The organism is Streptomyces sp. GL_148 (genome assembly GCF_057834205.1).
This window is the reverse complement of record NZ_CM174396.1, coordinates 343,050-802,545: the sequence shown is the minus strand read 5'-3', so window position 1 is coordinate 802,545 and position 459,496 is coordinate 343,050. Positions and strand designations below refer to the sequence as shown.

General features: G+C 71.5%; 383 protein-coding genes and 19 pseudogenes (1 of these 402 running past the window's edge). 185 read left to right on the top strand and 217 right to left on the bottom strand.

Translation table 11 applies throughout. The features are described from left to right. Positions 1-148: 148 nt before the first annotated feature. Positions 149-1,687 (top strand): fatty acyl-CoA synthetase, encoded by a 1,539-nt coding sequence (locus AC3IYI_RS03580; RefSeq protein ID WP_489408814.1) that lies wholly within the window; start codon positions 149-151, stop codon positions 1,685-1,687. 43 nt (positions 1,688-1,730) lie between these two features. On the opposite strand, the gene AC3IYI_RS03575 is transcribed toward AC3IYI_RS03580, so the two are convergent. The 3 genes from AC3IYI_RS03575 to paaK form a co-directional block, all read right to left on the bottom strand. Next, a complete protein-coding gene (locus tag AC3IYI_RS03575; protein ID WP_489408813.1) occupies positions 1,731-2,255 on the bottom strand; it encodes a GNAT family N-acetyltransferase in 525 nt (174 codons plus the stop codon). A gap of 73 nt (positions 2,256-2,328) precedes the next feature. Then, positions 2,329-3,153, bottom strand: a complete 825-nt coding sequence (locus AC3IYI_RS03570) for a YhjD/YihY/BrkB family envelope integrity protein (RefSeq protein WP_489408812.1) — start codon at positions 3,151-3,153, stop codon at positions 2,329-2,331. A gap of 299 nt (positions 3,154-3,452) precedes the next feature. Further along, positions 3,453-4,772 carry a phenylacetate--CoA ligase PaaK gene (paaK, locus tag AC3IYI_RS03565; protein ID WP_489408811.1) on the bottom strand — a complete coding sequence of 440 codons (1,320 nt, stop codon included), beginning with the start codon at positions 4,770-4,772 and terminating at the stop codon, positions 3,453-3,455. 108 nt (positions 4,773-4,880) lie between these two features. Here paaK and AC3IYI_RS03560 point away from each other — a divergent pair, with 108 nt between their 5' ends. Then, on the top strand, positions 4,881-5,771 hold the full coding sequence (locus AC3IYI_RS03560; RefSeq protein ID WP_489408810.1) for an alpha/beta fold hydrolase: 891 nt from the start codon (positions 4,881-4,883) through the stop codon (positions 5,769-5,771). A gap of 112 nt (positions 5,772-5,883) precedes the next feature. Here the strand turns inward: AC3IYI_RS03560 and AC3IYI_RS03555 are convergent, their stop codons facing one another. Next, positions 5,884-7,539: an acyl-CoA synthetase gene (locus AC3IYI_RS03555; RefSeq protein ID WP_489408809.1), complete on the bottom strand. Its 1,656-nt coding sequence runs from the start codon at positions 7,537-7,539 to the stop codon at positions 5,884-5,886. Positions 7,540-7,713: 174 nt separating this feature from the next. Between AC3IYI_RS03555 and AC3IYI_RS03550 the strand changes: the two genes are divergently transcribed. From AC3IYI_RS03550 to AC3IYI_RS03510, 9 genes are all read left to right on the top strand, one after another. Then, positions 7,714-8,514 carry a crotonase/enoyl-CoA hydratase family protein gene (locus tag AC3IYI_RS03550; protein ID WP_489408808.1) on the top strand — a complete coding sequence of 267 codons (801 nt, stop codon included), beginning with the start codon at positions 7,714-7,716 and terminating at the stop codon, positions 8,512-8,514. A 395-nt stretch (positions 8,515-8,909) separates the two neighbouring features. Beyond that, entirely contained in the window at positions 8,910-9,872 is a 963-nt protein-coding gene (locus AC3IYI_RS03545; RefSeq protein WP_489408807.1) for a Zn-ribbon domain-containing OB-fold protein, read from the top strand. Continuing rightward, positions 9,872-10,930, top strand: a complete 1,059-nt coding sequence (locus AC3IYI_RS03540; RefSeq protein ID WP_489408806.1) for a thiolase domain-containing protein — start codon at positions 9,872-9,874, stop codon at positions 10,928-10,930. The genes AC3IYI_RS03545 and AC3IYI_RS03540 overlap by 1 nt, the downstream gene beginning before the upstream one ends. Next, positions 10,927-12,102 (top strand): thiolase domain-containing protein, encoded by a 1,176-nt coding sequence (locus AC3IYI_RS03535; protein WP_489367368.1) that lies wholly within the window; start codon positions 10,927-10,929, stop codon positions 12,100-12,102. Before AC3IYI_RS03540 ends, AC3IYI_RS03535 begins: the two co-directional genes overlap by 4 nt. Before the next feature lie 142 nt (positions 12,103-12,244). Beyond that, the gene (locus AC3IYI_RS03530) at positions 12,245-12,472 is read left to right on the top strand and encodes a DUF397 domain-containing protein (RefSeq protein ID WP_489411868.1); all 228 of its coding nucleotides are present in this window, start codon (positions 12,245-12,247) and stop codon (positions 12,470-12,472) included. A gap of 180 nt (positions 12,473-12,652) precedes the next feature. Beyond that, on the top strand, positions 12,653-13,123 hold the full coding sequence (locus tag AC3IYI_RS03525; protein WP_489408805.1) for a hypothetical protein: 471 nt from the start codon (positions 12,653-12,655) through the stop codon (positions 13,121-13,123). Positions 13,124-13,175: 52 nt separating this feature from the next. Continuing rightward, positions 13,176-13,592: an ACT domain-containing protein gene (locus tag AC3IYI_RS03520; protein ID WP_489408804.1), complete on the top strand. Its 417-nt coding sequence runs from the start codon at positions 13,176-13,178 to the stop codon at positions 13,590-13,592. A gap of 124 nt (positions 13,593-13,716) precedes the next feature. Further along, a complete protein-coding gene (locus AC3IYI_RS03515; protein WP_489408803.1) occupies positions 13,717-16,434 on the top strand; it encodes an ATP-binding protein in 2,718 nt (905 codons plus the stop codon). A 420-nt stretch (positions 16,435-16,854) separates the two neighbouring features. Next, positions 16,855-17,355 carry a hypothetical protein gene (locus AC3IYI_RS03510; protein ID WP_489408802.1) on the top strand — a complete coding sequence of 167 codons (501 nt, stop codon included), beginning with the start codon at positions 16,855-16,857 and terminating at the stop codon, positions 17,353-17,355. Between the two features lie 55 nt (positions 17,356-17,410). Here AC3IYI_RS03510 and kstD read toward each other — a convergent pair whose 3' ends face one another. Then, the gene (gene kstD, locus AC3IYI_RS03505) at positions 17,411-19,138 is read right to left on the bottom strand and encodes a 3-oxosteroid 1-dehydrogenase (RefSeq protein WP_489411867.1); all 1,728 of its coding nucleotides are present in this window, start codon (positions 19,136-19,138) and stop codon (positions 17,411-17,413) included. Positions 19,139-19,421: 283 nt separating this feature from the next. After that, positions 19,422-20,546 (bottom strand): aminoglycoside phosphotransferase family protein, encoded by a 1,125-nt coding sequence (locus AC3IYI_RS03500; RefSeq protein WP_489408801.1) that lies wholly within the window; start codon positions 20,544-20,546, stop codon positions 19,422-19,424. Positions 20,547-20,776: 230 nt separating this feature from the next. Between AC3IYI_RS03500 and AC3IYI_RS03495 the strand changes: the two genes are divergently transcribed. Continuing rightward, the gene (locus AC3IYI_RS03495) at positions 20,777-22,255 is read left to right on the top strand and encodes a DNA-binding protein NsdB (protein ID WP_489408800.1); all 1,479 of its coding nucleotides are present in this window, start codon (positions 20,777-20,779) and stop codon (positions 22,253-22,255) included. A gap of 119 nt (positions 22,256-22,374) precedes the next feature. On the opposite strand, the gene AC3IYI_RS03490 is transcribed toward AC3IYI_RS03495, so the two are convergent. Together AC3IYI_RS03490 and AC3IYI_RS03485 are read right to left on the bottom strand one after the other, a co-directional pair. Continuing rightward, positions 22,375-23,802, bottom strand: coding sequence for a PP2C family protein-serine/threonine phosphatase (locus AC3IYI_RS03490; protein WP_489408799.1), 1,428 nt, complete (start codon positions 23,800-23,802; stop codon positions 22,375-22,377). Positions 23,803-24,054: 252 nt separating this feature from the next. Beyond that, positions 24,055-24,303, bottom strand: coding sequence for an SCO4226 family nickel-binding protein (locus AC3IYI_RS03485; RefSeq protein WP_489408798.1), 249 nt, complete (start codon positions 24,301-24,303; stop codon positions 24,055-24,057). Between the two features lie 340 nt (positions 24,304-24,643). Here AC3IYI_RS03485 and AC3IYI_RS03480 point away from each other — a divergent pair, with 340 nt between their 5' ends. From AC3IYI_RS03480 to AC3IYI_RS03470, 3 genes are all read left to right on the top strand, one after another. After that, a complete protein-coding gene (locus AC3IYI_RS03480) occupies positions 24,644-26,938 on the top strand; it encodes a xanthine dehydrogenase family protein molybdopterin-binding subunit (protein ID WP_489408797.1) in 2,295 nt (764 codons plus the stop codon). A gap of 18 nt (positions 26,939-26,956) precedes the next feature. Continuing rightward, positions 26,957-27,412: a (2Fe-2S)-binding protein gene (locus AC3IYI_RS03475; RefSeq protein ID WP_489408796.1), complete on the top strand. Its 456-nt coding sequence runs from the start codon at positions 26,957-26,959 to the stop codon at positions 27,410-27,412. Positions 27,413-27,479: 67 nt separating this feature from the next. Then, entirely contained in the window at positions 27,480-29,462 is a 1,983-nt protein-coding gene (locus AC3IYI_RS03470) for an APC family permease (protein WP_489408795.1), read from the top strand. A gap of 70 nt (positions 29,463-29,532) precedes the next feature. On the opposite strand, the pseudogene AC3IYI_RS03465 reads toward AC3IYI_RS03470, so the two are convergent. After that, positions 29,533-30,603 (bottom strand): annotated as a pseudogene (locus AC3IYI_RS03465) (RsbRD N-terminal domain-containing protein); the annotation flags it as partial. 142 nt (positions 30,604-30,745) lie between these two features. Here AC3IYI_RS03465 and AC3IYI_RS03460 point away from each other — a divergent pair. The 3 genes from AC3IYI_RS03460 (at position 30,746) to AC3IYI_RS03450 (ending at position 33,109) form a co-directional block, all read left to right on the top strand. Continuing rightward, a complete protein-coding gene (locus AC3IYI_RS03460) occupies positions 30,746-31,318 on the top strand; it encodes a TetR/AcrR family transcriptional regulator (protein ID WP_489408794.1) in 573 nt (190 codons plus the stop codon). Positions 31,319-31,452: 134 nt separating this feature from the next. Then, positions 31,453-32,097: a DUF6461 domain-containing protein gene (locus tag AC3IYI_RS03455; RefSeq protein WP_489408793.1), complete on the top strand. Its 645-nt coding sequence runs from the start codon at positions 31,453-31,455 to the stop codon at positions 32,095-32,097. 58 nt (positions 32,098-32,155) lie between these two features. Next, complete coding sequence (locus AC3IYI_RS03450; RefSeq protein ID WP_489408792.1) at positions 32,156-33,109, top strand: DUF4304 domain-containing protein; 954 nt, start codon at positions 32,156-32,158, stop codon at positions 33,107-33,109. A 58-nt stretch (positions 33,110-33,167) separates the two neighbouring features. Here the strand turns inward: AC3IYI_RS03450 and AC3IYI_RS03445 are convergent, their stop codons facing one another. Beyond that, positions 33,168-34,064 carry a LysR family transcriptional regulator gene (locus AC3IYI_RS03445; RefSeq protein ID WP_489408791.1) on the bottom strand — a complete coding sequence of 299 codons (897 nt, stop codon included), beginning with the start codon at positions 34,062-34,064 and terminating at the stop codon, positions 33,168-33,170. A gap of 103 nt (positions 34,065-34,167) precedes the next feature. Here AC3IYI_RS03445 and AC3IYI_RS03440 point away from each other — a divergent pair. The 7 genes and pseudogenes from AC3IYI_RS03440 to AC3IYI_RS03410 form a co-directional block, all read left to right on the top strand. Further along, positions 34,168-34,419: pseudogene (locus tag AC3IYI_RS03440) on the top strand (helix-turn-helix domain-containing protein); the annotation flags it as partial. Between the two features lie 258 nt (positions 34,420-34,677). Continuing rightward, entirely contained in the window at positions 34,678-35,076 is a 399-nt protein-coding gene (locus AC3IYI_RS03435; protein ID WP_489408790.1) for a hypothetical protein, read from the top strand. Then, positions 35,073-35,849: a transcriptional regulator gene (locus tag AC3IYI_RS03430; protein ID WP_489408789.1), complete on the top strand. Its 777-nt coding sequence runs from the start codon at positions 35,073-35,075 to the stop codon at positions 35,847-35,849. Before AC3IYI_RS03435 ends, AC3IYI_RS03430 begins: the two co-directional genes overlap by 4 nt. A 71-nt stretch (positions 35,850-35,920) precedes the next feature. Further along, a complete protein-coding gene (locus AC3IYI_RS03425) occupies positions 35,921-36,349 on the top strand; it encodes a roadblock/LC7 domain-containing protein (RefSeq protein ID WP_243341217.1) in 429 nt (142 codons plus the stop codon). Between the two features lie 79 nt (positions 36,350-36,428). Beyond that, positions 36,429-36,803, top strand: a complete 375-nt coding sequence (locus AC3IYI_RS03420) for a hypothetical protein (RefSeq protein WP_489408788.1) — start codon at positions 36,429-36,431, stop codon at positions 36,801-36,803. Positions 36,804-36,964: 161 nt separating this feature from the next. Further along, positions 36,965-40,531: a bifunctional glycosyltransferase/CDP-glycerol:glycerophosphate glycerophosphotransferase gene (locus tag AC3IYI_RS03415; protein ID WP_489408787.1), complete on the top strand. Its 3,567-nt coding sequence runs from the start codon at positions 36,965-36,967 to the stop codon at positions 40,529-40,531. A 129-nt stretch (positions 40,532-40,660) separates the two neighbouring features. Next, entirely contained in the window at positions 40,661-41,143 is a 483-nt protein-coding gene (locus tag AC3IYI_RS03410; RefSeq protein WP_274547293.1) for a VOC family protein, read from the top strand. Positions 41,144-41,231: 88 nt separating this feature from the next. Here the strand turns inward: AC3IYI_RS03410 and AC3IYI_RS03405 are convergent, their stop codons facing one another. Next, positions 41,232-41,972, bottom strand: coding sequence for an SIR2 family NAD-dependent protein deacylase (locus AC3IYI_RS03405; protein WP_489408786.1), 741 nt, complete (start codon positions 41,970-41,972; stop codon positions 41,232-41,234). A 128-nt stretch (positions 41,973-42,100) separates the two neighbouring features. Between AC3IYI_RS03405 and AC3IYI_RS03400 the strand changes: the two genes are divergently transcribed. Continuing rightward, a complete protein-coding gene (locus tag AC3IYI_RS03400) occupies positions 42,101-42,979 on the top strand; it encodes an ATP-grasp domain-containing protein (RefSeq protein WP_489408785.1) in 879 nt (292 codons plus the stop codon). Positions 42,980-43,086: 107 nt separating this feature from the next. Further along, a complete protein-coding gene (locus tag AC3IYI_RS03395) occupies positions 43,087-43,947 on the top strand; it encodes a GNAT family N-acetyltransferase (protein ID WP_489411866.1) in 861 nt (286 codons plus the stop codon). A gap of 48 nt (positions 43,948-43,995) precedes the next feature. Here the strand turns inward: AC3IYI_RS03395 and AC3IYI_RS03390 are convergent, their stop codons facing one another. From AC3IYI_RS03390 to AC3IYI_RS03375, 4 genes are all read right to left on the bottom strand, one after another. Continuing rightward, positions 43,996-44,439 carry a subtilase-type protease inhibitor gene (locus tag AC3IYI_RS03390; protein WP_489408784.1) on the bottom strand — a complete coding sequence of 148 codons (444 nt, stop codon included), beginning with the start codon at positions 44,437-44,439 and terminating at the stop codon, positions 43,996-43,998. A gap of 186 nt (positions 44,440-44,625) precedes the next feature. Beyond that, on the bottom strand, positions 44,626-45,084 hold the full coding sequence (locus AC3IYI_RS03385) for a Crp/Fnr family transcriptional regulator (protein ID WP_489408783.1): 459 nt from the start codon (positions 45,082-45,084) through the stop codon (positions 44,626-44,628). Between the two features lie 153 nt (positions 45,085-45,237). After that, positions 45,238-45,540, bottom strand: coding sequence for a hypothetical protein (locus tag AC3IYI_RS03380; protein ID WP_489408782.1), 303 nt, complete (start codon positions 45,538-45,540; stop codon positions 45,238-45,240). Positions 45,541-45,785: 245 nt separating this feature from the next. Next, complete coding sequence (locus tag AC3IYI_RS03375) at positions 45,786-46,493, bottom strand: maleylpyruvate isomerase family mycothiol-dependent enzyme (RefSeq protein WP_489408781.1); 708 nt, start codon at positions 46,491-46,493, stop codon at positions 45,786-45,788. Between the two features lie 82 nt (positions 46,494-46,575). Here AC3IYI_RS03375 and AC3IYI_RS03370 point away from each other — a divergent pair, with 82 nt between their 5' ends. The 3 genes from AC3IYI_RS03370 to AC3IYI_RS03360 all read left to right on the top strand — a co-directional run bounded on the left by AC3IYI_RS03370 (position 46,576) and on the right by AC3IYI_RS03360 (position 50,292). After that, positions 46,576-47,019: a MarR family winged helix-turn-helix transcriptional regulator gene (locus AC3IYI_RS03370; RefSeq protein WP_489408780.1), complete on the top strand. Its 444-nt coding sequence runs from the start codon at positions 46,576-46,578 to the stop codon at positions 47,017-47,019. A gap of 226 nt (positions 47,020-47,245) precedes the next feature. Then, positions 47,246-49,978: a DNRLRE domain-containing protein gene (locus tag AC3IYI_RS03365; RefSeq protein WP_489408779.1), complete on the top strand. Its 2,733-nt coding sequence runs from the start codon at positions 47,246-47,248 to the stop codon at positions 49,976-49,978. Positions 49,979-50,091: 113 nt separating this feature from the next. Next, positions 50,092-50,292 (top strand): hypothetical protein, encoded by a 201-nt coding sequence (locus AC3IYI_RS03360; RefSeq protein ID WP_489408778.1) that lies wholly within the window; start codon positions 50,092-50,094, stop codon positions 50,290-50,292. Here the strand turns inward: AC3IYI_RS03360 and AC3IYI_RS03355 are convergent. Beyond that, positions 50,280-50,732 carry a DUF3224 domain-containing protein gene (locus AC3IYI_RS03355; protein ID WP_489408777.1) on the bottom strand — a complete coding sequence of 151 codons (453 nt, stop codon included), beginning with the start codon at positions 50,730-50,732 and terminating at the stop codon, positions 50,280-50,282. The two genes, AC3IYI_RS03360 and AC3IYI_RS03355, sit on opposite strands and share 13 nt — an antisense overlap. A 101-nt stretch (positions 50,733-50,833) precedes the next feature. Between AC3IYI_RS03355 and AC3IYI_RS03350 the strand changes: the two genes are divergently transcribed. Next, positions 50,834-51,913, top strand: a complete 1,080-nt coding sequence (locus AC3IYI_RS03350) for a helix-turn-helix transcriptional regulator (RefSeq protein ID WP_489408776.1) — start codon at positions 50,834-50,836, stop codon at positions 51,911-51,913. 147 nt (positions 51,914-52,060) lie between these two features. Here the strand turns inward: AC3IYI_RS03350 and AC3IYI_RS03345 are convergent, their stop codons facing one another. Then, positions 52,061-54,331: a macro domain-containing protein gene (locus tag AC3IYI_RS03345; protein ID WP_489408775.1), complete on the bottom strand. Its 2,271-nt coding sequence runs from the start codon at positions 54,329-54,331 to the stop codon at positions 52,061-52,063. A 192-nt stretch (positions 54,332-54,523) separates the two neighbouring features. Beyond that, positions 54,524-54,997, bottom strand: a complete 474-nt coding sequence (locus AC3IYI_RS03340; RefSeq protein WP_489408774.1) for a hypothetical protein — start codon at positions 54,995-54,997, stop codon at positions 54,524-54,526. 123 nt (positions 54,998-55,120) lie between these two features. Between AC3IYI_RS03340 and AC3IYI_RS03335 the strand changes: the two genes are divergently transcribed. Beyond that, positions 55,121-55,492 (top strand): hypothetical protein, encoded by a 372-nt coding sequence (locus tag AC3IYI_RS03335; RefSeq protein WP_489408773.1) that lies wholly within the window; start codon positions 55,121-55,123, stop codon positions 55,490-55,492. 133 nt (positions 55,493-55,625) lie between these two features. On the opposite strand, the gene AC3IYI_RS03330 is transcribed toward AC3IYI_RS03335, so the two are convergent. Together AC3IYI_RS03330 and AC3IYI_RS03325 are read right to left on the bottom strand one after the other, a co-directional pair. Next, the gene (locus tag AC3IYI_RS03330; RefSeq protein WP_489408772.1) at positions 55,626-56,462 is read right to left on the bottom strand and encodes a MerR family transcriptional regulator; all 837 of its coding nucleotides are present in this window, start codon (positions 56,460-56,462) and stop codon (positions 55,626-55,628) included. Between the two features lie 125 nt (positions 56,463-56,587). Next, positions 56,588-57,061: a hypothetical protein gene (locus AC3IYI_RS03325; RefSeq protein ID WP_489408771.1), complete on the bottom strand. Its 474-nt coding sequence runs from the start codon at positions 57,059-57,061 to the stop codon at positions 56,588-56,590. Positions 57,062-57,629: 568 nt separating this feature from the next. Between AC3IYI_RS03325 and AC3IYI_RS03320 the strand changes: the two genes are divergently transcribed. Further along, positions 57,630-58,868: an MFS transporter gene (locus tag AC3IYI_RS03320; RefSeq protein WP_489411865.1), complete on the top strand. Its 1,239-nt coding sequence runs from the start codon at positions 57,630-57,632 to the stop codon at positions 58,866-58,868. A 745-nt stretch (positions 58,869-59,613) separates the two neighbouring features. Next, entirely contained in the window at positions 59,614-60,381 is a 768-nt protein-coding gene (locus AC3IYI_RS03315) for a peptidoglycan-binding domain-containing protein (protein WP_489408770.1), read from the top strand. A 233-nt stretch (positions 60,382-60,614) separates the two neighbouring features. Here the strand turns inward: AC3IYI_RS03315 and AC3IYI_RS03310 are convergent, their stop codons facing one another. Next, positions 60,615-61,358, bottom strand: a complete 744-nt coding sequence (locus AC3IYI_RS03310; protein WP_489408769.1) for an SDR family oxidoreductase — start codon at positions 61,356-61,358, stop codon at positions 60,615-60,617. A gap of 306 nt (positions 61,359-61,664) precedes the next feature. On the opposite strand from AC3IYI_RS03310, the gene AC3IYI_RS03305 reads away from it, so the two are divergent. The 4 genes from AC3IYI_RS03305 to AC3IYI_RS03290 all read left to right on the top strand — a co-directional run bounded on the left by AC3IYI_RS03305 (position 61,665) and on the right by AC3IYI_RS03290 (position 68,351). Beyond that, positions 61,665-62,498 (top strand): DUF4253 domain-containing protein, encoded by an 834-nt coding sequence (locus AC3IYI_RS03305; protein WP_489408768.1) that lies wholly within the window; start codon positions 61,665-61,667, stop codon positions 62,496-62,498. A gap of 1,130 nt (positions 62,499-63,628) precedes the next feature. Beyond that, entirely contained in the window at positions 63,629-66,388 is a 2,760-nt protein-coding gene (locus AC3IYI_RS03300) for a glycoside hydrolase family 3 C-terminal domain-containing protein (RefSeq protein ID WP_489408767.1), read from the top strand. 88 nt (positions 66,389-66,476) lie between these two features. After that, positions 66,477-67,529 carry a LacI family DNA-binding transcriptional regulator gene (locus tag AC3IYI_RS03295; protein ID WP_489408766.1) on the top strand — a complete coding sequence of 351 codons (1,053 nt, stop codon included), beginning with the start codon at positions 66,477-66,479 and terminating at the stop codon, positions 67,527-67,529. Between the two features lie 303 nt (positions 67,530-67,832). Further along, positions 67,833-68,351, top strand: a complete 519-nt coding sequence (locus AC3IYI_RS03290) for a proline dehydrogenase (protein ID WP_489408765.1) — start codon at positions 67,833-67,835, stop codon at positions 68,349-68,351. A 22-nt stretch (positions 68,352-68,373) separates the two neighbouring features. On the opposite strand, the gene AC3IYI_RS03285 is transcribed toward AC3IYI_RS03290, so the two are convergent. After that, a complete protein-coding gene (locus tag AC3IYI_RS03285; protein ID WP_489408764.1) occupies positions 68,374-68,889 on the bottom strand; it encodes a putative immunity protein in 516 nt (171 codons plus the stop codon). Positions 68,890-68,960: 71 nt separating this feature from the next. Next, positions 68,961-70,274, bottom strand: coding sequence for an ROK family transcriptional regulator (locus tag AC3IYI_RS03280; protein WP_489408763.1), 1,314 nt, complete (start codon positions 70,272-70,274; stop codon positions 68,961-68,963). A 196-nt stretch (positions 70,275-70,470) separates the two neighbouring features. Between AC3IYI_RS03280 and AC3IYI_RS03275 the strand changes: the two genes are divergently transcribed. From AC3IYI_RS03275 to AC3IYI_RS03255, 5 genes are all read left to right on the top strand, one after another. Further along, positions 70,471-71,787: an ABC transporter substrate-binding protein gene (locus AC3IYI_RS03275; protein ID WP_489408762.1), complete on the top strand. Its 1,317-nt coding sequence runs from the start codon at positions 70,471-70,473 to the stop codon at positions 71,785-71,787. A 10-nt stretch (positions 71,788-71,797) separates the two neighbouring features. After that, on the top strand, positions 71,798-72,769 hold the full coding sequence (locus AC3IYI_RS03270) for a carbohydrate ABC transporter permease (protein WP_489408761.1): 972 nt from the start codon (positions 71,798-71,800) through the stop codon (positions 72,767-72,769). Continuing rightward, on the top strand, positions 72,762-73,670 hold the full coding sequence (locus tag AC3IYI_RS03265; RefSeq protein ID WP_489408760.1) for a carbohydrate ABC transporter permease: 909 nt from the start codon (positions 72,762-72,764) through the stop codon (positions 73,668-73,670). The genes AC3IYI_RS03270 and AC3IYI_RS03265 overlap by 8 nt, the downstream gene beginning before the upstream one ends. Next, a complete protein-coding gene (locus AC3IYI_RS03260; protein ID WP_489408759.1) occupies positions 73,667-75,061 on the top strand; it encodes a GH1 family beta-glucosidase in 1,395 nt (464 codons plus the stop codon). Before AC3IYI_RS03265 ends, AC3IYI_RS03260 begins: the two co-directional genes overlap by 4 nt. A 163-nt stretch (positions 75,062-75,224) precedes the next feature. Then, entirely contained in the window at positions 75,225-76,142 is a 918-nt protein-coding gene (locus AC3IYI_RS03255) for an NADP-dependent oxidoreductase (protein ID WP_489411864.1), read from the top strand. Between the two features lie 89 nt (positions 76,143-76,231). Here the strand turns inward: AC3IYI_RS03255 and AC3IYI_RS03250 are convergent, their stop codons facing one another. The 8 genes from AC3IYI_RS03250 to AC3IYI_RS03215 all read right to left on the bottom strand — a co-directional run bounded on the left by AC3IYI_RS03250 (position 76,232) and on the right by AC3IYI_RS03215 (position 89,936). Next, positions 76,232-77,965 carry a discoidin domain-containing protein gene (locus AC3IYI_RS03250; protein ID WP_489408758.1) on the bottom strand — a complete coding sequence of 578 codons (1,734 nt, stop codon included), beginning with the start codon at positions 77,963-77,965 and terminating at the stop codon, positions 76,232-76,234. A gap of 53 nt (positions 77,966-78,018) precedes the next feature. Beyond that, on the bottom strand, positions 78,019-79,092 hold the full coding sequence (locus tag AC3IYI_RS03245; RefSeq protein WP_489408757.1) for a DUF1996 domain-containing protein: 1,074 nt from the start codon (positions 79,090-79,092) through the stop codon (positions 78,019-78,021). Between the two features lie 132 nt (positions 79,093-79,224). Further along, entirely contained in the window at positions 79,225-81,414 is a 2,190-nt protein-coding gene (locus AC3IYI_RS03240) for a discoidin domain-containing protein (RefSeq protein WP_489408756.1), read from the bottom strand. 323 nt (positions 81,415-81,737) lie between these two features. Further along, positions 81,738-84,743 (bottom strand): poly(A) polymerase, encoded by a 3,006-nt coding sequence (locus AC3IYI_RS03235; RefSeq protein WP_489408755.1) that lies wholly within the window; start codon positions 84,741-84,743, stop codon positions 81,738-81,740. After that, on the bottom strand, positions 84,743-86,653 hold the full coding sequence (locus AC3IYI_RS03230; RefSeq protein WP_489408754.1) for an RNA ligase family protein: 1,911 nt from the start codon (positions 86,651-86,653) through the stop codon (positions 84,743-84,745). Before AC3IYI_RS03230 ends, AC3IYI_RS03235 begins: the two co-directional genes overlap by 1 nt. 101 nt (positions 86,654-86,754) lie before the next feature. Further along, entirely contained in the window at positions 86,755-87,420 is a 666-nt protein-coding gene (locus AC3IYI_RS03225) for an NAD(P)-dependent oxidoreductase (protein WP_489408753.1), read from the bottom strand. Between the two features lie 152 nt (positions 87,421-87,572). Then, the gene (locus tag AC3IYI_RS03220; RefSeq protein WP_489408752.1) at positions 87,573-88,088 is read right to left on the bottom strand and encodes a hypothetical protein; all 516 of its coding nucleotides are present in this window, start codon (positions 88,086-88,088) and stop codon (positions 87,573-87,575) included. A gap of 105 nt (positions 88,089-88,193) precedes the next feature. Next, the gene (locus AC3IYI_RS03215) at positions 88,194-89,936 is read right to left on the bottom strand and encodes a VanW family protein (protein WP_489408751.1); all 1,743 of its coding nucleotides are present in this window, start codon (positions 89,934-89,936) and stop codon (positions 88,194-88,196) included. A gap of 286 nt (positions 89,937-90,222) precedes the next feature. On the opposite strand from AC3IYI_RS03215, the gene AC3IYI_RS03210 reads away from it, so the two are divergent. The 3 genes from AC3IYI_RS03210 (at position 90,223) to AC3IYI_RS03200 (ending at position 92,541) form a co-directional block, all read left to right on the top strand. Then, entirely contained in the window at positions 90,223-91,365 is a 1,143-nt protein-coding gene (locus tag AC3IYI_RS03210; protein WP_489408750.1) for an NUDIX domain-containing protein, read from the top strand. 54 nt (positions 91,366-91,419) lie between these two features. Further along, positions 91,420-91,956, top strand: coding sequence for an SRPBCC family protein (locus AC3IYI_RS03205; protein WP_489408749.1), 537 nt, complete (start codon positions 91,420-91,422; stop codon positions 91,954-91,956). Positions 91,957-92,022: 66 nt separating this feature from the next. Then, complete coding sequence (locus AC3IYI_RS03200; RefSeq protein WP_489408748.1) at positions 92,023-92,541, top strand: hypothetical protein; 519 nt, start codon at positions 92,023-92,025, stop codon at positions 92,539-92,541. 81 nt (positions 92,542-92,622) lie between these two features. Here AC3IYI_RS03200 and AC3IYI_RS03195 read toward each other — a convergent pair whose 3' ends face one another. Both AC3IYI_RS03195 and AC3IYI_RS03190 read right to left on the bottom strand, forming a co-directional pair. Continuing rightward, positions 92,623-94,125, bottom strand: coding sequence for a DEAD/DEAH box helicase (locus AC3IYI_RS03195; RefSeq protein WP_489408747.1), 1,503 nt, complete (start codon positions 94,123-94,125; stop codon positions 92,623-92,625). A 79-nt stretch (positions 94,126-94,204) separates the two neighbouring features. Further along, positions 94,205-94,699: a MarR family transcriptional regulator gene (locus tag AC3IYI_RS03190; RefSeq protein ID WP_489408746.1), complete on the bottom strand. Its 495-nt coding sequence runs from the start codon at positions 94,697-94,699 to the stop codon at positions 94,205-94,207. 105 nt (positions 94,700-94,804) lie between these two features. Between AC3IYI_RS03190 and AC3IYI_RS03185 the strand changes: the two genes are divergently transcribed. Next, positions 94,805-95,173, top strand: coding sequence for an HGxxPAAW family protein (locus tag AC3IYI_RS03185; RefSeq protein WP_489408745.1), 369 nt, complete (start codon positions 94,805-94,807; stop codon positions 95,171-95,173). On the opposite strand, the gene AC3IYI_RS03180 is transcribed toward AC3IYI_RS03185, so the two are convergent. Continuing rightward, a complete protein-coding gene (locus AC3IYI_RS03180; RefSeq protein ID WP_489408744.1) occupies positions 95,091-96,140 on the bottom strand; it encodes a 2-oxoglutarate and iron-dependent oxygenase domain-containing protein in 1,050 nt (349 codons plus the stop codon). The two genes, AC3IYI_RS03185 and AC3IYI_RS03180, sit on opposite strands and share 83 nt — an antisense overlap. A 223-nt stretch (positions 96,141-96,363) precedes the next feature. On the opposite strand from AC3IYI_RS03180, the gene AC3IYI_RS03175 reads away from it, so the two are divergent. The 3 genes from AC3IYI_RS03175 (at position 96,364) to AC3IYI_RS03165 (ending at position 98,068) form a co-directional block, all read left to right on the top strand. Beyond that, positions 96,364-96,570 carry a cold-shock protein gene (locus tag AC3IYI_RS03175; protein WP_030231294.1) on the top strand — a complete coding sequence of 69 codons (207 nt, stop codon included), beginning with the start codon at positions 96,364-96,366 and terminating at the stop codon, positions 96,568-96,570. A 95-nt stretch (positions 96,571-96,665) separates the two neighbouring features. Further along, positions 96,666-97,193 carry an AAA family ATPase gene (locus AC3IYI_RS03170; protein WP_489411863.1) on the top strand — a complete coding sequence of 176 codons (528 nt, stop codon included), beginning with the start codon at positions 96,666-96,668 and terminating at the stop codon, positions 97,191-97,193. After that, positions 97,190-98,068, top strand: coding sequence for a DUF3592 domain-containing protein (locus AC3IYI_RS03165; protein WP_489408743.1), 879 nt, complete (start codon positions 97,190-97,192; stop codon positions 98,066-98,068). Before AC3IYI_RS03170 ends, AC3IYI_RS03165 begins: the two co-directional genes overlap by 4 nt. Positions 98,069-98,123: 55 nt before the next feature. Here the strand turns inward: AC3IYI_RS03165 and AC3IYI_RS03160 are convergent, their stop codons facing one another. Next, entirely contained in the window at positions 98,124-98,699 is a 576-nt protein-coding gene (locus AC3IYI_RS03160; protein ID WP_489408742.1) for a TetR/AcrR family transcriptional regulator, read from the bottom strand. Then, complete coding sequence (locus AC3IYI_RS03155; RefSeq protein ID WP_243340461.1) at positions 98,696-99,049, bottom strand: DUF1304 domain-containing protein; 354 nt, start codon at positions 99,047-99,049, stop codon at positions 98,696-98,698. Before AC3IYI_RS03155 ends, AC3IYI_RS03160 begins: the two co-directional genes overlap by 4 nt. 113 nt (positions 99,050-99,162) lie before the next feature. Here AC3IYI_RS03155 and AC3IYI_RS03150 point away from each other — a divergent pair, with 113 nt between their 5' ends. Beyond that, entirely contained in the window at positions 99,163-100,197 is a 1,035-nt protein-coding gene (locus AC3IYI_RS03150; RefSeq protein ID WP_489408741.1) for a BtrH N-terminal domain-containing protein, read from the top strand. A gap of 113 nt (positions 100,198-100,310) precedes the next feature. Here the strand turns inward: AC3IYI_RS03150 and AC3IYI_RS03145 are convergent, their stop codons facing one another. Continuing rightward, entirely contained in the window at positions 100,311-100,487 is a 177-nt protein-coding gene (locus AC3IYI_RS03145) for a hypothetical protein (protein WP_489408740.1), read from the bottom strand. Between the two features lie 125 nt (positions 100,488-100,612). On the opposite strand from AC3IYI_RS03145, the gene AC3IYI_RS03140 reads away from it, so the two are divergent. Further along, the gene (locus AC3IYI_RS03140) at positions 100,613-100,909 is read left to right on the top strand and encodes an amphi-Trp domain-containing protein (RefSeq protein ID WP_489408739.1); all 297 of its coding nucleotides are present in this window, start codon (positions 100,613-100,615) and stop codon (positions 100,907-100,909) included. 73 nt (positions 100,910-100,982) lie between these two features. Then, a complete protein-coding gene (locus tag AC3IYI_RS03135; RefSeq protein ID WP_489408738.1) occupies positions 100,983-101,729 on the top strand; it encodes a CPBP family intramembrane glutamic endopeptidase in 747 nt (248 codons plus the stop codon). An 18-nt stretch (positions 101,730-101,747) separates the two neighbouring features. On the opposite strand, the gene AC3IYI_RS03130 is transcribed toward AC3IYI_RS03135, so the two are convergent. From AC3IYI_RS03130 to AC3IYI_RS03105, 6 genes are all read right to left on the bottom strand, one after another. After that, positions 101,748-103,445: an alpha/beta hydrolase gene (locus AC3IYI_RS03130; protein ID WP_489408737.1), complete on the bottom strand. Its 1,698-nt coding sequence runs from the start codon at positions 103,443-103,445 to the stop codon at positions 101,748-101,750. A gap of 43 nt (positions 103,446-103,488) precedes the next feature. Beyond that, positions 103,489-105,261, bottom strand: a complete 1,773-nt coding sequence (locus AC3IYI_RS03125; protein WP_489408736.1) for a SulP family inorganic anion transporter — start codon at positions 105,259-105,261, stop codon at positions 103,489-103,491. Between the two features lie 13 nt (positions 105,262-105,274). Beyond that, a complete protein-coding gene (locus tag AC3IYI_RS03120; protein ID WP_489408735.1) occupies positions 105,275-107,995 on the bottom strand; it encodes a cation-translocating P-type ATPase in 2,721 nt (906 codons plus the stop codon). 63 nt (positions 107,996-108,058) lie between these two features. Continuing rightward, the gene (locus AC3IYI_RS03115; RefSeq protein ID WP_489408734.1) at positions 108,059-109,030 is read right to left on the bottom strand and encodes a polyphosphate kinase 2 family protein; all 972 of its coding nucleotides are present in this window, start codon (positions 109,028-109,030) and stop codon (positions 108,059-108,061) included. Positions 109,031-109,061: 31 nt separating this feature from the next. Then, a complete protein-coding gene (locus AC3IYI_RS03110; protein ID WP_489408733.1) occupies positions 109,062-109,379 on the bottom strand; it encodes a three-helix bundle dimerization domain-containing protein in 318 nt (105 codons plus the stop codon). A 280-nt stretch (positions 109,380-109,659) separates the two neighbouring features. Beyond that, positions 109,660-109,998 (bottom strand): thioredoxin family protein, encoded by a 339-nt coding sequence (locus AC3IYI_RS03105; RefSeq protein ID WP_489408732.1) that lies wholly within the window; start codon positions 109,996-109,998, stop codon positions 109,660-109,662. 101 nt (positions 109,999-110,099) lie between these two features. Between AC3IYI_RS03105 and AC3IYI_RS03100 the strand changes: the two genes are divergently transcribed. Beyond that, positions 110,100-110,369: a hypothetical protein gene (locus tag AC3IYI_RS03100; RefSeq protein WP_489408731.1), complete on the top strand. Its 270-nt coding sequence runs from the start codon at positions 110,100-110,102 to the stop codon at positions 110,367-110,369. A gap of 97 nt (positions 110,370-110,466) precedes the next feature. Here AC3IYI_RS03100 and AC3IYI_RS03095 read toward each other — a convergent pair whose 3' ends face one another. Then, positions 110,467-110,841, bottom strand: coding sequence for a DoxX family protein (locus tag AC3IYI_RS03095; protein ID WP_489408730.1), 375 nt, complete (start codon positions 110,839-110,841; stop codon positions 110,467-110,469). A 205-nt stretch (positions 110,842-111,046) separates the two neighbouring features. Here AC3IYI_RS03095 and AC3IYI_RS03090 point away from each other — a divergent pair, with 205 nt between their 5' ends. Next, positions 111,047-111,406, top strand: a complete 360-nt coding sequence (locus tag AC3IYI_RS03090; protein WP_389436669.1) for a YciI family protein — start codon at positions 111,047-111,049, stop codon at positions 111,404-111,406. 79 nt (positions 111,407-111,485) lie between these two features. Then, complete coding sequence (locus AC3IYI_RS03085) at positions 111,486-112,715, top strand: RNA polymerase sigma factor (protein ID WP_489408729.1); 1,230 nt, start codon at positions 111,486-111,488, stop codon at positions 112,713-112,715. Between the two features lie 60 nt (positions 112,716-112,775). On the opposite strand, the gene AC3IYI_RS03080 is transcribed toward AC3IYI_RS03085, so the two are convergent. Both AC3IYI_RS03080 and AC3IYI_RS03075 read right to left on the bottom strand, forming a co-directional pair. Next, a complete protein-coding gene (locus tag AC3IYI_RS03080) occupies positions 112,776-114,260 on the bottom strand; it encodes a condensation domain-containing protein (RefSeq protein ID WP_489408728.1) in 1,485 nt (494 codons plus the stop codon). Positions 114,261-114,414: 154 nt separating this feature from the next. Next, on the bottom strand, positions 114,415-114,849 hold the full coding sequence (locus AC3IYI_RS03075; RefSeq protein ID WP_489408727.1) for a hypothetical protein: 435 nt from the start codon (positions 114,847-114,849) through the stop codon (positions 114,415-114,417). A gap of 47 nt (positions 114,850-114,896) precedes the next feature. Here AC3IYI_RS03075 and AC3IYI_RS03070 point away from each other — a divergent pair, with 47 nt between their 5' ends. Beyond that, the gene (locus AC3IYI_RS03070) at positions 114,897-115,646 is read left to right on the top strand and encodes a hypothetical protein (RefSeq protein ID WP_489408726.1); all 750 of its coding nucleotides are present in this window, start codon (positions 114,897-114,899) and stop codon (positions 115,644-115,646) included. 40 nt (positions 115,647-115,686) lie between these two features. On the opposite strand, the gene AC3IYI_RS03065 is transcribed toward AC3IYI_RS03070, so the two are convergent. The 3 genes from AC3IYI_RS03065 to AC3IYI_RS03055 are packed head-to-tail and all read right to left on the bottom strand — an operon-like array spanning position 115,687 to position 122,902. Then, a complete protein-coding gene (locus AC3IYI_RS03065; RefSeq protein WP_489408725.1) occupies positions 115,687-116,685 on the bottom strand; it encodes an ABC transporter ATP-binding protein in 999 nt (332 codons plus the stop codon). Continuing rightward, positions 116,682-119,513 (bottom strand): hypothetical protein, encoded by a 2,832-nt coding sequence (locus AC3IYI_RS03060; RefSeq protein ID WP_489408724.1) that lies wholly within the window; start codon positions 119,511-119,513, stop codon positions 116,682-116,684. Before AC3IYI_RS03060 ends, AC3IYI_RS03065 begins: the two co-directional genes overlap by 4 nt. After that, positions 119,510-122,902 (bottom strand): FtsX-like permease family protein, encoded by a 3,393-nt coding sequence (locus tag AC3IYI_RS03055; RefSeq protein WP_489408723.1) that lies wholly within the window; start codon positions 122,900-122,902, stop codon positions 119,510-119,512. The genes AC3IYI_RS03060 and AC3IYI_RS03055 overlap by 4 nt, the downstream gene beginning before the upstream one ends. 355 nt (positions 122,903-123,257) lie before the next feature. Here AC3IYI_RS03055 and AC3IYI_RS03050 point away from each other — a divergent pair, with 355 nt between their 5' ends. Next, complete coding sequence (locus tag AC3IYI_RS03050; RefSeq protein ID WP_489411862.1) at positions 123,258-123,971, top strand: ABC transporter ATP-binding protein; 714 nt, start codon at positions 123,258-123,260, stop codon at positions 123,969-123,971. Between the two features lie 191 nt (positions 123,972-124,162). Here the strand turns inward: AC3IYI_RS03050 and AC3IYI_RS03045 are convergent, their stop codons facing one another. Both AC3IYI_RS03045 and AC3IYI_RS03040 read right to left on the bottom strand, forming a co-directional pair. Further along, positions 124,163-126,472 carry an ABC transporter permease gene (locus tag AC3IYI_RS03045; protein ID WP_489408722.1) on the bottom strand — a complete coding sequence of 770 codons (2,310 nt, stop codon included), beginning with the start codon at positions 126,470-126,472 and terminating at the stop codon, positions 124,163-124,165. Further along, positions 126,469-127,218 (bottom strand): ABC transporter ATP-binding protein, encoded by a 750-nt coding sequence (locus AC3IYI_RS03040; RefSeq protein ID WP_489408721.1) that lies wholly within the window; start codon positions 127,216-127,218, stop codon positions 126,469-126,471. Before AC3IYI_RS03040 ends, AC3IYI_RS03045 begins: the two co-directional genes overlap by 4 nt. A 215-nt stretch (positions 127,219-127,433) precedes the next feature. On the opposite strand from AC3IYI_RS03040, the gene AC3IYI_RS03035 reads away from it, so the two are divergent. Further along, positions 127,434-128,339 (top strand): sensor histidine kinase, encoded by a 906-nt coding sequence (locus AC3IYI_RS03035; RefSeq protein ID WP_489408720.1) that lies wholly within the window; start codon positions 127,434-127,436, stop codon positions 128,337-128,339. Between the two features lie 95 nt (positions 128,340-128,434). After that, a complete protein-coding gene (locus AC3IYI_RS03030) occupies positions 128,435-129,052 on the top strand; it encodes a response regulator (protein ID WP_489411861.1) in 618 nt (205 codons plus the stop codon). Positions 129,053-129,263: 211 nt separating this feature from the next. Here AC3IYI_RS03030 and AC3IYI_RS03025 read toward each other — a convergent pair whose 3' ends face one another. The 4 genes from AC3IYI_RS03025 to AC3IYI_RS03010 all read right to left on the bottom strand — a co-directional run bounded on the left by AC3IYI_RS03025 (position 129,264) and on the right by AC3IYI_RS03010 (position 134,147). Continuing rightward, positions 129,264-129,767 carry a GNAT family N-acetyltransferase gene (locus AC3IYI_RS03025; RefSeq protein WP_489408719.1) on the bottom strand — a complete coding sequence of 168 codons (504 nt, stop codon included), beginning with the start codon at positions 129,765-129,767 and terminating at the stop codon, positions 129,264-129,266. Between the two features lie 64 nt (positions 129,768-129,831). Next, a complete protein-coding gene (locus AC3IYI_RS03020) occupies positions 129,832-131,754 on the bottom strand; it encodes a helix-turn-helix domain-containing protein (protein ID WP_489408718.1) in 1,923 nt (640 codons plus the stop codon). A gap of 89 nt (positions 131,755-131,843) precedes the next feature. After that, a complete protein-coding gene (locus tag AC3IYI_RS03015; RefSeq protein WP_489408717.1) occupies positions 131,844-133,232 on the bottom strand; it encodes an MFS transporter in 1,389 nt (462 codons plus the stop codon). A 630-nt stretch (positions 133,233-133,862) separates the two neighbouring features. Continuing rightward, a complete protein-coding gene (locus tag AC3IYI_RS03010; RefSeq protein WP_489411915.1) occupies positions 133,863-134,147 on the bottom strand; it encodes a hypothetical protein in 285 nt (94 codons plus the stop codon). A 75-nt stretch (positions 134,148-134,222) separates the two neighbouring features. Here AC3IYI_RS03010 and AC3IYI_RS03005 point away from each other — a divergent pair. Next, positions 134,223-134,612 (top strand): annotated as a pseudogene (locus AC3IYI_RS03005) (NUDIX hydrolase); the annotation flags it as partial. On the opposite strand, the pseudogene AC3IYI_RS03000 reads toward AC3IYI_RS03005, so the two are convergent. The 7 genes and pseudogenes from AC3IYI_RS03000 to AC3IYI_RS02970 all read right to left on the bottom strand — a co-directional run. Then, positions 134,582-135,532, bottom strand: a pseudogene (locus AC3IYI_RS03000) (NsdA family TPR-like regulatory protein); the annotation flags it as partial. The pseudogenes AC3IYI_RS03005 and AC3IYI_RS03000 sit on opposite strands and share 31 nt — an antisense overlap. Positions 135,533-135,581: 49 nt before the next feature. Then, the gene (locus AC3IYI_RS02995) at positions 135,582-136,571 is read right to left on the bottom strand and encodes an ABC transporter substrate-binding protein (protein ID WP_489408716.1); all 990 of its coding nucleotides are present in this window, start codon (positions 136,569-136,571) and stop codon (positions 135,582-135,584) included. Position 136,572: 1 nt separating this feature from the next. Beyond that, positions 136,573-138,459: an ABC transporter permease subunit gene (locus AC3IYI_RS02990; protein ID WP_489411860.1), complete on the bottom strand. Its 1,887-nt coding sequence runs from the start codon at positions 138,457-138,459 to the stop codon at positions 136,573-136,575. Positions 138,460-138,688: 229 nt separating this feature from the next. Continuing rightward, entirely contained in the window at positions 138,689-139,783 is a 1,095-nt protein-coding gene (locus AC3IYI_RS02985; protein ID WP_489408715.1) for a quaternary amine ABC transporter ATP-binding protein, read from the bottom strand. Beyond that, positions 139,780-141,345, bottom strand: a complete 1,566-nt coding sequence (locus tag AC3IYI_RS02980) for a GMC family oxidoreductase (RefSeq protein ID WP_489408714.1) — start codon at positions 141,343-141,345, stop codon at positions 139,780-139,782. Before AC3IYI_RS02980 ends, AC3IYI_RS02985 begins: the two co-directional genes overlap by 4 nt. A gap of 14 nt (positions 141,346-141,359) precedes the next feature. After that, on the bottom strand, positions 141,360-142,844 hold the full coding sequence (locus AC3IYI_RS02975; protein ID WP_489408713.1) for an aldehyde dehydrogenase family protein: 1,485 nt from the start codon (positions 142,842-142,844) through the stop codon (positions 141,360-141,362). A 435-nt stretch (positions 142,845-143,279) separates the two neighbouring features. Beyond that, complete coding sequence (locus AC3IYI_RS02970; RefSeq protein ID WP_254385315.1) at positions 143,280-143,684, bottom strand: aggregation-promoting factor C-terminal-like domain-containing protein; 405 nt, start codon at positions 143,682-143,684, stop codon at positions 143,280-143,282. Positions 143,685-145,346: 1,662 nt separating this feature from the next. Between AC3IYI_RS02970 and AC3IYI_RS02965 the strand changes: the two genes are divergently transcribed. From AC3IYI_RS02965 to AC3IYI_RS02930, 8 genes are all read left to right on the top strand, one after another. Continuing rightward, positions 145,347-145,535: a DUF6381 family protein gene (locus AC3IYI_RS02965; protein WP_489408712.1), complete on the top strand. Its 189-nt coding sequence runs from the start codon at positions 145,347-145,349 to the stop codon at positions 145,533-145,535. A gap of 1,255 nt (positions 145,536-146,790) precedes the next feature. Continuing rightward, positions 146,791-147,885 carry a globin domain-containing protein gene (locus tag AC3IYI_RS02960; protein WP_489408711.1) on the top strand — a complete coding sequence of 365 codons (1,095 nt, stop codon included), beginning with the start codon at positions 146,791-146,793 and terminating at the stop codon, positions 147,883-147,885. A 47-nt stretch (positions 147,886-147,932) separates the two neighbouring features. Then, a complete protein-coding gene (locus tag AC3IYI_RS02955) occupies positions 147,933-148,532 on the top strand; it encodes a pyridoxamine 5'-phosphate oxidase family protein (protein ID WP_489411859.1) in 600 nt (199 codons plus the stop codon). A gap of 355 nt (positions 148,533-148,887) precedes the next feature. Continuing rightward, the gene (locus AC3IYI_RS02950) at positions 148,888-149,127 is read left to right on the top strand and encodes a hypothetical protein (protein ID WP_489408710.1); all 240 of its coding nucleotides are present in this window, start codon (positions 148,888-148,890) and stop codon (positions 149,125-149,127) included. 103 nt (positions 149,128-149,230) lie between these two features. Then, entirely contained in the window at positions 149,231-150,037 is an 807-nt protein-coding gene (locus AC3IYI_RS02945) for a hypothetical protein (RefSeq protein ID WP_489408709.1), read from the top strand. Next, positions 150,034-152,298 (top strand): NHLP family bacteriocin export ABC transporter peptidase/permease/ATPase subunit, encoded by a 2,265-nt coding sequence (locus tag AC3IYI_RS02940; protein WP_489408708.1) that lies wholly within the window; start codon positions 150,034-150,036, stop codon positions 152,296-152,298. The genes AC3IYI_RS02945 and AC3IYI_RS02940 overlap by 4 nt, the downstream gene beginning before the upstream one ends. Position 152,299: 1 nt before the next feature. Then, on the top strand, positions 152,300-155,176 hold the full coding sequence (locus tag AC3IYI_RS02935; protein ID WP_489408707.1) for an NHLP bacteriocin export ABC transporter permease/ATPase subunit: 2,877 nt from the start codon (positions 152,300-152,302) through the stop codon (positions 155,174-155,176). Further along, entirely contained in the window at positions 155,173-155,493 is a 321-nt protein-coding gene (locus tag AC3IYI_RS02930; protein WP_489408706.1) for a hypothetical protein, read from the top strand. Before AC3IYI_RS02935 ends, AC3IYI_RS02930 begins: the two co-directional genes overlap by 4 nt. Positions 155,494-155,559: 66 nt before the next feature. Here the strand turns inward: AC3IYI_RS02930 and AC3IYI_RS02925 are convergent, their stop codons facing one another. Together AC3IYI_RS02925 and AC3IYI_RS02920 are read right to left on the bottom strand one after the other, a co-directional pair. Continuing rightward, positions 155,560-155,913, bottom strand: a complete 354-nt coding sequence (locus tag AC3IYI_RS02925) for an FkbM family methyltransferase (protein ID WP_489408705.1) — start codon at positions 155,911-155,913, stop codon at positions 155,560-155,562. Further along, positions 155,898-157,040 carry a CapA family protein gene (locus AC3IYI_RS02920; RefSeq protein ID WP_489408704.1) on the bottom strand — a complete coding sequence of 381 codons (1,143 nt, stop codon included), beginning with the start codon at positions 157,038-157,040 and terminating at the stop codon, positions 155,898-155,900. The genes AC3IYI_RS02925 and AC3IYI_RS02920 overlap by 16 nt, the downstream gene beginning before the upstream one ends. A 149-nt stretch (positions 157,041-157,189) precedes the next feature. On the opposite strand from AC3IYI_RS02920, the gene polX reads away from it, so the two are divergent. After that, positions 157,190-158,917 carry a DNA polymerase/3'-5' exonuclease PolX gene (gene polX, locus AC3IYI_RS02915; RefSeq protein ID WP_489408703.1) on the top strand — a complete coding sequence of 576 codons (1,728 nt, stop codon included), beginning with the start codon at positions 157,190-157,192 and terminating at the stop codon, positions 158,915-158,917. A gap of 144 nt (positions 158,918-159,061) precedes the next feature. Here polX and AC3IYI_RS02910 read toward each other — a convergent pair whose 3' ends face one another. From AC3IYI_RS02910 to AC3IYI_RS02885, 6 genes are all read right to left on the bottom strand, one after another. Then, a complete protein-coding gene (locus AC3IYI_RS02910; RefSeq protein ID WP_489408702.1) occupies positions 159,062-159,667 on the bottom strand; it encodes a hypothetical protein in 606 nt (201 codons plus the stop codon). An 88-nt stretch (positions 159,668-159,755) separates the two neighbouring features. Then, positions 159,756-161,807 carry an RICIN domain-containing protein gene (locus AC3IYI_RS02905; RefSeq protein ID WP_489408701.1) on the bottom strand — a complete coding sequence of 684 codons (2,052 nt, stop codon included), beginning with the start codon at positions 161,805-161,807 and terminating at the stop codon, positions 159,756-159,758. Positions 161,808-162,476: 669 nt separating this feature from the next. Continuing rightward, positions 162,477-162,764 carry a hypothetical protein gene (locus AC3IYI_RS02900; RefSeq protein WP_489411858.1) on the bottom strand — a complete coding sequence of 96 codons (288 nt, stop codon included), beginning with the start codon at positions 162,762-162,764 and terminating at the stop codon, positions 162,477-162,479. A 112-nt stretch (positions 162,765-162,876) separates the two neighbouring features. Then, entirely contained in the window at positions 162,877-163,233 is a 357-nt protein-coding gene (locus AC3IYI_RS02895) for an outer membrane protein assembly factor BamB family protein (protein ID WP_489408700.1), read from the bottom strand. A 39-nt stretch (positions 163,234-163,272) separates the two neighbouring features. Next, the gene (locus AC3IYI_RS02890) at positions 163,273-163,422 is read right to left on the bottom strand and encodes a hypothetical protein (protein WP_489408699.1); all 150 of its coding nucleotides are present in this window, start codon (positions 163,420-163,422) and stop codon (positions 163,273-163,275) included. 327 nt (positions 163,423-163,749) lie between these two features. After that, positions 163,750-164,370, bottom strand: a complete 621-nt coding sequence (locus tag AC3IYI_RS02885; protein WP_489408698.1) for a TetR/AcrR family transcriptional regulator — start codon at positions 164,368-164,370, stop codon at positions 163,750-163,752. 86 nt (positions 164,371-164,456) lie between these two features. Between AC3IYI_RS02885 and AC3IYI_RS02880 the strand changes: the two genes are divergently transcribed. The 4 genes from AC3IYI_RS02880 to AC3IYI_RS02865 all read left to right on the top strand — a co-directional run bounded on the left by AC3IYI_RS02880 (position 164,457) and on the right by AC3IYI_RS02865 (position 168,871). After that, entirely contained in the window at positions 164,457-164,891 is a 435-nt protein-coding gene (locus AC3IYI_RS02880; protein WP_489408697.1) for a DUF4345 domain-containing protein, read from the top strand. 432 nt (positions 164,892-165,323) lie between these two features. Continuing rightward, entirely contained in the window at positions 165,324-166,025 is a 702-nt protein-coding gene (locus AC3IYI_RS02875; protein ID WP_489408696.1) for a hypothetical protein, read from the top strand. 193 nt (positions 166,026-166,218) lie between these two features. Further along, positions 166,219-166,710 (top strand): ATP-binding cassette domain-containing protein, encoded by a 492-nt coding sequence (locus tag AC3IYI_RS02870; protein ID WP_489408695.1) that lies wholly within the window; start codon positions 166,219-166,221, stop codon positions 166,708-166,710. 412 nt (positions 166,711-167,122) lie between these two features. Further along, on the top strand, positions 167,123-168,871 hold the full coding sequence (locus tag AC3IYI_RS02865; RefSeq protein ID WP_489408694.1) for an ATP-binding SpoIIE family protein phosphatase: 1,749 nt from the start codon (positions 167,123-167,125) through the stop codon (positions 168,869-168,871). A gap of 4 nt (positions 168,872-168,875) precedes the next feature. On the opposite strand, the gene AC3IYI_RS02860 is transcribed toward AC3IYI_RS02865, so the two are convergent. Then, complete coding sequence (locus AC3IYI_RS02860; protein WP_489408693.1) at positions 168,876-170,345, bottom strand: carboxylesterase/lipase family protein; 1,470 nt, start codon at positions 170,343-170,345, stop codon at positions 168,876-168,878. Between the two features lie 132 nt (positions 170,346-170,477). Here AC3IYI_RS02860 and AC3IYI_RS02855 point away from each other — a divergent pair, with 132 nt between their 5' ends. Beyond that, entirely contained in the window at positions 170,478-170,753 is a 276-nt protein-coding gene (locus AC3IYI_RS02855) for an MBL fold metallo-hydrolase (protein WP_489408692.1), read from the top strand. 286 nt (positions 170,754-171,039) lie between these two features. Here AC3IYI_RS02855 and AC3IYI_RS02850 read toward each other — a convergent pair whose 3' ends face one another. After that, positions 171,040-171,510 carry a hypothetical protein gene (locus tag AC3IYI_RS02850; protein WP_489408691.1) on the bottom strand — a complete coding sequence of 157 codons (471 nt, stop codon included), beginning with the start codon at positions 171,508-171,510 and terminating at the stop codon, positions 171,040-171,042. Positions 171,511-172,066: 556 nt separating this feature from the next. Between AC3IYI_RS02850 and AC3IYI_RS02845 the strand changes: the two genes are divergently transcribed. From AC3IYI_RS02845 to AC3IYI_RS02835, 3 genes are all read left to right on the top strand, one after another. Further along, a complete protein-coding gene (locus tag AC3IYI_RS02845) occupies positions 172,067-172,984 on the top strand; it encodes a terpene synthase family protein (protein ID WP_489408690.1) in 918 nt (305 codons plus the stop codon). A 14-nt stretch (positions 172,985-172,998) separates the two neighbouring features. Beyond that, positions 172,999-174,402 (top strand): cytochrome P450, encoded by a 1,404-nt coding sequence (locus AC3IYI_RS02840; protein ID WP_489408689.1) that lies wholly within the window; start codon positions 172,999-173,001, stop codon positions 174,400-174,402. Positions 174,403-174,471: 69 nt separating this feature from the next. Next, a complete protein-coding gene (locus tag AC3IYI_RS02835; RefSeq protein ID WP_489408688.1) occupies positions 174,472-177,372 on the top strand; it encodes an ATP-binding protein in 2,901 nt (966 codons plus the stop codon). A 595-nt stretch (positions 177,373-177,967) separates the two neighbouring features. On the opposite strand, the gene AC3IYI_RS02830 is transcribed toward AC3IYI_RS02835, so the two are convergent. From AC3IYI_RS02830 to AC3IYI_RS02800, 7 genes and pseudogenes are all read right to left on the bottom strand, one after another. Continuing rightward, complete coding sequence (locus tag AC3IYI_RS02830; RefSeq protein ID WP_489408687.1) at positions 177,968-179,740, bottom strand: family 43 glycosylhydrolase; 1,773 nt, start codon at positions 179,738-179,740, stop codon at positions 177,968-177,970. Positions 179,741-180,051: 311 nt separating this feature from the next. Further along, a pseudogene (locus tag AC3IYI_RS02825) lies at positions 180,052-180,306 on the bottom strand (non-reducing end alpha-L-arabinofuranosidase family hydrolase); the annotation flags it as partial. 166 nt (positions 180,307-180,472) lie between these two features. After that, a complete protein-coding gene (locus AC3IYI_RS02820; protein ID WP_489411857.1) occupies positions 180,473-181,945 on the bottom strand; it encodes an arabinofuranosidase catalytic domain-containing protein in 1,473 nt (490 codons plus the stop codon). A gap of 1,166 nt (positions 181,946-183,111) precedes the next feature. After that, positions 183,112-184,518, bottom strand: coding sequence for a glycoside hydrolase family 43 protein (locus AC3IYI_RS02815; protein ID WP_489408686.1), 1,407 nt, complete (start codon positions 184,516-184,518; stop codon positions 183,112-183,114). 478 nt (positions 184,519-184,996) lie between these two features. Then, positions 184,997-185,344, bottom strand: coding sequence for a hypothetical protein (locus tag AC3IYI_RS02810; protein ID WP_489408685.1), 348 nt, complete (start codon positions 185,342-185,344; stop codon positions 184,997-184,999). Between the two features lie 147 nt (positions 185,345-185,491). After that, positions 185,492-189,277 carry an FG-GAP repeat domain-containing protein gene (locus AC3IYI_RS02805; protein WP_489408684.1) on the bottom strand — a complete coding sequence of 1,262 codons (3,786 nt, stop codon included), beginning with the start codon at positions 189,275-189,277 and terminating at the stop codon, positions 185,492-185,494. 212 nt (positions 189,278-189,489) lie between these two features. Further along, the gene (locus AC3IYI_RS02800) at positions 189,490-195,042 is read right to left on the bottom strand and encodes an RHS repeat domain-containing protein (RefSeq protein WP_489408683.1); all 5,553 of its coding nucleotides are present in this window, start codon (positions 195,040-195,042) and stop codon (positions 189,490-189,492) included. Positions 195,043-195,200: 158 nt separating this feature from the next. Between AC3IYI_RS02800 and AC3IYI_RS02795 the strand changes: the two genes are divergently transcribed. The 3 genes from AC3IYI_RS02795 to AC3IYI_RS02785 all read left to right on the top strand — a co-directional run bounded on the left by AC3IYI_RS02795 (position 195,201) and on the right by AC3IYI_RS02785 (position 203,358). Then, positions 195,201-198,302 (top strand): AfsR/SARP family transcriptional regulator, encoded by a 3,102-nt coding sequence (locus AC3IYI_RS02795; RefSeq protein WP_489408682.1) that lies wholly within the window; start codon positions 195,201-195,203, stop codon positions 198,300-198,302. Between the two features lie 200 nt (positions 198,303-198,502). Next, the gene (locus AC3IYI_RS02790; protein ID WP_489408681.1) at positions 198,503-202,237 is read left to right on the top strand and encodes a S8 family peptidase; all 3,735 of its coding nucleotides are present in this window, start codon (positions 198,503-198,505) and stop codon (positions 202,235-202,237) included. Positions 202,238-202,374: 137 nt separating this feature from the next. Beyond that, positions 202,375-203,358, top strand: coding sequence for a helix-turn-helix domain-containing protein (locus AC3IYI_RS02785; protein WP_489408680.1), 984 nt, complete (start codon positions 202,375-202,377; stop codon positions 203,356-203,358). 73 nt (positions 203,359-203,431) lie between these two features. On the opposite strand, the gene AC3IYI_RS02780 is transcribed toward AC3IYI_RS02785, so the two are convergent. From AC3IYI_RS02780 to AC3IYI_RS02735, 10 genes and pseudogenes are all read right to left on the bottom strand, one after another. Further along, positions 203,432-203,818, bottom strand: a complete 387-nt coding sequence (locus tag AC3IYI_RS02780) for a VOC family protein (protein WP_489408679.1) — start codon at positions 203,816-203,818, stop codon at positions 203,432-203,434. Between the two features lie 106 nt (positions 203,819-203,924). Next, complete coding sequence (locus AC3IYI_RS02775) at positions 203,925-204,518, bottom strand: SMI1/KNR4 family protein (RefSeq protein WP_489408678.1); 594 nt, start codon at positions 204,516-204,518, stop codon at positions 203,925-203,927. Positions 204,519-204,662: 144 nt separating this feature from the next. After that, complete coding sequence (locus AC3IYI_RS02770) at positions 204,663-206,069, bottom strand: FAD-dependent oxidoreductase (RefSeq protein ID WP_489408677.1); 1,407 nt, start codon at positions 206,067-206,069, stop codon at positions 204,663-204,665. Positions 206,070-206,112: 43 nt separating this feature from the next. Next, the gene (locus AC3IYI_RS02765) at positions 206,113-207,492 is read right to left on the bottom strand and encodes a cytochrome P450 (protein WP_489408676.1); all 1,380 of its coding nucleotides are present in this window, start codon (positions 207,490-207,492) and stop codon (positions 206,113-206,115) included. A 66-nt stretch (positions 207,493-207,558) separates the two neighbouring features. Continuing rightward, positions 207,559-208,662: a terpene synthase family protein gene (locus AC3IYI_RS02760; protein WP_489408675.1), complete on the bottom strand. Its 1,104-nt coding sequence runs from the start codon at positions 208,660-208,662 to the stop codon at positions 207,559-207,561. A gap of 99 nt (positions 208,663-208,761) precedes the next feature. Next, a complete protein-coding gene (locus AC3IYI_RS02755) occupies positions 208,762-209,511 on the bottom strand; it encodes a hypothetical protein (RefSeq protein ID WP_489408674.1) in 750 nt (249 codons plus the stop codon). A gap of 88 nt (positions 209,512-209,599) precedes the next feature. Continuing rightward, on the bottom strand, positions 209,600-213,913 hold the full coding sequence (locus tag AC3IYI_RS02750; protein WP_489411856.1) for an amino acid adenylation domain-containing protein: 4,314 nt from the start codon (positions 213,911-213,913) through the stop codon (positions 209,600-209,602). Between the two features lie 339 nt (positions 213,914-214,252). Beyond that, entirely contained in the window at positions 214,253-214,801 is a 549-nt protein-coding gene (locus AC3IYI_RS02745) for an EF-hand domain-containing protein (protein ID WP_489411855.1), read from the bottom strand. 84 nt (positions 214,802-214,885) lie between these two features. Beyond that, positions 214,886-215,320: pseudogene (locus tag AC3IYI_RS02740) on the bottom strand (transposase); the annotation flags it as partial. 195 nt (positions 215,321-215,515) lie between these two features. Continuing rightward, entirely contained in the window at positions 215,516-216,655 is a 1,140-nt protein-coding gene (locus AC3IYI_RS02735) for a PucR family transcriptional regulator (RefSeq protein WP_489408673.1), read from the bottom strand. Between the two features lie 87 nt (positions 216,656-216,742). Here AC3IYI_RS02735 and AC3IYI_RS02730 point away from each other — a divergent pair, with 87 nt between their 5' ends. Together AC3IYI_RS02730 and AC3IYI_RS02725 are read left to right on the top strand one after the other, a co-directional pair. Further along, positions 216,743-217,798: a ferredoxin reductase gene (locus AC3IYI_RS02730; protein WP_489408672.1), complete on the top strand. Its 1,056-nt coding sequence runs from the start codon at positions 216,743-216,745 to the stop codon at positions 217,796-217,798. Positions 217,799-217,805: 7 nt separating this feature from the next. Then, a complete protein-coding gene (locus tag AC3IYI_RS02725; RefSeq protein ID WP_489408671.1) occupies positions 217,806-218,924 on the top strand; it encodes a fatty acid desaturase family protein in 1,119 nt (372 codons plus the stop codon). 258 nt (positions 218,925-219,182) lie between these two features. On the opposite strand, the gene AC3IYI_RS02720 is transcribed toward AC3IYI_RS02725, so the two are convergent. After that, positions 219,183-219,683, bottom strand: a complete 501-nt coding sequence (locus tag AC3IYI_RS02720; protein ID WP_489408670.1) for a MarR family winged helix-turn-helix transcriptional regulator — start codon at positions 219,681-219,683, stop codon at positions 219,183-219,185. A 110-nt stretch (positions 219,684-219,793) separates the two neighbouring features. Between AC3IYI_RS02720 and AC3IYI_RS02715 the strand changes: the two genes are divergently transcribed. The 4 genes from AC3IYI_RS02715 to AC3IYI_RS02700 all read left to right on the top strand — a co-directional run bounded on the left by AC3IYI_RS02715 (position 219,794) and on the right by AC3IYI_RS02700 (position 222,159). Next, on the top strand, positions 219,794-219,931 hold the full coding sequence (locus AC3IYI_RS02715; RefSeq protein ID WP_489408669.1) for a hypothetical protein: 138 nt from the start codon (positions 219,794-219,796) through the stop codon (positions 219,929-219,931). Next, the gene (locus tag AC3IYI_RS02710; protein WP_489408668.1) at positions 219,912-221,168 is read left to right on the top strand and encodes an MFS transporter; all 1,257 of its coding nucleotides are present in this window, start codon (positions 219,912-219,914) and stop codon (positions 221,166-221,168) included. Before AC3IYI_RS02715 ends, AC3IYI_RS02710 begins: the two co-directional genes overlap by 20 nt. Positions 221,169-221,379: 211 nt before the next feature. Next, entirely contained in the window at positions 221,380-221,595 is a 216-nt protein-coding gene (locus tag AC3IYI_RS02705; protein ID WP_489408667.1) for a hypothetical protein, read from the top strand. A 132-nt stretch (positions 221,596-221,727) separates the two neighbouring features. After that, a complete protein-coding gene (locus AC3IYI_RS02700) occupies positions 221,728-222,159 on the top strand; it encodes an STAS domain-containing protein (RefSeq protein ID WP_489408666.1) in 432 nt (143 codons plus the stop codon). Here AC3IYI_RS02700 and AC3IYI_RS02695 read toward each other — a convergent pair. Next, positions 222,156-222,542, bottom strand: coding sequence for an STAS domain-containing protein (locus AC3IYI_RS02695; protein WP_489408665.1), 387 nt, complete (start codon positions 222,540-222,542; stop codon positions 222,156-222,158). The genes AC3IYI_RS02700 and AC3IYI_RS02695 overlap by 4 nt on opposite strands. Before the next feature lie 295 nt (positions 222,543-222,837). Between AC3IYI_RS02695 and AC3IYI_RS02690 the strand changes: the two genes are divergently transcribed. Then, positions 222,838-223,251 carry a DUF5133 domain-containing protein gene (locus tag AC3IYI_RS02690; RefSeq protein WP_489408664.1) on the top strand — a complete coding sequence of 138 codons (414 nt, stop codon included), beginning with the start codon at positions 222,838-222,840 and terminating at the stop codon, positions 223,249-223,251. A 52-nt stretch (positions 223,252-223,303) separates the two neighbouring features. Here AC3IYI_RS02690 and AC3IYI_RS02685 read toward each other — a convergent pair whose 3' ends face one another. The 5 genes and pseudogenes from AC3IYI_RS02685 to AC3IYI_RS02665 all read right to left on the bottom strand — a co-directional run bounded on the left by AC3IYI_RS02685 (position 223,304) and on the right by AC3IYI_RS02665 (position 226,972). Further along, positions 223,304-223,432, bottom strand: a complete 129-nt coding sequence (locus AC3IYI_RS02685) for a hypothetical protein (protein WP_489408663.1) — start codon at positions 223,430-223,432, stop codon at positions 223,304-223,306. A gap of 139 nt (positions 223,433-223,571) precedes the next feature. Then, positions 223,572-223,982 carry a four-helix bundle copper-binding protein gene (locus AC3IYI_RS02680; RefSeq protein ID WP_489408662.1) on the bottom strand — a complete coding sequence of 137 codons (411 nt, stop codon included), beginning with the start codon at positions 223,980-223,982 and terminating at the stop codon, positions 223,572-223,574. A gap of 188 nt (positions 223,983-224,170) precedes the next feature. Continuing rightward, a pseudogene (locus tag AC3IYI_RS02675) lies at positions 224,171-224,311 on the bottom strand (DUF4396 domain-containing protein); the annotation flags it as partial. A gap of 468 nt (positions 224,312-224,779) precedes the next feature. Beyond that, on the bottom strand, positions 224,780-225,301 hold the full coding sequence (locus AC3IYI_RS02670) for a hypothetical protein (RefSeq protein WP_489408661.1): 522 nt from the start codon (positions 225,299-225,301) through the stop codon (positions 224,780-224,782). Between the two features lie 693 nt (positions 225,302-225,994). Continuing rightward, positions 225,995-226,972 (bottom strand): ArsR/SmtB family transcription factor, encoded by a 978-nt coding sequence (locus tag AC3IYI_RS02665; protein WP_489411854.1) that lies wholly within the window; start codon positions 226,970-226,972, stop codon positions 225,995-225,997. An 85-nt stretch (positions 226,973-227,057) separates the two neighbouring features. Here AC3IYI_RS02665 and AC3IYI_RS02660 point away from each other — a divergent pair, with 85 nt between their 5' ends. Then, positions 227,058-227,966 (top strand): aldo/keto reductase, encoded by a 909-nt coding sequence (locus tag AC3IYI_RS02660; protein WP_489408660.1) that lies wholly within the window; start codon positions 227,058-227,060, stop codon positions 227,964-227,966. 188 nt (positions 227,967-228,154) lie between these two features. Here AC3IYI_RS02660 and AC3IYI_RS02655 read toward each other — a convergent pair. Continuing rightward, a pseudogene (locus tag AC3IYI_RS02655) lies at positions 228,155-228,699 on the bottom strand (VOC family protein); the annotation flags it as partial. Positions 228,700-229,577: 878 nt separating this feature from the next. After that, a complete protein-coding gene (locus AC3IYI_RS02650) occupies positions 229,578-229,778 on the bottom strand; it encodes a hypothetical protein (RefSeq protein WP_489408659.1) in 201 nt (66 codons plus the stop codon). A gap of 203 nt (positions 229,779-229,981) precedes the next feature. Here AC3IYI_RS02650 and AC3IYI_RS02645 point away from each other — a divergent pair, with 203 nt between their 5' ends. Both AC3IYI_RS02645 and AC3IYI_RS02640 read left to right on the top strand, forming a co-directional pair. Then, the gene (locus tag AC3IYI_RS02645; protein WP_489408658.1) at positions 229,982-230,257 is read left to right on the top strand and encodes an isoamylase early set domain-containing protein; all 276 of its coding nucleotides are present in this window, start codon (positions 229,982-229,984) and stop codon (positions 230,255-230,257) included. Positions 230,258-230,286: 29 nt separating this feature from the next. Further along, positions 230,287-230,442, top strand: a complete 156-nt coding sequence (locus tag AC3IYI_RS02640; RefSeq protein WP_489408657.1) for a hypothetical protein — start codon at positions 230,287-230,289, stop codon at positions 230,440-230,442. A 148-nt stretch (positions 230,443-230,590) separates the two neighbouring features. Here AC3IYI_RS02640 and AC3IYI_RS02635 read toward each other — a convergent pair whose 3' ends face one another. Next, positions 230,591-230,719 (bottom strand): hypothetical protein, encoded by a 129-nt coding sequence (locus tag AC3IYI_RS02635; RefSeq protein ID WP_489408656.1) that lies wholly within the window; start codon positions 230,717-230,719, stop codon positions 230,591-230,593. Positions 230,720-231,244: 525 nt separating this feature from the next. Here AC3IYI_RS02635 and AC3IYI_RS02630 point away from each other — a divergent pair. The 5 genes and pseudogenes from AC3IYI_RS02630 to AC3IYI_RS02610 all read left to right on the top strand — a co-directional run. Then, positions 231,245-231,346: pseudogene (locus AC3IYI_RS02630) on the top strand (Hsp20/alpha crystallin family protein); the annotation flags it as partial. A 104-nt stretch (positions 231,347-231,450) separates the two neighbouring features. Continuing rightward, entirely contained in the window at positions 231,451-231,846 is a 396-nt protein-coding gene (locus AC3IYI_RS02625; RefSeq protein WP_489408655.1) for a DUF2267 domain-containing protein, read from the top strand. Between the two features lie 46 nt (positions 231,847-231,892). Further along, positions 231,893-232,339, top strand: a complete 447-nt coding sequence (locus AC3IYI_RS02620) for a DUF2267 domain-containing protein (protein ID WP_489408654.1) — start codon at positions 231,893-231,895, stop codon at positions 232,337-232,339. Between the two features lie 906 nt (positions 232,340-233,245). Next, positions 233,246-233,596, top strand: a complete 351-nt coding sequence (locus tag AC3IYI_RS02615) for a MerR family transcriptional regulator (protein ID WP_489408653.1) — start codon at positions 233,246-233,248, stop codon at positions 233,594-233,596. Positions 233,597-234,026: 430 nt separating this feature from the next. Then, positions 234,027-234,506: pseudogene (locus AC3IYI_RS02610) on the top strand (enolase C-terminal domain-like protein); the annotation flags it as partial. A 57-nt stretch (positions 234,507-234,563) separates the two neighbouring features. Here the strand turns inward: AC3IYI_RS02610 and AC3IYI_RS02605 are convergent. Next, entirely contained in the window at positions 234,564-236,183 is a 1,620-nt protein-coding gene (locus AC3IYI_RS02605) for a glycoside hydrolase family 53 protein (protein ID WP_489408652.1), read from the bottom strand. A 98-nt stretch (positions 236,184-236,281) separates the two neighbouring features. Continuing rightward, positions 236,282-238,303 (bottom strand): beta-galactosidase, encoded by a 2,022-nt coding sequence (locus AC3IYI_RS02600; protein WP_489408651.1) that lies wholly within the window; start codon positions 238,301-238,303, stop codon positions 236,282-236,284. A 205-nt stretch (positions 238,304-238,508) separates the two neighbouring features. On the opposite strand from AC3IYI_RS02600, the gene AC3IYI_RS02595 reads away from it, so the two are divergent. From AC3IYI_RS02595 to AC3IYI_RS02580, 4 genes are read left to right on the top strand one after another with little or no spacing between them, the layout of a single operon-like run. Next, on the top strand, positions 238,509-239,840 hold the full coding sequence (locus AC3IYI_RS02595; protein ID WP_489408650.1) for an ABC transporter substrate-binding protein: 1,332 nt from the start codon (positions 238,509-238,511) through the stop codon (positions 239,838-239,840). Further along, positions 239,837-240,769 carry a carbohydrate ABC transporter permease gene (locus AC3IYI_RS02590; protein WP_489408649.1) on the top strand — a complete coding sequence of 311 codons (933 nt, stop codon included), beginning with the start codon at positions 239,837-239,839 and terminating at the stop codon, positions 240,767-240,769. The genes AC3IYI_RS02595 and AC3IYI_RS02590 overlap by 4 nt, the downstream gene beginning before the upstream one ends. Then, positions 240,766-241,692 (top strand): carbohydrate ABC transporter permease, encoded by a 927-nt coding sequence (locus AC3IYI_RS02585; protein ID WP_489408648.1) that lies wholly within the window; start codon positions 240,766-240,768, stop codon positions 241,690-241,692. Before AC3IYI_RS02590 ends, AC3IYI_RS02585 begins: the two co-directional genes overlap by 4 nt. Positions 241,693-241,720: 28 nt before the next feature. Continuing rightward, positions 241,721-242,746, top strand: coding sequence for a LacI family DNA-binding transcriptional regulator (locus AC3IYI_RS02580; protein WP_489408647.1), 1,026 nt, complete (start codon positions 241,721-241,723; stop codon positions 242,744-242,746). A gap of 16 nt (positions 242,747-242,762) precedes the next feature. Here the strand turns inward: AC3IYI_RS02580 and AC3IYI_RS02575 are convergent, their stop codons facing one another. The 13 genes from AC3IYI_RS02575 to AC3IYI_RS02515 all read right to left on the bottom strand — a co-directional run bounded on the left by AC3IYI_RS02575 (position 242,763) and on the right by AC3IYI_RS02515 (position 256,671). Beyond that, positions 242,763-243,887 carry a right-handed parallel beta-helix repeat-containing protein gene (locus AC3IYI_RS02575; RefSeq protein ID WP_489408646.1) on the bottom strand — a complete coding sequence of 375 codons (1,125 nt, stop codon included), beginning with the start codon at positions 243,885-243,887 and terminating at the stop codon, positions 242,763-242,765. A gap of 22 nt (positions 243,888-243,909) precedes the next feature. After that, positions 243,910-245,046, bottom strand: a complete 1,137-nt coding sequence (locus AC3IYI_RS02570) for a pectinesterase family protein (RefSeq protein ID WP_489408645.1) — start codon at positions 245,044-245,046, stop codon at positions 243,910-243,912. A gap of 58 nt (positions 245,047-245,104) precedes the next feature. Next, positions 245,105-246,391 carry a pectate lyase family protein gene (locus AC3IYI_RS02565; protein ID WP_489408644.1) on the bottom strand — a complete coding sequence of 429 codons (1,287 nt, stop codon included), beginning with the start codon at positions 246,389-246,391 and terminating at the stop codon, positions 245,105-245,107. Between the two features lie 2 nt (positions 246,392-246,393). Then, entirely contained in the window at positions 246,394-247,197 is an 804-nt protein-coding gene (locus AC3IYI_RS02560; protein ID WP_489408643.1) for a rhamnogalacturonan acetylesterase, read from the bottom strand. Then, on the bottom strand, positions 247,194-248,534 hold the full coding sequence (locus AC3IYI_RS02555) for an ABC transporter substrate-binding protein (protein WP_489408642.1): 1,341 nt from the start codon (positions 248,532-248,534) through the stop codon (positions 247,194-247,196). Before AC3IYI_RS02555 ends, AC3IYI_RS02560 begins: the two co-directional genes overlap by 4 nt. A gap of 97 nt (positions 248,535-248,631) precedes the next feature. Next, positions 248,632-249,483, bottom strand: a complete 852-nt coding sequence (locus AC3IYI_RS02550; protein ID WP_489408641.1) for a DUF6807 domain-containing protein — start codon at positions 249,481-249,483, stop codon at positions 248,632-248,634. Next, on the bottom strand, positions 249,480-250,655 hold the full coding sequence (locus tag AC3IYI_RS02545; protein ID WP_489408640.1) for a Gfo/Idh/MocA family protein: 1,176 nt from the start codon (positions 250,653-250,655) through the stop codon (positions 249,480-249,482). Before AC3IYI_RS02545 ends, AC3IYI_RS02550 begins: the two co-directional genes overlap by 4 nt. Then, on the bottom strand, positions 250,652-251,527 hold the full coding sequence (locus AC3IYI_RS02540; RefSeq protein WP_489411853.1) for a carbohydrate ABC transporter permease: 876 nt from the start codon (positions 251,525-251,527) through the stop codon (positions 250,652-250,654). The genes AC3IYI_RS02545 and AC3IYI_RS02540 overlap by 4 nt, the downstream gene beginning before the upstream one ends. Continuing rightward, entirely contained in the window at positions 251,476-252,381 is a 906-nt protein-coding gene (locus AC3IYI_RS02535) for a carbohydrate ABC transporter permease (RefSeq protein WP_489408639.1), read from the bottom strand. Before AC3IYI_RS02535 ends, AC3IYI_RS02540 begins: the two co-directional genes overlap by 52 nt. 58 nt (positions 252,382-252,439) lie before the next feature. Continuing rightward, on the bottom strand, positions 252,440-254,170 hold the full coding sequence (araD, locus tag AC3IYI_RS02530; protein WP_489408638.1) for an L-arabinonate dehydratase: 1,731 nt from the start codon (positions 254,168-254,170) through the stop codon (positions 252,440-252,442). Continuing rightward, positions 254,158-255,060 (bottom strand): dihydrodipicolinate synthase family protein, encoded by a 903-nt coding sequence (locus AC3IYI_RS02525; protein ID WP_489408637.1) that lies wholly within the window; start codon positions 255,058-255,060, stop codon positions 254,158-254,160. Before AC3IYI_RS02525 ends, araD begins: the two co-directional genes overlap by 13 nt. Positions 255,061-255,062: 2 nt before the next feature. Further along, positions 255,063-255,713 carry a GntR family transcriptional regulator gene (locus tag AC3IYI_RS02520; protein ID WP_489408636.1) on the bottom strand — a complete coding sequence of 217 codons (651 nt, stop codon included), beginning with the start codon at positions 255,711-255,713 and terminating at the stop codon, positions 255,063-255,065. Positions 255,714-255,846: 133 nt separating this feature from the next. Then, a complete protein-coding gene (locus AC3IYI_RS02515; protein ID WP_489408635.1) occupies positions 255,847-256,671 on the bottom strand; it encodes an NAD-dependent epimerase/dehydratase family protein in 825 nt (274 codons plus the stop codon). A gap of 178 nt (positions 256,672-256,849) precedes the next feature. Between AC3IYI_RS02515 and AC3IYI_RS02510 the strand changes: the two genes are divergently transcribed. Both AC3IYI_RS02510 and AC3IYI_RS02505 read left to right on the top strand, forming a co-directional pair. Next, a complete protein-coding gene (locus tag AC3IYI_RS02510; protein ID WP_489408634.1) occupies positions 256,850-258,025 on the top strand; it encodes a hypothetical protein in 1,176 nt (391 codons plus the stop codon). A 331-nt stretch (positions 258,026-258,356) separates the two neighbouring features. Next, entirely contained in the window at positions 258,357-259,943 is a 1,587-nt protein-coding gene (locus AC3IYI_RS02505; RefSeq protein WP_489408633.1) for a right-handed parallel beta-helix repeat-containing protein, read from the top strand. Between the two features lie 603 nt (positions 259,944-260,546). Here AC3IYI_RS02505 and AC3IYI_RS02500 read toward each other — a convergent pair. Continuing rightward, positions 260,547-261,107, bottom strand: coding sequence for a TetR/AcrR family transcriptional regulator (locus tag AC3IYI_RS02500; protein ID WP_489408632.1), 561 nt, complete (start codon positions 261,105-261,107; stop codon positions 260,547-260,549). A 118-nt stretch (positions 261,108-261,225) separates the two neighbouring features. Here AC3IYI_RS02500 and AC3IYI_RS02495 point away from each other — a divergent pair, with 118 nt between their 5' ends. The 12 genes and pseudogenes from AC3IYI_RS02495 to AC3IYI_RS02440 all read left to right on the top strand — a co-directional run bounded on the left by AC3IYI_RS02495 (position 261,226) and on the right by AC3IYI_RS02440 (position 270,543). Further along, entirely contained in the window at positions 261,226-261,912 is a 687-nt protein-coding gene (locus AC3IYI_RS02495; RefSeq protein WP_489408631.1) for an SDR family oxidoreductase, read from the top strand. A gap of 139 nt (positions 261,913-262,051) precedes the next feature. Continuing rightward, positions 262,052-263,146, top strand: coding sequence for an NADP-dependent oxidoreductase (locus tag AC3IYI_RS02490; RefSeq protein WP_489408630.1), 1,095 nt, complete (start codon positions 262,052-262,054; stop codon positions 263,144-263,146). Further along, positions 263,143-264,006, top strand: a complete 864-nt coding sequence (locus AC3IYI_RS02485; protein ID WP_489408629.1) for an alpha/beta fold hydrolase — start codon at positions 263,143-263,145, stop codon at positions 264,004-264,006. The genes AC3IYI_RS02490 and AC3IYI_RS02485 overlap by 4 nt, the downstream gene beginning before the upstream one ends. Before the next feature lie 186 nt (positions 264,007-264,192). Further along, positions 264,193-264,687, top strand: a complete 495-nt coding sequence (locus AC3IYI_RS02480) for a MarR family winged helix-turn-helix transcriptional regulator (RefSeq protein WP_489408628.1) — start codon at positions 264,193-264,195, stop codon at positions 264,685-264,687. A gap of 123 nt (positions 264,688-264,810) precedes the next feature. Then, the gene (locus AC3IYI_RS02475) at positions 264,811-265,455 is read left to right on the top strand and encodes a DsbA family protein (RefSeq protein ID WP_489408627.1); all 645 of its coding nucleotides are present in this window, start codon (positions 264,811-264,813) and stop codon (positions 265,453-265,455) included. Between the two features lie 138 nt (positions 265,456-265,593). Further along, positions 265,594-266,408: pseudogene (locus AC3IYI_RS02470) on the top strand (MBL fold metallo-hydrolase). A gap of 121 nt (positions 266,409-266,529) precedes the next feature. Then, the gene (locus AC3IYI_RS02465) at positions 266,530-266,952 is read left to right on the top strand and encodes a nuclear transport factor 2 family protein (protein ID WP_489408626.1); all 423 of its coding nucleotides are present in this window, start codon (positions 266,530-266,532) and stop codon (positions 266,950-266,952) included. A gap of 846 nt (positions 266,953-267,798) precedes the next feature. Next, positions 267,799-268,086 (top strand): annotated as a pseudogene (locus AC3IYI_RS02460) (hypothetical protein); the annotation flags it as partial. Between the two features lie 41 nt (positions 268,087-268,127). Continuing rightward, a complete protein-coding gene (locus AC3IYI_RS02455; RefSeq protein WP_489408625.1) occupies positions 268,128-268,520 on the top strand; it encodes an MmcQ/YjbR family DNA-binding protein in 393 nt (130 codons plus the stop codon). Further along, entirely contained in the window at positions 268,517-268,900 is a 384-nt protein-coding gene (locus AC3IYI_RS02450) for an MmcQ/YjbR family DNA-binding protein (protein WP_489408624.1), read from the top strand. The genes AC3IYI_RS02455 and AC3IYI_RS02450 overlap by 4 nt, the downstream gene beginning before the upstream one ends. Continuing rightward, complete coding sequence (locus AC3IYI_RS02445) at positions 268,897-270,228, top strand: replication-associated recombination protein A (RefSeq protein ID WP_489408623.1); 1,332 nt, start codon at positions 268,897-268,899, stop codon at positions 270,226-270,228. Before AC3IYI_RS02450 ends, AC3IYI_RS02445 begins: the two co-directional genes overlap by 4 nt. 135 nt (positions 270,229-270,363) lie before the next feature. Continuing rightward, complete coding sequence (locus AC3IYI_RS02440) at positions 270,364-270,543, top strand: hypothetical protein (protein WP_489408622.1); 180 nt, start codon at positions 270,364-270,366, stop codon at positions 270,541-270,543. Here the strand turns inward: AC3IYI_RS02440 and AC3IYI_RS02435 are convergent. Beyond that, complete coding sequence (locus tag AC3IYI_RS02435) at positions 270,524-270,940, bottom strand: VOC family protein (RefSeq protein ID WP_489408621.1); 417 nt, start codon at positions 270,938-270,940, stop codon at positions 270,524-270,526. The genes AC3IYI_RS02440 and AC3IYI_RS02435 overlap by 20 nt on opposite strands. A 210-nt stretch (positions 270,941-271,150) precedes the next feature. On the opposite strand from AC3IYI_RS02435, the gene AC3IYI_RS02430 reads away from it, so the two are divergent. Then, positions 271,151-271,588: a DUF5990 family protein gene (locus tag AC3IYI_RS02430; RefSeq protein WP_489408620.1), complete on the top strand. Its 438-nt coding sequence runs from the start codon at positions 271,151-271,153 to the stop codon at positions 271,586-271,588. Here the strand turns inward: AC3IYI_RS02430 and AC3IYI_RS02425 are convergent. Continuing rightward, positions 271,557-272,162, bottom strand: a complete 606-nt coding sequence (locus AC3IYI_RS02425) for a TetR/AcrR family transcriptional regulator (protein WP_489408619.1) — start codon at positions 272,160-272,162, stop codon at positions 271,557-271,559. The two genes, AC3IYI_RS02430 and AC3IYI_RS02425, sit on opposite strands and share 32 nt — an antisense overlap. Positions 272,163-272,243: 81 nt before the next feature. Between AC3IYI_RS02425 and AC3IYI_RS02420 the strand changes: the two genes are divergently transcribed. Both AC3IYI_RS02420 and AC3IYI_RS02415 read left to right on the top strand, forming a co-directional pair. Continuing rightward, the gene (locus tag AC3IYI_RS02420) at positions 272,244-272,756 is read left to right on the top strand and encodes a cupin domain-containing protein (protein WP_489408618.1); all 513 of its coding nucleotides are present in this window, start codon (positions 272,244-272,246) and stop codon (positions 272,754-272,756) included. A gap of 264 nt (positions 272,757-273,020) precedes the next feature. After that, positions 273,021-275,093 (top strand): SpoIIE family protein phosphatase, encoded by a 2,073-nt coding sequence (locus tag AC3IYI_RS02415; RefSeq protein ID WP_489408617.1) that lies wholly within the window; start codon positions 273,021-273,023, stop codon positions 275,091-275,093. 52 nt (positions 275,094-275,145) lie between these two features. On the opposite strand, the gene AC3IYI_RS02410 is transcribed toward AC3IYI_RS02415, so the two are convergent. The 6 genes from AC3IYI_RS02410 to AC3IYI_RS02385 form a co-directional block, all read right to left on the bottom strand. Then, positions 275,146-276,312 (bottom strand): substrate-binding domain-containing protein, encoded by a 1,167-nt coding sequence (locus tag AC3IYI_RS02410; RefSeq protein ID WP_489408616.1) that lies wholly within the window; start codon positions 276,310-276,312, stop codon positions 275,146-275,148. 27 nt (positions 276,313-276,339) lie between these two features. Continuing rightward, the gene (locus AC3IYI_RS02405; protein WP_489408615.1) at positions 276,340-277,383 is read right to left on the bottom strand and encodes an ABC transporter permease; all 1,044 of its coding nucleotides are present in this window, start codon (positions 277,381-277,383) and stop codon (positions 276,340-276,342) included. After that, the gene (locus AC3IYI_RS02400; RefSeq protein WP_489408614.1) at positions 277,380-278,945 is read right to left on the bottom strand and encodes a sugar ABC transporter ATP-binding protein; all 1,566 of its coding nucleotides are present in this window, start codon (positions 278,943-278,945) and stop codon (positions 277,380-277,382) included. Before AC3IYI_RS02400 ends, AC3IYI_RS02405 begins: the two co-directional genes overlap by 4 nt. Positions 278,946-279,041: 96 nt before the next feature. Beyond that, the gene (locus tag AC3IYI_RS02395; protein WP_489408613.1) at positions 279,042-281,843 is read right to left on the bottom strand and encodes a SpoIIE family protein phosphatase; all 2,802 of its coding nucleotides are present in this window, start codon (positions 281,841-281,843) and stop codon (positions 279,042-279,044) included. A 121-nt stretch (positions 281,844-281,964) separates the two neighbouring features. Then, entirely contained in the window at positions 281,965-282,900 is a 936-nt protein-coding gene (locus tag AC3IYI_RS02390) for a cyclase family protein (RefSeq protein WP_489408612.1), read from the bottom strand. 220 nt (positions 282,901-283,120) lie between these two features. After that, positions 283,121-283,939: an alpha/beta fold hydrolase gene (locus AC3IYI_RS02385; RefSeq protein ID WP_489408611.1), complete on the bottom strand. Its 819-nt coding sequence runs from the start codon at positions 283,937-283,939 to the stop codon at positions 283,121-283,123. Between the two features lie 94 nt (positions 283,940-284,033). On the opposite strand from AC3IYI_RS02385, the gene AC3IYI_RS02380 reads away from it, so the two are divergent. Further along, a complete protein-coding gene (locus tag AC3IYI_RS02380) occupies positions 284,034-286,055 on the top strand; it encodes a transcriptional regulator (protein ID WP_489408610.1) in 2,022 nt (673 codons plus the stop codon). A gap of 29 nt (positions 286,056-286,084) precedes the next feature. Here AC3IYI_RS02380 and AC3IYI_RS02375 read toward each other — a convergent pair whose 3' ends face one another. The 6 genes and pseudogenes from AC3IYI_RS02375 to AC3IYI_RS02350 form a co-directional block, all read right to left on the bottom strand. Next, the gene (locus AC3IYI_RS02375) at positions 286,085-286,822 is read right to left on the bottom strand and encodes an SAM-dependent methyltransferase (protein ID WP_489411852.1); all 738 of its coding nucleotides are present in this window, start codon (positions 286,820-286,822) and stop codon (positions 286,085-286,087) included. 15 nt (positions 286,823-286,837) lie between these two features. Then, positions 286,838-288,031 (bottom strand): annotated as a pseudogene (locus AC3IYI_RS02370) (glycosyltransferase); the annotation flags it as partial. A 150-nt stretch (positions 288,032-288,181) separates the two neighbouring features. Next, positions 288,182-289,399, bottom strand: a complete 1,218-nt coding sequence (locus AC3IYI_RS02365) for a glycosyltransferase (RefSeq protein WP_489408609.1) — start codon at positions 289,397-289,399, stop codon at positions 288,182-288,184. 138 nt (positions 289,400-289,537) lie between these two features. Next, on the bottom strand, positions 289,538-290,329 hold the full coding sequence (locus AC3IYI_RS02360) for a VOC family protein (RefSeq protein WP_489408608.1): 792 nt from the start codon (positions 290,327-290,329) through the stop codon (positions 289,538-289,540). 119 nt (positions 290,330-290,448) lie between these two features. Then, the gene (locus AC3IYI_RS02355; protein WP_489408607.1) at positions 290,449-291,450 is read right to left on the bottom strand and encodes a GNAT family N-acetyltransferase; all 1,002 of its coding nucleotides are present in this window, start codon (positions 291,448-291,450) and stop codon (positions 290,449-290,451) included. 82 nt (positions 291,451-291,532) lie between these two features. Then, complete coding sequence (locus AC3IYI_RS02350; protein ID WP_489408606.1) at positions 291,533-292,075, bottom strand: carboxymuconolactone decarboxylase family protein; 543 nt, start codon at positions 292,073-292,075, stop codon at positions 291,533-291,535. Between the two features lie 80 nt (positions 292,076-292,155). Between AC3IYI_RS02350 and AC3IYI_RS02345 the strand changes: the two genes are divergently transcribed. After that, on the top strand, positions 292,156-295,071 hold the full coding sequence (locus AC3IYI_RS02345; RefSeq protein WP_489408605.1) for an AfsR/SARP family transcriptional regulator: 2,916 nt from the start codon (positions 292,156-292,158) through the stop codon (positions 295,069-295,071). An 18-nt stretch (positions 295,072-295,089) separates the two neighbouring features. On the opposite strand, the gene AC3IYI_RS02340 is transcribed toward AC3IYI_RS02345, so the two are convergent. The 4 genes from AC3IYI_RS02340 to AC3IYI_RS02325 all read right to left on the bottom strand — a co-directional run bounded on the left by AC3IYI_RS02340 (position 295,090) and on the right by AC3IYI_RS02325 (position 299,588). Further along, positions 295,090-296,280 (bottom strand): alpha/beta hydrolase, encoded by a 1,191-nt coding sequence (locus AC3IYI_RS02340; protein ID WP_489408604.1) that lies wholly within the window; start codon positions 296,278-296,280, stop codon positions 295,090-295,092. Further along, positions 296,262-297,422: a serine hydrolase domain-containing protein gene (locus tag AC3IYI_RS02335; protein WP_489408603.1), complete on the bottom strand. Its 1,161-nt coding sequence runs from the start codon at positions 297,420-297,422 to the stop codon at positions 296,262-296,264. Before AC3IYI_RS02335 ends, AC3IYI_RS02340 begins: the two co-directional genes overlap by 19 nt. A gap of 97 nt (positions 297,423-297,519) precedes the next feature. Beyond that, complete coding sequence (locus tag AC3IYI_RS02330) at positions 297,520-297,990, bottom strand: RICIN domain-containing protein (protein WP_489408602.1); 471 nt, start codon at positions 297,988-297,990, stop codon at positions 297,520-297,522. A 53-nt stretch (positions 297,991-298,043) separates the two neighbouring features. After that, complete coding sequence (locus AC3IYI_RS02325; RefSeq protein WP_489408601.1) at positions 298,044-299,588, bottom strand: PLL family lectin; 1,545 nt, start codon at positions 299,586-299,588, stop codon at positions 298,044-298,046. A 469-nt stretch (positions 299,589-300,057) separates the two neighbouring features. On the opposite strand from AC3IYI_RS02325, the gene AC3IYI_RS02320 reads away from it, so the two are divergent. The 5 genes from AC3IYI_RS02320 to AC3IYI_RS02300 all read left to right on the top strand — a co-directional run bounded on the left by AC3IYI_RS02320 (position 300,058) and on the right by AC3IYI_RS02300 (position 305,565). After that, positions 300,058-301,044 (top strand): alpha/beta hydrolase, encoded by a 987-nt coding sequence (locus AC3IYI_RS02320; protein WP_489408600.1) that lies wholly within the window; start codon positions 300,058-300,060, stop codon positions 301,042-301,044. Positions 301,045-301,109: 65 nt separating this feature from the next. Further along, entirely contained in the window at positions 301,110-302,513 is a 1,404-nt protein-coding gene (locus AC3IYI_RS02315) for a DUF8189 domain-containing protein (protein ID WP_489408599.1), read from the top strand. A 27-nt stretch (positions 302,514-302,540) separates the two neighbouring features. Further along, positions 302,541-302,840, top strand: coding sequence for a hypothetical protein (locus AC3IYI_RS02310; protein WP_489408598.1), 300 nt, complete (start codon positions 302,541-302,543; stop codon positions 302,838-302,840). Positions 302,841-303,319: 479 nt separating this feature from the next. Further along, positions 303,320-304,129: a serine/threonine protein kinase gene (locus AC3IYI_RS02305; protein WP_489408597.1), complete on the top strand. Its 810-nt coding sequence runs from the start codon at positions 303,320-303,322 to the stop codon at positions 304,127-304,129. Continuing rightward, positions 304,126-305,565 (top strand): serine/threonine-protein kinase, encoded by a 1,440-nt coding sequence (locus AC3IYI_RS02300; protein WP_489408596.1) that lies wholly within the window; start codon positions 304,126-304,128, stop codon positions 305,563-305,565. The genes AC3IYI_RS02305 and AC3IYI_RS02300 overlap by 4 nt, the downstream gene beginning before the upstream one ends. Positions 305,566-305,631: 66 nt before the next feature. Here the strand turns inward: AC3IYI_RS02300 and AC3IYI_RS02295 are convergent, their stop codons facing one another. The 3 genes from AC3IYI_RS02295 to AC3IYI_RS02285 all read right to left on the bottom strand — a co-directional run bounded on the left by AC3IYI_RS02295 (position 305,632) and on the right by AC3IYI_RS02285 (position 312,384). Beyond that, positions 305,632-307,797: a serine/threonine protein kinase gene (locus tag AC3IYI_RS02295; RefSeq protein ID WP_489408595.1), complete on the bottom strand. Its 2,166-nt coding sequence runs from the start codon at positions 307,795-307,797 to the stop codon at positions 305,632-305,634. A gap of 121 nt (positions 307,798-307,918) precedes the next feature. Next, positions 307,919-310,318, bottom strand: coding sequence for an outer membrane protein assembly factor BamB family protein (locus tag AC3IYI_RS02290; RefSeq protein ID WP_489408594.1), 2,400 nt, complete (start codon positions 310,316-310,318; stop codon positions 307,919-307,921). A gap of 38 nt (positions 310,319-310,356) precedes the next feature. Continuing rightward, positions 310,357-312,384 (bottom strand): protein kinase domain-containing protein, encoded by a 2,028-nt coding sequence (locus AC3IYI_RS02285; RefSeq protein ID WP_489408593.1) that lies wholly within the window; start codon positions 312,382-312,384, stop codon positions 310,357-310,359. A 392-nt stretch (positions 312,385-312,776) separates the two neighbouring features. Between AC3IYI_RS02285 and AC3IYI_RS02280 the strand changes: the two genes are divergently transcribed. Continuing rightward, positions 312,777-313,994, top strand: a complete 1,218-nt coding sequence (locus tag AC3IYI_RS02280) for an alpha/beta hydrolase family protein (RefSeq protein ID WP_489408592.1) — start codon at positions 312,777-312,779, stop codon at positions 313,992-313,994. 16 nt (positions 313,995-314,010) lie between these two features. Here the strand turns inward: AC3IYI_RS02280 and AC3IYI_RS02275 are convergent, their stop codons facing one another. From AC3IYI_RS02275 to AC3IYI_RS02250, 6 genes are all read right to left on the bottom strand, one after another. Next, positions 314,011-315,219 carry a M4 family metallopeptidase gene (locus tag AC3IYI_RS02275; protein ID WP_489408591.1) on the bottom strand — a complete coding sequence of 403 codons (1,209 nt, stop codon included), beginning with the start codon at positions 315,217-315,219 and terminating at the stop codon, positions 314,011-314,013. Positions 315,220-315,637: 418 nt separating this feature from the next. Further along, positions 315,638-316,711, bottom strand: coding sequence for a trypsin-like serine peptidase (locus AC3IYI_RS02270; protein WP_489408590.1), 1,074 nt, complete (start codon positions 316,709-316,711; stop codon positions 315,638-315,640). A gap of 30 nt (positions 316,712-316,741) precedes the next feature. Then, a complete protein-coding gene (locus AC3IYI_RS02265; protein ID WP_489408589.1) occupies positions 316,742-317,884 on the bottom strand; it encodes a trypsin-like peptidase domain-containing protein in 1,143 nt (380 codons plus the stop codon). Positions 317,885-317,890: 6 nt separating this feature from the next. Then, positions 317,891-321,922 carry an AAA family ATPase gene (locus AC3IYI_RS02260; RefSeq protein WP_489408588.1) on the bottom strand — a complete coding sequence of 1,344 codons (4,032 nt, stop codon included), beginning with the start codon at positions 321,920-321,922 and terminating at the stop codon, positions 317,891-317,893. A 201-nt stretch (positions 321,923-322,123) separates the two neighbouring features. Then, the gene (locus AC3IYI_RS02255; protein WP_489408587.1) at positions 322,124-323,071 is read right to left on the bottom strand and encodes a hypothetical protein; all 948 of its coding nucleotides are present in this window, start codon (positions 323,069-323,071) and stop codon (positions 322,124-322,126) included. Between the two features lies 1 nt (position 323,072). After that, positions 323,073-323,963, bottom strand: coding sequence for a DNA/RNA non-specific endonuclease (locus AC3IYI_RS02250; RefSeq protein ID WP_489408586.1), 891 nt, complete (start codon positions 323,961-323,963; stop codon positions 323,073-323,075). 191 nt (positions 323,964-324,154) lie between these two features. On the opposite strand from AC3IYI_RS02250, the gene AC3IYI_RS02245 reads away from it, so the two are divergent. Continuing rightward, a complete protein-coding gene (locus AC3IYI_RS02245) occupies positions 324,155-325,009 on the top strand; it encodes a caspase family protein (RefSeq protein ID WP_489408585.1) in 855 nt (284 codons plus the stop codon). 49 nt (positions 325,010-325,058) lie between these two features. Here the strand turns inward: AC3IYI_RS02245 and AC3IYI_RS02240 are convergent, their stop codons facing one another. Beyond that, positions 325,059-327,920 carry a peroxidase family protein gene (locus tag AC3IYI_RS02240; protein WP_489408584.1) on the bottom strand — a complete coding sequence of 954 codons (2,862 nt, stop codon included), beginning with the start codon at positions 327,918-327,920 and terminating at the stop codon, positions 325,059-325,061. A 396-nt stretch (positions 327,921-328,316) separates the two neighbouring features. Between AC3IYI_RS02240 and AC3IYI_RS02235 the strand changes: the two genes are divergently transcribed. Beyond that, a complete protein-coding gene (locus AC3IYI_RS02235; RefSeq protein WP_489408583.1) occupies positions 328,317-330,023 on the top strand; it encodes a thiamine pyrophosphate-binding protein in 1,707 nt (568 codons plus the stop codon). Between the two features lie 24 nt (positions 330,024-330,047). Beyond that, on the top strand, positions 330,048-331,439 hold the full coding sequence (locus AC3IYI_RS02230; protein WP_489408582.1) for a hypothetical protein: 1,392 nt from the start codon (positions 330,048-330,050) through the stop codon (positions 331,437-331,439). Positions 331,440-331,500: 61 nt separating this feature from the next. Here the strand turns inward: AC3IYI_RS02230 and AC3IYI_RS02225 are convergent, their stop codons facing one another. The 3 genes from AC3IYI_RS02225 to katG form a co-directional block, all read right to left on the bottom strand. Next, on the bottom strand, positions 331,501-334,539 hold the full coding sequence (locus AC3IYI_RS02225) for a hypothetical protein (RefSeq protein ID WP_489408581.1): 3,039 nt from the start codon (positions 334,537-334,539) through the stop codon (positions 331,501-331,503). A 135-nt stretch (positions 334,540-334,674) separates the two neighbouring features. Beyond that, positions 334,675-335,025, bottom strand: a complete 351-nt coding sequence (locus AC3IYI_RS02220; protein ID WP_489408580.1) for a CU044_2847 family protein — start codon at positions 335,023-335,025, stop codon at positions 334,675-334,677. Between the two features lie 171 nt (positions 335,026-335,196). Beyond that, the gene (gene katG, locus AC3IYI_RS02215) at positions 335,197-337,386 is read right to left on the bottom strand and encodes a catalase/peroxidase HPI (RefSeq protein ID WP_489408579.1); all 2,190 of its coding nucleotides are present in this window, start codon (positions 337,384-337,386) and stop codon (positions 335,197-335,199) included. A gap of 336 nt (positions 337,387-337,722) precedes the next feature. Between katG and AC3IYI_RS02210 the strand changes: the two genes are divergently transcribed. Then, a complete protein-coding gene (locus AC3IYI_RS02210; protein ID WP_489408578.1) occupies positions 337,723-338,145 on the top strand; it encodes a Fur family transcriptional regulator in 423 nt (140 codons plus the stop codon). Between the two features lie 309 nt (positions 338,146-338,454). Here the strand turns inward: AC3IYI_RS02210 and lanKC are convergent, their stop codons facing one another. The 4 genes and pseudogenes from lanKC to AC3IYI_RS02190 form a co-directional block, all read right to left on the bottom strand. After that, positions 338,455-341,067 (bottom strand): class III lanthionine synthetase LanKC, encoded by a 2,613-nt coding sequence (gene lanKC / locus AC3IYI_RS02205; protein WP_489408577.1) that lies wholly within the window; start codon positions 341,065-341,067, stop codon positions 338,455-338,457. Between the two features lie 226 nt (positions 341,068-341,293). Then, a pseudogene (locus AC3IYI_RS02200) lies at positions 341,294-341,416 on the bottom strand (mini-circle protein); the annotation flags it as partial. A gap of 110 nt (positions 341,417-341,526) precedes the next feature. Then, positions 341,527-342,132, bottom strand: coding sequence for a hypothetical protein (locus AC3IYI_RS02195; protein ID WP_489408576.1), 606 nt, complete (start codon positions 342,130-342,132; stop codon positions 341,527-341,529). 200 nt (positions 342,133-342,332) lie between these two features. Then, positions 342,333-343,025 carry an SMI1/KNR4 family protein gene (locus tag AC3IYI_RS02190; protein ID WP_489408575.1) on the bottom strand — a complete coding sequence of 231 codons (693 nt, stop codon included), beginning with the start codon at positions 343,023-343,025 and terminating at the stop codon, positions 342,333-342,335. 399 nt (positions 343,026-343,424) lie between these two features. Here AC3IYI_RS02190 and AC3IYI_RS02185 point away from each other — a divergent pair, with 399 nt between their 5' ends. Together AC3IYI_RS02185 and AC3IYI_RS02180 are read left to right on the top strand one after the other, a co-directional pair. Further along, positions 343,425-344,465 carry a glycosyl hydrolase gene (locus tag AC3IYI_RS02185; protein ID WP_489408574.1) on the top strand — a complete coding sequence of 347 codons (1,041 nt, stop codon included), beginning with the start codon at positions 343,425-343,427 and terminating at the stop codon, positions 344,463-344,465. A 318-nt stretch (positions 344,466-344,783) separates the two neighbouring features. After that, positions 344,784-346,721 carry an APC family permease gene (locus AC3IYI_RS02180; RefSeq protein ID WP_489408573.1) on the top strand — a complete coding sequence of 646 codons (1,938 nt, stop codon included), beginning with the start codon at positions 344,784-344,786 and terminating at the stop codon, positions 346,719-346,721. A gap of 42 nt (positions 346,722-346,763) precedes the next feature. On the opposite strand, the gene lysA is transcribed toward AC3IYI_RS02180, so the two are convergent. Next, complete coding sequence (gene lysA, locus AC3IYI_RS02175) at positions 346,764-348,098, bottom strand: diaminopimelate decarboxylase (RefSeq protein WP_489408572.1); 1,335 nt, start codon at positions 348,096-348,098, stop codon at positions 346,764-346,766. Between the two features lie 13 nt (positions 348,099-348,111). Beyond that, positions 348,112-348,495, bottom strand: a complete 384-nt coding sequence (locus AC3IYI_RS02170; RefSeq protein WP_489408571.1) for an SAV_915 family protein — start codon at positions 348,493-348,495, stop codon at positions 348,112-348,114. A gap of 427 nt (positions 348,496-348,922) precedes the next feature. Here AC3IYI_RS02170 and AC3IYI_RS02165 point away from each other — a divergent pair, with 427 nt between their 5' ends. Both AC3IYI_RS02165 and AC3IYI_RS02160 read left to right on the top strand, forming a co-directional pair. Continuing rightward, complete coding sequence (locus tag AC3IYI_RS02165; protein WP_243332731.1) at positions 348,923-349,273, top strand: YciI family protein; 351 nt, start codon at positions 348,923-348,925, stop codon at positions 349,271-349,273. Between the two features lie 17 nt (positions 349,274-349,290). Beyond that, on the top strand, positions 349,291-350,595 hold the full coding sequence (locus AC3IYI_RS02160) for an RNA polymerase sigma factor (RefSeq protein ID WP_489411851.1): 1,305 nt from the start codon (positions 349,291-349,293) through the stop codon (positions 350,593-350,595). A gap of 83 nt (positions 350,596-350,678) precedes the next feature. On the opposite strand, the gene AC3IYI_RS02155 is transcribed toward AC3IYI_RS02160, so the two are convergent. The 4 genes from AC3IYI_RS02155 to AC3IYI_RS02140 all read right to left on the bottom strand — a co-directional run bounded on the left by AC3IYI_RS02155 (position 350,679) and on the right by AC3IYI_RS02140 (position 354,840). After that, on the bottom strand, positions 350,679-352,496 hold the full coding sequence (locus AC3IYI_RS02155; RefSeq protein ID WP_489408570.1) for a methyltransferase: 1,818 nt from the start codon (positions 352,494-352,496) through the stop codon (positions 350,679-350,681). A gap of 111 nt (positions 352,497-352,607) precedes the next feature. Beyond that, positions 352,608-353,822, bottom strand: coding sequence for a 4-hydroxybenzoate 3-monooxygenase (locus AC3IYI_RS02150; protein ID WP_489408569.1), 1,215 nt, complete (start codon positions 353,820-353,822; stop codon positions 352,608-352,610). 170 nt (positions 353,823-353,992) lie between these two features. Then, positions 353,993-354,208 carry a DUF6308 family protein gene (locus AC3IYI_RS02145; RefSeq protein ID WP_489408568.1) on the bottom strand — a complete coding sequence of 72 codons (216 nt, stop codon included), beginning with the start codon at positions 354,206-354,208 and terminating at the stop codon, positions 353,993-353,995. Between the two features lie 50 nt (positions 354,209-354,258). Further along, positions 354,259-354,840 carry a class I SAM-dependent methyltransferase gene (locus AC3IYI_RS02140; RefSeq protein ID WP_489408567.1) on the bottom strand — a complete coding sequence of 194 codons (582 nt, stop codon included), beginning with the start codon at positions 354,838-354,840 and terminating at the stop codon, positions 354,259-354,261. A gap of 166 nt (positions 354,841-355,006) precedes the next feature. Between AC3IYI_RS02140 and AC3IYI_RS02135 the strand changes: the two are divergent. Next, positions 355,007-356,104: pseudogene (locus AC3IYI_RS02135) on the top strand (hypothetical protein); the annotation flags it as partial. Positions 356,105-356,148: 44 nt separating this feature from the next. Here the strand turns inward: AC3IYI_RS02135 and AC3IYI_RS02130 are convergent. Both AC3IYI_RS02130 and AC3IYI_RS02125 read right to left on the bottom strand, forming a co-directional pair. Further along, positions 356,149-356,814: a sortase domain-containing protein gene (locus AC3IYI_RS02130; RefSeq protein ID WP_489408566.1), complete on the bottom strand. Its 666-nt coding sequence runs from the start codon at positions 356,812-356,814 to the stop codon at positions 356,149-356,151. 161 nt (positions 356,815-356,975) lie between these two features. Further along, positions 356,976-357,197, bottom strand: a complete 222-nt coding sequence (locus tag AC3IYI_RS02125; RefSeq protein ID WP_489408565.1) for a hypothetical protein — start codon at positions 357,195-357,197, stop codon at positions 356,976-356,978. Between the two features lie 253 nt (positions 357,198-357,450). On the opposite strand from AC3IYI_RS02125, the gene AC3IYI_RS02120 reads away from it, so the two are divergent. From AC3IYI_RS02120 to AC3IYI_RS02105, 4 genes are all read left to right on the top strand, one after another. Further along, the gene (locus AC3IYI_RS02120; protein ID WP_489408564.1) at positions 357,451-357,633 is read left to right on the top strand and encodes a hypothetical protein; all 183 of its coding nucleotides are present in this window, start codon (positions 357,451-357,453) and stop codon (positions 357,631-357,633) included. 136 nt (positions 357,634-357,769) lie between these two features. Next, positions 357,770-358,198, top strand: a complete 429-nt coding sequence (locus AC3IYI_RS02115) for a hypothetical protein (RefSeq protein ID WP_489408563.1) — start codon at positions 357,770-357,772, stop codon at positions 358,196-358,198. A 270-nt stretch (positions 358,199-358,468) separates the two neighbouring features. Then, entirely contained in the window at positions 358,469-358,831 is a 363-nt protein-coding gene (locus AC3IYI_RS02110; RefSeq protein WP_489408562.1) for a transglycosylase family protein, read from the top strand. 377 nt (positions 358,832-359,208) lie between these two features. Continuing rightward, on the top strand, positions 359,209-359,694 hold the full coding sequence (locus AC3IYI_RS02105; RefSeq protein WP_489408561.1) for a DUF5709 domain-containing protein: 486 nt from the start codon (positions 359,209-359,211) through the stop codon (positions 359,692-359,694). Here AC3IYI_RS02105 and AC3IYI_RS02100 read toward each other — a convergent pair. Beyond that, a complete protein-coding gene (locus AC3IYI_RS02100) occupies positions 359,674-361,314 on the bottom strand; it encodes an IS200/IS605 family accessory protein TnpB-related protein (RefSeq protein ID WP_489408560.1) in 1,641 nt (546 codons plus the stop codon). The two genes, AC3IYI_RS02105 and AC3IYI_RS02100, sit on opposite strands and share 21 nt — an antisense overlap. A 415-nt stretch (positions 361,315-361,729) precedes the next feature. On the opposite strand from AC3IYI_RS02100, the gene ctaD reads away from it, so the two are divergent. Next, positions 361,730-363,415, top strand: coding sequence for an aa3-type cytochrome oxidase subunit I (ctaD, locus tag AC3IYI_RS02095; protein ID WP_489408559.1), 1,686 nt, complete (start codon positions 361,730-361,732; stop codon positions 363,413-363,415). Then, positions 363,412-363,810 (top strand): aa3-type cytochrome oxidase subunit IV, encoded by a 399-nt coding sequence (gene ctaF, locus AC3IYI_RS02090; protein ID WP_489408558.1) that lies wholly within the window; start codon positions 363,412-363,414, stop codon positions 363,808-363,810. The genes ctaD and ctaF overlap by 4 nt, the downstream gene beginning before the upstream one ends. A gap of 105 nt (positions 363,811-363,915) precedes the next feature. Here ctaF and qcrB read toward each other — a convergent pair whose 3' ends face one another. Next, positions 363,916-365,577: a cytochrome bc1 complex cytochrome b subunit gene (gene qcrB / locus AC3IYI_RS02085; RefSeq protein WP_489408557.1), complete on the bottom strand. Its 1,662-nt coding sequence runs from the start codon at positions 365,575-365,577 to the stop codon at positions 363,916-363,918. A 231-nt stretch (positions 365,578-365,808) separates the two neighbouring features. On the opposite strand from qcrB, the gene AC3IYI_RS02080 reads away from it, so the two are divergent. Beyond that, positions 365,809-365,970: a hydrophobic protein gene (locus tag AC3IYI_RS02080; RefSeq protein WP_489408556.1), complete on the top strand. Its 162-nt coding sequence runs from the start codon at positions 365,809-365,811 to the stop codon at positions 365,968-365,970. A gap of 115 nt (positions 365,971-366,085) precedes the next feature. On the opposite strand, the pseudogene AC3IYI_RS02075 reads toward AC3IYI_RS02080, so the two are convergent. After that, a pseudogene (locus AC3IYI_RS02075) lies at positions 366,086-366,241 on the bottom strand (DUF6766 family protein); the annotation flags it as partial. A 66-nt stretch (positions 366,242-366,307) separates the two neighbouring features. Beyond that, the gene (locus tag AC3IYI_RS02070; protein WP_489408555.1) at positions 366,308-366,472 is read right to left on the bottom strand and encodes a hypothetical protein; all 165 of its coding nucleotides are present in this window, start codon (positions 366,470-366,472) and stop codon (positions 366,308-366,310) included. A 513-nt stretch (positions 366,473-366,985) separates the two neighbouring features. Here AC3IYI_RS02070 and AC3IYI_RS02065 point away from each other — a divergent pair. Next, positions 366,986-367,795 carry a polysaccharide deacetylase family protein gene (locus AC3IYI_RS02065; RefSeq protein WP_489408554.1) on the top strand — a complete coding sequence of 270 codons (810 nt, stop codon included), beginning with the start codon at positions 366,986-366,988 and terminating at the stop codon, positions 367,793-367,795. Positions 367,796-368,263: 468 nt separating this feature from the next. Beyond that, positions 368,264-369,037, top strand: a complete 774-nt coding sequence (locus tag AC3IYI_RS02060) for a CAP domain-containing protein (protein ID WP_489408553.1) — start codon at positions 368,264-368,266, stop codon at positions 369,035-369,037. Between the two features lie 84 nt (positions 369,038-369,121). On the opposite strand, the gene AC3IYI_RS02055 is transcribed toward AC3IYI_RS02060, so the two are convergent. From AC3IYI_RS02055 to AC3IYI_RS02045, 3 genes are all read right to left on the bottom strand, one after another. Then, positions 369,122-369,310 carry a DUF6381 family protein gene (locus AC3IYI_RS02055; RefSeq protein WP_243332751.1) on the bottom strand — a complete coding sequence of 63 codons (189 nt, stop codon included), beginning with the start codon at positions 369,308-369,310 and terminating at the stop codon, positions 369,122-369,124. A gap of 170 nt (positions 369,311-369,480) precedes the next feature. Continuing rightward, entirely contained in the window at positions 369,481-370,494 is a 1,014-nt protein-coding gene (locus AC3IYI_RS02050) for an NAD-dependent epimerase/dehydratase family protein (protein WP_489408552.1), read from the bottom strand. Beyond that, positions 370,491-371,060 (bottom strand): hypothetical protein, encoded by a 570-nt coding sequence (locus AC3IYI_RS02045; RefSeq protein WP_489408551.1) that lies wholly within the window; start codon positions 371,058-371,060, stop codon positions 370,491-370,493. Before AC3IYI_RS02045 ends, AC3IYI_RS02050 begins: the two co-directional genes overlap by 4 nt. Before the next feature lie 341 nt (positions 371,061-371,401). Between AC3IYI_RS02045 and AC3IYI_RS02040 the strand changes: the two genes are divergently transcribed. The 6 genes from AC3IYI_RS02040 (at position 371,402) to AC3IYI_RS02015 (ending at position 375,793) form a co-directional block, all read left to right on the top strand. After that, the gene (locus AC3IYI_RS02040) at positions 371,402-371,725 is read left to right on the top strand and encodes a plasmid stabilization protein (RefSeq protein ID WP_489408550.1); all 324 of its coding nucleotides are present in this window, start codon (positions 371,402-371,404) and stop codon (positions 371,723-371,725) included. Between the two features lie 220 nt (positions 371,726-371,945). Then, positions 371,946-372,500, top strand: coding sequence for a cysteine hydrolase family protein (locus AC3IYI_RS02035; protein WP_489408549.1), 555 nt, complete (start codon positions 371,946-371,948; stop codon positions 372,498-372,500). 32 nt (positions 372,501-372,532) lie between these two features. After that, the gene (locus tag AC3IYI_RS02030) at positions 372,533-373,336 is read left to right on the top strand and encodes an SDR family NAD(P)-dependent oxidoreductase (RefSeq protein WP_489408548.1); all 804 of its coding nucleotides are present in this window, start codon (positions 372,533-372,535) and stop codon (positions 373,334-373,336) included. A gap of 223 nt (positions 373,337-373,559) precedes the next feature. After that, a complete protein-coding gene (locus AC3IYI_RS02025; protein WP_489408547.1) occupies positions 373,560-374,528 on the top strand; it encodes an LLM class F420-dependent oxidoreductase in 969 nt (322 codons plus the stop codon). Between the two features lie 13 nt (positions 374,529-374,541). Continuing rightward, positions 374,542-375,219 (top strand): HAD family hydrolase, encoded by a 678-nt coding sequence (locus AC3IYI_RS02020; protein WP_489408546.1) that lies wholly within the window; start codon positions 374,542-374,544, stop codon positions 375,217-375,219. A 34-nt stretch (positions 375,220-375,253) separates the two neighbouring features. After that, positions 375,254-375,793: a SixA phosphatase family protein gene (locus AC3IYI_RS02015; RefSeq protein WP_489408545.1), complete on the top strand. Its 540-nt coding sequence runs from the start codon at positions 375,254-375,256 to the stop codon at positions 375,791-375,793. 54 nt (positions 375,794-375,847) lie between these two features. Here AC3IYI_RS02015 and AC3IYI_RS02010 read toward each other — a convergent pair whose 3' ends face one another. The 3 genes from AC3IYI_RS02010 to AC3IYI_RS02000 form a co-directional block, all read right to left on the bottom strand. Further along, the gene (locus tag AC3IYI_RS02010) at positions 375,848-378,136 is read right to left on the bottom strand and encodes a M48 family metalloprotease (protein WP_489408544.1); all 2,289 of its coding nucleotides are present in this window, start codon (positions 378,134-378,136) and stop codon (positions 375,848-375,850) included. Continuing rightward, the gene (locus AC3IYI_RS02005; RefSeq protein ID WP_489408543.1) at positions 378,133-378,666 is read right to left on the bottom strand and encodes a hypothetical protein; all 534 of its coding nucleotides are present in this window, start codon (positions 378,664-378,666) and stop codon (positions 378,133-378,135) included. The genes AC3IYI_RS02010 and AC3IYI_RS02005 overlap by 4 nt, the downstream gene beginning before the upstream one ends. Positions 378,667-379,170: 504 nt before the next feature. After that, a complete protein-coding gene (locus AC3IYI_RS02000) occupies positions 379,171-380,418 on the bottom strand; it encodes a peptidoglycan-binding protein (RefSeq protein ID WP_489408542.1) in 1,248 nt (415 codons plus the stop codon). Positions 380,419-380,800: 382 nt separating this feature from the next. Between AC3IYI_RS02000 and AC3IYI_RS01995 the strand changes: the two genes are divergently transcribed. From AC3IYI_RS01995 to AC3IYI_RS01975, 5 genes are all read left to right on the top strand, one after another. After that, positions 380,801-381,211 carry a hypothetical protein gene (locus AC3IYI_RS01995; protein WP_489408541.1) on the top strand — a complete coding sequence of 137 codons (411 nt, stop codon included), beginning with the start codon at positions 380,801-380,803 and terminating at the stop codon, positions 381,209-381,211. Between the two features lie 227 nt (positions 381,212-381,438). After that, the gene (locus AC3IYI_RS01990) at positions 381,439-382,050 is read left to right on the top strand and encodes an NAD(P)/FAD-dependent oxidoreductase (RefSeq protein ID WP_489408540.1); all 612 of its coding nucleotides are present in this window, start codon (positions 381,439-381,441) and stop codon (positions 382,048-382,050) included. 20 nt (positions 382,051-382,070) lie between these two features. Beyond that, a complete protein-coding gene (locus tag AC3IYI_RS01985) occupies positions 382,071-382,421 on the top strand; it encodes a hypothetical protein (RefSeq protein WP_489408539.1) in 351 nt (116 codons plus the stop codon). 169 nt (positions 382,422-382,590) lie between these two features. Continuing rightward, a complete protein-coding gene (locus tag AC3IYI_RS01980) occupies positions 382,591-384,201 on the top strand; it encodes a nuclease/transposase family protein (protein ID WP_489408538.1) in 1,611 nt (536 codons plus the stop codon). A gap of 96 nt (positions 384,202-384,297) precedes the next feature. Beyond that, positions 384,298-384,534 (top strand): hypothetical protein, encoded by a 237-nt coding sequence (locus tag AC3IYI_RS01975; RefSeq protein ID WP_489408537.1) that lies wholly within the window; start codon positions 384,298-384,300, stop codon positions 384,532-384,534. Positions 384,535-384,591: 57 nt separating this feature from the next. Here the strand turns inward: AC3IYI_RS01975 and thpD are convergent, their stop codons facing one another. The 6 genes from thpD to AC3IYI_RS01945 form a co-directional block, all read right to left on the bottom strand. Continuing rightward, entirely contained in the window at positions 384,592-385,494 is a 903-nt protein-coding gene (gene thpD, locus AC3IYI_RS01970) for an ectoine hydroxylase (RefSeq protein ID WP_489408536.1), read from the bottom strand. A 56-nt stretch (positions 385,495-385,550) separates the two neighbouring features. Further along, a complete protein-coding gene (locus AC3IYI_RS01965; protein WP_489408535.1) occupies positions 385,551-385,985 on the bottom strand; it encodes an ectoine synthase in 435 nt (144 codons plus the stop codon). A gap of 38 nt (positions 385,986-386,023) precedes the next feature. Then, the gene (gene ectB, locus AC3IYI_RS01960; RefSeq protein WP_489408534.1) at positions 386,024-387,292 is read right to left on the bottom strand and encodes a diaminobutyrate--2-oxoglutarate transaminase; all 1,269 of its coding nucleotides are present in this window, start codon (positions 387,290-387,292) and stop codon (positions 386,024-386,026) included. A 136-nt stretch (positions 387,293-387,428) separates the two neighbouring features. Then, entirely contained in the window at positions 387,429-387,989 is a 561-nt protein-coding gene (gene ectA / locus AC3IYI_RS01955) for a diaminobutyrate acetyltransferase (protein WP_489408533.1), read from the bottom strand. 240 nt (positions 387,990-388,229) lie between these two features. After that, positions 388,230-389,708, bottom strand: a complete 1,479-nt coding sequence (locus AC3IYI_RS01950; protein WP_489408532.1) for an ABC transporter substrate-binding protein — start codon at positions 389,706-389,708, stop codon at positions 388,230-388,232. A 4-nt stretch (positions 389,709-389,712) separates the two neighbouring features. Continuing rightward, positions 389,713-391,713 carry a hypothetical protein gene (locus AC3IYI_RS01945; RefSeq protein WP_489408531.1) on the bottom strand — a complete coding sequence of 667 codons (2,001 nt, stop codon included), beginning with the start codon at positions 391,711-391,713 and terminating at the stop codon, positions 389,713-389,715. A 257-nt stretch (positions 391,714-391,970) separates the two neighbouring features. On the opposite strand from AC3IYI_RS01945, the gene AC3IYI_RS01940 reads away from it, so the two are divergent. Then, on the top strand, positions 391,971-392,603 hold the full coding sequence (locus AC3IYI_RS01940) for a pyridoxamine 5'-phosphate oxidase family protein (RefSeq protein ID WP_489408530.1): 633 nt from the start codon (positions 391,971-391,973) through the stop codon (positions 392,601-392,603). A gap of 66 nt (positions 392,604-392,669) precedes the next feature. On the opposite strand, the gene AC3IYI_RS01935 is transcribed toward AC3IYI_RS01940, so the two are convergent. Then, complete coding sequence (locus AC3IYI_RS01935; RefSeq protein ID WP_489408529.1) at positions 392,670-393,218, bottom strand: hypothetical protein; 549 nt, start codon at positions 393,216-393,218, stop codon at positions 392,670-392,672. Between the two features lie 148 nt (positions 393,219-393,366). Between AC3IYI_RS01935 and AC3IYI_RS01930 the strand changes: the two are divergent. After that, positions 393,367-394,616: pseudogene (locus AC3IYI_RS01930) on the top strand (IS701 family transposase). Here AC3IYI_RS01930 and AC3IYI_RS01925 read toward each other — a convergent pair. From AC3IYI_RS01925 to AC3IYI_RS01900, 6 genes are all read right to left on the bottom strand, one after another. Beyond that, complete coding sequence (locus tag AC3IYI_RS01925) at positions 394,567-395,454, bottom strand: IS3 family transposase (RefSeq protein WP_489408528.1); 888 nt, start codon at positions 395,452-395,454, stop codon at positions 394,567-394,569. The pseudogene AC3IYI_RS01930 and the gene AC3IYI_RS01925 sit on opposite strands and share 50 nt — an antisense overlap. Next, positions 395,451-395,750, bottom strand: coding sequence for a transposase (locus tag AC3IYI_RS01920; RefSeq protein ID WP_489408527.1), 300 nt, complete (start codon positions 395,748-395,750; stop codon positions 395,451-395,453). The genes AC3IYI_RS01925 and AC3IYI_RS01920 overlap by 4 nt, the downstream gene beginning before the upstream one ends. 191 nt (positions 395,751-395,941) lie before the next feature. Further along, positions 395,942-396,811, bottom strand: a complete 870-nt coding sequence (locus AC3IYI_RS01915) for an IS5 family transposase (RefSeq protein WP_489411850.1) — start codon at positions 396,809-396,811, stop codon at positions 395,942-395,944. A gap of 142 nt (positions 396,812-396,953) precedes the next feature. Next, positions 396,954-397,625, bottom strand: coding sequence for an adenylate kinase (locus AC3IYI_RS01910; RefSeq protein WP_489408526.1), 672 nt, complete (start codon positions 397,623-397,625; stop codon positions 396,954-396,956). A gap of 206 nt (positions 397,626-397,831) precedes the next feature. Beyond that, a complete protein-coding gene (locus tag AC3IYI_RS01905) occupies positions 397,832-399,157 on the bottom strand; it encodes a lipase family protein (protein WP_489408525.1) in 1,326 nt (441 codons plus the stop codon). A 421-nt stretch (positions 399,158-399,578) separates the two neighbouring features. Next, positions 399,579-400,109: a DoxX family protein gene (locus AC3IYI_RS01900; protein WP_489408524.1), complete on the bottom strand. Its 531-nt coding sequence runs from the start codon at positions 400,107-400,109 to the stop codon at positions 399,579-399,581. A 273-nt stretch (positions 400,110-400,382) separates the two neighbouring features. Here AC3IYI_RS01900 and AC3IYI_RS01895 point away from each other — a divergent pair, with 273 nt between their 5' ends. The 4 genes from AC3IYI_RS01895 (at position 400,383) to AC3IYI_RS01880 (ending at position 402,555) form a co-directional block, all read left to right on the top strand. Beyond that, complete coding sequence (locus AC3IYI_RS01895) at positions 400,383-400,886, top strand: hypothetical protein (RefSeq protein WP_489408523.1); 504 nt, start codon at positions 400,383-400,385, stop codon at positions 400,884-400,886. Next, positions 400,883-401,137: a BON domain-containing protein gene (locus tag AC3IYI_RS01890; RefSeq protein WP_489408522.1), complete on the top strand. Its 255-nt coding sequence runs from the start codon at positions 400,883-400,885 to the stop codon at positions 401,135-401,137. The genes AC3IYI_RS01895 and AC3IYI_RS01890 overlap by 4 nt, the downstream gene beginning before the upstream one ends. Further along, positions 401,134-401,913, top strand: coding sequence for a metallophosphoesterase family protein (locus tag AC3IYI_RS01885; protein ID WP_489408521.1), 780 nt, complete (start codon positions 401,134-401,136; stop codon positions 401,911-401,913). Before AC3IYI_RS01890 ends, AC3IYI_RS01885 begins: the two co-directional genes overlap by 4 nt. 282 nt (positions 401,914-402,195) lie before the next feature. Beyond that, entirely contained in the window at positions 402,196-402,555 is a 360-nt protein-coding gene (locus AC3IYI_RS01880; RefSeq protein WP_489408520.1) for a hypothetical protein, read from the top strand. Positions 402,556-402,574: 19 nt separating this feature from the next. Here AC3IYI_RS01880 and AC3IYI_RS01875 read toward each other — a convergent pair whose 3' ends face one another. Next, positions 402,575-404,188: a phospholipase D family protein gene (locus AC3IYI_RS01875; RefSeq protein WP_489408519.1), complete on the bottom strand. Its 1,614-nt coding sequence runs from the start codon at positions 404,186-404,188 to the stop codon at positions 402,575-402,577. Positions 404,189-404,270: 82 nt separating this feature from the next. On the opposite strand from AC3IYI_RS01875, the gene AC3IYI_RS01870 reads away from it, so the two are divergent. The 3 genes from AC3IYI_RS01870 to AC3IYI_RS01860 all read left to right on the top strand — a co-directional run bounded on the left by AC3IYI_RS01870 (position 404,271) and on the right by AC3IYI_RS01860 (position 406,973). Beyond that, positions 404,271-404,810 carry a flavin reductase family protein gene (locus AC3IYI_RS01870; RefSeq protein WP_489408518.1) on the top strand — a complete coding sequence of 180 codons (540 nt, stop codon included), beginning with the start codon at positions 404,271-404,273 and terminating at the stop codon, positions 404,808-404,810. A 127-nt stretch (positions 404,811-404,937) separates the two neighbouring features. Then, the gene (locus AC3IYI_RS01865; protein WP_489411849.1) at positions 404,938-406,239 is read left to right on the top strand and encodes an AI-2E family transporter; all 1,302 of its coding nucleotides are present in this window, start codon (positions 404,938-404,940) and stop codon (positions 406,237-406,239) included. A 197-nt stretch (positions 406,240-406,436) separates the two neighbouring features. After that, on the top strand, positions 406,437-406,973 hold the full coding sequence (locus AC3IYI_RS01860) for a DUF5133 domain-containing protein (RefSeq protein ID WP_489408517.1): 537 nt from the start codon (positions 406,437-406,439) through the stop codon (positions 406,971-406,973). 14 nt (positions 406,974-406,987) lie between these two features. Here AC3IYI_RS01860 and AC3IYI_RS01855 read toward each other — a convergent pair whose 3' ends face one another. Continuing rightward, positions 406,988-407,263 (bottom strand): isoamylase early set domain-containing protein, encoded by a 276-nt coding sequence (locus AC3IYI_RS01855; RefSeq protein ID WP_243332813.1) that lies wholly within the window; start codon positions 407,261-407,263, stop codon positions 406,988-406,990. 285 nt (positions 407,264-407,548) lie between these two features. After that, complete coding sequence (locus AC3IYI_RS01850) at positions 407,549-407,815, bottom strand: DUF4235 domain-containing protein (RefSeq protein WP_489411848.1); 267 nt, start codon at positions 407,813-407,815, stop codon at positions 407,549-407,551. Between the two features lie 147 nt (positions 407,816-407,962). Here AC3IYI_RS01850 and AC3IYI_RS01845 point away from each other — a divergent pair, with 147 nt between their 5' ends. The 8 genes and pseudogenes from AC3IYI_RS01845 (at position 407,963) to AC3IYI_RS01810 (ending at position 413,988) form a co-directional block, all read left to right on the top strand. Next, a complete protein-coding gene (locus AC3IYI_RS01845; protein ID WP_489408516.1) occupies positions 407,963-408,136 on the top strand; it encodes a CsbD family protein in 174 nt (57 codons plus the stop codon). A 165-nt stretch (positions 408,137-408,301) separates the two neighbouring features. Beyond that, entirely contained in the window at positions 408,302-408,676 is a 375-nt protein-coding gene (locus tag AC3IYI_RS01840; protein ID WP_489408515.1) for a hypothetical protein, read from the top strand. 642 nt (positions 408,677-409,318) lie between these two features. Beyond that, positions 409,319-409,723, top strand: a complete 405-nt coding sequence (locus AC3IYI_RS01835; protein ID WP_489408514.1) for an ATP-binding protein — start codon at positions 409,319-409,321, stop codon at positions 409,721-409,723. 104 nt (positions 409,724-409,827) lie between these two features. Continuing rightward, complete coding sequence (locus tag AC3IYI_RS01830; RefSeq protein WP_489408513.1) at positions 409,828-410,016, top strand: hypothetical protein; 189 nt, start codon at positions 409,828-409,830, stop codon at positions 410,014-410,016. Continuing rightward, the gene (locus AC3IYI_RS01825) at positions 410,013-410,585 is read left to right on the top strand and encodes a DUF2231 domain-containing protein (protein ID WP_489408512.1); all 573 of its coding nucleotides are present in this window, start codon (positions 410,013-410,015) and stop codon (positions 410,583-410,585) included. Before AC3IYI_RS01830 ends, AC3IYI_RS01825 begins: the two co-directional genes overlap by 4 nt. Further along, positions 410,582-411,550: an NmrA/HSCARG family protein gene (locus AC3IYI_RS01820; protein ID WP_489408511.1), complete on the top strand. Its 969-nt coding sequence runs from the start codon at positions 410,582-410,584 to the stop codon at positions 411,548-411,550. The genes AC3IYI_RS01825 and AC3IYI_RS01820 overlap by 4 nt, the downstream gene beginning before the upstream one ends. Positions 411,551-411,592: 42 nt before the next feature. Then, positions 411,593-412,630 carry a non-homologous end joining protein Ku gene (gene ku, locus AC3IYI_RS01815; protein ID WP_489408510.1) on the top strand — a complete coding sequence of 346 codons (1,038 nt, stop codon included), beginning with the start codon at positions 411,593-411,595 and terminating at the stop codon, positions 412,628-412,630. A gap of 345 nt (positions 412,631-412,975) precedes the next feature. After that, positions 412,976-413,988, top strand: a pseudogene (locus AC3IYI_RS01810) (glutathione S-transferase family protein). A 9-nt stretch (positions 413,989-413,997) separates the two neighbouring features. On the opposite strand, the gene AC3IYI_RS01805 reads toward AC3IYI_RS01810, so the two are convergent. Next, positions 413,998-414,759, bottom strand: coding sequence for a cation diffusion facilitator family transporter (locus AC3IYI_RS01805; RefSeq protein WP_489408509.1), 762 nt, complete (start codon positions 414,757-414,759; stop codon positions 413,998-414,000). Between the two features lie 54 nt (positions 414,760-414,813). On the opposite strand from AC3IYI_RS01805, the gene AC3IYI_RS01800 reads away from it, so the two are divergent. Then, on the top strand, positions 414,814-415,302 hold the full coding sequence (locus tag AC3IYI_RS01800; RefSeq protein ID WP_489408508.1) for a DUF6328 family protein: 489 nt from the start codon (positions 414,814-414,816) through the stop codon (positions 415,300-415,302). A gap of 64 nt (positions 415,303-415,366) precedes the next feature. Here AC3IYI_RS01800 and AC3IYI_RS01795 read toward each other — a convergent pair whose 3' ends face one another. From AC3IYI_RS01795 to AC3IYI_RS01705, 19 genes are all read right to left on the bottom strand, one after another. Beyond that, positions 415,367-415,777: a DUF5133 domain-containing protein gene (locus tag AC3IYI_RS01795; protein ID WP_489408507.1), complete on the bottom strand. Its 411-nt coding sequence runs from the start codon at positions 415,775-415,777 to the stop codon at positions 415,367-415,369. A gap of 296 nt (positions 415,778-416,073) precedes the next feature. Next, a complete protein-coding gene (locus tag AC3IYI_RS01790; RefSeq protein ID WP_489408506.1) occupies positions 416,074-416,628 on the bottom strand; it encodes a type 1 glutamine amidotransferase domain-containing protein in 555 nt (184 codons plus the stop codon). Positions 416,629-417,035: 407 nt separating this feature from the next. Further along, the gene (locus AC3IYI_RS01785; RefSeq protein WP_489408505.1) at positions 417,036-418,199 is read right to left on the bottom strand and encodes a carboxylate-amine ligase; all 1,164 of its coding nucleotides are present in this window, start codon (positions 418,197-418,199) and stop codon (positions 417,036-417,038) included. Positions 418,200-418,303: 104 nt separating this feature from the next. Further along, complete coding sequence (locus AC3IYI_RS01780) at positions 418,304-419,143, bottom strand: class II glutamine amidotransferase (RefSeq protein WP_489408504.1); 840 nt, start codon at positions 419,141-419,143, stop codon at positions 418,304-418,306. Between the two features lie 124 nt (positions 419,144-419,267). Further along, entirely contained in the window at positions 419,268-420,332 is a 1,065-nt protein-coding gene (hypE, locus tag AC3IYI_RS01775) for a hydrogenase expression/formation protein HypE (protein WP_489408503.1), read from the bottom strand. Then, positions 420,325-421,467, bottom strand: a complete 1,143-nt coding sequence (gene hypD, locus AC3IYI_RS01770; protein ID WP_489408502.1) for a hydrogenase formation protein HypD — start codon at positions 421,465-421,467, stop codon at positions 420,325-420,327. Before hypD ends, hypE begins: the two co-directional genes overlap by 8 nt. After that, complete coding sequence (locus AC3IYI_RS01765; RefSeq protein WP_489408501.1) at positions 421,464-421,760, bottom strand: HypC/HybG/HupF family hydrogenase formation chaperone; 297 nt, start codon at positions 421,758-421,760, stop codon at positions 421,464-421,466. Before AC3IYI_RS01765 ends, hypD begins: the two co-directional genes overlap by 4 nt. After that, the gene (hypF, locus tag AC3IYI_RS01760; RefSeq protein ID WP_489408500.1) at positions 421,729-424,155 is read right to left on the bottom strand and encodes a carbamoyltransferase HypF; all 2,427 of its coding nucleotides are present in this window, start codon (positions 424,153-424,155) and stop codon (positions 421,729-421,731) included. The genes AC3IYI_RS01765 and hypF overlap by 32 nt, the downstream gene beginning before the upstream one ends. Beyond that, entirely contained in the window at positions 424,155-425,090 is a 936-nt protein-coding gene (gene hypB / locus AC3IYI_RS01755; RefSeq protein WP_489408499.1) for a hydrogenase nickel incorporation protein HypB, read from the bottom strand. Before hypB ends, hypF begins: the two co-directional genes overlap by 1 nt. Before the next feature lie 3 nt (positions 425,091-425,093). After that, a complete protein-coding gene (locus AC3IYI_RS01750; RefSeq protein ID WP_489408498.1) occupies positions 425,094-425,507 on the bottom strand; it encodes a hydrogenase maturation nickel metallochaperone HypA/HybF in 414 nt (137 codons plus the stop codon). A 117-nt stretch (positions 425,508-425,624) separates the two neighbouring features. Beyond that, the gene (locus tag AC3IYI_RS01745; protein ID WP_489408497.1) at positions 425,625-425,732 is read right to left on the bottom strand and encodes a DUF6893 family small protein; all 108 of its coding nucleotides are present in this window, start codon (positions 425,730-425,732) and stop codon (positions 425,625-425,627) included. After that, complete coding sequence (locus tag AC3IYI_RS01740) at positions 425,729-426,271, bottom strand: hydrogenase maturation protease (RefSeq protein WP_489408496.1); 543 nt, start codon at positions 426,269-426,271, stop codon at positions 425,729-425,731. Before AC3IYI_RS01740 ends, AC3IYI_RS01745 begins: the two co-directional genes overlap by 4 nt. Then, a complete protein-coding gene (locus tag AC3IYI_RS01735; RefSeq protein WP_489408495.1) occupies positions 426,268-427,689 on the bottom strand; it encodes a hypothetical protein in 1,422 nt (473 codons plus the stop codon). The genes AC3IYI_RS01740 and AC3IYI_RS01735 overlap by 4 nt, the downstream gene beginning before the upstream one ends. Continuing rightward, a complete protein-coding gene (locus AC3IYI_RS01730) occupies positions 427,686-428,378 on the bottom strand; it encodes a DUF6084 family protein (protein WP_489408494.1) in 693 nt (230 codons plus the stop codon). The genes AC3IYI_RS01735 and AC3IYI_RS01730 overlap by 4 nt, the downstream gene beginning before the upstream one ends. Further along, positions 428,375-429,049, bottom strand: coding sequence for a DUF5947 family protein (locus AC3IYI_RS01725; RefSeq protein WP_489408493.1), 675 nt, complete (start codon positions 429,047-429,049; stop codon positions 428,375-428,377). The genes AC3IYI_RS01730 and AC3IYI_RS01725 overlap by 4 nt, the downstream gene beginning before the upstream one ends. Then, the gene (locus AC3IYI_RS01720; RefSeq protein WP_489408492.1) at positions 429,046-429,585 is read right to left on the bottom strand and encodes a hypothetical protein; all 540 of its coding nucleotides are present in this window, start codon (positions 429,583-429,585) and stop codon (positions 429,046-429,048) included. Before AC3IYI_RS01720 ends, AC3IYI_RS01725 begins: the two co-directional genes overlap by 4 nt. Further along, positions 429,582-431,366, bottom strand: coding sequence for a nickel-dependent hydrogenase large subunit (locus AC3IYI_RS01715; protein ID WP_489408491.1), 1,785 nt, complete (start codon positions 431,364-431,366; stop codon positions 429,582-429,584). Before AC3IYI_RS01715 ends, AC3IYI_RS01720 begins: the two co-directional genes overlap by 4 nt. A gap of 86 nt (positions 431,367-431,452) precedes the next feature. After that, complete coding sequence (locus AC3IYI_RS01710) at positions 431,453-432,526, bottom strand: NADH-quinone oxidoreductase subunit B family protein (RefSeq protein ID WP_489408490.1); 1,074 nt, start codon at positions 432,524-432,526, stop codon at positions 431,453-431,455. A gap of 105 nt (positions 432,527-432,631) precedes the next feature. Continuing rightward, the gene (locus AC3IYI_RS01705; RefSeq protein WP_489408489.1) at positions 432,632-434,437 is read right to left on the bottom strand and encodes an enoyl-CoA hydratase-related protein; all 1,806 of its coding nucleotides are present in this window, start codon (positions 434,435-434,437) and stop codon (positions 432,632-432,634) included. Between the two features lie 631 nt (positions 434,438-435,068). Here AC3IYI_RS01705 and AC3IYI_RS01700 point away from each other — a divergent pair. Continuing rightward, positions 435,069-436,289, top strand: a pseudogene (locus AC3IYI_RS01700) (GAF domain-containing protein); the annotation flags it as partial. A gap of 79 nt (positions 436,290-436,368) precedes the next feature. Further along, positions 436,369-436,719, top strand: a complete 351-nt coding sequence (locus tag AC3IYI_RS01695; RefSeq protein WP_489408488.1) for an ANTAR domain-containing protein — start codon at positions 436,369-436,371, stop codon at positions 436,717-436,719. A gap of 30 nt (positions 436,720-436,749) precedes the next feature. Here the strand turns inward: AC3IYI_RS01695 and AC3IYI_RS01690 are convergent, their stop codons facing one another. Beyond that, entirely contained in the window at positions 436,750-437,109 is a 360-nt protein-coding gene (locus tag AC3IYI_RS01690; protein WP_489408487.1) for a PRC-barrel domain-containing protein, read from the bottom strand. 325 nt (positions 437,110-437,434) lie between these two features. Here AC3IYI_RS01690 and AC3IYI_RS01685 point away from each other — a divergent pair, with 325 nt between their 5' ends. The 3 genes from AC3IYI_RS01685 to AC3IYI_RS01675 all read left to right on the top strand — a co-directional run bounded on the left by AC3IYI_RS01685 (position 437,435) and on the right by AC3IYI_RS01675 (position 441,219). Beyond that, positions 437,435-437,674, top strand: a complete 240-nt coding sequence (locus AC3IYI_RS01685) for a hypothetical protein (protein WP_489408486.1) — start codon at positions 437,435-437,437, stop codon at positions 437,672-437,674. Positions 437,675-437,724: 50 nt separating this feature from the next. Further along, positions 437,725-440,172, top strand: coding sequence for a SpoIIE family protein phosphatase (locus AC3IYI_RS01680; protein ID WP_489408485.1), 2,448 nt, complete (start codon positions 437,725-437,727; stop codon positions 440,170-440,172). 114 nt (positions 440,173-440,286) lie between these two features. Continuing rightward, positions 440,287-441,219 (top strand): SigB/SigF/SigG family RNA polymerase sigma factor, encoded by a 933-nt coding sequence (locus AC3IYI_RS01675; RefSeq protein WP_489408484.1) that lies wholly within the window; start codon positions 440,287-440,289, stop codon positions 441,217-441,219. Here AC3IYI_RS01675 and AC3IYI_RS01670 read toward each other — a convergent pair. The 7 genes from AC3IYI_RS01670 to AC3IYI_RS01640 all read right to left on the bottom strand — a co-directional run bounded on the left by AC3IYI_RS01670 (position 441,194) and on the right by AC3IYI_RS01640 (position 443,695). Beyond that, positions 441,194-441,751, bottom strand: coding sequence for an ATP-binding protein (locus tag AC3IYI_RS01670; protein ID WP_489408483.1), 558 nt, complete (start codon positions 441,749-441,751; stop codon positions 441,194-441,196). The two genes, AC3IYI_RS01675 and AC3IYI_RS01670, sit on opposite strands and share 26 nt — an antisense overlap. Positions 441,752-441,764: 13 nt before the next feature. Continuing rightward, positions 441,765-442,130 carry an STAS domain-containing protein gene (locus AC3IYI_RS01665; protein ID WP_489408482.1) on the bottom strand — a complete coding sequence of 122 codons (366 nt, stop codon included), beginning with the start codon at positions 442,128-442,130 and terminating at the stop codon, positions 441,765-441,767. Between the two features lie 62 nt (positions 442,131-442,192). After that, positions 442,193-442,555 (bottom strand): STAS domain-containing protein, encoded by a 363-nt coding sequence (locus tag AC3IYI_RS01660; protein WP_489408481.1) that lies wholly within the window; start codon positions 442,553-442,555, stop codon positions 442,193-442,195. Between the two features lie 2 nt (positions 442,556-442,557). Continuing rightward, a complete protein-coding gene (locus tag AC3IYI_RS01655; RefSeq protein WP_489408480.1) occupies positions 442,558-442,737 on the bottom strand; it encodes a CsbD family protein in 180 nt (59 codons plus the stop codon). A 138-nt stretch (positions 442,738-442,875) separates the two neighbouring features. Next, complete coding sequence (locus tag AC3IYI_RS01650; protein ID WP_489408479.1) at positions 442,876-443,205, bottom strand: DUF3040 domain-containing protein; 330 nt, start codon at positions 443,203-443,205, stop codon at positions 442,876-442,878. Between the two features lie 44 nt (positions 443,206-443,249). Continuing rightward, positions 443,250-443,486 (bottom strand): DUF6213 family protein, encoded by a 237-nt coding sequence (locus AC3IYI_RS01645; protein ID WP_489408478.1) that lies wholly within the window; start codon positions 443,484-443,486, stop codon positions 443,250-443,252. 53 nt (positions 443,487-443,539) lie between these two features. Continuing rightward, on the bottom strand, positions 443,540-443,695 hold the full coding sequence (locus AC3IYI_RS01640; RefSeq protein ID WP_327250797.1) for a DUF6131 family protein: 156 nt from the start codon (positions 443,693-443,695) through the stop codon (positions 443,540-443,542). Positions 443,696-443,936: 241 nt separating this feature from the next. On the opposite strand from AC3IYI_RS01640, the gene AC3IYI_RS01635 reads away from it, so the two are divergent. From AC3IYI_RS01635 to AC3IYI_RS01605, 7 genes are all read left to right on the top strand, one after another. Beyond that, the gene (locus AC3IYI_RS01635) at positions 443,937-444,431 is read left to right on the top strand and encodes a hypothetical protein (RefSeq protein ID WP_489408477.1); all 495 of its coding nucleotides are present in this window, start codon (positions 443,937-443,939) and stop codon (positions 444,429-444,431) included. Continuing rightward, positions 444,428-444,745: a monovalent cation/H+ antiporter complex subunit F gene (locus AC3IYI_RS01630; protein WP_489408476.1), complete on the top strand. Its 318-nt coding sequence runs from the start codon at positions 444,428-444,430 to the stop codon at positions 444,743-444,745. Before AC3IYI_RS01635 ends, AC3IYI_RS01630 begins: the two co-directional genes overlap by 4 nt. Position 444,746: 1 nt before the next feature. Continuing rightward, positions 444,747-445,007 (top strand): monovalent cation/H(+) antiporter subunit G, encoded by a 261-nt coding sequence (locus AC3IYI_RS01625; RefSeq protein WP_489408475.1) that lies wholly within the window; start codon positions 444,747-444,749, stop codon positions 445,005-445,007. Between the two features lie 44 nt (positions 445,008-445,051). Continuing rightward, positions 445,052-445,321 (top strand): hydrogenase subunit MbhD domain-containing protein, encoded by a 270-nt coding sequence (locus tag AC3IYI_RS01620; RefSeq protein ID WP_489408474.1) that lies wholly within the window; start codon positions 445,052-445,054, stop codon positions 445,319-445,321. 20 nt (positions 445,322-445,341) lie between these two features. Beyond that, positions 445,342-446,067 (top strand): MnhB domain-containing protein, encoded by a 726-nt coding sequence (locus AC3IYI_RS01615; protein WP_489411847.1) that lies wholly within the window; start codon positions 445,342-445,344, stop codon positions 446,065-446,067. Positions 446,068-446,117: 50 nt separating this feature from the next. Further along, the gene (locus AC3IYI_RS01610; protein WP_489411846.1) at positions 446,118-447,929 is read left to right on the top strand and encodes a complex I subunit 5 family protein; all 1,812 of its coding nucleotides are present in this window, start codon (positions 446,118-446,120) and stop codon (positions 447,927-447,929) included. Positions 447,930-448,217: 288 nt separating this feature from the next. Beyond that, on the top strand, positions 448,218-449,492 hold the full coding sequence (locus AC3IYI_RS01605; RefSeq protein WP_489408473.1) for an MFS transporter: 1,275 nt from the start codon (positions 448,218-448,220) through the stop codon (positions 449,490-449,492). 89 nt (positions 449,493-449,581) lie between these two features. Here the strand turns inward: AC3IYI_RS01605 and AC3IYI_RS01600 are convergent, their stop codons facing one another. From AC3IYI_RS01600 to AC3IYI_RS01580, 5 genes are all read right to left on the bottom strand, one after another. Beyond that, positions 449,582-450,412 (bottom strand): HAD family hydrolase, encoded by an 831-nt coding sequence (locus tag AC3IYI_RS01600; protein ID WP_489408472.1) that lies wholly within the window; start codon positions 450,410-450,412, stop codon positions 449,582-449,584. A gap of 31 nt (positions 450,413-450,443) precedes the next feature. Next, on the bottom strand, positions 450,444-451,847 hold the full coding sequence (locus AC3IYI_RS01595; RefSeq protein ID WP_489408471.1) for a glycoside hydrolase family 1 protein: 1,404 nt from the start codon (positions 451,845-451,847) through the stop codon (positions 450,444-450,446). A gap of 110 nt (positions 451,848-451,957) precedes the next feature. Next, positions 451,958-453,880: a beta-glucoside-specific PTS transporter subunit IIABC gene (locus tag AC3IYI_RS01590; protein WP_489408470.1), complete on the bottom strand. Its 1,923-nt coding sequence runs from the start codon at positions 453,878-453,880 to the stop codon at positions 451,958-451,960. 258 nt (positions 453,881-454,138) lie between these two features. After that, a complete protein-coding gene (locus tag AC3IYI_RS01585) occupies positions 454,139-455,455 on the bottom strand; it encodes a putative Ig domain-containing protein (RefSeq protein WP_489408469.1) in 1,317 nt (438 codons plus the stop codon). 162 nt (positions 455,456-455,617) lie between these two features. Next, positions 455,618-456,511, bottom strand: coding sequence for a LysR family transcriptional regulator (locus AC3IYI_RS01580; protein ID WP_489408468.1), 894 nt, complete (start codon positions 456,509-456,511; stop codon positions 455,618-455,620). 997 nt (positions 456,512-457,508) lie between these two features. On the opposite strand from AC3IYI_RS01580, the gene AC3IYI_RS01575 reads away from it, so the two are divergent. Beyond that, a protein-coding gene (locus AC3IYI_RS01575) for an SDR family NAD(P)-dependent oxidoreductase (RefSeq protein WP_489408467.1) crosses the window boundary here: on the top strand, positions 457,509-459,496 show its 5' portion. 5,992 nt of this gene lie beyond the right edge of the window; 1,988 of the gene's 7,980 nt are visible here — the first part of the coding sequence; it begins with the start codon at positions 457,509-457,511; its stop codon lies beyond the right edge, outside the window.

Here is a 459,496-nt window from a genome sequence, read left to right as displayed (position 1 = left end):
GGACGGGTGGTGCTGGTGTGCCCCCACACTCATGCAGGCCACCTGACGTCATGTCAACATGCCGTTTGGTATCCCTCGATGTTCCGGCCGGGCATCCGCGGCGCCGGGGTCATTGACCCCGGCCGTACGCGCAGACGAGGATCCCACCATGATCCCGGTGCGGAAGAACACGGTCGACGGACTGCTCCACGACAGCGCGCGACGCGTCCCGGACCGGATCGCGGTCCGCTACCGCGAGCGGACCTGGACCTACGCGGAACTCGACGCGGCCGTCTCCACGGGCGCGGCCGTGCTGCGCGGGCGCCACGGGCTGGCCGAGGGGGACCGGGTCGCGACCTTCGGGCACAACTCCGACGCCTACCTCCTCGCCTTCCTCGCCTGCGCCCGCGCCGGGCTCACGCACGTCCCCGTCAACCAGAACCTCACCGGGGAGGACCTCACGTACATCCTGGAGAACTCCGGGAGCGCGCTCGTCCTCGCCGACCCGGAACTGGCCGCGCGGGTCCCCGAGGGATTCGCCGTACGCCCCCTGCGCGACGCGTCCGGCTCGTTTCTCGCCGGCGTGCAGGCCTCCGCAGAGCCCGCAGAGCCCGCCGGGCCCGAGGCCCTCGCCCGCTCCGGCGACCCGTCCCGGCTGGCGCAGCTGCTGTACACCTCCGGGACCACCGCCCTGCCGAAGGGGGCGATGATGACGCACGAGGCGCTCTGCCACGAGTACGAGAGCGCGATCGCGGCCCTGGACCTGGCGGAGGGCGATCTGCCGGTGCACTCCCTGCCGCTGTACCACTCGGCGCAGATGCACGTGTTCCTGCTGCCGTACCTGGCGGTGGGCGCGCGGAACACGATCGTGGACGCGCCGGTCGCGGAGGAGATCTTCGACCTGGTGGAGGCGGGGGAGGCGGACAGCCTGTTCGCGCCGCCGACGGTGTGGATCGCTCTGGCCAACCATCCGGACTTCGCCGACTTCGCCGTCCGTGACCTGTCCGCCCTGCGCAAGGCGTACTACGGGGCCTCGATCATGCCGGTGCCGGTCCTGGAGCGGCTGCGCGCACGACTGCCCGGACTCGGCTTCTACAACTGCTTCGGCCAGAGCGAGATCGGCCCGCTGGCCACGGTGCTGCGGCCAGAGGAGCACGAGGGGCGGATGGACTCGTGCGGGCGGCCGGTCCACCACGTGGAGGCGCGGGTCGTGGACGAGGACGGGGCCGAGGTGCCGGACGGCACGGCGGGCGAGGTGGTCTACCGCTCCCCGCAGCTCTGCCTGGGCTACTGGAACGACGCGGAAGCGACGAAGGAGGCCTTCCGGGACGGCTGGTTCCGCTCCGGCGACCTGGCGGTCCGCGACCAGGAGGGGTACTTCACGGTCGTGGACCGGGTGAAGGACGTCATCAACTCGGGCGGGGTACTGGTCGCCTCACGGCAGGTCGAGGACGTGCTGTACACCCACCCGGGCGTGGCCGAGGCGGCGGTGGTCGGCCTGCCGGACGAACGGTGGATCGAGGCCGTCACGGCGGTGGTGGTCCCGCGCGACGGGGTGACGGAGGCGGAACTGCTGGCCTACGCACGCGAGAAGCTGGCCCACTTCAAGGCCCCGAAGCGGATTCTCTTCGTGGACGCCCTGCCCCGCAACGCGAGCGGCAAGATCCTCAAGCGCACCCTGCGCGACCGCTTCTCGCCCCCGGCCTGAGCGCGGTCGGCGCCGGGGGCGGTCGCAGTCGGGGCGGTCGGCGTCAGCGCAGTTCGTCCGCGAGCAGCCCCATGGTGAACATGTCGTACCAGCGGCCGTCGCGGCGGAAGACCTGGCGCAGGCGGCCCTCCTCGACGAAGCCGACTTTCTCGTAGGCCTTGCGCGCGGCATGGTTCTCGGTGACCACGGTCAGCGTCACCTTGTGCAAACGCATGTCCTCGAAGCCGTAGCGGCAGATCGTGCGCACCGCGTCGGTGGCGTAGCCGCGGCCCCAGTACGCCTTCTCGCCCAGGTAGATGTCGAGCTGCGCGATGCCCTTCTCCGGTTCCGCGTCGTGCAGGGTGACCAGCCCGATGAGCGTGCCGTCGGCAAGCGCCTCGATGCCGAGGAGCAGGTCACCGTAGGAGTTGCGGGGGCGGTCGGCCAGCCACGTGCGGACCCGCTCCACCGTCTGGGGGTGCTGGTCGTTCATCCAGCGCATGACCTCGGGGTCGTGGTTCCAGCGCCACAGGGCCTCGGCGTCCTCGGGGCCCATCGCCCGCAGTTTCACCAGTTCTCCGAGCGCCATGCCCACCACACCTCTGGTCCATCTCGTGATCGTTTTGCGAACACGAAGTGGTACCACGGCCGGGATCGCACGCTCAATCGATTTCCGAGAGCTCCGTGTCCTGGAGGCGGCGCAGGACGAGGTGCTCGTGGAAGAGCCGGCCGACCAGAGCGCCGCCGTAGACCACGAAGCCGACGCCGACCAGCCAGGACTGGACGACCAGGAGGGTGCCGAAGGGGCCGTACGTCACGGCGTTGGAGGCGATCAGCGGGGAGAACACCAACTGCGAGAAGACCCGCAGGCCGAGGAGGCCCAGGCTGGTGGCCACGGCGCTCGGGAGCAGGGCGCGCCAGCGGACACGGCCGCCGAGGAGGAGCCGCTGGGAGATCCAGAAGAACAGGCAGGTGCCGATGAGATCGCCCGTGGCGCCCATGACCGTGCCGACCGCGCCGTCCGAGGGAGCGGGGATCTCGACCAGCAGGGCGAGGTAGCAGACCAGCAGGGCCAGCCAGACGACGTGCCGCCACATGGTGTGCCAGCGCGCCGTCGGAAGGTCCCAGGCCTTCTCGTACCCGGTCTGCACGGCGGAGCCGAAGGTCAGGCCGAAGACGGCGAGGGCGGCGAGGCCGAACCCCGTCGTCCGCTCCAGCGCGAGGTCCGCGGCCCCGAACAGCATCTCCACCCGTTCCCGGGAGAACTCCGTCACCCCGAGGGCCTGACCGAGCCAGCGGCCGAAGCCGGAGCCGCTGCCCGGCGCGGCGGCCGCGACGACGACGAGCAGCGGCACCAGGGTGAGGAAGCCGAGGGCGGCGAAGCCCATGGCCCGGTGCATCAGCTCCATCTCCCGCCCACGGCTCCATGCCAGCCCGGCATGGGAAGCCTGGAGCCGGTCGTGGAGCCGCCGGAAGGTCGAGGTCACGCCTCTCTCCCTACCCGGATGGGCCCGCCGCTTCCCGGGAGGCCCCCCGAGTGGGCCCGAAGGGGTGGATCAGGCGGCGGTCCGGCCCTCCGGCGGCGGCGCGCGTCCGTCCCGTGTGCACTTAGGCCGTCTCTTTCGGATCTTGCCGGGCCCGCGCCGCCCGGCACCGCACCTCGCCGCACTGCCGGGGCACCCGAGTACGTCCAGTACGCGGGAGCCCCGGCAGCGCGCCGAGGCACGGCACCGGACGACGCGGGCCTGACCGGCAAGATCCGAAAGAGACGACCTCGGGCTCGGGCTCAGGCTCGGTCCGCCTCCCTGAGGTCCACCAGCCGCTTGATCTTGCCGACCGACCGCTCCAGGGTCTCCGGATCCACCACCTCCACCGCGACCGAGACGCCGATCCCCTCCTTGACGGCCCGCACCACCGAAGCCGCCGCGGCCTCCCGCTGGCCGGCGTCGCTCTCGCGGCGTGCCTCCACCCGCACCGTCAGGGCGTCCAGCCGCCCCTGCCGGGTCAGCTGGAGCTGGAAGTGCGGAGCCAGGGCCGGGGTCCGCAGGATCACTTCCTCGATCTGTGTGGGGTAGAGGTTCACCCCGCGCAGGATGATCATGTCGTCGCTGCGGCCGGTGATCTTCTCCATCCGGCGGAAGGCCGGCCGGACGGTGCCGGGCAGCAGCCGGGTCAGGTCCCGGGTGCGGTAGCGGACGACGGGCATCGCCTCCTTGGTCAGCGAGGTGAAGACCAGCTCTCCCGGCTCGCCCTCCGGCAGCACGGCGCCCGTCAGCGGGTCGACCACCTCCGGATAGAAGTGGTCCTCCCATATGTGAAGGCCGTCTTTGGTCTCGGCGAATTCCGAGGCGACACCCGGGCCCATCACCTCCGAGAGCCCGTATATGTCCACCGCGTCGATGTTCAGACGCTCCTCGATCTCGCGGCGCATCTCCTGCGTCCAGGGCTCGGCGCCGAAGATCCCCGTACGAAGGGAGGTGGCGCGGGGATCGATGCCCTGGCGCTCCATCTCGTCGAGCAGGGTCAGCATGTAGGAGGGGGTCACCATGATGACCTCCGGCCGGAAGTCCTCGATCAGCCGGACCTGGCGGTCCGTCATCCCGCCCGAGGCGGGGACGACCGTACAGCCCAGGCGCTCCGCGCCGTAGTGGGCGCCCAGGCCGCCGGTGAACAGGCCGTACCCGTAGGCGATGTGGACGATCTGGCCGGGCCTTCCGCCCGCCGCGCGGATCGAGCGGGCGACGACGTCCGCCCAGGTGGACAGGTCGCCGTCCGTGTACCCGACGACGGTCGGGCGGCCCGTGGTGCCGCTCGACGCATGGATGCGGCGGACCTCGGAGCGCGGCACGGCGAACATGCCGAAGGGGTACTGGTCGCGCAGATCGGACTTCGTGGTGAAGGGGAACAGGGCGAGATCGGAGAGGGAGCGGCAGTCTTCGGGATGCAGACCGGCCTTGTCGAAGGCCTGCCGGTAGAAGGGCACCCGGTCGTACGCCCGGCGCAAGGTCGCCCGCAGCCGGGTCAACTGGAGCGCCGCCAGCTCGTCCCGGCCCATCCGCTCGCCCTCGTCCGCACCGCCGTCGTGGCCCTGCGTGTACGTACCCATGCCGCCCACCCCTTGTCCGAGTCAACCGACCGATCATTCGGTAGATTGCCGGACCTCGGCGCCCAAATCAATTACTCGAACGAGTGATCGTCTGCTGAGATTGCGTCCATGTCGACCTCCATGCCCTCCACCTGCACCTTTACCTTCACCACCTATGACGGAACCGAACTCGCGTATCACGTCCAGGGCGAAGGTGAGCCGCTCATCTGCCTCCCCGGCGGCGCCATGCGCGCCTCCGCCTACCTGGGCGACCTCGGCGGACTGTCCGCAGGGCGCCGGCTGATCCTGCTCGACCTGCGCGGCACCGGGGACTCTGTGGTCCCGGCCGATGCCTCGACGTACCGGGTCGACCACCAGGTGGCCGACGTGGAGGCGCTGCGCATCCACCTCGGCCTGGACGGCGTCGACCTGCTCGCCCACTCCGCGTCCGGCAACCTGGCCCTGCTCTATGCGGCGGCGCACCCGCGGCGGGTGCGCCGGATGGCCCTGATCACGCCGACCGGCTGGGCGGTGGACCTCGCGGAGTCCCCGGAAACCCGCCTCGCGGACGTCCGCCGGAGAGGCGGCGGCGAGCCCTACGACACGGCCATCGCGGCTTACGAGCGGGCGCTGGCCACCCTGGCCGCCGGAGGGGTCCCCGACGAGGCCGACTGGGCGGCGGCGATGCCGCTCGCCTACGGGCGCTGGGACCAGACGGCGCGCGCCCATGCGGCACTGAGCCCGGTCCAGAAGAACGCCGAAGCCTCCGCCGCCTTCGCCGGCCCGGGCGCCTTCGACCCGCCCGCCACCCGGGCCGCGCTGGGCCGCTTCACCGGAGAGGCGCTGGTCCTCGCCGGGGAGCTGGACTCCAATCCCTCCCCGGCCCTCGCCGCCCGGCTGGCGCAGCTCTTCGTGCGGGGTGTCGTCGACGTCCAGCGGGGCGGCGGGCACTTCCCGTGGCTGGACGACGCACCGTGGTTCGCGGCGCGGGTCGAGCGGTTCCTGTCCACCGGAGCCTGAGCGGCGGCCGCCCGACGGTACGTGGTCTGCCTGCCCGCTGGCCCGCCCGCCTGTACGCACGAACGGGCCGGAACCCACAGGGTCCGGCCCGCAAGCGTGCACGTACGAAAGGTCAGCCCGCCGTACTCGAGCCCGGGCCCGGCCCCGCGTCCGCGTCCGTGGCCACCGACTTCGCCCACCGGTAGTCCGCCTTGCCGCTCGGCGAGCGCTGGATGGCGGGGGCGATGACGAGCTGGCGCGGGATCTTGTAGCCCGCCAGCTTGGTGCGGCAGTGGGCCTGGATGTCGTCCAGCGTCGGCTCGGCCGCGCCTGCCCGGATCTCGACGACCGCGGCGACGTGGCTGCCCCACTTCGGGTCCGGGACCCCGGCGACCAGCGCGTCGTAGACGTCCGGGTGGGACTTCAGCGCCTGCTCGACCTCCTCCGGGTACACCTTCTCGCCGCCCGTGTTGATGCACTGGGAGCCGCGGCCGAGGACGGTGACGATGCCCTGCTCGTCCACGGTCGCCATGTCACCGAGCAGCACCCACCGCTCGGATCCCTTCTGGAAGAAGGTTTCGGCGGTCTTGACGGGGTCGTTGTAGTAGCCCAGCGGTACGTACCCGCGCTGCGCGAGCCGTCCCGGTTCGCCGACCGGCACCGGCTCGTGGGTGACCGGGTCGACGACCTGCGTACGCTCGTTGACCTCCAGCCGGAACCCCTTCTCGGGACTGGAGTCGTTCGTCGCGCGGCCGTTCGAGCCGGACTCGGACGAGCCGAAGTTGTTCAGGAGCATCACGTTCGGCACGAGCGCCTGGAACTCGGCGCGCACCGTCTCCGACATGATCGCGCCGGAGGAGGAGACGCTGAAGAGGGAGGACAGGTCGGTGCCCTTCAGCGGCCCGTTGAGGGCGTCGATGAGCGGCCGCAGCATGGCGTCGCCCACCAGCGAGACGCTGGAGACCTTCTCCTTCTCGATCGTGCGCAGCACCTCCTCGGGCGCGTACTTGCGGTGGATGACCACCCGCTGCCCGTAGTTGAAGGCGATGAAGGACGTCAGCGTGGACGTGCCGTGCATCAGCGGGGGCGCGGGGAAGAAGGTGAGCCCGGCTCCCTTCGACGCGACCCGCTCGGCCAGTTCCTCGGGCCGCTTCACCGGTTCGCCGGTCGGTTCGCCGCCGAAGAGGCCCGCGAAGAAGAGGTCCTCGGCGCGCCACATGACGCCCTTGGGCATGCCGGTCGTGCCGCCGGTGTAGATGATGAACAGGTCGTCGGGGGAGCGGGGCGGGAATCCGCGCTCCGGCGAGCCGGCCGCCTCCGCGTCGGCGTACGCGACCGGCGCGATCGAAGGCTCCGGGGCGCCCTGCGGGGTCGGCCCGACGCGGATCAGGTGACGGAGCTTCGTCGTCTGCGGGAGGGCCGCCGCGACCCGTTCGGTGAACTCGCCCTCGAAGACGAGCGCGGCGAGATCGGCGTCGTTGTAGAGGTAGACGAGCTCCTCCTCCACGTACCGGTAGTTCACGTTCACCGGTACCAGACGGGCCTTCAGGCAGGCGAGGACGGTCTGGAGGTACTCGATGCCGTTGTAGAGGTGCAGGCCCAGGTGCTCACCGGCCTTCAGGCCGCTGTCCAGCAGATGGTGCGCGATGCGGTTCGCCGCCGCGTCCAGCTCCGCGTACGTGAGGCGGCGCTCGGCGCCGGTCCCGGGGTGGTCCACGTACACGAGGGCCTCGCGGTCCGGGACCACGTCCACGACCGACTCGAACAGGTCGGCAATGTTGTACTCCACCGGTCCTCCTGACCCAGAAAATCCCATGGCTGGTCTGCTCGGCGGTCATTAGAGCGTCGCCAACCCCAACAGGGAAGGGGACCGTCCAAGAAATCTGACTGGGTGTCAGAAAACTATTGAACTGCACCCGCCCCTCCTGCAACCTGTTCTAGGTCTTGAGACGGGAGGACGGCAATGGGTGGGACAGAACACCTGACCGTGGAACGCCACGGAGCCACGCTGGTGCTCACCATGAACAGGCCCGAGGCGAAGAACGCGCTCTCGCTGCCGCTGCTGGTGGGGCTGTACGACGGCTGGCTGGAGGCCGACGCGGACGACGCGATCCGCTCGGTGGTGCTGACGGGGGCCGGCGGGGACTTCTGCGCCGGCATGGACCTGAAGGCGCTGGCCGGCAAGGGCATGGCGGGCGACCAGTACCGGGACCGGCTCAAGGCCGACCCCGACCTGCACTGGAAGGCGATGCTGCGCCACCACCGGCCGCGCAAGCCCGTCATCGCGGCGGTCGAGGGCTACTGCGTGGCCGGCGGGACGGAGATCCTCCAGGGGACCGACATCCGGGTCGCGGGCGAGGGAGCCACCTTCGGGCTGTTCGAGGTCAAGCGCGGGCTCTTCCCGATCGGCGGATCGACGGTACGGCTCCCGCGGCAGATCCCGCGGACGCACGCGCTGGAGATGCTGCTGACCGGGCGGCCGTACGCGGCCGAGGAGGCGGCGCGGATCGGGCTCATCGGGCGGGTGGTGCCGGACGGGACGGCGCTGGCCGCGGCGCTGGAGATCGCGGAGCGGATCAACGCGTGCGGGCCGCTGGCGGTGGAGGCGGTGAAGGCATCCGTCTACGAGACGGCCGAGATGACGGAGACACAGGGGCTGGCCTCCGAACTCCTCCGGGGATGGCCGGTCTTCGACACGGCCGACGCCAAGGAGGGGGCGCGGGCCTTCGCGGAGAAGCGGCCCGCGGTGTATCGGCGGGAGTAGCCGTCTGGGCTGCGCCCGTCTGTGCAGGTGTCCGTGCCGGTGCTCCGGTGGTGCCGGGCCGGTCCGGGCCGGGGCACGGGTGCGGCGCCGTTGCCGGGGGCCGGCCCCCGGACCCCCGCGCCTCAAACGCCGGCGGGGCTGGATTTCGGGGCTCCGCCCCGGACCCCGCTCCTCAAACGCCGGAGGGGCTGGATGTACGCCCGGCGGGACCGGATGTGCCCAGCGGAACGGACGCAGTCCCCGGCGCCACCGGACGTAAGCCCGGTGGCACCGGACATGCACCCGGCGGCGCCGGACGGATGTCCGGCGCCACCGGGCCGACGCCTGACGGTGCAGGGCTGACGCCCGGCTTCGGCCCACACGTTCTTGGAACCCCACACATCGGAGACCCACCCATGACAGCCGCGTCGCCACCCGAGATCCTTCGCGCACCCCTCGTCGTCGAGTTCCCCTTCACCCGCTCCCTCGGCCCCGTGCAGAGCGCCTTCCTCACCGGGCTGCGCGAAGGGGTCGTCCTCGGGGTCACGACCGCCGACGGCAAGGTGATGGTGCCGCCCGTCGAGTACGACCCCGTCACCGCCGAGGAGATCCGCGACCTGGTCGAGGTCGGCGCCACCGGGACGGTCACCACCTGGGCCTGGAACGGGTCGCCGCGACCGAACCAGCCCCTCGCCACGCCCTTCGCCTGGGTGCTCGTCCGCCTCGACGGCGCCGACACCGCCCTCCTGCACGCCCTCGACGCCCCCGGACCCGAGGCCGTCGCCACCGGCATGCGGGTCCGCGTGCGGTGGGCCGCGGAGCGGACCGGGGCCATTACCGACATCGCCTGCTTCGAGCCCGCCGAGGGCGGGGAGCCGGAGGCGCACGCGACCCCGCACAGCGGGGAGTTCACCGACGCCGTCACCGGGATCGTCGCCGAGGCCCGCCTGGACTACTCGTACAGCCCCGGCCGCGCGCAGACCGCGTACATCGCCGGGCTCTCCGAGCAGAAGACCATCGGCGAGCGCTGCCCCTCCTGCCACAAGGTGTACGTGCCCCCGCGCGGCGCCTGCCCCACCTGCGGGGTGGCGACGACCGACCGGGTCGAGGTCGGGCCGGCCGGCACCGTCACCACTTACTGCATCGTCAACATCAAGGCCAAGAATCTTGATATCGAAGTGCCGTACGTCTACGCCCACATCGCCCTGGACGGCGCCGGCCTCGCCCTCCACGGCCGGATCGGCGGAATCCCGTACGACCAGGTGCGGATGGGGCTACGGGTCGAACCGGTCTGGACCGAGGGCGGGCGCTACCCCGACCACTACCGCCCCACCGGAGAGCCGGACGCGGACTACGACGTGTACAAGGAGCTCATCTGATGGCCCGATACGCCCGTGAGGTCGCGGTGGTCGCCTTCGCACAGAGCGACCACCTGCGCCGGACCGACGAGGTCAGCGAAGTCGAAATGGTCATGCCGGTCCTGCACCAAGTGCTGGCCGCCACCGGACTGAAGGCGGGCGAGATCGGCTTCACCTGCTCCGGTTCCAGCGACTACCTCGCCGGCCGGGCCTTCTCCTTCACCATGACCCTCGACGGAGTCGGCGCCTGGCCGCCCATCTCCGAATCGCACGTCGAAATGGACGGCGCCTGGGCCCTCTACGAGGCCTGGGTCAAGATCCAGACCGGCGAGGCCGACACCGCGCTCGTCTACTCGTACGGGAAGTCCTCCCCGGGGTCGCTGCGTGACGTACTGACCCGCCAGCTCGACCCGTACTACGTGGCCCCGCTCTGGCCCGACTCGGTGGCCCTGGCCGCGCTCCAGGCCCAGGCGCTCATCGACGCGGGGGAGACCGACGAAGCCGGGCTCGCCGCGATCGGCGCCCGCAGCCGGGCCTGCGCGGGAGCCAACCCGCACGCCCAGCTCACCGGAGCCGTCGCGCAGGGCGAGTACCAGGTCGCCCCGCTGCGCACCGGCGACTGCCCGCCCATCGGCGACGGCGCGGCCGCCGTCATCCTGGCCGCCGGGGACGTGGCCCGCCGGTTGTGCGAGCGGCCCGCCTGGATCACCGGCATCGACCACCGCATCGAGGCCCACAGCCTCGGGCTGCGCGACCTCACCGACTCCCCGTCGACGCGGATCGCCGCCGAGCACGCGGGCGTGTTCGAGGCCCCGGTGGACACCGCCGAACTGCACGCGCCCTTCTCCTCCCAGGAGGTCGTGCTGCGCAAGGCCCTCGGGCTCGGCGGGGACGTCGCCGTCAACCCCTCCGGCGGAGCGCTCGCCGCCAACCCGGTCATGGCCGCCGGCCTGATCCGGATCGGCGAGGCGGCCGCCCGCATCCACCGCGGCGAGTCCGACCGGGCCGTCGCGCACGCCACCTCCGGCCCCTGCCTCCAGCAGAACCTGGTCGCCGTCCTGGAAGGGGACCGAGCATGAGCACGACGGGCAAGGAGCCGGTGGCCATCGTCGGCATCGGCCAGACCAAGCACGTGGCCGCCCGCCACGACGTCTCCATCGCGGGACTGGTACGGGAAGCCGCCGCGCGGGCGCTCGCGGACGCCGAGCTGACCTGGGCGGACATCGACGCGGTCGTCATCGGCAAGGCCCCCGACTTCTTCGAGGGCGTCATGATGCCGGAGCTGTACCTCGCGGACGCCCTCGGCGCGGTCGGCAAGCCCATGCTCCGCGTGCACACGGCCGGTTCGGTGGGCGGCTCCACGGCGCTGGTCGCCTCCAACCTGGTCGCCGCCCGGGTCCACCGCACGGTGCTGACCCTCGCCTTCGAGAAGCAGTCCGAGTCCAACGCCATGTGGGGGCTCTCGCTGCCCGTCCCCTTCCAGCAGCCGCTGCTGGCCGGGGCCGGCGGGTTCTTCGCCCCGCACGTGCGCGCGTACATGCGGCGCACCGGCGCCCCCGACACGGTGGGCTCGCTCGTCGCGTACAAGGACCGCCGCAACGCGCTGAAGAACCCGTACGCGCACCTGCACGAGCACGACATCACCCTGGAGAAGGTCCAGGCCTCGCCGATGCTGTGGGACCCGATCCGGTACTCCGAAACCTGCCCGTCCTCCGACGGCGCGTGCGCGATGATCCTCACCGACCGGGCGGGCGCGGCCCGTTCGCCGAAGCCGCCGGCCTGGGTGCACGGCGGGGCGATGCGCAGCGAGCCGACCCTCTTCGCGGGGAAGGACTTCGTGTCCCCGCAGGCGGGCAAGGACTGCGCGGCCGACGTCTACCGGCAGGCGGGGATCACCGATCCGCGCCGGGAGATCGACGCCGTGGAGATGTACGTGCCGTTCTCCTGGTACGAGCCGATGTGGCTGGAGAACCTCGGCTTCGCCGACGAGGGCGAAGGCTGGAAGCTCACCGAGGCCGGAGTCACGGAGCTCGACGGGGACCTTCCCGTCAACCCGTCGGGCGGCGTGCTGTCCACCAACCCCATCGGCGCCTCCGGCATGATCCGCTTCGCGGAAGCGGCCCTTCAGGTGCGCGGTCAGGCGGGCGAGCACCAAGTCCCGGACGCCCGGCGGGCGATGGGGCACGCGTACGGCGGCGGGGCGCAGTTCTTCGCGATGTGGCTGGTGGGAGCGCAGCCGCCGGCCTCCTGAACGGAAACGGGATTCCGGGTGGAAGTGCCGCACCGGCCACAAGTGACGCACCGTGGCCTGTGCGGCACGGCGTGCGATGGCTAACCTGGCCCCCGGACGACGAACCGGGAGTACCGGGAGGAGCACGCACGTGGCAGAGAGCATGACTTCGAAGGCGCCGGCCGGCTGGGGAAAGCCGGACCTCGATCTGACCGAGGCGGACTGGCAGTCGAGCAGCCGGGGGGCGGGTGACGTCCAGATCGCCTTCGTGGAGGGGTTCATCGCGATGCGCAACGGCGACCGCCCCGAAAGCCCCTCGCTGATCTTCGCGCCGGACGAGTGGCGCAAGTTCGTCCTGAACGCGCAGGGCGGGGAGTTCGACCTCACGTAGGTCGTCTCAGCCGGCGTCGGTACGGGTACGCGGCGCACCACCGGGGCGCGGAGCCGCCGCCCCGGTGGCCGCCGGGCCCGCCTGTGGCGCAACTCGCCAGCGCCGCGTCGGTAATTGCCTTGCCCGACCCGGAGGGTCCCGGCACCATGGCCGCCATGACGATCACCCGCCGAAAGGCCGATGCCGCGTAGACGGCCCGGCGCGCTGCGCGCCGAACGAGGAACGTACGAGGACCGGCGGCCGCCCGCCTGGGCACGGGAACTTCCGCCCGTGGACCGGCTGTCGCCCGACGCGGCCGCTGCCGCGCACTGGGCCCGGCCCGGACGGGCCTACGAGATCGTGGACCTGCTGAACCGGTACCGGACCTTCCTGAGCGGTCCCGGCATCCCTCTGCTCCTCGTCCCCTCCGAGTGCCCCGCCTGCCCCGGCTGCGCACGCGACGACGTCGCCGTCGTCCGGGACGACCTGGGCGACCTGTACCGGTCCCTGCCACCGGTCGCCCGCACCGCGCTGGGCCGCGTGCTGCGGGACCTGGACGCGCAGTTCCGCCGTCGCACGCTCCCGCACCCGCTCCCGCCCGCCGGGGAGTGGGCCGACTGGAGCGGCCGTACGCGCGCGTGGTGGCACCGGCGGCTCTACGAGGGCGACTGACCCGGCGGTGGCGCCGTACCGGTCATAACGGGATGACCGGTACGGTGGGGGCATGAGTGGAGAAAACGACCTGCGGAAGCTGCTGAGCGGAATGCGGCCCGAACTGAACGACGGGCTGTACGTGTTCTGCACCATCCCCGGCGACACCGACCCGGAAGCCCTGGCCGGCCTCACCCCCGTCGCCTCCGTCCTGGAACCCGAGGGCCTCACCCTCGTGCTGAGCCAGGAGGACGCGGACGAGGCCGGACTCCCGTACACGTACACCGCGGGCTGGATCACCCTGCGCGTCCACTCCTCCCTCGACGCCGTCGGCCTCACCGCCGCCTTCGCCACCGAACTCGCGGCACACGGCCTGAGCTGCAACGTCATCGCCGGCTACCACCACGACCACCTCTTCGTGGACGCCGCCCGGGCCACCGAGGCCGTGGCCGTCCTGGAAGCGCTCGCGGACCGCTCCGCACAGGACTGAGCCGCAGAGGAAGCACAGGGCGGCGCCCCCCGGAAGAAGATCAGCTCTATTTGTCGCACCGGGCTTCCCGTGCGCGTGCGCGGGCGTACGCTGAACCCCCGAACAGGCCTGGGGGGTACCAGCCATGACGGAACGTCGGACCCGCAAACGGCGCACGATGTTCGAACGCGACACGGAGCTCACCGCCGTCGATGAAGCCCTGGACCAGCTCACCGACCCGGGCCCCGACGCTGGCGGAGCCCTGCTGGCCTTCTCCGGACCCGCAGGTCTCGGCAAGACCACGCTCCTCGGCGAAGTCCGCCGCCGCGCCCACACCAAGGCCTGCACCGTCCTCGCGGCCCGCGGCGGCGAACAGGAGCAGAGCCAGCCCTTCCACGTCGCCCGCCAGCTCATCCAGCCCCAACTGGCCGGCACCTCCGACGCGGAACTGCGCGAGGCCCTCGGCAGCTGGTACTCCATCGTCGGCCCCGCCCTCGGCCTCTGCGCGGCCGAACAGGGCGCCCCGCCCGACCCCCAGGGCCTGCGCGACGGACTGGACTGGGTCCTCACCCACCTCGTCGTGCAGCGCGCCCCGGTCGCCCTCGTCCTGGACGACGCCCACTGGGCCGACCCCGAATCCCTCTCCTGGCTCGCCGCCTTCGCCCCGCGCGCCGAACACCTCCCGCTCCTCCTCGTCGTCGCCTACCGCCCCGACGAACTGCCCGCGCACGCCGAGGCCTTCCGTACGCTGCCCGGCCGCGCGGGACACCGCCCGCTGAGCCTCGCACCGCTCACCGCGGAGGCCGTCTCCGGCCTGGTCCGGGAAGCCGTCGGAGAACACGCCGACGAGGCGTTCTGCCGCGAGGCCTGGGCCGTCACCACCGGCAACCCCTTCGAAGCCGTCGAGCTCACCGCCAAGGTCCGGGACAAGGGCCTCGCCCCCGTCGAAGCCAGCGCCCCGCTGCTGCGCGACCTCGCCGCCGCCCAGCGCGGCAGCGGCCTCGTCGCCCGCCTGCACAGCCTCGGCTCCTCCACCGTCCGCTTCGCCTGGGCCTGCGCGGTCCTCGGCACCGACATCCCCCGGGAACTCGCCGCCCGCGTCGCCGGACTCGGCACCGAGGAAGCCGTCGACGCCACCGGGCGGCTGCGCGACGCCCGCATCCTGTCGGCCGCCGCCGAAGAGGCAGCCGCCGAGGGAGCAGCCGGGCTGGAGTTCGTCCACCCCCTGATCGCCACCGCCATATACCGCGCGATCCCCGACGCCCTGCGCGTCGCCCTGCACGGGAAGGCCGCCGCAGCCGTGGTCGACGCGGGACTCGGGCCCTCCGCCGCGGCCCGGCACCTGCTGGAGACCCATCCCGAGAACGACCCCTGGGTGGTGCGCACCCTGCGCGAGGCCGCCGGCGAGAACCTCCGGGCCGGCGCCCCCGAAGCCGCCCGCCGCCAGCTCGCACGGGCCCTGCGCGAACCCCCGGACTTCGACGAGCGGGCGGCCGTCCTGTACGAACTGGGCTGCGCCTCCCTGCTCACCGAGCCCGCCAACACCGTCAACCACCTGCGCGCCGCTCTCGCGGAGCCCTTCGAGGACCCGGCGCTGCGCCAGGGCATCGTGATCCGGCTGGCCCAGGTCCTCTCGCACAGCGACCGGCTCGCCGAGGCCTCGGAATGCCTCGCGCGCGAGATCCCGCACACCCAGGACGTACGCGGCCGGCTGCGCCTGCAGTCCGAGCAGTTCATGTGGGACGCCTTCAACGCCGCCGAGACCGACTCCCCGGCGCGTTCCCGGCGGCTCGCGAAGCTCGCGGACCGGCTGAGCGGGCGGGACCTCACCGAGCGGTACGTCATCGGGCTGCGCGCCTGGGACGCCTGCCTGCGCGGGGAGCCGGTCGACGTGGTCCTCCACCACGCCGGGCGGGTCCTGGAAACCGAGTTCAGCTGGGCGTACGCGGACCGGGGCTTCGAGGTCCCGGTGCTCGTCGCGATGGTGCACATGTACGCCGACCGGCCGGCGCGGGCGGAGGAACTGTTCGAGGCGGGCACCGCCGAGTTCGAGCGCCAGGGCTGGCGCGGGGCGCACCTGTCCTTCGCCTACAGCCTGCACGCCTACATCCGCTACCGCCGGGGGCGGCTGGCCGAAGCGGAGGAGCTGGCGCGGGCCGGACTGCGGCTCGCCGAGCGCGTCGGGCGGCGTACGCCGGTGCACTGGTACTCCATCGCGATCCTCATCACCACGCTGCTGGCGCGGGGCCGGGTGGACGAGGCCTGGGACCTGGTCCGCGAGCACGAGTACGGGGAGCCCTTCCCGTCGGCGGTCGTCTTCCCGGACTCCCAGACGGTCTACGCGGAACTGCTGCTGGCCCGCGGCCAGGCGAAGGCCGCGGCGGAGGAGCTGGAGGCGGTGGACCGGCGGCTGACCCCCAGGGGCATCCAGAACCCGTCCTGGTGCCCGTGGCGGCTCCACCTGGCCCGTGCGGTGTCCGCGGAGGACCCGGCGCGTGCGCGGGAGCTGGCCGCGGAGGCGGTACGCCGGGCCCGCGCCTTCGGGGCCGCGTCCGGCATCGGCCAGGCCCTGCGGGTGGCCGCGGAGGTGGCTTCGCCGCAGGACCGCCCGGCCCTCCTGGAGGAGGCGGTGGAGGTCCTTTCGGCTTCGCCGGCGGCCTACGAGCTGGCGCTCGCGCTGGCCGCGCTGGGGGAGGAGCGGGGGGATGCGGAGCTCTTGCTCCGGGCGGTGGCGGCGGCCCGCGCCTGCGGGGCGGATGGCCTGGCGGCCAGCGCCACGGACGCGCTGCTCGCCCGCGGCGGCACCTTCCCGTGCCTCCCCGTGCCCCCCGTGCCCGACTCCGGCTCGGCCCCGGTGCACTGACCGGGGGCCCGGTGAGCTGATGGGCTCGCCGGGACAGGGACGGGCCCTGCGGGGCGAGGTCCCCTACCCACCCTTCGCCCGTTCCCCGGGGCTCCGCCCCGGACCCCGCTCCTCAAACGCCGGAGGGGCTGGGATTTCGCCGGCGTCAGCCAAAATTAGCCTCGCCGGCGTTTGAGGCGCGGGGTCTGGGGCGGAGCCCCAGGGGGTCCGGGCGCAGCCCGGGGAACGGTGGAAGGGCGGGTAGGGGACTCTGCCCCGCGCAGCGGCAAGGGTGCTGCGGGGACTCTGCCCCGCGCAGCGGCGAGGGGTGCTGCGGGGACTTCGGGCCGCGCAGCGGCACAGCCGCAGCCGGGGCGGGGCCGGGGCCCCGGGTCGGGGGTGCAGGGCCGGGAAACGCGACGGGGCACGTACCATGGCGGCATGTCCTTCCTCCGCCGCCACCGCGCCGCCACACCCGCCGGCCCGGACTTCGACGTCCTGGCCATGGACCCGGGGGACTGGCCGGGCAATCTCGGGGCCGGGCTGCTGCCCGCGCCCGACGGCAGCTGCCAGGGTGTCTTCCTCCGCTACGACCTGTTCGGCGGTCGCGGCCCCGCAATGATCATCGGAAACCTCCCCGAGGGTTCCCCCGCGCGCGACCTCTCCGAGGGCCAGGTCCCCTTCGAGGTGGCCCAGCTCCTCGACGCCCTCGAGAACGACGAGGACGTCGAGGTCACCGGTGCCGAGGACTGCCCCGTCATGCAGGGCGACAACCTCCTCATCGTCCGGAAGGTCAAGCTCTCCGAGGGCCGGATCAGCTGCGTGCAGTTCGACCGCAGTGACAACGTGCTGGTCACCATCGCGAGCTGGGACCGGCCGATCACGGACGATCTCTACGCGCTGCTGAAGCCGCTCCCGGCCGAGCTCTTCCAGCAGGGCTAGCGAGCAGGCCAGGGCTAGCGGGCAGGCCAGGGCTAGCGGGCAGGCCCCGGCGGGGTCACGCGTCCGCGATGTCGTTGGCGGCCACGTAGCCGAACGTCATCGCGGGACCGATCGTCGAACCGGCCCCCGCATAGCTGTGCCCCATCACGGCCGCACTCGCGTTGCCCGCCGCCCACAGGCCCCGGATCACGGATCCGTCCGCGCGCAGCGCGCGCGCCCGCGCGTCCGTGACGATGCCGCCCTTCGTGCCCAGGTCACCCGGCACGATCTTGAAGGCGTAGAACGGCGGCGCCCAGATCGGGGCCAGGCAGGAGTTCGGCGTCACGCCCGGGTCCGTGTAGTAGTGGTCGTACGCGGTGTCGCCCCGGTGGAAGTCGGGGTCGGTGCCGTTCCACGCCTGCGCGTTGAACCGGTTGAGCGTGGAGCGCAGGGCGGCCGCCGGCACCCCGATCTGGTTGGCGAGAGCGTCCCACGTCCACGCCTTCTTCGCCGCGCCCGCCTGGTACCAGGAGTCGGGGAAGACGATCGTCGGCAGGATGTCCTTGAACAGGTATTTGTTGCGGTAGTTCTGATCCACGATCAGCCAGGCCGGAATGTGCGAGCCGGTGGCGTCCCGGTCCTTCTCGTACATCACGTGCACCACATCGCTGTACGGGGCCGCCTCGTTGACGAATCGGGCGCCCTTCGTGTTGACCATCAGGCCCCCGGGCAGGGTGCGTTCGGCCAGGCAGAAGTACGGCTCGGCGGGGAGCGGGATCGACGGGCCCCACCAGGCGTCGTCCATCAACGCCAGCGCCGCACCGGCCCGTTGACCCGCCCGGATCCCGTCGCCCGTGTTCTCCTTCGCGCCGACCGACCACTGGGTGCCGATCGGCTGCTGCTGGTACTGGGCCCGCATCTCGGCGTTGTGCTCGAAGCCGCCCGAGCCGATGACCACGCCCTTGCGGGCCCGCACCACGCCGCGTACGCCCTCCTTCTCCACCACGACGCCGGTGACCGCGCCACCCTCCTGGACCAGGTCGACGAGCGGGCTGTTCAGCCACACCGGGACCCCGGCCTGCACCAGCCCGGCCCGCAGACCGGCCGCCAGGGCCTGGCCCATGGTCAGCGGCTTCTGTCCGCACAGCGCGGCCGCCGTACCGCGCGCCAGGCATTCCGTGGACACCGCGAGCCCCTTGGCGCTCACGGCCGCGAGGTTGAGCCACTTGTAGTCCTGGCTGAACACCACCATTCCGGCGGGCACGGGCAGGTACGCCGGGTTCAGGTGGGCCAGTTCGGCGCCGAGGATGTTCCCGTCGATCTGGTCCGGCTCGATGGACCGGCCGTTCGGGAGCCCGCCGGGGAGATTCGGGTAGTAGTCGCTGTAGCCGTCCATGAAGCGGAAGCGCAGCGGGCTGTTGGCCATCACGAAGTCCAGCATCCGGGGCCCGTTGGCAAGGAAGGCCGCCTGCCGGTCCGCGGAGGAGCCGTCGCCGACCACGGCCGACAGGTACTGCGCCGCCTTCGCCGGGGTGTCCGGGACGCCCGCGCCCAGGATCACCGAGTTGTTGGGCAGCCAGATCCCGGCGCCGGATCGGGCGGCCGAACCGCCGAAGGTCGGGGCCTTCTCGACCACGAGCACGCTCAGGCCCCGCTTGGCCGCGTTGAGCGCGGCGGTCATCCCGGAGGCTCCGGAGCCGACCACGACGACGTCGTACTCGCCGAGCGAGGGCTCACCGGCCGCGTGAGCGGCGGCGGTCGGCAGCACGGCGGCGGCCAGCACACCGGCCCCCGCCCCGGCCATGACCGTCCGGCGGGAGGGGAAGGCGGAACTCGGATCGGAACTCGGTCCGGAACTCGCTGCGGAGGCGGTTCTCGCGGTCATGGGCAGGCTCCAGCGGAGAGGGGAGTGGGGGGACGGATCCAGCATTCTGATGCTGAGTCAGAAAAGGTCTTCGGGGGATCATGTGAAGTCAAGGCATACGCGCCAGTTGCGCTCCGGGCCCGGACGCACGAAATCCCGTGCCGCACACACCAGGTGTGTGCGGCACGGGATTTCGTGGCCGACCGCGCGGTGCGCGGCCGGTTCAGCGCGTGCCCACCGCCGCTCGGACCGCCCTGCGGGCCATGCCCGCGTCGTCGTGCAGGCGGCGCAGCAGCAGGCGCTGCTCCTCGCCCGAGGACAGGGCGCTCGCCGGCAGCGCCTGGGTCGGGGTGGCCGCCAGCATCGAGCGCTGCACGGCCGTCTCCGACATCCTGATCTCCCGGGTCAGCACCAGCATCAGGTTGACCAGGAACGCGTCCCGAGCGGCCGGTCCGGCGGCCTGCGCCAGGCGGCTGATCTGGGCGCGTGCGGCCGGGGCGTCGCCCAGTACCGTCCACAGGGTGGCGAGGTCGTAGCCCGGCCGGTACCAGCCCGCGTGCTCCCAGTCGAGGAGCACGGGACCCGTCGGGGACAGCAGCAGGTTCGACAGCAGCGCGTCGCCGTGGTTGAACTGCCAGGGGTTGCCCGACAGCTTCACGCCGTGCAGCAGCTTCTGCAGATCGCCGAAGTCACGGTCGGTCAGCAGGCCCAGCTGGTAGTCCCGGGCGATCCGCCGGTCGTAGTCCATCGGCCGCCCGAACAGCTCGTCGGCGGGCCGCCAGCCGTTCACCTGGCGCACCGCTCCCAGCGCCGCCCGCAGGTCGGCCCGCGGCGGGGCCTCCACCGGATGCCGCTGGAGCGCGGCGACCCGGCCGGCCATCCGCTCGACGATCAGTACGCAGTTCTCCGGATCGGCGGCGATCAGCCGCGGCACCCGGACCTGCGGGCGGTGCCGGACGAACGTCCGGTACGTCGCTATTTCGTGCCGGTACCGCTCGCGCCACTCGGGCGAGTGATCCAGTAATACCTTCGCGACGGCCGTCATCCGTCCGGTGGTTCCCACCAGCAGGACCGACCGGCCGCTGCGGCGCAGTACCTGGACCGGCGCGAACTCCGGACAGATGCGCTGCACGGAGGCGAGTGCGGTACGCAGCTGCGCCCCTTGGGGACCCGACAGGTCGATTCTCCCGCTGAGCGGCTGCGATCCGGTTCCCGGCATCCGCCGTGCTCTTACGGCGCCCTGCGCCGGGGCCGCGGGGCGGCCGGGTTCGAGGTAGGGGCCGCCGCCCGCGGGGAGCGTGCGGTGCGACCGGACCGGGGCTGACACGGAGGACGTGGCTGCGTACATGGCGTTACGGATCCCTTCGTGCGCCGACGAGTTGCATACGCCGCCCCGCCGGATCCCGTGCATCACCCTGGGGAGTTCCGCCGGTGACCGGGTCGGGGAGGCGCATTCCTACCTGACACCCCGGCGTGGGTGGCGGACCACATTGCGTGCCCTGGCGAACCCTGGCGAATAGTCGCTCGGCATCTGACGGGGGGTTACTGTCAACTCAGCCGAGAACCTGGGGGCTTGACGTGAGCAAAGGTCCAAACACCCGTCTGAACGACCTGTTCGGCCTGGCCGGCTGGTCGAAGGGCGAACTGGCGAGGATGGTCAACCGGCAGGCGGCCTCGATGGGTCACCACCAGCTGGCCACCGACACCTCGCGGGTGCGGCGCTGGATCGACATGGGGGAGACCCCGCGCGAACCGGTGCCCACGGTACTGGCAGCACTGTTCACCGAGCGGCTCGGTCGTGTCGTGACCATCGAGGACCTCGGGTTCGTACGACAACGGCGCACCGCCAAAAGGCAACCGGACGGGGAGCAGGAGAACCCCGACGGATTGCCCTGGGCGCCCGAACGCACAGCCGCGGTCCTCACCGAATTCACGGGAATGGACCTCATGCTCAACCGTCGCGGTCTGATGAGCGCGGGTGCCGCGCTCACCGCCGGCTCAGCCATCGGCAACGCCATGCACGACTGGCTCCACACCGACCCCGCCCGCGCGAAGGACGCGCGCCACACCGACGCCTTCCAGGCCGACTCCGCGGGCTACGACCGCTACGAGGCCGCGCCCATCGGCTCCCAGGAGATCGAGGCGCTGGAGCGTTCGGTGGACGTCTTCCGCGCCTGGGACGCCTCGAGAGGCGGCGGCCTCCAGCGCAAGGCCGTGGTCGGGCAGCTCAACGAGGTGGGCGGCATGCTCGCGTACCACCACCCCGACCACCTCCAGCGCAGGCTCTGGGGGGTGGCGGCCAACCTGGCGGTCCTGGCGGGCTGGATGTCCCACGACGTGGGCCTGGAGCCCACCGCGCAGAAGTACTTCGTCATCGCCGCGCACGCGGCCCGCGAGGGCGGCGACCGGCCGCGTGCGGGAGAGGCGCTCTCCCGCGCGGCCCGTCAGATGGTCCACCTGGGCAAGCCGAACGAGGCCCTCGACCTGATGAAGCTGGCACAGTCCGGCTCCGGCGAGCAGACCCTGCCCCGGACCCGCGCCATGCTCCACACCATCGAGGCCTGGGCGCAGGCCGCGCTTGGCAAGGGGCAGGCAATGCGCCGCACCCTGGGTGAAGCCGAGGACCTGTTCGTGTCCACCTCGGGCGACGTGCCGCCGCCGTCCTGGATGCAGCACTTCGACGAGGCCGATCTGCACGGCATGCAGGCGCTGGCCTTCCGTACCCTCGCCGACCACGATCCCTCGGCGGCGACCATCGCGCAGCAGCACGCGAAGGAGGCCCTGCGGCTGCGGGCCGACGGTCACCAGCGCTCGAAGATCTTCGACTACATCTCGATGGCCTCGGCCTGCTTCATCGCCGACGACCCGGAGCAGGCCGACCGCTACGCCCGTCTGGCGTTGGTCTCGATGAACGAGACCTCCTCGCACCGGACATGGGACCGGCTGCGCGAGATGTACCGGCTGACCGGCCACTACTCCGGATTCGCCGGCATCGAGGAACTCCGCGAGGAGATCAAGCTGGCGCTCCCGAACAGCCCCGTGGCACGGTCGGTCTGAGACCGGTGGCCGCCGGGTTCCGGGGACGGATAAGGCCGCGCCTTCCGGCGCGGCCCTGAGTCCTGCGAAACGTCTGCTGCCTGCTGCCTGCTGGCCTACCGTCTGCTGCCCGCCGCTCGCTACGAGCCGATCCGGGCCACCAGTACGCAGGCGTCGTCCTCGCGCTCGCCCTCTCCGAACTCCCCGATCACCAGGCGCACGCAGTCCTGCGCGGACCGGGCGGCGGAGAAGTGCGGCGCCAGCGCAAGCAGCCGTTCGGTCCCGTCGGCCTTGCTGAACTCGATGCTGCGCGGCGTCAGTCCGTCGGTGTGCAGGACGAGGACGTCGCCGATCTCGAGCCGCTCCTCGGCCTGGCCGTACGTGGCTCCCGAGGTCGCTCCCAGCAGGACGCCCTCGGGCGGCAGCAGCGAACGGCCCTGGCCGCGCCGGAACAGCAGCGGGGCGGGGTGGCCGGCCTGGGCCCAGGACAGCACGCGGCGCGCGGGATCGTAGCGGCAGCACACCGCGGAACCCAGCGCGGGCTGGACCGAGTTCTCCAGGAGCTGGTTGAGCCAGCCCATGAGCGGGCCCGGCTCGATGCCTGCCATGGCCATCCCGCGCAGGGCGCCGAGCATCATCGCCATGCCGGAGGTTGCGGTCACCCCGTGCCCGGTGAGGTCACCCACCGTCAGCATCGAGTGCCCGCCCGGGAGTTCCAGCGCGTCGTACCAGTCGCCGCCGATGAGCGCGCTGGTCGCGGAGGGCAGGTAGTGCGCGGCGACGTCCAGCGCCCTGGTGTTGTCGTGCGGGAACCGCAGGGAGCCGCGCCACGGGGGGAGCACGGCTTCCTGCAGCTCGACCGCCAGCCGGCGCTCGGTCTGCGCGATCTCCTGCCGGCGCTGCAGCGAGTCCCGGGACTCGCGCACCGCCCGCTGGCTCCGGCGCAGTTCACTCACGTCCCGCAGCACGGCCCACATGGAGGCCGTGCAGCCGTCGGAGTCGAGTACCGGCTCGCCCCTCATGTGCAGCGTCCGGACCCGGCCGTCGGTCCGGACGATGCGGAACTCGCCGTCGATCGGCTTGCCGTCCACCAGGCAGGCGGTCACCATCGCGGTCAGCAGCGGCTGGTCCTCGGAGAACAGGGTGGACCCCAGTTCATCGAGGGGCAGCGCGCCGGCCTCGGGGGAGCGGCCGAAGATCTGGAAGAGTTCGTCGGACCAACTGACCTCATCGGTCAGGAGGTTCCACTCGGCACTGCCGACCCTGGTCTGCTGGGCCTCGGCTCCCGTTTGAGGGGCGGCCTGCGGCAGCGCGGCCGACTCGGGCGAGGCGGGCGGCAGCCCCTCCTTGAGCTGGCCGAGGTGCGCGCGGAGGTCGTCGAGGTGGTGGACGGCGAGATCGCACAGTGCGCGCTGCCAGCGGCCCTGCGCGTCGTCGTCGTCGACGACGGTGTCGCGGCGGACGGCGTCGACTTCTCCCCGGAGCTGTCGGGTCTGCGAGATCAGCGCGTCCACCGACCCTGGCTCGGGGGGTTGCGCGGGGCGGTCCGCGTACAGGTGGGACGGCATCTGAACTCCGATACAGGCGCGGCACGGCCAAGTGTGGGGAGGACCGGTTCTGAAGGAAGGGCCGTAACGACTGTTGCACAGCCGGCGACGGCCTGTAAGGCGTTTGGCAACATCTGGGGCGGACTTGCATCGGGCATATGCCTGCGGCCTTCCGGCCCTCCTGGAGTGTGCGAACGAATCCGGTCAACCCATGCCGAGGGGCCGGCGCGCAAACCCCGCCGGCCCTTGCGGTTCCCGGGCTGTCCCGGGCCGTCAGACGGTGAGCGGCACCGGGTGGATCTCGCTGGCGGGGTGCCCCGTGCGCTCGTGGATGCGCTGGACCGCCTCCGCCGACGGCGCCTCGGAGAGGCAGTAGACCGTGCCGGACGCGGGGTCGGCCCAGGCGCGCTCGAAGTGCACGCGCTCTTCCTTCTCGATGGCCAGGTCGGCGTTGTGGGCGGCCTTCAGCTGCTCTGCGGTGATGCCGGCCATGCCGTGGTGGACATCCATGTACTTCGCCACTGCCGCACACCTCCTCCATCTGCTCGGTGTGGCACTGCCGTCCTCCTTCCATCGTCCCCCCGCGGCCGGAAACCGGCCTTTCGGACGAGGGCGATCGATCGTACGGCCGAGGTGTACGAGCCCCGCCGGTACCCCCCGAACGAAGGACCCCGTGCTCCGGCTGCTGCTGTCCGTCCCGCTGTCCGTCCTGCTCTCCGCCGCGGCCGGCGGAATGTCCGATATTCCGCCCGGCAGTTGATCCGGACTTCCCACCACACCCCTAGATCGCTACTCTACGTGCCGGTAATGAGCCGGGAAGGCTCGCTGAGGCGGGCCGCGCGCAGGGTGGGGACACAACGACATGACCGGGCAGAGCCACGGGCCGACCGACGGGCAGAGCCACGCGCCGACCGATGGGCAGAGCCACGGGCCGACCGACGGGCAGGGCCACGGGCAGAGCCGGCGGTCCTTCCTCACCTATCTGGTCGCCGCTCCGACCCTCGCCCTCGTCACGCGCGCCGGCGCCGACCTCCTCGCCCCGCAGTCCGCGCACGCCGTGATCCCGACGCTGCCCGCCATCGCGGACCTGGTGGACCTCGGCGACCTGTTCATCCTGGCCGGCGCCCCCACCTCGGCCCTGCTCGCGCTCGTCGTGGAGGCCGACGGAACGATCCGCTTCCGGCTGCCCCGCGAGGAGGTCGGCCAGGGCCTCACCACCGCCGTGGCGATGCTCGTCGCCGAGGAACTGGACGCCCCGCTGGCCGCCGTACGGGTCGACCTGGACGACGCGCGCCCCGAGCTGCTCTTCAACCAGCTCACCGGATCCTCCAACTCCATCCGCTCCCTCTACGGCCCGGTCCGCCAGTGCGCCGCCACCGCCCGGGCCCGGCTGGTCGCGGCCGCCGCCGTGCGCTGGAGCCTCCCGGCGTCCACCCTGACCACGGCGAACGGCGCCGTCCGCGCCCCCGACGGCCGCACCGCGGCCTACGGCTCCCTCGCCGCGGCCGCCGCCGACCCCACCCTCATCGTCCTGGGTGCCACCCCCAAGCCGACGGCGAAGCACGCCCTGGTCGGAAAGCCCACCAGTCGGATCGACGCCCGCGCCATGGTCACCGGGGCCCAGCGCTATACCCTCGACCTGGACGTGCCCGGGGCCAAGCCCTGCGTGGTGCGCCGCCCGCCCACGCTCGGCGGCAGCGTCCGCTCCGTCGCCAACCTGGACGCCGTCCGGGCCATGCCCGGCGTGCTGCACGTGGTCACCGTCGCCACCGGGGTCGCCGTCGTCGCCGAGACCTTCGGCCAGGCCCTCGACGCCAAGGCCGCCCTCCAGGTCACCTGGGGCCCGGGCCCGGCCGACCAACTCTCGGACGCGGCCGTGCGTACGAAGCTGCGCGCCGCCACCCCGCCGCTGCTCGTGCCGCCGCTGCTCACCGCGCACGTGGACGCCGAGTTCGACTTCGCCTTCGTCAGCCACGCCCCGATGGAGACCAACTCGGCCGTCGCCGACGTACGCGAGGACCGCGCGGAGATCTGGTCCGGGCTCAAATCGCCGATCGTGGCCCGCGAGACGATCGCCGCCGACCTCGGCCTGCCCCTCGACAAGGTCACCGTCCATGTCGTGCAAGCCGGCGGTTCCTTCGGCCGGCGGCTGTTCTTCGACGCCGCCCTGGAAGCGGCCCGGATCTCCAAGGCCTGCCGCCGCCCGGTCCGGCTGATGTGGACCAGGGTCGACGACACCCGGCACGGCCGGATGCGCCCGGCCACCCACCACAAGATCCGGGCGACGCACCTGCTGGGCGAGGTCCTCAGCTTCGAACACCGGGTCGCCGCCGCGGAGACCGACTTCCGGCACGGACTCGGCGAGATCATCACCGCCACCGCCGCCAGCCTCCCGCTCGGCATCGGCAACGCCACCCTCGCGCAGACGCTGTTCCTCACCACGATCAAGTCTCCGTACCACTTCGGGCTCACCACCCAGGCGCTCACCGAGGTCCCGACCGGGGTGCCCACCGGGTCCTGGCGGTCGGTGTACTCGGCGAACACCCGCGGCGCCGAGGAGATCGTGGTGGACGAGCTGGCCGCCGCGACCGGCCGGGACCCGTACCAGTTCCGCCGGACCTTCCTGAAGACGGCCGCCCAGCGCGCCGTACTCGACAAGGCGGCCACCGAGGGGGGCTGGGGCCGGGCCATGCCGGCCGGCTGCGCCCAGGGCATCGCCTTCCACGAGGAGTACAAGTCCCGGACGGCCTGCCTGGTCGAGATCGACACCAGGGACCCGGAGCACATCCGCGTCACGAAGGCGGTCATCGCCGTCGACGTGGGCCTGCCCGTCAATCCGCGCGGTCTGGAGGCCCAGATGATCGGCGGCCTGACCGACGCGATCTCCACCACGCTCAAGGCCGGTCTGCACCTGGACAAGGGGCTCCCGCTGGAAGGCAGTTACAGCCAGTTCCACTGGGCGCAGCAGCGCGACACCCCGAAGGACGTACGCGTCTTCGTGCTCCCGGCGACCGGAACCGAGCCCGGCGGGGCCGGCGAGCTGGGCCTGCCCGCCGCCGTGGGCGCGATCGCCAACGCCTACGCCCGGGCCACCGGCACCAAGCCGCGCAGCTTCCCCCTCGACTTCGACGTCGACTTCACCCCTTACCCGCGCTAGCCAGCCAGGAGCCGAGCCGTGCCCTCGCACACCTTCACCGTCAACGGGCAGAGCGTCACCGTGGACGCGCCCGACGATCTGCCCCTGCTGTGGGTGCTCCGCGACATGCTGGGCGTGCGCGGCCCGAAGTACGGCTGCGGAGTGGACGTCTGCAAGGCCTGCACCAGCCACCTCGACGGGGTGGACGTCCGCCCGTGCGTGGTGCCGGTCTCCGCGTGCGCGGGCAAGACGGTGACCACGATCGAGGGACTGGCCGACGGCGAGGACCTGCACCCGGTGCAGGAGGCCTGGCTCGAACAGGACGTCGCACAGTGCGGCTTCTGCCAGCCCGGCCAGATCATGGCGGCCGTCGCCCTGCTGCAGCGGACGAGCACCCCCACGGACGAGGACATCGACGCGATCGCCAACATCTGCCGCTGCGGCACGTACTTCCGCATCCGGGAGGCGATCCGCAGCGCGGCGGCGAAGATGTAGGCGGTTCACTCCATGACACAGGGTCTATATGGGGCGAATCGACACGGTTTTGGCTGATCATGCCTGAATGAGGCGTATCAATGCGAAACGTGTGCTGGTCGGCGAACCGCTCGACACCGCGCGTCTGGGCGAGACCCTGCTGCCCAAGCGGCTCGCACTCCCGATCTTCTGCAGCGACCCGCTCTCCTCCGTGGCCTACGCCACCGAGGAGATCCTGCTGATCCTCGCCCTCGGCGGGGTCGCGCTGCTCCACCTCGCCTGGTACGCGGCCGCCGCCATCGTGTTCCTGCTCGTGGTCGTCGTCGCCTCCTACCGCCAGACCTGCTACGCCTACCCGGGCGGCGGCGGCGCCTACATCGTCAGCTCCACGAACCTGGGCCCGACCGCCGGCCTCACCGCCGCGAGCGCCCTGCTCGTCGACTACGTCATGACGGTCGCCGTCTCCGTGGTCTCCGGCGTCTCCGCCATCACCTCCGCGATCCCCTCCCTCTCCGACCACGAAGTCCCCCTGTCGGTGGGTTTCGTGGTGCTGCTGACCGTCATGAACCTGCGCGGCGTACGGGAATCGGGCCGCGTCTTCGCCATCCCCACCTACGGCTTCGTCCTCGTCATCTACCTGATGTTCGCCGTGGCCGCGTACCGGCTCGCGACCGGCGACGTGATCCGCGCCGAATCCGCCGCGCTGCCGATCAGCGCGGAGGGCAACTACGCCGGCCTCGCGGTCGTGCTCCTCGCGCTCCGGGCCTTCGCCTCCGGCTGTACCGCGCTCACGGGCGTCGAGGCCATCAGCAACGGCGTGCCCGCCTTCGAGAAGCCGAAGAGCAGGAACGCGGCGACCACCCTCGCCGCGATGGGCGCGCTCGCCGTCACCATGTTCGCCGGGATCACCTTCCTCGCCATGTCCTACAAGGTGCACGTGGCGGCGGACCCGACCGAGCTGGGCCTGGCCCCCGGAACCCCGATGTCCACCGCGCTCGCGCAGATCGGCAGAGCCACCTTCGGAGACTGGCACGTCCTGTTCTACCTGCTCCAGGCCGTCACGGCCGGCGTCCTGATCCTCGCCGCGAACACCGCCTTCAACGGCTTCCCGATGCTCGCCTCGATCCTGGCCAAGGACCGGTACGTACCGCGCCAGCTCTTCAACCGCGGCGACCGGCTCGTCTACTCCAACGGCGTCGTCCTGCTGGCGCTCGCCGCCATCGCCCTGATCATCGCCTTCGACGCCCAGCTGACCCGCCTCATCCAGCTCTACATCATCGGCGTCTTCGTCTCTTTCACCCTCTCCCAGGCGGGCATGGTCAAGCACTGGCAGCAGGAGCTCGCCTCCCCGGAGGCCCGCAAGGAGGAGCGGATCCACATCCACCGCCGGCTCGCCATCAACGCGGTCGGCGCCGTCATGACCTCCGTGGTCCTGGTCATCGTCCTGATCACCAAGTTCACCCACGGGGCCTGGCTCGTCGTCATCGCCATGCCGCTGCTCTTCGTCGGGATGAAGGGCGTGCGCCGCCACTACGACACCGTGGCCTTGGAAGTCGCCGTCGCCCCCGGGGTCAAACCCCGCAAGCCCGCCCGCCACCACGTCGTCGTCCTCGTCGCCGCCGTCCACGCGCCGACCCTCAAGGCCCTCGGCTTCGCGATGGGGCTGCGCCCCGACACCCTGACGGCCCTCTCGGTGGCCGCCGACGAGGAGGACGCGAACCGGCTCCGCGCGGCCTGGGCGGACCACGACCCCGGCATCCCGCTCAAGGTGCTGCACTCCCCGTACCGCGAGGTGGTCGGGCCCGTGCTGGCCTACGTACAGGAACAGGCGGCTGCCGAGGGCACGGACATGCTCTCCGTGGTGATCCCGGAGTACGTGGTCGGGCACTGGTGGGAACAGCCCCTGCACAACCAGAACGCGCTGCGCCTCAAGGCGCGCCTGCTGTTCACGCCCGGGGTCGCGGTGATCGACGTGCCGTTCCTGCTGGAGTCCGCGAAGCCCGCGCAGGAGGGGGATCCTGGGAAGGGGGACCGGCAGGAGCGGGCGGGGGCCCGGCCTGGCGCTGGGTGACCGCGGTGTGGGCCAGCGCCAGCTCCACGACGTGCGCGGGATCGGCCAGCGAGCGGCCGGTGAGCTGCTCGAGCCGGCGCAGCCGGTTCGAGACGGTGTTGCGGTGGCAGTACAGCCGCTGCGCGGCGTACGTGGTCGAGCCCCGGCAGGTCAGCCAGGTCCCCAGGGTGGTCAGCAGGACCCTGCGGTCCTCCGGGGCCAGCGCCAGGACCGGGCCCAGTACCACCTGACGCAGCCGGCCCGCGAGTTCGGGCTCGGCGGCGACCAGCGCCGCCGGGAGCCGTTCGTCCAGCAGGGCGGTGTGCGGACCGTCGGCCCCCGGGGCGGCGCGCAGCGCGAGGACGGCCAGCCGGCGGGCCCCGGCCAGCTCGTCCGGGGTCTGAACCACCGGGCTCACCCCGGCGCGTAAGCCGAGGGGCGCGAGCAGGTCGGTCACGGAGGCGAGCGGCAGCCGGCCCAGCTCGACGAGGCCGGTCTCCCCGTCGGCCCGGATCCGCCACAGCACGCGCGGGGCGCCGCAGTCCGGGGCCGTCCACGCGCCGTCCCCGGCGTCGAGGACCACCACGGCGAACCGTCCGCGCTCGGGCAGTCCGAGCCTGCGCGCGGACTCGGCGGACCGGCCCTCCGGACCGCCGCCGTCGAACAGGGCGTCGAGCAGGGCCCCCCGCAGCTCCCGCTCGCGGTCGCCGCGTACGGCCTCGGCCCGGCGGTAGGAATCGGCGGCGGCGTCCGCCATCCGGTCGACCACGTCCCACAGGACGGGCGCCCCGGGCAGCAGCCGGGGCAGCGCCGCCCGGTCCCGGGCGGCGACGGCCTCGGCCAGGAGCTGCCACAGCAGCCGGCCGCCGAGCCGGTACACCCGCAGCAGGGAGTCGAGCGGCAGCCCCTGCCGGGCGCGGAGCTCGCCGTCGGCGCGGGCCTCGCCGAGCTCGGGCGGCAGGCCGCGGGTCTCCCGGAGAAGGCCGTCGACGGCCTGGCGCAGCAGCTGGTGGACCCGCTCGCGCAGGGCGGCCCGGCCGAGCAGGGCGACGTAGACGGCGCAGGCCGGATCCCCGTCCGGTGCCCGGTCGGCGAGCCGCTCGGCGGCCACGGCGATCCGGCGGTCCAGGTCCTCGCGTATCTCCCCGATGATCCGCTCCATGACGGGCAGGGTGGCACGTCGGAGGGGGCGCTGGGGAGGGCCTCGACGAGGCGGTGTCCGCTAGCGTGTCCGAAGCACTGCACGTGCAGTGCATATGCGGCGGTCATACCGGCAGCCAGTCCACACGGTCAGGGAACCACCCATGCGCCAGAACCCCGAGCGCCGCGCCGCGCTGCTCGACGCCGCTATCGAAGTCCTCGCCCGCGAGGGCTCACGGGGGCTGACCCTGCGCGCGGTGGACACGGAGGCCGGGGTTCCGACCGGCACCTCCTCCAACTACTTCGCCAACCGCGCCCAGCTCCTCGTGCAGATCCTGCACCGCACCCGCGAGCGGCTGACCCCCGACCCGGCGGACCTGACGGGCCCGTTCGACACGAAGGTGCTGCTGCACCGCCTCCTGGAACGCATGCGCCGCGAGCGCAGCGTCCACACCGCGATGCTGGAACTGCGCCTGGAGGCCACCCGGCGGCCCGAACTCCAGGAGGCACTGGCCGGGTTCCTGGGCGCCGAACTGGAGGCGAACATCGCCTGGCACCTGGAGGCGGGACTGCCGGGGGACCGGCAGAGCGTGGTCCTGATCTACCTGGCCATGCTCGGGCTGATCGTGGACGACCTGACCGTGCCCGGACTGCTGGACCCCCATCCCCTCCACGGGGCCGGGGGGCTCATCGACACGATGGTCGAGCGCCTCCTCCCGGAGGGGCCCGCGGACTGACTATCGTGCCGGTAGGGCTGGTTCCGGCAGGGCTGGCAGGACCGGCAGGGCTGGCAGGACTGGCAGGACCGGCAGGGCCGGCAGGACCGGCTCGCATCGCGGGGATCGTGGGGATCGCGGGAGGAACCGTGGCAATGGCGGACATCACCGGGCAGGGCGCGGGCGATGGCTCCCGCGCCTGCGACGACGGCATCCAGTGGCTCGCGGACTGGAGCGCCTGGTACGTCAGCCTCACCTTCGCCCGGGGCATCGGCCCCGAGGAACTGGCCGCCCGGCTCGGCGCCCTGCCGGACCTGCACCCCGGGCCGCTCGGGGCCATCGACGCCTGGAGCATGGTCACCGAGACGGTGGACGGCGACGGGGTGGCCCGGGTCGGGACCTGGGGCGGCTGGTCCTTCGCCGTGGAACACGGAGTGCCCGCCGGTGCGCAGCGCCTCGCGGAGGTCTCCCGCTCCGGGGTCGAGGCCGTGCACCTCGACCCGCAGCCCGATCACCCGCCCAAGCAGTTCGCGTACGCCCGGGACGGCGAGCTGGTCTGCTGCTTCGGCATCGGCGAGGAGTACTGGCGCGGCGGCCACCGGCCCGACTTCCTCCTGCCGGAGCTGGTCGAGGCCAAGATCCTCACGCCGGACGGCTGCTACGCCCGCCCCGAGGACGAACCGTACGAGGACCGCGACCGCCTCACCCTCGCCGTACTGGAACACCGCTTCGCACTGTCCCTGCCCCGCTGCCTCGTCGAGGAGACACCGCTCCCGGCCTTCGTGACCTGCACGCAGTAGGGGCGGCCGGGGATGCGCGGTTTTGGCCGGGGAGGGTGCGTCTTGTGACACTACGGGGGTGAACGCGACCGACTTGTTCCACCAGACGCTGCGCGAGCGGATCGCCCCGGCACTGCGCGACGCGGGTTTCACGGGCACGGGGCTGGAGTACCGGCTCCGCGCCGCCGAGCCCGACCACGCGCTGCTCGGCTTCCAGCGGAGCGCTTCGTCCGGGGCCGCCGAGTGCAGGTTCACCGTGAACCTGCGCGCCGTCCCGTACGAGGAACACGAGGCCCTGCGGCGGCTGCGGCCGGCGCTCGGGACCCGGCTCAGCGCCAACCGGATCGGCCCCGTCGGCTGGCACGCCAGGATCGGACGCCTCCTCGGCCATCCGCACGACCACTGGTGGACCATCACCGACGAGCGCACCGCCGCCCGCGTCGCGGACGAGGTCACGGACCTGGTGCGGCGCCACGCCGTCCCCGCGCTGTGGGGCGAGGTCACCGACCGGCCCCCGCTGCCGGGGCCCGTGGTGGATCCGGTGCCCGACTGCCTGGACCCGGTGTGCCTGCGGGCGGACAGCGGTCCGTTCCCGGTGGCGAGCGGGGTGGCCCCCCTGCCCGTGGACGTCGAGGGCACCCTCGTACTGGAGACGGGCGAACGCCGCCGGGCCTCGCCCTTCCTCACCGTCCACGACGAACGGACCGACGCGGAAGCCCGCATCGTCATCGACGCCCCCTGGCGGCTGGAGCAGCCGCTCTTCGGCTCGGTCCGGGTCGGCATCGCCGCCGACGGCGACGTCCGCGTCTCCACCAGCCCGGGCAGCTCGCTCCCCGGCCATCCGCTGGCGCTCCTCGGCGAGCTGGCCCTGTGCCGGATCAACACGGCCGAGGTCACCGGCAACGGGTCCCTGCGGCTCACCTTCGAGCAGGGCACCCCGCGCGAGGCCTGCCTCACCGTCTCCGGCACCCCGCACGCACTGACCGTCGGCGCACCCTGGCACATCGAAGGCTGGACACCGGCCCGCATCTGACGGCCCGCATCTGACGGTCGGTGTCCGGCGGCCGGTGTCCGCCGGCCCGCGGCCGGGATCAGCCGCCGAGTTGCCGTGCCAGGTGCCGGATCATCGACTCGGTCGCCGGGCTGCGGTCCCCGGTCCGGACGGTCGCATAGATGTCCCGTACGAGATGGGCCGGTTCGGCGATGTCGTGGAAGGTGATCTCCGCGCGCCGGTCCGCCGCGCTCTGCGGCACCAGTGCGACCGCGAAGTCGGCGGCGACCAGGGAGAGCAGCATCGGATAGCTGTCGGCGCGGAAGGCGATGTCCGGTTCGAAGCCGGCGGCCCGGCAGATCCCCTCGGTGACCGCCTGGAAGCCCGTGCTGGGCGTGGTCGAGGCCCAGGCGGTACGGGCGAACTCGCCGAGCCTGACCGGCCCGTCGAGCGGCGGCCTGGCGTGCGGGGGAACGGCGAGCATCAGCTTCTCCCGGCGCAGCAGCACCTGCCGCAGACCGCGCAGGTCGGGCTCCGGGAGGTGGGGGTACTGGTGGGTGACCGCCAGGTCCAGGCTGCCCGCGGCCAGCGAGGGCAGTGCCAGCTCCGGCTCCAGCTCGGTCAGGCTCACGTCGAGCCCCGGATGGGTCCGCCGGAAGGCGGCCAGCGCCGGCACCGTGAAGGGCTCCGCGGCCGAGGCGAAGGTGGCGACCCGCAACTGGCCGTCGCGCAGCCCCGCGATGTCGCGCAGCGCCTCCTCCGCGGCCTCGATCTCGGCGAGCACGCGGGTGGCGTGGGACACCAGGGTGTGCCCGGCTGCGGTCAGGCGTACGCTCCGACCGGAGCGCTCCAGCAGCGGACAACCGGCCTGGCGCTCGAGCGCGGACAGCTGCTGGGAGGCGGCGGAGGCGGTGACGTCGGCGCGCAGTGCGGCACCTGCGATGGTGCCCGTGCGCGCGACATCGACGAGGAGCTTCAGTTTCCGGGGGTCGAGCATTAGTTGATCTTATGCTCAGGTTTACGCGCGTCCGCTGGTTTTGAGGCCGGTGAGCGACTTTGATGGGTTTGCCAGGCCTCGTACCGGAGCAGGGGGACCACTCATGGGCACCGAACACAGTCCGAAGGACAGCGCGGACGGCGCGGACAGCGGGAGCGCCACCACCACCGCACCCACCCTCATCGGTTCCGTGCAGCGGGCGTTGCGGCTCGTGGAGGCGATGTACGCGGAGGGCGGGGCGACCGCCAAGCGTCTTTCCCGGCTCACCGGAATCCCGTTGCCCACCGTGTACCACCTGCTGCGCACCCTCAGCCACGAGGGCTACGTACAGCGCGAGGGCGGGTCCTTCCGGCTCTCGGACGATCTGCCGCTCGCTTCGTGACGGCAGGGCCGCGAGGCCGTGGGTTCGTGGGTTTGTGGGGGCGGTCGGGGCTCGTAACCCCAAGTAATGATCAAAATGCGTGGGGTTCCGGCCAAGCTGTCACGTGCCATCGTGCATGTTCCAGCGGAAAATGCCAGAACGCCCTTTCGCAGTGTGGAAGTTGAGTAGGTTCCCTTCTGTCGCGCCGCACGACCGTGCACCACGCACGGTCCGGCCGGGAGGGGAGCCCGCGTGCCCGGGATCGACGAATGCCTGCTCGAAGCCATGGCCCTGCCTGGTGCCAGGGGGGCCGCGCTGGTCGACTGGAGCAGCGGACTGGCCCTCGGCACCGCCGGGGAATCACCGGTGGGGGACCACGAGACCACCGCGGCCGAGACCGCCGAACTGGCCCGGGCGGCCGCCGAGTACGAGTCCTTCGCCCCGGGCGGGACCGATGCGCAGGACGCCGCCGGGCTGCCGGTGGAGGACCTGATCGTCACCACCCGGACCGGGTACCACGTGCTCCGCTTCGTGGAGACCAGCTTCGACAGCAGCGTGTTCCTGCACCTGTGGCTCGACCGGACCGACGGCAACCTCGCCCTCGCCCGGCACAGACTCCGGGCCCTGGCCGAGGAGCTGGTGCTGAAGTGACCGCCGCCGTCGCCGCCGTCTCCCCGCTGCTCACCCGGCTCGCCGCCGAGCGGGCGACCGGCGCCCTGTTCCGCGAGCGCGGCACCCTCTTCCTGGAGGACGGCCGCGTGGTGCACGCGGAGAGCCCGGCCACCCCCGGACTCGACGTCCTGCTCACCACCGGCGGGGGCCTCACCCCCGAGCGCTGGACCGACGCCGTGAACCAGGCCGGTGCCCGCCGCCAAGTCGCCCGCTTCCTCGTCGACAGCGGCGGGCTCGCGGGCGGCGAGCTGGAGATATGCCACCTCGCCGCGATCTTCGACGCCGCCTTCTTCGCGCTCTCCCCGGGCAGCGGCCCCTCCCGCTTCCGCCGCGGGGCCACCCACTGGATCGGCTCCGTCCGCTCCGTTCCGGCCGCCGCCGTCGAACGGGAGACCTGCCGCCGCCGGGAGCTCCTCGACGTGGTCTGGCCCTACCCGCTGCTGGACACCTCCCCGGTGGTGCCCCGCCCCGCCGCCCCCGGCCAGACCGTCACCGCACGCCAGCGGATCCTCCTCGACCGGGCCGACGGGGTACGGACACCGGCGGACCTCGCCTGGGTGTTGGGCCGGCCGGCCTTCCACACCCTGCTCGACGTACGACGCCTCGCGGCGGCCGGGCTGGTCGAGACCCCGCGCGCGCCGGCACCCGTCGCCGCCGCGGAGACGCCGCTGCCCGACTGGATGACGCAGGCGCAGTCCCCGGACGTGGCACTGCTGCGCCGGTTACGCGACGCACTGGAGGCAAGCCTGTGAGGCTCCCGCTGCGAGCCGCCCAGCGCGGCGACCGTTCCGAGCGGCGGCAGTCCGAAAGGAGAAGGTCCGACATGAGTACGGTGCCCGCCGAAGCCGAGGCCGAGATACTCGCGGAGCTCCGACGGCTGCGGGCCCGCGTCCCGCAGCTGGGCGGGGCCCTCGCCGCGAGCGTCGACGGTCTGGTCCTGGCCCACGACAGCGCCGCCACCGAGGCGGAATCCGTGGCCGCCCTGACCGCCGCGGCCCTCGGAGTGGCCCAGCGGCTCAGTGACTGCACCGGGCAGGGCGGGTTCCGCGAGCTGCTCGTACGCGGAGAGGACGGCTACGTCGCCACCTACGCGGCGGGCGACGCGGCCGTACTGACCCTGATCGCGGAGCCGCGCGTCAACGTCGGCCGGCTCCACCTGGAGGCCCGCCGGTCCAGCCTGCGCATAGCGGAGCTGATCGACCACAGCCTCGGCCGCCGCGGCCCGGCGCCGGGCGCGGGCCCGGGTTCCTGACCCCCTCGACCACGTACATCCGTACCGACCGAACCGTACTGCCCGAAAGCCCAGCAAACCGAAGAGAAAGAGGAACGTCATGGCCAACGTGGAGACATCGCTCAAGGAAGCCAGCACCAGCATCGACGGCGTGCTCGGCGTCGCCCTGGTCGACTGCAGCAGCGGTATGGCACTCGGCACCCTCGGCGGCGGAAAGGACCTCGACCTCACGGTCGCCGCCGCGGGCAATACCGACGTGGTGCGGGCCAAACTCCGCACGATGGAGATGCTCGGTCTGAAGGACGAGATCGAGGACATTCTCATCACCCTCGGAACCCAGTACCACCTGATCCGGCTCCTGAAGGGCCGGGGCTCCGCGGGGCTCTTCCTCTACCTCGCGCTCGACAAGACGCGGGCCAACCTCGCCATGGCCCGGCACCAGTTGAAGAAGATCGAGGCGGAGCTCGAAGTCTGATCCGATGACGGCGAGGTGGCGGGCGGCTGAACTCATTGCCGCCCGCCCCGCGGCTTCTTACGTATGTCCCGAGACGACCGATATTTACCATCTCGTGGCACAGTACGATGCTGCAATCGGCTGATCATCACGAATGCCATAAAGCTGGAGAACTCGCCCCCATGCCTCCGCGCCTGAGTATCGTCGTCCCCGTTTACAACGTCGAGCTCTATCTCGACGAGTGCCTGGAATCCATCGCGGCACAGACATTCGGTGACTTCGAAGTCGTTCTAGTCGACGACGGATCCACCGACGCCAGCGCGGCACTCGCCCAGGCATTCGTCGAGCGTGACGACCGCTTCCGGCTGGTGCTCCAGAAGAACGCGGGACTCGGTGCGGCCCGCAATGTGGGCGCCCGCCACATCAGCCCGGGCACCGAGTACCTGGCCTTCGTCGACAGCGACGACACCCTGCCGCCGGACGCCTACCGGCGCATGGTCGACGCCCTCGACGCGACCGGCTCCGACTTCGCGGCCGGCAACGTCAAGCGCTTCCGCTCCGTCGGCATGCAGCAGTCCTGGGGACACCGCGCCGCCTTCGGCGCGACCCGGCTGAAGACCCACATCTCGAAATTCCCGGCGCTGGTCACCGACCGCACCGCGTGGAACAAGGTCTACCGGCGCGGCTTCTGGGACGAGCACGCCTTCCAGTACCCGGAAGGCATCCTCTACGAGGACGCCCCCGTCTCCATCCCGGCGCACTACTTCGCCAAGAGCGTCGACGTCCTCAGGGAGTGCGTCTACCACTGGCGGGTCCGCGAAACCGGCGAGCGCTCCATCACCCAGCGCTCCACCGACCCGGTCTCGGTCATCGACCGGGTCGCCTCCGTCCGCCTGGTCCGCGAGGCCCTCCAGGGCCGGCAGGGCGCCGCCTACACCCGCTACCTGCGCGGCTACGACCACAACGTGCTGATCGAGGAACTCCCGCTCATCTACAAGTACGTCGGCGAGGCGGGCGCCGACTTCCGTGCCGCCTTCGCCAGGGAAGTCGGCGGCCTCGTCCGGGAGATCGGTCCCGGGCCGTGGCCCGACATGGCGGTCGCGGACCGGCTCAAGGCCTACCTCGCCGGGGAGGGCCGGATCGAGGAGTTCGTGGCCCTCATCCAGCACCAGCGCGACTTCGCCTTCAGCGTGCCCGTCAAGGGACTTGCCCGCCCGCAGGCCGACTACCCCTTCCTCACGGCACCGGTCCCCGCGAAGCTCCTCACGCTCGGCCAGCCCGAACGCCGCGTCGACAGTCGCGTGGAGGAGGCCCGCTGGGCCGACGGCAAACTGCTGCTGCGCGGCTACGCCGTGCCCGGACACCTGGGCGCCGAGAGCCGCCTCGGCGCGCGCAAACTGCTGGTCTTCCGGCAGAACCGCAAGGGCCGCCGGGCCATCGTCACCACCCGTACGGTCGCCTCCCCGACGGCCACGGTGAACTCCGAGCACCTCGCCCTGCGCCACGCCGACTGGGCCGGATTCACCGCCGTCGTCGACCCGGCCGCCTTCCGGACGGGAGGCACATGGAACGAAGGCGTGTGGAACACCTCCGTCGTCCTCACCGCCGCCGGAGGTCTGCACCGCGCCCGGCTCAAGGGCGGCGAGCACGACAGCGGACAGAACCCGCCGGCGCACTGGGTCGCCCCGGACGTGCGGATCGTCCCGAGCACCACCGGTACCTTCAGCGTCCGGGTCGAGATCGTCCGGGCCCGCGCCCTGGACGTCCGCCCGGCCGGAGACGAAGCCGTCGAGGTGTCGGGCGAGCTCGCCGCCGAGGTCGGCGCGGGAGCCGCCCTGCGCGCCAAGCACGCCCCCACCGGAACCGTGCTCAGCTTCCCGCTGGAGAGCGCCCCCGCCGTCACCGGCGGCCGGATCCCCTTCACCGTCCGCGTGCCGCTGGCCGCTCTGGCCGCCGTCGCGGGGGCCCCGGGCGCGCTCGGCGCGTGGACCCCCAAGCCGTGGACCCTGTCCGTCACCGGCGCCGACGGCTCCGAGCACCCGCTGGCGCACGACGAGCGCGCCGGGTTCGCCGGACTGGTCGTCGCGCTGCCCGGCGAGGAGCCCGGCCGGTCCGTCTTCGCCAAGCGCGGCAACACCGGACACCTCACCCTCTCGGTCCAGTCCTCCCCGCCGCTGATCGACACCGTAGAAGCCGAGGACGGCGCCCTGACGCTCCGGGGCCGCTTCCTCGCGCCCCTGGACGAGCCCTACGAACTGGTCCTGCACAACAACCAGGTCGGCCTGGAGTTCAGCTACCCCGTCACCCGTGACGGCGATGTATTCGAAGCCTCCTTCGAGCCGGTGCTCCCCGAGAGCCGCGCCGGCCGCACCCCGCTGCCGCAGGGCCGCTGGTGGCCCACGCTGCGTCCGGTTTCCCAGGGCGGGGTCACCGCGGGCCTGGTCGCAGTGGAGCGGGGCGCGCCGCTGCAGTTCGCTCCCACCGCCCTGCACTCGGGGCCCCACGCCGTCACCGCCCTGGGCCGGCCGATACGCGTCGAATGCCGCGTCCACGACCGTGTCGTGCTGGTCGCGGACCCGATGCTCAGCCCGCACGACCGCTCGCGCTACGCGCAGCGGATCGCGCGCGACGTGACGTACCCGGAGCAGAGCGCCCTCCCGGTCGAGGACATCGTGGTCTACGACGCCTTCCAGGGGCACGGCGCCGGTGACTCGCCCCGTGCCGTCCACGAGGAGCTCCTGCGGCGCGGCGAGAAACTCGAACACGTCTGGCTGGTGCGCGACGGCCGCGCCGAGGTCCCGCAGACCGCCCGCGCGGTCCAGTACGACAGCCGGGAATTCTGGGACGTGCTCGCGCGGGCCCGGTACTACGTGGTCAACGACAGCGTGCCGCGCGCTTTCCGCCGCCGCCCCGGCCAGACCGTCGTGCAGACGTGGCACGGTACGCCGCTGAAGCAGATCGGCCACGACTTCATGCACGACTACTACACCAGCCCCGAGGTGCTGGACGCGCTGGAGCACGACAGCGCCCAGTGGTCCCTGCTCGCCTCCCCGGGCTCGTACGCCACGCCGGTCCTGAAGCGGGCGCTCGGCTACGACGGCGAGGTCGTCGAGTCCGGCAGCCCACGCACGGACGCGCTGATACGGCCCGACGCGGAACGGATCGCGGAGGTCCGTCGGCGGCTCGGCCTGCCGGAGGGCAAGAAGGTCGTCCTGTACATGCCCACGTGGCGGGAGAACCGCCGGGGCTGGACGCTCACCTCCGGCTACAAGCTCGACCTGAAGATCGACCTGGACGCGGCCCGCCGTGAGCTCGGCGAGGACCACGTCCTGCTGATCCGCGGCCACCACAAGGTCACCGAGCAGGTGCGCGACGGCGTCCGCGACGGGTTCGTCGTCGACGTGTCGCGCTGGCCCGACCCCACCGACCTGCTGCTCGTCGCCGACGTGCTGATCTCGGACTACTCCTCCGCGATCTTCGACTTCGTGCACACCGGCCGGCCGGTCCTGCTCTTCGCGTACGACCTGGAGCACTACCGGGACACGCTCCGCGGCTTCACCTTCGACCTGGAGGAGAAGGCCCCGGGCCCGCTGCTCAGGGATTCGGCGAGCCTGATCGAGGCCGTGCGGAACGCGGACGCGGTGGGCGCGCAGTACGCGCGGGCGCGGGCGGCGTTCCGGGAGGAGTTCTGCGACCTGGACGACGGTCAGGCGGCTCGGCGGATCGTCGATCGCATGCTCGGCATGTAACCCACAGGAGTGCATTCCAGGCGGGATGCGGACCGGTCCCGGCCCCACCGATGAGTTTCGGGGCCGCGGCCGGTCTGTTCTGTATGTGCGGGACGGATTCCCCCACCCCCACGCATTCTGGAGGCAGTCATGGCGAGCAACCCCTTCACCACGTGTCTGTGGTTCGACGGCGCGGCGGAGGCCGCCGCCGACTACTACCTCTCGGTCTTCAAGGACGGCAAGCGCGGCCGCGTCGGCCTCTACCCGGAGGGCAGCCCCGGCGTCGCCGGCGAGGTCATGGTCGTCGAGTTCGAGATCAACGGCCAGAAGTTCGTCGGCCTCAACGGCGGCCCGCAGTTCCCCTTCACCGAGGCCGTCTCCTTCCAGATCCACTGCGCCGACGACGCCGAGGCGGACTACTACTACGAGGCGCTGACCGGCGACGGCGGCCAGGAATCCGCCTGCGGCTGGGTCAAGGACAAGTTCGGGCTGTCCTGGCAGGTCATCCCGGCCGGGGCCATCGAGCTGATCTCCGACCCCGACCCGGGGCGGGCCGCGCGGGCGACCGCCGCGATGATGAAGATGAAGAAGCTCGACGTGGCGGAGATGCGGCGGGCGGCCGACGCGGGCTGAGGCGGGCTGAGGCGGCCCGCCGCCGGGCCGGTGCGGCTCGGCGGCGGCCCCGCCGGGCCCGGCGAGGGCCCGGCGAAGGCCCGGCCGGCTAGGGGAGCGCGCCGGCCGCGGCGATCCGCGCCAGCAGGGCGGGGAGCGCCGTCCCGATGGGCTCGCGGATCACCTCGTCGGCGAGGGAGTCGTACGGGGTCTCCTGCGCGTTCACGATGATCAGGCGGGCCCCGGCCTCCGCGGCCATCCCGGCCAGCGAGGCCGCGGGCTGCACCTGGAGCGTCGAGCCCACGGCCACGAAGACCTGGCACCCCTTGGCCACCGCGACGGCCCGCGCCAGCACCTCGGGGTCCAGCCGCTCCCCGAACATCACGGTCGCCGCCTTCAGGATCCCGCCGCACCCGAGGCAGGCCGGATCCGGTTCCCCGGCGGTGACCCGGGCCAGCGCCTCGTCCATCCCGGTACGGGCGTGACAGGCCGTGCACACCACGGCCCGCGCCGTGCCGTGCAGTTCGAACACCTTGCGCGCGGGGGTCCCGGCGAGCTGGTGCAGCCCGTCCACGTTCTGGGTGATCACCCGCAGCGGGACTCCGGTGCGCTCCAGTTCGGCGACGGCGAGGTGCGCGGCGTTCGGCCGCGCCCCCAGGGCCCCGAGCTCGGCGCGCATCAGCCAGGACCGGCGCCGGATCTCCGGATCGGCCATGTAGTACGCGTAGGTCACGAGCTTCTCGGCGTCGGCCTCCCGGCGCCACAGCCCCTGCGGCCCCCGGTAGTCGGGAATCCCCGAATCGGTGGACATCCCGGCCCCACTGAACACTGCGACGAGCGGCTTTCCCATGCGCCGACTCTAGGCAGCCCGGACGGCGTTCACCACGGGGTTTCGGCTAGCGCGCGGACCCCGACTCCGCGTCCAGCAGTTCCTGAAGCCGGGGCCCGGCTCCGCGCGGACCTCCGTAGGGTGGCGGCATGCCGACCACCGTCCTGTACTGCTCCGATCCGCTGAACGAGCGCCTCCCCGACGCCCACTTCGCCGAGGAGGCACGCGCGGTGCGCGCCGCCGGGGGCGGCATCGGGCTCATCGACCACGACGCACTGCTCGCCGGGGACGCCGACCGGGCCGTGGCCCGGGTGCCCGCCGGGGCGGGCGCGCTCTGGTACCGGGGCTGGATGATCCCGGCGGCCCGGTACGCCGGCCTCGACGCGGCCCTGCGCGAGCGCGGATGCGCACTGCGCGTCACTCCTGACGCGTACCGGAGCGCCCATGAACTCCCGGGCTGGTACGAGGCGTTCGCCGGACTGACCCCGCCCAGCCGGTGGCTGGCGACACCTCCGGGGCAGACCCCGGAGCCGGCCCGGCTCGCGGACGCCGCCGCGGCCCTCCCGTCCCGCGCCGGGATCGTGAAGGACTACGTCAAATCCCGGAAGCACCAGTGGGCGGAGGCCTGCCACCTCCCCGACCTCGCGGACCGGGCCGCCGTCCACCGCGTGGTGAACCGCTTCGTGGAGCTCCAGGGCGAGGACCTGGCCGGCGGGGTGGTGCTGCGCGCCTTCGAAGAATTCACTGCGGCCGAGGGCGTGGCCACCGAGGTGCGGGTCTGGTGGCGGGACGCCGAACCCCGGCTGGTCACGGCCCACCCCGACAGCCCGTACGCCGAGGCCGCGGCGCCGGACCTCGGACCCGTGCGGGCCGCGGTCGCGGAGCTCGGCTGCGCCTTCGTCACCACGGACCTCGCGCTGCGCGCGGACGGGGTCTGGCGGGTCGTGGAGGTGGGCGACGGGCAGGTGAGCGATCTGCACCGGGACGCCGATCGCGCCGCGTTCGTCCGCCTCCTGACGGGCGGTTGAGCCCGGACGGGACGCCGGTCGCAGCGGGCCGCACGGCCCTTGCGGGCCCCGCGCGAGAGCGCACGGGCCGCAGGGGCGGATCTGGTACAACATCGGACATGACGGGACTGACTGGATTCGAGATCAACGATGCGAGCGCCGCCGACATGGCGCTGTTCCGGGACTGGGCCGACGAGGAGGGCTGGAACCCCGGGGACTGCGACCGGTTCGCGTTCGCCGTCGCCGATCCGGGCGGATTCCTCATCGGGAGGCTCCGCGGGAAGCCCGTCGCCTGCATCTCGGCCGTCCGCTACGGCGCCGGATTCGGCTTCATCGGTTTCTACATCGCCCGCCCCGACGTCCGCGGCCAGGGCTACGGGATCCGGCTGTGGAAGGCCGGCATGGAGCGGCTCGACGGGCGGCTCGTCGGGCTGGACGGGGTGGTCGAGCAGCAGCACAACTACCGCAAGTCCGGCTTCCGCTCGGCCTGGAACAACGTCCGCCACGAGGGGGTGCCTCGGGCAGCGGGGGAGCCCCCGCAGGAGACGGCGCCCGGGGTGCGGATCGTGGACGCGGCCACCCTGTCATTCGGTCAACTCGCGGCGTACGACCGCAGGTTCTTCCCCGCGCCGCGCGACGCCTTCCTCGCCGCCTGGGTCGGACTGCCCGGCCGTACCGCCCTCGCCGCGGTGCGGGACGGCCGGGTCGAGGGGCTCGGAGTCGTCCGGCCGGGCAGCGGCGCCTCCCGGATCGGCCCGCTCTACGCCGCCGGCCCGGCCGTCGCCGCAGCCCTTCTGCTCCGCCTCGCGGAGCGGACCCCCGACGGCCGGGTCGCCGTGGACGTACCGGACGCCCATCCGCGTGCCGCCGCCCTGCTGGGCGGACTGGGCCTGACCCCGACGTTCGAGACCGCCCGGATGTACACCGGCCAGGAGCCGGACCTCGACCTGGCCGGCATGTACGGGGTCACGAGTCTGGAGCTGGGCTGACCGGGCTGGCCGGGCTGACCGGGCTGGTCTCCGGCTTCCGGCACCGGCTCAGATGGTGAAGACCGTGCCGGTGGTGTTCCACAGGGCGCACGGGTTCGCGTAGGTGTGGGAGTAGTTCATCCGGCGGCCCTGCCACACGCCTTCGGCGGTGACGGTCACCGGGCTCCACTCCCGGGTACACGCCGCGTCGGGGCGCGGCTCGGCGAGCGCGTCCAGCTCGGGGGCGTAGGCCTGTAACTCGGCGCACGCCGCGTCCGGGTCCGGGTGGGTTCCGCCGGGCCGGGGTGCGCAGACCAGCGTGACCGCGCGCAGCACCGTACCGCTCGCCGCGTCGTCGCCGTCGGTGACGCTCAGCACGAGCGCGGACGGGGCGTACAGGCTTTCGCCGCCGGCGGGCGCGGCTCCGGCGACGCCCGAGCCGGTCAGGGCGGTGAGGGCGGTGAGCCCCATGGCGGCGGACGACAGTCCCAGGGTCCTGGTGACGGATCGCATGTCGAACACTCCTCGCGTCGTTGCGTCGGATAACGGACGCGAGTCTTGCCCATGCGGAACCGGAACGCCCGTTCGCACCTCTACTTCTCGTCACGCACCGCGCACGCATGACCGCAGACCGCAGCGGCCCGAGGTGGGCTGACCTGTGGGGGAGCGGTCGGCGGAATCGGCCCGAACCCGTCCGGATCAGCTCGCGGCGAGGCGGGGGGCGTACGTGTCGAGGAGGCGGGTGCGGGTCTGCTGCAGCCGCAGCGCGAGCACCCGCCCGACCCAGTGGCCGAGGGCGGACCCGAAGGCCGGATCGGCGTCCATGAGCATCCGTACGGCCGTGGCGTCGAACTCGTACGCGCGGACCGGCGTCATGGCCTCGGCGCCCAACTGCCACACGTACGGCGGGAACAGCCATGACCAGCCGACCAGTTCTCCGGGGCCCAGGTTCTCGATGGGGGTGGGCCGGCGGCCCGGTACCGGGATCTCCAGGGTCACCGTGCCGGAGCGCACGATCCAGAAGGATTCCGCCCGGGTGCCCTCGTCGAAGATCCGCGCGCCCTCACGGAAATTGACCTCGCGGGCGTGCGACATCAGCCGTCCACGGTGTTCTGTCGACAGGACGGCAGCGATCCGGATGGGGGAAGGTGTGCTCACGACGGCCTCCGATCGGGACCCCCCGCTCCCCCCAGTGTCGCTGACGCCGGACCGAATCCGGGGCGTCTGGCTCCGGAGAATTGTCCGATTTTCGGCGACACGAACCCTGTCCACGCCGGAAGCCCGCCCCGGCCGCTTCCCGCCGGTGCCCGGCTACTCCTCTGCGCCGGTCTCCAGGCAGGCCAGCTCCATGGCGTCGAGGACGGCCTCGTGGCTGCGCCCGCTCAGTTCGGAGACGTTCTCGATCTGTGCCGTCGCCCAGGCCGCCAGGGTCATCACCAGCACGCGGAGCCCGTCGGTGCCGTACTCGGCGAAGATCTCGTCGGCGGCGCTCATCGCCTCCTCGGGCACCTGCTCCGGTGGTTCGAGCCCGGCCAGGCCGCGGAGCAGGGTCAGGGTGCGGCGGGAGATCTCGGGGGTCATCCTCGCCAACTGCGTGTCTTCTTCGTCGCTCATTCCGCTCCGCCCCTCCGGTCCCGCGCCCGCGCCCGCGTACGTCCCCGGGCGTGCGCTCCTGCCCTCGCCTGCTGTCGTCCCCCAGGGCACCGTAGAGGGGCGAGGGCCCGGGCGGGGCGGCAATCGCGAGAACGGGCCCGGCGTCCCATGTTCCGGACGGGCGGAGGGGATGGGCGGGCGTACGGGCATGCGGGCGGGCGTACGGGCATGCGCGTCCGGGGTGCTGGTCCCCGCGGTGGCGCGCTTCAGGCCCGGCGCGCGCCCGGGCCGGCGAGTCGCTCGGCGAGGGCGGGCAGGCCCGGGCCCGACAGGAGGGGCAGGGCCGCCGTGTCGCGGCCGGTGACCAGGAGCAGGAGCGCCGAGACCGGGCCTTCGACCGTGGTGGCGGCGGTGGTGGCCGTGCCGGTGCCCGCGGCTTCACCGGTGCCGGCCGTCCAGTCGCAGTCCGTGGCCGTGAGCCGGAAGCCGGCCAGCCGGCGCCGGGCGTGGAACGGGAACCCCATCGACCAGGCCCGCTGCGCCGCGGTCGCCGCCGCCTCGGCCGGCATCGTACGGGTCCGGCCCAGCGGGACGGCGATGTCCTGCCCGTGCGCCAGGATGTCGATCAGCGGCTCCAGGTGGGTCACCCCCGGCGCCTTGCGCCGGGATCCGGCCATCGCGCGCAGCCGGGGCGCGAACTCGGCCGCCGGGCGCGCGGCCTCCCGTACGGCCGTGTCGTGGACCATGCGGTCGAAGCTGCCCCGGGCGCGGACCGCGGCGACGAGGACCGGGAAGACGCCCAGGTGGGCGAGGGTGAGGTGGGCGGCGACCTCGCGCACCCGCCATCCCGCGCACAGGGACGGGATTTCCCACTCGGAGGGGCTGAGGTCGTCGAGCAGGTCGGCCAGGGAGAGCCGCTCGCTGTCGATGGTCCGCCACACGTCGTCGGGGTTCATCCGGGCTGTTCCGGTCATATCGATCGACCTCACCTGGTATCGGTCAGTCTCTCTGACTAATATTGGTCAGAGAGACTGACCGAGTCAAGGGTGGTGCGAGATGGCCGGGGCCGAAGAGGAACTCAACCTGGGGCTGCTGTGCTTCATCGCGTACCGGGCGATGGAGACGGATGTCTTCGAGGCGCTGGCGCAGGCCGGATACGAGGACTTCACCGTGGCCCAGGGCCGGGTCTTCGCCCGGATCGGACCGGACGGCACCCGGCTCACCGACCTCGCCGACCAGGCCCGGATCACCAAGCAGACGGCCGGCTTCCTCGTCGACCAGCTGGAGCGGGCCGGCTACGTCCACCGCACCCCCGACCCGACCGACGCCCGCGCCCGGCTGGTCCGCATCGCGCCCCGGGGCGCGGCCGCCGTGGCCGTCGCGCGGGAGGCGGAGGCCCGGGTCGAGGGGGAGTGGTCCCGCCATCTCGGAGCCGAGGACACCCGACTGCTCCGCAGCGCCCTCACCCGCCTCCGCGAGATCACCGATCCCTATCGGTGAGCCGGGTCCGGGTGCGGGTCCGGCTCACCGGTAGGGATCGGCGTCGGGCCCGGGTGTGCGGGCGGGCGGTGCGCTTTGGCATCCGGTGAGTCAAGTGCGGTGAACGGAGCCGGGATTCCCCTTAGGGTGCCCGGGGCATGGTCGTGGACATCCGTACGATAGTTTCCGGCCATTCCGTGCGTCGCGCAGCACTGCGCGGCGCCGCGCACACCGAACTGGGGGGTTCATGCGTAGATCCAGAGGGCTGGCCGCCGCTCTCACCCTGGCCCTGGCCGGCACCTGCACGGCCATGGGCCTCGGCCTCGTCGAAGAGGCCGCGGCCATCACTCCGCCAGTGGCCTTCACCGCCGACGAACTGCCCACCTGGCAGGCCAACGGTGTCGTCTGGGCCCTGGCCGAGGCGGGCGACAAGGTCTTCGTCGGCGGCACCTTCTCCGCGGTGCGCCCGCCGGACGGCGCCGCCGGAACCGAGCAAGAGGCGGTGAACTTCGCGACGTTCGACGCCGCGACGGGCGCCCCGGCCTCCTGCAAGCTGTCCTTCACCGTGGGCTCCGGCACCGCCACCGTCCGCTCGCTCGTCCTCTCGCCGGACAAGGCGACCCTGTACGCCGGCGGCTACTTCGGCGGCGTCAACGGCACCGCGGTCTCCAGCCTCGCCGCCATCGACGTGGCGACCTGCACCGTGAAGACCGACTTCCGGCCCGCCTTCGCAGCCACCGTCCGGGCCCTCGCCGTCACCGGCGACACCGTGTACGCGGGCGGCGACTTCCTCACCGTCGCGGGCCAGCCCCGCGAGCGGTTCGCCGCCGTGGACGCGGCCGACGGCACGCTGAAGCCCTTCACCGCGAACGCCGACGAGCCGGGCCGGGCCATCGAGCTCACCCCCGACGGCCAACACGTGGTCCTGGGCGGCGACTTCTTCACCGTGGGCGGTACGAACAGCCACGCCCTCGCCGTCGTCGACGCGACGACCGGAGCCGTCACCAAGGCCTACCCGGGGTTCGTCGAGACCAACTCGGTGGTCAAGGACATCGCCACCGACACGACCGGCTTCTACACCGCCAACGAGGGAACGGGCGGAGGCGTCTTCGACGGCCGGATCGCGCTGAACCTGAGCGACTTCGGCCAGCGCTGGCGCGACACCTGCCTCGGCGCGACCCAGGCCGTGCTCCCCTACCAGGACGTGCTCTACAGCGCCTCTCACGCGCACGACTGCTCCAGCATCGGCGAGTTCCCGGACGGCCAGCGCCACCACCTGCTCGCCCAGCCGACCACCGCGACCGGCAAGCTGGGCTGGGCTCCCGACACCAATGACGGCATCGGCGAGGGCATCGGCCCGCGCGTCATGGCAGTCGGCTCCAAGGAGGGCGTCCAGTACCTCTGGGTGGGCGGCGAGTTCACCACCGTCAACGGTGCGGCGCAGCAGAGCCTGACGCGCTTCGCCTCCACCGGGGACACGGGTGCGCCCAGCGTCCCGGTGGCGAGCGCCGTGAGCTTCAAGCCCGGTGAGGTGCAGGTGCGCTGGCGCACCAGCCTCGACCTGGACGACGGCACGCTCACGTACAAGGTCTACCGCAACGGCGCGGCCACGCCGATCGCCACGGTCGCGGCGGACTCGCTGTTCTTCCGCCGCCCGCAGACCTCCTGGACCGACACCACCGTCACCGCGGGCCAGTCCTACACCTACCGGGTGACCGCCACCGACGCGGCCGGCAACACCAGCGCGCTGTCGGCGACGGCGAGCGTGACGGTGCCGAGCTCGCCCGACGCGTACCCCAGTGCGGTCCGCGCGGACGGCGCCCAGCTGTTCTGGCGCTATGACGAGTCGGCCCTGCCCTTCGTCGCGGACTCCTCGGACGGCGGCAACCAGAGCGGTGTGCACCTGAACGCCCCCGCCCTGCGCCAGACCCCGGGCGCGGTCTCGGGCCCGAGCACGGCCATCGGCTTCAACGGCACGGACACCCAGGTGTACGGGGACCGCCGCCAGAACGTCGGCTCCACGTACAGCATCGAGACCTGGTTCAAGACGAACACCACCACGGGCGGCAAGCTCATCGGGTTCGGCAACAACCAGTCCCGTGGCAGCAGTCAGTACGACAAGCACATCTACATGACCAACAACGGCCGGCTCGTCTACGGCGTCTACAGCGGCGGGACGCACACCGTCACGACCGCCGCCGCCTACAACGACAACCAGTGGCACCACGTCGTCGCGACCCAGGGTCCGGGCGGCATGACCCTGTACGTGGACGGCACCCAGAAGGGCACGCTGGGCTTCACCGCGCACGAGAACTTCGCCGGCTACTGGCACGTCGGCGGCGACAGCCTCGGCGGCTGGCCGGACCGTCCGGTCAGCGAGTACTGGGCGGGCCGGCTGGACGAGACCGCCGTCTACCCGACGGTCCTGAGCGCGGCCCAGGTGCAGAACCACCACGCCCTGGCCTCCGCCCCGGCCGACTCGGTCGTCGAAGTCCAGGCCGCGGAGGACACGTACGCCAACGCGGGCGCCCCGGCCACCAACTACGGGACGTCCGGCTCGCTCGCGGTGCGCGGAACCTCGTTCTACGCGAGCTACCTGCGGTTCGCCCTGCCCGCCGCGCCCGCCGGCACGGTGCTCAAGTCGGCCACGCTGAGCGTGAAGACCAGCACCATGAGCGGCGCCGGCACGACGGACACGGTGTCCGTGCTCCCGGTCACCGGCTCCTGGACGGAGGCCGGAACCACGTACGCCAACCGCCCAGCACTCGGCGGCCCGGCGCTCGGCAGCTTCGCGGGCGTCCCGGAGGGCTCGGCCGTCCACACGACCGGCCTGGACAAGACCGCTGTCGCGGGGGCGCTCGGCGGCGCCTACAGCCTGGCGCTGAGCAGCGCCGGGACGGACGCCCTGTGGCTGTGGTCCTCGGAAGCCGCGGCCAACGAGGGCTCGCCGAAGCTGACGCTCACCTTCGGCGCGCCGTAGCCGGAGCGGGTCCTGCGTGCGGCGGCCGGTGCGGTTCCCAGGCCCGGCCGCCGTGGTGGAGTCTGCGTGCCCGCGTCGGCCTCGGGATCGTCGCCGAGCTCGACGGGGAGGCCGTGCTCCCCTTCATCGCCGGCCTGAGCCGCCGCGCGAGCCGAGTCATCCGCCAGAACCTCTGGCTGAGCCTCGGCATCGTGGCGGTGCTCGTCCCGGCCACCGCCCTGGGCCTCGGCATCGGCCCGGCGGTCCTGGTCCACGAGGGCTCCACCCTCGTGGTCGTCGCGAACGTGCTGCGCCTGCTGAGCTACGCCGACTGATCCGCTGCCGTGAACGCGTAGTCGAAGGCGTACTCCACCGAGGTGTCGCCGTAGCGGTGGGCGAAGGATCCGGAGCCGTCGAGGCCGGTCAGGCCGCCGGTGCCCGAGCCGGGGACCACGGTGAACCGGCAGCGGGTACCGGTCGCGTCGAAGGTGCCGCGCTCGTCCAGGACGAAGCTGCCTTCGCGGCCGTCGACGGTGCCGGTGACCAGCTCCATGCCGGCGAAGGTGCCGGTGCTCTCCCCCGTGTAGGCCACGGTGTAGGCGCAGATCGTCGCGGGGGAGGTGAGGGCGCCGGTGAAGGAGTTGGTGACCGTGGCGCGGGCCAGCCGGGGGAAGCCGCCTTGCGGGCCGACCGGGTGCTCCTCCCAGTCCTTGAAGGTGAAGCCGTTGGCGGTGGGTGTGGCCGTGGCCGTGGCAGTGGTGGTGGGCGTGGGCACCGAGACCTCCTGGTGTGGGTTCTGCGGGCTGTCGGCCCGCCGTTGCACAGCCTGGGCGACTTACCTGACATCTCCTGTCAGGTATGCCGGACAATGGCCGCATGCGCGCCGACCGGCTCCTCTCCCTCCTCCTGCTGCTCCAGAACCGCGGCCGGATGACCGCCCGCGAGCTCGCCGCCGAGCTGGAGGTCTCCGTCCGTACCGTGTACCGGGACGTCGAGGCGCTCGGCGCCTCCGGGATCCCCGTCCACGCCGACCGCGGGCCGGCCGGCGGATTCCGCCTCGTCGACGGCTACCGGACCCGGCTCACCGGTCTGACGGACGCGCAGGCCGGCTCCCTGTTCCTCGCCGGCGCCCCCGGCCCCGCCCGGGACCTCGGCCTCAGCGCGGACCTCACCGCCGCCCAGCTGAAACTCCAGGCCGCCCTCCCCGCAGAACTCGCCGGCCGGGCCCGCCGGATCCAGCAGCGCTTCCACCTCGATGCGCCCGCCTGGTTCCGTGACGCCGACCCCGTCCCGCACCTCGCGCAGATCGCGGAGGCGGTCTGGGAGCAGCGGATCCTGAGCACCCACTACCGCCGCTGGAGCGGAGCCGTCCACCGTGCGCTGTGGCCGCTGGGCCTCGTACTCAAGGGCGGCATCTGGTACTTGGTCGCCCGGGCCGCGGAGGGGGTGAGGCCTGCGGGGTCGGCGGAGGTACCGGCGGTCCAGGAGGTACCGGCGGTCCAGGAGGTGCCGGCAGTCCAGGAGGTGCCGGCGGTCCACGAGGCTGATGAGGCCCAGGGCGCCGTGCGGACCTACCGGGTGGGGCGGTTCCTCGCCGTGGAGACGACCGGCGAGCGCTTCGAACGCCCCCAGGACTTCGAGCTCGCCGCGCACTGGGAGGAGTCCGCCCGCCGCCTGGAGGCGTCCACGCGCCGGCAGACCGCCGTCGTACGGCTCTCCCCGCACGCCCGGCGCCTGCTGCCGATGTGGTTCGGGTCGGCGGGAGTCCGAGCCCTCGCCACCGCGGGGCCGCCCGACGCGGAGGGCCGGGTGGTCGTGGAACTCGCCGTCGAGTCCGGCTCCGTGGCCGTCGGCGACCTGCTCCGTCTCGGTGCGGACGCCGAGGTGCTCGGCCCGCCGGAGCTGCGCCGGGCCCTCGCGGGCGCGGTGACCGAACTGGCCGAGCGCTACCGCTGAGAAGTCCGCGGACACCCTTCAGCGCCGAGCCGATCGTCTCGGCCGCGACGGCTTCCACGCCGTCCGGAAGCACGGCGTTCGGCCGAGGACCTGAACTGACCCACGCGACCTGCCGCGCCCGCGGCCGCGGTCACCCCGAGGGGTGCTTCAGGACACCACGGGAGCGGCGTCCACTTCGGTCAGCCTGACCGTGTACAGCCCGCCGCGCTCGCTCCTCACGTCCGTCACCTTGAGCTGCGTGCCCGGGGTGAGGATGTACTCCTCCTCCCCGGTGAAGGCGGAGAAGCGCCTGATCCCGACCGCCTGGGCCGGTGTCACCTCGAAGAGCGTCCGCTTGCCGCGGCTGCCCAGGAAGGACCGGGCCACCTTCAGCTCTGAGGTGCACGAGGAGACGCCCCACCACGTCACCGTCCGACCCACCGGATACTGCGCCCGCAGGTCCAGCGACACACCGCGCCACAGCGGCTGCGTGTGGGCGGGTAGCCCCGAGACCGCCGAGAACAGCAGCCGCAGGTACGGCAGGTAGGGAGTGACCCTCGTGCGGTCCGGGGAGCGGAGGACGGCGTTGATCTCGCGGTAGAAGGCGGACTCGCAGGTGTAGAGGTAGAGCGCGGCGATGGCGTCGGCGGACAGGCTGCCGGACATCTCGTCCGCCCGCTGCTTGCCGAAGTCGCGTGAGCGCTCTATGTGTTTGCCGAGACCGGACAGCGTCTTGGCGACTGGCGCGACGGCGTCCTGGAAGTCCATCAGCGGGGTATCGAACACGCCGGTGATCGAGGGGAGGGCCAGGCCCTCGTCCTTGACGCTGGTGAGGCGCTCCAGGTACAGCTGGTGCAGGTTCATGGTCGACTCGATGAAGGCGCCCATGCGTGCCGAGACGTCCGTCCCTCCCGCCCCGGCCGCCCCCTCGTTCCACCCCTTGCTCGGCAGCCAGTCGATCGCGTCGGCACCGAGCGAGGCGAGAGCCTCGTTCACCATGGCGAAATGGTCGCCCTCGCAGAAGATGTCACCCTGCGCCGCCGGGTTCGCGTGGTCGATGTGCCGGACCTCGACGTCCGGGTACTTCTCCTGGAGTCGCAGGACGACCCTCTTCAGCTGGCGGGCGTGCGCCCCCCACCAGGCGAACACGACCCCGCGGTCCTCCTCGTCGGCGTCCTGCTTGGCCTTGAGGATCTCCTCGACGATCCGTTCGGCGACCGGCCGCCAGAACGCCGTGTGCTGGTCGGCCCCCATCGCTCCGTCACCGCTTGCGGTGAGCGAGGCGTTCAGCAGCAGCACGCCCTGCGTGAGCATGGCCTGGAACCACTCCGGCGGCTGGACCGTCTCCCGCTCCTTCAGCAGCGCGCGGACATCGGCGATGGGCGTCTTCTTGGCGATGCCGTACTTCCACATCGCCGCCGCCTTGATGAGGCAGCGGATGCTGACGACCCTGCCGAACTGACTGTCCTTCCAGTCGTTGAAGGTGTTGTCGAACATGGCTATGCCGGTCGCGCTCTCCGGCCGCGGGTAAGGGTTCTGACCGAAGGCGACGACCTTCCACTTGTGCGGCGGGTTGGGCTTGAGAGCCTGGAAGGTCAGCTCACGGACCGGGACGACCTCGTGGCTGCGGCCCTTCCCTATGAACCGGGCGGCGTCCGGCTGGGCCTCGATGACGGGCTTCAGGAGCGGAAGCCAGGGCTCACCGCCGCCGTTGAAGAGTTCGACGAGGGCCAGCGGATCGCCGTCGCCGGCAGGGTGGCCGGTGGGAACGGGCGCAGCAGTCTTCGGCGGCACTATGCGTACCCGGTCCTCGACGGGGGCGTCTTCGATGCCGGTGAGCTGCGCGATGATCGTGGCGCGCAGCTCGTCGTCATCCTCGAACCAGTGGTCGTGGAAGAGCGTGTGCCCGGTCCACATCAAGTTGGCGCACACCCTCGCCGGGACCCGGCCGGTCTGCGCGCCCATCCCGACCAGAGCCACGGAGCGGATGCTGCCCGGCGCCTTCCGGTTCTGACGGTGGACGGCCTGGAAGGCGGCAGCGCACGCCAGAGCCACGTTCAGCGTGGCACTCACGTTCTGCGAGGACCGCACCATGGTCGGCGTCGATATCAGGTACCGGGGGACGGCCGCGCCCGACGGGACGCAGACCGCGCTGCCCACAGGGAGGGCCCCCGCGAACCGATCGCGGATCGCCCGCTTCACACGGAGCTGGATGCCGGATCCGAGGTACCGCTTGATGACGGCGTCGACCCCGCCGTCCATCCGGCCCTGGGAGTTCGTCGGGGTGACCCAGGCATCGACGTCCTCGTCGAGGATCGAGCCCCTGCGGATCTCGATGCCCGAAGTGTCCGCGAACGCCGCCCGCCATGCCTCCACCACGCGCTCGTTGACGTCTGTCAGCACCACCCTGAGCGCGGGTTCAACGCTGCTCTCGGTCATCGTCCACTCCTGTCGGGAAACAGCCCTTGCAACACCCCGAACGTATCCGCCGCCACTGACAACGCCGCTCCGGAAAGCGGATGATGGCCTACCGTCATGCCCCTGGAAGGGGCCCTGGGCTCGGTCGTCGAAGTGATCTTGCGTTGTGGCTCATGTTCGGGTGGTACGTCGCATGGACTGTCTCCGGCGGCCTCAGCGGGCCGGCGGCGGCTCGACCTCCAGGAAGCGGCGGCGGCGGGGGCCGCGGTACAGCAGGCAGACCCAGCCGAGCCGTTCGAGTGCGGCCGCGCAGGCCGTGAGGCGTTCCTGCTCCTCCTCGGCGGCGCCGCCGCCCGGCGGGCCGAGCCAGGTCACCTCGACGCGGCCGTCCCCGGACGCGGTGGGGCCCACCCGGTACCCGGTCCGGGTGCGCGGGCCGTCCGGGTCCTGCGGATCCCGCGCCGATGGCGGGATGCCCGCCGCCTCCAGGGCGAGGGCCACCGCGCGCGGCATCAGCCGGAGTTCCCAAGGGGCGGGAACTCCGGCGCCCGCCGGGCCGTTGACGAGCCGGCGGATCTGCAGCAGGCCTTCGTAGGCGGTACGCAGCTCCGCCGCCCGTCCCGCTGCGGAGGGCGCGGGGCCGTCGCCGTCCGCCGGTTCGAAGCTGCCCTGCCCGGGTGTGTTCACGTACGGCTGTCTCCTCGCCCGGTCCGATCCTGTCTGGTCCGATCCGCTTCTGAGTACCTCACACCCAACGACCTGAGTATCCGGCCCGATTCCCGGGACGGCCTCCGCTGATCGAATGGGGGCATGACCTCCTCGACCGGCACCGTTACGGCCACCGTCACCGTCACCGCCACCGCGCCCACCGCGAGCCGCCCGCGCGTGCAGCAGCACGTGGCCACCGCCGGTACGGCGCTGGCCGTGGCCCTGGTCCCGCTCGTGGTCGGGGTCCTGGTGGCCAAGGGGCTCGCCGCGGACCCACACGCACCGGTCAACGCCCTGATCACCGGCGGCGGCCAGCGCGCCGGTCTGCCGCGGGCGGAGTGGCGCCGCCGCGGGCACGCCACGATGCGCCGGCTGCACACGGCCCGGCGCGGAGCGGTGCGGGGCGCCGCACGGGGCCGTGCCTACGTGACGGGCGCCCGCTCCGCGCCGGTCGGCCATCCGGCCGGTCGCTGAGCCCGCAGCCAGGCTTCGGCGGCCTTCGGGGAGCGCAGCAGGCTCCCGGGCCAGGGTCGACTTGCCGGCTCCGCTGATGCCGACCACGAGGACGCGTTGCATCGGCGGAGCCCAACCGGTGGGGTGCCCGGCCTCAGGAGCCGAGCGGCTCCTGGAGTTCGGTGACCCACTGGTCCTTGTCCTCCGGGCAGGCCAGGGACACCTCGCGGGCGTAGCCGGCGGAGCGCTCCCCGTTCGCGTCGATCCACTGGGCCAAGGCCTGCGAGGTCGGCAGGACGGAGTCCATCGCACCCCGGTGCACGACCGTCGCCGCCCGCTCGACGGCGGGCAGCACGACGATCCGTACCTCGCCCCCGAGGTCCTCCGCACGCACGGAGGAGGCCACCGGCAGCCCGGCGTGGACCAGGACGGCGCCCGGCCGCTCCGCGTCGCCGGCGTCCTCGTAGTAGGCGATTCCCGGGGCGGTCGGCGTGACACCGGCGGCCTCGATGCGGCGGCACAGCTCGTCGTAGAGCGGGCCGATGACCGGGCCGATGTCCTGCCCCTCGTAGCTGCCCGCGATCCCGCTCAACTCGGCGAGGCGGACGGGCGGAAGGCTCTTCACGACGATGTCGATCGACGACATGGTTCCCTCGTTCTCGATGATCCGGAGCCTCGTCTCGACCTGGGTCAGCCGGGCCGCCGCAGCGGCCATGGCCGATTCCAGTTCCGCCTGCCGCAGCCGCAGCATGCCGCGCAGCTCCTCCGCGCTCACCAGCTCGTCGAGTATCGACCTCACCTGTTCCAGGCTGAAGCCGAGTTCTTTGAGCGCGATGACACGGTTGAGGCGGGCGAGCTGCCCGGCCTCGTAGGAGCGGTAGCCGCTGGCGGGGTCGACACGGGCCGGGCGCAGGAGTCCGAGGGCGTCGTAGTGACGCAGCATGCGGACCGACACCCGGCCGTGCTTGGCGAAGTCTCCGATGGTGAACATGACGCCTTCCAGTGCAGGCCCTGACACGGTGTGAGAGTCAAGCCCGCCCAGAATATGTGGCCATCGGGCCAGGTCAGCGGTTCGGTTGAGTGGCTCAGCTCGGTGGCTCAGCTCGGCGGCTCAGCTCAGTGGCCGGCCTGGCGGATGCAGAGATCCACGATGGACGGCGGCAGGGAGCCTTCCGCGGCCGCGCACAGCTCGTCCGTGCGGGGCAGCGGCGCTACGGGGTTCCGGGCGGGGCGGTCGGGCCGGGCGGCGGCCGTCTTGGGCGGGTGCGCGCGGCGCGGCGCGGCCGGCTTCGTGCGCCGTTCGGCCGCCGGGCGGGGGGCCTCGGCGGCAGGCCGGGAGGGTGTGTGTCCGCCGTCCCGGTCGGCGTCGGCACTCGCCGGGAGTGCGCCGAGGGGCAGCGGCTCGGCGGGGAGTCCGACCGGATCGGCTGCGGGGGACGCGTCGGGCGGTCGGCTGAGCTCCGGAGCGTCGGCGGGCGGTACGGAGCCACGCGCGGGCACGTCGGAATCCGGCGGGCTGCCGACCGACACGCAGCCGGCGCTCGCGAGGAGGGCGACGAGGGAGAGGGGCAGGACCCGGCGCAACTGCATCGGACCACCATGCCGCACGGGCGGGCGGGCCGGTTCCCGCGCTCCCGCGCGGGGGCACGGGAGCGTACGGACAACGGGGCGGTGAAGGCGCCGTGGGCGCCGCCGAAACGGTTCTGTGGGCGCACTGTGATCGTTTCTGCCGCGACGGGAGGTTCACCGGTCCGGGAGAACGCGCACGTGGACGGGGGTGGACCTGGCGCGGAAATCCGGACAAGGTTCGGAGGGGAACGACAGTACGGATGCCGGGGGAGGCGCGACCCCCGGTGCTCCGCGTTGCCGTGCCGGCTCCCGGACCGGCCCCGCCCGACCGGCGGGAACGCTCCGGTGGCCCGCCTGCCTGCCTGCCTGCTTGTCCGCCTGCCTGCCCCGTACGGAGTCCCGCCCCATGACCGAAGCCCCCGCGCCCGGCAACGACGCCCATTCCCCGGAGCCGAAGCTCCCGCCGAGCCCCGACCCTGACCCTGACCCTGACCCTGACCCTGGACCGTCCGCCGGGCCCGCCCCCGCGACGGGAGAGGCGGTCGCGCCGGACCAGGCCGCCGTCGCCGGGTGGCGGGGGTGGGGGGCCGTGGGGGCGGTGGCGCTCGGGATCTTCTGTCTCATCACCTCCGAGCTGCTGCCCGTAGGTCTGCTCACCCCCGTGGGCGCCGATCTCGGGGTGTCCGACGGCACCGCCGGGCTGATGGTCACCGTGCCGGGGCTGGTCGCGGGATTCTGCGCGCCCCTCGTCACCGTCGGCGCAGGCCGGCTCGACCGGCGGTGGGTGCTGGTCGTGCTGATCGCCCTGATGGCCGTCGCCAACCTGGTCGCCGCCGTGGCTCAGGGCTTCGGGGTGCTGCTGGCGGCCCGGCTGCTCGTCGGGGTCAGCGTCGGCGGGTTCTGGGCCATAGCGGGCGGCCTCGCCGTCCGCCTCGTCCCCGCGCACCACGTCGGCCGGGCCACCGCGCTCGTCTTCGGCGGAGTCCCCACCGCCTCGGTACTCGGCGTCCCTGCCGGGACCCTGCTCGGCGAACTCGGCGGCTGGCGCTTCGCCTTCGCCGCCGTGGGCGGGCTCGGAGCCCTCACTCTGGCCGCACTGCTCCTGCTGCTCCCGCCGTTGCCGCCGACCCGGACCATCACCTTCGCCCAGCTCCCCGCCCTGCTGCGGCGCAACCGGGCGGTCCGGGCCGGGGTGGCCGTCACCTTCCTGGTGGTGACGGGGCAGTTCGCCGCGTACACGTTCGTACGGCCGATCCTGCAGGACGTGTCCGGGGTCGACGCCGCCTACGTGAGCACCCTCCTCCTCGGGTACGGAGTCGCGGGCGTGGCGGGCAACTTCCTGGCAGGGGCGCGCGACCCGTACCGCACGCTGTTCACCGTCGGTGCCGCCCTCACCGTGATCCTCGCGTTGATCGCCCTGGTGCCGGGAGCGGTCGCCGGGACGGTGCTGCTCCTGGCCTGGGGGCTCGTGTACGGCGGGGTCTCGGTCAGCCTCCAGAGCTGGATGATCAAGGCCGCACCCGACGACGCGGAGGCCGCCTCCTCGCTGATGGTGGCGATGTTCAACCTGGCGATCGCCGCGGGCGCGTTGTCCGGCGGTCTCGCGGTCGACGGCATCTCGGTGCCCGCGGCCCCGCTGGCCGGAGCCGCCCTGATGGCCTTGGCCGCCGTCACCGTCCGGGTCACCTCGACTTCCCGCACGGCCGGGCGCGCAGTCACGGCTACGCACGCGGTCACGGGCGCAGTCACGGCCACGGCCAATCGCGCAGTCACGGGCGCACCGGCGGCCGTCAGCAACCGCGACGCTTCACCGGCCGACCAGCGGTAGAACGGCGGTGGATCAGAGGCGGGCCCCGGGGCAGGAGTTGACCGTCCGCAATCCGGACGGTCCACCACTAGGGCCTGTCGTCAAACTCCCGTCTGCCGCGCGACGCCTGGCACGCGCTCTCGCCGCACCGGGCGAAAGCCCGAGTACGTCCAGTACGCGGACTTTCGCCCGGCGCGCCGAGAGCACGCACCAGACGCCGCGCGGCCGCCCTTCGGGCGACGACGGGAGTTTGACGACAGACCCTAGGCCCGGCGGAGGAACCGCTCCCGACGGGCCGGTTCCGGTGGAGAGGCCCTGCCCAGACCGGGCGGATGGGGTGGATCGGACATCCGGCTTGACCTGGGGCATCTCCTGGGGAAAGAGTGCGCCGGTCGGACACCGTCAACCGGACCGACCCTGCCCGCGACGTCCGGACGTTCCGGACGCCCGGACGTCCAGCCCCACCGCACGAGCCGCACCTCGGAGATACCTCAGATGCCCCCATCCGCCCGCTCCGCCCCGCGGCGTCCGGACGGCCCCGGCGCGGGCGGTCCGGATGCGGGCTCACCCCGACCGGTGCGGGCATGACCGCGCCCCCGGGGACCGGCGGTGCCCGTGTTCCGGCCGCCGGCGCCGAGATGGTCCTGGTCGCCCGGCGGCGCAGGACCTGACCGGCCGGGTACGGGGGCCGACACCGCACCGCCGCGCCGGCCCCCGTACCCGCCGGAAGACAACCGTGTCCCCCGACCCCGATGAGAGTGGGCTCGTGCCCGACGACGATCGCTTGCTCGTACGCCCCTACGTAGCCCCCTCGGGTCCGCTGCCCGGCTCCTCCGCGCCCGCCTGGCCCGAGGACACCGGGCGGATCACCGTACCGACGCGCTTCGGGCCGCCCGCCGAGGTGCCCGGGCCTTCGCGGGTACCCGTGTGGGAACCCGGTCCCGCGCGGCAGGCCGCGCCCGCGGCGGCGCCTCCCGGCGCCCGGCGGGGCAGCCGCCTCCCGGTCCTCGGACTCGCCCTGCTCGCACTCGGGGCGGCGGGGGCCCTCGCCCTCCTCCTGCGCGGCCCCGACCCGGAGCCGCCGCGCGCCGTGGCCCCGCCGGACCTGTCCGTACCGGTCCTCCCCGCGCGCAGCCCGGGGGCGGGCGAGGAGCCCACCCCGGCCGCGGAGTCCGTACGCCCGCCCACGCCCGGACCCCCGTCCGCGACGGCTCCGACCGGCGCCGGTCAGCCCCCTGCCGGCCCGTCGGCCGGCGCGACCCGGGACCCGAAGCCGACGGGCCCGGCGGGCCCGACCGGAACGCGCCCGGCCCCGGGCGAGGGCGGGACCCTGAGGCCGGGGGACCGCGGGGCCGAGGTGCGCGCCCTGCAGGAACGGCTCCACGCGCAGGGGTTCACGTACGTCAACCTCACCGGGGTGTACGACGAGCAGACCCGGCGCGGTGTCATCCAGCTCCAGCAGAACCGGAGCATCGAGGGCGACCCGCCGGGCGTCTACGGGCCGGCCACCCGCGCGGCCTTCGCGAGCGGCTGACCGGTCGGGGCCGGGGCTCGGAGCCGGAGTCCGAGCCGGCGAGCAGTGCCCGTAAGGCGCGGATCCCGGATGGGCGGACGCCCCTCGACTCGGTGCGAGTGGCGACCGACGGACGTGGTGTGGTCGACATGGGCCGCGAGGTGCTGGGCGCCACCAATTGGCGGCCCAGCACCTGCGGTTGGCATCCCCGCCGTTCGGCCGCTGCCGGAACCGCGGCGAGGGGTGGCGGCCGTTCAGCGCCCGCCGGCGACGCGCAGGACCGTACCGGTCGTGTACGCGGCGTCCGCGGACAGCAGCCAGGCGATGGCCGCGGCCACCTCCGCCGGCTGCCCGGCCCGGCCGAGCGGGATCTCGGCGGCCGCCAGCGCCGGGCGGTCGGGGTCCCCCATGGCGGCGTGCATGTCGGTGTCGATGATGCCGGGGGCCACGGCGTTGACCCGGATCCCGTCCGGGCCCAGCTCCTTGGCGAGCCCCAGGGTCAGGGTGTCGGTGGCGGCCTTTGTCGCGGCGTAGTGGACGTAGCGGCCGGGACTGCCGAGGGTGGCGGCCGCGGAGGAGACGTTGACGATCGCCCCGCCGCCCGACGCGGCCATGTCCCGGGCGGCCCGGCGGCAACAGAGCAGGTATCCGAGGAGGTTCACGTCGAGCACGCGGCGCAGATCTTCGGTCCGGATGTCGGCGAGCCGGCCCGGGGTACCCGTCACTCCGGCGTTGTTGACCAGTCCGGTCACCGCACCGAGCTCGGCTCCGGCGATGTCGAAGAGCGACTCCACGCCGCACTCCTCGGACGTGTCACCGCGCACGGTCACACACCGCCCCCCGGCCTCCCGCACCTGCTCGGCGATGGCTTTGGCGGCCGCGTCGTCACGGAGGTAGCCGAGGGCGATGTCGTGCCCGTCGGCGGCGAGCCGGACGCACGTGGCGGCACCGATACCGCGACTGCCTCCGGTGACGATGGTGACCGGACGACGTGACATATGAGCCTCCTGTGTGACGCATTACCCCGTGTCGTGCCCACACCTGGGATCGCCGCAGGCTAACACCGCGATATCCGGCGGACCAGCGAAAACGACTCACGGAGCCGTACCGCAGGACGGTCCTCTGGACGATGCCGAGCCGTTCCGCGGCGATCCGGAACACAGGATCCGGCCGTAGCCTCAGCTTGTCGTTCGTGGTCCGGCTTCGGTGGATGAGCGGGCAGCGAAGGGCCCTCAGAACCCTCAGATCCAGTTGCCCCGTGCGATCGGCGCGGTCTGTCAGTGGGGGCCGTTAGCTTCGCCGTCATGACGACACATTCCAAGCCGCTGACCGTGCTGTTGACCGACCCCACGGGCGGAAGTCTGGGTCTCGGCCTGCCGCCGGGATCACTGGTGACCGAAACCCACGACGGTCCTTGGCCTGAGCCGCTGCTCTGGGTGGCCGACGGGGTCGCAGCACCCGGTACGTGGGCCGAGTACCTGCCGGCTCGGGAAGCGGGACTGCAGCCCGTACTCCTCCAGGACGAATCCGGTATCGAGGAGTGGTGGGACGGCACGTTGGATCCCGGCATGATGTCGGACCCCGGCGACCATCATGCCGAGGAAGTCCTCAAGGACCTCTGGGAGTCCGCGGTATCGGAAACCGAGGAGAACGAAGACGAAGACGAAGAGGGCGCGGGCGAGACCATGGCTCCGTTCACCGGTAGCTGGCCTGGGCTGGCGTCGCCGGGGAGGGCCGCGGCGGATCCGGCTATGACGGCTGCGGACGTGGCCCGGGATTTGGTCGGCGGCCGGCTCAAGAGCCCTCGGCTTGCGTTGGTTCCAGCGGGCCGGGCTGCGGACCTCCCCGCAGTGATCGGCTGGTCAGGTCCGGTCAACCATGAAAGCGATGTGGCCCGCCTGTGTTCGGTTCTCCGTTCCTGGGAGGACCGTTTCGGAGTCCGGGTGGTTGCTCTGTCGTCCGCGCGGCTGGACCTGTCCGTAGCAGCCCCACCACAGACGCTGCATGAAGCTCTCGCGGTCGCCGCGGAGCACTTCGCGTTCTGCCCTGACACCATCTGGCAGGGGTACGAGAGCATCCGGCTCTACGCGGAAGAGGCTCTGGTTGGTAACACCCACTGGACGTTCTGGTGGGACTGAAAGGATCTAAGGATCTATGGCAGATCCTTGCCGGCGGTGTCTGATCTGATCTGCCGCATCGCCCGGACTGGCGCCGCCCCGGCCCCGAGGTCGTGGCCGCGCCGCTGCGCGAGTTGGCCGCACCGCATGGCATCGCCCCGGCTCGCGGCGCATCTGGGACTCGTACACGACGCGGTGTACGAACTCACCGACTGCGTCGCCGAGTTCTGCCCGGCGCCGGCATTCGACCATGAGGCCGTGCTCTCTTCGGCGCGGCCACGCACGACATCGGCAAGGTGGCGCACACCGTCGACCTCGCTGGGCCCGGCTGCGCGCACGAGCCGGCCGGGCGCGAGTTGCTCCTCGCGCACGCGTTCGCCCGGAACGGGCCCGCTTCGCCGCCACCCACGGCCACGGCTCCCGGGCGGAGACCCGAGTACGTGTCGAGGAGTTGCTGGTCACCACTGCGGACAAGGTGTGGAATGGCAAGCGGGTTGCCGGCCTGGAAGACCTGCTCCTCGGGCACCTGGTACGGGTGTCGGAGCCGGGCACCGAGCGGCGGGAGGTCTACCTCTCACTCGACTCACTGCTCGCCCCGGATTGCCGAAGGCGCGGACACCCGCCTGGCCTTCCAGGCCGCGTACCCGGTCCGTGTTCACCCCGCACGCAATCCCCGCGGCGCCGGGTCGGGCACGGACCTCCCACCACGGGGGCGCTGCCGGACGTCGGTCCGGCCGGACCCACGGACGCGCGGGGTCCGACGGGGCGGCCTCGGAGGCCCGACGCACCTGCCCGGGTTCCTTCAGGAGCCGCACGTGCGATGCGACTGCCCTGCCCGGGTGCGACGAACCTCCACTCCGCAGACGTGGGTCGGCAGGCGGTTGATGCGGCTATCGGTGTTTGCTCCGGCCTGATGCCGCAACGGCGCGGAACGGAACGCGGAGAACCGCCGAGTCGGAGTCCAACTCGCAGCTGGGAAATGAGTCCAGGCCGCCCGGGCGGGGCTCCCACGCCCGACGACGGCGCCCGACGACGGCGGCCAGGGCTGCGGCCCTGGCCGAGCCTGGCCGTTGACAGTTGATCGGGTGCGCCGGGATCATGTGGGAGAGCGCTCTCCCAGTGTGTGGGCGGTTGGTGTGTGAGGGGTGGACATGTGCGACGGTGACGTGGAACTGCTGCTGGACAAACTGGATCCCGAGCAGCGGGTGCGGCTGTTGACCGGGGCCGATACCTGGCGGACTCGGCCCGAACCGGACGTGGGACTACGGGAGATCGTCTTCTCGGACGGTCCGTCCGGGGTCCGCGGGCCCGGCTGGAACGAGCGGTTCACCTCGGCCCTGCTGCCCTCACCCACCGCCCTCGGGGCGCTGTGGGACGAGGACCGGGTCCGCCGGCTCGGAGAACTGCTCGGAGACGAGGCCCGGCGCAAGGGCGTTCACGTCGTTCTCGCCCCCACCCTCAACCTGCACCGCAGCCCCCTCGCCGGACGCCACTTCGAGTGCTTCTCCGAGGACCCGTTGCTCGCGGGCCGTACGGGGGCGGCCCTCATCCGTGGAGTCCAGTCGCGGGGGGTGGCCGCGACGGCGAAGCACTACGTCGCCAACGACTCCGAGACGGAGCGGCTGACCGTTGACGTACGGCTCGACGAGCGTGTGCTGCGCGAGCTCTACCTCGCGCCCTTCGAGGCCGCCGTCCAGGCGGGGGTGTGGCTCGTGATGTCGGCGTACAACAAGGTCAACGGCGTGACGATGAGCGAGAGTTCCCTGCTTGCCGAGCCCTTGAAGGGGGAGTGGGGCTTCGACGGCGTGGTCGTCTCCGACTGGGGTGGTGTTCGCTCGACGGTGGCTTCGGCCGTCGCCGCGCAGGATCTGGCGATGCCGGGCCCCCGCGGTCAGTGGGGCACGGCGCTGCTGGAGGCCCTGGCGAGCGGTCGGGTCCCGGCGGAAGCGGTCGAGGACAAGGTCCGCCGCCTCCTGCGATTGGCCTCCCGGGTGGGGACCCTCATCCCAAGATGCACACCTCCGAATCCGAATCCGGAGCTGGATCCGGGGTGGGGGTCTGCCCTGCCCCCCGCCCAGGCCGAGGCCCCTTCCCGGGCCTCGGCCGCGGGCCCGTCTCAGACATCTCCGGCTCCGGCCCCGGTCCCGGATCCAGCCCTGGCCCTGGCCACGGCCCCGGCTACGGGTCCAGCCCCGGCCCTAGATCCGGTCCCGGCCTCGATCTCGGCCCTGGACCCGGTCCCGGCCTCGGCCCCGGTCCCGGCCGGGGGGCCGTCTTCGGGGCTGCCCGGCGCCTCGGTGTTGGTGCCGGCCGCGACCTCAGCACCCAGCCAGGGCCCCGCCCCCGGGCAGGCCCCCGCCCCCCACGCCATGCGTCAGGAGCTGCGGGGTGCGGCTGCTGCTAGCTTCGTGTTGCTGGAGAACCGGGGGGTGTTGCCCCTGGACGAGGGGGCGTTGGGGCGGGGGGTCGCCGTCATCGGGGTGCATGCCGATGAGCCTCGGGTCCAGGGCGGCGGGAGTTCCGAGGTGTTCCCGCAGCGTGTGGTCAGTCCGCTCGACGGGCTGCGGAGCGCGCTGGGCCCGGACGTCCGGGTCGCCTACGAAGCGGGTCCCGCGCCCGAGGGCGGCGGCGGGCAGGCTCCGTTGGGCGCGCGGTACGGCCGTGACCCGGAAGGCGGCGCCCCGGGCGTGCGGTTGCGCGTGCTGGACTCCGACGGGTCGGTGCTGTGCTCCGCCCACCAGCCCTCCGGCCGGGTACTGGAACCGGAACTGCCGCCCGGCGCCCACACCGTCGAGCTCGCCGCCGTCCTCCACCCGGACACGAGCGGGACCTGGACCCTCGGCCTCGGCGGCTTCGGCTCACTGCGCCTCTCCGTCGACGGAACGGCCGTGCTCGACGGCGAGTTCCCGCCCGAGACCGCCGATCCGGCCGTCATTCACGTCCGCCCGCCCCAGCACACCGCCCGGATCCCGCTCACCGCCGGCCACCCGGTGCACGTCGTGGCCCGGCGCGAGCTCGCCCCCGGCACGGGCCGGGCGACCGTCCTTACCGCCGCCCCGCCCCTTCCCGGCCCCGCCGAGGCGCTCGCCGCCGCCGTGGCCGCCGCCCGGGCGGCCGACGTCGCCGTCGTGGTCGTCGGCACGACCGAAGGTGGCGAGTCCGAGGGCTTCGACCGCGCCTCGCTCCGACTGCCCGCGCCCCAGGATGAGTTCGTCGCTGAGATCGTCCGCGCGAATCCCCGTACCGTCGTCGTCGTCAACTCCGGCGGCCCCGTCGAACTGCCCTGGCGCGAAGCCGCCGGAGCCGTCCTCCTCACCTGGTTCCCCGGCCAGGAGGGCGGGCACGCACTCGCCGACGTCCTCCTCGGCCGCGCCGAGCCGGGCGGCCGGCTCCCCACCACCTGGCCGGCCGCCCTCGCCGACGCCCCGGTACGCACCACGCGGCCCACCGGCGGCCGGCTCCCGTACGAGGAGGGCCTGCACATCGGTCACCGCGGCTGGCTGCGGAGGGGATCCGCCGGCCCGGCTCCCGCGTACTGGTTCGGGCACGGACTCGGCTACACCACCTGGGAGTTCGAGCGTCTCGGCGCCCCGGCACCGACCCCGGGCGGGGGCTACGAGGTCCCCGTGATCCTCCACAACACCGGCACCCGGCGGGGCCGAGAGGTCGTCCAACTCCACCTGTCGCGGCCGGACTCGGCGGCCGAGCGTCCGGTGCGCTGGCTCGCGGGCTGGGCGGCGGTGGAGGCGGAGCCGGGGGAGCGGGTGACGGCGTACGTACGGATCCCCGTGCGGGCCCTGCAGCACTGGTCCCCGCAGGCCGGGGGCTGGACGGCGGAGCCGGGGCGGTTCGCCGTCCTGGCCGGTCGCAGCGCGGGCGATCTGCCGCTCAGCGGTGCGATCGAGGTCTGAGAGCGGTCTGAGAGCGGTCTGAGAGGAGTCTGGGCGAGGTCGGATCCAGGTCCGAGAGGGGGTGAGCGCGGGCGGCTACAGTGCCGCCATGGACGCAGCGAGCACGGCCACCGGTACGGCCACGGGCACCGGCGCCGGCACGGCCCCGACCCTGGAGGACGTGGCCCGCGCCGCCGGGGTGTCCCGGGCCACGGTGTCGCGCGTGGTGAACGGGGTCCGCAATGTGGACCCCACCATCCAGCAGGCGGTCCAGCGGGCCGTCGCCGCGACCGGGTACGTGCCGAACCGTGCGGCCCGCTCCCTCGTGACCCGGCGCTCCGGTGCGGTGGCGCTGGTGGTCTCGGGCGCGGGAGCGGACACCGGCCGGGTGTTCCAGGACCCCTTCTTCGGGCGGGTGGTGAGCGGGGTCGTACGGGCCCTGCGCCCGCGCGGTGTGCATCCGGTGCTGCTGTTCGCCGACGGGGAGGCGGACCGCGCGCAGGTGCTCGCGTACCTCACGCAGGGCGGTGGCGACGGGGCCCTGCTCGTCACCACCGACGGCCGCGACCCGCTGCCCGGCCTGCTCGCGCGCGCCGGACTGCCCGCGGTGCTCTTCGCCCGCCCGGCGCCCGGCGTTCTGCTGGACTGGGTCGACCTGCGCCATCGCGAGGGCGGTGCGCTGGCCGCGCGGCACCTCCTCGCCCGGGGCTGCCGGCGGCTCGTCGCGATCGGCGGCCCGGAGGACGTGCCGGCGAGCCGGGAGCGGGTGGCGGGCTTCCGGGAGGCGCTGGACGGAACGGCGGTACGGGTGGCCGAGGCGGACTTCACGCTGGACGGCGGCGAGCAGGCGATGCGCGCGCTCCTGGCCGAACGCCCGGACCTGGACGGGGTGTTCGCGGCGAACGACCTGATGGCGCAAGGGGCTTGTCTGGTGCTGCGCGAACACGGCCGCCGGATCCCGCACGACGTGGCGGTGGTCGGCTTCGACGACTCCGGCGCGGCGTTGGCGGCCAGGCCCCGCCTGACGACGGTCCGCCAGCCGGTGGAGGAGATGGCGGCGGAGATGGTCCGGCTCCTCCTGGACCGCGTGTCCGGCACGGCGGCGCCCGCCCCGGTGGAAGTGCTCTTCGACCCGGAGCTGGTGGTCCGCGACTCTGCGTGAGCGTGAGCGTGAGGCGTGAGCGCGGGCCGAGGTCGGAGCCGAGGGCCGAGGGCCGGGCCATCGGGATGCGGCGCGGCCCGGGCCCCACGGCGCGGCCCCCGCGCGCTGGGCCGTAGGCCGGGGCAGCCGGGTGGCGCCCGGCCACCACGATGGCACCATCCGGTTGAGTTCTGCCCGGACGGACCGTCGCGGACTGGGCGTCTCACCGTGGCTGCGCCCGCGATACGGCCGACCCGTCCACCAGGAGAAGGGCACGAAGCCCCGACGGACTGGATGAGCAACGAGAACGGCAGACTGGGGCCCATGGACTCAGGACTTGCCGCACTGCTGGGCGCCGCCGTCGGTTCCGCCACCACCCTCGGGGCCGCGATCGTCAACGGCCGTGCCCAGGCACGGTCACAGCACGCCCAATGGAGCCGACAGCATCGCCGCGACGCGTACGCCGGTTACCTCGGCGCTCTCCATGACCGTGACATCGCCATGGATGCCGTACTCGACGCGTTGCGTTCGGACCAGCCCGACCTCCCCGATCTCGACGAGAAGACAGGCCGCTTCGTCACCCTGGCCCGCGAGGTCCACCGTGCAGGGGAAGTCGTCATCCTCGAAGGGCCGGCGTCCGTCGCAGACGTCGCGGATCGCGTCGCCAAAGCCTCCGGCGAACTCTCCCACGTCATGCGGCGGATGGCCGAGAACGCCCACGCGGGAAACACCACCCACAAGGCCGAGGACGGCGCCCTTGCCGCCGAACGAGGGCGAACCCTCTACCAAGCAGTCAAGGACTTCCGCCTCGCGGCAAGCAGCATCATCGGCAAGACCAACTGAGCCGGGGATTCCCGGCCCCAGCTCAGCAGTCGAAGGCCGACCAGCAGATGTCGTTGCGCAACCGCTGGTCGTCGAGCACGAGTTCGCGGATCGCATCCGGGAGCTGGTCGCGCTGCCACCGGCACTCCTGGCGCCCCGCGGCCTCGCCTCCGGCTTCCGGCGCGGCAGCGCGTGCGGCCTTGATCGCGTAGGCGGCCGCCCCGAGTTCGTGCGCGGCGACGTGGGCGACGGCCCCGGCCTGGCCCGCGGCGTACGCGGCGTGCCGTGCCGCCCCGCGCAGATCTCGGGCCGCGCCCATCGCATGGCCGCCCGCCGCGCGTGACTGCGTCATCGTGACCTCGCCGCGCACCCACGCGCGGGCGTGCTCGATCGCCTCACGCGGCCTCGGGTCCTCGGGCCGGGCCGCCTCGAACAGGTCGATGACGTGCTCCGCGCACGTGGCCGCCCAGAGTGCGAGCAGGTGATGGTCCGCGTCGGTGAGGGTCCCGCCCCGGCGGATCGTCACGAAGCGAGGGTCCCGGATCTTCGGGAGGATCATGGTCGGCACTCCTTCGGTGGCACCACCTGCCCCGGCACCCTACCCGCGCCCCCGCACCCCCACCCCCTGCCCTACCCCCGCCCCGCCGCCGAGCCTCCGCGCGTCTGGAGCGACGTCTGCCAGCCCGGGGCTTCCGCCGCGGGCTCCGGCGGGGTGCGGCGGCCGCCCGCCGCGAAGAAGGCCGACAGGGGGAGCGTGGCCGCGCCCACCGTGACCGCGTCCGGGCCCAGTGAGCCCATGTCGATGGTGACCCGGGCCGCCGGGTGGCGCAGCGAGTACCGCGTCGCGTGTTCCCGTACCGCCGGGAGGATGTGCGGGCCCAGCATCAGGCCGGCCCAGCCGCCGATCAGGATCCGCTCTGGCTGGAAGAGGTTGATGACGTCGGACAGGCCCGCGCCCAGGTACTCCGCGGTTTCGTCGAGCACGTCGAGCGCGATCGCGTCCCCGCCGCCGGCCGCCGCCAGCAGCGCGGCCAGGGCGTCCTCCTCGTCCCCGGCGACCGCCTCCCCGCCGCCGCCCCGCTCCGCCCACCGGGCCAGGAGCGATTCCGCTCCCGTGTACGCCTCCAGGCAGCCCAGCGCCCCGCAGCGGCAGCGCCGCCCGCGGACCTGCACCGTCAGGTGGCCCCACTCCAGGGGTGCGCCCCCGGCGGTGGCGCCGTCCGGGGACCCGTCGGTGATCAGGCTCGCTCCGACGCCGGAACCGAAGAGCACGACCACCGCGTCCCGGGCCCCGCGCCCTGCGCCGAACCACATCTCCGCCTGGCCGAGCGTGCGCGCGCCGTTGTCGATGATGTACGGGACCTCGGGCGGCACGGCTCCCGTGGCGCGCAGCAGTGCCTCCAGCGGGACCGCGTCCCAGCCGATGGTCTGCCCGTGGACCACGGTTCCGCCCGCCGCGTCGCGGTCGACGATGCCGGGTACGCCGATGCCGACCCCCAGGAGCCGGTCCGTCCCGACCCCCGCCCGCTCCAGGACGGTGGCGATCCCGCTCCGTACGTGGTCGACGATCGGGCCGACGTCGTAGCAGCCGCGCGGCTGCAACGGGAGCTCGGTACGCGCCAGTTCGGTGAGCGTGAGGTCGAACAGCTCGACCCTGACGCGGGTTTCGCCCACGTCGATGCCGATCATGTGCGCGCTGCCGGGCGCGACGCGCAGCAGCGTGCGCGGGCGGCCGCCGTCGGAGTCGACGATGCCGGCCTCCTCGAGCAGTCCGTCCGCGACGAGTTCACCGACCACGTTGCTCACGGATCCCGAGCTCAGCCCGGTCGCGGGGCCCAGTTCCTGCCGGCTCATGGGCCCGCCGAAGTACAACTGCTGCAGCACGGCGCTGCGGTTGCCCCTTCGCAGGTCCCGCACCGTACGTCCACTGCGCCCCGTGGTCATGTGGCTCCTTCCGCCCTGACATCGATCGCAACATACCCTTGCGCGACCCCTTGACGCGACCCTTTCCCGAGGCTTAACTCACGTCCTAAATTAAGGCCTGGAAAGAAACGGAGTCGCCGAGCACCCGGTTGGGGTCGAGCGCTCGCACCGTCCACCGGCCTTTCTCCTCCACCCTGCCGAAAGGGACCGAGCCGCCATGCGCAGAACCCGAGCCGCCGCCGTCACCGCCGTCACCGTCTCCATGCTCGCAGCCGCCACCGCCTGCGGAGGCGGATCCGCGGATGCGGAGGGCTCCAACAAGGCCCCCAAGGAGATCACCTACTGGGCCTCCAACCAGGGCCCCGACATCGCGGCGGACCAGGCGACCCTCGGCCCGGAGCTGAAGAAGTTCGAGGAGCAGACCGGCATCAAGGTCAAGCTCGAAGTGGTCCCGTGGTCGGACCTGCTCAACAGGATCCTCGCCGCCACCGCTTCCGGGCAGGGCCCCGACGTCCTGAACATCGGCAACACCTGGTCCTCCTCCCTGCAGGCCACCGGCGCCCTGCTGCCCTGGGACGCCAGGAACTTCGAGGCGATCGGCGGCAAGGACCGGTTCGTGGACTCCGCCATCGGATCGGCGGGCGCCAAGGGCCAGGACCCGGCCGCCGTCCCGCTGTACTCGATGTCGTACGCGCTCTACTACAACAAGAAGATGTTCCAGGAGGCGGGCATCGAGAAGCCCCCGGCGACCTGGGACGAGATGGTCGCCGTCGGCCAGAAGCTGTCCAAGGACGGCAAGTGGGCCCTGGGCGCCGAGGGTGCGAACCTCTCCAACAACATCCACCAGGCCTTCGTCTTCTCGCAGCAGCACGGCGCTGAGTTCTTCGACGCGAGCGGCAAGCCCACCTTCGACAGCGCGGCCAACGTCGACGCCGTCAAGCAGTACGTCGACCTGATGGCCAAGGACAAGATCATCGCCCCGGGCAACGCCGAGTACGACAAGAACCAGTCCCTCCAGGACTTCGCCAACGGCAAGACCGCGATGGTCCTGTGGCAGAACGCGGCGAGCAGCTTCAAGGCCCAGGGCATGAAGGAGGGCGACTGGGGCGTGGCACCCGCCCCCGTCCCGGCCGGCGGCGCGCCCGGCACCGGCAAGAACGTCAACTCCATGGTCGCCGGCATCAACCTGGCCGTCTTCAAGAACACCGACAACATCGACGGCTCCCTGAAGTTCGTGCAGTTCATGACCAGCGACGAGGAGCAGAAGATCCTCAACCAGACCTACGGTTCCATCCCGCCGGTCAAGGCGGCTCAGACGCACCCCGCCTTCGGTACCGAGGACCTGACGGTGCTCCGCAACACCCTCTCCACCAGCGCCGCGCCGCTCCCGCAGGTCCCCGAGGAGTCCCAGTTCGAGACCGCGGTCGGCACCGCCGTCAAGGAGCTGTTCGCCGACGCCGCGGCCGGCCGTCCGGTCACCACCGAATCGGTCAAGGCGAAGCTCACCAAGGCCCAGCAGCAGATGCAGAAGTGAGCAACCGTTCATGACCTCCGCCACGGCGGGAAGGGTGCGGCGCACCACTGCCCGGGTACGCCGCACCGGGCGCCTGCGCCGCGCCGCCCTGCCCTACCTCCTGCTCCTGCCCGCCCTGTTCTTCGAACTGCTCATCCACCTCGTCCCGATGGTGATGGGCATCGTGATGAGCTTCCGGCAGCTGACCCAGTTCTTCATCCGGGACTGGTCCAGCGCCCCCTGGTCGGGCCTCGACAACTACGAACTCGCCGTCGACATCAACAAGCCCGTCGGCGAGGCACTGCTGGGTTCCTTCTTCACCACCTGCCTGTTCACCCTCCTGTCGGTGGCCCTGTGCTGGATCCTCGGCACCGCCACCGCCGTGTTCATGCAGGAGACCTTCCGCGGCCGCGGGCTCCTGCGCGGACTGTTCCTGATCCCCTACGCACTGCCCGGCTACGCGGCCGTCATCACCTGGGCGTTCATGTTCCAGCGGGACAACGGCCTGGTGAACCACGTCATCCACGACCAACTGGGCCTCGGCGGCGCCGAGCACACCTTCTGGCTGCTGGGCGAGAACAGCTTCTGGGCCCTGCTGACCGTCTCCGTCTGGAAGGGCTGGCCGTTCGCCTTCCTCATCGTGATGGCCGCGCTGCAGAACATCCCGAAGGACCTCTACGAGGCGGCCGCGCTGGACGGGGCCGGGACCTGGCAGCAGATCCGCCGGATCACCCTGCCGTCGGTCAGCGCCGTCAACCAGGTCCTGATCCTGGTGCTGTTCCTGTGGACCTTCAACGACTTCAACACCCCGTTCGTACTGTTCGGCAAATCGGCCCCCGAAGCGGCCGACCTCATCTCCATCCACATCTACCAATCCAGCTTCGTGACCTGGAACTTCGGCACCGGCTCGGCCATGTCCGTCCTGCTGCTGCTCTTCCTGCTGCTGGTCACCGCGGTCTACCTGTTCGTCACGACACGGGGACGGAAGGAAGCCGATGCCTGACCGCAACCGCCGGGCCGCCCTGCACGGCCGCCCGCGCACGCGGCCCCGTACGAGATCACCCCTCGACCCGCCTATGTCGTTCAAGGTGATCCGGGCCGTCTTCCTCACCCTCCTCGCCGGCTTCGTCGCGCTGCCGGTCTACGTGATGGCCGCCAGCTCGCTCAAACCCCTCAAGGACGTGGCGGGAGAGTTCCGCTGGATCCCCAGCGGGCTCACCATCCGCCCTTACATCGACATCTGGCACACGGTCCCGCTCGCCAAGTACTTCGTGAATTCGCTCATCGTGGCGGGCTCGGCCACCGTCTGCTCCGTCGTGATCGCGATCTTCGCGGCGTACGGGGTCAGCCGCTACCGCTTCCGCGGCAAGCGCCTGTTCACGGTGACGGTGCTGTCCACCCAGATGTTCCCCGGGATCCTCTTCCTGCTCCCGCTGTTCCTGATCTTCGTGAACATCGGCAACACCACCGGGATCGCCCTGTACGGATCCCGCGGCGGACTGATCCTCACCTATCTCACCTTCTCCCTCCCCTTCTCCATCTGGATGCTCATCGGGTACTTCGACTCGGTGCCCCGCGAGCTCGACGAGGCCGCCACCGTGGACGGCTGCGGACCGCTCGGCGCGCTCTTCCGCGTCGTCATCCCGGCCGCCGTCCCCGGCATCGTCGCCGTCGCCGTCTACGCGTTCATGACCGCCTGGGGCGAAGTGCTCTTCGCCTCCGTCATGACGAACGACGCCACCCGGACCCTCGCCGTCGGACTGCAGGGCTACTCCACGCAGAACGACGTCTACTGGAACCAGATCATGGCCGCGTCGCTCGTCGTCAGCATCCCCATCGTCGCCGGATTCCTGCTGCTGCAGCGGTACTTGGTGGCCGGACTCACGGCAGGAGCCGTCAAATGACCCTGTACGCAGAACGTTTCAACGCAGGTCCCCACGACACGGCCCGCGACGCCATCGACCTCGCCGCCCTGCCGCGCGACTTCGTCTGGGGCACCGCCACCTCCGCCTACCAGATCGAGGGAGCCGTCGCCGAGGACGGCCGCGCCCCCTCCATCTGGGACACCTTCACCCGCGTCCCCGGCGCCATCGACGGCGGCCACGACGGGGACACCGCCTGCGACCACTACCACCGCTGGCGGGGCGACATCGACCTGATGCGGCAGCTCGGCACCAACGCCTACCGGCTCTCCGTCGCCTGGCCCCGCGTCCTGCCCGGCGGCGACGGCCCGGTCAACGCCAAGGGCCTCGACTTCTACGACCAGTTGATCGACGGCCTGCTCGCCGCCGGCATCGAACCGTCGGTCACCCTCTACCACTGGGACCTCCCGCAGGCCCTGCAGGACCGGGGCGGCTGGCCCGAGCGGGCCACCGCCGAGCACTTCGCCGCGTACGCCGGCATCGTCGCGCAGCGCCTCGGCGACCGCGTCACCCAGTGGACGACCCTCAACGAACCCCTCTGCTCGGCGTGGATCGGCCACCTCGAAGGCAAGATGGCCCCGGGCCTGACCGACCTCACCGCCGCCGTCCGCGCCTCCTACCACCTGCTGCTCGGCCACGGCCTGGCCGCACAGGCCATCCGCGACGCAGCACCCGGCGCGCAGATCGGCATCGTCAACAACCTCTCCACCGTCGAGCCCGCCACTGACAGCGACTCCGACCGCGCGGCCGCCCGCCGGATGGACGGCCACGTCAACCGCTGGTGGCTCGACCCGGTGCACGGCCGCGGCTTCCCCGCCGACATGCGGGAGGTCTACGGAGTCGACCTCCCCGAGCAGCCCGGCGACCTGGAAACCATCGCCGCCCCGCTCGACTGGATCGGCCTGAACTACTACTTCCCGCAGGTGGTCACCGCCGACCCGCACGGCGCCGCCCCCTACGCCCGGATGATCGACCGGCCCGGCGTCCCGCGCACCGGCATGGACTGGGAAGTCGACGCGGACGGCCTGGAAGCCCTCATCATGCGGCTGACCGAGGAGTACGGGGCCCGACGCATCCTCATCACCGAGAACGGCTCCTCCTACCCCGACACCGTCGCCCCCGACGGCAGCGTCCACGACCCCGAGCGCGCCGCGTACCTGACCGCCCACCTGGCCGCCTGCGCCCGCGCGGCCCGCCGCGGCGCACCGCTGGCCGGCTACTACGCCTGGTCCCTCCTCGACAACTTCGAATGGGCCTACGGCTACGACAAGCGGTTCGGACTGGTCCACGTCGACTACGAAACCCAGCAGCGCACCGTGAAGACCAGCGGACGCCACTACGCGGACGTGATCGCCGCCCACCGCGCCCTGTAGAGCCGCCCTGCAAGACAGCCCCCTCCCCCCGGAACCGCTCCGCCGCGCCGCGCCCGCCCCTCCTCCCGGGGCGGGCGCGGCTCTTCGTGGTGGGATGGGGGGCGGGGGCACGCGACCGGCTCAGGGAGAGGCGAAAGGTATGTCCGAGGACCAAGAGGGCACCATGCGGGCGATGACGTACGACAAGTACGGCGGAGTGGAGGTGCTCTCCGAAACCCGGATCCCGGTGCCCAAGGTCGGCCCCGGCGAGGTCCTCGTCCGGGTCCGGTGCGCCGCCGTCAACCCCGTCGACTGGAAGATCATGGCGGGCGGGCTCGACGGCCTGATGGACGTCGTGTACCCCGTCGTCCCCGGCTGGGACGTGGCCGGGACGGTCGAGTACGCGGGCATCGACACCCCCGAGTTCACCGCGAGCGACGAGGTGATCGCCTACGCCCGTAAGGACTACGTCCACGGCGGCACTTTCGCCGAGTTCGTCACCGTGCCCGTACGGGCCCTCGCGCCCAAGCCCGCCTCCCTGACCTGGCAGCAGGCCGCCGGGCTGCCACTCGCAGGCCTCACCGCGTACCAGCTGCTGACGCGCCTGGAAACCGGCAAGGAGGACACCGTCCTCGTGCACGGCGCCGCGGGCGGCGTCGGCTCCCTCGGCGTGCAGATCGCCCGCGCGCTCGGGGCCCGCGTCATCGGCACCGCCTCCCCGCGCAACCACGACCGGCTGCGCGAGCTGGGCTGCGAGCCCGTCGAGTACGGCGACGGCCTCGCGGACCGGGTCCGCGCCCTGGCGCCCGACGGGGTCACCGTCGTCGCCGACTTCGTCGGGGGAGTCCTCGAGACCACCCTGGCGGTACTGGCCGAGGGCGGCCGGCACGCCTCCATCGCCGACCACACCGTGCTCGGCGCCGGCGGCCAGTGGATGTGGGTGCGCCCCGTCGGCGCGGACCTCGCCGAGCTGGGCCGGATGGCCGACGCCGGGCAGCTCACCGTCCCCGTCGCCGAGACCTTCCCGCTCGCGCAGCTCCCGGCCGCCTTCGAGCTCAGCCGCGAGGGCCACACCGCCGGGAAGATCGTCCTGGAGGTCTGAGCCGGACGCAGGCTCCCGCACGCACAACCGCGCGCCGCCCGGGTCAGGTTCGGGCGGCGCGCGGGGCGTGCGGGGCGTCGGGCCAGGGATCAGGCGTAGACGCCGAAGTGGAACAGGGAGTAGCCGTAGCCGGTGCCCCGTTGGGTCAGGTCGAGGCGTACGTACCGGCCCGACGCGGAGATGCCGAAGTCGTCGATGCCGCCGTCACCGTTCGAAGTGGCGTAAGCAGTCCGCCAGTTCTGGCCGTCGTCCGACACCTTGATGGTGTACGCCTTGCCGTACGCGGTCTCCCACACGAGCTGGGCGTGCCTCAGCTGCTTCACCGACCCCAGGTCCACCTGGAGCCACTGGGCATCGGACCAAGTCGTCGCCCAGCGCGTGGTGGTGTTGCCGTCGGTGGCCAGTTGCGGACCACACGGGCAGCCGCCGTAGCCGTCGTTCTGGAAGGTCGAGGCGGTCGTGGGCCGGTTCAGCGCCACGTCCGTGCCCGAGACGGGCGGCGGGACCACCTTCACCGAGCGCTGCCCGACGCCCACGTTGCCGCGGCCGTCCTTGGCCTTCACGTAGAGCTTCCACGCGCCGGTCTTCGCGGGGGCCGTGGCTTTGAGCGTGCCGTTGCCCAGGTGGGTCGACGGCACCGAGATCAGCCCGCCGCCCCCGTCCACGTACTTGCTGCCCCAGAGCACCTCGTACGCGAGCTGGTCGCCCTCGGCGTCGGTCGCCGGGGCCTGGATGGTGATCTCCTTGCCGGCCGGGACGGCGCCCGGGTCGGGGACGGAGGGGACGGACACGGTCGGCGGGAGGTTGTCGCCCGCCGTGTTGCCCCCGTAGGCGCGCTTGACCGCGTAGTACATCGTGCGGCGCTCCCCGGCCGGGGTCAGGTTGAACCAGTGCCCGCCGAAGTCGTACTCGGTGCCGTAGTGGAACACCGTGGCGCCCAGGGCGACGCCCCCGTGCCCGGTGACGCAGTTCCAGGCGTTGGTGTAGCCGTCGGCCTTGGCCTGGTCGCCGGGCTCCAGCGGGACGCCGTTCGCGTCGTCCGGAACCTCCCACTCGCCCGCCGGACCGGTCTCCGTGATGATGTAGGGCTTGGTGTAACCACCCTGCTGCCAGGCCTGCTTGACCCCACAGGCCTCCTTGTAGGCGTTGACCGCGTAGAGGTCCAGGTCCGGGGAGTTGCGCTTGTAGTACGTCCAGGCGCCGACCCAGGCGTCGGTGGAGGTGACCGGGTGGTTGGCGTCGATGCGGTGGATGGCCTTCGCCACGTCATTCACGTACGTCGTGTACGCGTTGCGCTGGTTCTCCAGCTCGGTGCCGGAGTAGCAGTTCTGCAGGCCGAGCACCGACTCGTTGCCGACGTTCCACATCAGGACGGCCGGGTTGTCGCGGTAGGTCTGCACCCACTTGGTGAACTCGGCCAGCATGTTGTTCTTGTACGTCGTGTCCGTGACGTAGTTCGTGCAGCCGCCGCTGCCCGGACCGCCACCGGGCTGGAGCCAGAAGCCGGCCACGACCTTGATGGTGTTCGCGTTCGCGGCGTCGAAGAGCTGGGCGCTGCTGCCGTCGGTGCCCCAGGTGCGGATGGTGTTGGCGCCCAGCGACTTCACGTCGGGGAGCAGGCGCGCGGCGTCGGCCGGGGAGGGTCCCCAGGTGACGCCCTTGACGAGGTACGGAGAACCGTTCACGGTCAGCTGCCAGTTGCCCTGGGAGCCGGCCACCTTGACCACGCTGCCGGCGGCCTGGGCCGGTCCGGCGGGGACCAGGGTGACGGCGCCCGCGAGCAGGGCGGCGGTGGCCACGGTGCTGCGCATGCGGGTGAGCATGCAGGAACCTCCTCGGGAGGGAGTGGGGGAGGGAGTGAGGGGAGGGGGGAGGACTACGGGAGGCGGCCGTCGGGGCCGAGCACGGTGCCGGCCTCCGGGTGGTACTGGTCGTAGCCGCGGTTGTTGCACTGCAGGCCACCCTTGATGCACTGCTCGACCATGGCGTTCAGGGTGCGCTCGTCCCACGCGTTGAAGAAGTCGTAGTGGAAGGAGTGACCGGACCCGCTGGACAGCCTGACCTGCGACATGTCCCCGCTGACGGGGAAGGCTATCTTGAACTCGACCATCGGGACCGCGACCGGGTGGGAGGAGGGGCAGACGTTGTCGTTGTTGCCGGGCTTGGTGACCGGGTAGGCCATGTGCGCCTTGTGATCCGGTGTGTCGAGGCTCTTGCCGTCCCAGCAACTGGGCGACTGCATACGGATGTTCAGCTGGGTTCCGGCCGGGCAGTTCGCCGGGAACTCGGTGTTCTTGAAGCTGTCGCCGCACTCCCAGCCCTCGACCCAGCCCTTGTGCCCGCGGAACTCCGCCGCGGTCTGGGTCGGGCTGCCGACGAGGAACCGCAGACCCTTGGGGAAGGGGCGCACGCTCGTGTAGTCGGTGACCCCGGTCTTGTAGTAGATGACCTGGGGGCCGGTGGGCAGGACCTTCTGGCTGCCGTTGAAGAGCGTCGGCATCCAGTAGCCGGACAGGTCGCCGACCGCGGTGCAGGCCGTGCTTCCGGCGCTGAGCGAGGCGGTGGTGCTGTTGGCGTTCGTGCCGGTGTTGCCCATGAAAGTGTGGTCGTGGGAGGCGCCGGGCCGGCCCGCGTAGACGATCGGGTCGTCCGGTGCCGTCTTGGTGACCGAGCAGTTGGCCTGGAACTCGTGGAAGTAGCGGTCCGGCGGGTTGTTCCAGGACGGGGTCACGCCGGTGACCTGCGGAACGGCCAGGATGTAGCCGTCACCGTCGGGGTCGTCGCCACCGGCGAGCGGGGCCACGGCGGCGTGGTTCATGTTCATGTGGACGGCGCCGGAGTCGGGTGTGGCCTGCGCGGTGAGCGCGGTGGCGCCGAGACCGGCGGCCGCGGTCACGGCGATGGCCGCCGAGACCAGGAATGCGGACAGGGTCCGCGGTCGGAGATCCATCGTTCAGCTCCATTTGGGGGTGGGGGTGAGGCTGGGGGAGGGAGGCCCGGGTTGGGAGAGCGCTCTCTCGCGTGGCCCGGAAAACGCGGGGCGGCCGGTGGGCCGCCCCGCGAACCGGGGGTCAGGGGTGGATCAGGGGAAAGAGACCACGGTGGAGGGGATGGTGGAGGTGCCCGAGGTCGGAGCGCCCGTGTTGTTGATGACGTGCTCGTACTGGCCGTTGCCGCCGAGCGAGACGACGAGGATGTCGTGGAACTTCACGCCGGGCTTCACCGGTACCTGGAAGCCGTGGTCCTGACGGATCGTCGGGTCGACGTTGTAGAAGCAATAGCTGCCCAGGCCCCAGCCCTCGTGGGTGTTGACCGAGTCGGTGACCTTGTAGGCGGCGAACCCCTTGACCGAACCGTTCTGGATCGCGGCCTGGTTGGGGGCGTCGTACGCCTTCTCGTTCTGGAAGAAGATCGTGCGGCCGCGCTCGCCGTTCCACTCCACGTCGTACTTGTTGAAGTGCTCGACGAACAGGCCGGTGGCCAGCACGTCGTCACCGTTGACGCGGAACCCGTAGTCGGAGCGGTTGGTCTCCCAGCCCACCCCGTCGCCGTGGTCGGCGCGCCAGATCCAGGTGTGGTCGACGATCGTGTCGTGGTTGTTGATCACCATGCCGACCGTGGCCTTGCCGGCGCCGGCGCCGCCGACGCGGATGAAGACGTCCTGGACGGTCGTCGGGTTCGCCGCGTGGTCCGTGGTGGCGCCGGCCGGGCCGACCTCCAGCAGGGTGGGGGAGTTGACCAGGCCCGCGTCCACCAGGAAGCCGGCGAGCTTCACGCCGTCGACGTCGGCGACCTTCATCGCCGTCACCCCGTTGTCCGGGATGATGGTGGCGAGGCCGAGGCCCAGGACCACCGTGTCCGCACGGTTGACCTGGATGGTCTGGTCGACGTGGTAGACGCCCGGGGTGAAGAGCAGGTGCAGGCCCTGGGCCAGCGCCTGGTTCATCGTCGCGGCGCTCGTGCCGGGCTTGACCACGTAGAACCGGCTCAGCGGGACCGAAGTGCCCTGCGGCGCTCCGTTGCCCCAGGAGGTGCCGCGTGCGTTGGTGCGCTTGGCCGGGACGAACACCTTGTACTCGGAGCCGTCCAGGTAAAGGAAAGGCTTCTCGCGGGAGACCGGGGTGGTGTCGAGGGTGGTGTAGCGCGGCTCCGGGAAGCTCTGCGCGGGAGCGCCCTGGGTGCCGGAGAAGACCTGGTTCCAGACGCCGTTGGACCAGCCGCCGATGGAGCTGTCACGGGTGTACCACTGCTGCTGTGAGTAGTTGCCGACCTGGCCGTCGATCTTCGAGTCGGCGATGAAGCCGCCCGAGGACCAGCCGTAGCCGGACGGGGCGAGGTTCAGGCCGCCCTTGACGTGCATCCGGCGGAAGGGCGCGGCCTGGGAGACGGCCCACCGGTTGGTGCCGTTGACCGGGTTGAGCGCGAGGTTCTCGGCCGAACGCCAGAAGTTCTGGGTGGCGTTGCCGCCGAACCAGCCCGCGTCCACGGTCACGTCCCCGTTGATGGTGGTGTCGTCCGGACTCAGTCCGAGTCCGGAGATCGAGGTGTAGAAGCCGATCTGGGCGTTGAGGCCGTTGTAGGTACCCGGCTTGAAGAGGAACTGGTAGCGCCCGGAGCCGAACTGCGCCGACTCCTGCTGGGCGAAGACCTCGTCCAGCTTGGCCTGGATGTTCGGCGTGGACGGGTCGAAGACGATCACGTTGGGGCCGAGGTCACCGCCGCCGGGGAGGGTCGGGCCGGTGCCCCCGGTGGTTCCGTAGACCTGGAACTCCCAGAGCGAGTAGCCGTATCCGGTGGTGCGCTGGGTGCCGTACACGCGGACGTAGCGGGCGTTGCCGGTGATGTCGTGGGTCTGGACGCCGCCGGTGGAGTTGGCCGTGGAGTAGGCCGTGGACCAGTTCGCGCCGTCCGTGGACAGCTCGACGCGGTACGCCTTGGCGGCGGCGGTCTCCCAGCGAAGGACGACCTGGCTCAGCTGGGCGGCGGCGCCGAGGTCGACCTGTATCCACTGCGGATCGGCGAACTGGCTCGACCAGCGGGTCCCGTTGTTGCCGTCGACGGCCGCGGAGGCGGGGGTGCCGGCGCCCTCGATGGAGGAGGCGGTGGCGGCCTTGCCCTGCGAGAGCAGTGTGGGCGCGGCGGTCGCCGCCGTGCCCGGGAGGAGTACGAGGAGGGCCGCGACCAGGGCGGCCGCCAGGGAGGCGACGGTCAGCCGGGACGGACGCGAGGGGCGGCGCGATGGGTGGGGCGGGTGAGCGGAGAGGAGGGGCATGCGGGGCTACTCCTGACGTTGTGGATCCGGGGGGATCGAAGCGTGAGTGAACTGCCCGGCGCCGGGGCCGTCAAGGGTTTGAACGTTCATGAACTGAAGATCCAACGACGTGTCAAACACGCATCAGGCCTGTGAACTTGGGGTTTCTTCAATCCTTGTGAAAAGTATTGACGAAAAAACTTCGCAAGACTCTACTGAGGCTCTGACCGCTCCGTCTCGCCGTGCCCGCTACGGCGGGGCGGAGCTCTGGCCGAGTCTTCGCCACGTTCGGAGAGTGGGGCCCGATGGACGGCCCGGTGCTGTCGTGCGTTCGTTACTTGTCGTCAGGGCAGAGTGGGGACGGTGCCGCAGTCGGCCCAGTTGACCTCAGTGCCGGCGAGCGTCGCCGACCAGGGTGCGGTGAGGGCCGCCAGGGCGCTCGCGTCCGGCGGCGTGTGGCCGAGCCCGATCGCGTAGCGGGCCAGGGTCGGGGTCCGCTCGAAGGGCCGGGGCCAGGCGTGGGCGTCCACGAGGCCCGTCTCCGCCAGGGCGCCGAGCAGGGCACGCACCCGGCCGCGCATGCGCCCGAGGTTGTCCTCGAAGTCCCGTGGCCGGGAACCCGTCACGGTGACCACGGCCCAGGCGGCGTGCCGACGGTGCGCGGGCGCCGGGGCGGCGACGGCGACGGCGAACTGCGCCGAGGGGTCCTCCTCCAGCGTCTCCCACGCGGCGAACAGCTCCCGCGTGAACAAGTCGGCCATTCCTGCGCCGACTTGGGTGGTGCAGCTACGCACCGGGGCCGAGGGGGTCAGCACGGTGACCGCGTCCTCGCCGCTCCCGCGAGAGCTCGGGTCCGTGGCCGGGGCAAGGCTCACCGGGGCTCGCCAGTCCCAGGCGGCCCAGGTGGCGAAGAAGGTGCGCAGCAGGGGGCCGGGGGAGAGGCCGGGGGCGGAGCGGACCGTGTGGGCGGCCAGCACGGACCAGGCGAGTCCCGGCAGCCCGCCGAAGGGCGCCGAGTCCAGACCCTGGCACCGGGCCCAGGCCTTGACCTCGCGCGCCAGCCGGGCGAACGCCGCGTGCTCCGGGCCCACGAAGGCCCGTACCGCATCGGCGTCGCTCACCGCACTCAGCGCCACCGCCGCGGCCTCGCCGAGCTCCGCCCGCCGCGCGACCGCCCGGTCCGGCGGCACCGGCCCGGTGGCGATCACCACCAGGTCCACGTCCAGCCCGGCCACGCGCAGCCGCAGGCCCGGCACCCGGGCGCCCGTGACCTCGCGGAGCCGCTCCGCCTCGGGGAGGGCCGAGGCCACCCGCGCCCGTACCTCCGTCAGGGCGACGGCGCCGGGCAGGGCCGCGACCAGGTCCAGATCCGAGTCCGGCAGCGCACAGCCCATCCGACGCGAGCCTGCCACGTGCACGACCCCCTCCGGGAGTGCCGCCGCGATCCGCCCGGCGAGAGTCTCGGCGCGGGCCGTGGGGTCGGCTCCCGCATCGGTACCGGCATCGGTATCGGTATCAGTACGGACCGTGGCGTCGGCCACGGCGTCGGCGTCGGCATCGGTGCCGGTGCCGGTGCCGGCCCTGCCCCCGTCCCGCGACGACTCCGCGCCGCCCGGCCGGGCCGACGCGGGACGTGCCGCTTCCGGTGCCCAGTCGATCCTTCCGGTGCCGAGTTCGACCGTCGCCCGGACCTCCATCGGGCCGTCGCCGCGCCGCGACAGTACGGCGAGCGAGCCCACGCGCGCCGACCGGCCGCCGCCGAGGCGTGCCGCGAACTCCCTTTCCGCACGCTGGGGATCGGGGCTGCGTCCCAGCGTCAGGTGGGGCGTGAAACCCTCGGCCCGGCCCCGGCAGCCCGGGAACCGCGCCGCCAGCGTCCGCCGGAGCTCCTGCCACGGCGCGTCGCCGGCCGCCGCCGGGTCCAGCCACAGGGTCGGGCCGAAGCTGTACACGCCCTCCAGCCGGGCCGTGAACTCGGCCGACTCCGCAGCCGCTTCGGCCAGCAGGGGCAGTGCCGCCTCGAAGGAGGACTCCGGTACGAAGCCGAAGAGCAGGTTCACGTGCGCCGGCCAGCGCTCCGCCTGCGGGTCGTGTGCGCGACGGACCGCCTCCACCACCTCGTCCCGCGGCGCCAGCCAGGCCACCGCCGTCCGGGCGGTGGCCTGGACGTCCAGAACCGCGTGCCGCCCGGACCTTTCGGCGCCCTGGCCTTCGCCTCCGTCGGCGGCCGGGTCGAAGTCCAGGGTGGCCTCGACCCCGTAGTGGTCCGAGATGAACAGCCCGTCCGCTGCGGGGGAGTCGCCGCGCAGGGCGGCCCGCGCCACGGGAACTCCCGCCGACCGCAGCAGGATCCGGTCCAGGCGAGCCGCCCGACCCGACAACGACCCCACCGCCGCGAGCGGATTGGCGATCGGATCGAAGGTGGGGGTCCCGTCCTGCGCCCCGTGCACCTCGGTCCACGCGTCCCGCAGGCCCAACGCCGCGGCCGGACCCTCGGCTCCCGACCGGCCGTCGTTGAAGTCGCCGAGCAGGGCCACGTCGGCCGCCTCGATTCCCGACAACCCCTCGGAAAGCCTTGCCAGTTCGGCGGTGCGCCGGTCCGCGCCCCGCTCCGTGTGATCGCTCGTGAGATGCGTGGCCGCGACCACCAGAGGCCCGCCCGCGGTGTCCACGGTCACGGCGACGACCGCCTTGTGCGGACCCAGTACGTGAACGCCCGCCTCTCGCACCGGCAGGCGGCTCAGCACCAGCAGTCCGCTCTCCGCCACGTCCCGGCCGCGGGGGTCCGCGGCGACCGTGTACCCGGCCCGGACCCACGGCTCGGCGAGCAGCATGCCGAGCAGTTCGCGCTCCACCTCCTGGAGCGCGATCACATCGGCGTCGGCCGCCGCCAGGTCGGCCAGCAGCAAGGGCCTGCGCCGTGCGGTGGCGATGCGCGGGGCGTCGTACCGGTCCCAGAGGGTGTTCCACGTCAACAGGCGTACGCGGGAAGGCTTCAGGGCGCGGGTGTCGCCCTCGGGCGCGGCCCGCCACGCGCCGCCGCCGGACGCGTCCCACGCGTACGGGGTCCGTGCGGTGAAGAACGGCGCCCGCAGCAGCCTCGGGTCGCGGACCCGCCCGGCCGCGGTGCTGTCGATGATGTCGACGCCCGTCGCCCGGTCCCACACCAGCTCGCCGTCCGCTTCCACGAACAGCACCCGGTGCCAGGGGATGTCGCCCCCGGGCACGAAGGAGGGCAGGGGGATCCGCTTCGGCGCGGCTCCGCGCTGCAGCAGTCCCAGCGTGAACCGGGCGGGATCGAAACGGGGGTCCCAGCGGACCTGGTGGTAGAGCTCCTCGCTGGTACGCATCAGCCCTCCTCGCGGGTGGCGGTACGGGCGGCCGTACGGGCCGCCGTAGGGGCTGTGGCACGGACTGCCGTACGAGCCGGCGCACCGATCGTGCCCGCCGTGTCCTCGACCGTTCCGCCCGCCCCGATGTACCACGTGCGGTGCGCCTCACCGGGATACGGCGGAGCGAACCGGCGCAGCTGCGCGGTCAGCACCTGCTCCGGCACCGGGTGCGCGCGCGTGGAGTTGCGGCGCATCAGCTCCGCCTCCTCGACCAGCAGCACGGCGTGCGTGACCAGCGCGTCACGCCGCCGGGCGACCGCGCCGGCCAGTCCGCGCTGCTGGGCCGTGAGGGAGGTCGCGTCCCACACCACCGTGCCCCCTCGTCGCGCGGCCGAGGCGAGTGCGGAGTCCAGCCGGTCGAGGCCCTCGCGGAGCACGTCCGCGTTGACGCGCTGGTCCGCCCGGGAACCCCGGGCGCCGCGCAGGTCGTCGAGGCTGATGTAGGCCTCCACGCCGGGCAGGTTCCGGGCGTACGTGCTCTTCCCGCTGCCCGAGGGTCCGCAGAGCTGCACCAGCCGGGGGAAGGAGGCGCCGTCCCGCCAGCGCCAGGTCGCCGCGACCGCCTCCTCGGCGCCGGTCAGTTTGCCCTGGCCGTAGGCGAGGCGCGCTTCGGCCCAGCAGCGATCGGCGGCGTCGGCGTCGGTACTATCCCCGCCGTCACCTATGCCGGCTCCGGCGAGCGCCTCTCGAAGCCCGGCCCGGAGCGGCTCCAGCGGCGCGGGACCGAGCAGCCCCGCCTCCTCGGCGTGCAGCGCGGACCACTCCACGCACTCGCCGGATCCGTCGCCCCGCTCGGCTCCTTCGCCGGACCCGGGCGACCCGAGAGGGCCGCCGGACCGGGAGAGTGCCCCCGCCAGCGCGTGCAGGACCCCCAGATCGGCCGCCTCCGTCATCCGTACGAGCCCCGCCCGCCGTTCCGCGTCCGGGTAGGGGAAGGGCCTGTGGAGCGCCGGGCAGAGCCCGACCAGGTCCGCGACCCGCCGCGCGGTGGCCATCCCGAGCGGGCCCGCCGCCAGCCGGGACGCGAGCGCGGCGCGCGGTACTCCGTGCAGGGCCGCCGCCAGGACTCCGGCCAGCCGGTCCTCGCCGGACCTGCGCACGCTCAACCCGTTGATGCGGTCCGCCACTTCGGCGATCAGCCCCTCGACTCCCGCCGCCGGGGCCGCCGTGTCCGCTCCCACCGCGCGGAGCAGCCCGGCCGCGTCCGGATCCCCGCCTGACCGGGCGTCCCAGAGGGCGGCCGCCGGACCGAGCCCGTTCGCCACCACTTGGGCGTACATCCAGTGCGTGTCCGTCTGCACGTGCCCGCCCCGGACCCATTTGGCCACGCACCGCCCGAAGTCGGCGCGCTCGAAGCCGGCCGTCGTGCGGACGACGTACCCCTCCTGGCGGGCCGTATCGAGCCGGAGGCGGCGCAGTGCCCGCTCGTCGAAGACGCCGCGCCACAGGACGCGCGGTCCCGGGACACCGAGACCGCGCAGGAAGAGCACCGTCCGGTCCCAGTCCAGGCAGTGGTCGCCGTCCCACACCGAGAACCCGTAGAACCACGCGTCGAGTTCCTCGTACGCGAGCGAGTGCCGGGCGTAGACGTTCTCCCCGCACACCCGCCAACCGGCGGGAATCCCCGGGCCGATACGGCTCTGCAGGCCCTTCACCCAGGCCCGCGACGGATGGTGGCCCGAGTCGAGCGACCGCGCGTGCAGGCCGTCGGCGTAGAGGGTGGTGTTCTCGCCGTCGAGCTTCTCGGTGACCACGACCTCGCGCCCGGCGAACCCGGCCAGCATGCCGGGCCCGGTGGTCCGCACGTCGTCGGACGTCGCACCCGGAGACCAGGGCAGGTGCGGGGTCCGGGGGTAGTGCGTGCGCATGATCCGCTCCCTGCGGGCCGAGGTTGGTGCCCGGCCACTCTAGGGAGGCGGAGCCCGCCCGGACCAGCGAGTATCGGCGGCGGGGCGGGTCCGGCAGGGTCTCAGTACCCGACGGTGAACCGCTTGCCGGGGTGCGCGTCGCGCTCGATCTCGTCCAGCAGGGCCACCGCGAAGTCCTCCGTGGAGATCAGACTGTTTCCGCTCTCGTCCACGACCAGGTCGTCGAGTCCCAGCCGGTACGTGCCCGTCCGGGTGCCCGGCTCGATCGTGGCGGCGGGGCTGAGGTTGGTCCAGTGGACCTCGTCCACCGGAACGGTCCGCAGGAAGTCGAGGGCGTCCCCGTGGGCGTGCATCACGGCGATCACCGGTGCCGGGATCCCGGGCAGGTCCCAGACCATGGGTCCACCGGGGGTCCGCAGGGAGCCTGCCCCGCCGACGGTGAGCACGCGCGGCCGCGGCCCGTCCTCACCGAGGGCCTGCACGCCGCCGATCAGTGCCTTCGCCGCGCTCACGAGCGTGCCGGGATCCCCGGAGCCCGGACCGTACGCGCTGACCACCACGTCCTGCCCGGCCGCCGCCTGGGTCACGGACGCGGGGTCGAGGACATTGCCGCGGACGACGGTCACATCCGCGGAGCTGGCTTCGGACTCGGCGAAGTGCGCGGGATCGCGCACGACGGCCGTGACCTCGTGCCCGCGCCCGAGCGCTTCGTGCATGACCCGGGATCCGACGGTGCCGGTCGCGCCGAAGAGAGCGATCTTCGCCATGGCCACTCCTGGAGGTGGAGGCTGGAGGGGCCCCGGTCGGGGTCCGCCGGGCCCATCCAAGCGAATCCCGCCTCCGGCACCCGGCAGCGCCACGCGGTCAGCGTGAGGAGGTCAGTGGCACGCGGTCAATGGCACGCGGTCAGTGGACGCGGTCAATGGCACAGCGCCACGATGGCCGGGTCCACCGTCCCCCGGGCCGCCGCGCACAGCGGCGCCATGTCGTACGTACGGGTCGGCGCGGGCCGGGAGCCACGGGCCTTCGCGGCGGGTGCCGCGGGCTTCTTCGGTGCGGCCCGCCGGGGCCGCTCCGCCCGGCGGCGCGGCACGGCGGGCTTCACCCGGCTCCGCACCCGGGCGGCGGGCGCCGCGGGCTGGGCGGGGCGCGGGGCAACGGCGGCCCCGGGCAGGGCATTCGAGGGCTCCACCGGCACCGCATCCGCCTCCTGCGCGCCCTCCGGCAGCGCCCCCAGAGGCCAGGCCTCGGTCGCCGGTCCCGGCAGGCCCGTCCGTACCGCGGCCGGCGCGGGCGGTGTCCCGGGCCCGGGGACGGCCTGCGACCCGGGAACGGCACCCGGCCCGGGAACGGCCCCCGACCCGGACGGGCCCACGGTCACACATCCGCTCAGACACCCGGCCGCCACGGCCAGCGCGACAATGATCAGGGGCACCCTCGGTCCCCGGCGCGACTCCATCCGCCCACCCTGCCCGACGAACGCCGGCTCACCCGCACGCACTCACCCGAACGGGTGGTACGGGCTCCCCGACAGGAGGACTCAGCCGCAGGTCACGCTGTCCCTCGGCGTGTAACGGGTCTTCATCGTCTCCCGCTTGACCTCTTGCCCGCCCTTCACGAACACCCGGTCGACGGCGACGTCGAAGCCCTCCAGCGGGGACTGCGGTTCGCACTTCGGGCCGGTGTCAGTGCGGGTGGCGGGCGGCTTGACGTTCGTCCGCGGCCCCTTGGCCGCGCGGATCTCGTCGTACCGCTTCGTTCCCAGGAAGGTGATGGTGATCGAGGTGTCGGTCGCCTCGGCCTGGATGTACAGGGCCTTGCCCGAGTCGTTGGCGAAGCGCAGGTCCAGGCTGCCCCACGCCACGGTGGCTTCGCGGCCCTCCGGGTAGCGCTCGATGTAGAAGGAGTGCGCCCCGTACTCGACGGGCTTGACCCCCGAGAAGAACATCGCGTTGAAGACGGTGGTGGCCACGGCCGAAACACCGCCGCCCGCGGCCTTCTCGTACTGGCCGTTGTTGATGATCAGGCCGTCGACGAAGCCGTTCTCCTTCGTGCGCTCGCCGACGCGGCGGTTGAAGCTCCACGTCTCGTCGGGCAGCACGAGCGAGCCGTTGATCAGCTCAGCGGCCCGCCCGATGTTCGTCGTGCGGTACGGGGCCTTCTCGAAGTCGACCGTGAAGGAGGACACCTCCTCCTTGATGCCCAGCTGCCCGACCGTGTTCTGGGTGAGCCTCGGCCGGACCTCCTGCGTGGCGACCTCGCCCGTACGCTCCGCCGCGCCCGTCCGCGTCAGCAGCGGCAGCACGACGGCGGACAGACCCTCCTCGGCGACCCGGCGTCCGGCCCGGCCCTCCTCGGTGACGGAGACCGCCCCGGCGGAGTCCGTACGCAGCTTCGCCTCCACGGGGCCCGGCGTGGCCCGGCGCAGCGGGCCGGCCAGTTCCGGGGCGGCGAGCAGGGCCTTGGCGTCGAGGACGGGCGCGAGGCGGCCCCGGCCGTCGTCCTTGAGGGTGAGGTGCTTGGCGAGGACGGCAGGGCCGACGGGTATGCGCTTGCCCTCCACGGTGAGGGTGACCGGCGCGGACACCGCCGGTTCGGCGAACTCCCTCAGCGCCCGCTCCGTCTCCTGCTGCCCTATGCGGGGCTCCGTGCTCCGGACGGGGAGCACGACGGGCCCGGCCGCGGGCCCGGTGTAGGACGAGCGGAGCACGCCGAGGGAGCCGTCGACGTCGAGGTCGGTACCGGTGACCGGGGCCACCGCCCTGGCCTTGCCCTTCTCGAAGGAGACCGAGCCCTCCCGGGCCTCCTGTCGGGTCTTCGCGCCGAGCCCGTCCAGGGCGGCGCGGGCGGCCTTCTCGTCGAGCCGGACCACCGGTTCCACCTCGGGATCACCGGAGGAGAACAGCCGGCCGATCACGCTGACGGGGTCGGAGCCGGAGCGGGCCGCCCGGTCGACGGTGGCGCCGGTGTCCAGGGACAGGCCGAGCGTGGCGGGCTGCGCCTGCTCGGTCCGCTCACCTATCCGCAGGGCCAGCGGGGCCGCCGCGGTCGGGCCGAGAGAGCGGTTCAGGGTCTGCCGGGCCTCGGCGCGGCTCATCCCGCCTATGTCGATGCCGCGCACCTTCGTACCGGAGACCACGTCGTCGCCCGCCAGCAGCAGGCCCGCGGCGTACAGCCCACCGAAGCCGAGGACCGCGACGCCGCCGGCCACGCCGGCCACGCCCGGGACGGTCCACCGTTTGCCGGTGGTCGCCGGGGTGCCCGTACGGGGTGCGCGTCGCATGTGGGGGTCTCTCCTCGGTCCGGTGACGTGGTCGGACCGGCGGTTTTCATGCCGCCAGTCCGCCTGGGGAACGTAGCAAGATCGGTGTAACCAGGTAATAAGGAGGTATAGGGGTGGCAAAGGGGAATGTGCTGATCTTCGTAACCCGGAGGCCGTCCGAGCTGTTGCACAGCGCGCGGGTCCACCCGTGCGGAGCGCTCCCGCGAGGCCCGCGCGATGGTCCCGCGACGCCCGCGCGACGGGGCCGCACGGCGCCCCCGCGGTGCCCCTATGTGAATGGAGTCCGATGCCGCAGCTGACCGACGAGGACGTGACGCAGGACACGGGCGCATCCCCGGCCACACCCGAGGCCCAGGCCCAGGGCGACCAGGACCTGGGCCAGACCCAGGAAAGGGCCCAGGCCCAGACCCAGGAGAGGGCCCAGACCCAGCCCCAAGCCCCGGCCGCGCGTCCGGGCACGTGGATGACCCCGGAGGAGTACGGGGCCTCCCGCGCCACCCTCTGGACCGGCGCGGTCGTCCTCGTCACCGATACCGACGGGCGCGTCCTCGTCCAGAGCGTCGACTACCGCCCCGACCGGCTGCTGCCCGGCGGCGCGGTGGACGCCGGCGAGGCACCGGCCGCGGCGGCCGCCCGCGAGATGTACGAGGAGCTCGGAGTCGAGGGCCGCTACCCGCGCGGCCTCGCCGTCGACTGGATCCCGGCCGACGCGCCCGGCATGCCGCCCGGGATGGGGTTCCCCGGTGAGATCCTGCACGTCTTCGACGGCGGCACCTGGACCCGGGACCGCATCGACTCGGTCCGCCTCCCCGCGCAGGAGATCACCGGTATCCACTTCGCCGAGCCGGCCGAGCTGCCCGCCCTGATGGACGCGGGCGACGCCCGCCGCGCCCTGTCCGCGCTGCGGGCCCGGATCAACGGAGGAGGCGCCGCCCTGCTGGAAGACGGCCGCCCCACCACCCCCACCGCCCTGGACCGGCTCGGCGTCCTGCGCAGCCGCCGCGTCCCGCTGCACGGCACCTGGCACCAGGGTCCGGCCCCCGCGCACCTGACGCCACGGGATCCCGCCGGCTGGCTCTTCGCGCCCGACGGACGCGTCCTGCTGCTCATCGCCCGCGCCACCGGCGCAGCCCACCTCCCGCCCCCGACGGTCGGCCGTACCGCGGCCGCGCTCCCGCTCGGGTACCGGTACGCCGACCAGGGCGCCCACCCGCGCACCGCGGCCCGGCTGACGGCGCTGCCCCCGGGACCGGACCCGGCGTACGCCCGGCTGCTGGCCACCCCCGAACAGGTCCGCGAGCTCAGCGACTGGGGCCCGGCGGGCCACGAGGAGCTCGCCGCCGTCCACGCCGCCCGCGCCCACCTCTCCCTTCCGTCGCCGCCCCGCACCCCACCGACGGAAATCCCGGCGGAGGGCTGCCACTGGTGAGCGCAGAGCGGCTCAATCCCCGGTCCGCGGGCTCCGGTCCCGCAGCATGAGGGGATGAGCGAGACTGCGATCACCTACACCGTGTACGTCCAGGCCGACCCCGCACGGGTGTGGCAGGCCCTGACCGAGCCCGCGTTCACCCGCCGCTACTGGGGACTCGACTTCGAGACCGACTGGCGGGTGGGCTCGACGATGGACTGGGTGGAGCGCGGGGCGCGGACGAGCGATCCGGAGCAGGTGGTGCTCGAGTGCGTACCGGAGCGGCTGCTCTCCTACACCTGGCACACCTTCACCCCGCAGTGGGCCGCCTCCGTGGGCATCGGCGAGGAGCTGCGCGCCGAGCTGGCCCGCGAGCGGCGCACGAAGGTGACGTACGAGATCGAGCCGGTCGGTGACACGCTCGCGCGGCTCACCATCCTCCACGAGGGCTTCGAACCGGACGGCACCCTCATCGGCATGTGCGGGCGCGCCTGGCCGATGCTGGCGTCCAGCCTCAAGACCCTCCTGGAGACCGGCGCCCCGCTCCCCGAGCAGGGGCACGCGAACGAACGGGGCTCCGGCGGTTACGAGGCCAACGACCCGCGCGCCTGAAGGCCGCGGCGGGCTTGATGGCACCCTGACAACCTGACGTTCACCGGTGTCGTGTGCAATGGCTGCATGGGGAGAAGCGAGTACCAGATACGCCAGGGCGGCCCGACGGGCCGGACCGAGGGGACCGCGCCGACGGGCACGCCGTCCGAGCACTGGCGCTACGCCCGGCATTTGGAGTCCCTGGCCGCCGTGTCCGGCGAGCCCGCCGAGGCCGAGGCCGTGGCCGCCGTCCTGCGCGATCCGGACCTGGTGATGGCCGAGAGCGCGGTCGTCACGCACCTCGACCGGCGGGCGGTCCGGCTGCTTGCCGACGAGGACTTCCCCGCCTGGGCGCGGGCCATGGGCGAGGCCCTGGGCGGCCGCCACTTCGCTGCCCGCCGACTGCGCGAGTGGACGCTGCTGAAGGCCGTCACGCGGGGCGAACCCTGGTCCGCGGCGGAGCTCCTCGCCGCCTCCGACTGGTGCCAGCGCACGGCGGCCCAGTCCCTGCACGCCGACGAGGCCCTGCGCCTGCTCGCCGCGGGCGCCCGGACCCGCCGGGTCCGCAACGCGGCGGCGCAGCGGCTGCTGCGGCGGGCCGCTTGAACTCCTGACCCGGGATGCGCGGGAGGGCCGGAACCGCACCCGCGGTCCCGGCCCTCCCGTCGTGCGCTTCGTACCCGTCGACTACTTCGTACCCCGTCGCACCCGTGCCGCCGCGCGGGCCTCGGCGGCCTGCCGGGCCTCGATGGTCTTGCGGGACTCCTTGCCCTTGCCGGGCCGCCCGGGCCGGGTGCCGATCCCGCGGAAGCCGAGGTCCGAGCCCGAGGGCCGGCCCTTGGCGTCGGTGGCCGCGGCGCCGGCCAGCGGAACGCCGGACGGGGCCTTCGCACCGGTGATCCGGCTCAGCGCGGCCTCGCCGGAGCGGACCTGGGTGATGGTCGGCCGGATCTTGGCGTCGGCCATCAGCCGGACGATGTCGCGCCGCTGGTTCGGGGTGACCAGGGTGACGACCTTGCCGGACTCGCCGGCCCGCGCGGTGCGGCCGCCACGGTGCAGGTAGTCCTTGCTGTCGGCCGGCGGGTCCACGTTGACCACGAGGTCGAGGTCCTCGATGTGGATGCCGCGCGCGGCGACGTTGGTGGCGACCAGGACGTTCAGCAGGCCGTCCTTGAACTGCCCGAGCGTCCGGGTGCGCTGCGGCTGCGACTTCCCGCTGTGCAGCCCCTCGGCGCGTACGCCCATGGCCCGCAGGTGCTTCACGAACTGGTCGACCCCGTGCTTGGTGTCCAGGAACATCAGCACCCGGCCCTCGCGCGCCGCGATCTCGGTCGCCGCCGAGACCTTGTCGGCGGCGTGGATGTGCAGCACGTGGTGGTCCATCGTGGACACCGAAGCGGACTGCGGGTCCACGGAGTGCCCGACCGGGTCCTTCAGGTACCGCTGGACCAGCTGGTCGACGTTGCGGTCCAGGGTGGCCGAGAACAGCATCCGCTGGCCGGCGTGGTGGCACTGGTCGAGGATCTCGGTGACCTGCGGCATGAAGCCCATGTCGCACATCTGGTCGGCCTCGTCGAGGACGACGATCTTCACGCGCTCCAGGTGCACGTCGCGCCGGCCGATGAGGTCGCTGAGCCGCCCCGGGGTGGCGACCACGATCTCGGCCCCGGTGCGCAGCGCGCCCGTCTGCTTGCCGATCGACAGCCCGCCGACGACCGTGGCCATGCGCAGCTTCAGGGCCTGCGCGTACGGGGCCAGGGCCTCGGTCACCTGCTGCGCCAGCTCGCGGGTCGGTACGAGGACCAGCGCGAGCGGCCGCTTCGGATCGGCCTGCTGACCCGCGGTACGGGCGAGCATGGCCAGGCCGAAGGCCAGCGTCTTGCCCGAGCCGGTCCGCCCGCGGCCGAGGATGTCGCGGCCCGCCAGCGAGTTGGGGAGGGTCGCCGCCTGGATGGGGAACGGCTGCGCCACCCCCTGGTCGGCCATCGTCGTCACCAGCTCAGGGGGCAGACCGAGCTCCGAGAAGGACTCCACCGGCGGCAGCGCCGGCGTGGTCGTCCGGGGCATTGAGTACTCGCCCTGGGGGCCGAGGGTCCGGGGGGTCTTCCCGCCGCCCTTCGCACCGCCCTTCGGGCCTGCCTTCGCTCCGGGCTTGATGCCGAAGCGCCCATGAGGTGACGGGTTCTTCATGCAGAACCTTCCGTGAGACGCACAAGATGATCGGGAGTGCGACGCGAACGTCGCCAAAAGGCAAATTTTACCATCGGGGTTACGGGGCCACCGGCCCCAGTTCCCCGGCCCGCACCCGGTCCAGATGGGCGGTGACCTCAGCCGTCGCCCGCCCGAACCAGTCGGCGATGACGGCGATCTCGTCCGGGGTGTATTCGGCGAACACCGCGCCGAGCCGGGCGTAGAAGGGCTCGTAGACGGCGAAGATCCGCGCGGCGGCGGCCGGGTCCGCGACGACCCGCACCCGGCGCCGGTCGGCGGGATCGGGCTGCCGGCTCGCGTACCCGGCACGCTCGAGACGGTTGAGCACCCCGGTCACCGCGCCGGTGGTGAGGTTGGTCAGCTCGGCGAGGTCGCCCGCGCCGAGCGGGTCCTGACCGGCGCCCAGGATGTGGCCGAGGCAGGTCAGGTCGGTGACGTTCAGCCCCAGGAGCTGCGCCACCTCCTGCTGGCCGACGATGCCGAGGGCGACGTACCGGTCCATGCGCGTCAGCGCCTCCTGGACCGTGGCCGCGGGACGGGGCTTGCCGTGCACGCGGTTACTCCTTAGCATCTAAGTTACTTAGCTCGTGAGATAAATGGCTTTCTCGGTAAGAGAACGCCATTCGAGCCTACTGAACCGACGAAGCAGGGGAGAACGATGAGCGCTCACGGCCACGTGGACCTCGGCCACACCGTGGCGGGCTGGACCGGCACGGCGATCGCCCTGGTGGGAAGCACGGCGGCGGGTGCGGCCCTGTGCGCCTCCTGGACCCCCGGCGTCTGGATCGGCCTGGGGGTCGTCGTCGCGGCGGGCATCACCACCTGGCTGCTGCACCTGGCCGGCTGGGGCAAGCCCAGCGGGCCGCGGCCGGAGAGTCAATGGGACTGGCGGGTCCGCGACACCGTCGCGCACACCGGCCACGCCGACTGCCTCGGCTGCCGGCTCAGCGGGCCGCGGCGAGGTGTCGCAGCAGCCCCTGGGCCTCGATCCGCCGCGTCGTTGCCCGCTGCGGATAGCAGCGCATGAACATCCGGGTGAAGTGTTCCCCGTAGTGGATCACCGCGGGCCCCGTGCCGCCGTCCCCGTCCTGCTGGGACCGTGCCGGATCGAGGGGGCGGATCCGGGCGCCGAAGCGCGGCTCGTGGAAGTAGGCGAGGGCGTACCGCTCCCGGTCCGCGAGCCGCACCCGGTGCGGGGTGGACAGCAGGGCGCCGCCGGTCATGAACTGGAGGATGTCCCCGGGGAACACCGTGAGCACCCGCGCCACGGGCCGTACGAGGGTCCAGCCGGGCCGGTGCTCGGCGAAGCCCGCCGTGCTCTCGCCCGGCAGCCAGTTGCGCGGGCGCTCCTCGCCCGCCACCGGAGGCCGCACGAAGAGCCCGCCCACCTCGTCCTGGGCGGCGATCACGAGGAGCCCGTAGTCGGTGTGGGCGCCGATCCCGCGCTCCGCGGTCCGCTCCGCGGCGGGGAAGCGCAGCACCCGCATGTGGTGCCAGCCGCCGCGCGTCAGTCCCGCGAGCCGGTCGATGCCCGCCGGTCCGAGGCCGAGCCCGAGGGCCACGAGCCGCAGCAGCCGCTCGCCGAGCCCGCCGACACCCGCCAGGTAGGCCTCCATGGCCGCGCGGTAGTCGGGGTCCGGCCAGGGGACCGGTCCGTGGCAGGGCAGGCCGGCGGCCGCGTCGTCGGGGATGTCGGGGGTGATGGTGAAGATCTCCGAGGCGTCCGGCCGGCCTGCCGTCACCTCCTCACCCGAGGCGATGTACCCGCTGTACGAGGTGTCGTTGACGCACGCGGCCTTCTCCGCCGCGGGCCGGGCGAAGAACCGCCGGCTCGCCGCCAGCGCGGCCCGTGTGCGGGCCTCCTGCCGCCCGTCGGCGGCCACTTGGAAGATCCCGTCGCGCTGCCAGGCGCGGATCATCGCCCCGCCGAGCATGATGTCCGCCGCCGTTCCCGTGATCCGAGCCGGCACCCGGAACGTCGCGAGCTCGCCCATGTCCGTCCCCTTTCGAAGACTCCTTCGGAGCGCCCCGCCGAGAGCCCCTCTCAGGGCCCGTGCGAAGGCCTGCTCCCCCGTTTCACGGACGGGGCGGAGAAAAGTTCGAATATCCGGAAGCACCCCGGTTGGCCGCGCTTGGCGTGTGCTCGAGCCGATCAATGGGCAGGATCGGGTCCGGCCGCGTGTGCGGCCGGTGGAACGTTGTGAAGGATCAGTACAGATGGCAACTGGCACCGTGAAGTGGTTCAACTCGGAGAAGGGCTTCGGCTTCATCCAGCAGGACGACGGCGGCCCCGACGTGTTCGTGCACTTCTCCGCCATTCAGACCACCGGCTTCAAGGAGCTGGCGGAGGGCGCGAAGGTCGAGTACGACGTGACGCAGGGGCCGAAGGGACCCCAGGCGGAGCAGGTGGTCACCATCGGCTAGCACCGCTTCACGAGCCCAGCCCGTGACGGGGCCCCGCCGGATCTTCCGGCGGGGCTCCCGCACGTCGGGGGCGGACGGGTAGCGTGGGCCGGATGATGACCGGCACGCCGGACACCCGGCTGATCGTGCTGCGCGGCAACTCCGCCGCGGGCAAGTCCTCCGTCGCGGAGGGCATCCGCGACCGCCACGGGCGGGGCCTCGCGCTCGTGGGCCAGGACAACCTGCGCCGTGTCGTCCTGCGCGAGCGGGACACCCCCGGCGCGGCGAACATCGGGCTCATCGGCAGCGTGGCGCGCTACGCGCTGGACCACGGCTTCCACGTGATCGTCGAGGGGATCCTCTACGCGGACCGCTACGGTCCCATGCTCGACGCCCTGCGCCGGGCCCACCGCGGGCCGACGCACTTCTACTACCTCGACGTGCCCTTCGAGGAGACCCTGCGACGGCACGCGGGCAAGCCGCATGCGGGGGAGTACGGCGAGGCCGAGATGCGCGAGTGGTACCGGCCCCTCGACCTGCTGTCCGGCGACTGGGAGAGCGTCATCGAGGCGGAGCACTCGCTGGAGGACACCATCACCCGGGTCATGGCCGAGACCGGGCTGGCGGCGGAGGGGTCGTCGTGACCGCATCGAACACCTCTTCGCCCGTCATCCTGCTGGGGCGACGTGGGAGTACCGCCCGCCTCACGGACGGGGCGCTGGTGCTGCGTTCCCGGCGCGAGACCCGGCGGATACCCCTGGCGGCGATCGAGCGAATAGACCTTCCGTCCGCCGCGGAACGGGAGCTGGTGGTCGTTCTCGCCGGCCCGGCCGACGGCACGGAGCCGCCGTCCTCGCACTCCTCGTACAGGGTGACCGGCCGCAACGCGCCGGCGGTGCGTGCGTTCGCGGAGGAAGTGCGCCGCGCGCTGCCACCCCGGAAGGCCGAAGTGCTGCCCGGGGCAGGGGAGGTGAACGTGGAGCGGCACGCCTCCGACTGGCATCCGTGGATGCTGCCCCTGGCCGGGCTGGTGGGCGTCTGCTACGTCGCGGGGATCGTGCTGTTGCTGGTGCTGCCGGCGTCGGACCGTGCATCCGCGATGCCCACGGACGAGGCGGTGGCGTTCTGGGTCTTCGCGCCGGTGATGGCGGCGGTCGGACTGGCCTGCCTGCTGATGGGCTGGATGGGGGCCCGGCAATGGTGGATCCTGCGTACCCGGGGCGTCACGGTGGAGGGCAGCCTGTGGCTCCGTACCCGGGACGACGAGGGCGCCGCCGAGACGATCTACGAGTTCACCGCTGCGGATGGCACCACACACCGGAGGACGACCGCCGGGTCGGGGCCGGAGCGGATCGACATCACCTACGATCCGCGGAATCCGGAGCTGAACACGGAGCCGGACTTCACCTCCACGGTCTTCCTGCCGATCGTCCTGGCCGCCATCGGGCTGGGGACCGGTGCGGCAGCCGTGTTCTTCTGGGTCCGTTCCGGGGGCGAACTGATCGGCCGGGCGTTCTGAACCCGACGGGCGGCCGCGACCCGGACGTGGGACGGACCGCTCCGGCCGCGGGAGGTCATCCCGCCCGGTGCAGGGCTACGAGGAGGGTCCAGATCCGGTCCGCCAGCCCGGCCGGGTCCGCCAGGTCGGCGGGGAGAGCGCCGTGCAGCCAGTCCGCGAGCACGGCGGTGAAGGTGGCGGCCACGGCCGAAGCGACCAGTTCAGGGCGCGGCGCGCCCACCGCGGAGCGTTCGGCGCGGCTGCGCTCGCGCAGCTCCCGGTACAGGCGTTCGCCGAGCGGGCCGCCGCCGCCCGGCAGGAGCAGGGTGCGGTAGAGCGGGGCCCGGTCGGCCGCGCCGCCGAGGAAGGTGGCCAGCGCGCCCGGGGGGCCGGCCGGTGGAGGCGCCGCCGGGGCCGTCTGCCAGGCGTGCAGGGCGTCGACCGCCGCGTGCACGACGTCGGCGCACGCGTCCACCGCGAGCGCGGTGAGGTCCTCGTAGTGCAGGTAGAACGTGGCCCGGCCGACGCCCGCCCGGCGGACCACCGCCGAGACGCTGACCTCGGCGAGGGGCCGGTCCGCGCACTCGGCGAGGAGGCCCTCGCGCAGCCGGGCCTTGGTGCGGGCGGTGCGGGGGTCGGTACGGGAGGTCATCCGGCGAGCAGGGCCGCGCCCAGGGCGAGGGCGCCGGGCAGGGCCTGGGCGAAGAGGATGCGGCGGTTGGCGGTCGCGGCCCCGTAGACCCCGGCGACGATCACGCAGACGAGGAAGAAGATCTGTGTGGCGAGCGAGTCGATGACGAGGGACCAGACCAGGCCGGCGGCGAGGAATCCGTTGTAGAGGCCCTGGTTGGCGGCGAGCGGGGCGGTCAGGCGGGCCGTGTCGGCGTCGAAGCCGGACAGGGCGCGGCCGGGCGGCCGCTGCCACAGGAACATCTCCAGGACCAGGAAGTACGCGTGCAGTGCGGCGACGAGGCCGATGAGGATCGTTGCGACCGTCTGCACGGCCACCTCCCTGGGGGGCGGGGTGAGTGGAGGGCGGTCCCTCCGACTTCCTGGACAACTGTACAGGAAGTCCGGTCGCGGCCGACGGTCCGCGGCGCGGCTACGCTGACCGCATGACTGTGCACGTATATGAAGACTTCGCCCCCGGACGCCACCGCGAGGCCACGCTGATCCGGCACGCCCTCGGCAGCGTGCACGAAGAGGCCCTGGTCGCGGGCCTGGCGGGCGGTATCGGCTTCATGTACTTCGTGTTCGAGTACGCCGGCCGGCCGCCGATGCCGACGATCGTCGCCCAGGCCCACCCCGACCCCTGGGTCCAGGTCGCCCTCGGACGCCTGCGCATCCCGTACGAGGCCACGCGCAGCGCCAAGCCCCGCTGGAACCGGGTCGAGGCCGCACTCGACGCCGGGGCCCCGGTGTTCTGCACCGTCGACCGGTCGGCCCTGCCCTGGCACGGGCCCGCGCCGATGGACGAACTGGCCGCGGCCGATCCGTACGTGGTGGCCGTGGTCGGCTACGACGGGGACACCTACTTCGTCGACGACCCGGCGGCCGGTCTGGACGGGGCCGGGGGTGCGTACGCGATCGGCCGGGAGGAGTTCGGTGCGGCCTGGTCCGGGCACAAGAAGGGCCGCCACCAGATGGTGGTGACCACCGGGAAGCCCGCCGGAGAGCCCGACCTGGACGCGGCGATCGCCGCCACGGTCTCCCGTCTCACCGGGCCGGTGCTCGGCAACCACTTCGACGTCAACTTCGGCTTCTCCGGCATGGAGAAGTTCGCCGCGCAGCTGCGCGACACCGGCACCAAGACCGGCTGGGAGCGCCGCTTCGCCACGCCCGAGGCCTTCGCGCTGGGTACGCAGCGGCTGTACGCCTGCCTGGAGGAGGAGTGGACCGCGCCGGGCGCCACCCGGCCGCTGTACGCGGACTTCCTGGACCTCGCCGGGCACGGGGAGGCGGGAGCGCTCTTCCGCGACTCCGGGCGGCAGTGGTCGCGGCTCGCGGAGCTGGCCCGTACGGCTGACCCCGAGACGGACGCCGCGGGGCGGCGGGAGCTCTTCGACGCCTGCGCCGGGCTCGTGGACGGCGCCCTGGTGCTGGAGCGGCGGGCGGTCGCACTGCTGCCGGAGGCCGCGCCCGGGGAGTGATGCGCCCGGGGGCCCGGGGCCGCGTCTCCCGCGGCTGGACCTGTACGAGGCCATCTTCCAGCGTCTGGGCGCGGCCACCCGGCACTGAGCCGGCGGGACCGCAGGCCCTGCGCTCAGACTTCCTCGACCCTGACCGCCGGCACCGGGCGGGCGCGCACGGCCTCCCGCAGCAGTGGGCTGCCGCCGCCGTCCTCGCGGCCCGGAAGCACCGCGCCGAAGCCGGCCGGGAGTGCGGTGAGCTCGGCCGCGGCGCACGCTTGCAGGAGGGCACCACGAGGGCGGCCCGGCACAGGCAGTCACCCAGGCGCTCACGGGCTGCCGATCACGGCATGGCCGGCGACCTTCGGACAGCCGCACTGGCGTCTTACGCGGGAACGTCGCATGATCCCGCGTAGCTCGAGGGACAGGAGACATCGTGAAGGACCTCAAGTTTGAGCAGAAGGGCTCCCTGTCGCGCCTCGAGGCCGCCGATCAGCTCTCTGCGCTGGCGGAGGCGCTGAGGCAGGGCGGCAACGTCGAACTGGAATTCGGCTCCGGGACGCTGAGCCTGCAGGTCCCCGACGAAGTCAGCACGGAGATCGAGGTCGAGGTCGGCGACGGGCAGGTCGAGCTGGAGGTCGAACTCAAGTGGCCCACCGTGCAGCCCGAGGCCGCGCCGTCACGGGCGAAGCGGCCGGCCCGGACCAGGGGCAGGGCGGACCGGACGTCGTGACGTGCACGTTGCCGACGGCCGAGCGTGCCCGATGAACCCGACTGACCTGTCGTCATGACCGAGGTGGGTACGCATGGCCCGCAGCGCCGCCGATGACGCCGGGCGGCGCCGCCCCCGGCTCCCGCGACGCATCGGTACCTGGCCGGCCGTGGGAGTCACGGTGGCCGTCCTCGTCGCCGCCAACCTCGCCCTGAACCGCTGGTCGGGCCCGTGGGGCCTGGTGACGGCCGTCGTGGTCAGCGGCCTGCTCCTCGGCGTGGTCCGCTGGGCCGGCGGGACCCTCGCGGACGCGGGTCTGGCCCGGGGCACGCTGGCCCGCGGCGCCCGTTGGGCGCTGGTCCTGATCGGCCTGGTCGGCCTCGTCTACCTGGCCGGGGCCCTGCTGCCGGCCACCAGGGGCCTGTTCGAGGACCGGCGGTACGAGGCGATGGACGGGGGCGAGGTGATGCTCCGCGTGTTCGTCCTGGTGCCCGTCGGCACGGTACTGGTGGAGGAGATCGCCTTCCGCGGCGTGCTCTACGGCCTCGTGCGCCGAGCCCGCGGGGCGGTCCGGGCGACCGCCGTGTCGAGTCTGCTGTTCGGGCTGTGGCACGTGCTGCCGTCGCTGCACCTGGCGTCCGCGAAACCGGCCGTGAACTCGGTCGTCGGCGACTCCGGGCTCGGGGCCGTGCTGGCGGTGCTGGGGGCCGTGCTGTTCACGGCGGCGGCCGGCGTCCTGTTCTGCGAACTGCGCCGCCGCAGCGGCAGCCTGCTGGCTCCCATGGGCCTGCACTGGGCGGTCAACGCCTTCGGCTACCTCGTCGGGTACCTGCTGCGATGAACGGCGGCGGGGGCGGGATCAGTTCTGCGGCGAGACGATGTCCTTCAGCTCGTTCAGGTCCTGCGCGGTGAATCCGCCGGGCCGCATGATGTCGTTCCAGGCGTCGACGTACGCGGCCTTGTACGTGTGGCCGTGGCCGTCCGGTACGCCGGTCGAGAACGGCAGGTCGGCGGTGACCTGCCAGAAGGTCACGAACGGAATCCAGACCATGGCTTCGAGCACGTCCGAGCCGGGCCGCTCCCCGATCCAGTCGGGCTCGGTGAGAGCCAGGCTCGGGCTCCACCAGACGATCGGGTCGGACGGGTGCATGAGGTAGACCACCCGCGGGCCGTTCCACTGCCGGTCCTCCGGAGGGATCCCGGTGGCCGGGTCGTCGGTGAACCGGACGGTCCGCCCCTCCCGGTAGACGGGTTCGATCTCGGGACTGCCCGGGTCACGGTGGTCGCTGAACTCACGGAACAGCGTGTTGAAGTTGGGCGGCCCGACGAACACGGTGCCGGCGGTGCGGTTGCGCAGGTCGGCCTCCCCGCTGAAGGCCGTCTCGCCTCCGAACGACCCCAGGCTCTCACCGGCCACGAACAGGCGCGGGCGCTGGTCCGGGGGCAGCTTGGACCATTTGTCGTAGACCGCGTCGAAGAGATCGCGGCCGGCCTCGCGCGCCTTGGACTGGTCCACCAGGTACGACATCCACGACGGCAGGTAGGAGTACTGGATCGCCACGGTGGCCGCGTCCCCGTTGCCCAGGTACTCGAAGGAGTCCACAGCGGCGGGATCGACCCAGCCGCTGCCCGTGGTGGTCATCACGAGTAGGTTCTCGCGGGTGAAGCCACCCGCCCGTTCGAGGTCCGCGACCGCCCGGGACGCCCGGGTCTCCGTGTCGTCGGAGGTCTCCAGCCCGGCGTAGGCGCGGATGGGCTCCTGCGCCGTGCGGTGGGTGAACGCGCCGATCTCCTGGGCCGAGGGTCCGCCGTCGGCGAACGCCCGGCCCTGCCGGCCCAGGGAGTCCCAGGGCACGGTCGAGCCGGGCCCGCCCGAGCGCAGCGCCGACGTGGGCTGGTGCACGCCTTCCGGAGTCTCCGTGTCACGCAGCGAGAAGGCCTCGTTGGCCGCGGTGACGAAGCTGCTCAGCAGCAGCCCGGAGAACGCTGCCCACGCCAGGCCGGCCACCAGGAGCCAGCCGACCACCCGCGCCGCCCGCCTGCCGATCCAGCGATCGAGCAGGTCCGCGGCCCGGTGGTACAGGGCCCGGAGCCCCCGCCCGGCCAGGAGCAGGAGCAGGAAGACGACGGCGGCGACGAAGGGGCAGGCGACGGTGGCGAGGGCGTTGTAGTCGGTGACGCCCATGAGCCGGCGGATCTCGTGCTGCCAGTACTGGCCGAGCCCGAACGCGAGGCCGAAGAGCACGACCGCGGCGACGATCAGGACGAGCCACGACCGGCGCGAGGGACTGCGCGCGTCCCGGTCGGCGAAGGCGCGCCACACGTAGGCGGCGACCACGCCCAGCCCGTAGCCGATGGCGGCGCTGATGCCGCAGACCAGTCCCTGCAGTACGCCTCCGCGGGGAAGCAGCGACGGTGTGAAGGACAGACAGGCAAGCAGGAGCGCGCCCCAGCAGCCGGGCAGCGTCAGGCGGGGCAGCAGGCGGTGTGCGAGGGCCGGTCGCTCCTGTGCGGGAGAGACCGGCGGGTCCTGGCTCATGGCGTCCTCCACGGCCATCGTGCCCCTGCTCCTTCGGTCGTGCCATCCGGGGCTCGGGCCGTCATGTCGGGCCGGTGGGCGGGAGACCGTTCCCGTCGGTGCCGAGTGCGGTCCACTGTGCTCCGGTGCGCAGCCGGAAGGCGGCGACCGCGGCCTCCACGGTGGGGAAGAAGTGCCGGGGGTCGAGGGTCCGCGTGAGTTCGTAGGCCTCGATCTTCTGTCGCACCGGGTCCTTGAGTTCGGCGAACACGAGGTGTACGCCGTTCGCGTTGAGAGCCTCGTCGAGCTCTTCCAGGATGTCGGCGGCGGTGGTGTCCACGTCCGTCATCGGCTCCGCCGCGACCACGATCCAGCTCGGCCGCGGGTCCGCCCCGGCCAGCCGCCTGACCTCGTCCCGGAAGTTCTTGGCGTTGGCGAAGAAGAGCGGGGCGTCGAACCGGTAGATCACCAGGCCCGGCAACTGCTCGGCGTGCGGGTACGAGCGGATGTCGTGATAGCCCTCCAGACCCCGGACCCGCCCCAGCACGGTGTCGTACGGCCACCAGGCCCGCCGGAAGACGTTGAGTACGGACAGGGCCACGGCGATCGCGATGCCGGGCAGCACGCCGAGCAGGGCCACGCCGACGAAGGCCGCGAAGCAGAGCAGGAACTCCGCCCGGCGCTGGTGCCACAGCCGTACGGCTCCTGGTACGTCGGCCAGCGACAGCGACGCGGTGATGACCACGGCCGCGAGGGCCGGCTGGGGGAGGTCGCGGAACAGGCCCGGCACCACCACGAGCATGAGGATGATGAGCGCCGCCCCGACGACCCCGGTGAGCTGGCTCCGGGCGCCGGCCCGCTCCGCCACCGCCGTCCGGGACCCGCTGCTGCTGACGGGGAAGCCCTGGAAGAGGGCGGCCGCCAGGTTGGCCGCACCGACGCCCGCCATCTCCTGGTTGCCGCGGACCTCCTGGCCGGTGCGGGCCGCGAAGGCGGACGCGTTGGAGATCGTGTCGGCCAGCGACACCAGGGCGATGCCCAGCGCACCGCCGAGGAGCGGTGCGAGGTCGGCGAGCTCCACCCTGGGGAGCGTGAACGGCGGGAAGCCCTCGGGCAGTACGCCGACCAGGCCCACGCCGTGCTCGTCCAGGTCGAGGACGGCGGCCGCGGCGATCGCCAGGACCACCATCACCAGCACCGCGGGAACCTTCGGCAGGAAGCGCTGCAGGACCAGGATCAGAGCGATCCCGCCGAGGCCCACGGCGGCGGCGGCCGGTACCACCGCCCCGTCGGCGATCTTCCTCACGAGCCCGGCGCACTCGCCGATCAGGTTGTCCGCCTCGACCTTGAAGCCGAGCAGCTTGGGGAGCTGGCCGATGAGAATGGTCAGGGCCAGGCCGTTCATGTAGCCGATCATCGTCGGTTTGGAGATGAGGTCGGCGACGAAGCCGAGCTTCCCCACCGAGGCCAGGATCATGATGGCCGCCACCATGACCGCGAGCATCGACGCGAGCGCGACGGCCCGTTCGGGATCTCCGTCGGCCGCCACCAGGGGCAGCACGGTGGCGGCGATCATCGGGCCCAGGGAGGAGTCCGGGCCGAGCACCAGGATCCGGGAGGGCCCGAACACCGCGTACCCGAGCATGCAGAGGATCGTCGTGTAGAGGCCGGTGACGGCCGGCAGGCCCGCCAGCTCGGCGTAGGCCATGCCCTGCGGCACCAGCAGCGTGGTCAGGACGACACCTGCGACCAGGTCCTTGGGCAGCCACTCGCGCCGGTAGGACGACACCGCGCGGATCCCGGGAACTGCCCGGAAGCGGGAGAGCACCCCGTGCCCGTCGTGCCGGTTCGTCACGGGCCGGCCTTCCTCACGTAGTCCTCGACCGGCGGGCCACGAACTTGCCCAGCTCCCATACGAGCAGGAGGGCGACGGCGGCCAGCAGTGCCCAGCCGAACTGCCGCGCGTCGATCTCGGTCGTCCCGAGGATCCGCTGGAAGCCGTCCATCTGGGTGACGAGCACGGAGAGCACGAGCTGGGCCAAGGCCACCCAGTTCATCTGCTTGCTGTCGAACGTCGAGGCCGTCAGCACGGATTCCGTCTCGCTGCGGCACTCGAACGCCGCCACGATCAGGCAGAGGGAGAAGGCCGTGAACGCGATCGACTGGCCCGCCGCGACGCTGTCGTAATGGCTCTGGCCGAGCCGGATCAGCCCGAGCAGGAGAACGGTGATCGCCAGCCCGCCCAGCCCGACCGTGATGAGCACGGGCCGCGTGAGCACCGATTCCCCGCGCGGGCGCGGCCTGCGCCGCATGAGGCCGGCGCTTTCGCGGTCGAAGCCGAGCGCGAAGCCGAACGAGGCGTTGACGACGAAGTGGATCCACAGCACCTGCGGAGGGGTGAAGGGCTCACCCGCGGCGATGTTGAAGACGGTGGCCCCGAGGAACGTCAGCACGAACGTGACCAGCAGGAGCAGCACGAACCGGATGTACTTGGTGAGGTTGTCGTAGATCGTCCGGCCCTGCTCGACGGCGTAGACGATCGTGGCGAAGTTGTCGTCGGAGAGGATCATGCGTCCGGCGTTCTTCGCCACGTCCGTGCCGCTGCCCATGGCGATGCCGATGTCGGCGGCCTTGATGGCGGGCGCGTCGTTGACGCCGTCCCCGGTCATCGCCACGACCTCGCCCTTCTTCTTGAGCGTGTTCGCGAGCAGCACCTTGTGCTCCGGGGCGACCCGCCCCACCACTCCGATCCCCTCGATGCGGGCGAGCTGCTCCTCCTCGCTCATGGCGGCGAATTCGGAGCCGAGCACGGCCTCGCCGGGGATCCCGATCTGCCGGGCGATCGCCGCCCCGGTCGTGACGTCGTCGCCGGTCACCAGGCGGACCCGGATGTGCGCCGCCTGTGCGTCGGCCACTGCGGCCCCGGCCTCCTCACGGGGCGGGTCGACCATGCCGACGAGACTGGTCATCCGCAGTTCGGTGACGTACGCGAGCAGGTCGCCCTCCGGGTCGAAGCCGTCCGGGTCCAGGTCACGCGTGGCCGCGGCCATCACCCGCCGCCCCTCGCCGCCCATCCGCTCGTTCTGCGCCTCGGCACGGCGGACCAGGTCGGTGTCCCACGGGACGGTCTCGCCCGCCGCGAGCGCGGTGGCGGCCCGCCCCATCACCGCGGGGGCCGCCCCTTTGACGAAGCAGCGCACGACCTGCCGCCCGGAGGCGTCGACGGCCGAGTGGAAGGTGGCCATCAGCTTGTACTCGGGGTCGAACGGCAGCGTGGCGAGCCGGGGGAGGGCGTCCCTGGTGGCGTCGGTGTCCAGGCCGGCCTTGTGCGCGAGCACCAGCAGTGCCCCTTCGGTCGGATCGCCCACCACCTCGCCGCCCACCAGCTTGGCGTCGCTGGCCACCACGTACGGCAGGATCGCGTCCTCGATCCCCGCGGCGGACCCGGCGGCGTGGTGGATCTTGCCCTCCAGGCCGTAGCCCGTGCCCGACACCGTGTACCGGTCGGTGGGGCTCAGCACTTCGACGGCGGTCATCTGGTTCATCGTCAGGGTGCCGGTCTTGTCCGAGTTGATGGCCGACGTGAACGCCAGCGTCTCCACCGACGGCAGTTCCTTGACGATGGCGTTCCGCTTCGCCAGGTTCAGGCTCCCGACGGACAGGATCGCCTGCGTCACGGTCGGCAGGGCCTCGGGAATGGCCGCGATGGCCAGCGAGACCGCGCTGACGAACAGGACGTCCCAGGCCTGGTCCCGCTGCCGCCCCAGGGCGAACATCACGATCATGGTGAGGCCCGCCGCCCCCGTGATCCACAGGGTCAGCCGGTCGAGCTCCCTGGTCAGCGGCGGCACTTCCCTCTCGGTGGCCGACAGCATGCCGGAGATCTTGCCGAGCTCGGTGTCCGCACCGGTCGCCGTGACGATCATGACACCGCTGCCATGGGTGACCGGGGTGTTCATGAACGCGGTGTTGGTCTGGTCGCCGGGCGACCTCGCGCCGGCCGGCAGCGGGCCGGTCTCCTTCGCGGCGGGAACGCTCTCACCGGTCAGCGCCGACTCGTCGATCTGCAGGGCGCTGGCCTCGACGAGACGTCCGTCCGCCGGTACCTGGTCCCCGGCGGAGATGAGCACGACATCTCCGTCCACGAGCTGCTCGGAGGGGATCTCGGCCTCCCTGCCGTCCCTGCGCACCCGGGCCGTCGCCTTCATCATCGACTTCAGCGCGTTCATGGCGCTCTCGGCCTTGCCCTCCTGGCGCAGGCCCACCACCGCGTTCAGCAGCGTCAGTACGATCAACAGGATCGCGGTGGTCCACTCCTGGATGACCAGCGAGACGATCGCCGCCGCAACCAGGACGATCTGCATGTAACTGCGGTACTGGGCGAGGAAGCGGCGCCAGGCCGGGGGCCGCTCCTCCTCGGGCAGGGCGTTCGGGCCGTGCGCGGCCAGGAGCTCCGCGGCCCGCGCCGCCGACAGGCCGGCCGCGGGATCGACGCCGAACGCCGCCATGACCTCCTCGGGGGAGCGTGCGTACCAGCCGTCCCCGGCATCCCCGGGCTGTTCCGCGAGGGAATCCGACTGCACCGTCATGGTTGTGCCTCCGATCCGGGGCCGCGGACGCATCCGGGCCCGCCGCTCGCCGTCCGAGGGCCGCTAGCCACGCTTCTTCTTCGGCTTGCTGCTCGGCTTGCCGTGCCGGGCGGTGTACGGATCGGCCTCGGCTCCGGCCGGAGCCTCCCGCTCCAGGCTCCGCTTCGTGACCAGGAGATCCTTGCGGGCCTCCTCGCCCACATCGGGGTACTGCGGATCGATGTCCATCAGGGTGTGCGCGAGGACCGCCGCGGCGCAGATCCGTGCGAACCACTTCCGGTCCGCCGGCACGACGTACCACGGCGCCCACTTCGTGCTCGTGGCCGACAGCATCTCGGAGAACGCCTCCTGGTAGTCGTCCCACCGGCGCCGCTCCCGGACGTCGGCGGCGGAGAACTTCCAGTTCTTCTCCGGCAGGTCGATCCGTTTCAGGAAGCGGGTGCGCTGCTCCTCCTTGGACAGGTTCAGGAAGATCTTGACCACCTTGAACCCGTTGTCCGTGAGGTAATGCTCCCAGCGGTTGATCTCCCGGTAGCGCCGGTCCCAGATGCCCGGCCCGAGCACGTCCTGCGGCAGCTTCTGCCGCAGGAGGACTTCGGGGTGGACCCGTACGACGAGGACCTCCTCGTAGTGCGAGCGGTTGAAGATGGCGATCTCGCCGCGCTGGGGCAGTCGCCGGCCGTAACGCCACAGGTAGTCGTGGTCGAGCTCCTCGGAGGACGGCACCTTGAAGCTGCTGACCCGAACGCCCTGGGGGTTGACGCCGCTCATCACGTGCCGGATCGTCCCGTCCTTGCCCCCGGCGTCGAGCGCCTGGAGGCAGAGCACCACGCCGTACGTGTCCTGGGCCGCCAGCCGCTCCTGGTACTCGGCGAGCAGCGACACCCCGGTCCGCAGCAGTTCGGTCCCGTCCCGCTTCTTCATGCCGGCCTTGTAGCGGGGATCGAAGTCCCGTCCCAGACGCACCTTCGACCCTGGTCGCACTCGTAGCGGCTCGATGAAGTCCGCGATGCGTTCGGCTCTGCGGTCGGACATCAGCGCTCGTCCCTTCCCCGGCCCCCGGCGGTCACGGCCCGTCCCCCGCTGTGTCCGGGGTGCTTCCGGTGGCGGCGGCGAGCGCCTTCCGGGACCGGCGTTCCGCCAGGATCGGGACGTACTTCCTGACCCTGGCCTGCCGGAACGCGTCGTACGCGGCCTCGACCGTCGCCTCCACGGTGTCCGCGTCGACCGACGGGTAGGCCACCTTCAGCCGGGCCGCGGTCATCCGGACGGACACGAGCTCCTCCGGGGTGGGTGACCGCTCTTCCGTCGTCCGCGCCCCGGGATCCTCCCGGGCGGGCGGGGACCCGGTCCGTTCCGCGCCCTGGAGCGTTGTAGGTGCCATATCCCACGACCTTCGGATCGCCGATCCGCGCATGCCGACATCGGGTGAGGGTGTACGTCATGGCGATTCTCTGCCAAACGGGACAAGATCGCCCACTGGGTGCACGGCTGCGGGGCGCCCTGCCGTGAGTGTGGCGGCGTTCGAGCCCGAAGCGCGTAAGCCACCACAACCGATCCACCCGACCAACCGCCGCCAAGGCCGCATGGGTCGGCATGGGCCCTGGCAAAGCCGGCCCCGCCTGGCCATACGTGGGAAACGCCGACCGCCCGTGGAGGCGTGCTCAGAGGTGGGCGTCGAGGAACACCCGGAACTCCTCGGCCGTCATCGTGCCGGTCCGGGTGGCCACCGGTTCGCCGCCGGCGATGAGGACGGCCGTCGGGGCCACCGTCACCTCGTACCGCTTGGTCTGCGCAGGACAGCGGGTGATGTCCACGCGCACCGCCGTCAGCCGGGTCCCGTACTCCTGCGCCAGATCGGCGACGACCGCGTCCATCGCGCGGCAGGGCCCCAGGGCCTTGGGCCAGCTCCCGCAGAAGTAGGCGAGCACCGGCCCGTCCGTCATGCCGACGATGAAGTCGAACTCCTGGTCCTCCAGTGGCTGGTGTACCCGACGTGCCATGGATGGTGCTCCGCTTCGTGTGCCGTGCGATCCGAACGGCTCCCATCATCGCCGCTCGGCCCACCGGGGCGTTGTCAGTGCCGTCTGTGAAGCTGACCGGTATGGACGACAGGATGCTCCGGCGCCGGGTCTACGGCGCCGACCACGACGACCCCGACCCGGGTCCGCTCCCGGGGCACGCCTACGGAGAGCTCGTGGGCGGTCCCCTCGACGGACTGCTGCTCGACATCACGGGCTGGAGCGGCGCGCAGCTCGCCGAAGAGGCCCGGCTCCCCACGGAGATAGGGCGGTACGGGCCCGGCGGCCGGGCTCACTACCGCCGCCGCGCCGCCGATCCCGGTCACTGGGACTGGACCGGCGACAGCCGCTGACGCCGGGGCGGAGGGGTACCGGGGCAGCCCCGTCGGTGTGCCGGGCCATCGGGTGCCGGGCCGTCGGGCAGCCGTGTCCGGGCCTGTCCGGGTGGCCTCAGCCCGCCGCGTTCCGGCCGACCTTGCGGGCCCAGAGCACCAGCGGGACCTGGAGGGGAAGCCGGGCCAGCGCCACGGTCCGCAGGGCGGGGGAGCGGTGGCGGGCGTCGGCGGCCATCTTGACGTTGGCGGGGAACACGCCGACGAAGAACGCCGCCGTCGCCAGCGCCGCGACCCGTCGGGTGCGCGGGTGGGCCACCCCGGCCGCGAGCGCGAGCTCCACCACGCCGCTCGCGTACGTCCACTGGCGCGGGCTGCCGGGCAGTGAGCGCGGCACGGTCGCGTCGAACTGCTTGGGGGCGACCGCGTGCGCCACTGCCGCGCCCGCCAGCAGGCCGGCGAGCAGGAGCGGGGAGGAAGGTGTGCGCGGCATCGGGGATCCTCTCGGAGGGGCCTGGGGCCCGGCGATCCTACTCGCCGGTAGCCCGGCGGGGGCCGGCGCCCGGAATCCGTGCCGCCGAGCGCGCCCCGAAAATCTCCGAAGATTTTTCCGGGAAGCTGTCGATCCCGGCGTCTCCCGTTCGACGCAGGGGTGAGAGGCGGGGAACACCCCCGTCCTCCACCACCGAGGAGTCACCATGCCGCGCTTCCTTTCGCTCATCCGCATCGACGAGCAGAGCCTCACCCCCGACACCCCCTTCCCGGCCGACTTCAACGACCGCATGGGCGCGCTCATGGAGGAGATCACCAAGGCCGGGGTCATGCTCGACACCGCCGGCCTGCTCCCCACCTCCGAAGGCACCCGGGTCACCTGGTCCGGTGGGAAGCTCAGCTACACCGACGGGCCCTTCACCGAGACCAAGGAGGTCGTCGGCGGGTACGCCCTCATGCAGTGCAAGGACAAGGACGAGGCGCTGGAGTGGACCAAGCGCTTCCTGGAGATCCACCCCGAGAACTGGACGGTCGGCGCCGAGCTCCGTCAGCTCGACGGAAGCTGACGGCCGGCGCCGCGCCGCGCCATCCCGCGCCGTTTGCCCTGCCTCGTCACGGCTGCTCTGATGGGTAGCCGTGACGGCAGTGAGTACGACCCGAGCGGTCGAAGCGGTGTTCAGGATCGAGTCCGCGCGGATCATCGCGGGCGTCGCCCGGATCGTGCGCGACCTCGGCATCGCCGAGGAGATCACCCAGGACGCGCTCGTCGCGGCGCTGGAGCAGTGGCCGGCCTCCGGGGTGCCCGACAAGCCGGGGGCCTGGCTGATGGCCACCGCCAAACACCGGGCCATCGACCTCGTCCGCCGCAAGGAGACCTACGCGCGCAAGCTCGCCGAGGTGGGCCGCGCCCTGGAGGACGTCCCGCCGCCCGAGGAGGAGGGCGCGCTCGCGGACCCCGAGTCCATCGACGACGACCTGCTGCGGCTGATCTTCACCGCCTGCCACCCCGTACTCGCCACCGATGCCCGGATCGCCCTGACCCTGCGGCTGATGGGCGGCCTGACGACCCAGGAGATCGCCCGCGCCTTCCTCTGCCCCGAACCGACGGTCGCCCAGCGGATCGTCCGGGCGAAGCGGGCGCTCGCGAAGGCGGCAGTGCCCTTCGAGGTCCCGTACGGAGCCGACCGCGAAGAGCGCCTCGCCTCCGTCCTGGAGGTCATCTACCTCGTCTTCAACGAGGGCTACTCGGCCACGGCCGGCGACGACCTCGTCCGCCCCGCCCTGTGCGAGGACGCCCTGCGCCTCGCCCGGGTCCTGGCCGGCCTGATGCCCAAGGAACCCGAAGTGCACGGCCTGGCGGCGCTGCTGGAGTTCCAGGCCTCGCGGATCGCCACTCGCACCGGACCGGACGGGGAGCCGGTGCTCCTGGCCGACCAGAACCGGTCCAAGTGGAACCGCCTGCTGATCCGTCGCGGCGTCGAAGCCCTGCACCGGGCGGGCGTCGGACCCTACTCGCTCCAGGCCGCCATCGCCGGCTGTCACGCCGACGCCGTCCGCTACGAGGACACCGACTGGCCCACGATCGCCGCCCTCTACGGACGGCTCGTCCTGCTGATCCCGTCACCGGTGATCGAGCTCAACCGGGCCGTCGCCGTCTCGATGGCCGAGGGCCCGGCGGCGGCGCTCCCCCTGGTCGACGCCCTGACGGCGGAACCGGCCCTGCGCTCCTACCATTTGCTGCCGAGCGTACGGGGCGACCTGCTGGAGCGGCTCGGCCGCCCGGCGGAGGCCCGGGCGGAGTTCGAACGCGCCGCCTCGCTCACGCGCAACGCCCGGGAACAGGCCCTGCTGCGCGCCCGCGCGGCCCGCCTCTGAGACCCGCCGCCGTCAGCCGCGACCCGGGTCAGACGCGAGCCGGATCAGACGCGACCCGGATCAGCCGCGGCGGGCGAACGCCGCCACGTCGAGCGGGGTCGGCTCGGGCCTGCGCGGCGGGGTCAGCGCGATGGGGCGGCGGAGCGAGCCGTGGCGGGCGATCTCCCGGACCGTCTCGCGCAGGGCCTCCAGGAAGCCGCCCATGGTGCGGCGGGCGGCGGGGGTGTCCGAGTAGATCGAGTTCATGTGCAGCCCGTCCGCGTCCCGCTGGAACCAGGAGCAGGCGCCGTTCGCCTGGGCCGACCACACGTGGGAGGTGGGCCGCCAGTCCTCGTGCCGCTCGGCGCCCGGGCACTTGCGCATGTCGATGTACGAGAAGAAGTTCACCGGGTACGGCCAGGAGCGGGCGGCGAACTCGCGGGGCGCGAGCAGCTCCCAGGCCCGGACGAACGGTACGTCGATATGGCCGATCATCTCGTTGAAGCCGGCCCGTACCGAGGACATGACCTGCTCGAAGTCCCGGCCCGGCGAGGCGTCGAACTCGATGGGCATGGTGTTCACGAACCAGCCCACCGAGTTGCCCCACCCCGCCCGGCCGCGCTCGCTCACCGGCATGAACCCCCGGTAGACCCCCGGCCCGCCCGCCTCGCGCAGGCAGACCGCGACGGCGGCGAGTACGCCCATGAACGGCTTGCCGTCCACCGCCAGGCAGGCCTTCTCGAAGACCTCCGCCTCGGCGTCGTCCAGCAGCGGGGAGGCCTCGTTCACGATCGAGTACATCCGGCCCGGTTCGACACCCAGTTCGAGGGGGAAGCGCGGGAAGAACTCGCCACCGCCGCTCGCCATGAACTCCTTCCAGTAGCCGAGCCGTTCGTCGTCCGCCTCGATGGAGAGGTAGCGGGAGCGCTGCTCCTCGGCGAAGTCGAGATAGCTCGGCGCGGGCGCCGGGTCGGGCAACTCACCGCGGCACAGGGCCTCGTAGCCGCTCTCGACCTCCTGGACCACGATCGGCATCGACATGCCGTCGCAGACGATGTGGTCGAAGGCCAGGTAGACGGTCGCCGAATCCTCGCGCAGTACGGCGCCCATCGTGAACAGCGGCCAGGACAGCGTGTCGATGCTCCGCTTGAACCGCTCCACCAGGAAGCCGGTCAGTTCCTCGGTGCGGTCGAAGCCGGCGACCTGGACGGCGTCCAGGGTCAGTTCGGCGGCGGGGATCGGAGCGCAGGCCAACTCTCCTGCCAGGCGCCGGAATTCGCAGCGCAGTACTTCGTGGCGGCGTACGAACGCCAGCAGGGAGCCGGTCAGGGCCTCCTCGTCGAGCGGGCCCGCGACCTCGAAGGTGACGGCGATCCACGACGCGGTCGGATCGTCGGCCGCGCGGCTCTCCTCGGCGACGGTGAAGTGCTTGTCCTGGTTGAAGGAGGCCCTCCTGTCCGCCGCGCCGTCCGGGCCGGGGGACTGCACCCCGGCCGTGGACCGCAACCGCCACTCGACGACCCGGCCGGGTGCCATGTGGTGCATCTCCAGAGGAAACTGCCGCATTCCGTCATCCCTTCGACCCCCGAGTCAACCCCGAGCGCCTAACGACACCCGGGCCACGGAAGTGACGCGCGCCAGGAGGTTCACCGGGAGGCGCGCCGCGCGGACCGGGGGCACGTGCCCGGCGCCCGGTTCGGCCGGCCGGTGCCAGCCGGGTTCACCGCAGGCGGCGCAGGAGGGCGCGCAACCCCCTCGGGCGCGGGGCCTCCTGCGCATCGGGGAGACCGGGCGCACTGGGGAGACCGGGCGCACCGGGGAAAGCGGGCGCATCGGGGAGCCCGGGGTCGTCCGGGCCGATGCTCTCGTCTACGGCGTCCGCGAGGCGGGTCAGGAACGCGCGGAACTCGGCCTCGTCGTACGGGCGCCATCCCGGATACGGCTCGAACGTCGAGGCGAGCACCTCGTCGGAGGCGACGGCCGCGCGCAGGCCCGCCGCCTGCCGGCGCAGCGGTTCGTCGCTGATGGGGCTCAACCGCAGAGCGACGGCGTAGTGCCGGACCAGATCGTCGTCGAGCGCCGAACCGTCGCTGTGGAACATCGCGTTGTACAGAATGCCGTTGACCAGACAGGTCACCCACGGCTCGACCGCCATCTCAAAACCCTTCTCTCTCCCGGCCCGCACTCTGGCAGACTCGGCCCATGTCCACCGATCCCGTCGTCGTCTGCGAGGTCCCCGACGGCCTCGGTCTCATAGAAGTCACCGGGGACGACGGCGCCAGCCTGCTTCTCCTCGGGGGCCGGCCCGTCCTCCTGGAGGGTAACGACTGCTGCGGCAGCATCGGCTGGCTGGCCTCGCGCGCCACCGGCACGGACGCTCCCACCACGGCGGAGGCCAAGGCGCTCACCGCATGGCTGGCCGCCCCGGAGCTCGCCGTCGATCCGCTCACCGGGAGCTTCCTGCCGCCCGACCCGGAGCTGCTGCGGCCCCTGCTCCGCCTCCTCACCCCGGGCCGTTACACGATGACCGCCGCCCCGGCCCCACACCTGCTGCGCCTGGTCCACCCGCGCTCCGGGCACATCGAGAGCTGGTATCCGGAAGAGGAGCTCACCCTCCTCACCACCGACCGCTGGCCGCCGCCCGACAGGGACGCCGTACGCGAGTACGTGCGGCGGATCCGGGCAGGAGCCCGGCCCGCGCTGGTGGCCCTGAGCCCCGCCGAGGACTCCATCGCCGCCTACCTCCTGGACGGCCACCACAAACTGGAGGCCTACCACCAGGCCGGGATCCAGCCCTTGATCATCAGCCTGACTCCGGTCGACCCAATGCCTTTCCGGCTCCAGGACTGCGAACCCGTCCGCGAGGTCTTCCCCGGAGAGCCCCTGATCCGGATGTTCCGCTACATCCGCGAGGACGCGGACGAGGCGGCCCGGAAGCGACGCACGGGCTGAACGGGGCCCCGGGGAGACCGAACCGGGATCCCCGGGTGTCTCAGCCCGCGGCGGACTTCTGCACGCCGCCGCCGTCCGCCGTCGTGGCGGTCGCGTCGTCCGGGCGCAGCTCGATGTGGTCCGCCGCCAGGTCCACCGCCACCCGGTGTTCCATGCCCAGGGCCTCCAGGAACTTCTGCGGGAGCTGTACGCGCCCCGTGCGGTCGAGCATCACGTACTCGCGCTCGCTCACCGACTCGGCGCCGTGCTCGTCGGTGACCGTACGGCGCAGCACCTCGCTGCTGGTGCGGCCGTCGCGCATCGCCACCGTGCGCCGGACCTCGCCCGCGACGAGCGGGTCGTGGGTCACGATGACCACGGTCGCGCCCAGTTCCCGGTTGACGGTGCGGAAGGCCTCGAAGATCGCCCCGCCCGTCTCGGAGTCCAGCTCACCGGTCGGCTCGTCGGCGAGCAGCACCGCCGGATCGTTGGCCATCGCCACCGCGATGGCCACGCGCTGCTGCTGGCCGCCGGAGAGCTCGGCGGGGCGGCGGTCCGCCAGATCGCCGATCTCCAGCGCTTCGAGGAGCTCACCGGTCCGGACCGCGTGGCGCTTGGCGGCAGCGCGCCGGCCGCCCTTCAACTGCATGGGCAGGGCGATGTTCTGCGCCGCCGTCAGGAAGGGCAACAGGTTGCGGGCCGTCTGCTGCCAGACGAAACCGACCGCCTCGCGCCGGTAGCGCAGCCGGTCGCGCGCCGACATCTCCAGCAGGTCGTAGCCGCCGACGCTGGCGGTGCCGGCCGTGGGCACGTCCAGTCCCGCGAGAATGTTCAGGAGCGTGGACTTTCCGCTGCCGGACGCGCCGACCAGGGCCATCAGATCGCCCTGGGCCACGGTCAGTTCCAGCCCCTGCAGGGCCTGGACCTCGACCCCGTCCGTGCTGAAGATCCGCACCAGGCGGTCGCAGGCGATGGCCGTGTCCGCGCCGTGCCGGCGGGGCTCGGCGGCGGCCAGAGCCTGCCGCCGCAGCTCCTCGTAGGTGGGCTGATCGCTGTTCACCGCTGGTCTCCCGCTCTCAACTCGGTCGTGATCTGTCGTCTGCCGGAGATCGCCGCCTCCGCGAGCACGGCCCCCGCGACGAGGACGGCCAGGCCCAGTACCTGGGTCAGTACGGGCCTGAGGAGGACCGGCAGACCGGCCGGCACCGGCGTGCCGACCAGCGTGGACAGGTCCACGGCCGGGCCCAGCAGCGCCACGGCGCCCGCCGCGAGCAGTGCGCCGCCGAGCGCGGCGGCCAGGGCCAGGGGTACCGACTCCGCCAGGATCAGCAGGACCCCCTGCCGGGGGCGCAGCCCCATGGTGCGCAGCCGCGCCAGCAGTGCGGCCCGGTCGGGGGCGGCCCGGACCAGGGTCAGCAGGACCGCCAGCAGCGCGAAGCCCGCGGCTGCGGCCAGCGAGGCCCAGAAGAGCCGCTCGGCGGAGCGCTGGAGCGGGTCGGAGCCCAGTTCGGCGGCCACGGCACGGCTGGTGCGGACGCGGTAGTGCTCCTCGCCGGCCGCCGGGTCCGCGGTGCGGACCGCCTGCTCCAGCCGGTGCCGGTCGACCGTGCCGAGCGCGAACCAGTCGTTGGGCAGACCCATCTGCGGTACGGCGGCCAGCACTTGGGCGGCGGGCAGCACCACGGTGGCGTACTTGGCGCCGGGCCGGGCGGGGGTGCCGTCGACCACTCCGACCGTCGTGATTTTCAGCTCCCCGCCGTTTGCGAGCAACAGCCGGTAGTCGGAGGTGTCGTCGTCGGCGAGGTCCCGGCTGATCAGCGCGGGCACCGTCGCGCCCGAGGTGCCGGCGGCGCCGGTCGCCAGGAGCGCCGGATCGAACCGGCCGCTCCCGGCCGCCGCCGACAGTTTCGCGTACTCCACCGGGTCCGCGACGACCACGGAGATCTGGGAGCTGCCCGCTTTGGTGCCGTAGAGGACCACATGGTCGTCGGTCCACACCTTCACGGAGGACCGTACGCCGGGCAGCGCGGCCGCCGCCGACGTCAGGGCGTCCGGGAGGGTGCCGCGGGGCGCCGAGAGCCGCGCGTCCCCGCCGACGGCCGCGCGGGCCGCTGTGAAGCGGGCGTCGGCCATCGCGGTCAGTACCGTGGCGCCGAAGCCCCCGGTGGTGACGGCCAGCAGCATCGCGATCAGCGGCAGTACGGACGGACGGGCCCGGCCCCCGGTGCCCCGCGCGGCGCGCGCCAGCCCGAGGAAGCCGATCAGCCCCGGGCCCCGCCCGGCCGCCCGGGCCAGAGCCCCGACCAGGGCGGGCTGGACCCGGGCCAGCAGCAGGCCGCCGCAGAGCGCGAGCAGCAGCGGGGCGGCGATCAGCAGCGGATCCACCCCGGCGCCGGCCGGGGCGACCCCGCGCGAGCGGACCTCGAACACGGCGGCTGCGGTGGCCGCCAGGGCGAGCAGCTCGGTGACCAGCCGCCGCCGGGGCCCCGGCCGGCGCTTCGGCGACAGCAGCACGAAGACGCGTACCGGGACGGCCAGCAGCGCCAGGAGCGTGGCGGCCGAAGCGGCCAGCACGGTGCCCGCGGAGCGGGGGGTCGGCAGCAGGACCACGGCGAGCGCCGTCGCGAGCGCGGCGGCGGGCAGGACGGTGACGGCGTTCTCCGCGAGCAGCCGGCGCACGATGCCCGCGCGGGAACCGCCGCGGGCCAGCAGGAGCCGCAGTTCGGACTCCCGCCGGTCCCCGGCGAGCCCGGCCGCCAGGCAGAACACCACGAACGCCACTCCGGCCACCCCGGCCGGGCCCATCGCGGCGAGCGGTGCCGCGGCCTGGCGCCGGGCCTCGGCAAGGGTGAACTGCTCGGGGAGGTGAGAGGCGATCCGCAGGTCCTGCCGGTGGGTCTCCTGGGCCAGGCGTGCGGCGGTCGGGCCGGTCACGTAGGAGGCCACGGCCTTGGCCGTGGCGGTGAGTCGGTCGGTGCGCAGCATCCCGGTGTCCACCGGGATCCGCCAGAAGTCCGTACTGTGCGTCTCGCCCCATTCGGGGAGCCGGTCGAGTGCCTCCGCGCCGACGAGGGCGTCGGTGACCCAGAACGTCTCCGGAAGACCTTTCGTGGTCACGGAGAGGCAGGCACGCAGGAGGCAGCTGAAGTCGGTCCAGTAGTCCTCGGCGTCGTCGTTCGCGGCGTACAGACCGACGACCTCGGCCTTCGTCGTGGTCATGGCCTGGCCGGTCGTGGTCTCCAGCACCATGCCGACCCGGATGCCGAGGGTCTTCGCCGCGCTCTGCGACAGCGCGACGGGCACGGGACTGCCTGGTGCGGGACTGCCGGCCGCGGGACTGCCTGGCGCGGGGGCGGGCGCGCCCGGCCAGTGTCCCTCCACCAGGCGGACGTGCTCCCGGGCCGTGCGAAGGTGGTGCAGGCCCAGCCGGGGCGGGACCCCGTCGGGTGCGGTCAGACCGGGGTTGGCCAGCGGCCGGGCACCCGCGGAGGACCCGTGGACGGGTCCGGCGGGGGCGACGGCGAAACCCGGGGCGGTACGGGAGACCAGGGTCGCCAGTACCTCGTCCAGGTTCTGCGCGCTCCGCTCCCCGTGGCGGGGGCGCGCACTGACGTACAGGCTGGTCTGGCTCGGCCCGCGCGACTCCAGGAAGGATCGCAGCGCCTGGTCGGTGCCCCGGTCCGTGGCACGCGGCAGGGCCGCTGCGAGCAGGACGGCGACGAAGGCCAGGGCCGCACCGAGCAGGGCGCTCAGCGGGGTGGCGCGCAGCCGGGTCCGTACCCAGGGCGCGGGCGGCGCCAGAGCCCGGGAGGGGGACCCCTGCGGTGCCTGTGGGCCGGTCCCGCCCGGGGCGCGCCGGTCGGCGTTGGTCGCGTCCGGCCCGGTCATATGTCCTCCACGTGCCGCAGCCGGTCGGCCGGCTTCGAGCGGTTCTGATGGCGCCGGCCGCCGAAGACCGCGGACAGCAGCGGTACGGCGGCGATGGCGGCGGCGAGCAGCAGGGTCCGCACCGCGGGCAGGTCCACCAACACCCCGGGCTCCGGGCGGCCGGCGGCCGGGGTGAGCACGGTCAGCGGTACGACGAGGTGGACGATGACCACGCCCAGCCCCACCCCGACCACGGCGGCGAGCCCCACCAGCAGGCAGCTCTCGGCGGTGGCCGTCCGGGCCAGGTCCCGCCGCCGGGCACCCAGCGCCGTCAGCACCGAGAACTCCCGGGTCCGCTCACGGGCGGCGGCCGCGGCGGAGGCGGCGAAACCGATCGCCGCGAGCACCGCGCAGGCCACCGCGAGCGCGGCCAGGGCTCCCTGCGGGCCCGCGCTGAGCGGATCGTCCAGCAGGGTCGCGGCCACCTCCTCGCGCAGCCGCACCTGTTGGGAGCCGGCGCCGGAGCGCAGTTCCGCGGCGGCGCGGGCCGGGGCCCGGTCGTCGGCGGAGGCGGCCGGCAGCCACCACTCACCGGGCATCGGAAGCTCCCGGCCGCTCGCCGCGAGCAGCCCGCCCGCGGTGGCCAGGTCGACGGCGATCGCGGTGTCGCCGGCCACGGGCAGGGAGTCGATCGCGGCGGTGACCCGGACCGGCAGGGTGACCTCAGCGAGCTTGACCGGTACCAGATCGCCCACGGCCGCGCCGATGGCGGACAGGTACGCCCGGGTGGCGATCCCCGGAATCTCGGCGGCCGGAGCGGGCCCCGGCGTCAGGCCGGCCTGGACGCCGCCGAGTTCGCCGGAACCGTCCCGGTAGCGCAGCTTGACCAGGGCCGGGACACCACCCGGCGACGGCTCGGCGCCAGCGAGCAGCTCGGCGGCCGGTGACCCGTCGTTGAGCGGCGGGGCGGACAGCTTCCAGTCGGGTGCGGGCACCGCGACCGGCGCCGCCGCACCGTCCCGGGTCTGCGCGACGGCGAGGCCGCGGACGGTCAGCTCGTCGAAGATCTTGACCGTGTCGCCGGGCTTGCCGGGGCCGGGGCCGGGGCCGGCGCCCGGATCGGTACCGGGGAGCGGGCCTTCCCGGTCGTACGAGAACACGAGCCCGGCCAGGCTGAGCGGGGTGGCGGCCGACCCGATGGGGGCGCCGAGCATCGCACCGAGGTGCACCGACACGGTGGCGTCGCCGCTCTCCGGGAGCTGCACCATCGCGGCCCGGTACGTGATGCCGAACCGGTCGCGCAGCAGCAGCCCGAGGCCGGGGCGGCCGCCCGCGCCGGTGGGGCGCACGGAGACCGAGACGTCGATGCGCTGCGGCCGGCCGGGGAGGGGAATGCCGGTCAAGGGGATGCCCGTGGCGGGTGCGGGTGCGGGTGTGGGTGCGGCGGCGGCGGGGGAGGCGGCGGCCAGTGGGGTGAACAGCTCCCGCATGCCGCGTCCGTCGCGCAGGTCGGCCCGCAGGGCGAGCCGGTCGGCGGCGGCCGCCGCGTCCAGCGCCATCAGCTGGCCGGTGCGCCCGCCCGGCAGGTCCTGCCGGGTACGGAGCACCGGCAGGACGCGCTCTCCGCCGGGCAGGGCCGCGTACCGCCCGCCCCGGCCGAGCGGGGGCAGGTCGCTGTGGGATATCAGCAGGCCCCCGGCGGTGGTGAAATCGGCCTGGTCGCGCTGGGACTCGGACCACGCCGTGTGCTGACCCAGCGCCAGGACCCCGCTGGAGACCGCGAGTACGAGCAGCAGCACCGGCCCCGTGGCCCGTCCGGGCCGGCGGGCCAGCTGCCAGCCGACGAGCGCCGGACCCAGCCCCCGGCCCCGCGCGGCGACCCGCGCGCCGAGCCGCGCCGCGAAGGGCAGCAGCCGCAGCACCAGCAGGGTGCCCGCGCACAGCGCCAGCGTCGGGGCGGCGACCAGGACCGGGTCCACGCCGAACAGCCCGTCGTTGCGCGCGGCCGGGCCGGATCCGCCGGATCCGCCGGATCCGCCCGCGCCGTAGCGGGAGAGCTGCTCGTAGGCGAGTACGGCCAGGGCCACCAGCGCCAGGTCCGCGCCGGAGCGGGCGGCGCCGGCGACGAGCGCCTGGCGGCGGCCGCTCCGGTGCAGGGCGGCCGCGGCGGCGCCCCGCAGGACGACCGGGAGGGTGGTCAGGACGACGCACCCGAGGGCGCAGCCCGCGGCCACGGGCCAGAGCAGCCAGCTCCGGGTGACGGTGAACGGGACGTGCGCCAACGAGCCGTAGCCGCCGAGCAGGCGCAGCAGTGGCGGGGTCAGCAGGGGTGCGAGTAGGGCGGCGGGCAGCGCGAGCAGCAGCGACTGGGCCGCGGTGAGGACACCGAGCCGGCCACGGGAGGCGCCGCGCGCGGCGAGCAGGGCGCGCTCGCCCTCCTGGCGCGCCGTCAGCAGGTGTGAGACGAGGAGCAGCGCCGCCCCGGCGAGCACGGCCAGTTGCAGCGCGCCGACGAGCAGGGTGGAGCGGGCGACGGTCAGGCCCGACCGCAACTCCCGGAGCAGCGCCGGAAGCTCCGTGGCGTGCTCCAGCCCGGAATCGGGCCGGAGCTTCGCCAGGGCCTTGGCCGACCGACCGCGGACCGCCTCGGCCCCGGCCGCGTCCACGGCGGAGAAGTCGGCGGTGAGCAGCACGGCGCGGCTGTCCTGGACCAGCCCGCCCGCGGTGAAGGCGGAGTCGTCCACCAGCAGCGGCCCGTAGGTGGCGAATCCGGCGACCTGGAGACCGCGCGCACCGAGCGGATCGAGCCGCCAGTACGGGGAGTCCGGGTCGGCCGCCCGGTAGACGCCGGTCACCAGCACGGTCAGCGGGGAGCCGCCGAACCGGTCGGCGAGCCGCACCTGCGCGGGCAGCGCTCCCTCGGCCAGCCCGAGCCGGTCCAGCGCCGCCTTCGGCACGGCCACGGGAACCGGGGCTCCCTGAGCGGAGACCGGTCCCGCGACGGGCTGCGGCCAGGTGCCCGCGAGAAGCCGTACGCGGTCCCTCGCGAAGGCCGCCAGCAGGGTCAGATCGGCGTCCTTGCCGGGGGTGTGCGGGCCGGGCAGGCCGTACGAACGGCTGCGCGCCACGCTCTCGGCACCGGCCGGGAGGGGGCCGAACAGCTCGCGCGCGAAGGCCCGTACCGCCTCGTCGTCCTTGACGCGGTCGGCCGTCGGGTGGGAACCGGTGACCAGTACGGTGCCGCGCGCGAGACCGGGCCCCTGGAGGGCCTGGCGCAGTCCGGCATCGCCCACTGCGCGGGTGAAGGCGAAGAGCGCGGTGAGCACGGTCGTGGTGATCAAAACGGTCAGCAGCACGGCGGCTGCGAGCGGCAATCGCCCGCGCAGCCGGCGCACGACGAAGCCGAGCATGTGCCTGTTCCTCCCCCGCACCGGACTGGCGACCCCGGATACCGGACAATGTTGCCAGATTCGAACAGGCGGCGGAAGGGACTTGCGTGAGGAGCGCAACGGATGAACAAATCGTGGGGGCGGGACCGCAAGAACGCCGTTCTCGGCTTTCATCCGCTCGTCCGCTGGGAGGGGGAGCCGCAGTATGACGCAGGATCAGGATCAGCATCAGGATCAGGAACGGCGACAGGGACCGGGGCAGGGGTCGGGACCGCAGTCGCGGCAGGGGTCGGAGCAGGAGTCGGCGCAGGAGTCGGCGCAGCAGTTGGGACCGCAGTCGGGAAGCGCACCGCGGCAGGGCGCCGGGGCGCCGCCGATGGTGGTCGTGGACGACGTGCGGCGCAGTTTCGGGACGGGGCAGCAGGCGGTGCACGCCCTGCGCGGAGTGTCCTTCGAGGTCCGCCGCGGCGAACTCACCGCGCTCAAGGGGCGGTCCGGTTCCGGGAAGACCACCCTGCTGAACCTGGTCGGCGGCCTCGACACACCGACCGGCGGCAGCGTCGCCCTCGACGGCACCGATCTGGCCGGCCTCGACGAGGACGGCCGCCTCGCGCTGCGCCGCGACCGGATCGGCTTCGTGTTCCAGTCCTTCGGCCTGATCCCCGCCCTGACCGCCGCCGAGAACGTCGGGGTCCCGATGCGGCTGCGCAAGATACCGGCGAAGCAGCGCGAGGAACGGGCCCGCACCCTGCTCGCCCTCGTCGGCCTCTCCGAACACACCGAGCAGCGTCCCGGCGAACTCTCCGGCGGCCAGCAGCAGCGGGTCGCCGTCGCGCGGGCCCTCGCGAACGAGCCCGATCTGATCATCGCCGACGAGCCGACGGGCCAGCTCGACTCCGACACCGGCCGGCAGATCATGCGGCTGCTGCGCGCGGTGGTGCGCAGCGAGGGGGTCACTGCGCTGGTCGCCACGCACGACCCGGCGCTGATGGAACTGGCGGACCGGGTGGTGGAACTGCGGGACGGGCGCATCGTGGATGCTTCGCCGGAGGATGCCCCGGCTTCCGGGGAGCCGGCTGAGGCCTCGTAGGCCCCGCAGACCCCGTAGGTCCACTGGGCGATCTGGAAGAGGCGGCTACACGCAGCCGCTGCCCTCGGCCCTGCCGACCGATACCCACCAGGAGATAGCTGCCCAGGCCCCGCGGGGACTAGGTGTGCATCTGCCGGATCTTGCCGGGCGGCGCGGGCCCGGCAAGATCCGAAAGAGACGGCCTACGGGAGCTACTCGGTGTGCAGGGCCGCGGCGATGGTCATCCGGGCCGCTGAGCGGGCCGGGATCAGCGCGCCCAGGACGGCGATCGCGACCCCCGCGCACAGCATTCCGGCGAGCTGCGGTGCGTGCCAGACGTCCTTCATCGACTCGGGGAAGGCGACGATGCCCACGTTGTCCACGACGAGCCGGTGCGCGACGATCCCGAGGGGGATCCCGAGCAGCCCGCCGGCCAGGCCGATCCCGGTCACCGAGGTCACCGTCATCGCGACCACCTGGCGCGGCGTCATGCCGATCGACTTGAGCATGCCCAGGTCGCGGCGGCGGTCACGGGTGTTCAGCAGCACGGTGTTGAAGACGCCGAGCGAGGCGACGAGGGTCAGCATGACCGAGAACACCGAGGAGAAGCCGACGACCGCGGTGGTGGCGGCGTTGACCTTGGCGGAGTTCACTACCTCGGCGTGCAGTCCGGGGTCGGCCGCGTCGACGGCGTCCGCGTAGGCGCGGGTGTCCGTCCCCGGGGCGAGCCGGACGGTGTACTCGACCGCGCGGCTGTCCGGGGCGAGTTGGATGAGAGCCTCCCACGTGGATTCCAGGGAGCGTGCGTCGCTGTCGATCAGCTGGCCGACGATGGTCGCGGCCGTCCGCCTCCCGTTGGCCTCGAGGGTGACCCGGTCGCCGACCGCCAGCCCGCGTTCCGTGAGGAAGGAAGGGCCCGCCGCGATCTCGCCGGGTCCGCTGGGCGGCCGGCCTTCCACGAAGGCCTCGGCCGGGGACGGGCTGCCCCGGTAGAAGTTCCCGAACGCGGGCTGTGTGTATCCGACCAGGCCGACCTGGATCAGCCCGCGCGCCTGCACCTCCTGCGCACCGAGCGACCGCAGCCGCTCCTCGATCTGCGCGTCGCTCAGCAGCGGCTCGACAGGGTTGTCGCCGTGGCCGCCGACCTGGACGTAGACCACCGTTCCGCCGGGGCCGCGGCCGGTCTGCGCGTACGAGACCATCGTGCTGGTCAGACCAGTCGCCAGGGTCACCGTGGTGACACCGAGGACGATGGCGGCCATGGTCATGAAGGCGCGGCCGGGGCGGGCGAACGGGTGGCCGAGTCCCAGGCTGACGGAGCGCGGCAGCCGCGAGGAGGCGAGCGCACGCTGGACGCGCAGTCCGCGTCCCGTGCGGGGCGCGCCGCCCGCGCTGATGGCCTGCGCGGCCGGCAGCCGGTGGGCGCGCAGGGCCGGTACGAGCGCGGTCAGCACGACGAGGGCGGGCATCCCGGCCAGGCACGCGACGCTGAGCCAGGGCGAGACGGTCCCCACGCCCGCCATCCCCGTCTCGATGCCGGAGAACGCGATCTGCAGGATGGGCGCGGCCAGCGCGTTGCCGAGCAGCGTGCCCAAGGCGCAGCCGGCCACGGCGGGGACCGAGACCATCGTCAGGTAGACGGCGACCACCTGGTTCGGAGTGAAGCCGATGGCTTTGAGGACGCCGATGTGCCGGCTGCCGGAGACCACGGCGCCGCTGACCACGTTCGCCACGATCAGGGAGGAGACGAGTAGACCGAGGACGCCGAACAGGGCGATGAAGGGCAGATAGGCGTCCGCCCGCGCGGAGAAGGCCTTCTTCAGGGTGAGGTAGGTCTGCGCGGCCGTCACCGAGTCCGCGGGAAGTCCCTCCGTGGCCCGGGCGAGCGAGTCGCGCAGTTGGGCCCCGGTGGCCGGGTCGGTGAAGCGGTACAGCATCTGCGTGGACGTGGGATGGAGGGCCGCGGCCTGCTCGGGCGTCACCCAGGCGCCGGACGACTGGCTCATGCTCGTCGCGAAACCTACGACGGTGAGCGTCGGGAGGCCGGGTACCTGCAACTTCGTGCCGAGGAGATCGGCGTCCGGAGTGCCGTTGGTGGACCAGTTCACGACGATCTCGCCGGGCGCCTCGACCCAGCGCCCCTGCCGCATCCACACGCGGTCCACCGGCCCGGCCGGATCGGCGCGGCCCACCACCATGAGGGGGCCCGGCGGACTCCCGATCCAGTCCGTGGGCACGTCGATGACGGCCTGCGGGAACGGGCCCGCGGCGGCCGCGACCCCGGGGCGGTGCGCCGTCTGCGCGAGCTGGGCGTCGGAGACCTTCGCCGGGTCGTACGTGGCCACGGTGTGCGCGCCGCGCTGCGCGGAGTAGGCCGTGTCGAAGGGGCCCGAGGCGGCGGCCAGCAGGCCGAGCGCGAGCAGGACGGTCGTGGTGGAGCACAGGACGACGAGGCCGATGACGAACGTCTGGACCCTGCGGCGCCTCACAGCGGCCCGGGAGGCCCGCCACACGGCGCTCACGCGGAGCGCTCCAGGGTCTCGCCGTCCACGAGTTCGCCGTCCAGGGCGCGTTCGCGGGCGATGCGGCCGTCGGCCATCTCGACGAGGCGGCCGGCGCAGCGGGTCGCCAGGTGCGGGTCGTGGGTGACGATCAGGAGGGTCTGGCCTATCTGGTTGAGGTCGATCAGCAGATCCATCACCTGCTCGCCGGAGCGGCTGTCGAGGGCGCCGGTCGGCTCGTCGGCGAGGAGCAGTGCCGGACGGTTCATCAGGGCGCGGGCCACGCCGACGCGTTGGCGTTCGCCGCCGCTGAGCGTCGTCGGGTAGTTGTTGCGGCGGTCGGCGACCCCGAGCTCGTCGAGGAGTTCCAGGGCTCGGCGGCGGGCCTGGCGCGCGGAGGTGCCGGTGAGCTGGGCGGCCAGGGCGACGTTGTCGAGGGCCGGCAGGTCGTCGATGAGGTTGAAGAACTGGAAGATCATGCCGACGTCGCGGCGGCGGTAGAGGGCGAGGCCGGTCTCCGTCAGGCCGCCGAGGTCCTGGCCGTGCACGCTGATCGTTCCGGCGGTCGGCCGGTCCAGTCCGGCCACCATGTTGAGCAGCGTGGACTTCCCGCAGCCGGAAGGGCCCATCACGGCGACGGCTTCGCCCCGGCGGATCTCCAGGGACAGGGCGTCGAGGGCCAGGGTGTCGCCGTACTCCTTCGATACGCGGTCCAGCCGGACGACGACCTGGGGGGAGCTGCCGGCGCTGTCGTGATGAGGTGTCATGGCACGAACCTAGAAGGCCGGTCGGACGGGCCGCGTCACCCCCCGGATGTAGACGGGAGGCGGGGTCATCCTGGGGATGTATGCGGGACAGAACCGGGAGAGGGATGTGGACTACACGGGGTGCTTGCGAGAGTCGGGTAGGAGAATCTTGGAACGGATGACCATGGAACGATGACCGTGGGACGAGGACTACGGGTGGGGGAGGGGGAGTTGCCGTGACGACGGGATGGGCGGTCGCTGTCGTGGTGGCCGCGGTGTGCGCGGTGTCGGCCGGGTTCGGGCTGACCGTGGCGCTCCTGCGGGCCCGCGCGGCGCACCGGTCGGCGATCGAGGAGCGCGGCTGGCTGCTGGAGCGGGAGCGGGAGAGCGCGGCCCGCTCCGCGGTGGACGCGGAGCGGGCCCGGATAGCGGCGGAGCTCCACGACATAGTCAGCCACAACGTCAGCCTGATGATCGTCCAAGCGGGCGCCGCCCGCGAGGTGTTGGCGACGATGCCGGTGGAGGCTGCGGCCGCGATGGCCGCCGTGGAGAAGGCCGGGCGTACGACCATGACCGAACTGCGGCACCTGCTGGGCCTGCTCGCGCCCGCCCAGGACGGAAACGACGAACCGTACGGAGGCAGGGCCGCCGAAAGACGGGACCCGGCGGCGGAGTTGGCGCCGCAGCCGAGTCTGAGTCGGCTCAGTCCGCTCATCGACCGGATAGCCTTCGCCGGGCTGCCGGTGGAGGTCCGGATATCCGGCGAACCGCGGCCGCTGCCGGCCGGGATCGACGTCACCGCCTACCGGATCATCCAGGAGGCGCTGACCAACGCACTCAAGCACGGGGACGGGGTGAAAGCCGAGGTGACAGTGAGATACGCGGACCAGGCACTGAGGGTCGAGGTGCTCAACAGCGGTCCGAGCGTGCTGTCCGGGGACCGGATATCCGGGCCGGCGGGGAAGCCCGCCCCGGCCGTGTCCACAGCGTTCACCGCCCCGCGCCCCAAGGCCGACGGCGCGGGGCACGGGCTGGTCGGGCTGCGCGAGCGGGTCGCCGTGTACGGAGGGGACTTCGACGCGCGCCGCCGCCTCGGGGGCGGCTACCGGGTCCGCGCCCGCCTCCCGCTGGAGCGGCCGTGACCACGCCCGCCCCGGCCGTCGAGCCGGACCCGAGGGCCGCCTCGCCCCGGGTGGTCATCGCCGACGACCAGGACCTCGTCCGCACCGGTTTCCGCATGATCCTCACCGCCCGGGGGATCGATGTGGTGGGAGTGGCCGCAGACGGGGTGGAGGCCGTCTCGGCGGTACGCCGTCTGCGCCCCGACGTCGTCCTGCTCGACATACGCATGCCCCGGCTGGACGGACTTGAGGCCGCCCGGCAGATCCTCGCCGAAGCCCCGGAATGCCGGGTGATCATGCTGACCACCTTCGACCTCGACCAGTACGTCTACGCCGCCCTCGCGGCCGGAGCGAGCGGGTTCCTGCTCAAGGACGTCACCCCGGAGTACCTCGCCAACGCCGTACGGCTCGTCGACACCGGCGACGCGCTGCTCTCCCCGTCGATCACCCGCCGACTGGTGGAGCGCTGCGCCTCGGCATCGGCCGCGCGCGGCGGCGGGGCCCCGGCGGCATCCCACTCCGACCTGGACGCCCTCACTCCGCGCGAGCGGGAGGTGCTGACGCTCATGGGCCACGGCCTCTCCAATGCCGAACTGGCCCAGGAGTTCACCCTCAGCGAGGCCACCGTGAAGACCCATGTGGCCCGGATCTTCGCCAAGCTGAGCCTGCGCGACCGCGCCCAGGCGGTCGTCCTTGCCTACGAGACGGGCCTGGTCACCCCGGGCACGGCCTAGGGCCTGTCGTCAAACTCCCGTCTGCCGCGCGGCGTCTGGCACGTGCTCTCGCCGCACCGGGCGAAAGCCCGGGTACGTCCAGTACGCGGACTTTCGCCCGGCGCGCCGAGAGCACGCACCAGACGCCGCGCGGCCGCCCTTCGGGCGACGACGGGAGTTTGACGACAGACCCTAGGGAAGCCCCGAGCGGACTGCGCCGGCCCGCCTCGTGTCACGGCAACTCGCGTGTGAGCCATACATGCTCACCACGGTCGTCCGTGGCAACGCGATGCCGCTCGAAGCCGATCTTCTCAAGGACACGGAGGGAGGCTGTGTTCCATGGACCGACGGTCGACCAGAGCCGCTTCCGCCCGGTCGCGATGGCGGCATCGACCACCGCCGCGGCCGCTTCGGTGGCGTAGCCGCGCCCGTGCGTGCTCTGGAACAGCTCGTACGCGATTTCCGGCTCCTCCAGGGTGGAGCGGCCGATGATCAGCCCGCAGTAGCCGATGAAATCGCCCTCGTCGCGGCGCTGGATCGGCAGCAGGGCTATCCCCGTCGTCTCCGTCGCGGTGAGCAGCTCCGCTATGGACGTCCGGATGTCCTCGACCGCGTGGGTTCCCTTGCCGCGTTCGGCGAGGAGCTCGCAGAACGCGGCGGCGTCCGACTCGGCCCACGGCCGGAGTATCAGCCGCTCGGTCTGGAGGTGGAACGACATCGTCTCGTACGTAGTCATGCCCTCACTCTGCCCCAATGGATCACCGCGCACTACGGCCGGGAATCCAGGGCGTGTCCTGCGATCAGGCCGAGGGCGGGCCGGAGTTCGCCAGGAGGTGCAGGCGCAGGGCGAGTTGGAGCTCCAGAGCGCGGGCGGGGGAGTTCCAGTCCTCGCCCAGGAGCCGGCCGATCCGGTCGAGGCGCTGCACGACGGTGTTCACATGGATGTGCAGCGCCTCCTTGGCCTTGGAGAGGCTCGCCCCGTGGACGTAGTAGGCCTGGAGGGTGCGGACCAGCTCGGTGCCCCGCTGGGCGTCGTAGTCGATGACGGGGCCGAGCACCTGGTCGACGTACCCGCCGACATCACCGTGATCCCCGAGCAGCAGGCCGACGAAGCCCAGGTCCGGCAGGGCGGCTCCGTGGCCGGTGTGGCCCAGCGCGTGCAGGGCCCGCAGGCAGCGCACGGCCTCGGCGTACACGCCCGGCAGCCCGCCCGGGTCGCCGGCCGGCCCGGCGGAACCCACGGTGACGGGCGTGCCCACCGCCTGCCCCAGCTCCGCCGCCAGGGACCGCGCGAGGTCCCCGGGCCGTTCGGCCGGGGCGAGCAGGACGACGTGGCCCTCGTGCACGCCGGCCAGGCCGCCCCGGTCGCGGGCGCGGCGCGCCGCCTCCGCGGACAGCCGGGGCCGCAGCGCCGCGTCGCAGTGGAGCACCAGGAGGGAGTGCGGGCGCGCGAGGTCGACGCCGAGTTTGCGGGCCCGGATCGTCCGGCTGCCGGTGTCGGGCGCGTGACCCGGGCTCCGCGGGGTCAGCAGGTCGCTGAGGAGCTCACCGCGCACCCGGTCCTCGGCATGGGCCACCGAGCGGCGCAGTAGCAGGAGGAGCGCGGTGACCAGGCCGGTGCGTTCGAACAGCCGCCGGTCGCTGTCCGACAGGTCCGCCCGGCCCGTCAGGGCGATGCTGCCGAGGAGTTCGGGCCCGGCCAGGACCGCGCAGACCCACACGCCGTCGACCGGCACGGCCCGGCCGCCGGCCCGGGAGGCCGCCACCCCCTGGGCGGGCGCGCCGATCGGCTCGGTGGCGACCCGGGCCAGCTCGGCGCCGTCGGCGTCGTGCACCACGAGCCCGCCCCGCAGCAGCGCGGCGACCTCCCGGGCCACATCGGTGACGTCCCCGCCGCGCAGGACCAGATCGGTGAGCCGGTCGTGGGTCTCGGTGGCCAGCCGTGCCGCCTCGCTGTGCGCCCGGGCGGTCTCGGTGGCGGCGTTCAGCTCGACCAGTGCCGTACGGGTCTCCTCCAGCAGCCGCGCCCCGTCGATGGCGACGGCCGCGTGGTCGGCCAGCGAGGAGAGCAGCGCGACCGCGTCGGGGGTGAACTCGCGCACCGACCGGTCCGCGGCGTAGAGCACCCCGATGACCCGCGAGGCGACGCGAAGCGGCACCCCGAGGATGCCCCGAAGCCCTTCTTCGCGCACCCCGGCGTCGATGGTGCTGGTGTGCCGGAAGCGGCCATCGGTGCGGTAGTCGGCGCTGGCGTACGGCCGGGCCGTCTGCGCGACCAGCCCGCCCAGGCCCTCGCCCATGCCGAGGCGCAACTGCTGGAAGGCGGCGGAGACCGAGCCGTCGGTGACCCGCATGAACGTATCGCCCACGACGGGGTCGTTGAGCGTGAGGTAGGCGCAGTCCGTACCGAGCAGGGTCCGGGCCCGCCGCACGATGGCCCGTAGCACCGCGTCGAGGTCGCGCAGCGCCGCGAGGTCGCCGGCCGTGTCGAAGAGGGCGGTGAGCTCCGCCTCGCGCCTGCGGTGCTGGTCGAGCGTGCGCCGGATGTCGAGGGCCACCCGGGTCGCCTCCTCGACGACTGCCTGCTCGGCGGCGCCGGCACCGGCGGTACGGGCCTGCGCGCCGGGCCGCGCGAAGTGCTCGACGGGCGCGCCCTGGGCGAGCAGGTCCAGGAGCTGGCGCAACGCGGTCGCGGGCGCGGTGGGATCGTTCACGGGGGCCATGCTGGCAGCCCTTCGGTACGGGGTGGCGAGCGGGTCCGCCCGCCGGCCGTGGACACCGGCGCGGCGGGCGGCCCGTGGGGCGGTCGGGCTCAGCCGGGATCGGAGACCGCGGTGGCGTAGCCGCTTCCCGCGGCCACCCCGGCCGGCTCTGCCGCACCCGCCTTCGGGACGGACAGGTCGCGGCCCCGGGTCTCGCGGGCGAACAGGACCGTCAGAGTGGTGACGAGGGCGGCCGCGGACAGGTAGACGGAGACCGGCACGGAGGAGTCGTAGTCCTTCAGGAGCTCGACGGCGATGATCGGGGCCAGGGCCCCCGCGAAGATCGAGGCGAGCTGGGAGCCCATCGAGGCGCCCGAGTAGCGGACCTTGGTGTCGAACATCTCCGAGATGAAGGCGGCCTGCGGCCCGTACATGGCCCCGTGCAGCAGCAGCCCGGCGGTGACGGCGAGGGTGATGACGGCGAACGACTTCGAGTCCACCAGCGCGAAGAACGCGAACGCCCACAGCGCCATGCCGGCCGAACCGATCAGCGTCACCGGCCGGCGGCCGATCCGGTCCGAGAGCGCGCCCCAGGCCGGGATGGTCAGGAAGTGCACGGCCGAGCCGATCAGGAGCGCGTTGAGCGCGGTGGTCTTGGGGAGCCCGAGGTGGGTGGTGACGTAGACGAGGAGGAAGGAGGTGAGGACGTAGTACGAGATGTTCTCGCCGAAGCGGGTGCCGATGGCGGTGAGCACCTGCCGCCAGTCCTTGCGGAACACCTGGACCACGGGCGCCTTCTCCTCACCCCGGCCCGAGGCGGCCGCCTCGGCCTGCGCCGCGAGGAAGACGGGCGACTCGGAGACGGAGAGGCGGATCCACAGCCCGACCATCACGAGGACCCCGGAGAGCAGGAAGGGGATCCGCCAGCCCCAGGCGAGGAACGTCGCGTCCGACTGCACGGCGGCGAGCAGCGCCAGCACCCCAGTGGCCAGCAGATTGCCTCCGGGCGCCCCGGACTGCGGCCAGGAGGCCCAGAACCCGCGGTGCTCGGCCCCGCCGTGCTCGGACACGATCAGCACGGCCCCGCCCCACTCGCCGCCCAGCGCGAACCCCTGCACCAGGCGCAGCGCGGTCAGCAGGACCGGCGCCCAGACCCCGATGCTCGCGTGGGTGGGCAGCAGCCCCATCGCGAAGGTCGCCCCGCCCATCATCAGCAGACTCAGCACCAGCAGCTTCTTGCGCCCGACCTTGTCCCCGAAATGCCCGAAGACCACCCCGCCCAGTGGCCGGGCCAGGAACCCGATGGCGTAGGTGAGGAAGGCGATCAGGGTGCCGGTGAGCGGATCCGCGGTGGGGAAGAACAGCTTGTTGAAGACCAGGGCGGCGGCGGTCCCGTAGAGGAAGAAGTCGTACCACTCGATGGTGGTCCCGATGAGACTGGCGGCGACGATCCGTCTGATGCCGGACGGAGCCTTCGGGTCGGCTGCGGTGGAGGCCATGTGAACCACTTCCAGGGTGTCTGCGGGGACGTCGGGTGTGGCCACAACGTAGAAGTCCGCAGTTCACCGGCATATGTGGCCGGTCATCACAATCAGCCCCAGCCGGGTGTGTCCGACCGCCACACGGCCCGAACCGATCCCCTCGGAAGCCTCTTGGACGGGGTGGGAAGCCCTGCCGGAATTGTAGAGTTGTGCCTGTTTTGGGGACGCGGTGCTGGTTCCCGTGCTGGTTTGGTGCTGACCTGAAACCCCACGTCAGCACCCCTCGCCACCCACCCCGTGCTGGTTCGGTGCTGGTTACGCTGTGTTGAGCACGACGCGTTTGTGGTCGGGGTGGTGCGAAGTGGACGCGGTAGAGACAAGGTTTGGTTTCATCTCTCAGGTCTGCTTCGTGCCTGGCGTCGGCCGGTACGTCTCGGTGTCCAAACCCGAGTGCGCAAGCCACCCTGACTGACCTGCCGTGAGGTACCTGGCCTTTGCGGTGCGTCACAGGAGGGGACTGACGCTGGACCCGGACACCGAGTACGCGGCTGTGAACGAGGTCGGGCGAAGCCCACATCGACGCCGTCAGTACAGGAGATGGCACCCGGCTGTCGCCGGCTCTGGAGCCGAGGCTCGCTTGCAGACTGTTCAGCGCAGGGCGCCCAGCGGCAGTCGAGGTGCCGGCAGCGGCTTCGGGTGCCGGTCAGCCTCCTCGCGTCGCTGCTGTGCCTCGCGCAGCTGGCGGGCGTACCGCGCCGCGCTCTCCCGCCGCTCCGCTGCCTCCTCGCCGGCTTCCCGCTGGGAGTCGTTCAGCTTCTGTCGCAGGGGCGGAGGCAGCACGGCGCCATGCTGGTCCAGGTCCAACTCGCCGAGTGGTACGGCTTGCCGTTCCAGGTCGTCGAGTGGGCAGGGCGGATGGTGCAGACCGAACACCGTCGGGTCCTTCACTTCCCACCACCGGTGCACCTTCTGGTGCGCCCGGCCGAACGCCGTCCACGCTCTGCCCTTAACGACCGCCAAGAGGTTCTGATGATGTGGCGTCACCGCTTCATCACGGACGCGTGGGCCTGGGAGCTGCCCATGGGCCTGGTGGAGGCGGACGAGACGCCCGGCGAGGCTGCCGCCCGTGAAGTCCTCGAAGAGACCGGCTGGCGTCCCGGCCCGATGAAGCCGCTGATCTACGCCGAACCGGCGAACGGCATCACCGACTCCCAGCACCATCTGTTCCGCGCCGACGGCGCCACGTATGACGGGCCGCCGACCGAGAAGAACGAGTCGGACCGGATCGAGTGGATTCCGCTGGCGAACATCCGGGGCATGATCGACCGCCGCGAGATCGTCAGCAGCGGCTCTCTCGTCGGCCTCCTCTACGTCCTGATGGACGAAGGGGTTCGCTGACCCTGTGGGGGAAGCATCGCTCGTAGGCGTGCTTCGAAGGCAACCGCGGCCGGCACCTCGCGATAGGGCGCAAGCTGCTCGTAGAACTCGCGAAGGTGCCCGGTCACCCGCTCGGACGACACCGCTGCGGCGGGCACCAGGGCCTCTATCGCCGTGTGGCACGCCTGGTCGAGCTTGCCTCGCTGGAGCTGCGTACGGGCCAACCAGAAAGCGTGGAACGCCCTACCGCGCTGGTTCGCGGGGTCCTCCCGCTCCAGCGCGTCCGCGATCAACGGTTCGGCAATCGCCGCCTTGCCGAGACGGCCGTGCGCGATGCCCGTGTCCACGATGAGCTTCGGCTCGTCAAAGTACGTCACCCATGCCGGGTCCGGGTCGTCCGCCTTGATCCGGCCGTACTGACTGTGTGCCTCGGAGATCGCGGTGTGGGTCGCTGTCCGGTCACCCAAGGTCGCGTGGGCGAACGCCTCACGCATGGCCAGCATGGCCCGGACTCTCGGCGTCGTGCCGATGGCCGCTCGGGCCTGGTCTTGGGCGGCAGACACCAGCGCGAGCGCGTCCGCCGGCTTGTCCTGGTAGGTCGCTTGCAGGCTCATGCACGCCAGCACGTTGGCCATGAACGGGTGGTCGTCAATCTCCCTGGCCAATTGCAGAGCTTCCGAGAAGTACGCGCGGGCCTGGTGGTACTGCCGAGCATCGAAGTACGTCCACCCGGTCAACCTCGCCAGCTCTGCCGCGATGCCGTACAGGCCGTGATGTATCGGCATCGGCCGCTGGTCCTTCAGCAGCCCTTCGACGTATCGCAGCTGGCCGACGACGGCAGGCCGGAGCGTCTCACCCCCGTGCTCGTCGTCGCGACGCCAATAGTCCTCGATCGAAGAACGCAGGGCGTGCAGTGTGGATGGGCTCGGGTTGGTCCCGGCGCGCCCTCCCCCTCCCGTTGGGCGGGGGCGGGGGCGGGCGCGGGGTCGGTCACTCCACCCAGGGCTTCCACACGTTCTCGTTGCGCTCCACCCACTTCTTCGCCGCCTGCTGCGGCGACAGCTTCTCCTCGGCGATCATCAGGGACACCTCGTTCTGCTGCTCCTTGGTCCAGTGGAATCTCTTCAGGAAGTCGGCCGCCTTTCCGTCCGACTCCGCGAAGCGCGTGTTCAGGTACTTCTGCAGCGGCGTGTCCGGGTAGGCGCAGGCCACCTTCTGCGGATCGTCCGCGCAGCCCGCGGTGTACTCGGGGAGCTTCACCTCGGTCATCGGGACACGCTCGAAGAGCCACTGCGGCTCGTACCAGTACGTCAGGAAGGGCTTGTGCTCCTTGGCGAACTGCTTGATCTGGGTGATCTGGGCCGCCTCGGAGCCGGCGAAGACCACTTCGAAGTCCAGGCCCAGGTTCTTCACCAGTGCCTTGTCGTTCGTGATGTAGGACGGGGAGCCGTCCATCAGCTGGCCTTTCCCGCGGCTCTCGGGGGTGCGCAGCTGGTCGGCGTACTTGTCGAGGTTCTTCCAGTCGGTGACGTCGGGATGGGCCTCGGCGAAGTACGTGGGGACGAACCAGCCGATGTGGCCCGTCACGCCCAGATTCCCGCCGGGGGTGATGGTCTGCTTGTCTCTTACGTACCGCTTCTCCTGCTCGGGGTGGCCCCAGTCCTCCAGGATCGCGTCGACGCGACCCTGGCTGAGGGCGTCCCAGGCGGGGACCTCGTCGACCTGGACGGTGTCCACCCGGTAGCCCAGTTCGTGTTCGAGGAGGTAGGAGGCGACGGCGGTGTTCGCCTGGGCGCCGACCCACGACTGGACGGAGAGGGTGACGGTCTTCGCTCCCTGTGCGGCGGCGTACGGGGAGGACTGGCGGGTCATGTCGGCGGCCCCGCAGCCGGTGAGGACGGCGAGTCCGGTCGCGGCGGCGAGTACGGCCGCGGCGCGCCGGCGGTCGAGGCCGAGGCCCCGGTGGTGTGCGTGGCGCATGTCAGGCCTCCTTTACGGGCTGGGTAAGGCGGTCGAGGAGCAGGCCGAGGCAGACGATCGCGGCGCCGGCCACCAGGCCGGTGGCCAGGTCGCCCTGCGCGAGGCCGAGGACGACGTCGTAGCCGAGCGCGCCGCCGCCGACCAGGCCGCCGATGATGACGACGGCGAGGACCAGTACCACGGCCTGGTTGACGGCCAGCAGCAACGCGGGCCGGGCCAGGGGCAGTTGGACCTGCCGCAGTAGCTGTGAGCGGGTGGCTCCGAGCGAGCGGGCGGATTCCACGACGGTCGCGTCCACCTCGCGCAGGCCCTGGACGGTGATCCGGACGACGGCCGGGAGCGCGTACACCACGGCGGCCGCGGCGGCCGGTGCGCGGCCGACGCCGAACAGCGCGACCACGGGGATGAGGTAGACGAACTGCGGCAGGGTCTGGCACACGTCGAGGACGGGCCGCAGCAGCCGTTCGGCGCGGGCGCTGCGGGCGGCTCCCACGGCGATCGCGAAGCCCAGTACGAGCGTGACCGCCACGGCGGCCAGGACCTGGGCGAGCGTGTCCAGGGAGGCTTCCCACACGCCGAGCACGCCGACGGCGCCCAGGGCGAGTACCGCGGTGAGCGCGGTGCGCCAGGTGCCCGCGAGCAGGGCGAGCGCGCACGCCGCCAGCAGGAGCAGCCACCAGGGAGCGGCCTGGAGCCCGCTGCGCAGCGGGTCGAGGATCCAGCCTGTGAAGCGCGCGGCCCAGTCGGCGGTGCCGCCGACCACGGGTACGCCGGAGTAGAGGTGGTCGGTCATCCAGGCGACGGCCGAGTTCACCGGATCGGCCAGGGACACGGTCCAGGACTCGGGCCACAGGGAGCTGCCGGCGATGCGGCCCGCGACGGCGGCGGCAACCGCCGCGAGGAGGGTGAGCAGGCGGCCGTACCAGCCGGAGAACACCCGGCGGAGCAGGTGCTGTTCGTGGGTGCGCACGGGAGCGGCGCCGATCCGGCGGCCCGCGGCGTCGGCGGTGCGGTCCAGCACCACGGCGAGCAGCACGATGGGGATGCCGGCGGCCAGGGCGGCGCCGACGTCCACGGAGGCGAGGGCCTGGTAGACGCGGTCGCCGAGGCCACCCGCGCCGATCACGGAGGCGATGACGGCCATGGACAGGCCCGTCATGATGGCCTGGTTGACGCCGAGCAGGAGCTGCAGGCGCGCGAGCGGGAGCCGGGCGGTCAGCAGGCGTTGGCGTCCGGTGGCGCCGAGCGAGGCCGCGGCTTCCAGGACGCCCGGGTCGGCATCGCGCAGGCCGAGGGCGGTGAGCCGGGCCATGGGCGGGGCGGCGTAGACCACGGTGGCGAGGACGGCGGCGGGCACACCGATGCCGAAGACCAGCACCATCGGCAGCAGGTACGCGAAGGCGGGCAGGATCTGCATGGTGTCGAGTACGGGGCGCAGGACGCGGTCGGCGCGCGGGGAGAGCCCCGCGGCGAGGCCCAGCAGGGCGCCGAGTACGACGGAGGCGGCGACGGCGACGACCATCAGCGCGAGGGTCTGCATGGTCGGCACCCACATGCCGAGCAGTCCGCAGGCGGCGAAAGCGGCGGCGCAGGTCAGGGCCAGCCGGATGCCGGCGAGGCGCCAGGCGACCAGGGCGGCCAGGGCGGTGACCCCGGTCCAGCCGGCGGCGAGCAGGAGCACGTACACGGCGCGGACGGACACCACGACGGCGTTGCTGACGTGGCCGAAGAAATAGAGGAACAGCGGGTGACTGTCGCGGTGGTCGATGATCCAGTCACCGGCGCGGCCGAGCGGGCCGGACAGGTCGACCGCCAGGGCCGCGGGCCAGCTGCCGGCGCCCGGGAAGGCCACGGCGAGCGGGATCAGCAGGGCGACGGCGAGGCCCATCGGGAGGAGGACCCCGCGGCGCGCGGCGAGGGCGGCCAGGGGTCCTAGGGGGCGGTCCTGCGGAGCGGACTCGGTGCCGGAGGGACGCGGGCCGGCGGGCCGTTCGGAGGACTGCGGGGCTTCCGAAGGGGCGGCGGTGCGGGTGTCGGGCGGGGTGTGGGTCGGGGTCGCGGTCATGCGCACCACCTCCGGGCATCGGGGACGGGGGCCGTGGGACGGACCGGGCAGGTCATGCCGCCACCCCCCGTCCGGTGGTGGCCGGGAGCCCGGCCACGACGGCGAGCAGCCCCGCGTCGTCCACGACGCCCAGGCAGCGGCCGCGGTCGACGACGCGGGCCGAGCCACCATTGCGGGCTACGGCCTGGATGGCCTCGACCACGGTGGTGGCGGGGTGGAGCGCGGGTCCCTGTTCGGTCTCGTCGGCAGTGGCGGGGCGCATCGCGGTGCGGACGGTGAGCACCTGTTCGCGGGGGACGTCGCGGACGAAGTCCCGTACGTAGTCGTCGGCGGGCGAGCCGACGATCTCCTCGGGCGTGCCGAGCTGCACGATGCGGCCGTCGCGCATCAGCGCGATCCGGTCGCCCAGGCGCAGGGCCTCGGTGAGGTCGTGGGTGATGAAGACCATGGTGCGGCCCTCTTCGTGGTGGAGCCGGGCGACCTCCTCCTGCATCTCGCGGCGGATGAGGGGGTCGAGTGCGCTGAACGGCTCGTCGAACAGGAGCACTTCGGGGTCGGCGGCGAGGGCGCGGGCGAGACCGACGCGCTGCTGCTGGCCGCCCGAGAGCTGGCCGGGGCGCCGGTCCTCCAGTCCTTCGAGACCGACCTTGGCGACGAGTTCGGCGGCCTTGTGCCGGCGGTCACCGCGTCCGACGCCCTGGATCTCCAGTCCGTACGCCACGTTGTCGAGGACGGTGCGGTGCGGGAGCAGGCCGAAGTGCTGGAAGACCATGGCCGTGCGGTGGCGGCGCAGGGCGCGCAGCTGAGTGGCGTCCATGGCGAGGACGTCCTCGCCGTCGATGGACAGGCTTCCGGCGGTGGGCTCGATGAGCCGGGTGAGGCAGCGTACGAGGGTGGACTTGCCGGAGCCGGACAGGCCCATCACGACGAAGACCTCGCCCTTGCGGACGTCGAAGGTGACGTCACGGACGGCCGCTGTGCAACCGGTGCGCTCGCGCAGTTCGGTGGCGGACAGGTCGGCGTCGGCGGAGCCGGGCACCTTCGCGGCGGCCTTGTCGGGGCCGAAGACCTTCCAGAGGCCGTCCACGGAGAAGACCGGGGACTCGGCGGGGCCGGTGACGGGCGCGGCGGGGGTGGTGGTGTTCATCGGGTACCGCCTTCCCGGGCGAGCAGTTCGGCTGCCTTTTCGCCGACCATGAGCACTCCGATCATCGGGTTGACCGCGGGCATCGTCGGGAAGACGGAGGCGTCCGCGATGCGGATGCCTTCGAGCCCGCGGATCTTCAGGTCCGGGCCCACGACGGCCCCGGGGTCGTCGTCGGCGCCCATCCGGCAGGTGCCGGCCGGGTGGTAGACGGTGTGCGCGACGGAGCGGGCGTAGGCGCTCAGCTCCTCGTCGCCGGTGATCTCCGGGCCGGGGCACACCTCTCGCTTGAGCCAGCCGGCCAGGGGCTGGGTCGCGGCGATCTGCCGCGCGAGCTTGATGCCGTCGACCAGGGTCCGGCCGTCGTAGTCGTCCTCGTCCGTGAAGTAGCGGAAGTCCAGGGCTGGTTTCACCTCGGGGTCCGCGCTGGTCAGGTAGAGGCGGCCGCGGCTGCGGGGTTTGGGGATGTTGGGGGTCATCGACACGCCGTGGGCGGGGCGTTCGTAGCCGATGCGCTCAGGGTTGTCGGTGAAGGGGACCTGGTAGAAGTGGAACATCAGGTCGGGCCCGACGGAGTCGGGATCGCGCCGGACGAACAGCCCCGCATCGCTGTCCATCGCGGAGTTCTCCGGTATCGGGCCGTCGGTCTCCCAGACGATCACCGACTCGGGGTGGTCGAGCAGGTTCTCCCCAACCCCGGGCAGGTCGTGTACCGGCGGGATGCCGAGGGCTTCCAGGTCCGCGCGCGGGCCGATGCCCGAGTGCAGCAGCAGCCGTGGGGTGTCCACGGCGCCGGCGCACACCAGCACTTCGCGGCGTGCGGTGACCAGGGATTCCGTGCCGTCCGAGGCGCGTACGTGGACTCCGCGCGCACGGGTGCCGTCGAGTTCCAGGCGGTGGGCCCAGGTCTCCAGGAGGATCCGGAGGTTGGGGCGTTCGTCCATGACGGGATGAAGGTAGGCCACCGACGCGGAGGAGCGCTTGTTGTCCTCGGGGTGGTAGGCGAGGTCGAAGAAGCCGGCGCCCTCGTGGAAGGGCTTTCGGTTGAAGCCCTCGACGCGCGGGACGCCCAGGGCGCTCTGCGCGGAGTCGACGAAGTCGCGCGCGATGGCGTTGCGGTCCTTCTCGGCCACCGGGACGATGTTGTTGAGGAGCCTGTCGAAGTACGGGTCCATGGCGGCCGCGTGCCAGCCCTCGGCTCCGGACTCCGCCCACTCGTCCCAGTCGGACGGGAGCGGCTTGAAGGCGATCAGGGTGTTGTGCGAGGAGCAGCCGCCGAGGACGCGGGCGCGGCTGTGGCGGATGTGCGAGTTGCCGCGGGGCTGCTCGATGGTGGGGTAGTCGTAGTCGAGCTCGCCGCCGAGCAGGCCCATCCAGCGGCGCAGGGTGAGCACCTCGGGACGGTCGACGTCACTGGGGCCGCCCTCGATGACGGCGACGGTGACATCCGGGTCCTCGGTCAGGCGGGAGGCGATCACCGAGCCGGCGGTGCCACCGCCGACGACGACGTAGTCGTACTCCTGCTCCGTGGGGGTGTGGGTGGGGCCGTGCGTGGGGGTGGTCATGCTCTGCTCCTCCTTCAGCCCGCGAACCAGCGCACGGGGCGCGGGGCGAGGTTCTGGTACACGTGCTTGGTCTCGCGGTACTCGGCCAGGCCCGACGGGCCCAGTTCGCGCCCGATGCCGGACTTGCCGAAGCCGCCCCACTCCGCCTGCGGGAGGTAGGGGTGGAAGTCGTTGATCCAGACGGTGCCGTGGCGCAGCCGGCCGGCCACGCGGCGGCCGCGGCCCGGGTCGGAGGTCCACACCGCGCCGGCGAGGCCGAACTCGGTGTCGTTGGCGAGCGCGACGGCCTCCGCCTCGGTACGGAAGGTCTCGACGGTCAGGACCGGCCCGAAGACCTCCTCCCGTACGACGCGCATCCCGCGGTGGCAGCGGTCCAGCACGGTCGGCCGGTAGAAGTAGCCGGGCCCGTCGGGGCGTTCGCCGCCGGAGCGGAGTACGGCTCCCTCGGCGAGGGCGGAGGCCACGTACTCCTCGGTGCGTTCGCGCTGGGCGGCGGACACCAGCGGTCCGCACTCCACGGCCGGGTCGGTGCCGCGGCCGAGGCGGATCCGGTCGGCCCGGCGGGCGAGTTCGGCGACGAAGCGCTCGGCGACGCTCTCCTCGACGATGAGCCGGGAGCCGGCGGAGCAGACCTGGCCGCTGTGCATGAAGGCGGCGTTGAGAGCCTGGTCGACGGCGGTGTCGAAGCCTTCCTCGGTGGCGCAGGCGTCGGCGAAGACGACGTTGGGGTTCTTGCCGCCGAGTTCGAGGGCGACCTTCTTGACGGAGTCGGCGGCCGCGCGCATCACCTTCGTACCGCTGGTGAGACCGCCGGTGAGGGAGACGAGGTCGACGTCGGGGTGGGCGGCGAGGCGCGCGCCGACGGGGTCGCCGGGTCCGGTGACCAGGTTCGCGACGCCGGCCGGCAGTCCGGCCTCCGCCAGCAGGCCGATGAGGGCCACCGTGGACAGCGGGGTGATCTCGCTGGGCTTGAGCACGAAGGTGTTGCCCGCGGCGAGGGCAGGGGCGATCTTCCAGGAAGCCTGGAGGAGCGGGTAGTTCCACGGGGTGATCAGGGCGCAGACCCCGACGGGCTCGTGGACGACGACGCTGTGGACGTCGGGGGTGCCGGCGTCGACCACGCGGCCCGCGCTCTCGCCGGCGACGAGGTCGGCGAAGTAGCGGAAGGCGTCTGCGACGCAGTCCACGTCCACGCGGCCCTCTTCCAGGGTTTTGCCCGCGTCGCGGCTCTCCAGCAGCCCGAGGCGTTCGCGGTCGCGGTGGAGCAGGTCGGCGGTGCGGCGCAGCAGTGCGGCCCGCTCCAGGACGGGGGTCTGGGGCCACTCCCCGCCGTCGAAGGCCGCGCGGGCGGCACTGACGGCCGCGTCGGTGTCCGCGATGCCGCCCTCGGCGACGACGGCGAGGACCGTGGCGTCCGCCGGGTCGAGGACCTCTCGGGTGGCTCCTGATACCGCGGAACGCCAGGTCCCTGCGATGTGGATGGTCGTCTGCTCGGACACGACTCGGTGTACCTCCGATTTCGGCACCGCGGCTTACCCGCAGTGGTGTTGCTTGTTCCCGCTTGCCCCGGTCCATGGAAGCCATGTGCTATCCGTCACCGGAAGTGACGGGAGTCACTCCCCGTCACTCCGAGGGGGTACGGGATAGATCGGGGCATATCGAATGCCCTCGGAGGACGGGCGGCGCGTACGGCCGCGACCGGGAAACGCGGGTGGCGCCGACGGCGCCGTGGTCAAAACGCGGTGGGCCGCGTCAACGAGGCGGCCCACCAGGGCAGAGGCCGGGACCGTTTCCAGGAGGCGTCGGTGCCGAGGAAGGCTCGGTGCGCGACGGGGTTCGGTGCCGGAGCGGCCGTTTTGGGTGGGATCGGCGGAAGACGCTCGGCTGGGAAGCCCCGGCCGAGCGTTTTCGTGCGCGTGCTGCCGCTGGTGGGTTTAGTACCAGTGGTGGTTCTGCCAGAAGGTCCAGGCGCCTTCGGGGCTGCCGTAGCGGGAGTTCATGTAGTCCAGGCCCCACTTGATCTGGGTGGCCGGGTTGGTCTTCCAGTCCGAGCCCGCCGAGGCCATCTTCGAGGCTGGCAGGGCCTGGACCAGGCCGTACGCGCCGGAAGAGGAGTTCGTGGCGGTGTGGTCCCAGCCGCTCTCGCGGGACACGATGTTGTTGAACGCCGCGAACTGGGCCGGGTCCTTGATCATCTGCTGGGCGATCGCCTTGGCACTCATCGGGGCGGCCTGCGCGGGAACCGCGGCAAGCATGGAACCGGCGACGCCCAGGGCGAGGACGGTGCCCGCGAGGGTCTTCTTGGATGCGGCGATGCGGCGGATGACTGCGTTGGACACGGATGGACCTTCCGAAGGGGACAGGGGCGGTCGCAGGCATGCCGAAGACATGCGTGAGCCACTCACGCGAAGGAGAGGGGTTCGTCGGCGGGAGCGGGAGACCGGGGGTGAATCCGGGTGTGAACCCGGGGGAGTCTCCGTCCGCCCTGCGACTCATCCAGTTCTACCGGGGGTTCGAGGGCCCTGGCGACGACCCCTCTTACTAGTGGTCCTCGCAGGCGGGCCGGAACGGCCCCCCGGCGGCCGGGTCGGTATCTGGGCAGGTGGGAGGCGGTGTGAGGGGGCTGGTAGGGGCCGCTTAAGGACTACTATGCCGGTTCGTATGTGACCTGGGTCCTGTGGGGCGGGTCACCGCCGAAGGGGCCAGGTCTCACCCTCCGTGTGCGCCCGTATCTCTTTCAGGGAAAGGTTTGCGGCCGGATCCGCCCCCGGATCGAAGGAAACGGGCGCGTCGAAGGCAGCTTTCCGTATCGCCCGCCGCAGCGCCTCCAGCACCATGGCACCCGATCCCCATGACCCGCCGACGCCCGGCCGAGCGTCGGCGACCCGAGGAAATACCGCACCACCACGCCCCCACCAGCTCCTCGGCGGGGCCGGGCTCACCGACCGACTCCCTGTCACCCTCGAGCTTTCTTCGCCTGCGCCGGAACCGCGGTGGCGGCTCGGCTTGCGGCTCCCCATCCGGGCGCCATCCGAACCCGCCCGGCATGGCGCCAGAGCCCCGCGGCGACGCGCGGCGGATGCTGATCCTGACGCCTCCGACCCGGCGGGAGAGGCCCGTGAACGACCTCAGCCCTCGAGGAACCCGAAGGCCTGAATCCACCGGAGCAGGCGATGACGCCGGCGGTCAGGCCGGGGTCATCGGCATTGGGTTCAGCTCCCGCTGAGGGAACATCGTTTGCTAGGCCGTGAGGTGGTAATCGTGCTGGTCGGGGGTGGGGTAGAGATGTTCGTGTTCGTGTTCGCGGGCGAGGTGGAGGGTCCAGTACTCCTCGAAGTCGCCGTTGTCCTTGAGGGCGCGGAGCCGGATGGTGGCATCGTGGGCCGTGCGGGTCGTCAGCCGTCACGAGCGAGGGCGTGAATCGTTGCCCCGGTATGACTGACCTCATGGTGCGGATTCCAGCTGACTGGCTTGCCCGGGTGCTCCTCTCACTGCGGCGTGGCACGTCGGACGACGCGCACACCCTGTAGGCGGAACTCCAGCCGTTCACGGAGAAGCCGGGCCGGCGGGTCCCGGTGCCCAGAACGACGATCCTGCGCACCGAGCTCGCACTGCCCGGGGAACTGCGGCAGGTGACCGAAGACGAGCGGCGTCGAAGGCTCTCCGAGGAAGGCCGAGTACCTGATCAACGCCGGCCTGGGGCAATAGCAGCCACGGGCACGACACGGTCGTTGGCGACCCTCGGGGGAGGATCCGAACGGCCAGTAGCCGCAGTAGGCCGACCTTGGTTCCGGTTCGGTGACTGGCCGGCGACTGCAGGCGTGAGCGGCAAGCGGCAGCTGGACTGCCGCTGAGGGGCGGTGGAGTGCGTCGCGCGGGTGACTTTCTCCACGTGGTCTGTGCTGCGGTGATGGCCGTGGGTAACCGTTCAGGATGCGCGGCGGTGGAGGTGCTGATTCGCTGGTGGCATCCGCTCTCCCCCTTAGATCCCAGGAGCGATCATGAGCGTTGCAGGCGAGCCCGGTAGCCGTGCCCAGCAGATGCGCGAACAGGCACAGAAGTTCGAAAAGGCGGCGGAGCGGGCCACTGACCCGGCGGAGCGCCAGCGGCTGAAGGACAAGGCCCAACGGATCCTGGACCAGAGCAAGAAGGAGAGCGACCGGGGCAGCGGGGGCATCGACCCCATGTGACCGCTCCACACATCTACCGGCCGGCGGCTGCCCCTGCGATCTTCTGTGCGCGAGGGAGCGTCGGCCGGTGTTTTGCGTCCAAGCGCTCACCGTACGACCGGTGGTGACGAGCGAGTCATGGCCGGGCGACGGCGGCACGCCGTGCACGCGGCGACACGCTGATCACCGAAGCCAAAGAAGCAGGCCTCACGGAAGTCGAGATCGCACGCCTGTCCGGCCACTCACGCAACACAGTGCGCAGCATCCTCCATCGGCAGGCATGACAGGCGAGGGTGCTGAAGATGGCGACGAGGTCAATGCCTGCCGGAGGAAACGCGTGGGTCTGACCCCAAACCCAGGTGCGGCGACGGGTCTCCCGGCCCGTGGTGCGGAGCCGCCCGCCCGGCCCAGTGCCGAGCGGGACCTGCGCATCAAGATCCCGATGGTGGCGCCCAGGCCGTCGTAATTGCGGTAGAAGGGCGGTGGCCTGGTCGAATCAGAATTCCGGCTCGGCCGGGTTGCCGAACCGGGGCACGGCGTGCCAGAGGGCGGCGGGATCAGCGGATCGCAGAGTGAAGTACTTGCTCCCCCCTGTTGCGCCTCGAGGCCGAAGTGTGAGGTCCGTTGGCCGTCGCGTGCCCCGACGTAGATGGTGTGCCCGGCCTCGGTCGGGCGCCGGGCCGTCTCGTATCAGCCGGTGGGGAGCGTCATTCGGAACGTGCGGTATTCCGCGGGGCCCGTTTCGCGGCCGTGCGGTGTCCCGTGTGACCGCTACGCGGGCAGCGGGCGGTCCTGGACGACGTTCTTGGCGAAGACGAGGGCCGGCCGGCTCCCGTGCTGGTTCGCTGCTGACTGCGCAGCGTTGGACGCGACCCGTTTGGGGTGCGTGGAGCTGCCGATGTGGCCCAAATTGTCACATGTATCACGTATGGGCGGGGCAATCCGACGAGATCTTGCCACGAGTCCTAGTGGATACATCCCTTCCCCGCTTCATGGTCCTCCTTGAGGATCGGGTAGATCCGGAGGCGGTTCATCCGCTTCGTTCGACTCGGTACTGCGCGAGGACTGGACTCATGTTGGCTCTGTTCGACTCCCATGCCGTTACTGGAGCGGTGGTCCCTTGAGGTTCCGGATCGGCCGTCCAAACAGCACGTCCGCGCGCCCGTTTCCGGAGCGCCCGGTACCCATCCATGCCGCACGTATCGCACATCCCGCGGAGCCGGAGCCTGTCGAAGCGCCTTTGTCGGATCACGAAATAGATCTCATCAGGGCTTCCGTGTCGGTGGTCGAGCCCCTCGCGGCGGAGATGACGGTCTACTTCTACGCCATCCTGTTCGCCCGCTACCCCGAAGTCCGTCCGATGTTCCCGCCGGGGATGGACGCCCAGCGCGGCCGGCTCCTGCGCGCGCTGCTGCGCATCGTCGACCTGGTCGACGACCCCGAGAGTCTGGTCCGCTTCTGCGGGCACCTCGGGCGCGACCACCGCAAGTTCGGCACCCTCGCCGCGCACTTCCCGGCCGTGGGCGAGTGCCTGCTCGCCTCTCTGGCCCGCTACGCCGGCCCCGCGTGGACGGCGGACATCGCCGCCGCCTGGACGAAGGCGTACGGCGTGGTCGCCGAAGTCATGATCGGCGCGGCCGAGGAGGATGAAGCGGTCAGGCCCGCCGTGTGGCCCGCCACGGTCGTGCACCATGTCCGGCGCGGACACGGCATCGCCGAAATCACCGTACGGCCCCAGATGGCCTACGAGTACGCCGCAGGCCAGTACGTGAGCGTCCAGACCCAATGGTGGCCGAAGCGGTGGCGCTACTACTCCGCCGCCAACGCGCCCCGCGAGGACGGCACTCTCACCTTCCACGTGCGCGCCGTGCCCGGCGGATCGGTCAGCGACGCACTCGTGCACCAGGTGGTGGCGGGCGACGTACTCCAGCTGGGCGCCCCGATGGGCGACATGGTTCTGGACGCGGCCACCCACAGCGAACTGCTCTTCGTGGCCGGCGGCACCGGTCTCGCCCCGATCCGCGCACTCGTCGAAGAGGTCGCCCGCCGCGGGGGACGCCATCAGGTGGACCTGTTCCTCGGCGCCCGCACCGGCGGTGAGCTGTACGGGGTCGACGACATGCTCCGGATGTCCCAACGGCACCACTGGCTGACCATCAGGGGCGCGGTCTCCGACGAATACATCCCCGGAATCCGGGGATCCCTGCCGGAAGTCCTGGCCGAGTACGGGCCGTGGTACCAGCACGACGCCTTTCTCAGCGGCCCGGTCCAGATGGTCCGCTCCGCCGGCGAGACCCTCACCCTCGGCGGCACCCTGCCCGAACACATCCATCACGACCCGTTCGAGACTCCGGTCCTGTCCGCTCGCTGAGCCGCACCACCCCTCATCCGCCCTGCCAGGAGCCCCCCCTTGTGACCATGCCTCCGCCGTTCTTCGGGTCAGCAGGTGAACACCTGCTGCAGCAGCAACTGGGCACCGCCGAACGCGCCGCCCGCTTCTACGATCAACAGGTACGTCCCCACCTCACGCCCGAGATGCGGGAATTCATCGCCCGCCAGGCCATGGTCTTCCTGGCCACCGCGGACTCCCACGGGGAGTGCGATGCCAGCTTCCGGGCCGGGCCGCCGGGTTTCGTCCATGTGATCGACGACCACCGGCTCGCCTACCCCGAATTCCGCGGGAACGGCGTCCTCGCCAGCGCCGGCAACATGACGGAGAACCCTCACCTCGGCATGCTCTTCGTGGACTTCACCCACCATCACGTCGGTCTCCACGTCAACGGCGTGGCCCATCTCTACCGCGACGCGGACCTGCGCCACGTCCACCCCGGCCTACCGACGGACACCACACCCGGGCGCAGTCCCGAATTGTGGGTCCACCTCACCATCGAGGAGGCCTACATCCACTGCTCCAAGTTCATACCCCACCTGGAACCGGCTCCCCGTCCCCGTCCCGCCGGTCACGTCGCGGCCCGCCCCAAGGACTCGGACTATTTCACCGCGGCCCACTCGGTGTGATGAGCCTGTCACCACATGAGCCTCCTGAAGATCTGCACATCGTGTGCGTGAGCGCGTCCACCACGTTCACCATTCGTCGATACGCCGGATATGCCCCCTGTGTTTGATGTTCCCTTGTCCTGTTTTGTTCCATGCGGTCGTCAGGCCGCACGTATCTGTTACTCGATCTTGCGGAGAATTTGTCGCTATTCGGTGAATGAAGCGGGCGCATGCCCCTGAAGGGGCGTCAATCGGATTGGTGGGCAGCCCGTTCGCGTGCTTTCATCTTGCTCGCTGCGGCAGCGGAAGGATGGCTTCCGAGTTTCGGGCCGGCGGGCTGCCGCGGAATCCCCCCAACAAATGAAAGGTGCGCATAATGCGTAACGACATCGAGACCCGCGAGATCTCCGACAACGAGCTGGACGCCGTTTCCGGCGGCCTCGTCAGCATCAACGGTGGCCTCGTCGGCGCCGTGACCAGCGACGTCAGCGACGTCGTCGGCGTCGTGGGCTCCCTCGACACCGTCCAGGCGGCCACCGGCATCGTCTCCCACGTCCCCGGCCTGGTCTCGGGCATCACCGGCGTTTCGGTGAACACCGGTCGCGCCGGTCTCTGATCGAGACAGCTATCGCCATGAACCCCGGAGTATCCCCCACGGCTCCGGGGTTCATGCTTGTCCGCGTGCCCGGCCGATACGAATGCAGTTGAAGGAATAGTCCGTGCAGTTTCGTCAAAAGGCGCTTTCCAAGCTGCAATCGCCCGAGGAACTCGATCTGCCCGTACGGTTCGCGCGCCCGCAGGGCCGGCTCGTACTGGCCGTCACGGTCACCGTCATGGCCGCCGCGAGCTTCTGGGCCCTCACCGGCACCGTGTCCTCCAAGCTGAGCGCACCCGGCATCCTCACCCACGCCGAGGGCAGTTACGTGCTGCAGAGCCCGGTCGCGGGACAGGTGACCGGGGTCCTTGCCCAGGAGGGCCAGCTGTTGTCCCCGGGCGCGCCCCTGCTGACCGTCCGTACCGACCAGGGCGACCGGCCCGTACGCGCGGTGATCGGCGGGCGGCTGGCGACCCTGGTCGCCAAGGTGGGGTCGGTCGTCACGACCGGCGCGGACGTGGCGACCGTGGAACACGTGAAGGACCCACAGGACCCGCTCGTGGCCGTGCTGTACGTGCCGGCCGGCAGCGGCTCGACGATCCCGGTGGGCGCCCCGGTCGACCTGAGCGTCCAGTCCGTCCCCCGGCAGCGGTTTGGTGTGCTGCGCGGACGCGTCAAGGCGGTCGGCCGCGCGCCCCAGACGCAGGCGCAGATCAGCGGCTTCCTCGGCGACAGCGGGCTCGCCGAACAGTTCGCCCGGCAGGGCAACCCGGTCGCGGTGTTCGTGGAACTGGAGCGCTCCTCCGCCACCAAGTCCGGCTACCAGTGGTCCTCCGCCGACGGACCCCCGTACACCGTCGACTCCACGACGCCGGTCACCGGCGCCGTCCACCTCGCCGCCCAGCGCCCCGTCGACTGGCTGCTGCCGTGACCGCCCCGCGGTCGCGGGCGCCCGAGCTGCCCCCCGCCGGGCGCCGCCGCCGCCCCGAGCCCAAGGGCGGCACCCGCCGCAGGCCCGCCCCCGCCCCCAAGGGCAGGAAGCCCAGGACCGTACGCACCCCCACCGTGCTGCAGATGGAGGCGGTCGAGTGCGGCGCCGCCGCCCTGGCCATGGTGCTCGGCCACTACGGCCGCTTCGTCCCGCTGGAGGAGCTGCGCATCGCCTGCGGCGTCTCCCGCGACGGCTCCCGCGCCAGCAACCTCCTCAAGGCCGCCCGCGGTTACGGGCTGAAGGCCAAGGGCATGCAGATGGACCTGGCCGCGCTCGCCGAAGTGAGCGCCCCGGCCATCCTCTTCTGGGAGTTCAACCACTACGTCGTCTACGACGGTACGGGCCGCCGCTTCGGGCGCAGGGGCATATACGTCAACGACCCCGGGAAGGGCCGCCGGTTCGTTCCCATGGACGAGTTCGACACCAGCTTCACCGGTGTCGTACTCACCTTCGAGCCAGGCGACGGCTTTCGCCGCGGCGGCCGCAAGCCAGGCGTTCTGGGTGCCATGCCGGCCCGCCTGCGTGGCACCTCGGGCACCACGGCCGCCGTCGTGATCTCCAGCCTCCTGCTGGTGGCGGTCGGCGTGTCGGTGCCGGCCCTGAACCGTACGTACATCGACATGTTCCTCATCGGGGACCAGACGTCCCTGCTGGGCGTCCTGTTCGCGTCGATGGCCGTCACCCTGGTGCTCACCGCGACGCTCACCGCACTCCAGCAGGCCAATCTGCTGCACGGGCGGATCATCTCCTCCACCCTGGGCAGCGCCCGTTTCCTGCGGCACCTGCTCAGACTTCCGGTCGCCTTCTACTCCCAGCGCAGTCCGGCCGACCTGGTCCAGCGCCTGCAGTCCAACGACGCCGTCGCCGAGACCCTCGCCCGTGACCTGGCCGCCGCGGGCGTGGACGCCGTGGTGGTCCTGCTCTACGCGGTGCTGCTGTGGACGTACGACCCCCAGCTCACCCTCCTCGGCGTGGCCGTAGCGCTGCTCAACGTGGTGGCCATGCGGATCGTGATCCACCTGAGGGCCACCGGCACGCAGAAGCTGCGCGCCGAGAGCGCCCGGCTGACGAACACCTCGTACAGCGGTCTCCAGCTCATCGAGACGATGAAGGCCACCGGCGGCGAGAACGGCTTCTTCCGCCGCTGGGCCGGTCAGCACGCGGTCACCCTCGACGTGCAGCAGCGGCTCGGCGTGCCCAGCGCGTGGCTGGCGGTCGTCGCGCCCACGCTGGCGGCGCTCAACAGTGCGCTGATCCTGATGATCGGCGGCCTGCGGGCGGTGGAGGGGCATCTCTCCGTCGGCCTGCTCGTCGCCTTCCAGGCCCTGGTGACCAGCTTCACCGCGCCGATCTCCCGGCTGGGTGGCGTCGCCGGACGGATCCAGGACTTCGCGGCCGACGTGGCCCGCCTCAAGGACGTCGAGAACTTTCCCGTCGACCCGGTCTTCTCACGGCGCGAGCCCGCCGCCGGCACCCGTCGCCTCAAGGGCCATGTGCAGCTGGACCACGTCACCTTCGGCTACAGCCCGCTCGACGCCCCGCTGCTCAAGGACTTCTCGCTCTCGGTCGGCCCCGGACAGCAGGTCGCCCTCGTCGGCGGCTCCGGCAGTGGCAAGTCCACCGTCTCTCGGCTGATCTCCGGCCTCTACACCCCCTGGGAGGGGGCCATCCGCATCGACGGGATGCGGCTGGAGGACATTCCGCGCGGCGCGCTGGCCGCCTCCGTCTCCTTCGTCGACCAGGACGTCTTCCTCTTCGAAGGCACCGTCCGCGACAACGTCACGCTGTGGGACCCCTCCATTCCGGACGAGGCCGTCGTCGCCGCGCTGGAGGACGCCGCCGTCCACGACGTGGTCGCCCGCCGTCCCGGCGGCATCCACAGCCGCGTCGAGCAGGACGGCCGCAACTTCTCCGGTGGCCAGCGCCAGCGCCTGGAGATCGCCCGGGCGCTGGTGCGCCGCCCCAGCATCATGGTCCTCGACGAGGTGACCAGCGCCCTGGACGCGGTGACCGAGCAGGTCATCATCGACAACCTGCGCCGCCGCGGCTGCGCTTGCGTGGTCATCGCCCACCGGCTGAGCACCGTACGCGACAGCGACGAGATCGTCGTGCTCGACCGGGGCACGGTCGTGGAACGCGGGCGGCACGAGTACCTGGTGGCCGCGCAGGGCCCGTACGCCCGACTGGTCAAGGAGCACTGACGTGACGTACCCGCACCACGCCACGGCTCCCCCCGCGCACCCTGGCCGGGTCCCGGGCCAGGACGCCGACGAGGTCGTCGCCGCCTTCGGCGGACTGGGTTCGCCGGTCGACTGCACGGGCCTGCGCAGCTTGTCACTGGAGGGCCCGCTCGTGCTGTGGCTCGTCGTGCACGGCGAGCTGGACCTCTTCGCCGTCGACGCGGCGCAGGCCGGGCACTGGCACTTCCTGGGCAGGCTGGAGGTGGGCACGCTCCTGCTGGGCCCGGCCGAGGGACCCGAGCACACCCTGGTCGGCCGGCCCCTGCAGGGGTGCCTGCTGCGCCGCATCGAGCTGCGGGAGCTGCCCGGCCCGGAGTACGGCGCCCCCCACCAGCAGTGGTGGGCCGACCAAGGGGCGTACGGCGTCCCCGCGGCGCAACTGAGCCCGCTCGACGACGCCTTCGCGCGCGGCATCGGCCGCGGCCTGCGCGTGCTCTACCGGGCACCCCTCGACGGCCGCGCCACCACCGAACAGGGCAGGGCCGACGACGACATCCTGTGGATGCAGATCACCCCCGGCGCCGTCCAGTACGGAGCCGCGTACGAGACGGAGGCCGTGGGCACCCTCCTCGTCGATGCGGCGATGTGGCAGGGCATGGTCGACCAGCAGTACCGGCTGCTGTACGCCCTGGACCGCTGGATCGAGCAGCTCGAACGCGACCACGAGGACCGCACGGCCGCCGGTATCGAGGCCGGTCAGGCCGCCCGTACCCAGGCGGACCGGGCGCTGCTGGCCTCCATCGGCCGCTCCGGCGGCCGCTCCCAGCGGGGCGCGAGCGCCGACGCGACCTTCGCCGTGTGCCGTCTGGTCGCCCAGGAGGCCCGCATCACCCTGTCCGAACCGGGCGAGGCGAGCTCCGCCTCCGAGCGGATGGACCCCGTCGAGCGGATCGCGCTCGCCTCGCGGATCCGCACCCGTACGGTCAAGCTCAGCGGGCCCTGGTGGCGGGAGAACAGCGGCCCCCTGGTGGGCCGGCGCGAGAAGGACGGGACACCGGTCGCCCTGCTGTGGCGGCGTGGCCGCTACGAGGCGGTCGACCCGGCCACCGGCACGCGCGAGCGCATCGGCAAGGGCCGCGAAGCCGCCTTCGACCCGCGCGCCGTCATGTTCTACCGCCCGCTCCCCGACGGGCGCGTGGGCCTGGCGGCGCTGCTCCGCTTCAGCGTCCGCGGTACCCTCCCCGAGCTGCGCGGCCTCGTCCTGGGCGGGCTGGTGGCGGTGGTCCTGGGCGCTCTGGTGCCCATCGCCACCGGCCAGGTGCTCGGCCAGTACGTACCCGATGCCGAGAACGGCCTCATCGTGCAGACGGCCGTCGCGCTCGTCGCGACCGCCGTCGTCTCGGCCACCTTCATGCTGCTGCAGAACATCTCCATCCTGCGCATGGAGGGCCGCATCGAGGCCACCCTGCAGCCTGCGGTGTGGGACCGGCTGCTGCGGCTGCCGACGAAGTTCTTCGCCGGCCGCTCCACCGGCGAACTGGCCGGTGCGGCCATGGGCATCAGCGCCATCCGCCGCGTGCTGTCCGGCATCGGCTCGGTCTGCGCACAGGCGGGCGCGGTGGGCACGATGAACCTCGTGCTGCTGCTCGTCTACAGCGTGCCGCTGGCGATTGCCGCCCTCGCCATGCTGGCCGTCATCGCGACGGTCTTCCTGGGCCTGGGGCTGTGGCAGCTGCGCTACCAGCGACGGCTGATCAAGCTCGGCAATCGGCTCAACAACCAGGCCTTCCAGACCCTGCGGGGGCTGCCCAAGCTGCGCGTCGCCGCGGCCGAGAGCTTCGCCTACGCAGCCTGGGCGCGGGAGTTCGCCCGTACCCGCGAGCTCCAGCAGCGCATCGGCCGGATACAGAACGTCATCACGGTGCTGGGCGCGGTCTACCTTCCGCTGTGCACGCTGGTGATGTTCGTACTACTGGCCGGACCGGCCCGTGGCGCCCTGTCCGCCGCCGAGTTCCTCACCTTCAGCACCGCCCTGACGATGCTGCTGTCCTCGGTCACGCAGCTGACCGGCGCGCTCATCTCGGCTGCCGCGGTGCTGCCGATGTTCGAGCAGGTCAAGCCGCTCCTGCGGGAGGTCCCCGAGGTGGCGGGCTCCAGCACCCGGCCGGGCGAGCTGACCGGCGCCATCGAGGCCGAGAACCTGTCCTACCGCTACAGCGACGACGGCCCGCTGGTCCTGGACGACGTCAGCTTCCAAATCCGCCAGGGGGAGTTCGTCGCGATCGTCGGTCCCAGCGGCTGCGGCAAATCCACCCTCCTGCGCCTGCTGATCGGCTTCGACAAGCCGGTCTCGGGCAGCGTGCTGTACGACGGCCAGGACCTGGCGGCGCTGGACCAGGCGGCCGTGCGCCGCCAGTGCGGCGTCGTCCTGCAGAACGCCCAGCCCTTCACCGGCTCGATCCTCGACTGCATCTGCGGCACCGGGGCGTTCTCGCCGGAGGAGGCGTGGGAAGCCGCCGCGCTGGCGGGCCTGGCCGAGGACATCAAGGCCATGCCGATGGGCATGCACACGATGCTGTCCGACGGCGGCGGCACGGTGTCGGGCGGCCAGCGCCAGCGGCTGGTGATCGCCCAGGCGCTCATCAGCAAGCCGCGCATCCTGTTCTTCGACGAGGCCACCAGCGCGCTGGACAACGAGGCCCAGCGCGTGGTCATCGAATCCACCCGCTCCCTGCGCGCCACCCGTATCGTGATCGCCCACCGGCTGTCCACGATCATGGACGCCGACCGGGTGATCGTGATGTCGGACGGCCGCGTCGTCCAGCAGGGCCCACCCGCCGCGCTGCTCGCCGACGCGGCCGGCTTGTTCCACGACCTGGTCCGCCGCCAGCTGCGATGACCGCGGACGCCTCGTTCACCGCCATCGCCCAGGCCGCGGCCGACTACGGGCTGGGATGCCAGGAGACCAGCCCATCGGACATCCCCGCCTACCACCCGCTGGACAACGACCGCGCCCTGCGCGCCTGGTACCTGCCCGAGGAAGGCTTCCTCGACGCCCGGGCCTGGCTGGCCTCCCTGGACGCCGCCCTGGCCGTACTGCCGAACCTGACCCGGACCCCGGTCGGCGCGGACACCGACCCGCTGTCCGTGACGCCGGCCCGGTCGCATGTCCGCGCGATGCTCCCCACCGCGTCGTCGAAGTCGTCCTGGCGCTGACCGCCATCGGGCAACAGAGCTGAGGGACGCCGGTGGCCGGGGGCCGGCCACGGATACAAAGGTTGGTCAGTGCGGGATCGTGGAAGTGGAGACGCACAGCACGTTGGCGTAGCCGTAGTTGCGTCCGGCCAGGTGTGCGGTGAAGGCGGAGAAGCTCGCGCGGTCGTGGTTGATGACCACGGCCCGGCCTCGGTGGTGGGCGGTGAGCCGGTAGCCGTACTCCGCGGCGAGGTCGAACAGCTGGTGGGGATCGCGGCCGAGGCGGCGCAGGCCGCGGGGCCAATACTCGACGATCATGCGTGGCCGGTGCCGGGACAGCATCTCGCGGGCGCCCAGGAGCACGTCCAGGTCGGCGCCCTCGGCGTCGATCTTGCAGCGCCCTGACGTGCAGTTCCGTGAGGTTGTCAGGCTTCCCGGCACCCTCGATTGTGGAGCCTTCCCCCCTCTGCGCGGAGGGTGCCGTCCTCGTCGCTGGTGATGCGGGTGCCGAAACCGAGGCTGGTGCGGGCGAGGACCTCGTGGAGCCAGGCGGTGTCCTCCTGCGAGGCGTGGCGCAGGCGCATCCGGTGGGCCTGCAGGGGGATGATGCGCAGGTGGTCGAGCCGTCCAGTGTCCGGTTCCAGGGAGACGAGGTAGAGCAGCCGCAGGTCGTCCCTGTACCGCTCGTAGCCGCTGATGCCCTCGTAGTCGTCGATCAGGTCGCCGCAGCCGTAGAGGATCGGGCGTCCCCCGTACACCTCGATCGGGCGCGGATGGTGCGAGGAGTGCCCGTGGACGACGTCCGCGCCGCCGTCGACGAGTGCGTGCGCGAAGCGGACGTGGTCGCGCGGGACGGCGTAGCCCCAGTTGGAACCCCAGTGGATCGAGACGACCGCGAGATCCCCGGGTCCCTTCTCCCGCCGGATCCGGTCGGCCACCGCTGCCGCGGCCCGGTCCGAGGCCTCGGTCACGAAGTCGATGCCGCTGCGGTCCGCGGTGGCCGCCCAGTTGTGTGGGATGCCGCTCGATGCCATCCCCAGGGAGAAGACGAGCAGCCGCCGGTCCCCAGGGAGGGGCAGCACCGCGGGCTGCCGCGCCGTGTCGAGGTCCCGTCCGGCGCCCGCCGTCGCCAGGCCCGCGGCGGCGAGCGAGTCGAGGGTCTCGGCCAGTCCGCGCCGGCCGTAGTCCAGGACGTGGTTGTTGGCGAGGACACAGACGTCGGGACGGGCGGCCGCCAGGCAGGGCAGGTTGGCGGGGTGCATCCGGTAGTGGACCGCCTTGCCGGGGGCGGCGTCGTCGCTCCGGGTGACGGAGCTCTCCAGGTTGAGTATCCGGGCGTCGGGCCCGGCCGCGTCGAGGAGGCGCAGCGCCTCCCCCCAGGGCCAGGAGAAGGCCGCCCGCCGCGGAATCGCGCCGTTGACCGCCTCCGCAAGCTCGACGTACGTGCGGGCATCGGTGACGTACGCCTCCGCCAGGACCGGATCACCAGGGTGCGGAAGAATCTGGTCGACACCCCGGCCGAGCATCACGTCGCCGGCGAGGAACACCGTCACGAGCTCACTACTCACCCTGCCAGCGTAGGGCCTGTCGTCAAAGTGGCGTTTGCCCCGTGACGCCTGGCGCCGCGGGGCCGCCCTCCGGGCGACGACGGCACTTTGACGACAGCCCCTGGGCGCCCGGCGTGCCTGCGTGGCGTGCGCGGGCGCACCCTGGAGGCATGGCCCGCGCCAATGACCAGGTCGAGGCGATGCTCCAGGAGTACGCCGAGCTCATCGCGCTCCGCGGCGGGGAGGCCTTCAAGGCGCGCGCCTACGAGAAGGCCGCCCGCGCCGTCGGGGGCTACCCGGAGGACGTCTCGACGCTCGACGCGAAGGGCCTGCGCGAGATCCCTAACGTCGGCAGGTCGGTCGCCGACAAGGTCCTGGAGTACCTGCGGACCGGCCGCATGTCCGTCGTCGACGAGGCCAGGGCGTCCGTACCGGCCGGAGTGCGCGAGCTGATCGTGATTCCGGGTCTCGGTCCCCGCAAGGCCATGGTCCTTTACGAGGAACTGGGCATCACCTCGGTCGACCAGCTGCTCGACGCCATCCACCAGGAGCGGTTGCGTGATCTGAAGGGCTTCGGAGAGCGGACCGAGGACAACATCCTGCATGGCATCTCCGTACTCCAGAAGGCCGGCGAGGGCCGCATCCTCGTCAGCGCGGCCATGGACATCGCCGAGCAGCTCGTCGCCGAGCTGTCGGACATCCGCGGCTGCGTCCGATGCACGTACGCGGGATCCCTGCGCCGGATGAAGGAGACCATCGGGGATGTCGACATCCTGGTGGCGGCGCGCCGGTCGGCCCCGTTCATGGAGGCTCTCATCGCCCTTCCCTACACGGCCGAGGTCATCGCACACGGGGAGAAGAAGACCTCCGTACGGACCGCCACGGGTCTTCAGGTGGACCTACGAGTCCTTCCACCTGCCTCCTGGGGAGCGGGCCTGCAGTACTTCACCGGCTCCAGGGCCCACAACATCCGCACCCGCGCACTCGCGGTACGCCAGGGGCTCAAGCTCTCCGAGTACGGGCTCTTCGACGCCGAGAGCGGCGACAGCATCACCTCCGAGACCGAGGAGGCGATCTACGCCAGGCTCGGACTGCCCTGGATACCGCCGACGCTGCGCGAGGACCGCGGCGAGATCGCGGCCGGGCTGCGCGGCGAACTCCCCGACCTCGTGGCGGAGCGGGACATCCGCGGCGATCTGCACACCCACACCGACCTCACGGACGGGCTGGCCCCGCTGGAGGACATGATCGACGCCGCTGCCGCACGCGGTTACGCGTACTACGCGGTCACCGACCACGCCCCGAACCTGTACATGCAGCGCATGACCAGCGAGAAGATCCTCGCCCAGCGCGATCGGGTACGCGCACTGGACGGCGCGCACCACCGGATGCGACTGCTGCACGGCACGGAACTGAACATCGGCCCGGACGGGGACCTGGACTGGCCCGACGAGTTCCTCGCGGACTTCGACTTCTGTGTGGCCTCGGTCCACTCCCACTTCAACCAGAGCCGGCAGCAGCTCACCCGCCGTCTCATCCGCGCCTGCGAGAACCCGCACGTCGCCGTCATCGGCCACCCCACGACCCGCCGGATCGGCAAACGCCCCCGCATCGACGCCGACTTCGACGCGGTCTTCCAGGCCTGTGCACGGACGGGCACCGCACTGGAGATCAACGCGCATCCCGAGCGGCTCGACCTGTGCGACGAGGACATCCTGCGAGCGAAACGGTACGGAGTGAAGTTCGCGGTGAACTCCGACGCGCACGCCACGACGCATCTGCCGTACATGCGCTACGGGGTGGCGACGGCGCAGCGCGGCTGGCTGACGACGGACGACGTCATCAACACGTGGCCCCTGACGAAGCTGCGCCAGTTCCTGGGCAGGAAGGGCACCTGAGCGAAGCCTGTCACCGGGCCCGGGTCCGGGTCTGGGTCTGGGGTGACGCGCCACAGGCGGCGTGGCAGTTCGCCCTCCTCGCAGGCGTGCACTTCGTTCAGCGTCCAACCGTCGGACAGCGGGTCGACTCGGGCGCGGGACGGTCTAGCCGCGCGCCCGCCTGCGGCGCAGGAAGATGCCGACGGCCGCCCCGGACAGGGCCGTTGCCGCCACTCCCGCCGTTGTCCACCAGACGGCGGGGCCCGTGCCGGGTTCCGCGGGGGCCTCGGGGGCCGTCGCAGGTGTCGGCGTCGGGGTCTGCGCCTGCGTCCCGGTCGGCGCGGACGACGGGTCGGCGGGGCGGGGACCCGGGGTGCCGGTGGTCGGGGCCGGGTCCACCACCGGTACGCCGACTTCGAGTTCGCCGTGCCCGAGGGCGGGGAAGCCCACGTCCACGCTGACCTTCCAGGCACCGGGCGGCAGGGACTCGGCCGTGGTCCAGCCGGTCGGCGTCGCGGCGGGATCGCGCACCAGCCGCCAGGGCCCCAGCGTGCGGGCGCCGTCGGGGCTGACCGCGTTCACGGTGGCGGCGACCGCCTCTTCGACGGCGTCGCCGTCGTTCTCCCAGGTGACGTCCGCGGTGACGTGGCCATCCCGCTGCCCGGTGACCACCACCTTCACGGTGTCGCCGTGGGCGTGCGCCACGGCCGGGCACAGCAGGATCAGGACGACGGCGGTCAGGACGGCCTGGAAAGCGATTCGTATGCGCATCGTGGCGTGCTCCGGGTGGGGTGAGGGGCAGGCGGACGGCCGCGCGACGCGGCCGCCCGCCGGAGGGGACTTCAGAGGGCTGTCGGGGTCAGCCGACCTTCTGCACGGTCCAGACCTGCGGGGCCCGGCCATCCGCGCGCTGGAGGTCGAGCAGCCAGTTCCCGTAGTAGGGACGGCTGCTCACGGTCAGCGCGAAGCCGCCGCTCGGGTCGGTGACGCTCACCGCACCACCGCGGGTGGTCAGCTTCCAGCTCTGCGCACCGGCGCGGCCGCAGGGCTGCTGCGCGACCCACATGCCCGCGGCGGGGGTACCGCCCGGCTGCAGGCACTTGCCGGAGACCGCGGAGCGGATGCGGACCAGTCCGCTGCCCGCGTCGTCGAAGTACCACTGCTGCTGCGCATACCCGTTGGAGCGCGCCCCGACGAGCACCGTGCCGTCGGCGCCGCGCCCGCCCCACACCTCGGCGGCCATGCCGGTGCTGCCGTTCCCGAGCAGGTACCGGGTCCCGGGGGTTGTCGCGCCGCCGCCCGTGCCCTTCGTGCGGAAGGACGCGGCCTTGCCTGCTCCGCTGTCCCGGCCGGCGTTGTCGCGGACGGAGACGGCGACCGTGTAGGAGCTGTCGGGCCGGAGGTTGTAGACGCGCAGCACCGGGGACTGGACCCAGCCCAGGTGCTTGCCGTTCAGCAGGACCTGGTACCAGGCTGCTCCCTCGACCTTGGGCCAGCTCACGACGGCGGAGTCCGACTGGATCTGGCCGACCGTCACGGCCGGTCCGCCCGTGGGCTTCTTGGTCGGGCTGGGTGTCGGCTTCTTGGTCGGCGAGGGGCTCGGGCTCGGGTTCGGACCGGGGTCGGTGCCGCCGCCCTTGTTCTTCATCAGGAACTGGTTGTCGGCGATGTTCCAGTGCGTGGCCAGGTAGCTGCCGGCTTTGGGGCTGGTGTGGAAGTAGTCGTCGTGGTTGCAGTCCAGGATGTTCTCGGAGGCTTGGTTGTTGCAGATGTTGCGCATCTGCGGGTAGTACGGGGTGTCCGAGTAGCACATGACGTCGAACTCGTCGGTGCAGTGCGCGCCGCGGCTGGTGTTCGGGGCGCTGTTGTTCACCGCGCCCAGGTTGTGGCCGAGTTCGTGCGCCGCGGTGTGGCCGCCCCAGCAGCCGGAGTCCGTACGCCCGTAGGAGGGACCGAAGTTGCTCAGGTTGGCCTGGCCGCGCCGCTCGTCGCCGTTGAAGGTGCCTATGCCGCAGTAGACCTGGGTGTCCGCGAAGATCATGTACTTGCGGTCGCGGCGGTCGAGCCCCTTGCCGGCGAGGGCGGCGTTGGTCGCGCTGAACTCCGCGAGCGCGGAGTCCGGGAGCTCGATGTTGAGTACGGTCGGGGTGCAGTCGGCGGCCGTCACGTAGCGGATGTGCCGGATGCCTCCGGTCTCCTGGGCGCTGGCGGAGTAGATGAGGTCGGCGTCGGCCGCCCATTTGCGGAAGGAGGCCACGTACTCGGAGTAGCGGTCACGACCGGGGCCGTGGACGTACACGACCTGGACGCGGTTGCCTGTGCTGCCGTCTCCGTCGCACTGGACGGTCTGGCCCGCGGGGCCGGCGGCGACGGACTGGCCGGCGGCGGAGGGCGCGGGCGCGGCGGACTTGTCGGCCGCGCGGTCGGCGTCGGCTGCGGGCGCGTCCTGAGGACGCCCGCCGCCTTCGCCGGCCGCCGGGTCGTCGGCGGCGGGGCGGGCCGGGTCGGCCGCCGGTGCCGAGGTCTTGACGGCGGGCGCGATGTCTTTCGTTATGTCGACGCCCTTGGGCGGGGCGTCGGGGCCGTGGGTACACAGACCCGCGCCGGTCCGGTAGACGCCGGCACACCGGTCGCCCTTCGGGGCGGGGGCGAGGCCGTCGTAGACCATGCCGCGCGCGCTCTCGTTGGCGGGTGCTGCAGCGAGGGGTTCGGGCTCCTGATCCCGGGCGGGCGCGGCGGCCGGTGCGGCGGCCTCCGTACCGGCTTGTACGGACACGGCCTGGGCATCATCGCCCAGGCCGGAGTAGGCGATGCCGGCGGCGATCACCGCCGCCGAGGCCATGGCCGCGGTGAGGAGCATCAACCGCCGCGGCTTGCGGCGGTGTTCACGCCGTCTGCGTCGATCTGTCATGGGCACCTCAAGTGAACGTCGGATGAGTGGGTGCGCGGAAGCCTGCCAGACGAATGCGGCGGAGAATTCGGACAAAGAGGGGTGCGGTTCGAGAAATCGTTCCGTTACCTGTCCGTCAAATCTGATGAACACTCAATAAGTAGTAAAACAAGGGGAGTTACGCGCGTCGCGCGGTATTGGTCCAGGCCTTATCGAGGGCAGTCGTTATCTAATCGAGATAACAAGTAGAGCCCTATTGACGGGAATTCAGTCAAGGATTCACCTAATTACTACCAGTCGAATTCCCTTGGTCACGACCCGTGAGGAAGGCGCTGCCCGGTCGGCTCGGCGGAGCACGGAGGCCTGCTCCACGGCCCACTGACGGAACGTCCGGGCTCGCGGCGGTCCAGCGGCCGATGCGCATGGCGGGATGACTTTGGGTAAGACGGCTGTCAGCTTCCGATCGCCGCCCCGCGTGGGAGAAACCTCCGCAAGAAGATGGCCCGCGGACTTTTCCGGGAGGATGAAGCGGCCCATGTCGAGCGGTGGAGTGAATCGACATCACGGCCGAGGGACCGCAGAGCGCCGGACGCGCCACGGATGCTGGACAGCAGTTGCGCCGCGTCGGCGCGCGTCTGCACGCTGAGCGTGTAGCTCGACACCTGGCCGGTGCCCTTACTCCCCGCACGCCTACCTCGTGCGCCCCACCGCCCCCAAGCGGTGCGTGCAGGCCGCTAACGGCCCGCACGTCCAACTCAGTCCACCGTAGTGCTCCCGGCCGCACGGTCCCCGGCCTGCGCTGCGGCGGCAGTGCGGGGGATCAGCCCGATCCGCACCCGGTTCGCCTTTCACTCGCCAGTGCGCCGCTCCCGTACGGGCGTCATAGGCCCACAACTCCGAGGTGTGGTCCACCAGTACGGATTGTTCCCCGGCCAACGCCGGTGCGGAGGCGCAGCTGTTGGATTTTGTACGCCACAGCAGCTTCCCGTCGGAGGCGGCTCTTGCGGTGACATAGCCGTCGGCCTTCTTCGCTCCGTCTGCGAAGGGGTTCTGGAAGCCGGAGTCGATGGATTGCGCGGCCCGGAAGCTGTCACTGGTAGTCAGAAAAGACGGCGGACCCGCCCGGCGCCGCCTGGAGAGTCATTGTTGAATCGACCGTGTCGCTCCAGCGCCTGTCGCCCGTCACGGCGTCGTAGGAGTACACGGCCCCGGTCCCGCCCTGGCAGGCATAGACCGTACGCCCGTCGGCCGAGAGGGTGATCTGCGCGCCGATGCCCTCCGCCGACTCCTTCGGTGGCGCGGGTGACTTCCAGCGCCGCTCCCCGGTGGAAAGGTCGTACGCGGCCAGCTCGTTCGCCTTCCCGCCCGGTCGCGTACAGCAGCTTCGTCCCCAGCGCCACGCTGTCCTGCTTCGGTAACGACCAGCGCTCGTCCCCCGAATCCGCATCGAGTGCGACGAGCCGTTCGCCGCCCCGGGTCTCCGCGATCAGCTGTCCCCGGGAGCGGTCCCCGAACAGCACCCGGTTCCCCCGGCCCGCCACTTGACGCGCCCCGTGTCCGTGGCAAGACCGCACAGCACGCCCTCGATCAGGGTGCGGGTGCCACCGGCCTCGTCCGCCGATTTCTCCGTCTTCATCAGCACGCACACCGTGGAGCCGATCACCACGGGCGCCGCCGGAAAACCGCCGCCCAGCGGCTCACTCGCCCAGCGCCGGCTGCCGCCGTCGTCCGCGAAGGCGTTGACGTGTCCGCCCCTCGCCGCGACGTAGCCGGTCCCTCGGCGACCGTGACCGGCCCGAGCGCCGCCTCCTCCTGCTTGCCGCCGGTCGCTTCGGCCACCCACCGCTCGCGTCCGCTTCCGGCGTTCACCGCGTGCACGGACAGCGGGCCGTCCCGAGCACTGCCCGGCGGCCCCCTACCGGACACAGGCCCTAGGCACACCGGTCCTGCCGGTCGGGCCGGGTCAGGCGGGCTGGGCGGGCGGCCAGTCCGGGGCGGGGTCCTCGGAGAGTAGGGGGCGCAGGGCGCCGACCGCCGCGCCGATGAAGGTGTTCCGTAGCTCGGTGCGGGTGCAGGTCTCGCGCGTGAGCCAGTCCACGCACAGGACTTGGACGAACACGAGCCAGGCCTTCAGCGCCGCTGAGACAGCGGCGTGCGTGCGTTCGTCGGCGAGCGGGAGTCCGCTGAGCAGGCGTGAGCGCAGGGCGTCGAGTTCGTCCGTCATGATCGTCTGGATGACAGGATCGCCCGCCAGGACCCGGTTCGCGGCCAGGACGGCATGGCGGTTCGTGATGAAGTAGTCGAGGTGGGCGTCCAGGCCCTGGGTGAGCTGCTCGACGAGCGTGGCACTGGGATCGAAGGTGGTCGCCTCCAGCAGTCGGTCGGTCGCCTGTTGGTAGACCGCGGCGAAGAGGGCGTGTTTGCTCGGGAAGTGCTGGTAGAGCAGGGCGCGGGATACGCCGGCCTGCCGGGCGACGTCCTCCATCAGCACGTCGTCGTAGGGGGCAGCGGAGAACAACTGGGCTCCGACGGTGAGCAGTTGGGCACGGCGGTCGGCGGGGGGCAAACGTCGGCGGGGCGGCATGCACCCAGATTACTACTTGACACGCATCTACTAAGGAGGGCTACCCTCAAGCTAAGTAGACACACGTCAACTAAGAGGGTGGAATCGTGGCCAAGGCGCTCCGGGTGTTCGCATGGGTGACGGGCCTCGCCTGCACGGCGATCGGGCTGTTCCACGTGGTCGGTGGCAACGCCGCGATTCCGGGCGAGGCCGACGCCGGACCCACTCTGGACAGCTTGGGCCGGTTCTTCGGCGCGATCTTCGCCGGGTACGGGCTGGCCTGGCTGTGGGCGGCCCGGCAGGACCCCGTCCCGGCGAAGGTGGTGCGGTGGCTTGCGGCGGTGTTCCTGCTGGGCGGTGTGGGGCGGCTGATGTCCCTGGCGGTGCACGGCTGGCCGCACTGGTTCCAGGTGGCGCTGACCGCGATCGAGCTGGTTTTGCCGCCAGTCTGGGTCTGGCTGGCGGATGCCGACGAGCGGGCGTCCCGGGAGCGGCGGCCTTCGGGTGCGCCGGCCAAGGCGTCCCTTCCGGATCTTGCCTGACCCGCGCCACTGGGCACCGCACCCCGCCGTGTTGTGGAGACACCCGAGTCCGTCCAGTAATCGGGCGCCTCTCTGCCTTGCGATGCACGGCACCGGCCGACGCGGGCTCAACCGGAAAGATCCGGACGAGATGGCCTGGATCCTGGTGCGGGCCTCGGACGCCGATGGCGCCGGTGCCTTCGCCCTCCCGGCTCCGAGGCTCGGGCTGATCCTGGCGGTGGGCCTCCTTGCCGGTGTGCTGGCGGGCCTGGGCCCGGCTCGGCGCGCGGCCCGGCTCAATGTCCTGCGGGCCATCACCCAGGAGCAAGGGACCCCCATATGGCCGAACCCGTTTACCCGCCCAGGCCCCGCGCACCCGAACCGCACTCAGAACCCCCGTCCGTACCGCGATCCGCCCCATCCCCGCCCGAAATGCCGTTGGAGGCACGTGAGATGTCAGCTCAGACCACCCCATCTTTAGGTGAGCGCGAGAGGGCGGGGCTGTCCGCTCCGGCAGCCACCGGCGGCGTCATCACCATCGCGCTGTTCATCGTCCTGTTCTTCGTCAGCGCCTTCCTCAACGCCGAGATCCCCAAGCCCGACGCACCGCTGAAGGAGATCACCGACTGGCGCGGGGGCAACGGCTCCGCCATCCGGCTCGCGGGTGCCCTCTTCATCTCCTCTGCCCTGGCCTTCACCGCGTTCAGCGCCTGGCTCGCCTCGGTGGTGCGCAGCGTCGGCCGCGCCCAGGACTCCCTGATGGTCTTCGCCGGCGGTCTGTTCTCTGCGCTCGGCCTGTTCCTCAGCGGTGCGCTGCAGTGGGTCGCCGAGCGGCCCGAAACGCTCGCCAACGACCAGGCGGCGCAGCTGCTGCACGAGATGCTCTTCGTGCTCGGCGGCCCCGTCGTGGTCATCGGCAGCGCGCTGCTCGTCATCGTCGGCGCCGTCTCCCTGCTAAGGGCGAAGCTGCTGCCCACCTGGCTCGGCTGCCTCGGCGTCGTCATCGGCCTCATCGACTTGACCGCCCTGGGCTCGGTGCTGCCCGAGAGCGTCGACATGATGATCCTTCTGCCCATCGGCCGGTTCACATCGATGGCCTGGCTGCTCACGGCCGCCATCGTGGTCACGCGCAAGCTCGGCAAAGCCCGCACCTGATGTTCCGCTGCCCCGGGCACCTTTCCCGGGGCAGCGGCCGGGACCGCGGGCCCACGGCAGGGGCCCGGTGAGCCTTGGAGCGATACCACTGCCGTAACCGCCGGGCCAGCGGAACAGGCCGCACCCCGGACGTCCCGCGTCCCGGGCACCCGCATCCGCCGGACTTGCCGAAATCTACTGAAAGTTGGGCAGGTTGCTCGGCGCCAACGGGGCGGGCAAGACGACCCTGCGCCTCGTCAGTGCGCTGATACACCCCACCGACGGCACCGTCGAGATCCTGGGCCGGCCGTTCGGCGTGTGCTCCGGCGGCCAGCGGGCCCGCATCCTCATCGCTCGGGCGCTCATCGCCGACCCGTCTTTGCTGCTCCTCGACGAGCCGTTCAACGCGCTCGACCGGTCCCCGCGCGAGGACCTGATCGATGCCCTGCATCGACTCGCCGTCGGTCGCCCGGATCGGGCGACCGTCACGGCCACCCACCACGTGGAGGAACTGGCCCCGGGTACGAGCCACGCGCTGCTGCTGCGCGAGGGCCGCGTCCGTGTGGCCGGCCCGGTCGCCGCCGTCCTGACCGGCGACTTGCTCACCACGTGCTTCGGCCGCCCGATCGTGGTCAGCCGCCATGACGGCCGCTGGGTGGCACGGTCCGGGCACGCGCAACGGCCATGGAGCGCCGAGGCGCGCTGACCGGCCCATCGAGCCCTCAGCGCGCTGCGGGTCGCAGGGTCTTCCCTCGGGGTCGATACTGAAGGTCACGGTGTGTGGAGGCGACATGCGTGAACCGGAGCATCGCGGCCCGAGGCGGGCCTCGGTGCCCGTCAGTGAAACGGCAGCGGTCGTACTGGACGACGCAGGCGTGGTCCTCGCACGTTCGCAGGGGGCTGCGACGCTGCTGGAATGCTCACCGGGCCGGACCTGTGCACCCTTGCTGGAGGTGCTGCCGCGAGCCGGAACGGAGGGGGGACCGGGCGGGCACCTGGTGACCGTTCCGGGTGGTGGTGATGCGGGTCACGCGGTCTCTCTGGTCTGCACCGTCGTCCGGCTCGCAGCCCTTGCGGCTCACACTTCAGGCGGGCCCGGCGCAGGGGCGCAGTGGCTCGTGCTGGTCACCCCGGCGGAAACCGCGGTCGAGGCAGCCGAGCGAGATGCATGGCGACGCCGGAAGGGGCTGTCCCACGCCGCCGCCGCGGGCATCGGCACCTCCCTGGATGTGACCGAGACGGCCGAGACCCTGGTGAATCTGCTCGTCCCCGATTTTGCCGACCTGGCGACCGTGGACATCGCCGAGCAGGTGCTGGTCGGCGACGAGCCCCCGCACCTCGACACCAGTGGGGACGTCCGCCTGCGCCGGATCGCTGCCGCGCAGAGCCCGGAGATATCCGCCGAGGACCTCCTGGCAGTGGGAGAGGCGCTTCCTCCCGTAACGGACAATCCGCTGATGCGCCCCCTCATGAAGGGGCTGCCCGTACTGGTGCCGGACGTTGCCGTTCTGCACGCGCAGCTCGGCGTGAATCCGGAGAGCCTGCGATTGTTCGTCCCGAGCGGGGCTCATTCCTCCATAGCGGTGCCGCTCTACGCGCGCGGTCTGATCCTCGGCTGCGTCACCGTCTGGCGCAGCCGGCTGCCTTCCGCATTCGGCGAGGAGGACGCCGCCTTGCTTCAGGACGTCGTCTCCAGGGCCGCCCTGGGCGTGGACAACGCGCGCCGCTACACCAAGGAACACCGGTCGGTGCTGGCCCTTCAGCGAAGCCTGCTGCCACGCTCGGCCCTGGACTCCGCCGCCGCGGAGACGGCGGGCGTCTACCAGCCGGCGGGTGGCGGCCTGGGAGTCGGCGGGGACTGGTTCGACGTGATCCCCCTGCCGTCGTTGCGCGTCGCGTTCGTCGTCGGGGATGTCGTCGGACATGGCCTCGATGCCACTGCGGCCATGGCGCGCCTGCGGACCGCCGTGCAGACCCTCGCCGACCTCGATCTGGATCCGGGTGAACTCCTCACACACCTGGACGACCTGGTGCTCGGTCTCTCCAACGAGGAGATCGGCGATTCCCGCTCCGAGACGGCGGTGCTCGGCGCGACGTGCCTGTACGCCGTCTACGACCCGGTGACAAGGGAATGCGCCGCTGCCACAGCGGGACATCCGCCGCCGGCCGTGCTGTCGCCCGGTGCGGAGCCGGTCTTCGTCGACACGATGCCGGGACCGCCCCTGGGAGTCGGCGGAATGCCCTTCGAGGTAACGGAGTTCGACGTACAGCCCGAAAGCATGCTCGCGTTCTTCACGGACGGTCTCGTCGAGAGCCGCGGCGGCGACATCGAGGAGGGGATGGAGAAGCTGAGGAGCGCGCTCGCCGGCGCGAACCCGAGCGGGACACTGGACGAGATCGGCCGGTTCATTCTCGACAGCGTGCTGCCTCAAGAGCCTTCCGACGACGTCGCCTTGCTGCTCGCCCGCACCCACGCCCTCTCGTCCGATCAGGTCGCCGAGTGGGAGCTCGAAGCCGACCTGTCCCTCGTCGCGCAAGCCCGTGAGCTGGTGGTGGACCAGCTGTCCAGCTGGCAGTTGGACGAACTGAGCTTCGTGACCGAGCTCGTCGCGAGCGAGCTGGTCACGAACGCGATCCGCTACGCAGGGGGACCGGTCGGGCTCCGGCTGATCCGTGACAGGGTGCTCGTCTGCGAGGTGTCCGACCCCAGTAGTACTCAGCCGCGCTTGCGTCGTGCACGAGAGACGGACGAGGGCGGGCGTGGCCTGTTCCTCGTGGCCCAGCTCACCGACCGTTGGGGCTGCCGGTTCACCAGTACCGGGAAGACCATCTGGACGGAGCAGCCCATAGGCGGGCCCGTCGTCTAGGTTCCTACGGGGCCCCGAAGCGCATGGTGGTGCGCGATTTCCGGTCGTACCGGTCCCAGCGCGGCATGGCCGGGTGGTTGGGGTCGCCGGTCCGGATGAACGAGATCCATGCCCGGTGCACGGTACTGGCGAGGCCGGCCCTGATCCGGGTATCCATCCCCGCCAGGAACGGCGCGTGCGACCACTTGTCGAAATTGTCGAAGACGAACGGCAGGTCCAGGCAGTGCGGGGCACCCAGGCGGCCGTCGTGCGCGGGGGTGGGGAGAGCGAACTCGTAGGTCCAGACCGGGCGGCCTCGTGCCGCCCGCGCTTCCGCGAACGCCAGGGTGGGCTTCTTGAACAGCTCGTCGGTGGTCAGGTCGATGAGGACGTCGATCGGCCGGCCGCCCGGACGGGCGGCCTCGTATGCCGCGTACGCTTCGGCCGCGCCGTCACCGAAGCTGTCCCGTGCCCGCCGGAGCACCTGTTCCTTGGTCGTCGACGCGTACGCCTCGCTCAGCGCGAAGACGAAAGCGGACTCTTCTGCGGTCCAGCCGATGAGTACGTCGATGTCCGTGCCCGGACCGTCGAGCAGGTTCTCGACCGGTTGCCGCACCGCCGTGACGCCGTCGATCACGGGCATGAAGGGCGCGGTCCAGTGTCCCCATTCCACAGTGGCCGCGAGGAGTCCGGCGGTGGCCTCGACCAGTCGCGGCCACGGCACCGCCCGCAGCTCGTCCACGTCCTTCGCGCCGACGATCTCCATATAGGCGGCGGTGCGGGCCCGGGCCTCGGCGGGTGTGGCGAGGGGCATGGCGAGCGGGACGCTCTGGAGGATGGCCCGGCGGAAGAGCCGGTCGCCCCCGGCGTGGCCCGCGAGCACGGTCGCGGACAGGGCGCCGGCGGACTGGCCGGCGACGGTGACGTTACCGGGATCCCCGCCGAAGGCCGCGATGTTGTCCTGCACCCAACGCAGCGCCGCGAGTTGGTCGGTGAGCCAGACGTTGCCGCACTCCGCGCCGTCCTGTGAAGCGATGCACAGCAGGCCGAGCGGTCCGAGCCGGTAGTTGAGGTTTACCACCACCATGTCGCCGCCCCGCGCGAACGTCTCGCCCGAGTAGTTCGGCATCGCCCCGGAGCCGGAAATGAAGGCGCCGCCGTGGATCCAGACCAGGACGGGACGGCGGGCGTCGTCGATGCCGGGCGTCCACACGTTGAGTGTCAGACAGTCCTCGTCGAAGGGGGCGAAGCCGTGGCCGCCGAGTATCGGGTCGCCCTCGCGGACGGCCTGCGGCGAACCGGGGCCGAATGCCGTCGCGTCGAGGGTGCCGCTCCATCCCCGGTGCGGCTGCGCGGGGCGCCATCGGAGGGGCCCGACGGGCGGCGCCGCGTACGGCACGCCCTTGAACACGGCCAGGTCACCTTCGGTGACGCCGCGGATCGCGCCCGATCGCGTGTGCACGACGGGCGCGGTGCGGTCCTGAGTGAAACCCATCCAGTGCGTCCTTCCAGGCCGGGATCGAGGGATCGAGGTGTCCAGGGATCGTGAGCCACAGGTTATTGCGTATTTCTTGCGAGCGTCAATATTCGTCGATCTATCGTCAAGTGGAGGCTCGCGCCGGACCCGGTGGTGTGCACCCACCTCCACTTCGACCACATCGGGTGGAACACGCGCCTGGTCGACGGGAAGTGGGTGCCGACGTTCCCCCGTGCACGCCACCTCGTCACCCGGGTGGAATGGGACCACTCTGGGGCCGGATGTAGCCGGCCTCGCCGACACCGACGCGGCGCAGGCCGCTGCCACCCGGCGGGCATTCGTCGACCGCTACGCCGACACGGGAACGCTCGCGATCGGCACCCATTTCCCCGCCCCCACGGCCGGCCTGCTCCGGCGCGGCGGTGACGGGGGCGTGCGGTTCGTCGTGGACGGCGGCACCTCAGAATCACAGGCGGATTCACCGTGCACGACCACCGGTTCCTGATCGAAGCAGCGCCGGCATCTTCGCCCCGTTCGCCGGGCCGGACACAGCGCACCACTGACGCCGGCCCGCAGACCGGATGGTTGAGCGCGGCGCGTTTGTGGTCGAGGTGACGCGCAGCGGAAACGGCAGAGAAGCAGCGTTTGATTTCGCCTCTCAGGTCTGCTGCCTGCCTGGCGTCGCCGCAGGCTGTCTCTTCCGGCGGTCCCGTCAGGGAGCTGGGGAGTCGGTCGCGCGGGCGATGGCGTCGAGGCGGCCGTCGATCCACGCGTGTCGCGCCGCGTCGCGAGCGGCCGGGGGTGCGCCGGGGTGTCGGTTACGGGTGCGGACGTTCTCCACGACCGCCCAGCCCTTGCCGCCGTCGAAGGTCCTGAACTCGACCAGGTGGTGGTCGAGGTGTCCAGTGATCATCACTGCCATGAGGGACAGGTACTCTCCCCGGAGGTCGGGGGTGAGCTCGCCCTCCTGCGGCCCTCCCAGGAGGACCTGCTGTTCCTCGGCCAGGAGCGTGCAAGTCGTCTGGACGGCTCGGACGAGCGCCTCGAACTGCTCCCCGCCCAACCGCGTCCGTAAGAACTCCAGATGGGAGCCGAGGACGTCGGCCTCCTGGCCGCCTCCCGACCCACCGGGATCCACCTGCGCTCCAGGCCCTCCAGGGTCCGGCGGATGATTCTCGGTCATGCTTCCGCCCTTCCCCCAACGGCCGTTGCCCTGCGCAGTCTAGGCAGAGGCCCGCGCTCCGACGGCGCTCTTCGGCCACCCGGCCGGCCCCGGCTGCCTACTCTGCGGCGCCCCTGGCCCCAGGCGCCCCGAACGCAATCGACTATGCCAATTGCACATTCAAAAGGAATGCGATTTCGGCAATTCCGGGATGGATTACCCGCGTTCACTCTCCCAACGTTGACAGCGTGCTGCGTCTTGAGGGTAAATGAGTTCACAGGTGGCCTGATGTGGTCGCAGGTAGGCTGGATCAGGCCACACCGTGACCGGTTCATTCCGCCGGTCACCTGGTGTGGCCGTGGCGATGTCGCAGTAGAGGGGCGTTTGGGTCGCGGGTGTACAGCGTGGTCGTGTAGTGAGCGGGTATTGACGAATCCGATTCTTCCGTGGGGGATCAATGGCCCAGCTCAGTTCCTTTTCCGTCCCCGATTTCCACCTTCCGTTCGGAAACTCCAAGCATCCCGGGGCCGCCCGGGCGAACGCCCAGGCGACCTCGTGGGTGTTGCAACACGAGCTCGTGACCGCCGCAGCCGAGCAGTTCTCGGGCATCGGCGTGGGCCACCTGGCCGGCCGGGTGAGCGGTGACGTCCCCTACGAGCGGGTCCTCTTGCTCGCCGAGTGGATGGCCTGGTCGTTCGTCCTGGACGACCAGCACGACCACCTCATCAGAGCGGGAGAGGTCGCGGCCTGGCGGCCCGTCACCGATGCGATCACCGGCTATCTGCGAACGGGGCGGATCGAGAGGTCGGCAGCGGGCCGAAATCCGTTGGTGACGGGATTCGTCGACCTGTGCGACCGGATCCTGGCCGGCATGTCCGAGGGGACCGCGGCGCGGTATCGCACCCGTGTCCCCCTCATGCTCCAGTCCTTGGACCAGGAGGCGGGCAACCGCGCCGCCGCGCGACGCCAGGGGATCCAGGAGTACGTCCTCATGCGCCGCCACAGCTCCCAGATCCTTCCGATGATGGACATGGTGGAGGCCGGGCTCGGGATCGAACTCCCGCAGAGCGTCCGCGACCTCCCCGAGTTCCAAGCTCTCGCCGCGAGCGTGCTCGACGTCATCTCATGGGGCAACGACGTGTTCTCCCTGCCGAAGGAACACGCCTGTGGGGACACCAACAACCTCGTCTCCCTCATCTCCTTCTGGGAGAAGTGCTCCCTCCCCGACGCCGTCCAGGCGGTCGAGGGGCGCATTCAGGAGCGCATCGAGCAGTATCTGACCGAAGAAAAACGTCTGATTCAGGCCGTCAATGCGCTCCCCGGGACGGAACCGTCGCTGGTCGACGCGGTCACCCGCTGCGTGCGCAGTTACGAGGACTGGATGATCGGCGCCGATCTGTGGCAGCGTTACGAGTGCACGCGGTACAGCGACGAACGGTTCGCGGCCGGACTGGAGTCTGCGTACACCCGCCCGGATCTTGTCTCCGCGGCGTGACGGAAAGTCAGTTCATGGCATCTGAAGCGCATTCCGGTCCCGAGGTCCATGCTCCGGTCGCCCCCGGACGGTTACCGCTCCTGGGCCACGCGCTGCAACTGTGGCGCCGGCCGATCGCGTTCCTGGAGTCGCTCCGGGAACACGGCGACATCGTACGGCTCGACATCGGCACCTGGCCCGTCCACGTGCTGACGAGCCCGGAGCACGTCCACTCCGTACTGGTCCAGCAGGCGCAGCAGTTCGGCCGGGGAAGGATCTTCGACAGGCTACGCCCGGTGTTCGGCAACGGGATCGTGACCACCGACGGCGACTTTCATCGCAAGCAGCGCCGGATGATGCAACCCGCCTTCCACCGCAACCACATCGCCGAGTACGCCGAGGTGATGTGCCGACAGGCGGAGGTGATGTCCGCGTCGTGGACGGCCGGCCGTGAGATCTCCATGGTCACGGAGGCGCGCGGGTACGCGATGTCTTCGGTCGCCGAGATGATCTTCTCGGGGGACCTGAGCCGGCCCGCCGTCGACGAGGTGCACCGCTCGCTGCCCATCGTCCTGGAGGGCATGCTCGTGCGGGCGGTCATGCCCAAGTCGCTGGACCGGCTGCCCATTCCGTACAACCGGCGGTTCGACGGCGCAGCCGCCCGGCTGCGCCGGATCATCGACGAGGTGATCGAGCAGTACCGCGCCGAGGAGCCGGCCGAGCGGGGCGACCGCCACGACCTGCTCTCCTTGCTGCTGGCGGGCGTGGACTCCGAGACGGGCTCGACGATGGATGCCGGGCAGGTGCGGGACGAGGTCATCGCCATCATGCTCGCCGGCACCGAGACCTCTGCGACCACCCTGTCCTGGATCTTCCACGAGATCGGCCGGCACCCCGAGGTGGAGGCGCGCGTCCACGCCGAAGTCGACTCAGTGGTGGGATCCCGGCCCGTGCGTCCCGAAGACATACCCGCGCTGACCTACACGCACGACGTCTTCCAGGAAGCCCTGCGCCTGCATTCCCCCTTGCTCTTCACCCGCAGGGCCCTGGCCCCCCTCACCCTCGGTGGAATCTCGATCCCGGCCGGCGCGGAACTGGCCTACAGTCCGTACGCGTTGCACCGGGACCCCGTGCTTTTCCCCGACCCCGGCGTCTTCGACCCGGACCGCTGGCAGAAGGGGGCGAAGGAGCGGTCCCGTACTCACAGTTACGTCCCGTTCGGGGCCGGCCAGCACAAGTGCATCGGCGATTCCTTCGCCGTGGCGGAGATCCTGACCGCGGTGGCAACCGTCGCCTCGCGATGGCACCTGAAGCCCGCCCCGGGCATCACCGTGCGCGAACTTCCCGCAGGGATCCCGCAGCCCAGCGAACTGCCGATGATTCCCGTGGCGCGGAAGGTACAACACTCTTCTCATACGAGTGATGAGATGCCGCAATAGTGTGCTGAAACAGCAGCAACTCCTCCTCCGGCCCGTACACTCTGCCGCACGTGCTGGAGGGGGCAAAGGATGTCACAGGTCACGGAACCGAGAAGCTGGAACACTAAGCCCCTGCTGGAGCGGGAGGCGGAAGTCCTCGCGATCCAACGCGCGGTGGACGTACTCTGCGCCGTCTCGGGCAATGGCTCGGCCAACCGCAGCGGGGGTGTCCTGACCTTCGCCGGATCGGCCGGCATAGGCAAGACCACCCTGCTGAACGAGGCCCGCCGCCACGCCGCCGACCGCTCCTGCACCGTGCTCTTCGCGCGCGGCGGCGAGCAGGAGCGGCAGGTTCCGTTCCACGTGATGCGCCAGCTCATCCAGCCGGCCCTCGCCGCCATGAGCGAGGACGAACGGCGCGACGCGCTCGGCAACTGGTACGGCATCATCGCCCCCGCGCTCGGGCTGACCGCCGCCCCGAAGGGGCCGACGGGGCCCGACCCGCAGGGCGTGCGCGACGGACTCGACTGGGTGGTCACGCATTTAGCGGTACGCAGCGCCCCCGTCGTGCTGATCGTCGACGACGCGCACTGGGCGGACGCGGAGTCCCTGAGCTGGCTCACCTCCTTCGCGGCGCGCGCCGAAGAACTGGCCATGCTGATCATGGTGGCCTGCCGGCCCGACGAGATCCCCGCCGACGCCGGCACGCTGCGCGCCCTCATGGGACGCCAGGGGACGCGCCCGCACGAGCTGGCTCCCCTGACCACGAGCGCCGTCGCGCGCATCGTGCGCGACGCCCTCGGTGAGAACGCGGACAACGTGTTCTGCCGCGAATGCTGGGCGATCACCGGCGGAAACCCCTTTGAGGTGGTCGAGCTGGTCATGAAGGGCCGCGACCGGGGGTTGAAGCCGTACCAGGGCAACATCCCCCAACTGCGGGACCTGGCTTCCGCGGTCAAGGGCAGCGGCCTGATCGACCGGCTCGAACAGCTCGGCCCGTCCACCGTCCGGCTCGCGTGGGCCGCCGCCGTGCTCGGCACCGCGGTCCCCCTCGGCATCGTCGGTGGCGTGGCCGCCCTCGGTGAGGCGCAGGCCGCCGAGGCCATCGACCGGCTGCGGGCCGCACGCATCCTGACCGTCCTCACGGGCGTACGGCGCAAGGAAGTCGTGGAGTTCTTCCACCCGCTCATCGCCACCGCCGTGTACCGCTCGATTCCGCCCGGTGTACGCGTAGCCATGCACGGGATGGCCGCCCAGGCCGTGATCGACGACGGGCAGGGTTCCGCGGCCGCCGCCCGCCACCTGCTGGAGATGCACCCCGAGGGCGACCCGTGGGTCGTACAGCAGCTGCGCCAGGCCGCGCGCGAGAGCTTCTCCGCGGGCGCTCCTGATGCCGCGCGCCGCTACCTGGCACGTGCCCTGCGCGAGCCCCCGGAGGTGGAGGACCGCGCCGAGGTCCTGTTCGAACTCGGATCCGCCAACCTCCTGCACGAGCCCGCGACGACGATCAACCAGCTCAGGGCCGCGCTGGAGGAGCCCAAGACCGACCAGGCCCTGCGCGAGGCGATCACGTACCGGCTCGCCCAGGCGCTCGGCCACACGGGTCAGCTGGGTCTGGCGGCAGGGCTCCTCGCGGACGAGGCCCGGCGTGCCACGAGCTCCCGTACGCGGCTGCGCATGCAGGCTGAGCAGTTCAAATGGAACGCTGTCCGGTTCGACGAGGAGAACTCGCCCGCCCGCTCCCGGCTCCTCGCCCAGTTCGCCAAGCGGCTCACCGGTCGGGGTCTGCCCGAGCGGCACATCCTCGGTCTGCGGGCCTGGGACGCCGCGATGCGCGGCGAGTCCGCCTCCACCGCCCTGGAGTACGCGGAACAGGCGCTTGACGGGGGCATGGACTGGACCGACCAGGACTTCGGCTTCGAGGTGCCCGCCGTCCTCGCGGTCACGCTCATGTACTGCGACCAGCCCGGCCGGGCCGAGGACCTCTTCAACACCGCGATCGTCGAGTTCGAGGGGAAGGGCTGGCGCGGCGCGCACCTGTCGTTCGTCTACACCCTGCTCGGCTACGTCCGCTACCGGCGCGGGCAGCTCGCCGAGGCCGAGGACTTCGTACGCAACGGTCTGCAGATCGCCGACCGCGTCGGCACCGGGATCCCGGCGCAGTGGTACGCGATCGGTACCCTCATCGAGACCCTGCTCGCCCGGGGGAACACCGCCGAGGCCCAGCGCATCGCCAAGGCCTACAAGCTGGCGGACGGCTTCCCCCAGGCCGTGGTCTATCCCGATCCGCAGGCCGTGTGGGGCAAACTGCTCCTGGCCCAGGGCAGGATCGAGGAGGCGGAGCACCACCTCACCGCAGCCGGCCGGCGCCTGGATCTGCGCGGAACGCGCAATCCCTCGTGGAGCCCCTGGCAGCTGGACTTGGCGCTCGCGCAGGCAACGCACGCGCCCGAGCAGGCACGGGCCACGGCGGCCGAAGCGGTCGCACGGGCCCGCGCGTTCGGGACGTCCAGCGTGATCGGACACGCCCTGCGCGTCGCGGCCGCGGCCACGGACCCGTCCCAGGCGGCGGGCCTGCTGCAGGAGGCGGTGGAGCACCTCGAACAGTCTCCGGCCGCCTGCGAACTCGCGCACGCGCTCATCGACCACGGCATGGCCCTGCACGCCATCGGCGACCCGCACCAGGCGGCACAACAGACCTACCGGGGCATGGAGTTGGCCGCCGACTGCGGCGCCGACGGGCTCGTGAGCCGGGCCAGGACCCAGCTGGCCGCGGCAGGTCTGCGGCCTCGCCGTCTGCACACCTCCGAGCAGGACACCTTGACCGTCGCCGAGCTCACGGCTGCCCGCCACGCCTCGGCGGGGATGGACAACAGGGCGATCGCCGCGGCGATGCACACCAACGCCCAAGCGGTGTCCGAGCTGTTGTCCGCGGTCTTCACGAAACTGGGCACCGACCGGCTCGGACTGCACCGGGCGCTCGGAGCCTGATCGCACGGCCGGCCCGGAGGGGAGCCCGGCCCGGCATCGGTGTCCCTCGGGTGCGCCCCGCTGCGTCTCTGGTCAGCACGGCCAATACCGGTGCTGGTGGTGTTCTCGGTTGCCGCCCAGTAGACGCGCGATGCGGCGGTCTCGGGTCGTTGGTTGTACTCACACCAGACGGCGCTGGAGCATCATGGCGTCGTGGGGGATAGGTGGCTGCCGCGGGCTGCAGCCGACCGTCGCGCTGGAACTGGTCGAGCCCCGCAGCCTCGTTGACCGAGCAAGGCCAAGACGGGGACGTCGGGCGTGGCCACCTTGCTGGTTACGCTGCGTTGAGCACGACGCGTTTGTGGTCGTGGTGGTGCGAAGCGGACGCTGTAGAGACAAGGCTGGGACTGACGCTGGACCCGGACGCCGAGCCGCGGCCGCCTCCCGCCGCGCCAGCTCCTCCAAAACGAGCCCATCCCCGGCCACCTCTCACACTCCTACCGAAACGCTGGAAGACACAAGGCACCCCTGCCGGCCCCAACGGCTACCCCGGCCGGCAAAGGCCCTGGACAGGGTCGGGCGCCGGGTTGCCGGCCGGGCCCGACCCTGTGTTGGTTCAGCTCTTGCCGGTAAGGCGCCAGACCTGGTTCTTCTTGGTGGCCAGGGCACTGGCGGAGTCACAGGTCCACTGGTGGACCAGTGCTCCGACGGCGGTGGAGATCTCGCTGACGTCCACGCACTTGCCGCTGTGCACCGCGACGAGCTGGTAGTCGTTGGCGGCGACCTGCCGCAGCGTGAACTGCTGGCTCGTGCCGCCGTGGCAGGTCCACTGGTGGACCGCGGCGCCGTCGGCGGTGGAGACGCCGCGGATGTCGAGGCACTTGCCGCTGTAGCGGTTCACCAGGGAGTAGGTGTCCGCCACCCCTGGCACCGGGTGGAAGTCGAACCGCTGTTCCTCACCGGCGCCGCAGGTGGACTGCCGGTACTGAGTGCCGTCGGCGGTGCTCTGGTTGGGGTCGTCCAGGCAGTACCCGCTGTGCTGGGCGACGGCGGTTGACGAGAAGGTGGGCCGGCCGGTCGTGAACTGCCACCAGTTCATATTGAACAGGTACCCGCTGCCACCGGCGAAGCGCAGGTACAGATCGTGGGTTCCGGTCGCGCCGGTAACAGGGCACGAGACCGTGCTCCAGGTCTGCCAGCCTCCGGTGCCCGACACAGTGCATGTCCCGACCGTTGGCCCAGTAGGACTGTCCAGGTGCAGCTCAATTCGGCCGCCACTGGTGCTTGAGGCCACCCTGGCGGTGAACGAGCCGGCACCGGTGCCGAATGCTACGCCTTTGACCTTGGTGTAATCGCCGTTTTCAATCCAGCTGATGTTCATCCCGCCCTCGCTGGAGGGTTCGGTTTCGATGCCGCTGCCCCACGCGATGGTCTCGGCTTCCTGGCGGACATAAGGATCGAGCGTGCCGGCCTGCGGCGCCCCGGCCGTCGTCATATTGATCGTTGGAATGGTGCCGTCGGTGTTGTAGCTGAACTTCTCCACCGCGACCGACCGGGTGAAGCCACCGCCGCCCGGCAGAGCGCCGTTGTGGTAGAAGAAGTACGAGCCGCCGTTGAAGTCGATGACGCCGACGTGGTTGGTGAAGCTGCTGCCCTGCGCGGGCATGATGGTGCCGCGATACGTCCACGGTCCGGTCGGGCCGGGCGAGGTGGAGTAGGCGATGAACTCAGAGCAGCATTTCGCCGCGAACACCATGTAGTACAGGCCGTTTCGCTTGTAGAACCACGGGCCTTCCTCGTACAGGGTGGGCCGGTTCGCGTCTCCCGTGCGGGTGCCGAACCCCGCGGTGGTCAGCGGTATCTGCGTCGGGCTGCCGGAGTACGAGATCATGTCGGCGTTGAGCCGCACGTACCACAGACTCGGGTTGCCGTAATACAGGTAGGCTTGCCCGTCGTCGTCGATGAAGACGGTGGGGTCGATTTCGGAGTTCTGGATCAGTGGACCGCCGAGCGCGTCGCGGAACGGCCCGGTGGGGCTGTCCGAGACCCCGACTCCGATGGCTTGCGATCCGTTGGACATTCGCACCGGCACATACCAGTAGAACTTGCCGTTGCGGTAGACGGCCTGTCCCGCCCAGGCGTCCGCGCTGGCCCAGCTGAAGGTCGACAGGCTCATCGGCGAGCCGTGATCAGTCCAGTTCACCATGTCCGACGAGGACGACACCCGCCACTCGCGCATCGTGAAAGACGTCGGCGTCGCGTTGTCCTCATCGTGTCCGGTGTACAGATAGACCCGGCCGTTGTAGACCAGCGGTGCCGGGTCGGCGGTGTAAACGTGTTGCACGATCGGGTTGTCCGCCTGGGCCGCGGCCGGAAGAAATGCCATCATGCATAGAAGGCTTATCGTCAAGGCGAGGACGCGTTTCGACGACCGCTGAAGTACGAATGTCACTGTTTGAGTCCCTTATTCGGTTGGGATATGAAGCGGTGGCGCCGGCGGGGACCGCCAGAAGCCGGACCTCTAGGGCCTGTCGTCAAGCTCCCGTCGTCGCCCGAAGGGCGGCCGCGCGGCGTCTGGTGCGTGCTCTCGGCGCGCCGGGCGAAAGTCCGCGTACTGGACGTACTCGGGCTTTCGCCCGGTGCGGCGAGAGCGCGTGCCAGGCGTCGCGCGGCAGACGGGAGTTTGACGACAGGCCCTAGCGCTGCAGTGTCAGCACGCCCGGCCGGTACGGCAGGAGGCCGTAGTCCATGCCGTCGGCTGGTGGCCGTGAACGAGCGGAAGAAGCGGCCGCGCCAGTCCCGCGCCTCGACGATCACGAGGTACTGGTTCTGACCCTGAACTTCGTAGACCTCAACCACCGCGAACAGGTTGGCCGCCGTGTCGCTCATGATCTTCGTGAACAACGAACCGAAGCTGCCCGGAAACTTGCCAATGGGCATGCCGGCGCGGTGGATGCCGCTTCAAGACCCTCCACGCGGAAGGGGTCAGGCACGTCCGCGCCCGACCCCTTCCGCGTGGTTCAACCTGCGCAGGGTCTATCAGCACATCTGGGCGAAGTGGTGCTGCCGCCTTGGAGCGGCGGCACCGCTTGTACCCGTCAGGCCGGCGGCCGGGTCTGGTTCATCGGTAGCCGGCGGCGGCGATGTTCGCCTGGACCGCATTTTCGGTCGCATCCGACGGGTAGCCCGCGACCATGGCACCCTCGTAGAACGTGCCAGCGCTATCGTTGATATTGCCTACGTCGGGTGAGCAGCAGTCGCCGCCACTGCCCAAGACGATGGCGCCTTGCTTCCGCATCGGGCTGTATACGTTGGGCTCGTTGGGAAGCGCGCCGTCCCATAGGGTGTTCAGGCTTCCGGCCTGGGCATTGCTGCCCTTGAGCGCGAATCGCGACGTCCCGTTGTTCTTGAGTGTCGCCGTGACGAACTTGCTGGTGAACGCCTGCTGGTTCGGGTTCCACCTGCTGGCGCCACCTGGGAACAGGCCCCATTCGAGGTCGGCCTGCACCCAGGGTCCGGTTCCGGGGCACCCGCCGAACCAGCAGCTCGTCCCGAAGTAGATGGCGTCCATGGCACCTGGCCCGTCGGCCTTGCGGGTGGTTTCGCTGTTGCCGTAGTCGAAGCAGCAGCCGCTGTTGACATGCGTACCGCTGGTGACCATGTACATGCCCTCGGGTTCGCTGCCCGTCGGGACACCCGTCAGGTGGCCGTCGCGCCAGTAGCTGTTCCCGGGGTTGATGTAGAGCGAGTAGGCCTTGCTGCCACCGACGGTCAGCGATTCGGTGGTCGCTACGGCCGGGCGGCTCTGTGGTGAGCCTGGGACCACGCTGGAACCCTGGTACCACAGGTCGTTGCCACGCCCGGACTGATCGAACAGGACCGTGATGACACACGTGGTGTTTGCGCAGAAAGAGTCCTGGGCCGCCGCGTTGGCGACGCCCCCAGGGGTCAGTACGCCGATGTTGCGGGTTGTGTTGTCTGAGCGTCTGACCTGATACAGGTCTCCGTTGTAGGCGCTGTAGAGGGCGCGCGTCGTGCTGTGCGCCGCCACGCAGGGCGTACCACCTGCGCCGTAAATGTCGCACGGGCCGGAGCCGGTGCCCCCATCCACCTTGACGAGTTGCCACTGCTGGTTGGTGCCGCCCCAGTCGCTGTACTGTACGACGTTGGCGCCGTCGTTGGTCGCCGCGTTCTGGACCTCGACCGCCTTATTGCTGTTGCGGTTGATCAGCCGGACGTAGCCGCTGTCGGAGTCGGCCAACCGGAACTGCTGGTTGGCTCCGCCGTGGTCGGTCCACTGGTGGATGGCGGCACCGTCGGCTGTCGACCAGCTGGACACGTCGATCACCTTGCCCGAGTGCCGCGCCTTGATCTGGTAGTAGCCGCCGCCGGAGTCCACGAACTGGAACTGCTGGTTGTCGGCGTTGGTGCGGGTCCACTGGACGACGTTGGCGCCGTCGGCGGTGGAGGAGTTGTAGACGTCGAGGGCCTTGCCGCTGTTGTGGTTCACCAGTACGTACCAGGCGGTGGTGTCCACCGCGGCGGCCGACGCCGGCGTCGTGGCCACCGTGAGCGACCAGCCCACAATCGCCATGGCTGCCGCGGCGGCCACCCCCGACCGCCACCGACGACGCCACCTCGCGGCGCGCGCTAACCAAACCGACATAGCGTCTTCCTTCCATCATCTGGGATCGCCGACATGAGACGGGCCGCACCGGCGCGGACGCCGACGACACCCGCACACGGGCAACTGCCCGGGAAGTGATTTGTTAGCGCTAACATTTCCGGGAGCGAGCCGTGCGGGAATGTGTGGGGTGTATGTGTTGAGTAGCCAACCGACGGTGCGGCTGAACGCGCCACGTGTACTGTGAGCGCTAACATCGGCCGCGTCAAGATGTAACGGGAAGGTTTTCGGAGGAAGTCCCTTGTGAGACCGCGCACCGGCCAAGGGGGAGAACCTCTTCGAACCGCGGATCGGCTCGACCGCGAGGGTGATGCCGATCCGCGTCAAGGGCGGCGAGCTGAGGCTGACCCCGGACCGCGCGGTGCTCGACTCCCCGAAGGCGGTGTTCCCCGTCTGCATCGACCCCACAGTCAGCGGCGCACGCCTGAACTGGACGGCCGTCGCCAAGAGCTTCCCGAGCACCTCGTACTGGAACCACTCGTCCAACCTCGCGCGCTCGGGTTACGAGTCCGATACCAGCGGCACTTGGCGCTCCATAGGGTCGCCACGGCTAACACCTCCAGGGGCTACAACGCCAGTTGCCCCGCTGGGAACCTGGAGTTCGACACCAAGTCCGTGGCCGACCTCGCGGTCGCCCACAAGTGGCCCAATTCCACCCACGGACCGGGCCCACTGGGCGACGGCGAGGTAGGAGCGGGCACCGGCCAGGACCGCGCAGGCCGCGACCAGCAGTACCGAGGTCAGGGGGCCGCGTGTGACAGCAGGAAGCCTGCGCACAGGAGCGGTCCTTCCGTTCCGTCGAGGTCCGTTCCGGTGCGGCCGCCGACGTCGGAAACCGGCATAGGAGCGCTCCCATTCGTAGGCAAATGAAGCCGGCCCCGCCCGGTGGGCGTCAAGACACGCGTCCGAGTTCACCTTCCGTAACCGGACTTCCCCCTGCCCCACCGCGTACAGTCGATGGGCCCGTCCGGGTCGACCTCCCCATGGACACCGCCTGGTCCCTTCGGGTTCACCCCGAAGGGACCAGGCCGGCGTTTCCCAACGGCCGTGAAGCCAACGGCCCGAGCCGACCCCTGTCAGTAGCCGACGTGGAACGTGGCGTCGGCCTTCTCCGTGGTGGTGGAGATCGGGTCGATGCGCAGGACGTAGCCGGTGTGCCGGATGTAGTGCGTCGGGAAGTTGTGCGAACGGAAGGACGACCAGGCGGAGTCGGCCAGTCCGGCGGTGCTGTGGAACGTGGCGTCCGCGGCGAAGGTCGCGGTGCCGTCGTTCTCTTCCAGCCGCAGGTCGTAGTTGTAGTGCCGCAGATAGCGGGTCGGGAAGTTGACCGACTGGAAGGACACGCCCGCGCTGTCGGCCAGGCCGGGCACGAGCTTCCACTGCGAGTCGGTGTACGGGTCGAACGGGTAGACATCGATCCGGCCGACGGAGTTGGCATGACGGACGTAACGGTCGGGGTAGTTGTAGGACTTCAGCCGGTTCCAGGCGGGGCTGCCCCACTTCGCCACGAGGTTGTCGTACTCGGTCATGGTGATCGTCGCGATGGTGCAGTGCTTGGAGTTGAGCGGCTGGGTGTAGAGGCGCTGGTCGAGCGCGGTCCAGGTGCCGGCGGCGAGGTCGTTGCTCTGCCAGGCGTAGAAGACGCCGTTCGGCGTGTAGGTGTCGCCCCACAGGTACCAGGATCCGGAGGTCAGGGACTTCACCAGGGTCGGCGCCTCGGTTCCGCCGTGGGCGGCCGCCGTGCTGAAGGGCGTGAAGCTGCCCGGCTGCAGGGTGGTCGACCGCGCGCCCACGAGGGCCTGGTCCCTCCCCCTGTAGTAGAGGTAGTTGACGCCGTTCACGCCCACGGTGAGGTTGCCGTCGATGATGTCGTAGCCGGGGTCGAAGAAGACCTGCGGGGACGTCACCGTCTGGAAGTTCGTGGTGTAGTTCACCATGAGCACCTTGTGGCCGCTGGCGTTGACCGACGAGTAGATGATCCCGTACTCGCCCCGACCGGCGTCCCAGAACGCCTCGGGTGCCCAGCTGTGGGTGACCATGTCGTGCAGCTTCAGCCGGCGGTAGCCGGTGAGGGTGCGCAGGTCCGCGGAGTCCCAGACGTGGATGTACTGACTGTTGTAGCCCCAGTCGGTGCCCTTGAGGTCGGTGGCGAGTACGACGAAGGTGCCGTCCTGCTTGCGCATGATGAACGGATCACGCAGGCCGCCCGCACCCGCGGTCGGGGTCACCACGGGGTTGTTCTGGTTGAGCGGCATCCAGCGGAGGCCGTCGGTGCTGACGGCCAGGTGCAGGCCGTAGTCGGCCTCCAGCATGGTCGCGGACTCGGTGAAGTAGCCCATGACGTAGGCCGCGTCGGCGGCGTAGGCGGGTAGGGCGCCGAGCGTCAACGTTCCGGTCAGGGCCAGCGGGACGGTGGCGGCCATACCGAGGAACAGTCGGCGCGACGGGTGGGGGCCGGGGCCGGGCCCGGTTGTGGCGGTCATTTGCGCTCCAGGGTGCGTGGGGGCGGGCGGCCGTTCTAGGCAGCCACGGCATGCACCGTCGCAGTGCTGGGCGGGGGCGCCCCGGACCACGGGATGCAACGGGTCCCGCGGGTTGTCGCGGACGTTGCGCCCCGGTGCAGGAGGTTGCTGCCCGTTCCGTGGAGCCCGCCCGTCGGGGGTGTGGGGACGGAGGAAGCTGGACCGAATGTTAGCGTTAACAATTCAGTCGGCGAGGTCAGGCGTCAGATGAAGGTGGCTCGATGGCCATCACTATGGGTCAGCCCGAGTAGTGCGTCAAGGTCACGCGCAAGGTCATCCCGCGGCCCGACCGGGAATCGCGGCCCGGCCCGATCCGTCATCCCGGACGGTACGTCAGCCTCGACGAAGCCCAGCCAGCGCCAGGGGATCGCGCACCCACGACACCGCAGCCGCGCGCCTGCTGTCCGCCGTCACCGGGACCGGCCGCACCGTCACCCGGCTACGGGTCCCGCACAAGACGAACGAAATCACTGGCTTCGCCCACCTGTTGGCCCCCTTTGACCTGGTCGGCGTGGTGGTCACTGCCGATGCGCAGCACACGCAGCGTGAGCATGTCCACTTCCTCGTCGAGGAGCAGGCCGCGCACTACCTGTTCGTGGTCAAGGGCAACCAACCAGGGTTGTTCGCCACGCTGCGATCCCTGGCCTGGAGGCAGGTCGCCGCACGCCGCTACGACCGTGAAGCCGGACACGGACGGCGCGAGACCCGCTCGATCCGCGCACTCACCGTCACCGACCTCGCGCTGGACTTCCCGCACGTCGCGCAGGCAGCGAAGATCCTGCGCCACCCCACCGACGGCCTCCGCGAAATGTCCTACGCACCCTTCACCCGCCCGCTGGAGCAAGCCGGCCCGACGAGCAGGACACGCCCACTGGGGCACGTCGAGGGGGGAGCCCCCGGAACTCCGGGCGCTCCCCCTTCTACTGACAGATCGTCAAGCAAGCTTCAGACGGGACGGATCCGTCCACCCGGTCGACACGACCCGGGGCGTGCCCCAGCTGCCGCCCGTTGCCGTGACATTCCCGTTGGGCCGGGCCCGCACCTCACCGTTGCCGTCGACGCTGATGACCTCCTCAAGGCGGTCTCCGTCCAGGTCTGCGAAGAACGTGCGCGCGGGGTCCGTCCAGCCGGAGCCGATGACCACAGGCGCGGCCCAGTTGAAGTTGAGGCCGTCCGCGTTGACCCACGCGCGCAGCTGGCCGTTGGTGTCGATGCTCACCAGGTCGTCGCGGCCGTCCCCGTTGAGGTCGGCGAACCGCACCCGCGTGGGGTCCGTCCAGCCCGAGCCCACCGTGCGCTGCGCACCCCACACGTTGTCGATGCCCCGGACGTTGGGCCAGGCCTGGATCGTGCCGTCCGCGTCGATGCGGATCAGGTCGTCGCGGCCGTCCCCGTCCAGGTCGGCGAAGCGCAGCCGCGCTGGGTCCGGGAAGTACTCGCCGACCTTGCGGCCGGTGCCGTAGACGTCGTTGAGCCCGTCGATGTTGGGGTAACCGCGCAGCACGCCGTCCGTCTTGAGGTAGACGAACTCCTTCTTCCCGTCCCCGTCGAGGTCGGTGAAGAACGCCCGCGCCGGGTCGGTGGAGGTGCCGGCCGAGTACCGTTCCGGGCCCCACGCCCCGTGCACGCCGTCGATGTTGGGCGCGCCCCACAGCGAGCCGTCGGACTTGACGCGCACGATCTCCGCCCGGGAGTCTCCGTTGAGCGAGGCGCCCTTGCCTGAGACGCCGAGCCCTGCCGTCACCCGGCCGTCCCAGCTCAGCGTGCGTGTGAAGGCCGTGCCGTCGGTGGTGCGCAGCGTCCACAGGTTGGTGCGGGACGCGGAGGCCCGGTCGACCAGGATCACCTCGTCGGGGCCGGTGTTGTCGGTGTTGGCCGCCGACGGCTCCAGGACGTTCCAGTCCAGCGCGTCCGTGGAGCGCTGCACTTCGGTGGCGAAGGCATCACCGGCGACGTTGCCGTTGCTGGTGAGCGTCCAGAAGGTGGTCGAGTTGGTGCCCGCGTTGTAGAAGTGGCCCAGGTCGTCGCGACCGTCTCCGTTGAAGTCGCCCGCGACGGGCTTGAGCCGGTTCCAGTCCGAACACCCGGTGTCCTTCTGGCCGGATGTCGCCTTCGCGAACGTGCCGCGGACGGTGCCCGGCTGGCGGAAGGTGTCGACGCTCCAGTCGCAGCCGTTGCCCCAGTTGTAGAACCCGGCGATCTCCTGCTTCTTGTCGGTGGCGGAGTTGTCGAAGTCGCCGACGAGGGGCTTGATCCGGTCCCAGCAGAAGCCGCCGACGCCGCTGTCCCAGGCGGGCGGGGCGAAGAAGTTCGTAAAGCCGGTGCCGGTGGAGTAGAACACCCACAGTTTTGTGTGGCAGTTGGCGTAGCCGTAGTAGAGGCCGAGGTCGGCCTTGCCGTCGCCGTCGAAATCTCCGGCCACGGTCTTGATGTTGCTCAAGTACCAGCCGACGGCGCCCGCCGAGTCGAGCGCGGCGGCGGTCGGCGGCTGGTACGTGGTGCCGTCCGCGCGGTAGATCCATACGGTGATCCGGTCCCCGGCCTCCTGCCGGAGCATGGCGACGTCGGTGCGCTTGTCGCCGTCGAAGTCACCGCGCACGGTCTGGACGGCAGACGTGGCGTATCCGTTGTTGATCTCGGTACCGACGGGCGCGTAACTGCCCGAGGCGTTGGCGTGCCAGGTGTAGACGGAGTTCTGCGTGGCGCCGTCGGAGAAGACCGCCGTGGTGTCGGCGAGACCGTCACCGTTGGCGTCGCCGCGCCGCCCGGTCGGGGTGTTGGTGTTGTAGGCGGCTTGGATGCCGAACGACGCGGTGCCGGTGCTCTCCTGTCCGGCCCGGTTGATCGCCTTGACGTACAGCCAGGTCGGGTCGCTCGTCCACTGCGTGACGGGGACGGTCGCGGTGCCGTCCGGACCGGCCGCCACCGTCATGGTCAGCGCGCCCTGCCGGGTGCCGTACCGGTACTTGACGATGCCGGTGTCGCCGGGGGCCGGGCTGAGGGTGACGGGCCGGGCGGTACCGAGGGGCGGGCCGAACTCCCCGCACACGGACGGCTCGCACGGCGAGCTGACCAGCGGGGTGCTCGCGGCTCCCAGGTCGATCTCGAACTCGCAGCCGGGGGCGGTCGTGCCGGACCAGGCCAGACCGTCCCAGGTGGTCGCACGGTAGGTGTAGACGACCCCGGCCGAGAGCTTGCCGGCCTGCACCGGAGCCCAGGTCTGACTGCCGCCGCTGGCTACGGACAGGGCCGGATTCTGGCCGGCCGGCGGGTCGGAGTACACGACCTGGCCGTCACTCTTGCGGACGACCTCCAGCCGGCTGCCGACGGTGTCACCGTTGGGGTCGGACAGATTCGCGGTGAACTGTGGGGAGGTGGTTGTCAGGTACGTCCGCTCGGCGCCGGTCGCGCAGGGCTTGGCCGGGACCATGCCGAGGCCCGTGGGGGCGTTCGGCGTGTGGTTGTACTCGATCACCAGCCGGGTGTCGCCGGGGGTGAGCTGCTTGTAGACGTTGGCCGTGGCCGTGTTGATCCCGAAGGTGATGCCGTTGCCCCAGCGGTTGGTGGCCGCCTCCTGAACTTTCCCGCGGAAGGTGTCGTTGGAGGGGAAGTACAGCCCGTTGCTGTCACCGCAGCCGAACGCGGAGGACATCCAGCCGCCCCAGCCGGAGTTCGACCAGGTGGCGTTCTGCGGGTACTGCGAGCTGATGTGCAGGTTCATCGCAGTCGACGCGTCGCAGCTGGACGCGGAGTTGACGGCGACCTTGAGCCGCGCGCTGCGGATGTCCGCGCCGAAGACGGGGTCGATCCAGAAGCGGAAGATGCCCCGCCACTCGCGCGCGCCATCGTTGCCGACCTTGATGTTGCTGCCCTGTGTGCCCCAGTAGTTGGTGGTGGTGTGCTGGCTCTCGAACAGGTTCCAGTCCCACATGGGGCGTTCGAGGAAGGTCGGGTCGATGACGAGCGGGAAGCGGGCCTTCTCGTCGTTGAGCATCGCGGGGTCGGGTATGACGTCCATATCGGTGCCGGAAATCTTGACGCCGACCGTGGCCTGCTTCGCGCCGCCGGCGGGCACGGTGAGGACATCGGCCTTGCCGGCAGCCTCGGCCTTCGACATGGCGGGGGCCTTTTGCGTGACCTCCGCGGGCGTGTCCCACATCGCCGGCCGCGCCGAGACGAACACGGTCTTGCCGGCTGCGTCCTTCGCAGTCACGGCGCCCGAGGCATCCGTCGTGCTCGTCAGGCCCTTGCTGCCGCCGAGTCCGAAGCGGATCTTGCGCAGGGCCGGGTTCTTGGCGGCGGTGGCGTTCTTGACGACCAGCAGGTGGCTGAACCCGGTGGGCGTCGCACGCAGCACGAGGTCCGTGCCGGGCAGCACGTTCGGGTAGGTCGCCGCGTCACCGTCCAGGGACGGCTTGGGCAGCGCGGACGGCCAGCTGAGCGTGAACTCCTTGCCGTCCTTGGTCATCCGGGCCAGCGGGCCGGTGCCGCCGCCGGAGAATTGGAGGTCCGCGGCGGCCGCCTTGGGTGCGACGGTTCCGTCTGGACGGGCGGCGAGCGTGGTGTCGACCGGCGCCCAGGTGCCGTTGTCCTGTTTGACGCGGACCGCCGTCGGCGCGAACTCGGCGGTCAGGTGGCCGTCGGGGTTGGCGAAGACCTGGGCGGCCTCGGTGCGGTGGCTCAGTATCTCCACGCGGTGGTGGGCGGACTTCGCTGCCACGAGTGCGGCCGGTTCAGTGGCGGCGACAGCGACGTCGCTGCGCGGGGCGGGTGCCGCCGCGGCGGCGCTCGGCCCAACTACTAGTCCGATTAGGGATGTTGTCAGTGCCAGCCCGCTCAGGGTGGCGATTGCCGTCAGGGCTCTGGAACGGCCACGGGGTGCCCGTGGCGCATGCGGCGAACGCATGATCTGTGACTCCTTGATGTGTGACTTCACCAGTGGAAGAGGGGCTTGATCCAGGTGTAGGCCCTGCCGCTGGAGGACCCTGCCTTCACTCCGGCCCCGACACCGCCGTTCACCTGCACGGTGTAGATGGCTCGGCCGTCGGAGGCCGTCCCCTGCGAGAGCGTGCCTCCGCCGTAGAACAGGCTCCCGCCGCCCACGCTGCTGGTCGTGAACCATTCCTTCTGGTCCTCGATGTCGCCGTTGGAGAAGGCGATGCCGGATCCGAAGAATCCGCCGATGTCGGCGCCCGCGCTGTAGCCGGCCGTGCCCAGCAGGGCCACTCCGTGGCGGTCCACACCCACACAGGCCGATCCGTTGCCACCGATGATGAAGCCCACGGCCGCGGTGTACGGGCAGAAAGCGATCATGCCGTGACGGTCGTTGCTCACCGGGGCGGTGGTCGGTGTGGGAGCTGGGCCCGGGGTCGGATGCGGCGTCGGGTGAGGGACGTTGGGGGTAGGGTTCGGCTTCCCGGAACCGGCGCCGGTGTTCGACGGCGGACCGAAGCATCCCGCGCCGATTCCTGCCGTGCACGGGTCGGGCGGCCGCGGCTGCATGTAGTCCCGGCTGTAGTCCATCTGTTGGTCGGGGTCATGCGGCTCGTTGACCGGACGCCCGGTATCCGGATCGAGGGGGATCAGGCCGCTCGGGTCGCTCAGCGTGGCCGGGTTGTTGCCGGAGTAGGCGTAACCGTTCAGCTGTTGCGGGTCGTTGGTGTTCAGGACGGGGTCGCCCGAGAAGAACCGGCCCAGCGTCGTGTCGTATGCACGGGCGTCGAGATGGGTGAGGCCCGTGGAGGCGTCCCGGGACTTGTTGAGGAAGCCGTGGTCGTCGGGCCAGGCGGTCTTGGGGCCTCGCTCCTCGCCGAACGGCAGGGACCGGCGGCGGGTCACCGTCAGGGTGTCCGAGGTGAAAGCCAGGGTGGACGTGCCGTGGTGGTCGGCGGAGAGCCACGTGAGGCTGTTCGCCCCCACGCGCTCGGCGACCATCAGCGAGCCGTGCCCGTAGTAGCGGGTGCCCGTCACCGAGCCGCCGGACAGCTTCAGTTCCATGCCGCCGACGTAGAGCGTGGTGGCGGCGGGTTCCTTGCGCAGCAGGCGGGTGCCTTCCGCGTCGTAGACGAACTCCGTGGCGTTCCCGCCTGCCGTGACCTTGGCGAGGCGGCCCTCGACGTCCCAGGTGAGCTGCTGCCCGGGGCGGGAGGTGGTGCTGCCGGTCCGGTCGTAGCCGTACGTGTCCGTGCGCTGCGAGCCGTCCGGGTTGGTGGTGGTCACCGAGGAGAGCAGGTCCGGCTGCGGCTGGCCGGCGGTCGGGTAGGTGGAGGTCTGACCGGTCGTCCCCGAGCCGAGGCGCAGGGTGTGACCGGTACGGTTGCCGGCCTTGTCGTAGGCGAAGGACTCCCAGTACTTGACCGGGTCGCCGGTCGGCGGGGTCACCGGGTTGGCGCAGGTCGCCGTGGACGGCGTCCATGCTTCGGTGGTCCGGGCCAGGTAGTCGGTGCGGAAGCACTGGTGGTCGGCCGGGACACCCGTGGTGGCACCCGGCTGGTCGGAGATGGCGGTGACGTTGCCGGACGGGTCGTAGGTGTAGCGGGCGTCGCCCTGGGTCTTGCCGGTGACCTCCCGGTCGGTGATCGCCCGGGTCAGGCGGTGGGTGGCCTGGTCGTACTCGTTGGTGAGCCACACCGACCGGCCGAGGGCTCCCAGGCTGATCTGGGCGGTCTCACCGAGCGGGGTGTACAGCGTGTTGCGTACGTAGGTGGTCTGGACGGCGCCCGCGCCGTCCTTGGCCTCCAGCTTCACCGGGTTGCCGAAGGTGTCGTAGGCGTGCACCAGCTTCTCGGCCGGCAGGCCGCCCACCGCGGGCTGCTGCGAGGAGGCGATCTCGCCGGTCGGGGTGTAGGTCATCGTCACCGGGTACGTCCCGGCGAGCGCGCCCTCGGTCGCCGGTACGGTCACCGCCGTGCCCGTGGGCCGGTACGCGTTGTCGTAGCCGGTCGTCTTCAGGACGTACGCGGCCGCGCCGGCGTGGCGGGTCGTGGACGTGAGCCGTCCGAGCGCGAGGGTGTCGTACTGCCAGCTCGCACGCAGGGTGCCGGTCGGCGAGCCCTCGCGGAGCGAGGTCTTACGGCCTCCCTCGTCGTACCCGTAGTACAGCTTCCGGTTCTCCGCGTCCGTGGTGGACACCAGCTGCCCGGCGTCGTCGTACGTGTACGTGGTCGCGCCGCGGTCCGGGTCGGTCGTGCGGGTCTTGCGGCCGCGCACGTCGTACTCGGTGCCGAAGACGCGCCCGGCCGGGGTGGTGACCGAGGTGGGCCGTCCCGCGCTGTCGTAGCCGTAGCGGGTGAGGTCGGCGGCGCCGGCCGGTGTCGGGGCCTGGTGCTGGTGCAGCTCGGTGACCTGGCCGCGGGCGTCGCGGACGGTCGTGGTCGCGGTGCCGCCGGTCGGCGGGGTCACGCTCACCTTGAGGCCGTCGTGCCCGGTCAGCGTCTCCCACTTCTTGATGGCAGAACTGTAGAGCGCGGTGGCCGTGACGCGTCCGGCGCCGTCGTAGGTGGTGCGGGTCTGGCTGGGCACTGCCGAGTCGGCGGCGACGACCAGTTCGGAGCCCGCCGGTGCGCTGTTGAAGTACGCGGCGTTGGACTTCACGGCCTGGCCGCGCGAGTCGTAGACGGTATCGGTGATGGTGCGTCCGCCCGCCGGGGTCGGTGCCTGCGTCTGCCGGGAGCGGGCCAGGCCGTCGACGAGCGTGTAGGACGTGCGGTAGCTGCCGTCGGCGGCGAGGGTGCGTGTGGTGACCACGCTCGCCTTTCCGCCGTTCAGCGCGTACTGGAACTCGCTGTTGGGTCCGTCGGTGCCCTTGGTACGGCCGGGCAGCCACACCTTGCGGACGCGGCCGAGCGGGTCGTTCTCGGAGTCGGTGCGCTTGCCGTTGGCGTCGGTCTCGGCGATGGTCGCCCCGCGGGCGTCCTTCTCGACGGTGGAGGTGTGGCCCAGCGGGCTGGTGACCTTCACCCGCACCGGGCCGGTCAGGTACGCGGTGCCCGTGGTGCGGCCCAGGGCATCCGAGACCGACGTCGGGCGGCCGAGCGCATCGAAAGCCGTCCGGGCCGTGGTCACGTACGCAGGCGTCGTACCGTCCCAGCCGGACAGCGTCTCGGTGCGGGTCGCATCACCGGCCGTCGGCTGGGCGCCGAGCGTGTCGGAGCCGTCGTAGTAGGTGCGGGCGTCGGCGAGGACGTCCGCCGGGGCGGGCGTACCGGTGCAGGCGCCGGCCATGGTGACGACCCGGCTGGGCAGCTTGACCAGCCAGATCGAGGTGTTGCGCGCGTACTCGGTGCGGCTGCACCGGTCGTCGGCGGTGGTGGCGAGGTCGCCCTGGTCGAGGGATTCGAAGACGCTGCCGTACGTGGAGTCGTACGTGGACTCGGTGCCGGCGCGCCGGACGACCGTACCGGCCGCGTCCCGGACCCGGGTGCGGGTCTTCGCCAGCCCGGTCAGCCGGGCCTCGTCGGTGCCCCAAGGGCGGATGCGCGTCGCCGTCGGGGCGGAGATCCAGTGGTCGTTGACGGTGCCGCTGACCTCCTTGCCGCCGACCCCGTTGTACGTCGCCGTCTCGCGCACGGAGCCGGCCAGTGCGGCGGCGTCCGGCACGGTGGTGCCCTCGGAGTCGGTGACGGTCACCGACCGTGACCCGGACGGGAGTTTGTCGCCGTCCATGCCACGGAAGTAGGTGGTCTCGGTCAGCGAGCGGGCGCCCTCGGCGGCGTTGCCGCCGATCGTGCGCACTTTGCCGTAACCGCGCCACTGCGACCAGGTCTTGCGCGAGGCGGGCACCAGGCCGTCCTCGCTGTCGTAGTGCCAGGCGGGCTCGCCGACGTACTCGTAGGCGGTCTCCACCGGGAGGGAGAGGTCACCGGGCAGGTTGGCGTTCTGCACCACGCCCGTGACCACGTACTTGTTGAAGTACTCCAGCTTCGGCTGGCCGTCCTTCTCGTACACCGCGGGCAGGCAGCGGCGGGTGTTGGTCTCCGGGGAGGCGGGCAGGGTGCCCGCCGAGCAGTCCTTGGCCGAGTAGGTGACGGTGGTGGTGCCGCCGTACTCGTTGCGGATCGCCTTGATCCGCCACCAGTTCATCGGTGGGCCCTCTGCCTCGTTGGCCCGGTTGGGCATCTGCACGCCGTCGAAGACGATCTCCGGCATGGCGAGGGTGCCGCCGACGTGGCCGGTGTGGGTGATGCCGTCCAGCCACAGGGATGCGGGGGTGCCGTCCCCGTTGCTGGGGAAGGAGTGGCGCAGCGTCCAGGAGTCGACGTCCGCGTAGGCGCTGCCGTTCCACTTCTGGGCGACGACGCGGGCCAGCCGCTTGCGGGTCCAGAAGGACGGGCCGGTCTGGGTGCACGCGCCGGGGCCGCAGTCCAGGGTGGTGGGTGTGTCGGGCAGGACGCCGGGGGCGCTGGTGCGCTCGGCGGTCTCGAAGACGACACGGGCCGGTGCGGTGCCGACGACGCTTTCGCGGGTGCCGTAGTCGATGCGCTCCAGCTGGCCGCCCCGCACGTACTGCGTGCCGGAGGCGGTGTTGTTGTTGCGCGCGTAGTGGTTGGTCTCGGGCGTGTAGGTGTAGGCCATCGTGTTGTGGTGCGGGTCGACCACGTAGTCCAGGTTCCACTTGTAGGCCTGGGTGCAGGAGGAGTCCGCGAAGGCCGTCTTGTTGCAGGGCTCGCCGCCGTTGTTGCCGAAGACGGGCACGCTGTACAGCGACTTCGTCGTGGCGCGGGAGCCGAAGTGGTACTGGGTGCCGTCCTGCGTGGTAACGATCCAGGATTCGCCGTTGTCGTCGCCGTTGGCCGTGCCGGTCAGGCGCTGCACGCGCATTCCGTTGTCGTTCTTCAGCCGCCAGGTGGTGCCCTGGGCGTCGACGGGGATCAGCTCGCCTGCGGCGCCGTCCATGGACAGCGTCGCGTTGTCGGTGCCCCAGCACAGGTCCTGGGTCTTGGTCTGGCCGTTGTTGCCGCCGAGGTCGTCGGCGCAGCTCTTGTAGCGGCGCTCGATGCTGCCAGGTGCCAGGTCCCAGCCCTGACCGGCCCAGGAAGGCTGGTTGTTGGTGGCGGCGGTGTGGCCGTCGACGCTCTGCGAGGAGTAGCCGAGGGCGAGTTTGGGTGTGAGGCCGCCATCCACGGCGGGCACCGCCATGGGGTGGTTCCAGCTGAAGTCACCCGAGGAGCCGCCGGAGTTCCAGGTCGCGGACGCCGCGAGAGGCGTGACCGCGAAGCTTCCTGAAGGTGCGTCACCTCCCGTCGCAGCGGTCGATGCCGCCGCCACGTAGAGGTTCTCGGTGCGGAGCTTGACGGGCTTCTCCACGGTGACGCGCTTGGACACGTCCGTGTGCTGGAAGAGCTTGGCCGCACCGGGCTTGGTGACCGGCACCGACTTCGGCGCCGGCGCCTTGTGCGGTGCCAGGTCCTCCCCCGCGAGCGCGGGGGCCGTCTGTAGCACCATCGCGGGCAGGACGAGCGCCAGCACGGCTGCGCTCGTCCTCATCGGTGATCTCCGGCGTTCCGGCACCGGTTTCCTTCGTGGCAACGCATCTCCTCGAGCCAACGGACCCTCAGGGCAGGGTCCTTGGCCCCGAGGTTCGGGGAGCGGTGTTGCGCAGCCGTTGCCACAGGCTTGCGCGAGATCATGAACATGCCGCTAACGTGACGCTCGTGGAGTTCCGGCTACTGGGTGCCGTCGAAGTACTGGACGGCGATACGGGTAAGGCGCTGGCCGTCCCACGGAAACGTGAACGGCTACTGCTGGCTGTGCTGTTGCTCGAAGCGGGCCGCAGCGTCAGCGACGAGCGGCTGACGGACCTGCTGTGGGACGGTGAACCTCCGCCGGGCGCACCGGGCGCACTGCGCAGCCACGTCAGCAGGCTCCGCGCGCTGCTGCCACCGGAGATCGCCTCGCTCGACCGCCAGGGCGAGGGCTATCTGCTGCGGACCGATCCCCGGCGGGTGGACGCCCACCGCTTCCAGGCGCTGGTGCGGCGGGCGGGTTCGACTCCGGACGCCGCCGACCGGTCGGAACTGCTGGGCTCGGCACTACGGCTGTGGCGCGGCCCGGCGCTGGCCGACGCCGCCTCCGACCTGGCCCGGGCCCGGCTGTGCGCGGGGCTGGAGGAGCTGCGCATGCAGGCACTCGACCAGCGCATCGCGGCCGATCTTGCCCTCGGCCGGCACCGTGACCTCGTCGCGGAACTGACCGACCTCGTAGCGGAACATCCGGTGCAGGAGTCACTCGCGGCCCACCTCATGCTCGCGCTCTCCCTCTGCGGGCGGCAGGCGGACGCGCTGCGGGTGTTCGAGACGGCGCGACGGGCCGTCGCCGACGAGCTCGGGCTGGATCCGGGACCGGAGCTGCGAGCCATGCACGCGCATGTCCTGCGTCCCGATCCGGGCCTGGAAGCCGCGCTCCCGTCCGCGGCCCCGGCACAGTCGCAAGCGGTGTCGGCCGAGGAGGCGACGCGAGCCGCTGATCGTCCGCGGGCGTCGTCCGGGCCGTGCACGCTCCCCTACGACGTACCCGACTTCACCGGCCGCACAGCGGAGTTCGCCCGGCTGCTGTCCTGCGTCGCCGACGAGGCGCCCGCCGCGCTGGTCGTCTCCACCGTGGACGGCATGGCGGGCGTCGGCAAGACGACGCTGGCCGTCCACGCGGCCCACCACCTCGCCGCCCGCTTCCCCGACGGGCAGCTCTTCCTCGACCTCCACGCCCACACCGCGGGCCGCGGGCCGCTGGAGCCGGAGGCCGCGCTGGCGGGGCTACTGCGCACGATCGGCGTGCCGCCCGAACGCATCCCTCATTCCCCCGACGACCGGGCAGCGGTCTGGCGGGACGAACTGCGCGACCGTCGTGTCCTGCTGGTCCTGGACAACGCGGCCACCGCCGAGCAGGTGCGACTGTTACTGCCCGGCACCGCCGGGTCGCTGGTCCTGGTCACCAGCCGTCGCCGCCTCGCCGACCTGCCCGGCGCGGCCACGCTGTCCCTGGACGTGCTGCCCGAGGCCGAGGCCGTCGCGCTGTTCGCGCGGGTGGCCGGTTCCGGCCGGACGGAGGACGGGCCGGCCGAGGTTGCGGAGGTCGTGGCGCTGTGCGGCCACTTGCCGCTGGCCATCCGTCTGGCCGCGGCCCGGCTGCGCCACCGTCCGCTGTGGACCGTCGCCGATCTGGCCGGGCGCCTGCGCAGAAGTGAGCGGTTGGCCGAACTCGCGGTCGGTGACCAGCGGGTGGCGGCCGCGTTCGCGCTCTCCTACGACCAGCTCGATGCCGCCCAGCAGCGGATGTTCCGGCTGCTGGGCGTGTGCCCCGGCCCGGACGTCGACGTCTTCACGGCGGCCGCGCTCGCCGGGATTCCCGTCGCCGAGGCCGAACAGCTGCTGGAGAGCCTGCTGGACGTCCACCTGCTCACGCAACAGCTGCCGGGCCGCTACGCCTTCCACGACCTGGTCCGCGACTACGCCCACAGCTTCGCCGACGGTGACGGTGACAGCACCCGCGAGGCCGTCCACCGGCTCCTGGACTACCACCTCCACACCACCGCCCTGGCCCGGGAGGCCTTCGCCCCCGGACGGCTCGCCACCGAGCCGGCGCTGGCACATCCGCCGCACGACGTCCCCGAGTTGAACGGGGTCCGGGCGGCCATCGACTGGTGCTGCGCCGAACGCGCCAACCTCCTCTCCTCGGTGCGGATCGCCGCCGCCCAGGGCCTGCCCGCCCACGCCTGGCAGATCACCTTCAACCTGGCCGACTACCTGCGGGTCGGCGGCCACCACGACGACTCCGTCGCCGCGCACATCGCGGCCATCGACGCCGCCCGCGGGGCCGGGGACCGCGGGGCCGAGTCGTTGACGCTGCTCAACCTCGGGGTGGCGCACTGGGGTGCGGACCAACCCGGGGCCGCCCTCGACTGCGGCGAGCGCGCGCTGGCCCTCGTACGGGAACTCGGCGACCGCCGCCGGGAGATCATCACGCTGACGCGCGTGGCGCTGTTCCGGCAACGTCTCGGCGACTATCCGGCGGCCCTCGCCGGGGTGCAGCAGGCGCTCGCCGCGGTGCAGGAGGTGGACTCGCCCCGGGAGGAGGGCATCGCCCTCTGGCTGCTCGGTCACATCCGGTACATGCTGGGCGACTTCGCCGGGGCGATCGAGGCGTCGGCCGGCTCGTTGGCGATCGACCGCCGGATCGGCGACCGGTACGGCGTGCCTCTCGCCCTCATCGGCATCGGGGCGGCCGAGGGGAAGCTCGGACGGCACGACGAAGGGCACCGGCACCTCCAGGAGGCCCTGGCGGCCGCCCGGCAGCTGAACGACCCGGCCATCGAGGCGAAGGCCCTGGTGGAACTGGCCGAACTCGACCGCACGCGCGGCCGCACCGACGACGCGCTCGTCTTCCTCGGCCAGGTCTTCGACCTCCTGAACGCCGTCACCCGGCCCGAGCCGTCCAGCCTCGCACACCTCGTCGCGGGCGCCGTCCACCTCGACCGCGGCGAACCGGCACTCGCGCTCGACCACCAGACCAAGGCCCTGGAGATCGCTGCCGCCATCGACCACGGGTGCAACCAGGCGTTCGCGCTGGACGGCATCGGGCGGGCGCTGGCCGCCCTGGGCCGGGCGGACGAGGCCGCCGCGCCCTGGCGGCGGGCCCTGGACCTCTTCACCCGCATGGGCCTGCCCGAGGCCGACACCGTACGGAAGCTGCTGGAGCCACGCGTGCCCGGCACGGCGGCGCCCGTGACCCCGGCGGGACAGTACGGGTAACCGCGCGGCTGTCCGGTGGGCGGTGTCAGGCGCCTCGGGCCCGGCAAGATCCGAAATGCTTGCGACTGGCGCGGGCGCGCTGTGTCGTGGACGACTTCGACCCGATGTGTGCGGTTCACCCGTGTCGAATCCGTGCCATGGCAAAGACTTGCCCCCGTCAGGCATTCACGGAGGCGCCACCGGGCCGATAGACCCATGACATGTTCTTCCCCTCGCTCTCTTCAGCCTTCCGCCGCAGGCGTTGGCAGCTGGTCTCGGCCGCCACCGCGGTACCGCTGCTGGCATCCGGACTCGCCGCTCTGCAATCACCCGCACAAGCCGCTCCGAACAAGCCCACCGTTCCCGCCCGGTCCTCGACGACCCACAAGGTCACCCTGGTCACCGGCGACGTCGTCACGGTCACCACGATGGCCGACGGCAAGCAGACCGCCGACATCGACCGGCCGGACAGTGCCGTCGGCGGCGTGAAGATCCAGGAGATCGCGGGCGACCTGTTCGTCATCCCGGACGAGGCGGCGCCGCTGCTGGGCACGGACAAGCTGGACCGGCGGCTGTTCAACGTCACCGACCTGATCGAAATGGGCTACGACGACGCGAAGTCGGCCGCGGTACCGCTGATCGCGACGTACGCCGCGCCGAAGTCCCGCTCGGCCGCACCGCCGACGGCCCCCCGGGGCAGCAAGCTGAGTCGCGAGTTCAAGGGCATCCGCGGTGCCGCGCTCAGCACCGAGAAGCGGCAGGCCCGCACCTTCTGGACCGACGTCGCGCCGCGCGGCGGCGCGACCTTGGGCGCGGGTGTGGCGAAGCTGTGGCTCGACGGACGGGTGAAGGCCACCCTGAAGGAGAGCGTGCCGCTCATCGGCGCGCCCGAGGCATGGGCGGCCGGGTACACCGGCAAGGGCACCAAGGTCGCGGTGCTCGACACCGGCATCGACGTCAACCACCCCGACTTCGCGGGCCTGATCGACGGCACGACCAGCTTCGTGCCGGGTGAGGGCGTGACCGACGTCAACGGGCACGGCACGCACGTGGCCGGCACGATCGTCGGTTCGGGCGCCGCCTCCGGGGGCGCCGACAAGGGCGTCGCCCCCGGCGCCGACCTGTTCGTCGGCAAGGTGCTCGGCGGCCCGGAGGGGTCCGGCCAGGACTCCTGGGTCATGGCCGGCATGCAGTGGGCGGCCGACTCCGGTGCGGACGTCGTCAACATGAGCCTCGGCAACTCCTACCCGACGGACGGCAGCGACCCGATGTCGCAGATGGTCGACGCGCTGTCCGCGCAGTACGGCACGCTGTTCGTCATCGCCGCCGGCAACGCGGGCCCGGAGAGCATCTCCGCCCCGGGCGCGGCCGCCTCGGCGCTGACCGTGGCCGCCACGGACAAGCAGGACCAGCTCGCGTCCTTCTCCAGCACCGGCCCGCTCGCCTACTCCGGCGGCATGAAGCCGGACATCGCCGCGCCCGGCGTGGACATCACCGCGGCCCGCTCGCAGGAGATGACCGACGGCGGCCAGGGCCTCTACCGCACCATCAGCGGCACCTCGATGGCCACCCCGCACGTCGTCGGAGCGGCGGCGATCCTGGCACAGCAGCACCCGGACTGGACCGGCGCGCAGCTCAAGGAACACCTGATGAGCACCGCGAAGGGCCTGGACGGCGGGTACTCGCCGTACGAGGTCGGCGCCGGCCGTCTCGACGTGGCCGCCGCCGTGCGCACCACGGTCCGCGGCACCGGATCGCTCTTCTTCGGCGACTACAGGTGGCCGCACGAGCCGAGCGACGGCGCCGTCACCAAGAACCTGACCTACACGAACTCCGGTTCCGCCGACATCACCCTGAACCTGACCCTTACCGACGGCGGCGGCCCGTTCACACTGGGAGCCCCCACCGTGACCGTCCCGGCGGGCGGCGTCGCCACCGTCCCGGTGACCGGTGACCCGCGCAACGCCCCGGCCGGCCGGCACGTCGGCTACGTCGTCGCCGCCGACGCCGCCACGGGGAAGCCGGTGACCCGCACCTCCGTGGCGTTCATCAAGGAAGAAGAGCGCTACGACCTGAACATCAAGCTGGTCGGCCGGGACGGCAAGCCCGCCGCCGGCATGGTCGGGATCAACCTGGCCGGCGACAACTGGCCGTGGTCGGTCTACGTCGACGGCTCGACCACGATGCGCATGGCGCCGGGCCAGTACACCGTCACGGCGTACCTCGACGTGGCCGGTGAGCAGGGGGACCGCTCCGGTCTGGCCGTGCTGGTCGACCCGGAGACCATACTGAGGGACGGCTCCGCCGACGTGGTGCTCGACGCGAGCAAGGCCCGCCTGCTGCAGACGCAGGCGCCGCAGCGCACCGAGGACCGCCAGCGCAAGGTCGACTTCAACGTTCACTACAAGGGCTTCGACGCCTTCATGGACTACCGCAGCGCGTATGTGCTGCCTCCGTCGTACGACGACGTGTACGTCGCGCCGACCGAGGCGATGAAGCAGGGTGACTTCATGCTGGTCACCCGCTGGCGCAAGGGCGAGCCGCTGCTCGCTCTGAGCACGCCGGGCGACCGGCTCCGCTTCGAGACCATGGTGCAGGCGGGCAGCGCCCTGGGCTCCGCCACGGACACGCTGAACGCCGTCTACGCGGGCAGCGGCACGGTCGCCGAGTACGGGAAGGCCAAGGCCAAGGGCAAGGTCGTCGTCATCGAGCGCAGTGACGAGCTCTCGCCGCAGGAGCGCGCCGAGGCCGCGGCCGCGGCCGGCGCGAAGGCGCTGATCGTGGTCAACGACGGGGTCGGCGCGCTGATGGAGTACGTCGGAGAGTCGGCCATCCCGGTCGCCACCGTGCACCGCGACGCGGGCAAGACCCTCATCGCGATGGCCAAGGCCGGCAACCTCGTGCTGACCGCACGGCAGACCGAGTACACGCCCTTCGTCTACGACCTGACCCGGGACTACCCCGGCCGGGTGCCGGACCGGGCCCTGGTCTACAAGCCGGCCAAGGCCGACCTCGCCCGGATCGACGCGCGCTACTACGGCGCCGCGGGCGACCGGCAGGCGGAGGGCTACCGCTCCGACTTCACCCTCAACCCGTCGTTCAACTTCCCCGACGTCGAGTGGCACCCGGGCACCCGAACCGAGTGGGTGACCCCGGGCCAGGTCTGGCGCGAGTTCCACGCGCAGGGCGTCGACGGCGCCCTGCCGTGGACGATGGTGTCCGGCGACAATGCGTACGCCAAGGGCAGCGCCACCCGTCTGGACTGGTTCGCTCCGGTGACCCGGCCCGCCCAGAGCGAGTCCTTCGGCGTGTACAACTCCCGCTGGGGCAACTACATGACCTGGAACGTGCAGGCGTGGGCCTCCGCCAGCGACACCATGCGGCTGGGCGGCTACCTGCCGTGGGGTGAGACGCCATCCCACCTGCAGGTGTTCCAGGGCGACACGCTGATCCACGACAACCCGCTCAGCGGAGACATGCAGTGGGTGGAAGTACCGCCGGGCAACCTGCCCTACCGCACCGTCCTCGACGTGGAGCGGCCCGGTGACGTCTTCCGGCTGTCGACGCGCACCCACACCGAGTGGACGTTCATGTCGGACACCGTCGAGTCGGACTCCTTCGAGCCGTTCTCGGCGCTGAACCTGGACTACCGGCTGGAGTCGGACCTGCACGGCGACGTCAAGGCCAACGCGACCCAGCAGATCGCGCTCAAGCCGGTGTCGCTGAACCTCTCGGCGGTCCCCGGCACCATCACCACGGTGAAGCTCGACGTCTCCTACGACGACGGCGCCACGTGGCAGAAGGTGAGCCTGACCAAGGACGCCGACGGCTACTGGAAGGGTTCGTTCAGGACGGCCAAGAAGCCCGGCGGCTTCGTCTCGGTCCGCGCGAGCGCCGGGACGGACAGCGGGTTCAGCGTCAAGAACGAGATCATCCGGGCGTACGGCCTGCGATGAACCTTAACGTCGGGCCCCGGGGAGGCGACTCCCCGGGGCCCTTCCCGTCATACCTGCTCCCACCAGGGACTATTCAGGGTCTGCCGCCATGGCGCATACTCTCCCCGCTGCGACAAGCGGAAGAGAGTCGGTCGCCGATGCTGGATGTTCTGGGTCTGGAACCCGATGACGAGCGCGTCTACCGGGCGCTGCTCGGACAGCCGAACTCCACCGCGATGCCTCTGTCGGACCTGCTCGCCCTCCCGCGAGCCCACATCGACCGGGCATTGGCCCGTCTGGTCGGGTGGGGACTGGCGACCCGGTCGTCGGACGAGCGGTTCACCGCCGCGCCGCCGGCCATGGCACTCGGCGCGCTCATCACCCAGCGCCGGGACGGGCTGCGCATGGCCGAGCAGGCACTGGTGACCTTCGCCGAGGAACACCGGGCGGCGATGACCGGGAGCAGCATCAGCGATCTGATCGAGGTGGTCACGGGTGTCGACGCCATCCGCCATCGCTTCCTCCAGGTGCAGCAGGCAGCCCGCACGCAGGTCCGCAGCTTCATCACCGCACCGTTCGTCGCCCTGCCACCCGATGAGAACACGGCCGAACCCATGGCCATCGGCCGCGGCGTGCACTTCCGGGCGGTACTGGACCGGGCCGTGCTGGCAGAGCCCGGCATCATCGACGACGCGATCGCCTCGCTGAGCAACGGTGTGGAACTGCGCGTCGCCGACCAGCTGCCGATGAAACTCGTGCTGGCCGACGCCGAACTCGGCCTCGTCCCGCTCGCCGTCACGCCGGCCGGAGAACCCGGCGCCGTGCTGCTGCACCGCAGCGGCCTGTTGGACGCGATGGACGCGCTGTTCGAGACGGTGTGGCGCATAGCCCACCCCCTCGAACTGTCCGGCACCGGCGGTGAAGCCGAACCCACCGTCGAGCTCCGTGCGGAGGGTCCGACCGACCTGGACAGAAAGATCCTCGCGCTCTTGCTGGCCGGCCTGACCGACCCGATCGCCGCGACGCAGCTCGGCCTGTCGCCGCGCACGCTTCACCGACGCCTGCGCCACCTCATGGACATGGCCGGAGTCCGGACCCGGATGCAGCTCGGCGGTCACGCCGTCCGGCACGGCTGGGTTTAGCCGCACTGAACGCGTGCCGTGCCGCCCTCGGACGCGGCATCCGGGCGGGTTCACCGGAAGGGGCCGCGTCCGCTCAGGGGCGGTACCTCAACGGGTGGTCCTCCGGTACCTCGACGACTGCGATCCGCACCCCGTCCGGGTCGGCGATCCACATCTCGACCAGCCCCCACGGCTCCTTCACGGGCGCCCTCAGTACGTGTACGCCCGCCGCCACCAGCTCCTCGTGCGCGGCGCGGACGTCGGCGACCTGCAGCCACAGCCGCAGGCCCGGCGCCGGTGGCTCCTCGGCGCGGCCGGAGACCTCCAGGAAGCCGCCGCCGAGGAAGTAGACCGTGCCGCGGTCCGGTCCCGTCCCGAACTCGCGGTAGACGGCGAGGCCCAGCGCCCCGCCGTAGAAGCCGCGGGAACGTTCCGGATCCGTGGGGCGCAGCAGGATCCTGCTGCCGAGTACGTGAACCATGATCCGAATCTACGGGGTGCGGCGACCTCCGCGTACGCGCGATCGGGGGATCGTGCTGATCGCAGCCATCGACGAGTTGCTGTGACCAGCAGGGCCGCGACACCCCTTACTGGGTGGCGGGTTCACCGGAGTACCGGTCCAAGCCCGCCTTCCAGCGACGTTGCTGCGTGAGCCAGTGCACGTAGCGTGGTGAGGCGTCGCGGAGACCGATGCTGATCGGGTAAGGGTCGAACTCGTCCAGGAGCAGCTTGCGGAGGAACTCGACCATGCCGCAGGAGAACAGGGTGAAGTCCTCACGGGTGTGGCGACCGCAGACCAGGACCGGCCACCGATCAGGGTCAGGGTCGGTGGTCAGCCAGCAGAGGATGTCTGCGCCGGAGGTGACACCCCAGGCGAGGATGTGGTCCGGGTTGATGTCTAGGCCCTCCTGGCCGTCCAGCATCTCCCAGGTGTAGCGAGCGTTCTCCGTCTCCTCCTCGAAGGTCCCGGGATCCCATTGGATGTACTCCTTCGGCAAGGGCATGAGGATGCAGACGCCGTCGAACGAGCCGGCACCCCACACGGACATGAAGGCCATGTAGTCCCGCGGCAGCCGCGTGCCCCACCTCGCCTCCGCGGCCGCCCAGTCGATCTCCTCGTCAGTGCCAAGATCAGCAGGAAGAATCCTGGCCAGCGCTGCGATACCCGTCGGGTCTTCCATGGCAATCCCTTCGATCAGACCACCGAGAGCCTACGAGAATCCACTGACAACCAGCACGGTGGAGCCAGACGTTCCTGGCGTGGGCCAATACCTTCCCAACACGCCCTCAGCGCGGGCGCTTGGCAACAGCGGCGAAGCCGACGGTCATGGCTTCGTGGCCGTAACGCGGCCTGGGCGGCCTCGCTTGGCCTCACGTGCAGCCGGATCGACGGAGGCAAGAAGGGCCCTTGCGATGATCTTGGGGCTGAGCAGTGTCGTGAAGGGGCGCAGCATGTGAAAGACACTGACGAACAGGCCATGGATCCGCTGGTCGGTAACCACGAGCCGGAGAAGGCGTTCCTTGTACCAGAGGACCGGTCGCAGCCAGAGGGGCAGTGTCCTGCGCCTGATGCGGTACTGCCAGATGAGATCGTCGCTGGCGGTCGTGATCCATTGTGTCCAGGCGATACGGGCGATGTGCTGCTGGAATGGGCGTGCGACGCCGTGGACGGTGTGCGGCCGCGCTCGTCCTGCCCTGGCCATGTGGTCTGCCAGAACCTGGGCTTCGAGCACGGCGGTGGCCATGCCCTGTCCGAAGGCCGGGTTGAAGGCTGCCACGGAGTCACCGATGGCGACAAGCCCGTCAGGCCATCGGCGTAACCCCGTGTACCGGGTGAGACGGTTCTCGGTGCGCCTGAAGGCGTGGATCTTGCTACCGGGTACAGGGGTGGCGGAGGCGAGCAGCCTATCGAGGTCGGGATTCCGCAGGCTCGCGGCGAACTGCCGCCAGCCGTCAGGGTCGCTGGGCGGATGGTCCCCGCCCGCGCCGAACAGACTGACCAGCCAGTGCCCGTGCTCCAGCCGGGCGGCGAAGCCACCGCGCGGTTGCTTGGGGGTGTGGTACGGCTGGAGCAGCGCGTCGAAGTCTTGCGAGGGCGCCTCCATGGTCGTGGTCGCGTAGACCAGGCCCGCGTCGGTGACCTTCTGCGCCGGCCGTGAATGGCCTGCCTGTTCCAGCCAGTTGGAGAGTGAGGAGAAGCGCCCAGACGCATCCACGACCAGAGCCGTCTCGATGGTGTGCCCACCTTCGAGGCGAACGCCGGTCACGCGCGATGCGTCGTGGTTCCAGCGCAGCCCCTCGACCCGGCACCCATCGCGTACGTGCACGGAAGTGTCCGTCAGCACCCGGCGACGCAAGGTCCATTCCAGCAGGTCCCGGGAGAAGGCTTGCACCGTCACGTTCATCGGGGCACGCGGGAGGCGGCAGCCGCCAAGGGTCACCGATGTCCCCAGCCCGTAGTCGAACAGCGGCGCCCCGGCGGCGGACAGTTCCTCCTGCAGTCCCGGGAAGAGCCGTTGCAGCCCTTCGGCTCCGCTGACCAGCAGACCGTGCTGGTGTCGGGCCTGCGGGACGCCCCGGCGCGGTGTGGCCGCCGACGGCAAGGCCTCCGCCTCCAGCACGACGACACTCTCGAAGTGGTCAGCCAGTACCCGGGCGGCAACCAGTCCTGCGATGCCCGCGCCGATGACTGCTGCCACTCCACCGAATTTCACCTGACGGCGTTCCTGCATGTTTACGTTCCCAGTCTGGTTGGCGTGCCGCGCGCTTGTGTCCTCAGGCCCCATGGGCGTCATGGGCGGCGTGGACGCGCAGACGGAGGCCTCGGGGGCGGATGACGATGTCCTTCTCGTAGCGGACCGGCGCCGTGGACGTGGGTTCCAGGTGCCAGCGGCGGGAGAGGGCGGCGAGAGCCAGCGTGAGTTCGCCCATGCCGAGCGCGTCGCCGATGCATTTGCGGGCGCCCAGGCCGAACGGGATGAAGGAGCCGGGGACGGGTTGTCCGGTCTGGGGGGACACCCAGCGGTCAGGGTCGAACGATGCGGGGCGGGGGTGCGCGGAGGGGAGGTGCTGGACGAGGTAGGCGCTGATGACGACGGTGTCACCGGCGCGCAGGGGGTACCCGCCCAGTTCGGTGTCGCGGGTGACGGCGCGGGTCAGCAGCCAGACGGGCGGATAGTGGCGCAGCGTCTCGGTGACGACGCGGCTGGTGAGTTCCAGGCGGGGCAGCCCGCTGTGCGACAGGGGGCCGGGCGGCAGGGCGGTTGCTTCGGCGCGGACACGGCGCTGGAGTGCCGGGTCCTGGGCAAGGTGATGCGCGGCCCAGGCGAGAGCGTTTCCTGTGGTTTCCATCCCGGCGATGAAGAAGGTGATGACCTGGTCGCTGATTTCGCTGTCGGACACGGCGGGGCCCTGTGCACCCGCCTCGGTGAGGAGGGTCAGGAAGCTGCCGTGGTCGGCCGTGTGGGAGCGGTGTTCGGCGATGATCCGGCCCAGGGTGGCCCGTAGGCGCTGCTGGGCGCGGGAGTACCGACGGTGGGCGGGCAGGGGCAGTCGGGTGTACGCGGGGGGCAGGAGAGCGTGCGTGTAGATGCCGGCGGTGATGGCGGACATGTCCTCCACCATCGTGGCGACAGTGGCGGTGTCGAGGGTGCCGTCGAAGAGGGTGGCGACGATGGCGCGGGCGGTGAGGGCCTGCGCCTGGGCGGCCATGTCGACGACCTGGTCGTCCTGCCACCGGTCGATGCCGTCGGTGATCTCGCGGGCCATGAGGTCGAGGTGGGCGGGGATGCGGTCCTTGTGGAAGGCGGGCTGGAGCAGGCGGCGCTGCTTTCGGTGGTCGGTGTGGGGGCAGCTGAGCAGGCCGTTGCCCATGACGTCGCGGATACGGTCGTAGAGCGGGCCGCCCTTGTCGAAGACGTCGTCGTCGAGGAGGACCTGCCGGGTGAGGTCCGGGTCACTGACCAGGGTCGCGGTGAGGGGGCCGAGGCGGACGCGGGTCAGCGGGCCGTGGGAGGGCGCTGCGGTGAGGAAGTCCGCCGGGTCGTTCAGGAGCCGCAGGGCATGCCCGACCAGGGGGAGTGCGCCGGGCACCAGGGGCGGGGCGGAAGGGACGGCGTGGGGCGGGGCTGCGGCGGATGCGGGGGCGTGCGACACGATTCTCCTGAATGTGCTCGGAGGGGACGGGCAGGGTGAGGGGCGTGCGGGTGGGTCAGGTCCGAGTCAGGTCGTCCACCACCAGGCGGCCACTGGCGTGGTGAGGGGCTCGTCGAGACGGGCGGTATCGGCCGGCCGGGTGACGGCTGCGGGCATGTCGACCAGTGGGGCGACAGCCTGGCCGGGGTCGTTGGGGTTGTTGTACCGGCCGCTGGTGAGGTGCCAGTGCAGGCTTCCCGCCACCCAGTCCGTCAGGGCGCGCACGTACCGGGCGAGTCGGGGGCCGCTGTCGGCGGCGGTGCGCTCTGCCAGGTTCTGCAGGCGGCGCATGGCCCGGTCGTGCATCGAGGCGGCGGTGTGCAGCGCCTGCTCCGGGGTGCAGCTGTGGTGCCGGGCGAGGACGGGGACCAGGTTCATCGCCTCGGGGAAGCCGAAGTGCTGCTCGCGGAAGGCTTCCTTGTTGTAGGAGGTGATGTCGTTGTGCCAGGCGATGAGTGCGACGCTCAGGTCGTGCAGGGCGTGGACGCGCGGGTCGTGGTATTCCTCGGCTGTCAGGACGTAGTCCTGGGCGATCTCGATGAAGGCCAGCGCGGACAGCGCGGCGCTGCTGCCCTGCCACATCATGAGGTAGTCGTCCAGGCTTGCGGAGCCCGGCACTTGCCGGATGGCGGCTTCCCAGACCAGGCCGGAGAAGTAGGCGTCGACTTGGTCGGTCCACCGGTAGACCTGGGCGGGAGTGCCCTGCCGTGCGAGGTCGTGGCGGATGTCCAGGAGGGATGCCGCCCACTTGTCCTCGCGCATCACCGCCGCTCGGGGGGTGTGGAGCATGCGGCTCATGCGGGCCAGGTAGGGGGCGAGGGTGTCGGACGTGGTGCCGCCGAGGGTTTCGTCGCACAGGGCGTCGTCGAAGGCGAAGAGCCAGTTGCAGTAGTTGGTGGCGGCTTGGAGGGTGTCGGCTCGCCCGTCGGGGATGCCGAAGCCGACGAAGTCCCCGACATGGGCCCTGCGGGTGTACTCCCGATGGGGGGTGTCCTTGAAGAGGTCGAAGCCCTGCATCCAGGCGATGCTTTCGGCGCCGACGGTCTTGGCGTGCGGGGATCGACGGGGAGGGAAGGGGCAGTACAGAGGGGGGACGGCGAGCGGGGTGTAGGTGTGGGTGGCGGTGGTCATCGGCGCTCCTTGACGTCGGGCCGGGGTACGTCGGGCCGGGGTACGGCGGGCCGGGGTACGGCGGGCCGGGCACGCATGCGCCCGGCCCGTCCGGTCTGTTCAGTGCGTGGCGAGGGTCTCTGCGGCGGCGGGTGAGGGGACGTGTGCAGCTGTGGGGGCGGGACGCGGAGAGCGGATCATCATCACGCAGAGGGTCAGCGCCCACAGGGCGAATCCGACGTAGGACCCGAAGCTGCCCCAGCCCCATGGGGTGAACGGGGTGTCGTCCGTGGTCAGGACGTTGAAGAAGTACGCGAAGTGCGCCACGGCCAGGACGTGGGAGGTCCAGCCCGTCCAGCGGGGCAGGGTGGAGTTCTTGAGGATCAGGCTGCCCGCGGCGAAGGAGAACAGCGCCAGGGGCAGGGACCCGGCGTAGCCGAAGGTGACGCACAGGTCGTAACTGAGGTGCAGATAGGCGCTCTTGATGGCTTCCGGGCGCTCGGCGGCGATGGGGCCGAGGAGGAACGCGGCGTTGGACATCATCCAGCAGATGCCGACGGACAGGGCGGTGGGGACGAGGAGGTCGGCGTGCAGCGGTGCGCGCCCGGTACCGGTCAGCCAGCGCTTGAGTCCGGCGGCGAACCAGATGAAGCACAGGCCGAACGCGATGTCGATGGTGTAGCCGGAAATGGAGGGGTTCTCGGCGAACCAGGTGCCGATGCTGTCGGAGGAGTCGCTCCAGTAGGGGAAGGGGCGGCTCAGCGGGTTGCGGACGAAGGGGAGGGGGACGAGGAAGAGCGCCACCATGGCGATGCCGATCCAGCCGGCCGTCCTTGCCTCGCGGCGGTCCTCGTCGTGGAGGGTGGGCATGGGTGTGCCTTTCGGTTGGGGGAGGGGGCGCATCCCAGCGGCGTGCGGCAGGGTGCGAAGTGGAGCAGGAGGAGCCGGGGCGCCCGGGTCAGCGGGCGGAGGCCGCCCAGGGGTCGGCGGGCACCAGACCCTTCCAGGGGCGGTCCGCCGATGTGGCAAGGGCGGTGATGGCATCGTCCATGCGTCGCAGCAGGTTCTCGGCGTAGACGGCCGGGGCGTAGGCCGGGTCGAAGATGACGGCCAGGTCCAGGGCGTCACCGTTCTCTCGGGCCAGTAGGCCTAGATCGCACGGGAGTTGGAATAGGTGGCCGGTGAAGCCGGCGTCGAGCTGGTCGGTGCGGTCGGTGGCGCAGCCGGCCAGGTGCAGTCCCTTCACGGGGGGCAGGAAGTCGTAGAAGACGAACTGGGAGGCGGCGAAGAGTTCGCCGATGTGGGGATGGGCTCCCGCCAGGGTGAGCAGGGAGGCGCTGTCGTGGCGCAGGGCCTGGTGCAGGTCGTGGCCGGCGGCCTGTAGGGCCTGGCGGACCGTCAGGCCGGCGGTTTCGGGTGCGTGATGGCGTACGGGGACGGCCTGGGCGTACAGACCGGCGGTGTGGGCGGTGCCTTCGGGGCGGGCGGCGCTGACGGCGAGCAGCAGGGTTTCGTCCTGTGCGGTGTCGGCGGCCACGAGGGCGGCGAAGATGGCGTACAGGACGCTGGCCAGGGTCAGGCGCTCGGCGCGGGCCAGGGAGCGGAAGGCCGTGGTGGCGGTCGGCGGGATGCGGCGGGTGCGCAGCAGTGAGTCGTGGCCGGCGGTGTTCGCGGCCAGCTGGGCGGGTGGGACGAGGAGGGTGGGGCGGGCGCCGGTGAGCCGGTCCGCCCAGAAGGCGAGGTCCTGGGCGTGGGGCTGTTCCGGCGCGTTGAGCGCACGGTAGTCAGTGACGGGCAGCGCTGGAGCGCGCCCTGCCGAGGCGTCGTCGTAGAGGGTGGACAGCTGCTGTTCGACGATGTTGAGGGAGCAGCCGTCGGAGGTCAGGTGGTGGAACCGCAGGCCCAGCAGGTGGTCGTGCGGTCCCGCCGTGATGAGGGTGGCGGTGAAGACGCGGCCGGCGGCCGGGTCGAGGGGGTCGGCGGTGTCCAGAGCGGCCAGGCGTTCCTCGGGGCTGTCGGCCGCGGCCGGGTCGAGGGCCTGGTGGCGCAGGATGCCGGTACGGGCGGGGCGCACGACTTGGTGCAGTTGACCGAGGTCACCGGCCAGGTGTACCTCGGTGCGCAGCGCGGGCTGGTGGCGCACCAGGTGGTCGACGGCCTCCGACAGTGCGCGGATGTCGAGGGGCCCGCGGATGCGGTAGTGGCATTCGAGGGCGAAGCGCGGTGCGTGGCTGGGCAGGTGTCCGCCGGCCCGGTCGTCGTTGACCCGCAGGAACTGGTGGGTGGGGCTCGCGGCCAGCCGAACGCCGGCCGGGCCGGGGTCGAGCAGGTCGTCCCTTGAAGCGGCCCGTGGACCAGGCAGCGGAGAGACGACGGACACGGCGGCGGTGGCAGTGGTGAGGTGGGCGGCCAGGCGGGCCGGGGTGGGGTGCTCCAGCACGCTGCGGGACGGCAGGCGTAGACCGAGGGCCTCGCCGATCTGCGCGGCGGCCCGTACCGCCGTCAGCGAGTCTCCGCCCAGTTCTACGAAGTCGTCGTCCAGGCCGACCCGGTCGAGTTCCAGGACTCTTGCCAGGACTGCGGCGACGGTCTCCTCCACGGGCAGTTGCGGCGCCCGGTAGGAGGTGGCCAGGCGGGGGCGTCGGGTGGAGGGCGCGGGCAGGGCCGCACGGTCGAGCTTGCCATTGGCGCCCGTGGGCAGCGCGGTCAAGAACACGTATCGCGCCGGTCGTTCGGGCTCGGGCAGCCGCGTGACTGCCTGGTGCTGCAGCGCCGGGAGAAGGTCATCGGCCGCCCGGGCGAGGACGTGGCGGTGCAGAGGAGTGGAAGGGGTTTCACCGCCGCTGGAAGGACGGGGCCAGCGGATGGCGACAGGCGCATCCGTGCTGGTGCTGGTCTCAGGGCACGGGGATTCGACGGAGAGGAACACGGCGTCGAAGGCACCGTCGCGGTATCCGGCCGCGCGGGACAGGCGCACCGGGCGCCCCAACTCGGCTGCCAGATCCTCCAGATCGGAGGGATGGACGGCGTCGGCCTCGGCACGGGCGGCGAGGCGGCGCAGCTCGGCGGCCGTGAGATCGCCGGCGCCGTCGGCGGCGAGGGCGTCGCGTACCGCGCAGGCGCCGGCGGTCCGGCGGTTGGGTACCTGCATCAGGCCCACTGGGCCCGCTTCGGCTGTCAGCAGGGCACGGAGCAGATCTACGGTGCCGGGCCAGGGCTGCCACAGGTCCACGTCGATGAGCGCGGCGGGCTCGTCGGGAGTGAGAATCGCGTCGAAGCGGAAGTCGTTCATCTCGTTGCGGGCATGGCCCGTGCGCGGCCGGACCTCGGCTCGGGCCGCCGCGCAGCGGGTGAACCAACGAGGGTCGACCAGCAGGTTGGGGTCGAGGGCGACGCGGCGGCGCCACTGTTCGCGCAGAACGCCGATGCTCACCTCATCGGTGGCAGCCTGGAGGACCACGGAGGCGTGGAAGGCATCCTGGAGGGTGCGGTCCTTCACGTCGCCGAAGATGGCCCGGCCGCCGGGTGCGGACGCGGCCAGCGCCGCCGTCACGGTCCTGGCCAGGTGATCGGAGCTGTGCAGATAGGGCACCACGGAGTTGCAGAGGACGAGGTCCATACCGGTGTGCTCTGCGGCACTGCTCGCGTCCCCCTGCCTGAGTTCGACGTGGTGCAGCCCGCTTTCGGCCAACCGGTCGCGCAGCGCGGCCAAAGTCTCCGGGCTGGTGTCCACGCCCACAGCGCGTGACGCGGTCCCGGCGAGCCGCGTGAGGATCATGCCCGTACCGCATCCCAGGTCCAGTACGGCATCGGGGCGGCCCCCCTCGGTGGCCAGACGCACCGTGGCCGCGATCCATTCGTCCATCTCCGCGTCCGGCAGCGGCTTGCCGGTGTAGCTGCTGGTCCAGCCGCTGCGCTCGTCACGGAAGTCCAGTGCCCCGAAAAGCTGGGCCCAGTTCTCGTGGAGCTGCTTCGCGGCGCTGTCCTCGTCCCACTGCGGGACCACGTGGGCGACCAGACGGCCCTGATGGGCGCTCACCGCCACGTCCCGGACCCCCTGCACCTCCCGCAGCACACGGGCGACACCCTCGGGCTCCACCCGAAAGCCGCGCACCTTCACCTGGGTATCGTTTCTTCCCAGCAGCTCCAGCCTGCCGTGCCCGTCGATGCGGCCGAGATCACCGGTGCGGTACATCCGCTCCTGCGGATCCAGCGGGTGCGTGACGAACCGGGCCGCGGTCAGCTCCTCATCCCCGTGGTAGCCCTCCGCCAGACCGGCTCCGGTCACGCACACCTCGCCCGTCTCGCCGTCCGGGACGGGCCGTCCGTCCGCCCCGACGACGAGTACGGGGGTCCCCGGCAGGGAGGTGCCGGCCGTGACCGGATCCCCGGGGCGCAGTACGGTCGCGGCGCACCACACAGCCGCCTCGGTGGGACCGTAGGCGTTGACGAGCTCGACCCCCGGCATCCTTCGATGATGCTCGGCGGCGAGCTCGCTGGGGCAGGGCTCTCCGCCGACCAGGATCTGACGCAGATCCGGCGAGGGCCTGTCCAGGCGCGGTAGCAGCGCCCCGTACAGAGAGGGGGTGAGCAGGACGTGGCTCACCGGCCCCCGGGACAGATGCTCGGCGAGTTCCTGGAGGGAGCGCTGGGGATCGGGAGAAGTCAGCATGACCCGACCCCCCGACAACAACGTCCACCAGATTCCCGGCAGGCACGCGTCCGTCGTCATCGGTGAGACCACCGCCATGCACCGCACCGGCTCGGGAAACACCTGCGCGTACGCACGCATGGTGTGTGCGATCGCACGGTGCCCGACCACAACCGGCTTCGGCCGCCCCGACGTCCCCGAGGTGTGGATGATGTAGGCCACCGCCTCCGGTGAAGGGCCGGGCACCTCCGGACCGTCCTGATATTCGGCGACCGTTTCCCGGACTGCCGGGTCGTCCAGATCGATCCTGCCGATACCGTCGGGCAGCACCTGCCCGGACAGTCCAAGTACCCACCGCGCACCGACCCCACTGATGAGGTCCCTGAGCCTGCCCGGCGGATCATCGGCGCTCACGGGTACGTGCACCGCTCCCGCCGCGAACACGGCCAGCTGCGCCACCACCGCTCGCACGCTACGAGGGGCTGCGCACGCCACCGGATCGCCCGGGCCGACGCCACGCCCGTGCAGATACCGGGCCAACCCGCGGGCTTCAGTGACCAACTGTCCGTAAGTCAGGCTCTCTTGGGGATCGGAAACCGCTGTCGCGCCCGGCTGCTCCATGGCGCGATCACATAACAGGTCCCACAGGGTCGTATCGGGCGATGCGACCGTACGCACCGCGCTGCCCTCGCCCACACCAAGAATATCCGTCACTCATTCTCCCGGGAATGGTAATTCGCGCACCGCGCGAAGAATTGGTGGCGCCAGTCGGGCGCCTCGTAAAGGCATCTCGGATACCAATGTGCCCAATTGCCAGGCGGCGGCAGGCTCTGCCGGCCGGCCGCCAGAGCCTGCCGCCGCCTGGCCCGGCGCTCCGCGAGCGGCACGCAACAGCGCCGGTGGCCGCTCTCGGTAAGGACAGAGCGAGAGCGGCCACCGGTCGCCTCAGGTCAGTTCAGGTCAGGCCGGGCTGCCGAGGAACCGGCTTCCCGCGTCTGCCAGGTCGTCGCTGAGAAGGTACTGGGCCCAGCCTTCGTGGAACTCCTCCCGGGAGACCTGTCCATCGCCGTCGGTGTCCAGGCTCTTGCACGTCGCCCGAGCCTCCTCGGCGCTGGATCCCAAGGCCTCCAGGTAGCGCTGAAAGTCGGCCGTCGGCACCAGGCCGTCGTCGTCCCCGTCGATCGCGGAGAACTCAGCCTCCAGTACCGCCCGGCAGCCCGCGACCACTTGCTCGCGCCGTCCCAGGGTTTCGGACATGGCGGCCCTGAACTCCTCGCGGGTGATGGCGCCGTCTCCGTCAGCGTCGGCTGCTGCCGCCAGTTTGCTCCAGGCCTCCTCATAGGCGGTGCGCAAGGCGTCGGCCTTGGCGGATCCCTCGGCAAGGTTTCCCGCGCGGATCACGTCCTGGCCCATACGCCGACAGTCGGCGAATTCCAGAAGGCCGTTTCCATCGGCGTCGAGTCGATCGAAAATCAGATCGTACTTCCGGTGGATTGCTGCAGTGGTCATGGCAGTACCCCTCAACGTGTTGTCGGACGACTGACTGATTACTCCAGATGGCGGGGCCTGGGCGTCGTTTCTTTTGGTTGTGAGGAGCGGCAGTCCCTGCCGGGCGGCGATCAAGTGGATCTCCGATCCGCGGGTCGCTGCCGGTCGGACTCGATCCCGTCAGAGGCTCGTCTTTGCGGCCCGCATGCTGATGGAGTTGATCGCGCGGCCCGACCACTCCAGGTCTTCGTGGACGCCGAGTTCGTCGAGGATGACGCGGTGGAGCCTCGCCCAGACCCGGGCCCGGCTCCACTGGGCGAAGCGTCGGTATACCGTCTGCCAGCTTGGCCCGAACACCGGCGGCAGCTGCCTCCACGCGCAGCCCGAGGCTGCTACGAAGATGATCGCGGCCAATGCTTCGCGGTCACCGGATCGACGCCGACCGCCCCCCTGTGGGCGCGTGACCTCGGTCGGCGGTACCACTCGCTGAAATAGCACCCATAACTCGTTCGGCACCAGCCGCACAATCAGAGATGTCATGCACAGATCAACGAAGGGGTGCGCCATAAGAAACGGCGTCTTGATGGTGACGGTGCCGTGGTTACCCCGAACGGGTACGCCGCCGTAGGCTATCGGAGTGATCCGCTAACGCCTGAACACACCAGGACCACCGCCGCCGCGGCGAGGTCGACCTGGACTGCTCGCGGACGCGGGCGTGGACGGTCGAAGTACGCGTCAGCTGACCCGAAGACCGACCGCCAGCGTCAGTTCAAGGACCCGCTGTGGCGATGCGAGATCCGGAAACAGCTCCCGCAGCTGCGACATCCGGTACCGGACCGTCTGGGGATGGACGAACAACGCCGCCGCCACCTCGTCCCGCCTGCCCTGGTGCAGCAGCCACGCCCGCAACGTCTCCTCCAGCCGCCGTGCGGTCGCGACGGGCAAGGTCCCGAGCGGTGCGAGGGCTCGGGCACGCAGGTCTGCGAACGCGTCCGCGTCGGCGCTCAGCACCAGCTCGGGCAGGTGGTCCTCGGTGTCGCGAATATCAGAGGAGAGGGAGCGCGCGCGTACGGCTCGTGCGTACGAGGCGGACGCACGAGTCCACGGCCGGGCCGGGCCGACCACGGCGGTGCGGTCGGCTAGCTGCCGCAAGAGATGTGATCGGTCGGCATCGGGGACGAGCAGGACCCCGGTGGCATCCGGCAGATCGTCGAGGACGAGGGTGCTCGGGTCGAGCGCGCGGTAGGCAGGCCAGGCCTGGGCGGCGGGCAGCAGGATCGCGGTCAGCGAAACCGGAGGCTGCCACCCGGCCCGTTGAACAGAGGCCAGCAGCACGTCCGTGCTCGCGCCGGCGAGGAGGTCGCGGGCCAGTTGTTCCAGGTGGCGCTCGTGGGCCCTGCCCCGGGCGGCCAGCTCGTCGGCGTGGCCCGCGGCGCTCGCGGCCGAGAGCTCGTCGATGTAGGCGAAGGTCAGCTCGGCGAACTTCGCGACCTCGGCGGCGGGCAGACCTGCGGGTACGGCACCCGCTGCCAGGCATCGCCAGGCCACCCGGGCACCGACGCGGTAGGCGCTGAGCAGGGCGTCCATCGAACGGCCGTCGCGCACTTCGCCGCGGCCCAGCTCGTAAGCCGCGTCATCGCCGTCGCCGCCCGTGGCGTTCCCGCTCGCGAGGTCCAGGTAGTGCCCCAGGGCGGTGCGGACGGCTCGGCGGATGGTGCCACCCATGCGGCCCGACAGGGCGTTGGCGTAGGACGGGACCTCGTCGATGATCGCCTCTACGACCTCGTCGGCGGTGGTCTTCAGCGCGGCCCGAAGAGCTGTGACCGTCGTCTCATCCAGGGCGAGCTCGGTGGCCCTCCGGGTTGCATGGCTCATGTTTTTGTTCCTTGCGAACAATTCCGCCGACCAGATTTACATCCTGCGGACAGGACTTTACGCCCTGAGGCGCATCAAGCTGGAGCCATGACGAGTGCAGCCCTCCGCAGTAGGGCGTGGAAACTGCTGGAGATGGTCACGACGCCGCTGCTGCCGTCGGACTACCTCGACCTGGTCAGCCCGCTGCGTGCGGGCGCCGACCTGCGTGGGCGCATCGAGGCCGTGCACCCCGAGACGGGGGACGCCGCGACCATCGTGATCAGGCCGGGACGGGGCTGGCGCGGCCACACGGCCGGTCAGTACGTGCGGATCGGGGTCGACGTCGACGGGGTGCGCCTGTGGCGTGCCTACTCGCTCACTTCGCCGACGAACCGCCAGGACGGCCGCGTCACGATCACCGTGAAGGCGATCCCGGACGGAAAGGTCAGCAACCACCTGGTCCGCAAGGCGACACCGGGCACGCTGATCCAGCTCGACCAGCCGACCGGTGACTTCGTGCTGCCGCAGGCCAAGCCCGCCAAAGTGCTCTACCTGACGGCCGGCAGCGGCATCACGCCTGTGATGGGCATGCTGCGCGACGTCGAGTTCGACGACGTCGTCATGGTCCACTCCGCGCCACAGCCGCAAGACGTGATCTTCCGCAACGAGCTGCACGACCTGGTCGCGGACAAGAAGCTGCGGCTCACCGAGCTGCACACCGACACGGACGGCATGCTCGACATCGCCCGTCTCGCCGAACTCGTGCCCGACTGGGCCGAGCGCGAGACCTGGGCCTGCGGACCCGCTGGACTGCTCGACGCCGCCGAAGAGCACTGGACCGAGCACGGCGTACAAGAACGCCTGCACACCGAACGCTTCCGAGCCGGCATCGTCGTCGTCGGCGACGGCGGCGAGGTCACGTTCAGTGCCACCGGCAAGACCGTCGACGCCGACGGCGCCACGCCGTTGCTGGACATCGGCGAGGAGGCCGGCGTGCTCATGCCCTCCGGGTGCCGCATGGGCATCTGCTTCGGCTGCGTCACGCCGCTCAAGGCGGGCGCCGTCCGCGACCTGCGCACCGGCGAGATCACCGAGGCCGACCCGGGCGTCCTCATCCAGACCTGCGTGTCCGCCGCGGCGGGCCCCTGCGACATCGAACGGTAGGAGCACCTTGACCGCCATCGACCCCACCGCCCACCTGACCGCGGAGCAGATCGAGGAGCTGGGCCGCGAGCTCGACGCGATCCGCGACGAGGTGATCGCCGGCCGCGGCGAGAAAGACGCCGCCTACATCCGGAAGGTCATCTCGGCGCAGCGCAAGCTCGAGCTGGTCAGCAGGGGCGTGCTGCTGTTCTCGATCTTCCCGCCCGCGTGGCTGCTCGGCACCGCCGGGCTGTCCGTGGCGAAGATCATGGACAACATGGAGATCGGCCACAACATCCTGCACGGCCAGTGGGACTGGATGCGGGACCCGAAGATTCACTCCACCACGTGGGAGTGGGATCACGTCTCCCCGTCCGAGCAGTGGAAGCACTCGCACAACGAGCTGCACCACACGTACACCAACGTGATCGGCAAGGACAACGACCTCGGCTACGGCATCATGCGCGTCGACGAGGACCAGACGTGGCACCCGTTCCACCTCGGCCAGCCGCTGTGGAACTTCATCAACGCCTGCTTCTTCGAGTACGGCATCGCAGCGTACGACCTGGAGCTCGCCAAGAACCTGCACAAGCGCCGCCGCAAGAACCCGGAGTTCCGCGCGCGGGCCAAGGCCGTGGGTCGCAAGATCCGCAAGCAGGTGCTCAAGGACTACGTGATCCACCCGCTGCTGTCGGGCCCGTCGTTCCTCCCCACGCTCGCCGCCACGTTCACCGCGAACCTGGTCCGCAACCTCTGGACCCACTCGGTGATCATGTGCGGGCACTTCCCCGAGGGCGTGCAGGTCTTCGAGCGCCGGTCGATCAAGGGCGAGACGCGAGGCCAGTGGTACCTGCGCCAGATGATGGGCTCGGCGAACATCAGCGGCAGCAAGGCCATGCACTTCATGACCGGCAACCTGTCGCACCAGATCGAGCACCACCTGTTCCCGGACCTGCCGAGCAACCGCTACGCCGAGGTCGCGGTGAAGGTGCGCGCGCTGTTCGAAAAGTACGAGCTGGAGTACGTCACCGGGCCGCTGCCCAAGCAGGTGTTCTCCGCGTGGCACAAGGTCTTCCGGCTCTCGCTGCCGAACAAGAAGCCCAAGGTCAAGACGCCGGACCGCGAGCAGGAGCTCGTCGCGGCCTGATTCCCGGTAGGGGGTTCAGATCCTTCGGCCGTACCGGCGGCACCACCGGGCTCGGTGAGATCCGTTGCGGACGGTGGGCGGCCGCGACATCGGACCGTACGACACGGGATCCGGGCAGCCCGGTGTCCGGCTGCGCTGCTGCCGGGATGGGCGGGTGAGCCGAAGTTGTGGACAGGGTTATGTCTGTCCGCTGGCCAGGCTCGGTCCGGTGCTGATCATGTTGCGCGGACGAGGCGGGGATGCCACGTCCCGCGGTGTTTAGCCATCACCTGGGGTCAGTGTTGAGGCGAATCGTTCGAGCAGGTGGGCCAGCTGTGCCTGCTCGCCTGCGCTGAGTCCGTCGAGCAGGCGGCGCTGGTTGTCCAGGTGGACGGCGATGAGTTCGTCGGTCAGGTCGATGCCCTCTGCGGTGAGGGTGATGAGACGTCCGCGCGAATCGGTCTCGGCGACGGATCTGCTGACCAGGCCACGGGCTTCGAGCCGGTCGACCCGCTTGGTGATCGCGCCCGTGGTGACCAGGACGGTGCGGCTGAGCTCGCCCGCGGACAGGGCATGGGGCGACCCTGAACGTCGAAGCGCCGCAAGCACGTCGAAGTCGCCGGTTCCCAGACCTGCGGCGCTGAAGGGCGGACGCAGCTGTTGGTCCAGTACGTCGGTGAGGCGGAAGAGCCGCCCGATGACGAGGATCGGTGCCGCGTCGAGATCGGGCCTCTCGCGCTTCCACTGGTCGACGATGGCGGTGATGGGGTCGGGCTGCATGGCTGCACTATATCTTCTGCGGAAGGTATCTTTGCGCCGGGCCGCTCCGGACAGGCGCCATCGCACGCATGGCTTCCATTGCATCTTCCACGGATGATAATCTATCTTCCATGGAAGATAATCTTGCTCCCCAAGCCGCCTCGGCGGTTGTCTGGGGCACCTCCCGCTGGCTGCTGCCCGCGTCCCCGGCCGGTATGGGAGCATTCGCCGAGCTGAAGCGGGGACGCGGTGCACTCGACTTCCGCTGAACCCGGCGTCCGCACCCGGCGCCGGCTCATCTCCGCGAGCCTGGTCAGCTCGATCGGCGACGGCATCTACGTGCCACTGACGATGCTGTTCGTCCACTCGCTCACCGGCCTGTCGCTGACGTCGATCGGCCTGGGCCTGACCGTCGCCGGGCTCTGCGCCCTGGCGTTCATGCCCATCGCGGGCGTCCTCATCGACCGGTTCAGCGGCCGGCGGGTGCTCATCGGGGTGCTCGCGTTGCGGGCGGTCGGGTTCGCCGCGTACCCGCTCGCAGACTCCTATCCCGCTTTCCTGGCGATCGCCCTGGTGGTCGCGGTGGGGATGTGGGCCTCATCGCCCAGCCAGCACGCCCTCATCGGCGAGATCGCCCAAGGTGCCGAGCGTGACCGGCTGCTGGCATGGGACCGGAGCCTACGCAATGCCGGAATGGGATTCGGCAGCCTGGCGGCGGCGGTGATGCTGGCGTGGAACGGCAGCGCCGGTTTCATCGGCGCCGCCGTGCTGCTGGCCGCGGTCTTCGCCGTCGCCGCGGTGCTGGTGTCCCGGATCCCGGCCGTTCACGGCGGGGCCAAAGTGCCGGAAGGTACCCGGGGCGGATACCGGCAGGTACTCGCCGACCGGCCCTACCTGCTCATCACCACGGCCAACTTCCTGATCGCCTTCGGCTACACCACCCAGGCCATCGCCCTGCCCATCTTCCTCACCCGTGACGTCGGCATCCCCGACGCCCTGGCCGGAGCCGTCTTCGCGCTCAACACCATTCTGGTGGCCGCGCTCGGTGTCCCGGTCGCCCGCTTGACCCTGCGCGGCAGGCGCACCCGTACAGCCGCGTTCGGCGCGTTCATCTTCGCGCTCTCCTTCGCCGCCTTCGCGGCCCTTCCCCAGCTCTTCAGTGGCACCCGGGCCGTCGTCGCCGTCCTGGCGGTCGCGGTGCTCTACACCGCCGGCGAGCTCGTCCACTCCGCACCGTCGCAGGGCCTGTCGGTCCAGGCCGCCCCTGATCACCTGCGGGGACGGTACCTGGCGACCTATCAGCTGTCCTGGTCTGTCTGCCGCACCATCGCGCCCGTGCTGCTGGGATTCCTGCTCGACGCCGGACGGTGGCACCTGTGGACGGTTCTGGCCCTGATGGTCCTGACCGGCGCGGCAGTCCTGCTGTACGCCGAGCGCGCGCTGCCGGCACATGCCGTGAGCAACACGCGCGAAGCCACCACCCCTGCCCAGGAAGCCATGACCTGATGCACGGGCCCATACGACCAGGGCGACCAGGGCGGCCGGGGCGGCCGGGGCCGTTCAAGATCCCACCCCGATGCGCCGCTGTAAGGCGTCCGAGCGGGCTCACGAGCGTTCGTACCAAGAGGCCGTCCACCCACTCGCTGCGCCTCGCTTGCTGTCACCTGTTCGGGCGTGGAGAGGTGCCGGCTGGGAGGGCGGGGAAGAGGCTGGCCTTATGTCCGCGAAGCTGATCGTCTACCCGCCCGACGAGCGGGGCTGGCGCCGGGTGCGCTTTGACGGTGTCGCCATCGGGGTCGCGCGCCGCCCGTCCGACATCCGGGCCTTCCTCACGACTGCCGGGCTGGAGAACGCCGAGGATGTGGACCTGACCGATCCCGGCTTCGTGGAGTGGCGGGGCGCCGGCCCCGAGGCGTGGGAATCCTCTCCCTGAACCGCTCACCCGCTTCCGGTGAGGCGGGCTTGCGGACGGTCGGCGAGTAGGGGGAGGATCGGAGCGGGCCATCCCGTGCTCGCATCCGGTCGGGCGTACCTCAGCCCGTCGGTCACGGCGAGGTGAGATCACATGAACTTTCAGCTGACGGTGCGGCGCTACGGGCCGACGGTGCACCTCACCCCGACCGGTGAGCTCGACCTGCACACCACGACCGCTCTGGACGGGTTGCAGACGGCCCTCGATGGGGTCGACGTGGTGGCCTGCGACATGCGGCACCTGACGTTCGTGGACGTGAGCGGTCTGCACGGTCTGATCGCCTTCGCCCGCGGCCTCCAGGCGCGAGGGGTCGCGTTCTTCGCCTACAACTGGCAGCCGGAGCCGCAGCGTCTCCTGGATCTCGTGGACGGCCTGGACCCGCAGGCCGGCCGCAAGGGAAGCCGCGTGGGCCCTACCGGGCTGCTGCGCCGTTCCCTGCAGGACTCCGCTGTTGCCGCCCGCGCGGCAGGAGCCGTCCGGGCCCGGCAGGATGCCCTGCGCCGGGCTGTGTCCTGGTCGCGTTAGGCGTGGGGCAGAGAGCCGGAGTCGAACTCGGCACGGTCGCGTGCCCGCTGCGCGCGGTCTTGGAGGAGTCGGCGGAAGCCCGCGACGGCGTAGCGTTCCCCGGTACCTGGTCCGGGGGTGCCGGCGACGGCGGCCATGAGCTGCTGGGGCTGGGGTTGCCAGCCGACGATGAGGGCGTGCAGGCCCAGGCATTCGGTGCGCCGGTGGAGGAGCCCGTCAGCGTCCATGGCGGGCACCTGGTGCATGTCGATCATGAGGACGCGGTCGCTGTTTTCGACGGAGTCCAGGGCTCGCTGGAGAACGGCGCCGGCGTTCTGGTCGAGGGTTCCGGCGATACCGAGGAGGATCGAGGTGCCGTGATACTGGAGGTTGATGGTGATCAATGCGGGTTCCTTCCCGTCACCGGCGGGCGCCGGTGCCCGCAAGGCCCACCATCCTGGCGGTTCGCCATCGTTCGGAAGGGCAGGGAGGCACGGTGGAGCGCTCCACCGCGGATGCGTCGGTTGCGGACCGGGCAGGAGTTCCTCGGGCACTGGCCTGAGGGGAAGCCCTTCGTTCGTAGGCGGTGATCTTCATGACCACGGATGCTCCTGATCCACGAGGCCGTGAGGAGGTTCGCCCGACCGAGGGACACCTCTGCTCCCGCAGCCCGTTGTCGACCGGGCGGTGGGGATGCTGATGGCGGGCATCCCGGGCCCGGCCCGGCTCGCCGGGCAGGTGTTGTCGGCAGCAGCCGCACGCGGCGGGGTCAGCGTGGATGAGCTCGCGCGGGCGATGGTCACCACCCCGGCCGGCACCCCTCTGCCGTCCGGCATCGACCGGGCCGTGCGTGAGACGGTGGAGGCGGCGCGAGAGCCCGAGACGGCCGGCACGGAGGCTCCGGCGCCGTGGCCGCGGTTGCTGCCGAGCCGCATGGAGATGGAGCGGGCCCTGGGCCGGTTCACCGAAGCCCGCGTCCGGCTGACCGCCTGCCCAGCCGATGTGGAGGCAAGGCAGGCGGTGGAGGATGCGGTGTTCACGCTGCGTGTGCTGATGGGTCGGCCGTCCGCGTACGCGGCGGTCCGGGACGCCGCCCAGTTCACCGCTGCCTGATCGTGCTCCGTTGTGTCGTGCCGTGGCGTGCTGGCGCCGCCGTCGCCTGGAGTCAGGGACTCTCGAGGAGGGCCTGAGCCGTGATGGGGCGCTCGACGAGGGCGTCGGCGACGTCAGGGGCCCCGCTCGTGGTGGTCTTCTGGCTGTTCACGCTCGGCTGGGCGGCGGCGAAGGCCGCCACCGTGCGACAGCGCCTCCTGGTCACCCTCGCGGCCCTGGCCACCGTGCCGGGCTTCTTCCCCGGCGACCCCGGACGCGAGGCGACCATCGTGGCCGGATCGGTCGGGTGCTCGAGTTTCGGCGGGATGGCCAGGCGAGCGTCAGCCGAGGGCGCCGAGGAGTTCGTTGCACGCCTGCTCGCAGGAGCGGCAGGCTTCGGCGCAGAGGCGGCAGTGCTCGTGCATGTCCGCGTGGCGTCCGCATTCGTCGGCGCACGCCTTGCAGACCATGGCGCACGCGTTCAGGATCGCGGCGGTGATGTTGGCGTCGTAGCCGGTGTGGCGGGAGAGGACCGCGGCGGTGGCGGTGCAGATGTCGGCGCAGTCCATGTCGGTGCGAATGCACTTCGCCAGATCGCCCACCATGCCCTCGGACAGGCAGGCGTCCGCGCACGCCGTGCACGCCTGGGCGCAGGCGATGCATTCCTCGATGCAGCGGGTGAGCTTGGCCTGGTCGATGGCGCCGAGGTCGGCCGGGTAGGTGGCGAGCATGTCCTTGACGGTGCTGGACATCGTCGGTGCCTCCGTTCCCCGCGGGGCCGGCGGATCCGGGGCGGCCGCCGTCGAAGCCCCCGGTACCTTCAGCTAACGCCCGTCCACGCGAACGCGCCCGGCCGCACCGTGAGGTGCGGCCGGGCGCGGTGCCGTACGGCCACGGCTGGGTCAGTGGTAGGCGTGGACGACGGCGTGGGCGTCCATCGCCCCGGCGTCAGGGCGATGACGCCGTTGTCGACGAGCTCCATCACCGCGATGGAGACGGTGTCCGCGGCGAGCGCCACCTTGATGGCGCTCTTCCAGTCCGGGCCGGCCTTGCGGACCGCGAACTGGGTGAAGGAGTAGCCGCAGCAGGAGACGAAGGGGTACGCCGGAGCCAGCCGGCCCGCACGCCGTGGGGGTCTGGTACGAGGACTTCGCCCAGGTCCCCGACCGAGAGGTGGTCGCCATCCTGGAACGTCAACAGGCGAACCGCTGACCTCCCGAGGGCGTATGCCCCCGCAAAGAGGGTGCGGGCGGCCTCTGGGTCGGGCGCGACGAAGATGCCGTCCGCCTCTACTAGGACGGTGGAGGGGGCCTGCTAGTCGGTCGCTTGCAAGCGGGTCTCCAAAGGGGCTGGTCCCCGGTAGCGCATCTGGAGCGAGATGGTCATCCCCGGTTTGCTGCCGGCTGCGCAGCGCTGTCGGCACCGGTGACGGGGCACGCGGCGATGAACCGCACGAGTGGATCGCAGTCGGGCCCTCTGTCGGCAGTCGCTTCACGGGCCGGGTCCGGTTCCCCTTCGGGGGCACCGGACCCGGGCCGTTTCGCGTGGTCTACGCGCGGTCCCGCCCGTGGTGCGGCCGGGCTGAGACGGTGATGTCACCCTCCATCGTGCAGTCGTGCTCGACGACGAGCACGGGCCCCTCTTGGACCGGAGGGCCGGAGGAGACGCAGTTCACCGTCAGGGTTCCGCCGGCGTTCTTGAACCGTCCGGTACCGCCGGTGATCGTTACGGTGACCGTTAGCGTCGGCGGGCGGCCGGTCGTGACGAAGGTTCCCGTCAACCGGTCACCGTTGGCGGCCACGATGGTCGCGGTGCCGTCGGCATTGACGATTCCGTCCGCATCGACGGTGCTGACGCCCTGCAGGTCGACCGTGTAGTTACCGAGATGGCTGGCTTCGCCCGACTCCACTCCGGTGAAGGCGCCGGTCTCCGTATTGATGCGGAGCGCTCCTGTGCCGCTGCCCTCGATGTGCACCGTTTTGCCACAGGTGGCGTTCACGGGCGCCGAGATCAGGAGGAGAGTGGCCAGGGCGAGCCCGACGGCAAGCGCGATCGCCTTGATCTTCTTCAAGAGCGGTTCCTCTCGTTCATTACCGGATCGTCATGTTGTGTGAGCGGCTGATCGCATCCATCGTCACGGCGTGCCCATCGCTCCGCGCGCGGGCTTGCTCCAGATGCACGTGGTCGCCCCCTGCCCGCGTTCCCGCTTGGGGCAGGAACCCCGGGGCATGACAGGGCTTTCCTTCTGGCGTTGGGCGGCGTGAGGTGGCGGCGACTTCACGGTGTGGCTGACTCACTGGTCGCGCCGCGGGCGCCGCGCCGTCTGGCCCACCCGGGCTGCGCGAGGAGGCCGGGGCGGCAGGGCTGACCCACTCTCTCTCCTTGACCACCGGTAGCAGGATCAACCGGGTCTTGAGTGGAGGGTTACTCCTCTCTCGGCGGTGGGCCACCCCGGCGAGGAGATGCGTTTCCCCCTCTCCTCAGCGGTTAGGCAGTAGGCGGGAGCGGCAGCACGCTGGGCCGCTGCGCTCCATTCCGAAACGCGGCAGGTGAACGAGGACGAGCGGCGTCAAAGGCTATCCGAGGACGCCGCGTACCCGGTCAACGCCCGCTTGGGACAGTAGGTGTTGCAGGCGCCCCACGGGCGTGGGCCGCGCAGGTGACCGGGTGACCATCCTCGGACTGGCCGGCGACATGTGGCCGCTTCGCCGATCTTCACCTTTAGTGGTTGGCTCAGGAAGTCCTTTGGGGGCTGAGTCGATTCTCAAGCGGTAGCGGCTTTGAGGAGGGCTTCGGCCGCGGTGGTGCGGGCGTAGAGGACGGAGCGGCCGGCGCGGTGGGCGCTGACCAGGCCCGCGTTGCGTAGTGCGGTGAGGTATTGGGATACCCCGGCCGGGGAGAGTCCGGTGCGGTGGGCCAACTGCGTGGTGGAGGCCGGGGTATCCAGTTCGGTCAGGAGCAGGGTCCGAGAGCGGCCGAGTACGGCGGCGAGGGCGTCGGCCCGGGTGACGGGCCGCGCCTTCCATAGCGAGCCGACACCGCGCGTCGGATAGGCGAGTTGGGGTGGATCCGGCGGCGTCGTCCGGGTGCGCAGTCCCGGTCCGGTGAAGGCTGAGGGGATCAGCAGCAGCCCTGTACCTGCCGTCTTGCGGGTTAGCGGCTGCTTTCGGCGGGCCAGCCGCAGTCCATTGTCGTCCCAGCTCACCGAGGTGTGCAGGTCGTTGAACAGGCGGCCCGCGCCGTGCTCGGCGACCATGCGGGCCCGGTAGAAGATGTCTGCGTCCAGCACCTCCCGGATCTGTGCCCAGTAGGGGGCGAGTGCCAGCTCCCAGTACGTTTCGATCTCTTCGGTGACCTTGGCGAGGCGCGTCTGCGGGTCGGCGTGCAGGGTTCGCAGCCGGGGGCCGAGCGTTCCCTGGTGGCGGGCGAGGTGGTCGAGGTCCTGGCGTACTCGGTCGGCGGGCGAGGCGAGGATCGCATCCAGCTCTGCCGCCAGCGTGGGGGCCGGCACGGCGGGGGCCGGGTTGAGGAAGTCGGGGACGTAGCCGGTGGGCGGAATCAGCTCGGCGAGCCAGCCTCGGTCCAGCCCAGCGGCCACCACACGCGGCCGTACCTGGTCGACCCAGGACCGGTGGACCAGATGCGCGGCGGTGGACGTCAGCAGCCGGAAGCTGGGCGCGATCTCCCACATCGGTGAGACGGCGAACCGCACCTGCGCAAGATCGCTCGCCGAGAAAGCCAACTCTGCCACGACGACCAATCCTCAATAGATTCATTCATGTGTGAATCAATAGCGGGCCAGCGTACCGCGCGGAGACCATCCCGCTATGACTTCACAGACGATCACCGCGGCGGCATCGGGCACTTTCCAGCTCGGCGACCTGACGGTCAACCGAGTCGGTTTCGGCGCGATGCGCCTGCCCCAGCATGGCGAGGCGTTCGCAATCAACGCCGTCCCACGCGACCGCGACCAGGCGATCGATGTGCTGCGCCGCGCGGTCGAGCTCGGCGTGAACCACATCGACACCGCCGCGTTCTACTTCTCTCCGCTGCGCTCCGCCAACGAGCTGATCAACCGCGCCTTGGCCCCCTACGGGGACGATCTCGTCATCACTACCAAGGTCGGACCGGGCCGCGATCCTGCGGGCCGGTGGCTGCCGCACGCCACCCCCGCGCGGCTGCGCAGCCAGGTCGAGGAGAACCTGCGCCAGCTCGGCCGCGACCACCTCGACGTGGTGAACCTGCGCATCGTCGGCACCGATTCCATCGCCGAACGCTTCGGCGCACTCGCCGAACTGCGCGAGGCCGGACTCATCCGCCACCTGGGCCTGTCCAACATCCGCCCCCACCACCTCGCCGAGGCCCAGAGCATCGCGCCCGTGGTCTGCGTGCAGAACATGTACGGCATCGGCGCATCGCCCGAGCAGGAGGAGTTCCTGCGCATCTGCGGTGAACAAGGCATCGGGTTCGTGCCGTTCTACTCGATCGCCGGCACCGGACGCGAAGGCGGCGCGACCGCCGACGACAGCACGGAGGTGCACGCCATCGCCCTCGCCCACCAGGTGAGCACAGCCCAGATCCGGCTTGCATGGACCCTGCACCAGGGCCCCCACGTCCTGGCCATCCCCGGCACCGGAGATCCCGACCACCTTGCCCAGAACGTGGCTGCCGGCGCTCTGCGGCTTTCCGCGGACGAACTCGTCGTCCTGGACTCCCTGCACCACGAAACCGCATGAACAGAACCGGCTTGATGTCGTGATCTACCTCTGCTGATCGGCTTTCCTGCCTTGCCTGTTCCTGCCGCCTGCCCCATAGTCCTGACCGCCGCCGAGCGGCACCGGTTGAAGAAGGCGGCCCGTGGTCATTTGCTTTCGCACCGAGCCAGGGTCCGGTCACGGATCGTGCTCTTGGCGGCTCGGGGCACTTCCTCCACGTACGCGACCTCGCAGCAGCCGGCGTGCTCGCAGGCCCACTCCAGGACCTCGCCGTAGAAGATGGCGGCGTCGAAGGCGTTCCTGGTGCGCAGTTCGAGCCAGGCCGGAGCGGCCTCGCCGCCCATACCCCAGTCGGGGATGGCATCGCCCTGCCAGATCCCGAAGACCGCCCCGTCCAGGTCGGCGCAGACTACTGCCCGTCCCGTACCGAAGGACAGCGGTCCCACGGCGACGGTTCCGCTTCGTTCGAGGATCCGTGCCGCCGTGCCGCCGGCGTCGTCCACGGCGAAGTACGGGGTCCAGGCCACGGGGACCGCGAGCTCCGGGGGCCGGGAGCCGATGCCGGCCACCGGTACCCCGTCGGCGAAGCCGACTGCGAACGCCTCTCCGAGACGGCCGGGTCCGAATTCCCAGCCGAGAACCGCACCGTAGACCTTCTGCGCCGCGCCGCGCCGAGATCGCGGGTCAGCAGGCTGACCCAACAGGGTGCGCCGAACGTTTCGTGACTCGATGTCGACACGACGGTCAACCCCATCCGCTGGTGCGCCCCGGGAGCCCCTCTCACGGTACTCGCGGGCTCCACCGGGGACGGTGAGTAGGCGCGCGGGCGTGGTCCGTCAGATGTGGAGCAGGCCGGTTGAGCCGCGAATCGTCGGTGCCCTGTCGTTGAAACAGATTTCGCCTGCCGTAGTCACGGGTTGCGGAAAGGAGCATTCAGCGCAGTCGCACGCCGTAAGCGCGGTCCGCCGTTGGCGTGGCGGCCTCGGCGTCCCAGTAGTCGCGCCAGGAGCTGCCCGGGAGTGGTCGCCGGCGGTGGGCGCACCCTCGTTCCGGCAGGACTGCGCGGGAGAGGGGCGTGAGGCATGAGGTAGCGCATGCCGTCGATGTCCAGGGTGCACAAGGCCTCGCCCTCGGGTCCGGCGGGCCGGCTGAGGTACACCGTGAACGTCTTGGAGGGGTCCCCTGCCACGACTCCCTGCAGCCGTGTCAAGCCGGACCGTCGCTCGCGATCGGCGGCGACCACCTTGCCGTCGACGAGCAGCTCGACCGGCCGACCAGGGCGGCTGCACCACACAGTGATCGAGTGGCCGTCCTGATCGACGTGAAGGCGCTGGCCCATCACCACGGGGAGCCTCTTGTCCTCACCCTGGCACCATCACCATAGGACGGCCGGTTCTCCTTCAGTCAGGGGCAAGCTCGTCGCCAAGAACCCTGCACGTCAGCGGTTCAGGCCGCCGCCGCTCAGTACGCGGGAGCGTGGCTGACCGGGTGCAGGTCGCAGTGTCGGGCTCTCACCAGTCGGCAGCAGGGGTACGGGGGTCCCGCCCGCGGCGCCGGGCATGACAGGACCCGGCCGGTGACTGTGGGCCCGGCCGGGTCCTGCGTGCGTGGGCGTGACGGCTCTGACTATGGTCAGAGTTCTTCGTCGCGCATCTCGTCGCCGGCGCGCTCGCGCGTCGTGTCGTCCTCGCGGTGACGCTTCATCTCCTCGGGACTCTTTCCTCGGGCGCGCTCCGCGGATCCGGGGTGAACGGGATCCTGGCCGGTGGCCTCCAGGTCCTCTCGCTCGCGATCCTTGCCCGGCTGTTGGCGCTTGTCCTGCTGACCGCCCATGACGGCGACTCCCTCGGTGGCGCGCGAATGAAGATCCTCTGCACCACACTGACACAGACAGTGACTCATCGCACCATATGTGTGACTTTGTATGGCGATCAGGTGATATATGGGAAGGGGCCGGGCGTCGCAGTGCGGCCCGCCCCGCAAAAGCCGACGATGGGCGCCTGTGCCCCATCCGCTGCGATGTCAGGAGTACGTTCATGCTGGAGCGCATGCTGAAGAAGGACCGCACCGAGGTCACCTTCGTCCTTCCCGCCGACGCTCCGCCGGGCCCGGTCAGCGTGGTGGGCGACTTCAACGGCTGGCAGCCCGGCGTCCACACCCTCAAGACCCGCAAGGACGGCAAGCGAGCGGTCACGGTCGCGCTGCCCAGCAAGAGCGTTCACTCCTTCCGTTATCTGGCCGCCGGGGACTACTGGTTCAACGACGACACCGCCGGCGACCGGGACGGTTCCAACAGCCGCCTGCACACCTGATCCCGGTACTGCCTCAATCGGAAGACGCCGTGGCGTCGGATGCTCTGCCGGAGCACACGGTCGAGCTGCTGCGCGTCTCCCTCAGCCAGGCCCGGGCGGCGAAGGCGGCAGGTCACGACCAAGAGGCCCTCACCATCGCCAATCAGGCTCTCCAGGCGGCAGAGAACGCGTCTGGGGGCCGGTAGTACGGTGCGCGCTGGTCGCACGGCCGGACCGTCGGGTGCGGCCCGGCGGGCCCGTCGCTTCCGGGACCAAGTGACGGCCCGGCCGCCGGTCCGGGGGACACCGGAGCCCAGCCCCGCAGTTTTCGGGTGACGGGCTGAGGATTGCAGATCAGGTGAGGGGAGCGGCGAGGTATTCCAGCGCGGCCAGGACTGCACGTCTGGCCGCGCTGTCGTCCCATGAGATCGCGCAGGTCGTCGTCCAGGCCGGGGCGGGCTTTTCCGTCGGCGTCCACGACATCCTTGCCGCACCCGCCGTCACCGCCGCATACCTGCGGGAGTACCACCCCGGCGCCCACTGCCTGCTGGTCAACACCGGCGACGTCCGTGACGATCTCGCGGGCCTGACCCTTGCCATGCCTGATGTGGTCGTCTTCGGGGCGGCTGGCGCGCCCGACGCCCCGGGCGCGGTCGGCCTCGTAGCCTGGCGTGATGCGTCAGCACGATCTTGTCGTCATCGGTGCGGGATCCGGCAACGCCGTGATCGACGATTCATTCGCCGATCTGGACGTGGCCATCGTCGAGGAGAAGTGGTTCGGTGGAACCTGCCTCAACGCGGGCTGCATTCCGAGCAAGATGTTCGCCCACACCGCAGACGTTGCCCGGACGGTCGGCGAAGCCGCCACGTACGACGTGGACGCGGAGCTCCTTGCCGTGCGCTGGAGGGCGATGCGCGACCGGGTGTTCGGACGCCTGGACGCCGAGCGCGAGGAGGGTCGCCGGGGGCGCCGGGAGGCCGACTCCGTCACCGTGTACGAGGGAAGGCGACGCGGGTGTCCTGACCCTGCGGATCCCCATCGCCGAGCGCGCCAAGCCCCGCAAGATCAGCATCAGCGGCGAGTCCAGCCGCAAGCAGATCTCCAGCTGAACAAGCCGACCTCCCAGCGTGCGGAGGATGGGGCGACGATCCCCTCCGGCTCCCGTCCTCCGCGCCCGCCCGGCCGGCTCCCTTCCTCTCTCGGAGGTGATGTGATGCCGATGCGCCCGGAAGCGTTCCTGACCCAGGTCCAGGAACACGGCGAATACCGGACTCGTGAGGAGGCCGAGCGGGCGTCCCGTGTCGTCCTGGCCCTGCTCGGTGCACACCTGGCCGGAACGGTGCGAGCCGAGATCGCCGCCCGTCTTCCCGAGACGTACGCCCTCATCCTGCTCAACCCCCTGCAGGCCGCCGAACCGCTCTCCCCGGAACGCTTCGTGCGCGCGACCGCGGCCTGGATCGACGGCGCCACGGAAAAGACAGCTCTGTGGGACATCGGCGCGGTCCTGTCCACCGTCACGGCCGCCGCGGGCGACGACTTGACCCGCGAGGTGCTGCTCCAGCTCCCTCCCGGCTACGACCTCCTCTTCGGCCACCCCCAGCCCTCCTGACCACCACCGGCGCCCACGCGCCTTGACGAGAAAGGCATCCGCAGCCATGTACGACCAGCTTCGAGCGAACCCGCACCCGACGGTCATGACGTTCGACCAGATGCTGGAACGTGTTCGCTACGAAGGCGTCTACCCCACCCGCGAACGCGCCGCGGAAGTCCTCCGGACCGTCCTCGCCGCCCTCGGCCGGCAGATCACCGGCGACGAGCGCGTCGACCTCGCACACTGCCTGCCCGTCGAAGCCGCGCTCACCTTGACCGCCCAGATCCCCGACACCGAACACCTCACCGGGTGGGGCTTCGTCAAGGACCTGGCCGCATGCACCGGCGCCACCCCCGCCACCGTCCGCTGGAACGTCGGCGCCGTCCTCACCGTCGTCGGCCGCCTCGCCGGCCCTTACCTCCTCGCCCGCATCCTGCGCCGGCTTCCCGGCGGCTACGCGCTCCTCTTCGGCCAGGCCGAGCTGCGTCAGCCGCAGTCCACCGCCGCTTGACCGGTTGATCGGCCGGGGGCTGCGGCCCAGGTCAGTGCTTGAAGGTGTCCTTGTCCTTGATCTTTTCCCTCGCGTCGCGGGCATGCCACCGAGCCATCCCGCCGGCTGCGATTTCCTCCTTGCGGGGCACCCAGATTCCTCATCGAGGCGGTCACGGAAATCTATGCTCGCCGAAGTAGACATTGGGCTGTGGTCTGGTTATGGTTTCTCTCGTAGCCCAGAGAGACCGAAGAGCCTGGCAGAGACGAACTGCCGGGCAGCAGTACCCGAAGTACCTGTAGGTGCAGTTCAGTAGTGCGGTGCGGTCGTGGAGTGCTGAAGCCACAGCTTGTGCAGGATGGTGACGGGACTGACGGCCGGACCGGGTGGCCCGCAGTGATCAGGGGCCGCCGCGAGCAAATCGCAGTTGACGCAGGTGGAAGTGCCCAGCAGTGAAGTTCAGTGAGAGCGGTACCTCGGTGAAGGCGTCGGCTGCGGGCGCGCGCACCGGGAGGTTCGGCAGTGGGGTTCCAAGCCAGAGCAGACGCACGATGGGCAACGGGGCTGGCTGCCGGAGAGCGGCGCTATGACAGGCCGCTGAGCAGTTCGCATGACCCAGCCGTAGCTGTAGGTGCAGTACGCAGTACCCGTAAAAGATTGGTCCCAGAGGGAAGAACGGAGGAGCCGAGCACCATCAGGATCGCCCGGGCAGAAGCGTTGAGCCCGGGTACCGCAGGACATCGATAGTGAGGTGGTCTCCGGTCAAGCAACCGCGATCCCCGCAGGCCCGACAGCATTCCGGTCGGGCACGCGGACACAGAAGGCCGGCGCACGATCAGGGCCGGCAGATGGTGTAGCAATTCCTTCGGGGCCCTGGTGCCAATAGGCGCCAGGGCCCCTCCACGCGTTTCCGTAGAAGAGGTACACATGACAGCAGAAGATCCGACCGGTCCCCTCGGCGGCCACCTGGACGACGACGACTTCCCCGCCTACACCATGGGCCGGGCCGCAGAGATGCTCGGCACCACCCAGGGCTTCCTCCGCGCCATCGGCGAAGCCCGACTCATCACCCCGCTCCGCTCCGCCGGCGGCCACCGCCGCTACTCCCGATACCAACTGCGCGTTGCCGCCCGTGCGCGGGAGCTAGTGGACCAGGGCACCCCCATCGAATCCGCCTGCAGGATCGTGATCCTCGAGGATCAGCTCGAAGAAGCCCAGCGCATCAACGAGCAGTACCGGCGTGCCGCCGAGTCGGCGAGCTCCCGTCTTTCCGGCTGAGGCGGACGCTCCCGTCTTTCCGGCTGAGACGGACGCACCCGCAGGGGGCAGTCGGCGTCACCGTGGGCGGCCGGTTCCTGGACCTGGACGACCCGGACCGCTTCGTCTGGCTACGCAGCGGCCGGCGCGACCATGATCGACTCGGACGACGTGCTCCTACCCATGGCCTTCGCCGACCACTCCGAGCAGCACCTGCGCCCCGCTCTGGCCGCCGCCGGGACCCCCGCGCAGGCGGTGCACCTCTCCGAGCACGCGGAGAACACCTCCCCGCGCTGCCGGTCCCGGACCGGCGAGGACGCCCTGCTCTGGTTCACGGCCGGGCAGGCGCCGCGCCTGCCGGACCTCTCGCTCCCACTGAAGTCGGCTCCGCAGCAGCTCCGACTGAAGCCCGTTCGGGGTCCTGGGGCGGGACCGCCTGTCGGAGGGCGACATCGTCCGCTCCACCAGCATCCCCATCGCCACCGGCGAACGCCTCTACTCCCGCTGGGACTTCAAGAAGGTCCTCACGCAGGGGATCGCCGTGGCCCAGCCGGACCTCTCGCATGCCGGCGGGATCTCGGAGGTCCGCCGGATCGCGGCCATGGCCGAGGCGTACGACGTCTCCCTCGCCCCGCACTGTCCGCTGGGCCCGATCGCACTCGCCTCCTGCCTCCAGGTCGGCTTCGCCGCGCCCAACCTGCTGATCCAGGAGCAGAGCCTCGGCATCCACTACAACACCGGCTCCGACCTCCTCGACTACCTCGTGGACCCCGCGGTCTTCCGCTACGAGGACGGGCACGTCGCCCTGCCGATGGGCCCGGGTCTCGGCATCGAGGTCGACGAGAAGGCGGTCGAGCGGGCAGCCGAGACCGGCCACCGCTGGCGCAACCCGGCCTGGCGCCGCGACGACGGCTCCCTCGCCGAGTGGTAGGAGAACGGCGGGCGGGGGCGGGCTCACAAGAGCCCGCCCCCGCCCGCGTGTGAGGGATCAGCGGTGCGAGAGCCAGCCCGCGGCCGGCAGCAGCCTGCTGTCGTAGTCGAACAGGGCCTGGTTCTCCCAGCCGTTGCCGGAGGCGGGATCGGCCGGGTCCCACCCGTTGCCGGCTACGGCCGTCCAGGCCGGCTCCCAGTAGACGACACCGAGGCCACGGCCGTTCGGCACCGCCTCGACGACGTTCATCACGTCCCGCAGCCAGGCGGACTGCCCGGCCGCGCTCGCCGGATAGCCGGTGACCAGCTCGGCCGTGGTGTCGATGATGTTCTCGTGGGCGTCCTCGCTGTCCAGCCGGAAGGGATAGGCGGTCTCGACGACCAGCACCTTCTTGCCGTAACGGGCCGATACGTCGTCCAGGTTGGCCTGGAGCGAGGAGAGTGCGCCGTGCCAGTACCCATAGAAGGACAGTGCGATCACGTCGTAACTCACGCCCTGCGCCGCCGCGTTGTCGAACCACCAGCGGTACAGGGAGTTGTCGCCGCCGTGCGCGAGATGGAGCGCGACCTGAGTGGAGGAGGAGACCGCCTTGGCCGCCGAGGCGCCTGACTTCAGCAGCCCCGCGAGCTGCGCCCAGTTGTCGGTCGACCCCTCGGGCCAGAGCATGCCGGTGTTGGTCTCGTTGCCGATCTGCACCATGTCGGCGGTGGTGCCCTGCGCCTTCAGGGCGTTCAGAACGTCGTACGTGTGCTGGTAGACGTCCGTCGTGAGCTGGGAGTACGAGTGCCCGGACCAGGCGGCGGGCTTGGTCTGGGCGCCGGGATCGGCCCAGATGTCGGAGTAGTGGAAGTCGACGAGGAGCTTCATGCCCTGCGCCTTGATCCGCTTGGCCGTCGCGAGGACGCGGGCCTTGTCGTTGTAGCCGTCGGCCGGGTTCACCCACACCTTGAGCCGGCCGTAGTTGGCGCCGGCGGACTTCAAGATCGTCAGGGCGTCACCGGCGGCGCCGCCGCTGGTGCGGTAGACGCCGCCGAGGTCCTCGCTCTTCTTCAGGGAGGAGACGTCGACTCCCTTGACCGCGAGCCCGGTTGAGCCAGCGGTGAAGGTCAGATCGTCGACGTTGAGCCAATTGCCCGCCTTCGCGTCCGAGTTGACGCTGACCGTGCACTGGCCGCCGGTCACCGTCACCGAGGTCACGAGTCGTATCCAGGCCCCGTTGGAGGTGGACGGCAGATCGGTGCGCTGCTCGGCGGACCCGCAGTTGCGCAGGGCGAGGTAGGCGGAGTTCTGGCCCCCGCCGGAGCGCACCCAGGCACTGAGCGTGTAACTGCCGACGGCCAGTCCGGACAGGTACTGGTAGGTCTCCACTTTGTACGCGGACGAGGACCAGTGGGTGAGCCGGTATCCGCCGCTGTGGCCGCCGGACTCGGTGAAGGAGGCGGCCGTCTGGCCGGTCGCCGAGTACGCGGTCCAGCCGGCCGGAGTGGCGGTGCCGGCGCCGTCGGCCTCGAAGCCGGTATTGGCCAGCGTGGTTGCCGCCTGCGCCGGGTGCGCGGGCAGCGGGGTCAGGAGCAGAGCGCCGAGCGCGGCGACGGCGGCGGTTCGCGGCCACGCACCTCTGAGCAGGTTCAGCCCTCTCAGCAGGTTCCGCAGGGGGGTGCTTCGTACAGGGTGCATCGTCGATGTCCCTTCGACGGGCGGCGGATGGGATGGGTGGTGCGGGTGTGACCCGGGGGCGGCCGCCGGGCCGCCCCCGGGGATTCATGGGGACGCCGTCAGGCGTCCAGTCGCACGACCCGGACCGCACCGGCCGGGACGGCGAGCTTCCCGTGCACCGGCGCACCGCCGAGGAGCTCGGTTCCGGAGCCCTCCAGCGGCACCTCGGCCTCCTGGCCGGAGTGGTTGAGGGCGAAGAGGTACCGGCCGCCGTCCCCGGAGCGCAGTACGACCTCCACGTCACGGGGGAGCGCGTCGCGCGCGCCGATTCCCGCGTCCTCGCAGGCGGCGGCGACGATCGTGTCCAGCGCGGCCGCGTCGAGCCGGGTGGAGACGTACCAGGCGGTGCCCCGGCCCAGCCGGTGGCGGGTGACGGCGGGCCCGCCGGCGGCCGGTCCGTCGGTGTAGGTCCACACCGTCTCGGCCCCGCGGGGCACGACGAACTCGGTCCACACGTCGGCGGTGAGCGAGGCGCCGTCCGGCCCGCCGATCCGTACGGTCTGGTCGTCGAGCAGCGGTGACCACTCCTCGACGGTCAGCCCGAGGACCTCGCGCAGCGCGCCCGGGTAGGGCCCGGGGTGCACGGCGTCGTGCTCGTCGACGATCCCGGAGAAGTACGAGACGACGAGTGTGCCGCCGGCCTCGACGTACGCGCGCAGGTTCCGCCCGGCGGCCTCGGTGGCGAGGTAGAGCGCGGGGACGACCACCAGCGGGTAGGCCGACAGATCGGTCTCGGGGTGGGCGAAGTCGACCGTGAGGTGGCGGTCGTACAGCGTCTCGTAGAAGCTGTCGGCACGCTCGCGGGCCTCGTGGGCCTCGCTCGGGCGCCACTCCAGGCTCTGCGCCCACCAGGAGTGCCAGTCCCACACCATGGCGACGTCCGCAACCGTGCGGGTGCCGCGTACGGAGGCCAGTGAGTCGACGTCGGCGCCCAGGCGGACCACCTCGCGCCAGACGCGGGTGTCGGTGCCCCCGTGCGGAAGCATCGAGGAGTGGAACTTCTCCGCGCCGCGCCGGGACTGGCGCCACTGGAAGAACATCGCGCCCTCTGAACCCCGGGCCACGTGGGCGAGCGCGTTGCGGGCCATCTCGCCGGGGCGCTTGGCCGGGTTGCGCGGCTGCCAGTTCACTCCGGACGTGGAGTGCTCGAGCAGCAGCCAGGGCGCACCGCCCGCGACCGAGCGGGTGAGGTCGGCGGCCATGGCCAGATTGACGTGGGTGCGCCGACCGTCGGTGATCAGGTAGTGGTCGTTGGTGACGAGGTCGACCTCGCGGCCCCAGGCCCAGTAGTCGATGGAGTCGCACTGGCTGAGCGCGGTCATGAAGTTGGTGGTGACGGGGATGCCGGGCGAGAGCCGGTGCAGGATGTCCCGCTCCATCCGGAAGTTCTCGCGCAGGGTGGCGTCGGTGAAGCGGCGGTAGTCGAGCTGCTGCGCCGGGTTGGCGACGGTGGGCGTGGCGCGCGGCGGGTCGATCTGCTCGTACGCGGTGTAGCGCTGGCCCCAGAACGCGGTGCCCCAGGCCTCGTTGACCGCATCGAGGGATCCGTGCGCGCCCTCGAGCCAGCGGCGGAAATGAGCGGCGCAGCCGTCGCAGTAGCAGGCGCTGACGGGGACTCCGTACTCGTTGTGCACGTGCCAGAGCGCGAGCGCGGGGTGGCTGCCGTAGCGGCCGGCGAGCTCGGTGGTGATGCGGGCGGCGGCCTCGCGGTAGGCGGGGGAGCTGTGGCAGATCGCGCCGCGCGACCCGAAGGAGTACCGCACGCCCTTGCGGCTGACCGGCAGCGCCTCGGGGTGGGCGCGGTAGAACCAGGCGGGAGGCGCCACGGTGGGCGTGGCCAGATCGACCCGGATGCCGTGCTCGTGCAGCAGGTCGAGGAGCCGGTCGAGCCAGCCGAAGTCGTACCGGCCGGGCTCGGGCTCCAGCAGGGCCCAGGAGAAGATCCCGACGCTCACCAGGGTGACGCCGGCCTCGCGCATCAGCCGGACGTCCTCCTGCCAGACGCTTTCCGGCCACTGCTCGGGGTTGTAGTCCCCGCCGAAGGCGAGCCGGTGCAGGCCCTTCGGAGTGGTCTGCGGCATGGGTCTCTCCTGGGTGTTCGAGCTTGAAAGTTCCACCGGACTGGGAACGTTCACACATCCGGTCTCAATGCGGCAACGCAAGATAACCGCACTCGATCAACCATTGACAAGTGTCCGGGGCGTTTCTCTACTGTGAACGCTCACAGACGCATGGTCGGCCTTCCCTTCCGAGGGTGAGGCCCTTTCGGTCAGGGAGAAGTACCCCATGCCCCACACGACGTACCGCGGAGTTTCGGCCGCCCTCGCCGTCCTCCTCGGCGCCACCGCACTCACCGCCTGCGGATCCTCCGGCTCCGACTCCGGCTCCGGAGGCAAGGACGGCGCCGCGGCCGGGTCCGGCCCGGTCGCGCTCACCTACTGGGCCTGGGCGCCCAACATGGACAAGGTGGCCGCGCTCTGGAACCAGAAGCACCCGGAGGTCCAGGTCACGGTCCAGAAGCAGGCTTCCGGCGACGACCTGGTCACCAAGATCATCACCGCGGCCAAGGCGCACCAGGCTCCCGACCTGGTCCAGGCCGAGTACCAGGCACTGCCGACCCTCGTCAGCAACGACGCCCTCGCCGACATATCCAAGGAGGTCGCCGGCGCCAAGGAGGCCTTCGCCCCCGGTCTCTGGCAGCAGACCACGCTGGGCAGCGACGCCGTATACGCCGTACCCCAGGACTCCGGGCCGCTCATGTTCTTCTACCGGACCGACCTGTTCCAGGAGTACGGCCTGAAGGTGCCCACCACATGGGACGAGTTCGCCACCACCGCCAGGGCCCTCAAGGCCAAGGCCCCCGACAAGGCGCTGACCACCTTCTCCTCCAACGACTCCGGGCTCTTCGCCGGTCTCGCCCAGCAGGCCGGCGCCCAGTGGTGGACCACCGAGGGCAAGAAGTGGAAGGTCGGCATCGACGACGCGGCCACCAAGAAGGTCGCCGACTTCTGGGGCGGCCTGGTCGCGGACGGCGCCGTGGACAACCAGCCGATGTACACCCCCGCCTGGAACAAGGCCCTGAACACCGGCACACAGATCGGCTGGGTCAGCGCCGTCTGGGCCCCGGGCGTGCTGACCACCGCCGCGCCCGACACCAAGGGCAAGTGGGCCATGGCCCCGCTGCCCCAGTGGGACACCTCCAAGCCCGCCACCGGCAGCTGGGGCGGATCCACCACGGCCGTCACCACCGACTCCCAGCACAAGGCCGCCGCGGCGAAGTTCGCGACCTGGCTGAACACCGACCCGCAGGCGCTGGCCGCGCTGGTCAAGGAGAGCGGCATCTACCCGGCGGCCACCGCCGCGCAGACCGGCGGGGCGCTCGCCCAGGCCCCGGAGTTCTTCGCCGGCCAGAGCGACTTCTACACGAAGGCCGCGGAGATCGCGAAGACCACCGCCCCCGCAGCCTGGGGCCCCAACGTGAACGTGGCCTACACCTCCTTCAAGGACGAGTTCGGCAAGGCCGCCAAGGCCAAGTCGGGCTTCGGCGCGGCCCTGACCGCCATGCAGGGTGCCACCGTCGCCGACCTGAAGAAGCAGGGCTTCGAGGTCGCCCAGTGACGCAGCCCACCACGGGCGTGCGCCAGTCGTACGGGGTCAAGGCGGCCCCGTACGGCTTCCTCCTTCCGGCAGCCGTCCTGTTCGCCCTCTTCTTCGCGCTGCCCATCGGCTACGCGATCCGGCTCAGCTTCCACAAGATCGAGGTCAAGGGCCTCGGTCTGGGCAAGGGAGCCCGGAGCGAGGTCTGGGCCGGCCTGGAGAACTACACCGCGGCCCTGACCGACGCCGAGCTCGGCCACAGCGCCCTGCGGATCCTCGGCTACGGCGCGATCGTCGTCCCCCTCATGCTGGGCCTGGCCCTGCTGTTCGCGCTGCTGCTCGACTCCGAGCGGGTGCGGGCCCGCTCCTTCTCCCGGCTCGCGATCTTCCTGCCCTACGCGGTCCCCGGGGTCATCGCCGCCCTGATGTGGGGCTTCCTGTACCTGCCGGACGTCAGCCCCTTCTTCTACGTGCTCGACGCCGTCGGCCTGCCGCAGCCGGACCTGATGGACGGTGGACCGTTGTACCTGGCGATGTCGAACATCGCCGTCTGGGGCGGCACCGGATTCAACATGATCGTGATCTACACCGCGCTGCGGTCCCTTCCCGCGGAGGTGTACGAGGCGGCCAAGCTCGACGGCTGCTCGGAACTCCAGACCGCCCTGCGCATCAAGATCCCGATGGTGGCGCCCTCGCTGGTGCTGACCTTCTTCTTCTCGATCATCGCCACGCTCCAGGTCTTCAACGAGCCGACCACGCTCAGGCCGCTCACCAACGGCATCCCCACCACCTGGAGCCCCCTGATGAAGGTCTACAACGACGCCTTCACCGGCGGGAACATCCACGCGGCGTCGGCCACCGCCGTGGTCCTCGCCGCCGCGACCTTCCTGCTGTCCTTCGGCCTGCTCAAGGCCTCCAACCGCCGTACGAAGCAAGGAGCAACCCGATGACCGGGCTCGCCTCCCCGGCGCGCACGCGCAAGGCAGCCCCGGCTGCCGCCACCACCCCCGGCACCTCCCAGGGGCCGCCGCGCCCGCCCCGCCCGCCCCGCACCGCCCTGCTGCCGACGGCCGCCCTGGCCCTCGGCGCGCTCTACTGCCTGCTGCCCATCGCCTGGGTCCTGGTGGCCTCCACCAAGTCGGGCGCGGACCTCTTCGCCACGTTCACCTTCCTGCCCGGCGACTCCCTGGGAGCCAACGTCGCGGACCTGAACGCGTACCGCGACGGCCTCTACTGGCGGTGGATGGGCAACTCGGTCTTCTACGCGGGGCTGGGCGCCGTCCTGTCCACGACGGTGTCGGCGCTCGCCGGCTACGGCCTCGCCGTCTACCGCTTCCGCGGCCGCGAGACGTTCTTCAACCTGATCCTGACGGGCGTACTGATGCCCCCGGTGATCCTCGCGATTCCCCAGTACCTGCTGATGGCCGAGGCAGGCCTGACGGACACCTACCTCTCCGTCCTGCTGCCGCTGGTCCTCTCGCCGTACGGCGTCTACCTCGGCCGGATCTACGCCGAGGCCGCCATCCCGATGGAGCTCGTGGAGGCGGGACGGATGGACGGCGCGAGCGAATGGCGGATCTTCCTGAGGATCGCGGTCCCGATGATGTCCCCCGGTCTGGTCACGATCTTCCTCTTCCAGTTCGTGGCCATCTGGAACAACTTCCTGCTGCCCTTCATCATGCTGGGCGACGACGAGAAGTTCCCCGTGACCGTCGGCCTGTTCACCCTGCTGAAGCAGGGCGCGGGCCAGCCCGCGCTCTACACCCTGGTGATCACCGGCGCGCTCCTCGCGATCGTCCCGCTCATCGCCCTCTTCCTGCTCATCCAGCGGTTCTGGAGCCTCGACCTGCTCTCCGGCGCCGTAAAGTCCTGACACACTGGGGATCGAGGGGAATCACAGCATGAGCACAGCAGCGAACAGGCGTCGCCCGACGACGATCCACGACGTGGCACGCGAGGCCGGAGTCTCGCGCGGCACCGTCTCCCGTGTCCTGAACGGCGGGCACTACGTGAGCCCCGCCGCGAAGGCGGCCGTCGACGCCGCGATCCGCAGAACGGGCTACGTCGTCAACCGGCACGCCCGCTCGCTGATCACCGGCAAGTCCGGTTCCGTGGCCTTCCTGCTGACCGAGCCGCAGGAGCGCTTCTTCGAAGACCCCAACTTCAACGTGCTGCTGCGGGCCTGCACCCAGGCGCTCGCCGCCCAGGACATCCCGCTGCTGCTGATGATCGCGGGCACCGAGGACGAGCGCCGGCGCAACCTCCGGTACATCGAAGCCGGCCACGTCGACGGCGTCCTCCTGGTCTCCAGCCACGCCGGCGATCCCGTCGTAGCCCACCTGCACGAGGCCGGCGTACCCGTCGTCGCCTGCGGCAAGGTCCTCGGCCAGACCGCCAAGATCGGCTACGTCGCCGCCGACGACCGTGACGGCGCCCGCGACATGGTGCGCCACCTGTACGAGACGGGCCGCCGCCGGATCGCCACCGTCACCGGCCCCCGCGATACCCCCGGCGGTGTGGAACGCCTCGCGGGCTACCGGGAGACACTGGCCGAATACGGCCTGCCCGTCGACGACGCGCTGATCGTCACCGGCGACTACAGCCGCGCGAGCGGCGAGGTGGCGGCGCGCCTGCTCCTGGAACGCTCCCCGGACCTCGACGCCGTCTTCGTGGCCTCGGACCTGATGGCCCAGGGCGTCCTCGACACCCTGGCCCGGGCCGGCCGCCGCGTGCCCGAGGACATCGCCGTGGGAGGCTTCGACGACTCCCCGGCAGCGGTTTCCTCCCGGCCCCCGCTCACGACGATCCGCCAGCCCTGGGACCGGATCAGCACCGAGATGGTACGGATGCTCCTCGCCCGCATAGCGGGAGAGGAGCCGGCCGCGGTCATCCTGCCCACGGAGCTCGTACGCCGCGAATCGGCATAGCCGCTGCCGTCCGCCGTCAGTTCATGGTGGAGCCGATCGTCGTGGAACCGGTCGTCAGGAAGATGGTCGCCGGGAGCGAGCCGTCCGCCTTCCTGGCGCCGTACGCGGTGGTGGCGTCCCTGCTGACAAAGGCCGGGGTCGCGATTCCGGAGTCCCAGTTGTTGGCCGCCGAGACGACCGAGGAGCCCCGCTTGGCGAGCCCCGAGCCGTTGTCCACGGCCAGGTTCCGGGCCAGCCGGGCCGCCCCGGTCGCGAAGTAGTAGCCCCACTTCCCGTTGGCGTAGGCGGTCGTACGGTTGAGGACGATGGCGCCCTTGTTGCTGTTCTCGGTGAAGCCGTTGCCGGCGTTGTCCCACGCCGCGGAGTTGTTGACGACATGGGCGACGACCTCGCCGTCGCCGCCCAGCTTGTAGCCGTTGCCGTCTCCCGCGAAGGCGGAGTCCGACCAGCGGTTCTTGCCGTTTCCGTACGACCAGGTGTGTTCGATCGTCACGGGGCTGGACCAGGACCACAGGTCGATGCCGTCGTCGGAGTTGTTGAAGAGCCGCGCCCCGGTGATCAGGTTGCCGGTGCCCGAACCGAATTTGACCGCGACTCCGTCGGCGTTCTCACCGTGGTTGGCCGCATCGTAATGGCCGTAGGAATCAAGGTTCCTGACGACGTTGTTGTTCGTGTCGTTGCCGGTGAGCGTGAACCCTGAGTCGCCGCCGTTGATCGTCCTGATGCCCAGCCACTCGGTGCCGGTGCAGGAGGTGCAGACGACGGCGCTGTCGGGGGAGTTCTGGAACGTGATGCCGGAGACGGTCCAGTAGTCGGCGGTCAGTTTGAAGATCCAGGATCCGGCGGGCAGGTTCGAACCGTCGATCTTCACCGTCTCGGATCCGTAGGGCTGGAGCCGGATGCGGCTGCTCGCGGTGCCGTTGGCGGTGGACTGGAGGACGGCGGTGGGGTAGTAGATGCCGCCGCGGACCTGGATGACCGTGCCGGGCGTGGCGTTCTTGACCGCGGTGGTCAGTTCGGCCGAGGTGGCCACGACGACGGTGGCGGCATGGGCGGGCGCGGCCAGCACGCCGAGGCCGGCGGTGGTGGTGAGCAGGGCCACGGCAAGGAGAGCGCTGCGAAAGGTTGCGTTGCGAGACATGACGTGCGGGTCCTCTCGTAGGTCAGGAACAGGCGGGCACGGGACGCCAGTCGGCGAGGTAGTGATCCCGGGTGGCGAATTGGGCGTCCGGCGAGGTCAGTTGAGGGCGGTTCTGCGAGATCTGGCTCGCCGCGCCCGGACCGGTGTTGCGGTACTCCGCGAAGCGCTGGGCCTGCCACGGATGGGCGTCCCGCATGTTCGCGTACGGCTCGGCGGCGTCGATGCCCGGACCGAGCACGCTGTCGCGGACGACGAGGGACGGCCAGGCGGTCGGGTCCGAGCCTGGAACCCAGGGCCGGGCCAGCTTGTAGAAGCCGTCCGGCGCCTCGCTGGTGACCCGGCAGCGGACCGCCAGGAGACCGTACGGATTGACGCGGGCGGTCGAGGGGGCGAAGACGAAGCCGTACGGGGCGCCCGCCAGATCGGTGCGGAGCAGGGTGCGGAAGTGGCAGTGCTCGAACACCGCACGGGCCCGGCCGAAGACGAAGTCGACGTCGCCCTCGACGTAACAGTGCGCGAAGTACTGGTGGGCGACGGCCGCCAGTGTCATCGAGTCGGTGTAGAGGGTGTCCTGATGCCCGAGGAACCGGCAGTGGAAGAAGGCGGACCGGTCGCCCTGGACCTTGATCGCGACTGCCTGCGTGCCGGGATTCCCGGGCAGGTCGGTGCGCAGGAAATCGTTCGCGAAGGTGATCCACTGTGCGGTGAACCCGTCCGCCTGGACGGTTGTCGTCGCGGAGCCGGTCGTACCGTACGTGCCGCCGTCGGGCCGGACCGTACCGGCGGCGTTGTCGTACACGACGACGACGTCACGGGGGTCCTCGCTCGCGCCGATCCAGGTCATGGCGGTGCGGGCCGGGCTGACGGCGACGGTCTCCCGGTACGTGCCCGGTGCGAGGACCAGCGTCCAGCCGGGGCCGTCCGCCGCGTTCACCGCGGCCCGGACGGTGGTGTGGTCCCCGAGGCCACGCGGGTGGATGTACAGGGTGCGCTCGGTGAGCCGGGCGCCGGGCGAACCGAACCGCCCGAACGGGCCGGCCCCCACGATGGCGACAGCGGCGGCGGGACCGGCGGCCAGGGCGAGCGCGAACGCCGCTCCGGCGCCGGCGGTGAGCAGGGACCGGCGGCCGAGGACGGCTCGCGGGTGGTGCGAGGGCATGGGAGAGCTCCTTCGCTACGGAAAAGGGGGAGGCAAGGAGGGAGAGCGGGCCGGAAGGTCAGCGCAGGCGGCCCGCGCCCGCGCGGTGGCCGACGAGGCCGGGCACGGCCTGCGGCATGTCGACCCGGGTGCGCAGGGACGGCGTCCAGCCCGCGTCGGCGCGCAGGATCTCTTCGGGGAACTGGGCGTTGTGGACCGCGAGGAGGTCGAGCGGCGCACCGTTGACGAGGTTGCCCGCGGTGGTGACCGGGGCGTCCTTCCACTTCTTGAGGATCTTTCCGGGCTGGACGCCCCCGGCGAGCGTGAAGGCGTTCTTCTCCGCGACGAGCTGGGACTCGATTCCGATGCCCAGGCTGTAGGAATAGTCCGAACCGGGCACCAGGAAGTGGTTGTTGTACGCGTCGACCTTGCCGAAGCGGACCCGCGGCGCCCGCTCGACCACGTTCTTGAAGAGATTGTGGTGGAGGGTGGTGCGCAGCTTGCCGCGGTCGGTGGCGCCCGCGCTGTCGCTGTTGCCGATCATCAGGGTCTTGTCGTGGTCGGCGAAGACGTTCCAGGAGACCGTGACCAGGTCGGCGCCGCGCACGATGTCCAGCTCGCCGTCGTGCTGCTGGTAGGGCACCCCGTAGTACGAGGGCAGGGAACTGTCCGGGTGGGCCCCGTCGGTGAACGTGTTGTGGTCGATCCACACATGGGTGGAGCCGTACACGACCACGCTGTCGTACTCGGAGTTCCACGCCCCCGTCGCCCCGTCCGTCGGGTCCCACTGCGGGAAGCAGTCGAGCGGGCTCTCCACGGTCAGGTTGCGCACGATGACGTTGTCGGCGCCTTGGATCTGAAGGCTGCCGCCGGTGATGCCGGCGTTCCTGCCGACGCCGACGATCGTGGTGTTGGCGGGGACGTACGCCTTGACGGCCTTGCCCTGTGCCTTGGCGGAGGCGGCGCGCAGATCCTCCTGCTCCCCGCTGACCTCGGTGTCGTGTCCCCAGACCGCGGGGTCATAGGCGGCGAGGTACGCCTCGAAGTCGTACCCCGGGGCCTCGAAGGCCGCGCAGCCGGCGGCCGTGGCGCTCAGCGGGCCGACGACCTTGACGATCCGCGGCTCGGTGCCCGCGACCGCGAGCGCCGCGCGGAGCTCTTCCCAGGTGGTGACGGTGAAGACGCGGGAGGCAGCGGCGGCGCCGCCGCTGGTTCCCGTACCGTCCGAGGCCCAGCCGTCACCAGCCGGAAGAACCTGCCGGGCCGGGTCGGGCGCGGCCGGCCCGGCGTGCGCGGCGGAGGTGGAACCGGTGGCTCCAAGGACGAGGGCGGCGGCGCCCACCGCCCATACCCGTGTGTGTCGCATGTTCAGCTCTCCTCGGAATCGGGCCAGGTGATCCATTGCGCGGGGACTTCCTCGTCGAGGCGCCGTGTGTCGCCCGGTGCGAGCGCGAGGGTGTCCAGGAGTCCGGTGGCGACCAGCCGGGCCACGGCGATCGCACCCGGCGGGTTGAAGTGGGTGTTGTCCTGTTCGGTCGCCGTCCAGTTGAAGTACGTCTTCGTGGTCTGCGGGCCGAGCTCCTGCCAAAGGGCCAGGGACTGCTCCTGGACGTCGATGACGGCGACGCCCTCCTCGCCGGCCACCTGCCGCACAGCGGCCGGATACTCCCCGTGGGTGCGCAGAGCGGTGCCGTCGGCATCGAACCTGCGGCGCTCGACGGAGGTGGCGAGGACCGGCAGGGCTCCGCAGGCGCGCGCGCCGTCGACGAACCGGCACAGGTTGTCCTGATAGGTGGTCCAGGGCTCGGTGTAGCGCGTGGGGTCCGTGGCCTTCTGATCGTTGTGGCCGAACTGGATCAGCAGGAGGTCACCGGGCCGGATCACGTCCAGGATCGCGGTCAGCCGGCCCTCGTCGATGAAGCTCTTGGTGCTGCGGCCGTTGACCGCGTGGTTGGCGACCGTCACGTCCCTGTGCAGGAAGAAGGGCAGGGCCATGCCCCACCCGGTCTCCGGGGCGGCATCGGCGTACTTCTGCGCTGCCGTGGAGTCGCCCGCGACGTAGAGGGTTCGCACGTGCCTGTCTCCCCGGGGTACGGCCGCGGCGGGGCGCGCGGCCAGGGCGAGCGCGAGCCCTGCCCCGGCCGCGACCGCCCGACGGCGGGTGAGGGTCACTTCTTCTGCGCTTTCCACTCGGCCTGCGCCGTGTTCAGCTGCTCGGCGAGGCTGTCGAGGAACTCCTTCGACGTGGACTTGCCGAGCAGGACCTTCTGGAAGGCGGGCTCGTTGTCGGCCTTGGAGATGGTGTTCCAGTCGGGCAGGTAGTACGGCAGCTGCACGATCGTGGCCTTGCCGCTGAAGAGGGCCTCGGCGGCGAGCTTGGTGGGCTCGGCCTTCTGGATCCAGGGGTCCTGGGCCGCCTCGGTGTTGGCCGGGATCGCGCCCGCAGACTCGTTCCACTTGCTGTTGGAGGCGTGCGAGGCGGCGAACTCGATGAACTTCCAGGCCGCCGCCTTGTTCTTGCTCGACGAGAACAGGGCGAGACCGTCGACCGGGTGGGAGACCTGCACTCGGGTGCCGTCGTCGGTGGTCGGGTTGGGGACGCCGCGGAACTTCTCCGTACCGAGCGCCTTCACATGGTCCTTGTACGAGCCCAGGTTGTGGCTCACCATGCCGATCTCGCCGCTGTCCCACTGGGCGACCATCTTGGTGAAGTCGTTGTTGACGTCGGCGGCCGGGGTGTTGTTCTTGAACAGCCCCACGTACTTCTCCAACGCGGCCACGTTCTTGGGGTCGTTGACCGTGGTCTTGTCGCCGTCCCAGAAGTCGGTGACCCCGCTCTGGCCGTACATGGCGTCCAGCGCCTGGGCGATGGAGCCCGCGCCGCCGCGGATGGTGTAGCCGAACTTGTTCTCGTCCCTGCGGGTCAGCTTCTCGGCCGCCGCGTAGAACGCGGACCAGGTGTCGGGCGCCTGCAGGCCGGCCGCCGCGAACAGGTCGGTGCGGTAGTAGAGGACACCGTTGCTGGCGGACGTGGGAACGGTGAAGAGCTTGTCCTTGCCCCCCGCCGACTTCACGCTCTCGACCATGCCCGCGTTGAGCTTGCCCTTGAGCGCGCTGGAGTCGACGCGGGCGTCGAGCGGCTCCAGGGCGTTCTGCACGGCGATCCCGGCGAGCATCGCCGCTCCGACGCCGCCGACATCGGGCAGGCCGCCGCCCTGGATGGCCGTGTCGTACTTGGACTGCACCTCCGTCGAGGCGATCCCGACGTAGTTCACCTTGATCTCGGGATTCTGCTTCTCGAAGTCCTGGATGATCGCCTTCCAGACGTCGGTGCGGACACCGCCGTTGTTGTCCCAGAAGGTGATCTGTCCCTTGCCCGGACCCTCGCCGCCCTTGTCGCCCGCGGCGCCGCTGCCGTCGTCTCCGCAGGCGGTGACGGTCAGGGCGAGCACGGTGGTCAGGGCGAGGGCGCAGACGGCTCTGCGCCGCCCGTGACGGAAACTGGTCATCGTCGGCTCTCTTCTCTCAGGTTCTGTCGGGAATCTGGTGGGGTGGTGGGGGAGCACGCGGTGCGGGAGCCCGTGGGGAGCCCGTGGGGGAGCACGGTCAGGGGTGACGTGCCGCGACGGCTTCGCGCACCAGCGCCGCGGCCTCAGCCCGCCCCGGACGGCCGTCGGCCACCACGGTGACCACCCGCCGTACGACGCTCGCTCCGGTCGCGACGGTCAGGCGCCGGTCAGCGGCGAGGGAGGAACCCACGCCCGGATATTCGGCGGCGCGCAGGAACCACGGGTCGCGCCGGGTCTCCTCGGTCGCGCCGGCGAAGACGAGGGTCCAGCCCCGGCCGGCCAGCGCGACCCAGTCGGCACGGGAGCCGTGCACGGCCTCCTCGCCATCGGCGTCCGCACTGAAGACGACCGGGGGCGCCGCCTCCCTGGGGGCGCGCCAGAAAAAGCCGCCGTAGGTCGCGCCGGGTCGTCCGTTGGTGGCCGGGCTGCCGATGGACAGGTTCCGGCCCGACACCTCGGTGAGCGCGAAGGTGAAGTCCAGGGCCCAGGCCGAGTCGCTCAGCGCCGCCGTGACGACGGTCCGACGCTCGCGCAGGAGCACCCGGTCCCCGGCCGTCCAGCTCAGTTCCTCCACGAACCCGTCCTGGTCGAGGCGGCTGAAGCCGTCGTGCCGCTGCACGCCGTGGTTGTCGAGCGCGGTCGGTCCCCAGTCGCGCACGAAGGTGCGTCCGCCCCAGAAGTTGTGGCCCGCCACATCGGGCACGGCCACGCCCGCGCCGAGGTGGTGCGGGTGGTCCCCGGGCATCAGCTCGGTGACGGGGACCCCCGCCAGCGTGGTGACCGGATGCAGGCAGGGCCGGGGGGAGCGGTCCCGCGCCGGGTCCGCGTCGCCGGCCGTGTAGCGCGCGACGGGACGGCCTGCGCAGCGCAGGACGAGAGCCGCGTTCACCGGGTCCGCGCCTTGGTCGCCGGAGCCCAGGGAGCGCCCAGTTCCGAGTAGAGGCCGAGCGCGTGGGCGCTCCTGTCGACGAGTGCGTCGATCCCGTCGACGACCCGGCGCGGCGTGGTCGGGCCCGGCTCGGTGTGCCAGTACGCGTCCGGCAGTGCCACGGGGTCGGGCGCCAGCCGCACGGCCTCGACGACCCGCATGAACGCGCCGGTCTCCCCGGGCGGTACGCGCAGTGCCTCGCCGCCGGTCACGTGGCCGACGAGGTTCTGCAGGAGATCGGTCCGGCCGTGGACGGTCTCCTCCGGGCCGTGCCCCGCCCGCTGGAGCAGGACCCGGTCCTGCCGGTACCAGAGGGTGATGCGCCCCCGGCTGCCGTGGACCACCACGTACGGCTCCGAGTCCGTCTCGGCGCACAGGGTCACCGCGACGGTGAGCCGGAGGCCGGCCGGGGTCACGACGCGGACGCAGGAGGTGTCGTCGGCCTCGATGGCGTTGGCGCGCAGGAGCTCGGTCTCGACGGACTCGACGTCCTCGGCCCGAGTGCTGCCGGCGACGGCCAGGGTGGTGGCGACGGCGTGGGCCAGCGGGTTGGTCAGGGCCCCGTCGACGACGTCCGCACCGTCCAGGCGCCGGCGGCCGGCCCACGGCGCGCGTCGGAAGTACCCCTCGTCACGGATCCACGCGCCGGCCGCGCCGACGCCGAGGAGTTCGCCGATCTCACCCGCCCCGATGAGCTCCCTGATGGCCGGGATGGCGTGCGAGCCGAGGGACTGGAAGCCGATCTGGCAGGCCACGCCGGCCGCCGCCGCCGCGTCCGCGATCCGGCGGAACTCCGCGTACGAGGGTGCCGGCGGCTTCTCCAGGAGGAGGTGCGCGCCGTGGCGGGCGGCGGTCAGGGCCAGCTCGGTGTGCGTCTGGATCGGCGTACAGAGTACGGCGATCCGGGCCCCCGTGGAGGCCATCAGCGCGTCGAAGTCCGGGGACTGCTCCGGGCCCCCGAACCCGTCCAGCTCATCTGCGTCGAGCGGCCGCAGCTCGCAGACGCCGGCGAGGCGGACCAGACCGAGGCGTTCGAGCCGGCGGATGTTGATCAGGTGCGAACGGCCGTGGCCGCGGGCGCCCGCAAGGACCACGGGCAGGGGGGTGCGTGCGGTGCCGGAGGCGTTGCTCATCCCTTCACCGCCCCTGCGCTGAAACCGGTGACCAGCCACTTCTGGATGAAGGCGAACACGATCACGACGGGCACCGCCGCGATCACGCCCCCCGCGGCGAGGGCGCCCAGGTCGACGCTGTCCGCGCCCATGAGGGTGTTGAGGCCGACCGGGATGGTCTGCTTGTCCTGGCTGCTGAGGAACATCAGCGAGAAGAGGAAGTGGTTCCAGGCGTGGACGAAGGCGAAGGAGCCGACGGCGACCAGACCGGGCCGCAGCAGCGGCAGGACGACGACACGGAACGCGTTGAAGCGGTTGCAGCCGTCCACCCAGGCGGCCTCCTCCAGCGAGTACGGCACGTTCTTGATGAAGCCGCTGATGAGGATCATGGACAAGGGGAGCTGGAAGACCGTCTCCGCGATGATGACGCTGCCCAGCGAGTTGATCAACCGCAGACTGGCGAAGGTCTGGAACAGCGGTACGAGCAGCAGCGCTCCCGGGACGAACTGCGAGCACAGCAGGGCCAGCATGAAGCCCCTCTTGATCCGGAAGTCGAAGCGCGCCAGGGCGTAGCCGCCGGCGAGCGCGATCACCGTGGTCATCACCAGGGTCGCGAGGCCGATGAGCAGACTGTTCTGGAAGAAGGTGGCGAAGCCCCGCTCGGTCCACACCTTCTCGAAGTGCTCGGTGGTCATGGGCCACGGCACGAGGGAGGTGGAGCCCGCCGGCCGCAGAGCGAAGAGCAGGATCCAGTAGAAGGGGATCAGGGTGAAGAGAAGATAGATGCCGAGCGGCAAGTAGATCTGCCACCGGGGGACTTCGTCCCAAGCGCGTCGCCGTCTCACTTGCTGTCGCCTCCGAACTTGCTCAGGCGCAGATAGACCATCGAGCAGAAGAGAAGAATCACGAACGCCACCGTCGTGAGCGCGGAGGCGTATCCGAAGTTGTGTGCGTCGACACTGGTGTTGGCGATGTAGAGGGGCAGCGTGGTCGTCTCGCCCGCCGGGCCGCCGCCCGTGAGGGTGTAGAGCAGGTCCACGTTGTTGAACTCCCACACGGCCCGCAGCAGGGTGGACAGGACGATCGCGTCCCTGAGGTGCGGCAGCGTGATGTGGAGGAACTGCCGCAGCCGCCCGGCCCCGTCGACCTCGGCGGCCTCGTACAGGTCCTTCGGGACGGACTGGAGGTCGGCGAGGATGAGGATCGCGAAGAAGGGGACACCGCGCCACAGATCGGCGACGACCACCGCGGAGAAGACCGTGGAGGTGTCGGACAGCCAGGACGTGCCGTACTCGCCGATTCCCAGGTCCGCGAGGTAACGGGTGATGCCCGTCTGGGAGTTGTAGAGCAGCACCCAGATGGCTGACGTCAGCACTCCGGAGACCGCCCACGGGGAGAACACCAGCGCCCGGCCCAGGGCGCGGCCCGCGAACGTCTGGTTGACGATGAGCGCCAGGGCCAGGCCGAACAGGAGCTGCAGGCTCACCTCGACGGCGACCCACTTCGCGCTGAAGGTCAGCGTCCCCCAGAAGTGTGGATCGTCGGTGAAGATGCGCACGAAGTTGTCGAAGCCGGCGAAGCCGTTGCGCCAGGGCTTGGTGGGGTTGTAGTCCTGAAGGCTGTAGTAGAAGACGCTGAGCACGGGATAGGCGATGAATCCCAGCATCAGCAGCGCGGCGGGGGCGATCAGCAGGTACGGCAGTCGGCGGGGGGTGGCTCCCGTACGGCGGGTCACAGCTGAGGCCATGACGGTGGCTCCGTTCTCGGTGTTTCGGGCAGGCGGACGCGTCGGCCGCGCGAAGGAATCAGCCCGCGTAGGGATCGGGAGTCGCCCCGGGCCGGGCCAGGAACTCGAAGTCGCATCCCGTGTCGGCCTGGGTGATCTGCTCGGTGTAGAGCGCCCCGTAGCCGCGCTCGAAGCGGACCGGCGGCGGGGTCCACGCCTCGCGCCGACGTGCCAACTCGTCGTCGGTCAGGTGCAGATGAAGGGTGCGTGCCTCGACGTCGAGGGTGATGGTGTCGCCCGTGCGGACCAGGGCGAGCGGCCCGCCGACGTACGATTCGGGTGCGACGTGGAGCACGCACGCGCCGTAACTCGTGCCGCTCATCCGGGCGTCGGAGATCCGGACCATGTCCCGTACGCCCTGCTCCAGCAGGTACGTGGGGATCGGCAGCATCCCGTACTCCGGCATCCCCGGGCCGCCCTTCGGCCCGGCGCCCCGCAGTACGAGCACGTGAGCCGCGGTGATTCCGAGCTCCGGGTCGTCGATGGTCCGCTGCATGGTGCGGTAGTCGTCGAAGACCACCGCCGGGCCGGTGTGCTTCAGCAGGTGCGGTTCGGCGGCGATGTGCTTGATGACCGCGCCGTCCGGGCAGAGGTTCCCGCGCAGCACCGCGACCCCGCCTTCGGGTGCGAGTGGCCGTGCGCGTTCCCGGATCACCTCGTCGTTGTGCACGCGGGCGCCGTCGAGCTGCTCCCGCAGAGTGTCGTGGGAGACGGTCGGCCGGTCGAGGTGCAGCACGTCGGTGAGCCGGGAGAGGAACGCGGGCATGCCGCCGGCGAAGTGGAAGTCCTCCATGAGGAACCGCCCGCCGGGGCGGAGGTCGGCCAGCACCGGAACGGTCCGCGCGATGCGGTCGAAGTCGTCCAGAGTGAGCCGCACCCCCGAACGGCCGGCCATGGCGATCAGGTGGATGACCGCGTTCGTCGATCCGCCGAGCGCCAGGACGGCGGCGACCGCGTCTTCGTACGCCTCCGGGGTCAGGATCCGCGACAGCCGCAGGTCCTGCCGTACGAGCTCCACGATCCGCATCCCGGAGGCGGCGGCCATCCGGTCGTGCCCCGAGTCGACCGCCGGGATGGAGGACGCGCCCGGCACCGTGACGCCCAGGGTCTCGGCGGCGGCGGTGAGCGTGGAGGCCGTGCCCATCGTCATGCAGTGACCGGGGGAGCGGGCCAGCCCGCTCTCCAGCTCGGCCATTTCGCAGTCCCCGATCAGGCCCGCACGCTTGTCGTCCCAGTACTTCCACATGTCGGTGCCGGAACCGAGGGTCTCGCCCCGCCAGTGGCCCGGCAGCATCGGCCCGGCCGGCACGAAGACGGTCGGCAGGTCCACCGAGGCCGCGCCCATCAGCAGCGCCGGGGTGGACTTGTCGCAGCCGCCGAGGAGGACCGCGCCGTCGACCGGGTAGGAACGCAGCAGTTCCTCCGTCTCCATCGCGAGGAGGTTGCGGTAGAGCATCGGCGTCGGCTTCTGGAAGGTCTCGGAAAGGGTGGAGACCGGGAATTCGAGGGGGAAGCCACCGGCTTGCCACACGCCCCGCTTCACGGCCTGCGCGCGGTCGCGGAGGTGGACGTGACAGGGGTTGATGTCGGACCAGGTGTTGAGGATCGCCACCACCGGCTTGCCCAGGTGCTCCTCGGGGAGGTAGCCGAGCTGGCGGGTGCGGGCGCGGTGGCTGAACGAGCGCAGCCCCTCCGTGCCGTACCACTGGTGGCTGCGCAGTTCCTCGGGCCGCCTGCTCATGCCCGCCATCCGGCGGCTATCGCGGCGACCTCGGCGCGTGCGGACACGGGCAGTTCGCGGCTGGGCGGGCGGATGTCGCGCCGGCACAGACCGAGCGAGGCGAGGGCCTCCTTGACGACCGTGACGTTGTCGGCGCTGCCGTCGGCGGCCCGCAGCTCCTCGAAGCGGCGGATCCGTTCCCACACCTTCATCGCGGCCGGGTAGTCGCCGGCCCGCAGGGCCGACAGCATCTCCAGCGAGAGCGGCGGGCAGACGTTGACCAAGCCGGAGGTGAAGCCCGTCGCGCCGCTCGCGAAGTAGGAAGGGGCGTACGGTTCGGCGAGCCCCGCCACCCAGACGAACCGGTCGAGCCCCGCGTCACGGGCGAAGCCGGCGAACCGGGCCGCGTCCGGGACCGCGTACTTCACACCGACGACGTTCGGGCAGGCGTCGCCCAGCTCCGCGAGCCGGGCCCCGCTCAACTGCGGGTTGCGGATGTAGGGGACGACCCCGAGCTCGGGCACGGACTCGGCGATGGCCCGGTGGTAGTCGACCCAGCCGGCTTCGGAGACGTACGGATGTACTGGCTGATGCACCATCAGCATCTGTGCCCCGCAGGCGCGGGCGTGCCGGGCGGCCGCGATCGCCGTCGGCACGTCGTGGCCGACGCCGACCAGGACGGTGGCGCGCCCGCCCGCCTCGTCGATGGTCAACTCGGTGACCAGACGGCGCTCTTCGGGTGTGAGGGCGTAGAACTCGCCGGTGTTGCCATTCGGTGTGAGCGTGCGTACACCGGCCTCGATCAGGCGCCGCAGGAGAGTGCGGTGCGCTTCGGTGTCGAGCTCTCCCGACGCGGTGAAGGGTGTGACGGGGATGGCCACGACATCGGCGAGTGCGCTCTTCAGGGGCTCGAACGCCATGGTCACTCGCCGCCCCCGCCGTCCAGGGGGAAGGCGCGCTGGACGAAGGAGGCGATGTGCTTATGGACGGCCCGGCCGGCCCGCTCCGCCTCTCCCGCGGCGGCGAGCCGCAAGATCTCCTCGTGTTCGGCGGCCTCGTGCTCCCAGGAGGGGACGGCGGCCCAGGCGACGGTGGAGACGAGGGCGGCCTGGTCGCGGACCTCGTCGAGCATCCTGCCGAGCAGGGGATTGCCGCAGGGCAGGTAGAGCGCGCGGTGGAACTCGCGGTTGGCGAGCGAGCGTTCGGCCGGATCCTCGGCCCCGGCGGCCCGCGCCAGTGCCTCCCGGGCGGCCTCGAGCGGGGCGCGTGCGGCCACGGTGCGGCGGACCGCCTCGGGCTCCAGGAGTAGCCGTACGTCGTAGACCTCGCGGGCCATGTCGGCGTCGACCATGCGCACGGTGACCCCCTTGAACTGGCTCATCACCACGAGCCCGCTGCCGGCGAGGGTCTTGAGCGCCTCGCGCACCGGGGTCTTGGACACCCCGAAGCGCGAGGCGAGTTCGGTTTCGACCAGGGCCTGACCGGGGCTCAGGCCTCCGGTGAGGATGTCGTGCTTGATCGCCTCCAGGACGTACTGGGTGCGGGACGGGATGGGGCTGGGGGCGAAGGTCATGACGCACTCTCAGATCTCGTGTATCGCGTCTCATATATGACGTACGAAGTGCAATGACGAGAAGCTAAGCGGCAGTTGGTGTTTCGTCAATGCTTCGTGCACGAGTCGTGGAAAGCGCTTTCTGTTGGCCGTGTCAGTGCGGCCAGCGCGGCGGGTCGGTGCAGAAGCGGCCGCCCACGTACAGATCGTCGGGGTCGCCCTCGTCGGGAATCCCCAGCTCGGTGACGAGCCGCTCGGCGAACCGTTCTGAGTCGTCCTGCGGTTCGTAGCCGATCGCCCGGGCCGAGGAAAGGTCCCACCACAGCCGGGTGTTGGCGGAAGATCCGTACACGACGCTGTGTCCGACGTTCTCGGCGGTCAGCGCCGCGTGCAGGAGCCGAGCGCAGTCGGCGGGGCTCAGCCACAACGACAGCATCCGGACCGAGGTCGGCTCGGGGAAGCAGGAGCCGACCCGCACCGATACGGTCTCGATCCCGTGGCGGTCCCAGTAGAGCTGGGCCAGATCCTCGCCGAAGCACTTGGACAGGCCGTAGAAGCTGTCGGGCCGGCGCGGGGTGTCGACGGGGACCAGCGGGTCGTCCCCGCGGGGGCGGGGGGTGAAGCCGACGGCGTGGTTGCTGGAGGCGAAGACGACGCGGCGCACCCCCTCCTCGCGGGCGGCCTCGTAGAGGTGGTGCAGCCCGGTGACGTTGGCGGCCAGCACCTTCTCGAAGGTGGACTCCAGGGATATCCCGGCGAGATGAACGACCGCGTCGACGCCGTGGACGGCCTCCCGCAGTGCCTCGCGGTCGGCGAGATCGGCGACGATCGCGTCCGGTTCGCCGTCGACGGGTACCACGTCGAGCAGCCGGAGCCGGTAGCCGTAGCCGGGAAGCAGCTCCCGCATCAGGGTGCCGACGCCCCCGGCCGCGCCGGTGAGCAGAACGGTGTGGGGCGTACGCGTGTGTGAGGTCTCCATGCGGGAGAACGTAGTCACATACGTGAACGCGAGGAGGGGCGTTTCGAAAGATCGTCAACCGCGGGCGGCAGCTTGACGAGGTCACGAGCGAATGCCTACTGTTCGCAACGCTCATGGCCCTGGCCGGAGTTCACAGGTATGAACATGCCCGAATCCACGCACAGGCGGTGAGGTTCCGATGGTGACGGCGACCGGATACGCGTACCCCTGGGACTTCGCCGATGATCCCGCGGCCGCGGACCGGGCCCGTGAGGCCGGCGTGGAGACGGTGGCCGTCGCGGCGAACTACCACAGCACCCGCGCCGCCACCCCGCTCCACCCGCACCACCGACTGGTGGACGCCGAACACGCCGCCTGCTACCTCCCGGTCCGCCCCGCGGCCTGGCGGGGAATGAGGCTGGTGCCGCGCGTTCCCCGCTGGACCGCCCCCGACTCCTTCACCGTGGCGAGGAAGGCTCTCGTCGCGGCGGGGCTACGGGTCGCCGCATGGACCGTCCTCACCCACAACAGCGTGCTGGGGCGCGATAATCCGGACGTCGTACGGCGCAACGCCTTCGATGAGCCGTACCCCTACGCCCTGTGCCCGCAGGCGCCCCAGGTCGCCGACTACTGCGCGACCCTCGTGCACGAGGTCGCCCTGCTCGGCGAGGCCGACGGCCTGATCCTGGAGGCCGCCGGTCCGCTGGGAGTGGATCACGGCGGGCACCACGACAAGACCGAGTTCGCACAGTGGACCCCGGTCCAGCGGCAGCTGCTTTCACTGTGCTTCTGTGCCTCCTGCCGACGTGTCCAGCGGGCGTCGGGCCTCGACCCCGAACACCTCGCGGCCCAGGTCCGCGCGGCCATCGGGCCGTCGGCGCAGCCACCGAAGAGCCCCGAGGGTGCCCTCGGGGAGCAGACGGCCGCCGTGCTGCGCGAGTGCGCCGGCGCGTCCGCTTCCGCCCTGCACGCCCGCCTGGTCGCCGCCGCGCGTACCGCCGCGCCCGGCATCCGCATCACCGTGCACGGCTCCGCTTCCCCCTGGGCCACCGGGGCGTTCGCGCCACTCGGGCCGACCGTGACCGAGGGCATCGACGCGGTGGTCGCCAACTGCTGGCCGGCCGATTCCGGGTCCGAGTCCGGGCCCGGCGGAGGTCCGCTTGCCGCCCTCCGTGAGCTGGCGCCACCCGCCACCGCCGTCGGCGGCTACTTCCGTCCCGAGACCCTGCCCGCGGACGAGGAGGGCCTCGGCGCGCTGGCCGCCCGCCATGTGGCCGCGGGCCTCGGCGAGGCACACCTGTACCACCTGGGCCTGGTCCCGCGTGCGGGCCTCGACCGCTTGAGGGACCTCGTCGCCGCCCTGCGGAGCGCGTGAGGCCGCATCGGACCGGGCTCGCTCCCTGGTTGGGGCCAGCTCTCGAGGCAACTGCCGCCAAATGGCGGAGAGTTGCCCAGATACGCGAGTTGACGTGTGCATGACATCTACGTAAAGTAGTAAGCGCTTTCTATCTCTCATCGAGAGAAGCCGCATGCCATTTCCCGCGAAGGATCGCGGAGAAGCGCAAGGGCCCCTGACCGGCCTTGTTTGGCACCCTCCTGGACGCCCATGGCCAACTCTTGCGCAGCAAGCGCTTTCTGATTCTTGGTCGAGAGCCGCACCGTCATGCCTGCATGCAGGCGACTACGGAGAAGGAACCAGGCCCCCCATGAAACTGAGATCCTCCCTGTCCCTACTTGCCTGCGCCGCGCTGGCTGCCGGCGCGTTCGCGGCGCTGCCCGGTGGCACGGCCGCAGCCGCCCCTGTCCGCTACGAGGCCGAGAGCTCGCCCGCGCTCTGTACCGGCACCATCGACTCCGACTGGGCCGGCTACTCCGGCAGCGGATTCTGCAACGGCACCAACGCGGTCGGTGCCTACACGCAGTTCACGGTGAACGCCGCCACCTCGGGTACTGCGACGCTGAAGGTCCGCTTCGCCAACGGAACCACCACCGCACGGCCCGCGGCCGTCACCGTGAACGACTCGGCGGCCACATCGGCGTCGTTCGAGAGCACCAGCACATGGGCGACATGGGCGACGAAGACACTCACGGTGCCCCTCACATCGGGCAGTAACACCATCCGGCTCAGCCCCACGGCCTCCGCCGGCCTGCCCAACATCGACTCCCTCGATGTCGAAGCGGAAGCCACCACCCCGCCACCGTCGGGCGCCGCGCTGTACGTGGCGCCGAACGGCAGCGACAGTGCGGCCGGTACGCAATCGGCCCCGACGACGCTCACCTCGGCGATCGGCCGTGTCCCTGCCGGTGGAACGATCTATCTACGCGGCGGGACGTACCGCTACTCCCAGACGATCACCATCCCGCAGGGCAAGGACGGCACGTCGAGTGCCCGCACGCAGCTGTCCGCCTACCCGGGTGAGCAGCCGGTGCTGAACTTCTCGGCGATGAGCGAGGACCCGGCGAACCGAGGACTCGCTGTGAACGGGTCGTACTGGCACGTCAAGGGCATCGTCGTCGAGCGCGCCGGCGACAACGGGATCTTCGTCGGCGGCAGCAACAACGTCTTCGAGCGCACGGTGACGCGCTTCAACCGGGACACCGGGCTGCAGCTCTCGCGGATGGCCTCCACCACCCCGCGTGACCAGTGGCCCTCCAACAACCTCGTCCTGAGTGCGGAGTCGCACGACAACGCGGATTCCGATGGCGAGGACGCAGACGGCTTCGCAGCGAAGCTCACCGTCGGTCCCGGGAACGTCTTCCGCTACGCCGTGTCCCACAACAACATCGACGACGGCTGGGACCTCTACACCAAGACCGACACCGGCCCCATCGGTCCGGTCACCATCGAGGACTCCCTCGCCTACGCCAACGGCACCCTCTCCGACGGCACCGTGAACTCCAACGGTGACCGCAACGGCTACAAGCTCGGCGGCGAGGACATCAAGGTCGACCACGTCATCCGGCGCAGCATCGCCTACCGCAACGGCAAGCACGGATTCACGTACAACAGCAACCCCGGCACCATGTCGGTCTCGGACAACGTCAGCATCGACAACGCCCAGCGCAACTACTCGTTCGACGACGGCACCTCGGTGTTCCGCAACAACGTCTCGTGCCGCAGCAGCAGCAGCGGAACGAACGACAGGACCATCGGCGACGCCGACAGCTCGAACCAGTTCTGGTCCGGCTCCAACGGATCCCGGTGCTCCTCCTATGCCGGCGCGCTGAGCTGGTCCTTCGCTGCCGACGGCCGCCTCGCCGTCACCTTCGGCGGCCTGCCGGTATCTCCGTAGGCAATCGCGTCGCCGGCCTGGGCCGGACCATCCGGTTCGTGCCGGACGGACCGGCCCGGGCCGCTTCCGGCCGTATGTGATCGGCCACCCGCCCTCCGGAGATCGGGGTGCCCGGCATGCCCTACCGGGTGCACGAGATCGCCTCGGTCGCCGACCGACTGCTCCACCGCGGCCGGCCGTGTACGGAGCGGCCCACGGCCGGTCATGCCAGGCAACCCCGCGCATGCGTGCGGGAGTGTGCGCGGTGGGAAGCCGCCGGTCGGAGCGGCGCCGTCACGGTACGGGGCACCGTCTTCGGCCCGGGGCTGGACCTCGTGGCCCGCGACCGCGGACGAATGCGGCGGCGTCCTCGGCGGAGTCCTCGCCGGTGACGTCGATCCGAACGAAGCGGGCGCCGAGCTTTGAGGCCGCCTCCCGGCCGCGTTGGCCGTCGCGTGCCCCGCCGTAGAGCGTGAGCTCGGCCGCGTTCGCCGCGGTCTCGGGTTGCTGCGCCTGGCAGCCGTTGCCAAGCGGGTCGCGGGGTGTTCGTCCGGCGCGCGTGCGCAGCTGCTCCTGACGGGCCGGTGAATCCCTGCGGCGTGGTGCCCGGTGTCGTGTCCCGGGTCAGTCAGTCGCCGTCAATGCGGCGCGCGCGGCGGTGAGGATCTCCTCGGAGAGCGGGGAGCCCTTGGTGGCTCGGGCCAGGACGAGAGCGCCGAGCATGGTGCAGAGCCGGCTGATGCCGTCCTGATCCTCGGTGGCGAGCCACTCGGCGAAGTCGCTCACTCCTTCGGTGTAGACGCGGCGGGCCTCGCGATCTCCGGCTTCGCGCGCGATGTCGGTGGCGAGGGCGGCGGCGGGGCACCCGTCTGCCGCGCTGTCGCGATGCTCGACGGAGAGGTACGTGTCGATCAGCGCCTGCTGGGCGGCGTCGCGCTGTCCGGCGTGCTGGTCGAGTCCGTCATTGCGGAGCCGGGTCAGTTCATCGAACGCATGGGCGGTGGCTTCGTCGACGAGCGCCTCCTTGGAGGCGAACTGCTTGTAGAAGCCACCGTGGGTCAGGCCGGACGCCTTCATGAGGTCGGCGACGCTGACGTGGGTTCCCTGCTCCCTGAACAGCCGGGAGGCGGTTTCCACGACCCTCCGGCGGTTCTCCTCCGCCTGTGCCTGCGTTACGCGGCCCATCAGCCACCTCCCGAGTGGATGTCGTTTGACATCTATCCTACGCCAGGGTTTAGATTGTATTCGTAATCTAATTTCTGCGGGCGGCCGCTCGGCGCCCGCGACGACGCTGGGAGCAGACATGGAGCTGAAGGACGCGGTAGCGGTGGTCACCGGCGCCAACAGGGGGCTCGGGCGGCATCTGGCCGCCCAGCTCGTGGAGCGCGGGGCGAAGGTCTACGCGGCGGCCCGCCGCCCCGAGACGGTGGACCTGCCGGGCGTCACCCCTCTTCTGCTGGACGTGACGGACGAGGAGTCGATCCGGGTCGCGGCCCGCACGGCGTCCGACGCGACGCTGCTGGTGAACAACGCGGGCATCTCCACCGCCACGCCGCTGATCGCGGGCGGCCTGGATGCGGTGCGCCTGGAGATGGAAACGAACTTCTTCGGTCCGCTCACCGTGACGCGGGCTTTCGCCCCCGTCATCGAGGGCAACGGCGGCGGCGCCGTGCTCAACGTCCTGTCGGTCCTGTCCTGGCTGCACCCGGCCGGCCTCGGGTCCTACGCCGCGGCCAAAGCCGCGGCGTGGGCGCTGACCGACGCGGCCCGGGAGGAACTGGCGCCCCGCGGCATCACCGTCTCGGCTCTGCACGTGGCGTACATGGACACCGACATGGCCGCGGCCGTTCCCGCCGATCAAAAGACCGATCCCGCCGATGTTGCCGCACAGGCCCTGTACGGGATCGAGAAGGGCCTGCCCGAGATCCTCGCCGACGAGACCACCCGGTACGTCAGGCAGAGCCTGGCCGCTTCACCGAACATGGCGTGAGCGCGCCGCCCGGTCCGGGCCTCGCTCGTCCCCATCATCGGGCCGCGCAACCTCACCAGCTCGACAGTGTCTCGTACCGGGAGAAGCCCGCTACGAGACCGGGATCCCGTCCCCTCGCGGACGAGAAGAGAAGACGACGATGAAGACCTTCATGATCGAGCGGTACGGCGACAAGGCCGGCGTGCGCGCCGGCGAGATGCCCGACCCGCGGGTGGGAGCCGACGACGTCCTGGTGCGGATCGCCGCGGCGGGCGTCAACCCGCTGGACCTCAAGATCCGCGACGGGGCCTTCAAGGCGATCCTGCCGTACCGTCTCCCGCTCGTCCTGGGCAACGACCTCGCCGGGGTGGTGGTCCAGGTGGGGCCGGCCGTCACCCGGTTCGCGCTGGGTGATGAGGTCTACGCGCGCCCCGACAAGGACCGTATCGGCACCTTCGCCGAACTCATCGCCGTCCACCAGGACGACGTGGCGATCAAACCGGCCACGCTCACCATGGCGGAGGCCGCCTCCCTTCCCCTCGTCGCCCTGACCGCCTGGCAAGCGCTGGTTGAACGGGCACGAGTACAGCCGGGCCAGAAGGTCCTGATCCACGCGGGCGCCGGCGGCCTCGGCGCCATCGCCGTTCAACTGGCAAAGGTGCTGGGCGCGCACGTGGCCACCACCGCGAGCACCGCCAACGTCGACCTGGTCAAGGAGCTCGGCGCGGACGTCGTCGTCGACTACAAGCTGCAGGCGTTCGAGGCGGTCCTCGACGGCTACGACGTGGTCCTGGACACCCTCGGCGGCGAGACGCTCGAGAAGTCCCTACGGGTACTCAAGCCCGGCGGGAAAGTCATCAGCGTCGCAGGCCCTCCCGACGCGGCCTTCGCCCGCGAGTTGGGCGCGAACGCGATCCTCCGACTGGCGATGACCGCGCTCAGCTTCAAGACCCGCCGCCGCGCCAAGCGCCTGGGCGTGTCGTACTCGTTCCTGTTCATGAAGGCCAGCGGTGACCAACTGCGCCAACTCACGCCGCTCATCGACACCGGGAAGATCCGTCCCGTAGTCGACCGTGTCTTCCCGTTCGATCAGACCCGGGAGGCCATGGAGTACGTCGAGAAGGGCCGCGCGAAGGCCGGCAAGGTCGTCGTCGCGATGACGCGAGGGCAGAGCCCCACCGGAGCGAACGGTAAGACCTCCCCAGGCAACGAGAAGGTTCCCGCACCCCCCACTACCCCCAGGACCCGGTCATGAGTGCACCGCGGAATTCCCCCACCCCCACCCCGGCGTCGTACAAGAACGCGCCGACCCGCTCCGTGTCCGTGAGCGGCGTCGACTTCGTCTACCGGCAGCTCGGTCCGCAGGACGGCGTCCCGCTGGTCCTCCTCAACCATCTGGCCGCGGTCCTGGACAACTGGGATCCACGCGTCATCGACGGACTCGCCGCCCGACGCCCGGTGGTCACCTTCGACAACCGCGGAGTCGGTGCGACGGGCGGCTCCACGCCCGACACCATCGAGGCGATGGCCCACGACGCCGTGCTGTTCATCCGGGCCCTCGGGTTCGACCGGGTCGACCTGCTCGGCCTGTCGATGGGCGGCTTCCTCGCCCAGGTCATCGCTGCAGAGGAACCGCATCTCGTACGCAAGATCATTCTTGCGGGCACGGGGCCCGCCGGAGGCCCCGGCATCGACAAGGTCACGGCACTCACCATCCGAGCCACGCTGAAGGGGGCCCTGACCCGCCAGGATCCGAAGCAGTTCCTCTTCTTCACCGACACCGAGGGCGGCCGACGGGCAGGGCGCGCCTTCCTGGAACGGTTGAAGGAGCGCACAGTCAACCGCGACGAAGTCATCTCGCTGTCGTCGTTCCGCGCCCAGCTGAAGGCCATCCACCGGTGGGGCCTCCAGGCGCAGGCAGACCTGTCGCGCATTCACCATCCAGCCCTCGTGGCAAACGGTGAGAGCGACCGGATGGTGCCAAGCCACAACACCCTCGATCTGGCCGCACGTCTGCCCCAGGGCCAACTCGTACCCCTCTACCCCGACGCCGGACACGGCGGGATCTTCCAGCACCACGCCGAATTCGTGTCACAGGCCCTTGAATTCCTCTGATCCTGGTGAGGCCGGGGCTCGACACCGATCAGCGCGCGGATCTCTCACCACTTCCTTCACTCCGGCCAGGCATGGACCCGGAACCAACACCACAGCGCCCACCAGGGAGGGCATTGCCGCGAGCCGGGCGGCCGGGAGGGGATGATCGTGCCCGAGACCGGATCTGACGAGCGAAGGGTGTGGCGGGTGGGCGAAGGTGCGGGGATCACTTCGGCACAGGAGGCGGCGAACGACGAGCTGGTGCTCGCGTTCGGACGGCTGCAGGGGGCCGCGGGGCGGCTGGAGTACCTGCTCGGCGGTGCGATCGAGGAGGAGTTCGGGATCAGCCACCTGATGTACGAGGTGCTGCTGATCGTGGGCAGGGCGGGCGGCGCGGGCATGTCCATGCGGGCCATCGCGCAGGAGCGCGTCTTGACCACGGGCGGGATGACCCGCCTGGTGGACCGGATGGAGGCGGCCGGTCTGGTGGTGCGCGCCGACGACCCCGCGGACCGCAGGGGCAAGCTGGTACGGCTCACCGCCCGGGGCGAGGACATCGTGGTGCGGGCCAGCCGGCTGCACGTGGAGAACATCCGCCGCCACTTCCTGGCACCGCTGCCCGAGGAGGCGAGGGAGCAGTTCATGGAGTGCCTGCGGATCCTGTCCCACTCGGCGCGGGACGCTCTGCCCCGCCTGCGGTAGGGGCGGAAGCCCCGCGGAGAGGGGGCCTTCACCAGGCAGGAATATCTGACGCGGCAGATACTGTTGAAGCAGGTACATCGCTTCGGTGCGGAGCGAGTCCCTCTGCAAAGGCCAGGCCTCCCCATGAAACTCGTCTACGTCTTCGACGCCTACTGCGGCTGGTCCTACGGGTTCGCCCCCACCCTGGCCGAGGTCACCCTGCGTCACCCCGAACTTCCCGTCGAGGTCGTGTCGGGCGGCTTGTTCACCGGGCCGCGCGCCGTGCCGATCCGCGAGTTCGGCTACGTCCAGGGCGCCAACGCCAAGATCAGCGAGCTGACCGGTGTCGCGTTCGGGGCCGGGTACGAGCGGCTGATCGCCGACGGCTCGTTCGTCATGGACTCCCTGGACGCCGCCCGAGGCATGTCGGTGCTGCGGCAGGCGGCCCCGGAGCGGGCGGTGGAGCTGGCCATGGCCGTGCAGGCCGCGTTCTACCAGGACGGCCTGAGCCTGTCCGACCCCGACACCTTCACCCGGATCGCCGCGGCAGCCGGCCTGGACGCGCTGGAGGTCGCCGCCGCACTCGCCGCACCGGCCGCCTCCCTTGCGGCGGAGGCCGACTTCCGGCGGGCGGCAGCCCTGGGCGCGCATGCCTACCCGACCCTCCTGGCGCAGGACGGCGACCGGACCGCGGTCCTCGCCGTCGGCCACGCCGGTCCCGACAAGATCGACACACTCCTGGAGCAGTTCGGCGCCGCCCGCACCCACTCGGCCGCGTCCGGCCGCTGAATCCCGGCCGACACACCGGCACGGTCGGTGCCGCCCGAACCCGGCGGCGCGAACCTGAACCCACACGGCCGGCAACCAGCCCCCACCCCACCCCACCCCACCCCACCCCCCACGCCGATCCTGGCAAAGGACATGATGATGAGCACTCTCGACTTCAAGGTCATCGACCTGGACTTCCCCGTCGGCTCGAAGAACAAGACCGCCACCCTCATCACCGGTGAGCGCGACGCGTTCCTCATCGACACCGGATTCACCCGCGCCGACGGACACCGGCTGGCCGCCGAGATCCTCGACTCCGGCAAGAACCTCACCAAGGTCTTCGTCAGCCACGCCGACCCCGACTACTACTGGGGCGCCGAAGTCATCGCCGACGCCTTCCCCGATGCCGAGATCCTGGCGACGCCGCTGGTGATCGAGCACATCAAGGCCGCGTACGAGGGCAAGCTCAAGGCCTGGGAGCCGGTGGGCGCCAACCGCCCCACCCGTCTGGTCGAGATGGCCGAACTGACCGCCGACCTCACCTTCGAAGGCCACGTCTTTCAGCTCAAGGGCGGCCACCCGGGGCTGCCCGACCGCCACTACCTGTGGCAGGCCGAGCACCGGGCGATCGTCGGCGGCGTCCTGCTTTTCCAGAACGAGCACGTCTGGGTCGCCGACACCGGCAAGCCGCAGGACCGCGCCGTGTGGATCGAGCTGCTGGACGAGATGACGGCCCTCGACCCGGCCTTCGCCGTCCCCGGCCACCGGCTGCCCACCGCCGCCGCTCTCGACGCGAGCCCGATCGCCTACACCCGGGACTACCTCACCTCACCGCCTTCGAGGACGAGCTGGACAAGGCCGACAGCGGCGAGGCCCTGACGAACGCGCTGGTCGCCCGCTACCCCGGCTCCGGCATGCTCATCGCGGCCCAGCTCGGCGCGAAGGTCGCCAAGGGCGAAATGACCTGGGGCTGACCCACCCCGACCACGGTCCGGCCGGGGACACCGGCCGCACCGTGCCCGCCGAGCCCAGCGAGAACCCATGAGCACCACCGCCCGCGACACCTCCGACCCCATCTGAGAAGGGCCGTAACCCATGGAGACCACCGACTTCCACGCCTCCGCCGCCCCCGCCGACGTGGTGCGCCGCCAGTACATCGCCTCCGCCAACGGCGACCTCGAAGCCCTGCGGGCCACCCTGGCCGACGACGTGGAGTGGACCGAGATGGCCGGCTTCCCCCTGGCCGGCACCTACCGCACCCCCACCGGCGTCACCTCCGCCGTCATGGAGCAGCTCGGCAAGTCCTGGGACGGCTGGGCCGCCCACGACGACACTTACGTCGTCGACGGCGAGAACGTCGTCGTCCTCGCCCGCTATACCGCCACCAACAAGGCCACCAACAAGCCGCTCAACGTGCGCGTCTCCCACCACTTCGTCGTACGCGGCGGAAAGATCGTCCGCTTCGAGCAGTTCGTCGACACCGCCCTGGTCCGCGACGCCATGCACCCCGGCGCATAGCCGCACCCGCCCAGTTCCCCGCCGGACGTCCTCGACCGGGGTCTTGGGCCGGTCAGGATCCAGCGCCGGCGGCGTCGCGGGGGCGGGTGGCGAGGCGGTCACGGTGCATACGTCCTCATGGACAGCCTTCGCCGCCGCCCTCGCCACGCTCTTGGCCATGCTCGCCATCGGCGCCGCACTCTTCCTCATCTCCCTGTGGCTGCAGTACGTCCACGGCTACTCCCTCTTCGCCGCAGGCCTGCGCACCCTGCACGCCGGTTGCCGTCACGGCCGGCGTCCTGACCATCGCCATCGTGCCCCGCGGCTTCAAGGACACCAGCGCCCACTGAGAGCCCTGGGGCGGTGTGGGCGTCGAGCCGAAAGTCCTTGCTCCGTTGTCGGTCACCGGCAGAGGTCCGCTGCAGATCTGCAGATCTGCAGATCTGCAGCCATGCAGCACGGGACGAACTGCCACGACTGCGGTGACGGCCACTGCGTCGGGATGCGGTGCGGGGCATCGCCGGTAAGACTCGACATCGCAGGTCACAACGACCGGGCGGATGACGCAGCGGTCCCGGGCACCGGCCCGGACCCCGGGAGCATGGTGTGACAGGTCAGGTTCTGATGGATGGAGAGAATCACCGGTGCGTCGCGCCGGGCGCCACCCGGGCAACGGCCGTCTTGGCCGGCCCAGGGGACATTGAGGCGTGGCGGTGACCACGTCTCGGCGCCGCGACGTCACGAGGAACCACCGTGAACGAACCGGCCAACCGTGCCGAGGAGACCGGGCCCCGCACGATGCGCGCCATCGTCGTCTTTGAACCGGGCGGCACCGACGAGCTCGTCGCCACGGAGCTGCCGGTGCCCCCGGAGATGGTCCAGACCGCCTACGGCGTCCTGGCCACCGGCCTGGACCTGCGCGCCGGACAGACTCTGCTGATCCGCGGCGGCACCTCCACGGTCGGCCTGACCGCCGCCGCCACGGCCAAGGACCTGGGCGCCACCGTGCCGGCCACCACCCGCCGCCCCGACCGCGCGGACATGCTGCGCGACACCCTGCGCGCGGTCCGCCTCTGCCTGGAATCCGTCCGCGAGGCGCAGGCCGACTCGGAGTCCGGCGCGTTCCCGGGCAAGCGCGTCGTCGTACTCGACTGAAGTGATGCTCAACCACCGGACACGAAAGGCAGGTTGCCGTGATGGATGGACAGCCTCTGCAGGAGACGGCCCAGGAGCGAGGCGAGAGGCTGCCGATGGCCACACGGGAGTACCCGTTCGGCCCCGAATGGGAGGTCTTCAAGGTCCACGGCAAGGTGTTCATGCTGATGACCGAGGTGCCCGGCCGGCCGGTCGTCATCCTCAAGTCCAGCCCGGAGGAGGCCGAGGCACTGCGGGCGAGGCACACCGACATCACCCCCGGCTACCACATGAACAAGAAGCACTGGATCACCCTCGCCCCCGGCGCCTCGATCGACCCGCACCTGGTCGAGGACCTGGTCACCGACTCCTACCGGCTGGTCGTCGCCGGGCTCCCCAAGGCCAAGCAGCCCGTAAGCCCGAAGACCTTCGGCATCCGCGCGGGGGCGCGGTGACCCTCACCGGTGCCCGTATCCAGCGGACCGCGCGCCGCACGGCCGCCGGCCTCCCGGACGTCAGCCACGACCGCCCCTTCACCCCGAAGCTCGACGTCTACAAGGCGGCGGGCAAAGTATTCTTGATCGTCACCGATGCCCCCGACGAGCCTGCCAACCAGATCATCACCGTCAAGTGTGAGCCGGACCAGGGCAGTTCGCTGTGCATGTGCTACGAGAGCATCGTGCCGGGCCGCTATCTCAGCAAGGCGCACTGGATCTCGGTCGGCGCCGGCCCCGACATCACCGCCGACCTGATCGAGTACCTGGTCAGCCACTCCTACGACCTCGTCCACGGCCCACCGCCCAAGAACGCCTCGATGAGCCAGGGCATCCGATGACCCACACCGAACCCACGCTGCCCTTGTTCGGCGACGAGCCGCCGCGCCCGCTGGCCGATCGGCTGCGCCCGCGTACCCTCGACGACGTGGTCGGCCAGGACCATCTCCTGGCCTCGGATGCCCCGCTCGGCCGCATGGTGGCCGGACTGCGCCTGGTCTCCACCATCCTGTGGGGCCCGCCCGGCTGCGGAAAGACCACCATCGCCCGCCTCCTGGCAGAGCGCACCGGCCTGGCCTTCGAGCCCCTGTCGGCAACCTTCTCCGGCGTCGCCGATCTGCGCAAGGTCTTCCAGACCGCCACCCGAAGGCGCGAGATCGGCCAGGGCACCCTGCTCTTCGTCGACGAGATCCACCGCTTCAACCGCGCCCAGCAGGACAGCTTCCTGCCCTACGTCGAGGACGGCACCGTCGTCCTGGTCGGTGCGACCACCGAGAACCCCAGCTTCGAACTCAACGGCGCCCTGCTCTCCCGCTGCCAGGTCTTCGTCCTCAAGCGTCTCGACGACACTGCCCTGACCACGCTCCTCGCCCGCGCCGAGCACCTCTCCGGACGCCGGGTGCCGCTGACCGATGACGCTCGCCAGGCCCTGAGCGCCCTGGCTGACGGCGACGGCCGCTACCTCCTCAACCTGGCCGAACAACTCCTGGCCCTCCCTGAGAGCACCCCGCCCCTTGACGTCACCGCCCTCACCCAGCACATCCAGAAGCGAGCCCCGCTCTACGACAAGGCGCAGGAGGGCCACTACAACCTGATCTCCGCCCTGCACAAGGCGATGCGGGGCTCCGACCCGGACGCTGCCCTGTACTGGCTCGCCCGCATGCTCGACGGCGGCGAGGACCCGCTCTTCATCGCCCGTCGCCTCGTCCGCTTCGCCGGCGAGGACATCGGCATCGCCGACCCCCAGGCCGTCCACCAGGCCCTCGCCGCCTGGGACGTCTACGAACGCCTCGGCTCCCCGGAGGGCGAACTCGCCATCGCCCAGGCTGTCGTCTACCTGGCCACCGCCTCCAAATCCATTGCCGTCTACCGCGGATACACCGCCGCACACGCGCGCGTCCGCCGGACCGGCTCCCTCATGCCACCGGCCCACATCCTCAATGCCCCAACTCGCCTCATGAGGGACCTCGGCTACGGCAAGAACTACCAGTACGACCCCGACACCACGGACGGTTTCTCCGGCGCCGACTACTTCCCCGACGACATGGATCGCGAGACCTACTACCACCCCACCCGAAACGGGTACGAAGCCGAGATCCGCAGGCGCCTCGACCACTGGTCCGGCCTCCGAGCCCAGCGACGGCAGGACACGGACCAAGACGACCGGTGAGCCACATCAAAGCCACGTCGGGGAGGCCCCGCACATGGTCGGCCACCCCCGGAGAGAGCACATGGCGGCCGCCTCCTCAGGGTGACTTCCATCTGGCGGCTGATTTCCGTGCGGGGGATCGCCGCGAGGCGCGGCTTGCGCCGAAGGAGCAGGGGGCTCAACCTCGCCGGCGAGCCGAAGGTCGTCCTCACCACCGGCACCAACGCCTACGCCGACGGCTGCGACGTGGTGGTCGAGGGAGTGGCGGTCCGCGTCACCGATGAGACGTACGCCCTCGGATCCCGAAGCCGCCGGATCAGCTCTGCTGTTCGCTGACGTTGACCATCCACGTGATGCCGAACTTGTCCGTGCACATGCCGAAGATGTCGCCCCACATCTGCTTCTCCAGGGGGACGGCCACCGTGCCGCCGTCGGACAGCTTGTTCCAGTAGCCTCGCAGCTCGTCCATGTCGTCGCCGCTCAGGCTCACCGCGATGTTGTTCCCGGGCTTGTGTTCCGTCCCGGGCGGATTGTCGGCGCCCATCAGGGTGAATCCCCTGGTCGTCTCGAGCATGCCGTGCATGATCTTGTCGGAGTATCCGGGGGGCGCCTCGGAGCCGAATTCGCCGTAGGTGTGGACGGCCAGATCGCCGCCGAACACCTTCTTGTAGAACTCCATGGCTTGCTTCGCTTCACCGGCGAAGCTGATGTACGGGTTCAGGCGAGAGGGCACGTTCACTCCCTTTGTGGCGAATGGTCAGTGCGGGCAGCCTACGTGTGCGGCGTGCGTACGGAGGGTTCCCCCGGGCCGTCCGTCTACCTCGTGTCGTACACCCGGGCCTGCCCGGACTTGTCCCGTTGCCTGAACGCGCGGGCCCAATGCGCGTGCGCGGGCGCGGCTGCATCGGTCCGAGGGGAGAGCGGTGGTGGCAGAGTGGTGCGCATGCCGCCACTCTCGCTGCGGATCATCGGCCGTGATCTCCCGGGTCGTGAATGCGGCGCCTACCGGGACGTCCACGTCGCCGTGCAGCGAGGGCGCGAGCCGGAAGCCGCTGTCCCCGGGGATGCAGCCGAGGCGGTCTGGGAGTTCACCGTGGAGGCGGTCGCAGCGCCGGACGGCACTTGGGACTTTCGCGGCCCTTACGTCCACGGGCGACGCGGGGCCCGGTTCCTGTATCTGACGTGGGGAGAGCTGCCGCCCGGCGGCGCGTTCGCGATGTTCCGCCGCGCCAAGCTGATGCTCGACGGCCTCCCGCCACAGGCGGTCGAGCGGGGCGCCGCCGAAGCGCGGCTCGGGCTGACGGACGCTTGCGGGATGCCCGTGTGCGCTGCGGTGCGCCCGCCCGGGCTCACCTGGTGCCGACCGCTTCCACCAGCGTGACCATGACCTCGACTGCCTCGCGGTCCGTGAGCCCTTGCTCCCGGCACAGGGAACGCCACGAGGAGAACGCCGCGGCATGGCCGATCACCGCACGGCGGACCGGGTCGCCGGCCTCAGGCCAGGCATCGGCCAGCACCGCGACGTACCGCCGGGTCGTCTCCTCCCGGGCCTCGCGGATCGGCTCGGGCACGGCGTGCTCGTCGCGGATGACCAGCGTCAGCATCTGCTCGCCCGCGCGGTAGAAGCGGTAGAGGTCGGCAAGCCCGGCTGTCAGCCGCTCGACGGGGTTCTCGATCGCGCCCCATTCCTCGGGTCGGGGCAGTCTCTGCCGCGACAGCCAGTGTCCCGAGCACGCTTCGAACAACGCCGTCTCATCCGGGAAATGCCGGTAGACGGTCAGCCGCGTGACCCCGGCGCGCTCGGCGATCGCCGCGATGGTCGTCCACGCCGGGCCCGCGGTGCCGTGGAGATCCACGGCGGCCTCGACGATGCGCTGCCGCGTCCGGCCCACGTCCTCGGCGCGTTTGCGCATCTCGTAGCCACGCGGTTTCGGTGAACGCTGCTGTTCACTCAACTCTTGACATCCCGGGATCCACGGTGAAGCCTTTTAATGGAACACCAGTGTATCTCCAAATCCTGTCGAGGAGTGATCGCCATGACAGAGCCGCTGGCCCCGCCGCTCACCATCGTCCGCCCCGGCGAGGGGACCGAGGTCTTCCTCGGCTCGATCGGGGTCGTCTTCAAGCTGTGGGGTGCCGACACCGACGGCGCGGTCTCCGTCGTCGAGCACCCCTTCCCCGTCGGGGCACTGGTGCCACCGCACCTGCATACCCGGGAGGACGAGTACTCGATCGTCACCGAGGGCGAGATCGGTTTCCGTTCCGGCGACCGCGAAACCGTTCTGGGCCCCGGCGGCTACATCACCAAGCCGCGCCGGGAGCTTCACGCGATGTGGAACGCCGGCCCCGTCCCGGCCCGAATGATCGAGATCATCAGTCCGGCCGGATTCGAGCACTTCTTCCGCGAGCTGGCCGAGATGCTCGCCGACGGGCCGCCGACGGAGGACGCACTGCCAGTGCTCGCCGCCAAGTACGGGCTCGAATTCGGACGGCCCGCCTGGCTGCCCGACGTCATCTCGCGGTTCGATCTGACGCCACCCGCCGCCTGACGGGCGTCCGGCCCACCTGGCCCGAGCCGGGAGTCGAATCGAAAAGCGGGGCCAGGGAAGTCCTGATCATCGGTGCCCGTGGAAGACGTGCTGCGTGCTCGGGAGTGTGCTGCCCGAATGGCCCCGGGAGGCGGTTTCATGCCGACCGGGCAGACGATGGATCCGAGGGACCCGGTTTCCGGAGGGCCCGCCCGAGCGGCTCGGGGCCTCACGGCGACCGCGGACACATGGCCAGGAGGCTGCGGCGTTGGGTACAGGTGCCAGATGAATGAGCGCATCCCGGTCGACGAGCTGATCAGCGGCGCCGCGCAGGCTGCCGGCGGATGGCTGGGCGCGCTGCCGGTCGCGCTGGTGGCCACCAGCGCGACCGGAACGATCGTGCGCTGGAACCAGGTCGCGCAGGAACTGCTCGGCTATGCGCCGCCGCAGATGCTGGGGCGCAACATCGCAGACCTCCTCCATCCAGGATCCGATCGCAGTCTGGGCCGCTCTCTTTGGGAAGCGGCGGCCGCCGGGCGGGGCGTGATGGGCACGGTGACCGCCTGGCACCGCGACGGGCACCCACTGGAGCTGGAGATCTGGGCCTCTCCGGTGTCCGACCGCGGGCACGGCGTGGCCACGGTGCTGGTCTTCGCTGCCGATGCCCACGCAGCACGGCGTATCCGGGGATCTTCGGCGGTGTGGGACGGCTTGTTCGCCCGCTCCCCGGTCGGCATCGCGATCCTCGACTCGCAGCTGCGGTTCCTGCAGGTCAACGCCGCGCTCGAGGCCATGAACGGTCTGCCGGAATCGGCACACGTGGGACGCCGCCTGGCCCAGATCCTCCCGGAGGTGAATGCCCGCGAGATGGAGGAGGCCATGCTGCAGGTGCTGGAGACCGGGCGGCCGGTCCTTGACCGCCGCCGTGTCGGACGGACGCCGGCGGAACCGGACCACGACCGTGTGTGGTCGTGTTCCTACGTCCGGGTGGAGGATCCCGCCGGCATGTCGATCGGAGTCATCGCCTCGCTCGTCGACATCACCGAGCAGCAGCGCGACCACGTCGAAGCCGAAGCCGCACGGCGCCGCCTCGCCATGCTCAGTGAGGCCAGCATCCGGGTCGGCTCCAGCCTCGACCTGGAGCGCACCGCGCAGGAGCTCGCCGATCTCGCCGTGCCGCGCCTCGCCGATGCCGTCACCGTCGACGTCCTGGATGCGCTGGCGCACGGGGACGAGCCCGGCATGGGACTGACCGGCGGGGTCGCGCTGCGGCGCCTCGGCAAGGCTCCGCTGTCCGGATCCAAGGTGACCGATATCCTCGCCCCCCTCGGCAGGACGCTCGTCTTCCCCGTCGCCGCCCCCTACACGCAGGCCCTCGCAGCCCGGCAGTCCTTCCTGGCCGCCCGCCTCGACGAACAGGCCGTCGCTCCTGCCGCCCGGCACACGGCCAAGCCCGCCCAACTGGTCGCGGTGGGTGTGCACTCCTTGGTCATGGCACCCCTGGTTGCCCGGGAGACGGTGCTCGGCGTCGCCACGTTCTACCGCACCCGCCCGATAGGACCCTTCGGATCCGAAGACGTCACCCTCGCCGGCGAACTCGCCGCCCGCGCCGCGCTCAGCATCGACAACGCCCGCCTCTACCAGCGTGAGCACGATACTGCGGTCATCCTCCAGCGCAGCATGCTCCCCCAGCACATCACCGCGCCACCCGGCATCGCGGTAAGCCACCGCTACCTCCCCGCGAGCGACGTCAACGAGATCGGTGGTGACTGGTACGACGTCCTGGCTTTGGCCGGCGGCAAGGCCGCCCTGCTCATCGGCGACGTCATGGGGCACGGTATCGCCGCCGCCGCGGTCATGGGCCGACTGTCCGCCTCCGTGCGGGCCCTCGCACGGCTGGACCTTTCGCCCGTACGGCTGTTGCACCAGCTGGAAGCCGTCCTCGGTGATCTGGCCGAGCCGATGCTGGCCACCTTCCTGTACGTCGTCTGCGACCCGGCCACCGGACACTGCACCGTCACCAGGGCCGGACACCCGCCGCCCGCACTCGTGCTCCCCGACGGCACGGTCCGGCTCCTGGACACCCCGCCCGGTGTCCCCCTGGGGGTCGGGGGCATCGCCTTCACTCCCACCGAGATCAACCTGCCTCCCGGCAGCCTTCTCGTGCTCTACACCGACGGACTGATCGAAGCCCGGGGCCGTGACCTCGACGACCGGCTTGCCGAGCTGACGCAACTGCTTGCGGATCCACAGCGGCAGCTGGACCACCTGTGCGACTCGCTGATCACCCACCTCGTTCCGGCGGCGGCCGACGACGACGTCGCACTCATGGTCGCCCGCATCGGCGGGGTGCCGTGAGGCGCTGTCGGGCTTCCGTGGCACCCCGGCGGATGCGCCTGCGGCGTGGGGGTCACTCTCCCCGCCAGATGCTCCGGTACGCCTCTCGGTAGCCCCGCGGGTCCCAGGACGTGGCCCCGCCGCTGTTCTCGGCTGTCACCACATGAGCGGGGGCGACGTAGCCGCTGGCGGGCCGGCCGGCGAAGGCGCGGTTGAACTCGTCGACGATCTGCCACCCCTGCTGGGCCAGCGGTTCGGGGACGGTGGCGGCCTGGAAACGCCGGCTGTTGATGCGCTGGAAGGCGGAAGGATCGCCGTCGCCCGCGCCGATGTTGAAGGGCGGTCCCTCGCCGGGGCGCCCGGCGGCACGCAGCGCCGGGGCGGCGTCGGCGAAGTAGAGGTCGTTGATGGCGACGGAGTGGGTCCACCGGCTCCGGAAGCGGGACAGGAGGGAGGAGACCTGCCCGGGGGTGCGCTGACTCGCGTCCGGGATGGGGATGTTCTCGGTCGCCAGCAGCGTCACCCCCGGGCACGTCGCGAGCTGCCGTTTGATCAGCTCGGACTTGTTACGGGCGAACGGGATGGAGTCATCGGTGAAGATGACGACCCCGGCGTCGCCGTCGGACCGGGCGATGACCCAGTCAGCGCTCACCCTCGCGACCTCCTCCACCTTCGTGGTGACGTTGGTGAACAGCCGGGGACTCGTACTCGGTCCGGGGGAGTCGACCGCGTGCCAGCCGATCAGCGCAATGCCTGCGGCCGCTGCCCGCGCAGTCTGCTGCGCGGTGAGCAGGGGATCGAAGCCGCCGATGACGATGCCCGAGGGCTTGAGGGTGACCGCCTGGCTGAGCGCGGCTTGGATACCCGCGGGGGTGCCGTCCCCGTCGATCACCCGAACCTGCCAGCCGATGGCCGCTGCGGCTTCCCGGACGCCCTTGGCGACTCCGGCGACACCGGGGTTGGTCATGGTCTGGGCCACATAGACGATGACTTTGTCGGGCACCGCCTCGGGTCCGGTCGTGGGGCCGTCCCAGGAGAGGCCCGTACGCTCGGCCCGCTCGACGGCCTCCTTGGCTCGCACGAGTGCGGCCGGGCAGCCGGCGGCCGAGGGCGAGGCAGAGACCGGGGCGGCGGCCGAGTCGGAGGTCCGCGACGAGTCGCCTCCGCAGCCCGCGACGAGGGTGGCGGCGGCCGCCCAAAGGGCTGCGGCAGCGAGGACGCTGGTCCGATTCGGGTACACGGTGCTCCTGACCGGGGGTTGCTGGGTCTACCGGGCTTCGGCTGCCCGCGCCGCCGATGGCCCGGAAGGTTCGTCGGGCGGGTGGCGGTCCGCCGTGGCCCGCGTGCGCAGCCGCCGCCTGGCCGCGTAGCCGGCCAGGCCGACCGCCATCAGCAGCGTGCCCCCGTTGAACAGCGGCGTGGCCCAGAACTGGGCGCCGAGCTGGCCGATCCCGGCGAGGCCGACGGCGAGCACACTGACGGCCACGAGGGTTCCGAGTGCGTTGGCGCGGCCGGGCGTGATCGTGGTTGAGCCGAGCAATGCGCCGACGAAGGCGGGCAACAGGTAGTCCAGGCCGACGCTCGGGTTGCCGATCTGCTGCTGCGCGGCGAGCAGGACCCCCGCGATGCCCACGACCAGCCCCGATCCGGCGAAGGCGTAGACGGAGTACCTGTGGGTGGGGATGCCGATGATGGCGGCGGCGCGGGGGTTGGAGCCGACGACGTACAGGTACCGGCCGAACGGCAGCCGTTCCAGCACCACCCAGAGGACGACGGCGGCGGCGAGGACGTAGAAGGCGGGCACCGGCAGACCGAGGAACCTGGCGTCGTAGAGGCCGGTGAAGGAGGCCGGCAGGCCTTCCGGGCCGGGAACGATCCTGCTGCCGTCGGTGAGCCATCCGGTGAGGGCGTACATGATGCTGCCGGTGCCGAGCGTGGCGATGAAGGAGTCGATCCGGGCGAATTCGACGACGGCACCGTTCAGGGCGCCGACCAGGGCCCCGCCGAGCACGACGGCGAGAGCGGCGAGCGGCCAGGGCGTCCCCTCCTCGACGATGAGGTACATCACCAGCACGTGTGCCAGGCCCAGCCCGTACCCGATGGACAGGTCGAACTTGCCGGTGGCGATGGGGATCGTCGCCCCGAGTGCGAGGAGGGCGGGGATCGACTGGTTGGAGAGGATCGAGGACACGTTGTCCCGGGTGGGGAAGGTGTCCGGCAGGACGACGGAGAAGACCAGGAAGAGCAGGGCGGTCAAGGCCGGCAGGCCGTAGTTCCCGATGATGTGCCCGCGCGGGGACCAGGGGGTCACGGGGCCGTCGTGCTTCCGGTGATCGCGGGCATGGCCGAGGCGGCACGGGTGAGTTCGGCAGGTGTCAGGGCGCCGCCCGCCGGCTCGGCCACCACCGAACCGCGTACGAAGACCAGAGCGCGGTGGCAGAGGTCCGCGACCTCCTCGAAGTCGGTGGACACCAGCAGGACCGCCAGGCCCCCGGCGGCCGCCTCGTCGAGCAACCGGTGGATCGCCGCCTTGGCACCGAGGTCCACGCTCGCGGTCGGCTCTTCCAGGATCAGCAGCCGCAGCCGCCCGCGGAGCGACCGGCCCAGCACCACCCTCTGCTGATGGCCGCCGGACAGGGTGGCGATGGGCACCTCGCTGTCGAGGGGGCGCACCGAGAACCGTTCGATCAGGGCGGCGGCCTCGCGCCGCTCACGCCGGGGCCCGAGCCAGCGCCACGCCGGGACACCGGCCGCCCGGGGGTTGGCCAGGAAGTTCTCCCGGACCGTCAGATCAGGGGCGCAGCCCTCCTCCTGGCGGTTGGCGGCCACGAAGCCGACTCCCCGCCGGAGGGCGGCGGCCACGGTGCGCGGGCGGTACGGCCGGCCGTCGAGCAGTGCCCGCCCGCCGAGCAGGGGCAGCGCGCCGGCGAGGGCGCGGCCCAGGTGCATGTGGCCGGCGCCGGTCAGCCCGACCATGCCGAGGATCTCCCCGGGCGCCAGATCCAGGCTGATGGGCCGGGTCCGCTGCGTCGTCACGGCGTCGAGACTCAGCAGGGGAGGGCGGCCGGCGGGCACGGCGGCGGCAGGCCCGCGCCGGGCCGGTACGCCGCCCGCGATGTCATGGACCAGACGGGCGGGACCGTACCCGGCGAGAGGTCCACCGCTGACGAGGCGGCCGTCGCGCAGGACGGCGAAGGTGTCGGCGACCCGGTACACCTCGTCGAGCCGGTGGCTGACGTACAGGACGGCGTGCCCCCGGTCACGCAGTGTGTGCAGCACCTCGAAGAGCCGGGCGCAGTCCGCGGCGGGGAGCGTGGCGGTCGGCTCGTCGAGGACGAAGAGCTCCGTCCGACGCGCGAGGGCTCGGGCGATGGCCACCAGGGAACGCTCGGCGGGCGCGAGGTCCGCGATCCGGGCGTCGGAGTCCAGGTGTCCGGCCACGATCCGCAGGGCCTCGGCGCACTGCTCCCGGGTCCGTCGCCAGGAGATCAGGCCGTGGCGGCGCGGGTAGCCCGTCCCCAGGGCGATGTTCTCGGCGACCGTCATCCACTCGACCAGACCGAGGTCCTGGTGGATGAAGGACATCCTTCCGGAGGCGGCTTCGGACCCGAGAGGGTGCCCGGCCACCGTGACCTCGCCCTCGTCGGCCTGGTGGACCCCGGCGAGGACCTTGATGAGCGTGGACTTCCCGGAGCCGTTGGGGCCGAGGAGGGCGAGCACGCTGCCGCGGTGGAGGTCGAGGCTGACCGCGTCCAGTGCGACGGTGCCGCCGAACCGCTTGCCGAGACCGCGTATCCGCACGAGCGGTTCGCTTCCGGCGTGTCCGGACGGGCGGCTCGTCGAGGTGTCGGAAGTGTCATGGGCGTCATGCACGGACGTCTCCGGGGCCGACCTCGGATCCCCTCTCGGGAGGGTGGGACAGGGAGGATGCTAATGGGGGCCGGGGAACAATCACGTGAATGACGGTGGTTACGCCGCATCCAGCGCGCATTCGGCCCAGATGACCTTGCCGTGGGGGGTGTAGCGGGTGCCCCAGGACTGGGCCAGCTGTGCGACGAGGAACAGGCCGCGCCCGCCCTCGTCCGTGGTGGCGGCCCGCCGCATGTGCGGGGCGGTGCTGCTGCCGTCGGAGACCTCGCAGATCAGGGCGCGGTCGTGGATCAGGCGTACCTGGATCGGCTCGCTGCCGTAGCGGATGGCGTTGGTGACCAGCTCGCTGAGCAGCAGCTCGGTGGCGAACGCGAGCTCGTCCAGCCCCCAGTCGGCCAGCTGGCGGGTCGCGGCGGCACGGATGTCGGAGACCCGCGCGGGATCGGCCGGCAGGTTCCAGGCCCCGATCCGGTCGGCGGGCAGGGTGTGGGTGCGGGCGACGAGCAGGGCGATGTCGTCCGAGGGATGCGCGGGCGCCATGGCGTCCATGACCGCCCGGCAGGTGTCCTCGGGACTCCGGTCCACGTGGGCCAGGCTCTGCCGCAGCTGCTCGAGGGCGGCGTCGATGTCGCGGTGGCGGTCCTCGACGAGCCCGTCGGTGTAGAGGACGAGCGTGCTGCCCCGGGGTAGCACGATCTCGGCCGTCTCGAAGGGGAGACCGCCCAGGCCCAGCGGGGGCCCGGCGGGCAGGTCGGGGAAACTCACGCTGCCGTCGGGATGGACCAGGGCCGGCGGAAGGTGGCCGGCCCGCGCCATGGTGCACTGTCGCGAGGTGGGGTCGTAGACGGCGTACAGACAGGTGGCGCCGACGATGCCGGTGCTGCCCGCGGTGGGGTCGTCGCCCTCCTCCCGGTCCAGGCGCACCAGGAGGTTGTCCAGGTGGGTGAGGAGCTCGTCGGGGGCGAGTTCCAGTTCGGCGAAGTTGCGTGCGGCGGTCCGCAGCCGCCCCATCGTGGCGGCGGCGTGCAGTCCGTGGCCGACGACGTCGCCCACGAGCAGGGCGACGCGGGCGCCGGACAGGGGGATGACGTCGAACCAGTCGCCTCCGACTCCGGATTCGGCGGGCAGATAGCGGTGGGCGACCTCGACGGCACTCTGCTCGGGCATGCCGCGCGGGAGGAGGCTGCGCTGGAGCGCCAGGGCCAGGGTGTGTTCCCGGGTGTAGCGGCGGGCGTTGTCGATGCACAGGGCGGCGCGGGCCGCGAGTTCCTGGGCCAGCCGGCTGTCGTCGTCCCCGAAGGGGGCGGGGTCCTGCGAGCGGTAGAAGCTCGCGATGCCCAGCAGGACTCCGCGGGCGAGCAGCGGGACGGCGATGAGGGAGTGCACGCCGTGTGCCATGACCCGCCGGGCGCGCTCGGGGTCCTGGGCGATCCAGCCGGCGGCGGACTTCAGGTCGGGCTCCAGGAACGCGTGCCCTTCGGTCAGGCAGCGCATGATCGGATTCCCGGGGCGGAGCTCCACGTGCCGTCCGGCCGGGTAGAACGGGCAGTCGTCGCGGATGCCGTGGACCACCGTTCGGTAGAGATCGGTCCCGGGACTGGCGGGGTCGTCCCCGCGCAGCACCGCCTCGGGCAGGTCGATGGTGACGTAGTCGGCCAGGGCCGGGACCGCCATCTCGGCGAGCTCCCGGGCGGTGCGGCTCACGTCCAGGGTGGTGCCGATGCGGGTACTGGCCTCGGCCAGCAGTTCCAGGCGGCGCCGCGCCTCGACGGCGTACTTCCCGACTTCCGGCTCACCCACCAGCACCAGGCCGCGGACGGTGGCGGGGCGGGGCTCGGCGGTGCCGGGTGGCGGTTGGGCGGGCGGCGGTCCGACGCGGGAGGAGTCGACGTGGGAGGGGCCGACGTGGGAGGGGTCGGTGCGGGGTGAGACGGAGAGGTGGTGGACCGGCGGATTGCTGCTCCTGAGCACGGCCTCGACGACCATTCCCTCCACCCCGGAGCGGCTCGTGACCGGGCGGCTCAGCAAGGTGGCCTCCCGGCCGTGCGGGAGTGCCACGTCGACGGCCGCCTGCCGGAACGAGGAGATCAGCTCGGTAGCCCTGTCCTTGAGGATCGCCTGATCGTGCGGGTCCAGCTCGGGACCGACCAGTTCGTCCAGCTCGTCCAGTCCGGCCGACTCGGCCGGGACGGTCGGGCCGGCGAACTGCCCGTCCTGGGCGCCCCTGCCCGGCAGGGTGCGCCGTTCGGCATCGAGGTACGCCCGCAGCAGCCCGCGCTCGCGCGCCGAACGCTGTTGCGTCAGCCGCCGCTCGATCGTCGCGGCAGCCCGGCGGAGCAGGACGGCGAGGGCTGGGCGCTCGTAGGAGTGCGGGTAGCCGAAGCAGAGCACGCCCGCGATGCGCCCGCTGATCTGATCGCGGATGGGTATGGCGCAGCAGGCGTTCGACTGGGCGCGTTCGGCGAAGTGTTCCGCGCCGTAGACCTGGATGGGGCCTCGCTCGGCCAGCGCGAGGCCGATGCCGTTGGTCCCCGCGAACCGTTCGGCGAAGACGAAGCCCGGGACGCTCTGGATGGGGGGAAGGCTCCGGGCCAGGGAGGGATCGCCGAAGCGGCGTTGGAGCACCGTGCCGGTCGCGTCGGCTACGGAGATGTTCATCCGGCTGTCGGAGAACCGGGACTGCAACTGGTCGAGGACGGGTCCGGCGGCACGTACGAGTCGGCTGTCCGGGTCGAAGTCGTCCCGGTAGGGCAGCTCGGTCTGGTCCGGTGACAGTCCCAGCAGCCGACAGCGCAGCCACGAGTTCAGGATCGCAGTCCGTATCCCGGTCGCGACCGGCTCGCCCACCAGGAACCGCTCACGGGAGCGTGCGGGACCGATCTGCTCTCCCGTGACCCCCATCTGCATCACTTCCCCTTGCCGGCGCGCGTCCGAGCTGGTCTGTGCCTGTGCAGGTATGTGCAGTCCGTGCGATGAAAGTCGCATCGGTGCGTTTTGAGTATATTCCTGGCTATTCAAAGCTTTACAGGAGAGCGACTGGATTGACCGGTGATCCCGTCCCGCCGGGGACGTTGAGGGGTGTCACGACGATCATGAACTCGTATCGTCCCGCTTCGGCGCACGCGGCGGACAGCGCCTCCAGGTCCAGGTTGTCCAGCAGGGGCACACCCATGGCCGAGATGGCCAGGGCGTGGACGGGAGAGTGGAGGCCCTCGACGAGGGAGGGCCGTACGTCGCTGTCACCGTCCGCGCCGAGCAGACTGATCGCACGCTCGGCCAGCAGCGGCATCGCGTCCACGTGGAAGCCCGCGCTCGCCGCGTCGACGTCCCATGGGCCCCGTTCGCGACGGCGCCGGAACCGGCCGGAGCGCAGCAGCACCGCGCATCCGTCGTCGATCCCGACGCCGAGCGCCCGCTCGGCGGCGATGACGTCACGGGCGCGGACCGCGTGTCCGGGCTCCAGCCAGTCGGCCCCGAGGACGACGGGCAGGTCGAGGAGCACGCCCTTGGTGACGAGCGGGCCGAGCGCCGCCACCGAGCCGAAGCGGGCGCCGCCGGCGCCGATGAACTCGCGTGCCGGGTGTCCCTCGTAGAGCAGCCCTCGGTAGGCGATGTGTGACAGCGAGTCGACGTGGCTGACCCCCTTGCCGTGGTAGTCGACGGCGAGGAAGTCCTTGTGGGCGGCCGGTTCCGGGGGCTCCACATCACCGAGGTCGGACATGTAGTGCAGGGCGGGCCTGGTGTTGTCGGGGCCGGGCCGGGTGTTCCAGGGCAGCCCCATGGATACCGCCGTACCGTCCCGGACGAGGGTGGCCGCCCGTCGTACGTGGTCCGGGGTGACCCGGTTCCAGGCGCCGCGGTCAGCCGGGGTCCAGCGGCCCCACGTACGGACCGAGGCGAAGAGGGCGTCGAATTCCTGACGGGAGATCCGGGGAGCCTCCGCGGGGTTGGTGCTCATGGGGTATGCGGCGCTCCAGACTCGTCGGGCGGCGGGGGCGGCCCGCCGTGTCCGCATCCATACCCGCTGCAGGCGGCGGCCGGACGTCCGCGGGGATCGGTGAACCTGAGTGGCGGCCATCCCTCCGGGCGGGGCAGGCTGTACTCATGAGGCCCGGGGGTGGCCGGCAGGTCTGCACGAACCTCCTGGCCCTGTTCGGCCTGGGGGCCGTGGTCCGTGGTCAGGGTGTGATCGGGTGACGGGTCAGGAACCCGGCCAGGGCTTCGGCGACCGGTCGGGACCGTTCGATGTGGAGCAGGTGGCCCACGCCGTCGATGATGCACTCCTCGACGTGGGGCACGTTCGAGCGGAGGAACGCGGCGACCTCGACCCACAGTGGTTGGGTGTTGCTGCCCCGTACGGACAGCACCGGTTGGCGGATCGCTGCGGCGTTGTCGGGGCCGAACCGCCACTCGGCCAGGGCCGGGAGTTCGATCCCGAAGAGTGTGTCGGCGTCCTTGACTCCTTGTGCGACGCTGCCCGGCATGCGCTCGTCGAGCAGGGTTCGGCAGCGTTCCCAGTCCATTCCGCCGGCGAGGGACAGGAACAGTTCGAAGGCGCGTTCGGGATCGCCGTCGGCGTACGCCTCGAACGCCGGCGCGGCCTGCGCGAAGAACGCCTCGCCCGCGGGCACCGACAAGAGGGAGAGCTCCAGCAGGGCGACCGTGGTGATCCGGTCGGGGTGGTCCTGGGCGAGCTGGGCGGCGACCGCCCCGCCTGTCGAGTGCCCTGCCACGTGCACACGGTCGATGCCGAGATGGTCGAGCAGTGCGACGGCATCCGCGACGTGATCGGCTACGCCGACCGGCCCGGGGGTATGGGTGCTGCCGCTCCACCCCCGCTTGTGATAGGTGATGAGACGGTAACGCTCGGTGAGTGACGGTTCGGTGATGAGCGGGAGGAATCCGTCGGGGAGGACCGGGCTGATCAGCAGGACGGGCTCCCCGGCTCCCCGGATCTCGTGTTCCAGCCGGATGTCGTTGACTGTGACGGTGTCCATGATGTCCTCCACTGGATTTGTGGCTCACCATGGAGGCGTAAGCGCGACTGTTACCGCTGTAACCCGCCTTCCCCGGGACGGAAGGAAGACGTCCGTGGCCCATACCTCCGGCGAAGCGATCGCCCTGGGGCGGGCGCGGAACGCCGCGGCCCGTGGAGCGTGGGTGGACGCCTACGCCGCCTACCTGGAGGTCCGGGAGGCGGACGGGCTCGGCCCGGCGGAGCTCGCGGACTTCGCCGCCGTCGCCTATGCCGCAGGACACCTCGACGTCGCGATCGAGACCTGGGAGCGGCTCCACGAGGAGCTGTCCCGGCTCGGCGAGGACAACAGCGCGGCCGGAGCCGCCGTCCGGGTCGCCATGCACCTGCTGTTCGACACCGCGCTCATGGCTCCGGTACGCGGGTGGCTGCATCGCGCGGAACGCCTCCTCGACCCTGCGACGGCGACACCCGTCCACGCGTGGTTCGCCGCAGTGCGCACCTTCGAGCGACTCCTCAGCGGCGACCTCGACGCGGCACGGGACTGGGCCGACAAGGCGATCGAGACCGGCTCGCACACCGACCCGGCGGCAGCGGCGATCGGGCGTGTGGCCCAGGCCCGGCTGGTGATTCTCGACGGCGACGTCGAAAGGGGCCTGGAGCTTCTCGACGAAGCCGGCACGGCGGTGATGGCCGGCGATCTCGACGCACTGTCGACCGGAGTCGTCTACTGCGAACTGGTCTGCGCACTACAGGGCCTGGCCCAGTACGACCTCGCCGAGCAGTGGACCGAGGCGATGGAGCGGTGGGCGCGCACGAACGCGATCGGCAGCCTGCACGGCCGGTGCCGGGTGCACCGGGCCGAGATCCTGCGCCTGCGGGGCCAGTGCGCGAACGCCGAGCAGCAGGTGCTGCTGGCGTGCGACGAGCTGCGTCCCTACGTGCGGCGCGAGCTGGGCTGGCCGCTGACGGAACTGGGCCGGATCCGGCTTCGGCGCGGAGACCTTCCCGGAGCCGAAGAGGCGCTGCTCGCCGCCCATCGCCTCGGGTGGGATCCCGAACCCGGTCTTTCGCTCGTCCGGCTCGCCGGCGGCGACGCCGACATGGCGGCCGCCGCGATTCGGGAGGCGCTGGCCCGGCCACTGCCGGTGCCGTCGAAGGAACTGCCCCCCACCTCCGGGCTGCGGCGGGCACCGCTGCTGGACGCGCAGGTCAGGATCGCCGTCGCCCGCGGCGACCTGGAGACGGCGCGGGTCGCGGCCCGCGAGCTCGATGAGGTGGCCGTCCGCTTCGAAAGCACCGCACTCGCCGCATCGGCACGGCGAGCTCGGGGCGAGCTCCTGCTCGCCGAAGGTGATGCGGCCGGTGCGTCGGAGTTGTTCACTGATGCCGCTCGTGCCTGGAGCGAGGTCGGCGCCCCCTACGAGACGGCCGAGTGCCGGCTTCGGCTCGCGGACGCCCAGCGCGCCCTGGGCAATCTCCGGGCCGAGAGCCTCGAACGGTCGGCGGCGCGTACCGAGCTCGAACGGATCGCCCAGGCGCCCGCGACCGATGAGGTCCAGGCGGAAACGGCAGAGCCGGATACGTTCGTCCGGGAAGGCGACTACTGGAGGGTCGTCTTCGACGGTCGGAGCATGACCGTCCGCGACGGCAAAGGAATGCACCACCTCGCCCGGCTCTTCGCCGCGCCGGGCCGGGAGTTCCACGTCCTCGACCTGGTCGCCGCCGACAGCGATGATCCCACCGCCGCCTGCAGGCTTTCCCGCGTCGGCGACCTCGGCCCCCTGCTGGACGACCGCGCCAAGCGGATGTACCGGCGGCGGCTGGCCGAGATCGAGGAGGACATCGAAGACGCCCGCGCCGACAACGACATCGCCAGGCAGGAACAAACCGGCCTCGAACGTGAATTCCTGATCAGCGAACTCACCCGGGCCCTCGGACTCGGCGGGCGGGACCGGCACGCCGGCGCGGCCTCCGAACGGGCCCGGGCCGCCGTCACGCAGGCCGTGCGCAAGGCCATCGGCCGCCTCCGCGACGCCTGCCCGGCGCTCGGTGACCACCTCGACCGCACCATCAGCACGGGGACCTACTGCGCCTACGCCCCGGATCCGCGCGCGCCTTCCGGGTGGTCCACGTGACGAATGGGCTTACCGGCGGCCCTGCACGATCACTCCGATGTTTGACGCAGGACCAGGCAGAGAAAGCCGAAGCTGTCCCGGTACCCGCGCAGCCACTGCGAACGCGCGGCGTTGGCCGTCTCCAGTACCTGTGCTCGAGCCGGATCGGCGGGGTGGTCCAGTGCCCATGCGGCCAGGGAGCCCCAGCAGGCCCATTCGTAGGCGTCCAGCTCACCGCGGGTGCTGACGTGGCCGTGGACAGGGGTCCATCCGTCGGCGACGACGTGGTCCACCGTGGTCGCCAGGTCTGCGAGGTCACCGAACATCTCGACGGCCGCTGGTGAAGGGGCGCGGTCCCAGAACGACTCGCCGATCAGAACGCGGCCGCCGGGGGCCAGGTGCTTGCGGGCCGCCGCGAGGGTGGGGAGGAGACCGCCGAAGGCATGGGTGGCGCCGACGCTGATCACCAGGTCGAACGGCTGTGGCGAGCCGAAGCCCGCGGCCTCCTGCTGGTGGAGGACCAGGCGCTCGCCGACTCCCCGTGCGCTCGCTGCCCGGCGGGCCTGCATCAGGGAGACCTCGGAGACGTCGACGCCCTCGGCGTGCAGGTGCGGGCGCGTCGCCAGGGCGCGCAGAAGCCATTCCGCCGTGCCACATCCGAGGTCGAGCACGCGCTCGTCGCCTCGCGGGAGGCTGTGTTCGAGCAGTCGGCCGACCGAGTCGTCGTCGAGCGGAGACTTTATCGGGTGGCCTGCATGCGCAATGCCGGAGATCTGTTCGTGGCTCATCGGCGCGGCGCGGCCCGTGTCGAGGAGCAGTTCCGCGGCCACCGCCGCCCCGTCGGTGCGGATCGTGCCCGCGACGGCCTTCGCCCGCGCTTCCGTCTCGGGGGCCAGGGCCGTCCTGAGTGCGGCCGACAGGGAATCGAAGGTCGGCGTCGGGCCGTCGTGTGCCGCGCCGATGCCGAGCTCGGCCACGCGGGCCGCCCAGTGCGGCTGGTCCACGAACTGGGGCACCACCACCTGGGGTGCACCGGCCCGGGCGGCCGTGGTCGTGGTGCCCGCGCCGCCGTGGTGGACGACGGCCGCGACCCGGCGGAACAGGGACTGGTGGTTGACGTCACCGACGGCGAAGCAGTCGTCCGCGTCGTCCACCAGGCCCAGGTCCGCCCAGCCGCGGGAGACGAGCACGCGGCGGCCTTGTGCGCGGGCCGCCTCGACGGTTGTGCGGGCGATGTCGGAGGCCGTAGTCATGGGCATGCTGCCGAAGCCGACGTACACCGGTGGCGCGCCGGCGTCCAGGAACGCCTCCAGATCAGCGGGCAGGGGGCGCTCGTCGGGCAGGATCCATGCGCCGGTCTGCACGAGGTCGAGATTCGTCAGCTGCTCCCACGGGCCCAGGACCGGGTCCACCGCCAGCCACGGCCGTTCCGTGAACACGTGGTCGCGGACGTTGTCCACCGGCGCGAGGCCGATCGCCGCGCGGTGGGCGTTGAGGGGCTGGAGGTAAAGGGCGTTGACCTTCTGGGCGTCCAGGTCCCACAGGGCCTGGTTGTCGGTCATGTCGGGCGGAGCCGGCGGGCCGGGCCGCCCCGACGGCCGGTAGTGCTCGGAGGGCATCTCGAATGGATGGAAGCCCGCGTACACATAGCGGATGCCCAGCTTCTCGGCCACCGAGCGGACGCCGGCCGGCATCAGACCGCTCGCCACCAGCACGTCACAACCTTCGGCCGCCTTGCCGACCGTGTCGAAGTGCGCGGCGACCAGCTCGGCCGCGAACGCGGCCGCGTCCGACGGCGGCGCTCCCGTCCGCAGCGCGCGCACGTCCCGCCCGAAGGGCACCAGTTCCGCGCCGACACCGGCCAGCAGTTCCGCGAACTCCTCGTCCGGCGGTGCGCACACGCGTACCTCCGCGCCGAGTTTCCGCAACTGCGCAGCCAGTCCCGCCAGCGGCACGATGTCGCCGCGGGATCCGTACGCCATCAACAGCACGCGCATGTCGAGTCTCTCATTTCTTGTATCGGGTGGCATTGATGAGCGGGGGAACGCCCGGCCGCGGTTCGCCGCATCCGCACTGCCGGACGTCGGGCGGGCGCCCGCTCGGGCGGCGTGGGCGTGCCGGGGACTCGCGGGCCCGTCTCGTCTTTCTCAGCCGACGGTGTCGAGGAGCAGTCTTGCCGCCAACATCGCCCCGTCGGCGCGGACCGTGTCGGCCACGGCCTTCGCCCGGCTGCCGGTTTCCGGTTCCAGGGCCGTCTTGAGCGCGGCCGACAGGGAATCGGCGGTCGCAACCGGGCCGTCGTGGGCTACGCCGATGCCCAACTCGGCCACCCGGCCCGCCCAGTACGGCTGGTCCGCCAACTGGGGAACCACCACCTGCGGAGCGCCGACCCGAGCGGCCGTCGTCGTCGTACCCGCGCCACCGTGGTGCACGACGGCAGCCACTCGTGCGAACAACCGCTGATGGTTGACCTCGCCCACGGCGAAGCAGTCGTCCCGGTCGTCGATGACGCCCAGATCCGCCCAGCCGCGCCCTACGAGTACCCGACGACCCTGCGCGCGCACCGCCTCGATGGCCACCCGGGCCGCCTCCTCGCCTCCGCGCACGGCCATGCTGCCGAAGCCCACGTACACGGGCGGCGCGCCGGCGTCCAGGAAGGCCACCAGCTCCACCGGGAGCGGCCGCTCGTCGGGCAGCACCCACGCGCCGGTCTGTACGACGTCGAGGTCCGGCGTCTCCAGCCACGGGTCCAGCACCGGGTCGGTCGCCAGCCACGGCCGGTCGCCGAAGGCATAGTCGCGGACGTCGGTCACCGGGGGCAGGCCGATCGACGCCCGGCTGGTGTTCAGCGCGTCACCGAACAGCGCGTTGATGCTCTGGGCGTCCAGCTCCCACAAGGCCCGGTTGTCGGTCACCTCCGGCGGGAACGGCCGCCCCGGGTAGGCCAGCGGCGGGCGCTGCGGCGAGGGCAGCGTCAGCTGCTGGAAGATCACGGACACAGAGCCGATGCCCAGCTTCTCGGCCACCGACCGCGCCCCGGCGATGGCCGGCATGGCGCCCGTCGCCACCAGAACGTCGCAGCCGTCCGCCACCGAGGGAATCACCTCGAACTGACTGGCAATCAACTCGGCCGCCCGCTGCGGCAGATTGGCCTTCGACGGCGGCGGCGCCGAGGTCGTCAGTGCGCGCGCCGACTGGCCGACACCCACCACGGACACGCCGATCCCGGCCAGCCGGTCCGCGAAGTCCTCGTCCGGCGGCGCGCACACCCGCACCTCCGCGCCGAGTTCCCGCAACCGCACCGCGAGCCCCACCAGCGGTTCGACGTCCCTGCGCGACCCATACGTTGACAACAGCACACGCACTTCTTGAATCTCCTGTTTCCGTGGTTTCCTGGCCGGGCCGACCGTCCTGAGGGAGGGCCCGCGTAGCGAAATGATCTTGCCTTCCCCTGCACTTGAGACGGCGGAGGCAGTGGGCGCGATCAGCGTGTGTCTCTTGAGTTACCGAGCCCAGGGCAGTTCACGGGTGCCCTCGGTACCGGGAACGGACGCGACCCCGTCGGCGGGCATCGAGACGTGGGCCTCGGTCTGTTCCGGGGCGTGGATCCGGCGGAGGTGCCCCGGCGGCAGGATCAGGGTCTGGCCGGCCGCGACCTTCTCCGTACGGCCGAGGCAGGTCACCTCCAGTGCGCCCGCGGTGACCGTCCAGACCTGCTCACGGCTGATGGAGTGCTCGGGGCCGGTGGCGCCGGCGTCCATCGTGACCGTCCAGGTGCTGAGTTCGGTGCTGCCGCGGCTGGGGGCCGCCAGACCGGCCATGGTCGCGTTCGGAGAGATGGTGACGTGGTCGGTGGAGGGCGTGACCACGATCACGGCGCCGCTCTCGTCGTCGTCGGCCGGATCGGTGGCGTCGGCGGCGGCCGCCCATTCGACGAGCTGGACGACGACACCGTTCGGGTCGGTCATCTGGAACAGCCGCTCGCCCCAGGGCTCTTCGCGCAGCGGCATGGTGATGGGGGCGCCCGCCGCTCGTAGCCGGGCCTCCTGTGCCGCGAGGTCCGTAACGGTGAGCGCAAGGATCAGACCGGCCGCCCGCTGGTCGCGCTGCTCGGCCGGGAGGACGTCCGTGCCTCCGCGGAGCAGGACGACGTCGACGGCGGCGTCCCCGCGCGTCAGGGACACGAAGCCGTCGTCAGCCATGGCCACGCCGTAGCCAAGGTGGGTGCAAAGGAACTCGCGCGAGGCGTCCACGTCGGCGACGGTCAGCGAGAGGGTGGAGGAGGAGACGTTCATGGCAGCACCTTCGCGAAGTGAGTGATGGCGAACCCGCAGTCGAATGACCGCGTGCCGACCGGGTGGTCGATGACGGTCACCGCAGGATCGGAGCTCTTGAGCGTGCGGGAGGTCATGGTTCAGGTCGTGGGCACGTCGAGCTGGAGCTCGCACGTGCGCCGGTAGGAGCTGAATCCCAGGCGGTGGTTGACCGCCAGCATGTGGACGTTGTCGTCGGCGTTGTCCGTCTCGATCTCGACGACGCCGGGGTACTCGGCGCGCAGTTGACGCACCATGGCGGCCTTGACCCACAACCCCAGCCCGTGGCCGCGGTGTTCGGGCACGACTGCCGTGTCGTACTGCTGGGCACGAGGCCCGGAGCCCTGGGGGATCAGGATCTCGGTGTAGCCGGCCATGGTGCCGCTGTCGTGTACGGCGGCGACGGTCAGCAGGGTGTCCCCGCGGTCGGCGACCACCGCGGCCATGGCGCGAACGCGATCCGCGTCCCACGCCACACTGCCGTAGTCCAGGTCTCCGACGGGCATGTCGTTCATCGCGTTCTTGGCCGCGGCGAAAGCGGCGGCGAGTCCGTCGGGAACCGTTCCGGTCCAGCCGGTCAGCCGGTAGCCGGGGTGCTCGGCACCGGCGACCCGGAGCAGGTCGGCCCGGTCCGTCCCGTCGAGGCGCAGCATGAGGTGATTCAAGGTCAGTGCTCGGCGGAAGCCCCATCGTTCGCTGAAAGCCTGGCCCGGACTGTCGGCCGCAGCTGAGGTGATCAGGCTGCGCCGCTTCTCGGCGCGGCAGGCTGCCACGACCGCCGACAGCAGGAGGGAGCCGGTTCCCCGACGGCGGTGTGCGGGGTCGACGTGGAGTTCCAGTTCGGCCAGGTGCTCCTGGCCAGGGGAGGTGAACACCCGCAGGCCGGCGACTCCGACCGGAACGCCGTCCGCACCGGTGGCCAGCCAGGTCAGCCGGTGGCTGCCCAGAGCGGGCCGAGTGAGCTGGGAGTGGATCTGTCCGAGGTCGGGCGCCGGTACTCCGGGCAGGTCGTGGAGCGTCGAGGCCGCGACGACCTGATGCCACGCGACGGCTTCGGCGGCCGAGACGTGCTGGAGCGGATTGACGTGTACTGATGTCGGCAAGGTGATGGCCTTCGTGTTCGAGTCGGTTGTACGTCGCGATGGCGCCAGGGCGTGGTGCCGTGTCATTTGCGTTCGCGTTCCTTCAGTCGGTGTGGCGCACGAGCGGCCAGTCGACGTCGGCACGGGCGGCCGTGGCGAGGTAGTTGGTGAAGACGTTGAGAGCGACATGGGCGATGACCTCGACGATCTGCCCGTCGGACAGGCCGGCGTGCCGGGCCGCGGCCAGCTGCTCGTCGGAAACGGTTCCGCGGTCACGGACCGCCGAGGCGGCCAGCTCCAGGACGGCGGCGGCCCAGGGGCCGTCGGCTTGGCCCCGGCGAGCGCCGGCGGCCTCGGCCGCACTCAGCCCGGCCGTCCTGGTCCCGCGGAACGCGTGCAGGGACAGGCAGTAGTCGGACCCGTTCTCCTGCGCCACCAGCAACGCGATGCTCTCGCGCACGGCCGCCGACAGGGTTCCCTCCGCGCTCAGGGTGGTGACGACGGCCAAGTACCCCTTCAGTACGGCCGGGCTGTTGGCCATCACCCTGGCCAGGTTGGGGATGACCCCCAGGGCCTGGTGCGTGGCGGTGAACAGAGCTGCGGTTTCACCGGTCGCTGTCTCCGGTTCAACGGTGTGGAGTGACATGCCGGTAACCATGCGGGTTGATCTTGATACATTCGCGATGCTTCCTCGATGCACGCGCTGGTGACCCTTGGAGTGACGGCATGCGGTTCACGATCCTCGGCCCGGTGGAGGCCGTGTCTCCCGGTTCGGATGCGTCCGGCCTGGCGCCCCGTCATCGCGCGGTACTCGCCTACTTGTTGCTGCATGCCGGGGTCGCGATCAGCACGGATCGCCTGATCGACGCGATGTGGGGGCCGCTGCCGCCGGACTCCGCCCGCGCACAGATCCAGACCACGGTCGCCGCGATCCGACGGATGCTGCGCGCTTCGCAAGCCGACGGGATGCTGGCCACGCGGCCGGCCGGGTACGTGATCACCCCTGGGCCGGGGCAACTAGATCTGGACGAGTTCACCAGCCTGACCGCCAAGGCGGCGGCCGTCTCCGACGACCAGGGGGACGCCGCGGACCAGATACGTGCCGCGCTGGCGCTGTGGCGGGGAGAACCGCTGGCCGATATCACCGCCCACTACGTCCAGAGCGCCAGAGCGCGCCTGAACGGGCAGCTGCTGACCGCCGTCGAGCGCCTGGCCGAGCTGGAACTGGACCGGGGGCGGCACGATGACCTCATCGACGAACTGTCCGTCCACGCGGCCGCCAACCCCTTGCGGGAACGGCTCTGCTGCCAGCTGATGCTCGCCCTGCACCGCGCCGGACGCCAAACCGACGCGCTGGACGTGGCAAGAACCTTCAGGGCGACCCTGGCCGAACAGCAGGGACTGGACCCCGGCCACGTGTTCGGCAAGCTCGAACAGGACATCCTGCGGGACGCCCCCGATCTGCGGCCGCCGGTCACCGCGTCGGCGAAGCCCCAGGGGATCAACTTCCTGCCCTACGACGTCCCGGACTTCACCGGACGCGAGGACGAGCTCGACGGCCTGATCCACCTGTGGTCGGGCAACAAGGGCGGCGTCGTGACGATTTCGGCGATCGACGGGATGGCCGGCGTCGGCAAGACGACGCTCGCGGTCCACGCGGGGCACCGTCTCGCGGACCACTTCCCGGACGGACAGCTCTTCATCGACCTGCAGGCGCACACCGCCGGTCAGGCGCCGCTCGACGCCGGTTCCGCGCTCGAGATCCTCCTGGGACAACTCGGCGTGCCCACCCAGCAGATACCCGCATCGGTCGCCGATCGCGCCGCTCTGTGGCGGTCCGAACTCTCCGGCCGCCGCGTGCTGGCCGTATTGGACAACGCCCTCGGCGCCGACCAGGTACGCCAGTTGCTGCCCGGATCCTCCCGCGCCCTCATCCTGATCACCAGCCGCCGACGGCTGACCGACCTGGACGGGGCACATGCCCTGTCCCTGGACGTGCTGCCCGCCGCGGACGCCCTGGAGCTGTTCACGGCAATCGTCGGCGATCGGGCGGCCGCCGAACCCCTGGCCGTCCTCGATGTCCTGCAGTTGTGCGGATTCCTGCCGCTGGCCGTCCGCATCGCCGCCGCCCGCCTGCACCATCGCCCCCGCTGGACCGTCGCATACCTGGCCGACCGGCTCCGCGACCAGCGCCGCAGACTCTCCGAGCTGGCCACCTCGGAGCGAGGAGTGGCAGCGGCGTTCACGCTGTCCTACCAGCAGCTGACGCCCGATCAGCAACGCATGTTCCGGCTCCTGGGGCTCCAGCCGGGCCGTGACGTCAGCCCCGAGGCGGCTTCCGCGCTGGCCGACCTCCCGCTCGATGAGGCCGAGACGCTCCTGGAAGACCTCCTGGACGCCCACGTCCTGACCCAGCGCCAGCTCGGCCGCTACACCTTTCACGACCTGCTGCGCGAACACGCCCTCGCCACCGCGGCCGCCCAGGAACCCCTGGGCGCCCAACGCGAGGCCCTCGGTCGACTGTTCCACCACTATCTCCACACCGCGAGCACGGCCATCGACCACCTCTACCCCGAGGGCAAGAACCGCAGGCCACGCATCCCCGCGCCGGACACCCCGGCCTGGCCCCCGCAGGACGAGACCGAGGCGATCACCTGGCTGGACAGCGAACGCGCGAACCTCATGGCGTCCGCCCAGTACGCAGCCGAGCACGACTGGCTCCCGCACGTCGGCCAACTGGCCGCCACCCTGCACCGCTACCTGCTGGGCCACGCCCACCAGGCCGATGCGCTGACCCTCAACGGCCTGGCCCTGCGAGCCGCCCGCGGGAGCGGCGACGCAGCCGCCGAAGCCCGTACGCTCATCGACCGCGGCCAGGTGTACTTCTGGTGGCACGGCGACTACGAGCAAGCGGCCGAGCACTTCCGGCACGCCCTGGACCTCGCGCGTGAGATCGGCGACCAGGGCCTCGCGGCCAGCGCACTGGCGGCCCTCGGCACCGTCTCCACGCGGCGGCGGGACTACGACCGGGCCCACGACCAGTGCGCGCAGTCCCTCGCGCTCTTCCGGGAGCTCGGCGACCGCGGTGGCGAAGCCAGATGCCTGACCGACCTCGGCATCGTCCACGAACGCCAAGGACGGTACGAGGACGCCCACGAGCACCACCGGCAAGCGCTGCACGTGTACCGCGAGACGGGATCCCGCATCGGCGAGACCGTCGTGATGAACAACATCGGGCTGCTGTACCAACGGCAAGGCCGCTACGACGAGGCCCGGCACCACCACCGCGACGCCCTGGAGCTGAGCCGCAGGTTCGACTTCCCCGGAGACGAGGCCGAGTCGCTCAACGCCCTGGCGGAGGCAGCCCGGTCCATGGGCGACCTCGCCCGGGCCGCGGCCGAACACGACTCCGCGCTGACTCTCGCCCGCGAGTTCAGCTACCGGCCCGAGCAGGCACGTGCCCATGACGGCCTGGCGCACGTCCACCGGGACCTCGGTCGCATCGACCTCGCCCACGACCACGCCCGGCAGGCCCTTGACCTCTACACCGCCCTCGCCGTCCCCGAGGCCGACGAGATCCGCACCTTCCTCACCGGGCTGCCGCCGACCGCGAACGAGCCCGAACCGCCGGAGGCGCGGTAGCGCCACGCCGCTCGGCACTCAGCCGGCTTGGGCGAACTCGTTCGCGAGGCGGGGGATGTAGTCGGCGAGGGCGGGGGCCCAGCAGCCGTAGGTGTGGTCGCCCTTGCAGGTGGGTGACAGGGCGGAGCCGTTGCCGTAGTTGACGAAGCGGTTCGGGATGCCCAGTTGGTTCAGGCGGTTCGCGACGTTGGTGGAGGCGACCGCCGTCTTGCCGTCGATCAGCCCCTGGTTTCCGGTGTAGAGGGTGACCCCGGTGTTGGCGAGCTTGCCCAGATTGGCGAGCGAGGCGGGGTTGACCTCGTTCCAGATCCGGTCGTTGAAGATCGCGTACGGCGAGCCGAAGATCGCGTCGCTGTCCACCACCGGCCCGTAGCCCGTGCAGTTGCCGGTACCCGAGGTGGTGGAGGCGCACCAGGCGCCGGTCAGGTTGAGCTCCGTGGCCAGCACCGCGGCGCGGACCTCCCACAGGCCGAAGTCGATGCCCCCGGACAGGGAGGCGACGCGCCCGAACAGGTCGGGGCGGGCCTGGGCGTAGTGCAGGGCCCCGAAGCCGCCCATGGACAGGCCGACGACCGCACGGTGGCCGCGGTCGGGCAGGGTCCGCAGGTTGGCGTCGATGAAGGGGACCACCTGCAGGAGGTGGAAGGTCTCCCAGTTGGCGGCGCCCTCGGCGGTGTTCTGCATGTGCCAGTTCGCGTACCAGCCCTTCAGGCCGCCGTCCGGTACGACGGTGATCATCCGGTCGTCCCGCAGGGCCGGGGCCGCGGCGGCGTCGTTCACGTTGCCGCCACCGCCGTGCAGGAAGTACGTCACCGGCCAGCGCTTGCCCGGCTCGGCGTAGTAGCCGCTCGGCAGGAAGACGCGTACCTTGTGCCGGCCGGAGAGCTGCGGCGTGGTGACGGTGAGGGTGAAGTCGGTCTCGGAGCTCACCTCGGTGGCTCCGGCGACCTGGGTCAGACCCTGCCCGTCGGTGAAGGCCGGGATCGTGGGGGCGTCGGCGATGCCGGCGGCGTGGGCCGCGGAGCCGGCGAGGGCCGTCGCCGCGACCGTCGCCGCGGCGGCGGCGGTCAGCGCGGTGGCCCGAATCGCGGCGCGGAAGCCGGCCGCGCCGGGGAGCAGGAATCGCACGGTGGTTCTCTCTTCTGTGAGGCTGGTCTTGTGGCGGGTCGGGGTCAGGGTCAGAACCAGGGTCAGGACGGCGTCTCGCACAGGGCGCTGGTCAGGGTCTTGTACATCTGCGCGCCCGGGATGTTTGTGGCGAGATGCGCGTTGGTCATGACGGAGGCGTGCCGCCCGTCCTCGGTCACGAGCGTCTGCGAGTAGTAGCCGGGGACGGCTCCATCGTGCCCCCAGGCCGTGCCGCCGCAGGGCAGGGCGATCTTCACCATCCCGAGGCCGTAGCCGTTCCCCGAGCCGGGCTGCCCGAGCTCGAAGGTCTTCTCCATCTCGGCGAGGTTCGCGGGCGACAGCGCCGTGCCGTCGACGATCGCCTGGTAGAAGGCGGTCATGTCCCCGAGCGTGGAGATGACGGCGCCGGAGCCGTAGAAGGTGGACGGTTCGAACGCCGTCCCGTCCAACCAGAAGAAGAACGAGCCGATCCGGGTACCCCGGTAGCCGTGGATCGCCGGGCTCGGCACGGCGCGGTCCGTGGGGGCGGGGAAGCGGGTGTGGGCCAGGCCGAGCGGCTGGATCACCTGCTGGGTGACGGCCTGGTGCAGGGGCAGGCCGGTGATCTTCTCGATCAGCATGCCGAGGATCTCGTAGTTGGTGTTCGAGTAGTGGAAGGCCGCGCCCGGCTGGGAGGCCGGGGCGAAGCGCAGTCCGTCCTTCACCAGGGCCGCGAGCGTGTACGAGCCGTCCGGGCCGGCCTGTGCGAGCGGGAGGCCGTTCACCGGTATGCCGCTGGTTTGCTGGAGGAGGTGCCGGACGGTGATCCGGTTCCCGTCGTAGCCGTTCACGGAGACCACACCGGGCAGGTGCCGCTCGATGGGGTCGTCGAGGCCGATCCCGTTCGCCTCCGCGAGCTTCAGTACGGCGACGGCGGCGAAGGTCTTCGACTGGCTCCCGACGCGGTAGTACTCGTCCGGGCCGATCGGATCGTTGGTGTTGATGGTGGCCGTGCCGGTGGAGAGGTTCCACGAGGCGTCGCGGGTCCCCGCGTACACGCCCGCCCCGGGACCGCCGCCCGCCTTGAGCTCGTTCAGGGCCGCGAGCGTGGCGGAGTGGTCCGCGGTCGCCTGGGCCGGGGTCTGCGCCTGCGCCTGTGCCTGTGCGGCCGTGGGCACCGTCAGGAGCGCACCGGCCACGCCGAGGACGAGCGAGAGTCGTAACGCGGTCAGCTTCAACTTCATCGAACCTGCTCCTCGTGGAGGGAAACGTCTGCCGGAATTGCCGGAACTACCGGAACTACCGGAAGGGGAGTGGCTTCGCCGTGCTTCGACATCGGGCTCAGGACCAGCTCTGGTACGGAAGGCTGTTGCACGCCCAGGTACGGAAGCCCTGGGAGCTGTCGTCGATGCAGCGCGAGGTGTGCTGGTTCTGGAAGCGGACGGTGCCGTCGTCCCAGACCTTGATCCACCAGCTCTGCTCCGGGCTGGAGTTGCAGACCGCGGTGCGGAAGCCGCTGTTGGTGTCCTCGATGCAGCGGCCGGTGTTGATGTTCATCAGCTGACGCGTCCCGTCACCCCAGACGTGCACGCTCCACTGCTGCGGATTCGAGCCGTTGCAGCTCCAGGTGCGGAAGCCGTTGCTGGTGTCGTCCATACACTGGCTCGTGGCCTGGTTCCGGAAGGACTGGACGGCGTCGTACGTCCTCGCCTGGCCGGCAGGGCCGGAGGTGGCGGCCAGGGCGCCGGTCGCCGGGGTGAGGGGGGCGAGGGCAAGGGCCCCGCCGAGCAGAAGCGTTGTCGTGACGCGCATGTGATCCGTCGTCTCCTTCGTGTCCGTGGGACTGGCTGGGCCGCCCACCACTGTCAGTTGATCGCGGGGCCGGGGCCGTTGAGCCACGCCCACTGGGCCCAGTCGGAGAAGCCGGTCTGCCAGGTGTGGTAGACGCCCGCATGGCTGGTCCCGAAGACCTCGATGCGGCCGTCGGCGTTGGTGGCGGCGGTGATGTCCGTGCCGCCGGTGCCGATGGTGACCCAGTCGCTGAAGGGGGCGTTGATCCCGGTCTGCCAGGCGTGGACGGCGATCTCGTTGCTGATCGCGAAGACCTCCACCCGGCCGTCGGCGGTGCGCTGGCTGGTGAGGTTCGAGTTGGCCGGGCCGCCGGTTCTCACCCAGCCCGACCAGGAGGCTGGGCTTTCCTGGTATCGGTGGAAAATGGCCTCCGGTCCGGAGGCGAACACCTCGAGACGCCCGTCGGCATTGTGGTCCACCGTCAGATCGTGGCCGCCGCCTCCGAAATGTTCCCATGCGGACCAACCACCGTTGGGGGCGAGCTGGTACTGGTGCTCGAAAACCGTGCCGTTGAGAGCGAATACCTCGAGGCGTCCCTCGGGGGACTTCCCCATTTCCAGACGGGCGTCGACGGGACCACCACCGGTGAACTCCCAGCCCGACCAGCCGGCGTTCGGCGCGGTCTGGTATCTGTGGTAGACGCCCTTCGGGCCGGAAGCGAAGACCTCGATACGGCCGTCGGCATTCGTTCCGGCGGCGACATACCGACCACCGGTGCCGAATCCCTGCCAGCCGGACCAGTCCCTGGACGGGCCGGTCTGATACATGTGCTGGGCGATGTCGCCATTGATCGCCAGCAGCTCCAGCCGACCGTCGGCGTTGGGCACGATCGTCATCTGCGCGTTTCGAGGACCGCCGAGCGGCCGCCAGGCCGACCAGCCGCCGTTCACCTCGGTCTGCCAGGCGTGGTACACCCCGTCAGCTCCGGCCGCGAAGGTCTCCAGCCGGCCGTCGGCCGACCGTGCCGACACCACGCGGCCCGTCTCGGCCGGGCTGACGGCGTGGTGAGAAGGAGCCTCGACAACCCCCTTGTAGCGGTACGGACTGGCGGTGAACAGACCCCCACTCGTGGTGTAGTTGATCGGCCGCTCATATCTGACGGACCCTGCCCCGCCCATCTCCTCCATGGTGAAGAAGCGTGTGTGCTCGCGGTTGGCCCAGCCGGCGAACAGCACGACATGTCCCGCGTCGCCGCCGGTTCCCGGCCCGAGGGTGCCGACGGCGTCCCCGGGCTCCAGATCCTCCCAGGCGATCAGGTCCAGGAACTCGGGCAGGGTGACCGTACTGGGGGACCAGGACAAGTGCAGTGCCATCGAGACGAAGCCCGAGCAGTCGGTGCGGTAGTGCCTGCCTTCCAGGTCCGGGTGGGAGTCGTCCTGGTTGTAGTAGACGTTCAGATCCACCCAGTGCTGGGCACGGAGAAGGATCTCGTCGCGGGTGATCGGGCCGCCCACGTCCGACTGGATGGGCTGGGCGGAGCGGAGACCGATGCGGTTGCCGTTTCCGGCGGCACTGGCCCGGGAGCCCGTCGCGAGGACGTGTGCGCCTGCGAGGGACATCGCAGCCGAAAGTCCACCGGCGGCTCTGAGAAGCGCTCTGCGGGAGGGATGATGTGCGCTCACAACGGGCTCCTGGTCGGTCGGTAGCGGTACGAGGCGCTTGCGGAAAGGGGGACCCGCCGCGGTCGCGCTGGGTCACGTGGGATCGAGCTGAAAGCTACCGAGAGGGACACGGCCCGGGGATCCGGAGAATTACGGATGGTCACCCGCGGCCCCTCCCGCTAAGGCCCGCGATGCTTTGCCGGTCAGGCCCGTCAGCCCCGTCAGGATCACGTCGTCGATCCAGATCATTGCGGCGCGGAGGGAGTTGCCTTCACGGCATCACACGGGCCTTAGAGGACGGGAGCCGGTTCTGTCAGTCCGTAAGGTTCCGGATACTCCTCCCGGGCGGGGATCACTAGCCTCCGAACCGCCGGTGCCGCTGGGACGGCAGCCGGATCCCCAGCCAGCTCGCCCACAGGAGGTCACCTTGACCACGCAGAACCCCACCCGCCGAAGCATCCTCAAGTCCGCCGGCGGGCTCGCCGCCGCGGTGGCCCTGGGAGCCGGCGGCGTTCTCGCGTCGGCGTCGGCGGCCTCGGCGGTCGGCGACGGATTCGGCCTGCGCATCACGGAACGCGGCGAGCAGGATCACCGGATGTGGTACTACCGGTTCCAGACCTCCGCCATCGGCGGCTGGACCCCGGCCGTCAACGTGCTGCTCCCCGACGGCTACCACACCAGCGGGCGCCGCTACCCCGTTCTCTACCTGCTCCACGGTGGCCTGGAGGACTTCATCACCTTCGACGCGCACCACGACATCCGGGGTCTGACGGCCTGGAAGGACCTCATCGTCGTGATGCCCGATGGCGGGCGCGCCGGCTGGTACTCCAACGCGGTGAGCTCCAATGTCGGCGCCCGGAACTGGGAGCACTTCCACATCGCGCAGCTGATCCCGTGGATCGACGCGAACTTCCGCACCTACGCCGAGTACGACGGCCGTGCCGTCTCCGGGTTCTCCATGGGCGGCTTCGGCGCCCTGAAGTACGCGGCCAAGTACTACGGCCACTTCGCCTCGGTCAGCGCCCACTCCGGCCCGGCCAACCTGCGCGGGGGCAATGGTGACGTGGTGACCCACTGGGCCAACGCCTCCTCCGCCGCGGTGGAACTGGGCGGCGGCAGCATCTACGGCGTGCCCTTGTGGGACCAGGCACGGGTCAGCGCGGACAACCCGTGCGAGCGCGTCGAGAGCTACCGGCACAAGCGGGTCTTCCTGGTCGCCGGCACCAGCCCCCAGGACATCCAGGGTTACGCCAACGAGACCGTGGTGCTCGCCACCCAGCGGGAGTTCAAGTGGCACCTCGATCGCGCGGGCATCCCCTACGAGCAACACGAGGTGGACGGCGGCCACTGGGTCCGCCGGAATCTGCTGCAGGACGACATCAACGGCGTCATCGACCGCCTGCGCAAGGCGTGAGAGCCGCGCAGCGCGCTCGAAGGGCGCCCCACCGCGTCATTCCGTCCGCGTTCGTCTCCGTGTGTGTGGCGGCGGGAATCACGGCCGGTGTCACACAGCCGGCCTCCGCCGCCGCCGCGAGCGACCTGTGTGCGGAGGTCGGGTACAACGCGGGCTTCCGGGGCGAGAGCCTGGTGACCGCCGTCGCCGTCGCCCTGGCGGAGTCCAGCTGCAATCCGCAGGCGTACAACGTCACGAACAACACGCCCCCGTCCACCGACCGTGGTCTGTGGCAGATCAACGACTACTGGCACGCCGAAGTCAGCGACGCCTGTGCCTACGACGCGCAGTGCAATGCGAACGAGACCTTCCGGATATCCTCCCGGGGCACGGACTGGAGCCCTTGGTCCACCTACAACCAGGGCCACCATCAGCGGCACATGGACACGGCGCGCACCGCCGTGGACCGTCTTGGCCACCCCGGGCCCGGCCCCGCGCCGTTGGTGTATCCCGCGGAGTCGGGTCGTGTGGTGTCGGCGCGGTCGGTGGACGGGCGTCTTGAGGTGTTCGCGGCCGGGGCGGACGGCGTGCACCATGCCTGGCAGGAGAACATCAACGGCGCTTGGTCGTCGTGGGAGTTCATCGCGGGGCCCAAGGGGGCGGAGCTGGCGATCGGGCCGAACGCCGACGGCCGGCTTGAGGTGTTCGCGATCAACGGCCAGATCCTCCAGCACCGTTACCAGAATCAGCCCTCCGGTGGCTGGTCCGGCTGGGAGAACTTCGGTGAGGGTGGCCGTGACGTCGCTGTGGGCTCCAATGGCGACGGACGGCTGGAGGTCTTCGCCTCCGGCCCCGAGAAGGTGTTCCACCGGTTCCAGACGGCTCCCAACGGTGCCTGGTCGGGCTGGGAGGGGACTGGCGGTGGCCCGGGGGAGAGCCGAATCGAGCTGGCGAAGGCGCCGGACGGCCGGCTTGAGGTATTCGCCCTCAACGGTGAGGTCTTCCGGCATCTCTACCAGACGTCCGTGAACGGTGGTTGGTCCTCCTGGGAGGACTTCGGTATCGGTGGTCATGACCTGACCGTCGACCACAACCTGGACGGCCGGCTCGAAGTGTTCGCGTCCGGGCCGGTCGGTGTCTTCCACCGGTACCAGACCAGCCCCACCGGTTGGTCCGGCTGGCAGGAGACCGGTGGTCTCGCGAACTCGCAGTTGACGAGTCAGCGCACGGTGGACGGTCGGGTCGAGGTGTTCGCTCTCAACGGCAGCGATGCCCAGCACATGTGGCAGACCGGGGTGAACACCCCTTACCACCAGTGGGAGTCCTTCGGTGCCGGTGGCACGGAGATCACCGCCGTGGCCAACGCCGACGGCCGGATCGAGGTCTTCGGGACCAATCCCACCGGGGTCTACCACCGCTGGCAGACCGGCTTCTCCACCTGGTCCCAGTGGGGCTGGCTCAAGGACACCGCCGGACCGGCGATCAACTGACGGCAAACGTTCCTCTGGCGCCTTCTCGTGCATCCGTTCAGCAGGCGCCAGCTGCTGCGCGCGGCCGGAGCGGGAGCCCTCGCGCTCCCGCTCACGGGCCGTGCCGCAGCAGCGGCCCCCGTCCCGGGTCCGGCGTCCCAGTGGGTGGGCGCCGGTTCCTTCACCCACGTCTACGACCCCTCCACGCCAGCGCACGTCTTCGCCGTCACCACCGAAGACAGGATGCGCACCCGCGTCCAGGATCGGCCGAGCGGCGGGTGGCGGCCGTGGACGGCCTTCGGCGACCGGACGGTCGCACCCGTCGTATCGGGCCGTCCCGCACTCTGAACCCGGAGTGCGGATCGCGCCACGCGAAAGGGGCGAAAGGGCGGTTCCGCGGGGCCGTGCCGCCTCCGGGCGCGGTGACCTTCCCCACCCCGGCAGGTCCCGTACGTGACGTCCGCGACCGGGGGGCGCCAGGGCCGATCCCGCACGGCCGACCGCGGTGGCGGTATGCCCGCGCTCGCTCGCCTGCGGCACGACAACTTCCCCTGAACCGCTCGCCAGAGAGTCGAAAACGACCCCAAACCGCCATCGCCGCACGAGCGTCGGAGTGGCCGGGGACACAGAGGGGAGCCGCCCGCGAGGAGAGGGCCGGCGAGCCTCCCGGCAAGGGGCTCGGAGAGCCTCCCGGGGCAGCCGGGGCGGGCTGTCCGACCCGACGGGCCGTCCCGGCCGAAGTGGCTGAAGTGCGCCGATGAACTCCCTTGAGAGATGAGTATTGTTCAACTCGTCGGTCCGGCACGACGCGTGGAACGGGGGGAGCGGTGAGCGGGGTGGTCGTTCATCTGCCGCAGGGGTGCAGTGGCGCCGACGACGGCGAACCGCACGGCGATGCGGTGACGTTACGGCTCGGACCGGGCGAAGTCGCCCGCTTCGGACGCGGATCCGCGAAGATCCCCGTGGAGCTCCGCCTCGCCGACGCGGCGATCTCCCGGCTCGCCGGGGAGATCCGCGTGACCGACGACCACTGGCAATTGACGAACCACAGCACCACCCACAGCTACCTCGTGGAGAACCCGGAGGGCGCCGGGGAGTACCTGAGGGTCCCGCCCCGCCGGGTCGGGGCACCCGTCCCGTTCGAGTTCTCGCGCGTCGTGCTGCCCACCCGCAGCGACGTCCCCGTCTCCTTCCAGGTGTTCGCTCCCGATCACGTCTACCTGGACCCGGAGGCCATGGGCGCCCCCTGGGGCCGCCTCACGGTCACCGCCTACTCGCTGGACGAGACGGCCACCTACTTCCTGGTACTCCTCGCGCTCTGCGAACCACGCCTGCGCGACCAGTCCCGCGTCGCGGTCCCCACCACGCCCCAAATAGTCGAACGGCTCAGGGGCCACGCCGCCTGCGCCACCCTGACCGCGCGAGCAGTCAGCTCGCACATCGACTACCTCGCCGAGGAGAAGCTGCGCATCGGCGCCTCGGACCCGCGCGAACCCGGCAAGGGCGACCGCCGCAACGGCAAGCGGGAGGAGATCGTCGGGCTCGCCCTGCGGTTCGGGCTCGTGCGGGAGGAGCACCTGACGCTGCTGCCACCCCTCACGGGGGCCGGCGGGCGAGAGCGGCAGACCGCGCGATGACGACGCCCCCCACCCTGCGCGACATCACGGAATGCGACGGTACGGACCTGCTCCCGCCCGGCCACCGGGTGCGAGGCTGGACTATCACCGACCTGATCGGGGCCGGAGGCTGGTCCACGGTCTACGCCGCACGGCCCGCCGACCGGTACCCGGACCGGACCGGCCGGGCCCCCGCGAACCCGTCCGCGGCACCCGCCGACATCGCTCTCAAAATCATGCCGACCGCCGGGTATGCCCCGCGCCAGACGCGCAGGATCGTGGAGTCCGCCCGCCGGGAGGTCGAACTGGGCGGCGGGGCCGGGCACGCGCGGCTGATCCGCCTCCTGGACTCCTTCGTCCTCGATGCACCGGACCGCCCCGCTCTGGACGGCGCGATCGTGCTGGTCATGGAGCGGGCCGCGGGCAGCCTGCGGGAACTCCTCGACGCCGGGGTGGCCGAGGCCGACCGCGCCCGGCTGATCGCGGGGATCTGCGAGGGACTCGCCCACCTCCACCGCTCGGGTTGGGTCCATGCCGACCTCAAGCCGGAGAACGTCCTGCTGGACGGCAGCCGCTGCGTGAAGCTCTCGGACTTCGGGCTCGCCACCCAGATGACGGGAACGTACGGGTACGCGCCCCCCATGGGCACCTTGGACTACCTTCCGCCCGAGCGCTGGCGGGCACCCCTCGGGGAGCTGGGCGTGAAGGTCCGGCCGAGTGCCGACATCTGGGCCCTGGGCATCATCATCCACGAGGTGTTCGGCTCCGGCGCCTCCCCGTTCTCCGGCGCCACGCCCATGGCGCGCGGCGCCGCCGTCCAGGAGTACGGCGAAGGGCGCGCGCCGCTGCGCATGGACCAGGCCGTGCCGCCGTTCTGGCGCGAGCTCGCCGCCGACTGCCTCGCCCCGACCCACGCGGCGCGTGCCCCGCACACAGCCGAGAGCCTGCTCGCCCGCATCACCGCCGAACAGGAGGCGCGCGGGAGGGGCGCGGGACGGCTGTGGGGCCGGGCCCGCGCCGCGATCCTCACCACCGCGTTCTGCGGGATCGCCGGTACGACCCTGTGGTCGGACGCGGCACGGGCGAGCTCCTCCGCACTGGACGGCCTGGAGGGCGCGGCGGCCGGCACGATCCGGGTGTTCAATGCGGAGAAGGCCTGCCAGGAGCGGGCCGACCGGGACCCGCAGTGCAGTCTGGGCCTGGCGATCGACCCGATGGGCCAGTACACCGCGGACAATGTCGTACCGTCCCGGGTGTGGCACGGCGACGTCCTCGCGGTCGACTGCCAGTTGCCCGACGGCCGGGCCATCATCGACGAGGCGGACCTGCAGTCCACCCGCTGGTTCCACGTCCGTCTCCCGCCCGGCTCCACACCCCCCACCGCGTGGCTCCCCGCCGTCCGCACGAGGGACCACCCGACGCTGCAGGGGTGCCCGCACCCCGCGACCGGGCGCTGACGCTCCCGGCCGGTACCGTCACGCAGGCCTGACCGAGTGAACTCTGGGCCCGAACAGCGGTGGACGTCAGTCGAGCGGTACGGCCGCGAGGCGATCGACGACCTGGGGGTAGAGCCGGTTGCCGCGCTGGACGATCATCGTCGGGCCGTCGGGCATGTTCACGGCGCCCGCGGCGAGCGTCCACGCGACGCGGCGGGCGGCGACGTCCACCGCCACGACCGCCTGGCCGGCGCCGCCGACCGCCGCGTAGAGCTCCCCGCGGAACGGGGCGGGAGCCGCCAGCATGGAGACGTACGCGCCCGGGTCGTGGGTCCACACCTTCTTTCCGGTCGACTCGTCGAACGCCTGGAGCGCCCCGTCCGCGACGTACACCGTGCCGTTCACGCAGACGGGCGCGCTCAGCAGCTTCGGGCCCTCCGGCTCCAGCTTCCAGGCCACCGCGCCCGTCATCAGGTCCACCGCCGTGATCCGTTCCTCGAAGTCGAAGACGTGGCGGTCCGAGGCGACCGGGCGATTGATGCCTCCCGACTTGTCCGGTGACGCCGCCTCCTGGTCGGTGCGGACCCGGCAGGCCCACAGGACGCGGCCGTCGCGCAGGTCGACGGCGAAGACGCGTGCGGGATCCGAGCAGATCAACCGGCCGCCGGAGATGACCGACGACATCATGAGGGAGCCGAGCGAGTCCAGGACGGCGCCCTCGATGCGCGTGCGCCAGCGCAGTTTCCGGGCGCCCAGCTCGTAGGAGAGCAGCCACGCCTGCTCCTGCTGTTGCCGGTCGCCGGATCTGAAGTACGCCTTGAGGTAGAGGCATTCGGCGTCCGCAGCCAGGAGCTGCGTGGTCTGGGTGAGATCGCCCAGGACGGCCGGGTTGGCCGCGTCGGCGGCGAGGTGGCCGGTACGCGGGTCCAGGTATCCCGCGCTCGCGTTGCCGTCGTCGTCGAAGACGAAGCCGACGAGCTTGTCGCCAGCCACGGCCACGTCGACCTTGGCGGTCTGGGTCTCCCACAGGATCCGGCCGTCGGCGGTCGAAATGCCGCGCAGAACGTCGCTCGTGTGGATCAGGACCTCGTCGGAGGCGACGGCCGGGGCGGCGGAGAACGGGGACGGAACCGACCACAGCGGGGCAGGAGGAGTGCCGGGCGGGCGGGAGGACCGGCCGGGGCCGGGCGCCGCAGTACGGTCAGCGGAGCCCGAACGGGGGCCCGAGCCGGGGAGGTTCCCGGTGGCCCAGAGCGCCGTGGCTCCGCCCACGGTGGTGAGCGCGGCGGCCGCCGCGCCCGTGATCAGGGTGCGCCGGGAGAGCGCGCGGCGCGGGGCGGGGGCGCGCAGCGGGGCGGTGGCGACGGTGGCGACGTCCCCGATCCGGCGGGACAGGTCGGCGAGGAGCGCCTGCGGCAGCAGCTCGGCGAACTCCCCGGGGTCGAACGGCCCCCACTCGTCGCGCAGTCGGCCGGGGGCGGGCCGGCCGCCGGGCTCCTGTGACAGGCAGGCGGTGAGCGTCTCGCGCAGCCCGTCCGGCAGGCCCGTCAGGTCGGGGTCGGCGCCGTCCCGCAGCAGTTCGAGGGTGCTCTGCCGGCCGCGGGCGTCGTAGGGGCCGTGACCGGACGAGGCGAACACCAGGACCGCCGCGAGGGCGAACACGTCGCCTTCCGGTCCGGGCGTTCCCCCGCGCGCCTGCTCCGGTGACATGTACGCCGGTGTGCCCGCGAGTCCCCCGGCCTCGGTGAGTCGGGGGCTGCCCGGGGCCTGGGCGAGCCCGAAGTCGATGAGGCGAGGGCCCTCGGCGGTGATCAGTACGTTCGACGGCTTGACGTCCCGGTGGACGAGCCCGGCACGGTGCAGGGCGGCGAGGGCGGCGGCGAGCGCGGAGCCGAGTTGGCGGACGACCGGTTCGGGCAGCGGGCCCCCGGTCGTCACCGCCTCGGCCAGCGAGGGCCCGATGAGGTACGCCGTGGCCAGCCAGGGCCGCGCCGTGTCGGGGTCGGCGCCGAGGAAGGTGGCGGTGTGCTCCGCTCCCAGGGCACGCGCGGCCTCGGCCTCCAGCGTCAGCCGCTGGCGGTAGCCGGGCTGGTCCCGCAGGTCGGACCGGATGGTCTTGACCGCGGCGAGGCGGCCACCGGCGGTGCGGGCCAGGAAGACGGTCCCCATGCCGCCGCCGCCCAGCCGGCCGAGGAGGGTGTACTCCCCGAGCCGCTCGGGATCGTCGGGCAGCAGGGGCAGGAGCGTGGACATGACCGGTGGACTCCTTCGGGGCGGCGGTCGTACCTGTGCGTGCGGGTGTGCGTGCCTGTGCGTGCGTGCGGGCGTGCGTCGGCGGGCGTGCGTACGTCGGCGGGCGGGGGAGGGCGCGGGGTCAGTCCGCCGGGAGGGCGACGACGGCGGACGGCCGGGCGACGAGCAGGGTGCCGGGGACCGCGGCGAGTTGGAACGGTTCCCGGGCCTCCACCCCCGCGAGCCCGGTCTGCCACAGCCGTTTGCCCGAGGGGATGCCGGTCGCGGTGACCTGGTGCAGGGTCGCGAGGTAGAGGGTGCGTCCGGAGGCGCTCGCGGTCATGCTCCCGAGCATGTTCCACGCCAGGTTCTCGGTGAGCGTCTGCTCCCACAGCGTCCGGCCGGTGTCCGGGTCTACGGCGACGATGGGGCCCGTGCCGTCGTCGGCCAGGTACAGGGTGCCGCCGCTGAAGAAGGGCGGGGCGTTGGTCCCGGCGACCAGGGCCTGCGACTCCCACAGTCGGGTGCCGGTCTTCAGGTCGTAGGCGTGGGCGCGACCGCCGGAGAGCAGGAACAGCCGTCCGCCGCCCGCGGGGTCCACCACGGAGGCAGGGCCGCCGTGCACGTCGGGGAAGGAGCGGTTCCAGAGCATGCGTCCGCTGCTCCGCTCGAAGCCCGCGATCGCGAGGGTCCGGACGGCCGTGACGTCTCGAAACATCTGCTGGGGTACCTGTACCTCCACGACGACCGTCTCGGGGCCGACGGTGGTGGCGAGTTCCGCGTTGCCGAATCCGCTCGGCAGCGGGGTGCGCCACAGCTCCGCGCGGTGGTCCAGGTCGAACGCCGCCAGCAGGTATCCGCCCGTGGGACTCCCGTCCGCCGTGAGCAGCCACGCGGTGGCGCCGTCGGCGGCGAGCACCCCCGCGAGCTGCTCGTTGCGCTGGAGCCACTGGGTACGGCCGTCGCGCATCGAGCAGAGCGACAGTCCCTCGCGCGTGGCCGTCAGGAAGCGGCCGCCGGGCACGTGGACGGGCGGGGTGCTGCCGCCGTCGGGCAGCTGCCACACCTCCTTGCCGGTGCGCAGGTCGTGCCCGTACAGGACATCGCCGCGCGTCATCAGGCAATGGTCGGCGCTGCTCACCGGGAGGAGCCGGATGCGGGCCGTCGGGTCGTCCAGGCGCCACAGGGCGCCTGGCGGCATGCCGGGCACGCGGGGGCTCGTACCGGAACCGCCGCCCGCCGCGGACGGCCCGGTGCGGCTGTCCTCTCGGGTCAGGGCGGACCAGGCGAAGGTCCCGGAGACCCCGAGGGCCGCTCCCGCCGCGCCGGTCAGCAGGCCGGACAGCAACCGGCGGCGGGTGGGCGGGCCCGGCGCGTCGGGGGTGGGCGGGGCCGGAACCGGGCCGGGGGCCGGGGGCGTCGCCGCCGCCAGGGTGGCGGGGTGCGGGGGCTCGTGCGCATCGGCGTCCGCCGGGGCCCGGTCGTCCGCATGCCCGTCCCCGTCCCCGTCCCCGTCTCCGCTCTCGTCCCCGTTCGCGTCCGCATCGGCGATCTCCAGGTCGGCGATCGCCTGCGTGCGTACGGCCAGTGCGGCGACGACCCGGCCGGGCAGCGGGTCCGGTGTCCGCTCCGCGTCCTGCCCGCCGGGTGCCAGCGTCCGGCACAGCTCCGCGGCGGTGGGGCGGTCCGTCGGGGAGGCGGCCAGCATCGCGGCCACCACCTCGCCCAGCTCCCCCGGCAGGTCGGGCAGTTCGGGCCGGTCGTGGAGGGCGCGGTAGGCCAGCACGGGCGGCGGCCCGTCCCCGAAGGGCAGCCGCCCGGTGGCCGTGTGGAGCAACAGCACCGCCAGGGAGTACACGTCGGCGGCCGTGGAGGAGGGCCGGCCCGCGGCCACTTCCGGGGCCATGAAGGCGGCGGGCACGGTCGACACGCGGCTGTGCGGTTCGGGCCCCCCGAACCCTGCGCCGGGTCGCGGCCCGCCACCCCGGCCACGCTCCGATGCCGGTTCGCGCGGTGCCGCGGACGGCATGCGGCAGGAGTGCAGCGCCATCAGCAGCGGGCGGCCCGTGGTGAGCCAGACGCCGTCCGGTGCCACGGCGCCGTAGCTGATGCCCCGGGCGTGCAGGGCGGCCAGGGTGTCGGCGACCTCCGCGGTGAGCCGCACCGATTGTTCCAGGGGCAGGATCCCGGACGCCGGGCCGGGCCGCCGCCCCACGTCGGAGAGGGACACGGCCGGGGTGTGCGCGAGGGCCACCCACGAGGGCTCGGTCCCGGTCCCGGTCCTGGTCGCGGTCCCGGTCCGCAGGTCCAGTACGTGCGGCACTCCCGGCACGGGCTCACGGTGCAGCGCCTCGGCCGCCTCGTACGCGGCCGGGGGCAGCAGGCACACCACGGCGTGCCCGTGGTCCCGGTCGCGGCCCACGTACATCCCGTTGCGCGGCGGCACCGGCCGGGGTCCGGGCCAGCGGGCCAGCAGCCGGTACGGCCCGGCCGACCGCGGGTCCTCGGGGCGCAAGTCCTCCTCCAGACGTCCGCCCCCCATGCGTTCCCCCCTCGTCTCGTGGCCCCGCTCGGGACCGGTCACATGCCCGGCAGGGCGCGGACGGCGCTGCCGCGCTGCCAGATCACGCTGCCTCCGGCGACCGCTCCCCGCCAGGGAACGTCGGCCCGGACCTCCCCGGCCGGGGCCGGTGCGAACACGTACTGTTCGGCCGCCAGCCCGCCGTGCACCACGAGGATGCCGAGCTCGGGCGTCCGCAGCGGTGCGAAGATCCCGGATCCCGCCACCAACGGGGCCTGGTCCTGGGCCAGTTCCTCGGCGGCCAGCACGGTCCAGGCGGGGACTCCGGTCTTCGCGTCGATGCTCCGGAGCTGGCGGCCGTCGGCGACGTACACGGTGTCGCCGGCGGGCGTGGGCACGCCGAAGCCCGCGCTGTCGTCCGCGGGCAGGGTCCACAGCTGTTCGCCGTGCTCCCGGTCCAGGCAGGTCAGCGTCCGGTCTCCGGCTCCGCCCAGCAGCACTCCGCGCGCGGACAGGGCCGTCCGCGAGCCGTCGGTGCCGGCGGGGCGCCGCCACACGGAGCCGCCGTCGGCAGCGGACAGGGACACCACCCCGCCGGCGGCGGAGGCCAGGAGCACCCGCCCGTACCCGGCGGCCGCCGAGAGCACCGCGCCCGACACGGGGACGGGCACGCGCCAGCGCACCCCGCCGTCCGCCCGCTTGAGCGCGACCAGGCGGCCGTCGGCGTCGAGGACGTACACCTGGTCCTCGTCGGCGCCGAGCAGCTCGGTCACCCGGTCGCGCGCGCGGTGGCGGACCGTACCGCTGCCGGGGTCCAGGAACAGCAGGGCGCCGTCCGGGTCCAGGGCGGCGGGTCGGCGGCCACCGACGAGGTCGCGCACCACCGGTCCGCGCCAGCGCCGTTCGCCCGAGACCGGATCGTGGAGGAGGAGCTCGCCGCCGCCGTCCGCGAAGCACACCCGGCCGTCGACGTCGACCGGCCCGAAGGCCGGCCGCGCCGCGGCGCCGTCGTACGACCACAGGGGCTCCGGCACCGTGCCGGGCGGGCCGCTCCAGCGGGGGGCGGGGGTGCGGACCGGGCCGTCGTCCTCCTGGAGGGTGCGCAGGGCGGTGGCACCGGTCGCCGCGAGGAGCACGGCCGCTCCGACGGCGGTGAGCACCCTGCGCCGGGTGGGCAGCCGCGGGTCGGCGCCCAGGGCGGCTGCGGCCCGTGCGATCTCGGCGGCGTCGGCGAGCACCGTGGGCGGCAGCCAGCGGGTGGCGGCGCGCAGGGCGGCGCCCTCCGGGTCGAGTTCCGCGGCCACCTCCGCGGCGGCGGGCCGGTCTTCCGGCTGCTTTTCGAGGCAGCCGCGGACCACGGGCGTCAGCTCGGCCGGAACGTCGGTGAGGTCGGGGGCCTCGTAGGCGATGCGGAAGTCCGAGCGGACCGGGTCTCCGTCGTAGAAGGCGTGCCGGCCGGTCAGCGCGAAGACGAGCAGCGCGCCGAGGCAGAAGACGTCGCTCGGCGGTCCGAGGGGACCCTTCACCACCTGCTCGGGCGACATGTAGCCGGGCGTTCCGGGGCGCTGCCCGGTCGCGGTCAAGGTGGCGTCGCCGGTCACCCGGGCGATGCCGAAGTCGACGACGCGGGGGCGGTCGGCGCCGAGGATGACGTTCGACGGTTTCAGGTCGCGGTGTACGACTCCGGCCGCGCCCAGGGCCGTCAGGGCCCGGCCGAGCGCCCCGGCGAGGACCCGCACGGCGGGCGCGGGCAGGGGGCCGTGCCGTAGTACGGCGGCGGCGAGGGTCGCGCCGGGGACGAACTCGGCGGCGATCCAGGGCACTTGCTCGGCGGTCGAGGAGCCGAGCACGTTGGCGACGAAGGGGCTGCGGACCGCCGCCGCGGCGGCGGCCTCGCGGGTGAACCGCTCGCGCAGGTCCGCGTCGCGGAAGAGTTCGGGCCGGATGGTCTTGAGGGCGACCGGACGCCCCCGGCGGCGGGCGAGGTAGACCGTCCCCATGCCGCCGGCCCCGAGCACCCCCAGGATCCGGTGACCTCCGAGCTGCGCGGGCGTACCGCCCGGCAGCGGGGCGATCACTGGTGTCATGCCGTTGATCGTATGCGTGCGGCCGTCAAGCATCGTTGGTATCAACAAAGTTGACGTATCCCCGGCTGGGCGGGGGTGCACCTCGGCCGCGCCGGCCGCGCCGGGCGCGCGGAGGCGGGGGACCCTTGGCGATGGACCTGGTGCGGTTCGCGGCGTTGATCCGCGTCCCTGTGGCGAGGTGTGGGACCGCGAGCCGAGGCGATCGTAGTGCCTGGCTACCGGACGACATCGCTGACCGCATCGGCCCCGGGGTGTAAACCCCTGGGCCTATGCCATCGCCTGTTGTCAATCGGTGAGCCGATGCCGTGCGGGCGGGCGCGTGACAGCGTTTCCGTGTGCCCACGGATCGGCCGTAGCAGCACACTTGACGATGTGTCACCACTGGAGGACCCATGACCACCGCACCGTTCATCAGCCGCGAGGGCGTGACGCGCCGCCGCATGCTGGGAGCCGCGCTCGCCGTAGGTGCCGCCGTTCCGCTGGCTGCCACCAGCCCCGCGTGGGCCGCCCCGGCTGCGGCCGTCCACGCCTCGAAGCGGCTCACGCTGCCCGCGCCGACCGGGCCGCACCCCGTGGGTACGGTCCAGTTGCACCTCGTCGACCGGTCGCGCCCGGACGCCCTCGCGGGTCCCGGGCACTTCCGTGAGCTGATGGCCACCGTCTGGTACCCCGCCCGGGACGTCCGGCGCTACCCGGTGGCGCCCTGGATGCCGGCCGGGGCGTTTCAGGCGTTCGTCGACGACGCCGGGTTCAGCGATCTGGCCTCCCTGGGGCCGCTGACCGCCGGTCACGTGGGCGCTCCGGTGCACAGGTCGGGCCGGCGGCTGCCCGTGGTCGTGTTCTCGCACGGCGCGCACAGCCACCAGGGCGACCACACCGTCATGGTGCAGGAGCTCGCGAGTCACGGATATGTGGCTGTGACGATCGCGCACCAGTACGACACGTACACCGAGTTCCCCGACGGCCGGGTCGCCGTCCCGCTCCAGGACAGGCAGGCGCCGACGCGGCCGGGGGACTTCGCCGCCGACCTGCGCTTCGTCCTCGACTGCGTCGAGCAGATCGCCGCGGGGTGCAATCCGGACGTCGACGACACGAGGCTGCCGGCCGGGCTGCTCGGCTCCCTCGACCCGCGGCGCATGGGCGCGTTCGGCTGGTCGAAGGGCGGTACGGCCACCGCCTGCGCCACGCTCGCGGACGAGCGCATCCGGGCCGGGCTGAGCCTCGACGGCCCGATGCAGATGAACCCGCCGCTGGCCGGCGACCTGGACCGGCCGTTCATGATGATGTCCGCCGAGTTCAACCGGGCCGCGGATCCCGAAGTCGCCGCATTCTGGTCGCATCTGCGAGGCTGGCGGCTGGACATCCAAGCCGAGGGAGCCGCCCACATCTCCTACGGCGACAACGAGGCACTGTTCCCGCAAGTGGCGAAGCTGTACGGATGGACCGGGCAGCAGCTCCAGGACGTGATCGGCACCCTCGATCCCGACCAGGCGGTGAAGATCCAGCAGGCCTACCCGCTCGCGTTCTTCGACGAGCACCTGCGCCACCGTCCGGGCCACCTGCTCGACGGGCCGTCCCCAGCCTTCCCGGCAGTGACGTTCCTTCCCTGAGTTGCGCGCTCACCCTTCACTTGGTTGCTTTCAGCGCGTTCACGTCCTTGGCCAGTGCCGTCACCTTGGCGCTCAGTGCCCCCAGTTGCCTGGTCAGGGCTGCCAGGCCGTCCTGCCGGCCCGAGCTGCCGTTCTCGGCCGCACGGCTTCGTGCTCGGGCGGGCCCGGTCGGGACGCCATTGATGGAGATTTCCACCTCCTGCCAGGCCGCCAGCACGGCCGACTGTTCGGCGCTGCCGACGCCGAACAGTTCACCGGCCTTCTGGAAGGTGGTGTGGGCGAAATCCTGGAACTGGGCCTCGGCGCCGGAGACTTTGAGCGATTCGTACCAGATGGGTCCGGCCGCCTCCCATGCGAATCCTCCGATGCCTACGGCTGTCAGGAAGAACGCCTTGTTCGGAATGCCGGAGTTCAAGTGCACCCCGCCGTTGTCACCTTCCTCGGTGTCGGGAAGGTGGACGAATTTGCTCATGCGGTCGGGCTGGGGGTCCTTGCCGAACAGTGGATTGTTGTATGCGTGCCCCGGTGCCTTCATCGATCGCAGGGCGTCGGCATCGATTCCGGGGGTCCACACGTCGGCGCCGATGAGCCAGTCCGCCTCCTCGGCCGTCTGCTTCAGCGACCACTGCTTGACCAGCGACCCGAAGACGTCCGAAAGCGACTCGTTCAGGGCGCCGGACTGATTGTGGTACTCGAATCCGGAGGTGTGCTCCGTGACTCCGTGCGTCAGCTCGTGGGCGATCACGTCGAGGGATCCGGTGAGGTCGCCGAGCACCTTTCCGTCTCCATCGCCGAAGACCATTTGCCGTCCGTCCCAGAACGCGTTGTTGAACTTCACGCCGAAGTGGACGTACCCCTCCAGGCGCATCCCCCGGCCGTCTATCGAATCACGCTGGAACACGTCCTTGAAGAAGTCGCGCGTCAGGCCGAGTCCGTCGAATGCCCGGTTGGTGGACTCGTCGACGGACTCCGGTCCGTCTTCCGACCTGGCGAGGACGGCGGTGGGGAGGAAACTTCCCTCCTGGCAGTCGAAGACGGTGCGCCGGCCGTTACCGGGGGCGGCCGCGCCGGTGAAGGACGCCCGGACCTCGCGCTGACCTCGCAGGCGAGCAGTGGTCAGCATGGTGTCCAGGGCGGCCTGGCGCACCTCGACGTGTTCGCTCTCCAGGAGCCTTCTGAGGAGGTACGGGGGGATGATGCAGTTGAGTCGTGAGGTCCTGCTCATAGGACACCTCATGGAATCAGAGGGCCGACCGTTGAATGCGGCGTTGCCACAGGTCCCAGTGGGCGTGGCGGCAGCGGGAGAAGCGTCGGCGCCGACCAGCCCCGTTTCCGGAGGGGGCGGGGGCCACGCTCATGTCACCAGTCTCCGGCCGCCCGTGGCGACCGGCAAACGCAAGGCGAGGCGCACCCCTTCACCCGAGCGGACTGGCCCCCTACCCGCTTGAGCGGGCCTTCTCCAGGAGCTCCAGGTAGGGCGTCTCGGCCGTGGAGCCACGTACCGGCGAAAGACCGTACCGGTTGATGATCTCTTCGTTCGCGTAGGGCTTTTCGGGAGTACGACTCCAGCACCGCCCTGTATACCTGCATAGGCGGCGAGCACGACGGCGAACCCATCACCACGAAGTGAACGCGGAGCCGCGCTATACCCAGTTGACCTCGGCCCGCTCCAGCAGCGGGTCGTCGGTCAGCTGGAACAGCGGCACGGCGAAGTTGCCCGACCTGAACCGGCCGCCGAAGTGGAGGCCGAGCACCCGGTGGTCGGCCAGGTCGAAGACGGGGGAGCCGCTGTTGCCACCGAGCGTGGAGCAGTCGTGCGTCATGGTGAATCCCGGCCCGTCCGGGACCAGCGCCGTCGCCGTGCCCGGCTGCAGCCGCTTCACGTTGTAGATGTCCATGAAGATGCGGCTCATGGCCTCGGGTTCGTTGCGGCGGCCGTCCGCCGCCGGGTAGCCGACCACGTACACGGGCCGGCCTTGCAGGTCCGGCGGAGCGTCGGCAGCGACCGGTAGCGGCGTCGGCAGCGGCCCTCCTCCGCCCGCTGTCGGGGACACCCGGAGCAGTGCCATGTCGACGTCCCGGTGAATGCCGATGATCTCGGTGACCTTGAACTCGAACGATCCGTCCGTGGCGGGCGCGCCGAGTTCCTCGGCGGTGTCGATGCGCGCACCCATGCCCTGGCGGAAGGTGAACCCGCCCTCGCCGTCCGCACGGCTGAACTCGGCCGCGACATGGCGGTTGGTCATCACGGCGAACGGCGAGACCAGGAACCCCGTGCCCAGCCAGTCCAGTCCCGCGTGGCCGGAGACCTCCACCCGGCCGACCCGCTCGATCGACGCGCGGATGCCCGGCCGCTGCCCGTCCAGCAGGGCCCAGTCGCCCGGCTGCGAGGCGAAGTCCTGGCCCTGGACCAGGATCGCCGGGCGGCCTTCGAGCAGGACGATCGCCTCCACCCCGAAGTACTCGTCCGCGTCGACGTCGCCCCTGCGGCCCGCCGCCAGCTTCTCCAGCCCGCGCACCCCGGCCTCCAGCACCCTGGCCCGCTCCTCCCGGGCGGCGCGGCCGATCCGCGCGGCCGCCTCCTGCTCCCGGGGAAGCTCCTCGGCGGACTCGGGGATCTCGGCGTCCAGCCCCTTGCGTACGCGTGCGGCCACCTCCAGCAGATCCTCTCGGAAGACCTGCTCGGGCCCGGTCGCCACCGGTGATCCACCGCGCATCTCACACCTCCTGTGATCGGGCCCGTCGCGTCAGCGCGACTGGGCCGCAGTGATCTCGTCGTGGACCTGAGGGTTGTGTTCCCGCAAGTGCCGCATGATGGCGCTCAGTTGCGTGCCGACGTTCACGAAGGCCGTGCTCTTGCCCTGGAAGCTGACGTCCGTCACGCGCCGCGTGCCGCGGTGCAGGGCCACCACCGTCCAGTCGTCGGTCAGCACGGGCGAGCCCGAGGAGCCGCCCCGGGTGTCGGTGAAGTAGCGCACGTCCATGTCGTCCGCCTCGAAGGCGAGGTTGTTGCGCAGCGCGATCCGCTTCGGCTCCCCACCCGGGTGCTGAATGATGTTCAGTGCCACCGGGGTGTCCTTGGCCACCGCCAGCGGTGCGGTGGCGACGCGGAGGAAGGGGCGGGGCGGGGCGCCGGGCGGGACGCCGGTCAGGCGCAGCACGGCGTAGTCGAGTTCCTCGTCCCAGGCCACGAGTTCGCTCGCCTGTGTCTCCTCGGCGTTCGTGTCGTCCTCGCTCAGGTAGTCGAACCGGGAGCGTGATCCCTGGGCCTGGAGCCGGAGGTCCGACGGGTCCGCCACCTGCTGTTGGCCGTCGGTGCGCTTGCGGGCGTTGACCACGTGGTGGTTGGTGACGAGGAGGTCGGGGGCGATGAGCCAGCCCGTGCCGCTGTGGGGCAGCGCCACCGGCTGGAGCAGGGCGCCCCCCTGGTACGGCAGCACCTTGATGCGGGCGACCGAGGAGCCGGCCAGCGCTCCGCCGGTCAGGAAGCCGAAGGGCACCGTGTCGTCCCGGAAGATGACCTCTTCCTTGGTTTCCCCGGTGGGGACGTCGGGCGCCACGTCGGGCTCGCCGGCCGCGTCGCGCGCCACCCGGTCCAGTGCCTTGAGGATCACGTCCCGGGGGGCGGCGTCGGTGAGCTGGTCGGCGGCGTTGCGGAGCCAGACGGCCAGCGGAACGGTGCCGTCGACGAGCCGCTCCACGCGGTTCATCTCGTTGAGGTCCGAGTGGACCTGTTGGAGGGGCGCCGCGATGAGCGGCAGCGAGCCGATGTACTTGGGGAGGATTCCCGCGAACAGCAGTCTCCGCAGTGCCGGGTCCGTCAGTCCCGCCTCCACCGCCGTGTCCCGCAGCTGTACGACGTCGTCCTGGGAGAGATACGTGTCGCTCATGGTCGATCAGGCCGCTCGGTGGCCGTTCCCTTCGGCTGGACTCTCTGCTGAGGGGTTCGCCTCGCCCGGCTCCGAGGCGACCGGCCGCGTGCCCGTGGCTACGGCCGGGCTGGGGGCGCCGACCGGGCTGGGGGTGACGGCAGGGCCGGGGGCGCCGGCGCCCATCGCCGCTGCCACGCCCGAGGCGAGCTCGCCGCTCCGGTCGTCGAGGGCCAGGAGGCGCCCGGCGAGCCGGTCGAGCGTCCCGAGCCGGCGCGCCTCCCACAGCATGCCCTGCACCCCCTGGTGGGTGACCCCGGTCGCGGACCGAGGGACGGCAGCAGAACGGTCGGGCGAGCCGGCGGAGTCCTCGAGGAGTCGGAGCAGCGGGGCCCGCAGCTCGGGCCGGCCGGCCACCACCCGGGCGATCGCCTCACCGAGTATGTCCAGGACCCCGTCCTCGGTCTCGGGCAGGCCCACGACGTGCAGGGCGTGCTCCAGGATCCGCGGGTGGTCGTGCGAGACCTCGGCGACCGCGGCACGCACCAGGGCGGGCTGCCGGACGAGGTCCGCGTCGGGCAGCCGCCGCAGTCGCTCGGCGAGCCTGCTTCCGGCCTCCGGACCGTTTTCCTCGGTGCGGGACGCCAGCTGTGCACGGGTCAGCAGGGCGCCCAGCGCCTCGAAGTCCTTGCCCAGGCCCGTGGCGATCTCCTCGGCCTCGGCGAGGTCGTCATCGGCCTCGGCGAGGTCGCCGTCCGCCTCGGCCAGCCGCGCCGAGACGAGGAGCAGCTCCAGCTGCAGTCCGGGGAAGCCGTCCTCATCGGCGCGCTCCACGGCCGCGTCGGCCGCCGCACGGGCTTCGGTACGACGGCCCAGCCGGTCCAGGATCTCGACCCACAGCGGGTGCAACGGGCTGCCGGAGGTCCACGGGCGCCGCCCCTCGATCCGGGCGGCGGCCGCGTCGGTGTACCCCTGCGACAGCAGGTTCTCGACCTCGAGGGCTGCGATGCGCTCCCAGTCCTCCTGGTCCGCCTCCGCCATCACCTCGTCCGGGGTGTGGCCGCCGAAGCGCCCGGCGAGGTACGCGGCGGACCGCCCCGCCATGTCTTCGTCGGCGCCGACGAGGAACCGCTCGATGCCGGGCAGCCAGCGCAGCTCCACCTCGCGGGGGCTCTCGTTCAACCGCAGCCGGTGGTAGACCTCCTCGGCCCGCGGCTCCAGGCCTTCGCGTGCCGCGTAGTACGCGACGGCGCGCCGCCCGACCGCCCGCATCACGTCCGCACGGGCGCGGTCGGCCAGCCGCAGCATGATGGCCCGCAGATCGGCCCGGTGGCGTACGGTCCCCGGGCCGGCGGACTCCACCAGGTCGAGCCGGGAGAACAGCTCGAAGAGGCGCTCCGCCTCCAGGTCGCAGTCCACCGTCAGTCCGCACGGACCGGCGAGGACTTCCCTGATCAGTCCGGGGGTGATGGTCCGCAGTGCCATTCCGGCCTGCGCCAGAGCGCGGACGTCCTGGTCCCCGATGCGCCTCAGGATCCGCTCGTAGAGGGTCCCCTGGATGAGCATCTGGTCGACCTTGCGGAAGAAGTGGCGGCGCCGCCGGGGCAGGCTCTCGATCAGTTCGTTCAGCGATTCGGCCCGGTCGCCTTCCTGCTCGGCCGCCCGCGCCGCCAGCTTGAGGCTCAGGGGATTTCCGCCGACGCGGTCGGCGAGCTTCTCGGCAAGCTGTTCGTCGCTCACCCCGCAGGAGACGAGGAGGGCCACGGAGGCCTCCGGGCCGAGGTCGTTCAGCTCGATGGTCAGGGGCTCCACCAAGCGGGCCGGATGCTGCTTCAGCAGCCGCCCCGCGACGACGGTCCGCAGCCGCGGGTGCACCTTCTGGAGCGCCGACCAGAGACCCCACATGCGGCCGAGCTCCGGGGAACCGCTGTACTGGGCCTCCTCGAAGGAGTCGATCACGAGAACCAGAGGCGGTTGCTCCTCCGCGGGCACCCCCACCGCCTGCACGACGAGCGTCGCGAGCTGCGCCGCCAGCATGCCCTCGCGTGCCGAGGCCAGGGCGTGCACCCCCGACTGGGAGAGCCGCGCCATCGTCGCCCGGGTGGTGGCGAGCTCGTAGAGCTCGTCGACCGTGCCCTCCTCGGCCCGGTGGAGGCCGACGGTCTCCTCGCACGCATGCGCCAGGGCGTCGAAATCGGCCTGGTGCTCGGGGTACTGGACGCTGAGCTGCCGGGCCATCTCCGCGATCAGGGTGGCCGGTTCGTGGGCCGAGAGGGTGGGCCGTTCGAAGTCGACGTACGCGAAGGGGAACGCGGTGGGGAAGTCGCGCAGGCTGTCCCGGAGGAACGTCGCGAGCAGGGTGCTCTTGCCGACGCCGCTCAGCCCGTGGACCAGCACCGGCCGCTTCGTGCCGGCGGCGACCGCCCGGGTGAACTCGTCCTGCAACGGCGTGGGCAGTCCGATGTAGGCGCGCAGTCGGGCGAGTTCCTCGCCGCGCCCCTGGAAGGAGCTGCGTCCGAGGCGTTCGAGGGGCTGCATCAGCCGCGCCCGGTCGAGTAGCCGCTGGACCTCCGTGCTCTCGGGGATGCCGGTGATGCCCGGGATCTGTGCGAGCCACAACACCGCCTGCAGCGTGTGCGGCAGCTCGTCCAGCTTCTGGTGGGCGAGTTTCGGGGGCGTGCCGTCGAGGTAGGCCAGTGCGATGCGTTCCGGGCCCAGGCCGGGAGGGATCTGCTCCAGGTTGGCCAGCAGGGCGCGGCGGGCCCCTTGCGGACCGGCGAAGCCGCCCAGCGCCGTGTCGCGGACCTCCGACTTGAGAACCCAGGTGACGGTGTTGCGCGGGCCGACGGCCCTGCAGTCGCGCAGCAGCTCCACCCCGGCCGCCCCGGAGGGCTCCACCTCACCGGGCAGCTTCAGCCGTGCGGGCTCGAACCGGCTCATCAGGGACGCCGCTTCCCGGTAGGCCTTGCGCAGGTCCGACACGTCTGCGGGGCCGGGGGAGGCCGCGGCGGTGCTCAGCTGCTCGCTCAGGCGCGCGCCGAAGTCCTCGCCGGGGGCGAGCGCGCCGTAGAGGCGGACCGACGCCGCTGCCGCCGTGCAGATCTTGCGCATGTAGCCGTCCGGGCCGCAGGCCTCACAGGCCTGCAGAACGGCGGGGACGGCCGTTTCCACGAGGGTGGAGATCCGCTGGACGTCCGGGGGACCCGAACCCTCGGTGAAGAACTGCCGGAAGAACTCGCGCAGATCGTCCGGGCCGAACATCCGGGCGGTGTCCCTGACCTCGTTCTTGCGTATCTCGTACGGGAGCTGGCGCATCGTCGGCGAGTACCCGAGCAGTACCAGCCGGGGCGGTACGTCCGGCGGCGCCGGCCTCTGCTGGTGGATGGTCAGGGCCAGCTTGCCGATGCAGTCCCAGACGTCGGAATTGACGTCGAGCTCGTCGCAGTCGTCCAGCACCAGCCAGTACCGCCCGTGCGCGGTGGTGGCCTGGCTGACGATGCGGTGCACCGCCGCATCGATCTCAGGTAGTGGATCGTTCAATTGTGTCGGATTCAATGGCGCGAGGGGCGTGAGGGCCGGGTCCGAGAGCGTCGGTGGGACCGTGACCGGGTCCGCGACGCACTCGGTGAGTCGCTGGACGAGCTGCTCGGCGGTCGAGGTCCGGCTCAACGTCACCCGCACCGGGCGGAAATTGCAGTGCTCGCCTATGTGCCGGATCAGTTTGTAGCTGTAGGAGCGCCCGCTGCCCGGTTCTCCGTCCACCACCAGAACGGTCTTGTCGGGATTCTCGAAGAATTCGCGGAGCCGCTTCCTGAAGTCCGCCCGGTCGATGAACACCTCGCCGCCGTCGCCGAGCACGCTGCTGAGGAAGAAGTCCTGGGGCGAAATGTGCAGCCGTACGGCCTCCTCCAGCTCGCTCTTGAGACGCTTGGCCTCCTCTCCGGCCGGGAGGGTGTCGAGCGTGGCCATCCGCACGAGCGTGCTGAGGAGCAGGAGTTGGGTTTCGACGCCGCTGTTCCGCACGGCCTCGACCAGGGCGACCGAATTTTCGGCGCTCACGTAATTCAGTGGGATTCTGCTCACGAACTCGGGTGAGAATCCGAACTGGATCAGCTTGGGTCGGGGTTCGCCGGAAATGAAGAAGTGGTCCCGCACCAGATCGGTGACGAGTCCCCATTCGGTATCCTTGGGAGACATACCGCACCTGCACAGCCGCCGTAGCGGAGCGGAAAGACGGACTGCCTGATACCTGCCATGGTTTCACTCGGCCCGGTCACGCGCAACGCGGCCGAACAGGGTGCTCACCTCCTGCTGGACGGGCGCGCTGCGCAGGTACTCGGTGATGCCGTGGTGGTTGTCGCTGCCGTTCCTGACCAGGTGGTCAGTGATGAGGCCGGGCGGGTCGTACTCGGGCCGCAGCCAGTGGTCGAGCGCCACCAGGTCCCGCAGGTCCGAGACGTTGGACCAGGCGGCCACACCCGCCGGGACCGCCGTCGGGAGCGCGAGCCGGTCCTGGACCTCGGTGATGCCGAGAGGCGACCCCACACTGACGAACAGGGTGACGTCCCGTCGCTCCTCGCGGAGCACCTCGTACGCGATGACCGAGCCGAGGCTGTGCCCCAGCACGATGAGCGGCCCGTCGCGCACGTCGGCCAGCTCGCCGCGGACGACCTCGCGCATCGCCTCGCCGACGCCGCCGAAGAAGTACGCGTACACGTCCTCGAAGGTTCGCTTCACGAGCAGCTCGAAGACGGGTGCGCGCATGAAGAGGGGCAGCGGCAGCGCCTCGGCCAGGTCTGATGGGGCCGGTGCGGGCGCCGCGCCCTCGGCCCGGCCGAGGGTCTCGGCCGAGTACGTCATCTTCGCCAGCCAGTTCGCCAGTTGCTCCTCCCCGACCTGCGCCGACCGTCTCCCCGGCGCCGGACCTGCCTTCCGGCGCGCCTCGCGGAGCGTCTGTTCGATGAACTCCTCCGGAGTCCGTGGCACCCCCGCGTCCGGGAGTTCCCGGACGGGCGGCGGGCCGCCGGACAGCGGGTCGGGCTCGTCGTCGGGCAGGGGGGTGCCGTACCGGACCGGCGCCCAGTAGGCCATCCGCGACGCCGCGCCCATGTCGGCGGCGAACAGTGCCCTGTCCCACTGGGACTTGAGCAGGTCCTTGCGGACCTTGTTCCCGTTTCCGTGGACGTAGACGACGGTGGCGGCGACCATCTCAGCTGTCCAGGACCACGTCGTCGTAGCTCTCCAGTCGCTTCCAGCGCTCCGCGGGTGCGCGGGTGACGGGCATGAGGTCAGCGGCCGGCAGCGGCCCGAAGTCGAGGCCGGTGAGCTCGACGATGTCGGTGACGGGCACCTGGAACGTGCGGAACGGGCCGAGCGGTGGCGGATCGCCGGGCTTGGCGCCCGCCATCGCCCGCTCGCGGTCCCGGCTGAGGTCGGGGCTCTGGTCGAGGATGTACCCGGTCGAGGCCAGTCGGCCGTTCTGGACGAAGGCGGCCACCTTCCAGAACCGTAGCGGCACCTGGATGCCCCGGTAGGGCGGGTCGGAGTCGTGCAGTACGGGCCCGGTGAAGACGGACAGCTTGCGGTCGAACCGGGCCGCGTGGTCCAGCAGATGGTTCTCCAGTCCCTGCCACAGCTCTTTGCCCTGGTTGAAGACGTCCTGCTGCGGGGCCGCGTTGGTGAAGTGGAAGGTGTCGATGTTCGCGCGGTCGGCCTCGGCCGCGGCGCCCCAGACCGGGTCCAGGCGGCGGACCAGGTGCCCCCGGTCCAGGGAGTTGTCGCGGTAGATGTCGTTGCCGGCCTGCTGGGTCTCGGGTACGCGGGGGTCGAAGCCCCAGTTGTCGTCGCGGGGTACGTCCTCCACGAGCTGCTCGCCGTCGATGCAGACGGCGGTGGAGGCGGCCAGCCTGCGGTCGGGGCGCAGGACGACGGTGAAGTGGGTGTAGGGGAGGACCACGGTCTCGATCCCGTTCCCGGCCGGCAAGGGGAGCGGGACGACGGCACCGAGGAAGGACTCGTCGTAGCCGGTGCGATCGGCGAGGGAGTCCTGCCGTGCCTTGGCGCCCGCAGCCCGGTCGGGTGGCGTGTCAATTGCGTTCATATGATAGCAATACCGCACGCAAGTGATCATTTACGGTGCGATGCGACGGGCCACCCGAACGGCGGCCCTCCCGCCGGCTCCCCCCGACAGGCCCGATCGGGCGGCGTCCCCAACACCCCGGTTCAGGCGGCGGCCGCCGCGGAACCCATGCTGTCGACCCCCCTTTGCCCGCCACGCCCCGAGGAGTAGCCGTGCCCACTGGCCTGTCCATCCACATCGGTCTGAACAAGGTCGATCCCGCGGCGTACGACGGCTGGGACGGCAAGCTCCTGGCCTGCGAGAACGACGCCCGCGACATGGCCTCGGTGGCCCGGGCCGGCGGGTTCGACGACACCGTGATCCTGACCGGCGACGGCACGGTGGAGAACATCACCGGGGAACTGCGCAAGGCGGCCGGACGGCTCAAGAGCGGGGACATCCTGCTCTTCACCTACTCGGGCCACGGCGGCCAGATGGACAACGTCGTCGGCTCGGACGACGAGCCCGACCGGCTGGACGAGACGCTGGTGTTCTTCGACCGCCAGTTCCTCGACGACGAGCTGTACCGGGAGTTCCGACGGTTCGAGGAGGGGGTCAGGATCTTCGTCCTGCTGGACTGCTGCCACAGCGGCAGCGCCATCGAGTCCCTCCAGGGACTGCTCACCCCGGAGGCGCTGCAGTCGCAGTTCCAGACCCGTGACCCGGACAAGGTGGAGGCGGCGTCCCGGCTGATGCCGCTGCTCAAGCAGCAGGAGATCTTCGTCCGGGACCGGCCGTTCTACGAGGGCCTCCAGCGCGAACTCAAGGACGGCAACGGCGGCCGCCCGGCGCCCGGCGCCGTACTCATCGCCGCCTGCCAGGACAACCAGGTGGCGTCCGACGGAGACGTCAACGGACTGTTCACCGCGAACCTTCTCAAGGTGTGGGGGAAGGGAGCCTTCCTGGGCGACTACCGCACCTTCCACCGCGACATCCAAAAGCGCATGCCCGCCAACCAGAGCCCGAACTTCTACACGACGGGCAGCCCGTCGGACGGCTTCCTCAAGCAGAAGCCGTTCACCATCTGACACGGCTGTCGTCCGGCGGCCCCGGGGAGCCGCCGGACGAGCGGGCCTCTCAGCCGCGACCGCCTTCGGTTCCCTTCGCGGTGGCCAGGCGCCAGGGCGCGAACGCGCTGCCCGTTCGGGGCAGGAGGCCCGCCAACTCGGGGCAGTGCCGCACCACCACACTGCTCATGCCGTTGCGCTCGATCCAGTCGATGCCCAAAGGGGTGTACACCTCGGGCCTGTAGTCGACGGTGAGGAAGCGATCGCTCTGCAGGCGGCGGGTCGCCATCAGGATGAAAACGCGGAAGGCGGTGTCGCTGAAGCCGAAGCCCTGCGGCGGGTTCTCGGCGAAGAGACCGACCATGGTGTCGATGTGATCGACATCGCGGTAGACCTCCTTCAAGCGGGCGACGGTCTCCGCGTCGCCGGACACGTCCTCGAACCGCCGCACGCGCGGCTTGTGCAGACCGGACCGGAAGTCGTTGTAGCGCGGTACACCGCGACGCCGTGTGCGGACCAGATCGACCACGGACAGGTCGATGACCTCGCCGTCCCGCTCGAACGACCGCAGGGCGTGGGGGTAGTTGTTCAGCGTGATCGCGCCGGGATGAGCGATGCCGAGTGAGTACAGCGAGTTGGCCAGACCGGTCTTGCGGATGAGCGTTTCCGCAGCGGGACCCTGCACGTCGTTGAAGCCGAGGGTGTCCAGGCGCCGGCCGAGCCGGTGGTCCACGATCTCGAAGTCGTCGGGAAGTAGCGGGTGCATGCGGTAGACGGTGACGAAGTCCTCGGTGAGCGAGTACGGAGCGGCGTGGTGGTCCGGCAGGGTCTCGGGGATGCCGGTCAGTGAATGCGCCTCGAAGAGCCACAGCCCCAGTTGCTCGAGCCACTTGTCCGGCGGTCCCTGCCAGTTGGTCTTCAGGCCGACGTCGATCACTTCGGTGGCGAGGATCGCGGGAGTCCACTCCACGGTGTGGATCTTCGCGATGAGAGCCGAGACGACCAGTCGCGCCGTGTGGTAGACGCGGTCCTCGCTCAAGGCCGGGTACTCCTGCCGCAGTGCTTCGCACACGGCGTTGTGCTCGCGGGCGAAGAGGGTCTGCAGGGCGCTGAGGCCGTACCACCAGCTCTCCGCGAAGCCGGTGAGCGGGAGGCCGTCCGGCCCGGCCGGCAGATGGCCGTCCTCCAGGCGCAGCGCGGCACCGCCCCCCGGCTCGCGCAGCGACCTTCCGGTGACCTCGTTGCCGCCGTAGATTTCGGAGCCGTCCCACCAGTGGGACGCCACGTTGGCGAACAGCGTCGGCGGACCCTTGCCGTCGGCCGGGTGCAGCCCCTCGTTCTCGGCGAAGCGCATGACGTTCTCGGGAGGTCCGCCCGGAGTGTTCCTCCACGTGACACCGGGAGGGAGCGGCACCTCGACGGTCTTCGTGCCGGTGGGGTAGCGCTTGTGGTTGACCCAGTCGTGCACCTGGAACTGGATCCAGGCGGCGGCCAGGACGTTGAGGGAGCGTGCCGGAATGAAGACGTCGCGGTGCAGCAGCTCGCGACTGACGGTGACCGGGTTCGGTACGTTGAACAGGTCTGGTTGGTAGACGGGCGCGAGGTTGCGGCCGAAGGCGGACCCGACAGCGCCCATCTTCGGTGCGGACAGGTCGTTGTAGGTGCCGTCGTAGCTCCGCGCGAGCCGCATGTCTTCGTCGATGGGATCGGGTACGGGCTGGGCTCTGGGCGGAGCCTCGCGGAGCTCGGTGTCGACCAGGTTGTCCTGGCGCAACTCCTGCCGAAAGGCCAGGAGGTTCAGCAGACCGAGGCTCGTGGGCAGCCGGTGCCAGGGGACGAATCGGTTGAGGCCGCGGAAGGCGGCGCGCAACGGCACGCCCAGTACGGCGTTGCGCTGCGGCTCGACGTTGGCGAACCGGTGGCCCAGTCGGTGGGCGCTGCTGGCTTCGTAGGCGACCTTGCGCGCACGGTTGAGGTTTCCGAGGGGCCGGAAATCCTCGGTCGTGTTCCACGGGTTGAAGGCGAGCTCGTCGACCCGTGCTGCTGCGGCGCGAGCCTCGGCGGAGCAGATGTCATGGCATGGGATGGTCAGCGTTGCCACCCGCACGAGAGGCGTGTCCTCCTCCTTCCACTCGGCCGCGCCGTCTTCGATGGGCGTCCGGCGGGCATCCACGTAGCGCTGGACGAACAACTCGAAGACGACGTCCGCCTCCTTCAGCCGCCGCGCGAGTTCGTGCTCCAGGAAATCGGGGTCGGCGGCGGAGGGCGCGGGGGCCCACGGAGCGTCGTCTGCGGGGCGCAGCTGATAACGCACTGGTCCCGCGTCACCCCACAGGATTGCTCCGCGGCTCCAGTACGTCTCCAGTGCCAGGCTGCTCACCGGGCGGCTCGTACCCGCACGCACGTTGCGGCGCATGCGTGCGGCCGTGGACCATCCGACCGCGAGCGGCAGGGTGACGAACAGCGCGACGGCCTTCCGCAGTGTCGTATCGGCGCCCGCCATGGCCTTCGCGAATGCGACGAACTCGAGCGCGTTGCGCGCGTGCGAGACCGGATGGCTCGTCATCAGCAGGTCATGCGCTTCGTCGGCTCCCGCCACGACGCGCAGGGCCGCTCCGCGCAGATCGGGGGCGTGGTCGGGCCGGCGGGCGCCGTTCGCATTGGACAGCCGTACGGTGACGGGGTACTCGGCACCCGGTTGGGCGAACCCGGTCCGCAGGTCGGGGGGCAGGTCGCCGACGAAGGCCAGACGCGCGTTCTCCGCGCCGAGAACGGCCTTGGCGTGGAAGGTCCGGGCGAGTTCGGATGCGCCACTGCGCTTCCTGGACTTGAGCTGGACCCGCATGAGCTCGCGGGCGAGCCGCTCGAAGACGAGCCGTTCCACCTCGGGGTCGCCGCCCACGTAGTGCTCGTACTGCCTGGTCTCGGCCATGTGTGCCTCTTCGCCAAGGCGCACCCCGCTCTCCGGACGCAAGGCCGGCGGACGACGAGGTGACGCTCCACGGCTGCCCGGGACGGGGTCCGCGGGCACCTGGTTACACACGGCAACCCTGACTCAGTGGTGCGGCCGCGTCGCGCGGAACAACGCAGACGGGTGGCATCCGCCTCGCGCCCCGGTGGACGTCCGCCCTACGAGTTCTGCGCGCACTGTGAACGGTGACGCCGGCCCTGTCACTCGTACGGCCCACCTCATGTGCAGGAGCGGGATGTGTCCAGTACTGGCAGACTGGTTCCGCATGGGTGACTGCGCCGACACGGCCGCACCACGTGCCGCGTCGACACCGCACCCGCCGACAACACATGCGGGGGAGTGGACGAGGGAACGGCGATGAGAGTCTACGAAGCCATGGTCAAGGGCCTGGAAGACATCGGAGTCCGGGCCGCGTTCGGCGGTGCCGGAGAGAACGCCGCCGGCCTGATGCTGGCGCTGAAGCACTCGCAGCAGATCCGGCCGGTCATCACGCGGCATGAGCAGGCCGCGTCCTTCATGGCGTGCGGCCACGCGATGTACACGAACGAATTGGGCTTCTGTTTCGCAACGGCAGGTCCCGGTGCGTTCAACCTGTTCTCCGGTCTGGCTGTAGCGATGTCCGACTCCTACCCCGTCCTGGCAGTCTCGGGCTACGCCTCGAGACAATGGCAGGGATGGGGCTCCCTCAACGAAACCTCGGGCCTGAACCGGACGCCCGACTCCCGGGCCATGTTCGCCGCCACGACGAAGAAGTCCTTCCTGCTCGCCGACGCCGCCGACACGTGCGACGTGCTCGAGGAAGCCGTCAACATCGCCTTCGAAGGAAGGCCCGGGCCGGTGCACATCCACGTTCCCGAGGACCTCACCCACCGTGGTGTCGAGGTGACGAACTTCCGGCACATCCGGCTCGACGTGGCCCCGGTCGTCCCGGACCGGGCCCGCGTGGCGGAGATCGCCGCGGTGCTGGCCGACGCCCTCACACGGCGCAAGCGCATCGTGGCGCTCGTCGGGTTCGGCGCGATCCGCAGCGGAGCGGGAGCGGAGGTCCGGCGCTTCATCGAACGCTTCCAGATTCCCCTGCTCACCACGCTGGACGGCAAGGGCGTCGTCTCCGAGGCCCACCCGCTCTCGGTGGGCGTCTTCGCGGACAGCGGGCACTCCAGCGCGTGGAAGGCGTTTCGCGAGGCCGACGTCGTGCTGTGCGTCGGCAACTCCCTGAATCAGCACGCCACGTTCAACTACCGCGAAGACCTCTTCGAGAACAAGGTGCTCGTCCATGTGAACATCGCCGAGACCGAGTTCCACAAGGCCTACCGGCCCGACTACGCGCTGCTCTCCGACGCGCGCCTCGGGCTGGCCGCCCTCTACGCGGCGCTGGACGAACGGGTCGGCGACGTCCCGGCGGTCGATGTCGACGGCCGCGACTACGAAGCCCGTCACATCACGCACCTGACCGGAAAGATTCACCCCGGGGAGCTGGCCCAGGCGATCGGCAGGATGCTGCCCCCACGAGGTGTTCTGCTCGCCGACGCGGGAGCACACCTCGCCTGGCTCGGCTACTACGTCGAGCTCGAGGAGGGACAGAACTTCCGCAAGGTCGGTTCCTTCGGGCCGATGGCCGGCCATGTCAACGGCGCCATCGGAATGAAGGTCGCGCACCCGGAACGGACCGTCGTCGTCGGGTGCGGCGACGGGTGCTACTCGTTGTCCGGTTTCGAGCTGATGACCGCCGTCGAGAACGACATCCCCGTCATCTGGATCATCTTCGACGACCAGGAATTCAAGCTGATCAAACTGTTCCAGCTCGTCACCTACGGGGAGACGGGGCTCGTCGAGTTCCAGAACCCCGACTTCGCCGCGTACGCGAGGGCGTGCGGCGCCGACGGCTACCGCGTCGAGACGCTGGAGGAGTTCGAGAAGGCGTTCCGTGAAGCGCTGGCCTCCGGCCGGCCCTCCCTCATCGACGCCCGGATCACGCGATGGGCCGTACCCCACTACAGCCCCTCGCCCGACGGAGTCATCGCCGGCCTCGTCGAGACCATCGAGGCACGCCTGCGCGGCTGACGGCGCCCGTGAAGGGACAGCAGCATGAACGACCCGATGAACACCCATGGCCGTGCCGGGTTCGAGGCCCTCCTGAACCGCGCGCTGCTCACGTCGATCTGGCGTCGCCGCACCCACCGGGTCAGCCGCGGCAGCTCGGTCGAGGCCGGTTCGATGAGCTGGTCCTCCACCGCACCACGAGCCCCGCTCACCGAGCTCGAAGAGGCCGTCCTCATCGCCATCACGGGCTGCTCCGGCCTCACCATGCCGGACCGTCCCTTCGCCGACCCCCGCGACGGCAAGCCCATCATGGCCAAGCCGAACCTCAACATGGCCGGCCGGACCGCGGGCAGCCCCGACAACGCCCAAGGCACGCACTTCTTCCTGATCAACGACAGCGGCACCTACTTCCTGCGCAACCTGCCCCCTGCAGCCGACGGCGGGGCGACGGCGTTCGACGCGGAGACCCTCTGCTCGCGCGCCGCCGAGGCGAAGGTGCGGCTCCTCGACCACCGCATCGACGTACCGGAAGGAGGGCGGGACTTCCCCGCCTACCTCGACTCGAACCGGTTCCTGTCGAACCTCCCGGGCACCACCCTCCTCTTCCCGGTGGTGGACCTGTCGCGGCAGTACATCAACGGGCTGATGTACCTGCTGACCCAGCCCGAGGGTGCACGGCCGGCGATCGTCGACGACCGGAACCTCTACCGCTCGGCCGGCGTGCGCAAGTGGGTGAAGTCGGGGTTCCTGAACGAAGACATCAAGCTGCCCCTGGGCTTCATCTGGGCCATGCGCACGCAGATCGAGGCCGACCTGCTGCTCCAGAACCTCATGCTCACCGCAGACGCGATGGGTCTCGGAGCCTGGATCCACGCCTCGATCGCCCCGTCGATCATGCTGGGAGACCCGAGGTTCCGTCCCGCCTACGGTCCGATGCTCGATTTCGACTGGACCGTCCCGCGGTGGAGACCGGCGGACCTCCTGCGCTGGCAGGTGCCGCTCCCGCGCTACGCGGGCCTGAGGGCGACCGCCGTAGGCCTGCGGCACAACGGTGAACATCTCATCAAGGCGATGTGTCCGCCCAACTACGAAACCATGGGCGAGGCGGTGGACGCCGTCGTGGCGGGGAAGTTCGGGCCGACGGGCATCTACTCCGACGAGGGGTTGTTCGCGCGCATCTACCGGGGGGACTTCGGCAGGAAGTACCTGCACGAGGCCAGCGACTACTCCGCCGACGTCATCGCCTGTACGCGGGACATCTGCACCTACATCTACGAGACCCACGGGCGGTTTCCCGCCCACTGCGACACGATCCACGTACCGGGCGTGTGGCTGCAGGCCCATCACCTCGAGAACGCCTACTACGAGCGGTACTTCCGCGACGGTCTCACCGAGGCCCACCGCACTCACGACGAGTACTGGCACGGGGAAGGGTGACGTCTCCGATGGCGCGCTCCACCGGGCGGCTCTGCCACTCGTCTGGGCCGTGCTCCAGCCGCTACCGCTGAGCGCCTCCGGACCGGCGGCGCTTGCCACCGCACCTCGCCGCGTGAGCGCGGCCCACCTCCGCGGCCTTGGTGCCGAGGTGGTGTCCGAGCGCCCGGTAGGCGTCGAACTGGGCGTGGTCGAACCACTGGTCGAAGGTGGCCTGGCGGGGGAAAGCCTTCTCGCGGAGGGCGTAACTGAGCAGCTCGTACGGCATGTCGGGGGTCAGACTGGCCTTCACATAGATGATCGTCCCCAAAGCGCCGGCCGGTGTGTCCGGCGAGAACTGGATCCGTTCCGGGTACTCGATCGTGCCGCGCACCACGCACGTGGCGGAGAACCGACCGTTCAGGGAGGCCATCGGCACCTCGGGCGCGAGCGGTTTCGCGCTGCCGGGAACCAGGTTCAGCAGATTCTGCCCCTCGTCATCGAAGGTGATCGTCACTCCGAGGTCCTCATAGGCGAGGGTGATCGCCTGCGCGAGGGTGGTCGCCAGCGGCGGCGAGTCCCCCGAGGCGTCGATGACATAGACGGTCCGGCAGCGGAGCCGGAGCATCTCGACCAGACCGAGATTGTCGAAGTGCCCGCCGTCCGTGCACAGCAGCAGGGGAGTGGTGTCCGAGTACCGGCCCACCAGCTCCTGGAGTTGGTACCGCAGCCGCCGTACCCGCGGCAGCCGCGGCATGATCCGGTTGGGACCGTACGTCGCCAGTTCCGCGAGGTACAGGGGGTTGGGCACCCAGGTGCCGAGCCGCACGTTGGACAGCGCGAGCAGCCGCTCCATGAACATCGTCTGGGAGCCCATCGCGGAGGCGAAGGCCGCCCCGGATACGGCGACGGCGGACTGCACGGTCAGGTCGCGCCCGATCAGCGCCGGGGCCGTCTTCTGCAGAGTGCCGGTGCGGACCCAGCCCGTGTCGGGTCCGCCGCAGTAGTCGGACGCGAAGGTGAAGGGGACGGCGGGCCGGCCGGGCGCGGTGCGGTTGCGCAGGGAGACGGCCGCGGAGGTGGCGAAGATGACCTGGGGGAAGCCCTCCACCCGCTGCGCGTAGGGGTTGAGCGGGGTCGGCTCGTTGTTGTAGTCGTACGGCAGGGCGCCGACCGAGCCGTCCTTCAACACCGCGCGGCGCACGGCGAAGGCGCCGGCCAACCGCTGTCGGTAGAAGGGGTGCAGGCTGAATGTGGTCTGGTCGATCACGAGCGTCAGCACGATCAGGGCGATCGGCACCCCCCACTGCCACGCCGTGTGCCAGCTGCCCGCGTAGACGGCGGCCCAGGACATGAGGGCGAGGCCGAAGAACGCGACCAGGAGCAGGACCAGCCAGCACACCACGGCCTTCACCCAGCTGCTGCCGACCTGCGTGACGAGGGATGTGCCGCCTCTGGCGAACGGACCTGCCTGCTCACCGTCCGGCTTCAGCCGCTTCACCGTTTTGTGGACCGTGGTGAACCACGTACCCGCGGCGGTCGCCGCCGCGGTGATCGCTCCGAGCAGGGCCACTCCCGCCCCGCTGTCGTCCCAGTAGCCTCCCTTGCCGGCCTTGTGGGCCAGAGAGGCGAAGAACCAGATCACCGAGGGAATGACGACCGAGTACGCGGCGACCGCCAGCGCGAGGCCGGTGAGCGTGTTCACCATGCTGCGCAGCCAGGCGGGGCGGGACTCGTCGCTCCCGGCCCGCGCGAAGGCGTACCCGACGGACACCAGGCCGGCCAGGCCGAACAGGGCGAGGACGGGGAGCCAGGCGTTCGGGTACAGGTCCAGGGACGAGTCGAACCCCTCCGCTTCCGCCGCGAGGGGGCGGAGCTCGGTCAGTGGAAGGTGCGAGTAGAACAGGTGCAGGAACTGGCCTGCCACGGCGAAGACCAGCGCCAGCATGCCGAAGGAGACGGCCATCCCACGCAGTACCGCCCCCGCGGCGTGCAGCTTCTCCTTGGGTGCGTCCGCCAGGTACTTCGCGTGCCGGCGGATGTGGTCCTCCTCAGGGCTGCCCGGCGCGAACACGTCCGCGGGTGTCGCCAGACCGGGCCGCACCGAAGGGCTCCCGTCCGGGGCCCGGAGCCGGGCATCGGTCAGGGCCAGTTGGAAGGCCCCGGCGGTGTACCCGCCGCCGGACACCGACACCAGATACGCCGCCTCGAGCAGTTGCCCGCGCAGTGCCTGCAACGCGCCGAGGGTGACCGAGGCCGACCGGATGCCGCCGCCGGAGACGCAGAAGCCGACCTCCGCGGGTTGGCGACCGGGCGGCTGGTAGGCGCGGGTGCGCCAGCGGGTCGCCGCGCTGTCCTTCGGGTTCCGGGTCTCGGCCCGGTGTGGTTGCGCCGGGTCGGGGGCGGTCCACTCGGGCCGGGGTTCCCAGTCGTGGGGCGCGGCGGGCGGGAGGATCACGTCCGGGTCGCTCCACTGGCTCTCCGTGCCGTCCGTGAGCCTATGGGCGCGGGCCACGACGGGACGGGGGCGGTCCTCCCGCGCACTGCGCACGAAGGAGGGGGCCAGAACCAGGCGGCAGCAGAGGGTGACGACGATCAGAAGGCCCGCTGCCACCAGCGGGACGACGAGCGCCCATTTCACCTGGGCGAAACAGGCCGCACGCGTCAGGTCCGGTACCGGGTCGGCGGCGAGCCGGTTCAGAGCCCTCCAGAGGAAGAGGTTCTCCACGCAGTCCGCAACCACCGCCACAGGGGTGAGGGCGAGGGCGCGCCGGGCCCACAGCCGGGTGGACTCCCGATAGAGGAAGAGGTGCCCGAGCCCGAAGGTCCCCGCCAGGGCCGCCGCGTAGCCGGGAACGAGCATGCGCCAGTCGAGAACGAGGCCGTCCTGGAACAGCTTGCTGCCGTCCCCGCCTTCAACGCCCTTCACGATGGCGCGGGCCTCTTCGGCCGTCGCCGCGAACTGCAGGAGCAGTTCTCCGTTCCCTGAAGGCTTGTCAAGGAACGGCGGATCCACCATGTACCAGATGATCATGCAGAGACCGGCAGCGAGCCCGAACAGACACAGCCCCACCGCCCAGCCCGGAATCTCTCGCAGCCTCAACTGCGTCGGAGCATTCGGCATGCACGCAGAGTAGTCATCCGGACCCCGTCCGGACGTCATTGCGATCGGCGCGCGCCGTACGGGGGAACGCACAGGACCCGCTCGGCCGCGCCCGCGCCGGCGCCGGGCAGAACAGCCCGATGCCCGCAGTGGGGGCTACTCCGGCCGTTCGGACGCAGTCCGAGAACGGCCGGCATCGCTGCCCTTCCACGCCATGGTCACCGTCAGATGGCAGCCTGCACCGGTCTTGGCGATCACGGCCCCGGCGGCGACCGAGAGGTCGACGCCGAACTGGATGGAGATGTCGTCGGGGCGGGCTTTGCGCAGCTGCTCGAGGGCCACGCGCGCTGCCTCCGTGACCGGACCGAGCGCCTCCTGCAGCGTTTCCGGGAGGTCGTGGATGGCGTCGCCGATGCGGCCGCCCCTCACCGGCCCCTCGTCCGTGTCCGGAGCCTCGACCAGGACGTACCCGCCGCCTTCCAGCGGGATCCGAGCGAGAGGTGCCACGACTCCTCCTCCGTACGTACGGCGACGACCCCCTCCGGTCGTGCACAACCGGATCTCGGCCAGCCTTGCAGGGGCGGGGGCCCGCCGCATGGCACAGGGGGCCGTCTGCGTGAGGCCCTGTTCCCCGGGGTGTCCCGGTCGGCCGGTGAGCGGCCGACCGGGACATCGGGCTCAGGCGAGATCGAACCGGTCGAGGTTCATCACCTTGTCCCACGCCGCCACGAAGTCACGCACGAACTTCTCGCCGGCGTCCTGGCACGCGTAGACCTCCGAGACGGCCCGCAGCTGGGAGTGCGAACCGAAGACGAGGTCGACGGCGGTGGCTGTCCACTTGACCTGGCCCGTGGCGCGGTCCCGGCCTTCGAACACGTTCTCCGCCGAGGCCGACGCCTTCCACTCCGTACCCATGTCGAGCAGGTTGACGAAGAAGTCGTTGGTCAACGTCTCCGGCCGGTCGGTGAAGACACCGTGTGGGGACCGCTCGAAGCCGGTGTCCAAGGCCCGCATTCCGCCGGTCAGGACCGTCATCTCGGGTGCGGTCAGGGTCAACAGGCTGGCGCGGTCCAGCAGGAGGGTCTCCGGCGACAGCTTCTCTCCCGCCCGGAGGTAGTTGCGGAACCCGTCCGCCCTGGGTTCGAGCACGGCGAACGACTCCACGTCGGTCTGCTCCTGCGACGCGTCCGTGCGCCCCGGTGCGAACGGGACGGTGACGGCGTGCCCGGCGTTCCTCGCGGCCTGCTCGACGGCCGCGCACCCGCCCAGGACGATCAGGTCGGCGAGCGAAACCAACGCCCCGTCGGCCTGCGCGCCGTTGAAGTCCTGCCGGATCTGCTCGAGGGCCCGCACCGTCGCGGTCACCTCGGGCACGTCGTTGGCCTCCCAGCCCTTCTGCGGCGCGAGTCGGATCCGTGCTCCGTTGGCCCCGCCACGCTTGTCGGTGCCGCGGAAGCTCGCCGCCGACGCCCAAGCCGTGGCGACCAGTTGGGAAACGGAAGGCCCCGAGGCGAGGACCCGGGCCTTGAGGTCGGCGATCTCCGAGTCCCCGACCAGTGCGTGATCGACCTCGGGGACGGGGTCCTGCCACAGCTGCGGCCCGGGAATCCACGGGCCGAGGTACCGCGAGAGGGGGCCCATGTCACGATGCAACAGCTTGTACCAGGCCTTGGCGAACGCGTCCGCGAGCTTGTCCGGGTTCTCGTGGAAGCTTTTCGAGATCGGCGCGTAGACCGGATCCAGCTTCAGCGAGAGGTCCGTCGTCAGCATCATCGGAGCATGCCGCTTCGACCGATCGTGAGCATCGGGCACCGTGCCCTGGGCCGAGGCGTCCGTGGGGGTCCACTGCTGCGCACCTGCCGGGCTCCTCGTCAGCTCCCAGTCGTACCGGAACAGGTTGTCCAGGTAGCCGTTGTCCCACTTCGTCGGCTCCGAGGTCCACGCGCCCTCGAGCCCGCTGGTGAGTGCGTCGGCGCCCTTGCCGCTGCCGGACGAATTCATCCAGCCGATGCCCTGCTGCTCGATGGGGCAGGCCTCCGGTTCCGGACCGATGTATTCGGGGTCGACGGCGCCGTGGCACTTGCCGAAGGTGTGGCCGCCGATGATGAGCGCGACCGTCTCCTCGTCGTTCATCGCCATGCGCCCGAACGTCTCGCGAATGTCCCGGGCGGCGGCGATCGGATCCGGATTGCCGTTCGGCCCCTCCGGATTGACGTAGATCAGCCCCATCTGCACGGCGCCGAAAGGCCCCGTGAGTTCTCTGTCGCCGCTGTAACGCTCATCTCCGAGCCACGTGTCCTCCGGCCCCCAGAAGATTTGCTCGGGCTCCCAGATGTCCTCGCGTCCGAACCCGAACCCGAACGTCTTGAACCCCATGGATTCCATCGCGCAGTTGCCGGCGAAGACCAGAAGATCGGCCCATGAGATTTTCCGGCCGTACTTCTGCTTGACCGGCCAGAGCAAACGGCGTGCCTTGTCGAGGCTCGCATTGTCCGGCCAGCTGTTGAGCGGGGCGAAGCGCTGGGCGCCGGAGCCGCCACCGCCCCGGCCGTCGGCGATGCGGTACGTCCCTGCGGCATGCCAGCTCATCCGGATGAAGAGCGGCCCGTAGTGACCGTAGTCGGCAGGCCACCAGTCCTGCGACGCGGTCATCAACCCGAAGACGTCCTGCTTCAGTGCGTCGAGATCCAGGGTCGCGAACTCTGCCGCGTAGTCGAAGTCCTCACCCATCGGATCGGACCGGGGTGAATTCTGGTGGAGAACCTGAAGGTCCAGCTGATTCGGCCACCAGTCCTGGTTCGCCCTGGGGCGAGTCGACGTGGGGGCCGGGGAGGGGATTACCGGGTTCTCGCTTTCGCTGCCGGACACGTCCGTCCTTCTTCCTGTGGCGGTGTCTTCCTCTGCCGTCCGCGCTGCTCGCTCTTGAACGCGTCTGCTTTACGAGTCGAGCACTGCGACCCACGCCGCCGCCGAGGTCATATCCTCACGGACGACGCCGATCAATCGAGTGCGTACCGGCGTCCGTATGGTCGCGCACCGCGGAGCGCACCGCTACGAGAACACGCGGGGCGCGCCCGCGCGGCAAACAGGAAAAATCCCAAGGTGGCATCTTCCGATCATGGCGACCTCCCCGCCGCTGATATGAGGATCGGAAGTGGAATTGACCACCGACCGGCCCGTCACGTTATGGAGAGGTGAACCGAAATGAGCGACCTGCTGGAGCGGCTGCGAGGGCGTGGCTGGCGCATGACGTCCCAGCGGCGGGCCGTCGCGGAGGTACTCGACGGCGAGCACGTGCACCTCACGGCCGACGAGGTGCACGCCCGCGCGGTGCAGCGGCTCCCCGAGATCTCCCGGGCGACCGTCTACAACACACTCGGCGAACTGGTCTCGCTCGGTGAGGTGGTGGAGGTCTCCGCCCAGGGCCGCGCGAAGCGCTACGACCCCAACGCGCACCACCCGCACCAGCACCTGGTGTGTTCCGGCTGCGGCCTCATCCGTGACGTCCACCCGACCGGCGACCCACTGGCCGGTCTCCTGGCGGCGGAGCGGTTCGGTTTCACCGTGTCCGAGGTCGAGGTCACCTACCGCGGACTGTGCCCCACCTGTGCTCGCGGTCTGGGGTAAGCGGTCCGGGCGGCGGACCGCCGAGCCCGGAGCCCGGCGCCGGGCCGGGACCGGTGGCAGGACCACCGGTCCCGGACCTATCCGGGTGCCGGCTGGTTACATCGGGTCGGGGAAGATGTCGCTCATGCTCCAGGCGACGCTGAAGCAGGGGAAGTATTCGGCCTCCGGCTCGGTGTCCAGTGCCTGGAGCGCGAGGATCTGGCTCATGGATGCTCTCCGCTTTCTTCTCGGGGTCGTCTCGGTCGGTCACTGCATACGTCGGTCACTGCATACCTCGGCACGGAGTTGCTTGCCGCCGTGCCCAGGCGATCATGGGGCGCCCGCCCGGTGCCGTCCGTGGGGTGCCGGGATCCGGGGACGCGTGTGGTGGGGCTCCGTCAGGAGCGGGCCGGCCAGCAGGCGCTGGAGGACCAGCAGGACACCGGCCCCGCCACTGGACAGGTCGGCGGTGAACCGCTGCGAACCCGCTCCGAGGAATCGGACACCGCGCCGGTACGGGACGGCGTACTTCAGCAAGCCGGTTGCTGCGCGCACGGCGTCCCCGCGGTCGGCGTCCGTGCCGGTGAGCTCGGCGTGCTCGGTCAGGAACCAGGTCAGTCCGGCCAGCCCCCGGTACAGGCCCGCCTCCTTCGTGGCGCAGGAGACCCGGATGCCGGCGATCAGCCTCGGCAGCGCCGCGGCGCAGCGTTCGTCCGGCGCGGTGGCCACATAGCGGGTGAGTGCTGCGGCGACACCGGCCGCGCCCGTGGCCAGGTACGGCATGGCACGGGTGAGCCGCGCGGTGTCGGAGATGGACAAGGCCCCGTCGTCCAGCGGGAAGGTCCGGTCCAGCTCCTGGTGGAGCAGCGAGCGGCCCGCCTCCAGGTAGCGGGCCTCGCCGGTGGCGCGGGCCAGGCGGTGGAGGAAGAGGGCGACCCCCGAGCGGCCGTGCAGCAGGCCACGGGCGTCGTGCTCGCCGAGGGTGGCCGGCAGGTCGGGGGTGTGTAACAGGCCCTCCCCGGCCGCGGCGGCCCGCTCCAGGTGGCTGCTCTCCCCGGTCAGCCGGTGCAGGTCGAGCCAGCCCAGGCCGACCCCGGCCCGCCCGCCGGCCAGCGTGCCGCAGGAGGCGGTGAGCGGGTGGTCGTCGGCGTCCCGGAGCAGGTCGACGGCCTCGTCCCGCAGACCGAGGCCGGCCAGTACCCGGGCGATGCCGGCCGAGCCGACGAGCAGTCCGGGGGGCAGCGCGTCGCGCTGCGCCAGCGTCTCGCGGCGCAGCCGTTCGCGTATCTCCTCCGGCACCACGGCGCCGGCGCGGTGCAGGGCGTGCACCACCCCGGCCGTGCCGTAGGCCAGGCACACGGTGTTGGTGCGGAACGCCTCGGGCGAGGGCGGGAAGACCCAGTCCGGCCGGTCGGCGGCAGCCATCTCGAGCAGCCCCGCGGCCACCTCCTCGGCCAGCCGGGTGAGGCAGCCGCGCGGGTCGGTGTCCAACTCGGCGGGCGAGGGCAGGCGGTCGGGATCGGCCTGGTCCTCCGTCAGGTGGAAGGCGGTGGCCCGCTGCCACAGGTCCTGCGGCGGAGCCGCGTCCGCCAGGTCGCGGCGCAGCAGTGCGAGGTTGGCGGGTGCGTGTTCGGCGATCTCGTTGAAGGGCGCCAGGAAGGCGAACGCGACGGCCGACATGCCGTACCGGTCCTGCAGCAGCGGATCGGTGTCGGCCCGCAGCACGCCGGGCGGCGGCGTGAATCCCGGAGTGCCCATCCCGGAGGGTGCGGCGGACAGCGCCGAGGCCGCCTCGAAGTCCACCAGCCGAACCCCGCCCGAAGGCGTGACCATGACATTGCCCAGGCTGAGGTCACCGAACCGGTAGCCGACGGCGTGCAGCCGCTCGAGCGAGGCGTCCAGCGCGGCCAGCAGGCGCCGGCACGCCTCGTAGTACGCGGCGACGGACTCGGTGGTGCGGTCGGCGCGGGCCAGCGGGGAGGACCGGCTCAGCCAGCCCACCAGCGGCTGCCCGGCGACGTACTCGGTGACGAGGAAGTCGTTCTCCCACTCCGTGAAGTGGTCCAGCGGCTCCGGGCCCACCCCGGGGGCGGCCGCGTGCAGCTCGCGCAGCACGCGGTACTCGTGCCCCAGCCGCTGCTGCGCGTCGGTCCCGTCGAAGACCAGGCCGTTGTGGGCGCGGGCCTCCTTGACGAAGACGGTGCGGCCCGTCCGCCGGTCCCGGGCCTGGTAAGTGCCGCCGGCGTTGCTCAGGCGCACCGCGCGGGTCACCTCGTAGTCGCGGATCAGGATCGGGCCCGTGTGCGGCTGCTCCTCCTGCTCGACGAAGGGGTCCGTGATCCCCGCGGGCAGGTGGAAGGCGGGCAGCCGCAGGTCCACGACCTCGCGGCCGGAGCCGTCGAGTATCAGCCCCTCCCGGGTGCCGTCGGCCAGCAGCCGGCTGCGGGTCGCACGGAAGGAGCCGTAGCGGTAGTGGACCGTCCGCGAGTCGCGAAAGCGCCGGTCGGTGAGGACGTACGGCCCCACTTCCCCGTCGAGCGCGTCGCGCAGGCGGTCCAGCAGCCGGCGGGCGGTCGCCGTGTCCGGCGGGTAGACGGCGCAGAACTTGCCGGCCTGGGCCCGCCCTGCGTGTTTGTGATGGAGGAACAGGAAGAAGAGCCGGGCGCTCAGGTGCTTGAACGGCACGCCTTCAGAGAAGCAGATCCCGGCGACCGTGTCGAGCACGTGCTGCGCCCGGTCCAGCCGCGCCGACACGTGGATCTTCCAGCCCTGCTCGGCGAGCCCGGTCCGCGCAATGTCCCAGGCCGTCCAGATGCCTTGGGCAGTGCCGCAGTGGCCCGGCGGCACCTCGCTGGGAGCGAAGCGCGGTCCGGGGTCGGCCACGCTCGGCAGCGGCAGGTAGTACTCCCGGTCCGCGAGCGCTTCGCCGAAGCCTTCGAGCACGGAATCTCCTCGCAGAGTGGTAAAGGGTGGCCACAGAGGCCGTTCATGTCGGGCTCTTCCCCCCGACGCTCCTGCTCGAACGCGCGACGGGGGGTGGAGTGGCGGGGTGAGGATGGCCGGGCAGGGACCTGGTGAAGTCTCACCGTCGGCGGTCGAGCGGCGGTGGTGCGCCGGGCCAGGCACTGTCCGGCGGATCATCTGACGGTCGGATGGTCGGCACGGTCAGCCGGCCGTTGCGGACGGCTCGTTCGGCCCGCTGGTCCGGGGCTGCCGCGGCGACCAGTTCGCGGTAGCGGGCGCTTTGTTCGGCGTATTCGTCGAGGAGCTGCGCGAGCGGGAAGTCGACGGCCTGGTCATCCCGCGCAGCGTCCCTGATGGGTGCGACGGGTGTCGGGGCATTTTCCGGCGAGTCCGCCGCACCGCTCCTCCCTGGCTCGGTCCTCTTCCCTGCTGCGCCCGTCAGGGCTTCAGGCCCGCCCGCCTGAGGGCGATCTCGGACAGGTCGGCGATGACTTGCCGGTCGCCGCGGCGCCAGGCGTCGGCGAGGCCGCCTGCAGGGGTGGGGATCGAGGAGAGGGCGCGCGGCGGTCCGGTGAGGGCGCGCAGGGCGAGCAAGTCGGCGCCTCCGGGTGCGTCGAGGAGGTCCCGGATGGTGGCGCTGCGACGGATCCAGCGCACGCGCAGGGGAAGCCACAGCAGCAGGATGAAGGCCACGGGGAAGATGATCAGGGCGAGCGTGGCCAGGGTGGCCACCTGGCTGACGACGTCCTGCAGTGACTGGCCCGCGTCGGCGAGTCCGGTGCCGGCGTCAGCCGCGGACCGGAACGGTTGCCTCAGCAGGTCGCCGACGAGTGGCACGTTGGAGGCCTTGTCGCCGGCTTCGGCGAGGGCGTTGGCGAGGCTTTCGCCGGAGCTCTCGACCTTACGTCCGGGTTCGGCCAGCTGCATGATCGCGCCGTGGACGGTCAGGGCGAACGTCACCGTGGCGGCGATCAGCAGTACGGCGATCAGGTCCGCAAGGATCTGTCGGTTCCGCCGTGCCGGGGTCTGGGCGTAGAGACGCATGGGCTGCTCCTGTTCCGGTGCTGGCGGCATCGGTCGGCCGGTCACTCGACCGTATGCCGGACTCGCCCGTCACGTGGTGTCCGTCGGTATGCGGCCGTGACACGGTGCCGGGTTGGCGCAGTGCCAGTGCCGAGACGCCATCGCGGCGGCCCGGTGAGTCCCGGCTCGTCCGGAGGCCGTCGGTTCCGTACCGGCCCGGGTCAGTCCTCGCTGGGTACGGCGGCGAACACGGGGTGGCCGACGGCCCGGGCCAGGCGGTATCGCCTGAGCGACCGGTCGAAGCGGGCGCGGCTGCCCGGCAGGGCTCCGCGGAGGTCGGCGATCAGCGCGCCGTCCGGCACGCGGGCGGCGAGTTGCGCGACCACCGGGTCCGGGCTGTCACGGAGTTCGGCTGCGAGGTGCAGCGGCAGTTCGGGGCCGTCCAACTGCAGGAGGTCCCAGAAATCGTCGGCGTACGGCTGGACGCCCTCCTCGAAGCCGGTCTGCTCGACCAGTTCCTCCGCCGTGCCGATGAGCCGGTCGAGCCAGTGTGGCAGCGAGTCGGCCTCGACGTGGAGGCCGCCCTCGCGGTACTGCATCAGGACCTGGCCCCACCGGCCGTCGGCCTCGATGTCGACCCAGGTGACGCCGCCGCCCCCGTCGTCGGTGACCAGCCAGTGGGGGTGCGGCAGGCCGTGGTCGCCGGCCTGGCGGGGGTGACCGGTCAGCGTGAACTCCACCGGCGGAACGGCGAAGCCGCCGAGTCGGCCCAGCAGTTCGCGGGTCTCTGCCGGCACCGGGACGGGCCAGCGGCCGAAGTCGGCAGCCGCGACGCCGGGTTGTACCGCGAGGTCGAACGGGACTCGGGCGGCCAGCTCCCGCAGCCGCTTGAGGAGGTTGTCACCGGAGATCACCCGGCCACGCTACCGGAGCGGGTCCTGGCCGCGGGAGCCGGTGTGCCCGGCCGTGCGCCGCGCGCGGATGGTCCGGCGCGCGGGTGCTCCCTGCTCCGCGAGCGAGCGAGCGAGCGGGACGGACAGCCGGCCGGACCGGCCCGGGCCGTGTCCGGTGGGCTCCGCTCCGGGCGGCGCGGTCAGCGCGTGCCTGTGCCTGCGCCTGTGCCCGTGACGGCGCCTGTGCCCGTTCCCGAGTCCGTGCCCGGTGCGCCGGTCTGGCTTCACCTGGTCGGGTCAAGCGGGGGCGGGTGGCTGCCGCAAATGGCCCAGCATCGGCACACCGGACAGGCCGCGCATCGGATGAGATGCCTAACGTCGCTTCCAGACACATCGGTGCCCGCAGCTTGTGGAGGTGTCATGTCCCGTCGAGGCAGCCTGCTGGCGGGTGTGTGCGCGACTACGGTCGCCGTCGGCCTGCTCCTGACCGGGGGCGCCCCGGGCGCCCGGACGCCGCCGCGGCAGGACTCCGGCATGAATGCCGGGAGCGAGGTCGCGGTCGGTGCCTACCTGCACTACGGATCGCCCGGCGTCGAGCGGATGCAGGAGCTCTCGCGCTGGCTGGGGGGTACCGAGCTGCGCGCCGGGCACACCTACCTGCCGGGCGACACCTGGGCGAACATCGAGGGGGCACCCGATTCCCTGCGAACCTGGGCGCGGTGGCGCAACGCGAGAGCCGACCGGCTGTTCGTCCTGAACGTGCCCATGCAGGAGCGCAACGAGGCCGGCGTCCCCGACGCCCGAGTCGCCGAGCTGATCCGCACCGGTGCGCGGGGCGCTCACGACCACCACTTCCGGCGGCTGGCCGAGCGCCTGGTCGCCCTCGACGTGCCGGACACCGTGATCGTGCTCGGCTGGGAGATGAACGGCTTCGACTACACCCACCGGTGCCGGCCCGACCCCGAGAACTGGAAGAAGTACTGGCGGCGCATCGTGGCCGCCATGCGCTCCGTGAAGGGGCAGGATTTCCGTTTCGACTTCGCCCCCAACCGTGGCGGGGACGCGATCGCGTGGACCCGCTGCTATCCGGGTGACGACGTGGTCGACGTCGTCGGGATGGACTCCTACGACCAGGAACCCGGCCGGACCTTCGACGAGCAGGTCGACCAGCCCTATGGACTGCAGCACCAGGTCGATTTCGCCAGGGCCCACGGCAAGCAGACCTCGTACCCCGAGTGGGGGCTGTTCCGGCACGGCGACAACGCCGAGTACGTGCGGCGCATGTTGGAGTGGATCGAGGAGCACAGGCCGCTCTACCACAGCATCACGGACTTCTGCCCGCACGGAGTGTGGCAGTGCGGGCAGAATCCGCGCTCCTCGCGGGTGTTCCGGGACTTCCTCTCCGGTGGGCAGAGCCGTCGCCCCGACCCTGCAGGCAGGCGCGTCACCAGCCTGCGGTGATGGTGAACGCCAGAGGCTCGCGGCTCCGTCGTCGCCCACGCCGTCCGTCGCGACACCGACGCCGTCATCTGCCGACTGCGCTTCCGGATCACCGACGACACACGCTGACGCGCCCCTTGGCGGCGGCCCTCGTCGAGGCCGGCGAGCTGATTCCGGCCGACGGCGACGGGAGTACGCGTGCTACGCCATCGGGAGGGTGCGCGTTAAGGACGCGTCAGGATTGGCTCAAGTCCGGGCATAAGTGATCAGGCTGCGTACGCTTGCTCAGCCATCGACGTCGATGGCTGATTCTTTGCCGTACGACAGGAGCCCACCACGATGGCCACCCCTGCCCGCACGTCGCGCCTGCGGGCGTGGATGCTGGAAGGCTTGACCGCCGAGAACAGTTCGCCCGCCGCCAAGGAGGCGGCGGCCCAGCCGCACGGCCGTCCGTGGTGGCGGGTCATGTGCCTGACGGGTCTCGACTACTTCTCCACCCTCGGCTACCAGCCCGGTATCGCGGCGCTCGCGGCCGGACTGCTGTCGCCGCTGGCGACCATCGTGCTCGTCCTGCTCACGCTCTTCGGCGCACTTCCGGTCTACCGGCGGGTCGCGGAGGAGAGCCCGCACGGCGAGGGCTCGATCGCCATGCTGGAGCGGCTGCTGACGTTCTGGAAGGGGAAGCTGTTCGTCCTGACCCTGCTCGGGTTCGCGGCGACCGACTTCCTCATCACCATCACCCTCTCCGCCGCCGACGCCACCGCGCACCTGGTGGAGAACCCGCACCTCACCAGCACCCTCCACGGTCACGAAGTACTGATCACCCTGATCATGGTCGCGCTGCTCGGCGCCGTGTTCCTCAAGGGGTTCAGCGAGGCCATCGGCGTGGCCGTGATCCTGGTGGCGACCTACCTCGGCCTGAACGTCGTGGTCGTGGCCGTCGGGCTCTGGAACGTGATGACCGAACCACATGTCATCACCGACTGGACGACCGCGCTGACCACCGAGCACGGCAATCCGTTCATGATGATCGCCATCGCCCTCGTCGTGTTCCCGAAGCTCGCGCTCGGCCTCTCCGGTTTCGAGACCGGCGTGGCGGTCATGCCGCACGTCAAGGGCGACCCCTCGGACACGGTGGAGAACCCCGCCGGCCGGATCCGCGGTGCCAAGAAGCTGCTGACGACCGCCGCCATCATCATGAGCGTCTTCCTGATCTGCTCCAGCTTCATCACCACGCTGCTGATCCCGGCCGACCAGTTCGAGCCGGGAGGCGAGGCGAACGGCCGCGCCCTGGCCTACCTGGCGCACGAGTACCTCGGCTCCGCCTTCGGCACGGTCTACGACATCTCCACGATCCTGATCCTCTGGTTCGCGGGCTCTTCGGCCATGGCCGGCCTGCTCAACCTGATGCCGCGTTACCTGCCCCGCTACGGCATGGCCCCGCACTGGGCCCGCGCCCTGCGCCCGATGGTCATCGTCTTCACCCTGATCGCCTTCCTCGTGACCTGGATCTTCAACGCCGACGTCGACGCCCAGGGCGGGGCGTACGCCACCGGCGTCCTCGTCCTGATCACTTCGGCGGCCGTCGCCGTGACCATCGCGGCGCGCCGGGCCGGCGAGCGCGGCTGGACGATCGGCTTCGGCGTCATCTCGGCCGTCTTCATCTACACCACGGCCGTGAACGTCGTAGAGCGCCCGGACGGCGTGAAGATCGGCGCCTGCTTCATCGCCGGCATCATGGCCCTGTCCCTCCTCTCCCGCCTCGCCCGTGTCTTCGAGCTGCGCGTCACGGACGTGGAACTGGACGACATGGCGCAGCGCTTCATCCGCGACACGTCCAACCGCACGATCCGCTTCATCGCGAACGAGCCCGACAACCGGGACCTCGACGAGTACCGGCAGAAGAAGGAACAGATCCGCGCGGACAACGACATCCCGCCCGGCGACGACGTCATGTTCGTCGAGGTCACCGTCCTGGACGCCTCGGAGTTCGAATCCGGCATGCGGGTCCGCGGCGAAGTGCTCCACGGCCGCTACCGCGTCCTGACCCTGGAGAGCTCCAGCATCCCCAACGCCCTGGCCGCGTTCCTGCTCCACGTACGCGACGAGACCGGCCAGCGCCCCCACATCTACTTCGAGTGGACCGAGGGCAATCCGATGGCCAACTTCCTGCGCTTCTTCCTCTTCGGCCAGGGCGAAGTCGCCCCCGTCACCCGCGAGGTCATCCGCGAGGCCGAACCCGACCGGGCCCGCCGCCCGCACGTCCACGCCGGGTGACATCCGGCGATCCGGCGTCAAGAAGCAGCTAACAAAGCCCTACTAGTCGCCGATGTCGCGGATCCGGACGTCGTCCAGCGTTTCGCGCCGTACGAGCATCCGGGCCGTGCCTTCGTGGACGGCGACGACCGGGGGCCGGCCGACGATGTTGTAACCGGAGGCCATGGACAGCTGGTAGGCGCCTGCCACCGGTACGGCGAGCAGGTCGCCGGGGTGGACGTCGCCCGGCAGCTCCACGCCGCTCGCGAGGATGTCCCCGGCCTCGCAGTGCCGGCCGACTACCGTCGTCGTACGCGGGGCGGCCGTCGAGTGGCGGCCGATGAGGCGGGGCGCGTAGCGCACTCCGTACAGGGCGGGGCGGGGGTTGTCGCTCATGCCGCCGTCGACGGCGACGAAGACGGTGTCGCCCGTGTGTTTGACGGCCAGTACGCGGTACACCGCGACTCCGGCCGGTCCGACGACGGCCCGCCCCGGTTCGATGACGAGCCGGGGCACGGGCAGGCCCGCGGCGGCGCAGGCCTCGCCGAGCCCGGCGCGCATCCGGCGGGCGAGCGCGGTGAGATCGAGGGCGGGTTCGCCGGGCCGGTAGGCGATGCCGTGACCGCCGCCCATGTCCAGCTCGGGCAGGACGACGCCGTGCGCGTCACGGACCCGGGCCATCAGCCCCACCAAGCGGCGGAGCGCCACCAGGTACGGCCTCACCTCGGTGATCTGCGAGCCGATGTGGCAGTGCAGGCCGGTCAGTTCGAGCTGCGGCTGGCCGAGTACGCGCGCGATGGCGTGCTGCGCCGACCCGTCGGCGATCGAGAGGCCGAACTTCTGGTCCTCCGTACCCGTACGGATCTTGGCGTGGCCCCCGGCCGAGATGCCCGGCACGACGCGCACCATCACCTTCTGGTGTCCTGCGGGTCCGACGGCGGCCGCGATCCGGGCTATCTCGGACGGGCTGTCGATGACGATCCGGCCGACCCCGAGCCGCAGCGCCGTTTCCAGGTCACGGGGCGACTTCGCATTGCCGTGCAGCACGATCCGTCCCGGTGGGAAGCCGGCCGTGACGGCGAGCTCCAGCTCCCCGGCGGAGCACACGTCCAAGCCCAGTCCCTCCTCCTCCACCCAGCGCACCATGGCGCGGGAGAGGAACGCCTTGGCGGCGTAGAGGACTTCGGCCTCGGGGAGGGCGGCGCGGTAGGCGCGGCACCGGTCGAGCACCTCGCCCTCGTCCAGTACGTAGGCCGGTGTGTCGAAGCGGTCGGCGATCTCTGCCAGTGACACGCCACCGACGGCCAGGTCGCCGTGCGGCAGCGGGGTGGTGGACGCGGGCCACACGGACAGTTCGTGAGTGGAGGCCAGGGCGTCGGGGAGGTCGGTGATGGTCATGGTGCGGTCCCCTTCAGACGGTCCGGGCAGCGATGTCGGGACCCTGCGGTGCCGGCGCGGTGACCGAGCTGGTCGCCGTCGTCGTCGCGGTGACCGCAGGCGCGGTCAGCGTCGGATCGACGGTCAGCAGCGACGCTCCGACCGGCTCGGCCATCGCACGGAGCGCGGACTCCGAGAGCCGGATCCATGGCAGCCCGGCGCCGAGGGTGGCGGCCAGCCGCTCCGCACTCGTGAAGGCCACGGCGGTACGGGCTCCCAGCGGGGTGCGGAACAGGCGTACCACCACCTCCGCCCTTCCCGGCAGGATCGGCAGGACCGGCAGGACCGGCACGTACAGGGGCCCGGCCGGGACGCGTTCTTCAGGCTCCGGATCGTCGTCGTACTGGAACAAACACATGGGGCCCTCCCAGAGGAACCACGAGTGGCAGGTGAGGCCCCGGATGCGGGGAGGCGGTCCGGGGCACGACACCGAAGCTATCCCCGCCTCCCCATGCCGATGGCCACCCCATGACGGGACCTTGACGACGGGCGGCCAAGTCCATACGGATCACTGACGGCCCGGGGCGGAGGGCGTCAGGAACCCGCTACATCAGGGGGCCGAGCGACTCGTCGAGCGAGCCGACCGCCGGAGCGGCGGCATGGCCGCTGAGTGCGTCTCGGAGAAAATCTTCGGAGCGGTGTCGATCCGACCGAGCCCCGTTCGTCGTCATGGTGTACGGCGACTCGCCGCACGAGGCACGACAGGAAACGACAGGAAACGACAGGACCTGCCAGGGCCCGAGAAGGCCTGAGTGGACCTGAGCAGACCTGAGAGGAGCCGGATCATGAAGTACATGCTGCTGATCAACGCTGGTGCCATCGGTGAGGACGGCGGGGCCGCCGAGTGCACGGTCGAGGACTGGATGGTCTACGACAAGGAGGTCAGGGAGGCCGGAATCTGGGTGTCCGGGGAGTCGCTCGCGGACCTGGTCACCGCCACGACGGTGCGGGTCGGCCAGGACGGCAGGCGGGCCGTCACCGACGGGCCGTTCGCGGAGAGCCGCGAGGTCCTCGGCGGCTTCTACGTCATCGACGTACCGGACCTGGACGTCGCGCTCGACTGGGCCGCCCGCTGTCCCGGCGCGCGCGGCAGCGGGTCGGTCGTGGTCCGCCCGATCGCCGAGTTCGGGGTCTGACGGTGGGGGACGAGGGAATCGCCGGGCGCGGCCCGTCCACCGGGTCCTTCCCCCGGTCTTCCGCCCGGTCGTCCGTGGAGGCGGTGTTCCGGGAGGAGCGCGGCCGACTGCTCGCCTCCCTCGTCCGCCGGTTCGGTGATCTCGACCTGGCCGAAGAGGTCACCTCGGAGGCCGTCGAGGCGGCCCTGGTGCACTGGCCCGTCGAGGGCGTTCCGGCCAGGCCCGGGGCCTGGCTGCTCACCACGGCCCGGCGCAAGGCCGTCGACCGCCTGCGGCGGGACCAGGCCTACGCCGCCCGGCTCGCCATCCTCCAGGTGGAGGCGGAACGGGCCGACCCGGCCCCGCCCGCGGATGCCGACGGCGAGCTGCCCGATGAGCGCTTGCAGATGTTCTTCACCTGCGCCCACCCAGCTCTCGCGGCCGAGGACCGCACGGCGCTGACCCTGCGCTGCCTGGCCGGTCTGACGACGCCCGAGGTGGCGCGTGCCTTCCTGGTGCCGCCCGCGACGATGGCGCAGCGGATCGTACGGGCGAAGCGGAAGATCCGCGAGGCGCGCATCCCCTTCCGGGTACCCGGCGCCGACGAGCTGCCCGAGCGCCTGCCCGGGGTGCTCCAGGTCGTCTACTCGGTCTTCACCGAGGGGTACGCGGCCAGTTCGGGCCCGGAGCTCCAACGCCTCGACCTCGCCGAGGAGGCCATCCGGCTGGCACGGATCCTGCGCCGGCTGCTGCCCGCCGAGCGGGAGGCCGCCGGCCTGCTCGCGCTGATGCTCCTGATCCATGCCAGGCGCGAGGCCCGTACCGGCCCGGACGGCGAGCTCGTGCTGCTCGACGACCAGGACCGCGGCCGCTGGGACCGGTCGATGATCGAGGAGGGCCGCGGCTTGGCGGTCTCCGCGCTGACGGGCGGGCCACCCGGCCCGTACGGGGTGCAGGCCGCCATCGCCGCCCTTCACGACGAGGCCGTGGACCTCGCGACCACCGACTGGCCGCAGGTCGTCGCGCTCTACGACGTCCTGCTCGCCCTCACTCCGTCCCCCGTCGTCGCACTGAACCGGGCCGTGGCGGTGGCCATGCGCGACGGCCCGCAGGCCGGCCTGACCCTGCTCGACGACCTTGCCGGCGAGCAGCAGCTGCGCGGCCACCACCCCTACCCGGCCGCCCGAGGGGACCTGCTGCACCGGCTCGGCCGGCTGCCCGAGGCCGCGGCAGCCTACCGGGAAGCGCTCGACCTGGCCGGCACCGAACCCGAGCGCGCCCACCTGCGACGCAGGCTGAACGCTGTTCTGCCGTCCGGTCCGGACGCCGGAACCGGGACCTGACGGCGGAACGCTCAGACCGCCGTCGTACTGGCCGGCTGGCCGGCTGGCCGTGGATCGTGCCGGTGGTGTCGGGCCTACCGGGCCTACCGGGCCTTGCGGGCGTGCAGGACGTATGCCTCCAGGGGGAGGGGGCTGTGGTCGATCAGCTCCAGTCCGGCGTCGGCCAGCAGTCGGGCGTAGTGCGCGGCGCGGCGTTCGCGACCGCCGACGTTGCACATCATGTGGAGGTCCCAGGCCGTGGCCAGTGAGGGGGAACCGTCAGCGGGCAGCAGTCGTTCGATGACCAGCAGGTCTGCGTGGGCGGGCATCGCGCGGGCGCAGTGGCGCAGGATCTCCCGGCACCGGTCGTCGTCCCAGTCGTGCAGGATGCGGGAGAGGACGTACACGTCGCCGCCGTGCGGTACGTCCGCGAAGTCGCCGCTGCGATAGTCGCAGCGGGCGCCGCAGCCCGCGGCGTCGAGCGAGCGGCGGGCCGCCTCGACGGCGTGCGGGCGCTCCAGGAGCGTGCCCCGCAGAGCCGGGTGTGCGGTCAGGATGCGCCCGAGGAGCTCGCCGTTGCCGCCGGCGACGTCGACGACGGTCCGCGGGGTGGATGCCCGGGCCGCGGTGGTGATCACGGGGTGGTCGGGGAGCGGTTGGAACATGCGCGAACTGGCGGACATGGAACGGTCGAAGAGGTCGGCGAGTTCGGGGTCGCGTGCGAAGTGGTCGAAGTGGTTCTCGCCGAAGAGGTGGTCGAAGGCCGGCTGTCCGGTCCGTACGGTGTGGTCGAGGGCGGCGAAGGACTGGTAGAAGGGGCCCCCGTACATCAGGGCCAGTGGGCGCATCGTGTCCGGGGAGTCCGCGCGGAGCAGGGCTCCGAGCCGGGTGAGACGGAAGCTTTCCTCCTCCGCGGAGGCCGCAGAGGCGTCGGAGCCCGCGGTGTGTTCGGTGTGTTCGGTGTGCTCGGTGTGCTCGGCCACGACGCCGAGCATCGTGAGGTAGCGCAGCAGCGTGGCGAGGTTCTCGGGTCGGGTGTCGGTGCGTCGGGCGAGTTCCCGGGTGCCGGTGGCCGCGTGCGGGTCCATGGCGTCGGGAAGGCCCAGACGGGCGAAGGCGGCGAGTGCCTGTGTCGTCCATGCTCCGGTGAGGAGGCGCAGGAGCGTCTCGGCGGGCCGGTCCGCGTCCGGGCGCTCCTTCGGGTCCGCGCGGAGGTGGTCGTCGAGGGCGTCGCGGTGTTCACCGGGCGTGTAGAGCTCCAGGCGGCGGTAGCCGCACGCCCCGGCGGCGGGGGTGGTGAAGTAGAGGACGGTGCCGTCCTCGTGCGGGTTGTACCCGCCGCCGTCGGGGCGGGCGCCGTGTCGGGCCAGCACCGCACACAGGCCGCGCAGCACCAGTGGGTCCGGGTGCTCCAGTTCGAGGGCCAGGTGGGCCTCGTGGTCCCGGGCGCGTTCGTACGCGGCGATCGCCTCCAGGTCCGAGTGCGCGGGCACCATGAGGGCGAACACCTCCACCGCACGGCGCTCTCCGGCCGGCCCCTGGACGCGGGGACGCAGGATCCGGACGTCGAGCTCTGCCAGGTCACGGCGGTGGCGCCGGGCGAGCCGTTCCCGTACGACGACGCTGGGCCGGGACGGGGTGTCGGCGGCGAGCCCGCAGTCGTCGAGTTGGCGTCGCAGGTCCTGCGGGTCGGTGGGGAAGAGCAGCAGGCCGGCGTGGGCGAAGCGGCAGTGCGGGGCCAGGGACTCCAGTTCCGGGCCGCGCAGACCGGGCAGCAGGAGGGGCAACAGGGTGGCGGTGTCGTGTTCCCGCACGAAGGCGACGGCCGCGCGCAGGCGGGCCGTGTCGTCGGGAAGCATCGTTTCGCCCCGAAGCGGCGGGCCGGCGGGGCGCGTCGCCTGGTCGGGGAGGGTCGTCGTCATCGTGGAGGTTCCTCGGGCGGTGCTGGGGCGGGTGCTCCGGCGGAGCAGAGCATGGTGGACCGGCTGTGCGGTGGTCGAGTGAGGGGGGCGGTGCGGGGGGAAGCCCGGTGGTCACATGCCGACGTAGTTCTCGGCGAACCAGTCCTGGTGGGCGCGGGAGGTACGCAGGGAGTCGAGGCGGGCGCGCCGCAGGGAAGCCTGGAAGAGCGATCCGTCCGACTGGCCTGGGACCGGAATCGCGTGCAGCAGTCCGGTCATCCACTGGGTGAACTCCTGCGCGCGCCAGATGTGCGCCAGGCACTGCGCCGAGTAGCGGTCGAGGGCCGCGCCGTCCCCTCGGGCGAGGGTCTCGGCGAGGGCTCCGCCCAAGATCTCCGCCTCCAGTACGGCGAGGTTCGCGCCCTTCGCGGCGGCCGGCGCGGTCAGGCTCGCGGCGTCGCCGACAAGCAGGAGCGATCCGTGGCGCAGCGGTTCGACCACGTCGCACGCAAGGTCGACGACTCCGCGCTCGATGATCGGCCCCCTGCGCAGCGGACCGTGCTCCGCAGCGCGCATCCGCAGGTCGAGTTCGTCCCAGATCCGTTCCTCGGACCAGGCGTCGGCGGGGGCGCCGCGCCGGTACTGGAGGTAGTACCGCGTGACCTGCGGGCTGCGGGCCATGTGGCCGGCGAAGCCGCGGTCGTGGACGGCGTAGCCGACGGCGTCGAGGCTGGGCGGGGCTTCGGCGAGCAGGCCGAGCCAGCTCACACCGTGGTCGTGGTGGTGGCGGACCGCGTCGGGCGGCAGCGAGCGGCGGGACGCTCCGTGGCGGCCGTCGCAGCCGGCGACGTACCGGGCGTCCCATCGGGTGGGGCGGCCGTCCGGCTCCCGGGTGGTGACGTACGGCCGGTCGCCGTCGGCGTCGTGGACCGCCAGTGCCTCGGTCTCGAAGTGGATCCTGCCGCCGCCGTCGAGGTAGTGCGTCAGGAGGTCCGTCACCAGGTTCTGCTGCGGGTAGACGGTGTGCTGCTCGCCCCGGCCCAGGGAGCCGTAGTCGAGGCGGAAGCGGCCGTCCCCGGTACGGAACTCGCACGTACCGTGGGTGCGCCCGTGCCGGTGCAGGCCGTCGGCGAGGCCGTGGCGGTCCAGGATCCGTACCGTGTTCGGCGCGAGGAAGCCGGCCCGGGCCCGGGTCTGGACGTGTGAGCGGTCGGCGCGTTCGAGCACGACGCAGTCGATCCCTGCGGCGAGCAGCAGGTTGGCGAGCACCAGGCCGGCGGGGCCGGCGCCGAGCACGACCACATCGGCCGAGGCCCTTAAGCTTCGATCATTCTGGCTTTCTGTCATAGCGCGGGAATCATAAGCACGGAAAATCCAGAGGAAGATCACCGGTAACTCGTATGCAGCAAAAGGGTGATGATCGTCACGACCGCCGGTGGCCGCCGACGGTGCGAGGCGGGCTCCGGCCGGCCCGCCCAGGTGTCGGATGCGCGGGGACGCAAAATCGTGACGAAGAATCAGGCTGGTGCGCCCGCACAGGACTTCTCCTCATGGTCTGCCACATGGCTCATCCAGAGCACCACGTCACAGATCCGCAGGGCCGAAACCGTCTCCGGCACACCGGCGCCATCCCGCAGCGAGAGCAACTGCTCGTGCAGAGCACGGCCATCGGCGGCCAGCGCGTCGCGCAGCGATAACCAGAACGACGCAGGTTGTCCGACCGCACAGCGCACGACCTGGTCATAGACGGGCAGAAGATGTCGGCGATGCCTGCCCGGGTTGGTCAGGGGCGCAGGGCGTAGCAGCGGAGTACGTCAAGGTCGTGGGTGCGGACGACGGACCAGTGCGCGGTGAGGATCTCGGCCTCGGCGGGGCTGATCCCGAGGCCCTGGAGCGGGTCGGTGTCCTTCCGGCGGCCGGTGATCTCGGTGACCACCCAGAAGACCCCGCCGGGTACCAGGAGGCGACGGACTCGGTTGACGAAGGCGCCCTTGGCGTCGAGCCACCGGTAGACCAGCCGGCAGGTGATGACCGCGTACGCGTGTTCCGGCAGGCCGGTCAGGTCGTCGTCGGCGCCGATGTCGGCGCACCTCCACAGCGGTCCGGGCTCGTCCGCGCGGTCCCGGGCGGCGGCACGTGCGAGGGCGCTGGGGGAGCAGTCGATCCCGGTGGCGCGGTATCCCAGCTGATGGTGGAGGTGACGGGTCAAGGCACCGTCGCCACAGCCGATGTCGAGGGCCGGCCTTCCTCGGCCGGGTCCGATGTGCTCGTCCAGCAGCCGTGTCTCGGGGGCGTCGAGCCGGCGGTAGCGGCGGCCCTGGGCCCAGAGGGGATCCCAGTACGCGGCGGTCGATGTCATCGTCATGGAGATCCTTCGCGGGCGGGGAGGGCGCGCTGCGCGCGGCAGGGCGTGCCGACCGTGAGCGTGGTGCGTACGCCGAGGCGGGGGACCAGGGCGCCCGCACGCGCGGCGCTGGGGGACGATCCCCCGGCACGGGCATGGCGAAACGAGGCGGGGGCAGGCGCCTGCCATGGCAGAGACCTCGGGCCGGGGCTCCCACCAGCCCCGCACGGCCCCCGCCACCGCAGTCCGGGTCGACGACCCGCACCTGGGCGCCGACGCCCTAAACCTGGGCGAGGCCCCCCACATGGGCGACGAAGCCCCACACCTGGCCGACGCCCCCCACCTGGGCGCCGAATCCCCGTACCTGGACCGTGGAGTACCCGGAAGGGTTGCGGGCCCTGTCGTGTCGCCGGTCAGTTCACACAACGAGTGGGACCCGCTGGAGGAGGTCATCGTCGGGTGTGTCGGCGGTGCCACGATCCCCTCCCGTCATCCCGTCGTGGCCTGCAACATCCCCCCGTGGGCCGCGCGGCTCCAGGGCGTCGCAGCCGGTTTCGAGTACCCGCGCAGGATGGTCGAGCCGGCCCGGCACGAGCTCGACGAGTTCGTCGCTCTCCTCCAGTCGCTCGGTGTCACGGTCAGACGGCCGGACCCGGTCGGTCACAGGCAGCGCTTCGGCACCCCCGACTGGTCGTCGCGCGGTTTCTGCAACGCCAACCCGCGTGACAGCATGATCGTGATCGGTGACGAGATCATCGAGACCCCGATGGCCTGGCCGTGCCGGTACTTCGAGACCGCCGCGTACCGTTCGATCCTCAAGGACTATTTCCGGCGCGGCGCGCGCTGGACGGCGGCACCGAAACCACAGCTCACGGACGATCTGGTCGAGCCCGGTTTCCGGATCCCCGAGGCTGGCGAGCCCATCCGTCACATCCTCACCGAGTTCGAGCCGGTCTTCGACGCGGCGGATTTCATGCGGGCGGGACGCGACCTGTTCGCGACGCGGAGCAACGTCACCAACCGCATGGGGATCGAGTGGCTGCGCCGCCATCTCGGACCCGGCTACCGCATCCACGAGATCGAGAGCCGCTGCCGTACGCCGATGCACATCGACACGACGTTCGTCCTGCTCGCGCCCGGCAAGGTGCTGGTCAATCCCGAGTACATCGATGTCGACCGGCTGCCCGGCGTCCTGAGGTCGTGGGACGTGCTGATCGCACCTGATCCCGACCCCATCGACGAACGCTTGCTCAAGGTCACGTCGATGTGCGGCAAGTGGCCTTCGCGTGATCGGACGGACACGCATTCAGGGCCCGGCCCCGCGTCCACTCACCGCTTCCCTGGCTCCGGCTGGGGCTCGGTCGCGGTGAGGACACCGATCTTGTCGAGGCGGTGTTCCGGGTTGTTCTGCGCGTCGCGCCAGAAGTTGCCCGCCGCGTTGTCCTCCGGCGTCAGGCACGTGCTCACGGTGATCATGGCTCGCGTGGGGGCGGTGTCCGGAGCCCCGGGGACCGCGGCCCGCTGTGCGTCGATGGAGGCCTGCGACCGGAAGGACGTCGTCCGCGTCGTGGTGATGACGTACTCGTACCGCACTCCGTCGGCGGTCACGAACACGGATGCACCCTTCTTCAACGACGGCAGCGACCAGAGTGGTCCTCCGGCCGTGATGCGGTGGGCGGTCACGATGTAGTTCCCCACGTCTCCGGGTCCGACCCCGCCGCGGGGCCCGTACGGGCTCGATGCCACGCCGCGATCTTGGATCAGCGTGCCCGGAGCGTCATCAGGACTGCCTTCGTAGGCGATCACGGCCAGGTCGGACACCCCGATGGCGGGTATCGACAGCACGGCCTCCTGGACACCGGCGAACCCCTGACGGGGGACCTGCCCGTGATCGGCCGGAGCGGCCACCGCCGGTGCGGCGACGAGGAGGGTGAGCGTGGCGCACACGAGCGCCTTCGTCACGGTGCGGGAGGCATGGAACGGGTGCTGGGTCATGGCGGAGTCCATGCGGTTCGACCGGGTCGCGCCGGGTGCCGCGACCCGTTTCCCTTCCAGCCTCCCACGGGCCGACAGGACCGGCCAGAGCGCATGAAACCGACCTGCTGAAGGTCGCAGGCGACCACGGCTACGCCGTGGCTCACGGCAGCGATCTCAGCTCAGTGCAGGGCGTCGGCGAGAAGCCGGACCGCGAGGTCGGACGCAGCCAGAGCCGCGGTCTGATCGCCGCGGCGCAGGGCAAGCCGGGCGGCCTCGACGGCTGCGCGAGCACGGTCCGATACTTCGGCGGGGAAGACGTTCGAGTTCAGCGAGACCTCCGCTCGCCTGATGTTCCCCAGCGCCGTATCGGCAGACGAGGGGGAGTGGGTGCCGTCGTGCACGGGGGCCTCCCTTCAGCGGCCGGGCCTCGCGCCGTCGGGACCGACGCGCCGGCCAACCCGGGGCTACCCATCGTGTGGTGTCGTATGCCCGGCTCCCCGTGGTGATCGCCTTGCCGCCGCGGCAGACGTGGACGTCGAGGGGGATCGTGCACGCCGCCGGGACGGACCCCGCCCCACCCGTCTACGGCTCCTCTGTACGGGTAAGCGCATGGCATAGGACGGCGCCCCGGCGGGCCCGACGAGAGGAGAAGCCGTGCAGGGCAAGGAGAGCAAGCGCCAGGGGCCACGAAAGGCCCGCAAGGAGCAGGCGCAAGAGCACCCGGGTCCGGACCCGGTGCATCCCGAGGCCAGTCGGCCGGTCGCCGGCAAGAGCCCCGACGAACTGCGAAGGATGCAGGAGCGGAGCAAAGCCCGCGACCACGACGACGCGGGCTGACGGCGGATCGAGGCCGGTCCCCTCACACCTGCCGCGCGCGCCGGACCGTGCCGGGGGCCCGCAGCTGTGGAGACACCGGCAGGAGGGGGTGGGTGGTCACCGCGGCGGCGGGGACGACGAGACGGAGTGATCGCGTATGCGCACCACAGCGGCACGGGTCATGGGTGTGGCCACCCTCGGATACGGCCTGGCGGTCGCCTGCCGACCCGAGGTGCTGGCCCGCCCGTGCGGCCTGGCCGGACAAGGTTCCTCCTCACTGCTGATCCGCGCCCTGGGAGTCCGGGACGCCGTCATCGGCGCGGCCGTGGTCGCGGTCCCCGAGGGCAGCGGGCTGCGTACGGCCGTACTGTGCCGGGCCGCGCTCGACACCGGGGACGCACTGCTCTTCGGCACCCTTCTGCCCCACCGGACCGAGCGCGCCAAGGCGGCCTCGGCCGCGCTGGCCTGGGCGGCCCTGTGTGGCTGGACGCTGACCGGCGATGACCGCTCGGCGGCAACGCTCGTGGAGGACGCGACGAACTTCGCGGTACGGGTGGCCCAGTCCCCCACGCGCGCGCATCTCTGACGCCGGGGAACGAACCACCGTGCGTGGCTGGGCTGGGCTGGGGTGGGCTGGGCGGGGTCGGGGCGGGTAGAGGGGCGGCTCACTCCCAGCGTTACGGCTGCGTGAGGGGCGTAGAGCGTCCGTTCGGGTGGCGTTGCCCCTTCGCAGGTGGTAAGTGCGCCTGGAAGTACACCGGTCCGTGCTGTGCTGTGGCCCACGACCCGAAGACGGTCGTACGCGGGCCCGCCCGCTGTTCGCGGCAGGTCCGGCCACAACAGCGAAGGAGGACTGATGTCGTGCTACCGGAAGGACCGGAGAAGGCAGAGCAGGATCGGTCAACTGCTCGTCTTGGTCATGGTGTTGGCAGTGCCGCTCTTGGATGTCTCCGGTGCTCATGCCGCCGCGGTCCACTCCAAACAGGGCCCCGACTGGGACGCCATCGCCCGGTGTGAATCCGGAGGGAACTGGCGGGCGAACACCGGCAACGGCCATTACGGCGGATTGCAGTTCACCCGGTCGAGCTGGAAGGCGGCAGGAGGCCGCAAGTACGCACCACGCGCCGACCTCGCCACGAAGGCGGAGCAGATCGCCACAGCGAGGCGGCTCGCCAGGATCCAGGGAATGGGGGCCTGGACCTGCGCACGACGCAGCTGACGGGCACGCTCCAACAGGGCGGCCCCGCCGCCCTGTTGGAGCGGCGTCGATCGGACGTCCCGTAGGCCGATGGTTGTTGTTTCGTTCGCTGCTGACCGCCGACAGCTCGCGCCACCGGCGGGGCAGCTCGGCGAGAGAATCGGGGGCGGGCGCGGCGTTGTCGATCGGTCCGTACGAGGATCTGCCCGGCGACACCACCGGCGCCGAGGGGCGCCCCGCTCCGGCCAGGGCGACTGCGGCGGCGGGTGACGGGTAGGAGCCGGATGCGCCCAGTTCGCACCTGGGGCGCAGTCGAGGAGGGCAGAGACCGTGGCCCGGCACCTCTCTGAGTGACGGACCCCTCACGTTCCGATGCCGGGAAGACGGAAGGGGGAACCATGAGCGAGACCGGTGCCCGCGGCGACGAGGTGTATCAGCCCCAGCCGGAGGACGAACCGTCCGAACTGCAGCCTGACATGGACCAGAGTCTCGGCGAGCCGAACACGGATGCCCAGCTGGACCAGGGGTACTCACCGCCGGAGCGGCCCTACGCGTGCGAGCGGAACGACACCACCGGTGAGGGCCAGAGCAGGGGCGAGAGCCTCGACGGCCGCCTCGCCCGGGAGCTGCCCGAGGACCAGGAGTTCCTGCCCGGAGATGGAATCGGGGATCTGGCGGACGGGCACGGCGAACCCGTCGATCCGCAAGCGGGTGGCGTCCGCGCGGGGCGGCTGGCCCCGGCCACCGCCTTCCCGCACGAGAACAGCGTCCTCGCACACGACGCCGGAGTCGATGGCGGGGCGGCCACGGCCGAGGAAGCCGCCATGCACGTCATACCGGATCCCGACGAGGAAGAACCGTTCCTAGCCAGTGTGCAGGAGTGAGTCTTGGACCCACTCACGCTTACTGGGCGCATCCCGAACGGTTTTGGATGCGCTGGGTCTCCGCTTTCTCTTCCCGCTCGGCGGCGCGTCTCTGGGGGCGTGGTCCGTGGCGGGTGGGCGGTTTCCCTCACGCCTGCGGGTGCCCGCTCCGGCCTGGGCGGTCCGATGCCCCGCACGATCACTCTGGTCGTGTGGGGGCGGTGCCGTCCGTCGCCGGATCGGGTGTGCGAGGGCGCGTCGTCCGATCGCGATGCCGGCGGCATCGTGACGGGACATCTTTCGGCGGGGGGTGACCAGCGGTTTCTGCCAGTGCTGGCCTCCCCACTGGGAGGTGTAGGCGGGATCGACTGCGACGATGGCGAGGCCGTGTTCGGCGGCCATCGATACGAGGCGGGCTTTGAGCTTGCCGGTCGGGATGCCGGAGATGAGCTGCCGGAACCGTTTCCTGCCGCCGTGCTTCTCCCGTGTTTTCTCGGCGGTGAAGTCGAGGTCTTCGATCGCGATGGCGTCGACGCCCACTTGCCTGGCCCAGTGCAGCACCTGGGTGAGGGCGTGGCGGATCTGCGCATCGCGGTGGTCGGCCGATCCGCTGAGGTCGTAAGGGAAGCGGTGTGGCTCGCCGATCGGGTTGCCGTGCCGGTCGAGTCGGTAGGCGGCGAAGTGGTCGGCATTGGTATCGACACCGACCACACCCTTCGCACGTGCCGTGGCGAGCGGGACCGTCTGAACGACGGGACGTTGCCAGGATGCGGTCAGGTACCAGCGGCCGCGTGTGACGTCCAAGTGGATTCGGTAGGCCACGGCCCGATTCGCTTCGATGCGCTCAGCCCATTCCGCGCCCCGGTGCGCGAACGCGATCCGGCAGGCCAGGACGTACCGGCCATGCTTGCCATTGGCCAAGTGTGCGAGCGGAGCCGGGAGCTTGATGCTGACCTCGCCATCGGGCGTGACGCGAATCGTCTCGTTCCCAAACCGCTTACCGGACTCGCCATCAGCGGCGAGAAACCAGCGTTCGGCTTCCCAACGGGCACGCCACCGCTCCTCGGTGAGCTGGGCTGCGGCCAGGTTGTGTCGGGTGTTCGCCAACCGCTTCCCACCCCTCACCACCCGGACCCGACCCGCCCGCCAGTCTGCGAGAGCGGCCTCATGGCGGGCCTCCAGGACGACGAGACGACGGGACTTGGTGAACCACTCGCTCCTGGAGCGGTAGCCGCCCGCCGCCCGCTTGGTGCCCTTCTCCCTGATGGGCAGGGACAGGCGGTGCTTCAGTGTTCTGATGCCGGCGTCCAGGCTCTGGATGTGTGCGGCCTGGCAGCGGCGGGCGAGTGCCCACTGATCGTGGCTGGCTTTGGTGATCGCCCCGGCGATCCGCGACGAGGATTCCTTCGTCAGCCCCCGCTTGCGGGCCGCCCAGGTTTCGGTGGAGTGGTTGGGGCCGTCCGCGCACCGCTGCTTGAGGTCGCGGGAAGCCAGGGTGCCCTGATGCTCGCCGACCAGCCGCAGAACCCTCTCGTCCTCCGCGCTCAGATTCTTCAGGCGGTCGCGTATCGCCACACCGGACGGACCGAGCGCCACGAACGAGGGAGCGATGGCGCGCAACTTCTTGACCAGATCAGCCATCGACAGCCGCCACGGACAGTGCCCCGGGCGGCCGCATGCTCGCGGAGTCGCGCCCGCATAGGCGGGCACGGAACGACGTCAGCGAGCTGCCCTCACGGAACCAGCGATACACACTCCGGGGACATACACCCCGTGCCTTCGCCCGCCCCGTGAGATCCACACACCCGACCGTAACGACACCCACCCACATGGGCCATCACTCACAAGAGTGGACCAAAGAACCAACAGCCTCCTACCCCCAGAGGCCCAGAACGCCAGGTGATCGAGGAGGCCCTTGCGCCTCACCCGATTGCCCGGCACACGAACGCTCGTGAGTGCGGCGCGCCGGGGGCCTACCGCCCGGCGGGGCCGCGGACTGCCAGGGTGGGCGGGCGGCGGCGACGGTGCGGCCGCCGTGTGTCCTGTGGGGAGGCCCATGGTGGCGGTCGAGAAGGACGTGGGACCCTCCGCATTCTCCGAGGCGATCGAGATCGAGATCGAGGCCGGCGAAGGGCGGGACAGGGCTGCCGTCGGTGCGCGTGTGCAGCGTCTGCTGTCGACCACCGATCACAAGACGATCGGCTACATGTACCTCGTCACCGCGTTCGGATTCTTCCTGTTCGCAGGGGTCCTGGCGTTGTTGATGCGGGCGGAGCTGGCGCGTCCGGGGCTGCAGATCGTCTCGGCCGAGCAGTACAACCAACTGTTCACGGTGCACGGCACGATCATGATGCTGCTGTTCGCCACCCCCACGTTCACAGGCTTCGCGAACGCGGTGATGCCGCTGCAGATCGGTGCTCCCGACGTCGCGTTCCCACGCCTGAACGCCTTCACCTACTGGGTGTACCTGTTCGGCGGACTGATGGTGGTCAGCGGGTTCCTGACGGCGAACGGATCGGCGGCCTTCGGCTGGTTCGCGTACGCGCCCCTCAACGGGGCGGTCTTCTCGCCAGGCATCGGCGCCGACCTGTGGATCATGGGCCTGGTGGTGTCGGGACTGAGCACCATCCTGGGGTCGGTCAACTTCATCACCACGATCGTGTGCCTGCGCGCTCCCGGCATGACCCTCTTCCGCATGCCGATCTTCACCTGGAACGTGCTGTTCACCTCCATTCTGGCGCTGCTCGCCTTCCCCGTCCTGGCCGCGGCGCTGCTGGCCCTGGAGGCGGACCGGAAGTTCGGTGCTCACGTCTTCGACGCCGCGAACGGCGGGGCGCTGCTGTGGCAGCACCTGTTCTGGTTCTTCGGCCACCCGGAGGTCTACATCGTCGCGCTTCCGTTCTTCGGCGTTGTCAGCGAGATCCTGCCGGTGTTCAGCAGGAAGCCGATCTTCGGCTACGTCGCCCTGGTGGGCGCGACCATGGCGATCACCGGGCTGTCGGCGACGGTGTGGGCGCACCACATGTTCGCCACCGGCGCGGTGCTGCTGCCGTTCTTCTCGCTGCTCTCCTTCCTGATCGCCGTGCCGACCGGCGTGAAGTTCTTCAACTGGATCGGGACGATGTGGAACGGCTCGCTGTCGTTCGAGACGCCGATGCTGTGGTGCACGGGATTCCTCGTCACGTTCCTCCTGGGCGGGCTGACCGGGGTGCTCGTCGCGTCCCCGCCCATGGACTTCCACCTCACCGACAGCTACTTCGTCGTGGCCCACCTCCACTACGTGCTGTTCGGCACGATCGTCTTCGCCACGTTCGCGGGCTTCTACTTCTGGTGGCCCAAGTTCACCGGCCGGATGCTCGACGAGCGTCTGGGGAAGATCCATTTCTGGACGCTGTTCGCCGGCTTCCAGCTCACCTTCCTCGTCCAGCACTGGCTGGGGGAGCAGGGCATGCCACGGCGCTATGCCGACTACCTGGCGGCCGACGGATTCACCCTCCTCAACACGCTGTCCACGATCGGGTCGTTCCTGCTGGGGCTCTCCACGCTGCCCTTCCTCTTCAACGTCTGGCGCACCGCCCACCACGGCGTACGCGTGACGTCCGATGATCCCTGGGGGTGGGGGAGGTCCCTGGAATGGGCGACGAGCTGTCCGCCGCCCCGGCACAACTTCCACGCACTGCCCCGCATCCGCTCGGATTCACCGGCCTTCGACCTGCACCACCCGGAGGTGAAGCCCCGATGAGGGCGGAAGCCTGGCTGTTCACCGGCGTCGCGGTGTTCTTCGCACTGACCGGCGGCGTCTACGCTGCGACGGCCGACGATCCGGCGGGCCTTACCGCGCTGATGGTCTCGCTCCTGATGTCCGCCCTCGTAGCCGCCTTCCTGTGGCGGCAGTTCTCCCGCGACGGGCAGCGGCCCGAGGACGACGGGAACGCGGAGGTCGCCGAGGGCGGCGACCGGCGCTTCTTCTTCCCCGCCCGCAGCTACGCCCCCGTCGTCACGGCGGCGGGAGCGGCGCTGATCGGGCTCGGAGTCGCACAGGGACTGTGGCTGACCCTGATCGGCTTCGGGATCCTCGCGCCCGGCCTGTTCGGCTTCGTCTTCCGCGCCGGCGGGCCGGATTCCGCGGATACCTGAGGGTGCGCGCCCCGGGCCTCCGGTCCGGCCGGACGCCTCACCTCTGCTCCGGCCTCACCTCCGGCCTCGCCTCACCTCCGCTCCGGCCTCACCTCCGGCCTCGCCTCACCTCCGGTCGGCGCGCTCCCTGCCGGGCTCGTCCGGTCCGGAGATGATGTCCTCGGCCCGGCTGCGGTCCTCCGCCGTGAGCGGAGAACGTGTCCGGTCGGCGTAGTACCAGCGGCTCAGCACACCGCGCAGGCGGGCCGGCCACGGCGCCCGCGCCGGGTCGGATCCATCCGACTGTCCCGGCAGCGGAGCGTTCACCTCGTACAGAGCGCTGACGTGGCGCTGCTCGGCGGGCAGCGGTACGTGCACCGGCTCGAAGCCGCCTCCCATGCTCTGGCGCACCTCGCCGCTCTCGGTTCCCCGCACCAGTTGCTCGGCGTCGCGGGCCTGGAGCGCGAGGCACAGGCGCCGCGTGAGCCAGAACGCGGCCGGCGGAAGGACCACGAGGGCGCAGCGGAAGGTCCAGGTGATGAACTGCAGCGACATCTCGGTGATGAAGGCGATGAGGTCCTGGGCGCCCGCCAGCAGCAGCACCGCGTACAGCGTGAGGACGGCGACTCCCAGTGCCGTGCGGGCGGGGCGGTTGCGGGGGCGGTCGCACAGATGACGCTCACCGTGCCGCCCGGTGATCCACCGCTCGAAGAAGGGATACCCGTACAGGCCGGCGAACAGGAGACCGGGGAGGACGACGCCGGGAACCAGCGGGTTCCACATGACGGTGTGCCCCCAGATCCGGGTCTCACCCCCGGGCATCAGACGGAGCGCACCCTCCAGGAACCCGACGTACCAGTCCGGCTGCGAACCGGAGGACACCACGTCCGTACGGTAGGGGCCGTACGCCCATACCGGGTTGATCTGGGCGAGTGCGCCGAGCACGGCGAGGACGCCCGCGGTCAGGAAGAACAGCCCGGCCGACTTGGCGGCGTAGTGCGGGAAGAACGGCTTGCCCACGACGTTGCGGCCGGTGCGGCCGGGACCCGCCCACTGCGTGTGCTTCAGGTGGACCACCAGCAGCAGGTGCAGCGAGACCAGCCCGACGAGCAGACCGGGAACGAGGAGGATGTGGACCGGATAGAGGCGCGAGACGATGTCCAGCCCTGGATACTCGCCGCCGAACGCGAAGAAGGACAGGTACGTTCCGGCGACCGGCACGGACAGCATGATCCCCTGGGCGGTACGCAGCCCCGTACCGGACAGCAGGTCGTCCGGGAGGGAGTACCCGGCGAACCCTTCCACCAGTGCCAGCAGCAGCATGGTCACACCGACCAGCCAGTTCGCCTCCCTCGGCCTGCGGAAGGCGCCGGTGAAGAAGATGCGCAGCAGGTGGGCGCCGATGGCGAAGACGAACACCAGGGCCGCCCAGTGGTGCATCTGGCGGATCAGCAGCCCGCCGCGCACCTCGAAGCTGATCCGCAGGGTGGACGCGTACGCCTCGGAGACCGGCAGCCCGCGCAGCGGGGCGTACGGGCCGGTGTACACGACGTCCCGCATCGACGGCTCGAAGAAGAGTGTGAGCCAGGTCCCGGTCAGCAGCAGGACGAGCAGGCTGTACAGGGCGATCTCTCCGAGGAGGAACGACCAGTGGTCCGGAAAAGCCTTGCGCACGGCGGATCGCGCGGTCTCGGCGAGCGGAAGGCGCGCATCCAACCCGTGGAAGGAACGGTCCGCCGCCCAGCCCACCCGCCGCGCGGCGCGGACCCGTGTCCTCTTCAGCAGCACTACGGCCTCCGCCCGTCAGGTCCCTGCGCGGAGCATGCCGCCCTCCAGGGCGTTCCAGGGGGAGGCACGCGACCGGGGCGGGGGAAACCACGTGATCGGCCCCCGGAACGCGGTCCGTCACGTACCGGACGGAACCCGTCGCCGGATGCGTGCAGGCCTTCGACTGTCCTGTCCGATGCGCAGGAGTGGGCGGGCCGGATCGGGGCACACGGCTATCGGAGGTTGATCGCCATGGTTCCCCTGATTCTCGTGCTCCTTCTGATCCTGATCCTCTTCGGTGCCGGCTTCGCGGTGGACTTTCTCTGGTGGATCGCGATCGCCGTTCTCGCGATCTGGCTGATCGGTTTCGTCGCCCGCCCCCAGGGCGGCGGCGGCCGCTGGTACCGCTGGTAGCAGCAGGCGTCGCCCCGGCGCGAGGCAGGGAAACCTGCCTCGACGGGTGTGAGGAGGTCCCATGACGGCCCTGACGTGGCACGGCAAGCGGGCCGTACGCGTCGACACCGTGCGGTCAGCCCTCGACTCCGGTGGAGGTGTGCGGGGTCCCGACGGGCTTGGATTCGGGGGATCCGCGCTGGCGCAGGTACACGGACAGGATCGCCATGGCCGCCACGGCGAGCAGTTCGGACTGCCAGTTCTGCAGCGAGCGGATCCAGAACTCATCGGATTCGGTTCCGGCCTTGTACGTCAACCACCCTTCAGGGAACACCGGTAAGGCTTGTCGCCCTGCGGCTCACAGTCGGCGGCGACCTGGGTGATCCCCGCCGGTGAGGGCCCGCTCGAAGGCGGCACGCTTGCGTCCATGGCCGTCCTCCCCGGTGGCGAGCGAGTCCCCGCCGGGTACCAGCTCCACGATCCCCTGTCCCGCCGCGCGAACCGGGTTCGCGTTGTGGGACACGGAAGAGTCCGCCCGCCCGGACCAATGCCCCACGCATCACGGTGGGTTGTGCCCAGACCCGCGCCGTGCGGGATGTGGGTCGGTCTCAGGCAGGAGCCCGAGCATGTCCAACAGCAGTGCCAGTTCGCTCGCGTCGGCGGCCCGTGAGGCGACAAAGCGGCGCGCTGCCGCACGGTCCGTGGTCCCGGAACACGCCAGGAATGCCGGCTCGTCACAACCAAAGGGATCCTTCACCCGGCCGATCCCACCACGCCCACCCACTCTGCGCACGTGCATTGGGCCGCTTGATCGACCGGCTTGATCGATGGGTGAGATCCGAAGGCAACGGTTGGGGTGCAAAGCGGGGACTGGAATCCGCGGCGGCGGGTCGGCGCTGGAGCGGGGTCGGACGTCCCGTCCGCGCCGGGCCTCCGGATGGGCCGATCGGGGGAGGACGGCCCCGGGGCGGACGCCCTAGCCTGGACCGGCAGGTGTGGGAGACCGGGGGGCCGAGTCAGAAGGAAGAGCGCCTCCATGGGCATCACCCGCAGTTCCGCAAGCCGTCTTCGGGCGGGATCCGCCGTGGCGGCTGCTGCCGTCCTCGTCCTGTCGGCGGCCGCCGGCGCATCGGCCCTCGCCGCCCCGAGCGGCCCGGCCGCCTCGGCCGACGGGTCGGCGGCGGGGTCGGCGGCGGGCTGGTCATCCGCTGCGAGCGCATACGGCCCGGCTCGGGTGCCGCTGGGGATCACCCGGCTGGCGCAGGGACCGGGTCACGACATCGCCATCACCATCGACGACGGTCCGGACCCGCGCTGGACGCCCCAGGTCCTCGAGGTGCTGCGGGAGAACCACGTCAAGGCCACGTTCTGCATGATCGGAACCCGTGCGCAGCAGTACCCGGCCCTGGTGCGCACGGTCGCCGCCGAAGGGCACCGTCTCTGTGACCACTCGGTGGACCACGACGTGACCATGGACCACAAGCCCGTCGCGTACCAGCGGCAGCAGATCCTCGACGGCAAGTCCATGATCGAGCAGGCCGTGCCGGGGGTCGCCGTCAGCTACTACCGCGCTCCGGGCGGCGCCTTCACCCCCGACAGCCGTGCGATAGCCGCCGCGAGCGGGATGCGGCCGCTGGGCTGGAGCGTGGACCCCAAGGACTGGAGCAGGCCGGGCCTGCCGGCGATCGTCGCCACGGTGGAGGGAAACCTGCCCGCGCAGCCGACGGTTCTCTTCCACGACGGGGGCGGCGACCGCAGCGAGACGGTCGCAGCGCTCAAGGAATACCTGCCGTGGCTCACGGCGCGGGGCTACACCTTCACCTTTCCGAAGCTCACCACCCCGTAGGCGCGCCGCCCCGTAGGCCCGCCGCCACCCGCTCGACGAGCGCGGCGCACTGACGCCCACTGACGGGAACGCCGTCCGGTTCCTCCTCCGGGTCGTGACATGCATCACGGCCCGCATGGCGCCGTGGCGCCTTCCGCGGAGATCGTCCGCCTCTGGACATTTCACTGTATGTGCCTGTTTGGCGTTGACATGCCGTACTCCGCCAGAAACGGAAGTCGGTGCTCCTGTTTCCTCGTCTTCAACAGGGCTGACGGGGGTGGGTTCTGTCGGCGGGCCAGGTGGGTGCCGGACGGGCCGCGACGGGGCGATGCACGATCTTCCGGCCGTTTCAAGCCGCGTCCCGGACGTCCTGCGCGGCTGAGCGGCGGCGGCTTGCCAGGCCGTCGGCGGGCTTCTAAGAATGGCGATTCCTCCGGCGCCTTCGCGGTCCGGCGCCGGGAGCTTCGCGATCACCGAGTGAGGTCCCGCATGAAGAAGCACCGTAAGAAGACGCACCACAGGAAAATAGCCGTCGCTGTCGGAGCACTGGCCCTCGTGGCCGTACCCACCACGGCCATGGCCTGCCTCGACCCGCAGGGGACCGGCCCGATCCGGTCCGTCGCAGCCGAGCAGGAGAGCCGTCCCTGGTACGCCGACTCCCACGGGGACCTCTACGGCGACCCCTACAGCGATCCCGGCGCGCAGCAGCAGGCCGCGGAGGTCCCGGTCCCGGTTCAGGTCGGCGGCCCCGCCGAGACCGTCGAGCAGCCGGTCGTCCAGCCGCCCGCCGAGACCGCGCCTCCCGCACAGCCCCCGTCGCAGCAGCCGGTGGAGCCGCCCGCCGAGCCGGCCGGGACTCCCGCGCCCTCCGACTCCGCGGCACCCTCCGGTGCTCCGGCCGAGGTCCTCGCGCTCGTCAACAAGGAGCGCGCCGCGGTCGGGTGCCCCGTGCTGACCGTCAACGAGAAGCTCACGAAGGCCGCGCAGGACCACAGTGAGGACATGGCCGCCCACTCCAACATGTCCCACACCGGCTCCGACGGATCCGACCCCGGTCAGCGGATCACCCGCGCCGGGTACGAGTGGAGTACCTACGCCGAGAACGTCGCGTACGGCTACGACACCGCCGCCCAGGTCATGGAGGGCTGGATGAACAGCCCGGGGCACAAGCGGAACATCCTCGACTGCAACGTCAAGGAGATCGGCATCGGCCTCGCGCAGCCCGGCCAGTACTGGACGCAGGACTTCGGCGCCACCCGCTGATCCGCCTGCCGCACGGCCGTACACGAGCGGGTCGGGCGGGTCGAGGGAATCGAGGGAGTCGAGCGGGTCGAGCGTCGAGCAGGTCTACATGGGGTCCATGGTCCCGCTGCCCCTGCCGTTCTCCCGCTCGCTCTTCTCCCTGATGTGCAGGGCCTTGGCGGTCAGCCGCTGCCGCTCCGCGGGATCGGTTGCCCGCTGCGCCGCCTGCTCCAGTTCCTGCGCCTTGTCGCGCATCTGCCGGGCCCGTTCGCTCGGCTGGCTTTCGGTGCTCATGACCGGTCCTCGATCGGGTCGGGGGTGTGCTCCTTCAAGCCAAGCAGGAGCAGGCCGGACCCGCCACCGTGGGCCGGCCGGACCGGCCCCCAAGGAAGCGGGTTCCGCCTGCCCCGCTACGGAGAGTGGCCGCACCCCCTGAAATCCAGGCCGGTGGGGTGAGGCCCTGGTCAGTGCCGGGAGGCGCCGGCCAGGGGCGCGGTGTCGAGCCCGGCGCCGTGGCGCAGTCCCACCAGGAACTCCGCGAACGCCTCCGTGGAGGTATGGGCAGGGGCCCAGCCCAGTTCCTCACGCGCCCGGCCGGCATCGAGCAGCGGCAGCCGCAGCACCGCGTCCAGGAGCCCCGGCGCGGCAGGAACGAGGTGGAGGCGCCAGGCGGCGGCGAGCCCGGCCCGGGCCGCTGCGGCCGGCAGCCCGATCGTACGGGCGTGCAGCATGCGGGCGATCGATTCGCTGTCGAGGACCGGGTCGGCGACCAGGTTGAACGGCCCGCGTACCGGCCACACGACAGCGGCCCGGTACGCCTCGGCGGCATCGTCGGTGTGCATGGCCTGGAAGCGCAGCCCGCGTATTCCGGGCACGGCGGGCACCAGCCCGGGTCGCACCAGCCACCACGGCAGCAGAGGGCCGGCGAAGATCCGGCGCTGCTCGGAGGCGGACGCCCGCTTGAACAGGAAACACGGCCGCATCCGCACCACCCGCATCTGCGGGTGCGCCTGCTGGAAGCCGTCCAGGTACCGCTCCAGGTACGCCTTCTCCCGGGTGTACGCGGCCGCGGGCCAGCCGTGCGTGGGCCAGGACTCGTCCACCGGCCGGCCGTCGTCGGGACCGGGGGAGTAGGCCCCGACCGACGAGGCGTGCACCAGTGCGTGTACCCCGCTCCGTGCGCAGGCCTCGAAGACGCGCACCGAGCCGAGTACGTTCGTCTGCCAGGTCTCCACTGGATCGTGGGTGGGCTGGAACTTCCACGCCAGGTGCACCACGGCGTCGGCGCCGCGGAAGAGCCGGTCCAGGTCGCTGCCGCCGGGAGCGACGTCCGCCGCCTCCCAGCGCACCCCGTCCACCCGGTGGGCGGGCCGGCGGCGGGCCACACCAGTCACCTGGGACACGCCCGGATCGCCGGCCAGTGCGTGGATCACGCTGGTGCCCGCGTTGCCGGTCGCTCCTGTCACCACGACCTTCATGACGCCCACCCCGCCTTCTGCGCCCGCCCGGCGCCGTGGTGCGCAGGGGCCGGTGCCGCCCGGGGTGCGCTGCGCAGGGCGCGGCCCACGGCTGCCAGCCGCAGCGCCTCCAGGGTGTCGGCCTGGCGTTCGGCACGTGCCAGGAGCCGGCCCATGGCCTCCGCGTCCAGCAAGGGGTCCGAGCGGGCCAGTGTGTGCAGGGTCCGCCAGAGTTCCTTCTTGCCTTCCACTCCGAGCCTGATCGCCTCCAGTTCGAGGACGTCGCTCAGGGGCGAGCGTGAGAGCAGCCTGCCGTTGGCCTTCAGCCGCCCCGCCTGGGCCGCGGCGATGCCCAGGAGCATGCGGATGTTGTTCGCGGGTACGCCGAGAGCCATCATGACCTCGCGCAGGCTGTCGCGGTCCTCGGTGACTTCCTTGGCCAGGGCGGCCAAGCGCGGCCCGGCCTCGGTGTCGCGGTGGGCACGTGCCGTCCGCTTGACGAGGGCGATGCCCGCTCCCGCACCGGTGAGGTGGTCATTGAGGTAGATGCCCAGCAGATGGCGGGGGTCCGGGGCGATGCGTTTCATGGGGAGGTCTCCGATCGGTGGTGTTCCATGGCCCTGCTTCTTCTCGGCCGGTCCGCCGGCAGCACATCCCGCGTCTTCCCGTTCAGGGGCCCGGCACACGATGCGGTCTTGCCGAGGCTCAGGCCGACGCGCTCCCGGAGTGAGGCCGTCGCCTACGGGTAGGCGCACCATGCCCCCGGTTCCTACCCGGACAGCGCCCTTCCGGCAGCCCGCCGGGCCGAGGGTTACTGATCTGCCTGTTGGCTGTCGTCGTAGCGCTGTTCTTTCTCGCCCGCGTGTGGGCAGGCGCCGGGTCGGTCCGGTGGATCCGCCACGGGACCGACAGGAAACGAGGAGAGGCCATGCCTCGCGGTTCAAGTCCCAAGCGTGAACGACAGTACGAGCACATCAAGGAGAGCGCCGAGGAGCGCGGTGAGAGCACGAAGCGGGCGAAGGAGATCGCAGCCCGCACGGTCAACAAGGAACGCGCGCGTTCCGGCGAGTCGAAGACCGCGAGCCGGTCGTCGATACAGGACATGTCCTCATCGAAGCGGGGCGGGCAGCGCTCTCACAGCGGCTCGCAGGGTCCTACGAAGGAGCAGCTGTACAACGAGGCGAAGCAGCGGAACATCGAGGGCCGTTCCAAGATGGACAAGGCCGAACTCAAGCGGGCCCTCGGCCACTGACCAGGCGAAATGTCCGCCGTCAGCCCAGCTCCGTGGTCGGCCGGGAGCCGCACGGGGCGGGTGGAGCACCACGCAACGCAAGACGAGGACGGGAGAGCGGCGGTCCTTCGGCCTGAAGGGTCTCGTCGCGAGGAGGGCGTCATGACGCCCGCAGGCCGGCTGCGATGCACGAGGCGGTCCACCCATGGTCCGCGGATCGCCGGTCTGCGAGGTGATCATCATGGCGACGAGCGCTCTTGTCGTCATCGACATGCTGAACACGTACGACCACGAGGACGCCGACGCCCTCGTGCCGAGCGTCGCGCGCGCCCTGCCCGCAGTGGTGAACCTCCTCGCAGAGGCCCGTAGACGCGGCCTCCCGGTGATCTACGCCAACGACAACTTCGGGAAGTGGCGCTCCCACCACGGCGAGATCCTGGACGTCGCCCTCACCGGCCCGCACGCCGACCTCGTCGAGCCGGTGCGCCCCGACGAATCCGCGTACTTCGTCGTCAAGGCGCGCCATGCCGTCTTCTACGAGACGCCCCTCGCGTACCTGCTCGGATCGCTCGGTGTGGACCACCTCATCCTGTGCGGGCAGATCACGGAGCAGTGCGTGCTCTACTCCGCCCTCGACGCACACATCCGCCACCTCTCGGTCACGGTCGCCCGGGACGCCGTCGCGCACATCCACCGGGACCTGGCCGACGCGGCCCTGCGCATGATGGAGACGAACATGTCCGCCCGGGTCGTCCCCGCGGCCGATGCCTTCCAGGGCGCCACCGGGGCGAGGTGAGTGCACGGCCCTCGGCCGGGTAGCCGCAGGCCATGAAGACTCAAGAACGTCCGCTGGCCCTCGTCACCGGCGCCTCCAGCGGTATCGGACTGGAGCTCGCACGGGAATGCGCACGCCACGGGTACGACCTCGTGATCGCGGCCGAGAACGAACTCATCCACGAGGCCGCGGCCCAATTGGGCGTGTACGGAACCGCGGTGGACGCCGTACGTACGGATCTCGCGACCCAGGACGGCGTCGAACTGCTCACGGGCCGGCTGCGTGCCCGCGGCCGGCCCGTGAGCACCGCCGTCCTCAACGCGGGCATCGGGCGGGGCGGCGCCTTCCTGGAGACGGATCCGGAGGCCTCGGCCAGGGTGATCGACCTCAACGTCTCCTCGACCGTGCTGCTCGCCAGGACCCTGCTGGCGGACATGGCAGCGCGCGGGGAGGGACGGATGCTGATCACCTCGTCGGTCGCGGCCGAGCTGCCCGGGCCCTACAACGCCGTCTACAACGCGTCCAAGGCCTTCCTGCTGTCATTCGCCCGTGCTCTCGGCGATGAACTGCGGGGCACCGGCGTCACGGTCACCGCTCTGATGCCCGGCGCGACCGACACACGGTTCTTCGTGCGGGCGGGCATGCTGGACACCCGGCTGGGGCGTTCGAAGAAGGACGACCCCGCGCGCGTCGCGGGCCAGGCCTACCGGGCGCTCATGGCCGGTCGGCGCCGGAAGGTGGCGGGCTCCCTGCGTACCAGGACCGTGGAACTGCTCATCCGCGCACTTCCCGCCGAGGCCAAAGCCTCCCTCCACGCGTACGGGGCGCGCCCCCACGGCAGCGCGAGCCACCTGTAAGGCCGGCCTGTCCCTGCCGCCGGAATGAACCGAGACGAATCGGGCAGGCGCGGCGTAGCCGGCAGGCACTCGGGCCGGCTCGGCGGCGGCGCCACCCCGGGCGGCATGCGCCCCCGGTGACCTCTACGGCGCCCCGGGCCGCCCATGAGCTCCGCCCGGCCGGAGCGGCCCGCGGGCGCCGGGTGCACGAAGCAACACCGGGCTACCGGAAGGACACACAGCCATGGCGGTGCGCATCGGGTACACGATGATGACCGAGCAGGCAGGTCCGCGCGAGCTGGTGGCGCACGTGGTCGGAGCGGAGAAGGCCGGGTTCGACTTCTCGGTCGTCTCGGACCACTCCTTCCCCTGGCTGACATCGCAGGGGCACGCGCCGTACGCATGGAGCGTCCTGGGCGCGGCCGCGCACGCCACCTCCCGGATACCGCTCATGACGTTCGTGACCTGCCCGACGTTCCGCTACCACCCCGCGGTCGTCGCGCAGAAGGCCGCGACCATGCAACTGCTCTCCGAGGGCAGGTTCCGTCTGGGACTCGGCTCCGGCGAGAACCTCAACGAGCACATCGTCGGTGCGGGCTGGCCCGCCGCCCCTGTACGCCTGGAGATGCTCGACGAAGCCGTCGACATCATCCGGCGCATGTTCACCGGTGAGTACGTGAGCCACCACGGCGCACACTACGACGTCGAAAACGCCAAACTCTGGGACGTCCCCGACGAGCCGCCCCCGATCGGGATCGCCGTGTCCGGACCCCGCTCGTGCGAGCTGGCCGGCCGCCGCGGCGACCTCGTGATCGCCGTGGAACCGGAACGGGAGCTGCTGGAGCGGTTCGACGCCCACGGCGGAGCGGGCAAGCCGCGCGTCGGTCAACTTCCCGTCAGCTACGACACCGACCGCGGGGCGGCGCTGGCCCGGGCGCACGAGCAGTTCCGCTGGGCCCTGTGCGGCTGGAAGGTCAACACCGAACTCCCCGGCCCCGCAGGCTTCGAGCAGGCCTCGCAGCACGTTCGCCCCGAAGACGTCGCCGAGGCCATCCCCTGCGGTGATGACGTGGACGCGTTCGTCGAGGCCGTACGCCCCTACGCGGAAGCGGGGTTCACCGACGTCGCCCTCGTCCAGATCGGCGGCGACCGGCAGGAACCGTTCCTGGAGTGGGCGCGGGCCGCACTGCCGCCCGCCCTCCGCGAGCTGTGAGGAGACCGCCGCCATGACCCTCAACCGCGCCGCCCTCTTCGACGTCGACGGCACCCTCGCGGACACCAACCACCTCCACGTCATTTCCTGGTGGGAAGCGCTGCGCCAGCACGGCCACCACGTACCGATGCACGACATCCACCGGGCCGTCGGCCTGCCGGGCGAAGACCTCCTCGACCACCTCCTGGAGGACGATCGCGACCGGGGCGACGACGAACTGCTGAGCGCCGCCCACGACACCCTGTACGCCACGTACTTCGACCGGCTGCCCGCCCTGGACTCTGCGGCCGACCTCCTGCGGATCCTGTCGGAGGCGGGCTGGAAGGTCGTGCTGGTCACCTCCGCGAAGGACCGGGAACTGGACGCCCTGCGCCGGGCCATCGACGCCGACGACGCCATCACCGACACCGCGACCTCCGACGACGTCGAGCAGGGCAAGCCCGCCCCCGATCCCCTCCACCACGCACTCGAACTGGCGGGGGCGACGCCGGAGCGCGCGGTGTTCGTCGGCGACACCGTGTGGGACATGAAAGCCGCGGTACGCGCCGGGGTGACCGGGATCGGGCTGCTCTGCGGCGGCATCCCCCGCGGTGACCTGGAGGAAGCGGGAGCGGCCGCCGCCTACCGGGACCCGGCCGACCTGCTGGCCGACCTGGCCGACAGCCCGTTCTCCGCGGTGGCATCCGAGTGAACCCGGCCGTAGAAGCCGTTTGGAGGAGTGGATCATGGCCGCGATCAACGGTGAACGCCTGCTCGTGCTCGTGCGGCACGCCAAGTCCGTCCCCAAGGACGCGGCCCCCGACTTCGACCGGCCGCTGGCCGACCGCGGCCGGCGCGAGGCACCGAAGGCGGGGGAGTGGCTGGCCGAGTCCGGATGCCGGCTCGACTTCGTGCTGTGCTCGTCGGCGCGCAGGACCCGCCAGACATGGCAGCTGGTGGTGCCGGGGCTGAGCGAACCGCCCCCCGTCGTCTACGAGGGCCGCCTGTACAACGCCTCCTCGGAGACCCTGATGGCCGTACTCGGTGAGACGGACGAGTCCGTCACCGGCCTGCTGGTGGTGGGACACAACCCGGGCATCCACGAACTGGCCGTCGCCCTGTGCGGGAACGGTGGGAACGGCGGGCGGAACGAGAAGAGCCTTCTGCACCGCATCCACGAGGGATTCCCCACCGCGGCCGTCGTCGTCGTGGCCCTGCCGGGCGGCTGGCAGGAGCTCGCGCCCGGAGCGGGCCGGCCGGAGGCCTTCTGGTCTCCGCACGCCTGACGGCGGTCCGGAACGCCGTACCCGGTGGCTGCGGCAGGACGCGAGGACAGATGTTCACTGATGGGGATGGCAGGGGTGGACGTGGCGCGGCTCCAGCCGGCCTTCGGGGGCGAGCCCGAGCAGTGCGGTCCTGAGCTCGGGGAACGTGGCGGGGTCGCGGAGCTCGAAGCGGTACGTCGCCGCGTGCATGGTCTCGGCGGTGGCCTCAGCGGCGAGGGGCACCTTTATGCGTAGGGCCCTCTGGTAGTTCCGTTCCCAATTCTCGTACTCCGCCGTGCCGTTGACGGCGTAACGCTTGGCTTCGTCGTGGACGGCCCGCAGGTCCGCCTCCACGGTACGGAACCTGTCGGACGCGGTGATGCCCTCCTCCTCGCTGCCCAGATACACGATCACCCATCCGCCCCAGGGGGCATACGGAGAGCAGTAGAGGGGCCTGTCCGGATCAGGGCTGCGCCAGGCCATCGCGGTGGTCACCGTCGCGAGCACCAGGCCCATCACCAGGACCGTCCTGCGCAGCCGTCCCGGTCCGCCGCTTCCTCGTAGCCCCAACGCCGCCACCACGAACGCGGCGAGCGAGAAGGCGAGGATCCATGCCTGGCCGTCCCCGAAGGCGGCAAGCATGAGCCGCACGTGCTGATCGCCCTCCTCGATCATGCGGATGGACTCCTTCGCGGCGGCCGTGCTGGTCACCAGCAGGACAAGAGTCCATGCAGCGAGCACCGTCGTACCACCGGTCCGCACGACGTGCCGGATCCGGTCCGTGAGATGCGCCGGGGCAGCGAGGAACACGACCCGCAAGGCGAGCAGCGGAGCGGCGGTGACGAGCGCGCAGAACGCCAGGACTTCGAAGCCGCCCAGCAACAGGAGGGCGAAGGCGCCGGTACCCACGAGGGCCGCCCCCACCGCCAGCAGGAGCAGGTACCCGGCATGGGGGGCGCGTGGCGTCCGGGAAGGCGCGGACACCGCACGGGCTACGGCCCACGGCCAGCAGGTCAGCACCGCACAGCACGCGAACAGGGAGATCAGGGGCAGGGTGGCGAGGGGGATGCCCGCGGAGTCCGACCTGTAGGGGGTGAGCGCAGTGCCCAGCAGCACTCCCAGGGCGAGGAGCCCCGCTTGGCGCAGCGGCTGCGGCGGTCGTCCGGCCGCCTCGCTGTTCCAGGTGTGCCTCCACATGCCGAGCGCGGCGAAGACACCCAAGGGCGCCCCGGCGAGTGCGGCCGTCGCGAGGACGATCCCTTCCTCGGCCGGCCCGTGGCCGTACCAGACCGACAGGGCGTGGGGCGCGGTGGCCAGCAGCGCTCCTACGAAGAACCCGGCGAGGAGGGCGTACCCGGGGCTGAACCTCAGCAGCGGAGCCGGGTCGCGGATCAGGGACGCGCGCTGCTTGGACGGGCGGTGGGACGAGAAAAGGTGGGGCGCGTGCTCGAACGGACGGTTGACGGGCCGCTTGTGGCGCGGGCCGGTCCGGTCGTCGTACAGGGCCCAGGCGAGGTCCTCCGCTCCGCTCTCCCCGTACTGTGCGGCGCGCTGGTCGGCGTAGTCCTCCCGGGCCCGGTAGAACTCCAGCACCATCAGCTCGACCGCCAGCGCGAACAGCAGTGCGGCGACGGCGGAGCCGATCAGTTCCCAGCGTCCGTCGAGGATCCCGAAGACGAGGCTGACGGGTACCACGGTCAGCACCTGCACGCCATTGGCCCAGCGGACACCGGTGGCCAGGTTGTGCAGGGGGACGTCCCGGTTCCGCAGATGGGCCAGTTCGTGCCGGACGATCGCGTCGAAGCTGTTGGCGAGCTCCGGTTCCTCTTCCTCGTCCTTGCTTCCCAGGGCAAGGATCACCGGTCCCAGGGCGAGATAGGGGCGCAGGCCGAAGAGGTCCGTCCCCGATGCCATCGCGTAGGGCCGCATGCCGAAACGGTTCGACCCGGTACCCGTACCGCGGTTCTTGTCCCTGCGGCTCTCTTTGAGGAGCGTCGGAGCATTCCGTACGCCCATCTCCTTCGACAGGGCGTTGATGCGCTCGACGACACCGGGGAACCTGCCCGGGTCGAGCGGCGTGCACTTCCGGCGACGCAGGCGGTCGCGGAAGGCGAAGGTCCCGACGGCAAGGTAGTTGACCCACTGCGCGGTCAGGAGGAGATGGGCGAGGCCCCGGCCACCGGCGTGAGGGTAGGAGCCCAACGCCGATACGAAGAAGTTTCCCGAATACACCGTGGCTGCCATCAGCAGCAGCAGGAGCCGTGTGTTGAGCGGGAAGGCGAACAGGTCGAACGTCGCACGGCGCCGCGGTCGATCCGTCAGGGCGCGGTTCGGAGTGCTCTCCGGGGCCCTGCCGGGGGTCACCCGGCTTCGCCCAGGCCGTCGAGCAACTCCTCGAGGGCGTCGGCGAGCCTGGTGGCCCGTTCCTCGCTCAGCCCCGCTTCGCGGCTGAGCCGGAGGATGCCCGCACGACGTTCGGGGCCCGGCTCGACCGTCCCGGATTCCGGGGCCCCCGGCACAGCGGGGGGCTCTTCCTGCACCTTGCGGCCGAAAAGGCGGCGCACTCCCTTGACCGCGCTGTCCGTACGGCGCTCCGTCGAGTCGCTCAGCCGCTGTTTGACGCCGTCCAGAACGCCATCGCACAGGGCGACGACCACGTAGATGACCGCGGGCCCCACGACCCCCCAGACTTCGGCGGCATCGATCTCGCCCGGAGCGGTACGCCGTCGGCGCCTGCGCCCCCCACGGTGTTCGCGGGCCTCCTCGACGTACCCGGATATGCCTTCTTCGAAGGCAGCCACCTCTTCCGGTGCGACCTTCCCCAGGACCGCGAGAGCAAGGCGCTCGACATCGATGCCCTGACCGCCATGGGATTTCTGCCCGCGCTCGCTCATGAAGCCCCCACCCTCCGTACGCCCCGGCCCAACCCCTTGGCCGCCCGATCCACCCCGCGGGATCGCCGGGTCCCTACCCCGCTCCACTCCGGGGGAACCACGTCCGTGCAGCCGGGTGCCGGGCGCGGCGACCGCGCCGGCGGGCAGGGTGCTGTAGTGGCCGGCGATCCGGCGGGCAGCTCGTTGACGAACAGTCCTATTTCTAAGTCAAGTTCGGGCGTCCGGATGGACAGTGGAACGGACGAGCGGCCTCCTCCTCCAGCCGTTTCTCCAGGTCGGCCGCGTCTTCCGGTGCTTCGAGCTGCACCAACTCGGGCCGCTGAGCCGCAGGTTCCTGCCATACCCGGCCGTCACGCTCCACCAGCCGGGCGGCAAGGGCCGATCCGCCGCCGCAGGGGGGCTGCACGGGCGGGGCCCGCCCGACGTACCGACCGGCCCGCACCGTGGAGCCGGCCGGCACGTCTCCACCATGCCACCGGGGCGGCCCGAGCGGCGGCCCGGGTGCTACGCGAAGAGCCGGCGCCAGGTCTCCGGGCCCGGGTAGCCGTCCGCCTGCGCGCCGCGCCAGCCCTGGGCCCGCTGGAACGCCTCCACGTTGCGCCGGTCGCTTTCGGACCAACGGGGTCCCGGGCCTTGGGAGTAGTGCTGCCCGTAGCCGCGCTCCACGAGCCGGCGGCCCAGCTTGGCCACGTGGTCGTTGGACTGTCCGGGACGGAAGTGCTGCCGGCCCGGGAAGGCGGAGCCGGTCGCCGGTCCGTCGCCCCCGGCGGCGATGTCGCGTCCCGTGCCGCTGGTGAGGAGGGTCCAGGTGGCCGGACCGGGCATGCCGTCGGCCTCCGCGCCGCGCCACCCCTGGGCCTCCTGGAAGGCCTTGGTGGCGGCCCGGTCCGCCGAGCTCCACACAGGTCCCGGGCCGGAGGTGTAGAAACGCCCTCCGCCGCGCGCCACGAGCATCTCGCCGAGCCGGGTGACGTGCGCGTTGTTCGCCCCGGTGCCGAAGGCGCGTGTCCCGGGGAACGTGCCGGGAGTCTCCGCGCCGCCGCCTTCGCGCAGGCCCGTGTAGCGGTAGGCCACGTATCGCGAGGAGTTGTTCCAGTACGCGTACGGGGTGGTGCGCTTCAGGGTGTGCGGGCGGGTCTGCTCGTAGGCGGTGTACCGGGTCCTGGCCGAGTCGGCCCAGCCGCCGAAGAGCACCACGTGGGAGCCCGCGCCGGGGTTCGAGGGGTTGTGGAACAGCAGCATGTCGCCGGGTAGCAGCTCGGATGTGGAGATGCGCTGCCCGTACTGGTCCAGGCTGCCGGTCCACTGGTTGGAGCCGAGCCCCCAGGCCATCGACACGAAGCCGGAGCAGTCGGTCCGGTAGCCGTTCCGGTAGGCGTACATGCTGTACGGAACCTTCGCGTCCACCCACTGCTGGGCGCGGCGCATGATCTCGGCCCGGGTGACGGAGGTGGCTTCCGGGGCGTCCAGGCGCTTGGCCGGGGTCCGTGCGAGCGGGCCGGCCGGCCCCTGCGGAGTGGATGCCGTGCCGTCGGGAAAGGGGGAGCGCCCCGTTTCGACGGCCTGGGCGGCGGTGGCGGCAGGCCCGGGGAGCACGGCCAGGCCGCAGGCTCCGGCAACCGTGGCCACGGCCATGGCGCGGACCCGTCCGCGCGGGGTGTGCCGGGCGACGGCGGAGCGTCGCTCGGTTCGGCAGCCAGGGCAGGGGCAGTTCGTATCCGGCTGTATCTCGGTGAACGCTATCAGGGACATGATGGGATGAATCCCTCCGCATAGGTTGAAAAGGTCCTAACTTGATCATGATCTGCGGGCGTGCCGGGAGGGGCTCACGTCCCGCGGGGCGAAAGCCGGCGTGTCGCACGGCTCGCCCCGCGCGCGGTGATCCCGTCACCGGCTCCGGGTCTCCGCGCCCTGTGCCTGCCGTTGTCGCGAACTCGCCCTGAAAGCAGCCTGGTTACACGCCCGATGAACGGTCCGTCCGGGCGGACCGGCAGGTGAGTGGCCTCGCACCAGGCTTTTAAGAACACCCATTGGGCCGTTCGGAGGGAAGCCCGCGTCGAACTCCGGCCTCCCGTGACCGAACCGCCGGAATCACCTCTCGGTGAGAGGGTCTTGCACACCCCAGGAGGCGAACGTGGTGCTCTCTCGACGCGGTCTTGCGAAGGGAGCCGCCGCAGGCGGCCTCCTGCTCGGCTTCCCAGGACTCACCGTCCAGTACGAGGCCGTGGCGGCGCCGCCCTCCAGACCGCTGGCCGACCCGGTCGCCGGCGCTTGCGCCCGGCTCGCCGGACGCGGCTGGCGTACGCTGCTCCTCACCGCGACCCGGGGCGTACTGGACATCGGAGCCCCGGACCTGGCCGCCGAGCCGGCGAATCCGGTCCCCGGCCTGGACCGCTCGGTGCCCGGCTTCGAGGACTTCTCCCCGCCCCTGCCCGCCCGCGGCGTCGAGCCGGGGATCCCCGCCCGGAGCCTGCTCTACCACGCGTTCACCTCCCCCCACGTGACCACGGACGGCCGGGGGCCGGACCCGCGGCGGGTTCCCTAGCCTCGCCGAGATCGAAGCCGTCGAGAGCTACCCGAAGAGCCCGTTCGACTTCCATACGGAGAAGTTCCCCTTCACGATCCAGGACGAGAAGATCGCGGCCCTGCTGTCGCCGCAGTTCTGCAGCGTCGCGGCGGGCTGCGGACCGTACTGGCCGAACGCGCGGACGGGGCACAGGTGCGGATGTCCTGTCGCGTGCTGGAGCCCCTGGTCGAGGGCGGTGTCGTGTCGTGACAGGCGCCCGCATCCGGGGCCCGGGGCCGGGCACGGCGACGATCCGCGCGCGGACCGTCATCGACGCGACCGGCCGCGCCCGCTGGGCCGGCCGCACCCTGGGGCCCGCCGACGCCGGCCGGCCGCGGTACGGCTACGCGGCGGGCGGCTGCCCGGTCCGTGACGCGACGCCCGCGATCGTCGCGGACCACACCGGCTGGACCTGGACGGCCCGGGTGGGGGCCGCCCGGTACCAGTGGATGCGTGTGGACCTGGTGCCGGAGCAGAGGCGGCGCACCTGGCTGCCCGACGCGTTCGCGGGCCTGACCGCAGAAGGCCCGGCGCGGGCCGCCGACGTGACCTGGCGGCTGTGCGGGGTCCCCGCGGGGCCGGGCTGGTTCGTGGTCGGCGACGCCGGCGCGCAGCTGGACCCGGCCTCGTCCCACGGCGTGCCGAGAGCCCTGCTGTCCGGCTGGACGGCGGGCAGCCTCACGGCGGCCGTGGCGGACGGGGCAAACCCCCACCAGGCCGCGGACACGTACCGGCAGTGGTTGCACGAGGGCGCGGAGCGCGACATCCACCACCTGGCCGGCACGTACGCGAGAATGGGAGCGCAGGGCTTCGGCTGACCGGGTTAGGGTGCGACCTCATGAGTGACCACCACAGCCGGACTGGATCAGCCGACACGGCCGACGTCCCGCTCCGCATACGTGTGACCGGCCTCCTGCTGGCGGCTTCGGTGTTTCTGCTGGGCGGCTGTACGGCCGGTGACGGTCCGTCGGACAAGGCGGCGGCGACCCCTGAGCCGTCGCCGTCCGTGTCCGCCACGCCCACGCCCACGCCCACGCCGACGGAGTCGTTCAGCTCTGCGGCGTTTCCCGGTCCCGGCGCCGACGTGATCATGAGCAAGATCGCCGGGCGGTGGGGCATGGAGGTGCAGCGGACGGGCCGCTACGGGCAGGGGCCGTTGGAGGCGAAGCGGATCCTCCCGGAGGGGTAGGGAGCTGCTGGTTCTTTGGTCCACTCTTGTGAGTGATGGTCCATTTGGGTGAGTGCCGTTACGGTCGACTGCATGGATCTCAAGGAGTCGGCGAAGGCGTGGGATGCATGTCCCCCGAGCCCCTGTCGCTGGTTCCGCGAGGGCTGGGCGCTGGAGGCGGTGGCCGGCGATGGTTGAGCCGGCCAAGAAGTTGCGCGCCATCGTCCCTTCGTTTGTGGCGCTCGGTCCGTCCGGTGTTGCAATACTCGCCCGCCTGAAGTGTCTGAGTGCCGGGGACGAGGAAGTCCTGCGGCTGGTCGGCGCGCATCAGGGTGCTCTGGCTTCCGGTGACCTCAAGCAGCGTTGCGTCGACGGCCTGGACCATTGCGCCGACACGTGGGCGGCCCGTAAGCGGGGGCTGACGAAGGAATCCTCGTCGCGGATCGCGGGGGCGATCACCAAGGCCAGCCACGATCAGTGGGCCCTTGCCCGGCGTTGCCAGGCCGCGCACATCCAGAGCCTGGACGCCGGCATCAAAACACTGAAGCACCGCCTGTCCCTGCCCATCAGGGAGACGGGCAGCAAGCGGGCTGCGGGAGGCTACCGCTCCAGGAGCGAATGGTTTCGAAAGTCCCGGCGCCTCGCGGCTCTGGAAGAGCGGCATGCGGCTGCTGTGGCCGATTGGCAGGCCGGGCGGGTCCGGGTGGTGCGGGGTGGGAAGCGGCTGGCGAACACCCGGCACCACCTGGCCGAAGCCCAACTCACGGAGGAGCAGTGGCGGGCCCGCTGGGAAGCCGCACGCTGGTTTCTCGCCGCTGATGGCGAGTCCGGGAAAGGGTTCGGGAACGAGACGATCCGCGTCACCCCCGACGGCGAGATCAGCATCAAGCTCCCGGCCCCGCTCACCTACCTGGCCAACGCCAAGCACGGCCGGTACGTCCTGGCCTGCCGGATCGCGTTCGCGCACCGGGGCGTGGAATGGGCTGAGCGCATCGAAGCGAACCGGGCCGTCGCCTACCGCATCCACCTCGATGCCGCACGCGGCCGCTGGTACCTGACCGCCTCCTGGCAACGCCCCGTCATCCAGACGCTCCCACTCGCCACCGCCCGCGCGAACGGCATGATCGGTGTCGATACCAACGCCGACCACTTCGCCGCCTACCTACTCGACCGGCACGGCAATCCGATCGGTGATCCGCGCCGCTTCTCCTACGACCTGTCCGGCAATGCTGATCACCGCGACGCGCAGATCCGCCACGCCATCACCCGGCTGCTGCACTGGGCGAAGAGTGTCGGGGTCAAGGCCATCGCGATCGAAGACCTCGACTTCACCACCGAGAAGACCCGGGAGAAGCACGGCCGCAGGAAGCGATTTCGGCAGCTCATCTCCGGCATCCCGACCGGCAAGCTCAAAGCGCGCCTCGTATCGATGGCCGCCGAGCACGGCCTCGCCATCGTCGCGGTCGATCCCGCGTACACCTCCCAGTGGGGAGGCCGGCACTGGCAAAAGCCACTGGTCACCCCGCGCCGAAAGATGTCCCGTCACGATGCCGCCGGCATCGCGATCGGGCGACGCGCCCTCGGACACCCGATCCGGCGACGGACGGCACCGCCCCCACACGACCAGAGTGATCGTGTGGGGCATCGGACCGCCCAGGCCGCACCAGGCACCCGTGGACGTGAGGGAAACCGCCCACCCGAAACGGACCACGCCCCCAGAGACGTGCCGCCGAGCGGGAAGAGAAAGCGGGGACCCAGTGCATCCAAAACCGTTCGGGATGCGCCCAGTAAGCGTGAGTAGGTCCAAGACTCACTCCTGCACACTGGCTAGGAACGGTTCACGCTCAAGGTGCGGGCGAACAGCGATGCCGACGGCCGAGCGCATCGCGTCGAGTGCATGGCTCTGAACTCGACGTCGGAGAAGGTCGCGACCACCCTGGCGGAGTGCGCGGACATCGTGCTGGACGGAAAGGCGACCACTCGGCAGAAGGAGTGGATCGCCGCGCAACTCGCCATCGCCGACGCGCCGGACGGCCCGAAGGAGTCCATCGACACCCTCACCGACAACGGCTTCGCGATGCGGCTCGTCGCGCGGATCACCGGGAACATTCTGACCATCACCCCCGCTGCGTAGCCGCCGGCGGCCCGGCCTCCCCGGCCCGGCACTGCCGGGCCGGGGAGGACGTACGCGTCAGCGCAGCGGGGTGAAGTCCCGCGAGGCGACGTATCCGGGGCGGCGCACCGGGGCGGCGAAGGGCTTCGACGGGCGGTTCTCGACGCTGTTGAAGACGAGGAACACGTTGCTGCGCGGGTAGGGCGTGATGTTGTCACCCGAGCCGTGCATCGCGTTGCAGTCGAACCAGGTGGCCGAGCCCGCCTTGCCGGTGAACAGCTTGATGCCGCAGGCCGAGGCGAACTTGGTCAGTGCCTCGTCCGACGGGGTGCCCGCGTCCTGCATCTGGAGGGACTTCTTGTAGTTGTCCTTCGGCGTTGCACCGGCACAGCCCAGGAAGCTCCGGTGGGAGCCGGGCATGATCATCAGGCCGCCGTTGGTGGTGTGGTTCGGCGTCAGGGCGATGGACACCGACACGGTGCGCATGTGCGGCAGGCCGTCCTCGGCGTGCCAGGTCTCGAAGTCGGAGTGCCAGTAGAAGCCACTGGCCCCGAAACCGGGCTTGACGTTGATGCGGGACTGGTGCACGTACACCTCGGAGCCCAGGATCTGCCGCGCGCGCCCCACGACGCGCGGATCGGCGGCGAGGGCCGCGAACACCTCGCTGATCCGGTGGACTTCGAAGACGGAGCGCACTTCCCGGGACTTCGGCTCCACGACGGACCGCTCGTCGGCCAGCGTCGAGGGGTCGCGGAGCAGCCGGTCCATCTCGGCCCGGTAGACGTCCGTCTCGTCGGGGGTGATGAGTTCCTCGACGGACAGGAAACCGTCGCGCTCGTAGCTCTCCAACTCGTGGGCCCATATCGGGCCGGGCGTGCCGGGCTCGGACCAGACGACGGGGTCCGCGCGGCCGGTGAGCACCTCCTCGGAGCCCCGGGTCGGATACAGGTCGGTCACCGTGCGTGTGGATACGGAGGTCATGGTGGTGCCTGCCTCTCCTCTCTGGATCTTCTCTGGTCCGTGCGTTCTTGCGTACGTCAGCCGCGGTCGTGGTCGTGGCCGCGGCCGGGTTCGGGTTCGGGTTCGGTGAGCAGTGGGTACACGCCGTTCTCGTCGTGGTCCTCCCGGCCCGTCACGGGCGGGTTGAAGACGCACAGGCAGTGGAACTCGTGCTTCACGCGCAGGGTGTGCCGCTCGTGGCCGTCGAGGAGGTACATGGTTCCCGGCGTGATCGTGTACGTCAGACCTGTCTCCTCGTCCGTGAGCTCGGCCTCTCCCTGCGTGCAGACCACGGCCTCCACGTGGTTCGCGTACCACATGGACGTCTCGGTGCCGGCGTACAGGACGGTCTCGTGCAGGGAGAAGCCGACGCGTTCCTCGGCCAGGACGATGCGCTTGCTCTCCCAGGTGCCGGATGCCGCCCTGACGTGGCGGTCGGTTCCCTCGATGTCCCGGAACGAGCGGACGATCATGGTGGTGCTGCCCTTCGTGGTGTGTGGCGGGGTGCCGGTCAGGCGGTTTCGCGGACGGAGCGGGCGAGGATGTCGAGGCCCTCGTCGAGCTCGTCGCCGGTGATGGTGAGCGGCGGGAGCAGCTTCACCACCTCGCCCTCGGGGCCCGAGGTCTCGAGAAGGAGACCGTGCTCGAAAGCCCTGCGGCACACCGCTGCCGCGCGCTCCTTGTGGGTGAACTCGACGCCCCAGACGAGCCCGCGGCCCCGGTACGTCGCGCCCAGCCGGGCGTGTTCGCCACAGAGCTCGCGCAGTGCGCTCTCAACGTGCCCGCCGTGGACGAGGGTCCGCTCGCGCAGGACGCCGTCGCCCCAGTAGGTCTCCAGGGCGGCCGTCGCGGTGACGAAGGCCGGATTGTTGCCGCGGAAGGTGCCGTTGTGCTCGCCCGGCTCCCACAGGTCCAACTCGGGCTTGAACAGGCACAGGGACATGGGGAGTCCGTAGCCGCTGATGGACTTCGACAGCGTGACGATGTCGGGCGTGATGCCCGCCTCCTCGAAGGAGAAGAAGTCGCCGGTCCGGCCGCAGCCCATCTGGATGTCGTCGACGATCAGCAGCATGTCGCGGCGCCGGCACAGGTCCGCGAGGGCGCGGAGCCATTCGGCGCGCGCCACGTTGATCCCGCCTTCGCCCTGGATCGTCTCGACGATGACCGCCGCCGGATGGTTGAGGCCCGAGCCCTGGTCCTCCAGCAGGCGCTCGAACCAGAGGAAGTCGGGGACCCTGCCTCCGAGGTAGTTGTCGAAGGGCATCGGGGTGCCGTGGACCAGGGGGATGCCGGCGCCGGCCCGCTTGAAGGCGTTGCCCGTGACGGCGAGGGAGCCGAGTGACATGCCGTGGAAGGCGTTGGTGAAGGACACGACCGACTCGCGCCCCTTGGCCTTCCGCGCGAGCTTGAGCGCCGCCTCGACGGCGTTGGTCCCTGTGGGCCCCGGGAACATCACTTTGTAGTTCAGCGCGCGGGGTTCCAGGACGTGGGACCGGAAGGTCTCGAGGAAGGCCCTCTTCGCGGTCGTCGACATGTCGAGCCCGTGCGTGATGCCGTCCCGCTCCAGGTAGTCGAGCAGGGCCCGCTTCAGGACGGGGTGGTTGTGGCCGTAGTTCAGAGAACCGGCGCCCGCGAAGAAGTCCAGGTAGCCGGAGCCGTGTTCGTCGTACAGCCGGCTTCCCGTGGCGCGCTCGAAGACGACGGGCCAGGCGCGGCAGTAGCTGCGCACCTCGGACTCCAGGGTCTCGAAGACGGACGGGGCCGGCTCGGTCATGGTCAAGGCAACTCTCCAATGAGCGTGTGGTGTTCGGAACCGGCCGTTCGAAACCGGGTGTTCGGTACGGGGTGCGCGGACCGGGGTGTCCGGTACGGGGTGCGCGGACCGGGGTGTCCGGTACGGGGTGCGCGGACCGTGATCAGATGTGGAGCGGCCCGATGCGGTGCAGGACTTCCGGGGCGTACCCGCGGTCCGGGAACTCCTCTGCGGCGAACAGCACTTCGCGCGTGAGCGTGGCGCCGTGCCGTGCGGCGTACGAGGCGAACAGCCGCTCCGACGCGAGGTTTCCGGGGGAGATGGTGGTCTCCAGGGAGTTCAGTCCGTGTTCCGCCGCCACCCGGGCGGAGAGGCCGTCGAGCAGGGCCCCGGCGATGCCCAGGCCGCGGACGGATTCGTCGACGGCGATCTGCCAGACGAGCAGAGTTTTGGGGCTGTCGGGCCGCAGGTATCCGCTGACGAATCCGACGGCACGCCCGGACGAGTCGCGGGCGACCGCGGATGTGCCGGCGAAGTCACGGCACCAGAGGAGATAGCTGTACGCCGAGTTGAGGTCCAGCGTCCCGGAATCGCGAGCGAGGCGCCACAGGAGGCGGCCGTCACCGGGGCGGGGGCGGTCGATGTGCGTGGTCGAGGTGGTCGAGGTCGTCGGAGTGCGCGGCAGGGTCTTCCGGTAATGGGCCAGTTCTGCATGAGCGGTCATGCGGGCCGAAGCTACCCAGGCTTGGAGCGGATTGCACGGCCCCGAGGGGTTACGGGGCGGGTGCTGTTCGTGATAAGTGGAGACGCCTTCCCGGGAGCGCGAAAGCGCCGGCGTTGCGGTGGATGTTTCATGAGAAATGCCGACATCTCCACCCCACCCTCGAGTTTATAACGAGCGGATAACGTCTTTGTTCTGTCTCATGTTTTCCGCTGGGGAGTGTGATGCCACCGTCTCGGTGCGTCACGGTCCCTGTGGGGGTTTGCCCTCCGCCGCGGAGACTTCTACGAGCTCCACCTGACCCTTGGTGTTGAGGCGGAGGATCGGGACGGCCTTGTTGCGCGGGTTCCCGTTGTTCTGGAAGGAGATGAATCCGCTGGCCCCGGCCACCTGCTGCGTGCCGTCCATCTGGTGGAACATCCGGGCCACTGCGTCGCCGACCACCTGGCCCTGCCAGTGGGCTGCCATCTGGATGCCGTGGGCCGCGGCGAGGACCGCGTCGTGGCCCATCAGGGCCCCGCCGTCCTCGCGGGGGTCGTGCGGGAACCACTGGTCCAGCAGGCCGCCGGGCTGGAAGTTCTTCGCGGAGGGCGCGGACACCGCCTGGGGCGCCGCGCGGTACATGTCGGGGTGGGCGAGGCCCGTGTAGAGGACCTCGATGCCCGTCTCGGCGGCGCGGGCGAGCTGCTCGGGGCTCAGGTTGGTCGTGTCGTCCCCGGTGAACACGGTGAACTTCTGCTCGGTGCAACTGCGGTTGGCGAGTGCGTCGAGGAAGCGGGTGAGGTGCAGGCCGCGGCCCGCGAAGTAGACGATCTGCGGGCGCTGCTGGCACAACTGTCCCGGCATGTAGTGCAGTTCGTTCTGCCAGGCGCTGCTGACGGAGGAGTCGTAGGTCATGCTCTCGGAGACGAGCTTGTGTGCGCCGCCGTCCTGGAACGCCTTGGTGAAGGCGTCGCCGAGGGTGGCGGAGTAGAGGTCCTTCTCCGCCACGTCCTGGATGACCACGCCGGTGGTGACGCCGCGCCGTTTGAGGTAGCCGGCGCCCGCGTACGCCTGGTTCTCGTTCGTGGGGGCGATCCGGACGAAGCCGTTGATGTCCTTGATGTCCGAGGCGGTCATGGTGGCGCCGACCATGGCGATGCCGTTCTCGGAGAAGCGCTTTATGGCGGCGAGGTTCTCGTCGGTGCTGGGGCCGAGGCCGGCCACCGCGACGAGCCGGTCAGGGGAGTCCTTGCGGGCGATCAGTTCGTCGACGGTGTGCTTCCACTGCGTCGACTTGCTGCCCGGGTTGGCTATCAGCAGCCGGATCTTCGGAGTGGCGGCCAAGTCGCCCTGGTTGTGCCGGTACTGGGCCAGGTACGCGCCCTGGAGTTCGTGGCGGACGCCCTCGGCGGAGTTGCTGTCCTGGGCGGTGCTGGTGAACGAGGTGAAGTAGGCGACGCTGACGTACGGCTCCTTGGCAGCGTTGGCGAGGACCCGACGGTTCTCCTCCTCGATCTTCGCGCTGACGGCGTCGAGGTGCGGAGCGAAGACGTAGGAGCCGTCGCTCACTCCGACGCACTCGTCGTCCGGTCCCTGTTCGACGACGCCGTCGGCGCACCTGGCCTGGCGCTCCTGGAGCCAGCCCACACCCAGCCAGAGCGCCGCGGCGAGAGTGATGGCCGCCGCGGTGGCCAGCGCGATGCGCCGTACGACGTGCAGGGGCCATTCGAGTCTGGGCACGCGCTCAGCCCTCCCAGCCGGCGGTCTGGGGATCGCGCCAAAGCCGGTACCGTTCGGCCTCGTTGAACAGGGCCACGATGTCGTTCCTCCGCAGTTGGGACAGCTGGGTGTAGCCGTCGGCGATCAGGTTCCCCAGCCGCATGGCGGGGTCGGCCAGCGGATCGCTCCACACCCAGCGGGTGGTCACCAGGGTGTGGATCACGGACTCGGTGTCCATCACCCGCCCGGGCCGGCGCGGGACGAGCCCGGAGAGGAGCTCCAGCGGCCCGCTGCCGGAGGGGAGCCGGTTCGGAGCGGTGGTGATCGCGTCGAACTCGGAGATCCACTGCGCGGCCGGTACGGCGGTGAAGCGCCGGGTCAGATGGGTGGTGACCTCCTCGCTCCGCCCGCGGGCGAGCTGGTGGTACATCTCCTGCACCGGCTTGCCCTCGCCGCGGTAGTACTCCGCAAGGAGTTCGTGCGCGGCGTCCCACCCGTCGGGCCGCGCGGCCAGCCGCCACAAGAGCAGCCGGCGCAGCCACGGGTGGAGTACGGGTACCACGGCGACGGGTCCGGTCAGCAGCCAGCGGGCCCGGATCTCGCCGAACAGGGAGTCGTCGGGGCTGAGCAGCCGCGTGGCCACGGAGAAGTCCCGGGCGGCTGCGCATTCGGCCAGGGCCGCGCGCTGGGTCCCGTCGAAGTCGCGCAGGAGATGGCCGAGGGCGGTGTCGGCGAGGGTGGCGGAGTCCTCCCCGGTGCGCAGCGGCCGGTCGGGCAGGGTGCGCAGCCAATGGTCCTGCTGGGGGCCGGAGTCCGGGAGCGACCCGGCCTGGCGCAGTACGTCGAGCACCTGGTGGACGGCGCGCGGCAGGCCGCCGGTGAGCCGGTGCACGAAGGGGGTGAGGCGGGTCAGCGGGGCCAGGTCGCTGTTCCCGCCGAGCTGGAGCTCGATCCGGATCCGCACCTCGTCCAGATTGAGGTCGCGCAGGCGCAGCGGGTACCACCAGCTGTCCTCGCTGTCGCGGGGCGGCCGGTGGGCGTGCCAGTCGGCCAGGGAGGCCCGGTCGGGGCCGCGCAGCTGCCAGGGCCAGGAGTCCCCGGTCGCCGGACCCCAGCGGGGCAGCCAGCGGTTGGAGCTGGCGACCACGGTCAGCGGATCGCTGGCGTGCCCGGCCACGACGGTCTGGTCGTGCCGTGAGCGCAGTAACAGGTCGAGGAAGTGGCGGCCGTACTCGGTGTGGGAGTTGTCCAGGAGCAGGAGGTAGGAGCGGGGCATGAAATTGCGGGCGGTGTTGCGCCTGAGATCCTCGAGGAAGGCCGAGAAGAGGACGAGGTCGAGGCGCTCCTGCTCGTTCTCGTCGCCCTCGTGACGCCACAGATTGAGCTCCACGAGGGCTTCCATGGGGTCCGCGCTGCGGGTCATGGAGTGGCGTCCGTACCAGTGGGCCCCGGCCGTGAGCCGGCTGCCCAGCCGGCCGCCGAGCAGGCCGGGCACGGTGCGGCGGCCGCGTCGCAGGGCGTCCTGGAAGAGGGCGAGTGCGGCGCTGGATGCGCCCTCGGGCATGCCGACCGCTCCCATGCCCACTTCGAAGAAGGCCGCCAGATAGTCGCCGTGGCGGGCCTCGTTCTCCTCCTGGAACCGGTCCAGCTGGCGCTGCACCGCGCGCCGGCCCTCCGAGAGGTTGCGCATGCGCAGTTCCTGGTCGGAGGCGAGCAGGCCGAGGCTGAGCAGCGGGAAGTGGGAGCGGCCGTAGCGGGGCAGTTTGCGTTCGAGCTGGCGGGCCAGGAGCCCGAGGGCGTAGCGCGGCAGCAGGGACTGGGCCCCGCCGAAGTTGACGAAGGCGAAGGGGTAGTCGGGCCCGAAGCGCTCCATGAGCGCGCTGTGCGCCTCGCTGGCTCCACTGCCGGCCGGGCCGAGGAGCATGGTCAGGGGCCGCTCGGCAGCGCGGTCCTCCTTCAAGCAGGCGTCGACCAGCGACAGGATGCCGCTCCGGCCGCGCAGGCCCATGCCCGTACCCGGCTCCATGACGTGTGATCCCCCCCCAGGACAGCGCTTCGAGGAGTAGAGCCTGCCATCCGGAAGCGAAGTCAGACAGGGGTTTCCGCTCCTTGATTCCATTCCGGGCGGACGGACCGGACATCCGGGCCGGTGGCGGGACCGGGCATCCGAGGCGGTGGCGGGACCGGGCTTCGACGGCGGTGGGCTGAATGTGTGTCATGGACGCCCGTGGCATAGTCGCGGTAGGGCGGTGCACCGGCCGCCCGCGAAGACGGGGGCGGGCAGTGGACACAGAGGCGTACGAGGAGATCGGCACCGAGGGGGAGCTGCGCGAGCTGCTCGGCGAACCCACCGCCGTGGCCCGCGACAAGGAACGGCAGACCCTCCATGACCACCACAGGCAGTGGCTCGCCCGGTCCCCGCTCTGCCTGATCTCGACCTCCGCCGCCGACGGCACGTGCGACGTTTCACCCAAGGGCGACCCGCCCGGTTTCGCCAAGGTCCTCGACGACACCACCCTCGTGATCCCGGACCGCCCCGGGAACCGCCGTGCGGACGGCTACCACAACGTCCTGACCAACCCCCACGTCGGTCTGCTCTTCCTGATCCCGGGCCGCGGCGATTCCCTGCGCGTCAACGGCCGGGCCCGGCTGCTCCGCGAGGCGCCCTTCTTCGACGACCTCACCGTCAAGGGGCACCGCCCCACGCTCGCCCTCCTCGTGGAGGTCGAACAGGTCTACTTCCACTGCTCCCGGGCCTTCGTGCGCTCCGCCCTGTGGAAGCCGGAGACCTGGAACCCCGAGGCAGCCCCGTCCAGGGCCAGGATCTCGAAGAGCCTGGAGCGTACGCACGAGTCCCTGGAGGAGCTGGAGCGGTACTACGGGCCCTCGTACGAGGAGAGGAACATGTACGTCTGAGGGCGCCGGGCCTTCGGCGGTGCGGCCTAGTACTCCAGCTGTAGATCACTCTTGGGCTGTTGGTGCCTATGCCTTCCGTGGCTTGCGCTGCTTCCCCCAGCTGCCTTGCGGCCGGTTCCGGTCCTGGGCCAGCATCGCCGCGTCGAACTGGGCTTTGCTGGTCACTGCTCGTGGTTCAGGTACGAGCGTGGTCGCCGTCGATCGCCACGGGACGGTCGAGGCCCAACCGACCAGGGGCATGGTCTCGTCGTAGTGCGGAGCGAACTGCGCGACGGCGATGGTGGGCATCCGGTAGTTGAGGTTGCGGACGTGTTCGAGGAACGTCTGGGGCAGCGAGACGTGGTGGGTTTCCAGGTAGTTCGGGAAGTCCTTGCGCCACAACCAGGTGCCGTCGGTCACCAATGACGAGCATCCCAGAGAGTGTCGGTGGGGGCTGCCGGTGATGACGTCGTGGCCCCCTTCCATGACGTCGATCAGGAAGTGGCCGGCGTCCAGGTAGGCCACCAGGTCCGGCTCGTCCGGCTCGCCGACGGACCGGACGGCGTCACGGATCGATCCGTTCGGCTGGCCGGAGCGGATGTCGAGTTCGTCGTAGAAGCCCAGCAATCCCAGCACTGCGTCTCCTTCGACGAGCCGTTCCGTCCCGCTGGCACTGACAGGTGCGGCCACCGTTGATCATCGGTGTGTGAAGACAAACGATCAGGCGGTGGCCGCATGTCACAGCGTAGACGCTGCCCGCTGGCAGGAAGCGTTCGAGGGTCTGATGGACCGCATCGCGGGCAGGTTCTCTCGGGTCGAACCCCGACGTCGAATACGCCACCTGGTCCTGGGACTGCTCGCGGATCTGCCGCGGAAGAACTGCTGGACCATCGCCGAATGGGCCGGCGAGGCCACTCCCGACGCCATGCAGCACCTGCTCAGCCGCGCCAAGTGGGACGCCGACGCCGTCCGTGACGACCTGCGCGACTACGTGGTCGAGCACCTGCGCGACGACCAGGCGGTGCTCGTGGTCGACGAGACCGGCGATGTGAAGAAGGGCAGCCACACCGTCGGCGTCCAGCGCCAATACACCGGTACCGCGGGGAGAATCGAGAACGCCCAAGTCGCCGTCTACCTCGCCTACGCAGGTCAGCGAGGACATGCCGCACTGGACCGCGAGCTCTACATCCCACGCTCGTGGACCGACCAGCCCGACCGCTGCCGGGCCGCTGGACTCGACCCGGACACCACGTTCGCCACCAAGCCCGAACTTGCCACCCGCATGATCACTCGCTTCCTGGACTCCGGCCACCACGCCCCCTGGGTGGCCGGCGACGAGGTTTACGGCGGCAACCCCATACTGCGCGCCGCCCTGGAGGATCGGGCCGCCGGATACGTGCTCGCAGTGGCCCGCACCCACGAGGTCACCACCGGGGCGGGGAAGTTCCGCGCCGACACCTTGGCCAAGAAGCTCCCCAAGCGGGCCTGGCAGAAGCTGTCCGCTGGAGCCGGAGCCAAGGGACACCGCTTCTACGACTGGGCCCACATCGACCTGCCCAGCACTGCGTCAGGCCACCGCCACCTGCTGATCCGCCGCAACCACACCACCGGCGAACTCGCCTACTACCGCTGCTTCTCACCCGAGCCGGTACCCCTGACACCCTTGTGCGGGTCGCGGGATCCAGGTGGCGAGTCGAGGAGACGTTCCAGTCCGGAAAAGGTCTGGCCGGACTGGACGAACACCAGCTCCGCCGCTACACGTCCTGGTCCCGCTGGGTCACCCTCGCCATGCTCGCCCACGCCTTCCTGGCCGTCGTCCGCGCCGACGAGCACCGTCTCCGCCCAGGCCCCGACGGCCTGATCCCGCTAACCTGCAACGAAATCCAGCGACTCTTCATTGCCCTGGTCGGCCGACCTGTTCACGCGGCCGACCACTGGCTCCGCTGGTCCCTGAAGTTTCCCCGTGATCCTGGACACTCGATGTTTACGCTGCGAGGGCGTGCTGGTGTCGCTGCCTGGTCTCGGCCGGGGTGAGGTAGCCGAGGGTCTTGTGTTTGCGCAGGCGGCGGCGGTTGTAGAAGGTTTCGATGAAGTTGAAGACGTCGGCGCGGGCTCTGGCCCGGTCGGGCCAGATGCGGGTGCCGATCTCTTCTTTGAGGAGGGCCCAGAAGCTTTCCGCGGCGGCGTTATCGAAGCAGGATCCGGTGCGTCCGCAGCTCTGCCGCAGGTTCAACTCCGCTATCTCACTGCGGAATTCGGCTGATGTGTATTCGCTGCCGCGGTCGCTGTGTATGACGCATCCGGGGCGGAGTTCAGCCCGCCCCTGGGCCATCTTCAGGGCGTCGGTGACGAGGGAGGCCCGGTGGTGGTCGGCCATGGCGTAGCCGACGATCTCGCGGGTGGCCAGGTCCAGCCAGCAGGCGAGGTAGAGCCAGCCCTCGGCGGTGGGCAGGCAGGTGATGTCCCCGACCAGCTTGGTACCAGGGGTCTCGGCGTGGAAGTCGCGGCCGATCAGGTCCGGGGCCGGCCGGGCCTTCTTGTCCGCTCGGGTCAGTGAACGCCGCTTGCGGCGGGTGACACCCTGGATGCCGGCCTGGCGCATGATCCGGGCGACACGCTTGCGGTTCACCCGCCGGCCCCCACGCCGCAGCTCGGCGTGGATCCGCGGCACCCCGTAAGTCTTGCGGGAGGCGATGTGCAGGACGGTGATCTCGTGGGCGAGAGCGTCGTCGGCTGCCCGGCGGGCCTGGCGGCCGGCTTCGCCCTCGCACCAGGCGTAGTAAGAGGAGCGGGCGATCTTCACCGTCCGGCACAGCAGGGTCACCGGATAGCAGGCCTTCTCCGTGTGGATGAACCGGTACAGCACGCTCACCGGTCGCTCTCCTTCACGAAGAAGGCCGTCGCTTTTTTCAGGATCTCGATCGTCTGCTGCTGCTCACGGTTCTGCCTGCGCAGGCGCTTGAGTTCCTCGCGTTCGGCGCTGGTCAGCCCGCCCGGGGCGCCCTCGCCACGGTCGGCCTGATCGCGGCGGACCCAGTTGCGCAGACTCTCCGGGCTGACCCCGAGCTCCCGGGCGACCTCGGTCACCGTCCTGCCGGAAGACCGGACGAGCGCGATCGCGTCCCGCCGGTACTCCGCCGAGTACCGCTTCGTGTACTTACTTCCCACCTGGCACTACTTCCTCTGGAACCACACGTCCCAGTCTCCAGGTGTCCAAGACCAAGGGGAAGCTTCACCCACTGGCGGCGTCGCCATCAAGCCCGTTCCCGGGCCAGCCACTACAGCCGCCAAGCCGCGAGCAAAGCATGATCGTTATCTACAGCTGGAGTACTAGGCCGTGTTTTAGAAGTTGCTGATGGTCACAGCCATTCGTTGATCGCGGCTATGAGGATGGTCGCCTCGAAGCGGACCGCGAGCTTGTCGAACCGGGTGGCCACCGCCCGGTTCCGTTTCAGCCGGTTGATGCCGCACTCGACGGCGTGCCGGGCCTTGTAGTCCTCGCGGTCGAAGGCCGGAGGCCGCCCGCCCGCCGTTCCCCGACGTTTGCGGTGGCCGGACTGATCGGCAGGTTCCGGGATCGTGCAGAGAATCCCGCGCCGACGCAGATACTCACGGTTCGCGCGCGATGAATACGCCTTGTCGCCCCGCACCCGCGACGGACGAACCCGCGGTCGGCCCAGCCCGAGACGGGGAACCCGGATGGCTTCCAGCACTGCTGTGAACTGCGGGCTGTCTCCCCGCTGACCTGCTGTGACCAGCAGCGATAACGGCTTCTGCCCTTGCGCGCAGGCCAGGTGAATCTTCGTGGTCCAGCCACCGCGGGACCGGCCCAGGCCGTGGTCGTCGGGTTCGGCCCGATTGCCACCCGGCGGTTCCTTCTGGGCTCGGCTGTCCCGCCGGGCACCGGCAGCGTGCTGATGGGCCCGGCAGATCGTGGAGTCGACGTTCACGTCCCAAGTGATCAAACCGACGGCATCCGCCCGGGCCTGCAGCCCGGTCAGGACCGCCGACCAGACACCATCGCGCTGCCAGCGCCGGAAGAGCCCGTAGACCGTCTGCCACGGACCGTACTCGGGTGGCAGATCCCGCCACGGAGCACCAGTCCGCACCCACCAACGGATCCCGTCGATCAACCGCCGCCGACCGAGCGACGGCCTGCCCACCACCGTGACCGGCAACAACGGCCCCAGCACCACCCATTGGTCATCTGAAAGATCCCCTCGTCCCACACCGAGATCATCACGGCACGAGGCGAGACGTTCCAGATCTCGGCGATGTACGGGCCCGAGGCGGCGGTTGGGCAGGAGGATCTTGCAGTCCTCGGCGGCGATCTCAAAGACAGCAGCCCGCACGTTCACGGCGGAGGGGGCGTCAGCTCGACGTACCAGCGGCGTCAGCCTGGCCTTGGCCGATTGCGTCCAGCGCGCGGTCCAGGACCTCCTGGACTTGGCCCTGGGCCGAGATCGTGGTCACCAGGGCCTGGTAGTGGTCGACGACCGGCGCCGTCTCGGTGCGGTAGACCTCCAGTCGCTTACGAACGGTTGCCTCGCGGTCGTCTTCGCGCTGGTACAGCTCACCGCCGCAGAGGTCGCAGACTCCTGCCACCTCAGGCGCGCTGTAGTCGACGTGAAAGATGTGTTCGCGGTGCTGACGGCACAAACGTCGTCCAGCGATCCGTCTGACCACCTGGTCCTCGGGAATCTCCAGGTCGAGCACGGCATCCAGCCTCGATTCCGAGTCGGCCAGGATGCCGTCCAGCGCCTGCGCCTGGGCAAGATTGCGGGGGAAGCCGTCCAGCAGGAATCCGCGCTCGGTGTCCGGGCGGGCAAGGCGCTCTTTGATCACCCCGATCGTGACCTCGTCCGGTACAAGAAGGCCGGCGTGTATGTGCGTGTGGGCGTTCTGGCCAAGCTCAGTGCCCCGGTCGATGTGCTCGCGAAACAGGTCACCGGTGGAAATGTGCTGGATCGACAGATGCGCGGCAAGGCGCACTGCCTGCGTGCCCTTCCCGGCCCCGGGCGGCCCGATCAGGAGGATGCGCATCGATGAGGTACCCCTTCGTCATGCGTGACCATCGTTCGCGGGACTCGCAGCGGTGACTGAACGCTAGTGCCGTTCCCCACCGGGGCGCGATCCGGCGTACCCCAAGATCGGATCGGGGGATAACCCCCAGCGTGAGCCTTCGCCCTTTCCCCGAACGGCCCACCCAGCACACCAGCAACTTCTAAACACGGCCTAGCCGCCGCCCCTCAGAACACGCAGCTCGCGGCTGTCGGGGTGCCGACGCGCCGGGCGTCCATCCAGGCGATCGCGTCGTCCAGCGGACCGTCGCTGATGGTGTGGCCCTGGTCGGGGTAGTAGGCGAACTCCACGTTCACGCCCTTGTCGCACAGTTCCCGGGCGAGCGTCTGGTTGAGGTTGCTCAGCACGTCGTTCCCGCCCTGTGGCAACAGCACCGGGACGTCGATGGTGGCCTCGCCGGCGGCGCTGCGCTTGAGCGCGGCGTTGAGCGGTGCCAGATCGGCGCCGGGTCGCAGGATGTCCGAGGGGGGCGGGAGATCGGTGTCGGCGGCCATGCAGGGCTGGGTCCAGATGCGGTCCGCGGCGGCCAGGCCCGCGGGGGTGAGGAGGTCGGCGGGCTTGACCGCCGGGTCGGCCGCCGCGGCCCCGTTGATGAGCGTCAGCAGGATTCCGGCGTAGGGGGTGGCGGTCTCGTTCTGCTGGGCGAACAGGGCGGGCATCCACTCGAATCCGACCGCCGGCGCGTTGGCGACCACGCCCTTGAGGTCGACTTCGGGGGCGTACGAGGCGGCGTGGTGCGCGCTCCACAGCACGGCGTGCCCGCCCTGCGATCCGCCGTAGACGAGCGTGGTCGTGCCCGACCCCGGGTCGATGCCGCGGGCGGCACGCACGATGTCGAGGGTGGCGTACGCGGCGGACTCGCCGTTCAGGTAGGGGTGTCTGACCCCGGTCACCCCCAGGCCGATGTAATCGGGCTGTACGACGACGAAGCCACGCGCGAGCAGTTTCCCGACCGGACTCGCGTCCTGCAGACCGGCGAAGGCCGGGATGCGGGACGGGGCGCACGCCGAACCGATGCCCATGGTGCCGTGGTTCACGGCGGCGACGGGCCTCCCACCGGCGGGTGCGGGCCCGTCCGGAACGGTCACCAATCCGCTCGCGGCCACCGGCTTGCCGTCGGTCCCGGTGCTCAGGTACATCACCAGAAAGGTGTGCGACGGCAGCGTCAGCTCCGCCTCCGGCGGCGTGTAGGGGCGTTGGCGGATCACCGTGCCGGGCTTGCCCGGGGGCAGCGGGTCCGGCGGGTCGTAGAACGCGTCGCCCGCGGGCACGGCCGTCGACGCGGTCCGTCCCTCGGGGGCCTGGTGCTCACCGTTGCGGGTGCAGCCCGACAGGGTCAGTGCCGCGGCGATCGCACCGACGACGGCCCAGCGCGCCGCCCGGACCGGCTTCGCCGCACGACTACGGTGTCCGCCCTGCGGGCCCGGCCGCCCACGCGCCGGGATCGGGGTCGTTCGCATGGCTCCGGGGAGGCGGCTGTGTCCGTGGGTCAAGGACGGTCTCCTTTGCGTACGCGGCTGCCGTTCGGCGCCGCCGGACGGAGGCTCTGACCTGGGCGGGAGGGTCGGCAGCACGGTTCGTCAGGAGTGCGGCGGGTCGTCGGGAGGGCGGCGGCCGGTGCTCCTCGTCGGCCGGGGGCGACGCAGGGAGCTGCTGTCGGGGGCGAAACGCTAGCCGCGTTCACTTGCAACGTCTACGCTTCCCGGCCGGCGGCGCCGTCGGACACCTTCATCGGGCGACCCCGTCCGCCTCCCGGTGCGACGCCACCGGCGTGCTGTCGTTCCGAGGGGCCACGGGCTTCCCGACCCCAGAATTCTCGGAAGGAGGCATGTTCCGCGCGTACCCGACTCCGCCCGACGCACACCTGCTGCACATCCGCTGCGCCCCGGCCACGTCAGCCGCGGACGGGCCGGATCAGTCCTCGTCGGCTCCGGCCGGGGACTCCATCGCGGCGACGCGCCGCTTGACGACGACGGTGGCCGCGACCGCGCTGAGGGCGAACGCCACCACGATGACGGTGGGGCGGTCGAGCCGGTGCCGGCTGATGTGGTCGAGGGAGATGCGCCCCGGCCCCGTGATGCCGAGAGAGGCGGCGACGGTACCGAGCAGGGCCGGGTACTCGAAGCCGCCTCCTTGGGCGAAGAACCCGGCGGGGGCGTGGACCGAGACGGCCCCTGCCATGGCACCCGCCGCGGCGGCGCCCGCCGCAGGGGTGGCGAGACCCAGCGCGAGCAGGGCGCCGCCACCCGCCTCGCCGAGCCCGGCGGCGATGGCGCTCCGCCTGCCCGGAGTGAAGCCCATGTGCTCCATCGCCGTTGCCGTGCCCTCGATGCCGCCACCGCCGAACCAGCCGAAGAGCTTCTGCGTGCCGTGTGCCATCAGGACGCCGCCTGCCGCCAGGCGCAGGGAAAGCAGTCCGAGGTCCTTGCGGAGGGTGAAGTGCATGGGGCGGCCTTTCGAGAGGAGGGCAGAGAAGAGGAGGGCAGAGAAGGGGTCGGCTCGACAGAAAGGGGTCGGCGCAATGTGTTCCACACCGACCGTGCCGCCACGCCGGACCGAGGCCGGATGAGGAGGACACAGCCGATGGGGCGGGCCGGGCCCGCCGGCCACGTGCCCTTCGGGTCGATTGGGTGGGGTTTGCAATGGTCTACGGCGGTTAGATGCCCCAGGTGCAGCGCGTGCGTGCGTGCCGCGTCGTCCCCGGTCGAGTGAGGCGCCATGGTTCTCAAGACCACCCCGGCGAATCCGGCGGGTCTCCTTTCCCCTCCCGGAGGGCTGAGCCCTCCGGCTCCGCCCGATGATCCGCTGCCCGAAGACCACACCCAGACGATCCTGGAAACCACCAAGCACGTGGCGGCGCTGCTCAAACGGACGGGAAGGCCCTTCGCCCTCGCGGGCAGCGTGGCCGCCTTCGCCCATGGTCTGCCAGCCCGGTTCCAGCACGACACGGACTTCTGCGTCCGGCCCGAGGACGCCGACACGGCGATCGAAGCCTTGGAGGGCGGCGCGGAAGGCCGGCTCGTGGCGCTCTGCGAGCACTACTGCGATTTCGGCGACCTGCTGCCCATGGCCCGCATGCTGCGCGAACAGATCGACTGGGACCGGCTGGACCGCGACCACCGCGCCACCCCGCTCCCGGACGCCTTCCTCTACCTACTCGCGAGGCTCCAGGTCATCGACCGCCGCCCCGCCGGCCCCGATGAGAGCGAGGAAGCGACGTGACCGCCACCGGGATCACCGAGTACCGCATCGAGCACCTGCGCGACCGGCTGGCGCGCGAGGAGACCGCCGAACTCGGCGTACGCGTGGAAACCCACGGCTCCCGCGCCGTCCTGCGGGGCTGTGTTCCCGACGAGCAGTGCAGGACGGCAGTCCTGCGCCTCGCGGAGGAGGAGCTGACGGGCCTCGACTGGTACGAAGACCTCACCGTGAGCCGTCCCCGGCCGCCCGACCATTCCGAGGACCTGCCGTGATCCGCGTGGCGGCCGTCGGGGACATCCACCTCGGCCCGGACAGCGCCGGGCTGCTGCGGCCCGCCTTCGACACCCTCGGCGCCTGCGCGGACGTACTGCTGCTGGCCGGCGACCTCACCCGGCACGGCACCGCGCCGGAGGCCCGGGTCGTGGCCGCCGAGGTCGCCGGCCTGCCGGTGCCCGTCGTCGCGGTCCTCGGGAACCACGACTACCAGAGCGACCAGCAGGAGGCCGTCACCCGGGAGCTGAGGGCGGCGGGCGTACACGTCCTGGAGGGAGACGGGGTCGCCCTCCAGCTCGCCGGTACGACCGTGGGCGTCGCGGGGACCAAAGGCTTCTGCGGAGGCTTCGCCGGGCGCAGCGGCAGCGAGTTCGGCGAACCGGAGATGAAGGCGTTCATCCGCTATTCCCGCAGCTGCGCCGAAGGCCTCGGACGAGCACTGGCCGAGCTCCGCGCAGCGGATTGCGCGCTGCGCATCGCGCTGACGCACTTCGCGCCCGTACCCGACACCCTGGCGGGCGAGCCGCGGGAGATCTACCCCTTCCTCGGCAGCTACCTGCTCGCCGAGGCGATGGACGAGCAGGGCGCCGACCTGGCCGTCCACGGCCACGCCCACCTCGGCACCGAGCACGGGATGACGGCAGGCGGGATCAGGGTCCGCAACGTCGCCATGCCCGTCATCGAGCGGGCCTTCGCCGTCTACCACCTCGCCCCGGACGGATCGGCGGCCGCTGCGGGACCCACCCCGATCGCGGCTCGGAGGACTCTCCCGTGAGGCCCCGGCTGCTCGCGCCGCCCGGTGTCTACCGCCCGCAGGCGGACACCAGACTGCTGGACGAGGCCTTCGCCCGGGAGGAACTGCGCCCCGCGGCGACGGTGATGGAGATCGGCACCGGGACCGGCGCCCTCGCTCTGCACGCCGCGAGCCGGGGTGCCCGTGTCACCGCGGTCGACATCTCCTGGCCCGCCGTCGTCGCGACGTACGTGAACGCTCTGCGGCACGGGCTGCCGCTGCGCGTCGTGCACGGAGGACCGCGGCCTTCGCGAGGACCGCGAGATGCGCGACGAGGACAAGACGGCCCCGGAGGAGGACCGTACGGCCGCCCCCACCGGTGCGGACACGGCCGCAGGGGCTCCCGAGGGCGACTCCGAACCGCTCCTCGGCGCCTCCGACACGCAGGAGTTCCGTCAGGCGTGGACCGATGTACAGGGCCGCTTCGTGGACGATCCCCAGGGCGCGGTCAGGTCCGCGGACGCTCTGGTGGCCGAGGTCATGCAGACCCTGGCCGGCAGCTTCGCCACGCACAAGCAGGGGCTGGAGGCCCAGTGGGGCCGGGGCGAGGAAGTGGAGACGGAGGACCTGCGGCAGGCGTTGCAGCACTACCGCTCCTTCTTCAACCGCCTGCTCAACACCTGAGCGCGGCGGACCCGGAGTGTCAGAATCCGCCGCGGAGCCGCATGCGGAGGGTGCGGCCGTCGGGGTCGACCAGTGCGTGGTGCAGCGGGGTCGCGAGCAGGCGCCGGACGGGCGGCAGCCGCGGAGCGACGTAGCGGCGCAAGCGGCCCGGGGGACGCGGGCCACGGCGCCCGGCCGCGTGCCAGGCGTCCAGCGCCGCAGCGGCTTCGCCGAACCGGTCGAACGCGGTCGAGGGATCGCACAGCGCCTCCACCCCGTCCCCGTCACCGTCACCCGTGTCGAGGTGCTCGCGCATCAGCTCCAGGCGCAACTCCCGCGCGAACGGGCGGGCCCCGTCGCCCAGTCCGCCCGGGTCGTACGGCCACCTCGCATCGGCGGCCCGGTCGAGGACGGCGCAGCTCAGCTCGGAGTCGTGCGTCCACGAACGCAGGTTGACGTTGTCGGACCCGACGGAGGCCCAGACGTCGTCGATCACGCACACCTTGGCATGCACGTAGACAGGGGTCCCGGCATGGTTCTCCACGCCGTACACCGCGACCCGGTCTCCTCCGGCGCGGCGCAGTTCCTCCAGGGCGGTGATCCGTCCGATCAGGTTCATGGGCCCGGTGAGCAGGCCGTCCTGCTCCGGAACGGAGGGGATGACGGCGGCCAGCTTCAGCTGGGGACGCGCGCGCAGTGCCCGGGCGAAGCAGTCCACGACGCGCGGGGACCACAGGTACTGGTCCTCCAGGTAGATCAGCGTCCGGGCCCGCCGCAGCGCCTTGAGGTAGCCCCGGGCGATGCTGCGCTCGCCGTCTGGGGCGAAGGGATAGCCGCGCAGCAGCCGGTTCGGATAGGTGCGCAGCACTTGGACGGCGTGCGTGCCGCACGGCGGGGGGTCGGGCTCCTGCGGTGGCAGGTCGTCCGCGCTGGTGTCCTCCCGGTCCAGCCGTTCGCGCAGGCGCATCAGCGGACTGCGGCTGAGCGGCGCGGGATCCTCCCAGCGCTCGCGGAAGACGGCTTCGATGTCACCGACGACCGGCCCGCTCAGGGCGAGCTGGACGTCGTGCCACGGGGGGTGCGGACCGTACCGGGGTGCCAGGGGCAGCGATTGGCGGTCGCCGCGGTGGTCGGCGTCGTCGTTGCGGTTGTGGCAGAGGTCGATCCCGCCGACGTACGCGACATCGCGCTCGGGGCGGCCGGGGTGCCGCAGCACCACCATCTTCTGGTGGTGCGAGCCGCCGGGCCGCACCCGCAGATCGAGCAGGCACTCACCGCCCGCAGCTTCGACGTCTTCGCTGAGGGAACGGTTCTCCTCCTCGCTGAACCGGAAGCCGTCCAGGTGGGAGCGCCACATCAGGCCCTTGACGATGACACCGCGCTCGGCCGCCGCGCCCAGTACGGCCGCGATCTCCGTGCCGGGTCCGCGGAGCCGCTCGTCGGGATCGCCGCGCCAGTCGGTGAACAGGAGCAGGTCGCCGGTGTGCATCGCCCGGACCCGCGCGAGGAGCTCGGCGAAGTACTCGGCGCCGTGCACGAGCGGCCGGGCCCTGTTGCCCTCGGACCAAGCCGCCCCGTCCGCCCGGCGATGCTCAAGCCGGGTGGCGGTGTTGCCGCGTTCTCCAGGTGCCAGCAGCCAGTCCGAGGTGGGCATGGTAGGGCCTCCACTCACACGGGTACCCGCTTCCCACCCTTCCACTCGGGACGGGGGGCCGCACCGCCCGGAAGGAGACGTCGTGACGGAAACGGAACTGGACGCGTTCGCCGAGGTCCTGGACGGCCCCGTGTACGTCGTCACGGCCGCCACCGCCGGTGCCGGGGGCGGAGCCGGGGCCCCCGGCACCGGCCGGGGCGGCCCCGGCGAGCGGGCGGGCTGTCTCGTCGGCTTCGCCTCGCAGTGCTCGATCCGGCCGCCGCGCTTCATGGTGTGGCTGTCCACGGTGAACCACACCTTCCGCGTCGCGTGCAGGGCCTCGCACCTCGCGGTGCACGTGCTCGGCCGCGACCAGCTGTCGCTGGCGGAATTGTTCGGGGGTGAGACGGGCGACCGGACGGACAAGTTCGCCCGGGCCGAGTGGGCGCCCAGCGCGGACGGCGTCCCGTTGCTGACCGGCGCACCCGCATGGTTCGTGGGCCGGATCGAGACACGGGTCGACGGGGGTGACCACATGGGCTTCCTCCTGGCGCCCACCGAGGTCTCCCCGGGCCTCCCGTTCACGCCCGCTCTGCTCCGGTACGGCGACGTCAGGGCGATCGACCCCGGACACCCGGCCTGAACCGTTCCCAGGGAGCCGGTCCGGCCACACCGGTCGCGGTCCCGGGGTGCCGGTGGGCCCCGCACGGTCCAGCCTGGAGGGAGTCTCCTACGCAACGACTCGGAGGAACTCCACGGTGGACCGGCCTCTGCCCGGAGTGCGCGGATGGCTCGGGCGCGTGAAGAAGGGCGTCGCCGGGTTCGGCGAGCGCCGGGCCCGGCTCCATGCCCAACGCGAGGCGGAAGCCGCCGGAGCGTGGGAGGAAACGGCTGCGCCCCAGCCGCCGCACCGGCCCGGCACGGGAACGCGGGACCCCGCGGCCGCCGTGCCCTGGGGGGTCCGGGTGGCCGCCGAGGCCGGCTGGCGCTTCCTGGTGCTCGCCGCCACCGTGTGGGTGCTGATGCGGGTCATCGGAGCGGTGAGGCTGGTCGCCCTCGCCTTCGTCGTCGCGCTTCTGGTCACCGCGCTGCTCCAGCCGACGGTCGCACGGCTCCACCGGAGCGGACTGTCCCGGGGCGCGGCGACGGCCCTGACGGCGACCTGCGGATTCGTGATGCTCGGACTGGTCGGATGGTTCGTCGTCTGGCAGGTGCTGGACAACCTCGACAACCTCTCGGACCGGGTTCAGGAGGGCATCGGAGAACTCAAGCAATGGCTGATCGACAGTCCGCTGCACGTCACGGAACAACAGATCAACGCCATCGCCGACCGGCTGAGCGACACCATCGGCACGAGTACGAGCGAGATCACCTCCACCGGCCTCCAGGGCGTGACCGTCCTGGTGGAGGTGATCACCGGACTGCTGCTGGCCATGTTCGCCACCCTCTTCCTGCTGTACGACGGCAGGCGCATCTGGCAATGGACCCTCCGGCTCGTCCCCGCCGCGGCCCGCCCGGGGGTCGCCGGCGCCGGCCCGCGGGCCTGGCGGACCCTCACCGCCTACGTCCGCGGCACCATGATCGTCGCGATGATCGACGCGGTCTTCATCGGAGTGGGCATCTACGTCCTCGGCGTACCGCTCGCCGTTCCGATCGGCGTGGTGATCTTCCTGTCCTCCTTCGTGCCGCTCGTGGGCGCCGTCGTCTCCGGCGCACTGGCGGTCGTGGTCGCCCTCGTCACCGAAGGGGTCTTCACCGCCCTGATGGCGCTGATGGTCGTCCTCGTGGTGCAGCAGATCGAAGGACACGTACTCCAGCCGTTCATCCTGGGCAGAGCCGTGCGGGTCCACCCGCTGGCCGTCGTCCTGGCCGTCGCCACGGGGGGCACTGTCGCGGGAATCGGCGGGGCCGTCGTGGCGGTCCCGCTCGTCGCCGTGGCCAACACGGTGGTCACCTACCTCCGCGCCCACCCCGCCGGCGCCGCCACGAGCCCGGGGCCCCCGGAGCCCCCGTCCGGCGTCCCGCCGGAGGATCGGCAGGCGGAGTCAGCCGAGGAGGGCCCGGACCGCTGAGCGAGACACCCGCGGGCTTCCGTGCCGCCCCGACGGGTGCGAGCGGCAACACGAGGGGTCAACCGGGGCCGCCGCACAGGGCCGGATCGGGCGGTTGTGGCCGTGCCGCGCGCGTGTACGCGAGCCGGTGCGGCCTGCCGCCTGCTACACAGCAGGACCCCACAGACGAGGGGCGACCGAAGCGGAGGAGCGGACGGATGGACCACCCGGAACAGCAGCCCAGGACGCCCGCGGCGCCGGCCGCGCCGCCGCAACCACTGGAGGTACGGGCCACCGCCGCCCACGCTGCGGGGGTGCTGATGGCCCTCGTCCCCTGTACCGCGGCCAAGGCCCGCCGGATCCTGGCCGAGGTGGCGATGGTCACGGGCACGGAGGTGCGGGAGGCCGCCGAAGCCGTTCTCGCCGTGCGGAGCGGCGAACCCGTCGCGCCCGCCGTCGAGAGCGTGCTGCGTCACGTACTCGCCCAGGCCCGTACGCTGCCCGACCCTCCCGCCGGGTCCTGGTCGCCGCCCGAGCCGGACCTCCTGCGCCGGCACGTGAATCACCTGCGTGCCGTCCGCCGCCGCGCTCTGGCGGCCCCCGGCGACGCGAACGTGCGCAGCGAGCTGGAGGAGGCCGCGTACACCCTCTGCGTCGTGATGGGCCAGCGCAGCGCCCACGGCGCACTCCTCGCCGCGGAGCAGCTGATCGCCGTCAGCCGGCTGAAACCGGGGATGCCGGCCCGGAGCGGGTGATCCCCTCCCCGAGGTCAGGTGCGCAGGCGGCTGTTGCCCTCCTCGTGCCCGTCGGCGGCCGGCTCGTCGAACCAGTAGTCGCCGGCCGCGAGGTAGCGGAAGCTGTGGGTCGCCTTGGCGGGGAGGGCCACGGTCACGGCGCGCATTCCGTCGGTCCGGGGTTCGAGGACGTGCGCGCCGGGGTGCCAGTCGTTGAACGTGCCGACGACGCTCACCGGCCCGGGCGGGAGGTCCCCGGGGAGGACGAAGGTGACGTCGGTCGTGTGCTTCCGGCGCTTGCGCTCCAGCACGGACTGCTCCTTTTCGTAGGGCGGGCGTTACCCGCCGACCTGGCTAAGCCTGACGACCACCGCCCGGTCCGGCTCACGACCCGCCGCACGGGGACCCGCATCACCCGTCCGGAGGGGCCCGATCGCGTGACCCCGTCGGCACGGTCGGACCGGAGCCGAATGAACCTCCCCGGCCTGGGCAGACGCCGGGCCGACGGGCAGAAGGAACAACCTGTACGTGATCAAAGCTCGACATGGAGAACAGCAGCGGTGGCATCACGACGCCTGAACCCGGCCGGCGCCGCCTCAAGCGGGCCAGGTGCCGGTCAGGCGCTTGGCGGTCACCGCGCCGCCGCGGTCGATCGCGGCCTTGACGGCCGCGAACACGGCGCCCTGGAGGGCCGCGGCGATGAGGATCTCCCGCCACGAACGGTCCTCGTCGGTCGCGCTGGGCGCGTCGTCCTCGTGGCCGAGCTGCTTCCAGATCTGCTTGAAGGCCGCAGCTGCCAGCAGACCCCCTGTGGCGCCGAGCGCCAGCCCCACGGGTTTGTAGACGATCTTCGAGGTCTCCACCGCTGCCTCCGCTCCGTAGCTGCTCTGCCCGACGCCTGCCCCGAGCCGCGCGCGGCTAACACGCGGAGCCACGCGGGCAGGTTTGTCGGACGGGTATTCGGACAGACGCGGCACGTCAGACGATCGCCAACGATCGGAGTGACAGCCGTGTCGGGTGAGCAGAAGATGAAGGCCAAGAAGGAACAGGCCAAGGGCAAGGCCAAGGAAGCGATGGGCCGCACCGTGGGCAACGAGAGCCTCACCGCCGAGGGGCGCGCCGAGCAGATGAAGGGTGATGCCCGCCAGGCCAAGGGGAAGGCCAAGGACGCCCTCAAGGACTAGCTCCGCAGGGCGAGTTCACCGACGCCGAAACGTGAGCGGCCACGGCCTCCCTCCCCGGAAACGGGCGACGGAGTCCGTGGCCGTACCGGCGCCGTGGCTGTACCGGCGCCGTGGCCGAGCGGGGTAGGCAGTCAGAAGGGGGCGGAGGCGGCGGAGGAGGCTGCGATGAGCGAGAACGTACAGGACTCCGAAGGAATTGACCCCGGCGGAAGTGACCCCGGAGGCAATGACGTCGGAGGCAATGACGTCGGAGGGAAGGACCCGGCAGGGCGTGATTCCGGTGGGCACGCCGCCAAGCGCCAGCGTCCGGGGATCGGCCGCGAGGAACAGGTACGTCCGCACCACCCCCAGGGCAGCGGGCCCCAGGGAGGCCGTCGCCCCGAGCTGCTGCCGGACGAGGGCGCCATGGTCGACGAGCACGGGCGCCCGCCCGGAGTTCCGTCGCGGACGGGTACCGGGTCGAGCTCGCCACCGGCCGACCCGGAACGCGTCGAGCGAGCCGCCGCCAGGGAGGCCGAGCGGGGCGCGCCGGGCCGGTGACGCTTGCGTTCCACCGGTACGCGGGTCGACCATCGAATCAGGTCGGATCGCGCTCCTGCGCCCCGTGATCGCCGGGCGGGACCGATCACGGCGAATGAGCGTCATGGGGAATCCCTTCGGCATTGCGACGGCCTCCCACGGCCGGACCGTGCACCTGGTGCCGCAGGGCGAGCTGGACGATGAGGCGGGCGCCGCCTTCGACCGGCTTCGCCCCGTGCTCGGTGCGGATGCCGAGGTGGTCATCTGTGACATGCGCGGAGTGCCGTTCATGGACGTGTGCCGGCCTGCACCACCTGCTCGAGCTCGTGCGGACGGCGTAGGAGCGGGGCATTCAGGTCCACGCGTGGCAGTGGCAGCGCCAGCCGGCAGGCCTGCTGGCGCTGGTCGACGGCCTGCGGCCGCCCATCACCGCGGAAACCGAGGTCGGTGGCGCGTTGGGAGGGCTGCTCCGGCTGGGCGTCGACGCGAGCGCTGCCGAAGGCCGTGCCTGCGGCATGGACATCGCGCGGCCCTCGAATGCGGTGAACCTGCGTGGAGTGGGTACGCGCCTCGATGGGGACACCACCCCTTCCCGGGCGGCCGTCACCGTTGATTCCGGCGGTCGGGTCCGGGGAAATGAGACTGGAGGCCGCGGGAGCGGGGATGACTCTCCAACTGAGACAGCACAGCGATCTTGACGGCACGGCCGCGGCCGCAACCGCCCGCGACCTGACGCGGCACTTCTTCGATGACGCCTCGCGCGGAGGCCGATCCGTGGCCCCCGAGGTCAGGGACACGGCCTTGTTGCTCGTCAGTGAACTCGTCACCAACGCGATCCGGCACACGCCGGACGGCTGCGTACTGGACCTCGAACTGGAGCCCGACGAGATCGCCATCGACGTCTCCGACCACAGCCACGCGGAGCCGCGGCTGAGGGTGCCCGATCTGGAGGGCGGCGGTGGATGGGGCTGGGCCCTGGTCCATCAGCTCGGCAACGATGTACGGATCCGGCACCGGCCGGGCGGCAAGACCATCCATGCCGGTGTCCGGCTGCTCCCGCCGCAATGACCCTCACGGGGCCGGGTCGGCTCGTGTGTGCAAACCGCCTCCCCGGGTAGGCGCCGGACGTGAGCGAGGGGGTGTACGCAGACCCCGGGCCGAGGGAGAGAACCGTGAAGGGGACGCATCAGGGCCAGAGGCAGACGGCCCGCTCCGACGAGACGGCGCGCAGCTGCTGGGACGACTTCGAAGCGGTGCGCGGCCAGATGGACCGCTTGTTCCGGCAGCGGTCCCGCCGCACGCCGCACGCGGAGGGAACCGGCGCCGCGCGGGAGGACGACGGAGGGCGGCGACTCGTATGAACACGCCGATCGACACCGTGAGGCCGGGCCCCGCACGGGCCCTCGACCCGGTGTCCGAGGGGTGGCTGAAGGCCCTCGGCGCCATCGAGCGCACTTCCGGCGCGGACCGGGCCGTCCGTGCGCTCCAGCAGGGGATTCGCACCCTCCCGCTGGGCGCGGTGCGCGACGTCCTGCGCGGCAGGCAGCTCGGTCATCCCCTGCATCCCGTGCTGGTCCAAGTCCCGGTCGGCTGCTGGCTGTCCGCCGGGGTGCTGGACGCGGTGCCCGGCGGGCAGCCCGCGGCGACGATGCTCACGGCCGTCGGGCTGGCGGGGGCAGGGCCGTCGGCCGTCGCCGGCTGGGTGGACTGGGCGGAGCTGCCGCTGCCGCGGGCCCGGGTCGGACTGGCCCACGCCGTGTCGAACGTGGCCGTGATCGCCTGCTACACGCTGTCGCTCGCGGCGAGGATGCGCGGGCACACGCTCAAGGGCCGGGGCTGGTCCCTCGCCGGTCTGGCAGCCCTCGCGGTGAGCGGTGCGCTGGGCGGACACGTGGCCCACGGACCGACCGTTGAAGCGAGCCGGACATGACCGGGCGACCGATGACCGAAAAGAAGATCATCACCGTGTTCGGCGCGACCGGCATGCAGGGCGGCGGCCTCGCGCGAGCGGCCCTGGAGGACCGGGACGGCGCGTTCGCGGTCCGCGGCGTCACCCGCCGTCCGGACTCCGCGCAGGCCGCGGAGCTGAAGCGGATGGGCGCCGAGATCGTGCGGGCCGACATGGACGAGGAGGAGAGCCTCGCCCCGGCCTTCGAGCACGCCTACGGAGCCTTCCTCGTCACGAACTTCTGGGAGCACATGTCCGCCGAACGGGAGAAGACCCAGGCCCGTGCACTTGCCCGAGCGGCCTCGCACGCGGGTGTGCAGCACGCGGTCTGGTCCACACTGGACGACACTCGCACGTGCGTCCCCCTCGACGACCCCCGGATGCCGACGCTCCAAGGCCGGTACAAGGTCCCCCACTTCGACGGCAAGGCGGAAGCGGACGGCTACTTCCTCGAAGAGGGCGTGCCCACGACGTTCCTGCGCGCGACCTTCTACTGGGAGAACCTGTTGGGCCCCTTCGCCCCGCAGCGGGGCGACGACGGGGCGTTCGAGCTGACGTACCCGATGGGTGACAGCAAGCTCTCCGGGATCGCGGCGGACGACATCGGCAAGACCGCGCTGGCCGTCCTGGGACGCGGCACCGACCTCATCGCCGCCACGGTCAGCATCGCCGGCGAACACCTCAAGGTCGCCGACATGGCCGCCGCGATCGAGGAGGCCCTCGGCGAGCCGGTACGGTACCGGCCCCTGAGCCCGGACGCCTGGCGCGCGCAGCGCATGCCCGGCGCGGACGAGACGGGGAACATGTTCCAGTACTACGCCGACTGCGAGGAACGCTTCACGGCGGCGCGCGACCTCGAGGCCGTCCGCGGGCTGAACCCCGCGCTCCAGTCCTTCGCCGGCTGGCTCGCCGCGAACCGCGACCGGCTGCGGGCCGCCTGGGCCTGAGGACGGCGGGCGCGTCAGAGAAGAACGGCGGTGGTGGTGGTCATGGCGCGACCGGTGTGGGCGGGCGTCCTGAGCTTCGGCCTGGTCAGCCTGCCCGTAGGCCTGTACACGGCGACGGACAGCCACACGATCCACTTCCATCAGCTGCAGCGCGGCACCTCGGACCGGGTCCGCAACAAGCGGGTCAACGAGCGGACCGGCGAGGAAGTGCCCTTCGAAGAGATCGTCAAGGGCTTCGACGACGGCGACGCGTACGTGCTCGTCGAGCCGGAGGAGCTGGACGAGATCGCGCCGGGCCGGTCCAGATCGCTCGACATCGAGGGGTTCGTGGATCTGGCCGAAGTCGATCCGATCTTCTTCGACGCCACGTACTACCTGGCACCGAAGGGCAAGGAGTACGGGAAGATCTACAGCCTGGTCGAGCAGGCCCTCGACAAGGCCGAGAAGGCGGGGATCGCCAGATTCGTGATGCGCAGCCACGAGTACCTCGTGGCCGTGAAGGCGGAGAACGGGCTGCTCACCTGCCACACGCTGCATTGGGCCGACGAGATCCGCGATCCCCGTAAGGAGATCGACTCCCTGCCGCGCAAGGCCAAGGCCGCGCAGAAGGAACTGCGCATGGCCGAGCAGTTGGTCGAGGCGCTCAGCATGGAGTGGAAGCCCGAGGAATTCCACGACACGTTCCGGGAGAAGGTCGCCGCCCTCATCAAGGCGAAGCGGGCGGGCGAGAGCGTGGAGAAGGCGGAGCCCGCGGCCGAGTCGACGAACGTGATCGACCTCGCGGAGGCGCTGCGTGCCAGCGTCGAGCGGGCCGGCGGCTCCAAGGGGAAGCCGGGCAAGCGCACGCAGCACGCGAAGCACGGGAAGCAGCCCTCGAAACACGCGGCGAAGGGCGCCGGCGGGACGCCCGAGGAGAGGGATCCGGCGAGCCTGACCAAGGCGGAGCTCTACGAGAAGGCCGCGGCGGCGGGGATCCCCGGGCGCTCGGCCATGACGCGCGACGAACTCCGCGACGCGCTCACCGCCTCCGGCAGCGACGCCGACAGCGCCTCCGGCCGCGGCTCGCGCAGGGCGGCCTGACCAGGCCGAACGCTCCTCACCCGGGGGCCGCCGCACCGGCCCCGCGAAACATGCTGGGACCGGGCATGGAGGAGGGAGGCCAGGGCAGACGCCCGGCATGACGGCGACCGGGGAAGAGCGACGTGGGAACGAGCTCGGGTGAGGGAACTCCGTCCGGTCGCACGTCACAGGAACACACCGTCCGAGACGAGGCGGAGTCATCATGAAGAACACGACCACACCGCAGCACACACCCAGGCCAATCCCGACGCCCCTCCCGGACCCGGAGCCGATGCCCGAACCTCCGCCGGCGCCCCCGACCCGCCCGGGACGGGGCATCCGGCCGATCGAGTGCGGGCGCCGGGCGTGAGCTATGTCAGTGCCGGCAAGGAATACACCCGGGACGGGCGCTACCTCAGCACGCGGATCACCGCCGACGGGCGGGACGGCCACCGCGTCGAGCCCGGCCGCTACCGGCTGGTGGTCAGCCGGGCCTGTCCCTGGGCGAGCCGGGCGGTGATCGTGCGCCGGCTCCTCGGGCTCGAGCGGGCCCTGCCGATGGCCGTCGCCGGGCCCGTGCACGACGAGCACAGCTGGACCTTCGACCTCGATCCCGGCGGGCGTGACCCGGTGCTCGGCATCGAGCGGCTGGAGGAGGCCTACCTCGCGCGCGACCCCGGCTACGACCGGGGCATCACCGTGCCGGCGATCGTCGACGTCCCGACCGGCAAGGTGGTGACGAACGACTTCGCGCAGATGACGATCGACCTGGCGGTGGAGTGGAAGCCCTACCACCGGCCCGGGGCGCCGGAGCTCTACCCGCCCGCGCTCCGGCCGCACATCGACGCCGTCAACGAGGTGGTCTACAAGGACGTCAACAACGCGGTCTACGAGGCCGGGTTCGCCGGGACCCAGCGGGCCTACGCCGCGGCCTACGCCCGGCTGTTCGACCGCCTCGACTGGCTGTCCGTCCGGCTGGAACGCTCCCGCTACCTCGTCGGGGACACCCTCACCGAAGCGGACGTACGGCTGTTCACCACACTCGTCCGGTTCGACGCCGTCTACCACGGCCACTTCAAGTGCAACCGGCACAAGCTGACCGAACTGCCGGAGCTCTGGGCCTACGCGCGCGACCTCTTCCAGACACCCGGCTTCGGCGACACCGTCGACTTCGACCACATCAAGCGGCACTACTACCTCGTGCACACCGACATCAACCCCACGGGAATCGTCCCCGAGGGCCCCGACCCGGCGGCCTGGCTCTCTCCGCACGGCCGTGCGGCCCTGGCCGGCGCCCCTTCGGCGACGGCACCGCGCCCGGACCGCCCGCCCCGCAAGAGGCGGTCGAAGGAGCGGTGGCAGCAGAGGCCACCGGGTAGGGCGTTGGCTCACCCCGGTGCGGTCCCCGGCCGGCCGGGCTCCTCGCCGCTGTCCGCCGTCGCCGCTGCCCGGCCGGCCGCCGCCGCGTCGGTGACGTCGAGGAACACCTGGTCCAGATCCTTCCACCGGGCCCGCGCCGCGCGCCGGATCCGGACCATCGCGTCCTCCACGGTCTCGCTGTCGTACCCAGGCGTCAGGTCGATGCGCGCGGCCAGCAGCACCGAATCGGGCCCCAGCCGCATGGCCATACTCCGGCCTCCGGCCAGGGCGGACCCGCGCACCTGGAACAGGGCCCGGAGGAGGGAGCTCCCCTCGGCGACGAGGGCGACGCCGAGGATGGCCAGGCCGAGTGCGAAACCACCGTGCGACTCCGCGCCGCCGGAGCGGAACGCCTCGACGCCCTGGAACACCGAGAAGCAGCCGCCCGTCACGAAGATGCCGACGGCTGCGAGGAGGGACCAGAAGTAGCGCTCCATGCCGTAGCCGAAGGGGTGGCGCGCGTCCGCGGGGCGCCGGCTGCGGGTGAGCGAGGTCAGCAGGAAGACCTCGTTCAGGCTGTCCGCGATCGAATGAGCGGCCTCCGACAGCAGAGCCGGCGAGCCCGTGACGACTCCACCGACGGCCTTGGCCACGCAAATGACGAGATTGGCGGCCAAGGCCACCCACACCGTCCTGCGGGTCCCCGTGTCCTGCCCCGCCGCTGCCATGCGTGGGCCCTCCGCCGTGTCGCCCCCACCCGGCGCCTGCTCGGTGGCGACGGGGCCAAACATGATGCCGGGGGCCGGGGGTAGACGCCGCGGCGAGACCCTTCGAGGAGGCACCCGATGCCGAACGATACGGACCAGCGGGGGCGTGACGAGTCCCCGGAGGAACGCGCGGACCGGCAGTGGCAGGAACTCGTCCAGGAGATCCGGGTCGCCCAGACGGGCGTTCAGATCCTGTTCGGATTCCTGCTCACGGTGGTCTTCGCCCCCGTGTTCGCGGGGCTCCCGCAGACCGAGAAGTCGATCTACGTCGTCACGGTGGTCCTGGGATCCCTGTCGACCGGCGCCCTGATCGGCCCCGTGGCCTTCCACCGCATCGTGTCGGGGCGCAGGATCAAGCCCGAGGCCGTCACGTGGGCCGCGCGTCTGACCTTCACCGGCCTCCTGCTGCTCCTGGCCACGTGCACCTCGGCCCTGCTCCTCGTCCTCAGGGTCGCGACCGGCAACGCCCTCGCGACGTTGCTCGTCGGCGGGGTGTTCGCCTGGTACGTGTTGTGCTGGTTCGTGCTGCCCCTGTGGGCACGCGTCCGCTCCACCGCCAAGCGCTGACCTGAGGACCCGCTGAGGACCCCCCGAGGACCCTTGAGGCCCCCGAGGACCCCGAACGGGAGCCTTAAGCCGTGGCGGCGAGCTGTTCCTCGGCCGCGGTGATGGCTTCGAGGGCGGTGGGCCTGCCCATCAGCACGCACAGGGTGTACGCGGTGTCGTCCATGGCCCGCAGGGCCCCGGGGTCCTGGGGTGTGGCCGCGAGGCGGGCCTGGCAGCCGCGCAGCCGGGTCAGCACCTCCTCGGTCCGGGCAGGGTTCGGCGCGAGCCCGGCAGAGCGGGGACCCTGCGCCGTTCCACGGGTCCGGGCGGCTTCCACGGCGCGGCGCAGGGCGCGGTCGAGGCGCGCGGGCAGGTCGGTGCCGCACGAGGTGGCGGTCATCGCGGCCGCCAGGTCCTCGACGGGGACGTCGGCCAAGTCCGCCGCCGTCGCGAGGATGCGCAGCGCGTCGCGGGCCGAGCAGGGGGTCGTGGCCATGAGCATCCCGACGGCCCAGTTGCCCGTCGGCGCCGGCGCCGGCGCCGGGTGCCCGTGCGTCCGGGCCGCGGGGGCCTCTCGGGTCGGTGGAGTGGGTTCTCCGGGAGTCGGCACGGGGTTCCTCCGGTCCGGGTCGGTGGCGGCGGTGCGGTGGTCCGCGTAGGGAAGGTATGCCCGCCGTCTGAGCACGGGCCGCGCGGCGCGCTGGTTCAGGGCCCGAACAACTGCCATGACCCGTGCGGCCGACCGGCTCGGACCGTGCGACGCCCCCGGTGCGGGCCGGGGAACCGCCCGTGTCAGGTCCGCCCGTGCCCGTTCACGTTGCCGAAATGCTCGACGAGCGCCGCACAGAAGGCGTCGAGGTCGTCCGGTTTGCGGCTGGTGACGAGTGTCGAGGGTGCCGCTTCGCAGACGCGCAGGGGTTCGTCCACCCAGGTGCCCCCGGCGTTGCGGATGTCGGTGGCCAGGCTCGGCCACGAGGTCAGCGTGCGGCCCCGGACGACGTCCGCCTCCACCAGCAGCCACGGCGCGTGGCAGATCGCCGCGACGGGCTTGCCCGTCTCGAAGAAGCTCCGGGTGAACCCGACGGCCCGCTCGTCGAGCCGCAGGGCGTCGGGGTTGGCGAGCCCGCCGGGCAGCACGAGGGCGTCGAAGGCGTCCGAGGTGTCGCCGGCGAGGATGTGGTCGACGGGGAAGCTGCCGGCCTTGTCGAGATGGTGGTACGCGCGGACCCGGCCCGGTCCGGTCGACACCAGCTGCGGATTCCAGCCGGCCCTTTCGACGGCCTTCCAGGGCTCCGTGAGTTCGATCTCCTCCACGCCCTCGGGCGCGGTCAGAAAGGCGATGCGCACCGCAGTCGCCTCCTTCAGTCGGGGGGTTCCGGCACCACGGGCCGTTCGCCGGGCGAGGGCTGCTGTCCGGGAGCCGGTTCGGGGTCGCCGGGCTCGGGGCCGGGACGCGCGGGCACCGGATCGCGGGGCAGGGCATCCGGCCCCTCCGGTGTGGGCCCGGGCCCTTCCGGTGTGGGCCCGGGGTCCTGCGGCGCCGGTCCGGGGCCGTCGGGGCGTGGTTCGGTGGTCCGCCGCTCCATGCGCTTCACCTCCGGGTCGTTTCCCGCGCACCAGGGGCTTCCTGCGTACGGGACCCGTACGGGGCCGGGTGCCCGTCCGGCGCCTGCCCTGTACGGCGCGCCTCAATCAGCGATTCGGACCCGGCCCTGGTGGCTCGTGCCGCAGGCCTCGGCCCGCGGCACGCGCCCTCACTCCGCGGCCACGGCTTCGACGAGGCTGTCCACGACGTGGCTGAGCCGTCCGTAACGCCGGTGCGCGGCGCGCTGCCGGGCCGCCCCGGTGCCTTCGGCCCGGACCTCCTCCAGCAGGGCGTCGACGAGCTTCGAGTCGCCCGACGCCACGAGTCCGGGGGCCGCCCGGTCGCGCAGCCGCGCGATCAGGGTCCAGGCGGGCACCGGCGCGCCGTCGACCGGGTCCAGGCCGTCGCCGTGCAGGCCGTGGGCGGCCGCGAGCAGGTGGGCTTCGCGGAGCCGCGCCGAATGCGGCTCGGGGACCGGCGCTCCCTCGGCCGCCTCCGCGCGCAGGGTGGCGGCCAGGGCCCGTACGAGAACGGCCAGGAGGACGACCGTGCCGAGCCGGGCGTTCACATCGGCCACGCGGATCTCCAGCGTGGGCACGTGCTCGGACGGGCGGGCGTACCAGTAGATCATCCGGCGGTCCATCACCGTGCCGCTGCGCACGAGCTCCTCGGCGCAGTGTTCGTACGCGGCCTCGTCGAGGACCGGGGCGGGCCCGACGGTCGGCCAGCGGGCGTGCTCCACGGCTCGCCAGCTGGCGTACCCGGAATCCCTGCCCCGGTCGAAGGGGGAGTTCGCCGCGAGGGCCTGGAGCACCGGCAGCCAGGGGCGCATCCGGTTGGCGAGGTCGAGGGCCTGGGCCCGGCAGTCGACCCCGATGTGCACGTGGCAGCCGCAGACCGCCTGGTCGTAGTCGCCGAGGACCGAGGCGAAGCGCGACTCCATCCTGCGGTAGCGCTCGTCACGCGTGACCGTCAGCGGATGCTCGGGCGGTATGACGGGGGTTCCCGCGGCCAGCAGCAGGCACTCCTCGGCAGCCGCGGCGCGGATCACCTCGGCCCGGATCCGGGACAGCTCCGATCTGAGCGCCGCGGCCTTCGTGGTGGGGGTGGTGCAGACCTCCACCTGGGCGGTGAAGAACTCCTGCTGGACCAGCGGCCCGAGCGTGCGCGCGGCGGCTTCTATGACGCGGGGGCCTCGCCCCACCGGGGCCCGGCTGCCACGGTCGACGAGCAGGAACTCCTCCTCGACGCCCATCGTCAGGACGGGGACCCGTCCGGGGACGCACACGTCCTTCTCCTTGCCGGCCGAGGGTGTGGATACGGTCAGTGACATCGAAACCCCCTCTGTGGATCCGAACCGGCTGATGGAGTCCGTCTACCCCTGGGATCGCCGCCCACGCGGGGCAGACGGACGCAGAACGGGCGCCGGCACGGCCGTCAGTCGGGCACCGGGACGAAGGGCAGGTAATCCTGGTCCGGGACGGACGGGATCACCGTGTAGCTGGCCTCGGGAAGTTCGTTCCACACGCCGGGCAGGTCCCCCAGCGGCTCGGAGACCACGAGGCGCGAGTCGTCGGAGATCTCGTGGAGGAACTCCACCTCGGGGTGGAGGTGGCGGACGGTGTCCGCGCGGCTGCTGTAGAAGAGCGACCGGGAGGCGCCCTGGCTGGAGTACCGGAACGCCCAGAGCCGCTCTCCGTCGCTGATGGCCAGGGTCATCTGGACCGGTTCGGCGACGCCGTGCTCCTTGCCGAGCCGTTCCACGAACCCGGTCATCCTGGCCACCGCCCCCGGGACGTCCTGGTCGAGCCCGAAGGTCACCGCCAGGTAGAACATCACCTCGGAGTCGGTGGACCCCTCGATGGACGGGAAGAGGGCCGGGTCCACGGCCAGACAGAGGTCGCGCTGCAGCCGGTGGAAGTCCGCGATGGCCCCGTTGTGCATCCACAGCCACCGGCCGTGGCGGAACGGGTGGCAGTTGGTCTGCTGCACGGCCGAACCCGTCGAGGCGCGAATGTGTGCGAAGAAGAGCGACGAGCGCACGTGCGCGGCGAGCTCGCGCAGATTGCGGTTGTTCCAGGCCGGTGCGATGTCCCGGAAGACGGCCGGCGTGCCGTCCCCGTTTCCGCTGTACCAGCCGATCCCGAAGCCGTCGCCGTTCGTCGTCTCGACGCCCATCCGCGCATGGAGGCTCTGGTTGATCAGCGAGTGCTCAGGCCGGTATAGCACGGCGTCGAGCAGGATGGGAGAACCCGAGTAGGCGAGCCAGCGGCACATGCGAACCTCCGTTTCGCGGCCTGATCCGAGCCTAACCCCGTACGCGGCCGCGGTCCTGGGCTCCGCCGCGGTGGGTGCCGCGACGGAGCCGGAGTGGAGCCGGGGTGGGGCCGGCGAGTGGAGCTCAGCAGATCCGCGGCAGCTGCTCCCCGAGCGGCAGGTCCACCACGCGGGTGCCGCCCAGCCGGGTGCGGGCCACGACCATGCCCGGGTGGGCCTCCACGGCCTCGCCGATCACGGTCGCCCCGCGGCCCAGCGGATGCGCCCGCATCGCGTCGAGCACGGCCTCGGCGTGCCGGCGCGGTACGAAGGCCACGAGCTTGCCCTCGTTGGCCACGTAGAACGGATCCAAGCCGAGGATCGAACAGGCATTCGCGACGGCCGGCGGCACGGGCACTGTGGCCTCGTGGACGAGGACGCCGGTGCCGGAGGCCGCGGCGATCTCGTTGAGCGCGGCGGCCAGCCCGCCCCGGGTGGGGTCGCGCAGGACGTGCAGGTCCGGGGTGACGGCGAGCATGCTGCGGACCAGGCCGCTCAGGGGCGCGCAGTCGCTCTCCACGTCCACCCCGAACTCCAGGCCTTCGCGGACGCTCATGATGGCCACGCCGTGCAGCCCGATGTCACCGCTGACGATCACCACGTCGCCGGGCACGACCCGCTGCGCACGCAGGTCCACCCCCGCCGGGATGACGCCGATGCCCGCGGTGTTGATGTAGACGCCGTCCCCGTGCCCGCTCTCCACGACCTTGGTGTCCCCGGTGACCACCTCCACGCCCGCGGCCCGCGCCGCGTTGCCCATCGCCCGGGCCACCCGCGAGACGACGGACATCAGGGCGCCCTCCTCCAGGATGAACCCGCAGGAGAGGTACGCCGGTTCGGCCCCCGACATGGCCAGGTCGTTGACCGTGCCGTTGACCGCGAGGTCACCGATGCAGCCGCCCGGGAAGAACAGCGGGCGCACGACGTAGGAGTCCGTGGAGAAGGCCAGCCGCACGCCCCCGAGGGAGAGCGCGGCGGAGTCCCCGAGCTGGGCGAGGGCGGGGCCGCCGAACTCCGGGAGGAAGAGGTGCTGGACGAGCTCGGCGGACAGCGCGCCGCCTCCGCCGTGGCCCATCACCACCCGGGGATGGTCGCGCAGCGGGGCCGGGCAGGTCCAGCCGGTGATGTCCAGGGGTGCGGTCTCAGCCAACGGGGCTCGCCTCCAGCGGCGTCGTCGGGGAGGCCGGCGCGGCCTGGAGGTCGAGCCGGCGGTAGAGGTAGTACGCGGCGCAGGCGCCCTCGCTGGAGACCATCGTGGCGCCGAGGGGGTTGCGCGGCGTGCACAGCGTGCCGAAGGCCTCGCACTCGTTTGGTTTGATGAGCCCCTGGAGCACCTCGCCGCTGCGGCACTCGGCTGGCTCCCGGGTGGTGATCCCGGTGACCGAGAAGCGGTGCTCCGCGTCGAACTCCCGGTAGCGCTCGGACAGGCGCCAGCCGCTGTCCGGGATGATCCCGATCCCGCGCCAGGCCCGGTCCGTGACCTCGAAGACGTCTTCCAGCATGGCCAGGGCGGCGGGGTTGCCCTCCGGGCGGACGGCGCGCGCGTAGGCGTTCTCCACGGTGTGCTCGCCCCGTTCGAGCTGGAGCACGGTCCGCCGTACGCCTTCGAGGATGTCCAGCGGCTCGAAGCCCGTCACCACGATCGGCACCCGGTACCGTGCCGCGAGCTCGGGGTACTCCGCCATCCCCATCACGCTGCACACGTGCCCGGCGGCGAGGAAGCCCTGTACCCGGCAGCTCGGGGATCGCATGATGGCCTCGATGGCCGGGGGAACCCGTACGTGGGAGACCAGCAGGCTGAAGTTGGGGATGCCCAGCCGCTTCGCCTGATGGACCGTCATCGCGTTCGGCGGGGCCGTGGTCTCGAAGCCGATGCCGAAGAACACCACCTCCCGGTCCGGGTTCTGCCGGGCGATGGTCAGGGCGTCGAGCGGAGAGTAGACCACCCGTACGTCACCGCCCTCGCTGCGGACCCGGAACAGGTCCCGGCCGGTCCCGGGCACCCGCAGCATGTCTCCGAAGGAGCAGAAGATCACGCCCGGCCGGGAGGCGATCTCCAGCGCCTTGTCGATGACCTCCAGCGGGGTGACGCAGACGGGACAGCCCGGACCGTGAATCAACTCCACCTGATCCGGAAGGAGTTGGTCGATCCCGTGCCGGATGATGGTGTGGGTCTGGCCGCCGCACACCTCCATCAGCGCCCAGGGCCGGGTCACCGTGGAGTGGATGTCGTCCAGGAGCCGCCGCGCGAGGGCGGGATCCTGGAACTCGTCGATGTACTTCACCGCGGCCCTCCCTCGCCACCGTCGGCGGCGTCGGCCGCCAGCTCCCACGGGTCGCCGAACTCCTCCTGGAGCATGCCGAGTTCCGCGAACAGTGCGAGGGTCTGCCGGGCGGACTCCTCGTCCAGACGCTGCAGGGCGAAGCCCACGTGGACGATGGCGTACTCGCCGACCTGGAGGTCGGGCAGGTACTCCAGACACACCTCCTTCTGTACGCCGCCGAAGTCGACGGTGGCCATGCGGGTGCCGTCTTTATCCGCGATGTCAAGCACTTTTCCGGGTACCGCCAAGCACATGGGCCTCTCCTCGCTGTGGGGGGTCGGTGACGCCGCGGGCGACCGCCACCATGAGCTGACCGAGTGCCAGCCCGCCGTCGTTCGGCGGGACCTGGCGGTGCCGCAAGACGGTGAAGCCGCGCTCGCGCAGGGCGCGGGCGCAGGCCGAGGACAGCAAGGTGTTGGCGAAGACCCCGCCGGTCAGCGCCACCGTGTCCAGTCCGTGCCGCTCGCGCGCCAGGACGCACAGGCCGGCGACGAGCGCGGTGACGGCGGCGTGGAAGCGGGCCGCGATCACGGACGGATCCACCCCCGCCCGCAGGTCGGCCACCACCGAGACCAGCAGGGGCGTCGGATCCGCGGTGACGGGACCCTCACCGCCGGGAGCAGGGGAGTTCAGGGCGAAGGCGTACGGGCGGGGGCCGGGGTCCGCGTCCGGCTCCGTGTCCGCGGCCCGGTCCGCCTGCCCCGCCGCCCGCAGTGCGGCGGACTCCAGCTCCATCGCGGCCTGCGCCTCGTACCCGGAGTACTGGCAGATGCCCGTCAGGGAGGAGACGGCGTCGAAGAGCCGTCCCATGCTGGACGTGGCGGCGCAGTTCAAGCCGAGCTCCAACTGCCGGGACAGAACCCGGAGTTCCTCCTCCGGGCAGCTGCTCGCACACGGCAGGTCCGGATCCCAGGGGATGCCCGCCGCCCGCAGGTGCGACAGAGCCATGCGGTACGGCCGCTGCACCGCGGCGTCGCCGCCCGGTAGCGGCACGTACGCGAGGTGGGCGAAGCGGGTGTACCCCGCGTAGTCGGCGAGGAGCACTTCGCCGCCCCACACCGCGCCGTCGTCACCGTAGCCGGTGCCGTCGAAGGCGACGCCGATCACCCGGCGGCCGCCGTCCAGGCCGTGTTCGGCCAGCGCGGACGCGATGTGCGCGTGATGGTGCTGTACGCGCACCAGTGGCCGGCCCGCCGCGTTGCGGACCGCCCAGTGCCCCGACCGGTACCCGGGATGCCGGTCGGTGGCCAGCAGGGCGGGGGAGACCCCGGTGAGGGACTCCAGCTGCCGTTCGGCCCGCTCGAAGGCGATCTGGGTGGCCAGGTCGTCCATATCGCCGATGTGCGCCGACAGCCAGGCCCGGCGGCCCTCCCCGAGGCAGAGGGCGTTCTTCAGATCGCCCCCCGTCGCCAGCGTGGCGGGGACCGGAAACGGCAGCGGCACCGGCAGCGGGGCGTAGCCGCGCGAGCGCCGCACCAACAGTGCGGCGCCGTCGCAGACCCGGATCACCGAGTCGTCGCACGGGACGTGGATGGGCCGGTCGTGCGTGAGCCAGCCGTCGGCGAGGCCGGCCAGCCGCTCCAGGGCCTCGTCCTCCTCGGTGACGATGGGCTCTCCCGCGAGGTTCCCGCTGGTCATGACGAGCAGCGCGGCCCCCGGAGGGTCGCCGGGAAGCCCGAACAGCAGGTGGTGGAGCGGGGTGTACGGGAGCATGACGCCGAGGTCGGGGCTGCGCGGCGCGACCTGCTCGGCCGGTCCGGGGACGCCCGGCCGCCTGCGGAGCAGCACGATGGGCCGGACGCTGCCGGTGAGCAGGGCACGCTCCTCGGGGCCGATGTGTGCCAGCCGCTCCGCCTCGGCGAGGTCGCGTGCCATGACGGCGAACGGCTTGTCACCGCGGGACTTGCGCCGGCGCAGTTCCGCCACGGCCTCCGGACGGGTGGCATCGCAGGCCAGGTGGTAGCCGCCGAGTCCCTTGACCGCCAGGATCGCTCCCCGGGCCAGCAGCCGCCGGGCCTCGGCGACGGGATCCGTCCCGGTGCGCTCGTACGGGTCCCGCTCGCCGTCGGCGAGGAGCAGGCGCAGCCGGGGGCCGCAGGCGGGGCAGGCGACGGGCTGGGCGTGGAAGCGGCGGTCGGCCGGATCGGCGTACTCACGGGCACAGTCGGGGCACATCGGGAAGCCGGCCATGGTGGTGTGCGCGCGGTCGTAGGGCAGTCCGGTGACGATCGTGAAGCGGGGGCCGCAGTGCGTGCACGTGATGAAGGGGTGGCGGTGACGTCGGTCGGCCGGATCCGCCAGTTCCGCGAGGCAGGCGGCGCAGGTGGCCGTGTCCGGGGAGACCAGGGTCCGGGCGGGGCCGCCGCTCCGGGAGGCGATGATCGCGAATCCGGCGCCGCCGACCACCGGCACCTCGCAGTGGTCCACGGCGTCCACCACGGCCAGCGGCGGTGCGTCCGCCGCGAGGCGCTCGCAGAACGCCGAGACGGCGGCGGCCGCACCCTCGACCTCGGTCACCACTCCCTCCGGGGTGTTGGTGACGTGTCCGGCCAGACCGAGCCCGGTCGCGCGGGCGTAGACGTACGGCCGGAAGCCGACGCCCTGCACCACCCCCTGCACGGTGACCCGGCGGCGCTGCACGGACTCCATCAGCGGGTCTGCCCGTGGGCTCGCGCTGCCGCTGGAGTGCCGGCCGGCACCGGTGCGTGGGCCTGGCCCTGGCCCTGGCCTTGGCCTTGGCCTTGGCCCTGGTCATGACCGTGACCCTGGCCGTGCCCCTGGCCAGGCCCGTGATCGCGATCGTGCCCGTCCCCCGGCCGGTGCGGGTGTCCGTGGTCGGCGTGCCCGTGCCCGTGGCCGTGTCCGTCGCCCGCACCGGCGCTGTGCTCCGCAGCACGCGCGCGGGCCATCACCGGCGTGTGCGGCGCGGCTCCCGCCCCGACCGCCTGCGCCCGGTCCAGCAGGAGGCCGAGGCCCTCGCCGGTGCGGGCCGAGGTGAGCACGACCTCCACGCCCGGGTTGACCCGCTGGACGTTCGCCCGGAAGGCCGGCTCGTCGAACTCGACGGCCTGCGCGATGTCGGTCTTGGTGACGACGACGAGCTGGGCCAGCCCGAAGGCCGTCGGGTACTTCAGCGGCTTGTCCTCGCCCTCGGTCACGGACGCGAGGACCACGCGCAGCGACTCCCCGAGGTCGTACGAGGCCGGGCAGACCAGATTGCCGACGTTCTCGACGAAGAGCAGGCGCGTCTCCTCGGGCAGCCAGCCGTGCAGGTGGCGGCCCAGCATCGCGGCTTCCAGATGACAGAGCCCGTCGGTCAGCACCTGCTTGACCGGCGCGCCCGAACGGGCCAGCCGGACCGCGTCGTTCTCGGTGGCCAGGTCCGCGGTGAGGGCGGCGACGGCCACCCCGCGTTCCCCGGCGAGCATCAGTTCCCGCTCCAGCAGCGCGGTCTTGCCGCTGCCCGGACTGGACAGCATGTTGACCACCGTCGTGCCGCGGGCGGTGAGTTCGGCGCGCAGGGCCTGTGCGGCCCCGTCGTTCTTGGCGAGTACCGCCTGTTGCAGGTCGACCACTCGGCACATGGGTCAGGCCTCCTCGGAGATCGGGGCGCGGCAGGGGTCCAGGGCAGCCGCGGTGGCCTCGGTGGACTGCGCGTCCTCCCAGGTCACCGTGAGGATGCGCAGCTCGCGCCCTGAGAGCAGCTCCACCTCCGTGGCCCTTCCGCACGTGGGACAGCACAGTTCAGGAGGCATCCCCACGGCCCAGTCGCCCGTGCAGGCGCCGCAGCGCGCACGGGCCGCCACGGACCGGACGACGAGCTCAGCCCCCTCCAAGACAGTTCCTGCGCAGGCCAGTTCGAAGCAGAAGCCGAGTGCGTCCGGGGCCACCCCGGCCAGCTCGCCGACTTGGAGCTCCACTCGGCTCACGGTGCTGCCGGCCTCCGGGGCCGCCTCTTCCACCTGGGCCACGACGGCCATGGCGATCGACATCTCGTGCATCGGATTCGGTCTCCGTCCTGCCGGGGCTCATTACACCGGCAGGACCGGGGCGCCGTGGCCGGGCACGCCGGGAGCCCCTACGCCCCGTACTCCATTCGGAGGCCGGGGCGTACGCGTTCACATGCGGCGGATGCGCAAGTAGCGCCTGATGTCGGGCAGGACCTGCTTGAGGACGGCGACCAGGGCGGCCAGGGCGGCGGCCCCGCCGGCGACGACCTTCTTCATGGGGTACTCCTCAGTTCTCGGCGGTTCGGGTCGTCCGTCTCGGATGCGTACGGCTCCTCCTGCCCGAGCAGGTCCAGGAGGGCGCGCACGGCCTGCGGCACCGCGTCGGCCACCGGCCCGCTCAGCCCGATGCCCTCCTCCACGCAGGCGGGTTCGCAGCCGAGGACGAGGACGCGCCGGGGAGCCTCGGCGCCGGTCCCGGCGCACAGGGTGTCCAGCAGGGCGAGGACGGTGCCGGGCGACATGTCGTGGCCGTCGAGGGCGGCCCCGCCCGGGGGAGCGCCCACGTCCTCCTCGCCGGTCTCGATCAGGTACAGGGTGCCGGGGGCCCCGCCGCGCGCGGTGGCGTCGACGAGGACGACCGTGTCGTAGCCGTCCAGCAACTGGTAGGCGAGGTGGACCCCGCGGACCCCGAAGTCCACCGCCTCCACGCCCGGTGGCAGCGGGTGCGCCGACAGGGCCCGCAGGGTTTCCACGCCGAAGCCGTCGTCACCGAGGAAGACGTTGCCGATCCCCGCGATCAGGGTGCGGCCGCTCACGCCGGCCCCTCGGGGGTGACGGTGACCTCGTCCGGCTGGAAGTACAGGAACCGGCCCTGCTCCCGACGGATGTCGGCGCCCGGGTCGCCCTCCACGGTGACGGCGAGGTGCACCCCTCCGTCGACATCGTGCAGGACCGCCTCCACCTGGGCGGTGCGGCCCTGGAGGAACAGGTCCTGGGCGTCGGTCCGCCGCAGCCCCGGGCGCAGCACCACACGGCTTCCGACGCCCACCCGCACGCCGTCGACCGTCACGTGCTCGGGTACGGGCGCGGCACAGTCCGCCCCGGCCGGGTCCCACCAGGGCGTGTCGGGCCGGAACAGTGCGTCCGGGTCCGGCCCGGCGGCTGCCTCGCCGGTGATGTCGCGCAGGCCCCGTACGGCCCCGTGTAGCCGCTCCAGTACCTCGGGCGGCATCGAATCGGCCAGTTCGATTACGGCGGCCGCCCGGGGATCCGTCCCACGGGCCTCCCGCTTCTCCTGGTCGGTGAGGGCCGCGGTGCGCAGCGCCAGGATCTCGTCGATCTCCGTGGCGTCGTACATGGCCCCGACGCTCTCCGGGGCGATGGCCGGATGGTCCTCCAGGATGATGGGGGAGGACAGGACCACGTCCGCGCGGCCCGGCTCGCCCGCCAGTACCGGCCAGGTGTGGCGGTTCTCGCAGGTCGCGACCGCCCCCCTGGCCCACTCGGGCGGGTCGGTCATCGACACGAAGGAACCGGAGCTCAGCGCCAGCAGGAGATGGGCGGCGACCAGGGAGCGGGGCAGCGCCTCCTCCCGGGTCGCGGACGGATCCGCCGGGGCCCACGGGCTGGTGTTCTCCACCACGGCGGTGAGCCTCGACACCCGGTAGGGGCCTTCGAGTTCGGCGGCGCGCAGGCGCAGCAGCCCGTTGATGCGCTCCGTACGCCGCACCAGGCGGCCGACGGTGCGGCCTTCGGCGTCGAGGACCGGCTCGACCTCCTCGCGGGCGGGCCGGGCGAAGGGGAAGACGGCCTCGGCGCCCGACAGTTCGGCCACGGCGACGGACACCTCGACCCGCTCCTCGGTGCCTTCGTCCCAGGGGACCAGCACCCGGTCGGCCAGCTGGAGTTCGGCGACCTCCTCGAACGATCCGTCGGCGCGGGCCCGTTGGACCGTACGCCGCTGTGCGTGCAGGAATCGCAGCTCCACGGAGAGCGTCGACGCACCCCGGGGCTCCAGCAGGAGCTCGGTCCGCTGGAAGGAGTGCTCCGCGTGGACGGGGGCCCAGGCGGGCGGCACGAGCACGCCGAACTGCCAGCGCATCCGGTTCTTCGCCGCGGAGGCCCGGTACGGGTAGAGGACGTACCCCTCGAAGAGGACGGCGTCGGCCACCTGCCGGGCCGTGGCGAAGCGGGAGTCCGGGGCGTCGGCGAGGGTGGGGGCGGTCGGGGTCACGGCGCGGTCCTCTCGATGACGAGCGGCGGCGTCGCCCCCAGCCGGACCGGGGCGGGCGCCGGCCCGGCCGCGGTGTCCAGGAGGGTGCGCACGGTGGCCTCCCAGGAGGGGAGCGCGTGCCGCGAGCGGAAGGCGAGCAGGTCGGCCATCGTGTCGGCGGGCAGCCGCAGCCAGCCGCAGCCGGGGAAGTGCTGCTCGACCATCTCCCGCCACACTGCCACGGGCATCCGGTACGCGGCCTCGCGGTCCCAGGGCACCGGTTCGACGTGGAAGCCGCCCGCCCCGGTGAAGGCGGTCCCCGAGAACAGCATCAGCATCGGGATCTCACCGTCCTGGAGCGCGGCGAAGTAGCGGGTCGCCGCGATGTCCATGTCGTAGCTGCACGGCACGACGAGGTCGACCTCGCTCTCCCCGGTGAAGCTCGGGACCATCACCGAGACCTGTGCGAACTGCACCGGCTGGAGGGTCGACCCCCAGCGGGAGGGGTCGCCGAACAGGTCGGCCAGGCCGTCCGCCTCGGCGGGGCCGTAGCGCCGCTTGGCGGGCTCCACGCGGAGCTGGCAGCGCAGGGCGACGGCGTGCACGCGCACCCCGGGCGAGGCGGTCAGGCGCAGCCGGAACACCAGAGTGGGTCCGGCGGCGTACGGATCGGCGCGCACCCCGGTGCAGGCGAAGGCGAAGTCCGTCACGGCCGCCGCCCCGCTTCCACCGGGTCCACCGAATCCCCCGGATCCGGGGCGAGTACCCGGGCCCGCCGTTCCACCCGCTCGAAGAACACGCGCAGTGCCTCGCGGGCCTCCGCGCCCCCGTCGAAGCCCTGCCAGAGCATCCGCATCCGGCCCACCAGTTCGTAGCAGATGTCGATGGGGACCAGATGGCAGGTGGTACGGCCCTGCGCGCGGTGCAGCAGCAGGGCCTCCACGTCCGGTTCCAGCAGGCCGGCCAGCCGCCCGGCGCCGAGCACGCGCTGCCAGGTCTCGGGGTCGAGCTCGCTCTCGGTGGCCCCGGCGGGGCTCGGGTAGAGCGCGACCAGCCGGTCGAGGGCGGCGTTGCGGAACAGGAAGGCCACTCCGACGGGGATCTGCAGGGCCTCCCAGGCGCCGTCGCCGAGCGGACGCTCCGGGTCGCTGAGGTAGCGGTCCGGTACGGCGCGGAACCGTCCGGTGACCGCCCCGGGCCGGTCGAAGAGCAGCGCGCAGGCGGTACAGGCGCAGACCAGGGCCCGCCGCTCGGTCTCCACCAGGTGGCGGTGCGCCTCCTCGGCGACCGCCACCCCGCACAGTTCGCAGGTCTCGGGGCGGGGCGGGCGGGCGCCGGCGAACCGGCGCAGGCCGCGCGCGGGCGGGGCCTGCGCGCTCACCGGACCCGTGCCGGGGTCTGCGGGCGGGCGCCGATCTGCAGGAGGGCCGGGGCGGGGGCCGCCTTCTCCACCTCCACGGAGGTCACTTCGGGCGCGAAGGCCGCCAGGGCGTCCGCCACGCCCTGCGGGACACCGGAGGAGCTCGCCTGCGAACCGCAGCCGCAGCCGCCGGCGGCGGGCACGCTCAGCCGCAGGACGCCCGAGGCCGGGTCGAAGCCGAGCAGCTCCGTCGCCTCGGGAGCGGACCGCAGCGCCCGCCCGATCCGGAGGTGGACGTCCTCGGGGTTCAGGTCGTGCAGGGCCAGCAGGCTCGCGACGAGCTCGTCGTCCAGCAGCGGGGCCAGGCCGTGGTCGCCGAGCCGCTGAGTGATCCGGGCGAGCCCCGCCCCGTAGAACTCCATGAGTCCGCGGACCAGTTCCTCGGCGGCGGCGCAGGCCGCCCGGTCGCCCGTGGCGGCGAGCCGGTCGAGCACCTCGTCCACCCGGCGTCCCGCCTCCCGTGCGTCCACCGCGACGCCCGTGCGCGCGGCGCTCATCCGCCCAGTCCGCTCAGGCCGGTGGGCACGTGCATGGTCTTGACGGTCTTGCCGCCGCCGACGTACATGTGCACCCCGCACGGCAGGCACGGGTCGAAGCTGCGGACCGCCCGCATGATGTCGATGCCTTTGAAGTTCTCCGGGGTGTTCTCCTCGAAGATGGGGGTGTTCTGCACGGCGTCCTCGTACGGACCCGGAGTGCCGAAGGTGTCCCGGGTGCTCGCGTTCCACGGGGTCGGCGGATACGGGTGGTAGTTGGCGATCTTCCCGTCGCGGATGACCATGTGGTGCGACAGGACGCCCCGTACGGCCTCGGTGAAGCCGACGCCGACCGCCTGGTCCGGCACCTCGAACTTCTCCCAGGTCTGGGTGCGTCCGGCGCGGACCTCGGCCAGCCCCTTCTCGGCGCAGTGCAGCGCGATGGCCGCCGCGTACGCCTGGAAGTAGGTACGGGCCCGGTTGCGCTCCAGGGCGTTGCTCCACTTGGGGATCTGCCACTCGAAGGTCGTCTCGGGCTTGGTCATCGTCTTCGGCAGGTTGATGACGACGCTGTGCCCGGTGGCCTTGACGTAGCCGACGTCCACGAGCCCGGACAGCGCCGTGGACCAGAGCCGCGCGATGGGGCCGCCGCCGGTGTCGAGGGCCAGGTGGTCCTTGCCGTCGAACCAGCGGGGCGACATGACCCAGCTGTACTTGTCGTCGAAGTTCCGCTTCTGCGGGGCCGGGATGGTGTGCTGGTTCCACGGGTGGCGCGGGTCCACCGGGTTGCCGAGCGGATCGTGCGTGACGAACTGCTCCTGCCCCTGCCAGTCGTCGTAGTACGAGCTGCCCAGCAGGATGCGGATGCCGAGATTGATCTCGGTGAGGTCGTTGGTGACCAGTTTGCCGTCCACCACCACGCCCGGGGTGACGAACATCTTCCGTCCCCAGTCGGTCATGTTGGCGTACGTGAAGTCGCAGTACTCGGGGTCGTTGAGGGCGCCCCAACAGCCCAACAGGACGCGCCGGCGGCCCACTTCCTCGTAGCCGGGCAGGGCCTCGTAGAAGAAGTCGAACAGGTCGTCGTGCAGCGGGACGACCTTCTTCATGAACTCCACGTACCGCATCAGGCGGCTCAAGTAGTCCGTGAAGAGCTGGACCGAGGCGATGGTGCCGACGCCGCCCGGGTAGAGCGTGGAGGGGTGCACGTGGCGGCCCTCCATCAGGCAGAACATCTCCCGCGTGTAGCGGCTGACTTGGAGGGCCTCGCGGTAGAACTCGCCCTCGATGGGGTTGAGCGAGCGCATGATGTCCGCGATGGTGCGGTAGCCGTGCTCGCTCGCGTGCGGGGCCGGGGTCCGCTCGGCCAGCTCCAGGACCCCGGGGTTGGTCTCGCGGACCATCTTCTCGCAGTAGTCGACCCCGACCAGGTTCTCCTGGAAGATGTTGTGGTCGAACATGTACTCCGCGGACTCGCCGAGGTCGATGATCCATTCGGCGAGGTGCGGGGGCTTCACCCCGTAGGCCATGTTCTGCGCGTACACGGAACACGTGGCGTGGTTGTCGCCGCAGATCCCGCAGATGCGACTGGTGATGAAGTGCGCGTCACGGGGGTCCTTGCCACGCATGAAGACGCTGTAGCCCCGGAAGACCGACGAGGTGCTGTAGCACTCGGCGACCCGCTTCTGCTTGAAGTCGATCTTCGTGTGGATGCCGAGGCTGCCCACGATCCGGGTGATCGGATCCCATGCCATCTCGACCAGGCCGCTGCCGTCGCCGGCCGCCTTCGTCTTCGGTTCCATCGTGTGTGCCGTGACCCTTCGTCAGCGCGGGTGGAGGAGGTGTGCGGAGTACCGGGTGACCGCCGGGACGGGGCTCAGGGGGGGGCTCACCAGGGCGGGCGGTAGCCCGTCGTCAGCTTCTCGCCGGTGTGGCGCCACTTGGGCTCCTGGTCGACGGTGTGCAGGGTGATCGCCCGGAGCCTGCGGATCACGGCGCCGTACGCGCCGCTGGCCGTGGTGGAGACCGTGGCGCCCGGCGGCTTGTCCATGAACGGCATGAACTTGTCCGGGAAGCCCGGCATCGTGCAGGCGATGCAGATGCCGCCCACGTTCGGACAGCCGCCGATGCCGTTCATCCAGCCGCGCTTGGGCACGTTGCACTTGACCACCGGACCCCAACAGCCGATCTTCACCAGGCACTTGGGGGAGTCGTAGGTCTCCGCGAACTCGCCCTGCTCGTAGTAGCCGGCCCGGTCGCACCCCTCGTGCACCGTGTTGCCGAACAGCCAGGTGGGCCGCAGCTTGTCGTCGAGCGGGATCATCGGGGCCGAGCCGGCCGCCTGGTAGAGCAGGTACGTGAGCGTCTCCGAGAAGTTGTCCGGCTGGATCGGACAGCCCGGCACGCACACGATCGGGATCCCGGCGTGCGACTTCCAGTCCCAGCCCAGGTAGTCGGGCAGGCCCATCGCACCCGTCGGATTGCCCTCCATCGCGTGGATGCCGCCGTACGTCGCGCAGGTGCCGATGGCCACCACGGCGAGCGCCTTGGGCGCCAGCCGGTCGATCCACTCGCTGGTGGTGATGGGCTGGCCGGTCGCCGGATCATCGCCGAAACCGCACCAGTAACCCTCGGACTTGATCTTCTCGTTGGGGATGGAACCCTCGACCACCAGCACGAACGGATCGATCTCGCCCCGCTCGCCCTTGAAGAACCACTCGATGAACGTGTCCGCGCCACCGACGGGACCGCACTCGAAGTCGATCAGCGGCCAGTGCACGGCGATCCGGGGCAGCCCGGGCAGCGCCCCCGTCACGATCTCCTCGATGCTCGGCTGCATCGCGGCGGTCAGGGACACGGAGTCACCGTCACAGCTCAGGCCCGCGTTGATCCAGAGGATGTGGATCAGCGGATCGTCCGCTGCCGGGTCGTCTGCCACCGGGGCCGGAGTTGCTGCGTCCATGCGGAGGCCTCCTTGGGGAGGGGGAGGGGGAGGGGGAGGAGCGGCGGCGGGGCCCCGCGCAGGGGGCCCGTCACCGCGAGGGGCTCATCGGCCCCACCTTTCTTGCTAGCACCCGCCGGGGAACGGTGCCGCGTCATGTACACCCGGTCCGGTGACGGAGCCCGGTGACGAGCCCGGGGATGAGCCCCGTCGCGCGGACGGCGGCGCTCCGTGCCGGGCCGGTACGGAGCGCGCGAGGTGCGGCGGGGTCGCGTCCGGACGCACCTTGCCCACGAAGGCCCGGCGCAGCGCGTGGTACGGGGACTGCGGGTCGAAGAAGGTCTGCCGCATCCGCTCCAGCTCGGCCGCCCGGTAGGAGGCCAGCGGCCGCCGAGCCTCGTCCAGCTCCCGCCGTGCCTTCTTCACGGCGATCCGGGAGGTGGTGGCGGGGTGGCCGGCGAGCCGTGCGGCGAGGGCCGCGGCCCGGTCCGCGAACTCCGCGGGCGGGCAGGCGACCGTCCGGTCGACCAGGCCCAGCCGGCGGGCCGCCGCGGCGCTCAGCGGCAGGGCCTCCGCCGTCAGGCGCTCCGAGCCGGCCGAGCCGATCCGGCGCGGCAGGGTGTACGTCCAGTACTCCGATCCGTACAGGCCCATGAGCCGGTAGTGCGGATTGAGGACCACACCGGAGCGGCACCACACCTCGTCGGCGGCGAGGGCCAGCATGGCGCCTCCGGCGGCCGCGTTGCCGCCCAGCGCGGAGATCACGAGCCGGTCGGTGGTGGTCAGGACGGCCTCCACCAGGTCGTCCATGGCGTTGATGTTGGCCCAGGACTCTTCGGCGGGATCGGCGGCGGCCTCGATGACGCCCAAGTGGATCCCGTTGGAGAAGAAGTCCCGTCCACCGCCGAGCACGAGCACGGACGTGGGGCGGGCGCAGGCCGCGCGGTAGGCGTCCAGCAGGCGCCGGCAGTGGGTGGTGCTCATCGCGCCGCCGGGGAAGGAGAACGACAAGAAGCCGGCCCCGCCCTCCTCGTGGTAGTCGATGTCGGACCAGGTACGGGGCCGGGACACGTCGCCGGCTTCCGCCGGGGCCGGGAGCTCGGGCAGCCCGGGCAGCGCGTCCCCGAGCGCGAGAGTGGCGGGGAGCTTCGGTGCGGCCGGTTCCCCCGGGGCGCGGTGGGCCCGCAGCTCCGGGATCCACACGGCTCCGTCGACGGTGGCCCGGCAGATCGCCCCCGCCCTGGTGGCCAGCAGTTCACCGGGGCGGCCGCGCAGTCGGTCCTCCGGGTGGCCGCCGTGCAGGTACCAGGCGCCGCCGAGCAGCTCGTCCCGTACGCCGGGCCGGGAGTCCGCCGCGCGGAGCGTGCGCAGCACCCGCTCGGTACCGTCCCGCAGCCAGTCGATCCGGCGGTGCTCCTGGCGCAGCAGGGGGCGGGCCCGGCCCTCGGTCTGCGGCTCGGGGACGTGGCTCCCGGAGGCGAAGCGGTCCACGGCGAGCAGGACGGCCTCCAGGGCCGCGTCGGCGACCTCGCCCCGGTACCAGCGGCTCTTCGACCCGGCCCGCTCCGGCCCGGGACACTCCACCGAGGCCCACACGTCACCGGCGTCCATCTCCGCATTGGCCTGCAGGACGGTGACGCCCCACCGGGTGACCCCGTCCAGCACCGCCCGGTCGAGCGAGGAGGGACCCCGGTCCCCGACCGGACCGGGATGCACGATCAGGCAGGTGTGGGCGGACCAGACCTCCTCCGGCACGGCCGAGGTCAGCATCGGCGCGACGATCAGCTCGGGGCGGTGGCGCCGGACGGACGCCGCCAGGTCGGCCGGGGGGAGGGCCAGCTCCACGGCGACGCTGTGGCCGCGATCGCGCAGCTCGGCGTGGACCCGCTGGGTGAGACTGTTGAACGCGCTCGCGACGAGCAGGACGTGCACGGGGACTCCCTGCGACGGACCGGTGCCGCGGCACGGTGCTGCCCGGCCGGATCGGCGGTGCGGGGCCGGCGCGTGACCGGCCGCCAGAGATGTTTCGCGACGCCCGCGGGCGAGCGTGCGCACCCCGCTGCCCGTGTCACCCGTACGCGCTCCGGCACAGGGCCGCTCGGCGGCAGCGGACGAGGCCCATCCCGTGCGGGCGATCGCGGCAGCCGTGCTCGAGGGCGGGCGGCGCTGGACGGCCGCCTGGGCGGGGGCCTGGCGGTGCTCCGGGTGGTACCTCGAGTGGTGACACGCGTGTGTGACCCGTCGGGGGGTCTGCCTGGTGAGCCGGGTGGTGACGCGGGCGTGGCGCCTCCGGTGGTGACCCGCGTGGCGGCCCGGGTGTCTGCGGCTCAGGTGTCTGCCGCTCAGGTGTCTGCGACTCGGTGACGCGGGTAGGCGCGGAACGCCGGGCGGGCTGCTGCGAGGCGACCCGTGCGCGGTCGGCAGCACCGACGGTGCCTCGCCGGACGGCCTTGCAGCCGGTTTCCAGATGAAGGAGCGGAGCACATGACGACTCCGAAGAACTGCTCGCCCATCCGCCCCCAGCCGCTGCAAGGGGCGGAGGCGTCCATGGGGACGCCGCCCAATGACCCGGTTCCGCCCAGCCCGACCCCGGCGCCGGGCCCCGGCCCGGGACCGCAACCCGGCCCCCTGCCGGGCCCGGTACCGGCACCCGGGCCGGATCCGGTGCCGCCGGCGCCTCCGCAGCCCGAGCCCGACCCGCCGCCGGTGCCGCGCCCCGATCGGCATCCCCCGCCGGGGCCCCTCCCGGGCCCCGTGCCGGCACCGGAGCCCGTCACCTGAGTCGTGCGACCTCGTACGCGCCTGGACGGTGCGGCGGTCCGCCCACCTGGCCACCATCGGCGAACCGCACGCCGGTTGCGCCGTGTCCCGCTCCGTCCCGGCCCCCTCGGCCGCGGGCGGCCCGGACGGCGACAACGCCACCCTGTGCGGGCATCTGGACGCCAGGGTCCTGCGGTGGCGCGGAGGGCATCCGCCGGGCCCGGACCGAGGGCGGACACCCGTGCCCAGGGCCGTGACCAGCCGGTGTGGGTACGTGCGAGGGCGGTCCGATGTGGGCGAGGATGGGAGCGAACGGGCCCGACGGGTGGAGGTGATGGCCGTGGACCCCGCACAACCGGAGGACGAGCAGCGGTCCGCCGGCGATGGTTCCCACCCCGGCGCGGAGGCGGGCGGGCGGCTCGCGGAACTCTTCGGGGGAGCCGTACAGGGTGCCACGGGTACCGACGTGCCCGCCGCCCTGTGCCGGGCCTGCGTGGATCTGATGGACATCACGGGCGCCTCGGTGTCCCTGGCGGGCGAGGACCTGGACACGCGCACCTTGTGGTGGTCCAGCGATGACGTCGCGGGCCGCCTCGCGGAGGTCCAGTACACCCTCGGCGACGGGCCGTGCCTGACCGTGGTCACCCTTGTCGCCCCGGTGCTCGCGGGGGACCTGACGAGCGGCGCGGAGGCCGCCCGCTGGCCCGTCTTCGCCCAGCAGGCGGTCGAGCTCGGCGTACGGGCCGTCTTCTCGCTGCCGCTGGGCAGCAGCGCCATCGCGATCGGCAGCCTGGACCTCTACCGTGACCGCGCCGGCCCGCTGTCCGGACAGGACCGCTCGTTCGCGTTCGCTGCGGCGGACGCCATCACGACGGCCCTGCTCGCCCTCCAGGCGGGGGACGCCGGGGGCGGCATGGACGGTTCCTGGCTGGACGAGGCGGAGACGGACCACGAGGAGGTCCACCAGGCCACTGGAATGATCATGGTTCACCTGGGGGTGGACCCCCATCACGCACTGGCCCGCCTGAGGGCCCACGCCTTCGCCAACGGCCAGTCCGTCACCGAGGCGGCTTTCGACGTGATCGCCGGGAGAATCAGGTTCCATGACCCTGCTCTGCCGGGTCCCCACCACCCTCACCGCAGACGAGATCAGGCTGCTGCGGGCCCTGGCGGACGTCGCGACCACGTCCCTGCTCACCTGGGTCCGCGAACCGCTGGGTGTCGCCGACATCGTCACCCGCACCCAGGCGGCCCTCTCCGCCAAGGCGGTCGTGGACACCGCCTGCGGCATGCTCGCCGCCACCTCGTCCCTCGCGCCCCACGCGGCGGAACTGCACCTGCGTGCCTACGCCGCACAGCGCCGGCTCCGGGCCACCGACGTGGCCGCCCGCCTCGTACGGCGCGAGATCCTCCCCGGGGACGTACTGGTGGCGGAGGCATGGGAGGGGGAGTAGCGCACTCACGGCGGGAGGCGGTCGGCGGGCTCACATGTGGGGCTGGTTGTAGTACCGGGCGAACTGCTCCAGATAGCTGGGCCCGGTGTTGTACCCCGACTCCTCGAATTCCGGCGCGTTCTTGATCTGCTCCTTGCTCCGGTTGACGTGGACGGTCTGTGTGTCCGTGTCGATCCGGGTGATGACGCCAGCCGGAAGCAGGACGTGCTTGCCGAAGATCCACATGCCGGTGTCCACGACGATGAGGGAAGCGCCGACTGCCTCCGAGTGCTTGTCGACCTTGCCGATGCTTCCATCGGTGGCCTCGACCTTGTAGCCGACGAGGTCGATTCCCTTCCAGTAACCCGTGGTTTCCTCGGAACCCCAGATCCAGATGTCATGGGTACTCATGGTCCGGCCCTCTCCGTGTGTACCGGTGCCATCTCCGTGTGTACCGGTGGTCCTTGTCCTTCGCGCCTTCCCGGAACGGACCCCGGTACGCCTCGTCCGGCGGGCGCGCGGTTCCCGTGCGTCACGCTCGGACGACGGAGTGCGGCCCCCGTCGCAGCCATGAGGCCGAGGCCGCACCCCGCACCGGGCGCCTACCCAGCCGGCCGCGGCCGACACAGGACCGTGCGCGTGGCACCCGTTTGCGCGGTCCGGACCGGGGCAGCCGCCCGTGCGGGGCCGCCGCGGTCCGCGGGGCTCCCGTCGAGCTCGAGCGAGGAGGACGGCCATGGACGAGCAGGGTGGCGCAGGAGGAGTGCCGCTGGAGGGCGGGGGGAAACAGGAGCGGCGGCGCAAGGCGCACGCCGGCGGCAGCAACGACAAGGCGCACGCCGACCGCCGCGACGGGACCACGCCCGCGGCCGACACGGACGAGGCCAGCCGCCTGGACCGTCCGCAGCAGCCCGGAAAGCCGGGCGGGAAGCCGAGCGGGAAGGGGACGCGGTGGGTGAGCCCGCGCGATGAGTGACGCCGGACGGCACCTGGGCGGGCGGGGGGCGGGCGTGGGATGCTCAAGGGGTGAAGGGCGATGCCGCACCCGTGGGTGAGGGCGCCGCACCCGAGGTGGTGGCGCTCGCCAGGGTCGTGGCCAGACTCCGGTCGGAGGTCGTCGACCTGGAAGGCGTCGCCGCGACCACGGCCGTGGTCGAGCGGGCCAAGGGCGTACTCATGGCCCAGGCGGGGGTCTCCGCCGACGCGGCGTACGAGTTGCTCCTCGAACGGGCCGGCCGGCGCGGCCGCACCGTCCTGGAGGAGTGCTGGATCACGCTGGGGCAGGTCCGCGTGCGCCGCTCGCGGGGGACCGCACGGATCTCCCTGCCCACGGCCTCGACCGCAGGCCCGAGGAAGGAGCCGAGCACCTCGGCGTTCAGCCGTCGCCGCTATCTCGCCGGTCGCCACCACGATGACGGTGAGCTGAACGGCCTGCTGGCGCGGGTCGCCGACGGCCTGGCCGGCGCGCACGGCGGCGACGACATCGCCGAGCTGCTGGTGAGCGTGCTCGGCGCCGCCACCGACGTCGACGCGGTGATGATCTACACGGTGGCCGTCGCCGGGAGCCTGGACCTGACCGGGGGCGCCGGAATCGACGAGGCGCTGGCCGAGCAGTGGCGCCACATTCCCCCGCTGAGCGGGGTCGCCGCCCTCGAGGCGGTCGCCGGCCGCCGTGCCCTCTGGCTTGAGGACGTCGAACAGGACGCCCGGCGCTATCTGCTGATCGGGGACCCGCCGGAGCGCTGGCCGACGCGCGCCTGGGTGCCCGTTCCCGGCGACGGGTCTCCGAAGGCGGCCATCGGATTCCTGCGCACCCGGCCGGGCCCCTTCGCCGCCGACACCCGGGCGTTGCTGCGCCAGGCCACACGGCTGTGCGCGGGGCCGCTGGGAGCGCCGGAACGGGCCCGCGACACGGTGACCATGGTTGAGGGCGGCGACTACGCGGCGGCCGTCCAGCTGATCCTGGACACCATGGCCGGACCCGCGACCCTGCTCACCCCCCTGCGCTCGGAGACGGGTGCGGTGGAGGACTACCGCATCGACGCGGCGGCGCCCGAGTCCGTGGACGTGGCCGGCCGGCGCGGCAAGGAGCTCGTGGGCCGCCGGATCCTGGAGACGTACCCGACCGTGGCGGGCACCGCCCTCTGGGAGGGGTACCTCGAGACGCTCACCACCGGAACCAGGTACGAGGGGGAACCCTTCACCTACGAGGAAGTGATCGCCGGTGTCCCGCGGCAGTCCGTCTACTCGGTCCGGGCGTCCAGGCTCGGAGACCACCTGGTCGTGTCGTGGATCTGCCATGACACCAGCCAGCGCGAGACCCGCCGGCTGGCCGACATGCAGCGCCTCGGCAACCTCGGCTGGGCGGGCTGGAACCTGGTCACCGACACCGTCACCTGGTCCGAGCAGGTCTATGCGATCTTCGACCGGGATCCGGGGCGGGGGCCGATGCCCCTGGAGGAACTGCCGAGCCACGTCGTCCCCGACGACCTTCACCAGCTGGGTGCCGCCGTCGAACGGCTGCTGAGCCAGGGGGAGGCCGTCGACCAGCCGTTCCGGATCACCACCGGGCGCGGAGTCCGGCACCTGCGGATCGTCGCCGAGGCCCAGACGGACGCCGACGGCACACCCGTCGAGGTGCACGGCTTCTTCCAGGACGTGACCACACAGCACGACATCGAAGTCGCCTTGCGCGACAGCGAGCGGGCCGTCCTCCTCCAGCGGGGGATGCTCCAGGCCGAACGGGCGCTCGCCGCACGCCTCCAGGACACCCTGCTGCCGATCCCCGAACAGTCCCTGGAGCTGGCAGGTCTGTGCATCGACGTGGCCTACGTCCCCGCGGACAGCGGGGTCAACGTCGGCGGCGACTGGTACAGCGCCATCGGACTTCCCGACGAGAGCGCCCTGTTCGTCGTCGGAGACGTGGCCGGCCACGGGCTGGCCGCCGTCGGCACGATGGCCCAGCTCCGGTTCACGGCCAAGGGCATGACGGTCACCGGCTCACCCCTGCCGGACGTCCTGCGCCGGCTCAACACCCTGCTGCTGCACACCGGTTCGGACCCGTCGGGCGGTGCCACCGCGACCATGGTCATGGCCCGCTACCAGCCCTGGGACCGGCGGCTGGTCTGGGTGCGGGCGGGCCACTTGCCGCCCCTGCTGGTACGCGGCGACCGGGCGGAGTTCCTCGAACAACCCCAGGGCATCCTCCTCGGGGCGACCTTCGAAGCCTCCTACGAGCAGGCCGCCCTCAACCTGCTGCCCGGCGACCACCTGCTCTTCTACACCGACGGGCTCGTGGAGGAGCCGGGCGAGGACATCGAGACCGGCCTCGACCGCCTCGCGGAGACGGCGCTGCTACTCCTCCGGGAGGGCCGCGGTGAAACCCTCGCGCGCACGCTCGTCGCGCTGTGCACGGCCCACCGCGACGACATCTGCGTCCTGGACGTCCACGTCCCGGAAGGGGGTGTTCCGTAAAAAAAGGGGGGTCAGCGTTCCCCCGTGTGGGTATATCTCCTCGGGAAGACCACGACGGTTCCCGCCGCCCCGCTCAGGGTCGGCCGGTGCCCACCAATCCGTCGGAGGAAGCTCATGGCACCCCTTTCCAGCGACACCACGGATCCGTTCCGCATCGACCTCCGAACCGAGACGCCCGACGTCCCGGAGGATCCGCTCGCGGTCAGCACCGGCGAGGCGCGGACCCTGTCCGTCGCCCTCTTCCGGCGGCTGAAGGAGCTGAGCGAAGGAACGCCGGAATACTCGTACGTGCGCAACACGCTCGTCGAGCTCAACCTCAGCCTGGTGAAATACGCGGCACGCCGGTTCCGTAACCGCTCCGAGCCGCTGGAGGACATCGTCCAGGTCGGCACGGTGGGCCTGATCAAGGCCATCAACCGGTACGACGTCGAGCGGGGGGTGGAATTCACCACGTTCGCCATTCCGACCATCACCGGAGAGATGAAGCGGTTCTTCCGCGACACCAGCTGGTCCGTGAAGGTCCCGCGGCGCCTCCAGGAACTCCGCCTCGACATCGCCAAGACGCACGACACGCTCGAACAGAGCCTGGGACGGCACCCGACCGACCTGGAGCTGGCCGAACACCTCGGCATCACCACGGAGGCGCTGGACGAAGGCCGCCGGGCGGCCAACGGCTACCTGGCGGGATCCCTGGACGCCCCGGTGGGACCCGAGGCGGACGGCAGCACCCGGGGGTGGCCGCTGGGGGAGGAGGAGGCGGCGTACGACCGCATCGAATGCCTGGAGACGCTGAAGCCACTGCTCGCCACGCTCAGTGACCGCGACCGGCTGATCCTCTCGCTGCGCTTCGGTCAGGAGCTGAACCAGTCCGAAATCGGGGACCGGCTCGGCCTCTCCCAGATGCACGTCTCACGACTGCTGAGCCGCATCATGACCAGGCTGCGGACCGGGATGCTGGAGGATGCGCCGGACGAGGACGAGGACGAGGAGCATGCGGTTGCCGAGGGCGCGGGCCACGCGGTCAGGCCGGGTAGGCCGGGTGGGTAGACCCGCCAGGCCGCCGGGAGGGCGTCTCCCGGTTCTCCCGTAGGGTCGGCGGAGTGGCGACCTCCACCCATACGCACTTCCCGCCGTCGACCCGGTCCGCCCCCCACGCGAGGGCAAGCCGTTTCACGATGAGGAGCCCGTGGCCGCCGGGCCGGGCCGGATCGGTGGGGAACCGGTAGACCGGTACGACCGGACTGGGGTCCGTGACCTCGATCCGCAGCCTCTCGGCGGTGTAGCGCAACAGCAGCGAATTCGGCCCGCCCGCGTGCATGCAGGCGTTGGCCACCACCTCGGACACCAGGAGCAGCACGTCGTCCGCGGTTTCGGCGGTCTCGTCCTCGCTGCCGTTCCCGCTGCCGTTCCCGTACGCGAGACCGTTGCCGTTGCCGTTGACCTTGTCGCTGGCGGCTTCCGGCAGCCACTGCCACTCGGTGAGGGCCCGGCGGGTGAAATCGCGGCATCGGCCGACGACATCCGCGGTGCCGTGCAGCAGCAGACGCCGGGTCCACTCCGATGGCCGGCGCTCGCTCATCCGTGCTCCTCCGCTACGTGCGCTGGTGACTCGACAGAGCCGCCTCCACATCGGGGTGCTGCGGGAAGAGCCCGTCGGCGCCCGTGACGTGGAACATGCGTGCGACCGGCCGGTGCAGGCCGATCAGTTCGAGGGTGCCACCCGTTTCCCGGGCCGCGAGCCGGTTGTGCAGCAACACGTTGAGTCCCGTGGAATCACAGAACGCCAGCCCGCTGACATCCACCAGCAGGCGTCGACCGCCACGTGCCCGGGCGGCTTTGAGAGCCGCGCGCAAGGGCTCCGCGGTGTCGTGGTCGAGCTCTCCGGCCAAGGTCAGAACGGTGGCCCCGTCCAGGGGCCGCACGTCGACCGCGAAGCGGTCTTCGTCGGCCGAGGGCATCGCGCACCCCCTTCCACCGGTGGATCGGGTCTCGGCACCGGATACGTCTCGCGCCTACCCCGTCAGGGGTCGCCAAACCCGGGCGGGACGGTGTCGATGGGGAAGAGGGGGAGGGAGCCGGTGATCTCCAGCAGCCGCAGCATCTGGGCAGTCGGCGCGGCCAGGCGCAAGGTGTGGCCGGACTCCACGGCCTGCAGGCGGGCCCGGAGCAGCAGGTTGAGTCCGGCGGAATCGCAGAAGGTGAGACCGCTGAGGTCGACGACGACGTCGGCGGGGCCGCCCGCGCGGGTCACCGCTTCCAGCAGCACGGCGCGCACCTCGTCGACCCGGCTGATGTCCATCTCACCCGCCAGGCGGACCACGGCCGCCTCCGTGGCACGGGGAGGCGGCCCGGCAGGATCGTGCGCGCCGTGCTCGTGTGGCATGTTCAGCGCTGTCCCTTGGCCTTCTTCATCTTGTCTGCGGCGTCAGAGGTCATTTCCTCGGCCTTGCCGGCCATCTGCTCGGTGCTTCCCTCCGCCTGCATGCGCTGGTCGTCCATCGCGCTGCCGAGGTTCTCCTTGAGCTGTCCCTTGGCCTGCTTCGCCTTGCCCTTTGCCTTGCTCATGACCGGTTCTTCCTTCCTGAGGGTTACTGAGGGGTGTACTGCTGCCACCATGCGTCACAGGATGGCGGCCTGCAATTTGTGGAGAATTGCCCGCATCTTGGATGCCTGAGGCGGCAGGGCTTTGCGCGGGGAGCGGCGTCACGGGCCGATGTCGTGCGTGCGGCACCATCCGATCGCGAGCCGGATGAGCCGGACGAGGGTGAGTACCCAGACGGCGGCGAAGGCCCAGATCAGCGGGGGCGAGGACGTGGCGACGGCGTAGACGAGCAGGATCGCGCAGGCGATGCCGAGGACCCCCGTGTACAGGCCGGCCCGGTGGAGACGGATCCAGCTGCCGGGAGAGGTCCAGGGTCTGACGCCGCGTCGCAACGTACGGAGTCTGCGGTCCAGGAGCCGGTCGGCACACAGGTCCTGCTCCAGGTCCTTGAGGATCATCAGCTCCTGACGAGAGAGCTCAGGGCCGTCCATCGCGAAGCCCCTCTCCTGCCGAGTCCTTCTGCGCGGCCGCCGTCCTACGGATGTGGAGCGGCCGAAGCGAACCCGATGCATTCGACGTCGATCTGATCGGCGAGTTCGGTCAGTACGCCCGCCAAGTCGCGGACGGTCTGCTCGTCGCCGCGCATCTCACCGGTGTGCTCCGATTCCAGCCAGTCGGCCGCGAGGCTGCGCAGGAGGCCGGTGACGTGATCGGCGGGGATCAGTAGTGCGCCGTCATCCGCGGGGATCAGCGGTATAGACATCTGGATCATGGAACCGTCTCCCGGAAAGCGTCCGTGCGCGTCCGCCCTGCTGCTCTACCACGCTACCAATAGTGCCGCCGCCCTCCGACGGCGTGCCCGACGGAGCCGAGCACCCACAGGACGACCCCGATGACGACGAGGATGATCCCCAACGTCCACAGGATCGAAATGCCGAGGAGGTAGCCGATGATCAACAGGACGATGCCAAGCGCGATCATGATGTTCTCCCATCTCGCAGGCTTCTTCTGCCCCGATCCGGTGCCGGAATGCCGTGGGAGGTAGCCCAGTCCGGTGAAGAGGGCGCGGGCGCGCCGCGGCGGGCGGCGCGCACCGCCTTCCCCGATGCGAGAAGGGGTATATCTGGCCGCCGGACCACCGCCCGTCCGACGCCGGACGGGACGGATGCACAGAGGGACCGGACCGGCACAGGGACCGGACCGACGGAGGGAGGACGGCGCCGTGGCAAGCTCCCGCACCGGCCGTCGCGTTCCGTGGAGCGGCGCCGCCGAGGCCGGCGTGTGGTGGGCGCTCGCCGTCGTGCTCCAGGTGGTCTTCATCGACACGCTCTCCTGGCCCGAACTCGCGCTGGCCGCCGTCACCGGAGCCGTGGCCGCGATCGCCGCCCGTGCCGTCCGGCTCGCCTCCGGGGCCCGGACCGGCCGCGGCGCGCACCTGGCCGCGGCGCTGCTGCACTGGCCGGGCGCGCTGCTCACCGACACCGCCCGGCTCGCCGCCTGCACGGTGCGCAGCCTGCGCGGCCACCGCGTCCGCGGCCGCTTGCGCACCGTCGAGTTCCGCCCGGGAACGGGACCCGCCTGGGCCTGTGGTCTGCTGTCCGCCACACCCGGCCTCTACGTCACCGGTTCCGGCCCAGGGCGCACCGTACTGGTCCACACCCTGCCCGGTGAACGCACTGCTCTGGAAGCGGTCCTGACCGGCGGGGAACGCCCTTGAACGCCTGGTTCGCCGCCTCGGCCGTGCTGCTGGTCCTCGGCCTGCCGCCCTGCTTGTGGGCCCTGTCCCGCGGTCCGGTACCCGCGCGGCTGGCGGGCCTCAACCTGGCGGGCACCGTCGTCACCGTGCTGCTGCTGATGCTGTCCGTCGCGTTCGGACGCAGTTCCTACGCGGACCTGGTCCTCGTCCTCGCCGTGCTCGCCCCCGTCGGCATCCTCGTCTTCACCCGCCTCCTCGGACCCCGCGCGGGCGCTCACGAGGGCGATATCGAGGACGTTCACGAGGACGTGCAGGGCCACGGCGGGCGGACCTGACGTGGACCCACGACAGACCGTCACCTCCGTGCTGCTCGCCGCCGGGACAGCGGCGTTGCTGCTCAGCGCCCTCGCCCTGTGCGTGCTCCCGGGGCCGTACGCCCGGCTCCACGCGCTGGCCCCGGCGACCTCGCTCGGCGCCCCCCTGGTCGCCGCGGCCGCTGCGGTGTCCGCCGGCCCCGGGCGGGGCGCGGTGAAACTCCTGGTCATCGGCGCGCTCATCGCCTTCGGAGGGTCCCTCACCACCATGGCCATCGCCTAGCTCACCGCCCGGCACGAGGGGCGCCTCGACGAGGACCCGCCGTCATGACGGCAGCGGTCACCGATCTGCTGATCGCGGGAGTGATCTCGCTCGTCGTGGTAACCGCCACCGTCGCCGTCCTCACCCGTGATCCCGTCCGTCAGGCAATCGTCCTCAGCGCCCTCGGTCTCCAGCTCGCCCTCCTGTTCCTCCTGCTCCAAGCGCCGGACGTGGCGCTGTCGCAGCTGGCCGTGGGCACCGTGATCACCCCCCTCCTGCTGCTGACCGTGCGCAAGACCCGGCGGACCGCGAGCTCGAAGGACCGCGAGCGGTGACCCGTACCGGCCGCATCCGGATGTTCTGGGCGGCCGCGGCCGTCATCGCCGCCGGGTACGCCGGCGCCTGCGCGCGGCTGCCCGGCTTCGGCACCGGCCACCACCCCTACGGTGAGCGCGCGGTCACGGCCGCGCTGGACCGGCGTACCGCCAACGCCGTCGCCTCCGTCACCTTCGACCAGCGAGGATTCGACACGCTGGGAGAGGAGTTCACCCTGTTCGCCGCGGTCCTCGCCTGCGTCGTGCTGCTGCGCCGGGCCCGCGACGAGCGGACCACCCCTCCGCGCGCCGCGCGCGTACCGCCCACCTTCAGGGTGGCCTGCACGGTCCTGCTGCCCGTCACCCTCGTCACCGGCTTCTACGTGGTCGCCCACGGCCAGCTCACACCCGGCGGCGGATTCCAGGGCGGAGTGGTCCTCGCCACCGGCCTGCACGTCGCCTACCTCGCAGCCGACTACCGGGTGCTGCGCCGGATCAGGCCGCGCGCCGTCCTCGACGTGGCCGACGCGGTGGGAGCCGGGGCCTTCGCCGCCCTCGGCTTCGCCGGGCTGCTCCACGGCGCCGCCTACCTGGAGAACGTGCTGCCCCTGGGCACCCTGGTCGTCGACCCGGTCGCGCAGGCACTGGCCCTGACCGACGTGGTCGTCGGCGCCGCCGTCACGGCACCGCTGCTCGCCCTCGTCCTGCAGATCGGCAAGCGGCACGGCACGGTCGACCCCGACGCCCTGACCGGGCTGAAGGGCTGACCGGCTCCGTGCCCGCCCGAGACCTGCTGCCGCTGGTCCTCGTCCTGCCCATGCTGGCATCGGTCGTCCTGGTGATCGCCGGCCGGTGGCTGCCCCGGCTCGCCCTCGACGTCCTCGCCACCGGCTGCGCGGCGGCCGAAGTGGCCCTGCTCGCCCTGCTGTGGGCCCGTACCGCCGAGAGCCGCGCGGTGTCCTGGGTCGGCGGCTGGACGCCGGTCGAGGGGCACAGCGTGGGCGTCGTGCTGGCCGCCGACCGGATCGGGACCGGGCTCGCCCTGCTGGTCGGCGTGCTGGTACTGGCCGCGCTCGTCTACGCCTGGCGGTACTTCGACGAGCCGCCGAGCGGCCACGGCGGCACCTTTCCCGCACTGATCATGCTCTTCGAGGCGGGCATGTGCGGATTCGCCCTCACCGGGGACCTGTTCAACGCCTTCGTGTTCTTCGAGCTCATGGGTGCGTCCGCATACGCCCTGACCGGCTACCGGGTGGAGGACCCGCGCCCGCTCCAGGGCGCCCTGGCCTTCGCGCTCACCGGCTCGCTCGCGGGATACTGCACGCTGCTCGGCACGGGACTGCTCTACGCCCGCACGGGGGAACTCGCCTTCGCCCGCATCGGAGCCGCCCTCGGCGAACGGCCGGCCGACCTGCTGCTCGTCGTGGCCTTCGTGCTGGTGGCCACCGGAATGCTCGTCAAGGCCGCCGCCGTCCCCTTCCACTTCTGGCTACCCGACGCCCACGCCGAGGCGCCCACGCCCGTGTGCATGCTGCTGTCGGGCGCGATGGTGGAGATGGGCCTCTACGGGCTCGCGCGCCTGTACGTGACCGCCTTCTCGGGACCCGGTGGCATCCCGCCGGACTCCTTCCGGACCGTCTTCGTGACCGTTGGCGCGCTCACGGCGGTGCTCGGCGCCGTCATGTGCTGGCAGCAGCGGCACCTCAAGCGGCTGCTGGCCTTCTCCACGATCGCGCACATCGGTCTGTTCCTCGTCGGACTCGCGCAGCTCACGCCGGAGGCGACGGCGGGAACGGCGCTGTACGTCGCCGGCCACGCCGGCATCAAGGCGGCCCTGTTCGCCCTGGCCGGCGTCCTCCTGGACCGGCACGGATCCGTCGACGAACACGGGCTGTACGGCCGCGGCCGCGACCTCCCCCTCGCCGGAGCGCTGTTCGCGGCGGGCGGTCTCGCGCTGGCCGGACTGCCGCCGTTCGGGTCGGGGCTGGGCAAGGCCGTCGCGGAACACGCGGCGGGGCACGGGGCGCTGTGGCCCGTCCTCCTCTTCGTCGTGGTCTCCGCGGTCACCGGCGGCGCCGCGCTGCGGGCGGCGGGGAGGGTGTTCGGCGGGGCCGGAGCGCCGCCCCGAAGCAGCGCCGCGGGCCCCGAGACGACCGGGGACGGCGAGGAACCCGAGGTCCGCAGTCCGCTCCGCGGCATTCCGCCGTCCATGCTCGCCGTACCGGCGGTCCTCCTAGCGGCGGCGCTCGCCCTCGGGTTGGTACCCGCGGCCGGAGCGGGCCTCGGTGTGGGCGCCGCGCTGTTCCAGGACCCGGGAGGGTACGCGAACGCCGTCACCGCCGGGGTCGCGGCAGCGCCGGCCGAAGTTCCGGAGGTGCGGTGGACGGTGTCCGGCCTCCTGCTGGGGTTCCTCTCGGCCGGCCTGGCGGCGGCCCTGGCCGGGGCCGCGCTGTGGGGCCCGGCGGTGAAGGGCGGCTTCGCGCACGCCCTGTGCGGGGCCGCGGTGGCGGTGACCCGCACAGTGGTGCTCCCGCTACGCAGGCTGCACGCCGGCCGGGTGGGCGACTACACCAGTTGGCTGGCCATGGGGACGGCCCTGCTGATCGCGGCCTTCGCCGTGCGGCCGTAGGGAGTCGGGCGCAGCCTGTGGTTACGGCCCGTACCCGTAACCCGCCCCGCACCCGCACCCGGAAGTATCTTGACGTCAAGATTAATCTCCGACAGGCTTCCGCTGGTATCTCGATATCGAGATACTTTCGCGGGGGTCGGAGGCCATGGGATGCGGCGGCGCGGTACGGGGACCCGGAGGGGTCCGCAGGGGTGGCGGGGACGGCCGGGGCAGAGGCGCGAGCGGGAGCGACGGCCCGGGCTGGTGGCGCAGTTGAGGCGGCCGCCCGGGGGCCGGGACGCCCGGATCATGCTGCTCGCCCAGCTCCTCGACCGCACCGGCACGGGCGTGTGGGCCGCCTCCTCGGTCCTCTACTTCACCTTCGTCATGGGCCTGGACGCCGGCCGGATCGGCCTCCTGCTGGGAGCCGCGGCCGTGGCGGGCATCGCCGGATCGCCCCTGGCGGGGCACCTCGCGGGCCGCTTCCCGGTGCGGTCCCTGCTGATCGGCTGTCACCTGCTGCGTCTCGGAACCCTCGGCGCACTGCTCGTGGTCACCCGCTTCGACGTACTGCTGCCCCTGGTCGCGGTCACCTACCTCGGCGACCGGGCGGCCAAGGCGCTGGAGATGCTCTTCGCCACGCGGGTGGCGGGTGAGCGGCGCGGCACCTATCAGGCGCTGTCGCGCAGTACGGCGAACGCCGGATGCGCGGTGGGCGCGGGGATCGCCGCCGCAGGCCTCGCGGTCGGGACCCCGGCGGCCTACCAGGCGCTGATCCTGGGCAACGCGCTGTCGTTCCTCGGGGCCGCCGCGCTGGTCTGGCGCACCCGGGAACCGCGGGCCGAGGGGCGCGTGGCGGCGGGCACGGGGGGTGCGGCGCCCGGGGACGCGGCGCCCGGGGACGCGGCGCCCACGGGCTCGGCGCCCGGCCGGGCAGGGGCGCCGAGCCCGTGGCGGGACCGCGGCTACCTGCGCTTCGTCCTGCTCGACATCCCGATGAACCTCGACGACTCGGTCCTGGCCGTGGGCCTGCCGCTCTGGCTGGTGGTCCACACCGACGCACCGCACGCCCTGGTACCGGCCTTCCTCGTCGTCAACACCGTGCTGGTCGTCGTACTCCAGCTCCGCGTCTCGGCCAGGTTCGAGGAGCCCCGCCGGGCCGCGGCGGCGGTCTCGGTGTACGGGCTGACGATGCTCGCGTGCTGCACCCTCCTGGCCCTCACCGCCGGCGCCGGGGCCGTCGACGCGACGGTGGTACTGCTCGCCGCGTCGGTCCTGGTCACGGCGGCGGAACTGCTGCGGTCGGTGAGTTCCTGGGAGCTGGCGGTCTCGCTCGCCCCCGAGGAGGCCCGGGCGTCGTACCTGGGAGTGGCGGGCATGGCGCAGTCCGTCCAGAAGTCCGCCGGTCCCCTGCTCCTGACCGGGGTGGTGATGACGGCCGGGCCCGTGGGCTGGCTGGCCCTCGGCGCGGGGATCGCGGCCCTGTCGGTGGTCCAGCGGCGCTCCTCCCTTCGCCGCTTGGACTCCGTCCTCGCCCCGCCCGCTCCCCTCACGCCGTCGCAGTCCGCCGCGCACACGGGGTGAACCACGAGGCGGCCGTCCTCGTCGCGGGCGACGACGACACGCCTGGCGCCGGCGGGCATCCGGGCGAGGCGCTGTGCGCTGCTTCGCCCTTACCGAAGGAGGGGTGCGGTGAGCGGGAGGAGGTGGCGTTCCAGGACCGCCGCCACGCCGTCCTCGTCGTTGCCGGCGGTGATCTCGTCGGCGACCGCCTTGAGGCTGTCGTGGGCGTTGGCCATGGCGACCGAGTGGCCCGCCCAGGCGAACATGGGGATGTCGTTGGGCATGTCACCGAACGCGATGGTGCCTTCCGCCGTCGTGCCCAGCGCCTCCGCCGCCAGGGCCAGACCGGTCGCCTTCGACAGGCCGAGGGGGAGCAGCTCGACGCAGGTCGGGCCGGCCATGACCACGGTGACGAGATCGCCCACCGCCTCGCGGGCGGCCTCGGTGAGCTCGTCGTCCGTGAGGTGGGGGTGCTGGATCTGGACCTTCCCGATCGGCCGGTCCCAGAGCCGGGCGGTGTCCCGGACCTGCTCGATCCCGGTCGAGGCCATCGGCGGGAGCGGGAACCCGGGCCCCACGAGGATCGGATCGGCCAGCTCCACGGGCATCACCGCCACCGACAGCGGACCGGTACGGGCCTCCACCCGGGCCACCACGTGCGCCGCCAGCTCCCGGTCGAGGGAGACCGACGAGACGAGGGCGCCCTGCCCGGCGTCGTAGAGCTGGCCTCCCTGCCCGCAGACGGCGAGGCCCCGGTAGCCGATCTCGGCCAGGGTGGGCCTGGTCCACTGGGCGACCCGCCCGGTCACCACCACGTGTCGGGCCCCGGCCGACACGGCGGCGGCGAGGGCGGCCGTGGTGCGCGGGGAGACGGTGTGGTCGCTGCGCACGAGGGTGCCGTCGAGGTCGGTGGCGATCAACTGGTAGGGGTAGCGGGTCATGGAAGGGTCTCCTGTGTGGGGGCGCACGGGATCAGAGGGAGCCGTTGCCCTTGATCAGCTGCTGGTACCAGAAGAAGCTGTCCTTGCGGATGCGGCGGAGCTCCTTGAGGTCGAACTCGTCGCGGTCGACGTAGATGAAGCCGTAACGCTTCGCCACGCCCTGGTGGGTGGAGATCAGGTCCATGGCCGACCAGGGGTGGTAGCCGATGACGTCCACTCCGTCCGCGACCGCGAGGCGCATCTGGGCGATGTGCTCGGAGAGGTAGGCGATCCGGTAGTCGTCGTGGATCTCGCCGTCCTCGACCGTGTCGAAGCCGCCCAGCCCGTTCTCGGTGACCATGACCGGCAGCCGGTAGCGGTCGTAGACGTCGCGCAGGGTGGTGCGGAAGCCGACGGGGTCGATCTCCCACCCGAACTCGGTGGTGGCCAGGTGGGGGTTGCTCACGGCGCGGAAGACGCCGCTCTCGCCGACCGCGAGCTGCTGGTCGCCGCCCTCGTAGGTGACGGCGCCGTCGTCCAGGGGCGCGGCGACGGTGGCGGTCGTGTAGTAGTTCAGCGCCAGGTAGTCGGCGCGCCCGGCAGCCAGAACCTCCAGGTCGCCGTCGGCGATCTCGGGGGCGATGCCGCGCTCGGTCATCCAGGCCCAGGCGGTCGGGTTGTAGGTGCCGTACGCGGCCATGTCCAGGTACAGCCAGTTGCGGATGGCGTTGTAGTCGGAGGCGGCGAGGACGTCCTCGGGCTTGCTGGTGGCCGGGTAGACGACGGAGATGTTCGGCGCCGGGCCGATCTTGGCGGCCGGGAGCATGTCGTGGCACATCTTCGTCACGCGGGCCTGGGCCACCATCATGTGGTGGTTCTGCTGGTACAGCTCGCGCTTCGGGTCGTCGGAGGTGGTGGCACTGGTGCCGATGGCGGCGCCGTGCAGGATCATCATGTTCTGCTCGTTGATGGTCAGCCAGTGCGTGACCTTGCTGCGGTACTCCTCGAACAGCACCTCGCAGTAGCGGGCGAAGGCGTCGATGGTCGAGCGGGAGGTCCAGCCGCCCTTGTCCTGGAGGGCCTGCGGCAGGTCGAAGTGGTAGACGGTGACGACCGGTTCGATGCCGTGCGCGAGGAGGGCGTCGAAGAGGCGGTGGTAGAAGGCGATGCCGTCCGGGTTCACCGCGCCGTCGCCGTCCGGGACGATCCGGGTCCAGGCGATGGACAGGCGGTAGGCCTTCAGGCCCAGCTCGGAGAAGAGCTTCACGTCCTCCTCGAAGCGGTGGTAGTGGTCCGCGGCGACCTTGAAGTCGGTGGTGCCCTCGGGGTACCCGCGGGCGTCCTGGACGGACGGCCCCTTGCCGTCGGTGTCCCAGGCGCCCTCCACCTGGTAGGCGGAGGTCGCGGCGCCCCACAGGAAGTCGGGGCGGAAGGCGGCGGGGGTCTTGTGGTCCATGTGCGGATCTCCTTCGGGGGTACGGGGATCAGGGCGCGGGGCGCGGCGCGCTGTGTGCTGGGTGTGGGGGCGGCGCGCGGGGCGGGTGGTGGGGCGCGCCGGGCGGGAAGTCAGCCCACCGGGGTGAGTTCGCGCTCCGGGCCGAGGGACAGGAGCACCGTGCTGTGCTCGACTTCGGAGTGACCGGTGGTCCGTACGACGCCCGTGCCGGCCGTATCGAGGATGATCACCATCGTGGTGGTGTCGTAGCCGGCCGCTTCGACCGCGGCCAGGTCAACCTCGCCGAGCGGGTCGCCGAGCCGGACGTGGTCGCCCGGTCGGACGGCGGTGGTGAAGTGCTCCCCGCCGAGCCGCACCGTGTCGATGCCGATGTGGACGAGGACCTCCACGCCCTCGGGGGAGCGGAGCCCGTAGGCGTGCGGCAGGACGCTGACGACCGTGCCGTCGATGGGGGAGTGGACCTCGCCGGAGGTCGGGGCGACGGCCGCACCGTGACCGAGGTCGCCGGAGGCGAACACCGGGTCCAGTACGTCGGCCAGGGCGAGGACCCTGCCCGCGACGGGGGTGGCGACCTCGAAGGCCTCGCCGGCGGGCCGTTCGGAGGCGGCGCCGTCCTCTGTGGTCTGACCGGACTGGCCGGCTTCGGTGGCGTCCTCCGGGATGTCCTTGAAGCCCAGGGCCATGGTGAGGCCGAAGGACAGGGCGACGGCGACGCCGACACCGATCAGCTGGAGGGCGAAGCTGCCGACCTGCAGGTAGGCGGAGAGGGACAGCAGGCCCGGCATGATGTACGCGGTCGAGGCCGAGCCGCCCGCCGAGGCGATGCCGCCGCCGACCGCGCCGGCGATGCAGGCGTAGACGAAGGGCTTCTTCAGCCGCAGGTTGACGCCGTAGACCGCGGGCTCGGTGATGCCGGCGAGGAAGCTGCTCACCGCGGCCGGACCGGCGAGCTTCTTCAGGCTCTTGCTGCGGGTACGGAGCATGACCGCCAGTACGGCCGCGCCCTGCGCGGCGGAAGCGGCGACCAGCGGGCCGTAGAGGAGGGAGTGCCCCTGGACGGCCAGGTCGTTGGCCATCATCGGGACCAGGCCCCAGTGGATTCCGAAGACGACCATGATCTGCCAGGTGCCGCCGAGGACGGCTCCGGCGATGGCCGGGCTGAGACCGAACAGCCAGCCGATCAGGCTGGAGGCTCCCTGGCCGGCCCAGTCCGAGGCCGGGCCGATGGTGAGCAGGGTCAGCGGGACCATGACGGCGATCGTCAGCATCGGCGTGATGAAGTTGCGGATGCTGGACGGCAACGCCTTGTCGAGGCCGCGTTCCACGAAGCTCTGGACGTACACGGCGAGGATGACCGGGATGACGGAGGAGGCGTAGGCGACCATCACCATCGGGATGCCGAAGAAGGAGACCGGGTCGCCGGCCTCGTTCAGGGCGCCGATCGCGGGGTAGACCAGCGATCCCGCGATGGCCATGGCGGTCCACTGGTTGGACCCGAACCGCTTCGCCGCCGTCACCGCCAGCAGCACCGGCAGGAAGAAGAACACGCCGTCGCCGGCCGCGTTCAGGACGGTGAACTCCTGCGAGGTCTCGGCGACCAAGCCGAGCTTGGTGACCAGCACGATCGTGGCCTTGAGCAGGCCCGCACCGGCCAGCGTCCACAGGAACGGAGTGAAGATGCTGGAGATGACGTCGACCAGCCGCGTCAGCGGATTGCCGCGCGGAGCCGGATCCGCGGAGCCGGACCGCGACGCCTTGCCGTCCTTCCCCGGTGCCCGGTCGACACCGAGCCCGGAGATCCTGGTGATCTCGGCGTGGGCCTTGGCCACGTCGTTGCCGATGACCACCTGGAACTGGCCGCCGCTCTCGACGACGGTGATGACGCCGGGGGCCGCCTCGACGGCCGCTCTGTCGGCCTTCGACGCGTCTTTGAGGACGAAGCGCAAACGGGTGGCGCAGTGCCCCAGGGACTCCACGTTCGATTCGCCGCCGACGCCTTCGAGTACGGCCGGCGCCGTCTTTCCGTAATCCACGATGAGTTCTCCCTGCATCGCGTTGCCGAACCCGGAACGTCTTCGGTCCGAGGTTCCCCCAGTCTTGACGAGGTCAACGGAAGGCAAAGGAAGTAGAAAGTCCCGAAGGGGGCGACCTTTGTGCCTTGACGGCCGCGCTCCTCAACAGGGGCGGCGTCGGGAGCGGGGCTGGGCCGACACGGCGAGGGGCGGATCCCGGACGGGCTGGGGTCCGCCCCGTGACGGTGCCCTTGGAGACCCGGCCTCCGGGTGCCTCCTTTAGAACCAGGTGAGGGTGAGGGGGAAGGTGGTGGTGGCGGTGGCTCCGGTGGTGTCGGTGGCCGTGGCGGTGATCTGGATCGTTCCGGTGGCCCAGGGCTTTCCGGTGATGCGGCCGGTGGCGGCGTCGAGGGTCAGGCCCCAGGGGAGTCCGGTGGCGGCGTAGCGGACGGGGGGCTTCCCGCCCGTGGTGGTGAGCTGGATGGTGCAGCTCTGGTTGAACTTGCAGCTCTGCGGGCAGGGGTTGGCCAGCTTCAGATCACCTGGAGTGGGGGTGGGGGTGGGGGTGGGGGTGGGAGTCGGCGTGGGTGTGGGCGTGGGTGTAGGGGTGGGAGTCGGCGTCGGGGTCGGTGTGGGCGTTGGTGTGCCGCCGCAGCCCGGGGTGGCCTCCGGGGGCAGCGGGACGCGCCAGATCTGGGTGTCGTTCTCCGAGCCGACCAGCAGGCTGGTGCAGTCGGCGTAGGTCACCGTCTCGCCCTGCGACTGGGCGGGCAGGGCCACGTCCGCGAGCTTGGTGCCCGCGGTGTCGTACACCGAGGCCGTGTTGGCCCCCAGCGGTCCGCCGCTGCGCAGGGTGTAGGAGGCTCCCGAGGGGGAGAACGCGCCGTCGGTGGCGAAGACCGGGCCCGGCCGAACGGCGGTCAGGGTGCCCAGCTGCCCCGGTACCGGCGGCAGCGGAGCCTGGTACAACTGGCCTGCCGCTCCGATGAGTTTGCTCGCGATGTGGATCCGGCCGGTGACGGGATCGGCGAGCAGGGACTCCGCGTCGTGTTTGCCGTCGGCGTAGGCGAAGCGGTACGTCACGGGCGTCACCGAGGCGTTGGCGAGCTGGTCCGGCTCGGCGAAGGAGTGCACGGTGATCTCGGCGCGGCTGCCGAAGTTGTCGCCGATGTCGCCGACCAGGATCACGGGGCGTCCCGAGGGGTCCTTGCCGATGGCCAGCCCCTCCCAGTCGGTGTTGCCGACCCCGGAGACCGTGTACGTGGCCTTGAGCAGGCCGGTTGCGCCGCTGCAGTCGATGGCGAAGACCTGGTTGGTGTTCCCGCTGTCGTTGACGGCGTAGAAGACGCCGGGGTGCTTTCGGCTCATGGCGAGCCCGCTGATCTCGGCCAAGCCTCCGGGGAGGGTGCACTGGCGCTCGGGAGCGGCGGCGGCGCCGGCGGCGCCGGAAAGGGGTGCGGACGCAGGCGTGAGGGCGGATGCGTTGGCCGGCCCGGCGGCGGGTCCGGTCAGCCAGGCCGCGGCCGGCAGGACCATGGCGAGGGCCGCGGTGGCGAGGGCGGCGGCCCGCGGGGGTGTGAGGAGTAGTCGGGGCATGCCCACCATGTGAGGGGGTGTCAGGTGACGGCGCCAGGGGCAATCTCCGTCCGTTCGAGCATCGTTCAATGCCGGGCGGGCATGTCCGGCCGTCGGGAGGGGCCCTCCGGTCGGCCCGACGGGACGTACGGTCCGCCGCCCCGGGGGGCGCGGCCCGCGCGGTCACCGGGAGGGCTCGCGTACGGGTGCCTTGTGCCGGGCGTGCGCGATGAAGGCGCGGGCGGCCCGGCTCAGCGGCCGGCGGGCGTGCGCGATGCCCACCGGGCGCAGCAGGGGCGGAGTGAAGGAACGTATCTCCGCCCTGCTGCCGAAGGCCCTGGCGACCACGTCGCGGTACCAGATCAGGGAGCCGCGGCCGTCGGTCACCCCGGTCACCCAGCCGAGGCGCTCGTCCACCTCCAGGCAGGGCACCGGGCGCACGCCCAGGCAGCTGAACATGGCCTCCATCTCGGTGCGCCGGCCCGTCCCGGGGGTGGGCAGCACCATCGGCAGCCCGTCGAGTGCGCGGAACGGTAACGGGTCGGGCAGCGCGGACCCGACGGGGGAGATGAGCACCACCTCGCGCTCCTGGATGTAGTGGGTGGAGAGTTCCCCGTCGAGGGGGAGGTCCACGAGTGCCAACTCGGCCCGGGCCTGAGTGAGTTCCTGGACCACGGCCTCGCGGCTGTCGTACTGGTGGAGTCTGACGTCGAGGCCGGGGTGCCGCTCGGTGAAGGTGTGCACCAGCTCGGAGGCCAGATCGAGGGCCAGCGTGGGGGTGGTGACCACGGACAGGGCGGCCCTGGCGCCCAGTCCGTGGGGCGTGCCGATGTCGTCGATGGCCTCCACCGCGTCGAGCACGGTCCGGGCCAGCCGGACGACCCGGGCCCCTTCCGGTGTGAGGTCCACCCCCCTTCCCCGGCGGGCGAGGAGGTCGACGCCGAGGTCGCGCTCCATGGCTTGGACGGCCCGTGACAGGGCGGACTGCGCGACGAATACGGAGGCCGCCGCGCCGGTGATGGAACGGCAGTCGGCGACGGCGACGAGGTAGCGGAGCTGGGCGAGGGTGGGGGTCATGACCGGACGGTAACCGGGCGAGGGTGTACCTGTAAGACCGCGTCGGGTGAACAACCGTCAGACTCCGCAAAGGTGCCGCAAAGGTGCTCATGCCGGACCGGTGACAACTCATACCCATGCGGCATGAGGGCGAGCGGCGCAGTGGCGCCGACTGGTGGGCCGGAGACGGGTCGTCCCGACGCAACGCCGCAGGTCATGGCCCCGACGGGGGTGCGCCGACGGCGTGGCCGGGCCGCCGTTCGGGTGGCCGGAATTCCTTCGGGGCGCGAAGTGATCGGCTCCGGATGGCCGTTGACAGTGCAGGGTCGTCACCGCACGATGCATCCCGGCAACAGGGAATTTGACCACCGCTCAACCCTGCCCCCGCCGCATCGCCCGGCCGTTTCGCGCGCCGCCCACCTCGGATCCCCCGTGGGAGGGCGTCTCGTCCGCCGCCTTTCTCCCACGCCTTCCCCGGTCTTCCGTCCCGCACTGCGCCATGTCACACAGCACTGGAAGAGGAGCGTCCGTGTCCCCCCAACCCGAGCCGTCCCCCCAGCCCTCGCGTGCCCTTCCGCCCCAGCAGCCCCCGCCGGCTCCGAGTCCTGCGCTTCCTGCGCGGCCTTCACGCACCCCGCGGCCTCCGCGATCCGCACGGCCCGCACGATCCGCGACGGCCGGGCGAGCGGGGGATGGGCCGGCGCCGCTGGGGGAGCGGACAGAGGAGTCGGGCTCCGAGCGGACCGAGCCTCCGGCTTCAGGGCGGCCCGAGCGGCCCGGGGGGTCGGCCTCCGAGACGCCCGAGCGGCCTGAGGAGTCGGCTTCCGGGCGGATCGACCCGTCGGCTTCCGCGTGCCGGCCCGGGCGGCCCGGGCGGCTCCGCGCCGCCGACCGTGACCTCGTCGTCGCGGTCAGCCCGTTCGAGGAGCCCAACCCGCGGATCGTCACCGCCGCCGAGCGCGCCGGATCCCTGGGCCTGCTCGACCTCGGCCGGGACGCCGGGTCCGCGCGGCGCGCCATGGCCGAGATCGCCCGCCGCCTCGGAGCCGGCCGCTACGGGGTACGGGTGCCCGCGGGCTGCCCGATCGGGCCCGAGGAGCTGCCGGCCGAGGTGGACACCGTGCTGCTCGCAGACCCCGCGGGCCGCACGCCGGGCGGGGTGGCCGACTGGGCGGCCGCCGCCGGGCGGCCCCGGGTATGGGCCGAGATCACCGATCAGGCGCAGGCCGCGGCCGCGGTGGCCGCCGGGGCGGAAGCGCTCGTGGCCAAGGGGCACGAGGCGGGCGGCCGGGTGGGCGGGACCACCACCTTCGTCCTGCTCCAACAGCTCCTCGCCGACCCCCGGTTCGGCATGCTGCCCGTCCGGGCGTACGGCGGGATCGGGCCGCACACCGCGGCCGCGGCAGTCGCGGGCGGAGCCGCCGGCGTGCTGGTCGACGTACAACTGGCCCTCACACCCGAGGGGGAGGCCGGGCTGCCCGCCGAAGTGGCCGCGGCCGTACGGGCCATGGACGGCTCCGAAACCAGAATCGTGCGGGGCCACCGGGTGTACGCACGCCCCGACCTGACCCCGCCGCAGGGGCCGGCCGCCGCCCTGCTGGGCGCCCGGGACCTGCGGACACAGCTGCTCCCGGTCGGGCAGGACGGGGCCTCGGCGGCCCGGCTGGCCGCCCGCCACCGGACGACCGGAGGCATCCTCCGAGCCGTCCGGTCGGCCGTCGCGGGACATTTGGCGGCCGCCGTACGGGCCCGGCCGCTGGGGGGCGGCCACGGCCCGGGGCGACCGCTCCCGGTGGCGCAGGGGCCGATGACCCGGGTCAGCGACCAGGCGGCCTTCGCCGAAGCGGTGGCCGCCGGGGGCGGGGTCCCCTACCTGGCGCTCGCCGTCATGGAGGGCCCGCAGGTGCACCGGCTCCTCGCCGAGACCGCCGAGCGGCTCGGGGAGCGGCCCTGGGGCGTGGGCATGCTCGGCTTCGCCCCGGCCGAGCTGCGGGCCGAGCAACTCGCGGCCGTCGCCGAGGTGCGTCCCCCGTACGCGATCATCGCGGGCGGCACCCCGGGGCAGGCGGCCCCGCTGGAGGCCGCCGGGACCCGGACCCATCTGCACGTGCCCTCCCCGGGCCTGCTGGAGCGGTATCTCGCCGACGGGGCGCGGCGGTTCGTGTTCGAAGGGCTGGAATGCGGGGGCCACGTCGGGCCGCGCGCCTCCTTCCCGCTGTGGGAGGAGCAGATCGAGCTGCTGCTCGCCTGCCCCGAACCGGCAGCCCTGGACGTGCTGTTCGCGGGCGGAATCCACGACGCACGCTCCGCCGCGATGGCCGCCGCCGCGGCAGCCCCGCTGGCCGAACGGGGTGCCCGCATCGGGGTGCTCATGGGCACCGCCTACCTGTTCACCGAGGAGGCGGTGGCGGCGGGCGCGGTCCTGCCCCGCTTCCAGCAGGCGGCGCTGGAGTGCGCGGACACGGTACTGCTGCACACCGCGCCCGGACACGCCACCCGCTGCGCGGTCACCCCCTACGTGGACACCTTCGAGGCCACCCGGCAGCGGCTCGCGGAAGGCGGAGCAGAGCCGCGCGAGGTGTGGGAGGAACTGGAGCGGCTCAACCTGGGAAGACTCCGGATCGCCAGCAAGGGCCTGCGCCGCGGGGCCGACGGATCCGGGCTGGAAGCCGTGGGCGAGGAACAGCAGGACTCCGAGGGGCTGTTCATGCTGGGCCAGGCCGCCACCCTGCGGTCCGGGACCACCACGATCGCCGCCCTGCACACCGAAGTAACGCAGGGAGCGACCGAGTTGCTCCGGCAGCGCGCCCACGAGCTCGCCGGTCCGGACCCCGAGGATGACGCCTCGGACGCGATGGCCGCCGCCGGCGCTCCGCGGCCCGAACCGCTGGACGTCGCCGTCGTCGGCATGGCCTGCGCCTACCCCGGCGCACCGGACCTCGCCGCCTACTGGGCCCGGATCCTGGACGGGAGCGACGCCGTGACCGAGGTCCCGGCCGAACGCTG

Excerpts from the sequence above, each read along its gene's own strand:
- paaK (WP_489408811.1), bottom strand. The coding sequence starts at position 4,772 with ATGGGTACGTACACGCAGGGCCACGACGGCGGTGCGGACGAGGGCGAG.
- AC3IYI_RS03115 (WP_489408734.1), bottom strand. The coding sequence starts at position 109,030 with ATGTCCGACCGCAGAGCCGAACGCATCGCGGACTTCATCGAGCCGCTA.
- AC3IYI_RS02885 (WP_489408698.1), bottom strand. The coding sequence starts at position 164,370 with ATGCCGCCCCGCCGACGTTTGCCCCCCGCCGACCGCCGTGCCCAACTG.
- AC3IYI_RS03230 (WP_489408754.1), bottom strand. The coding sequence starts at position 86,653 with ATGCGCACGCACTACCCCCGGACCCCGCACCTGCCCTGGTCTCCGGGT.
- AC3IYI_RS02755 (WP_489408674.1), bottom strand. The coding sequence starts at position 209,511 with ATGCCCACCCTCCACGACGAGGACCGCCGCGAGGCAAGGACGGCCGGC.
- AC3IYI_RS02730 (WP_489408672.1), top strand. The coding sequence starts at position 216,743 with ATGACGAGTGCAGCCCTCCGCAGTAGGGCGTGGAAACTGCTGGAGATG.
- AC3IYI_RS02105 (WP_489408561.1), top strand. The coding sequence starts at position 359,209 with ATGAGCGAGACCGGTGCCCGCGGCGACGAGGTGTATCAGCCCCAGCCG.
- AC3IYI_RS01975 (WP_489408537.1), top strand. The coding sequence starts at position 384,298 with ATGGCTCTGAACTCGACGTCGGAGAAGGTCGCGACCACCCTGGCGGAG.
- AC3IYI_RS02360 (WP_489408608.1), bottom strand. The coding sequence starts at position 290,329 with ATGAACGTCTCCTCCTCCACCCTCTCGCTGACCGTCGCCGACGTGGAC.
- AC3IYI_RS02230 (WP_489408582.1), top strand. The coding sequence starts at position 330,048 with ATGAACGACCCGATGAACACCCATGGCCGTGCCGGGTTCGAGGCCCTC.
- AC3IYI_RS02605 (WP_489408652.1), bottom strand. The coding sequence starts at position 236,183 with ATGCACCCTGTACGAAGCACCCCCCTGCGGAACCTGCTGAGAGGGCTG.
- AC3IYI_RS02860 (WP_489408693.1), bottom strand. The coding sequence starts at position 170,345 with ATGGGTTTCACTCAGGACCGCACCGCGCCCGTCGTGCACACGCGATCG.
- AC3IYI_RS03025 (WP_489408719.1), bottom strand. The coding sequence starts at position 129,767 with ATGACTACGTACGAGACGATGTCGTTCCACCTCCAGACCGAGCGGCTG.
- AC3IYI_RS02830 (WP_489408687.1), bottom strand. The coding sequence starts at position 179,740 with ATGATGGCATTTCTTCCGGCCGCGGCCCAGGCGGACAACCCGATCGTG.
- AC3IYI_RS03195 (WP_489408747.1), bottom strand. The coding sequence starts at position 94,125 with ATGAAGAACCCGTCACCTCATGGGCGCTTCGGCATCAAGCCCGGAGCG.
- AC3IYI_RS03090 (WP_389436669.1), top strand. The coding sequence starts at position 111,047 with ATGCCGCGCTTCCTTTCGCTCATCCGCATCGACGAGCAGAGCCTCACC.
- AC3IYI_RS03420 (WP_489408788.1), top strand. The coding sequence starts at position 36,429 with ATGGCCAACGTGGAGACATCGCTCAAGGAAGCCAGCACCAGCATCGAC.
- AC3IYI_RS01645 (WP_489408478.1), bottom strand. The coding sequence starts at position 443,486 with ATGATCCAGATGTCTATACCGCTGATCCCCGCGGATGACGGCGCACTA.
- AC3IYI_RS03120 (WP_489408735.1), bottom strand. The coding sequence starts at position 107,995 with ATGACGGTGCAGTCGGATTCCCTCGCGGAACAGCCCGGGGATGCCGGG.
- AC3IYI_RS02785 (WP_489408680.1), top strand. The coding sequence starts at position 202,375 with ATGCTGGATGTTCTGGGTCTGGAACCCGATGACGAGCGCGTCTACCGG.
- AC3IYI_RS03255 (WP_489411864.1), top strand. The coding sequence starts at position 75,225 with ATGCGGGCGATGACGTACGACAAGTACGGCGGAGTGGAGGTGCTCTCC.
- AC3IYI_RS03105 (WP_489408732.1), bottom strand. The coding sequence starts at position 109,998 with ATGGCACGTCGGGTACACCAGCCACTGGAGGACCAGGAGTTCGACTTC.
- AC3IYI_RS03235 (WP_489408755.1), bottom strand. The coding sequence starts at position 84,743 with ATGCGTACCAGCGAGGAGCTCTACCACCAGGTCCGCTGGGACCCCCGT.
- AC3IYI_RS03240 (WP_489408756.1), bottom strand. The coding sequence starts at position 81,414 with ATGCCCCTCCTCTCCGCTCACCCGCCCCACCCATCGCGCCGCCCCTCG.
- AC3IYI_RS03335 (WP_489408773.1), top strand. The coding sequence starts at position 55,121 with ATGACCTCCTCGACCGGCACCGTTACGGCCACCGTCACCGTCACCGCC.
- AC3IYI_RS03470 (WP_489408795.1), top strand. The coding sequence starts at position 27,480 with ATGAGGCGTATCAATGCGAAACGTGTGCTGGTCGGCGAACCGCTCGAC.
- AC3IYI_RS02910 (WP_489408702.1), bottom strand. The coding sequence starts at position 159,667 with ATGCGCATACGAATCGCTTTCCAGGCCGTCCTGACCGCCGTCGTCCTG.
- AC3IYI_RS02545 (WP_489408640.1), bottom strand. The coding sequence starts at position 250,655 with ATGAGCAACGCCTCCGGCACCGCACGCACCCCCCTGCCCGTGGTCCTT.
- AC3IYI_RS02565 (WP_489408644.1), bottom strand. The coding sequence starts at position 246,391 with ATGCGACACACACGGGTATGGGCGGTGGGCGCCGCCGCCCTCGTCCTT.
- AC3IYI_RS01650 (WP_489408479.1), bottom strand. The coding sequence starts at position 443,205 with ATGGACGGCCCTGAGCTCTCTCGTCAGGAGCTGATGATCCTCAAGGAC.
- AC3IYI_RS03265 (WP_489408760.1), top strand. The coding sequence starts at position 72,762 with ATGCCTGACCGCAACCGCCGGGCCGCCCTGCACGGCCGCCCGCGCACG.
- AC3IYI_RS03520 (WP_489408804.1), top strand. The coding sequence starts at position 13,176 with ATGAGTGGAGAAAACGACCTGCGGAAGCTGCTGAGCGGAATGCGGCCC.
- AC3IYI_RS02110 (WP_489408562.1), top strand. The coding sequence starts at position 358,469 with ATGTCGTGCTACCGGAAGGACCGGAGAAGGCAGAGCAGGATCGGTCAA.
- AC3IYI_RS03180 (WP_489408744.1), bottom strand. The coding sequence starts at position 96,140 with ATGGGCGAGCTCGCGACGTTCCGGGTGCCGGCTCGGATCACGGGAACG.
- AC3IYI_RS02060 (WP_489408553.1), top strand. The coding sequence starts at position 368,264 with ATGAAGAAGCACCGTAAGAAGACGCACCACAGGAAAATAGCCGTCGCT.
- ectA (WP_489408533.1), bottom strand. The coding sequence starts at position 387,989 with ATGACCGCTCATGCAGAACTGGCCCATTACCGGAAGACCCTGCCGCGC.
- AC3IYI_RS01585 (WP_489408469.1), bottom strand. The coding sequence starts at position 455,455 with ATGCCCCGACTACTCCTCACACCCCCGCGGGCCGCCGCCCTCGCCACC.
- AC3IYI_RS02335 (WP_489408603.1), bottom strand. The coding sequence starts at position 297,422 with ATGAAGTTGAAGCTGACCGCGTTACGACTCTCGCTCGTCCTCGGCGTG.
- AC3IYI_RS01745 (WP_489408497.1), bottom strand. The coding sequence starts at position 425,732 with ATGAAGAAGGTCGTCGCCGGCGGGGCCGCCGCCCTGGCCGCCCTGGTC.
- AC3IYI_RS01805 (WP_489408509.1), bottom strand. The coding sequence starts at position 414,759 with ATGTTTGGCCCCGTCGCCACCGAGCAGGCGCCGGGTGGGGGCGACACG.
- AC3IYI_RS02600 (WP_489408651.1), bottom strand. The coding sequence starts at position 238,303 with ATGCCGCAGACCACTCCGAAGGGCCTGCACCGGCTCGCCTTCGGCGGG.
- AC3IYI_RS03400 (WP_489408785.1), top strand. The coding sequence starts at position 42,101 with ATGCCGACCACCGTCCTGTACTGCTCCGATCCGCTGAACGAGCGCCTC.
- AC3IYI_RS02465 (WP_489408626.1), top strand. The coding sequence starts at position 266,530 with ATGGAGACCACCGACTTCCACGCCTCCGCCGCCCCCGCCGACGTGGTG.
- AC3IYI_RS02385 (WP_489408611.1), bottom strand. The coding sequence starts at position 283,939 with ATGGACACCGTCACAGTCAACGACATCCGGCTGGAACACGAGATCCGG.
- AC3IYI_RS02650 (WP_489408659.1), bottom strand. The coding sequence starts at position 229,778 with ATGGGCGGTCAGCAGGACAAGCGCCAACAGCCGGGCAAGGATCGCGAG.
- AC3IYI_RS02180 (WP_489408573.1), top strand. The coding sequence starts at position 344,784 with ATGGCCACCCCTGCCCGCACGTCGCGCCTGCGGGCGTGGATGCTGGAA.
- AC3IYI_RS01600 (WP_489408472.1), bottom strand. The coding sequence starts at position 450,412 with ATGACCCGCTACCCCTACCAGTTGATCGCCACCGACCTCGACGGCACC.
- AC3IYI_RS01780 (WP_489408504.1), bottom strand. The coding sequence starts at position 419,143 with ATGTGCCGCTGGCTCGCCTACTCGGGTTCTCCCATCCTGCTCGACGCC.
- AC3IYI_RS02950 (WP_489408710.1), top strand. The coding sequence starts at position 148,888 with ATGCGTAACGACATCGAGACCCGCGAGATCTCCGACAACGAGCTGGAC.
- AC3IYI_RS02415 (WP_489408617.1), top strand. The coding sequence starts at position 273,021 with ATGAATGAGCGCATCCCGGTCGACGAGCTGATCAGCGGCGCCGCGCAG.
- polX (WP_489408703.1), top strand. The coding sequence starts at position 157,190 with ATGGCCCGCGCCAATGACCAGGTCGAGGCGATGCTCCAGGAGTACGCC.
- AC3IYI_RS03275 (WP_489408762.1), top strand. The coding sequence starts at position 70,471 with ATGCGCAGAACCCGAGCCGCCGCCGTCACCGCCGTCACCGTCTCCATG.
- AC3IYI_RS03580 (WP_489408814.1), top strand. The coding sequence starts at position 149 with ATGATCCCGGTGCGGAAGAACACGGTCGACGGACTGCTCCACGACAGC.
- AC3IYI_RS02490 (WP_489408630.1), top strand. The coding sequence starts at position 262,052 with ATGAAGACCTTCATGATCGAGCGGTACGGCGACAAGGCCGGCGTGCGC.
- AC3IYI_RS02375 (WP_489411852.1), bottom strand. The coding sequence starts at position 286,822 with ATGAGCCACGAACAGATCTCCGGCATTGCGCATGCAGGCCACCCGATA.
- AC3IYI_RS03175 (WP_030231294.1), top strand. The coding sequence starts at position 96,364 with ATGGCAACTGGCACCGTGAAGTGGTTCAACTCGGAGAAGGGCTTCGGC.
- AC3IYI_RS01945 (WP_489408531.1), bottom strand. The coding sequence starts at position 391,713 with ATGGAGCCGGGTACGGGCATGGGCCTGCGCGGCCGGAGCGGCATCCTG.
- AC3IYI_RS02035 (WP_489408549.1), top strand. The coding sequence starts at position 371,946 with ATGGCGACGAGCGCTCTTGTCGTCATCGACATGCTGAACACGTACGAC.
- AC3IYI_RS02225 (WP_489408581.1), bottom strand. The coding sequence starts at position 334,539 with ATGCCGAATGCTCCGACGCAGTTGAGGCTGCGAGAGATTCCGGGCTGG.
- AC3IYI_RS01615 (WP_489411847.1), top strand. The coding sequence starts at position 445,342 with ATGTTCTGGGCGGCCGCGGCCGTCATCGCCGCCGGGTACGCCGGCGCC.
- AC3IYI_RS01910 (WP_489408526.1), bottom strand. The coding sequence starts at position 397,625 with ATGCGCATCCTCCTGATCGGGCCGCCCGGGGCCGGGAAGGGCACGCAG.
- AC3IYI_RS03040 (WP_489408721.1), bottom strand. The coding sequence starts at position 127,218 with ATGACACCTCATCACGACAGCGCCGGCAGCTCCCCCCAGGTCGTCGTC.
- AC3IYI_RS02775 (WP_489408678.1), bottom strand. The coding sequence starts at position 204,518 with ATGGAAGACCCGACGGGTATCGCAGCGCTGGCCAGGATTCTTCCTGCT.
- AC3IYI_RS02620 (WP_489408654.1), top strand. The coding sequence starts at position 231,893 with ATGTACGACCAGCTTCGAGCGAACCCGCACCCGACGGTCATGACGTTC.
- AC3IYI_RS03205 (WP_489408749.1), top strand. The coding sequence starts at position 91,420 with ATGAGCGAGACTGCGATCACCTACACCGTGTACGTCCAGGCCGACCCC.
- AC3IYI_RS03200 (WP_489408748.1), top strand. The coding sequence starts at position 92,023 with ATGGGGAGAAGCGAGTACCAGATACGCCAGGGCGGCCCGACGGGCCGG.
- AC3IYI_RS02905 (WP_489408701.1), bottom strand. The coding sequence starts at position 161,807 with ATGACAGATCGACGCAGACGGCGTGAACACCGCCGCAAGCCGCGGCGG.
- AC3IYI_RS01765 (WP_489408501.1), bottom strand. The coding sequence starts at position 421,760 with ATGTGCTTGGCGGTACCCGGAAAAGTGCTTGACATCGCGGATAAAGAC.
- ku (WP_489408510.1), top strand. The coding sequence starts at position 411,593 with ATGGCGCGACCGGTGTGGGCGGGCGTCCTGAGCTTCGGCCTGGTCAGC.
- AC3IYI_RS03305 (WP_489408768.1), top strand. The coding sequence starts at position 61,665 with ATGACGACACATTCCAAGCCGCTGACCGTGCTGTTGACCGACCCCACG.
- AC3IYI_RS03535 (WP_489367368.1), top strand. The coding sequence starts at position 10,927 with ATGAGCACGACGGGCAAGGAGCCGGTGGCCATCGTCGGCATCGGCCAG.
- AC3IYI_RS02165 (WP_243332731.1), top strand. The coding sequence starts at position 348,923 with ATGAAGTACATGCTGCTGATCAACGCTGGTGCCATCGGTGAGGACGGC.
- hypF (WP_489408500.1), bottom strand. The coding sequence starts at position 424,155 with ATGGAGTCCGTGCAGCGCCGCCGGGTCACCGTGCAGGGGGTGGTGCAG.
- AC3IYI_RS03260 (WP_489408759.1), top strand. The coding sequence starts at position 73,667 with ATGACCCTGTACGCAGAACGTTTCAACGCAGGTCCCCACGACACGGCC.
- AC3IYI_RS01720 (WP_489408492.1), bottom strand. The coding sequence starts at position 429,585 with ATGAGCGCCGCGCGCACGGGCGTCGCGGTGGACGCACGGGAGGCGGGA.
- AC3IYI_RS01800 (WP_489408508.1), top strand. The coding sequence starts at position 414,814 with ATGCCGAACGATACGGACCAGCGGGGGCGTGACGAGTCCCCGGAGGAA.
- AC3IYI_RS03080 (WP_489408728.1), bottom strand. The coding sequence starts at position 114,260 with ATGCGGCAGTTTCCTCTGGAGATGCACCACATGGCACCCGGCCGGGTC.
- AC3IYI_RS03060 (WP_489408724.1), bottom strand. The coding sequence starts at position 119,513 with ATGACCGGGCCGGACGCGACCAACGCCGACCGGCGCGCCCCGGGCGGG.
- AC3IYI_RS03225 (WP_489408753.1), bottom strand. The coding sequence starts at position 87,420 with ATGGCGAAGATCGCTCTCTTCGGCGCGACCGGCACCGTCGGATCCCGG.
- AC3IYI_RS03460 (WP_489408794.1), top strand. The coding sequence starts at position 30,746 with ATGCGCCAGAACCCCGAGCGCCGCGCCGCGCTGCTCGACGCCGCTATC.
- AC3IYI_RS02790 (WP_489408681.1), top strand. The coding sequence starts at position 198,503 with ATGTTCTTCCCCTCGCTCTCTTCAGCCTTCCGCCGCAGGCGTTGGCAG.
- AC3IYI_RS03540 (WP_489408806.1), top strand. The coding sequence starts at position 9,872 with ATGGCCCGATACGCCCGTGAGGTCGCGGTGGTCGCCTTCGCACAGAGC.
- AC3IYI_RS02420 (WP_489408618.1), top strand. The coding sequence starts at position 272,244 with ATGACAGAGCCGCTGGCCCCGCCGCTCACCATCGTCCGCCCCGGCGAG.
- AC3IYI_RS02485 (WP_489408629.1), top strand. The coding sequence starts at position 263,143 with ATGAGTGCACCGCGGAATTCCCCCACCCCCACCCCGGCGTCGTACAAG.
- AC3IYI_RS03415 (WP_489408787.1), top strand. The coding sequence starts at position 36,965 with ATGCCTCCGCGCCTGAGTATCGTCGTCCCCGTTTACAACGTCGAGCTC.
- AC3IYI_RS03525 (WP_489408805.1), top strand. The coding sequence starts at position 12,653 with ATGCCGCGTAGACGGCCCGGCGCGCTGCGCGCCGAACGAGGAACGTAC.
- AC3IYI_RS03135 (WP_489408738.1), top strand. The coding sequence starts at position 100,983 with ATGGCCCGCAGCGCCGCCGATGACGCCGGGCGGCGCCGCCCCCGGCTC.
- ctaD (WP_489408559.1), top strand. The coding sequence starts at position 361,730 with ATGGTGGCGGTCGAGAAGGACGTGGGACCCTCCGCATTCTCCGAGGCG.
- AC3IYI_RS02250 (WP_489408586.1), bottom strand. The coding sequence starts at position 323,963 with ATGAACGCAATTGACACGCCACCCGACCGGGCTGCGGGCGCCAAGGCA.
- AC3IYI_RS03350 (WP_489408776.1), top strand. The coding sequence starts at position 50,834 with ATGCGCGCCGACCGGCTCCTCTCCCTCCTCCTGCTGCTCCAGAACCGC.
- AC3IYI_RS02210 (WP_489408578.1), top strand. The coding sequence starts at position 337,723 with ATGAGCGACCTGCTGGAGCGGCTGCGAGGGCGTGGCTGGCGCATGACG.
- AC3IYI_RS03170 (WP_489411863.1), top strand. The coding sequence starts at position 96,666 with ATGACCGGCACGCCGGACACCCGGCTGATCGTGCTGCGCGGCAACTCC.
- AC3IYI_RS03365 (WP_489408779.1), top strand. The coding sequence starts at position 47,246 with ATGCGTAGATCCAGAGGGCTGGCCGCCGCTCTCACCCTGGCCCTGGCC.
- AC3IYI_RS01685 (WP_489408486.1), top strand. The coding sequence starts at position 437,435 with ATGGACGAGCAGGGTGGCGCAGGAGGAGTGCCGCTGGAGGGCGGGGGG.
- AC3IYI_RS03325 (WP_489408771.1), bottom strand. The coding sequence starts at position 57,061 with ATGCAGTTGCGCCGGGTCCTGCCCCTCTCCCTCGTCGCCCTCCTCGCG.
- kstD (WP_489411867.1), bottom strand. The coding sequence starts at position 19,138 with ATGGCCGGGGCGGGGGCCGGTGTGCTGGCCGCCGCCGTGCTGCCGACC.
- AC3IYI_RS02980 (WP_489408714.1), bottom strand. The coding sequence starts at position 141,345 with ATGACCACCCCCACGCACGGCCCCACCCACACCCCCACGGAGCAGGAG.
- AC3IYI_RS03370 (WP_489408780.1), top strand. The coding sequence starts at position 46,576 with ATGGCCGGGGCCGAAGAGGAACTCAACCTGGGGCTGCTGTGCTTCATC.
- AC3IYI_RS03530 (WP_489411868.1), top strand. The coding sequence starts at position 12,245 with ATGACTTCGAAGGCGCCGGCCGGCTGGGGAAAGCCGGACCTCGATCTG.
- AC3IYI_RS02985 (WP_489408715.1), bottom strand. The coding sequence starts at position 139,783 with ATGAACACCACCACCCCCGCCGCGCCCGTCACCGGCCCCGCCGAGTCC.
- AC3IYI_RS02635 (WP_489408656.1), bottom strand. The coding sequence starts at position 230,719 with ATGTCGTGGACGCCGACGGAAAAGCCCGCCCCGGCCTGGACGACGACC.
- AC3IYI_RS02990 (WP_489411860.1), bottom strand. The coding sequence starts at position 138,459 with ATGGGCCTCGCCGTCGCCCTGCTGATCCCGCTCGCCGTGGCCTTCCCG.
- AC3IYI_RS03290 (WP_489408765.1), top strand. The coding sequence starts at position 67,833 with ATGGACTCAGGACTTGCCGCACTGCTGGGCGCCGCCGTCGGTTCCGCC.
- AC3IYI_RS02325 (WP_489408601.1), bottom strand. The coding sequence starts at position 299,588 with ATGTCCCTCGCAGGCGCACACGTCCTCGCGACGGGCTCCCGGGCCAGT.
- AC3IYI_RS02130 (WP_489408566.1), bottom strand. The coding sequence starts at position 356,814 with ATGACCCAGCACCCGTTCCATGCCTCCCGCACCGTGACGAAGGCGCTC.
- AC3IYI_RS03095 (WP_489408730.1), bottom strand. The coding sequence starts at position 110,841 with ATGCCGCGCACACCTTCCTCCCCGCTCCTGCTCGCCGGCCTGCTGGCG.
- thpD (WP_489408536.1), bottom strand. The coding sequence starts at position 385,494 with ATGACCTCCGTATCCACACGCACGGTGACCGACCTGTATCCGACCCGG.
- AC3IYI_RS03510 (WP_489408802.1), top strand. The coding sequence starts at position 16,855 with ATGTCCTTCCTCCGCCGCCACCGCGCCGCCACACCCGCCGGCCCGGAC.
- AC3IYI_RS02020 (WP_489408546.1), top strand. The coding sequence starts at position 374,542 with ATGACCCTCAACCGCGCCGCCCTCTTCGACGTCGACGGCACCCTCGCG.
- AC3IYI_RS02930 (WP_489408706.1), top strand. The coding sequence starts at position 155,173 with ATGACCGCGGACGCCTCGTTCACCGCCATCGCCCAGGCCGCGGCCGAC.
- AC3IYI_RS02570 (WP_489408645.1), bottom strand. The coding sequence starts at position 245,046 with ATGCCCTCGCACCACCCGCGAGCCGTCCTCGGCCGCCGGTCCCTGCTC.
- AC3IYI_RS02535 (WP_489408639.1), bottom strand. The coding sequence starts at position 252,381 with ATGGCCTCAGCTGTGACCCGCCGTACGGGAGCCACCCCCCGCCGACTG.
- AC3IYI_RS03550 (WP_489408808.1), top strand. The coding sequence starts at position 7,714 with ATGGGTGGGACAGAACACCTGACCGTGGAACGCCACGGAGCCACGCTG.
- AC3IYI_RS03245 (WP_489408757.1), bottom strand. The coding sequence starts at position 79,092 with ATGGATCTCCGACCGCGGACCCTGTCCGCATTCCTGGTCTCGGCGGCC.
- AC3IYI_RS02660 (WP_489408660.1), top strand. The coding sequence starts at position 227,058 with ATGACTTCACAGACGATCACCGCGGCGGCATCGGGCACTTTCCAGCTC.
- AC3IYI_RS02295 (WP_489408595.1), bottom strand. The coding sequence starts at position 307,797 with ATGTCCACGCTCCTGCCCCTGCTGCCCGACGATCCCGAGCGGCTCGGG.
- AC3IYI_RS03480 (WP_489408797.1), top strand. The coding sequence starts at position 24,644 with ATGACCGGGCAGAGCCACGGGCCGACCGACGGGCAGAGCCACGCGCCG.
- AC3IYI_RS03270 (WP_489408761.1), top strand. The coding sequence starts at position 71,798 with ATGACCTCCGCCACGGCGGGAAGGGTGCGGCGCACCACTGCCCGGGTA.
- AC3IYI_RS02265 (WP_489408589.1), bottom strand. The coding sequence starts at position 317,884 with ATGAGCGACACGTATCTCTCCCAGGACGACGTCGTACAGCTGCGGGAC.
- AC3IYI_RS01750 (WP_489408498.1), bottom strand. The coding sequence starts at position 425,507 with ATGCACGAGATGTCGATCGCCATGGCCGTCGTGGCCCAGGTGGAAGAG.
- AC3IYI_RS01620 (WP_489408474.1), top strand. The coding sequence starts at position 445,052 with ATGACGGCAGCGGTCACCGATCTGCTGATCGCGGGAGTGATCTCGCTC.
- AC3IYI_RS02580 (WP_489408647.1), top strand. The coding sequence starts at position 241,721 with ATGAGCACAGCAGCGAACAGGCGTCGCCCGACGACGATCCACGACGTG.
- AC3IYI_RS02595 (WP_489408650.1), top strand. The coding sequence starts at position 238,509 with ATGCCCCACACGACGTACCGCGGAGTTTCGGCCGCCCTCGCCGTCCTC.
- AC3IYI_RS03285 (WP_489408764.1), bottom strand. The coding sequence starts at position 68,889 with ATGATCCTCCCGAAGATCCGGGACCCTCGCTTCGTGACGATCCGCCGG.
- AC3IYI_RS02995 (WP_489408716.1), bottom strand. The coding sequence starts at position 136,571 with ATGCGCCACGCACACCACCGGGGCCTCGGCCTCGACCGCCGGCGCGCC.
- AC3IYI_RS03390 (WP_489408784.1), bottom strand. The coding sequence starts at position 44,439 with ATGCGATCCGTCACCAGGACCCTGGGACTGTCGTCCGCCGCCATGGGG.
- AC3IYI_RS03075 (WP_489408727.1), bottom strand. The coding sequence starts at position 114,849 with ATGGCGGTCGAGCCGTGGGTGACCTGTCTGGTCAACGGCATTCTGTAC.
- AC3IYI_RS03490 (WP_489408799.1), bottom strand. The coding sequence starts at position 23,802 with ATGCCGTCCCACCTGTACGCGGACCGCCCCGCGCAACCCCCCGAGCCA.
- AC3IYI_RS01840 (WP_489408515.1), top strand. The coding sequence starts at position 408,302 with ATGAGCGAGAACGTACAGGACTCCGAAGGAATTGACCCCGGCGGAAGT.
- AC3IYI_RS02515 (WP_489408635.1), bottom strand. The coding sequence starts at position 256,671 with ATGGAGACCTCACACACGCGTACGCCCCACACCGTTCTGCTCACCGGC.
- AC3IYI_RS02815 (WP_489408686.1), bottom strand. The coding sequence starts at position 184,518 with ATGACCGCCACAACCGGGCCCGGCCCCGGCCCCCACCCGTCGCGCCGA.
- AC3IYI_RS01835 (WP_489408514.1), top strand. The coding sequence starts at position 409,319 with ATGACTCTCCAACTGAGACAGCACAGCGATCTTGACGGCACGGCCGCG.
- AC3IYI_RS03160 (WP_489408742.1), bottom strand. The coding sequence starts at position 98,699 with ATGACCTCCCGTACCGACCCCCGCACCGCCCGCACCAAGGCCCGGCTG.
- AC3IYI_RS02955 (WP_489411859.1), top strand. The coding sequence starts at position 147,933 with ATGCCTCCGCCGTTCTTCGGGTCAGCAGGTGAACACCTGCTGCAGCAG.
- AC3IYI_RS03410 (WP_274547293.1), top strand. The coding sequence starts at position 40,661 with ATGGCGAGCAACCCCTTCACCACGTGTCTGTGGTTCGACGGCGCGGCG.
- AC3IYI_RS02390 (WP_489408612.1), bottom strand. The coding sequence starts at position 282,900 with ATGAGCACCAACCCCGCGGAGGCTCCCCGGATCTCCCGTCAGGAATTC.
- AC3IYI_RS01690 (WP_489408487.1), bottom strand. The coding sequence starts at position 437,109 with ATGAGTACCCATGACATCTGGATCTGGGGTTCCGAGGAAACCACGGGT.
- AC3IYI_RS02155 (WP_489408570.1), bottom strand. The coding sequence starts at position 352,496 with ATGACGACGACCCTCCCCGACCAGGCGACGCGCCCCGCCGGCCCGCCG.
- AC3IYI_RS01985 (WP_489408539.1), top strand. The coding sequence starts at position 382,071 with ATGAGTGACCACCACAGCCGGACTGGATCAGCCGACACGGCCGACGTC.
- AC3IYI_RS02525 (WP_489408637.1), bottom strand. The coding sequence starts at position 255,060 with ATGGCGTTCGAGCCCCTGAAGAGCGCACTCGCCGATGTCGTGGCCATC.
- AC3IYI_RS02240 (WP_489408584.1), bottom strand. The coding sequence starts at position 327,920 with ATGGCCGAGACCAGGCAGTACGAGCACTACGTGGGCGGCGACCCCGAG.
- AC3IYI_RS02770 (WP_489408677.1), bottom strand. The coding sequence starts at position 206,069 with ATGCAGGAACGCCGTCAGGTGAAATTCGGTGGAGTGGCAGCAGTCATC.
- AC3IYI_RS03330 (WP_489408772.1), bottom strand. The coding sequence starts at position 56,462 with ATGTTCACCATCGGAGACTTCGCCAAGCACGGCCGGGTGTCGGTCCGC.
- AC3IYI_RS02895 (WP_489408700.1), bottom strand. The coding sequence starts at position 163,233 with ATGCGGATTCGGGGGACGAGCGCTGGTCGTTACCGAAGCAGGACAGCG.
- hypB (WP_489408499.1), bottom strand. The coding sequence starts at position 425,090 with ATGTGCCGAGTGGTCGACCTGCAACAGGCGGTACTCGCCAAGAACGAC.
- AC3IYI_RS02800 (WP_489408683.1), bottom strand. The coding sequence starts at position 195,042 with ATGAGGACGAGCGCAGCCGTGCTGGCGCTCGTCCTGCCCGCGATGGTG.
- AC3IYI_RS02890 (WP_489408699.1), bottom strand. The coding sequence starts at position 163,422 with ATGAAGACGGAGAAATCGGCGGACGAGGCCGGTGGCACCCGCACCCTG.
- AC3IYI_RS02050 (WP_489408552.1), bottom strand. The coding sequence starts at position 370,494 with ATGAAGGTCGTGGTGACAGGAGCGACCGGCAACGCGGGCACCAGCGTG.
- AC3IYI_RS02585 (WP_489408648.1), top strand. The coding sequence starts at position 240,766 with ATGACCGGGCTCGCCTCCCCGGCGCGCACGCGCAAGGCAGCCCCGGCT.
- AC3IYI_RS02760 (WP_489408675.1), bottom strand. The coding sequence starts at position 208,662 with ATGACCACCGCCACCCACACCTACACCCCGCTCGCCGTCCCCCCTCTG.
- AC3IYI_RS01660 (WP_489408481.1), bottom strand. The coding sequence starts at position 442,555 with ATGCCACACGAGCACGGCGCGCACGATCCTGCCGGGCCGCCTCCCCGT.
- AC3IYI_RS01580 (WP_489408468.1), bottom strand. The coding sequence starts at position 456,511 with ATGACCCCCACCCTCGCCCAGCTCCGCTACCTCGTCGCCGTCGCCGAC.
- AC3IYI_RS03280 (WP_489408763.1), bottom strand. The coding sequence starts at position 70,274 with ATGACCACGGGGCGCAGTGGACGTACGGTGCGGGACCTGCGAAGGGGC.
- AC3IYI_RS02705 (WP_489408667.1), top strand. The coding sequence starts at position 221,380 with ATGTCCGCGAAGCTGATCGTCTACCCGCCCGACGAGCGGGGCTGGCGC.
- AC3IYI_RS02185 (WP_489408574.1), top strand. The coding sequence starts at position 343,425 with ATGTCCCGTCGAGGCAGCCTGCTGGCGGGTGTGTGCGCGACTACGGTC.
- AC3IYI_RS02780 (WP_489408679.1), bottom strand. The coding sequence starts at position 203,818 with ATGGTTCACGTACTCGGCAGCAGGATCCTGCTGCGCCCCACGGATCCG.
- AC3IYI_RS01710 (WP_489408490.1), bottom strand. The coding sequence starts at position 432,526 with ATGGACGCAGCAACTCCGGCCCCGGTGGCAGACGACCCGGCAGCGGAC.
- AC3IYI_RS03100 (WP_489408731.1), top strand. The coding sequence starts at position 110,100 with ATGGACGACAGGATGCTCCGGCGCCGGGTCTACGGCGCCGACCACGAC.
- AC3IYI_RS03300 (WP_489408767.1), top strand. The coding sequence starts at position 63,629 with ATGTGCGACGGTGACGTGGAACTGCTGCTGGACAAACTGGATCCCGAG.
- araD (WP_489408638.1), bottom strand. The coding sequence starts at position 254,170 with ATGGCGGGCATGAGCAGGCGGCCCGAGGAACTGCGCAGCCACCAGTGG.
- AC3IYI_RS03500 (WP_489408801.1), bottom strand. The coding sequence starts at position 20,546 with ATGTACGCAGCCACGTCCTCCGTGTCAGCCCCGGTCCGGTCGCACCGC.
- AC3IYI_RS01715 (WP_489408491.1), bottom strand. The coding sequence starts at position 431,366 with ATGGAACCGAAGACGAAGGCGGCCGGCGACGGCAGCGGCCTGGTCGAG.
- AC3IYI_RS02820 (WP_489411857.1), bottom strand. The coding sequence starts at position 181,945 with ATGGCGATTGTGGGCTGGTCGCTCACGGTGGCCACGACGCCGGCGTCG.
- AC3IYI_RS02575 (WP_489408646.1), bottom strand. The coding sequence starts at position 243,887 with ATGTCTCGCAACGCAACCTTTCGCAGCGCTCTCCTTGCCGTGGCCCTG.
- AC3IYI_RS03020 (WP_489408718.1), bottom strand. The coding sequence starts at position 131,754 with ATGGCCCCCGTGAACGATCCCACCGCGCCCGCGACCGCGTTGCGCCAG.
- AC3IYI_RS02835 (WP_489408688.1), top strand. The coding sequence starts at position 174,472 with ATGTCACAGGTCACGGAACCGAGAAGCTGGAACACTAAGCCCCTGCTG.
- AC3IYI_RS02455 (WP_489408625.1), top strand. The coding sequence starts at position 268,128 with ATGGATGGACAGCCTCTGCAGGAGACGGCCCAGGAGCGAGGCGAGAGG.
- AC3IYI_RS01610 (WP_489411846.1), top strand. The coding sequence starts at position 446,118 with ATGCTGGCATCGGTCGTCCTGGTGATCGCCGGCCGGTGGCTGCCCCGG.
- AC3IYI_RS01900 (WP_489408524.1), bottom strand. The coding sequence starts at position 400,109 with ATGCACTTCACCCTCCGCAAGGACCTCGGACTGCTTTCCCTGCGCCTG.
- AC3IYI_RS02235 (WP_489408583.1), top strand. The coding sequence starts at position 328,317 with ATGAGAGTCTACGAAGCCATGGTCAAGGGCCTGGAAGACATCGGAGTC.
- AC3IYI_RS02150 (WP_489408569.1), bottom strand. The coding sequence starts at position 353,822 with ATGACAGAAAGCCAGAATGATCGAAGCTTAAGGGCCTCGGCCGATGTG.
- AC3IYI_RS03110 (WP_489408733.1), bottom strand. The coding sequence starts at position 109,379 with ATGGCACCTACAACGCTCCAGGGCGCGGAACGGACCGGGTCCCCGCCC.
- AC3IYI_RS02195 (WP_489408576.1), bottom strand. The coding sequence starts at position 342,132 with ATGCGTCTCTACGCCCAGACCCCGGCACGGCGGAACCGACAGATCCTT.
- AC3IYI_RS01880 (WP_489408520.1), top strand. The coding sequence starts at position 402,196 with ATGCGCGACGAGGACAAGACGGCCCCGGAGGAGGACCGTACGGCCGCC.
- AC3IYI_RS02045 (WP_489408551.1), bottom strand. The coding sequence starts at position 371,060 with ATGAAACGCATCGCCCCGGACCCCCGCCATCTGCTGGGCATCTACCTC.
- AC3IYI_RS03405 (WP_489408786.1), bottom strand. The coding sequence starts at position 41,972 with ATGGGAAAGCCGCTCGTCGCAGTGTTCAGTGGGGCCGGGATGTCCACC.
- AC3IYI_RS01655 (WP_489408480.1), bottom strand. The coding sequence starts at position 442,737 with ATGAGCAAGGCAAAGGGCAAGGCGAAGCAGGCCAAGGGACAGCTCAAG.
- AC3IYI_RS02745 (WP_489411855.1), bottom strand. The coding sequence starts at position 214,801 with ATGACCACTGCAGCAATCCACCGGAAGTACGATCTGATTTTCGATCGA.
- AC3IYI_RS01665 (WP_489408482.1), bottom strand. The coding sequence starts at position 442,130 with ATGCCCTCGGCCGACGAAGACCGCTTCGCGGTCGACGTGCGGCCCCTG.
- AC3IYI_RS02040 (WP_489408550.1), top strand. The coding sequence starts at position 371,402 with ATGCCTCGCGGTTCAAGTCCCAAGCGTGAACGACAGTACGAGCACATC.
- AC3IYI_RS02000 (WP_489408542.1), bottom strand. The coding sequence starts at position 380,418 with ATGTCCCTGATAGCGTTCACCGAGATACAGCCGGATACGAACTGCCCC.
- AC3IYI_RS01595 (WP_489408471.1), bottom strand. The coding sequence starts at position 451,847 with ATGGACCACAAGACCCCCGCCGCCTTCCGCCCCGACTTCCTGTGGGGC.
- AC3IYI_RS02505 (WP_489408633.1), top strand. The coding sequence starts at position 258,357 with ATGAAACTGAGATCCTCCCTGTCCCTACTTGCCTGCGCCGCGCTGGCT.
- AC3IYI_RS02555 (WP_489408642.1), bottom strand. The coding sequence starts at position 248,534 with ATGACCAGTTTCCGTCACGGGCGGCGCAGAGCCGTCTGCGCCCTCGCC.
- AC3IYI_RS02025 (WP_489408547.1), top strand. The coding sequence starts at position 373,560 with ATGGCGGTGCGCATCGGGTACACGATGATGACCGAGCAGGCAGGTCCG.
- AC3IYI_RS01965 (WP_489408535.1), bottom strand. The coding sequence starts at position 385,985 with ATGATCGTCCGCTCGTTCCGGGACATCGAGGGAACCGACCGCCACGTC.
- AC3IYI_RS03515 (WP_489408803.1), top strand. The coding sequence starts at position 13,717 with ATGACGGAACGTCGGACCCGCAAACGGCGCACGATGTTCGAACGCGAC.
- AC3IYI_RS02270 (WP_489408590.1), bottom strand. The coding sequence starts at position 316,711 with ATGCGCGGTGGATCACCGGTGGCGACCGGGCCCGAGCAGGTCTTCCGA.
- AC3IYI_RS03380 (WP_489408782.1), bottom strand. The coding sequence starts at position 45,540 with ATGAGCGACGAAGAAGACACGCAGTTGGCGAGGATGACCCCCGAGATC.
- AC3IYI_RS02500 (WP_489408632.1), bottom strand. The coding sequence starts at position 261,107 with ATGGGCCGCGTAACGCAGGCACAGGCGGAGGAGAACCGCCGGAGGGTC.
- AC3IYI_RS02430 (WP_489408620.1), top strand. The coding sequence starts at position 271,151 with ATGCCGCCACTCTCGCTGCGGATCATCGGCCGTGATCTCCCGGGTCGT.
- AC3IYI_RS02030 (WP_489408548.1), top strand. The coding sequence starts at position 372,533 with ATGAAGACTCAAGAACGTCCGCTGGCCCTCGTCACCGGCGCCTCCAGC.
- AC3IYI_RS02285 (WP_489408593.1), bottom strand. The coding sequence starts at position 312,384 with ATGACACCAGTGATCGCCCCGCTGCCGGGCGGTACGCCCGCGCAGCTC.
- AC3IYI_RS01640 (WP_327250797.1), bottom strand. The coding sequence starts at position 443,695 with ATGATCGCGCTTGGCATCGTCCTGTTGATCATCGGCTACCTCCTCGGC.
- AC3IYI_RS02275 (WP_489408591.1), bottom strand. The coding sequence starts at position 315,219 with ATGAGCAGGACCTCACGACTCAACTGCATCATCCCCCCGTACCTCCTC.
- AC3IYI_RS02005 (WP_489408543.1), bottom strand. The coding sequence starts at position 378,666 with ATGAGCGAGCGCGGGCAGAAATCCCATGGCGGTCAGGGCATCGATGTC.
- AC3IYI_RS01795 (WP_489408507.1), bottom strand. The coding sequence starts at position 415,777 with ATGGCCACGACCCCCTGCTCGGCCCGCGACGCGCTGCGCATCCTCGCG.
- AC3IYI_RS03345 (WP_489408775.1), bottom strand. The coding sequence starts at position 54,331 with ATGACCGAGAGCAGCGTTGAACCCGCGCTCAGGGTGGTGCTGACAGAC.
- AC3IYI_RS03150 (WP_489408741.1), top strand. The coding sequence starts at position 99,163 with ATGACTGTGCACGTATATGAAGACTTCGCCCCCGGACGCCACCGCGAG.
- AC3IYI_RS01675 (WP_489408484.1), top strand. The coding sequence starts at position 440,287 with ATGGCACCCCTTTCCAGCGACACCACGGATCCGTTCCGCATCGACCTC.
- AC3IYI_RS02680 (WP_489408662.1), bottom strand. The coding sequence starts at position 223,982 with ATGTCCAGCACCGTCAAGGACATGCTCGCCACCTACCCGGCCGACCTC.
- AC3IYI_RS03455 (WP_489408793.1), top strand. The coding sequence starts at position 31,453 with ATGGCGGACATCACCGGGCAGGGCGCGGGCGATGGCTCCCGCGCCTGC.
- AC3IYI_RS02700 (WP_489408666.1), top strand. The coding sequence starts at position 221,728 with ATGAACTTTCAGCTGACGGTGCGGCGCTACGGGCCGACGGTGCACCTC.
- AC3IYI_RS02055 (WP_243332751.1), bottom strand. The coding sequence starts at position 369,310 with ATGAGCACCGAAAGCCAGCCGAGCGAACGGGCCCGGCAGATGCGCGAC.
- lysA (WP_489408572.1), bottom strand. The coding sequence starts at position 348,098 with ATGACCATCACCGACCTCCCCGACGCCCTGGCCTCCACTCACGAACTG.
- AC3IYI_RS02520 (WP_489408636.1), bottom strand. The coding sequence starts at position 255,713 with ATGACCTTCGCCCCCAGCCCCATCCCGTCCCGCACCCAGTACGTCCTG.
- AC3IYI_RS02875 (WP_489408696.1), top strand. The coding sequence starts at position 165,324 with ATGTCAGCTCAGACCACCCCATCTTTAGGTGAGCGCGAGAGGGCGGGG.
- AC3IYI_RS01860 (WP_489408517.1), top strand. The coding sequence starts at position 406,437 with ATGGACCACCCGGAACAGCAGCCCAGGACGCCCGCGGCGCCGGCCGCG.
- AC3IYI_RS01820 (WP_489408511.1), top strand. The coding sequence starts at position 410,582 with ATGACCGGGCGACCGATGACCGAAAAGAAGATCATCACCGTGTTCGGC.
- AC3IYI_RS02735 (WP_489408673.1), bottom strand. The coding sequence starts at position 216,655 with ATGAGCCATGCAACCCGGAGGGCCACCGAGCTCGCCCTGGATGAGACG.
- AC3IYI_RS02115 (WP_489408563.1), top strand. The coding sequence starts at position 357,770 with ATGCGCACCACAGCGGCACGGGTCATGGGTGTGGCCACCCTCGGATAC.
- AC3IYI_RS01695 (WP_489408488.1), top strand. The coding sequence starts at position 436,369 with ATGACCCTGCTCTGCCGGGTCCCCACCACCCTCACCGCAGACGAGATC.
- AC3IYI_RS02100 (WP_489408560.1), bottom strand. The coding sequence starts at position 361,314 with ATGGCTGATCTGGTCAAGAAGTTGCGCGCCATCGCTCCCTCGTTCGTG.
- AC3IYI_RS03185 (WP_489408745.1), top strand. The coding sequence starts at position 94,805 with ATGAGCGCTCACGGCCACGTGGACCTCGGCCACACCGTGGCGGGCTGG.
- AC3IYI_RS03070 (WP_489408726.1), top strand. The coding sequence starts at position 114,897 with ATGTCCACCGATCCCGTCGTCGTCTGCGAGGTCCCCGACGGCCTCGGT.
- AC3IYI_RS02965 (WP_489408712.1), top strand. The coding sequence starts at position 145,347 with ATGAGCGTTGCAGGCGAGCCCGGTAGCCGTGCCCAGCAGATGCGCGAA.
- AC3IYI_RS02625 (WP_489408655.1), top strand. The coding sequence starts at position 231,451 with ATGCCGATGCGCCCGGAAGCGTTCCTGACCCAGGTCCAGGAACACGGC.
- AC3IYI_RS01605 (WP_489408473.1), top strand. The coding sequence starts at position 448,218 with ATGCTGCTCGCCCAGCTCCTCGACCGCACCGGCACGGGCGTGTGGGCC.
- AC3IYI_RS01895 (WP_489408523.1), top strand. The coding sequence starts at position 400,383 with ATGGTTCTCAAGACCACCCCGGCGAATCCGGCGGGTCTCCTTTCCCCT.
- AC3IYI_RS02495 (WP_489408631.1), top strand. The coding sequence starts at position 261,226 with ATGGAGCTGAAGGACGCGGTAGCGGTGGTCACCGGCGCCAACAGGGGG.
- AC3IYI_RS02750 (WP_489411856.1), bottom strand. The coding sequence starts at position 213,913 with ATGGAGCAGCCGGGCGCGACAGCGGTTTCCGATCCCCAAGAGAGCCTG.
- AC3IYI_RS03015 (WP_489408717.1), bottom strand. The coding sequence starts at position 133,232 with ATGGCCTCCACCGCAGCCGACCCGAAGGCTCCGTCCGGCATCAGACGG.
- AC3IYI_RS02290 (WP_489408594.1), bottom strand. The coding sequence starts at position 310,318 with ATGGGGGGCGGACGTCTGGAGGAGGACTTGCGCCCCGAGGACCCGCGG.
- AC3IYI_RS03250 (WP_489408758.1), bottom strand. The coding sequence starts at position 77,965 with ATGCTCACCCGCATGCGCAGCACCGTGGCCACCGCCGCCCTGCTCGCG.
- AC3IYI_RS03375 (WP_489408781.1), bottom strand. The coding sequence starts at position 46,493 with ATGACCGGAACAGCCCGGATGAACCCCGACGACGTGTGGCGGACCATC.
- AC3IYI_RS03575 (WP_489408813.1), bottom strand. The coding sequence starts at position 2,255 with ATGGCGCTCGGAGAACTGGTGAAACTGCGGGCGATGGGCCCCGAGGAC.
- AC3IYI_RS03445 (WP_489408791.1), bottom strand. The coding sequence starts at position 34,064 with ATGCTCGACCCCCGGAAACTGAAGCTCCTCGTCGATGTCGCGCGCACG.
- AC3IYI_RS02645 (WP_489408658.1), top strand. The coding sequence starts at position 229,982 with ATGCTGGAGCGCATGCTGAAGAAGGACCGCACCGAGGTCACCTTCGTC.
- AC3IYI_RS02255 (WP_489408587.1), bottom strand. The coding sequence starts at position 323,071 with ATGGTCGCCGCCACCGTCGTCTACGTCCACGGAAACGGGAACAAGGTC.
- AC3IYI_RS03310 (WP_489408769.1), bottom strand. The coding sequence starts at position 61,358 with ATGTCACGTCGTCCGGTCACCATCGTCACCGGAGGCAGTCGCGGTATC.
- AC3IYI_RS03545 (WP_489408807.1), top strand. The coding sequence starts at position 8,910 with ATGACAGCCGCGTCGCCACCCGAGATCCTTCGCGCACCCCTCGTCGTC.
- AC3IYI_RS01670 (WP_489408483.1), bottom strand. The coding sequence starts at position 441,751 with ATGAGCGAGCGCCGGCCATCGGAGTGGACCCGGCGTCTGCTGCTGCAC.
- AC3IYI_RS02840 (WP_489408689.1), top strand. The coding sequence starts at position 172,999 with ATGGCATCTGAAGCGCATTCCGGTCCCGAGGTCCATGCTCCGGTCGCC.
- AC3IYI_RS01825 (WP_489408512.1), top strand. The coding sequence starts at position 410,013 with ATGAACACGCCGATCGACACCGTGAGGCCGGGCCCCGCACGGGCCCTC.
- AC3IYI_RS01875 (WP_489408519.1), bottom strand. The coding sequence starts at position 404,188 with ATGCCCACCTCGGACTGGCTGCTGGCACCTGGAGAACGCGGCAACACC.
- AC3IYI_RS02510 (WP_489408634.1), top strand. The coding sequence starts at position 256,850 with ATGGTGACGGCGACCGGATACGCGTACCCCTGGGACTTCGCCGATGAT.
- AC3IYI_RS03295 (WP_489408766.1), top strand. The coding sequence starts at position 66,477 with ATGGACGCAGCGAGCACGGCCACCGGTACGGCCACGGGCACCGGCGCC.
- AC3IYI_RS03425 (WP_243341217.1), top strand. The coding sequence starts at position 35,921 with ATGAGTACGGTGCCCGCCGAAGCCGAGGCCGAGATACTCGCGGAGCTC.
- AC3IYI_RS02345 (WP_489408605.1), top strand. The coding sequence starts at position 292,156 with ATGCGGTTCACGATCCTCGGCCCGGTGGAGGCCGTGTCTCCCGGTTCG.
- AC3IYI_RS03560 (WP_489408810.1), top strand. The coding sequence starts at position 4,881 with ATGTCGACCTCCATGCCCTCCACCTGCACCTTTACCTTCACCACCTAT.
- AC3IYI_RS02330 (WP_489408602.1), bottom strand. The coding sequence starts at position 297,990 with ATGCGCGTCACGACAACGCTTCTGCTCGGCGGGGCCCTTGCCCTCGCC.
- AC3IYI_RS03055 (WP_489408723.1), bottom strand. The coding sequence starts at position 122,902 with ATGCTCGGCTTCGTCGTGCGCCGGCTGCGCGGGCGATTGCCGCTCGCA.
- AC3IYI_RS01785 (WP_489408505.1), bottom strand. The coding sequence starts at position 418,199 with ATGTCACTGACCGTATCCACACCCTCGGCCGGCAAGGAGAAGGACGTG.
- AC3IYI_RS02475 (WP_489408627.1), top strand. The coding sequence starts at position 264,811 with ATGAAACTCGTCTACGTCTTCGACGCCTACTGCGGCTGGTCCTACGGG.
- AC3IYI_RS01980 (WP_489408538.1), top strand. The coding sequence starts at position 382,591 with ATGGTTGAGCCGGCCAAGAAGTTGCGCGCCATCGTCCCTTCGTTTGTG.
- AC3IYI_RS02065 (WP_489408554.1), top strand. The coding sequence starts at position 366,986 with ATGGGCATCACCCGCAGTTCCGCAAGCCGTCTTCGGGCGGGATCCGCC.
- AC3IYI_RS02015 (WP_489408545.1), top strand. The coding sequence starts at position 375,254 with ATGGCCGCGATCAACGGTGAACGCCTGCTCGTGCTCGTGCGGCACGCC.
- ctaF (WP_489408558.1), top strand. The coding sequence starts at position 363,412 with ATGAGGGCGGAAGCCTGGCTGTTCACCGGCGTCGCGGTGTTCTTCGCA.
- AC3IYI_RS02445 (WP_489408623.1), top strand. The coding sequence starts at position 268,897 with ATGACCCACACCGAACCCACGCTGCCCTTGTTCGGCGACGAGCCGCCG.
- AC3IYI_RS03210 (WP_489408750.1), top strand. The coding sequence starts at position 90,223 with ATGCCGCAGCTGACCGACGAGGACGTGACGCAGGACACGGGCGCATCC.
- AC3IYI_RS02280 (WP_489408592.1), top strand. The coding sequence starts at position 312,777 with ATGACCACCGCACCGTTCATCAGCCGCGAGGGCGTGACGCGCCGCCGC.
- AC3IYI_RS02615 (WP_489408653.1), top strand. The coding sequence starts at position 233,246 with ATGACAGCAGAAGATCCGACCGGTCCCCTCGGCGGCCACCTGGACGAC.
- AC3IYI_RS03030 (WP_489411861.1), top strand. The coding sequence starts at position 128,435 with ATGATCCTCACCGCCCGGGGGATCGATGTGGTGGGAGTGGCCGCAGAC.
- AC3IYI_RS02080 (WP_489408556.1), top strand. The coding sequence starts at position 365,809 with ATGGTTCCCCTGATTCTCGTGCTCCTTCTGATCCTGATCCTCTTCGGT.
- AC3IYI_RS02350 (WP_489408606.1), bottom strand. The coding sequence starts at position 292,075 with ATGTCACTCCACACCGTTGAACCGGAGACAGCGACCGGTGAAACCGCA.
- AC3IYI_RS02715 (WP_489408669.1), top strand. The coding sequence starts at position 219,794 with ATGGAAGATAATCTTGCTCCCCAAGCCGCCTCGGCGGTTGTCTGGGGC.
- AC3IYI_RS02170 (WP_489408571.1), bottom strand. The coding sequence starts at position 348,495 with ATGTGTTTGTTCCAGTACGACGACGATCCGGAGCCTGAAGAACGCGTC.
- AC3IYI_RS03215 (WP_489408751.1), bottom strand. The coding sequence starts at position 89,936 with ATGCGACGCGCACCCCGTACGGGCACCCCGGCGACCACCGGCAAACGG.
- AC3IYI_RS02300 (WP_489408596.1), top strand. The coding sequence starts at position 304,126 with ATGACGACGCCCCCCACCCTGCGCGACATCACGGAATGCGACGGTACG.
- AC3IYI_RS02140 (WP_489408567.1), bottom strand. The coding sequence starts at position 354,840 with ATGACGATGACATCGACCGCCGCGTACTGGGATCCCCTCTGGGCCCAG.
- AC3IYI_RS03050 (WP_489411862.1), top strand. The coding sequence starts at position 123,258 with ATGGTGGTCGTGGACGACGTGCGGCGCAGTTTCGGGACGGGGCAGCAG.
- AC3IYI_RS02850 (WP_489408691.1), bottom strand. The coding sequence starts at position 171,510 with ATGACCGAGAATCATCCGCCGGACCCTGGAGGGCCTGGAGCGCAGGTG.
- AC3IYI_RS02690 (WP_489408664.1), top strand. The coding sequence starts at position 222,838 with ATGGCGGGCATCCCGGGCCCGGCCCGGCTCGCCGGGCAGGTGTTGTCG.
- AC3IYI_RS02720 (WP_489408670.1), bottom strand. The coding sequence starts at position 219,683 with ATGCAGCCCGACCCCATCACCGCCATCGTCGACCAGTGGAAGCGCGAG.
- AC3IYI_RS03130 (WP_489408737.1), bottom strand. The coding sequence starts at position 103,445 with ATGGCCGTGGAGGACGCCATGAGCCAGGACCCGCCGGTCTCTCCCGCA.
- AC3IYI_RS02395 (WP_489408613.1), bottom strand. The coding sequence starts at position 281,843 with ATGGGGGTCACGGGAGAGCAGATCGGTCCCGCACGCTCCCGTGAGCGG.